At 65.9% G+C, this 461,373-nt stretch carries 409 protein-coding genes, 5 tRNA genes, 3 rRNA genes and 18 pseudogenes (2 of these 435 running past the window's edge); 251 read left to right on the forward strand and 184 right to left on the reverse strand.

The annotated features are described in order from the left end of the window. Positions 1–3,057, reverse strand: the 5' portion of a protein-coding gene (locus tag BVC93_RS18300) for a hypothetical protein (RefSeq protein ID WP_157516981.1). The gene continues 87 nt to the left of window position 1, outside the view; the window shows 3,057 of its 3,144 coding nt (coding positions 1–3,057); its start codon is at positions 3,055–3,057; its stop codon lies off the left edge, out of view. A gap of 1,007 nt (positions 3,058–4,064) precedes the next feature. Further along, entirely contained in the window at positions 4,065–5,294 is a 1,230-nt protein-coding gene (locus tag BVC93_RS18305) for a chloride channel protein (RefSeq protein ID WP_083738718.1), read from the reverse strand. Positions 5,295–5,317: 23 nt separating this feature from the next. Between BVC93_RS18305 and mshB the strand changes: the two genes are divergently transcribed. Together mshB and BVC93_RS18315 are read left to right on the forward strand one after the other, a co-directional pair. Then, a complete protein-coding gene (gene mshB / locus BVC93_RS18310; protein ID WP_083738719.1) occupies positions 5,318–6,220 on the forward strand; it encodes an N-acetyl-1-D-myo-inositol-2-amino-2-deoxy-alpha-D-glucopyranoside deacetylase in 903 nt (300 codons plus the stop codon). 255 nt (positions 6,221–6,475) lie between these two features. Beyond that, positions 6,476–6,943 (forward strand): hypothetical protein, encoded by a 468-nt coding sequence (locus tag BVC93_RS18315; RefSeq protein ID WP_083738720.1) that lies wholly within the window; start codon positions 6,476–6,478, stop codon positions 6,941–6,943. On the opposite strand, the gene BVC93_RS18320 is transcribed toward BVC93_RS18315, so the two are convergent. Next, positions 6,929–8,038, reverse strand: coding sequence for a hypothetical protein (locus tag BVC93_RS18320; protein WP_083738721.1), 1,110 nt, complete (start codon positions 8,036–8,038; stop codon positions 6,929–6,931). The two genes, BVC93_RS18315 and BVC93_RS18320, sit on opposite strands and share 15 nt — an antisense overlap. A gap of 214 nt (positions 8,039–8,252) precedes the next feature. Here BVC93_RS18320 and BVC93_RS18325 point away from each other — a divergent pair, with 214 nt between their 5' ends. The 3 genes from BVC93_RS18325 to BVC93_RS18335 all read left to right on the forward strand — a co-directional run bounded on the left by BVC93_RS18325 (position 8,253) and on the right by BVC93_RS18335 (position 11,895). Further along, the gene (locus tag BVC93_RS18325; RefSeq protein WP_083738722.1) at positions 8,253–10,841 is read left to right on the forward strand and encodes a bifunctional FO biosynthesis protein CofGH; all 2,589 of its coding nucleotides are present in this window, start codon (positions 8,253–8,255) and stop codon (positions 10,839–10,841) included. 60 nt (positions 10,842–10,901) lie between these two features. Further along, complete coding sequence (locus BVC93_RS18330; protein WP_083738723.1) at positions 10,902–11,234, forward strand: hypothetical protein; 333 nt, start codon at positions 10,902–10,904, stop codon at positions 11,232–11,234. Positions 11,235–11,346: 112 nt separating this feature from the next. After that, complete coding sequence (locus BVC93_RS18335; RefSeq protein WP_083738724.1) at positions 11,347–11,895, forward strand: YceI family protein; 549 nt, start codon at positions 11,347–11,349, stop codon at positions 11,893–11,895. Positions 11,896–11,910: 15 nt separating this feature from the next. Here BVC93_RS18335 and BVC93_RS18340 read toward each other — a convergent pair whose 3' ends face one another. Both BVC93_RS18340 and BVC93_RS18345 read right to left on the reverse strand, forming a co-directional pair. Beyond that, positions 11,911–13,968: an NADPH-dependent 2,4-dienoyl-CoA reductase gene (locus BVC93_RS18340; protein WP_083738725.1), complete on the reverse strand. Its 2,058-nt coding sequence runs from the start codon at positions 13,966–13,968 to the stop codon at positions 11,911–11,913. Beyond that, positions 13,932–14,483: a PadR family transcriptional regulator gene (locus BVC93_RS18345; RefSeq protein WP_083738726.1), complete on the reverse strand. Its 552-nt coding sequence runs from the start codon at positions 14,481–14,483 to the stop codon at positions 13,932–13,934. Before BVC93_RS18345 ends, BVC93_RS18340 begins: the two co-directional genes overlap by 37 nt. Positions 14,484–14,757: 274 nt before the next feature. Between BVC93_RS18345 and fdxA the strand changes: the two genes are divergently transcribed. Together fdxA and dapC are read left to right on the forward strand one after the other, a co-directional pair. Next, the gene (fdxA, locus tag BVC93_RS18350; protein ID WP_083738727.1) at positions 14,758–15,081 is read left to right on the forward strand and encodes a ferredoxin; all 324 of its coding nucleotides are present in this window, start codon (positions 14,758–14,760) and stop codon (positions 15,079–15,081) included. Positions 15,082–15,084: 3 nt separating this feature from the next. Further along, positions 15,085–16,182: a succinyldiaminopimelate transaminase gene (gene dapC / locus BVC93_RS18355; protein WP_083738728.1), complete on the forward strand. Its 1,098-nt coding sequence runs from the start codon at positions 15,085–15,087 to the stop codon at positions 16,180–16,182. A 32-nt stretch (positions 16,183–16,214) separates the two neighbouring features. Here dapC and BVC93_RS18360 read toward each other — a convergent pair whose 3' ends face one another. Next, on the reverse strand, positions 16,215–17,381 hold the full coding sequence (locus BVC93_RS18360; RefSeq protein ID WP_083738729.1) for a sulfotransferase family protein: 1,167 nt from the start codon (positions 17,379–17,381) through the stop codon (positions 16,215–16,217). Next, a complete protein-coding gene (locus BVC93_RS18365; protein ID WP_236950018.1) occupies positions 17,378–18,457 on the reverse strand; it encodes a DUF1214 domain-containing protein in 1,080 nt (359 codons plus the stop codon). The genes BVC93_RS18360 and BVC93_RS18365 overlap by 4 nt, the downstream gene beginning before the upstream one ends. 74 nt (positions 18,458–18,531) lie before the next feature. Here BVC93_RS18365 and BVC93_RS18370 point away from each other — a divergent pair, with 74 nt between their 5' ends. After that, positions 18,532–19,116, forward strand: coding sequence for an acyl-CoA-like ligand-binding transcription factor (locus BVC93_RS18370; RefSeq protein WP_083738731.1), 585 nt, complete (start codon positions 18,532–18,534; stop codon positions 19,114–19,116). A gap of 30 nt (positions 19,117–19,146) precedes the next feature. On the opposite strand, the gene BVC93_RS18375 is transcribed toward BVC93_RS18370, so the two are convergent. Further along, a complete protein-coding gene (locus BVC93_RS18375) occupies positions 19,147–20,721 on the reverse strand; it encodes a PucR family transcriptional regulator (RefSeq protein WP_083738732.1) in 1,575 nt (524 codons plus the stop codon). 81 nt (positions 20,722–20,802) lie between these two features. Here BVC93_RS18375 and pruA point away from each other — a divergent pair. From pruA to BVC93_RS18390, 3 genes and pseudogenes are all read left to right on the forward strand, one after another. Further along, a pseudogene (pruA, locus tag BVC93_RS18380) lies at positions 20,803–22,430 on the forward strand (L-glutamate gamma-semialdehyde dehydrogenase). Further along, the gene (locus tag BVC93_RS18385) at positions 22,430–23,392 is read left to right on the forward strand and encodes a proline dehydrogenase family protein (RefSeq protein WP_083741141.1); all 963 of its coding nucleotides are present in this window, start codon (positions 22,430–22,432) and stop codon (positions 23,390–23,392) included. Before pruA ends, BVC93_RS18385 begins: the two are co-directional and overlap by 1 nt. Before the next feature lie 14 nt (positions 23,393–23,406). After that, positions 23,407–24,267, forward strand: a complete 861-nt coding sequence (locus BVC93_RS18390) for an alpha/beta fold hydrolase (protein ID WP_197687503.1) — start codon at positions 23,407–23,409, stop codon at positions 24,265–24,267. Here the strand turns inward: BVC93_RS18390 and BVC93_RS18395 are convergent. Then, positions 24,255–24,764, reverse strand: a complete 510-nt coding sequence (locus BVC93_RS18395) for a hypothetical protein (protein ID WP_083738733.1) — start codon at positions 24,762–24,764, stop codon at positions 24,255–24,257. The two genes, BVC93_RS18390 and BVC93_RS18395, sit on opposite strands and share 13 nt — an antisense overlap. A 573-nt stretch (positions 24,765–25,337) precedes the next feature. Here BVC93_RS18395 and BVC93_RS18400 point away from each other — a divergent pair. Genes BVC93_RS18400 through BVC93_RS18410 form a run of 3 tightly spaced genes read left to right on the forward strand, consistent with a single transcriptional unit; the run spans position 25,338 to position 28,905 of the window. Beyond that, positions 25,338–26,717, forward strand: a complete 1,380-nt coding sequence (locus BVC93_RS18400) for a GntP family permease (protein ID WP_083738734.1) — start codon at positions 25,338–25,340, stop codon at positions 26,715–26,717. A gap of 26 nt (positions 26,718–26,743) precedes the next feature. Then, positions 26,744–27,967 carry a CaiB/BaiF CoA transferase family protein gene (locus BVC93_RS18405; RefSeq protein ID WP_083738735.1) on the forward strand — a complete coding sequence of 408 codons (1,224 nt, stop codon included), beginning with the start codon at positions 26,744–26,746 and terminating at the stop codon, positions 27,965–27,967. Continuing rightward, positions 27,964–28,905 (forward strand): hydroxymethylglutaryl-CoA lyase, encoded by a 942-nt coding sequence (locus BVC93_RS18410; RefSeq protein ID WP_083738736.1) that lies wholly within the window; start codon positions 27,964–27,966, stop codon positions 28,903–28,905. Before BVC93_RS18405 ends, BVC93_RS18410 begins: the two co-directional genes overlap by 4 nt. A gap of 54 nt (positions 28,906–28,959) precedes the next feature. Here BVC93_RS18410 and BVC93_RS18415 read toward each other — a convergent pair whose 3' ends face one another. From BVC93_RS18415 to BVC93_RS18425, 3 genes are all read right to left on the reverse strand, one after another. Continuing rightward, positions 28,960–29,745 (reverse strand): IclR family transcriptional regulator, encoded by a 786-nt coding sequence (locus BVC93_RS18415; RefSeq protein ID WP_083738737.1) that lies wholly within the window; start codon positions 29,743–29,745, stop codon positions 28,960–28,962. Between the two features lie 25 nt (positions 29,746–29,770). Beyond that, positions 29,771–31,426 (reverse strand): nucleobase:cation symporter-2 family protein, encoded by a 1,656-nt coding sequence (locus tag BVC93_RS18420; RefSeq protein ID WP_083738738.1) that lies wholly within the window; start codon positions 31,424–31,426, stop codon positions 29,771–29,773. 64 nt (positions 31,427–31,490) lie between these two features. After that, a complete protein-coding gene (locus tag BVC93_RS18425) occupies positions 31,491–32,030 on the reverse strand; it encodes an NUDIX domain-containing protein (RefSeq protein WP_083738739.1) in 540 nt (179 codons plus the stop codon). Positions 32,031–32,061: 31 nt separating this feature from the next. Between BVC93_RS18425 and BVC93_RS18430 the strand changes: the two genes are divergently transcribed. Next, positions 32,062–33,462 carry an acyl-CoA synthetase gene (locus BVC93_RS18430; protein ID WP_083738740.1) on the forward strand — a complete coding sequence of 467 codons (1,401 nt, stop codon included), beginning with the start codon at positions 32,062–32,064 and terminating at the stop codon, positions 33,460–33,462. After that, positions 33,459–33,806, forward strand: coding sequence for a VOC family protein (locus tag BVC93_RS18435; protein WP_083738741.1), 348 nt, complete (start codon positions 33,459–33,461; stop codon positions 33,804–33,806). Before BVC93_RS18430 ends, BVC93_RS18435 begins: the two co-directional genes overlap by 4 nt. A gap of 15 nt (positions 33,807–33,821) precedes the next feature. Here the strand turns inward: BVC93_RS18435 and dapD are convergent. After that, a pseudogene (gene dapD / locus BVC93_RS18440) lies at positions 33,822–34,765 on the reverse strand (2,3,4,5-tetrahydropyridine-2,6-dicarboxylate N-succinyltransferase). 47 nt (positions 34,766–34,812) lie between these two features. Between dapD and dapE the strand changes: the two are divergent. After that, positions 34,813–35,889, forward strand: coding sequence for a succinyl-diaminopimelate desuccinylase (dapE, locus tag BVC93_RS18445; protein ID WP_083738742.1), 1,077 nt, complete (start codon positions 34,813–34,815; stop codon positions 35,887–35,889). 9 nt (positions 35,890–35,898) lie between these two features. Here dapE and BVC93_RS18450 read toward each other — a convergent pair whose 3' ends face one another. Further along, positions 35,899–36,906: a hypothetical protein gene (locus tag BVC93_RS18450; RefSeq protein ID WP_083738743.1), complete on the reverse strand. Its 1,008-nt coding sequence runs from the start codon at positions 36,904–36,906 to the stop codon at positions 35,899–35,901. A 23-nt stretch (positions 36,907–36,929) separates the two neighbouring features. Between BVC93_RS18450 and BVC93_RS18455 the strand changes: the two genes are divergently transcribed. The 7 genes from BVC93_RS18455 (at position 36,930) to BVC93_RS18485 (ending at position 42,719) form a co-directional block, all read left to right on the forward strand. After that, positions 36,930–37,493, forward strand: a complete 564-nt coding sequence (locus tag BVC93_RS18455; RefSeq protein ID WP_083738744.1) for a TIGR00730 family Rossman fold protein — start codon at positions 36,930–36,932, stop codon at positions 37,491–37,493. A gap of 67 nt (positions 37,494–37,560) precedes the next feature. Then, positions 37,561–39,348 (forward strand): long-chain-acyl-CoA synthetase FadD6, encoded by a 1,788-nt coding sequence (fadD6, locus tag BVC93_RS18460; RefSeq protein ID WP_083738745.1) that lies wholly within the window; start codon positions 37,561–37,563, stop codon positions 39,346–39,348. Positions 39,349–39,740: 392 nt separating this feature from the next. Then, positions 39,741–40,565, forward strand: coding sequence for a dihydropteroate synthase (gene folP / locus BVC93_RS18465; protein WP_192860399.1), 825 nt, complete (start codon positions 39,741–39,743; stop codon positions 40,563–40,565). Beyond that, positions 40,562–41,515, forward strand: coding sequence for a glucosyl-3-phosphoglycerate synthase (locus BVC93_RS18470; RefSeq protein ID WP_083738747.1), 954 nt, complete (start codon positions 40,562–40,564; stop codon positions 41,513–41,515). Before folP ends, BVC93_RS18470 begins: the two co-directional genes overlap by 4 nt. Positions 41,516–41,530: 15 nt before the next feature. Continuing rightward, positions 41,531–41,842: a DivIVA domain-containing protein gene (locus BVC93_RS18475; RefSeq protein ID WP_083738748.1), complete on the forward strand. Its 312-nt coding sequence runs from the start codon at positions 41,531–41,533 to the stop codon at positions 41,840–41,842. Then, complete coding sequence (locus tag BVC93_RS18480; RefSeq protein WP_083738749.1) at positions 41,835–42,401, forward strand: DNA-3-methyladenine glycosylase I; 567 nt, start codon at positions 41,835–41,837, stop codon at positions 42,399–42,401. Before BVC93_RS18475 ends, BVC93_RS18480 begins: the two co-directional genes overlap by 8 nt. Before the next feature lie 150 nt (positions 42,402–42,551). Next, positions 42,552–42,719, forward strand: coding sequence for a DUF3117 domain-containing protein (locus tag BVC93_RS18485; protein WP_005059648.1), 168 nt, complete (start codon positions 42,552–42,554; stop codon positions 42,717–42,719). A gap of 58 nt (positions 42,720–42,777) precedes the next feature. Here BVC93_RS18485 and glgA read toward each other — a convergent pair whose 3' ends face one another. Next, positions 42,778–43,932 carry a glycogen synthase gene (glgA, locus tag BVC93_RS18490; RefSeq protein ID WP_083738751.1) on the reverse strand — a complete coding sequence of 385 codons (1,155 nt, stop codon included), beginning with the start codon at positions 43,930–43,932 and terminating at the stop codon, positions 42,778–42,780. 164 nt (positions 43,933–44,096) lie between these two features. Between glgA and glgC the strand changes: the two genes are divergently transcribed. After that, positions 44,097–45,311, forward strand: a complete 1,215-nt coding sequence (gene glgC / locus BVC93_RS18495) for a glucose-1-phosphate adenylyltransferase (RefSeq protein WP_083738752.1) — start codon at positions 44,097–44,099, stop codon at positions 45,309–45,311. Positions 45,312–45,363: 52 nt separating this feature from the next. Beyond that, positions 45,364–45,702 (forward strand): diguanylate cyclase domain-containing protein, encoded by a 339-nt coding sequence (locus BVC93_RS18500; RefSeq protein ID WP_192860030.1) that lies wholly within the window; start codon positions 45,364–45,366, stop codon positions 45,700–45,702. On the opposite strand, the gene BVC93_RS18505 is transcribed toward BVC93_RS18500, so the two are convergent. From BVC93_RS18505 to BVC93_RS18520, 4 genes and pseudogenes are all read right to left on the reverse strand, one after another. Continuing rightward, complete coding sequence (locus BVC93_RS18505; RefSeq protein ID WP_083738754.1) at positions 45,675–46,271, reverse strand: DUF4126 domain-containing protein; 597 nt, start codon at positions 46,269–46,271, stop codon at positions 45,675–45,677. The genes BVC93_RS18500 and BVC93_RS18505 overlap by 28 nt on opposite strands. Before the next feature lie 18 nt (positions 46,272–46,289). Further along, positions 46,290–47,923: pseudogene (locus BVC93_RS18510) on the reverse strand (ABC transporter permease). Continuing rightward, positions 47,920–48,804, reverse strand: coding sequence for an ABC transporter ATP-binding protein (locus BVC93_RS18515; protein ID WP_083738755.1), 885 nt, complete (start codon positions 48,802–48,804; stop codon positions 47,920–47,922). The pseudogene BVC93_RS18510 and the gene BVC93_RS18515 overlap by 4 nt, the downstream one beginning before the upstream one ends. Beyond that, on the reverse strand, positions 48,794–49,429 hold the full coding sequence (locus BVC93_RS18520; RefSeq protein ID WP_083738756.1) for a TetR/AcrR family transcriptional regulator: 636 nt from the start codon (positions 49,427–49,429) through the stop codon (positions 48,794–48,796). Before BVC93_RS18520 ends, BVC93_RS18515 begins: the two co-directional genes overlap by 11 nt. Positions 49,430–49,890: 461 nt before the next feature. Here BVC93_RS18520 and BVC93_RS18525 point away from each other — a divergent pair, with 461 nt between their 5' ends. Continuing rightward, entirely contained in the window at positions 49,891–51,420 is a 1,530-nt protein-coding gene (locus BVC93_RS18525) for a PGRS repeat-containing protein (RefSeq protein ID WP_083738757.1), read from the forward strand. A gap of 66 nt (positions 51,421–51,486) precedes the next feature. Here BVC93_RS18525 and BVC93_RS18530 read toward each other — a convergent pair whose 3' ends face one another. After that, positions 51,487–52,533, reverse strand: a complete 1,047-nt coding sequence (locus BVC93_RS18530; RefSeq protein WP_083741143.1) for a class I SAM-dependent methyltransferase — start codon at positions 52,531–52,533, stop codon at positions 51,487–51,489. Positions 52,534–52,661: 128 nt separating this feature from the next. Between BVC93_RS18530 and BVC93_RS18535 the strand changes: the two genes are divergently transcribed. After that, complete coding sequence (locus BVC93_RS18535) at positions 52,662–53,216, forward strand: hypothetical protein (RefSeq protein ID WP_083738758.1); 555 nt, start codon at positions 52,662–52,664, stop codon at positions 53,214–53,216. Between the two features lie 63 nt (positions 53,217–53,279). On the opposite strand, the gene BVC93_RS18540 is transcribed toward BVC93_RS18535, so the two are convergent. After that, positions 53,280–53,942, reverse strand: a complete 663-nt coding sequence (locus BVC93_RS18540; RefSeq protein ID WP_083741144.1) for an O-methyltransferase — start codon at positions 53,940–53,942, stop codon at positions 53,280–53,282. Between the two features lie 286 nt (positions 53,943–54,228). On the opposite strand from BVC93_RS18540, the gene sigE reads away from it, so the two are divergent. The 4 genes from sigE to tatB all read left to right on the forward strand — a co-directional run bounded on the left by sigE (position 54,229) and on the right by tatB (position 57,438). Beyond that, on the forward strand, positions 54,229–54,909 hold the full coding sequence (gene sigE, locus BVC93_RS18545; protein WP_442928963.1) for an RNA polymerase sigma factor SigE: 681 nt from the start codon (positions 54,229–54,231) through the stop codon (positions 54,907–54,909). 96 nt (positions 54,910–55,005) lie between these two features. Then, on the forward strand, positions 55,006–55,428 hold the full coding sequence (rseA, locus tag BVC93_RS18550) for an anti-sigma E factor RseA (RefSeq protein ID WP_083738760.1): 423 nt from the start codon (positions 55,006–55,008) through the stop codon (positions 55,426–55,428). Between the two features lie 88 nt (positions 55,429–55,516). Then, a complete protein-coding gene (gene htrA / locus BVC93_RS18555) occupies positions 55,517–57,040 on the forward strand; it encodes a serine protease HtrA (RefSeq protein WP_083738761.1) in 1,524 nt (507 codons plus the stop codon). Beyond that, positions 57,040–57,438 carry a Sec-independent protein translocase protein TatB gene (tatB, locus tag BVC93_RS18560; RefSeq protein ID WP_083738762.1) on the forward strand — a complete coding sequence of 133 codons (399 nt, stop codon included), beginning with the start codon at positions 57,040–57,042 and terminating at the stop codon, positions 57,436–57,438. Before htrA ends, tatB begins: the two co-directional genes overlap by 1 nt. A 4-nt stretch (positions 57,439–57,442) precedes the next feature. On the opposite strand, the pseudogene BVC93_RS18565 reads toward tatB, so the two are convergent. The 4 genes and pseudogenes from BVC93_RS18565 to BVC93_RS18580 all read right to left on the reverse strand — a co-directional run bounded on the left by BVC93_RS18565 (position 57,443) and on the right by BVC93_RS18580 (position 61,874). Further along, positions 57,443–58,587, reverse strand: a pseudogene (locus BVC93_RS18565) (Mrp/NBP35 family ATP-binding protein). A 126-nt stretch (positions 58,588–58,713) separates the two neighbouring features. Further along, positions 58,714–59,952 carry a lytic transglycosylase domain-containing protein gene (locus BVC93_RS18570; protein WP_083738764.1) on the reverse strand — a complete coding sequence of 413 codons (1,239 nt, stop codon included), beginning with the start codon at positions 59,950–59,952 and terminating at the stop codon, positions 58,714–58,716. Positions 59,953–60,024: 72 nt separating this feature from the next. After that, a complete protein-coding gene (locus tag BVC93_RS18575) occupies positions 60,025–60,591 on the reverse strand; it encodes a DUF1003 domain-containing protein (RefSeq protein ID WP_083738765.1) in 567 nt (188 codons plus the stop codon). Further along, the gene (locus BVC93_RS18580; RefSeq protein WP_083738766.1) at positions 60,588–61,874 is read right to left on the reverse strand and encodes a magnesium transporter MgtE N-terminal domain-containing protein; all 1,287 of its coding nucleotides are present in this window, start codon (positions 61,872–61,874) and stop codon (positions 60,588–60,590) included. Before BVC93_RS18580 ends, BVC93_RS18575 begins: the two co-directional genes overlap by 4 nt. Positions 61,875–61,899: 25 nt before the next feature. Here BVC93_RS18580 and BVC93_RS18585 point away from each other — a divergent pair, with 25 nt between their 5' ends. Continuing rightward, the gene (locus tag BVC93_RS18585) at positions 61,900–62,856 is read left to right on the forward strand and encodes an HpcH/HpaI aldolase/citrate lyase family protein (protein WP_083738767.1); all 957 of its coding nucleotides are present in this window, start codon (positions 61,900–61,902) and stop codon (positions 62,854–62,856) included. Here BVC93_RS18585 and BVC93_RS18590 read toward each other — a convergent pair. Both BVC93_RS18590 and BVC93_RS18595 read right to left on the reverse strand, forming a co-directional pair. Continuing rightward, complete coding sequence (locus BVC93_RS18590) at positions 62,853–63,455, reverse strand: DUF4190 domain-containing protein (RefSeq protein WP_083738768.1); 603 nt, start codon at positions 63,453–63,455, stop codon at positions 62,853–62,855. The genes BVC93_RS18585 and BVC93_RS18590 overlap by 4 nt on opposite strands. A 19-nt stretch (positions 63,456–63,474) precedes the next feature. Further along, positions 63,475–63,918, reverse strand: coding sequence for a DUF4190 domain-containing protein (locus tag BVC93_RS18595; RefSeq protein ID WP_083738769.1), 444 nt, complete (start codon positions 63,916–63,918; stop codon positions 63,475–63,477). A gap of 150 nt (positions 63,919–64,068) precedes the next feature. Here BVC93_RS18595 and BVC93_RS18600 point away from each other — a divergent pair, with 150 nt between their 5' ends. The 6 genes from BVC93_RS18600 (at position 64,069) to BVC93_RS18625 (ending at position 69,636) form a co-directional block, all read left to right on the forward strand. Then, positions 64,069–64,593 carry a general stress protein gene (locus tag BVC93_RS18600; protein ID WP_083738770.1) on the forward strand — a complete coding sequence of 175 codons (525 nt, stop codon included), beginning with the start codon at positions 64,069–64,071 and terminating at the stop codon, positions 64,591–64,593. A 180-nt stretch (positions 64,594–64,773) separates the two neighbouring features. Beyond that, the gene (locus BVC93_RS18605) at positions 64,774–66,162 is read left to right on the forward strand and encodes an ABC transporter substrate-binding protein (protein ID WP_083738771.1); all 1,389 of its coding nucleotides are present in this window, start codon (positions 64,774–64,776) and stop codon (positions 66,160–66,162) included. After that, complete coding sequence (locus BVC93_RS18610) at positions 66,159–67,064, forward strand: carbohydrate ABC transporter permease (protein ID WP_083738772.1); 906 nt, start codon at positions 66,159–66,161, stop codon at positions 67,062–67,064. The genes BVC93_RS18605 and BVC93_RS18610 overlap by 4 nt, the downstream gene beginning before the upstream one ends. A gap of 4 nt (positions 67,065–67,068) precedes the next feature. Next, positions 67,069–67,893, forward strand: a complete 825-nt coding sequence (locus BVC93_RS18615) for a carbohydrate ABC transporter permease (RefSeq protein WP_192860400.1) — start codon at positions 67,069–67,071, stop codon at positions 67,891–67,893. Between the two features lie 4 nt (positions 67,894–67,897). Next, positions 67,898–69,070, forward strand: coding sequence for an ABC transporter ATP-binding protein (locus tag BVC93_RS18620; RefSeq protein ID WP_083738774.1), 1,173 nt, complete (start codon positions 67,898–67,900; stop codon positions 69,068–69,070). Beyond that, positions 69,067–69,636, forward strand: a complete 570-nt coding sequence (locus tag BVC93_RS18625; protein ID WP_083738775.1) for a suppressor of fused domain protein — start codon at positions 69,067–69,069, stop codon at positions 69,634–69,636. Before BVC93_RS18620 ends, BVC93_RS18625 begins: the two co-directional genes overlap by 4 nt. 31 nt (positions 69,637–69,667) lie before the next feature. Here BVC93_RS18625 and corA read toward each other — a convergent pair whose 3' ends face one another. Further along, positions 69,668–70,762, reverse strand: a complete 1,095-nt coding sequence (corA, locus tag BVC93_RS18630) for a magnesium/cobalt transporter CorA (RefSeq protein WP_083738776.1) — start codon at positions 70,760–70,762, stop codon at positions 69,668–69,670. Between the two features lie 123 nt (positions 70,763–70,885). Between corA and BVC93_RS18635 the strand changes: the two are divergent. Beyond that, positions 70,886–71,979, forward strand: a pseudogene (locus BVC93_RS18635) (NAD(P)-dependent malic enzyme). Then, a complete protein-coding gene (locus tag BVC93_RS18640; protein ID WP_083738777.1) occupies positions 71,963–72,817 on the forward strand; it encodes a glycine betaine ABC transporter substrate-binding protein in 855 nt (284 codons plus the stop codon). The pseudogene BVC93_RS18635 and the gene BVC93_RS18640 overlap by 17 nt, the downstream one beginning before the upstream one ends. A gap of 5 nt (positions 72,818–72,822) precedes the next feature. Here the strand turns inward: BVC93_RS18640 and BVC93_RS18645 are convergent, their stop codons facing one another. The 5 genes from BVC93_RS18645 to BVC93_RS18665 all read right to left on the reverse strand — a co-directional run bounded on the left by BVC93_RS18645 (position 72,823) and on the right by BVC93_RS18665 (position 77,120). Next, entirely contained in the window at positions 72,823–73,653 is an 831-nt protein-coding gene (locus tag BVC93_RS18645) for an SDR family NAD(P)-dependent oxidoreductase (protein WP_083738778.1), read from the reverse strand. 63 nt (positions 73,654–73,716) lie between these two features. Next, positions 73,717–74,715 (reverse strand): amidohydrolase family protein, encoded by a 999-nt coding sequence (locus BVC93_RS18650; RefSeq protein ID WP_192860031.1) that lies wholly within the window; start codon positions 74,713–74,715, stop codon positions 73,717–73,719. Between the two features lie 33 nt (positions 74,716–74,748). Then, positions 74,749–75,654, reverse strand: coding sequence for an MBL fold metallo-hydrolase (locus BVC93_RS18655; protein ID WP_236950019.1), 906 nt, complete (start codon positions 75,652–75,654; stop codon positions 74,749–74,751). A 16-nt stretch (positions 75,655–75,670) separates the two neighbouring features. Further along, a complete protein-coding gene (locus BVC93_RS18660; protein ID WP_083738780.1) occupies positions 75,671–76,426 on the reverse strand; it encodes an SDR family oxidoreductase in 756 nt (251 codons plus the stop codon). 64 nt (positions 76,427–76,490) lie between these two features. Further along, a complete protein-coding gene (locus tag BVC93_RS18665) occupies positions 76,491–77,120 on the reverse strand; it encodes a TetR/AcrR family transcriptional regulator (protein ID WP_083738781.1) in 630 nt (209 codons plus the stop codon). Positions 77,121–77,227: 107 nt separating this feature from the next. On the opposite strand from BVC93_RS18665, the gene BVC93_RS18670 reads away from it, so the two are divergent. Beyond that, positions 77,228–78,478 carry an oxygenase MpaB family protein gene (locus BVC93_RS18670; RefSeq protein ID WP_083738782.1) on the forward strand — a complete coding sequence of 417 codons (1,251 nt, stop codon included), beginning with the start codon at positions 77,228–77,230 and terminating at the stop codon, positions 78,476–78,478. Here the strand turns inward: BVC93_RS18670 and BVC93_RS18675 are convergent. After that, positions 78,475–79,638, reverse strand: a complete 1,164-nt coding sequence (locus BVC93_RS18675; RefSeq protein ID WP_192860032.1) for an oxygenase MpaB family protein — start codon at positions 79,636–79,638, stop codon at positions 78,475–78,477. The genes BVC93_RS18670 and BVC93_RS18675 overlap by 4 nt on opposite strands. Positions 79,639–79,761: 123 nt before the next feature. On the opposite strand from BVC93_RS18675, the gene BVC93_RS18680 reads away from it, so the two are divergent. Next, on the forward strand, positions 79,762–80,124 hold the full coding sequence (locus BVC93_RS18680) for a DUF732 domain-containing protein (protein WP_083738784.1): 363 nt from the start codon (positions 79,762–79,764) through the stop codon (positions 80,122–80,124). A 142-nt stretch (positions 80,125–80,266) separates the two neighbouring features. Here the strand turns inward: BVC93_RS18680 and BVC93_RS18685 are convergent, their stop codons facing one another. Next, entirely contained in the window at positions 80,267–84,028 is a 3,762-nt protein-coding gene (locus BVC93_RS18685; RefSeq protein ID WP_083738785.1) for a multifunctional oxoglutarate decarboxylase/oxoglutarate dehydrogenase thiamine pyrophosphate-binding subunit/dihydrolipoyllysine-residue succinyltransferase subunit, read from the reverse strand. Between the two features lie 192 nt (positions 84,029–84,220). Beyond that, positions 84,221–84,967, reverse strand: coding sequence for a hypothetical protein (locus BVC93_RS18690; RefSeq protein ID WP_442929093.1), 747 nt, complete (start codon positions 84,965–84,967; stop codon positions 84,221–84,223). Positions 84,968–85,152: 185 nt separating this feature from the next. Here BVC93_RS18690 and BVC93_RS18695 point away from each other — a divergent pair, with 185 nt between their 5' ends. After that, positions 85,153–86,352, forward strand: a complete 1,200-nt coding sequence (locus tag BVC93_RS18695) for a multidrug effflux MFS transporter (RefSeq protein ID WP_083741146.1) — start codon at positions 85,153–85,155, stop codon at positions 86,350–86,352. 79 nt (positions 86,353–86,431) lie between these two features. After that, complete coding sequence (locus BVC93_RS18700; protein ID WP_192860033.1) at positions 86,432–88,309, forward strand: MFS transporter; 1,878 nt, start codon at positions 86,432–86,434, stop codon at positions 88,307–88,309. On the opposite strand, the pseudogene BVC93_RS18705 reads toward BVC93_RS18700, so the two are convergent. After that, positions 88,306–91,700 (reverse strand): annotated as a pseudogene (locus BVC93_RS18705) (TM0106 family RecB-like putative nuclease). The gene BVC93_RS18700 and the pseudogene BVC93_RS18705 overlap by 4 nt on opposite strands. Before the next feature lie 32 nt (positions 91,701–91,732). Continuing rightward, on the reverse strand, positions 91,733–92,287 hold the full coding sequence (locus tag BVC93_RS18710; protein WP_442929094.1) for an LppP/LprE family lipoprotein: 555 nt from the start codon (positions 92,285–92,287) through the stop codon (positions 91,733–91,735). Positions 92,288–92,401: 114 nt separating this feature from the next. On the opposite strand from BVC93_RS18710, the gene BVC93_RS18715 reads away from it, so the two are divergent. Genes BVC93_RS18715 through BVC93_RS18730 form a run of 4 tightly spaced genes read left to right on the forward strand, consistent with a single transcriptional unit; the run spans position 92,402 to position 96,467 of the window. Beyond that, positions 92,402–94,141, forward strand: coding sequence for a DEAD/DEAH box helicase (locus tag BVC93_RS18715; RefSeq protein ID WP_083738787.1), 1,740 nt, complete (start codon positions 92,402–92,404; stop codon positions 94,139–94,141). Next, a complete protein-coding gene (locus BVC93_RS18720; protein ID WP_083738788.1) occupies positions 94,138–95,277 on the forward strand; it encodes an acyltransferase family protein in 1,140 nt (379 codons plus the stop codon). Before BVC93_RS18715 ends, BVC93_RS18720 begins: the two co-directional genes overlap by 4 nt. Positions 95,278–95,307: 30 nt before the next feature. Further along, positions 95,308–96,024 (forward strand): siderophore-interacting protein, encoded by a 717-nt coding sequence (locus BVC93_RS18725; RefSeq protein WP_083738789.1) that lies wholly within the window; start codon positions 95,308–95,310, stop codon positions 96,022–96,024. 35 nt (positions 96,025–96,059) lie between these two features. Continuing rightward, on the forward strand, positions 96,060–96,467 hold the full coding sequence (locus BVC93_RS18730) for a hypothetical protein (RefSeq protein ID WP_083738790.1): 408 nt from the start codon (positions 96,060–96,062) through the stop codon (positions 96,465–96,467). On the opposite strand, the gene BVC93_RS18735 is transcribed toward BVC93_RS18730, so the two are convergent. Further along, the gene (locus BVC93_RS18735; protein WP_083738791.1) at positions 96,434–97,033 is read right to left on the reverse strand and encodes a TetR/AcrR family transcriptional regulator; all 600 of its coding nucleotides are present in this window, start codon (positions 97,031–97,033) and stop codon (positions 96,434–96,436) included. The genes BVC93_RS18730 and BVC93_RS18735 overlap by 34 nt on opposite strands. Then, entirely contained in the window at positions 97,033–98,238 is a 1,206-nt protein-coding gene (locus BVC93_RS18740; RefSeq protein ID WP_083738792.1) for a cytochrome P450, read from the reverse strand. The genes BVC93_RS18735 and BVC93_RS18740 overlap by 1 nt, the downstream gene beginning before the upstream one ends. Before the next feature lie 362 nt (positions 98,239–98,600). On the opposite strand from BVC93_RS18740, the gene BVC93_RS18745 reads away from it, so the two are divergent. Both BVC93_RS18745 and BVC93_RS18750 read left to right on the forward strand, forming a co-directional pair. Further along, a complete protein-coding gene (locus tag BVC93_RS18745; RefSeq protein ID WP_083738793.1) occupies positions 98,601–98,858 on the forward strand; it encodes a hypothetical protein in 258 nt (85 codons plus the stop codon). Continuing rightward, positions 98,791–99,171 (forward strand): annotated as a pseudogene (locus BVC93_RS18750) (DDE-type integrase/transposase/recombinase); the annotation flags it as partial. The gene BVC93_RS18745 and the pseudogene BVC93_RS18750, both read left to right, overlap by 68 nt. Positions 99,172–99,284: 113 nt before the next feature. On the opposite strand, the gene BVC93_RS18755 reads toward BVC93_RS18750, so the two are convergent. From BVC93_RS18755 to BVC93_RS18775, 5 genes are all read right to left on the reverse strand, one after another. Beyond that, positions 99,285–100,967: a CocE/NonD family hydrolase gene (locus BVC93_RS18755; protein WP_197687504.1), complete on the reverse strand. Its 1,683-nt coding sequence runs from the start codon at positions 100,965–100,967 to the stop codon at positions 99,285–99,287. A gap of 182 nt (positions 100,968–101,149) precedes the next feature. Further along, a complete protein-coding gene (locus tag BVC93_RS18760; RefSeq protein ID WP_197687505.1) occupies positions 101,150–101,644 on the reverse strand; it encodes a nuclear transport factor 2 family protein in 495 nt (164 codons plus the stop codon). A gap of 56 nt (positions 101,645–101,700) precedes the next feature. Further along, positions 101,701–102,411, reverse strand: a complete 711-nt coding sequence (locus BVC93_RS18765; RefSeq protein WP_083738795.1) for a hypothetical protein — start codon at positions 102,409–102,411, stop codon at positions 101,701–101,703. Positions 102,412–102,515: 104 nt separating this feature from the next. Further along, positions 102,516–103,001 (reverse strand): VOC family protein, encoded by a 486-nt coding sequence (locus BVC93_RS18770; protein WP_083738796.1) that lies wholly within the window; start codon positions 102,999–103,001, stop codon positions 102,516–102,518. Positions 103,002–103,023: 22 nt separating this feature from the next. Continuing rightward, the gene (locus BVC93_RS18775; RefSeq protein ID WP_192860034.1) at positions 103,024–103,470 is read right to left on the reverse strand and encodes a VOC family protein; all 447 of its coding nucleotides are present in this window, start codon (positions 103,468–103,470) and stop codon (positions 103,024–103,026) included. A 282-nt stretch (positions 103,471–103,752) separates the two neighbouring features. On the opposite strand from BVC93_RS18775, the gene BVC93_RS18780 reads away from it, so the two are divergent. Next, positions 103,753–104,307, forward strand: a complete 555-nt coding sequence (locus tag BVC93_RS18780) for a TetR/AcrR family transcriptional regulator (RefSeq protein WP_236950020.1) — start codon at positions 103,753–103,755, stop codon at positions 104,305–104,307. 405 nt (positions 104,308–104,712) lie between these two features. Further along, positions 104,713–104,865, forward strand: a pseudogene (locus BVC93_RS33195) (integrase core domain-containing protein); the annotation flags it as partial. Here BVC93_RS33195 and BVC93_RS34765 read toward each other — a convergent pair. From BVC93_RS34765 to BVC93_RS18800, 3 genes are all read right to left on the reverse strand, one after another. Continuing rightward, positions 104,855–105,304, reverse strand: a complete 450-nt coding sequence (locus BVC93_RS34765) for a hypothetical protein (protein WP_083738799.1) — start codon at positions 105,302–105,304, stop codon at positions 104,855–104,857. The pseudogene BVC93_RS33195 and the gene BVC93_RS34765 overlap by 11 nt on opposite strands. A 105-nt stretch (positions 105,305–105,409) precedes the next feature. Next, positions 105,410–107,035: a fatty acid--CoA ligase gene (locus tag BVC93_RS18795; protein WP_197687570.1), complete on the reverse strand. Its 1,626-nt coding sequence runs from the start codon at positions 107,033–107,035 to the stop codon at positions 105,410–105,412. Between the two features lie 17 nt (positions 107,036–107,052). Further along, positions 107,053–108,855, reverse strand: a complete 1,803-nt coding sequence (locus BVC93_RS18800; RefSeq protein ID WP_083738801.1) for an acyl-CoA dehydrogenase — start codon at positions 108,853–108,855, stop codon at positions 107,053–107,055. Positions 108,856–109,027: 172 nt separating this feature from the next. Here BVC93_RS18800 and BVC93_RS18805 point away from each other — a divergent pair, with 172 nt between their 5' ends. Next, positions 109,028–111,346: an ATP-binding protein gene (locus BVC93_RS18805; RefSeq protein ID WP_236950021.1), complete on the forward strand. Its 2,319-nt coding sequence runs from the start codon at positions 109,028–109,030 to the stop codon at positions 111,344–111,346. On the opposite strand, the gene BVC93_RS18810 is transcribed toward BVC93_RS18805, so the two are convergent. From BVC93_RS18810 to BVC93_RS18840, 7 genes are all read right to left on the reverse strand, one after another. Beyond that, on the reverse strand, positions 111,343–112,098 hold the full coding sequence (locus BVC93_RS18810; RefSeq protein ID WP_083738803.1) for an SDR family NAD(P)-dependent oxidoreductase: 756 nt from the start codon (positions 112,096–112,098) through the stop codon (positions 111,343–111,345). The genes BVC93_RS18805 and BVC93_RS18810 overlap by 4 nt on opposite strands. Before the next feature lie 101 nt (positions 112,099–112,199). Next, complete coding sequence (locus tag BVC93_RS18815) at positions 112,200–114,782, reverse strand: flavin-containing monooxygenase (RefSeq protein WP_083738804.1); 2,583 nt, start codon at positions 114,780–114,782, stop codon at positions 112,200–112,202. A 472-nt stretch (positions 114,783–115,254) separates the two neighbouring features. Then, positions 115,255–116,283, reverse strand: a complete 1,029-nt coding sequence (dmpG, locus tag BVC93_RS18820; RefSeq protein ID WP_083738805.1) for a 4-hydroxy-2-oxovalerate aldolase — start codon at positions 116,281–116,283, stop codon at positions 115,255–115,257. Beyond that, complete coding sequence (locus BVC93_RS18825; RefSeq protein ID WP_083738806.1) at positions 116,280–117,245, reverse strand: acetaldehyde dehydrogenase (acetylating); 966 nt, start codon at positions 117,243–117,245, stop codon at positions 116,280–116,282. Before BVC93_RS18825 ends, dmpG begins: the two co-directional genes overlap by 4 nt. Then, complete coding sequence (locus tag BVC93_RS18830; protein WP_083738807.1) at positions 117,242–118,051, reverse strand: 2-keto-4-pentenoate hydratase; 810 nt, start codon at positions 118,049–118,051, stop codon at positions 117,242–117,244. The genes BVC93_RS18825 and BVC93_RS18830 overlap by 4 nt, the downstream gene beginning before the upstream one ends. Further along, positions 118,048–118,998, reverse strand: coding sequence for a 3-carboxyethylcatechol 2,3-dioxygenase (locus BVC93_RS18835; RefSeq protein ID WP_083738808.1), 951 nt, complete (start codon positions 118,996–118,998; stop codon positions 118,048–118,050). Before BVC93_RS18835 ends, BVC93_RS18830 begins: the two co-directional genes overlap by 4 nt. Positions 118,999–119,007: 9 nt before the next feature. Next, positions 119,008–119,988 carry a zinc-binding dehydrogenase gene (locus BVC93_RS18840; RefSeq protein ID WP_083738809.1) on the reverse strand — a complete coding sequence of 327 codons (981 nt, stop codon included), beginning with the start codon at positions 119,986–119,988 and terminating at the stop codon, positions 119,008–119,010. A 287-nt stretch (positions 119,989–120,275) separates the two neighbouring features. Between BVC93_RS18840 and BVC93_RS18845 the strand changes: the two genes are divergently transcribed. From BVC93_RS18845 to BVC93_RS18875, 7 genes are all read left to right on the forward strand, one after another. Further along, positions 120,276–121,454, forward strand: a complete 1,179-nt coding sequence (locus tag BVC93_RS18845) for an aromatic ring-hydroxylating dioxygenase subunit alpha (protein WP_197687571.1) — start codon at positions 120,276–120,278, stop codon at positions 121,452–121,454. Then, a complete protein-coding gene (locus BVC93_RS18850) occupies positions 121,447–121,782 on the forward strand; it encodes a non-heme iron oxygenase ferredoxin subunit (protein ID WP_083738811.1) in 336 nt (111 codons plus the stop codon). The genes BVC93_RS18845 and BVC93_RS18850 overlap by 8 nt, the downstream gene beginning before the upstream one ends. Beyond that, complete coding sequence (locus BVC93_RS18855; RefSeq protein ID WP_083738812.1) at positions 121,782–122,999, forward strand: NAD(P)/FAD-dependent oxidoreductase; 1,218 nt, start codon at positions 121,782–121,784, stop codon at positions 122,997–122,999. The genes BVC93_RS18850 and BVC93_RS18855 overlap by 1 nt, the downstream gene beginning before the upstream one ends. A gap of 23 nt (positions 123,000–123,022) precedes the next feature. Next, positions 123,023–123,592: a 3-phenylpropionate/cinnamic acid dioxygenase subunit beta gene (locus BVC93_RS18860; protein WP_083738813.1), complete on the forward strand. Its 570-nt coding sequence runs from the start codon at positions 123,023–123,025 to the stop codon at positions 123,590–123,592. 81 nt (positions 123,593–123,673) lie between these two features. Then, positions 123,674–124,525, forward strand: a complete 852-nt coding sequence (locus BVC93_RS18865) for an alpha/beta fold hydrolase (RefSeq protein ID WP_083741150.1) — start codon at positions 123,674–123,676, stop codon at positions 124,523–124,525. Continuing rightward, positions 124,522–125,355: a 3-(cis-5,6-dihydroxycyclohexa-1,3-dien-1-yl)propanoate dehydrogenase gene (gene hcaB / locus BVC93_RS18870; RefSeq protein WP_083738814.1), complete on the forward strand. Its 834-nt coding sequence runs from the start codon at positions 124,522–124,524 to the stop codon at positions 125,353–125,355. The genes BVC93_RS18865 and hcaB overlap by 4 nt, the downstream gene beginning before the upstream one ends. Beyond that, complete coding sequence (locus BVC93_RS18875) at positions 125,352–125,798, forward strand: hypothetical protein (RefSeq protein ID WP_083738815.1); 447 nt, start codon at positions 125,352–125,354, stop codon at positions 125,796–125,798. Before hcaB ends, BVC93_RS18875 begins: the two co-directional genes overlap by 4 nt. Here BVC93_RS18875 and BVC93_RS18880 read toward each other — a convergent pair whose 3' ends face one another. Next, a complete protein-coding gene (locus BVC93_RS18880; protein ID WP_083738816.1) occupies positions 125,799–126,575 on the reverse strand; it encodes an IclR family transcriptional regulator in 777 nt (258 codons plus the stop codon). Between the two features lie 68 nt (positions 126,576–126,643). Between BVC93_RS18880 and BVC93_RS18885 the strand changes: the two genes are divergently transcribed. Next, entirely contained in the window at positions 126,644–127,306 is a 663-nt protein-coding gene (locus tag BVC93_RS18885) for a helix-turn-helix domain-containing protein (protein WP_442929095.1), read from the forward strand. A gap of 209 nt (positions 127,307–127,515) precedes the next feature. On the opposite strand, the gene BVC93_RS18890 is transcribed toward BVC93_RS18885, so the two are convergent. From BVC93_RS18890 to BVC93_RS18900, 3 genes are all read right to left on the reverse strand, one after another. Next, positions 127,516–127,719, reverse strand: a complete 204-nt coding sequence (locus BVC93_RS18890) for a hypothetical protein (protein ID WP_157516982.1) — start codon at positions 127,717–127,719, stop codon at positions 127,516–127,518. A 179-nt stretch (positions 127,720–127,898) separates the two neighbouring features. After that, positions 127,899–129,260 (reverse strand): FAD-binding oxidoreductase, encoded by a 1,362-nt coding sequence (locus BVC93_RS18895; RefSeq protein ID WP_083738818.1) that lies wholly within the window; start codon positions 129,258–129,260, stop codon positions 127,899–127,901. Positions 129,261–129,270: 10 nt separating this feature from the next. Further along, the gene (locus BVC93_RS18900; protein WP_083738819.1) at positions 129,271–130,494 is read right to left on the reverse strand and encodes an MFS transporter; all 1,224 of its coding nucleotides are present in this window, start codon (positions 130,492–130,494) and stop codon (positions 129,271–129,273) included. Here BVC93_RS18900 and BVC93_RS18905 point away from each other — a divergent pair. Next, a complete protein-coding gene (locus tag BVC93_RS18905; RefSeq protein ID WP_083738820.1) occupies positions 130,493–131,374 on the forward strand; it encodes a uracil-DNA glycosylase in 882 nt (293 codons plus the stop codon). The two genes, BVC93_RS18900 and BVC93_RS18905, sit on opposite strands and share 2 nt — an antisense overlap. Positions 131,375–131,388: 14 nt before the next feature. After that, complete coding sequence (locus BVC93_RS18910; protein ID WP_083738821.1) at positions 131,389–132,438, forward strand: LLM class flavin-dependent oxidoreductase; 1,050 nt, start codon at positions 131,389–131,391, stop codon at positions 132,436–132,438. Here the strand turns inward: BVC93_RS18910 and BVC93_RS18915 are convergent. Next, positions 132,422–132,871 carry a nitroreductase family deazaflavin-dependent oxidoreductase gene (locus BVC93_RS18915; protein WP_083738822.1) on the reverse strand — a complete coding sequence of 150 codons (450 nt, stop codon included), beginning with the start codon at positions 132,869–132,871 and terminating at the stop codon, positions 132,422–132,424. The two genes, BVC93_RS18910 and BVC93_RS18915, sit on opposite strands and share 17 nt — an antisense overlap. A 12-nt stretch (positions 132,872–132,883) precedes the next feature. Next, on the reverse strand, positions 132,884–134,521 hold the full coding sequence (locus BVC93_RS18920; RefSeq protein WP_192860035.1) for a helix-turn-helix domain-containing protein: 1,638 nt from the start codon (positions 134,519–134,521) through the stop codon (positions 132,884–132,886). A gap of 140 nt (positions 134,522–134,661) precedes the next feature. Here BVC93_RS18920 and BVC93_RS18925 point away from each other — a divergent pair, with 140 nt between their 5' ends. From BVC93_RS18925 to BVC93_RS18960, 8 genes are all read left to right on the forward strand, one after another. Then, the gene (locus tag BVC93_RS18925) at positions 134,662–135,693 is read left to right on the forward strand and encodes an ABC transporter substrate-binding protein (protein ID WP_236950024.1); all 1,032 of its coding nucleotides are present in this window, start codon (positions 134,662–134,664) and stop codon (positions 135,691–135,693) included. After that, positions 135,690–136,493, forward strand: a complete 804-nt coding sequence (locus BVC93_RS18930) for an ABC transporter permease (protein WP_083738824.1) — start codon at positions 135,690–135,692, stop codon at positions 136,491–136,493. The genes BVC93_RS18925 and BVC93_RS18930 overlap by 4 nt, the downstream gene beginning before the upstream one ends. Beyond that, positions 136,490–137,254: an ABC transporter permease gene (locus tag BVC93_RS18935; RefSeq protein ID WP_083738825.1), complete on the forward strand. Its 765-nt coding sequence runs from the start codon at positions 136,490–136,492 to the stop codon at positions 137,252–137,254. The genes BVC93_RS18930 and BVC93_RS18935 overlap by 4 nt, the downstream gene beginning before the upstream one ends. A 14-nt stretch (positions 137,255–137,268) precedes the next feature. Continuing rightward, positions 137,269–138,030: an ABC transporter ATP-binding protein gene (locus BVC93_RS18940; protein ID WP_083738826.1), complete on the forward strand. Its 762-nt coding sequence runs from the start codon at positions 137,269–137,271 to the stop codon at positions 138,028–138,030. Further along, on the forward strand, positions 138,027–139,001 hold the full coding sequence (locus tag BVC93_RS18945) for an amidohydrolase family protein (RefSeq protein WP_083738827.1): 975 nt from the start codon (positions 138,027–138,029) through the stop codon (positions 138,999–139,001). The genes BVC93_RS18940 and BVC93_RS18945 overlap by 4 nt, the downstream gene beginning before the upstream one ends. Further along, positions 138,994–140,202, forward strand: coding sequence for an FAD binding domain-containing protein (locus BVC93_RS18950; RefSeq protein WP_083738828.1), 1,209 nt, complete (start codon positions 138,994–138,996; stop codon positions 140,200–140,202). Before BVC93_RS18945 ends, BVC93_RS18950 begins: the two co-directional genes overlap by 8 nt. Positions 140,203–140,269: 67 nt before the next feature. Continuing rightward, positions 140,270–140,701: a hypothetical protein gene (locus BVC93_RS18955; RefSeq protein WP_083738829.1), complete on the forward strand. Its 432-nt coding sequence runs from the start codon at positions 140,270–140,272 to the stop codon at positions 140,699–140,701. A 73-nt stretch (positions 140,702–140,774) separates the two neighbouring features. After that, a complete protein-coding gene (locus tag BVC93_RS18960) occupies positions 140,775–141,446 on the forward strand; it encodes a maleylpyruvate isomerase family mycothiol-dependent enzyme (protein ID WP_083738830.1) in 672 nt (223 codons plus the stop codon). Position 141,447: 1 nt separating this feature from the next. Here the strand turns inward: BVC93_RS18960 and BVC93_RS18965 are convergent, their stop codons facing one another. Continuing rightward, on the reverse strand, positions 141,448–141,867 hold the full coding sequence (locus BVC93_RS18965; RefSeq protein WP_083741153.1) for an HIT family protein: 420 nt from the start codon (positions 141,865–141,867) through the stop codon (positions 141,448–141,450). Between the two features lie 61 nt (positions 141,868–141,928). Continuing rightward, positions 141,929–142,396: a VOC family protein gene (locus tag BVC93_RS18970; protein WP_083738831.1), complete on the reverse strand. Its 468-nt coding sequence runs from the start codon at positions 142,394–142,396 to the stop codon at positions 141,929–141,931. Between the two features lie 27 nt (positions 142,397–142,423). On the opposite strand from BVC93_RS18970, the gene BVC93_RS18975 reads away from it, so the two are divergent. After that, the gene (locus BVC93_RS18975; protein ID WP_083738832.1) at positions 142,424–143,242 is read left to right on the forward strand and encodes an AraC family transcriptional regulator; all 819 of its coding nucleotides are present in this window, start codon (positions 142,424–142,426) and stop codon (positions 143,240–143,242) included. A 14-nt stretch (positions 143,243–143,256) separates the two neighbouring features. Further along, the gene (locus BVC93_RS18980; protein WP_083738833.1) at positions 143,257–144,654 is read left to right on the forward strand and encodes an amidase; all 1,398 of its coding nucleotides are present in this window, start codon (positions 143,257–143,259) and stop codon (positions 144,652–144,654) included. Positions 144,655–144,968: 314 nt separating this feature from the next. On the opposite strand, the gene BVC93_RS18985 is transcribed toward BVC93_RS18980, so the two are convergent. The 3 genes from BVC93_RS18985 to BVC93_RS18995 form a co-directional block, all read right to left on the reverse strand. Further along, positions 144,969–145,481: a DNA-deoxyinosine glycosylase gene (locus BVC93_RS18985; protein ID WP_083738834.1), complete on the reverse strand. Its 513-nt coding sequence runs from the start codon at positions 145,479–145,481 to the stop codon at positions 144,969–144,971. Beyond that, positions 145,478–146,107 (reverse strand): polysaccharide deacetylase family protein, encoded by a 630-nt coding sequence (locus BVC93_RS18990; protein WP_083741154.1) that lies wholly within the window; start codon positions 146,105–146,107, stop codon positions 145,478–145,480. Before BVC93_RS18990 ends, BVC93_RS18985 begins: the two co-directional genes overlap by 4 nt. A gap of 81 nt (positions 146,108–146,188) precedes the next feature. After that, positions 146,189–147,997, reverse strand: coding sequence for an NAD(P)/FAD-dependent oxidoreductase (locus tag BVC93_RS18995; RefSeq protein ID WP_083738835.1), 1,809 nt, complete (start codon positions 147,995–147,997; stop codon positions 146,189–146,191). A 121-nt stretch (positions 147,998–148,118) separates the two neighbouring features. Between BVC93_RS18995 and BVC93_RS19000 the strand changes: the two genes are divergently transcribed. The 14 genes from BVC93_RS19000 to BVC93_RS19060 all read left to right on the forward strand — a co-directional run bounded on the left by BVC93_RS19000 (position 148,119) and on the right by BVC93_RS19060 (position 161,741). Continuing rightward, positions 148,119–149,171 (forward strand): 2,3-butanediol dehydrogenase, encoded by a 1,053-nt coding sequence (locus BVC93_RS19000; RefSeq protein ID WP_083738836.1) that lies wholly within the window; start codon positions 148,119–148,121, stop codon positions 149,169–149,171. Beyond that, positions 149,168–149,947 carry an acetoin reductase gene (locus tag BVC93_RS19005; RefSeq protein WP_083738837.1) on the forward strand — a complete coding sequence of 260 codons (780 nt, stop codon included), beginning with the start codon at positions 149,168–149,170 and terminating at the stop codon, positions 149,945–149,947. The genes BVC93_RS19000 and BVC93_RS19005 overlap by 4 nt, the downstream gene beginning before the upstream one ends. A 53-nt stretch (positions 149,948–150,000) precedes the next feature. Continuing rightward, the gene (locus tag BVC93_RS19010; protein ID WP_236950025.1) at positions 150,001–151,269 is read left to right on the forward strand and encodes a GAF domain-containing protein; all 1,269 of its coding nucleotides are present in this window, start codon (positions 150,001–150,003) and stop codon (positions 151,267–151,269) included. Between the two features lie 3 nt (positions 151,270–151,272). Beyond that, positions 151,273–152,340: an adenylate/guanylate cyclase domain-containing protein gene (locus BVC93_RS19015; RefSeq protein ID WP_236950026.1), complete on the forward strand. Its 1,068-nt coding sequence runs from the start codon at positions 151,273–151,275 to the stop codon at positions 152,338–152,340. A gap of 32 nt (positions 152,341–152,372) precedes the next feature. After that, positions 152,373–153,164, forward strand: a complete 792-nt coding sequence (locus BVC93_RS19020) for a MerR family transcriptional regulator (protein ID WP_083738838.1) — start codon at positions 152,373–152,375, stop codon at positions 153,162–153,164. Positions 153,165–153,590: 426 nt separating this feature from the next. Then, positions 153,591–155,027, forward strand: a complete 1,437-nt coding sequence (locus BVC93_RS19025; RefSeq protein ID WP_083738839.1) for a purine-cytosine permease family protein — start codon at positions 153,591–153,593, stop codon at positions 155,025–155,027. A 35-nt stretch (positions 155,028–155,062) separates the two neighbouring features. Next, complete coding sequence (locus tag BVC93_RS19030) at positions 155,063–155,536, forward strand: RidA family protein (RefSeq protein ID WP_083738840.1); 474 nt, start codon at positions 155,063–155,065, stop codon at positions 155,534–155,536. Then, positions 155,529–157,019, forward strand: coding sequence for a 4-hydroxyphenylacetate 3-hydroxylase N-terminal domain-containing protein (locus BVC93_RS19035; protein WP_192860036.1), 1,491 nt, complete (start codon positions 155,529–155,531; stop codon positions 157,017–157,019). Before BVC93_RS19030 ends, BVC93_RS19035 begins: the two co-directional genes overlap by 8 nt. A gap of 9 nt (positions 157,020–157,028) precedes the next feature. Continuing rightward, positions 157,029–157,604 (forward strand): flavin reductase family protein, encoded by a 576-nt coding sequence (locus BVC93_RS19040; protein ID WP_083738842.1) that lies wholly within the window; start codon positions 157,029–157,031, stop codon positions 157,602–157,604. A gap of 178 nt (positions 157,605–157,782) precedes the next feature. Continuing rightward, on the forward strand, positions 157,783–158,238 hold the full coding sequence (locus BVC93_RS34770) for a cyclase family protein (RefSeq protein ID WP_442929096.1): 456 nt from the start codon (positions 157,783–157,785) through the stop codon (positions 158,236–158,238). After that, complete coding sequence (locus BVC93_RS34425) at positions 158,127–158,447, forward strand: cyclase family protein (protein ID WP_197687507.1); 321 nt, start codon at positions 158,127–158,129, stop codon at positions 158,445–158,447. The genes BVC93_RS34770 and BVC93_RS34425 overlap by 112 nt, the downstream gene beginning before the upstream one ends. A 74-nt stretch (positions 158,448–158,521) precedes the next feature. After that, positions 158,522–159,178 (forward strand): VOC family protein, encoded by a 657-nt coding sequence (locus BVC93_RS19050; RefSeq protein WP_083738843.1) that lies wholly within the window; start codon positions 158,522–158,524, stop codon positions 159,176–159,178. After that, positions 159,175–160,350, forward strand: coding sequence for a M20 metallopeptidase family protein (locus tag BVC93_RS19055; protein ID WP_083738844.1), 1,176 nt, complete (start codon positions 159,175–159,177; stop codon positions 160,348–160,350). Before BVC93_RS19050 ends, BVC93_RS19055 begins: the two co-directional genes overlap by 4 nt. After that, complete coding sequence (locus BVC93_RS19060) at positions 160,347–161,741, forward strand: L-serine ammonia-lyase (RefSeq protein ID WP_083741156.1); 1,395 nt, start codon at positions 160,347–160,349, stop codon at positions 161,739–161,741. The genes BVC93_RS19055 and BVC93_RS19060 overlap by 4 nt, the downstream gene beginning before the upstream one ends. 10 nt (positions 161,742–161,751) lie before the next feature. Here the strand turns inward: BVC93_RS19060 and BVC93_RS19065 are convergent, their stop codons facing one another. Then, positions 161,752–162,612: an AIM24 family protein gene (locus BVC93_RS19065; protein WP_083741157.1), complete on the reverse strand. Its 861-nt coding sequence runs from the start codon at positions 162,610–162,612 to the stop codon at positions 161,752–161,754. A 119-nt stretch (positions 162,613–162,731) separates the two neighbouring features. Here BVC93_RS19065 and BVC93_RS19070 point away from each other — a divergent pair, with 119 nt between their 5' ends. Both BVC93_RS19070 and BVC93_RS19075 read left to right on the forward strand, forming a co-directional pair. Next, positions 162,732–162,932, forward strand: a complete 201-nt coding sequence (locus BVC93_RS19070) for a hypothetical protein (protein ID WP_083738845.1) — start codon at positions 162,732–162,734, stop codon at positions 162,930–162,932. 58 nt (positions 162,933–162,990) lie between these two features. Beyond that, positions 162,991–163,515 carry a hypothetical protein gene (locus BVC93_RS19075; protein ID WP_083738846.1) on the forward strand — a complete coding sequence of 175 codons (525 nt, stop codon included), beginning with the start codon at positions 162,991–162,993 and terminating at the stop codon, positions 163,513–163,515. On the opposite strand, the gene BVC93_RS19080 is transcribed toward BVC93_RS19075, so the two are convergent. Together BVC93_RS19080 and BVC93_RS19085 are read right to left on the reverse strand one after the other, a co-directional pair. Continuing rightward, positions 163,506–165,389 (reverse strand): ABC transporter ATP-binding protein, encoded by a 1,884-nt coding sequence (locus tag BVC93_RS19080; RefSeq protein WP_192860401.1) that lies wholly within the window; start codon positions 165,387–165,389, stop codon positions 163,506–163,508. The two genes, BVC93_RS19075 and BVC93_RS19080, sit on opposite strands and share 10 nt — an antisense overlap. Before the next feature lie 8 nt (positions 165,390–165,397). Beyond that, positions 165,398–167,131: an ABC transporter ATP-binding protein gene (locus tag BVC93_RS19085; protein ID WP_083741158.1), complete on the reverse strand. Its 1,734-nt coding sequence runs from the start codon at positions 167,129–167,131 to the stop codon at positions 165,398–165,400. A 128-nt stretch (positions 167,132–167,259) separates the two neighbouring features. Between BVC93_RS19085 and BVC93_RS19090 the strand changes: the two genes are divergently transcribed. Further along, complete coding sequence (locus tag BVC93_RS19090) at positions 167,260–167,811, forward strand: DUF3558 domain-containing protein (RefSeq protein ID WP_192860402.1); 552 nt, start codon at positions 167,260–167,262, stop codon at positions 167,809–167,811. Next, positions 167,808–168,356 carry a DUF3558 domain-containing protein gene (locus BVC93_RS19095; protein ID WP_083738848.1) on the forward strand — a complete coding sequence of 183 codons (549 nt, stop codon included), beginning with the start codon at positions 167,808–167,810 and terminating at the stop codon, positions 168,354–168,356. Before BVC93_RS19090 ends, BVC93_RS19095 begins: the two co-directional genes overlap by 4 nt. Before the next feature lie 12 nt (positions 168,357–168,368). Here the strand turns inward: BVC93_RS19095 and BVC93_RS19100 are convergent, their stop codons facing one another. Continuing rightward, positions 168,369–169,106, reverse strand: coding sequence for an IclR family transcriptional regulator (locus BVC93_RS19100; RefSeq protein ID WP_083741160.1), 738 nt, complete (start codon positions 169,104–169,106; stop codon positions 168,369–168,371). A 165-nt stretch (positions 169,107–169,271) separates the two neighbouring features. On the opposite strand from BVC93_RS19100, the gene BVC93_RS19105 reads away from it, so the two are divergent. From BVC93_RS19105 to BVC93_RS19135, 6 genes are all read left to right on the forward strand, one after another. Beyond that, the gene (locus tag BVC93_RS19105; RefSeq protein WP_192860037.1) at positions 169,272–170,033 is read left to right on the forward strand and encodes a CoA transferase subunit A; all 762 of its coding nucleotides are present in this window, start codon (positions 169,272–169,274) and stop codon (positions 170,031–170,033) included. Further along, positions 170,030–170,686, forward strand: a complete 657-nt coding sequence (locus BVC93_RS19110; protein ID WP_083738849.1) for a 3-oxoacid CoA-transferase subunit B — start codon at positions 170,030–170,032, stop codon at positions 170,684–170,686. Before BVC93_RS19105 ends, BVC93_RS19110 begins: the two co-directional genes overlap by 4 nt. Further along, entirely contained in the window at positions 170,683–171,852 is a 1,170-nt protein-coding gene (locus BVC93_RS19115) for an acetyl-CoA C-acetyltransferase (protein ID WP_083738850.1), read from the forward strand. The genes BVC93_RS19110 and BVC93_RS19115 overlap by 4 nt, the downstream gene beginning before the upstream one ends. A 391-nt stretch (positions 171,853–172,243) precedes the next feature. Beyond that, positions 172,244–174,496, forward strand: a complete 2,253-nt coding sequence (locus BVC93_RS19125; RefSeq protein WP_083738852.1) for a SpoIIE family protein phosphatase — start codon at positions 172,244–172,246, stop codon at positions 174,494–174,496. Between the two features lie 40 nt (positions 174,497–174,536). Then, complete coding sequence (locus BVC93_RS19130) at positions 174,537–175,211, forward strand: response regulator transcription factor (RefSeq protein ID WP_083738853.1); 675 nt, start codon at positions 174,537–174,539, stop codon at positions 175,209–175,211. Further along, positions 175,204–176,541 carry a sensor histidine kinase gene (locus BVC93_RS19135; RefSeq protein ID WP_083738854.1) on the forward strand — a complete coding sequence of 446 codons (1,338 nt, stop codon included), beginning with the start codon at positions 175,204–175,206 and terminating at the stop codon, positions 176,539–176,541. Before BVC93_RS19130 ends, BVC93_RS19135 begins: the two co-directional genes overlap by 8 nt. A gap of 11 nt (positions 176,542–176,552) precedes the next feature. Here BVC93_RS19135 and BVC93_RS19140 read toward each other — a convergent pair whose 3' ends face one another. From BVC93_RS19140 to BVC93_RS19190, 11 genes are all read right to left on the reverse strand, one after another. Further along, positions 176,553–177,212: an MspA family porin gene (locus tag BVC93_RS19140; RefSeq protein WP_083741162.1), complete on the reverse strand. Its 660-nt coding sequence runs from the start codon at positions 177,210–177,212 to the stop codon at positions 176,553–176,555. Positions 177,213–177,430: 218 nt separating this feature from the next. Next, positions 177,431–178,780: an MFS transporter gene (locus BVC93_RS19145; protein WP_083738855.1), complete on the reverse strand. Its 1,350-nt coding sequence runs from the start codon at positions 178,778–178,780 to the stop codon at positions 177,431–177,433. A 63-nt stretch (positions 178,781–178,843) separates the two neighbouring features. Beyond that, positions 178,844–179,773 carry an SMP-30/gluconolactonase/LRE family protein gene (locus tag BVC93_RS19150; protein WP_083738856.1) on the reverse strand — a complete coding sequence of 310 codons (930 nt, stop codon included), beginning with the start codon at positions 179,771–179,773 and terminating at the stop codon, positions 178,844–178,846. A 230-nt stretch (positions 179,774–180,003) separates the two neighbouring features. After that, a complete protein-coding gene (locus BVC93_RS19155; protein ID WP_083738857.1) occupies positions 180,004–181,071 on the reverse strand; it encodes an enoyl-CoA hydratase/isomerase family protein in 1,068 nt (355 codons plus the stop codon). Between the two features lie 3 nt (positions 181,072–181,074). After that, the gene (locus BVC93_RS19160) at positions 181,075–182,007 is read right to left on the reverse strand and encodes a 3-keto-5-aminohexanoate cleavage protein (protein ID WP_083738858.1); all 933 of its coding nucleotides are present in this window, start codon (positions 182,005–182,007) and stop codon (positions 181,075–181,077) included. A gap of 20 nt (positions 182,008–182,027) precedes the next feature. Further along, the gene (locus BVC93_RS19165) at positions 182,028–182,816 is read right to left on the reverse strand and encodes an SDR family oxidoreductase (RefSeq protein WP_083738859.1); all 789 of its coding nucleotides are present in this window, start codon (positions 182,814–182,816) and stop codon (positions 182,028–182,030) included. Between the two features lie 106 nt (positions 182,817–182,922). Further along, positions 182,923–184,002, reverse strand: a complete 1,080-nt coding sequence (locus BVC93_RS19170; protein WP_083738860.1) for a LacI family DNA-binding transcriptional regulator — start codon at positions 184,000–184,002, stop codon at positions 182,923–182,925. 114 nt (positions 184,003–184,116) lie between these two features. After that, positions 184,117–185,532, reverse strand: a complete 1,416-nt coding sequence (locus BVC93_RS19175) for an Ldh family oxidoreductase (protein WP_083738861.1) — start codon at positions 185,530–185,532, stop codon at positions 184,117–184,119. Continuing rightward, complete coding sequence (locus BVC93_RS19180; RefSeq protein ID WP_192860038.1) at positions 185,529–185,948, reverse strand: amidohydrolase family protein; 420 nt, start codon at positions 185,946–185,948, stop codon at positions 185,529–185,531. The genes BVC93_RS19175 and BVC93_RS19180 overlap by 4 nt, the downstream gene beginning before the upstream one ends. 321 nt (positions 185,949–186,269) lie before the next feature. Further along, on the reverse strand, positions 186,270–186,845 hold the full coding sequence (locus BVC93_RS19185; protein ID WP_083738863.1) for a class I SAM-dependent methyltransferase: 576 nt from the start codon (positions 186,843–186,845) through the stop codon (positions 186,270–186,272). A 124-nt stretch (positions 186,846–186,969) separates the two neighbouring features. Further along, a complete protein-coding gene (locus tag BVC93_RS19190; protein WP_083738864.1) occupies positions 186,970–187,482 on the reverse strand; it encodes a SixA phosphatase family protein in 513 nt (170 codons plus the stop codon). Between the two features lie 70 nt (positions 187,483–187,552). On the opposite strand from BVC93_RS19190, the gene BVC93_RS19195 reads away from it, so the two are divergent. The 4 genes from BVC93_RS19195 to BVC93_RS19210 all read left to right on the forward strand — a co-directional run bounded on the left by BVC93_RS19195 (position 187,553) and on the right by BVC93_RS19210 (position 193,297). Further along, complete coding sequence (locus BVC93_RS19195) at positions 187,553–188,077, forward strand: hypothetical protein (protein WP_157516984.1); 525 nt, start codon at positions 187,553–187,555, stop codon at positions 188,075–188,077. 62 nt (positions 188,078–188,139) lie between these two features. Further along, positions 188,140–189,471: a PepSY-associated TM helix domain-containing protein gene (locus tag BVC93_RS19200; protein ID WP_083738866.1), complete on the forward strand. Its 1,332-nt coding sequence runs from the start codon at positions 188,140–188,142 to the stop codon at positions 189,469–189,471. Positions 189,472–189,536: 65 nt separating this feature from the next. Beyond that, positions 189,537–190,676 carry a metallophosphoesterase family protein gene (locus BVC93_RS19205; protein ID WP_083738867.1) on the forward strand — a complete coding sequence of 380 codons (1,140 nt, stop codon included), beginning with the start codon at positions 189,537–189,539 and terminating at the stop codon, positions 190,674–190,676. Next, positions 190,673–193,297, forward strand: a complete 2,625-nt coding sequence (locus tag BVC93_RS19210; protein ID WP_083738868.1) for an AAA family ATPase — start codon at positions 190,673–190,675, stop codon at positions 193,295–193,297. The genes BVC93_RS19205 and BVC93_RS19210 overlap by 4 nt, the downstream gene beginning before the upstream one ends. A gap of 47 nt (positions 193,298–193,344) precedes the next feature. On the opposite strand, the gene BVC93_RS19215 is transcribed toward BVC93_RS19210, so the two are convergent. Together BVC93_RS19215 and BVC93_RS19220 are read right to left on the reverse strand one after the other, a co-directional pair. After that, positions 193,345–194,706, reverse strand: a complete 1,362-nt coding sequence (locus BVC93_RS19215; protein WP_083738869.1) for an LLM class flavin-dependent oxidoreductase — start codon at positions 194,704–194,706, stop codon at positions 193,345–193,347. A gap of 65 nt (positions 194,707–194,771) precedes the next feature. Beyond that, a complete protein-coding gene (locus BVC93_RS19220; RefSeq protein WP_083738870.1) occupies positions 194,772–195,998 on the reverse strand; it encodes an acyl-CoA dehydrogenase family protein in 1,227 nt (408 codons plus the stop codon). Positions 195,999–196,200: 202 nt separating this feature from the next. Here BVC93_RS19220 and BVC93_RS19225 point away from each other — a divergent pair, with 202 nt between their 5' ends. Then, on the forward strand, positions 196,201–197,280 hold the full coding sequence (locus BVC93_RS19225) for an alpha/beta hydrolase (RefSeq protein ID WP_083738871.1): 1,080 nt from the start codon (positions 196,201–196,203) through the stop codon (positions 197,278–197,280). 31 nt (positions 197,281–197,311) lie between these two features. Then, positions 197,312–198,565 (forward strand): alpha/beta fold hydrolase, encoded by a 1,254-nt coding sequence (locus tag BVC93_RS19230; RefSeq protein ID WP_083741163.1) that lies wholly within the window; start codon positions 197,312–197,314, stop codon positions 198,563–198,565. Here BVC93_RS19230 and BVC93_RS19235 read toward each other — a convergent pair. The 4 genes from BVC93_RS19235 to BVC93_RS19250 are packed head-to-tail and all read right to left on the reverse strand — an operon-like array spanning position 198,555 to position 203,945. Further along, the gene (locus BVC93_RS19235; RefSeq protein ID WP_083738872.1) at positions 198,555–200,219 is read right to left on the reverse strand and encodes an ABC transporter family substrate-binding protein; all 1,665 of its coding nucleotides are present in this window, start codon (positions 200,217–200,219) and stop codon (positions 198,555–198,557) included. The two genes, BVC93_RS19230 and BVC93_RS19235, sit on opposite strands and share 11 nt — an antisense overlap. Before the next feature lie 11 nt (positions 200,220–200,230). Then, positions 200,231–202,057: an ABC transporter ATP-binding protein gene (locus BVC93_RS19240; RefSeq protein ID WP_083738873.1), complete on the reverse strand. Its 1,827-nt coding sequence runs from the start codon at positions 202,055–202,057 to the stop codon at positions 200,231–200,233. Further along, positions 202,054–202,971 carry an ABC transporter permease gene (locus BVC93_RS19245; RefSeq protein WP_083738874.1) on the reverse strand — a complete coding sequence of 306 codons (918 nt, stop codon included), beginning with the start codon at positions 202,969–202,971 and terminating at the stop codon, positions 202,054–202,056. Before BVC93_RS19245 ends, BVC93_RS19240 begins: the two co-directional genes overlap by 4 nt. Continuing rightward, positions 202,968–203,945: an ABC transporter permease gene (locus tag BVC93_RS19250; RefSeq protein WP_083738875.1), complete on the reverse strand. Its 978-nt coding sequence runs from the start codon at positions 203,943–203,945 to the stop codon at positions 202,968–202,970. The genes BVC93_RS19245 and BVC93_RS19250 overlap by 4 nt, the downstream gene beginning before the upstream one ends. 140 nt (positions 203,946–204,085) lie before the next feature. Between BVC93_RS19250 and BVC93_RS19255 the strand changes: the two genes are divergently transcribed. After that, a complete protein-coding gene (locus BVC93_RS19255) occupies positions 204,086–204,577 on the forward strand; it encodes a beta-class carbonic anhydrase (RefSeq protein WP_083738876.1) in 492 nt (163 codons plus the stop codon). Here the strand turns inward: BVC93_RS19255 and BVC93_RS19260 are convergent. Then, positions 204,574–205,194 carry a GIY-YIG nuclease family protein gene (locus BVC93_RS19260; protein ID WP_083738877.1) on the reverse strand — a complete coding sequence of 207 codons (621 nt, stop codon included), beginning with the start codon at positions 205,192–205,194 and terminating at the stop codon, positions 204,574–204,576. The two genes, BVC93_RS19255 and BVC93_RS19260, sit on opposite strands and share 4 nt — an antisense overlap. A gap of 657 nt (positions 205,195–205,851) precedes the next feature. On the opposite strand from BVC93_RS19260, the gene cysD reads away from it, so the two are divergent. From cysD to BVC93_RS19275, 3 genes are read left to right on the forward strand one after another with little or no spacing between them, the layout of a single operon-like run. Next, the gene (gene cysD / locus BVC93_RS19265; RefSeq protein WP_083738878.1) at positions 205,852–206,784 is read left to right on the forward strand and encodes a sulfate adenylyltransferase subunit CysD; all 933 of its coding nucleotides are present in this window, start codon (positions 205,852–205,854) and stop codon (positions 206,782–206,784) included. Beyond that, the gene (gene cysN / locus BVC93_RS19270; RefSeq protein ID WP_083738879.1) at positions 206,784–208,634 is read left to right on the forward strand and encodes a sulfate adenylyltransferase subunit CysN; all 1,851 of its coding nucleotides are present in this window, start codon (positions 206,784–206,786) and stop codon (positions 208,632–208,634) included. Before cysD ends, cysN begins: the two co-directional genes overlap by 1 nt. Further along, positions 208,631–209,362: a 3'(2'),5'-bisphosphate nucleotidase CysQ gene (locus tag BVC93_RS19275; protein ID WP_083738880.1), complete on the forward strand. Its 732-nt coding sequence runs from the start codon at positions 208,631–208,633 to the stop codon at positions 209,360–209,362. The genes cysN and BVC93_RS19275 overlap by 4 nt, the downstream gene beginning before the upstream one ends. On the opposite strand, the gene BVC93_RS19280 is transcribed toward BVC93_RS19275, so the two are convergent. Beyond that, complete coding sequence (locus tag BVC93_RS19280) at positions 209,349–210,434, reverse strand: saccharopine dehydrogenase family protein (RefSeq protein WP_083738881.1); 1,086 nt, start codon at positions 210,432–210,434, stop codon at positions 209,349–209,351. The two genes, BVC93_RS19275 and BVC93_RS19280, sit on opposite strands and share 14 nt — an antisense overlap. Further along, the gene (locus tag BVC93_RS19285; protein ID WP_083738882.1) at positions 210,431–210,982 is read right to left on the reverse strand and encodes a TetR/AcrR family transcriptional regulator; all 552 of its coding nucleotides are present in this window, start codon (positions 210,980–210,982) and stop codon (positions 210,431–210,433) included. Before BVC93_RS19285 ends, BVC93_RS19280 begins: the two co-directional genes overlap by 4 nt. Positions 210,983–211,029: 47 nt before the next feature. On the opposite strand from BVC93_RS19285, the gene BVC93_RS19290 reads away from it, so the two are divergent. Further along, positions 211,030–211,677 carry a GNAT family N-acetyltransferase gene (locus BVC93_RS19290; RefSeq protein WP_083738883.1) on the forward strand — a complete coding sequence of 216 codons (648 nt, stop codon included), beginning with the start codon at positions 211,030–211,032 and terminating at the stop codon, positions 211,675–211,677. A gap of 43 nt (positions 211,678–211,720) precedes the next feature. After that, positions 211,721–212,203 (forward strand): Rrf2 family transcriptional regulator, encoded by a 483-nt coding sequence (locus tag BVC93_RS19295; protein ID WP_083738884.1) that lies wholly within the window; start codon positions 211,721–211,723, stop codon positions 212,201–212,203. Positions 212,204–212,254: 51 nt separating this feature from the next. On the opposite strand, the gene BVC93_RS19300 is transcribed toward BVC93_RS19295, so the two are convergent. From BVC93_RS19300 to BVC93_RS19315, 4 genes are all read right to left on the reverse strand, one after another. Continuing rightward, positions 212,255–212,458 (reverse strand): hypothetical protein, encoded by a 204-nt coding sequence (locus tag BVC93_RS19300; protein WP_157516985.1) that lies wholly within the window; start codon positions 212,456–212,458, stop codon positions 212,255–212,257. Between the two features lie 97 nt (positions 212,459–212,555). Beyond that, a complete protein-coding gene (locus tag BVC93_RS19305; RefSeq protein ID WP_157516986.1) occupies positions 212,556–213,434 on the reverse strand; it encodes a hypothetical protein in 879 nt (292 codons plus the stop codon). Positions 213,435–213,448: 14 nt separating this feature from the next. Next, positions 213,449–214,093, reverse strand: a complete 645-nt coding sequence (locus BVC93_RS19310) for a response regulator transcription factor (protein ID WP_083738887.1) — start codon at positions 214,091–214,093, stop codon at positions 213,449–213,451. Then, positions 214,081–215,403, reverse strand: a complete 1,323-nt coding sequence (locus BVC93_RS19315) for a sensor histidine kinase (RefSeq protein ID WP_083738888.1) — start codon at positions 215,401–215,403, stop codon at positions 214,081–214,083. Before BVC93_RS19315 ends, BVC93_RS19310 begins: the two co-directional genes overlap by 13 nt. A 91-nt stretch (positions 215,404–215,494) precedes the next feature. Here BVC93_RS19315 and BVC93_RS19320 point away from each other — a divergent pair, with 91 nt between their 5' ends. The 6 genes from BVC93_RS19320 (at position 215,495) to BVC93_RS19345 (ending at position 222,755) form a co-directional block, all read left to right on the forward strand. Next, entirely contained in the window at positions 215,495–217,408 is a 1,914-nt protein-coding gene (locus BVC93_RS19320; RefSeq protein WP_157516987.1) for a helix-turn-helix domain-containing protein, read from the forward strand. A gap of 108 nt (positions 217,409–217,516) precedes the next feature. Then, a complete protein-coding gene (locus BVC93_RS19325) occupies positions 217,517–218,791 on the forward strand; it encodes a hydroxymethylglutaryl-CoA reductase, degradative (protein WP_157516988.1) in 1,275 nt (424 codons plus the stop codon). Further along, a complete protein-coding gene (locus BVC93_RS19330; RefSeq protein ID WP_083738889.1) occupies positions 218,788–219,768 on the forward strand; it encodes a hydroxymethylglutaryl-CoA lyase in 981 nt (326 codons plus the stop codon). Before BVC93_RS19325 ends, BVC93_RS19330 begins: the two co-directional genes overlap by 4 nt. 39 nt (positions 219,769–219,807) lie before the next feature. Then, on the forward strand, positions 219,808–220,203 hold the full coding sequence (locus tag BVC93_RS19335; protein ID WP_083738890.1) for a hypothetical protein: 396 nt from the start codon (positions 219,808–219,810) through the stop codon (positions 220,201–220,203). Then, on the forward strand, positions 220,200–221,579 hold the full coding sequence (locus BVC93_RS19340) for a tripartite tricarboxylate transporter permease (RefSeq protein ID WP_083738891.1): 1,380 nt from the start codon (positions 220,200–220,202) through the stop codon (positions 221,577–221,579). The genes BVC93_RS19335 and BVC93_RS19340 overlap by 4 nt, the downstream gene beginning before the upstream one ends. Before the next feature lie 30 nt (positions 221,580–221,609). Then, positions 221,610–222,755: a TDT family transporter gene (locus tag BVC93_RS19345; RefSeq protein ID WP_083738892.1), complete on the forward strand. Its 1,146-nt coding sequence runs from the start codon at positions 221,610–221,612 to the stop codon at positions 222,753–222,755. Here the strand turns inward: BVC93_RS19345 and BVC93_RS19350 are convergent, their stop codons facing one another. Then, positions 222,756–223,169: a VOC family protein gene (locus BVC93_RS19350; RefSeq protein WP_083738893.1), complete on the reverse strand. Its 414-nt coding sequence runs from the start codon at positions 223,167–223,169 to the stop codon at positions 222,756–222,758. It lies immediately after the preceding gene. A 35-nt stretch (positions 223,170–223,204) separates the two neighbouring features. Here BVC93_RS19350 and BVC93_RS19355 point away from each other — a divergent pair, with 35 nt between their 5' ends. Genes BVC93_RS19355 through BVC93_RS19365 form a run of 3 tightly spaced genes read left to right on the forward strand, consistent with a single transcriptional unit; the run spans position 223,205 to position 226,417 of the window. Next, positions 223,205–224,341, forward strand: coding sequence for a serine hydrolase domain-containing protein (locus BVC93_RS19355; protein WP_335583097.1), 1,137 nt, complete (start codon positions 223,205–223,207; stop codon positions 224,339–224,341). A gap of 22 nt (positions 224,342–224,363) precedes the next feature. Continuing rightward, positions 224,364–225,242: an LLM class flavin-dependent oxidoreductase gene (locus tag BVC93_RS19360; RefSeq protein WP_083738895.1), complete on the forward strand. Its 879-nt coding sequence runs from the start codon at positions 224,364–224,366 to the stop codon at positions 225,240–225,242. Then, positions 225,239–226,417: an alpha-hydroxy-acid oxidizing protein gene (locus BVC93_RS19365; RefSeq protein WP_236950027.1), complete on the forward strand. Its 1,179-nt coding sequence runs from the start codon at positions 225,239–225,241 to the stop codon at positions 226,415–226,417. The genes BVC93_RS19360 and BVC93_RS19365 overlap by 4 nt, the downstream gene beginning before the upstream one ends. 48 nt (positions 226,418–226,465) lie before the next feature. On the opposite strand, the gene BVC93_RS19370 is transcribed toward BVC93_RS19365, so the two are convergent. Genes BVC93_RS19370 through BVC93_RS19390 form a run of 5 tightly spaced genes read right to left on the reverse strand, consistent with a single transcriptional unit; the run spans position 226,466 to position 232,001 of the window. Continuing rightward, positions 226,466–227,740, reverse strand: coding sequence for a DUF4032 domain-containing protein (locus BVC93_RS19370; RefSeq protein WP_083738896.1), 1,275 nt, complete (start codon positions 227,738–227,740; stop codon positions 226,466–226,468). 4 nt (positions 227,741–227,744) lie between these two features. Continuing rightward, complete coding sequence (locus BVC93_RS19375) at positions 227,745–228,944, reverse strand: ABC transporter ATP-binding protein (protein ID WP_083738897.1); 1,200 nt, start codon at positions 228,942–228,944, stop codon at positions 227,745–227,747. Between the two features lie 2 nt (positions 228,945–228,946). Beyond that, positions 228,947–229,780: a carbohydrate ABC transporter permease gene (locus BVC93_RS19380; RefSeq protein ID WP_083738898.1), complete on the reverse strand. Its 834-nt coding sequence runs from the start codon at positions 229,778–229,780 to the stop codon at positions 228,947–228,949. After that, entirely contained in the window at positions 229,777–230,715 is a 939-nt protein-coding gene (locus BVC93_RS19385; RefSeq protein ID WP_236950028.1) for a carbohydrate ABC transporter permease, read from the reverse strand. The genes BVC93_RS19380 and BVC93_RS19385 overlap by 4 nt, the downstream gene beginning before the upstream one ends. After that, on the reverse strand, positions 230,712–232,001 hold the full coding sequence (locus tag BVC93_RS19390; protein ID WP_083738899.1) for an extracellular solute-binding protein: 1,290 nt from the start codon (positions 231,999–232,001) through the stop codon (positions 230,712–230,714). Before BVC93_RS19390 ends, BVC93_RS19385 begins: the two co-directional genes overlap by 4 nt. A gap of 244 nt (positions 232,002–232,245) precedes the next feature. On the opposite strand from BVC93_RS19390, the gene BVC93_RS19395 reads away from it, so the two are divergent. Then, positions 232,246–233,868 (forward strand): glycoside hydrolase family 13 protein, encoded by a 1,623-nt coding sequence (locus BVC93_RS19395; RefSeq protein ID WP_236950029.1) that lies wholly within the window; start codon positions 232,246–232,248, stop codon positions 233,866–233,868. Between the two features lie 38 nt (positions 233,869–233,906). Next, positions 233,907–234,575 carry a pyridoxamine 5'-phosphate oxidase family protein gene (locus BVC93_RS19400; RefSeq protein WP_083738901.1) on the forward strand — a complete coding sequence of 223 codons (669 nt, stop codon included), beginning with the start codon at positions 233,907–233,909 and terminating at the stop codon, positions 234,573–234,575. Positions 234,576–234,739: 164 nt separating this feature from the next. On the opposite strand, the gene BVC93_RS19405 is transcribed toward BVC93_RS19400, so the two are convergent. Then, a complete protein-coding gene (locus BVC93_RS19405) occupies positions 234,740–236,317 on the reverse strand; it encodes a CoA transferase (protein ID WP_192860039.1) in 1,578 nt (525 codons plus the stop codon). 262 nt (positions 236,318–236,579) lie between these two features. On the opposite strand from BVC93_RS19405, the gene BVC93_RS19410 reads away from it, so the two are divergent. The 5 genes from BVC93_RS19410 (at position 236,580) to BVC93_RS19430 (ending at position 240,427) form a co-directional block, all read left to right on the forward strand. Then, on the forward strand, positions 236,580–237,686 hold the full coding sequence (locus BVC93_RS19410) for a PucR family transcriptional regulator (RefSeq protein ID WP_236950030.1): 1,107 nt from the start codon (positions 236,580–236,582) through the stop codon (positions 237,684–237,686). 127 nt (positions 237,687–237,813) lie between these two features. After that, positions 237,814–238,389 (forward strand): HdeD family acid-resistance protein, encoded by a 576-nt coding sequence (locus BVC93_RS19415; protein ID WP_083741169.1) that lies wholly within the window; start codon positions 237,814–237,816, stop codon positions 238,387–238,389. Continuing rightward, positions 238,386–239,237, forward strand: coding sequence for an alpha/beta hydrolase (locus tag BVC93_RS19420; RefSeq protein ID WP_083738903.1), 852 nt, complete (start codon positions 238,386–238,388; stop codon positions 239,235–239,237). The genes BVC93_RS19415 and BVC93_RS19420 overlap by 4 nt, the downstream gene beginning before the upstream one ends. Positions 239,238–239,474: 237 nt before the next feature. Continuing rightward, complete coding sequence (locus BVC93_RS19425; protein WP_083738904.1) at positions 239,475–239,819, forward strand: ArsR/SmtB family transcription factor; 345 nt, start codon at positions 239,475–239,477, stop codon at positions 239,817–239,819. Next, the gene (locus BVC93_RS19430) at positions 239,804–240,427 is read left to right on the forward strand and encodes a cation transporter (protein ID WP_083738905.1); all 624 of its coding nucleotides are present in this window, start codon (positions 239,804–239,806) and stop codon (positions 240,425–240,427) included. Before BVC93_RS19425 ends, BVC93_RS19430 begins: the two co-directional genes overlap by 16 nt. Before the next feature lies 1 nt (position 240,428). Here BVC93_RS19430 and BVC93_RS19435 read toward each other — a convergent pair whose 3' ends face one another. Next, the gene (locus BVC93_RS19435; protein ID WP_083738906.1) at positions 240,429–243,338 is read right to left on the reverse strand and encodes a PQQ-dependent sugar dehydrogenase; all 2,910 of its coding nucleotides are present in this window, start codon (positions 243,336–243,338) and stop codon (positions 240,429–240,431) included. 112 nt (positions 243,339–243,450) lie between these two features. Further along, positions 243,451–244,286, reverse strand: a pseudogene (locus tag BVC93_RS19440) (DUF1460 domain-containing protein). On the opposite strand from BVC93_RS19440, the gene BVC93_RS19445 reads away from it, so the two are divergent. Further along, positions 244,277–245,194 carry a lytic transglycosylase domain-containing protein gene (locus BVC93_RS19445; RefSeq protein WP_083741171.1) on the forward strand — a complete coding sequence of 306 codons (918 nt, stop codon included), beginning with the start codon at positions 244,277–244,279 and terminating at the stop codon, positions 245,192–245,194. The pseudogene BVC93_RS19440 and the gene BVC93_RS19445 sit on opposite strands and share 10 nt — an antisense overlap. Before the next feature lie 4 nt (positions 245,195–245,198). Here the strand turns inward: BVC93_RS19445 and BVC93_RS19450 are convergent, their stop codons facing one another. The 6 genes from BVC93_RS19450 to BVC93_RS19475 all read right to left on the reverse strand — a co-directional run bounded on the left by BVC93_RS19450 (position 245,199) and on the right by BVC93_RS19475 (position 251,286). Further along, positions 245,199–245,501 (reverse strand): hypothetical protein, encoded by a 303-nt coding sequence (locus BVC93_RS19450; protein ID WP_157516989.1) that lies wholly within the window; start codon positions 245,499–245,501, stop codon positions 245,199–245,201. Between the two features lie 117 nt (positions 245,502–245,618). Next, positions 245,619–246,542: a TAXI family TRAP transporter solute-binding subunit gene (locus BVC93_RS19455; protein WP_083738908.1), complete on the reverse strand. Its 924-nt coding sequence runs from the start codon at positions 246,540–246,542 to the stop codon at positions 245,619–245,621. A gap of 17 nt (positions 246,543–246,559) precedes the next feature. After that, positions 246,560–247,915, reverse strand: a complete 1,356-nt coding sequence (locus BVC93_RS19460) for an MFS transporter (RefSeq protein ID WP_083738909.1) — start codon at positions 247,913–247,915, stop codon at positions 246,560–246,562. A 92-nt stretch (positions 247,916–248,007) separates the two neighbouring features. Then, positions 248,008–249,411: a sensor histidine kinase gene (locus BVC93_RS19465; protein ID WP_083738910.1), complete on the reverse strand. Its 1,404-nt coding sequence runs from the start codon at positions 249,409–249,411 to the stop codon at positions 248,008–248,010. Between the two features lies 1 nt (position 249,412). After that, complete coding sequence (locus tag BVC93_RS19470; RefSeq protein ID WP_083738911.1) at positions 249,413–250,072, reverse strand: response regulator transcription factor; 660 nt, start codon at positions 250,070–250,072, stop codon at positions 249,413–249,415. A gap of 209 nt (positions 250,073–250,281) precedes the next feature. Continuing rightward, the gene (locus BVC93_RS19475; protein ID WP_083738912.1) at positions 250,282–251,286 is read right to left on the reverse strand and encodes an NAD-dependent epimerase/dehydratase family protein; all 1,005 of its coding nucleotides are present in this window, start codon (positions 251,284–251,286) and stop codon (positions 250,282–250,284) included. Between the two features lie 66 nt (positions 251,287–251,352). On the opposite strand from BVC93_RS19475, the gene BVC93_RS19480 reads away from it, so the two are divergent. From BVC93_RS19480 to BVC93_RS19495, 4 genes are all read left to right on the forward strand, one after another. After that, positions 251,353–251,820, forward strand: coding sequence for a MarR family winged helix-turn-helix transcriptional regulator (locus BVC93_RS19480; RefSeq protein WP_083738913.1), 468 nt, complete (start codon positions 251,353–251,355; stop codon positions 251,818–251,820). A gap of 143 nt (positions 251,821–251,963) precedes the next feature. Next, positions 251,964–252,248 (forward strand): hypothetical protein, encoded by a 285-nt coding sequence (locus BVC93_RS19485; protein ID WP_083738914.1) that lies wholly within the window; start codon positions 251,964–251,966, stop codon positions 252,246–252,248. Positions 252,249–252,317: 69 nt separating this feature from the next. After that, on the forward strand, positions 252,318–253,196 hold the full coding sequence (locus tag BVC93_RS19490) for a hypothetical protein (protein ID WP_083738915.1): 879 nt from the start codon (positions 252,318–252,320) through the stop codon (positions 253,194–253,196). A gap of 354 nt (positions 253,197–253,550) precedes the next feature. Beyond that, positions 253,551–254,759 carry a hypothetical protein gene (locus BVC93_RS19495; protein WP_157516990.1) on the forward strand — a complete coding sequence of 403 codons (1,209 nt, stop codon included), beginning with the start codon at positions 253,551–253,553 and terminating at the stop codon, positions 254,757–254,759. Between the two features lie 126 nt (positions 254,760–254,885). On the opposite strand, the gene BVC93_RS19500 is transcribed toward BVC93_RS19495, so the two are convergent. After that, a tRNA-Arg gene (locus BVC93_RS19500) sits at positions 254,886–254,961 on the reverse strand. A 110-nt stretch (positions 254,962–255,071) separates the two neighbouring features. On the opposite strand from BVC93_RS19500, the gene argS reads away from it, so the two are divergent. The 6 genes from argS (at position 255,072) to rho (ending at position 263,693) form a co-directional block, all read left to right on the forward strand. Beyond that, positions 255,072–256,724: an arginine--tRNA ligase gene (gene argS / locus BVC93_RS19505; RefSeq protein WP_192860040.1), complete on the forward strand. Its 1,653-nt coding sequence runs from the start codon at positions 255,072–255,074 to the stop codon at positions 256,722–256,724. Between the two features lie 70 nt (positions 256,725–256,794). After that, positions 256,795–258,108: a diaminopimelate decarboxylase gene (lysA, locus tag BVC93_RS19510; RefSeq protein ID WP_192860041.1), complete on the forward strand. Its 1,314-nt coding sequence runs from the start codon at positions 256,795–256,797 to the stop codon at positions 258,106–258,108. Positions 258,109–258,110: 2 nt separating this feature from the next. Further along, positions 258,111–259,436, forward strand: coding sequence for a homoserine dehydrogenase (locus BVC93_RS19515; protein WP_083738918.1), 1,326 nt, complete (start codon positions 258,111–258,113; stop codon positions 259,434–259,436). Beyond that, the gene (gene thrC / locus BVC93_RS19520; RefSeq protein WP_083738919.1) at positions 259,433–260,512 is read left to right on the forward strand and encodes a threonine synthase; all 1,080 of its coding nucleotides are present in this window, start codon (positions 259,433–259,435) and stop codon (positions 260,510–260,512) included. The genes BVC93_RS19515 and thrC overlap by 4 nt, the downstream gene beginning before the upstream one ends. A gap of 3 nt (positions 260,513–260,515) precedes the next feature. Next, the gene (gene thrB / locus BVC93_RS19525; protein ID WP_083738920.1) at positions 260,516–261,463 is read left to right on the forward strand and encodes a homoserine kinase; all 948 of its coding nucleotides are present in this window, start codon (positions 260,516–260,518) and stop codon (positions 261,461–261,463) included. Positions 261,464–261,740: 277 nt separating this feature from the next. Further along, complete coding sequence (gene rho / locus BVC93_RS19530) at positions 261,741–263,693, forward strand: transcription termination factor Rho (RefSeq protein ID WP_083741172.1); 1,953 nt, start codon at positions 261,741–261,743, stop codon at positions 263,691–263,693. A 61-nt stretch (positions 263,694–263,754) separates the two neighbouring features. Here the strand turns inward: rho and BVC93_RS19535 are convergent, their stop codons facing one another. Beyond that, positions 263,755–264,729 carry a quinone oxidoreductase family protein gene (locus BVC93_RS19535; protein WP_083738921.1) on the reverse strand — a complete coding sequence of 325 codons (975 nt, stop codon included), beginning with the start codon at positions 264,727–264,729 and terminating at the stop codon, positions 263,755–263,757. Between the two features lie 83 nt (positions 264,730–264,812). Here BVC93_RS19535 and BVC93_RS19540 point away from each other — a divergent pair, with 83 nt between their 5' ends. After that, positions 264,813–265,349: a MarR family winged helix-turn-helix transcriptional regulator gene (locus BVC93_RS19540; protein WP_083741173.1), complete on the forward strand. Its 537-nt coding sequence runs from the start codon at positions 264,813–264,815 to the stop codon at positions 265,347–265,349. Between the two features lie 44 nt (positions 265,350–265,393). Continuing rightward, positions 265,394–265,999 carry a maleylpyruvate isomerase family mycothiol-dependent enzyme gene (locus BVC93_RS19545; RefSeq protein WP_083741174.1) on the forward strand — a complete coding sequence of 202 codons (606 nt, stop codon included), beginning with the start codon at positions 265,394–265,396 and terminating at the stop codon, positions 265,997–265,999. Here BVC93_RS19545 and BVC93_RS19550 read toward each other — a convergent pair. Then, positions 265,974–266,510, reverse strand: coding sequence for a TetR/AcrR family transcriptional regulator (locus tag BVC93_RS19550; protein ID WP_236950463.1), 537 nt, complete (start codon positions 266,508–266,510; stop codon positions 265,974–265,976). The two genes, BVC93_RS19545 and BVC93_RS19550, sit on opposite strands and share 26 nt — an antisense overlap. Positions 266,511–266,694: 184 nt before the next feature. On the opposite strand from BVC93_RS19550, the gene fadD1 reads away from it, so the two are divergent. From fadD1 to BVC93_RS19630, 16 genes and pseudogenes are all read left to right on the forward strand, one after another. After that, positions 266,695–268,272 carry a fatty-acid--CoA ligase FadD1 gene (gene fadD1 / locus BVC93_RS19555; RefSeq protein WP_083738922.1) on the forward strand — a complete coding sequence of 526 codons (1,578 nt, stop codon included), beginning with the start codon at positions 266,695–266,697 and terminating at the stop codon, positions 268,270–268,272. Positions 268,273–268,412: 140 nt separating this feature from the next. After that, positions 268,413–268,634: a 50S ribosomal protein L31 gene (rpmE, locus tag BVC93_RS19560; RefSeq protein ID WP_083738923.1), complete on the forward strand. Its 222-nt coding sequence runs from the start codon at positions 268,413–268,415 to the stop codon at positions 268,632–268,634. 88 nt (positions 268,635–268,722) lie between these two features. Beyond that, positions 268,723–269,792 (forward strand): annotated as a pseudogene (gene prfA, locus BVC93_RS19565) (peptide chain release factor 1). Further along, positions 269,792–270,646: a peptide chain release factor N(5)-glutamine methyltransferase gene (gene prmC, locus BVC93_RS19570; protein ID WP_083738924.1), complete on the forward strand. Its 855-nt coding sequence runs from the start codon at positions 269,792–269,794 to the stop codon at positions 270,644–270,646. The pseudogene prfA and the gene prmC overlap by 1 nt, the downstream one beginning before the upstream one ends. After that, the gene (locus BVC93_RS19575) at positions 270,643–271,296 is read left to right on the forward strand and encodes an L-threonylcarbamoyladenylate synthase (RefSeq protein WP_083738925.1); all 654 of its coding nucleotides are present in this window, start codon (positions 270,643–270,645) and stop codon (positions 271,294–271,296) included. The genes prmC and BVC93_RS19575 overlap by 4 nt, the downstream gene beginning before the upstream one ends. A gap of 24 nt (positions 271,297–271,320) precedes the next feature. Next, the gene (locus BVC93_RS19580) at positions 271,321–272,493 is read left to right on the forward strand and encodes a glycosyltransferase family 4 protein (RefSeq protein WP_083738926.1); all 1,173 of its coding nucleotides are present in this window, start codon (positions 271,321–271,323) and stop codon (positions 272,491–272,493) included. Between the two features lie 258 nt (positions 272,494–272,751). Beyond that, complete coding sequence (locus tag BVC93_RS19585; protein ID WP_083738927.1) at positions 272,752–273,207, forward strand: hypothetical protein; 456 nt, start codon at positions 272,752–272,754, stop codon at positions 273,205–273,207. Between the two features lie 19 nt (positions 273,208–273,226). After that, the gene (atpB, locus tag BVC93_RS19590) at positions 273,227–273,997 is read left to right on the forward strand and encodes a F0F1 ATP synthase subunit A (RefSeq protein ID WP_192860042.1); all 771 of its coding nucleotides are present in this window, start codon (positions 273,227–273,229) and stop codon (positions 273,995–273,997) included. 86 nt (positions 273,998–274,083) lie between these two features. Beyond that, entirely contained in the window at positions 274,084–274,338 is a 255-nt protein-coding gene (locus BVC93_RS19595) for a F0F1 ATP synthase subunit C (protein ID WP_192860403.1), read from the forward strand. A gap of 9 nt (positions 274,339–274,347) precedes the next feature. Then, positions 274,348–274,842, forward strand: a complete 495-nt coding sequence (locus BVC93_RS19600; protein ID WP_083738929.1) for a F0F1 ATP synthase subunit B — start codon at positions 274,348–274,350, stop codon at positions 274,840–274,842. After that, positions 274,843–276,179: pseudogene (locus BVC93_RS19605) on the forward strand (F0F1 ATP synthase subunit B/delta). Positions 276,180–276,238: 59 nt separating this feature from the next. Beyond that, positions 276,239–277,888 carry a F0F1 ATP synthase subunit alpha gene (atpA, locus tag BVC93_RS19610; protein WP_083738930.1) on the forward strand — a complete coding sequence of 550 codons (1,650 nt, stop codon included), beginning with the start codon at positions 276,239–276,241 and terminating at the stop codon, positions 277,886–277,888. A 33-nt stretch (positions 277,889–277,921) separates the two neighbouring features. Then, positions 277,922–278,845 (forward strand): F0F1 ATP synthase subunit gamma, encoded by a 924-nt coding sequence (locus BVC93_RS19615; protein ID WP_083738931.1) that lies wholly within the window; start codon positions 277,922–277,924, stop codon positions 278,843–278,845. A 25-nt stretch (positions 278,846–278,870) separates the two neighbouring features. Beyond that, positions 278,871–280,301: a F0F1 ATP synthase subunit beta gene (gene atpD / locus BVC93_RS19620; RefSeq protein ID WP_083738932.1), complete on the forward strand. Its 1,431-nt coding sequence runs from the start codon at positions 278,871–278,873 to the stop codon at positions 280,299–280,301. A gap of 36 nt (positions 280,302–280,337) precedes the next feature. Then, positions 280,338–280,703, forward strand: coding sequence for a F0F1 ATP synthase subunit epsilon (locus tag BVC93_RS19625; protein ID WP_083738933.1), 366 nt, complete (start codon positions 280,338–280,340; stop codon positions 280,701–280,703). Positions 280,704–280,712: 9 nt separating this feature from the next. Continuing rightward, on the forward strand, positions 280,713–281,156 hold the full coding sequence (locus BVC93_RS19630) for a DUF2550 domain-containing protein (RefSeq protein ID WP_083738934.1): 444 nt from the start codon (positions 280,713–280,715) through the stop codon (positions 281,154–281,156). Positions 281,157–281,312: 156 nt separating this feature from the next. Here BVC93_RS19630 and BVC93_RS19635 read toward each other — a convergent pair whose 3' ends face one another. Then, positions 281,313–281,903 carry a cob(I)yrinic acid a,c-diamide adenosyltransferase gene (locus BVC93_RS19635; RefSeq protein ID WP_083738935.1) on the reverse strand — a complete coding sequence of 197 codons (591 nt, stop codon included), beginning with the start codon at positions 281,901–281,903 and terminating at the stop codon, positions 281,313–281,315. A 68-nt stretch (positions 281,904–281,971) separates the two neighbouring features. Here BVC93_RS19635 and murA point away from each other — a divergent pair, with 68 nt between their 5' ends. From murA to rrf, 4 genes are all read left to right on the forward strand, one after another. After that, positions 281,972–283,225 (forward strand): UDP-N-acetylglucosamine 1-carboxyvinyltransferase, encoded by a 1,254-nt coding sequence (gene murA / locus BVC93_RS19640; RefSeq protein ID WP_083738936.1) that lies wholly within the window; start codon positions 281,972–281,974, stop codon positions 283,223–283,225. 365 nt (positions 283,226–283,590) lie between these two features. Further along, a 16S ribosomal RNA gene (locus tag BVC93_RS19645) occupies positions 283,591–285,110 on the forward strand. 444 nt (positions 285,111–285,554) lie between these two features. After that, a 23S ribosomal RNA gene (locus tag BVC93_RS19650) occupies positions 285,555–288,661 on the forward strand. Positions 288,662–288,790: 129 nt separating this feature from the next. Further along, a 5S ribosomal RNA gene (gene rrf / locus BVC93_RS19655) occupies positions 288,791–288,904 on the forward strand. Together the 16S, 23S and 5S rRNA genes form the textbook arrangement of a ribosomal RNA operon. 52 nt (positions 288,905–288,956) lie before the next feature. Here rrf and BVC93_RS19660 read toward each other — a convergent pair. The 3 genes from BVC93_RS19660 to BVC93_RS19670 all read right to left on the reverse strand — a co-directional run bounded on the left by BVC93_RS19660 (position 288,957) and on the right by BVC93_RS19670 (position 291,379). Next, the gene (locus BVC93_RS19660) at positions 288,957–289,448 is read right to left on the reverse strand and encodes a methylated-DNA--[protein]-cysteine S-methyltransferase (RefSeq protein WP_083738937.1); all 492 of its coding nucleotides are present in this window, start codon (positions 289,446–289,448) and stop codon (positions 288,957–288,959) included. Next, a complete protein-coding gene (locus BVC93_RS19665) occupies positions 289,445–290,941 on the reverse strand; it encodes a DNA-3-methyladenine glycosylase 2 family protein (protein WP_083741176.1) in 1,497 nt (498 codons plus the stop codon). The genes BVC93_RS19660 and BVC93_RS19665 overlap by 4 nt, the downstream gene beginning before the upstream one ends. Before the next feature lie 120 nt (positions 290,942–291,061). Next, positions 291,062–291,379 carry a DUF732 domain-containing protein gene (locus BVC93_RS19670; RefSeq protein ID WP_192860043.1) on the reverse strand — a complete coding sequence of 106 codons (318 nt, stop codon included), beginning with the start codon at positions 291,377–291,379 and terminating at the stop codon, positions 291,062–291,064. Positions 291,380–291,458: 79 nt separating this feature from the next. Between BVC93_RS19670 and glsA the strand changes: the two genes are divergently transcribed. Continuing rightward, a complete protein-coding gene (gene glsA, locus BVC93_RS19675; RefSeq protein ID WP_083738939.1) occupies positions 291,459–292,754 on the forward strand; it encodes a glutaminase A in 1,296 nt (431 codons plus the stop codon). On the opposite strand, the gene BVC93_RS19680 is transcribed toward glsA, so the two are convergent. After that, positions 292,737–294,347, reverse strand: a complete 1,611-nt coding sequence (locus BVC93_RS19680; RefSeq protein ID WP_083738940.1) for an adenylate/guanylate cyclase domain-containing protein — start codon at positions 294,345–294,347, stop codon at positions 292,737–292,739. The two genes, glsA and BVC93_RS19680, sit on opposite strands and share 18 nt — an antisense overlap. Positions 294,348–294,394: 47 nt before the next feature. On the opposite strand from BVC93_RS19680, the gene nucS reads away from it, so the two are divergent. Both nucS and BVC93_RS19690 read left to right on the forward strand, forming a co-directional pair. Then, positions 294,395–295,066, forward strand: a complete 672-nt coding sequence (gene nucS / locus BVC93_RS19685) for an endonuclease NucS (RefSeq protein WP_083738941.1) — start codon at positions 294,395–294,397, stop codon at positions 295,064–295,066. Beyond that, positions 295,066–295,362 carry a hypothetical protein gene (locus BVC93_RS19690; protein WP_083738942.1) on the forward strand — a complete coding sequence of 99 codons (297 nt, stop codon included), beginning with the start codon at positions 295,066–295,068 and terminating at the stop codon, positions 295,360–295,362. Before nucS ends, BVC93_RS19690 begins: the two co-directional genes overlap by 1 nt. On the opposite strand, the gene mce is transcribed toward BVC93_RS19690, so the two are convergent. Then, positions 295,359–295,832, reverse strand: coding sequence for a methylmalonyl-CoA epimerase (gene mce / locus BVC93_RS19695; protein WP_083738943.1), 474 nt, complete (start codon positions 295,830–295,832; stop codon positions 295,359–295,361). The two genes, BVC93_RS19690 and mce, sit on opposite strands and share 4 nt — an antisense overlap. Before the next feature lie 82 nt (positions 295,833–295,914). Here mce and BVC93_RS19700 point away from each other — a divergent pair, with 82 nt between their 5' ends. From BVC93_RS19700 to BVC93_RS19710, 3 genes are all read left to right on the forward strand, one after another. Further along, positions 295,915–297,093, forward strand: a complete 1,179-nt coding sequence (locus BVC93_RS19700; RefSeq protein WP_083738944.1) for an acetyl-CoA C-acetyltransferase — start codon at positions 295,915–295,917, stop codon at positions 297,091–297,093. 81 nt (positions 297,094–297,174) lie between these two features. Next, the gene (locus BVC93_RS19705; protein WP_083738945.1) at positions 297,175–297,549 is read left to right on the forward strand and encodes a DUF3817 domain-containing protein; all 375 of its coding nucleotides are present in this window, start codon (positions 297,175–297,177) and stop codon (positions 297,547–297,549) included. 13 nt (positions 297,550–297,562) lie between these two features. After that, entirely contained in the window at positions 297,563–298,492 is a 930-nt protein-coding gene (locus tag BVC93_RS19710) for a tetratricopeptide repeat protein (protein WP_083738946.1), read from the forward strand. On the opposite strand, the gene glgB is transcribed toward BVC93_RS19710, so the two are convergent. Both glgB and BVC93_RS19720 read right to left on the reverse strand, forming a co-directional pair. Next, positions 298,493–300,685, reverse strand: coding sequence for a 1,4-alpha-glucan branching protein GlgB (gene glgB / locus BVC93_RS19715; RefSeq protein WP_083738947.1), 2,193 nt, complete (start codon positions 300,683–300,685; stop codon positions 298,493–298,495). It lies immediately after the preceding gene. A 13-nt stretch (positions 300,686–300,698) separates the two neighbouring features. Then, positions 300,699–302,799, reverse strand: a pseudogene (locus BVC93_RS19720) (alpha-1,4-glucan--maltose-1-phosphate maltosyltransferase). A gap of 185 nt (positions 302,800–302,984) precedes the next feature. On the opposite strand from BVC93_RS19720, the gene BVC93_RS19725 reads away from it, so the two are divergent. Further along, positions 302,985–303,836, forward strand: a complete 852-nt coding sequence (locus BVC93_RS19725) for a Vgb family protein (RefSeq protein WP_083741177.1) — start codon at positions 302,985–302,987, stop codon at positions 303,834–303,836. Positions 303,837–303,880: 44 nt separating this feature from the next. Here the strand turns inward: BVC93_RS19725 and BVC93_RS19730 are convergent. The 3 genes and pseudogenes from BVC93_RS19730 to BVC93_RS19740 form a co-directional block, all read right to left on the reverse strand. Next, positions 303,881–305,319, reverse strand: a pseudogene (locus tag BVC93_RS19730) (neutral zinc metallopeptidase). 38 nt (positions 305,320–305,357) lie between these two features. Beyond that, positions 305,358–307,262, reverse strand: coding sequence for an ATP-dependent DNA helicase (locus tag BVC93_RS19735; protein WP_157516994.1), 1,905 nt, complete (start codon positions 307,260–307,262; stop codon positions 305,358–305,360). A 71-nt stretch (positions 307,263–307,333) separates the two neighbouring features. Next, a complete protein-coding gene (locus BVC93_RS19740) occupies positions 307,334–308,581 on the reverse strand; it encodes a nicotinate phosphoribosyltransferase (protein ID WP_236950464.1) in 1,248 nt (415 codons plus the stop codon). 100 nt (positions 308,582–308,681) lie between these two features. Between BVC93_RS19740 and clpS the strand changes: the two genes are divergently transcribed. The 11 genes and pseudogenes from clpS to rdgB all read left to right on the forward strand — a co-directional run bounded on the left by clpS (position 308,682) and on the right by rdgB (position 316,019). Further along, positions 308,682–309,005 (forward strand): ATP-dependent Clp protease adapter ClpS, encoded by a 324-nt coding sequence (clpS, locus tag BVC93_RS19745; RefSeq protein WP_192860404.1) that lies wholly within the window; start codon positions 308,682–308,684, stop codon positions 309,003–309,005. A 6-nt stretch (positions 309,006–309,011) separates the two neighbouring features. Next, entirely contained in the window at positions 309,012–309,590 is a 579-nt protein-coding gene (aosR, locus tag BVC93_RS19750; RefSeq protein WP_083738951.1) for an oxidative stress transcriptional regulator AosR, read from the forward strand. Then, complete coding sequence (locus BVC93_RS19755; RefSeq protein WP_083738952.1) at positions 309,590–310,627, forward strand: P1 family peptidase; 1,038 nt, start codon at positions 309,590–309,592, stop codon at positions 310,625–310,627. Before aosR ends, BVC93_RS19755 begins: the two co-directional genes overlap by 1 nt. A 34-nt stretch (positions 310,628–310,661) precedes the next feature. After that, positions 310,662–311,042, forward strand: a complete 381-nt coding sequence (locus BVC93_RS19760) for a Mov34/MPN/PAD-1 family protein (RefSeq protein WP_442929097.1) — start codon at positions 310,662–310,664, stop codon at positions 311,040–311,042. A 14-nt stretch (positions 311,043–311,056) separates the two neighbouring features. Then, a complete protein-coding gene (locus BVC93_RS19765) occupies positions 311,057–311,341 on the forward strand; it encodes a MoaD/ThiS family protein (protein WP_083738954.1) in 285 nt (94 codons plus the stop codon). Beyond that, positions 311,338–312,306 carry a cysteine synthase gene (locus tag BVC93_RS19770; protein ID WP_083738955.1) on the forward strand — a complete coding sequence of 323 codons (969 nt, stop codon included), beginning with the start codon at positions 311,338–311,340 and terminating at the stop codon, positions 312,304–312,306. The genes BVC93_RS19765 and BVC93_RS19770 overlap by 4 nt, the downstream gene beginning before the upstream one ends. A gap of 7 nt (positions 312,307–312,313) precedes the next feature. Next, a complete protein-coding gene (locus tag BVC93_RS19775; protein ID WP_083738956.1) occupies positions 312,314–312,955 on the forward strand; it encodes a rhomboid family intramembrane serine protease in 642 nt (213 codons plus the stop codon). After that, on the forward strand, positions 312,952–313,764 hold the full coding sequence (gene murI / locus BVC93_RS19780) for a glutamate racemase (protein ID WP_083738957.1): 813 nt from the start codon (positions 312,952–312,954) through the stop codon (positions 313,762–313,764). Before BVC93_RS19775 ends, murI begins: the two co-directional genes overlap by 4 nt. Positions 313,765–313,824: 60 nt before the next feature. Further along, complete coding sequence (locus tag BVC93_RS19785) at positions 313,825–314,598, forward strand: cyclic nucleotide-degrading phosphodiesterase (RefSeq protein WP_083738958.1); 774 nt, start codon at positions 313,825–313,827, stop codon at positions 314,596–314,598. Positions 314,599–314,632: 34 nt separating this feature from the next. Next, on the forward strand, positions 314,633–315,412 hold the full coding sequence (gene rph, locus BVC93_RS19790; RefSeq protein WP_083738959.1) for a ribonuclease PH: 780 nt from the start codon (positions 314,633–314,635) through the stop codon (positions 315,410–315,412). Beyond that, positions 315,409–316,019, forward strand: a pseudogene (gene rdgB, locus BVC93_RS19795) (RdgB/HAM1 family non-canonical purine NTP pyrophosphatase). The gene rph and the pseudogene rdgB overlap by 4 nt, the downstream one beginning before the upstream one ends. 46 nt (positions 316,020–316,065) lie before the next feature. Here rdgB and BVC93_RS19800 read toward each other — a convergent pair. The 3 genes from BVC93_RS19800 to BVC93_RS34095 are packed head-to-tail and all read right to left on the reverse strand — an operon-like array spanning position 316,066 to position 317,163. After that, the gene (locus BVC93_RS19800) at positions 316,066–316,413 is read right to left on the reverse strand and encodes a DUF3817 domain-containing protein (RefSeq protein ID WP_083738960.1); all 348 of its coding nucleotides are present in this window, start codon (positions 316,411–316,413) and stop codon (positions 316,066–316,068) included. Further along, positions 316,410–316,787 (reverse strand): hypothetical protein, encoded by a 378-nt coding sequence (locus tag BVC93_RS19805; protein ID WP_083738961.1) that lies wholly within the window; start codon positions 316,785–316,787, stop codon positions 316,410–316,412. The genes BVC93_RS19800 and BVC93_RS19805 overlap by 4 nt, the downstream gene beginning before the upstream one ends. Positions 316,788–316,824: 37 nt before the next feature. After that, positions 316,825–317,163, reverse strand: a complete 339-nt coding sequence (locus BVC93_RS34095) for an LAGLIDADG family homing endonuclease (RefSeq protein WP_236950032.1) — start codon at positions 317,161–317,163, stop codon at positions 316,825–316,827. 459 nt (positions 317,164–317,622) lie between these two features. Here BVC93_RS34095 and BVC93_RS19815 point away from each other — a divergent pair. Both BVC93_RS19815 and BVC93_RS34635 read left to right on the forward strand, forming a co-directional pair. Then, positions 317,623–317,708 (forward strand) — tRNA-Leu (locus BVC93_RS19815). 53 nt (positions 317,709–317,761) lie between these two features. Next, positions 317,762–317,926: an L-serine ammonia-lyase, iron-sulfur-dependent, subunit alpha gene (locus tag BVC93_RS34635; RefSeq protein WP_335583144.1), complete on the forward strand. Its 165-nt coding sequence runs from the start codon at positions 317,762–317,764 to the stop codon at positions 317,924–317,926. A gap of 86 nt (positions 317,927–318,012) precedes the next feature. Here BVC93_RS34635 and BVC93_RS19825 read toward each other — a convergent pair whose 3' ends face one another. From BVC93_RS19825 to BVC93_RS19845, 5 genes are all read right to left on the reverse strand, one after another. Beyond that, positions 318,013–319,014 (reverse strand): GGDEF domain-containing protein, encoded by a 1,002-nt coding sequence (locus BVC93_RS19825; protein WP_236950465.1) that lies wholly within the window; start codon positions 319,012–319,014, stop codon positions 318,013–318,015. Between the two features lie 230 nt (positions 319,015–319,244). Continuing rightward, positions 319,245–320,711, reverse strand: a complete 1,467-nt coding sequence (locus BVC93_RS19830; RefSeq protein ID WP_083738963.1) for a sodium:solute symporter — start codon at positions 320,709–320,711, stop codon at positions 319,245–319,247. 12 nt (positions 320,712–320,723) lie between these two features. After that, positions 320,724–322,319 (reverse strand): thiamine pyrophosphate-binding protein, encoded by a 1,596-nt coding sequence (locus BVC93_RS19835; RefSeq protein WP_083738964.1) that lies wholly within the window; start codon positions 322,317–322,319, stop codon positions 320,724–320,726. Next, complete coding sequence (gene speB / locus BVC93_RS19840) at positions 322,312–323,268, reverse strand: agmatinase (RefSeq protein WP_083738965.1); 957 nt, start codon at positions 323,266–323,268, stop codon at positions 322,312–322,314. Before speB ends, BVC93_RS19835 begins: the two co-directional genes overlap by 8 nt. A 12-nt stretch (positions 323,269–323,280) precedes the next feature. After that, a complete protein-coding gene (locus tag BVC93_RS19845) occupies positions 323,281–324,813 on the reverse strand; it encodes a purine-cytosine permease family protein (RefSeq protein WP_083738966.1) in 1,533 nt (510 codons plus the stop codon). Positions 324,814–325,031: 218 nt separating this feature from the next. Between BVC93_RS19845 and BVC93_RS19850 the strand changes: the two genes are divergently transcribed. Further along, the gene (locus BVC93_RS19850; protein WP_192860045.1) at positions 325,032–325,994 is read left to right on the forward strand and encodes an Lrp/AsnC family transcriptional regulator; all 963 of its coding nucleotides are present in this window, start codon (positions 325,032–325,034) and stop codon (positions 325,992–325,994) included. A gap of 90 nt (positions 325,995–326,084) precedes the next feature. On the opposite strand, the gene BVC93_RS19855 is transcribed toward BVC93_RS19850, so the two are convergent. The 5 genes from BVC93_RS19855 to BVC93_RS19875 all read right to left on the reverse strand — a co-directional run bounded on the left by BVC93_RS19855 (position 326,085) and on the right by BVC93_RS19875 (position 333,130). Next, entirely contained in the window at positions 326,085–327,890 is a 1,806-nt protein-coding gene (locus BVC93_RS19855; RefSeq protein WP_083738967.1) for a sulfatase-like hydrolase/transferase, read from the reverse strand. Then, positions 327,880–328,329 (reverse strand): SRPBCC family protein, encoded by a 450-nt coding sequence (locus tag BVC93_RS19860; protein ID WP_157516996.1) that lies wholly within the window; start codon positions 328,327–328,329, stop codon positions 327,880–327,882. The genes BVC93_RS19855 and BVC93_RS19860 overlap by 11 nt, the downstream gene beginning before the upstream one ends. 44 nt (positions 328,330–328,373) lie before the next feature. Further along, positions 328,374–330,743, reverse strand: coding sequence for a lysylphosphatidylglycerol synthase transmembrane domain-containing protein (locus tag BVC93_RS19865; RefSeq protein WP_083738969.1), 2,370 nt, complete (start codon positions 330,741–330,743; stop codon positions 328,374–328,376). A gap of 288 nt (positions 330,744–331,031) precedes the next feature. Next, a complete protein-coding gene (locus tag BVC93_RS19870) occupies positions 331,032–332,660 on the reverse strand; it encodes a fatty acyl-AMP ligase (protein ID WP_083738970.1) in 1,629 nt (542 codons plus the stop codon). A gap of 11 nt (positions 332,661–332,671) precedes the next feature. Beyond that, a complete protein-coding gene (locus tag BVC93_RS19875; protein ID WP_157516997.1) occupies positions 332,672–333,130 on the reverse strand; it encodes a DUF5994 family protein in 459 nt (152 codons plus the stop codon). A gap of 142 nt (positions 333,131–333,272) precedes the next feature. Here BVC93_RS19875 and BVC93_RS19880 point away from each other — a divergent pair, with 142 nt between their 5' ends. From BVC93_RS19880 to BVC93_RS19910, 7 genes are all read left to right on the forward strand, one after another. Then, entirely contained in the window at positions 333,273–334,163 is an 891-nt protein-coding gene (locus tag BVC93_RS19880; RefSeq protein ID WP_083738972.1) for an SDR family NAD(P)-dependent oxidoreductase, read from the forward strand. 166 nt (positions 334,164–334,329) lie between these two features. After that, positions 334,330–334,668, forward strand: coding sequence for an L-rhamnose mutarotase (locus BVC93_RS19885; RefSeq protein ID WP_083741180.1), 339 nt, complete (start codon positions 334,330–334,332; stop codon positions 334,666–334,668). Between the two features lie 32 nt (positions 334,669–334,700). Beyond that, positions 334,701–336,041: an MFS transporter gene (locus BVC93_RS19890; protein ID WP_083738973.1), complete on the forward strand. Its 1,341-nt coding sequence runs from the start codon at positions 334,701–334,703 to the stop codon at positions 336,039–336,041. Next, positions 336,042–337,199, forward strand: a complete 1,158-nt coding sequence (rhaI, locus tag BVC93_RS19895; protein ID WP_083738974.1) for an L-rhamnose isomerase — start codon at positions 336,042–336,044, stop codon at positions 337,197–337,199. 6 nt (positions 337,200–337,205) lie between these two features. After that, positions 337,206–339,248 carry a bifunctional rhamnulose-1-phosphate aldolase/short-chain dehydrogenase gene (locus BVC93_RS19900; RefSeq protein ID WP_083738975.1) on the forward strand — a complete coding sequence of 681 codons (2,043 nt, stop codon included), beginning with the start codon at positions 337,206–337,208 and terminating at the stop codon, positions 339,246–339,248. Next, complete coding sequence (locus BVC93_RS19905) at positions 339,245–340,684, forward strand: rhamnulokinase (protein ID WP_083738976.1); 1,440 nt, start codon at positions 339,245–339,247, stop codon at positions 340,682–340,684. The genes BVC93_RS19900 and BVC93_RS19905 overlap by 4 nt, the downstream gene beginning before the upstream one ends. Before the next feature lie 29 nt (positions 340,685–340,713). Beyond that, complete coding sequence (locus tag BVC93_RS19910; RefSeq protein WP_083738977.1) at positions 340,714–341,709, forward strand: LacI family DNA-binding transcriptional regulator; 996 nt, start codon at positions 340,714–340,716, stop codon at positions 341,707–341,709. 11 nt (positions 341,710–341,720) lie between these two features. On the opposite strand, the gene BVC93_RS19915 is transcribed toward BVC93_RS19910, so the two are convergent. The 7 genes from BVC93_RS19915 to BVC93_RS19945 all read right to left on the reverse strand — a co-directional run bounded on the left by BVC93_RS19915 (position 341,721) and on the right by BVC93_RS19945 (position 346,547). Beyond that, positions 341,721–341,993: a DUF4235 domain-containing protein gene (locus BVC93_RS19915; protein ID WP_083738978.1), complete on the reverse strand. Its 273-nt coding sequence runs from the start codon at positions 341,991–341,993 to the stop codon at positions 341,721–341,723. A gap of 23 nt (positions 341,994–342,016) precedes the next feature. Continuing rightward, on the reverse strand, positions 342,017–342,682 hold the full coding sequence (phoU, locus tag BVC93_RS19920; RefSeq protein WP_083738979.1) for a phosphate signaling complex protein PhoU: 666 nt from the start codon (positions 342,680–342,682) through the stop codon (positions 342,017–342,019). 78 nt (positions 342,683–342,760) lie between these two features. Next, positions 342,761–343,195, reverse strand: a complete 435-nt coding sequence (locus BVC93_RS19925; RefSeq protein WP_083738980.1) for a type II toxin-antitoxin system Rv0910 family toxin — start codon at positions 343,193–343,195, stop codon at positions 342,761–342,763. 226 nt (positions 343,196–343,421) lie between these two features. After that, complete coding sequence (locus BVC93_RS19930; protein WP_083738981.1) at positions 343,422–343,745, reverse strand: putative quinol monooxygenase; 324 nt, start codon at positions 343,743–343,745, stop codon at positions 343,422–343,424. A gap of 8 nt (positions 343,746–343,753) precedes the next feature. Beyond that, positions 343,754–344,779: an NAD(P)-dependent alcohol dehydrogenase gene (locus BVC93_RS19935; RefSeq protein WP_157517259.1), complete on the reverse strand. Its 1,026-nt coding sequence runs from the start codon at positions 344,777–344,779 to the stop codon at positions 343,754–343,756. A gap of 5 nt (positions 344,780–344,784) precedes the next feature. Then, a complete protein-coding gene (locus BVC93_RS19940; RefSeq protein ID WP_083738983.1) occupies positions 344,785–345,513 on the reverse strand; it encodes a metal-sulfur cluster assembly factor in 729 nt (242 codons plus the stop codon). Continuing rightward, positions 345,510–346,547: an amidohydrolase family protein gene (locus BVC93_RS19945; RefSeq protein WP_083738984.1), complete on the reverse strand. Its 1,038-nt coding sequence runs from the start codon at positions 346,545–346,547 to the stop codon at positions 345,510–345,512. The genes BVC93_RS19940 and BVC93_RS19945 overlap by 4 nt, the downstream gene beginning before the upstream one ends. A gap of 158 nt (positions 346,548–346,705) precedes the next feature. On the opposite strand from BVC93_RS19945, the gene BVC93_RS19950 reads away from it, so the two are divergent. After that, positions 346,706–348,172, forward strand: a complete 1,467-nt coding sequence (locus BVC93_RS19950; protein WP_236950033.1) for a GAF domain-containing protein — start codon at positions 346,706–346,708, stop codon at positions 348,170–348,172. A gap of 125 nt (positions 348,173–348,297) precedes the next feature. Here the strand turns inward: BVC93_RS19950 and BVC93_RS19955 are convergent, their stop codons facing one another. Then, complete coding sequence (locus BVC93_RS19955; RefSeq protein ID WP_083738986.1) at positions 348,298–348,951, reverse strand: TetR/AcrR family transcriptional regulator; 654 nt, start codon at positions 348,949–348,951, stop codon at positions 348,298–348,300. A gap of 357 nt (positions 348,952–349,308) precedes the next feature. On the opposite strand from BVC93_RS19955, the gene BVC93_RS19960 reads away from it, so the two are divergent. Then, positions 349,309–349,935: a TetR/AcrR family transcriptional regulator gene (locus BVC93_RS19960; RefSeq protein WP_083738987.1), complete on the forward strand. Its 627-nt coding sequence runs from the start codon at positions 349,309–349,311 to the stop codon at positions 349,933–349,935. A gap of 112 nt (positions 349,936–350,047) precedes the next feature. After that, positions 350,048–350,680, forward strand: coding sequence for a fatty-acid--CoA ligase (locus BVC93_RS19965; protein ID WP_083738988.1), 633 nt, complete (start codon positions 350,048–350,050; stop codon positions 350,678–350,680). 86 nt (positions 350,681–350,766) lie between these two features. Here the strand turns inward: BVC93_RS19965 and BVC93_RS19970 are convergent, their stop codons facing one another. Both BVC93_RS19970 and BVC93_RS19975 read right to left on the reverse strand, forming a co-directional pair. Further along, entirely contained in the window at positions 350,767–352,149 is a 1,383-nt protein-coding gene (locus BVC93_RS19970) for an aspartate aminotransferase family protein (RefSeq protein ID WP_083738989.1), read from the reverse strand. Positions 352,150–352,167: 18 nt separating this feature from the next. Continuing rightward, positions 352,168–353,679 carry a CoA-acylating methylmalonate-semialdehyde dehydrogenase gene (locus BVC93_RS19975; RefSeq protein ID WP_083738990.1) on the reverse strand — a complete coding sequence of 504 codons (1,512 nt, stop codon included), beginning with the start codon at positions 353,677–353,679 and terminating at the stop codon, positions 352,168–352,170. Between the two features lie 109 nt (positions 353,680–353,788). On the opposite strand from BVC93_RS19975, the gene BVC93_RS19980 reads away from it, so the two are divergent. From BVC93_RS19980 to BVC93_RS19990, 3 genes are all read left to right on the forward strand, one after another. Next, entirely contained in the window at positions 353,789–355,378 is a 1,590-nt protein-coding gene (locus BVC93_RS19980; RefSeq protein ID WP_083741181.1) for a PucR family transcriptional regulator, read from the forward strand. Between the two features lie 72 nt (positions 355,379–355,450). After that, complete coding sequence (locus BVC93_RS19985; RefSeq protein WP_157516999.1) at positions 355,451–356,101, forward strand: hypothetical protein; 651 nt, start codon at positions 355,451–355,453, stop codon at positions 356,099–356,101. Positions 356,102–356,115: 14 nt separating this feature from the next. Beyond that, positions 356,116–358,110: a YhgE/Pip domain-containing protein gene (locus tag BVC93_RS19990; protein WP_192860405.1), complete on the forward strand. Its 1,995-nt coding sequence runs from the start codon at positions 356,116–356,118 to the stop codon at positions 358,108–358,110. Positions 358,111–358,131: 21 nt separating this feature from the next. Here the strand turns inward: BVC93_RS19990 and BVC93_RS19995 are convergent, their stop codons facing one another. Continuing rightward, on the reverse strand, positions 358,132–359,304 hold the full coding sequence (locus tag BVC93_RS19995; RefSeq protein ID WP_083738993.1) for an acyl-CoA dehydrogenase family protein: 1,173 nt from the start codon (positions 359,302–359,304) through the stop codon (positions 358,132–358,134). A gap of 54 nt (positions 359,305–359,358) precedes the next feature. Here BVC93_RS19995 and BVC93_RS20000 point away from each other — a divergent pair, with 54 nt between their 5' ends. Next, on the forward strand, positions 359,359–360,567 hold the full coding sequence (locus BVC93_RS20000) for an NAD(P)/FAD-dependent oxidoreductase (RefSeq protein ID WP_157517001.1): 1,209 nt from the start codon (positions 359,359–359,361) through the stop codon (positions 360,565–360,567). Beyond that, positions 360,564–360,911 (forward strand): cupin domain-containing protein, encoded by a 348-nt coding sequence (locus tag BVC93_RS20005; protein WP_083738995.1) that lies wholly within the window; start codon positions 360,564–360,566, stop codon positions 360,909–360,911. The genes BVC93_RS20000 and BVC93_RS20005 overlap by 4 nt, the downstream gene beginning before the upstream one ends. A gap of 119 nt (positions 360,912–361,030) precedes the next feature. On the opposite strand, the gene BVC93_RS20010 is transcribed toward BVC93_RS20005, so the two are convergent. The 4 genes from BVC93_RS20010 to xylA all read right to left on the reverse strand — a co-directional run bounded on the left by BVC93_RS20010 (position 361,031) and on the right by xylA (position 365,555). After that, positions 361,031–362,302 carry a sugar ABC transporter permease gene (locus tag BVC93_RS20010; protein ID WP_083741182.1) on the reverse strand — a complete coding sequence of 424 codons (1,272 nt, stop codon included), beginning with the start codon at positions 362,300–362,302 and terminating at the stop codon, positions 361,031–361,033. Positions 362,303–362,313: 11 nt separating this feature from the next. After that, the gene (locus BVC93_RS20015; protein WP_083738996.1) at positions 362,314–363,099 is read right to left on the reverse strand and encodes an ATP-binding cassette domain-containing protein; all 786 of its coding nucleotides are present in this window, start codon (positions 363,097–363,099) and stop codon (positions 362,314–362,316) included. 6 nt (positions 363,100–363,105) lie between these two features. Next, positions 363,106–364,197 (reverse strand): sugar ABC transporter substrate-binding protein, encoded by a 1,092-nt coding sequence (locus tag BVC93_RS20020; RefSeq protein WP_083741183.1) that lies wholly within the window; start codon positions 364,195–364,197, stop codon positions 363,106–363,108. Positions 364,198–364,331: 134 nt separating this feature from the next. After that, positions 364,332–365,555, reverse strand: a complete 1,224-nt coding sequence (gene xylA / locus BVC93_RS20025; RefSeq protein ID WP_083738997.1) for a xylose isomerase — start codon at positions 365,553–365,555, stop codon at positions 364,332–364,334. A gap of 127 nt (positions 365,556–365,682) precedes the next feature. On the opposite strand from xylA, the gene BVC93_RS20030 reads away from it, so the two are divergent. Together BVC93_RS20030 and BVC93_RS20035 are read left to right on the forward strand one after the other, a co-directional pair. After that, positions 365,683–366,852 (forward strand): ROK family transcriptional regulator, encoded by a 1,170-nt coding sequence (locus tag BVC93_RS20030; RefSeq protein WP_083738998.1) that lies wholly within the window; start codon positions 365,683–365,685, stop codon positions 366,850–366,852. Positions 366,853–366,900: 48 nt separating this feature from the next. After that, positions 366,901–367,137, forward strand: a pseudogene (locus tag BVC93_RS20035) (helix-turn-helix domain-containing protein); the annotation flags it as partial. Between the two features lie 5 nt (positions 367,138–367,142). Here BVC93_RS20035 and BVC93_RS20040 read toward each other — a convergent pair. Next, entirely contained in the window at positions 367,143–369,215 is a 2,073-nt protein-coding gene (locus tag BVC93_RS20040) for an acetate--CoA ligase family protein (RefSeq protein ID WP_083739000.1), read from the reverse strand. A gap of 23 nt (positions 369,216–369,238) precedes the next feature. Continuing rightward, on the reverse strand, positions 369,239–370,885 hold the full coding sequence (locus BVC93_RS20045) for a phytoene desaturase family protein (protein WP_083739001.1): 1,647 nt from the start codon (positions 370,883–370,885) through the stop codon (positions 369,239–369,241). Positions 370,886–370,999: 114 nt separating this feature from the next. Between BVC93_RS20045 and BVC93_RS20050 the strand changes: the two genes are divergently transcribed. Next, on the forward strand, positions 371,000–371,674 hold the full coding sequence (locus BVC93_RS20050; protein WP_083739002.1) for a TetR/AcrR family transcriptional regulator: 675 nt from the start codon (positions 371,000–371,002) through the stop codon (positions 371,672–371,674). On the opposite strand, the gene BVC93_RS20055 is transcribed toward BVC93_RS20050, so the two are convergent. Then, positions 371,671–372,816, reverse strand: a complete 1,146-nt coding sequence (locus tag BVC93_RS20055) for an ABC transporter ATP-binding protein (protein ID WP_083739003.1) — start codon at positions 372,814–372,816, stop codon at positions 371,671–371,673. The genes BVC93_RS20050 and BVC93_RS20055 overlap by 4 nt on opposite strands. A gap of 10 nt (positions 372,817–372,826) precedes the next feature. Next, positions 372,827–374,191, reverse strand: coding sequence for an aspartate aminotransferase family protein (locus BVC93_RS20060; RefSeq protein ID WP_236950034.1), 1,365 nt, complete (start codon positions 374,189–374,191; stop codon positions 372,827–372,829). 90 nt (positions 374,192–374,281) lie between these two features. Here BVC93_RS20060 and BVC93_RS20065 point away from each other — a divergent pair, with 90 nt between their 5' ends. From BVC93_RS20065 to BVC93_RS20080, 4 genes are all read left to right on the forward strand, one after another. Further along, positions 374,282–375,529, forward strand: a complete 1,248-nt coding sequence (locus BVC93_RS20065; protein ID WP_083739005.1) for a polyamine ABC transporter substrate-binding protein — start codon at positions 374,282–374,284, stop codon at positions 375,527–375,529. Between the two features lie 5 nt (positions 375,530–375,534). After that, on the forward strand, positions 375,535–376,461 hold the full coding sequence (locus BVC93_RS20070) for an ABC transporter permease (protein ID WP_236950035.1): 927 nt from the start codon (positions 375,535–375,537) through the stop codon (positions 376,459–376,461). Beyond that, positions 376,458–377,333, forward strand: coding sequence for an ABC transporter permease (locus BVC93_RS20075; protein WP_083739006.1), 876 nt, complete (start codon positions 376,458–376,460; stop codon positions 377,331–377,333). Before BVC93_RS20070 ends, BVC93_RS20075 begins: the two co-directional genes overlap by 4 nt. Before the next feature lie 95 nt (positions 377,334–377,428). Further along, entirely contained in the window at positions 377,429–378,577 is a 1,149-nt protein-coding gene (locus tag BVC93_RS20080; RefSeq protein WP_083739007.1) for an aromatic ring-hydroxylating oxygenase subunit alpha, read from the forward strand. Between the two features lie 432 nt (positions 378,578–379,009). Here BVC93_RS20080 and BVC93_RS20090 read toward each other — a convergent pair whose 3' ends face one another. Next, the gene (locus tag BVC93_RS20090) at positions 379,010–379,522 is read right to left on the reverse strand and encodes a MarR family winged helix-turn-helix transcriptional regulator (RefSeq protein ID WP_083739009.1); all 513 of its coding nucleotides are present in this window, start codon (positions 379,520–379,522) and stop codon (positions 379,010–379,012) included. 94 nt (positions 379,523–379,616) lie between these two features. Here BVC93_RS20090 and BVC93_RS20095 point away from each other — a divergent pair, with 94 nt between their 5' ends. From BVC93_RS20095 to BVC93_RS20110, 4 genes are all read left to right on the forward strand, one after another. Then, a complete protein-coding gene (locus BVC93_RS20095) occupies positions 379,617–380,264 on the forward strand; it encodes an FMN-dependent NADH-azoreductase (RefSeq protein ID WP_083739010.1) in 648 nt (215 codons plus the stop codon). Positions 380,265–380,273: 9 nt separating this feature from the next. Further along, positions 380,274–381,239, forward strand: coding sequence for a LysR family transcriptional regulator (locus tag BVC93_RS20100; RefSeq protein ID WP_236950036.1), 966 nt, complete (start codon positions 380,274–380,276; stop codon positions 381,237–381,239). 106 nt (positions 381,240–381,345) lie between these two features. Beyond that, entirely contained in the window at positions 381,346–382,845 is a 1,500-nt protein-coding gene (locus tag BVC93_RS20105; protein ID WP_083741185.1) for an APC family permease, read from the forward strand. Positions 382,846–382,901: 56 nt separating this feature from the next. Beyond that, complete coding sequence (locus tag BVC93_RS20110) at positions 382,902–383,909, forward strand: aminotransferase class IV (RefSeq protein WP_083739011.1); 1,008 nt, start codon at positions 382,902–382,904, stop codon at positions 383,907–383,909. 6 nt (positions 383,910–383,915) lie between these two features. On the opposite strand, the gene BVC93_RS20115 is transcribed toward BVC93_RS20110, so the two are convergent. Then, the gene (locus BVC93_RS20115) at positions 383,916–385,298 is read right to left on the reverse strand and encodes an acyl-CoA dehydrogenase family protein (RefSeq protein WP_083739012.1); all 1,383 of its coding nucleotides are present in this window, start codon (positions 385,296–385,298) and stop codon (positions 383,916–383,918) included. 48 nt (positions 385,299–385,346) lie between these two features. Here BVC93_RS20115 and BVC93_RS20120 point away from each other — a divergent pair, with 48 nt between their 5' ends. After that, positions 385,347–385,769 (forward strand): ChaB family protein, encoded by a 423-nt coding sequence (locus BVC93_RS20120; RefSeq protein ID WP_083739013.1) that lies wholly within the window; start codon positions 385,347–385,349, stop codon positions 385,767–385,769. Between the two features lie 6 nt (positions 385,770–385,775). On the opposite strand, the gene BVC93_RS20125 is transcribed toward BVC93_RS20120, so the two are convergent. Continuing rightward, positions 385,776–387,062, reverse strand: coding sequence for an MFS transporter (locus tag BVC93_RS20125; protein ID WP_083739014.1), 1,287 nt, complete (start codon positions 387,060–387,062; stop codon positions 385,776–385,778). 309 nt (positions 387,063–387,371) lie between these two features. Here BVC93_RS20125 and BVC93_RS20130 point away from each other — a divergent pair, with 309 nt between their 5' ends. The 4 genes from BVC93_RS20130 (at position 387,372) to BVC93_RS20145 (ending at position 399,860) form a co-directional block, all read left to right on the forward strand. After that, positions 387,372–388,043: a MerR family transcriptional regulator gene (locus tag BVC93_RS20130; protein ID WP_192860046.1), complete on the forward strand. Its 672-nt coding sequence runs from the start codon at positions 387,372–387,374 to the stop codon at positions 388,041–388,043. A gap of 622 nt (positions 388,044–388,665) precedes the next feature. Beyond that, on the forward strand, positions 388,666–397,908 hold the full coding sequence (locus tag BVC93_RS20135; protein WP_083741186.1) for a type I polyketide synthase: 9,243 nt from the start codon (positions 388,666–388,668) through the stop codon (positions 397,906–397,908). A gap of 27 nt (positions 397,909–397,935) precedes the next feature. Further along, positions 397,936–398,328, forward strand: a complete 393-nt coding sequence (gene acpS, locus BVC93_RS20140) for a holo-ACP synthase AcpS (RefSeq protein WP_068918065.1) — start codon at positions 397,936–397,938, stop codon at positions 398,326–398,328. A gap of 203 nt (positions 398,329–398,531) precedes the next feature. Continuing rightward, entirely contained in the window at positions 398,532–399,860 is a 1,329-nt protein-coding gene (locus BVC93_RS20145) for a dipeptidase (RefSeq protein WP_083739016.1), read from the forward strand. A 24-nt stretch (positions 399,861–399,884) separates the two neighbouring features. Here BVC93_RS20145 and bcp read toward each other — a convergent pair whose 3' ends face one another. Then, positions 399,885–400,358, reverse strand: a complete 474-nt coding sequence (gene bcp, locus BVC93_RS20150; protein ID WP_083739017.1) for a thioredoxin-dependent thiol peroxidase — start codon at positions 400,356–400,358, stop codon at positions 399,885–399,887. A gap of 141 nt (positions 400,359–400,499) precedes the next feature. Between bcp and BVC93_RS20155 the strand changes: the two genes are divergently transcribed. After that, positions 400,500–400,724 (forward strand): DUF3618 domain-containing protein, encoded by a 225-nt coding sequence (locus tag BVC93_RS20155; protein WP_083739018.1) that lies wholly within the window; start codon positions 400,500–400,502, stop codon positions 400,722–400,724. Here BVC93_RS20155 and BVC93_RS33200 read toward each other — a convergent pair. Both BVC93_RS33200 and BVC93_RS20160 read right to left on the reverse strand, forming a co-directional pair. Beyond that, the gene (locus tag BVC93_RS33200; RefSeq protein WP_157517002.1) at positions 400,721–400,897 is read right to left on the reverse strand and encodes a hypothetical protein; all 177 of its coding nucleotides are present in this window, start codon (positions 400,895–400,897) and stop codon (positions 400,721–400,723) included. The two genes, BVC93_RS20155 and BVC93_RS33200, sit on opposite strands and share 4 nt — an antisense overlap. A 571-nt stretch (positions 400,898–401,468) precedes the next feature. Continuing rightward, a tRNA-Lys gene (locus tag BVC93_RS20160) sits at positions 401,469–401,541 on the reverse strand. Positions 401,542–401,712: 171 nt separating this feature from the next. On the opposite strand from BVC93_RS20160, the gene BVC93_RS20165 reads away from it, so the two are divergent. Continuing rightward, a complete protein-coding gene (locus BVC93_RS20165; protein WP_083739019.1) occupies positions 401,713–402,936 on the forward strand; it encodes a L,D-transpeptidase in 1,224 nt (407 codons plus the stop codon). A 3-nt stretch (positions 402,937–402,939) separates the two neighbouring features. Here the strand turns inward: BVC93_RS20165 and BVC93_RS20170 are convergent, their stop codons facing one another. Continuing rightward, positions 402,940–403,476 carry a hypothetical protein gene (locus BVC93_RS20170; RefSeq protein WP_157517003.1) on the reverse strand — a complete coding sequence of 179 codons (537 nt, stop codon included), beginning with the start codon at positions 403,474–403,476 and terminating at the stop codon, positions 402,940–402,942. Between the two features lie 399 nt (positions 403,477–403,875). Between BVC93_RS20170 and BVC93_RS20175 the strand changes: the two genes are divergently transcribed. The 11 genes from BVC93_RS20175 to BVC93_RS20225 all read left to right on the forward strand — a co-directional run bounded on the left by BVC93_RS20175 (position 403,876) and on the right by BVC93_RS20225 (position 412,919). Continuing rightward, complete coding sequence (locus BVC93_RS20175; RefSeq protein ID WP_083739021.1) at positions 403,876–405,039, forward strand: iron-containing alcohol dehydrogenase; 1,164 nt, start codon at positions 403,876–403,878, stop codon at positions 405,037–405,039. Then, positions 405,008–406,381 carry a sensor histidine kinase gene (locus BVC93_RS20180; protein WP_083739022.1) on the forward strand — a complete coding sequence of 458 codons (1,374 nt, stop codon included), beginning with the start codon at positions 405,008–405,010 and terminating at the stop codon, positions 406,379–406,381. The genes BVC93_RS20175 and BVC93_RS20180 overlap by 32 nt, the downstream gene beginning before the upstream one ends. After that, positions 406,374–407,036 carry a response regulator gene (locus tag BVC93_RS20185; protein ID WP_083739023.1) on the forward strand — a complete coding sequence of 221 codons (663 nt, stop codon included), beginning with the start codon at positions 406,374–406,376 and terminating at the stop codon, positions 407,034–407,036. Before BVC93_RS20180 ends, BVC93_RS20185 begins: the two co-directional genes overlap by 8 nt. A gap of 142 nt (positions 407,037–407,178) precedes the next feature. Then, the gene (locus BVC93_RS20190; protein WP_083739024.1) at positions 407,179–407,916 is read left to right on the forward strand and encodes an MIP/aquaporin family protein; all 738 of its coding nucleotides are present in this window, start codon (positions 407,179–407,181) and stop codon (positions 407,914–407,916) included. Between the two features lie 39 nt (positions 407,917–407,955). After that, positions 407,956–409,170, forward strand: a complete 1,215-nt coding sequence (gene fdhA, locus BVC93_RS20195; protein ID WP_083739025.1) for a formaldehyde dehydrogenase, glutathione-independent — start codon at positions 407,956–407,958, stop codon at positions 409,168–409,170. 358 nt (positions 409,171–409,528) lie between these two features. Beyond that, positions 409,529–410,575, forward strand: a complete 1,047-nt coding sequence (locus BVC93_RS20200) for a site-specific integrase (protein WP_236950038.1) — start codon at positions 409,529–409,531, stop codon at positions 410,573–410,575. An 87-nt stretch (positions 410,576–410,662) separates the two neighbouring features. Beyond that, positions 410,663–410,893, forward strand: a complete 231-nt coding sequence (locus BVC93_RS34775; protein WP_442929098.1) for a helix-turn-helix domain-containing protein — start codon at positions 410,663–410,665, stop codon at positions 410,891–410,893. After that, positions 410,890–411,141 (forward strand): hypothetical protein, encoded by a 252-nt coding sequence (locus BVC93_RS20210; protein ID WP_083739028.1) that lies wholly within the window; start codon positions 410,890–410,892, stop codon positions 411,139–411,141. Before BVC93_RS34775 ends, BVC93_RS20210 begins: the two co-directional genes overlap by 4 nt. Beyond that, entirely contained in the window at positions 411,138–411,566 is a 429-nt protein-coding gene (locus tag BVC93_RS20215; protein WP_083739029.1) for a hypothetical protein, read from the forward strand. Before BVC93_RS20210 ends, BVC93_RS20215 begins: the two co-directional genes overlap by 4 nt. Before the next feature lie 742 nt (positions 411,567–412,308). Further along, a complete protein-coding gene (locus BVC93_RS20220; protein WP_083739030.1) occupies positions 412,309–412,530 on the forward strand; it encodes a hypothetical protein in 222 nt (73 codons plus the stop codon). After that, positions 412,527–412,919 (forward strand): HK97 gp10 family phage protein, encoded by a 393-nt coding sequence (locus BVC93_RS20225; protein WP_083739031.1) that lies wholly within the window; start codon positions 412,527–412,529, stop codon positions 412,917–412,919. Before BVC93_RS20220 ends, BVC93_RS20225 begins: the two co-directional genes overlap by 4 nt. Positions 412,920–413,035: 116 nt before the next feature. On the opposite strand, the gene BVC93_RS20230 is transcribed toward BVC93_RS20225, so the two are convergent. The 5 genes from BVC93_RS20230 to orn form a co-directional block, all read right to left on the reverse strand. Beyond that, positions 413,036–413,869 (reverse strand): hypothetical protein, encoded by an 834-nt coding sequence (locus BVC93_RS20230; RefSeq protein ID WP_083739032.1) that lies wholly within the window; start codon positions 413,867–413,869, stop codon positions 413,036–413,038. Between the two features lie 77 nt (positions 413,870–413,946). Then, positions 413,947–414,297, reverse strand: a complete 351-nt coding sequence (locus BVC93_RS20235; protein WP_083739033.1) for a hypothetical protein — start codon at positions 414,295–414,297, stop codon at positions 413,947–413,949. 90 nt (positions 414,298–414,387) lie between these two features. Beyond that, positions 414,388–414,681: a hypothetical protein gene (locus BVC93_RS20240; protein ID WP_083739034.1), complete on the reverse strand. Its 294-nt coding sequence runs from the start codon at positions 414,679–414,681 to the stop codon at positions 414,388–414,390. A 287-nt stretch (positions 414,682–414,968) separates the two neighbouring features. After that, positions 414,969–415,041: transfer RNA gene (locus BVC93_RS20245), tRNA-His, on the reverse strand. Between the two features lie 43 nt (positions 415,042–415,084). After that, on the reverse strand, positions 415,085–415,720 hold the full coding sequence (orn, locus tag BVC93_RS20250; protein WP_083739035.1) for an oligoribonuclease: 636 nt from the start codon (positions 415,718–415,720) through the stop codon (positions 415,085–415,087). A gap of 83 nt (positions 415,721–415,803) precedes the next feature. Here orn and BVC93_RS20255 point away from each other — a divergent pair. The 3 genes and pseudogenes from BVC93_RS20255 to BVC93_RS20265 all read left to right on the forward strand — a co-directional run bounded on the left by BVC93_RS20255 (position 415,804) and on the right by BVC93_RS20265 (position 419,854). Beyond that, positions 415,804–417,344, forward strand: a pseudogene (locus BVC93_RS20255) (helicase HerA-like domain-containing protein). A 2-nt stretch (positions 417,345–417,346) separates the two neighbouring features. Further along, positions 417,347–418,836: pseudogene (locus tag BVC93_RS20260) on the forward strand (DUF7782 domain-containing protein). A 139-nt stretch (positions 418,837–418,975) separates the two neighbouring features. Continuing rightward, on the forward strand, positions 418,976–419,854 hold the full coding sequence (locus tag BVC93_RS20265; RefSeq protein WP_083739036.1) for a hypothetical protein: 879 nt from the start codon (positions 418,976–418,978) through the stop codon (positions 419,852–419,854). A gap of 219 nt (positions 419,855–420,073) precedes the next feature. Here the strand turns inward: BVC93_RS20265 and cmrA are convergent, their stop codons facing one another. Continuing rightward, positions 420,074–420,880 (reverse strand): mycolate reductase, encoded by an 807-nt coding sequence (gene cmrA / locus BVC93_RS20270; protein ID WP_083741187.1) that lies wholly within the window; start codon positions 420,878–420,880, stop codon positions 420,074–420,076. 59 nt (positions 420,881–420,939) lie between these two features. On the opposite strand from cmrA, the gene BVC93_RS20275 reads away from it, so the two are divergent. Further along, entirely contained in the window at positions 420,940–422,268 is a 1,329-nt protein-coding gene (locus BVC93_RS20275; RefSeq protein ID WP_083739037.1) for an MFS transporter, read from the forward strand. A gap of 8 nt (positions 422,269–422,276) precedes the next feature. On the opposite strand, the gene BVC93_RS20280 is transcribed toward BVC93_RS20275, so the two are convergent. Next, positions 422,277–423,017, reverse strand: a complete 741-nt coding sequence (locus tag BVC93_RS20280) for an MmpS family transport accessory protein (protein WP_083741188.1) — start codon at positions 423,015–423,017, stop codon at positions 422,277–422,279. Positions 423,018–423,137: 120 nt separating this feature from the next. Between BVC93_RS20280 and BVC93_RS20285 the strand changes: the two genes are divergently transcribed. The 3 genes from BVC93_RS20285 (at position 423,138) to BVC93_RS33620 (ending at position 425,511) form a co-directional block, all read left to right on the forward strand. Continuing rightward, on the forward strand, positions 423,138–424,997 hold the full coding sequence (locus BVC93_RS20285) for an alpha/beta hydrolase family protein (protein WP_442928964.1): 1,860 nt from the start codon (positions 423,138–423,140) through the stop codon (positions 424,995–424,997). A gap of 108 nt (positions 424,998–425,105) precedes the next feature. Beyond that, a complete protein-coding gene (locus BVC93_RS34100; RefSeq protein ID WP_083739038.1) occupies positions 425,106–425,315 on the forward strand; it encodes a hypothetical protein in 210 nt (69 codons plus the stop codon). A gap of 40 nt (positions 425,316–425,355) precedes the next feature. After that, positions 425,356–425,511 (forward strand): hypothetical protein, encoded by a 156-nt coding sequence (locus BVC93_RS33620; RefSeq protein WP_192860047.1) that lies wholly within the window; start codon positions 425,356–425,358, stop codon positions 425,509–425,511. Positions 425,512–425,516: 5 nt separating this feature from the next. Here BVC93_RS33620 and BVC93_RS20295 read toward each other — a convergent pair whose 3' ends face one another. After that, positions 425,517–426,137 carry an SACE_7040 family transcriptional regulator gene (locus BVC93_RS20295; RefSeq protein ID WP_083739039.1) on the reverse strand — a complete coding sequence of 207 codons (621 nt, stop codon included), beginning with the start codon at positions 426,135–426,137 and terminating at the stop codon, positions 425,517–425,519. 102 nt (positions 426,138–426,239) lie between these two features. Between BVC93_RS20295 and BVC93_RS20300 the strand changes: the two genes are divergently transcribed. The 8 genes from BVC93_RS20300 (at position 426,240) to BVC93_RS20335 (ending at position 435,561) form a co-directional block, all read left to right on the forward strand. Beyond that, positions 426,240–427,808, forward strand: coding sequence for a carboxyl transferase domain-containing protein (locus tag BVC93_RS20300; protein ID WP_083739040.1), 1,569 nt, complete (start codon positions 426,240–426,242; stop codon positions 427,806–427,808). 5 nt (positions 427,809–427,813) lie between these two features. Then, a complete protein-coding gene (locus BVC93_RS20305; RefSeq protein ID WP_083739041.1) occupies positions 427,814–429,802 on the forward strand; it encodes an acetyl-CoA carboxylase biotin carboxylase subunit in 1,989 nt (662 codons plus the stop codon). Then, positions 429,795–430,943: an acyl-CoA dehydrogenase family protein gene (locus BVC93_RS20310; RefSeq protein ID WP_083739042.1), complete on the forward strand. Its 1,149-nt coding sequence runs from the start codon at positions 429,795–429,797 to the stop codon at positions 430,941–430,943. Before BVC93_RS20305 ends, BVC93_RS20310 begins: the two co-directional genes overlap by 8 nt. 3 nt (positions 430,944–430,946) lie before the next feature. Beyond that, a complete protein-coding gene (locus BVC93_RS20315; RefSeq protein WP_083739043.1) occupies positions 430,947–431,444 on the forward strand; it encodes a MaoC family dehydratase in 498 nt (165 codons plus the stop codon). Then, positions 431,431–432,252, forward strand: a complete 822-nt coding sequence (locus tag BVC93_RS20320; RefSeq protein WP_083739044.1) for an HpcH/HpaI aldolase/citrate lyase family protein — start codon at positions 431,431–431,433, stop codon at positions 432,250–432,252. Before BVC93_RS20315 ends, BVC93_RS20320 begins: the two co-directional genes overlap by 14 nt. A gap of 98 nt (positions 432,253–432,350) precedes the next feature. Then, positions 432,351–433,418, forward strand: coding sequence for a pyruvate dehydrogenase (acetyl-transferring) E1 component subunit alpha (gene pdhA, locus BVC93_RS20325; protein ID WP_083741190.1), 1,068 nt, complete (start codon positions 432,351–432,353; stop codon positions 433,416–433,418). Between the two features lie 2 nt (positions 433,419–433,420). Then, positions 433,421–434,437, forward strand: coding sequence for an alpha-ketoacid dehydrogenase subunit beta (locus tag BVC93_RS20330; protein ID WP_083739045.1), 1,017 nt, complete (start codon positions 433,421–433,423; stop codon positions 434,435–434,437). After that, on the forward strand, positions 434,434–435,561 hold the full coding sequence (locus tag BVC93_RS20335) for a dihydrolipoamide acetyltransferase family protein (RefSeq protein WP_083739046.1): 1,128 nt from the start codon (positions 434,434–434,436) through the stop codon (positions 435,559–435,561). Before BVC93_RS20330 ends, BVC93_RS20335 begins: the two co-directional genes overlap by 4 nt. A gap of 1 nt (position 435,562) precedes the next feature. On the opposite strand, the gene BVC93_RS20340 is transcribed toward BVC93_RS20335, so the two are convergent. Together BVC93_RS20340 and BVC93_RS20345 are read right to left on the reverse strand one after the other, a co-directional pair. Then, positions 435,563–436,846, reverse strand: coding sequence for a sensor domain-containing phosphodiesterase (locus tag BVC93_RS20340; protein WP_083739047.1), 1,284 nt, complete (start codon positions 436,844–436,846; stop codon positions 435,563–435,565). A 140-nt stretch (positions 436,847–436,986) separates the two neighbouring features. Then, positions 436,987–437,745 carry an enoyl-CoA hydratase gene (locus BVC93_RS20345; protein ID WP_083739048.1) on the reverse strand — a complete coding sequence of 253 codons (759 nt, stop codon included), beginning with the start codon at positions 437,743–437,745 and terminating at the stop codon, positions 436,987–436,989. A gap of 197 nt (positions 437,746–437,942) precedes the next feature. Here BVC93_RS20345 and BVC93_RS20350 point away from each other — a divergent pair, with 197 nt between their 5' ends. The 4 genes from BVC93_RS20350 (at position 437,943) to BVC93_RS20365 (ending at position 439,729) form a co-directional block, all read left to right on the forward strand. Continuing rightward, positions 437,943–438,263, forward strand: a complete 321-nt coding sequence (locus BVC93_RS20350; protein WP_083739049.1) for a hypothetical protein — start codon at positions 437,943–437,945, stop codon at positions 438,261–438,263. 71 nt (positions 438,264–438,334) lie between these two features. Next, positions 438,335–438,844 (forward strand): YkgB family protein, encoded by a 510-nt coding sequence (locus BVC93_RS20355; protein ID WP_083741191.1) that lies wholly within the window; start codon positions 438,335–438,337, stop codon positions 438,842–438,844. Between the two features lie 13 nt (positions 438,845–438,857). Beyond that, positions 438,858–439,493, forward strand: a complete 636-nt coding sequence (locus BVC93_RS20360) for an RNA polymerase sigma factor (protein WP_083739050.1) — start codon at positions 438,858–438,860, stop codon at positions 439,491–439,493. Continuing rightward, positions 439,490–439,729: an anti-sigma factor family protein gene (locus tag BVC93_RS20365; protein ID WP_192860048.1), complete on the forward strand. Its 240-nt coding sequence runs from the start codon at positions 439,490–439,492 to the stop codon at positions 439,727–439,729. The genes BVC93_RS20360 and BVC93_RS20365 overlap by 4 nt, the downstream gene beginning before the upstream one ends. Before the next feature lies 1 nt (position 439,730). Here the strand turns inward: BVC93_RS20365 and BVC93_RS20370 are convergent, their stop codons facing one another. The 3 genes from BVC93_RS20370 to BVC93_RS20380 all read right to left on the reverse strand — a co-directional run bounded on the left by BVC93_RS20370 (position 439,731) and on the right by BVC93_RS20380 (position 441,391). Beyond that, a complete protein-coding gene (locus BVC93_RS20370; RefSeq protein ID WP_083739051.1) occupies positions 439,731–439,991 on the reverse strand; it encodes a hypothetical protein in 261 nt (86 codons plus the stop codon). A 58-nt stretch (positions 439,992–440,049) separates the two neighbouring features. Continuing rightward, positions 440,050–440,406, reverse strand: coding sequence for a hypothetical protein (locus tag BVC93_RS20375; RefSeq protein WP_157517006.1), 357 nt, complete (start codon positions 440,404–440,406; stop codon positions 440,050–440,052). Positions 440,407–440,491: 85 nt separating this feature from the next. Next, positions 440,492–441,391: an aldo/keto reductase gene (locus BVC93_RS20380; RefSeq protein ID WP_236950040.1), complete on the reverse strand. Its 900-nt coding sequence runs from the start codon at positions 441,389–441,391 to the stop codon at positions 440,492–440,494. An 80-nt stretch (positions 441,392–441,471) separates the two neighbouring features. Here BVC93_RS20380 and BVC93_RS20385 point away from each other — a divergent pair, with 80 nt between their 5' ends. Continuing rightward, positions 441,472–442,017: a TetR/AcrR family transcriptional regulator gene (locus tag BVC93_RS20385; RefSeq protein ID WP_083739054.1), complete on the forward strand. Its 546-nt coding sequence runs from the start codon at positions 441,472–441,474 to the stop codon at positions 442,015–442,017. A 50-nt stretch (positions 442,018–442,067) separates the two neighbouring features. Here BVC93_RS20385 and BVC93_RS20390 read toward each other — a convergent pair whose 3' ends face one another. Next, complete coding sequence (locus tag BVC93_RS20390) at positions 442,068–442,697, reverse strand: C39 family peptidase (RefSeq protein WP_083739055.1); 630 nt, start codon at positions 442,695–442,697, stop codon at positions 442,068–442,070. Positions 442,698–442,778: 81 nt separating this feature from the next. After that, positions 442,779–443,054 (reverse strand): hypothetical protein, encoded by a 276-nt coding sequence (locus tag BVC93_RS20395; protein WP_083739056.1) that lies wholly within the window; start codon positions 443,052–443,054, stop codon positions 442,779–442,781. Between the two features lie 720 nt (positions 443,055–443,774). Between BVC93_RS20395 and BVC93_RS33205 the strand changes: the two genes are divergently transcribed. Continuing rightward, positions 443,775–444,083, forward strand: coding sequence for a hypothetical protein (locus tag BVC93_RS33205; RefSeq protein ID WP_157517007.1), 309 nt, complete (start codon positions 443,775–443,777; stop codon positions 444,081–444,083). Positions 444,084–444,286: 203 nt separating this feature from the next. Here the strand turns inward: BVC93_RS33205 and BVC93_RS20405 are convergent, their stop codons facing one another. Then, positions 444,287–445,435, reverse strand: coding sequence for a helix-turn-helix domain-containing protein (locus BVC93_RS20405; RefSeq protein ID WP_083739058.1), 1,149 nt, complete (start codon positions 445,433–445,435; stop codon positions 444,287–444,289). A 573-nt stretch (positions 445,436–446,008) separates the two neighbouring features. Between BVC93_RS20405 and BVC93_RS34780 the strand changes: the two genes are divergently transcribed. Both BVC93_RS34780 and mobF read left to right on the forward strand, forming a co-directional pair. Beyond that, entirely contained in the window at positions 446,009–447,709 is a 1,701-nt protein-coding gene (locus BVC93_RS34780) for a zinc-ribbon domain-containing protein (RefSeq protein ID WP_442929099.1), read from the forward strand. Positions 447,710–448,278: 569 nt separating this feature from the next. Further along, a pseudogene (gene mobF / locus BVC93_RS20420) lies at positions 448,279–451,076 on the forward strand (MobF family relaxase). A gap of 136 nt (positions 451,077–451,212) precedes the next feature. On the opposite strand, the gene BVC93_RS20425 reads toward mobF, so the two are convergent. The 3 genes from BVC93_RS20425 to BVC93_RS20435 all read right to left on the reverse strand — a co-directional run bounded on the left by BVC93_RS20425 (position 451,213) and on the right by BVC93_RS20435 (position 454,881). Further along, complete coding sequence (locus tag BVC93_RS20425) at positions 451,213–452,688, reverse strand: hypothetical protein (RefSeq protein WP_083739060.1); 1,476 nt, start codon at positions 452,686–452,688, stop codon at positions 451,213–451,215. A 359-nt stretch (positions 452,689–453,047) separates the two neighbouring features. Beyond that, entirely contained in the window at positions 453,048–453,797 is a 750-nt protein-coding gene (locus BVC93_RS20430) for a HEPN domain-containing protein (RefSeq protein ID WP_157517008.1), read from the reverse strand. 259 nt (positions 453,798–454,056) lie between these two features. Next, entirely contained in the window at positions 454,057–454,881 is an 825-nt protein-coding gene (locus BVC93_RS20435) for a hypothetical protein (RefSeq protein ID WP_157517009.1), read from the reverse strand. A 480-nt stretch (positions 454,882–455,361) separates the two neighbouring features. Between BVC93_RS20435 and BVC93_RS20445 the strand changes: the two genes are divergently transcribed. After that, positions 455,362–455,568: a helix-turn-helix transcriptional regulator gene (locus tag BVC93_RS20445; protein ID WP_083741193.1), complete on the forward strand. Its 207-nt coding sequence runs from the start codon at positions 455,362–455,364 to the stop codon at positions 455,566–455,568. A 73-nt stretch (positions 455,569–455,641) separates the two neighbouring features. After that, the gene (locus BVC93_RS20450; protein WP_083739064.1) at positions 455,642–456,877 is read left to right on the forward strand and encodes a site-specific integrase; all 1,236 of its coding nucleotides are present in this window, start codon (positions 455,642–455,644) and stop codon (positions 456,875–456,877) included. A gap of 4 nt (positions 456,878–456,881) precedes the next feature. Here the strand turns inward: BVC93_RS20450 and BVC93_RS20455 are convergent. The 3 genes from BVC93_RS20455 to BVC93_RS20465 all read right to left on the reverse strand — a co-directional run bounded on the left by BVC93_RS20455 (position 456,882) and on the right by BVC93_RS20465 (position 458,812). Beyond that, positions 456,882–456,954, reverse strand: a tRNA-Arg gene (locus tag BVC93_RS20455). 50 nt (positions 456,955–457,004) lie between these two features. Beyond that, on the reverse strand, positions 457,005–458,546 hold the full coding sequence (gene mbtM / locus BVC93_RS20460; protein ID WP_083739065.1) for a long-chain-fatty acid--ACP ligase MbtM: 1,542 nt from the start codon (positions 458,544–458,546) through the stop codon (positions 457,005–457,007). Further along, complete coding sequence (locus BVC93_RS20465) at positions 458,543–458,812, reverse strand: acyl carrier protein (RefSeq protein WP_083739066.1); 270 nt, start codon at positions 458,810–458,812, stop codon at positions 458,543–458,545. The genes mbtM and BVC93_RS20465 overlap by 4 nt, the downstream gene beginning before the upstream one ends. A 617-nt stretch (positions 458,813–459,429) precedes the next feature. Here BVC93_RS20465 and BVC93_RS20470 point away from each other — a divergent pair. Beyond that, positions 459,430–460,662 (forward strand): alpha/beta hydrolase, encoded by a 1,233-nt coding sequence (locus tag BVC93_RS20470; RefSeq protein ID WP_083739067.1) that lies wholly within the window; start codon positions 459,430–459,432, stop codon positions 460,660–460,662. 139 nt (positions 460,663–460,801) lie between these two features. Continuing rightward, positions 460,802–461,373, forward strand: partial view of a wax ester/triacylglycerol synthase family O-acyltransferase gene (locus BVC93_RS20475; protein ID WP_083739068.1) — the beginning only. Its footprint extends 862 nt past the window's final position; the window shows 572 of its 1,434 coding nt (coding positions 1–572); the start codon lies at positions 460,802–460,804; its stop codon lies beyond the right edge, outside the window.

Genomic DNA, 461,373 nt, shown 5'->3' on the forward strand with positions numbered 1-461,373 from the left:
CTTGCTGTCGGACTTCGACTCAGACTTGGCGGAATCAGCCTTGGTGTCGTCCTTCTTGGAGTCGGACTTGGCCGGCTTCTTCACTCCGAGGGCCTTCTCCACGTTGTTGCGGAGATCGTTGAGGCCGCCCTCGACCTGCTTACGGGTCTGGTCCAGCCCTGCGCTGATCTGCTTGCCGGCGTTGTTCAGCGTGTGCTGGGTGTCCTCGGCAACCTTGTTCAGCGTGTACTGGGTGTCCCGGGCAGCGGTGGCGAACGGGTTGGCCGGAGCTGTGGGCTCCTTCTCCTCGTCCGCGCCCGCGACGGCCTCTTCCGGGGTGACCGGCGCTGCGACGGCCGTCTCCTCGGTGACTGTCTTGGCGGGCGCTTCCGGTGTGCTGAGCGTGAACAGCTGACCGGAGCCCAGGCCCGAGCTGTTCGCGACATCCGCCGAGGAAGCACCGGCGCCTGCGCCCGCACCGGCCTCGACGTCCACGTCCACATCGACACTGCCACTGAAGTTGAACCCGGCAGCCAGCTTCGCCGCGGCGGCGGTGATGCCGGCAACCAGAGCCTCGAGCGAGTTCTGGCCATTGGCGATTGCCGTGGCGGTGGAATCGCGGAACGCGACGACCACCGCGGTGGCGACCGAGCTGAAGTTGTCGATGGCGGTCCGGATGGTGTCACCGGTGTACGCGGCGGCGTCGACGATGGCCTCGCCCACGGCACCGACGGCGCCCGCAACGTCGGGCAGACCGTCGAGCGCCAACGACAGCGACGCGCTGATCGAGGCACTGATGTCAGCCGAGATGTCACCCAGGGCCGCGAAGGCCTCGGCCCCCAGGTCGATACCTGCCTCGATGCCGGCCACCAGGTTGGCGCCCAAATCGGCGAGGAACGGACCGATCTGGCCGAAGGCGTTGGTCAGCGCCTGGACGAACAGCTCCGGCGAGGGGAACAGCTCGAGCACGGCCTGGAACGACGCGGCCAGGTCACCGCTGATGCCCTCGATGCCGTTGATCAGCGACTCGAAAGCCTGTGCGCCGAAGCCGATGCCGGCTTCGATGACACCGGCCAGGTCGGCCGACAGGTTGGCGATCGCTTCGGCGGCAGCCGCGGCGATGAACTCCACACCCGGGACGAAGCTGGTGAATGCGTCCGCGAACGCGGCTACCAGTTCAGCCGGGGTCGGGAAACCATCCAGCACCAGACCGAAGGTGGCAGCCAACTCGGCGCCCGCGTTGATCAGGGCCTCGGCCACCGCCACCGGGTTGAGGATCTCGGCGCCGTTGATGAAGGCCTCGAGCGCCACTTCCAGTGCGGCGCCCAGCGAAACGTCGATGGCCGCGAAGGCATCGATGAAGGCGTCGATGAACAGTTCCGGGGTGGGGAACGCGGCGATAGCGGCGGCGAACGCGGCGTACAGCGCGCTGTTGGTGTCCAGCAGCCCGTCGATGAGCGCCTGGAATCCGGTGCCGCCCAGCTCGATTCCCGCCTCGATGGCTGCGGTCAGGGCTGCCGACAGGTCGCCCAGTGCGGCCACACCGGCGGCTGCCAGTGCTTCGAAGCCGGGGATGACGGCGGCGAAGGCGGAGCTGAATGCGGCGAACACATCAGCGGGGGTCGGGAAGCCCTCCAACACCGACTGGAAGAACCCGGCCAGATCTGCGCCGGCGTTGAGGAACGCCTCTGCGATGGTGACGGGGTTGAGGATCTCCACGCCGTCGATGAAGGCCTGGAACGCAACCTCGAGAGCGGCGCCGAACGGAGCGCTGATCGTGGCGAACGCATTGACGAACGCATCGATGAACAGCTGCGGGGTGGGGAAGGCGGCGATGGCTGCGGCGAATGCGGCGTACAGCTGGCTGCCGGCGTCCTGCAGGCCGGCGATGATCTCGCCGAAGACGTCGGCACCGAAGGCCAGGCCGTCCCCGAAGATGTCAGCCAGAGCGGCGGACAGGTTGGCGATCGCCGTGGCGGCGAAGCTGGTCAGGTTCTGCAGTCCGGGCAGGAAGCCGGCGAGGGCGTTGCCGAACGCGGCGACCAGTTCACCGGGGGTCGGGAAGCTGGCGACAACGGCCTGCAGGAGTGCCGAGAAGTCACTTCCGGCGGTCAGCAGAGCTTCGACGATGGCGGAGACGTCCAGGTCGATGCCGAGACTCACCGCGATGTCGAGTGCCACATTGAATGCCGCGGCCAGCGGTGCGTTGACGGCGGCGAGGATGTCGATGAACGCATCGACGAAGGCCTCGGGATTGGCGAACGACGCGATGGCGTCCGCGAAAGCCTCGGCCAGCGCGCTGCCGCCGTTCTGCAGGGCGGCAACCAGGATGTCGAAAGCCGAACCGCTCAGGTCGATTCCCGACGCCAGGGTGGCGGCCAGTGTGGTGATGAGGTTGGCCAGGGCCACGCCGCCATCGGTCACCAGGTCGCTGAGACCCGGGAAGACGCCGGACAGCGCGGCGGCGACGGCGGAGGCGAAGGCCGCAGGCGTCGGGAAGTTCTCGACCGCGGCGTTGAAGGCGGCCACCAGGTCGGCGCCGGCAGCCAGGAGTGCTTCGGCGATGGCCTCGGCGTTGACGACGGCGCCGAAGTCGAGAGCGGCCTCGAAGGCAAGCTGCAGGGCCAGCGACAGGTCGAGGTCCACGGAGGCGAACGCCGAGACCAGAGCGTCGATGAAGGCTTCGGCGCTGGGGAATGCAGCAATGGCTGCGTCGACGGCCACTGCCAGGCTGCTGCCCTGGGCCAGGAGGGCATCGAGGACGGCGCGGAAGGCGGTGCCGCCTCCGGCTACGCCGGCGGCCACGGTCTCGCTGATGGCCACGCCCACATCGCGGATGGCAGCGCCGGCGGCGATGGAGCCGGCCTCGACGCCCACACCCACAGGGGCGATGGCCTGCTGCGCGGCAGCGATCAGGTCGGCGAGCGAGGACAGTGACACGTCCTGGAGGAGCGAGGCCATGTTCTCGCCGCGGATCTCGAGGTCCGCGGGCAGAACTTTGACCGGTGCAAGTGTGATGGCGGTGGCACCGACCACCGCGACTCCGGCGGTCAGATAAGACCGAACTGAAATATCCATGACATCCCCTGGCTGATAAAAGCGGACCCGACGCAGCAAAAAGCTACCTGAGAACTGGCTAAGTAACAAACCCGTCTCAGTGAGTTTTTTCAGCAGCGTCGATTGGTGCCCTCGATGTTTGCTCAGTGGGGTGGTGACGCAGAGGTAGCTCTGGTGGCGCGGGTGGGGACTCATGGGACATGCTGGCAAACTGCTGTCCGCAAAGTGACGTTTCCTGTCACGAAACTCTTGCTTACTTTATGTAAGTAGCTGTCACGCGTGGCGGACACAGAAGTGCCAGTGGAGGCGTGATCGACGTAGGCGATAATATTCGCCTGCTCCCAGTGGCACGGAGACGTGAATGGCCCGAGTCGCTGCTGCGTGGCCGGTGTGGTTGGACCAAGGGTTGTTTGTGGCAACCATCGTCGCGCAGCTGGGCATCTAGCTGTGTCTTCGCTGGAATTTATGTTTCCGGGGTGAACTTTCGTCTTTGTGACGTGATCGGCGCCGCCAAGATTTCTGGTCATGTGTCGCGCGGTTTGGGCGGGTCGCGGGCCGGCTGGGCCTACCGGGGGCGGCTCATCCGGTCTTTCAGAGTCGAAAAATTCGCAGGTTTGAAATTTTTAGTACGGGGTAGAGGTCTTTCGCCGAAACGGCCGTTGCCAGGGATTGCTCCAGCACAGTTGCGACGCCGCTCCAGCGGATTGGTAGATGCCGCGGAACGAACCTTGTAACGCCGGGCCAGCGGGTGGCGATGTAGTAGCTAGATAACAAGTCTGTGACAACGGGTTTGACGAACGCGTAAATCGGTTATCCACCGAAACTTAGTTAATCCTGAGTGTCCAGCAAACTTTTGCGCCTCGTATCTGTTGTTCTTGGCGCGTGTTTGGCGCGCCCGCAGACCCTTCTTCGCGGCGTGGTCGACGCTGCAAATCCCCAAGTGGGGCGGTTGTTTTGTCCGCGGAGCGCAGCTGAGCTGTCAGTTGTCCACCGGTTGGTGCTTCGTCCGACGCTCTTGCAAGGGCTCGCTACTGCGCGGACTGCTTCGGATTCCTGAGCTTGTGAAATCCGTACGCGGACCAGGCCGCCGCCAGAAAGACCGCAAGCAGCCACCACGGGGGTCGGGCCAACTCCCACACGAACAGGCCGGCCCACAGCGGGGCACGTTGGGTGATGGCCAAGACGCCTGCCGCGCACGTCAACGACACCGCAGGCACGCTCAGTGACCACGGCGTCCACGTGTTCACGCCGATTGCCACCAGTGAGCCCAGTGCCGCTCCGGTGGCCAGCGACGGCGTGAGAAGTCCGCCGACGGCACCTGCGCGCAGATAGGCGGCGGTCAGCAGCGGTTTGAGCAGCAGTATCGCTGCGGCGCCGGCCAAGGTCAGATCGCTGCTCAGGGTTACCGTCAGGATGCTCTTGCCGTTGCCTGGCAGCTCGGGCCAGAAGTGTGAACAGATCCCGATCAACAATCCGGCGCCGGCGATCGCCGGGATCAACAGCCACGAGTCGGCCAGCTGTGCGGGCCTTGCCCGCTGCATCAGTCCGGTGAAGACCGAGCCCGTCGCCATGGCCAGGGGTGCCAGCACCACGGCGACGGCCACCAACAGAAGTGACAGGCTGGGGTCCGGCCACGCGAGGGGAGTGGCGTCATGGGTGACCGGCGACGCGACGGCCACCGCCAGGCTGGACGTGATCAGCGCGGTCCCCAACACGCGAGGATGCCACGACCCCAACAGAATCCGTGACGCGAACAGCGCCCCACCCAGTGGCACGCTGTAGACCGCGCCCAGGCCGGCCCCGGCTGCACACGCCAGCAGAATCTGACGGTCGCGGGCGGTCAGGGTCCAGCGTGAAGTGCCCGCGTCTCCCATCGCCGCCGACAGCTGCCTTGGCGCGCCTTCACGGCCCAGCGAGGCACCCGAACCGACCACCAGGACCTGCAGGCCGGCGTCGAGTGCCAATGTGGTGCGCGGAATCGGCCGGCAGCCATTGATGAGGTCGTTGAGTTCCGGAACCGCGGTACGCCTGCGCAACAGCCACCATCCCAGCCCGGCGAGGGCGCCGCCGATGGTCGGTCCCAATGCGCGTCGCAGGGGGCTGCTGTCGCCGACACCCTCGAGCAGAGATCCGAACGAGTAGTGGAAAGTCAGGTGCTCGACCCAGTGCAACAACAAGGTTGTCGACATCCCGGCGATTCCGGCCAGGACACCGATCACGATGACGGCGCAGCCGTACTCGAGGTGACGTCGACTCACCGGCGCAACGTTAAGGTGGGTCGATGCAGTCCGCCGCGCTGTCCGCGGAATCTCCGCGGATGCTGTTTGTGCACGCCCACCCCGATGACGAGAGCCTCAACAACGGCGCCACCATCGCCCACTACACCGCCAAGGGTGCCCAGGTCACCGTTGTCACCTGCACGCTCGGTGAAGAGGGGGAGGTGATCGGGGATCAGTGGGCGCAGTTGGCCGCCACTCACGCCGACCAGTTGGGCGGTTACCGCATTGGCGAATTGACCGAGGCGCTCAACCATCTCGGGGTCGAGGCGCCGGTCTTCCTCGGTGGGGCGGGCCGGTGGCGGGACTCGGGGATGGCGGGCACCGACACCGATGTGACGCGGCATCGCTTTGTTGATGCCGACGAGCACGAAGCAGTCGGCGCGCTGGTGGCGATACTGCGGACCCTGCGCCCCCACGTTGTGGTCACGTACGACCCCAACGGCGGCTACGGCCATCCGGACCACATTCGTGCACACGAGGTGACGACGGCAGCGGTGGCGGCCTCGGGAGGCGACGAGTACCCGGGGGAGCCCTGGGTGGTTCCCAAGTTCTACTGGACGGTGATGGCGCGCAGTGCTTTCACCGCCGCGGCCAGCGCCCTGGAGCCGGCCGACCTGTTACCGCACTGGACGCTGGACACCGACGAGGTCGAGTTCGGATTCACCGACGACAAGATCACCGCCGTGGTGGCTGCGAGCGATTCGCAGCCGGCCAAGGCCGCTGCGCTGGCCGCACACGCCACCCAGGTGGTGGTGGGACCGACCGGCCGTGTCTGCGCCCTGTCCAACGACTTGGCTTTGCCCATTCTGGGTGACGAGCACTACGTGCTGGTGGCGGGCACTCCCGGCGAGCTCGACGACCGCGGGTGGGAGCGCGACCTGTTGGCGGGGCTGCTGCTGAGCTGAGCGGCTGGCCGTCGGGGCCGCCCCCTCCACGGTCCCGCCGGTGTCACCCGAACCTACGGCGCCGCCACATGCCGAACCACTGCCGCCGTGACATTCGGGTACCGGTTCGTCACGAATCGGGTAACCGCTACTCGGCCCCTGCCGGCGCACCCAGCAGGTAAGCTCCACGGATCCGGCACCTACGGAAGGGACGACAGTGGACCCAGATCTGGACCCCAATCTGCAGCACTGGCAGGACCGTTTCGACAACCTGCAGTGGGTCATCGGTTCACTGTCCGGTCTGCTGGACAGCATCCCGACCTGAGCATCGCCACGCCTGCCGACCGCGAAGATCCCGCGGCGGCTGATGAATCTGTGCGGGTGGTGATCCTGCTACTGCTCGCGGTGGACGGCGTGTTGTGTGCTGTCGCGGCGGCTCTTCTTCTTCCCTATCGGCTCGGTGGTGTGCCGATGCCGCTGAGCGCGGTGATCGCCGGTCTGCTCAACCTCGCCCTGGTCTGGGCCGCCTCGTACTGGACGACCTCCAACGGTCTTGCCGCGCTGCCGCTTTGGACATGGTTGGCAACGGTGGCCCTGATGACCTTCGGAGGCCCCGGTGGGGACGTCGTGTTCGGCGGCACCGGTGTGCTGGCCTACTCGGCGGTGCTGCTGATCCTCTTCGGCGCCAGCCCGGCCGCTTTCTGGCTGTGGGTGCGCAGCCAGAAGCGCTCAGTCGTCCCCTGACGAATCCGCCGACGGGCTGTCATCGGAGCCGGAGGCCGCGGCAGTGTCCTTTGACGTCTCGGTCTTGTCGGTCGTGGCTTCTGTATCTGTATCTGTATCTGAAACGGCTTCGTCTTTGACGTCCGACTCGGCATCGGCATCGGTGTCGTCGGTCGGCTGATCGGCACCGGTCTCGTCCTCGGCGTCAACCTCGTCTTCGGCAGCCGTTTCGTCCTGGACAGTTTCCTGGTCCTGCTCGGACTCGTCGCCCGGGGCGACGTCGGTCTCGGCAGTGTCGGTTTCGACAGTGTCGGTTTCGACAGTGTCGGTTTCGACGACAGTCTCGCTTTCGGTGTCGACGTCCGTTTCGGTCCCCTCGGACACCGGGACTGCCGGTACGTCCACGGGCTCGGTGGCGATGGTGTCGACCACCGGGGTGGCCTTCGAGGCGTCGGCATCGGTTGCCGGTGCTTGGGACTCCGCGGCGTCGGACGGCTCCGGCGTGGCGAGGGTGGCCGCGGCCAGGGCTACGGAGCCGGGGAAGGGCGGGAACGGCGGAAGCGGCGGGAAGTAGCCCAGCAGCCAGTTGATCTCGCTCTGGATGAAGGCGTTGAAGCCGTCGACAACTCCGTTGACCAGTGTCGACGGGATGGCAGTGAGGTTGCCGTCCAACAGGTAGGCCACGCTCTGGAACCAGCTCTGCACCACGGGTTCGCCGGTGTAGTAGGCCACCATGACCTGGCCGGAGAAGTAGCCGACCACCGGAACCCAACCCACCGCCCAGGTCGCGGTCTCGAAACCCCACTGCACCCACGGCAGGGCAGCAAAGTAGAGGTCCATCAAGTTGGTCCCTGCGGACATCACTCCCGCCGCGGCGCCCACCGAGGGACTCTGCGGCTCGGACCGATCCGTCGGCGCGGGCAGTGCTGCGAGTGCATCGACCAACCCGGTCAGCATCACCGGGGTGGAAACGATCTGTCGATGTGCCGAGGTGGACTCCACGGTGGCGGTGCGGACAGATGGGATTGACGCTGCATTGACCGGTGCCGCAGCCACCGCGCCCACGGTGAAAATCGATACACCGGCCATCAACACCGAACGCGGGGAAATGCCCATTCCAACTCCTCGAAGACCCGTCCCGACCCGCAGTGGACCCGCGTTGTCGCAAACTCTCGAGGAGAATATCTGACGAGTTGCTCATTGCGCGGCGGTCAGCCGGAGGTCGACCCCCGGTGAGTCGCGAGCGCTATTGTGGCGGGCGTGGTGCGTGCCGTCGTTCCAGATAGTGAGACGCGAGGATGAACTGCCAACACCGCGTAGTTACACAGGAGTGGCTCTGAACCAGCAACACGGCACCCAGCTGCCCAGTCCGGTTGTCCCGCCCCGAGCCGGTGTTCCGGCCCAGCCCAGCCCTGCGGCTCTCCGTCGGGTGTTGAGGCGTGCGCGTGATGGGGTGGCGCTCAATGTTGATGAGGCTGCGTTGGCGTTGACGGCGCGTGGCGATGATCTGGCGGATTTGTGCGCTTCGGCGTCGCGGGTGCGGGATGCGGGGTTGGAGTCCGAGGGTCGTCGTGGGCCGAATGGACGGCTGCCGGTGTCGTATTCGCGCAAGGTGTTCATCCCGATTACCCATTTGTGCCGCGACACGTGTCATTACTGCACGTTCGTGACGGTGCCGGGGCGGTTGCGGGCTGCGGGCAAGGGCATGTTCATGGAGCCCGACGAGATCCTCGACGTCGCTCGCCGGGGCGCGGAGATGGGTTGTCAGGAGGCGTTGTTCACGCTGGGGGATCGCCCGGAGGCTCGGTGGCCTGAAGCTCAGCAGTGGCTCGATGAACGTGGGTATGACTCGACGTTGGATTATGTGCGGGCGATGGCGATCCGGGTGCTCGAGGAGACCGGGTTGTTGCCGCATCTGAATCCCGGGGTGATGTCGTGGAGTGAGCTCTCGCGGCTCAAGCCGGTGGCTCCGTCGATGGGGATGATGCTCGAGACCACCTCGCGACGGTTGTTCGAGGTCAAGGGGCAGGCGCATTACGGGTCTCCGGACAAGGACCCGCAGGTGCGGTTGCGGACGTTGACTGATGCGGGCCGGTTGTCGATTCCGTTCACCACGGGGTTGTTGGTGGGGATCGGGGAGACGCTGGCCGAGCGGGCTGAGACCATCCATGCGATCCGCCGGTTGCACAAGGAGTTCGGGCACGTTCAGGAAGTGATCGTGCAGAATTTCCGGGCCAAGGATCACACCGCGATGGCCGCGACCCCGGATGCTGGGATCGAGGACTTCCTGGCCACTATTGCTGTCACCCGGTTGGTGCTGGGCCCGAAGATGCGGGTTCAGGCGCCACCGAACCTGGTCTCTCGCTCGGAGTGCTTGGCGTTGATCGGCGCTGGTGTTGATGACTGGGGTGGGGTGTCGCCGCTGACCCCGGATCATGTGAACCCGGAGCGGCCGTGGCCGGCGCTGGAGGATCTCGCGTCGGTCACCGCGGAGGCCGGCTATGACCTGGTGGCGCGGTTGACCGCGCAACCACGGTATGTCCAGGCCGGTGCGGCCTGGATCGACCCGCGTGTGCGTGCGCATGTTGATGCCTTGGCTGATCCGGACACCGGGTGGGCCCGGCCGGTCACTCCGGTGGGGTTGCCGTGGCAGGAACCCGATGAGGCCGACGAATCGTTGGGGCGGGTCGATCTGCACAGTGCTATCGATGTGCAGGGCCGGCTCACCGAGACCCGCTCGGATCTCGACAGTGCGTTCGGGGACTGGGAATCGATCCGCGACAAGGTCTCGGAGCTGGCCGCCCGCGCCCCCGAGCGCATCGACACCGATGTCTTGGCCGCGTTGCGTTCGGCGGAGAAGGATCCCGCCGGCTTGTCCGAGGACGCCTATCTGGCGTTGGCGACCGCCGACGGCCCGGCCCTGGACGCCGTCACCGCGTTGGCCGACGCGCTGCGCCGTGACGTCGTGGGCGACGACGTGACCTACGTGGTCAACCGCAATATCAACTTCACCAACATCTGCTACACCGGCTGTCGGTTCTGCGCCTTCGCGCAACGCAAAGGTGACGCCGATGCGTTTTCCCTGTCGACTGCCGAGGTCGCCGACCGGGCCTGGGAAGCGCACGTCGCCGGGGCCACCGAAGTGTGCATGCAGGGCGGCATCGATCCCGAACTGCCGGTCACCGGGTATGCCGACCTGGTGCGCGCGGTCAAAGCCCGCGTCCCGGGCATGCACGTGCACGCGTTCTCCCCGATGGAGATCGCCAACGGTGTCACCCGCGCAGGCACCAGCACCCGGGAGTGGCTCACCGCGCTGCGCGAGGCCGGGCTGGACTCCATTCCCGGCACCGCCGCAGAAATTCTCGACGACGAGGTGCGCTGGGTGCTGACGAAGGGCAAACTGCCCACCTCGGAATGGATCGAGGTCATTACCACCGCCCACCAAGTCGGGCTGCGCTCCAGTTCGACCATGATGTACGGCCACGTCGACACCCCCAAACACTGGGTCGGACACCTCAACATCCTGCGACGCATCCAAGATCAGACCGGCGGTTTCACCGAGTTCGTGCCGCTACCGTTTGTGCACCAATCCTCACCGCTGTATCTGGCCGGCGCCGCCCGCCCCGGACCCACGCACCGCGACAACCGCGCCGTGCACGCCCTGGCCCGGATCATGCTGCACGGCCGCATCCCCTCCATCCAGACCAGCTGGGTCAAACTCGGCACCGAACGCACCCAGATCATGCTGCAAGGCGGCGCCAACGACCTCGGCGGCACCCTCATGGAAGAAACCATCTCCCGCATGGCCGGCTCCGAAAACGGCTCTGCCAAAACCGTCGCCGAACTCCACGCCATCGCCGCCGGCATCAACCGCCCCGCCCGCCAACGCACCACCACCTACACCGAGCACGCCGCCTGACCCACGGTCGAGTAGTCCTACGCATGTGGGCGGGCCTGGCCTACGGCGAAGATCGATGGCATGGTCATCGACTCCGAGGCACCCCCGAGCAGCGCATCCTGGGGGTGGTGCGCCGCGGCGGCGCTGTGTCAGTTCTGGGCTGCGGTACTCGCTGTATCGGTATGGGCGACACCGGACTTCGCCACTGATTTCGAGAACGGCACCCGCATCGCCAATGCCGGTTCGTCGGCCACTCTGTCCGCGGTGCTCTCGATCGTCGGGATCTTCTGCGCGTTGGCGGCCATCTTCCGTCCGCGGGCCAGTGCGCTTGCTGCTGGTGCGGGTGCAGTCCTCCTTCTCACGGGCTGTGCCACGGGTTTGTCGGCGCTGCCGCTCATCGGGCACTACGGGTAAGACTTCGGCACTTGCCAGCGGACCGTGGTCCGGAATAGATTCGGACCGGGGTCCGTTTTGATATCCGAGGGTGCCGGGCCCGCCGAGTACCCAACCTGTTCAAGGAGAACCAATGACCACTGCAGCAGCCACCGGCCTCACCGCCGGCACCTGGGCCATCGACCCGGTGCACTCGTCGATCAGCTTTTCCGTGCGCCACCTCGTGGTCAGCAAGGTGCGCGGTACTTTCGGCGCCTTCAGCGGTGCCATCACCGTGGCCGAGGACGGCACTCCGTCGGTAGCCGCCGAGATCGACGTCACCTCGATCAACACCGGCAACGAGCAGCGTGAAGAACACCTCAAGTCCGCTGATTTCTTCGACGTCGAGAAGTATCCCTCGGCGAGCTTCCGTTCCACCGGCGTGCAGTCCAAGGGCGACAGCTACGTGCTCGACGGCGAGTTCACCCTCAAAGGCGTCACCAAGCCCATCAGCTTGGCGCTGGAGTTCAATGGCGTCAACCCCGGTATGGGCCACGGCGAGGTTGCCGGTTTCGAAGCCTCGGTGGTGTTGAATCGCAAGGACTTCGGCATCGACATCGACATGCCGCTGGAGACCGGCGGATCCGTTGTCGGAGAAAAGGTGACCATCACTCTGGAGATCGAGGCGGTCAAGCAGGCCTGATCTCGGCCCGATTCGTCAGAGGCGGGCGGCGAGTTCGGTGCCCTGCTGGATGGCCCGCTTGGCATCCAGCTCGGCAGCCACCGCCGCCCCGCCGATGATGTGCGGTTGGATCCCCAACGCGTGCAGTCCTTTTTCCAGATCACGCACCGACTCCTGGCCGGCGCACACCACAACGTTGTCCACGGCCAGGAGCCGAGACCGCGAGTCGATACTGATGTGCAGGCCGTCGTCGTCGATGCGCTCATAGGTCACTCCGGAAAGCTGCACCACCCCTTTGGCTTTCAGCGACGCACGGTGCACCCACCCGGTTGTCTTACCGAGCTTTCTGCCCTGTGCGCCCGTGGAACGCTGCAGCAGATAGACCTGCCGTAGCGCGGGAGCGGGCAGCGGCGGCACCAGCGCACCGCGGCCGTCCTGCGGGTCGCCGGCGCCCCATTCGGCCTTCCACTCTTTGAGGTTCAGCGTCGGCGACTGGTCGGTGGTCAACAGTTCACTGACGTCGAAGCCGATGCCGCCCGCGCCTATCACCGCCACCCGCTTGCCGACGGGGTGCACGCCGGAGATGGCCTGGGGATAGGTGAGCACCATCGGGTGATCGATGCCGGGAATGTCCGGAAGCCGGGGCGCGACGCCGGTGGCCAGTACCACCTCGTCGAAGCCGGCCAGATCAGCTGCAGCCACGCGAGTGCCGAGGCAGATGGTGACAGCGTGCTTTTTCAGCATCGTCCGGTAGTAGCGGAGGGTGTGGTCGAACTCCTCCTTGCCGGGGATGCGGCGCGCCAGGTCGAACTGGCCCCCGATCGCCTCTGCCGCGTCGAACACCGTGACCTTGTGCCCGCGCTGCGCCAAACCCACCGCCGCCGCAAGGCCGGCAGGTCCAGCGCCCACCACCGCCACCGACTTGACCCGCCGGGTGGGCCCCAACACCAGGGTGGTTTCGTGCCCCGCGCGCGGATTCAACAGACACGACACCGTCTTGTGCACAAACGCGTGGTCCAGGCAGGCCTGGTTACAGGCGATGCAGGTGTTGATCTCGTCGGGCACACCAGCGGCCGCTTTGTTGACCCAATCCGGATCCGACAGCAGCGGTCGCGCCATCGAGATCAGCGCCACTCCGGTGTCGGCCAGGATCTGCTCGGCGGCCTCGGGCATGTTGATCCGGTTGGAGGCCATCACCGGGATGTCGACGTGTTGTGACACTGCGTTGCTGATGTCGACGAAGGCGCCTGCGGGAACCGAGGTGACGATGGTGGGTACCCGCGCCTCGTGCCACCCGATGCCGGTGTTGATGATCGTTGCACCCGCTGCTTCGACTTCCGTTGCCAGCGCCACGATCTCGTCCCAGCTCTGGCCGTCGGGCACATAGTCGGCCATCGACATGCGGTAGCTCAGGATGAAATCCGGGCCGACGGCAACGCGGGTGCGCCGCACGATCTCCACCGGGAACCGGCGCCGGTTGGTCGCGGTACCGCCCCAGCCGTCACGGCGTTTGTTGGTGCGCGGCGCCAGGAACTGGTTCAGCAGATACCCTTCGCTGCCCATGATCTCGACGCCGTCGTACCCCGCTTCGCGCGCCAGCAGGGCGCACCGCACAAAATCGTCGATGGTTCCTTCGACGTCACGCAGGGCCCGCGGCCGGAACGGATTGATGGGGGCCTTGATCGAGGACGCGCTGACCGATAGCGGGTGGTAGGCGTAGCGACCGGCGTGCAGTACCTGCAGCAGTATCTTGGCGCCGCCATCGTGGACGGCCGCGGTGATTCGGCGGTGCCTTCGTGCTTGTGACGACGACACCAGCTCCGCGGCGAAGGGGAGCAGCCAACCGGTCCGGTTGGGGGCGTATCCGCCGGTGATGATGAGGCCTACGCCGCCGCGGGCCCGTTCGGCGAAGTAGGCGGCGAGCCTGTCGGTGTCGCGTCCTCGGTCCTCCAACCCGGTGTGCATGGATCCCATCACCACGCGGTTGCGCAGGGTGGTGAAGCCGAGATCCAACGGCGACAACAACTTCGGAAATGCAACAGCTTCTGGTAACACCTTCAGCCTCCCAGCCCGGTCAGCACCTCGTCGAGCCATTCGATCGAGTTCGTCTCGGCTCGGATGCCGCCCCGCAGCACCAGGTACTGGTGCAGTTCGCCACCGGCGAGGGTCGACGGCTCGGGAAACTGCTGTTTTTCGAAGCTGCGGTAGGTGTGCAGCAGCGCGGCATGTTCGGCCCTCAGGCCGATCACCTGCTGGCGCACCGCGGACACATCGCCGAACTCGGCTCCACGCAGCTTGACAGCCAGGTCGCGGGTTCGGGTGTCGGTGACTGCACTGCCCCGGCCGGTCAACGGTTCGGCGATCCAGCGGCGCAGTTCGGCGCGGCCCGCGGCGGTGACGGCGTACTCCTTCTTGTCCGGGCGCCCCTGCTGCTGCACCGGCGTCACCCGGACCCAACCGTGCTCCTCCATGACCCGCAGAGTCCGATAGATCTGCTGGTGGGTGGCACTGAAGAAGTAGCCGATGGAGCGGTCGAAGCGGCGGGTCAGTTCGTATCCCGAACCGGCCTGCTCACGCAGCGACACCAGGATCGCGTGGGGGAGAGCCACTGTCGCAGAGTATGCGGTACCAGCGGTCCTATGCAACAGGGTGCAGTGCACTCGCGTGCATAGCCGCGGCAGGTTGCGCAACTTGTATATGCGACGTCTAGTATCAGTAAAAGCGTGTCCTGGCAATCAAGGTGCGCAAGTTAGGGCACACTGGCACAGTTGTCCGGTTTCAGCCCCCGGATACTTGTCACACCCACCGAGAACGAGATCCACCAGAAACTGAGTACGAACGCCCATCCCGCCAGATAACACTGACAGGAGCCGAGGAGACCCCGTGACATACGTGATCGCTCAACCCTGCGTCGACGTCAAAGACAAGGCATGCATCGAGGAATGCCCCGTCGACTGCATCTACGAGGGCGCACGCATGCTGTACATCCACCCCGACGAATGCGTGGACTGCGGCGCCTGCGAACCCGTCTGCCCGGTCGAGGCCATCTTCTACGAAGATGACGTTCCCGATGACTGGAGCAGCTACGCGCAGTCCAACGCCGACTTCTTCTCCGAACTCGGCTCACCCGGTGGCGCGTCCAAGGTCGGCCAGACCGATCACGATCCCGCCGCCATCAAGGAACTGCCGCCGCAGGGCGAGGACTGAACCCTGACCCGGGTCTCAGCGCTCCTGCCGGTCTTCCCGTGGGACACCCTCGCGGATGTCACGGCCACGGCGCGTGCGCATGCAGGCGGCATCGTCGACCTGTCGGTAGGCACCCCGGTGGATCCGGTGGCGCCGGTCATCCGCGAGGCACTGGCTGAGGCCAGTTCCGCCCCGGGCTACCCCACCACGGCAGGTACCCCCGCCCTGCGCGCATCGGCCGTGGCGGCGCTGCGGCGCCGGTACGGCATCACCGCGCTTGCCGAGAGCGCGGTGCTGCCGGTGATCGGCACCAAAGAGCTGATCGCGTGGTTGCCGACGCTGCTGGGGCTCGGAGCCGACGACCTGGTGGTGGTGCCGGAGCTGGCCTACCCCACCTATGACGTGGGAGCGCGACTCACCCGGTCGTCCGTGCTGGCCGCCGACTCGCTGACCCAGATCGGTCCGCAGACACCAGCGCTGGTCTTCCTCAACTCACCGAGCAATCCGAGTGGCCGGGTGCTCGGCGTCGAGCACCTGCGCAAGGTGGTCGGCTGGGCCAGGGAGCGGGGCGTCGTGATCGCCTCCGACGAGTGTTATCTGGGGCTGGCATGGGACGTCGAGCCGCTGTCGGTGCTGCATCCCGACGTGTGCGACGGCGATCACACCGGTCTACTGGCCATTCACTCGCTGTCGAAGACATCGTCGCTGGCCGGCTACCGCGCCGGTTTTGTCGCCGGCGATCCGGCGCTGGTCAGTGAGCTGCTGGCGGTGCGCAAGCACGCCGGGATGATGATGCCGGGGCCGATCCAGGCCGCGATGGTGGCCGCCCTCGACGACGACGGGCACGAAAAAGAGCAGCGCGAGCGGTATGCGCGCCGCCGCGACGTGTTGTTGCCCGCGGTGCGAGCCGCCGGCTTCACCGTGGATCATTCCGAGGCCGGGCTGTACCTCTGGGCCACCCGCGACGAACCCTGCCGCGACACCCTGGCCTGGTTCGCCGATCGCGGCATCCTGGTGGCGCCGGGAGAGTTCTATGGCGCCAGTGGATCTCGCCATGTCAGGATCGCGCTGACCGCCACCGACGAACGTATCGAGGCGGCAGCACAGCGGCTCGCTGGTTAGCCGAACGGCGAGCCGGGAGGGCCGGCGCTACTTCACCGCAGTCGCTCGTCCGGCACGCCGTAGCGGTCCTGGTAGCCGCGGACGCGTTCCCGGACCTCGCCGGCGTCGAGTCCGGTGTCGGCCCAGGTGTAGCGGCCCACCCCACCGTCGCCCGGATGGGCGGCCAGGTGCTCGCGCATCGCCAGTTCGACGTCGGGCCGCAGCTCCCGGCCGAGTTGCTGGTAGACGGACTTGACCGTGGTCCAGGGGTCGCGGATGAAGTCGTTGAACAGCACGTCGATGACCTGTAAGCCAGTAGTCTCACGCACCCGCATCTCCCGCTCGAGACCCACGATGATCTCTTCGTAGGACTGTGCCGCACATTCGGCGATGGTGCTCTCGTCGGTGGCCATGCGGCGCAGGTGATGGGTCAGCGCGCTGATCGAGGAGATGACGTTGAGCGGGTCGCGGTGGGTCTGCACCACCACGGCGTCGGGGTACTCGTCCAGCAGCGTGTCCAGCTGCCACAGATGCGCCGGTGATTTCAGCAGCCATTGCCCGGGGACGCCGGATTGCAAGTGCTGCAAGAACATCCGGTGAAACCGGTAAGCGCCGGAATGGTCGGCGTCGTACAGCAGCCACTTGTAGTACGTGGGCAGCCGGTATTGCACCGAGAAGATCATGCTGGCGAACTGGCTGCCGAAGATGCGCACACACTCCTGTCCCATGCGGGCGCCCATCGGGTGCAACGCCAGCAGCCCGGGTGCGATCTGTTCGGAGAGATCGATACCGGCCTGCGTCGTTGCGATCCGCGGATCGTCGCGATAGGTCTGCGGCTGGGGCGGCGGCACCGGGTTGTCCACCTCCCAGGTCAGGGGAGCGCGGAATTCGGGATCCAGGGACAGCAGGTCGTAGAGGATGGTGGTACCGGTGCGCGGTTGCCCGACGATCACCACCGGCTGCTCGATGCGCTGTTCGGCTACCTCGGGATGGGCCTTGCGCCAGGCGAACATCTGCAGTCGGTTGACCAGTGCGCGCACCACGTCGGCATGGGCAATCTCGACGCCCAGCGGAGACAGTTTGGCCTCGTTGACCAGTCCGTCGCACAGCAGCTCCAGGCCGTCACTCCAGCCATAGGCGTCGCCGAAGTTGCGGCCGCCCGCGGCGTCGCACGCAACATCGATCAGCTCGTCGGGATCAAAGCGGTCGTGCAGTGTCATGCGTTGTCTCCCTTGTGAAGTGTGACCTCTACAGTGGGTGCGGCCGGGTTGTCGAGCCAGCGCACCACCACGAATCCGCGGTGTCGTCCGCCGGTGTCGAGCCAGTGCCCGTACCCGAAATCTCCTGCGGAGATGGCGATCCGCACCACGCCGTCGGCGTCCGGGGTGACGCCCTTGTTGGTGACGGAGCTGTGTCGGCGGCGGGGCTCGATGCATTCGTGCCAGATGTTCTCCAGCGCCACGTTCCAGTACCGGGTCTGAGGAGCTTCGAACTTCAGCAGCAGCGTCTGGTCGGGCTCGAGGCGGAACATGCCGAGCATGTAGAGGTTGTCGGGGGTGGTCTCGGCGGTGCCGAGTGCGGCGGCTTCGGCGGTGATCAGCGTGTTGGGCGCGCTGAGCAGCTCCGGGGCGATGGTGCGGTGCAGTGTGGTGAGCTTGAGGATGGTCCAGGCCATGGCGGTGAACTGGTCAGCTACCGCCGCATCGGTCACCGGAGTGGGGGGCGGCAGCTCGACGGCGGAGATGTCAAGGGTTGCCGGGACCTCCGTGGTGGGGTCGGCGATGTACTCGCGGACGACGATCGAGGACGCGTCCTCGGGGATCTCGATCCACAGGGAGTCGCCGATATCCGCGGGCTTGTGGTGGGAGAACACGAGTGTGAAGGCGCCGGCGGGCAACTCGGTGTCACTGACATAGGCCGCCATCCGGCGGGGGGTGAGGCCGGTGCCGGCGAGGACCTGCAGGCCCAGGTAGGCAGTCGTGCCCCTGGTCCCGGTCACGCGGTAGGCCCGGGTGCCGTCGATCATGGCCAGGTGGTAGCTGCCGTCGGGATTGGGACCGCCGACCATCCGAGTGGGTGTGCACATGTCGAAGAAGTGGGGGTGGTCGGGATCGGCCTCGACCGACAGTTGGGCGCACAGTGCCGACACCTTGGCGACCACGCGCAGGCCCTCCGCGAGCTCGGCTTCGGACTCCGCATCCCGCATCACGATTTCGGTGACGTCGGACAGCATCTTCTGCACCAGATTCCACGAGTGTCGCGTCAGCGGCGCCGAATTGTCGCTATCGTCAGCCATGCGAGACAGCATCTCTCACGAGACTCCGTCTCATATGCGTTTTTGGTGGATTTGCTGGCACGTATAGTTGTCCGATGCCCCAGAGTCTGACTCTGTCTGAACGCAAACGCGTGGCGAACCGAGAGCGCATCGCGTTTGCCGCCGCCTCGCTGGTCCTTGCCAACGGGCTGTCGGGAACCACCGTCGAGCAGATCTCCGACAGCGCGGAGGTGGGACGAGCGACGTTCTTCCGCTACTTCAACTCCAAAGAAGCCGCCGTCGCGGAGGGCATCTCGCGACAGTGGATGGACCTGATCACCGCCGCGGTGGCCGCGGCCCCCGCCGAGTTGTCCGCCAGCGAGACGGTGCTGGCTGCTTTTGTCCAGTTGGCAGAGGGCTTCGAGGCCATCGACGCCCAGGTGCGTGACCTTGCTCAGTTGACCCGCACCTCGCCGGCGCTGAGCGCGTGGACCCTGCAGGTGTACGTGGGATACGAGACGGTGATCGCCGACCTGGTGGCGCCGCGGTTCGCCGATCTCCGCGCCGACGATCCGCGGCCTCGACTGCTGGGAGCCCTGGCCATGGCGTCAGTGCGCATCGCACTCGACGACTGGCTGGATCACGGCGGGTCGCTGCCCGAACGGGTGCAGTCGGCGCTGGGCGCGCTGACGGTCAGCTGATTGCCCGCTCGCCGATGCGGCGGGGCCTGGCTAAGCGGGAACGGCGCGCAGACTCAGCGAAAGCACCAGGCGCACATCGGGATCCGCCAGTGACGTGGTGAGTATCTCCTCGATGCGGCGGACCCGGTACCGCACGGTATTGGGATGCACGTGCAGTTCGCGCGCAGCCGCGGCCACATCGCCGAAACTGTCCAGGTAGCAGCGCAACGTCTCGGCCAGTGCGGCATCCGTCTCGCGCAGCAGTCGCACCCGCGGATCGATCAGGTGCTCGTTGGCACTGAGGAACGTCACCATCTCGTCGAGCAGTACCGTGGTTCTGGCCTCGGCCAACGACGTCACCGAGCTGCGCATCCCCGGGTGGCGTGCCGCGCTGTCGAGCACGCGGTCCACCTCGGTACGTGCGCTGCCCACTGCGGTCAGACCCGCCACCGGCGCCGCGATCACCGCCCACAGCTGCAGCCCCAGTTCGGTACGCAGCGCGGTGATGGTGCCGCGAATCCAGGACATCACCGCTGCCACCCGCGAGGTCCGGGGGAACAGCACATACACCCGTGACCCGTGTGGAGCCACCTGGGCGTCCGCGCGAAACGCACTGGCGCTCAGCGCCAGCACCTCGGCCAGCCGTGGCGTGGCTGTCGAGGTGTCGAAACCGATCAAAGCCGCCCGGCCGTCGTCGGCTATCCCCAGTTCGCGGGCCACCGCCGCCACATCGACGTCGTCGTCTCGCAGACCCAGCAATTCGTGCAACCGCACGGTGTGGGTGGACGGGGTGGTGGTCAGCCGCGACATGATGCGTCCGGCCAGCACCGCGGCACCGCGCAGCACGTCCTCGGCGTCGTCGGCCAGTGGTCGTGAGCCCTGTTGCACCCAGATGGTGCCGGCGAACTGTGGGGCACGCCTGCTGTCGGGATTCGGTGGGCGGACGCCGACCGCCAGCCGGGGTCGCAGCCCCAACTCGGGGCGCTCGGCCACCCGCACCACCTCGTCGCTGGAGCGCAGCGCGTCGAAGATGCCCCATTTTCCGATCCAGGCCAGGTGTTCGGCGGGTCCGGCCCGGCCGAGGATCGACAACCTGCGCAGCTCGTCGGCCTCGTCGTTGGATGCCGAGTAGGCCAGCACGTGGGATTCGGAGTCCTCGATGCTCACCATGCCGTGAGTGCGGTCCGCGATGGACTGAGCCAGCCCGAACAGATCGGTGCCCGACTCGCCCAGCGAATCACCGTGGTGGTCGAACACGTGGATGATCAAGCGGTACAACCGTTCCCACCGGGCGCGGGGGTCGACAGCCACCACTGCGGTCCCGGCCGCTGTGGCGGCAGCCACCAGTTGCTTCGACGGTTGCTTGATGAACACCGCGATGGGTGCGCGGTCGCGGGTCTGCTTGCGCAGCCAGTCCACCGCGTCGTCGTCGCCGAGTCCCAGCAACAGGAACACGTCTGCGGACCTGGCGGCCTTCGCCAGGCCCAGCCGGACATCGTCGGTGTCGATCAGCGCCGCCGATCCCACCGCGGCATCGAGGCCGCGGGGTGCCTGCACCAGGCTGACCATTGTGGCGTCGAGCGCCAGGAGCAGCTGGCCCAAGCCGAGGCCGGCCGCGGAACCCATTGGCCGATTCTACTATCTGAGGCAAGGATGTTTGGCTGATCGGCTAAGCGTGCAGCGTGGCGGCTGCGGGAACCTAGTGACATGGACGCCATCACCGCAGTTCCGCCGGCCACCAACGAACCGGTCCATGAGTACGCCCCCGGCTCTGCTGAACGCGGCCGGCTCACCGCCGCCCTGCGCGACCTGGCCGTCGAACCCCGCGACCTGCCTCACGTGATCGGCGGTGCCCACCGCATGGGGGACGGTGCCCGCATCGACGTGGTGCAGCCCCACAACCACCACGCCGTGCTGGGCACCCTGACCAATGCCGGGACGACGGAGGCCGCCGCCGCCGTCGACGCCGCACTGGCTGCCAAGGCCGCCTGGGCGGACACGTCCTTCGACGAGCGGGCCGCGGTTTTCCTGCGCGCCGCCGACCTGCTGGCCGGACCGTGGCGAGAAACCATCGCCGCCGCCACCATGTTGGGCCAGTCCAAGACCGCCTATCAGGCCGAGATCGACGCCCCATGTGAACTCGTGGACTTCTGGCGCTTCAACGTCGCCTTCGCCCGTCAGATCATGCAGCAGCAACCGGCCAGCGGCCCCGGGGTGTGGAACCGCACCGACTACCGGCCGTTGGAGGGATTCGTCTACGCCGTCACTCCGTTCAACTTCACCGCCATCGCGGGCAACCTGCCCACCGCCCCGGCACTGATGGGGAACACAGTGGTGTGGAAACCGTCTGTCACCCAGAGCTTTTCGGCCTATCTGACCATGCAGGTGCTCGAGGCCGCGGGCTTGCCGCCCGGTGTCATCAACCTCGTCACCGGTGACGGCTACGCCGTCTCCGACGTGGCGCTGTCCGACCCCCGGCTGGCCGGCATACACTTCACCGGTTCCACCGCCACTTTCCAGCACCTGTGGAAGGAGGTCGGTACGAACATCAACCGGTACCACACCTACCCCGACTGGTCGGTGAGACCGGCGGCAAGGACTTTGTGGTGGCGCACAGCAGCGCCCGCCCGGAGGTGTTGCAGACTGCCCTGATTCGCGGAGCCTTCGACTACCAGGGGCAGAAATGCTCGGCCGCTTCGCGGGCGTTCATCCCGCGGTCGGTGTGGGCCCGGATTGGTGATGACTTCCTCAGCGCCACCGAGGCGCTGAGCTACGGCGACGTCACCGATCTGTCCCACTACGGAGGCGCGCTCATCGATGAGCGGGCGTTCGCCAAAAACGTCGCCGCCATCGAACGGGCCAAGGGCGCGGCCGGAGTGACGGTGGCCGCGGGCGGTGAATACGACGACAGCGAAGGCTATTTCGTCCGCCCCACGGTGCTGTTGTCCGACGATCCCCGCGACGAGGCCTTCTCGACGGAGTACTTCGGGCCCATCCTCGCGGTGCACGTGTACCCCGACGACCAGTACCGCGACATCCTCGGCGTCATCGACACCGGCTCGAAATACGGTCTCACCGGCGCGGTGATCGCCGATGACAGGGCAGCGATTGTCGAAGCCGAGAACCGGTTGCGTTACGCCGCTGGCAACTTCTACGTCAATGACAAGCCCACCGGCGCGGTGGTGGGGCAGCAGCCCTTCGGCGGATCGCGGGCCTCGGGCACCAACGACAAGGCCGGTTCGTCGCTGAACCTGCTGCGCTGGACGTCGGCGCGCTCCATCAAGGAGACCTTCGTGGCACCGACCCGGCACACCTACCCGCACATGGAGCCATGATGTCCCTCTTCGCGAAAGTCGCCCGCCCCACGATCCTGGCGGCCGGCCGGTCCTCTCGCCTGCGCCGCACCGCCGAACGGGTACAACTCACCCGCACCGTGGTCAACCGCTTCGTCCCCGGTGAGTCGATTGGCGACGTGATGGATTCCGTTGCTGTGCTGCGGGACTCGAAACGGTTCGTCACCATCGACTACTTGGGTGAGGACGTCGCCGACACTGACGCAGCAGACGCCACGGTGGCCGCCTACCTGCAACTACTCGATGCGCTGGGCGAACGTGCCGAGACGGCAGTCGGACCGCAACCACTCGAGGTGTCGCTGAAGCTGTCCGCACTGGGGCAGGCGCTCCCGCGCGACGGCGCCAAGATCGCGCTGGAGAATGCCCACACCATCTGCGCCAAGGCGCGCGACGTCGGCGCCTGGGTGACGGTGGACGCCGAAGACCACACCACCACCGACTCGACGCTGTCCATCGTGCGAGACCTGCGCGTCGAGTTCGACTGGCTGGGCACGGTTCTGCAGTCCTACCTGCGGCGCACCAGGGCCGACTGTGCCGAGTTCGCCGCCTCCGGCGCCCGGATCCGGTTGTGCAAGGGCGCATATGACGAACCGGCGTCGGTGGCGTTCCGCGACGCCGACGACGTCACCGACTCGTATGTGACGTGCCTGCGAATCCTGATGGAGGGCCGGGGTTATCCGATGGTGGCCTCGCACGATCCCGAGATCCTCGACCTGGTGCCCGGCCTGGCCCGTGAATACGGACGTGGTACCGATGAATTCGAATACCAGATGCTGTACGGCATCCGGGATGCCGAGCAGCGTCGCCTGACCATGCGCGGTGACCACCTGCGAGTGTATGTGCCCTTCGGCACCGAGTGGTACGGCTACTTCGTCCGCCGCCTCGCAGAGCGTCCGGCCAACCTGACGTTCTTCCTGCGGGCACTGGGGGAGCGCCGACGGTAGGTAGGCTCATCGGCGTGACCTCGCTTCCGGGTGCCGGCCTGCTGGGCGACGACGTGATGGTGACGACGCCCGGCGGCCGGCGACTGCGCACCATGGTCGACGGTGACGGCGACACGTTGGTGGTACTGGAAGCGGGGCTGGGAGCCAGCGCGTTGTATTGGCACGCCGTTGTCCAGTTGCTGCGCAATGATTTCCGCGTGGTGGCCTACGACCGGGCGGGCATGGGTGGCAGTGATCCGTTCGACGGGCGCCGCACGCTGGATGTCCTGGCAGCAGATCTCCGCTCCGTCATCGACGCCTTCCCGCACCGGAGGGCGATCCTGGTGGGGCACAGTTGGGGCGGTCCGATCGTGCGGGTGGCCGCGGTCGGGCGTGACGATGTGGCCGGGCTGGTGCTGGTGGATCAAAGTGATGAGAACGACCCGATGTTCTTCGAGCCAGCCGTGCGGTGGCAGTTCGCAGTGCAGTCCCGGGTCGTTGTTCCGTTGGCGCGGTTGGGACTGCTGGCGCGCATGGCCCGTTCGAGCCTCGAGCGGCTGCCGCAGCGGCTGCGTCAGGCGGTGGTCGAGTCGTCCTACAGCCCACGCGCCGCCGCGGCGGTGGCCGCCGAGGAACGCGAGGTGGTCTCCGAGTTGTCGGGACTACTGCAGCGCCCCTTGGCTTTCGGCGATCTCCCGATCCGGGTGATCTCCGGTCAACGGGCCGGTCGGTTCGAACGGCGCATGCGCGCGGAACTGGTGCGCGCGCATCTGGCGACCGCGCAGGCACATGCGGGCGCCGAATACGTTCCCGCCCGCACTGCCGGGCACATGGTCCCCATCAGTGAACCGGAGCTCATTGCGGCCCAAGTGATCGAGGTGGCTCAGGCGGGGTAGGCCGCCACCGGCATGATGACGTTGCCGCGGCAGGCGCCGGCGAGGATGTCGGTGTGCCAAGTGCCCTGCAACGAGCCATCGGGCTGCGGTGTGTAGAACACCCACGACTGCGCGGGACTGAACAGTCGCGGGGCGCCCTCGCCGTGGTAGCACTCCCACTGCCAGTCGTAGGCGAACATCCACTGCGTTCCGTCCCACACGTACCGCTGCGGTTGTGGAATGGTCGGGTTGCTCGGGGCGGGGCCGTCGACGACGGTGGCCACGCAGCGAGACGAGCACTGCGTGACGAAGGTGTACTGGGCGCTGAAATTCGGCTCGGGCTGCTGTGCCGCCGCGCTGGTACCCGCCTTCTGCGCGGCGTATGTCACCACGGTGAACCGTCCCGACCAGTTTTGACCCGCCGCGTGCGCGGTGACCACCGACGTGCCCATACCCGCGGTGATCGCCAGCACGGCGATCACCGCGCGCCACTGGGTGCGCAGACGACGGACGGCCATGTTGTTCCCTATGCTCGGTGCTCGAAACACCACCGTAATAGCCGCATCTGACCGAATTCCGCCTGGAATCGACGCCGTCGTCAGTCGTTATGGAGTCGATGCACGACGGTGTCGGTGGCGTTGCCGGAGCGGAGAACCGGGGCAGGTTGCGCCGCCGCGGCGGCCTGCAGCCGTCGGGAATGCCCATCCGTAGGGGGCAGTACATGCTCCACCGCGGTGTGCGCGGCTTGTTCTTCTGGTCGGGTGGCCGGTGTTCAACCCTCTCGACGACCGCGCGGTGCCGCGGCTGGAGTATCGGCACTGTCAGACCTGCAGTGCAGCAGAGCTTTTGGAGCGCGCACTGCGTACTGCGCGCTGCTGCAGGCCACACCGCTGGTGCCCGCACTGCCGCCGGCCGGGGCGTGGACCAGCGTCAAAACAAGGGGTGGGATGCCGCCCCACCTGGCGTATTGCTTATATGGTGAGTATATGTTCATATTGTAAGCGTGACGTGGTTCGCGTCACACCCCGCGTAACGTGAGCCGGGGGTCATGCATCCGCACCACCGTTGGTGCGAATTGATGGAGAAAGCGCATGTCAGACATCGCGATCATGATCAACACGGCTGTCGCCATCCTGGCCGTCGTCGTGCTGATCGTTCGGTTCAAGTTCAACCCGGTGGTGGCTCTGGTACTCGGGTCGCTCTACCTGGGCCTGTCCACCAAGCTCGGCATCGAGCAGACCATCGATGCCGTCACCGGGGGCTTCGGTGAGATCATGGCCGAGGTCGGTTTGCTGATCGCCTTCGGCGTCCTGATGGGCGCCATGCTGCAGGAGATGGGTGCCATCCAGCGCCTGGTCGCGACGCTGCTGAAAGTGTTCGGCCCCAAACGGATGCCGTATGCGATGTCCTTGACCATCGCCACCTTCCTGCAGTCGATCTTCCTCGACGTGCTGCTGGTGATGTCTGCTCCACTGGCCCGCGACCTGTCCAAGAAGATCGGCAAGAACGGCACCGCCCGGATGGCCACCGCGATGGCGATCGGGCTGGAGTGCGGCATCGTCTTGACCGTCCCCGGCGTCGCCGCGCTGGCACTCGCCGGTGTGCTCGGCGTGCCGCTGGGCAAGATGCTGCTCTTCGGTGTCGCGCTGGTGATCCCGACAGTCGCGATCTCGGTGGCCATCATGTCGTTCCTGTTCAACCATGGCTGGTGGGACCCCGAGAAGGACGAGCAGGAGTTCCTGGGCGGCGAACCCGAGCCAGACGGCTCGGAGACCTCGCCGGCAGGCGGTGTCGCCGTGGCCACCAAACCCACCCGCGTGCGTGCCCACACCCCGTTGATCGTCATCTTCGGGCCACTGCTGATGTCGCTTCTGCTGATCGCGACCGGCGCCATTCTCGACGTCGCCGGCATCCACACCCCGGTGGTGACTTTCCTGTCACAGCCCGTTGTGGCCTTGCTGCTCGGTCTCATCGGCACCAGCCTGATCGGACGGTATGCCTTCGGCGCCCAGCACATCGAGCGCGCCATCGCCACCGGCTTCAAAGAGAGCGGTCAGATCCTCATCCTCACCGGTGTCGGTGGATCGTTGGCCGCGACCATCAAGGCCACCGGACTCGGTGACATCCTGGGGCAGTACTTCACCGCCAGTCACGCTGCGCCGCTGCTGATGGTGTGGGCGGTGGCCGCAGTGCTGCACATTGCCGTCGGCTCGGTCACCATCTCGGCGATCACGGCAGCGGGCATCCTGGCGCCGGTGGTCCCGATCCTCGGCATCGACCCGGTGATGCTGGCACTTGCGGCCGGCGCGGGCTCGCTGTTCGCCGTCCACGTCACCAGCAACACCTTCTGGCTGCTGCAGTCGCTGCTGGGGCAGAGTTCCCGCGGCACGCTCAAAACCTGCACCGTCGGCGTCTCGGTGGCGTCCGTGGTGGCCATCCTGTTGATCCTGCCGATGAGCGCGCTGGTCTGACCAGCTGCAGAAGAGGAGGAAAGTTGATGTCCGACAGCACTATTCGACCGCTCGACGGTGTTCGTGTCCTCGAACTCGGCAACTACATCGCCGCCCCCACCGCGGGGCGAATGCTGGCCGACTTCGGTGCCGAGGTCATCAAGGTGGAACGGCCCGAGACCGGCGACGAACTGAGGAACTGGCGCCTCTACGCCGGCACCACGTCGATGCTCTTTCGCACCATCAACCGGAACAAGAAGTCCATCGTGCTCGACCTCAAGACCGACCGAGGTCGCCAACTGGTGCTGGACCTGGTGCGGCACTGCGACGTGCTGCTGGAGAACTTCCGGCCCGGCACCCTGGAAAAATGGGGCCTGGGACCGGAGGTGCTCAACGAGGCCAACCCCGATCTGGTGATCACCAGGATCTCGGCGTTCGGCCAGACCGGACCGCTGTCGAAGCGTCCCGGATTCGCCGCCGTCGCCGAAGCCGTCGGCGGCCTGCGCGAACTCGTCGGCGACCCCGACCGCCCCCCGGTGCGTGTCGGGGTGTCGATCGGCGACTCGATCGCCGGGATCTATGCGGCCTTCGGCACCGTCATGTCGCTGTTCCAGCGCGAGGCCAACCGGAACTCCGGTGGTGCGCCAATCGAGTTGCAGCAGCGCATCATCGACGTCGCACTCAACGAGTCCATCCTGTCGGTGATGGAGTCCCTGGTGCCGGACTATCTCGCCTACGGGGTGAAGCGGGAACGTGTCGGCGGGCGGATGGAAGGTATCGCCCCCACCAACGCCTACCCCTGCAGCGACGGGGCCAGCATCATCATCGCGGGCAACGGTGACGGGATCTACGGCCGGTACATGCAGCTCATCGGCAGGCCGGATCTGGCCGGCGACCCTGACCTGCAGACCAACGCCGGACGGTGGTTACGGCGTGACGAACTGGACGCCGCGATCGGCGAGTGGACCCGTCGGCACACTCGCGACGAGGCACTGGCGCTGCTCGACGAGGCCGGGGTGCCGTCCGGCCCCATCTACACCGCGGCCGATATCTGCACCGACCAGCAGTACGCCGCACGAAACATGATCCAGGACTTCGCCGTCGACGCCGGCGGGGATCATCTGTCCACCGTGGGATTTCCCGGCATCGTTCCGGTGATCGGCCAAGCCTCACTTCCCATCCGCAACGTAGGACCGGATCTGGGTGAGCACACCGAGGACGTGCTCACCGAACTGCTCGGCAGCGACGCGACCACAGGAGCGCACGAATGACGCATCCCTACTCACCCCGCGCCGGACTTCGTGACGTCACCTTGCGTGACGGCCTGCAGTTGACCGGCAAACTGCTGTCCACCGAGCGCAAGGTCGAGATCGCCAGGCAGTTACTGGCATTCGGGGTTCCGGAGCTGGAGATCGGCTCGATGGCCCGCGGGGACCTGGTGCCGCCGATGGCCAACACCCTCGACGTCATCGGCGAGCTCACCTCCGAGGAACTGGAACGCTGCTGGGTCTGGGTCGCCACACCGCGTCACATCGAGAAGGCCGCCGCTGCCGGAGCCCGCCGGTTCCAGTACTGCCTGTCGGCCTCGAATGCGCACAACCAGGCCAACATCGGGCGTCCCACCGAGACCAGCATCGCGGCCTTCCCCGACGCGGCACGCATCGCCCACGATGTCGGGGGTTCCATCGAACTGTGCATCGCCACCGCGTTCACCTGCCCCTTCGAGGGTGAGGTTGCGCTGGAATCGGTGATCGCCATCGCCGATGACCCCCGCACGGAAGGAGCCGCCGACCTGGTGCTGTGCGACACCCTGGGTCAGGCGGTGCCGGCCCAGGTGACCGCACTGTTCGACGCGGCACGGACGCGGACACCCCAGCGACGCTTGGTGTTCCACGGACACGACACCTGGGGCCTCGGTGTGGCGAACACGCTGGCCGCCATCAACGCCGGGGCAGAACTGGTGGACGGCTCCCTGGGCGGTCTCGGAGGTTGCCCCTTCGCGCCCGGCGCCAGCGGCAACACCTCGAGCGAGGACCTGCTGTTCGCCACCCAGCCGCACTGGTTCACCCCGGACACCTTGGCGGCCATGGTGGGACTCACCGACACGATGCTGGCCGAGCTCGGCGAACCCAACCGCTCCAAGACCGCCCAGGGCGCCCGCTCGGAGGCACTTGCCTTCCCGTGGGTGATGGCCGCCGAAACCGCCTGATGTCGAACGATTCGCCGGACACCGCCACCCGCCGTCACCGGCAGGCGTTGACGCTCACGCGACGATTCGTCCGCCGAGGGTTCGGGTGACCTGCTCGGCATACCCGACCAGCAGGTCCACCCATTCCTCGCATTTCGCCAGCGGCAGCCGCAGGGTGGGGCCGCTGATCATCAGGGCACCGACCACGTCTCCGGCCGAGTCGAACACCGGAGCCGACAGGCCCGACGCGGAATCCTCGCGCTCACCCGCACTGATGGCATAACCGTCGGCCCGCGCCTTCGCGATCAGGGTGCGCAGTTCGTCGGCACTGGTGACCGTCGTGTCCGTCATCGACTCCAGCGGCCCGGCCAGGATCTGTTCGGCCAGATGGGGATTCCACGCCAGCAGCACACGCCCGGCAGACCCGACGTGCAGCGGGATGATCTTGCCGACGTGCATCTCCCGCCGCAGTGCATGGCGCGTCTCGGCAATGGCCACGCACACCCGGTACCTGTCCTCGACCCGGAAGAAGCACGCGGTTTCGCCTGTGGTGTCGCGTATTTCGGCGAGCACCGGCTTGAGGATGGTCAGGATGTCGAGATCCTTCATCGCGGATGCGGCCCAGTACGCCATCCGGGTCCCGATTCGTACCTGATCGCCCACCCGGTCCAGGAAACCCTGGGCGGCCATGTTGGTCACCAGCCGCTGCACCGTGGACGTCGGCAGTCCTGTGGCCTGCTGGAGCTCACCCAATGTCATCGACGGTTTCGACAGCGAGAACGCGTCCAGGATCTCGGTGATCTTGCCGAGCACCAGCAGTGGTTTGTGCTTGCTGGCGGAGTCATCGGCATCGATTGACATCCAGCTATTTTACGCAGCCGCTTCCTCAGTCCCGGCTGCGCTTGGAGAACCGGCCTTCGGTCACGTCGTCCCACTTCTCGTAGACGGTGGCCACCTGCGGGTTGCCCTGCTCCCGGATCCAGTCGCAGGTGGCCCGGTCCGTCGAGGGGTTGGTGACGATGATGGTGTGCAGCTCGGGGCGTTCCTCGGCCAGCGCGCGCAGCCGCTCCGGTGGTGTCGAGGGATCGGCTGCCCGCAGCGCATCCAGCGGGTCGGGCAGCGCACCGCGGGGTGCGTCATAGGCCGCCAACTGCGAATCCTCTTCGGGTACATCTCGTTTGGTGTTCAACAGCAGATTGAGCACGATCGCGGTGATGGCACCGGCGGAGATGCCGGAGTGGAAGACGGTCTGGAACCAGTCCGGGAACTGGTAGTACAGGTCGAGTGCGACGTTGACGGGCGTGTCGGCGATCTCGCGGTTGGTGTAGTACAGCTTGGCCTCGGTCAGCATCGCGACACCCACCGAGATGGCCACCACCAGGATGTTGGTGTTGTCGAATTTCACCTTGGTCAGCGTGCGCACGCCACTGGCGGCCACCATGCCGAACAGAGCGACACCCGCACCCCCGAGTACGGGCAGCGGGATGCCTTCGACCACCGCCGCCATCTTCGGCAGCAAGCCCAGCAGCACCAGGATGACACCGGCGACGGTCGCCACGTGGCGGGTCTTGACACCGGTGATGGCCACCAGACCGACGTTCTGCGCGAACGCCGTGTAGGGGAAGGTGTTGAAGACGCCGCCGATGACGGTGCCCAGCCCGTCGGCCCGCAGTCCGTCGGCCAGCCGCTGCGGGGTGATCTTCTCGTCGACGATCTCGCCGACGGCCACGATGTCACCCGTGGTCTCCGTCATGATCACGATCGCCACGATCAGCAGGGCGATGATGGAGCTGACCTGGAAGGACGGCAGCCCGAACTGGAACGGCGCGACGAATCCCACCCAGTCGTAGTCACCCATGTGGCTCCAGTCGGTCATCCCCAGCGGGATCGCCACGACGGTGCCGATCATCAGACCCAGCAGGATCGACACCCGGCGCATGCCCTCAGGGGCGAACCGCTCGATAGCGATGATCACCACGAGGGTGAAGAACCCCATCCCGATGGCCTTGGGGTCACCGAAGCTGGGCCCGGTGCCGCCGCCGAACCAGCCGGCCGCCACCCGCATCAGCGACACCCCGATGATCAGGATGATGGTGCCCGTGACCAGCGGCGGGAAGAACCGGATGAGCCTGCCGAACACCGGCGCCAGCAGCATCATGAACAGACCGCACGCGATCACCGAGCCGTAGATGGCCGTCACACCGTGGGTGGTGCCGATGGTGATCATCGGACCCACGGCGGCGAACGTCACCCCTTGCATCAGCGGCAGGCGCACCCCGAACCGCCAGAAACCGACCGCCTGGATGATGGTCGCGATACCGGCGACGAACAGGTCGGCCATGATCAGGTGCACGATGTCGGACTGCTGCAGCTGACCGGCGCCCACCATGGCGCCGCCCACGATCAGCGGCACCGCCACCGCGCCGGCGTACATGGCCAGCACGTGCTGGATGCCCAGCGGGAGCAGCCGCTTCAGCGGGGGGATGTCGTCGACGGGGCGCTGCGCCGGCCGCCCTTCGGTGACAATTTTCGCCAGGGTCATTGCGTCATCTTTGGTGCCCCGCGTTTCGTGAACTTTCCGCAGCGATGACCGCTGTATTACATGGTTACCGGCGTTCGTGCAGTTGTAGCAGCGTCCACGCCGCGATCGACTGGGCGTCGGTGATCTCTCCGGAGCGGATCATCGCCTCGACCGCGGCGCGCTCGAACCAGGCGCTGCGCAGATCCTGCTCCTCGAGCTCCAGTTCGGGCTCGCCCTCGGTGAGGCCCGTGGCCAAGAACACCCGCCCGCGCTGGCTGCTCATTCCCGGTGCGACGTCCAACATCCCCAGCGGTGTCATGGTGGTCGCCCGCAGCCCGGTCTCCTCGCGCAGCTCGCGCTCGGCCAGTTCAGCGGGCTCCAGTTCCGCACGGTCGGGTGCGGTGCCCTGGGGAAACTCCCACCGCCGCAACCCGAGGGGGTAGCGGAACTGCTCCACCAGCCGGAAGGAATCCTCGTGGCGGGCGATGATCAGCGCATACGTGGGCTTGTCCACCACACCGTAGATTCCGGTGGACCCGTCGGGCCGGTGAATCGTGTCTTCGCGCAACGTCATCCAGGCGTTGCGGTAGGCCTCGCGAGTACCGGTGCACCGGATGTGATTCATGCGGCCATTATCGCCGGGTAGCGTCTTGTGCGTGCTGTTGGCATCTCTGAACCCGTCTGCGGTCGCCGGTGGCGCCGACATCCCGAACGCCGTGACCGTCGGCGACACCACGCTGAGTCGCAGCGACCTGCTCGGTGCGGCGACGTCGGTCGCCGAACGGGTGGGCGGGGCGTCGCGCGTCGCCATCCTGGCCACGCCCTCGGTGACGACGGTGCTGGCGGTGACCGGGTGCCTGATTGCCGGCGTCCCGTTCGTCCCGGTGCCGCCGGACGTGGGCGTCGCCGAGCGAGCCCACATCCTGTCCGACTCGAAGGCGCAGGGCTGGCTGGGCGAGGTGCCCGACGATGCAGGCGGGCTGGGGCACATCCCGGTGCGGGTGCACGCCCGCTCCTGGCATCGTTACGCCGAGCCGCACCCCGACCGCGCCGCGTACATCATGTACACCTCCGGGACCACCGGTGCGCCCAAGGGTGTGCAGACCTCTCGACGGGCCGTGGCTGCCGATATCGACGGCCTCGCCGCGGCCTGGCAGTGGAGCCCCGACGACGTGCTGGTGCACGGGCTGCCGCTGTTCCACGTCCACGGCCTGGTGCTGGGCCTGCTGGGGTCCCTGCGAATCGGAAACCCCTTCGTGCACACCGGAAAACCCAAGCCGGAGCTGTATGCGGCCGCTGGCGGCACCATGTACTTCGGAGTGCCGACGGTGTGGTCACGGGTGGTTGCCGACCCGTCCGCGGCGCGGGCACTCTCAGCAGCGCGATTGCTCGTCTCCGGTAGTGCCGCGCTGCCGGTGCCGGTGTTCTCCCGCCTGGTTGAACTGACCGGACACACCCCCATCGAGCGGTACGGCAGCACCGAGTCGCTGATCACGCTGAGCACGCGCGTCGACGGTGAACGTCGCCCCGGCTGGGTCGGTCTCCCGGTGGCGGGAGTGCAGACCCGGCTGGTGGACGAGGCCGGAGCTGATGTTCGGCACGACGGAGAAACTCTGGGGCAGTTGGTGGTTCGCGGACCGATGCTGTTCGACAAGTACCTGAACCGCCCCGAGGCCACCGCTGAGGTGCTCGACGACGACGGCTGGTACCGCACCGGTGACATCGCCGTCATCGATGACACCGGCATGCACCGCATTGTCGGTCGTGAGTCCGTGGACCTGATCAAGTCGGGCGGCTACCGCATCGGAGCCGGTGAGATCGAGACGGCTCTGCTGGGGCATCCCGGAGTGTCCGAGGCCGCGGTGGTGGGTGTGCCCGATGACGACCTGGGGCAACGGATTGTCGCCTACGTGGTGGGAACCGCCACGCCGGAGGAGTTGATAACCCATGTCGGCGAACAGCTTTCGGCGCACAAGCGCCCACGTGAGGTGCGTCTGGTCGACGAGTTGCCGCGCAACGCGATGGGCAAGGTGCTCAAGAAGGAGCTGATGCGATGAGCCTTCGTTTGACCGAGGTGTGCATCGACGCGGTCGACGTCCACAGCCTCGGCCACTGGTGGTCGGAGGTTCTGGGCTGGCCGTCCGAGGTCACCGAGGACGGCGACGTGCAGTTGAGCCCGCCCGACGGAGGACCGGTCTGGCTGTTCCTGCCGGTGCCGGAGGGCAAGAGTGTCAAGAACCGCCTGCACTTCGACTTCACCCCTGACGATCAGCAGGCCGAGGTGACCCGACTGGTCGATCTCGGAGCGCGGCACGTCGACATCGGGCAGGGCGAGCAGTCCTGGGTGGTGCTCGCCGATCCCGAGGGCAACGAGTTCTGCGTGCTGTCAGCCCGCAGCTGACTCATGCTCGCCGCCCTAGTTGGCGTGCAGTGCCTCGTTGAGGGTGATGCCCTTGCCCTCGCGGGTGACGACCTCGACCGCGCCAGTCAGCGAATTGCGGCGGAACAGCAGGTTGTTGGCGCCGGAGAGCTCGCGCGCCTTGACCGTCTTGCCGTCACTCAGGGTCACTTTGGTGCCCGCGGTGACGTACAGCCCGGCCTCGATCACGCAGTCGTCGCCCAGCGAGATGCCCAGCCCGGCGTTGGCGCCCAGTAGGCACCGCTTGCCCACGGAGATGACCTCGCTGCCACCACCGGACAGGGTGCCCATGATGGATGCGCCGCCGCCGATGTCGGAGCCGTCGTCCACCACCACGCCCGCCGAGATGCGGCCTTCGACCATCGACGAGCCCAGCGTGCCGGCGTTGAAGTTCACAAAGCCCTCGTGCATCACCGTGGTCCCCGACGCGAGGTGTGCGCCGAGGCGGACGCGGTCGGCGTCGGCGATCCGCACCCCGGCGGGAACCACGTAGTCGACCATGCGGGGGAACTTGTCGACGCCGTACACCGTCACCGGTCCACGCTTGCGCAGCTTCGCCCGGACGAACTCGAAGCCCTCGACCGCGCAGGGGCCGTAGTTGGTCCACACCACATTGGCCAGCAGCCCGAAGAAGCCGGCGGCGTTGAGCCCGTGCGGCGGGACCAGGCGGTGCGAAAGCAGATGCAGCCGCAGATAGACGTCGTAGGCGTCCGCGGGGCGTCGTCGAGGGAGCCGATCGAGGTGCGTACCAATACCGTCTGCACGTCGCGGTCGTCGTCGCGACCGGTGAGTTCGGCCAGCTCCGCGGTGGCCTCGGCCACCGAGAGCTGCACGGTGCCAGGCACATCGACATCACCGAGTTCCGGCGCGGGGAACCAGGCGTCGAGCACAGTTCCGTCGGCCGCCAGCGTTGCCACACCAATACCCGAAGCTCCAGTCACGATGCACCAGGCTACTGGATGCGCCCGGGCCGTTACGCTGGCACATTGTGCTGGACTTACGCGGTGACCCCATCGCCCTGACCGCAGCGTTGGTGGACATCCCGAGCGAATCGCGCCACGAGAGTCGCATCGCCGACGAGGTGGAGAACGCGCTGCGCGGGCAGGCCTCGGGCTTCGAGATCATCCGCAACGGCAACGCCGTGCTGGCCCGCACCCAGTACGGACTGCCCACCAGGGTGATGCTGGCCGGGCATCTGGACACCGTGCCCGCCGCCGACAATGTGCCGTCGCGCCGCGAGGGCGAGATCCTGCACGGCTGCGGCACCGTCGACATGAAGGCCGGGGACGCGGTGTTCCTACACCTGGCCGCCACCATCGACAAGCCGGCCCACGACCTGACCCTGGTGTTCTACGACTGCGAGGAGATCGAGGCCTCGGCCAACGGGCTGGGTCGCATCGAACGGGAGCTGCCGGACTGGTTGCATGCCGACGTCGCGGTACTCGGTGAGCCTTCCGACGGCTTCATCGAGGCCGGCTGCCAGGGCACCCTGCGGGTGGTCGTCAGCGCCACCGGCACCCGGGCGCACTCGGCACGATCCTGGTTGGGCGACAACGCCATTCACAAGTTGTCCGGTGTGCTGGCCCGGTTGTCGCAGTACCGTGCCCGCGACGTGGACATCGACGGCTGCGTCTACCGGGAAGGCATGTCTGCGGTGCGGGTGGACGGGGGAGTGGCGGGCAACGTGATCCCCGACGCCGCCTCGGTGACGGTGAACTTCCGGTTTGCGCCCGACCGCACCCCGGCGCAGGCGCTCGACCACGTGCGCGAGGTGTTCGACGGCCTGGACGTGACCATCGAACAGACCGACGCCGCCGCCGGCGCCCTGCCCGGCCTGCAGATGCCGGCCGCGGCTGCGCTGGTCAAAGCGGCGGGCGGGCAGGCCCGCGCCAAGTACGGCTGGACCGACGTCGCCCGGTTCGCCGCCCTGGGCATTCCTGCGGTGAACTATGGCCCGGGAGATCCGAACCTGGCCCACCGCCGCGACGAGCGGGTGCACGTCGGGCAGATCACCGCCGCCGTCGACATGCTGCGCGGCTACCTCACCGCAGCCGCTTCGGACTGACACTGCCGATCACCTCAACGTCGTCGCGGTTTCGGTGACCAACCGGTGCAGTGCGGCGTCGGCGCGGGAGTCGCCCAACTCGGACGCATCACGCCAGGCCAGGATCGCCACGCAGTGCTGCCCGGACCGTTCGGCGGTCTGAGCGGCTTGCCTGGCCGCGGCGATCGCGCCGTGCTGGTCATGGGCCGCCGCCAACCGCCACGCCCGTGCCAATCCGAGTTCGGGGGCGAACAACGCCGACTTGGTGCCGTGCCGGGACTCTGCCCGCGACAACGCTTTTGCCGCTTCCGCCAGCTCGCCGGACCGGGCCAGCGCGGTCGCGAGCAACATCAGTGCCAGTGGGCCCCACGAATAGCCGGTGCGATCAAGAATCGGTGCGGCCGCACTCAGCAGCTTCGCGGCCGCCGCGTCGTCACCGCGGCGCATCAGCACCGACGCCAGCAGGACGTCGGCGATCGAGGTCGCGGGTTGCCCGCCGGACGTCAGGGCCCGCGCGGTGGTGTCGGCGTCCTCGAGCGCGCCTGCCATGGTCGACGTGGTGATCCGTGCCAGCCCGATGGTGTAGCGCAGCAGCCCCGGATGCCCGGCGGCCTCGGCACGCTCGGCGAAACCCTGCACCTCGGCGACGCGGCCGACCCGCGCCGCGCACAGCGACGACGTGCTGGCCGCCCACGCCACGGCCATGTCGGAGGCCGCGGGCGCGGCGAGTACCTGTCCCGCCAGCTCCAACGCCCGCACCGGGTTGCCGGCATTCATCGCGAAGGTGGCAAGCAGCGCGTCGACCGTCAGGCCGGCCGACCCGGCAACACGGTTGCGCACGGCACGCAGATACGCCGTCGCCCGCTCGGGTTCACTGAGCATCCAGAACTGGTTGGCCGCTCTGGGCAGCGCCACCGCCAACAGCTGCGCCTCGGACAGGACATCGGTGTCGAGAGCCGACAGCACCTCCTCGGCCTCGCGACCACGGCCCTGCCAGGCCAACGCCTGCGCCGCCTCGGCGGCTGCGGTGATCGACACCGCCGGAGTCTAAGGTTTTTCCAGTGCGCTCCGACCAAGAATCCGACCGGCAGTGGGCCGTCTGCGTCTACTGTGCCTCCGGCCCCCGCGACCCTGAACTCCTGGCGTTGGCCACAGCTCTCGGGGCGGCAATCGCCGACCGGGGATGGACCCTGGTATCGGGCGGCGGCAACGTCTCGGCCATGGGGGCCATCGCGACGGGAGCCAGAGCGCACGGCGGCAGCACCGTCGGCGTCATCCCCAAGGCACTGGTGCATCGCGAACTCGCCGACGTCGACGCCGAAGAGCTGATCGTCACCGACACCATGCGGCAGCGCAAACAGATCATGGAGGACCGTGCCGACGCGTTCATCACGTTGCCCGGCGGCATCGGCACCCTCGAGGAACTGTTCGAGACGTGGACAGCCGGCTACCTCGGAATGCACGACAAGCCCGTCGTGATGCTGGACCCCGGCGGCCACTACGACGGCCTGCGGGACTGGCTCTCCGGGCTGGTGGCGACCGGCTATGTCGGTGCGACAGCGCTGGATCGACTGCTGGTGGTGCGTGACGTCGAAGCAGCTCTGGACCTCTGCGCGCCCCGCTGACAACGGCAGTTGTACCGATCCGGTTACGCTAGCCTCCGAATCCGCTGAAGACGAGGGGCGCACGCGCATGTCCGAGCAGAACGGTTCCCGATCCTCTGTCGGCCTGGCTGACATCGTTACGCAGGTGCCGGCGGTTCTCGCCGATGCCCCGCAGATCCTGCGAGGAGTGACGACGGGGTTTTTGGCTCGGCCCACATCGAAGACCTCGATCGGCAAGGTGTTCCAGGACCGTGCCGAGAAGTACGCCAACCGGCCGTTCCTGAGGTTCGAAGACCAGACCCTGACCTACGCCGAAGCCAATGCCACCGCCAACCGGTATGCCGCGGTACTGGCCGCGCGCGGGGTCGGGCACGGCGACGTCGTCGGCATCATGCTGCGCAACTCACCCGACGCGGTGCTCACCATGCTGGCGGCGGTCAAGTGTGGCGCCGTCGCGGGGATGCTGAACTATCACCAACGCGGTGACGTGCTGGCACACAGCATCGGGCTGTTGAAGGCCACGGTCATCATCGCCGAGACGGAATTCATCGAACCGATCGTCGAATGCGGCGCGGTGGCCGACGGCGCCCCCGAACCCACCACCGTCGACGAGCTGCACCGGCTGGCCGAGACGGCACCCACCGGCAATCCGGCGTCTGCCTCCGCGGTGCTGGCCAAGGACACCGCGTTCTACATCTTCACCTCCGGGACCACCGGGCACCCGAAAGCCAGTGTGATGACCCACTTTCGGTGGCTGCGTGCGCTGGCCGGGTTCGGCGGTCTGACGCTGCGACTCAAGAGCGACGACGTGCTGTACTGCTGTCTGCCGCTCTATCACAACAACGCGTTGACGGTGGCCTTGTCCTCGGCACTGACCTCGGGGGCGACGCTGGCGCTGGGCAAGTCGTTCTCGGCGTCGCGGTTCTGGGACGAGGTCATCGGCTACGACGCGACGGCATTCGTCTACATCGGCGAGCTGTGCCGGTATCTGCTGAACCAGCCGGAGAAGCCGACCGACCGCGCCCACAGAGTGCGGGTGATCGCCGGAAACGGTCTGCGTCCGGAGATCTGGGACGAGTTCACCACCCGGTTCGGCATCAAACGGGTGGCCGAGTTCTATGCCGCCAGCGAGGGCAACACCGCCTTCCTCAATGTCTTCAACGTCGCGAAGAGCACCGGCATCAGCCCGATGCCGCTGGCCTATGTCGAGTACGACGCCGACACCGGCGAGCCCACGCGCGACTCTTCCGGCCGCGTGCGAAAGGTGCCTGCCGGTGAGCCTGGGCTGCTGATCAGCCCGGTGAACAAGCTGTCGCCCTTCGACGGCTACACCGACAAAGCGGCCACCGAGAAGAAGCTGGTGCGCAATGCCTTCAAAGACGGCGACGTCTGGTTCAACACCGGTGACGTGATGAACCCGCAGGGCATGGGGCACGCGGCCTTCGCTGACCGGCTCGGGGACACCTTCCGCTGGAAAGGGGAGAACGTCGCCACCACCCAGGTCGAGGGTGCGTTGGTCGATCTGCACGACATCGAGGAATGCACCGTCTACGGCGTCGAGGTGCCCGACACCGGCGGGCGCGCCGGCATGGCCGCGGTGAAGCTGCGCGACGGCTCGTCCTTCGACGGCAAGGCCCTGGCCGCCGCGGTGTACGGCAAGCTGCCCGCCTACGCCGTGCCGCTGTTCGTCCGGTTGGTGGAGTCGTTGGAGCACACGTCGACGTTCAAGAGTCGCAAGGTGGATCTGCGCAAGGAGGGTTACGGCTCCGACGTGCAGGACCCGCTGTACGTGCTCGCCGGCCGGGACGAGGGTTATGTCGAGTTCTATGAGGAGTACGTGACCGAGGTGGCGGACGGGAAGCGTCCGAAGGGCTGAGGAACGAAGCCCTGAAGGAGCGCTGACCCGGAGACACGGGAAGCGTCCGAAGGGCTGAGGAACGAAGCCCTGAAGGAGCGCTGACCCGGAGACACGGGAAGCGTCCGAAGGGCTGAGGAACGAAGCCCTGAAGGAGCGCTGACCCGGAGACACGGGAAGCGTCCGAAGGGCTGAGGAACGAAGCCCTGAAGGAGCGCTGACCCAGAGACACGGGAAGCGTCCGAAGGGCGGCGCCTGACGACGAGGCGGTTCTACTTTTCTGCGCCAGGGCTGCTCTGAGCGCTGAGTCACAACCCTGCTGCAGAAACTGAGCGCCGTTCTCGCGCGGTTAGCCTGGGTATGTGCAGGCGACGTTTCTGGGCCGGCCGGTCGCCGGCGACCGGGCTCTCATCATGGCGATCGTCAACCGCACACCGGACTCGTTCTACGACCGCGGTGCCACCTTCACCGACGAGGCGGCCAAGGCTGCGGCGTACACGGTTGTGGAGGACGGTGCTGACGTCATCGACATCGGCGGGGTGAAGGCCGGACCCGGCCAGTTCGTCGACGCCGATGAAGAGGTGGCCCGGGTGGTGCCTTTCATCGAGTGGCTGCGCGCCACCTTCCCGGACCAGTTGATCAGCGTCGACACTTGGCGGGCGTCGGTGGCGAAGCTGGCCTGTGCGGCGGGGGCGGATCTGATCAACGACACCTGGGCGGGCGCTGATCCGGGCCTGCCGGAGGTGGCGGCAGAGTTCGGAGCGGGGTTGGTGTGCTCGCACACCGGCGGCGCGACCCCACGCACGCGTCCGTTCCGGGTCAACTACGGGACCAGTACCCGCGCAGTGGTGGACGACGTGATCGCCGACGTCACCGCCGCGGCAGAAAACGCCGTGAGCAAAGGTGTTCAGCGCGAGCGGATTCTCATAGACCCCACTCATGATTTCGGGAAGAACACTTACCACAGTCTTAGTTTGTTGCGGCATGTAAAAGACCTTGTTAAGACTGGATGGCCGGTCCTGATGGCCCTGAGCAACAAGGATTTTGTCGGGGAGACTTTGGGTGTGGGTCTGACCGAGCGCCTGGACGGCACCCTGGCGGCCACCGCACTGGCAGCGGCCGACGGAGCGCGGATGTTCCGGGTACACGAGGTCGGACCCACTCGGCGCGTACTGGAAATGGTCGCGTCGATCCAAGGAGTGCGTCCACCGACGCGCACGGTGAGGGGACTGGCATGACGACAACACCTGACCTGGCCATCGAGAGCAAATTGCGCACCGACACCTGGCTCGCAGAGAACAGCTGGAACCGCCCCACCTGGACGGTCGCCGAACTGGAGGCGGCCAAGAAGGGCCGCACCATCTCCGTGGTGCTGCCCGCACTCAACGAAGAAGAAACCGTCGCCTCTGTCATCGACACCATCTCACCCATGCTCGGTGGCCTGGTCGACGAGCTGATCGTGCTGGACTCCGGCTCCACCGACGACACCGAGATCCGCGCCATCGCCGCAGGCGCCAAGGTCGTCAGCCGTGAGCAGGCGCTACCCGAGCTTCCCCCCAACCCCGGCAAAGGCGAAGTGCTGTGGCGGTCGCTGGCGGCCACCACCGGCGACATCGTGGTCTTCGTCGACTCCGACCTGATCGATCCGTCGCCGATGTTCGTCCCCAACCTGGTGGGCCCGCTGCTCACCCGCGAGGGCATCCATCTGGTCAAGGGCTTCTACCGCAGGCCGTTGAAGGTCAGTGGCAGCGAGGATGCCAACGGTGGCGGCCGGGTGACCCAGCTGGTGGCCCGTCCCATGCTGGCCTCGCTGCGCCCCGAGCTCAGCGGCGTCTTCCAGCCGCTCGGCGGCGAGTACGCAGGAACCCGTGAACTGCTGATGTCGGTGCCGTTCGCCCCGGCCTACGGCGTGGAGATCGGCCTGCTGGTCGACACCTACGACAAGCTGGGCATCGACGCCATCGCCCAGGTCAACCTCGGTGTGCGGGTGCACCGCAATCAGCCGCTGACCGCGCTCGGCGACATGAGCCGTCAGGTGATCGCGACCCTGCTCTCGCGCTGCGGCATCACCGACTCCGAGGTCGGGTTGACGCAGTTCTTCGCCGACGGCGACGACTTCACGCCGCGGGTGTCCAAGGTGTCGCTGGACGACCGCCCGCCCATGAACACGCTGCGCCCCATGAGGTAAGGCAATATCGATGGCGTGACGATGGTTCTGCTGTACCTGGTTGTGCTCATCCTCATCGCCATTGTGCTGTTCGGCGTGGCAAGTGTGGTGTTCGGTCGCGGCGAGCAGCTGCCTCCGCTACCCCGCGCCACCACAGCGACGGTTTTACCGGCCTCCGGCGTCACGGGCGCCGACGTCGAGGCGGTGAAGTTCAGTCAGGCCGTGCGCGGCTACAAGACCAGCGAGGTGGACTGGGTGCTCGAGCGGCTCGGTCAGGAGCTCGACGCACTGCGTGCCGAGGTGGCGACGCTGCGCGCGGAGACGGTTGACGCCGACGCCCGTGAGTGACGACGGCAAAGTGCGCTGCGGCTGGGCCGACAGCGGTTCCGAGCTCTATCGCGACTATCACGACACCGAGTGGGGCCGGCCGCTGCGCGGCACCGTCGCGCTGTTCGAGCGGGTGAGCCTGGAAGCCTTTCAAAGTGGGTTGTCGTGGCTGGTCATCCTGCGTAAGCGGGAGGGTTTCCGAGCTGCGTTCGACGGCTTCGACATCGATTCCGTTGCTGCCTTCGGCGACGACGACGTCCAGCGCCTGATGGCTGATGCCGCGATCGTGCGCAATCGGGCCAAGATCGAGGCCACCATCAACAACGCCCGGGTAGTGGCGGAGTTGGACACCGACCTGTCGGACCTGTTGTGGTCCTATGCGCCCGCTCCGCGGCCCCGTCCCGCCACCATGGCCGACGTCCCCGCTGTCACGCCAGAGTCCACTGCGATGGCCCGCGACCTCAAGCGTCGGGGGTTCAAATTCGTCGGCCCCACCACGGCCTACGCCTTGATGCAGGCCACCGGGATGGTCGACGACCATGTCGCAACGTGTTGGGTTCCGGCGGTTGCCGACCGTTAACGGCCGGGTCTTACACACGTTGCGGGCCCGATAAGGAACAATGGATTCGTGAACTGGCCTTTCGGCGCTGCTGGTTGGAACGGGTGGACAACCAACGCGCCGGTCTGGTCCATGACGGGGACGAGTAGTCCAACTTGGAGGGAGCACTCGATGGCGGCCATGAAGCCCCGGACCGGCGACGGTCCATTGGAAGCAACCAAAGAGGGGCGTGGCATCGTGATGCGGGTACCGCTCGAAGGCGGTGGCCGACTGGTTGTGGAACTGACACCCGACGAAGCCGCCGCGCTCGGTGACGAACTCAAGAACGTGACCAGCTGAGGCCACCCGCTGTTGGTGATCGAACCCCGCGCTTTGCGCGGGGTTCGGCATGCCGGGCCTACCCCGACACCGCGCGATAGATCTCCAGCGTCTGCTCGGCGATGTGCGCCCACGAGAATTCATCGATGCAGCGCTGACGTCCCGCAGCGCCATATTGTGCTGCGCGAGCGGGGTCTGCCACCAACGCATTGACCGCCGCAGCGATGCCGGCCTCGAAGCTGCGGGTGTCAGCCGCGTCGTAGTGCACCAGGGTGCCGGTGGTGCCGTCTGCCACCACTTCTGGGATGCCGCCGACGTCGGAGGCCACCACGGCCGTGGAACAGGCCATGGCTTCGAGATTGACGATGCCGAGCGGTTCGTACACCGACGGGCATACGAAAACTGCTGCAGCTGAAAGTATTTCGCGAATCTTGTCGACGGGCAGCATGTCACGCACCCAGAACACGCCCGTCCGTGTCTCCGACAGCCGCTCCACCGCGCCGGAGACCTCGGCGGCAATCTCGGGGGTGTCCGGTGCGCCCGCACACAGCACCAGCTGGATCTCGGGGTCGAACTGGTGGGCGGCGGCCACGAGGTGTGGCACCCCCTTTTGGCGCGTGATCCGGCCGACGAACGCGACCACGGGCCGCGACGGGTCCACTCCGAGTTCGGCGAGCACCGATCCCGCCTCGACCGGATACCAGACATCGGTGTCGATGCCGTTTTTCACGACGTGCACCTTGGTGGGATCCAGTGCCGGGTATACCTCGAGCACGTCTTTGCGCATTCCGGAACTGACGGCGATCACCGCGTCAGCGCCCTCCATGGCCGTCTTCTCCACCCAGGACGACACGCGATAGCCGCCACCGAGCTGCTCGGCCTTCCATGGCCGCAGGGGTTCGAGAGAATGCGCGGTCACCACGTGCGGGATGCCGTGCAGTAGTTTCGCGAGGTGACCGGCCATCCCGGTGTACCAGGTGTGGGAGTGCGCGATGTCGGCACCGGCGGCCGCGTTGGTCATCACCAGGTCGGTGGACAGCATCGACAACGCGGCGTTGGCGCCTGCGAGCTGCGGATCGGGCTGGTGGACGAACGCGCCCGGTCGCGGGGCGCCCATGCAATGGACGTCGACATCACACAGTTTGCGCAGTTGTGCGACCAGTTCGGTGACGTGGACGCCGGCGCCCCCGTACACCTCAGGTGGATATTCCCGTGTCATCATCGCCACCCGCATACGCACGACCGTAGTAGTCGGGACGCGCCGGCGCAGGTATTGGGTCAACCTGACGCCCGTCACGTGCCAAATACCTTGAACAGCAATCCGACTTCGGGACAAGAAGGGCACATTCTCGGCGATTGCCCTAGCCGCAGTTCGCCGCTGCAAGCTAGGTTTGTCTCATGAGGGAAGCGCCACATGTGCTGGGGATTGTCCTGGCGGGCGGGGAGGGCAAGCGGCTTTACCCGCTGACAGCGGATCGGGCGAAGCCCGCGGTTCCCTTTGGTGGTGGATACCGGTTGATCGACTTCGTGCTGTCGAATCTGGTGAACGCGCGGTTTCTGCGGATCTGCGTTCTCACGCAATACAAGTCGCACTCCCTGGATCGGCACATCTCGCAGAATTGGCGGCTGTCCGGTCTGGCGGGCGAATACATCACGCCGGTTCCGGCACAGCAACGCCTTGGTCCGCGCTGGTACACCGGTTCGGCCGACGCGATCTATCAGTCGTTGAACCTGATCTACGACGAAGACCCCGACTACATCGTGATCTTCGGCGCTGACCACGTGTATCGGATGGACCCTGAGCAGATGCTGCAGGCGCACATCGAGAGCGGCGCGGGTGCCACCGTCGCCGGCATCCGGGTGCCGCGGGCGGAGGCATCGGCGTTCGGATGCATCGACGCCGACGACTCCGGCCGGATCCGTGGTTGGGTGGAAAAACCCACCGACCCGCCCGGCACTCCCGACGATCCGGAGATGACGTTCGCCTCCATGGGCAACTACATCTTCACCACCAAGGTGTTGATCGACGCCATCCGCGCCGATGCCGACGAGGACCACTCCGACCACGACATGGGCGGCGACATCATCCCGCGGCTGGTGGCAGACGGCATGGCGGCGGTCTACGACTTCAACAACAACGAGGTTCCCGGCGCCACCGAACGTGACCACGGCTACTGGCGTGACGTCGGAACCCTCGACGCGTTCTACGACGCGCACATGGATCTGGTGTCCGTGCACCCGATCTTCAACCTGTACAACAAGCGCTGGCCCATCCGCGGTGGCTCGGAGAACCTGGCTCCGGCCAAGTTCGTCAACGGTGGGTCCGCGCAGGAGTCCGTCGTCGGTGCCGGAAGCATCATCTCGGCGGCGTCGGTGCGCAACTCGGTGTTGTCCTCCAACGTCGTCATCGACGACGGTGCCATCGTCGAGGGCAGCGTTTTGCACCCGGGTGTCCGGGTGGGTCGCGGCGCCGTGGTGCGACGGGCGATCCTCGACAAGAACGTGGTCGTCGGGCCTGGGGAGATGGTTGGCGTCGACCTCGAGAAGGACCGGGAGCGGTTCGCCGTCAGCTCCGGTGGCATCGTCGCCGTCGGTAAGGGTGTCTGGATCTGACGCGGCGTCACCTCGTCGATGCACCTGTTCCTTGATGCGGAGGCCCTCGCCCATGGACCGCATCAACGCACCGAATTCCGGGATGTCGTCCGGATGCACGATCTCGACGGCGCGTTTTCCCACCAGCTCGTGGGCCTCCGTGATCGTCCACGTCACCGATGCGGTGCTGCCGGAATCGGCGGTGGCGCTGGCCGACCGCCTGCTCGATGCGCTGGCGGCGCCGCTGCCGCTGGGGTCGACGACGGTGGCCATCGGACTGAGCATCGGGATTGCGGTGGCGCCGGGATCCGGTGTCGAGGCCGAGGCGCTGTTGCGGGCGGCGGACGATGCCATGTACGGCGCCAAGATGGCGGGCCGCAACTGCTACCGGGTGGGCGACGAACCGCGTTGACGTCTGCGTCGGCGCCACAGTGCCAGCGCGCCCCAGATCAGCAACGCCACGACCACCAACACCAGGACCGGAATCACCAGCGCCACCAGTACCAGTGACACGCTGATGCCGTCTTCGACCGTGCTCAGCACCGGCGCCGCTACCCCTGCGGTCGCCACGTTGGCGGCGGGGCGTACCGCGGACTTCGCCAGATGCACCGCCAGTGCCACCACGACGCCGATGACCACCGGTATCCACTGGCCCGAGCGGGCGAACTCGGCGGGGTCGGTGACGGCCGTGGTCTCGGCGGCGGTGCCGGAACCGAACACGATGCCACCGGCGGTCGGCCGGACAATGGTCTGCACGACGTCGTTCACCGAATCCAGTGCCGGGACCTTGTCGGCGACGAACTCGACCACCAACAACAGGGTGACGATCGTCAGCACCCAGCCGTTCTCCATCCACGACCAGGTGCCAGGCAGGGTGACGATGTCGGTGAACCGGGCCAGCAGTCCCAGCATGAGCATGGGGATGTAGGCGTTGAGCCCGGCGGCCGTCGCCAACCCCAAACCCGTGAGCAACTGCTCCATGTGCTCAGTATGGGACGGTCAGCGTAGGTCGCGTCGCCGGAAAGCCACGATGCCCACCGTCATCAGCGCGGCGTCGAGCGTCAACAACCACAGCAGGGGAGTCGCGCTGAACGTTCCCGTACCGACGTGGGGGATGTGGGTGTAGGGCTGAAGATCCAGCAGCCATTGCGGTGCGCCGGACAAGGACCCCAGCAGGTACACCGCGATCAGCCCTGCCAGCACACCCCACGCGACTGCGTTGAACCGCGGCAGCACCCCCAACAGCGCCAGCGTGACCGCGGCAGGCAGCCACACCGCGGGCACCTGTACCAGCGCGGTGCCGACCACGGCAGGCAGTTCGGTGCCGACATCTCCGGCCGCAGCGCCGTAGGTCAGTCCCGCCACCACTGCGGCGAGTGTCAGCGCTGCAGCTGACCCGAGCAATGCCACCACCAGATGGCTTGCCAGCCAACGTGTTCTGCTGACGGCGCCGGCCAGCAGGACTTCGGCACGCTGGCCGCTTTCTTCCTGGTGCAGACGCAACACCAGCGACACCACGAACGCCGATGCCACCATCGCCAGCATCGTGAACGCCACGGCCAGGAAAGCCTGTTCCATAGCAGCCGTTCCGCCGAGTCTGGTCACCACGTCGCGGGCGAGATCGGAGTTGCCGATCTCGTCCCCGATGCCGTGCGCCACGCTGCCGATGAGCAGCCCGTAGAGCGTCAGCCCGACCGTCCACAACATCACCGCTCCGCGGTCGAGGCGCCACGCCAGACCGAGTGGCCCCGCCAGACCTGCTGCCGCCGTTGCAGGTCCGGGGCGCTCGGCCAGCAGACCAGAGCCGATGTCACGGCGCCCCAGAAGTGCGAAGGCGACTGCTGTCACGGCTGCAGTGGTGCCGAGGTGCAGCACCAGCACCCACCAGTGATCACCCGCGAATGGCCGCACCTGCAGTGACCAGCCCAGCGGCGAGAGCCAGGCCATCCAGCCGGCACCGGCGTCGCCGACTGCGCGCAACGTGAAGGCCGCTGCGAGAACGGAAAACGCGATGCCCCGCGCGGACCGTGCACTCGGACAGAGTTGAGCGGCGACGGCGGCCACGGCGGTGAACACCAGTCCGGAACCGATGAGCGCCAGGCAGAACGCCAGCGAGCCCGCCGCCGGATGTCGGCGGTGAGCAACCCGGCGAAGCCGATGAGCCCGGTCAGCGTTGATGCCCCGAACGACAGCATCAGCGCCGCGGTGAGCCCCGCTCGTCGTCCCACCACCGTCGAGTCGAGGAGTTCGGTGCGCCCGCTTTCCTCGTCGGCTCTGGTATGGCGGATCATCGTCATGATCACCGCGACAGCGATCAGCAGATGAAAAACCCCGGCCTTCCAGATGCCGACGGCGCCGACACTGTCGTTGTAGACGTTGCCGTAGAGGGCCCGCTGGGCCGGGCTGGCCATGATCGACGCGGCGAACGCGGCCCGGTCGGCGGCTGTCGGGTAGACGGCTTCGACGCTGCCGATGTACACCGTGGCCAGTGGCACCGACAGCATCAGAATCCACAGTGGTGCGACCAGTCGGTCCCGGCGCAGGTACAGCCGGAGCAACTGCGTGGTGCCGGTGAACTCCGACGGTGTTGATGCGGCCCGGTGCGCGGGATGGTCCAGCAGTGCGGTACTCATGCCGCGCCGACGTCGTAGTGCCGAAGAAAGAGGTCTTCGAGCGTGGGTGGTTGGCTGACGAGGCTCCGGACTCCGGCTTGTCCGAGCACCCGGATCAGTTCACCGAGGCTGTCGCTGTCGACCTGAGCGTGCAGTGTGCGTCCCTGGACAGAGACGTCTTCGACCCCCGGTATGTGACTGATGTCGCCCGGGTCGCCCAGCAATTCAGCGGTGATGGCGGTGCGACTGAGGTGGCGCAGTTCTTTCAGGGTGCCGCTCTCGACGGTCTTGCCGGCCCGGATGATCGTCACCCGTTCACACAGTGCCTCGGTCTCGGCCAGGATGTGGCTGGACAACAGGACGGTGACGCCGCGGCTGTGGGCTTCGGTCACGCATTGCTGAAAGATGTTCTCCATCAGGGGATCCAGGCCCGAGCTGGGTTCGTCCAGCAGAAGCAACCGGGCGTGTGAGGAGAAAGCCGACACCAGGGAGACCTTCTGCCGGTTACCTTTCGAATACGTGCGCGCCTTCTTGGTGGGATCGAGAGCAAAGCGTTCGATGAGTTCGGCGCGCCGCCGGTCATCCAGGCCGCCGCGCATGCGACCCAGCAGATCGATGGTCTCGCCGCCGGTCAGGGTGGGCCACAGTGTGACGTCACCGGGAACGTAGGCCATGTGACGGTGCAGTCGCACGGCATCGGTCCAGGGATCGCCACCCAGCAATCGGACTCTGCCGCCATCGGGTTTCACGAGTCCGAGAAGGATCCGGATGGTGGTGGATTTCCCCGCCCCGTTGGGCCCGAGGAATCCGTGGACCTCACCTTCACGCACACTCAGATGCAGCCCGTCCAGCGCGGTGGCTGTTCCGAATCTCTTTGTCAATCCTTCGATTTCAATCGTCATGTCGATCTCCAACTTCTCGGGCCAGGAACGCGTCGTACATCGACGAATCCGTCATCAATCCGTGGGAGTAGACCTCGAGTGCGGGTAGCACCATGTCCTGGGCGTAGTCGTGCAGCACTGTGCGCATGTCCTCGGGATGCTCGTGCAACTGCAGATACAGCAGGAACCCGCCGCCGCCGATGATTCCCAGGAACTTGGCCCGTGCCTTGGGGTCTCGCGACTCTTTGATGGTTCCTGCTTTCACGCCCTCTTCGAGGTAGGCCTCGGCGTTGGTGATCATGGTGCGCCACAAGCTCTTTGCGAGTTCACTGCCTTCCTGCATGTTGCGTACCAGGTAGGACATCGCCGGTGCGAATTCTTCGATCTCAGCGAGTTTGGCAAACCACGCCGCCGGGTCGTGTGTCCGCAGTGACTCCGACTTCGAGCTGCGAATCAACTCCGTGATGTAGTCGTCGCATGCCGCTCGCAGGCCGGCTTTGGAACCGAAGTGATGGATCACCAGGCCGGGGCTTACGCCCGCGGCCTCGGCGATGGCCCGGACGCCGACGCCGAAGCCCTTCTCGCCGAACTGCGCGATGGCGGCATCACGGATTCGGGCGGTTGCCGTCAGATCCATTGAACGCATGTTCAGAATGCTAAACGCATGTTCAGTTTGCGTCAATCAACAGGTGTTGGACGTCATCTCATGTGTTTGCCTAGGGCGGGTGGATCTTTTGCGTGTGGGCTCCTCGAGTGGGGCTCTATCCACTGTTGAGCAAACCATGAATTCAAATTCAGAGAATGATGATCAGTCCTGTTCGTTCAATGTACTTACTTTCGTATTCAGGCCCTTGGTTGTGATGAGATTCGGGCGCTACCCGATAAGAGTCCAGCTAAACCCTGATCTTGATATGTTCCGACCTCATCGAGTCCGGTGTGGTTCGGAAATCCGCGAGTCGGCCGACCGTGTGACCTCAGCTATTTTCGAGTGCAAGATTCGCAAAGAAATGGTCTCAGATTTCACCTCTTGTCCACAGTGGGGGTGCTACGTTGCTGCGACGTGCGTCAGCGCGTGATGTACGTCACTTTTGTGGAGGGGATTCCTACATGGCAAAGCACTCAACACAGCGCAACAGACCCGCAGCCAGGCTCGGTGTGGCGGTCGCGGGCGCAGGCCTGATCCTCGGTGCTCCGGCGGTCGCGATGTTGGCGACGGCCGGCACAGCCCAGGCGGCGCCTGTCGACGAAGTATGCGTGCCCTTGGTCAGTTGTGAGCTCAACGACACCAGTTCGTTCTTCGGCGCGGGCTTCAACGGCCTGTCGTCGGTGCCCACGCCCAACTCTTTGGTTGGCCCCATGCTCGCGCCATCCCCCTTCACCGATCCCATCGAGGGCTTCCTCGACATGGCTGGCGCCATCCCCGGGCTGAACTTCTTCATCGGCAACGGTGCTGACGGCACAGCTCTGAATCCCAACGGCCGCAACGGCGGCATCTTCATGGGAAGCGGTGGCGATGGTTGGACCGATCCGCTGGGCCTCGCGGCCGCAGGAAACGGCGGCCGGGGCGGTCTGTTCTACGGCGACGGCGGTGACGGGGGCGACGGCGGCCTGGGCAAGGCCGGCGGAAACGGCGGCAACGCCGGTGAATTCGCCTTCTTCGGCAACGGCGGAAACGGCGGCAACGGCGGCGCCGGGTACAACCCGCCGGGCTCGCTCGGGCCGGCCGTCAACGGCGGCAATGGCGGACGAGGCGGCAGCGCAGGCGTGCTGGGGCTCTTCGGACAGGGCGGTAACGGCGGGAACGGCGGCGCAGGCGTCGACGGAGACGACGTGTTCCTCAATCCGCTGTTGGGCGGGAAGGCGGGAACCCCCGGCACGCCCAATTTGACCCCGGGCGGTGACGGCGGTGATGGCGGGAACGGAACTGGTGAAGGCATTCTCGGCGTCGGCGGAGCCGGAGGTGCGGGCGGATCCTTCGTCGGCCTGACTCCGGGAACAGGCGGTGACGGCGGCGATGGTGGTGACGGATCCGCTGGCGGTGCGGCCGGCGGTCTCGGCGGTCTCGGCGGGTCGTCGGTGTCGCTGGTCGGCGGATCCACCGGTGGTGCCGGCGGAAACGGTGGAAACGGTGGCAACGGCGCTCCCGGTGAGAACGGTTCCGCTGGTGGTAACGGTGGAGCCGGTGGTAACGGCGGTCTGTTCGGAAATGGCGGCAAGGGTGGCAATGGCGCTGCCGGCGGTAACGGCGGCAACAGTTCCACCACCGGCGGCACCGGCGGCGCCGGGGGCGCCGGGGGCAGTGCTACCGGCGTGACCCCCTCCACGGGCGGCGCGGGTGGTGACGGTGGTGACGGTGGTGACGGTGGCGACGGTGGCGACGGCGGCAACGGCGGCAAGGCCGGAGCGGGCGGCGGATCCAGCTTCCTGGGCTCCGGAGGAGCTTCCGGCACGGGAGGCAAGGGTGGCAAGGGTGGCACCAGTACCGGAACCGGCGGTCTGGGCGGTCTGGGCGGTCCCGGTGGTCTCGGTTTGTCCCCGGGTGGCGTCTCGGGGGCCGGCGGCAACCCGGGCTCCGTGGGCGGTGCCGGTCAGTCCGGTTCGGACGGCGCCGACAACGCCGGGGCGGACGACGACTGACAGCTGAACACAACAGTGGGGGTGCCGGCGGCGCCGGCACCCCCACTGTTGTTGCTCTGCAATCGGTTACGAGCCCGGCGTGCCGATCTTGCCGTAGACGTGCCAGCGCATCTCCACCGGAGTCTCCTCCCGCGGCATGTCGAACACGTCCTGACCGCTGACCCACTCGGCGTACCAACTGGTGGGTGGCCACTTGTCCGGGGGCAGGTTTTTCTTCTCGTAGTCGTACACCGACTCATCGCTCAGCAGAATCAGCCGCAAACCGGCTGCAGCCGCGGCAATCTCGTCAGGGGAGAAGATGGCGGCATAACACTGTTGGCCGAGTTCGCGTGTGGCGTCGTCCAACTCGTAGCCGGGTTTGGTGACGAACACGTTGAACACCAGCTGCCCGCCGGGAGCCAGATGCGCCGACGCCAATTCGAACAGGGCGCGTAGCTGGTCGGTGGTGCGGAAGTCGGAGACCACCTCCGACAGCAGAATCATCATGTAGTCGTCGCGAAGCCCTTGGGACGACGCGAAGATGTCACCGATGACCACCCGCACGGGCAGCGACTCCCGCTCGGCGTCGTCGGCGATCTGTTCGGCGAACTTGCCGGTGAGTTCCACCGCGTCCACGGGGTGTCCGCGGCGCGCCAAAGCCATGGTGTTACGGCCGGTTCCGGCGCCGACGTCGAGAACAGGAAAAGCAGCCGGGTCGGGTGCCGCGGCGGCCAGAGTCCACACCCGGGCATCGGGTTCGGTGCCGAAAAGCGGTGGCTTACGCGTGGCGATCCAGTTCTCGTAGGTCTTCTCCAGTGACCACCATTCGATGTTGATCTCATAGTTCAGCAGCGCCGCTACGCCTGCGCTGTAGGAGATGGTGATCGAGGATCGCGGTGACTGCTTGAACGCCTCATCGAGCTGGCGCTGCAGCAGCTGTCGCAGGTTGTCCAGCTCGACCTCGTTGAATGCCCGCCCCACGTCGGAGAAGACGTTGCCGCACAGTGCGACGTAGTCGTCGACCATGCTGGGCACGGCGGGCAGCTGGATCTGGCCGGAGACCGCTGAGCGACGCATCAAACGTCGCGACATCGCCTCGCGTTGCGGGCTCGAACTCTGGTGTTGGTTAGCCATCAGCACCTTTGCTACACCACGGGGTCTGTATTTGACCAGTCCGACGACGAAAGTGAGATGCACTGCGCTCTCGACGGATTCAGGACGTACCGGCCAAACTCGGCGACCAGTGCCGTTACTATCGCCGCATGCCTGACGACGCGGACGACGAAGTTCTCACCAGCGCAACCCCCGCCGGCCATCGCCAGCAGCCGGCCTCGGGGTGGATCGCGCCTCTGGCACTGGTGGTCGCGCTCGTCGCGGTCGCGGTATCGGTGTGGGCTCTGACATCCAAGTCCGCCGAACCGGCAACGGTGTCCGAATCCGAACCCGAAACCACCACCGCTGAGGCCGCTCCCGCCGATCCCGCTGCGGCAAAGGCCCGGGTGTGTGCCGCCGTCGACACCGTGAGTCGGGCAGTGCAACTGCAGACCAACGGCAACCTCGGCCCCGATCCGGTGGCGCAGACAGCTGTCGCGGGCAATGCCCGCCTCGCGCTGCTGGGTGGTGGGCTCTACCTCGAACAACAGCTGGGCGACGACGCCGCACCCGAACTCGCCGGTCCTGTTCGACAGTTCGCCGTAACCCTTCAGGACATCGGTGCCAACGCGCTCACCGGCGTCACCAACCAGGATCCGGTGCAGCAGGGTCGACTCGCCGAGGGAGACCGGCTGCGGCAGGAGATCATCGGGCTCTGTGCCTGACCGCTTCGTAGCCCGACGCTGAAGGCCCCCAGCTCGGCTGGGGGTCTTCCCGTCGCGGCCTGGTCAGCCGGTCTGGATCACCTCGCGGGCGGCAGCCAGGATGCCGTCGCCCAGCGGGATGAGGACAGGTGTCAGTCGCTCGTCCTCGGCGATCAATCGCGCAGCCTCGCGCACCGCGGACACCTCGGCGTCATTGGCGGCGGGATCACCCGCGCGTCCGCCCAGTGCGGCCCGGTGGACGACGATCACCCCTCCGGGACGCAGCAGCCGGATCCCTTGGACCACGAAGTCGGGCTGGTCGACTGGTTCTGCGTCGATGAACACCAGGTCATAGGACTCGTCGGCCAGCCTTGTCAGCACTTCCTGGGCGCGGCCGCTGATCAGCCGGGTCCGCGACGGGCCGATACCGCCTTCGTTGAAGGCCTGCTTGGCGGTCCGTTGGTGCTCTGGCTCGATGTCGATGGTGGTCAGGACGCCGTCGTCGCGCATGCCGGACATCAACCAGAGCCCGCTGACACCGGCGCCGGTGCCCACTTCCACCACTGCTTTGCCGCCGCTGACCCGGGCCAGCAGGCTCAACAATGCGCCGACTGCGGGTGTCACCGCGCCGGCGCCGATGTCGGTGGCCCGTTCGCGCGCCGCCGCCAGCACTGCGTCCTCGGTGATGGCGCTCTCGGCATGCGACACGATGGCTTCGGCCGGGGACGGCTGGTCTTCGGGGGCCATGCCCGCAGCGTAGATGGCTGCGCCCGCGGGGGTGTGCAGGCGCGCCATCCGGGAGCTGTGACACGACGGCACCCTGTGGCGACACGCACGTTTGAAGATCACGATTTGGGGCATGAGCTGGGGCAACCAATCATTCTTAGGAAAAGATCAGATTGCTCACATGGCCAACACACGCCGATGCAGCACGGTATGGGGCATGGAACTCGGTGGTCGCTGGTCAGGGAATAGCGTTCACCCCTCGCGCGTTCCCACCACTATCGAACTGCCGGTTCCATCTGGCACTAGAATGCAGCAACACGTTGATCAGGAGGATCCGACGACCACGATGACGGCGCCGCAAAACATGTCGCACGTCGCCAGCACTGTAGACACCGAATGGGCTCAGCCCCCGTCGGAGGAGTTGCAGGGCACGGCTGTCTTCGACGCCACCGGCGACATCGCAACCATGCCGTCGTGGGACGACCTCGTACGCCAGCACGCAGACCGCGTGTATCGCCTGGCCTATCGTCTGTCCGGTAATCAGCACGACGCCGAGGACCTCACCCAGGAGACGTTCATCCGGGTGTTCCGATCCGTGCAGAACTACCAGCCCGGCACCTTCGAAGGCTGGTTGCACCGCATCACCACCAACCTGTTCCTCGACATGGTCCGCAGGCGTGGTCGCATCCGCATGGAGGCGCTGCCCGAGGACTACGACCGGGTGCCCGCGGATGAACCCAACCCCGAGCAGATCTATCACGACTCGCGTCTGGGGCCTGACCTGCAGGCTGCGCTGGATTCACTGCCGCCGGAGTTCCGTGCCGCGGTCGTCCTGTGCGACATCGAAGGTCTGTCCTACGAGGAGATCGGCGCCACCCTGGGCGTCAAGCTCGGTACCGTGCGGAGCCGCATTCATCGGGGTCGGCAGGCACTGCGGGAGTTCCTTGCCGCTCAGCAGCGCGTTGACGCTGCGGCAAATTCTGACTGAAAAGATGCCGAGTCGGGGTGTCCGACGGCCGATTGCGCGCTACATTTGATAAGGAATCGCTAAGACTGCAGCGCGTGATCGGAAGGAGCGGGGTGAATGAGCGACCGGGGACACGTATTTCGACGGGCGTTCTCCTGGCTCCCCGCCCACTTCGCCTCTCAGAGTGATGCACCGGTAGGTGCTCCTCGTCAATTCGGCTCCACCGAACACCTCTCCATCGAGGCAGTTGCCGCGTTCGTCGACGGCGAACTCCGGATGAATGCGCACCTGCGCGCTGCCCACCACCTGTCGATGTGTGCCGACTGTGCGGCAGAAGTGGATGCGCAGCGGCAGGCCCGGGAGGCGCTTCGCGACTCATGCCCCATTCACATCCCCAGCGGTCTGCTCGGCATGCTGTCGCAGATACCCCACGCCCCGCTCACGCCGCCCGATGATGCGCCTGAGCACATTGCCGAGCGTTTGGTCGACGACACCCGGTTGACAGACGACTCCGAGCGACCTCGCCGCCGCCGCCGGTAGGGTGGATGGGGCCGAGTCCGCTGCGATGCGGGCTCGATAGGTCAGTATCGGGCGGCTGGCATGCCGACGCCCCCAGAATGAGGATGACGTGAGTTCGGACCAGGACAACTCAGGCCAGGGGCCCGGTGGGCCCCGTTTGGCGCCGCGTCCCGTCTCGAGGCCGCCGGTAGACGACGCACAGCGACGCACGTTCGGGCGACCCGACGGGGTGGACGGATCATTCGTCGCCGACAACCTGCGGCCCCAGAAGTTCCGCGAAGGTTCGGAGTACGAGCCGCGCGATCAGCCGCCGGACCCCGTGCTCGCCGAGGCCTTCGGACGCCCCTATGCCGAGGGTGATTCCCTGCAGCGTCACCCGGTGGACTCCGGCGCCCTGGAGGCCGAGGAAGCCGCCAGGAAGAACGGTTCCTCGCCCGACGCCGCAGAAGACCCCTGGCGTGACCCTGCTGCGGCTGCGGCGCTGGGAACGCCTGCCGTTTCTGCGCCCGCTCCGCAACAGGTGATCGTCCAGCCCGGGAAGCTCGGCGTTCGTGACGTGCTGTTCGGCGGCCGGGTGTCCTACGCCGCGCTGGCGGTTTTGGCCGTCATCGCTCTGGTGATCGGGCTCGCCGGTGGATGGGTCGGCCGCAAGACCGCCGAAGTGGTGCAGGCCTTCACCACGTCCAAAGTGACGTTGGAGACTTCCGACAGCGGCGACCTCCCGGCCGGCCAGATCGCCTCGGTGGCGGCGTCGGTGGCCGACTCCGTGGTCACCATCGAAGCCAAGAGCGACAACTCGGGCTCGCAGGGCTCCGGCGTCGTCATCGACGGCCGGGGCTACGTGGTGACCAACAACCACGTCATCTCCGAGGCGGCCACCAACCCGAGCCAGTGGAAGATGTCCGTGGTCTTCAACGACGGCAAGTCGGTACCTGCCAACCTGGTGGGCCGCGATCCCAAGACCGACCTCGCCGTGCTGAAGGTCGACAACGTCGACAACCTCACCGTCGCCCGCCTCGGCAATTCCGATGACGTCGTCGTCGGTGAAGAGGTGATTGCCGCCGGCGCGCCGTTGGGGCTGCGTTCGACGGTCACCTCCGGCATCGTCAGCGCGTTGCACCGTCCGGTTCCGCTCTCCGGCGAAGGCTCGGACACCGACACCGTGATCGACGCCATCCAGACCGACGCCTCGATCAACCACGGCAACTCCGGTGGGCCCCTGATCAACATGGAGTCCGAGGTAATCGGTATCAACACCGCTGGAAAATCGCTGTCCGACAGTGCCAGTGGGCTGGGCTTCGCCATTCCGGTCAACGAGGTGAAGCAGGTCGCCGAGGCGCTGATCCGCGACGGCAAGATCGCCCATCCCACCCTGGGCCTCTCGGCACGGTCGGTGAGCAATGACCTGGCCTCCGGTGCCCAGGTGGCCAATGTGCGTGCCGGCAGTCCCGCCGAGCGCGCAGGCATCCTGGAGAACGACGTGGTGGTCAAGGTCGGCGATCGTAATGTGGCCGACGCCAACGAGTTCACCGTTGCCGTCCGTCAGTTGCCGATCGGTCAGGATTCGCCCATCGAGGTCATGCGCGACGGTCGCCGCGTGACACTGACCGTCAATCCCACCCCGGACAGCTAGTGTTCGCCAATCTCGGCTGGGGCGAGATGCTGCTCCTGGTCATCATCGGTCTGGTGGTGTTGGGCCCGGAGCGGCTGCCCGGCGCCATCCGGTGGACGGCCGGGGCCGTGCGCCAGGCCCGCGAATACGTCTCCGGTGCCACATCGCAGTTGCGTGACGACTTCGGTGCCGATTTTGACGATCTTCGCGAACCGCTGTCCGAGTTGCAGAAGCTGCGCGGCATGACTCCGCGTGCTGCACTGACGAAACACCTTCTGGACGGCGATGATTCGCTGTTCACCGGCAAGTTCGACAACAAGCCCGATCAGAGCCCTCCCGCCCCGCCGGCTGACACTGCGGCCAAGCCGGCTGTGCCCCCAGCTCCGACGGCGACGCCGTTCGACACTGACGCCACCTGAGCGCTCAGCGCCGGGTGGTGTCCAGGCCCAGCGACATTCCGGCGAGACCGCGCTTGCGTGCGGTGAGTGCGTCGGCGATGCCCCGAAGCTCTTTCCCCGCAGCCGAATCCGGTGCGCTGAGCACCAGCGGCACGCCGGAGTCGCCCGCGTTCACCAGCGCTGGGTCCAGCGGGACCTGACCGAGCAGCGGGACATCGCCGCCCACGGAGCGTGACAGGCTCTCGGCGACCTGCTTGCCGCCGCCTTCCCCGAACACCTGCATGGTGGTGCCGTCGGGCAGCACCAACCCCGACATGTTTTCCACTACGCCAACCACGCGTTGGCGCGTCTGCAAAGCGATGGCGCCTGCACGTTCGGCCACCTCGGCGGCGGCCAGCTGGGGAGTGGTGACCACCAAGATCTCGGCGCCGGGGATCAGCTGCGCCACCGAGATGGCCACGTCGCCGGTGCCTGGTGGCAGGTCGAGCAGCAGCACGTCCAAGTCGCCCCAGTACACGTCGGCGAGGAACTGCTGCAGCGCGCGGTGCAGCATCGGGCCGCGCCACACCACCGGAGTATTGCCTTGGGTGAACTGGGCGATCGAGATGACCTTCACGTCGTGGGCGACGGGCGGGACGATCATCGACTCGACCTGTGTGGGCCGGTCGTTGGTGCCCATCATCCGCGGGACGGAATGGCCGTAGATGTCGGCGTCGAGTAGGCCCACCGACAGGCCGCGTGCGGCCATGGCCGCCGCCAGGTTGACCGTGACGCTGGACTTGCCGACGCCGCCCTTGCCGGAGGCCACCGCGTACACCCGCGTCAAAGAGCCCGGTAGAGCGAATGGGATCACTGGCTCCGGAGAGTCTCCGCGCAGCTGTTTGCGCAGTTCGGTGCGCTGCTCGTCGTTCATCACGTCGAGGGCGACCTTGACAGCCCCGGTGCCGGGTACATCGGCGACGGCCTTGGTTACCGTCTCGGTGATCTCGGACTTCTTGGGACAGCTGGCAGTGGTCAGGTAGATCTCGACGTGCACGGCGGAGTCGGCGCCGACGTCGATGCTCTTGACCATGTTGAGCTCGGTGATCGGTCGGCGTAGTTCCGGATCGATCACCTTGGCCAGGGCCGCACGGATGGCGGGGATGAGGTCGCTGCTTTGAGACATATCACCGCTGAGTGTAGGCGGGTCGACGAGCCGGGCGAGGGACGAGTCCGGGGAGGGAGGGCCCGGCTGGTGTGTGGGGCGGGTCGACGAGCCGGGCGAGGGACGAGTCCGGGGAGGGCGAAGCGGAAGCGTCAGGCGCCGGGTGCGGGCCCTGGCAGTGGCCCCAGCGGTGCCGGTGCCGGCGGCGGAGGAGGCGGTGGAGGCGGGGCGAACAGATTGGCCCACGGCGGCGGAGGCGGCGGAGGCGCCAGGGGAGCAGGCGGCAGCCCCGGCACTTCCAATGCCGGCGCTGCGGGAGTGTCGACGATGCAGAAGATCGCGCACGGCGCGGCAGCCGGTGGCCCGCCGGTGTCAGCCGGACCGGGCGGCACCGGCAAGCGGTTGGCGACATCGGTCTGCGACAGGCTCAGCGGCGTCAACGCCAGCGGATCGCCTGCGGGCAAACCGGCCGCGTTCATGGGGAAGTCGGGGCCGATGCCGCTGCCGCCGTCGAGGTGGGCGTTGGTGATGAGCTCGGGCACCGACCCGGTGATCGCCGGCAGGTCCACCGGTTCCACGCCGGTGGCGTAGGAGGCCGCCCAGCCCAGCACGTTGCGGGCGTAGGCCACCGAATTGTTGTACCGCAGAACCGAGGTCATCACCTGACCGGGATCGCGCAGATTCAACCCGCCGCTGCACAGGTAGCGGGCGGCGGCCAGGGTGGAGTCGTAGAGATTCTGCGGATCGGACTTGCCGTCTCCGTCTCCGTCGGAGGCGTACCGCGACCACGTGCCGGGCAGGAACTGCATGGGGCCCATGGCGCGGGCGTAGACGGTGCGACCGGCCTGGGTGCTGTGCACGATCACCTCGTTGCCCGGCAGTGTCCCGTCCAGGGCTGGGCCGTAGATGGGCCGCGTCGCCGTGCCCCGGGCGTCGGTCGCCCCGCCATTGGCGTGCATGGACTCGATGCGTCCGATACCCGCCAGCAGATTCCAGCTGACGCCACAGTTCGGCTGGGCTCGAGCCATCATCACTTCGGCATTGCGATACGCCGACAGCGCCATCGTCGGGATCCGCAGCGTCCCGGGTGCGGAAACCACCATGGGCGGAGGTGGCGCGGAATTGGTGGTGGCGGCGAAGCGGAAGTGGGTCGGCGGTCGTTTCACCGAGATGACCAAGGGCCCGGACATGTCCACGGGTGCGACGGCGGCCAGGGGAGTGATGGCCTCCTCACGCACCGGGTGCATAGCGGGGGCGGAGGCGCCGACGGCCGCTGCCAGGACCAGGGGTGTGAGTGCCGCGGCACTCAGTACGGAGGCCTTGGGCCCTTGGGAAACCTTGCGGCGGGCAGACTTCAGCGCGTCAGGGAGACCGTGTCCCGGTATGCGCACTGGACCGTCCTGGGTGAGACCGTGTGAACTCAGTCACCATACATAGTCCTGTGACACCTGTGGCCACATTTGTCAGGGTTGACTGGAGGGGCTACCGGGCGGGTTCTGCCTGATCTGTTTTTTCGTCTTGCGCACCTGGCGTTCGGTCCTGGCGAGCGCGGGTTCGATCCCCTCGATCATCTCGCGGATCTCGTCGAGTTCACGGCGCAGATAGTCGCGGGTGGCCACCTCACCGACGGCCAGTCGCAGTGCCGCCAGTTCCCGCGCCAGGAACTCGGTGTCGGCCTTGGTCTGCTGGGCCCGTCGCCGGTCTTCCTCGAGTGCCACCCGGTCGCGGTTCTCCTGCCGGTTCTGGGCCAGCAGGATCAGCGGAGCAGCGTAGGCGGCCTGCGTGGAGAAGGCCAGGTTCAGCAGGATGAACGGGTAGGGGTCCCACTGCCAGGCGAAGGCACCCATGTTCAGCAGAATCCAGACGATCACCACGATTGTCTGGATGGCCAGATAGCGGCCGGTCCCCAGGAAGCGGGCGATGGACTCGCTGACTCGCGCGGCCGCCTCGACGTCGATCCTCGGGGTGAACCGCCGACGGTAGACACGCGGAGTAGCCAGCCGGTCCCGGCTGCTGCTGGATTCGCTCACGGCGCGGGGTCCAATTCGGGTTCGTCGGTGCGCTCGCGCCAGTCATGGGGCAGCAGGTGGTCCAGCACGTCGTCGACGGTGACGGCGCCCAGCAGGTGGTTCTCGTCGTCGACCACCGGCCCGCACACCAGGTTGTAGGCGGCGAAGTATCGGGTCACGCCGGCCAGCGAGGTGTCCGGTGTCAGGCTGGGCAGGTCCTTGTCGATCATGCCGCTGACCAGCGAGGCCGGCGGCTCCCGCAGCAGCCGCTGCAGGTGGACGCAGCCCAGGTAGCGGCCGGTCGGCGTGGACGTCGGCGGCCGCACCACGAACACCAACGACGACAGCGCCGGGGTCAGGTCCGGATCACGGACGCGGGCCAGGGCTTCGGCCACGGTGGTGTCGGGGGCGAGCACCACCGGTTCCGGCGTCATCAAACCGCCCGCTGTGTCGGGGGAGTGCTGCAGCAGCCGTCGCACCGGGTCGGAGTCCTCGGGATCCATCCGGGCCAGCAGTACCTCGGCCTCGCCGGGGTTCATCACCCCCAACAGGTCGGCGGCATCGTCGGGATCCATGGCTTCCAGCACGTCGGCGGCGCGTTCGGTGCCCAGCTGCATCAGCAGTTCGGTCTGGTCGTCCTCGGGGAGCTCCTGCAGCACGTCGGCCAACCGTTCGTCGTCGAGAGCGTTGACCACCTCGTTGCGCCGTTTGGAAGGCAACTCGCGGATGGCGTCGGCGACCTCGATGGGACGCTGCCCCTCGAACTGGTGCAGCAGTTGCGCGACGTCCTGGCCCGGCATGGCCAGTGCCGACGGGGTGAGGCCGTGCACGTTCTGCCAGTCCACGACGTGCACCGTGGTGCGACGGCCGAGCCGCCGATGGCTGCGCACGGCCACCCGAGTCACCATCCAGTCCCGGGAGCGCACCGGTTCGATGGCCAGGTCGACCACCACCACGTCCACGGCCTGCAGCTGTGGCAGTTCGGGGTCGTTGACGCGGACCCGCGTGTCGAGCACCTGGCCGAGCACCAGCACCTCGCCGGGCCGCTGCGCGAAACGACGGAGCGACAGGCTGGCGGTGTTGAGGGTGATCGCCTGCGGTTCGATGGCGGTGACGCGCAGAATCGGCACGAAAATTCTTCGGCGCGAGAGCAATTCGACCACCAGACCCAGTACTCGTGGTTGCTGGCGCACGATACTGATGCTGATCACGACGTCGCGCACCCGGCCCAGCGATTCGCCGTCGGGGCCGAGAACCCCCAAGCCCGCTAGGCGGGCTGCATAGACCCTGTTGACCGACGCCATAACTACAAAGGGTAGGAGTGAATGGGTGAACACCGCCTATCGACCCCGTAGAACGTGTCTGTCAGTTCCCGGCAGCAGCCGCAAATTCATCGACAAGGCCAAGGGCCTGCCCGCAGACGAGGTGTTCCTGGACCTCGAAGACGCGGTGGCGCCGGAGGCCAAGGCCGCTGCCCGACCCGTCGTTGCGGCCGCGCTGGCCGAACCGGGTTGGGGGCACCAGCTGCGCGGCGTGCGGGTCAACGACTGGACCACACCGTGGACCCACGCCGACGTCATCGAGGTGGTGGCCGGAGCCGGGGACGCCCTCGACGTCATCGTGTTGCCCAAGGTCACCGACGTCGCGCACGTCACCGCGCTGGACCTGCTGCTCACCCAGCTGGAACACACCCACGGACTGGAAGTCGGCGGCATCGGCATCGACGCCCAGATCGAAGACGCCCGAGGGTTGACCCAGATCAACGCGATCGCCGCCCACCCGCGGGTTCACGCGCTGGTCCTGGGGCCTGCGGACATGATGGCGAGCCTGAACATGCGCACCCTGGTGGTCGGTGAGCAGCCGGAGGGCTACGACGTCGGCGACGCCCATCACCACGTGCTGATGACGATCCTGGTGGCGGCCCGAGCCCACGGGAAGGCCGCGATCGACGGGCCGTATCTGAAGGTGCGTGACACCGACGCGTTCCGGAAGGTGGCCGGCCGCGCGGCGGCGCTCGGGTACGACGGCAAGTGGGTGCTGCATCCCGACCAGATCGCGGCGGGCAACGAACTCTTCAGCCCGCGCCAGGCCGACTACGACCATGCCGAGTTGATCCTGGAAGCGTACGAGTGGCACACCTCGACCGCCGGCGGTGCACGCGGTGCGGTGATGCTCGGCGACGAGATGATCGACGAGGCCAGCCGCAAGATGGCGTTGGTGATCGCCGGGAAAGGCCGCGCCGCCGGCATGCAGCGCCAGTCGCCGCCGTTCACCCCGGACAGCTAATAGGGGTAACTGGAGGTGTCGGCGGCGATGACCACGAGGAACACGATGTACAGGATCCCCAACACCACGACCAGGCTGCCGATGATCAGGCCCGCCAGTGCCAGACCGTAGCCGTCCTGGCCGGTCTGTTTGGTCTCACGCATGGCGATGATGCCCAAGATGATGCCGGCGATGGACGGCAGCCCGCACAGCAGCAGACCGCCGACGGCGGTGACGAGTGCGGCGATCGCCTTGCCGTTGGTGCCCGGCGGCTTGCCCTGGCCGTAGGGGTCGTACGGGTTGTAGACCGGGTAACCCGGATACGCACCGGGGTGCGGTGGATACGGCGGGTAGGGCGGGGGATAGGCACCCGCGTTGGGTGGGTAGCCGGCCGCGCTCGGCGGCGGGAACGCACCGCCCGCCGGCGGGGGATACCCACCGCCGGCCGGAGGCGGATATCCACTGTCGGTCGGTGGCGGATAGCCCGGCGACGGCGGGGAGTATCCGGGATCCGGGTAGTGCGCCGGATAGTCGACCGGCGCGTACGGATCGGCCTGCGGGGGCGAGTTCTCCAGCGACGGGTACTCGTTTCCGCCCGACTGTGGTTCCGGGTTGGTCATGAGGTGCCTGCTCCCAGCATCAACGAAGCGCGAAGATGGTCCAGATTAGTCCGACGATGAGCATCGCCACACCGACGACGATTCCGGCGACGGCGATTCCGTAACCCTCTTGCCGTGTCTCCTTGATCTGACTCAGTGCCACGGCACCGAGCACGATGCCGACGATCGAGAGGATGCCGCCGCAGAAAGGCACGATACCCAGCCCTGAGGTCACCAGCGAGGCGATGGCCATCGTGTTGGTGGTGGTCCGCTGCGGTGGGGCGTACCCGTAGTCGTACTGGTCATTGCCGGGGAAGCCGGGCTGGTACTGCGGGCCGTACTGGTGATAACCGGGCGGCGGCGGATAGTTGCCCGGCGGCGGGTACTGCGGCGGGGGCGGTTCGAGGCCAGACTGCTCGGGTGACGGGTCCGTGCCTGACTGCTCATCCGGCTTGTCGCCGGAGTCTCCGCCGGGCATGGTCATGCTCCTCAACCTATCGTATGCGCTGGTGAAGCGGCAGGATCGAAGGTCAGGGCACCAAAGCCCCGGTTGTCTCGTTGACCAAGGAGAAGCAGGCGCACGGACACCGGAAACACTGGCCGAAATCGTGTGTCTAGAGGAGGATGACGAGCTATGACCAGTCCGTTCCAGTCGGGGCAGACGCCGGGCGGCGCCGCCGGCGGTGCGCGAGGCCGGCGTGCTCCTGTGGGGTTGCCGACGCCTCCGAAGGGGTGGCCTATCGGGTCCTACCCCACCTACGCCGAGGCGCAGAAAGCCGTCGACTACCTGTCCGACAACGCCTTCCCCGTCGAACAGGTGACCATCGTCGGCGTGGACCTGATGCAGGTCGAGCGCGTCACCGGTCGCTTGAGCTGGGCCAAGGTACTCGGCGGCGGTGTGTTGACCGGCGCGTGGCTCGGTATCTTCATCGGCCTGGTCCTCGGTTTCTTCAGCCCCAATCCGTGGTCGTCGCTGCTGACAGGCCTGATCGCCGGTATCTTCTTCGGCTTGATCACCTCGGCGATCCCGTACGCGATGGCCAAGGGCACAAGGGATTTCAGCTCCACCATGCAGCTCGTGGCCGGCCGGTACGACGTGTTGTGCGACCCGCAGAACGCTGAACGTGCCCGCGACATGCTGGCGCGCCTGACGCTGTAACGGGCTGGTTTGAAGATCTGCTGAGCTCTTTGGCCTGCCGTCGATTCAGGCGCTCACAGCGCGGGGAGTGTTGCATCTCACCGTCCTGTCGCTTTACGGTTCACGCGCGGGACCAGCCCGCGCCCGTGAGCCGGAAGGCGGTGTGCAACCGTGGTCGCATCCAGACGTGCCGCGGTTGTCATGCGATTCGGCGCAGCCGCGCTGACCGCTCTCACGTCGGCTTCGTTGGTCTCGGCGTGTAGCTCGGGCCCTGGCGGTCTGGTGGTCAGCTTCTATACCCCGGCCAGCGAGATGGCGACGTTCACTGCGGTTTCCGAGCGCTGTAACCAGCAACTCGGCGGCACGTTCACCATCAAACAGATCAGTCTTCCCAAGGGCGCCGACGATCAGAGGCTGCAGCTGGCACGCCGGCTGACCGGCAACGACCGCACCCTGGATGTGATGGCCCTCGACGTGGTGTGGACCGCGGAGTTCGCCGAAGCCGGCTGGGCCGTGCCGCTTTCGGAAGACCCGGCAGGCAAGGCGGTGGCCGATGTGACGGGCACCACACTTCCCGGTCCGCAGGAGACTGCAACCTGGAACGACGAGCTGTATGCCGCGCCGGTGACCACCAACACTCAGTTGCTCTGGTATCGCGCCGATTTGATGGCCGAGCCGCCCGCCACTTGGGATGAGATGGTGGCCGAGGCCACCCGCCTGCACGACGCGGGTGAGCCCAGTTGGATTGCCTTGCAGGCCAAGCAGTACGAAGGCCTGGTGGTGTGGTTCAACACGTTGCTGGAAAGCGCCGGGGGGCGGGTGCTCTCCGACGACGGCAAGCGTGTGACTCTCACCGACACCCCTGAACACCGTGAGGCCACGGTCAAGGCCCTGTCGGTCATGAAGGCAGTGGCCACCGCGCCGGGGGCGGATCCGTCGATCACCCAGACCGACGAGGGCACCGCACGATTGGCACTCGAGCAGGGCAACGCGGCTCTGGAGGTCAACTGGCCGTTCGTGCTTCCCTCGATGCTGGAGAACGCGATCAAGGGCGGGGTGTCCTTCCTGCCGCTGGACGAGCGTCCCGATCTGCAGGCGGCGATCAACGAGGCGGGGTCCTTCTCGCCGGACGACGCACAGTTCGCGGCAGCCTACGAGGCCAGCCAGGAAGTGTTCGGCTTCGCGAACTACCCAGGCGTGCGCGAGGGGCAACCGGCCAGGGTGACGCTGGGTGGGCTCAACCTCGCGGTGGCCAGTACCAGCCAGCACAAGGCAGAGGCGTTCGAGGCCATCCGCTGCATCCGCAACGAGGAAAACCAGAAGCTCACCTCCATCGAAGGCGGTCTGCCCGCGGTGCGCACCTCGCTCTACGACGATCCTCAGTTCCAGGCGAAGTACCCGCAGTACGCGATCATTCGCGAACAGCTCACCAACGCTGCGGTCCGGCCGGCGACTCCGGTGTACCAGTCGGTGTCCACCATGATGTCGGCGACGCTGGCACCGATCACCGACATCGATCCCGAGAGCATGGCTGACGAACTGACCGAGCAGGTTCAGAAGGCGATCGACGGCAAGGGGCTCATTCCATGACGTCCTCGACCAAGGCCGCGCTCACCGATGACAAGAAATCCGAACGGCGCCTGGCGTACTGGCTGATCGCACCCGCCGTCATCCTGATGGTCGCGGTCACCGGGTATCCCATCGGGTATGCCGTGTGGCTCAGCTTGCAGCGCTACAACCTGGCCACCCCCGACGACGTGGAATTCGTCGGCCTGTCCAACTACGTCACGGTGCTGACCGACGGGTACTGGTGGACGGCCTTCGGGGTGACGCTGTCGATCACCGTGATCTCGGTGGCCATCGAGTTCGTTCTCGGTATGGCGCTCGCGCTCGTGATGCATCGCACCATTTTCGGAAAAGGCTTGGTGCGCACCGCGATCCTGATTCCCTACGGCATCGTCACCGTCGCCGCGTCCTACAGCTGGTACTACGCCTGGACCCCGGGCACGGGGTACCTGGCGAATCTGCTGCCCGACGGATCGGCTCCGCTGACCGAGCAGATCCCGTCGCTGGCCATCGTGGTGCTCGCCGAGGTGTGGAAGACCACGCCGTTCATGGCGCTGTTGCTGCTGGCCGGATTGGCGCTGGTGCCCGACGATCTGCTGAAGGCCGCGCAGATGGACGGTGCCGGTGCCTGGCAACGTTTGACGAGGATCATCCTGCCGATGATCAAGCCGGCGATTCTGGTGGCGCTGCTGTTCCGCACCTTGGACGCGTTCCGGATCTTCGACAACATCTATGTGCTCACCGCGGGCTCGAACGACACCGCATCGGTGTCGATCCTGGGGTACAACAACCTGTTCAAGGGTTTCAGCCTCGGATTGGGTTCGGCGATCAGCGTGCTGGTGTTCCTCTGTGTGGCCATCATCGCGTTCATCTTCATCAAACTCTTCGGGGCCGCAGCACCGGGATCGGATGCTGACCGTGGCTGAGCAAGTGACCGGCCGCCGCGCCGCCGGGTGGATCATCATCGACGTCCTGGTGGTCACCTACGCGCTGTTCCCCGTGCTGTGGATCTTGTCGCTGTCGTTGAAGCCGACGTCGAGTGTCAAGGACGGCAAGCTGATTCCGTCGGAGATCACCTTCGAGAACTACCGGGCGATCTTCGCCGGAGACGCGTTCAATTCCGCGCTGGTCAACTCCATCGGTATCGGGCTCATCACCACCGTGATCGCCGTGGTGATCGGCGCCATGGCCGCCTATGCCATCGCCCGGTTGTCCTTTCCGGGCAAGAAGGTATTGGTAGGGGTGGCACTGCTGATCGCCATGTTCCCCCAGATCTCGCTGGTGACACCGTTGTTCAACATCGAGCGGCAACTGGGGCTGTTCGACACCTGGCCGGGCCTGATCATCCCGTACATCACGTTTGCGCTGCCGCTGGCCATCTACACCCTCTCGGCGTTCTTCAGGGAGATCCCGTGGGATCTGGAGAAGGCTGCCAAGATGGACGGCGCCACACCGGGTCAGGCGTTCCGCAAGGTCATCGCGCCGTTGGCTGCGCCTGGCATCGTCACCGCCGCCATCCTGGTGTTCATCTTCGCGTGGAACGATCTGCTGCTGGCGCTGTCGCTGACTGCCACCACGTCCGCGATCACCGCTCCGGTGGCCATCGCGAACTTCACGGGCAGTTCACAATTCGAGGAACCCACCGGCTCCATCGCGGCGGGAGCCATTGTGATCACCATTCCGATCATCATCTTTGTCCTGATTTTCCAGCGACGCATCGTCGCGGGACTGACCTCCGGTGCCGTGAAGGGATAGCGCGATGGCAGAAATCGTGTTGCAGAACGTCAACAAGACCTACGCCGACGGAGCCATCGCCGTAAAGGACTTCTCCATCTCCATCGCAGACGGCGAGTTCATCATCCTGGTGGGACCGTCAGGGTGTGGAAAATCCACCACCCTCAACATGATCGCCGGGCTCGAGGACATCACCTCCGGTGACCTGCTGATCGACGGGTCCCGCGTCAACGACAAGGCGCCCAAGGACCGCGACATCGCCATGGTGTTCCAGTCCTACGCGCTGTACCCGCACATGACCGTGCGTGAGAACATCGCATTCCCACTCACCCTCGCCGGCAGCGCCAAAGCGGACGTCGCCAGAAAGGTGGACGACACCGCGAAGATCCTGGACTTGACTGCGCTGCTGGACCGCAAGCCGTCGCAGCTCTCGGGTGGACAGCGCCAGCGAGTTGCCATGGGCCGCGCCATCGTTCGCAATCCCAAGGCGTTCCTGATGGACGAGCCACTGTCCAATCTGGATGCCAAGCTGCGGGTACAGATGCGCGGTGAGATCGCGCGGCTACAGCAGCGTCTGAAAACCACCACCGTCTACGTCACACACGACCAGACCGAGGCGATGACGCTGGGGGACCGGGTGGTGGTGATGCGCGGTGGTGTGGCTCAGCAGATCGGCACGCCGACTGAGCTTTACGAACGTCCTGCCAATCTCTTCGTGGCCGGTTTCATCGGGTCTCCCGCCATGAACTTCTTCCCTGCCACCCGCACCGACATCGGGGTGATGCTGCCGTTTGGCGAAGTGACGTTGACGCAGGAGGCTGATGACCTGCTGGCCCAGCATCCCTCGTCGAAGAACCTGATTGCCGGCATCCGCCCCGAACACTTCGAGGATGCGGCGGTGCTGGACGGTTACGCCCGGATTCGTGCGCTGACCTTCACCGTCACGGTGGATCTGGTGGAATCGCTGGGCGCCGACAAGTACCTGTACTTCACGACATCAGGCAGCGGTGCCAGGGCCGAGCAGTTGACCGAGTTGGCCGCGGAATCCGGCGCGGACGAAAACGAGTTCGTCGCGCGGGTGTCCACCGAGTCCAGGGCCACCAAGGACCAGGATGTCGAGTTGGCATTCGACACCTCCAAACTGGTGCTCTTCGATGCTGATTCGGGCGCGAACCTCAGCGTCCCGCCGTCACGATGACGCAGGTACTCGACATCGTCCGCGCCCATCTGCGCGGGCATTTCGCCGGCGCCGAGCCCGACTCGGCCAGCGTCACCTTCCTGGGCGTCGAGCGGATCGAGATACTGAGGTTCGGTCCGGGTCCCGACGGGCTGGTGCACTATGTGTCGCTGGGCTGTTCCCGTCACCCGATGGGGGACCCGACGCAGCTCGCCGCCGACCCGCTCCATGGGCCACGCGCCGAACTGGTTGTCAGCCTTCGTGATTCCGTTCCCACTCCCGGTATCGCCAGGGCCATCGCCCTGCTGGCTGCCACCCCGGCCGTCGACGGTGTGGTCCTGCAGCAAGACGCCCTGATCGATCTGGGCGCCACGTTGTGGGAGGGTGCCAGGGTCAGCGCGGTGGTGCTCGGCCGTAGCGAGATCCCCGATGCCACACTGGATCCTCCGCGGGAGCCGGTGGTCTTCCTGTCGGCCACCCCCATCTCGGCCAACGAGGCAGCCTGGGTTCGGCTCAAGGGAATCGACGAACTGCGTCGCACCTGGGAGCAGGACGGCGTGGACGTGCGGGACCCCGCTCGCCTCTAGCCAGGTCCGATCGCGCCGGCTCGCCTTGCCACTAGAGCCAGTGGTTCTTGCGGAACGTCCGGTACAGCGACGTGCAGATGGTGAACATGACCAGCAGTACCGTGGGATACCCCCAGGTCCACTGCAATTCCGGCATGTGCTCGAAGTTCATCCCGTAGATGCCGGCGATCATCGTTGGCACGGCGGCGATGGCCACCCACGCCGAGATCTTGCGCATGTCGGTGTTCTGCTGCATTCCGACCTTCGCGAGTTCGGCCTGCACCAGTGAGCTCAACATCTCGTCGTAGCTGTTGATCTGATCGGCGGCCTGATTCTGGTGGTCCACCACGTCGCGGAAGTAGCGCAGGATCTCCTTGGAGATCAGGTCCTTGTGCTCGGTGAGCCGCTGCAGTGCGATCGACAGCGGCGCGATGGCGCGCCGCATCTCGACCACCTCGCGTTTGAGCATGTAGATCTGCGCGATGTCGGTGTTGCGGGTGGAGAACGCGTCCTCCTCGATGGCGTCGATGTCGCACTCCATCAGCGCGGTGACGCTGCGGTAGCTGTCCACCACGTGGTCGGCGATGGCGTGCATCACCGAGTACGGCCCCAGCGCCAGGTGCTTCTGCTCGGATTCCATCGCATGGCGTACTCCGGCCAGCCCGGTGTGCTCACCGTGGCGCACCGTCACCACAAAATCCGGCCCGACGAACACCATGATCTCGCCGGTCTCGACGATCTCGCGGGCGGCGGCCACCGATTCGTGCGCCACATAGTTCACCGTCTTGAGCACCAGGAAGAGCGTATCGTCGTAACGCTCGAGTTTGGGACGCTGATGGGCGTGCACGGCGTCCTCGACGGCCAACGGATGCAGATCGAAAACCTTTGCCACTGCTTGCATCTGGTGTTCGTCGGGCTCGTGCAGGCCAATCCAGACGAACGTCTTGTGGTCGGTGCACTCGATGTCACGCACTTTCTCCAGTGCGGCCAGGTGGGTGTATTTGCCGGGCAGGCGTTCACCGTCGACGTAGATGCCGCAGTCCACCATGGCCCTGGCAACCGGGACATGGATGCGTTTGGCGTCGACCTCGGGTTTGGCCCCGTTCTTGTTGAGCAGCGACTGCGGACGGGCACGAAACGTGGGCATCGTCAGGCCTTTCCTCAATCGGTGATCTCGGGCAGATGGTACGCGCGGCAGGTGTACGGAGTTGTTCGTCATGGTGGCGCAACCCCCTTCGGTTGGGTAGTTAGGTGAAGTAACGTGACGTTCGTGGCTGAATCTGCAAACCGTCACCTCGTCATCGACGACGAGGAGATCTTCACAGCGCACGAGGGCGGAAAGCTCTCGGTGGAGCTCAAGTCACCACTGGACACCCGGCGCGCCCTGTCCATCGCCTATACCCCTGGTGTCGCCCAGGTCAGCCGGGCGATTGCCGCCGACGCGACTCTGGCCAAGCGCTACACCTGGGCAACCGACTGGTGGCGGTGGTCAGCGACGGCAGTGCGGTCCTCGGTCTCGGCAACATCGGCGCCGCCGCGTCGCTGCCGGTGATGGAGGCGTCGAAACCCTGGTGCGGTTGCGACCCACCTTCGGTGCGGTGAACCTCGAGGACATCTCCGCTCCCCGGTGCTTCGAGATCGAACGCCGTGTCATCGAGGCGTTGGACTGCCCGGTGATGCACGACGATCAGCACGGCACGGCCATCGTGGTGCTCGCCGCGTTGCAGGGCGTGGCCACGGTGCTGGGCCGGGACATGCGCACCCTACGGGTGGTGATCTCCGGCGCCGGAGCCGCAGGCGTGGCATGCGCCGACATCCTGCTGGCCAAGGGCATCACCGACATCACGGTGCTGGATTCCAAGGGCATCGTGCACACCGGCCGTGACGATCTCAACACGTCCAAGGCCGAACTGGCCGCACGCACCAATCCGGCCGGGCGCACCGGTGGCATTGCTGAGGCACTCGACGGCGCCGACATGTTCCTGGGCCTGTCGGCGGGAGTGGTGCCCGGAGATCATCGCGACCATGGTCCCGGGCGGCATCGTGTTCGCGTTGTCCAACCCGGACCCGGAGATCCATCCCGACGCGGCCAAGAAGTACGCCGCCGTGGTGGCCACGGGCCGCAGTGATTTCGCCAATCAGATCAACAATGTGCTGGCGTTTCCCGGTGTGTTCCGCGGTGCGCTGGACGCCGGCGCCAGGCGTATCACCGAACGGATGAAAGTGGCTGCGGCAGAAGCAATTTTCTCGGTCGTTGGCGACGATCTGCGTGCTGACCACATCGTGCCCAGTCCATTGGATCCGCGGGTGGGACCCGCAGTGGCGGCCGCTGTAGCATCGGCTGTCGATGAGGCCGACAACTGATCTGCGCCGTTTCGCGCTCGCCGCACTGGTGGTGACGCTCACCGCCTGCGGCGCCCCGCAGTCCGATGGTGTGTCCCTGGCGGTCGGTGCGGGCCCCAGCCCGGAGTCCGAGCTGTTGGCCAACCTGTACGCAGCGGCGTTGCGGTCCTACGGCACGGCGGCCCATGTCGAGGTGACGCCGGACCCGATGGCCGGACTCGATTCCGGCACGCTGACCGTGGTGCCCGGTTTCACCGGCACCCTGCTGGAGACGTTCGCGCCGGGCGCCTCGGTGCGCGCCGACGACGAGGTGTACGACGAGATGGTGGGAACGCTGCCCGAAGGGCTGGCGGCGGGGGACTACACCACCGCGGCCGAGGACAAGCCCGCTGCCACCGTCACCGAAGCCACCGCGGCGGCCTGGGGCGATAGTGATCTCGAAGCTTTGGTGTCGTCGTGCGACGAGGTGTCCGCAGGTACCGTCCGCGGGGTCACTCCGCCTCTGAAGGTGGGCCGCTGCGCGCTACCGCCGCCACGCGAATTTCCCACGGACGCCGCGCTTTTTGACGCGTTGAAGGCCGGCGAGATCAATGTGGCATGGACCACCACGGCTGATCCGGGAGTGCCGGGCGATGTGGTGATGCTGGCCGACGGCAAACCGGTGCTGATCCGGGCCGAGAACGCCGTACCGCTCTACCGCCGCAATGAGTTGACAGCCAGACAGGTGCTGGCGGTCAACGAGGTGGCCGGTGTGCTGGATACCGCCTCACTCAAGCGGATGCGTGCCGACGTGGCCGACGGTGCCGATCCCCGTCAAGTGGCCGATGCCTGGCTGGCCGACAACCCGATCGGCCGCTGACCAGCTCAGTGCGTGCCGGGAAGCGCCTTGGCCATCGCCGAGGAGAACAGTTTCTGGTAACCCGAGCCGGTGATGCGGACGATGACGTCGAGCACCTTGGCATCGGGACCGACGAGCACCCTGGCCTTCTTCTTGCGTACGGCATCGAGGATGATCTTGGCCGCGCGCTCGGGGGTGGTGTTGGCCAGCTTCTTGTCGAAGACCTGCGCCAGTTCCTTCGGGTCGAGCCCCTCGGCGGCGGTGGCGTTGCGGGCGATCGCGGTCTTGATGCCGCCGGGATGCACACAGGTCACCGCGACGGGCCGCTTCTTGGCGAGCATCTCCTGGCGCAGTGACTCGGTGAACCCGCGAACCGCGAATTTGGCTGCGTTGTAGGCGGATTGGCCTGGAACCGAGAAAATGCCGAACAGGCTGGAGACGTTGACCACGTGGCCGTCGCCGGATTCGACGAGGTGCGGAAGGAAGGCTTTGGTGCCGTTGACCACGCCCCAGAAGTCCACGTCCATGACCCGTTCGATGTCCTTGAACTGGCTGATCTCGACGTCTCCGGTGAACGCGATGCCGGCGTTGTTGTAGATCTGGTTGACCTTCCCGAAGTGTGCTTTCACCGCGTCGGCGTAGAGCAGGAAGGCCTCGCGCTCGGTCACGTTGAGCCGGTCGGCTTTGACCGGGGCCCCGATGGCTTTGAGCTTTTCCTCGGTGACGGCCAGTCCTTCGGTGTCGACATCGCTGATGGCCAGCTTGGCTCCGCGTCGGCCCAGTTCGATGGCCAGTGCCTGACCGATACCCGATCCGGCGCCCGTGACGACGGCGACTTTCCCGGCGAAGCCCTCCATACCCAACACTCCTTCGGATCGCTATTCGACTTGTGTTGAGTTTAGTCGGTACCGCCGGTATCGCTACCGGCGGGTAATGGCGGATCCTGACGGCGTCGACGCCAGCCGGGGGAACAGGGTGGCCGCGGTGCTGGCCATGGCGGCGAGCTGGCCGTCGTCGAGCACCGTCGTGTCGCGCAGGAGCTGCATGTTCGCCTCGATCACGGTATCGCCGGCCGGTGGGTAGTCCGACCCGAAGAGCACGTGGGATGCGGAGGTGGTCTCCAGCAGCGGCAACAACGAGTTGGGGTGCGCGGACAAGGCGGTGTCGTAATAGAGCCCGGCCAGTTGGCTGCGGACCTCCTCGGCGCTCAGGTTCCGGGGGTTGGGCACCCAGGGCAGCATGCCGGTGGTCGCCACCCGGGTCGCCAGTGTCGGCAGAACCCCACCGGCGTGGGCGATGATGAACCTGATGCGCGGATAGCGCCGGAACACCCCTGCGTAGAGCGCATCGATGACGGTGCGCGCAGTGTCCATGGGGAACTCGATCACCGGCCCCGGCCGTCCACACGCCAACTGGTCGAAGCCCGCGGGGTCCACCGGGTGCACGAACACCGTTGCAGCGCCGTCGTCGAGCGCGGCGAAGACCTCGTCGAAGCTGGGGTGGCCCAGGTACCGCCCGTCGTAGTTGGTGATGAGCGCGAAGCCGTCGGCGCCGAGTTCGTCTCGGGCGCGGGCGATCTCGGTCAGTGCGGCGGCAGGATCGAGCAGTGGCACGTTGGCCAGCAGTCCGAATCGGTCTGGATGCCGGGCGACCACGTCGGCGCCGAAGTCGTTGTACCGGCGGGCGGAACCGGCCGACAGCTGGTTCGGATTGGACAGCATCTGCACTCCGATCGCGTAGCTGTCCATGAACGCGATGGCCTGCTCCGGTGACCACGAGCTGGCCGGAGGCGCCAGGAAGTTGGCCCGTCGGTAGGCGGCCTCGATGTCCGGGAGCGCAGCTTCCGGTATGGGCGGCCCGTAGTGGGCATGGACGTCGACGAGGGTGCCGCCGGTGCGTCGTCGCAGGTTCGTGGGCAACCCCTGCTCCTTTCCGAACAGTCGGGCGTGGTGTCAGCGGGGCGGGCCGGACACGACATCGGTGGGCACAGGGTGCCAGCGCGCCGTGTCCGCGTCGCACACCACCTGCCCGAACGGCTGGTCGCCGAAGTGGATCGCGAACGCGAAGGTGTCGGGCCGGCAGAGTTCGTCGAGAAGTCGAGCCCGCGCCGCCGGCACCAGCGCCGGCATGACGTCCGGCGCGGAGCCCCATTCGGGATGGCCGAGCTGTGCCGGAACGTGGAAGGCGTCGCCGAAGGCGATCAGTCTGTTCCCGGCAGCGGACGTGATGACATAGGACGTGTGGCCGGCGCTGTGCCCCGGAGTCACGAGCGCCCGCACGCCGGGCGCGACCTCGTCCCCATCGGAGATCAGGGTGAGATTCGGGTGCTCGCGCAGCGGGTCCAGCACCGCCTCCCGGTCGCTCGTGCCGAGCGGATGTTCCCCGCGCAGCAGCGGTACCCACTCCGCCTCGGCCATCGCGTATTTCGCGCGGGGAAAGCTGGGTTGTCGAGACCCGCCCTCGTCGTGGGTGAACGTCCATCCCGCGTGGTCGACGTGCAGGTGGGTCAGGGCGCACACGTCGATGGCGTCGCGCTCGACGCCCAGCCCGGCCAAGATGTTGAGGAACTCTCCGCAGTCGTTGCGGCCCAGCAAACTCTCGGCGACCACCTGACCCATTCCGGCGTCGATGAGCATTGTCACGTCGGGAGATTCGACCAGCAGGCCACCGGTCGACATCGCCACGTAGCCGTCCGGCCCCAGTTCGTCGGGATGAGCGTCCCAGTATGCCTGGGGGATCGCCCGCAGGAAGGCGCGCGCGGCCAGCCACATCGCCCCGTCCACCACGTAGGTGAACGTCAGGTCGTCCAGTTGCCAACGGCGGACCGAAGCCTGAGCCGCAATGCTGCCCGGTGTCACGACATACCTCCCAGTGCTACATCTGTGCGCCGCCGCTGACCAGCAGGTGCTGGCCGCTGATCCACCCGGCCAGGTCGCCGGCGAGATACTCGGCGGCGTCCGCGACGTCCTCTGGTCGGCCCATGCGTCCTCCAATGGGGCGAAAACCCGCGTTCATCGTCCGGTAGCGATCGTCGTCGCCGATGTCGGTGAACACCCCGGCGCCTTCGATGACGGTGGGCAGGATGGTGTTGACGGTAACGCCCCGGGTGCCCAGCTCGAGAGCGAGCACGCCGACCAGGTATCGCGGCGCGGTCTTGCTGGAACCGTAAAGGCCGACCCCGGCAAACGGACTGCAGGTGGTGCTGGACCCGATGTAGATGATCCGCCCGTTGTCGGCCACGTGTTTGCCGGCCTTCTGCAGCGTGAAGAACGCCCCCTTGGTGTTGATCGCGAACAGTCGATCGAATTGTTCTTCGGTGACCTCGAGGGCGGGTTGATCGATGATCTCGACGCCGGCATTCGCGACGACGATGTGCACGGCATCGAAGTGCGACAGCGTGGTCTCGAAGAGCCGGTCCAGATCAGCGGTGCTGGCGACATCGGCTTCGACGGCGATCGCGGCGCTGCCCAGTCGCTCGATCTCGGCCACCGTGGCGACGGCATTGGGCTGGTCGTCAACGTGGTTGACCACGATGCTGGCTCCGAGCGACGCGTAACGCAGTGCGATGGCGCGACCGATGCCCCGCGTCGAACCGGTGACCAGGGCCACCTTGCCGGTCAGATCGGTCATGGGGCTCCTTGGTGGGTGGTCTCACCCGACCGTACCGAGCTCCTTGCTTGCGCGCAAGTACAGACTATCCGGTGGTGTTGCGCAGGCCTGAAATGGCAATGCGCGCAGTCTGTTCCGCCAGTTCCTCGATGGAGTCACCGCCCCGATCGGGGTCGTACCACTCGGTGGTGCTGTTGCACATCCCGACGATCAGCAGGGCGTGTGTGACGGGGCGGGCGGCGAAGAAGAGTCCGTCGTGCTGGCCGGCTTCGATCACCCCGGCGACGCGCTGCACGTAGCCGAACATCCCCTTCTGCAGGGTCTCGGCGCGGTCGCCGCTCAGTTTGTCCAATTCGCGGAACTGGACGCGGAAGGTGTCTGGTTGGGTCAGTACGACGGTGACGTGGTTGCGCACGATCTCGGTGAGTGCCCGGTCGGCGGGCAGGTCGGCGTCGAAGATCGGTTGCGACGACGAGATCATGGCCTCGCCTGCCTGTGCGATCAACTCGTAAAGGATCTCGTCCTTGGCGGGGAAGTAGTGATACACCGCCTGGCGGCGGAAGCCGAGCTCGACAGCGATCTGGTTCAGGTTGGTCTCGCGGTATCCCTGCTCGGCGAACAGCTTGGTGGCTGCCCGCAGGATGTCCCGGCGTCGCGCCACATCCTTGTGCTCCACGGGCCGCGCTTCGTGCTCCGGCCGGACGCGATCCACCATCGCCGTGCCCTCTCTTCTCTATCGGCTCATCAGGCTACTTCGGTAGTGGCGCATCGCCGACCGCGACCGATCATTGACTTTTGCTTGCGCGCAAGTAAGCTGACGGCATGGAGCTGGTGGATACCGACGAAGCGCTTCCGGGCGCGTTCGTCTACTTCGAAGACGAGAAGCGACCCGGGGCGGTCAGGCTCACCGAGCATTTACAGAAGATCGCCGGAACCGATCTTGATCTGCCGCCGAGCGTGGTCACGGCCATGGGGCATTCGCTGGACCAGGGTGACCGGCTCGGTGATGCCTGGTACGCCGACGCCAGGAGCCGGGGCACGGTGCGCCAGGCTCGCGACGAGTTCAACACCGCGGTCGCGCGGGGCATCGACAGCATCGACGATCCATCGCCGGCGCTGGTCGCGCTCTTCGCCCGGATACACCTGGAGCCGGAATGGCTGGACTGGGATCTCTTCGACCGCGGAGCCGCCGTGTTCCGGCGCTACGGCAAAGAGCTCTACCCCTACTTCGGGATGGCGACCTTCGCCGGCTATCGCACCCCGTCGGTCACCAAACCCCTGATCCTCACCGGTGCCTACACGGGGAACTCGGCGCTCAATCGGTTCTGGGAGACCTGCAAACACTGGACCGACGTCAGTGAACCCGGGGGGATGCGGCCGGGGCGGGCGGGGTTCGTCACCTCACTGCATGTGCGGCTGCTGCACTGCATGATCCGGGCCCGCATCATCAATCACCGGGAATGGGATCGAGCTCACCTCGGCGTCCCGATCAGTCAGTTCAACATGTTCAACACATTGATGGCCGGATCGGTCATCTCCGGCCAACAGCTTCGTTCCCTGGGATACCGCACCAGTGACGACGACATCGTGGCGATGCTGCACATGTGGCGCTACATCGGCTTCGTCATGGGTGTCGAGACTCCGTGGTATCCGGAGACCATCGAGGACGGCTACCGGGCCATGCGGTTGATCGCCTTGGCGCAGCGTACGGAGGACAACGAGGACAGCCGAAAGCTGTGTCACTCGTTCATGGATGCCTACAAGCCGGACCCAACGGCGCGCGGCTGGTCCCGGGCGAAGGCCGAGCTGAACTACCGCTTCCAGCTGGGGCACGCGTACTTCTACACCCCGGGGTCCTACGTGAAGTCCGGATTCCCCGATGTCGGACTGTGGCGCTTCGCTCCGCTGGTGCGGTTTGCGCCGAATTACCTTCGCGACACGGCATGTCAGCGCAGCCCCTGGGTTGCGCGGCAGGTGGACCGTCGGCACCGCGACTGGCGGCAGCGGGAACTGGAGCGGACGTTGGGGGCCGGCAAGGGTAGTTACAGTCCGGTGGAAACGTTGTCCCGTTAGGACCCGGAAGTCTCGTAGAGCGCAGAACCTCGCTCCTGCAACGACATCCGAGCGGTAGCGAGGTTCTTCTGCAGTGCAGACTCCCACTGCGCCGGCTCTGCGCGCAGCGTGCGTCTGGCCGACCGCACCCGCTCGGTCGCGGTCGCGATCACGGTGTCCGCAGCTCGGGATCGGGGAATCTGGAGCTCGTCTGCCACGACGTCGCCGTGGAACATGCGCGCCAGCGACGCCAAGCCCCGGGAGCCCAGCCGCTCGGGAATGTGCAGCGCCGCGCCCAGCAGGTCGGTGATCGAGTTCAAGGTTGCGGCCGCGAGCGTGACGGACTCGTCGATCAGGGCGCCGGTGGCGTACTGCAGCAGCGCATCCACCCGAGCCGCCTGTTCGTTGTTCGAAATGCCCTGCACCAGGCGGGGATCGACGCCGAGTAGATGTGCGAGCAGCCACCAGTAGGAGTAGATGGACCGCGTCTCGCGTGAGGTCAGGGAGAATCCCATGATCTCCTCTGCGCGCAGCGAGGTGTAGGTGAAGTCCAACCAGGTCCGCGCCAGGTCAACTTGGTTGATGGCCACGCCGTGGCGGGCCTCGTCGAATCCACGGCTGCGGGCCAGTCTCCGCATGTTGGCGTGCAGTATCCGAACCTGCAGTGTCGCAATGTAACCCGGCTGTCCCGGGCGTAGGCCTCCTGGAATCATGGCGGTGGAGACCCACTTGCCGGTTTCGCGGATGCGACGGTCTGCCCCTTCGATCAGTCGCCCCGTCGTAGCGAGAACCTCCGAGATGGAGGGGGATTCGTAGACGCGGATCAGTGCGCCGGCGCTCAGCGAGATGATGTGTACGGGTGGGGGTGCGGAGTAGAACGGGAGGGACCCGGTGTCGAGCAGCTGGTCGTCGGCGAAGTCCGGCAGTGTCTCGGTGTGTCTGAGAAACTCCGCGATGGCGGCAGGTGGGTCGGCAACGGTGGCCAGGCCCGATCTGATGCCGGCATCCAGGCAGGCGCGCGCCGGACGACCGCGCACGTGAATCTCCTCGGCCACGGCATCGGCCAGGGGATCGCCGGTCTGCAGCGCCCACTGCAGCAGGTCTGCGCGGCTGTCCCCGAATTGCAGCGCGGCCCCCGCGTGGGTCCCTCTGCCGGTGGGGAAGGGCGGTCGGCCTTCCATGCTGGCACTCCTGTTCGCCGTTGTTCCGAGCGGTTCCCTCACCACCATGCCAGATGTTTGCTTTCGCGCAAGTAATGGCGCGGGGGACGTAACGTAGGCCCGTCTCGCGGCGATGCTCATGGCATGAAGTTCACCCCGATCGCTGTGGCCGCGATGGCCGCCGGTGTCATGCTGGCCTCGGCCACTCCCGCGCAGGCCGACCCCGGTGCCGACGCCTTCCTGGCCGCCATCTCACAAGCCGGAATCACCGGTATCGACCCCGGTACCGCGGTGTCCGTCGGCCAGCAGGTGTGCCCCATGCTCGCCGAGCCCGGCCAGCGGATGGCCGACGTCGCCGCCGATGTGTCCAGTGCCATCGGTCGCCCACTCGGCCCGGCCACCATGTTCACCGGCGTGGCCATCTCGCTGTTCTGCCCGGGAGCCGTCGCCGCCCTCGGTGACCGCATCAACAACCCGGTGATCCTGCCGGCCCTGCTCGGCATCTAGACGGTAAAACCTTCGATTTCTACGGCAGGGCTGTGCGGCCGCGGGCTTCGACAACCCTGCTGCAGAAAACAAGAACCCTGCTGCAGAAAACAAGCGCGGCCGCCCCGAACGGGACGGCCGCGCTTGTTTCAGCCTTCGCGCCTCAGTTGAACGCTTCGTCGAGAATTTCCTGGTGCTCGACCGCGTGCACCTTCGACGAGCCCGACGACGGCGCACTCATGGCCCGTCGCGACACCCGCTTGATCCCGCTCAGCTTCTCCGGCAGCAGCTCCGGCAGCGCCAGGCCGAAGGTCGGCCATGCACCCTGGTTGGCCGGCTCCTCCTGCACCCAATAGAACTGCTCGGCATTCGGGTAGGAGTCCAGCGTACGACCCAGCCGGCGCGGCGGCAGCGGGTACAGCTGCTCGACGCGGACGATGGCGATGTCGTCGCGCTTGTCCTTGGCCTTGCGGGCGGCCAGGTCGTAGTACAGCTTGCCGCTGCACAACAGGATCCGCTTCGCCTTCGACCGATCGCCTTCGCCGTCGGTATAGGCCGGCTCCTCCATGATCGACTGGAACTTGGCCTCGGTGAACTCCTTGATGTCGCTGACCGCGGCCTTGTTGCGCAGCATCGACTTCGGGGTGAACACGATCAGCGGGCGGTGGATCCCGTCGAGGGAGTGCCGCCGCAGCAGGTGGAAGTAGTTGGCCGGTGTCGACGGCTGAGCCACCGTCATCGACCCTTCCGCGCACAGCTGCAGGAACCGCTCGATGCGACCCGAGGTGTGGTCGGGGCCCTGCCCTTCGTGACCGTGCGGCAGCAGCAGCACCACGTCGGACAGCTGACCCCACTTGGCCTCACCGGAGCTGATGAACTCGTCGATGATCGACTGGGCACCGTTGACGAAATCGCCGAACTGCGCCTCCCACAGCACCAGCGCCTCGGGGTTGCCCACGGAATAGCCGTACTCGAAGCCCACCGCGGCGAACTCCGACAGCGCCGAGTCGTACACCAGGAACTTGCCGCCGGTGGGGGTGCCGTCCTCGTTGAGCGCCAGCAGCTGCAGCGGGGTGAACTCTTCGCCGGTCTTGCGGTCGATGATCACCGAGTGCCGCTGGGTGAAGGTGCCACGGCGGGTGTCCTGACCGGAGAACCGGATCAGCTTGCCCTCGTTGATCAGTGACCCCAGGGCCAGCAGCTCGCCGAACGCCCAGTCCACCTTGCCTTCGTAGGCCATCTCGCGCCGCTTCTCCAGCACCGGCTTGACGCGCGGGTGCACGGTGAAACCTTCGGGGATCGCCAGGTGCGCGTCACCGATCTTGGCCAGCAGCGACTTGTCCACCGCGGTGGTCAGGCCCTTGGAGGGAACCTGCTCGGATTCCACCGACTCGCTGGGTTCGACGTCGTGCTTCTCCAGCTCGCGTACCTCGTTGAAGACGCGCTCCAGCTGGCCCTGGTAGTCACGCAGGGCGTCTTCGGCTTCCTTCATCGAGATGTCGCCGCGGCCGATCAGCGCTTCGGTGTAGGTCTTGCGGACACCGCGCTTGTGGTCGATCACGTCGTACATCGCCGGCTGCGTCATCGACGGGTCGTCGCCCTCGTTGTGCCCGCGGCGGCGGTAGCACAGCATGTCGATCACGACGTCCTTCTTGAACTTCTGCCGGAAGTCGACCGCCAGCCGGGCCACCCAGACGCAGGCCTCGGGATCGTCGCCGTTGACGTGGAAGATCGGCGCGCCGATCATCTTCGCGACGTCGGTGCAGTACTCCGAGGAGCGGGAGTTCTCCGGCGAGGTGGTGAAGCCGACCTGGTTGTTGACAATCATGTGGATGGTGCCGCCGGTGCGGTACCCGCGCAGCAGCGCCAGGTTCAGCGTCTCGGCCACCACACCCTGGCCCGCAAACGCCGCGTCGCCGTGCAGCATCAGCGGCACAACGCTGAAACCATCGTCGCCGTCGCCCTTGTCCAGCAGATCCTGCTTGGCCCGCACCAGGCCTTCGAGCACCGGGTCCACGGCTTCCAGGTGCGACGGGTTGGCGGTCAGCGACACCTCGATGTCGTTGTCGCCGAACATCTGGATGTAAGTGCCGGAGGCGCCCAAGTGGTACTTCACGTCACCGGAGCCGTGCGCCTGCGACGGGTTCAGGTTGCCCTCGAACTCGCTGAAGATCTGCGCGTACGGCTTGCCGACGATGTTGGCCAGCACATTGAGGCGGCCGCGGTGCGGCATGCCGATGACCACTTCGTCGAGGCCGTGCTCGGCGCACTGGTCGATGGCGGCGTCCATCATCGGAATGATGGTTTCGGCGCCTTCGAGTGAAAAGCGCTTCTGGCCAACGTATTTGGTCTGCAGGAAGGTCTCGAAAGCCTCGGCTGCATTGAGCCGGCTCAGGATGTACTTCTGCTGCGCAACCGTGGGCTTGTCGTGCTTGACCTCGATGCGGTCCTGCAGCCACTTCTGCTGCTCGGGCTCGAGGATGTGGGTGTATTCCACGCCGACGTGGCGGCAGTACGCGTCGCGTAGTACCGACAGCACGTCACGCAGCTTCTTGTACTCGGCGCCGGCGAATCCGTCGACCTTGAACTCACGGTCCAGGTCCCACAGGGTCAAGCCGTGTGAGAGCACGTCGAGGTCGGGGTGGCTGCGGAAACGGGTCTTGTCCAGGCGCAGCGGATCGGTGTCCGACATCAGGTGACCGCGGTTGCGGTAGGCCGCGATCAGCTCGATGATGCGGGCGTTCTTGTCCGCGATCGAGTCCGGGTTGTCGGTGCGCCACCGGACCGGCTCGTAGGGGATGCCGAGTTCGAAGAAGATCTCGTCCCAGAACTCGTCGGCCAGCAGCAGCTGGTGGACGGTGCGCAGGAAGTCGCCGGACTCCGCGCCCTGGATGATGCGGTGGTCGTAGGTAGAGGTCAGCGTGATCAGCTTGCCCATGCCCAGTTCGGCGATGCGCTCCTCGGAGGCGCCCTGGAACTCGGCCGGGTACTCCATGGCCCCGGCACCGATGATCGCGCCCTGGCCCGACATCAGACGCGGCACCGAGTGCACGGTGCCCAGCGTGCCGGGGTTGGTCAGCGAGATCGTCACACCGGCGAAGTCCTCGGCGGTGAGCTTGCCGTCGCGGGCGCGTCGCACGATGTCCTCGTAGGCAGCGATGAACTGCCCGAACTTCATGGCCTCGCAGCCCTTGATGGCGGCAACCACCAGTGAGCGGCTGCCGTTCTTACCCTGCAGATCGATGGCCAGACCGAGATTGGTGTGGGCCGGGGTGACGGCGTTGGGCTTGCCGTCGATCTCGGCGAAGTGCCGATTCATGTTGGGGAACTTCTTGACGCCCTGGACGATCGCGTAGCCCAGCAGGTGGGTGAAGCTGATCTTGCCGCCGCGGGTGCGCTTGAGGTGGTTGTTGATGACGACGCGGTTGTCGATCATCGCCTTGGCCGGGATGGCCCGGACGCTGGTGGCGGTGGGCACCTCCAGCGAGACGTTCATGTTCTTGACCACGGCTGCGGCGGCCCCACGCAGCACCTGCGTCTCGTCGCCGGCGGGTGCGGCACCCTTCTCGGAGGCGGCAGCGGGCTTCTCAGCGGGCTTGGCCGGAGTGGGCTGCTTGGTGGGTGCGGACGCGCCGTTGCTGGTGGGCGGAGTCTTGGCGGGTGGCGCCTGCTTGGCCGGCGGGGGAGCGGGCTTGGGCTCCGCAGGGGCGACGGGCGCTTGCGCGCGGACGTTGGCCGGGGCGGCCTTGGTGGCGGTGCTGGTGCCGCTCGACGGGGCCGGGGTGTCAATCACCTGGTCGGGGTTGTAGTCGACCAGGAACTCGTGCCAACTCGGATCGACCGAGGAAGGATCTTCACGAAACTTCCGGTACATCTCCTCGACCAACCATTCGTTCTGCCCGAATGGTGAACTTGTACTGCTCACAGCAGCTGCTCGCCTCGATTCAGTGCTCTTTAGTTCTGTGTTCTGTGTTTGTTCCAAGGCAAGCGGTCTGCGGTGGCTGCTTGCCACATGAGGCGTGTTGCGCCGCACTAAAGGCTATCGCGTGTGTCGCACGCCAGACCATGCCCGCAGCAGAGACGTTATGCACAGTTTTGCTGCGGGCGCCCGTCGCGGTCAGTGCAGCACGTGCAGGGTGCCCGGCCAGCGCCCCGGCGCAGGTCCGAACGCCGCGTGTGCGTTCTTCACGATCCGCTTGCCCATCAGTCGGTTGCCGCCGCCGCCGATCACGGCGCCAATGCCCACCGGCAACATCTTGCCGAACGCCAGGGCGCCGCGTTTCAGCGCGTACTTCTTCACGAAGAATTTCAGCAGCCGCGAGTTCAGCTGCGACACCGCGGGTAGCGGCAGCGACGCGGCGCCCTCGGTGAGCCAGGCACCGCTGGTGCGGCCCGGCCCGATCAGGTCCGCGATGGCGCCCTTGCTGTCCTCGCCCACCAGGACCGCCAGCACCAGTGCCCGCCTACGCTCGCGATGCTCGGCCGGAATGCCGTGCACCTCGGCCACCGCCAGCACGAACACCGCCGTGGCCTCCAGGAACACCACCGTTTCGCCGGCCACCGCGGACATCGCCACGAGTGTGCCAACGCCGGGGAAGGCTGCCGCTGACCCGACGGCGGCACCGCTGGCCATCACCGCGGCCAGGTAGTGCTTCTCGAGTTTGGTGACGATCTCGGCCGGGGTGGCGTCGGGGTTGGCGGCCCGCAGCCGCCCGACGTAGGCCCGGATGGCCGGTGCCTGTACACGCGACCCCGTCTCGATCAGGTTCGAGAGAACCTTGGCCGCCATGCCCGGATCCTCGTCCGCCTTCGCAGGCAGATTGGAGGTGGAGCGGGCCATGAGTTTCTCGCGGGACCGTTCCATGTTCATCGAGCCTCCCTGGACGTCCTTCTGTTCAAGGCTAGCGAAAAGGCAACGAACCGCGGGCCGAGACGGTGCCCGGCAGTGAACCCGGTCACTGTTTGTTCGCTTGGGAAGAAATTCATTGGCTGTCGATGCTGTTGTGGAGCGTGGTTTATTCCGAGCAGGCGGCACCGAACCGCATCCGCATGATCCTGGTCCTCGGCGCTCTCGTCGCCCTCGGGCCGCTGACCATCGACATGTACCTTCCGGCGTTGCCCACCATTGGCGAGGACCTCGCGGTGACGTCCTCGGTGGTGCAGTTGACGCTCACGGGCACCTTGGCCGGGTTGGCGCTGGGGCAGCTGATCATCGGGCCGCTGTCGGATTCGCTGGGCCGTCGTCGCCCGCTCATCGGGGGCATCGTCTTGCACATCGTGGCCTCGGTGATCTGCCTGCTGGCGCCGAACGTCGCTGTTCTGGGTGTCGGGCGCGTCCTGCAGGGCATGGGCGCCGCGGCCGGCATGGTCGTGGCCCTGGCGGTGGTCGGCGATCTGTATCGCGACCGGGCCGCAGCCACCATGATGTCGAGGCTGATGCTGGTGCTGGGGGTGGCGCCGGTGCTGGCTCCGTCCCTGGGTGCGGCCGTTCTGCTGCACGGCTCGTGGCGCTGGGTCTTCGCGGCTCTGGTGGTGCTGGCCGGCCTGCTGCTGCTCATGGGCGCGCTTTCGCTGCCGGAGACGCTGCCACCGTCCCACCGCCCTCCGCTGCGGATCCGCGGTGTCGCGGGTACCTACGTCCGGCTGCTCAAGGACGTGCGGTTCGTGGTTCTCATTTTTGTCGCCGCCCTCGCGATGGCCGGATTGTTCGCCTACATCGCCGGCGCGTCATTCGTGCTGCAGGACCGCTATGGCATCGATCAGCAGCAGTTCGCGTTGCTGTTCGGAGCCGGTGCGGTGGCCCTGATCGCGTCGACCCAGACCAACCCGGTGCTGCTGAAGTGGTTCTCGCCACTACGGATCGTGATCACGGCACTGAGCGTGGCCGCCGTGGCCAGCGCCGTCTTCCTTGGCCTGGCAGCGACGCACACCGGCGGGGTGTACGGCTTCCTGGTGCCGGTCTGGACCATCCTGGCCGCGATGGGCCTCGTCATGCCCAATGCGCCGGCCCTCGCGTTGTCACGACACCCGGAGTCGGCCGGAACGGCGGCGGCTCTGATGGGCGCGGGACAGTTCGGCCTGGGGGCCGTGGTCGCACCGTTGGTGGGCGTTCTGGGCAACGACCAATTGGCCATGGCGGTGGTGATGGCCGTCAGCGTCGTCATTGCTCTGGTGGCGCTGCTGACCGTGCGTCCGCCCGCACACAGCCCCGCTCTTGCCGACGCTGCGCTGTCCACAGAAGTCGCCTGACATCGCTGCCCTCCGCGCGACCGGGACAGGTTGAGATGGCACCATGCCCGGAGGCATTGATCGATAGTTAGGCGGCGTGATGACGGAAACCGGCGGGCCGAACGCCCGGAGGTTGACCACCGCTGCCGAGGCCCAGACCAACCCGTGGAACGCCCTGTGGGCCATGCTCATCGGGTTCTTCATGATCCTGGTCGACTCGACCATCGTCGCGGTCGCCAACCCCAGCATCATGGAGAACCTGTCCGCGAGCTATGACGCGGTGATCTGGGTGACCAGCGCGTATCTGCTGGCATACGCCGTCCCGCTGCTGGTTGCCGGTCGCCTCGGAGATCGGTTCGGCCCGAAGAACCTCTACATCGTCGGGTTGGCCGTCTTCACCGTCGCCTCCCTGTGGTGCGGGCTGTCCGGTTCCATCGGCATGTTGATCGCCGCCCGGGTGCTGCAGGGCATCGGTGCGGCGCTCCTGACGCCGCAGACGCTGTCCACCATCACCAGGATCTTCCCGCCGCAACGCCGTGGCGTGGCGATGAGCGTGTGGGGCGCCACTGCCGGTGTGGCCACGCTGGTGGGTCCGCTGGCCGGCGGTGTGCTGGTGGACCACCTCGGCTGGCAGTGGATCTTCATCGTCAACGTGCCGATCGGCGTGCTCGGTATCGCGCTGGCGGTGTGGCTGATTCCGGTGCTGCCCACCACCAACCGTGGCTTCGACCTGCTCGGGGTCGCGTTGTCGGGCCTCGGCATGTTCCTGATCGTGTTCGGTCTGCAGGAGGGGCAGGCCAACAGCTGGGCGTGGTGGATCTGGCTGATGCTCATCGCGGGGCTGGCGGCCATGGGTGGGTTCGTCTACTGGCAGGCGGTCAACACCAACGAGCCACTGATCCCGCTGCGCATCTTTGCTGACCGCAACTTCAGCCTGGCCAATGCCGGCGGCGCCGTCATCGGCTTCGTCATCACCGCGTTCATCGTGCCGCTGATGTTCTACGCGCAGGCGGTGTGCGGGCTCACCCCCACCCAGTCGGCATTGCTGACCGCGCCCATGGCGGTCACCACCGGTGTGCTGGCGCCGTTTGTCGGTCGCATCGTGGACCGGGCCCACCCGAGTCCGATCGTCGGTTTCGGATTTTCTGTGTTGGCGATCGCCCTGACCTGGCTGTCCATCGAGATGACGCCGACGACGCCGATCTGGCGGCTGGTGGTGCCGCTGATGGCGCTCGGGGTGGCGACGGCGTTCATCTTCGCGCCGCTGGCAGCCACGGCGACGCGCAACCTGCCGCCGGATCTTGCCGGTGCCGCTTCGGGTGTGTACAACGCCACCCGGCAGGTGGGGTCGGTGATCGGCAGTGCGGCCATCGCCGCGTTCATGACGGCCCGGATCAGCGCCGAGATGCCCGGCACCGGCACCGGACCGCCGCCGGGGGAGGGTGCCGTGACGGAGCTGCCCGCGGTCCTGCGGGAACCGTTTGCCGCGGCGTTGTCCCAGTCGCTGCTGTTGCCCGCGTTCATCGGTCTGTTCGGGGTGGTCGCCGCGATCTTCCTGCTCGGATCGGTGCGGCGAGCTCCGGTGTCGACGACCGCCCGCACCGAGGTGATTCCCGCGGTGGTCGACAAACCCGATGACGAGCCCGAATACGACGGCTACGCCGACGATTACGACGACGACTTCGCCGACGACGCCTATATCCCGGTCGAGTTCGTCCGCGCTCCCGCGGTCGAGAAGTTCGAGCGAGTCTCCGACGTCGAGCCGGCCACGGACCCGCTGCCGGTACGGGCGACCCCCAGTGACCCGGTGCAGTACTGGAGCTCGTTGATCGATGAGGACGTCGTCGTGGCGGGGTACGGGCGCGACGCCGACTATCTCGACGATCTCGAGCCGTATGACGGGGTTCGGCCGGTGTCGGAGATCGAACCGATCGACGCGCCACGCTACGGGCGGCACTCCAGCTCGCGCGGGGACTAAGCGGTCAGCGTCAGGAACGCGCCCAGGTCGATCAGGCCCGCCGGCGTGGCGGGCAGGTACTCGGTGAGCAACACCGAGCGCACGATCACAGCGGTGTACTGGGCGCGGCTCACGGCGACGTTGAGTCGGTTCCGGTTGAGCAGGAACGAGATTCCGCGCGGTACGTCGTCGATCGAGGACACCACCATCGACACGAAGACAACGGGTGCCTGCTGGCCCTGGAACTTGTCGACGGTGCCGGCGCGCACCTCCTGCAGACCCGCCGCATCGAGATGGTCGCGCAGTGTCGCCACTTGGGCGTTGTACGGAGTGACGACCAGGACGTCGGCCGGCCTCAGGGGCCGCGAGCCGTCCTCGTCGCTCCAGGTGTTACCGATCATCGTGGTGATCTCGGTGACGATCGCGTCGGCTTCCTCGCGGCTCTCGGTGGCGTTGCCGTCGTGTGCCACGGCCAGTACCCGCACTCCTGGTGCCACCCCGTCGAGGTGGCGCCGCCCACTCACCTCGTCCACCGCGGTCAATCGATTGTCGTAGGACAGGCGAGACACCGCAGAACAGACCAGTGGATGCATCCGCCATGAGCGGTCCAGGAAGTATCCGAGGTCGTCGGCCAGAGTGTGCTGGCCGTCGACGAGCCAGCCGAGAGCCGATTCGTCCACCGGCTCAGGATGGGTGCCCTGACTGACCTGGGGGAGCTGCTGGGGGTCACCGAGCAGCAGCAGGTTCTGCGCAGCCGGTGCCACTGCGATGGTGTTGGCCAGGCTGAACTGTCCGGCTTCCTCGACCACCAGCAGATCCAGACAGCCAGGCGGAATGCGGGCTGTGTTGGCGAAGTCCCAACTGGTGCCACCGATCACGCACCCCGGGTGGTCGGCGATGAAGCCGGCATGCGCATTGGCGTCGAGTTCCTGCCATGGGGCGTTCTCGGTGCGGGTGTCACGTTTGGCGATCACGTCGGGATCCACCCCGGCCTTGAGCAACCCGCAGAACAGGTTCTCCACCACGGCATGCGACTGTGCCACCACCCCCACCCGCCAGTGCTGTCGGGCGACCAGGTTCGCGATCACCGCGGCGGCGGTGTGGGTCTTGCCGGTGCCGGGCGGACCGTGCACCGCCAGGTACGACGAGTCCAGATCCTCCAGCGCGGCGGTGATGTCGTCGACAGGTGCCCCGTCATGGGGCAGCGGGGCACCGGTGCGGGTTCGCGGCGGGCGGCGCAACAACAGGTCCATGATGGCGTTGTCGGGCAGCTTCGGCAGTCCATCGGCAATGAATTGTGCTGTGGTGTTGATGGATTCGCGCATCGCCTTGGTGGCGATCGGCGGGCCGGGGGTCAATGCGAACGGCACCTGGTCGAAGGTGGTGCCGTCCTTGGGGGCTCTTTCGATCACCGTCACCGAGTTCGGGGTGTCGGGGTTGTCGCACTCGGCGACGGTGACGGGGCCGGCCGCGCGGCGCTCTACGTCGTCGGTGAGCCCGGCCGGCGACGGCGGCGCGTAGAGGGCGAACATGTCGCGGGCCAGTTCACCCGCGGCCAGGGTGCCGGAGACGAGAACTCGTCGTTGTGGTTTGCGGGCCCGTGGCGGGGTGTGCCAGTCGGTGATGATCTCCGCGTTCTCGATCAGGAAAACGTCTGTCTCATCACCCCATTCGTCCACGGGATTGTTCAGCCGGTCGAAATGCGCCCACCAGAAGGGCTTGTCCTCGCGGCGGTGGTATCCACGCGCTGCGGCCAGCAATGCCACCGCGGTCTGCTGTGGGGTTCGCGCGCCGGGATCCTCGCCGACGAACTTGGCCAGCTTGCGGCCAGCTGATCGTCCTCGTCGGGTTCCGCGCCGTCGCGCACCGGCTGGGCGCCCAGCGGCGGCACTCCGGCTTCGAAGGCGATGCCCACCAGCCAGTCCCGCAGCCGTCGGGTCGATCGGCAGTCGTATCGGTTGTACTCGGCGATCTCGTGCAGCAACGCCGCCGCGTCCTCCTCACGGCCGTCGTCGCGCAGCTCGCAGTAGTGCGCGTACTCGGTGATGGACGCGGTGGCCGTGGTGACCTCGCCGGTGCGAAGTTCAGCGCCCATGTAGAGCGGCTCGAGCGATTTGATGCTGTAGTTCTCGGTGCCCACCCGAATGCTCTTGCGTACCAAGGGGAAAAGGTCAACCAGAATGCCGTTGCGCAGCAGGTCGTCCACCTCGTCCTCGCCGACACCGTGACGTCCGGCCAGTCGCAGCAGCGCCGTCTTCTCGTAGGCGGCGTAATGGTAGATGTGCATGTTCGGGTAGCGTTTACGCCTCTTGGCCACCAGCTTGAGGAAGTCCTGCAAGGCTTTTCGCTCCGAAGCCCGGTCATGTGCCCACAGCGGCCTGAACTCGTCGGCGCAGTCCAGCACGCCGAAGAGGTACTCCAGGCCCCACTGGCTGCCGTCGGCGGTCCACAGTGGGTCGCCCTCGAAGTCGAAGAACAGGTCGCCTTTGTCCGGATTCGGCAGCACCATCAGCGGCTGCGGATCCGCCACCTCGTAGGGCGGTTTGCCCTCGACCCGAGGTCGCCGTTGCAAACGGGCCTGGGCGCTCAGGGCGGTGATGGTGCGCGCAGGCAGGTCGGGAACCGGTTCGGTTCGCTCGGCCAGCTCGGCGACGGTGTTGACACCGGCCTCGATCAGGCGGGCTCGTTGGCTCACCCGCATCCCGGCGACCAGCAACAGGTCGTCGTGCTCGCGGACCTTCACGTCGCATTCGGGACAGCGGAAGCACGCTCGCACCCCGTCGTCCTCCCAGCGCACCGGTTGCCCGCCGGCGAAATGGGCGTCCAGCAGCCGTTGCAGGTCGGCGCGACGCGGCCGGTACACCGGGATGATCTCGTCGAGCCGGTACCGCACGGCGGTCCCGTTGCCCAGGACCAGCTCCGCCTCGTCGTGCACCGGAACTCCGGCGCGGGACAGCGTGTCGGCGTAGGCCGCCAGCTGCAGCAGCGCCTCGACCTTCGCCGAGAGAGCCAACTTGGTGTCGGCGACGCGATACCGGTCGCCATCGAGGACCAGGAAGTCGGCGAATCCCAGGAAACGGCCGTCGAACATGGCGGCCTGGTACACCACCGGTGCCCGATCGGTGATGGCGCGCATGGTCTGTGTCGCGGCGGCGGTCAGGCCGCCTGCGGTGTAGGTGGGTCTGCCGATCGTGGTGACGTCATCACCGAACCGACCGCGCAGCTCGTCGAGGCGGCGATGCTCATGTTCGTCACCGAGAGCCGATGTGCGTGCCAGCAGTTGATCCTCGGTGCTGATCTGCGGACCCCAGCCCAGCTTCGCGTCGAAGGCCCGTAACAGGGCGTACTCGCAGCGCGCGGCAGCCGCCAGATCCGACGCGCTGTACAGCACGCTGCCCCCGTCGACGAACACGCCAGCCACTGTAGGTGGGGGCGGGGACAGCCCTACCCGGTGTTGCCGATGAGCTCCACCCCGTTGCCGTTCCAGCGGAACTTCACGATGCTGTCCAGACCCAATCCGTCGGTGTACTTCAATGCCACGGTGTCGCCGGTGCTCTGCGTGGGCTCGATGCCGTTGAAGCCGAAGGTGTCGGGAACGCCGGTGGGGATGAACTTGCCGAGGTGGAACAGCACGGCCCGGGTATTGGGGTTGTCGGCGTTGGTGTTGGCCCTGATGATCACCGCCGACAACGGTGCGCACTCGTTGTAGTTGCCCGCCACCGGTTCGGGGTTCCAGCCCTGCCCGCTGCGCGGGTCTTTGGGCAGCTCCGAGACCGCTGCGACAATCGCGGGCGCGGCCAGGTTCACCGCACACGGATCGGCGGGCTCGCTGGTGGGCGGCGGCGCCACGGTGCTGACCGGCGGTGGCGCGGGAGGAGGCGCGGAGCTGGTGGCGCTGGCCTCTGGCGTCTGCGACGCAGTGGAGTCACCGGAGCCACAGGCCGGCACAAACACCACAGCCAATGCCGCCGCGACGCACCCGATGAAACGGCCGGTCAGCGCTGTCCTCTCGCTTGTGCCACACACATCGCGCCACGCTACCGGCTCGACGTGACGACCCCGAACCACCGATGGTCAGGCGTTACCCGCTGCGGGCTCTAGACTGATACCCCGATGACCACTCCGGAACCCGATCAGACAACCACGTCCAGCGACGCTGCACCGACGCCGGCGACGTTCGCTGATCTGCAGATACACCCAGCGGTCCTGGAGGCAGTCTCCGAGGTCGGCTACGAAACCCCGTCCGCCATCCAGGCAGCCACCATCCCGGCCCTGCTGGCGGGCTCTGATGTCGTTGGCCTGGCGCAGACCGGCACAGGCAAGACCGCGGCCTTCGCGATCCCGATCCTGTCCAAGATCGACACCAGCAGCAGGACCACACAAGCGCTGGTGCTGGCGCCTACCCGCGAGCTGGCACTGCAGGTGGCCGAGGCATTCAGCCGTTACGGCGCCAAGCTCAAGGTCAACGTGCTGCCGATCTACGGCGGCTCGTCCTACGTGCCGCAGATCGCCGGTCTCAAACGCGGCGCTCAGGTGGTGGTCGGTACCCCCGGCCGCGTGATCGACCACCTCGAGAAGGGCAACCTGGACCTGTCGCACCTGGACTACATGGTGCTCGACGAGGCCGACGAGATGCTGCAGATGGGCTTCGCCGAGGACGTCGAGCGCATTCTGTCCGAGACACCGGAGTACAAACAGGTTGCCCTGTTCTCGGCGACCATGCCGCCGGCCATCAAGAAGATCACCGCCAAGTACCTGCATGACCCGGTCGAGGTCACGGTCAAGGCCAAGACGCAGACGGCCGAGAACATCACGCAGCGCTACCTGCAGGTGTCCTACCCGCGCAAGATGGACGCGCTGACCCGGTTGCTCGAGGTCGAACAAGGCGACGCCATGATCGTCTTCGTCCGCACCAAGCAGGCCACCGAAGAGGTGGCCGAGAAGCTGCGGGCACGGGGCTTCGCCGCGGCCGCCATCAACGGCGACATCCCCCAGGCGGTGCGTGAGCGCACCATCTCGGCGCTCAAAGACGGTTCCATCGACATCCTCGTCGCCACTGACGTCGCCGCCCGCGGGCTCGACGTCGAGCGCATCTCGCACGTGGTGAACTTCGACATTCCGCATGATCCGGAGTCCTACGTGCACCGAATCGGGCGCACCGGTCGAGCTGGACGCTCGGGTACCGCGTTCCTGTTCGTGACGCCGCGAGAACGCCATCTGTTGGGGGCGATCGAGCGGGTGACCAGGCAGAAGCTGGTCGAGATCGATCTGCCGTCGGTGGAGGACGTCAACGAGAAGCGGGTGCAGAAGTTCCGCGACTCGATTTCCGATGCGCTGGCCAAGCCGGGAATCGACTTGTTCCGCCAGCTCATCGAAGGCTACGAGCGCGATCACGACGTGCCGCTGGCCGACATTGCCGCCGCGCTGGCGCTGCAGAGCCGCGACGGTGAAGAGTTCCTGCTGACCGAGCCGCCGCCGGAGAAGCGCAAGGAACGCCCCGATCGTCCGCCGCGGCCCGACAAGCCGATGCGCCGCGACGGTGGTTTCGCGACTTACCGGATCGAGGTTGGCAAGCGGCACAAGGTGATGCCGGGTGCCATCGTCGGCGCCATTGCCAACGAGGGCGGACTGCATCGCAGCGATTTCGGGCACATCACCATCAAGCCGGAGTACTCACTGGTGGAGCTGCCGCCGAATCTGCCTGCCGAGACATGGGCGAAGTTAGCCAAGACGCGTATCCAGGGCAACCTGATCAACCTGCAACTCGACGACGGTCCCGGCGGCGCGGCGCCCCACCGGTCAGGTCCTCCCAAGCGCGACACGAAGCCCAAGAAGTACCGCAAGTCGCAATGACCGCGTCCGGGGGGCTGGACGCAGTAGGCGGGCTCGAACAGGTTTCCACCGCGGACCGGGTGGCGTCGCTGACCGGAATCCGGGCTGTGGCAGCCATTTTGGTGGTCGCCACCCATGCCGCGTACACCACGGGTCGTTATCCGCAGGGCTATCTCGGGTTGGTGTACTCGCGCATGGAGATCGGCGTGCCGATCTTCTTCGCCCTGTCGGGGTTCCTGTTGTTCCGTCCGTGGGTGCAAGCCTCCGCGGCTGGTCGCGAAGCCCCTTCGGTGAAACGGTATGCCTGGCACCGGGTGCGACGCATCATGCCTGCGTACGTGGTGACCGTGCTGTTGGCCTATCTGCTGTATCACTTCCGGACAGCGGGCCCCAATCCCGGGCACACCTGGGAAGGTCTGTTCCGTAACCTGACGCTGACCCAGATCTACACCGACGGTTATCTGTATTCCTATCTGCACCAAGGGCTTACGCAGATGTGGAGCCTGGCCGTGGAGGCCGCGTTCTATGTGGTGCTTCCGGGTCTGGCCTATCTGTTGCTCGTGGTGTTGTGCCGGCGGGCGTGGAAGCCCGGTGTGCTGCTGGCCGGATTGGCGGGGCTGGCGCTGATCTCGCCGGGCTGGCTGACGCTGGTGCACCACACGACATTCCTGCCCGACGGCGCCCGGCTCTGGTTGCCCACGTATCTGGTCTGGTTCCTGGCGGGGATGTTGTTGGCGGTTCTGCAGGCCATGCGCGTCACCTGTTATGCGTTCCTGGCGCTGCCGATTGCGCTGATCTGTTTCCTCATCGTGTCCACCCCGATCGGCGGTGAGCCCACCACGTCGCCGACGCAGTTGTACGAAGCGTTGTTCAAGACGGGCTTCTACGCGGTGATCTCCGCACTGGTGATCGCTCCGTTGGCATTGGGCAACCGGGGTTGGTACTCGCGCTTCCTCGCGAGCAGGCCGATGGTGTGGCTTGGGGAGATCTCCTACGAGATCTTCCTGGTGCACCTGGTGTTGATGGAGCTCGTGATGGTCGAGGTGCTGCGCGATCCGGTGTACACCGGATCCATGTGGCAGTTGTTCACGGTGACGATGTTGGTGTCGGTCCCCGCCGCTTGGCTGCTGCACCGGTTCACCCGCGTACGCTCCTGACGCCAGCCTAGTTAGGCTACCCTTAGTTGCATGGCTGACCAGAAACCGTCCCGCGGATTGACCGGAGCCCTCGTCAAACTCTGGCGTGGCGGCGACTATGAGCTGACCGTCACCGGACGCACCGAAATCGGTCCGCATTACCTGCGGCTGCACTTCACCTCCGGGCAGCTGCTGGACGAGCGTCCCATCCATCCGACCATGTGGGTCCGAGGCTGGTTTCCCGACGGCGACAAGTCCCACCAGCGCGGCTACACCCTGGTCAACCCGGACCCGGTAGCGGGCACCGTCGACATCGATTTCGCCCTGCACGACGGCCTGGCCACCCGCTGGGCGCAGGAGGCGCAGCCGGGTGACGTGCTCGAGGTGACGGTTCTGGGCAGCAACTTCCAGCTGCCCACCCCGACCCCGGCCGGCTACATCCTCGTCGGCGACACCGCTTCTCTGCCTGCCATCAACTCCCTGCTCGAGGCCATCGGCGACACGCCAGCCTGGGTGTTCCTGGAAGCCGGCCACGACGACGATCGTGATCTGCCCGTGGTCGGCGCGCATGACGTGACATGGGTGGCCCGCGAGAATGCCGGTGCGGCACTGGTCGAGACGGTAGCCAAGTGGGCCTTCGACGCCTCCGACCATTTCGGCTGGGTGGCCTGCGACAACCGCACTACCCGCAACGTCGCCAAGGTGCTGCGGGAGAACTACGCGATCCCAAGGAAGTCGGTCAAGGCACAGGGTTACTGGGTCGCCTGACTAACAACCCGCCGCTGCCCGTCGATAGACACACTGTGAAGCGGCTTCTCGGGCTCGGTGTGTTGGCGCTGCTGCTGGCGCCGCCGGCGGTGGCCGAGCCGTACGCGCAGCTCGATGCCGTTGCCGTAGCTGCCTCGCCTACGTGTGGCGGCACTGTCAGCGCCGAAGCGCAGCTGACGCCCGTGGGCACCGGGGACGGTGTGCGGGTCGCGATCCACTACGACGCAGGCATCTACGACGGGTCCTGCGCGCTGACGGTGACCGCGCACTGGGTCAACGAGACCACGGGGGCCGAAGGCAGCGGCGACATCACTGCGGTGTCGGTGATCGACGCGCACTACGGGTTCATCGGGTATGCCAACACGGTGTTCGCCACCGGACCCGGCTCGGTGATCGTCACGTTGAGCACTCACCCGGGAGGTGAGCTGCGGGTGACGGTTTGAGCCGGAGTCATGATCGGCACCAGGAACTCCTCGACCATCGCCCGTTCGTCGTCGGCATCGCGACCCGGCAGTAGCAGTAGCGAGGTCAGTACCCGCACCAGCCAGCGCGCTTTGCGTTGCACCGCGGCCGGGTCGTCGGCGCCGAGCGAGACGATGAAGGCTGACCCCATTGCCTGAATCACGTCGGAGGTCTCGGCGATCTCCACGCCGATGGGGGAGCCGCTGGTGGCGAACCACGAGTTGAGCGCCGGACTTTGGCGAACCAGCTCCAGGGAAGTCAGGAAGCCGGCGATCAGGCGTTCACGGGGGTCGGCGATACCGGCGATGCGTTCGGTCATCCGCGCGTGCAGATGGTAGGCCTCCCGGTGCACATACGCGGTGTGCAGCGCTTCCCGGTTCTCGAAGTACCGGTACAGAGTGGCCCTGGAACACCCTGCCGCCACTGCGATCTCGTGCATTCCGACGGCTCCTGGATCGCGTTTGGCGAACAGTTCACCTGCTGCGTCGAGGATGCGGTCGGCCGCGACCTCGCTGCGTCGTGAGCCAAGCCAGTCGCTGCCGGCCATCAGATGGTCACCGGCACCGACAGTGGACGTCGCACGTAGCTTCCCCCGGCCCAGATGATTCCGGACTCGTCGACGTCGAAGTCCGGGCATCGCGTCAACAGTTCGGTGAGCGCCACTCGCGACTGCATGCGCGCGGCGGCCGCGCCCAGGCAGTGGTGGGCGCCATGGCCGAAGGTGAGGATGTTGCGGGGGTTGCGCCTGATGTCCAGTTCGCCTGCATCGGAGCCAAATTGGCGTTCGTCTCGATTGGCGGACCCGTAGAGCAGAAGCACCCGACGACCGGCGGGTATGGTGGTGTCGCCGATCGTGACGTCGCGGGTGACGGTGCGTGCCAGTCCCTGCACTGGTGAAGTGAGCCGCAGGAATTCGTCCACGGCGTCTGCGATCAGCTCCGGGCTGTCGATGAGCAGCTGGCGCTGATCGGGCCGCTGGTGTAACAATTGCACTGAGCCGCCCAACATTCCGGTGGTGGTGTCATTGCCGCCCGTCACCATGGTGAAGGTGAAGGCCAGCACGGCAAACGCATCGACATCGCCTGCCACCAGATGTGAGACGGTGTCGTCGGCCGGCTCGAGGCGGCGGCGTTCGATCAATGCGGCGAAGTAGGCCGTCATCTCTGCCAGTGCCTCGCCCAATGTCTCGAGCGCACCGCCGATGCCGCCGTCAGTGGTGTTGGCAGCAACAATGGCCTCGGTCCAGGTGTCGAACTGTCCCTGGTCTTCGGAGGGCACGCCCAGGTAGTGGGCCACCACCATCGACGGCAGCGGCTTGAAGAGTTCGGCGACGATATCTCCGCCGCCTTCGGCGCGCAGTGCCTCGATCCGCTCGACCACGAACTCACGGACTTTCGGTTCCACGGCCTCGACTTGGCGGGGGGTGAAGCCCCGGGAGACGAGCTTGCGGAACGCGGTGTGTATCGGTGGATCCTGCATCACCATCGGCGGATTATCCTGCAGGCCCAGCATTTCCAGCTCGCCGTAGTTGACGGTCAACCCCTGTGCGGAAGAGAACGTCTCGTGATCGCGCGCAGCCGTGAAGACGTCGGCATGGCGAGACAGTACGTAGTAATCGTGGCCAGGTTTGCCGGTGAGCACGTGATGCACGGGGTCGTGGTCACGCAGATCCCGGTACATGGGCCAGGGGTCTGCCCAGGTGTCGGCACATGCCAACTCGAATCTCGGCGAATGAGACAGAGCTGCTGTCATGTCTTATGGATACGACGCGTGGCTCGATATGTCAATATGCGTGAACGATCCCAATAGATTTCTCGTGATCGCCGGGCGGGGTGCCAGGTGGTCCGCGACCGCACAACTTGCGCCGTTGTGACGGCGCTCGTGCCGGCGTACGACCCGACGGCCCGCTCACCCGGGTGACTTCTGCTGCCGCTGCGGGCGTTTCGGTAGGTGCCACCTGAGCGACACCGGCGTAACACGTCAGCCGTCGGATTCATTACTCGCAGTGCCCATGTAGCGGCCAATGTAGCTGGTGATGACTTGTATTATGCGGCTTGGCTTTTCGGCAGGCGCGAGGTGGTCCTCACCGTAACCAGGACGACCTGATTCGGCTGATGAGCCTCGATCATCCCAGTTACGTGGCCGCCCTGCATTGGAGCGCTGCGACTCCATCGGAAGAACAGTCCGCGCTCGAACTGCTGGGGCGGCTGCGCTATCACTGGTTGTCCAACGGTCGTCAGGTAGAAGGCAGGATGCGCATCGAAGCCATGCTGGAGGCCGTATCGTCGCCATCAGCCGCGCGGGGAACGGATCTGGTCGATCTTCGCCAAGAAGCGTGGACTCAACCGCCGATCCGGACCTCCCGTCCATGACGACCTCGTGCAGCGTCAGTTCAGCGCCCACGCTCCCAACCAGGTCTGGCTGGCCGACATCACCGAGCGTCGCACCGACGAAGGCAAGCTCTACCTCTGCGCCCTCAAAGACGTCTACTCCAACCGGTTTGTCGGCTACTCGATCGACTCCCGAATGAAGTCTTCGTTGGCCGTGGCGGCCCTGGATCACGCTGTGGCGCTGCCCTCACCGGTCGCGACCATGGAGTCGTTCTTCGCCCTTTTGCAACGCAACGTCCTGGACCGGCGACGCTGGACAACCCGAGCCGAACTCCGTCACGGAACGACGACCTACCCGCGGCTTGACAACTGTTCCCATTGCTGAAGAAAACGGGACAGCCGCTGGCGGATTACGCGGGTATAGCTGCCAGATCGTGGAGGTCTCTGCACCACCGTCCTACCGGTCGATCATCGCGAAGTGCGGAGAACTGGCAGCTGCAGATAGGACGCATGTGATCCGCCGGTGTGGATCACATGTTGTCCGGTGTTGTTCGCTATGTACTCCGGCGTGCCGGGCATCCACGGACCGAACAGGTTTCGGGAGCTGACGATTAGTCGGAGTTGTTCACCGGCCAGGAAGTGCAGTCCTATCGGGGCGAGTTCTAGCTCGATCTCTGCGATTTCACCGGGCGTCAGGTTCTCGGTCCGATCGAAGGTGTGGACCGGGATGTCCTCGGTGGTCGAGTCCGGGTCGAGATGGCGCATGGAGACCCGCAGCCGGCCGTCGCTTCCCTTATAACGCAGGATCGAGCCGCCGCGCTCAGTGACATCGTGAACTCGTGCCCCGCGGTTGGGAACGGTGAAGGCCTGCAACGGAGTTCCATGTTCGTCGAGCTTCTGCACGAAGACGAACAGATCCATGTCGTCGGCGCCATCGGCCTGAACCCAGAGCCGCGCTTTAGGGTATCCGACGAGCTGCGTTTCCTGCCTGAATGGAAGGAGGAACGAGGCCCATGCGGTGAGGGCGCTGGTGTCATAGGTCACCGGAACCTCGGTCGTCGGCACGTTCTCGACCAGTCCACGTCCGGCGCCGTCGAGGTAGTACTTCACCGAGGTCGCCGAGACCGGCGGGAAGCGGTCTGAGGCGATGTTCACCTGGTCTCCGCCAGCGAGGTTGAGAATGGAGTAGCGCACCCGCGGCGTTTGATCCCATCCGTTGTCCTCGCCTCTGAGGAAGTGGTCGAAGAACCGTCGCAGGTCGTCTCGGTTTGCCTCGTCGTAGTAGTCGGGCCATTCCTGGCTGTTGTGGATGCGCAACCACTTCTGTTCGGAGGCGATTTCCCGCCATGCTCGGAACGTGCCGAGTGTGTGCAGCGAATTGGAGTAGCTGGCCACGATGTAGGCCGGGACGGTGATGTCTTCGAGGCGGGCCCGCTTGTTCTCCCACAGCTCGTTCATCAGCGGGTAACGTGCGACTTCGGCCATGATGTCCTCTTGGCGGCCTTTTCCCCAGAAGGAACCCTCCTGCAGCATTTGCGCGAAACCGGCGTCGGGCATGCCTCCACGGAAGCAGAGGTCGCGGTAGGTGTCACTGACGCCTTCCCAGGGGTTGATCGCCGCCAGGTGCGGTGGCCGCTCGGCTGCGGTGAACCACTGCGAGGCGGCGAGGTAGGAGGTGCCGCTCATCGCCACTTTGCCGTTGCACCAGTCCTGGACCCCCAACCACTCGATCAGGTCGTAGCCGTCGCGACCCTCTTGGCGGTCCCACAGCACGCTGTCGCCCTCGGAATCGCAGACCCCGCGCATGTCCGGGTTGCAGATCGCGTAGCCCTGTGCGCACCAGAACGCCGGGTCGGGGCCCTCGAACTTGTGCAGGCCGGAGACGATGGCGTCGTCGAGTCCCACGAGACCGAAGACCCCCGTCGCCGCCGGCGCACTGCCCTCGCCTTTGCCGTACGGACTCCACGCCACGATGACCGGCACCTTCTCCGCGCCCACCGGGCGATACACGTCGACGAAGATCGTCACACCGTCTCGTAGCGTGACGGCGACGTCCTTGTCCAGCTGGATGTCCACGGGCAGCGCCATGAACTGCGGAGCCACGCGGTGGCCAGCGGGCAAGATCTGCGTGCCGGGGCAGAACCCGCTCATCACCCCCAGCGCGGGCCCGGCTGTAGCGGACGCGACGGGATGAACAACATTTCCGAATCGGTCATGGGATCCTCCTACTGGTATCCAGTTGCGGGTGCTTTGGCTGACCGTGGTGTGCGCGAGCCTGCATGTGTACGCGCTCTGAAGGCAGGCCACTTATCACCCCGCGGTGAGGCGGTGGTTCAGGAACTGTGCGCACGAAGCACGAGGTCCGTTCCGTCGCGTTTGCCCATCTGGGCTTCCGGGATTTTGTACCAGCCAGAAGGGTCGTCGTCCTTGCGCATCCAGTCGATGAGCAGGGTGCGGTGGGCAATTTTCCAGACACCGTTTCGCTTCTCGAAGCGGTCGGTGTAGCGGGCCCACAGCGTGACGAACGCACCGTTCCACTTGTGATACGACGTCGCCTCATGATCGGCGTTCAGGTAGGTCTCCACGAAGGCGACGTCGCCCTCAAATTCGATCAGGATGTTGCCCAAATGGTGCCGGGTTCGAACGAAGAGCGTCATTTCTTTGGCGAGGAAGTTGCAGAACCCGGTTGCGGGGCCGCGGTACACGTCCTCGGGGAATTCGACCCAGGCGTCGTCGTGAAAAGCTGAACGCACCAAATCCATCTCCACCCGATCCAGCCCGCGTGTGTACCGGGTGAGCACGTCGAGGATCTCTGCGCGGTCGACCAATTCTTCCAGTGTCATCGTCTAGCTCCTTAAGTTCCGTGAACGTGGTGTCAACTGTTCTAAGTGGCGCGGCCTTTGGACACCGCAGGCTTGTGTGCCGCGGCGGCGGCTGTGATCCAGTTGGTAAATTCGACGGCCAGGTGCCGGCGGTGATGCTCGACGAGTTCCTCGGGGCTTGCCGCGGGGAAGTAGATAGACAGGCTGGCGCTGAAGCCGTCTTCGGTGTCGCCGAACTGGGACAGCACCCGACCGATCGGCGTTCCGTCCTCGAGTTCGATGGACGCGATCTTCTTGATCGGATATCGGTCTTCGGGAAGATACTCCGGTGAAGTTGCGGCCCACTTGGTGCCGCGGCCGAAAGCCACCACACATGAACAGAGGTGCGAGCCGAAGTTCTCCACGAGAAGCAGGGTTTGGTCCGGTCGTGCGGCCGTCGCGTAATGCTCGGGGTGGGCCGCCAGCATGATGGCTTCGTCGTCGGTGTTCTCGTCCAACCATCCCATGAATTCCCCTGCGGTGAAACCGGTCACCGCCAGAACGGTGGTCGCTGCCCGTATCTCGCCGTTCGATTTCGTGGCGTACTCCCGAAGGGCGGCGTTGCCTTCTGCGATGTCGTCGGCGAGCAGATCCAGCAGGCCCTGATGACCGATCAGATTCTTGAGTCGATGCAAAGCTCTTCGCGCGTAGAAGATCTCGTAGTCCTCGGCGGTTCCGCCGGCGGTGGGTCCCGCTACGATGCTGATGACAGGGGATTCGATCGTGTTGTCCACAGGTTCTCCTGATTTCGTTTAATCTGTTTCGGCGCCAACGTTGGCGAGGGTGCTTGCTTGCCAGCTGGCATGCCGGGGCGCGAAAACATCGCGGCCGTTACGGATTAGCCCTGCTTATCTGGCCGGTGTTCGATGAGCTCCAGGACAATCCCTAGTGGATCTTTGAAGGTGAGGATCCGGAAGGAACCTTCCGTTGGCGCCTGCACGGTGGCGGGTTCGCAGAGGATTTCGACATCGCCGCGCAGACGGAGCTTCTCGTAGATGGCGTCGGCATCGTCCACGTCGAACGCCATCCGGGTGATGCCGACATGGTTCATCCGCCTGTAGGGCCCGTCGCCGACATCGGTTGCTGGATTGACGAATTCGATGAGGTCGATGACTGTAGCCTGGTCTGTTCGCTTGCCGCGAAGATGGTTGGCGTGGATGACGATCTCCTGGTCCGGGAATCCGAGCACCGCTCCGTCAGACCGTTCGTTTCTCAGCTGGCCGATCGATTCCAGTCCGAGTACGCCCTGATAGAACCCCAGCGCCTCCTCGATATCGGGCACCGTAATGCACACATGAAAGAGTCTGTTGATGTACCGCTCCATGCCAATCCTTCGTTTAGTCGGTTCAGGGAGATTCGGTCACGGTGATGAACACGCCGAAGGGGTCTAGGAAGCTGAACCACCTCGACGAATGGACCGCATCGGCATCGCGGATGACAATCTCTCGCGGTGCGCAGACCATTTCGACACCATCATGGGATGAGATCCGCCCGCAGGCCTCGTCGAGGTCCTCCACGAGGAGCGCCAAGCGTGTCAAACCCTGAACGTTCTGCGCCGCGGCAGGGCCGGAAGTCGTTGCAGGCGCGACGAACTCCACAAGATTGATCTCCGTGGTGTGCTCATGTTGCACGCCGATGGACAGGTGATGCGCTCTGAGATTCACGACGTCGGTGTCGAAACCCAGCAGGTTGCCGTCAGCGTTTGCGTTTTCGGTTTGGAACACCGATGTAAACCCTAAAACATCCTGGTAGAAGCCGAGTGCAGTCTCCAGATTAGGCACCGCGATGCACACGTGCATCAACTTGGTTATCAACGAGGGCAACGGATTTCCTTTCTCACGCCCACTGCGTCGGTCATGACGGGGGAATTGATGGCGAGGGCGTTGCGGTCGAACATCTGTCCTGCCGGCACGCTGAACCGAGTTATCGGCGGGCATCGTCAGCTGGATGTACAACTAAGATACGCGCCGTATCTTATAAACTGTAAGATACACCGGCGCGCTAAGATACGCAACGTGTCTACTTCGCCGGCAGCAGCTTCTCGACCTAAGACTCGTCGCCGCGACGAGGCCCTGATGTCCGCTATCCGAGATGCGACGCGAGCCGAACTCACCGATGTCGGCTACTTAGGTGTCACCTACGAAGGAGTCGCGCGTCGTGCGCAGACCAGCAAGCCCGTGCTCTACCGGCGTTACTCATCGCGGGCGCATATGGTTGTCGACGCCCTGCCGAGTCTGCACTGGCAGCCCGACGACGATTTCGTGTGGACACAATCGCTGCGAGAGGACCTGCTGCTCCTGTTCGGGACCGTCAGCACGGTGTTCCGCGATGTCGGCGCCGATAACTACCGCAGCCTTCTCGCCGAGGCAGATGACGAGCTGTTCAGCACACTCGAAACACAGGTGACCATTCTCGCCGAAAGGACGATCTACCCGGCGCTCGAACGTGCACGCCGACGCGGAGAGCTGGGCCCGCGCGAAATACCAGACCGGGCGGCCGTCAGCATCGGTGTGCTCGTGCGCAACGAAATGATCCTCACCCGCGGCACCGTCGAAACCGACACCATCGCCGAGATCATCGACACGGTCTACCTGCCTCTGGTGAAGGCGCTTTCAACGAGGCGTGACTGAACGAACCCCGGTCACGTAGGTCTCCCCGGCATCATGGGTCACCCTGCCAAGACCAAACTCCGAGTCGGCCGCAAACGCCGCGACGCCATCGGCAAAGACAAACACGCCAGATGCCCGCTGCGAAGCCCTCAATCTGGCCACGTGGCCACCGCGCGAACCTACCCGGTTAGTACCCCAACACACCTACTCGTCGAAACAATGCTGCAGGTCAAACGACTATGAGCTTCGAAACCCCGCCAAGGTGTCCAAACTCAGGGCAGCTGGTAGGACCCGAGCTCGTAGTGGGCGGAAATGATGTCCATTCGGTCCTTCGCAGAATTCAATGGAACTCCCCGATGGTGATGGCGATTGGTTGGCGCCTTCACCGTCACCATCGGGGCCCGCAGTTCCACATCGACACGACGAACACGGGGTGGATACTTTTACCTGGCCAAAACGGATACCCCGACTTGCGATCCCTGGCACAACGGCTACGTCGAATCGTTCAACTCCCGCATCCGAAACGAATGCATCAACAGCTTCTGGTCGCTGGCCCAAGCCTGCGTGGTCATCGGCGACTAGAAGCACTGTTACAACTACCACCGTCGAGCCGTTGAGGCAGCAGGTACAGAGCCTCGGCGCAAAACCCGAAAGAATCACCGACCCCCCCTGCTGTATCGGCGAGGTGCGTCGCCGCGCTTTGTCTGAAGCAGTATTCGATGTCTGGACAGGCTGCGATTACCAGGTCCATCAGACGTGTAGGGTCTGCGAGGCGGTACGCGACGGCGAAACGGCTGATATGGGTGAAGCCCCACTGCACAGCCGCACCTTGTCCGGGTGGCTGACCGATGACCGACTTCAGGTAACCGGACACCGGGATGTTGACGGCATAGGCACCGGGGTGGGTGGTGACTACTGAGAGGGATGCGCCCCAGCTGATGTGGGCCATCCTGATCGGCCCCAAGTCGACGCCTTCGGCGCGTGCGTGTCCTGCCCTGGCGTGCCCGAGCGGGTGCAGATCGTGTGGGAAGTGCGCGTTGCCACGGCATGTGACACTTCATCCCAGTCCGTGCTCCCGGGGTCAACAGGAGCGGCCACGACGGCTCCTTCCGCAGAATCGTGTTCAGCGACCGGCGAGATCGACTGGAGTCAACTGCCCTTGCCGATGCCACTCGCGGAGACACTTCTTGTCGTACTTGCCCGTGGATGTACGAGGAAGCTGATCGACGAACGCCCACCGCTCCGGGATCCACCAGCGCGCGACCTTGTCGCGCAAGAAATCTTGCAGCTCAACGATAGTCACGTCTGCGTTGTGGCCGAGCACCACCGCTGCAAGGGGGCGTTCTTGCCACCTGTCGTCGGGCACCGCGATGACCGCCGCCTCGAACACACCTGGGTGCGAAGCGATAGCCAGCTCGAGCTGTACCGAGGAGATCCATTCGCCGCCGGACTTGATGACATCCTTGGCCCGGTCGGTGAGAGTGACGTACCCATCGGCATCGATGGAGCCGACATCTCCGGTGCTGAGCCAGCCGCCGTCGAAGGAGCCGCCAGCCTCCAAGTTGTAGTAACTGCCCGTGATCCACGGGCCCCGTACCTGCAACTCCCCGACGCCTTCTCCGTCATGAGCGATGACCGTCCCTTCTGAGTCGACGATCCGCAACTCCACGCCGCACGCCGGGCGGCCTTGAGATGCGCGGCGCTGCCAGTATTCACCCTCTGCCAGGAGCGACGATGGCTTGGATATCGTTGCCAATGGCGATGTTTCGGTCATTCCCCACGCTTGGACAAGGTTGATCCCGTACTTGTCGTGCAGCGTGCGCATGAGATGCACAGGAATCGCCGATCCGCCGCATCCGACCAGACGCAACGACGAGAGGTCGGTGTCGGGTCGCTCCTTGAGGTGCTCCACGATGTCGTTCCAGACTGTCGGTACGGCGCCGGCGATTGTCGGGCGTTCGCGTTCGATGAGTTCGACGAGTGGTTCGGCTTGCAGGAAGCGGTCGGGCAGGACGAGGTCGGCACCGGCCATCAAGGCGGCGTAGATGAGGCCCCACGCGTTGGCGTGAAACATCGGCACGATGGGCAACACCGCGTCTTCGGGCCCTACTTCGAGTGCACCCTTGGCGCAGATCGCCATGGTATGCAAGTAGCTGGACCGATGGCTGTAGACAACGCCTTTGGGGTTGCCGGTGGTCCCAGAGGTGTAACACATGGATGCGGCGTTGTGTTCGTCGATATCAGGCCAGTCGTACGTCTCGGGCTGTCCGTCGAGAATGCCGTCGTAGCGCACGACGCGTTTTCCAGTCCGCATCAGGCTGCTGAGGTCGGCATCGCCGGTCACGATGATGGTGTGCAAGGTGGCCACGTGCGGCGCGATCTCAGCAAACTGTTCGGCGAGGCTGGCATCAACAATGGCGATCTCGTCACCGGCGTGGTTGGCGATGTAGACGAGCTGGTCGGTTGCGAGCCGGATGTTGAGCGTGTGCAGCACCGCACCCATCGCGGGCACAGCGCAGTAGGCCTCGACGTGCTCCTGGTTGTTCCACATGAAGGTGGCCACCACGGTGTCGGCGCCGGCCCCCACCGTTCGCAGTGCGTTGGCCAGTTGTGCTGTGCGCCGGCCGAGTTGGGCGAACGTCACGACACGCATGGTCCCGTCAGGCCGACGGGTTCTCACTTGGCGCCGGGTGTGAACGGTGGTTCCGTGCCGGGCGATGGCCCCGATGGTCAGGCAGTAGTCCTGCATCGTGCTTTTCACGAGTTCTAGGCCTCCCAGCCGTCGAAGGTCGCTTCCACGGTCGTCTGATCCAGTGTGCCCAACAAGTCCAGTTGTACCTTGGTCTTTGGCACTTCGTAGCGGTAGAAGTAGCGGGCCGCATACCGTTTGCCTGTATAGAAGCCGTCCTCCCGGCCGTGGGCGGCAAGCACCTGGTCAAGCCACAGCCATGCCACCACGATGTGGCCGAACGCCTCGAGATAGTGCGCGCTGTTGGCCAACGCCACGGTCGGGTCACCGCACCTGAGCAGCACTGTGGTGACATCGCGCAACGTCTGCCACGACTCCTGCAGTTGCTCGGCCAGGTGCGCCGGCTCACCACCGATCGCGGTGGCCCGAGTGATTGTCGTGGTGACTTCTTGTTCCAGCAGTCCTAAACCCGCACCACCGTGTTGGCGCACTTTGCGGCCGAGCAGATCCAGGCTCTGGATGCCGTGAGTGCCCTCGTGGATCGGGTTGAGCCTGTTGTCGCGGTAGAGCTGCTCGAGGTCGTACTCGCGCGTGTAACCGTAGCCGCCGTGGATCTGGATGGCCAGGTCGTTGGCCTGAACACACCACTGCGCCGGCCAACTCTTGGCGATCGGAGTCAACAGATCGAGAAGCTCGGTGGCGGCCTGGCCCTCCTCGGGCGTCTCGGCCGCAGCGGCGAGGTCGGTCAGCCGCGCGCAATACAACACCAGTGCGAGCGCGCCCTCGACGTAAGATTTCTGGGCCAGCAGCATCCGTTTGACGTCGGGATGCTCGATGATCGCCACCGGTGCCGCATCGGGATCTTTTGCCGAGAGCGGACGCCCCTGCGGCCGCGTCCGGGCATAGTCGAGCGACTTGAGGTGCGCGGTGTAACCCAGGGCGGTGGCGGCGGCGCCGGTGATCAGCCGGGCTTCGTTCATCATGTGGAACATGTAGGCCAACCCGTGGTGCGGCTGTCCGACGAGATAGCCGACAGCTCCCGCGGCGCCGCCGGGCTCGAAGGCGCCTTCGCCGAAGTTCAACGCCGCGTTGGCCAATCCGCGTTGCCCCATTTTGTGGTTGAGGCCCGCCGCCACCACATCATTGCGCTCACCGAGCGCTCCGTCCTCGGCGAGCAGGAACTTCGGCACGATGAACAGCGAGATGCCCTTGGTGCCACGTGGGGACCCAGGCAGCCGGGCCAGCACGAGGTGCACGATGTTCTCGCTCGCGTCGTGGTCGCCGCCCGAGATCCACATCTTGGATCCGAAGAGTCGGTACGTTCCGTCGTCCTGCGGTATGGCTCGGGTGGTGATGTCGCTCAGCGACGATCCCGCCTGCGGTTCGGACAGGCACATGGTGCCGGTGAATCGCCCAGCAAGCATGGGTGGCACGAAAGTCGTGATCTGGTCTTCGGTTCCGAATTCGACGATCAGGTTGGAATTGGCCAATGTCAGCAGGGGGTAGCCGATCGTACTGACGTTGGCCGCCTGCAACCAGGTGAACGCGGCCGTGGACACGACCGCCGGCACCTGGGCTCCGCCGTGTCGTTCGTCCAAGCTCATGGCGAGCAGTTCAGTCTCGGCGAAGGCACGCAACGCGTCCTTGATCTCGGGCAGAACGCTGACGGTGCCGTCGTGCAGGGTGGGTTCCACGGTGTCGCTGCGCTTGTAGTGTGGCGCGAGATGGCGCTCGGCCAGGTCCTCGCACAGGGTCAGAACGTCGGCGAACGTGTCACTGGTGTGGTGAGCGAACCGCGCTCGCTTCAGCAACTCATCGACACGCAGCCACTCGAACAGCAGAAAGTCAAGGTCACGGCGAGACATCAGCGTCGACTTCATGGGTTCATTGCAACGATCGAAGACGACCCGGTCGAGCCCTCGTGCCGTGCAATGGAACGGTTTCGGTAGCCGCACCTGTGTCGAGCCAGCGACCGTGCCGGTGTGCCGCCCTTATTCCCTTGCGCAGCGCGGATTTCGCGGCGCCACGCGAGAAGCGACCTAGGATCTTGGTATGAGCTCATCGCGGAGCCAGCGACGAGGAGGCGAGCGGGTAGGCCCGCCGTTGAATCGACTTGTGGCTCGCCGTCACGATCTGGAAGCAGCCCAAAAGGTGCTGACCCAGTCGCGTTTGATCACCTTCACCGGATCCGGCGGCGTGGGTAAGACCCGGCTTGCTCTGGAAGTGGCGCATCGCGAATGTGGGAGGTTCCCCGATGGCGCCTGGCTGGTCCGGCTGACCGATCTCAGCGTCGGAGCCGGCGCCAACGACGTCGAGGCCGCGATCGTCAGTGCCCTCGGGATCAGCGATCAGTCCGCGACACCGCCGCTTGACAAGCTGCTGTCCTTCCTTCCCGAACGCCGAGTGTTGTTGGTCCTCGACAACTGTGAGCACGTCATCGACGCAGTGCGCCTCACCGTGCCCGTGCTGCTGCGTGCAGCGCCGCACCTACGCGTCATCACCACCAGCCGCGAGCACCTGGGTGTGGTGGGTGAGGTACTGCGCCCGGTTCTTCCGTTGAGCGTGCCCGAACTCGGCACGCCCGCCGAGCAACTGGTCGCCGACGGATCGGTCAGCTTGCTCATCGAACGCACCGCCGCCGTCGATCCGGACTTCGACGTGACCGCCGTCAACGCCGATGCGGTGATCGAGCTATGCCGGTTGCTGGAGGGATCGCCACTGGCGATCGAACTGGCGGCGGCCAAACTGAGGTCCCTCACGGTGGCGCAGGTTGTGGAGCGGTTCCGGAAGCGGTTGACGTCCCTGACCGCCTCCGACGTCAACTCGATGTCACGCCACCGGTCCCTGCGGGCGATGGTGGACTGGAGCTACGACCTGTGTCACGGCACCGCGCAAGTGCTGTGGCGCCGCCTCGCGGTGTTTCCAGCGAGCTTCGACCTTGAACTCACCGAACAGATCTGTGCTTTCGGCGAGCTGCGCGCCGATGACGTGTTCGACGCGGTCGACCGACTCGTCGCCCAGTCGATCGTGCTCACGGATCGTGGCGCGGGGACCATGCGGTACTACCTTCCGGCCGCCGTGCGAGAGGTCGCTGCCGAGTTGGCGGACCAGGCCGGCGAGACGGAGCAGTTACACCGCCGCCACCGCGACGTGATGCTGCGTCGGGCTGCCGGAATGTTGACGCAGTGGTGTGGACCTGACCAGGACGACCTGATTCGGCAGATGAGCCTCGATCATCCCAGTTACGTGGCCGCCCTGCATTGGAGCGCTGCGACTCCATCGGAAGAACAGTCCGCGCTCGAACTGCTGGGGCGGCTGCGCTATCACTGGTTGTCCAACGGTCGCCTGGCAGAAGGCAGGATGCGCATCGAAGCCATGCTGGAGGCCGTAACGTCGCCATCAGCCGCGCGGGCGGACTGTTTGTGGGTTGTCACCTGGATAGCCTTGCTGCAGGGCGACCACGAATCTCCGGTTCGGTGGTTGAACGAGTTGAAGCTGTACGCCGCGGAGTCCGATGACGAAGTGTTCGGCGCGCACGTGCGCCAATGGACGGCGCTGCGGGATTTGTTCACCGGTGACACCTCCGCTGCGGTGCGCGGCTTTGGCCAAGTGGTGCAGGACCACGCTGCCCGTGGCGATCGTGAAATGGAACTGACGGCTCGATACATGCTGGCCAGCGCTCTGTCAGCGGACGGCGCGGCCGACCGAGCCCTCGCCGAAGCCCGTGACGCCGCCACGTTGTGCGAGCAGCATGGTGAACGCTCGGCTCGCGGATATGCCGAATGGGCTGCTGCGCTGGCACATTGGTCATTGGGCCAGCACGATGACGCGGAGCGCTCTGCGCGCCGAGTGTTGACGCTGCGACGTACTTTCGGCGATGGCATCGCGGTCGCGCTGGCTACCGATCTGCTCGGGTGGATCGCCAACGACCGCCGTCAATCGAGTCGTGCCCGGGTGCTCTCGCGCACGGCCAGTGGGTTGTGGCAGGCAATGGGAACCTCCCTCGATGCCTTTGGACCCCAGTTGTCCGGTTTCGCTGCCGCCCACACCACCGCGCCGACTGAGCCTGCACCGGTGGACATCTCACGTCCAGCCAGACCGCTGGCCGTCGACGAGGCGATCGATTTCGTGCTTGGTGTCCTCGATGGCGTCCACAGGTCAGCGCGCCTGCCCAGCGAACCGCTGAGTAAACGGGAACTCGAAGTCGCGGCGCTGGTCGAGATGGGTCTGTCCAACCGTGAGATCGCTGAGCGACTCGTCATCTCCAAGCGCACAGCCGACGGGCACGTTGAGCGCATTCTCTCAAAGCTGGGCTTCGCCTCCCGCGCTCAAGTCGCGGCATGGATGGCCCGGCACCCTTCGCCGCGCTAGACACGGCGCAGATTCATGCCCCCATCGACCACGATGGCCGTGCCATTGACGAAGGATGCGCTGTCTGAGGCCAGATAGGTCGCCAGGCCCGCCACGTCGCCCGGTGCGGCCATACCGCCCTGACCCTGGGTCACCATCTGCTCGAACGGCATACCAGTGATGTTCGCGAAGACGTCACTGGTTCGTGTCACCATCTCGGTGTTCACGAAGCCTGGACAGATGGCATTGGCACGCACGCGGTGGTCACGCAGCTCCAGTGCCATGGACTCAGTCAGCCTGATCAACGCCGCCTTGGTCGCCGAGTAGACACCTAGGAGCGGGAATGCCACCACACCGCTGATGGAGGCGATGTTGACGATGGCACCGCCACCATCGATGAGCGCCGGAACGGCATGCTTGTACACGAGCCACGGTCCCCGCACGTTGATCGACATCAACCTGTCGAAGTCAGCCTCGCTGGCCTCGTGCAGCGGGGCGAGCACCTCCACGCCGGCGTTGTTGACCAGCACGTCGAGCCCGCCGAGGGAGGCCGTCGCCGTCTGTACTGCCGCGGCGACACTGTCGGCCGAACTCACGTCGCACGCGACACCGATTGCGCCACGCCCGATTTCGCTCGCCGCAGCCTCGGCGCCCTCGATATCGGCGATTGCGACGACCGCACCAGCCTCGGCGAAGGCGTCGGAGATCGCGCGACCGATCCCACGGTGTCCGCCGGTTATCAAAGCCCGCTTGCCCTGGAGGGAACCGCTCATGTCAGCGTACCTTCTTTCATTTCGTGTCGAGTATGGGATGAACCGAATCAGGCTGTTTCAAAGACCACTTCCGCATCCGGTGGCCCGACCGCCATCACGCCTCAGCCGACGATGCTCGCCTCGGTTCGCCGGGCCAGCAGTGGCCCAAGGAATTCCGCCATCGCGTCATGGATCTCCGCAGCTCGCGGCACCGCCCCTGACACCGACAGCGTCGTGTGGAACAGGCGGGCGAGGCGTCGGCATTGAGTCGGTACCCCGGCGGCCTGCAACGCGGCCGCGTAGTCCTCGGCCTCGTCCCGAGTCGGGTCGATCTCCATGGTCACGATCAGCGTGGGCGGCAACCCGGACAGGTCGTCGGCCCGGATAGGCGCGGCCCACGGTGACATGGCGTTCGCGGGATCACCCAGATACATGGTCCACATGCGTTCTCCGACCTCGGCGGAGATCATCGGTCCGTTGGCGAACTGCTTGCGAGAGTTGTTGTCGGCCAATGGATCGATGGGTGGGGTCACCAGAATCTGGGCTCGCAGCGCGGGCCCGCCCTCGTCTCTGGCACGCAGTGCGGTCACCGCTGCAAGGTTCGCTCCCGCGCTCTCGCCGCCGATTGCCATCCGGTCGGGGTCTCCGCCGAACTCGCTGGCATGCTCTCCGGCCCACCGAAGTGCAGCGAGGACGTCGTGTGGAGCTGCGGGAAAAGGATGTTCGGGTGCCAGCCGATAGTCCGGCGACACCACGATCGCGCCGACCCGTTGAGCCAGGACCGCGCACGGCTCGTCGAATGCGTCGAGGCTTCCGCCGATCCAACCGCCACCGTGAACGAACACGATGATGGGGAGCGGGCCGTCGCCTTCGGGCCGATACAGCCGCACCGGGCGGTGTCCCTCCTCCGTGGGATAGGAAGCCTCGGTAATGGAGATGCCGCAAGGCAGCGGCAGCTGCATGGCCTTGAAGGCTTCCAGGCTGAACCGGGCTTCCTCCAGAGAGCACTGCTCGAGGGGTTTCATGCCCATGTTCATCAGTCCCGCCAACAGGAAGACTTCGCTCCCATCGAGACTCACCAGGGTCGAACACGGCCTTTCGTGTCCGTCGAAGGCGAATCCGCTGTAGTCGCGGGCCGCGACCTCGTCGACGATCGCGCAGTACATGGGTGCGCCGGTGAACAGTGACACCGGCGTCCGCGGTTTGCCTGCGATGTTGTCACCCATGAGCCACGTCGTTCCGGTGGGAAACAGCGTCGCATCGGCGACTTCACAGACCAGCTCGTTGTAGCGGGTCTCGGCGTCGTCGGTCACCTCTACCGTCCGGTACCCGCGATCCACCATGGTCTGGATCACCCCCGCGATGAAGTCGACGCTGACTTCGATTGCGATCGGATTGTTGAACAAGGCTGCGGCACTTTGCGGTCCGTTGACATGGAAGAGGTTCAGAAACCCATGGGTGGCCGCGCCGAGATAGGCGCGTTGGCCGTGCGCCCAGTGATCGGTCAGCTGCTTGCCTCCGCGGCCGAGCACGCCCATCCGCTTCAGCGCTCCCGCGCCCACGTCGAATCCAGTGGCCAAGATGATGACGTCGAATTCGTATTCCTGGTCCGTGGTGGCGATGCCTTTCTCCGTGATGCGCACGATCGGTGTCGCGCGCGCATCGACCAGGGTCACGTGGGGCTCGTTGAACGCCTCGTAGTACTTGGTTTCGAACGTCGCCCGCTTGACTCCGTAGTGGTGGTCGGTCGGGCACAGCAGTTCGGCGACCTTGGGGTCGGTGACACGCTCACGGATGCGGCTTCGGATGTATTCGGCCGCAGTCCGGTTCGCTTCGGGATTGGTGATCAGGTCGTAGTAGGTAGAGGCCAGCATTCGGAATCCGCCGCCGTTGTAGAACTCGTCGTAGACCGCGCGTTGCTGTTCTGGAGTGTGGGCCGCGGCTGGAAGCGCCGCGCGCGGGTATGCCGCGCCCGTGATGCTGTTGCGTGCCTCCTGACGAATCCGTGGGTAGTCGGCCACCGTGGCGTTGAATTCGTCATCGGACAATGGCCTGTTGCCCAGGGGACAGGCGAAGTTGGGGGTCCGCTGGAAGACCGTCAGTTCGCCGACCTCCTTGGCGATGGTCTGGATGACCTGGATGCCCGTAGACCCCGTGCCGATCACGGCGACACGTTTGCCGGCCAATTCGACACCCTCTTCGGGCCAACTGCTGGTGTGCACCACCGTGCCTCCGAAGTCGCCTTGGCCGGGGAAGTCGTTGGGCTTCGTCACCCCGAATGCACCCGCTGCGTTGATGAAGAACCGTGCGGTCGTGGTGGCGCCGTCGTCGGTGCCGACACGCCACAGCTCGGCGTCGTCGTCCCACACCACCGACGTCACCCGCGTGTTGAAGCGGTAGCTGCGTCGAAGGTCGAATCGGTCGGCGACGTGTTCGAGGTATCGCTTGATTTCGGGCTGAGAGGCGAAGCGCTCCGTCCAGCGGAATTCGCGCTGCAGATCCTCGTCGAACGAATACGAATAGAAGATGCTCTCGAAATCGCAACGCGCCCCGGGGTAGGTGTTCCAATGCCACACCCCGCCGGCGCTGGGCGCGGCCTCGAAGGCCTGCACCGAGAGCTGCAACCCGTTTCGCACTCGGTGTGTCGCATACAGACCTGAGAATCCGGCCCCGACGATCACGACATCAACATCAGTGTTGTTCATGCCTCCATGGTGGTGAACAGTGATCCGAGGCACATCCGGCGGACTACCCGTACCCATACCTGTGCGCATACCTGAACTTCTCGCGCGACGGGTCAGATCAGAGTGCGGGTGCTCAGCCGGTTGTTTGCTGTCGCGCGCAGGTCGTCGTCGAGCACGACACCCGTCGTCGACGACGATGAACAGGATGAGTCGCCCCATTCCGGCGTCGGGGTCTTCGAGGTGACCCATGACTTCCGCCGCGTCTGGCGAGGCTGTGCCCGTCGCGGCAAACGCTCGGTCACTGCCACCCGAGGACTGGCCCGCGCAACCGGCCGTGGAACTCTTTCGGAGGCTTGCCACCGAACTGGCTGTTACCTGCAGCCACGACGGTGCTTGCGTCGACATCATCGACTTGGTGTGAGGGCCGGAGGCACTTCGGCTTCGACGAGTCCGACGATGATCGAGGTTCAGTCGTGCGGTGCTGTTCGTCGGATCAGGAAGCGGTGGCGGCAGCGTGTTGTCCGATGAGGTCCAACGCGATGTCGACGATCATGTCCTCCTGCCCGCCGACGAGTCCGCGCCGTCCGACTTCGAGCAGCAGTGTGCGGGCATCGATGCCGTAGGTGCGCGAGGCGTTCTCGGCGTGGCGCAGAAACGACGAATAGACCCCGGCGTATCCGAGGGTGAGGGTTTCGCGGTCGACTTGGACCGGCCGGTCTCGTAGCGGACGGACCAGATCGTCGGCGGCGTCCTCGAGCGCCATGAGATCGCAGCCATGCGTCCACTGCAGGAGGTTGGCGACCGCGATGAAGGCTTCGATCGGGGTGTTTCCTGCGCCGGCCCCTTGGCCGGCCAGCGATGCGTCGACGCGGGTGACGCCCTCTTCGACGGCGGTGACACTGTTGGCCACCGACAGTGAGAGGTTCTCGTGGGCGTGCACACCGATCTGGGTGTCGGCGTCGAGGATGTCGCGGTAGGCGCGGATACGCTCGCGGACGCCGTTCATCGTCAATCGTCCTCCGGAGTCGGTGACGTAAACGCATTGCGCGCCATAGCTTTCCATGAGTTTTGCCTGGGTGGCGAGCTGCGCGGGCTCGGCCATGTGGCTCATCATCAAGAAGCCCGAGACGTCCATTCCGAGCTCGCGCGCCGTCTGGATGTGTTGGGCGGAGATGTCGGCCTCGGTGCAGTGGGTGGCGATCCGCACCGAGCGAACCCCCAGGGTGTAGGCGTGCCGCAACTCGGCGATGGTGCCGATGCCGGGCAACAGCAGGGTGGTCAACACCGCAGTGCTGATGCTGTCGGCGGCGGCTTCGATCCACTCCCAGTCGGTGTGGCTGCCCGGGCCGTAGTTGACCGATCCGCCGGCCAGCCCGTCGCCGTGGGCGACTTCGATGGCATCGACGCCGGCGGCGTCGAGCGCGCCGGAGATCCGTGCGACGTCGGCGGTGCTGATGCGGTGTCGGATGGCGTGCATGCCATCGCGCAGCGTGACGTCCTGGATGTAGAGCGTGGGGGTCATGGGCGTGCCTCCGACATGAGGGGATCGGTACTGGTGCGGCGGGCGATGGCCTCGGCGACCTGGATGGCGGCCGAGGTCATGATGTCGAGGTTGCCCGCATAGGCGGGCAGGTAGTGGGCGGCTCCTTCGACCTCGAGGAACACCGATACCCGGGTGCGCACCGGCGCGGAGCCGGGGCGCAGCAGGGTGTGCACGGGTTCGTCGGGTTCGATGGGGGTGAATTGGATGTCCTGTTTGAGTCGGTACCCCGGCACGTAGTGGGCGACTTGTTCGGCCATCTCGTGGATCGACTGGCGGATCGCGGCGTGGTCTGCGTCTCCGATCAGGCAGAACACGGTGTCGCGCATCATCAACGGCGGTTCGGCGGGGTTGAGGACGATGATGGCCTTTCCCTTGGCGGCGCCACCCACCGATTCGATTGCCTGGGAGGTGGTTTCGGTGAATTCGTCGATGTTGGCACGGGTCCCGGGTCCGGCTGACCTCGACGCGATGGAGGCGACGATCTCGGCGTAGGGCACCGGCGTCACCGCCGACACCGCGGCGACGATTGGCACGGTGGCCTGGCCGCCGCAGGTGACCATGTTGAGGTTGCGTGCGCCCTCTTCGAGGCATGTGTCCAGGTTGACCGTGGGGACCACGTAGGGACCGAGGGCTGCCGGTGTCAGGTCGATGAGCGTCTTGCCGTGTGGCGTAAGGGCGGCGGCGTTCGCGATATGCGCGCGGGCCGATGTGGCATCCAGGACGATGTCGATGTCGCCGAAGTGCGGCATCGATATCAACCCGTCGACGCCGTCGTGGGTGGCCGGGATGTTCAGGCGGCGGGCGCGTGCCAGTCCGTCGGAGTCGGCGTCGATGCCGACCATCGCCGCCACTTCCAGGTGTTCGGAGGTGCGCAGAATCTTGAACATCAGGTCGGTGCCGATGTTGCCGGAGCCGATGATGGCCACCTTGGTCTTGGTCATGGGGTGTCCTTGGATGAGAAGGTTGCCGACACCCCGCCCAGGGCGGTGATTGCGGCGCGGATACGGGTTCCCGGTGGTGCCGGGGCCATCGGACCCAGTGCGCCGGAGAGGATGACCTGCCCGGCCCGCAATGGCTCCCCGTACTGTTCGGCGGTTCGGGCCAGCCAGGCCAGGGCAATGAGGGGATCGCCGAGGCAGGCGCTGCCGGTGCCCTCGGAGACCAGGTGATCGTCGGCGTACATCTGCATGGTGACCTCCCGTGGCTCGAAGTCGCACAGTCGAACCCGCGTGTCACCGAGCACGAACAGTCCGCTGGAGGCGTTGTCGGCGACGGTGTCGGCAATCGTCAGGTCCCAGTTCGCGATGCGGCTGTCGACGATCTCCAGCGCGGCAACGGCGTAGTCGACGGCGCTGCGGACGCTGCCGGCGGTGAAGCCGCCGCCGACGAGGTCCTGGCCCAGGACGAAGGCGATCTCTGCCTCCACCTTCGGCTGTAGTAGCCGCGCCGAGGGCACCGCATCGACATCGGTGACGTTCATGTCGGCGAAGAGCACGCCGAAGTCCGGTTGGTCGACCCCGAGTTGCTGTTGCACCGCCGGAGAGGTCAGTCCGATCTTGCGCCCCACCACTTCGGCGCCCCCGGCGCGTCGTCGCCGCACCAGCTCCTGCTGCACGGCGTAGGCCAGGCCGATGTCGGCGCCGCCGATCAGATGTCGCACGGGGGAGATGGGGCTACCGGTGTCGGTGGCGATGGTCAGGAGATCGGCCACCTCGGTGACGACGGCCGCACTGCTCTCCAGGCTCATCGGGGTGTGTCCGTCAGTCGTGCGGTCGCCACCGCGAATCCGGCGATCCAGGCCGGAATCGGTTCGTAGAAACGTAGATCCATCGTGTAGCTGCCGACGGCGGCCAGCGATGCGAAGGCGGCGATCCAGGTGCGGACCTCATGCGCCGAGCCGCCGCCCTCGGCGGCCATCGCCTCGGTGGTCCAGGTGTCGAACTCGCCGAGGGGACCGTGCTCGAGCAGGTCGAGGAACCTGTTGTCCCAGCCCGGGTTGATGGGGATCATCGTCGTGCCGCCGGCCGCGTACTGCCGGCCGGCCTCGATCACCCGCCCCTCGCCGCGGGTGCGCTGCTCGGGTGTCGGTGGATGCCCTTCGATCAGGGCATCGGCAACCTTTGGCGGGGCGCCGTCGAGCACCGGAACCGGCGGGTCGTGGGAAAGGCCTCCGGAGGCGAGAAAGAGCACGCGTCGGTCGAGATCGGTTGCGGCTTCACCGACGGCGGTGCCGAGGGCGCGAATTCGTGCGACGGGGCACAGCGGTGTGGCGACGCCGTTGACGAAGATCGGCACCACCGGGACCCGGTCGATGCCGCCGAAGAGCGTCTCCAGCGGTTGGGCGAAGCCATGGTCGACGGTCATCCGCGCCGAAATGGTCAGATCGACACCGCGTTGGAGCACACCCTCGGCGATGCGGCGGGCGGCGTCGGTGTCGACGGACAACGGTCCTGCCGACGAATCGAAATCGCCGACCGCGTGCGCCTCGGTGCCCAGACAGAAGGGCGGTATCTCCTTGTAGAAGAAGCCGTTGTAATGATCGGGCGCGTACAGCACCACCAGGTCGGGGGAGAAGTCAGCGATGAAAGCCCTCGCGGCGTCGATTGCTGTGTCGACCCTGCCAAGGGTGTCGGGGTCGGGGTCGTTCTTGCCGATGAGCGGCGAGTGGGACAGGCCAACGACGGCGGCGGTCATGTGGATACCTCAGTTCTCGGACGGCGGATGGATGACAACCTTGCCCATGACGTCGCCGTCGAGCATCAGCTGAAACCCCTTGTGGATATCGGCAAGTGGCAAGGTCCGGTCGATGACCGGACGGGTTCCGGTGGCGTCGAGCAACCGCAGCAGCGCCTCGAGTTCGGTACGCGTGGCTCCCGTGGACCCCAGGATTCTCAGCTGCAGGTAGAAGATGCGTCCCAGGTCTGCGGGTGGGTTCATCCCGGTGGTCGCTCCGGCGACCACGACGGTGCCGCCCGGCCGTACCGATTTCAGCGAGTGCGACCAGGTGGCTTCACCGACTGTCTCGATGACGATGTCGACTCGCTCAGGCAGTCGCTCCCCACTGGGCACTGCCGCCCGCGCACCCCACCCGAGCGCTTCGGTGCGTTTGGCCTCGCTTCGACTGGTGGTGTAGACGACAGCGCCCGCGGCCACCGCAAGTTTGATGGCGGCCGAGGCCACGCCACCGCCGACACCCTGCACCAGGACACGATCGCCGGCCTTGATGTTGGCCTGGGTGAACAACATTCGGTAAGCCGTCGTCCATGCCACCGGCAGACACGCCGCCTCGTCGAAGGTCAGCCAGGGTGGCATCGCGACGAGGTTGCGCCGCGGTACCGAGATGTACTCGGCGAATCCGCCATGGTGGCGCTCGGTCAACAGCGCACGATGGGGGTCCAGTGTCTCGTCTCCGCGGCCGGCGTCCGGGTCGGCGATGACCGGGTGAACGATCACCGGGTTGCCGTCCTCGTCGTATCCCGACACGTCACAGCCCAGCGTCATCGGCAGGTGTTCTGCGGGATGCCCGACACCGCGCAGGGTCCACAGGTCGTGCATGTTCAGCGCGGAGGCCGCCACCCGCACCACGGCCCACCCCGGCCTGGGTTGCGGTGTCGGCACATCGCGGAGCTCGAGGCCCTCCAGGGGGTCATGTGGATTCTGTGAGACAGCTACTGCGGCAAGCACATTGCCAACGTTGGCGGTGTTGTGCAGCGATGCACAGTCGGTGTGCCGTTGTGCGAAACGATCGCTGGAATTGCTTGGGCGACCGGAGTTGTGTGGTCGGCATGACTTCCACCATGCAACCGGGTGCTGAGGCTCAGGCGCTCACGTCGCCGCCGAGCACCACGCTGCGACGTCCCGCGCAACTCGAGCGCACTGTCGACGTGTCGGGTCTGGTCGACGCCGACGGTGGGTTGCTGGACCGCGCGGTGTGGACCGATGAACTGATCTACCGGCAGGAGCAGCGGCGCATCTTCGCCACCAGCTGGCTGTTCCTGGCCCATAGCGACCAGTTCCACAAGCCCGGCGACTTCTTCACCACCTATATGGGTGAGGACCCGGTGATCGTCACGATGGACAAGAACCGCACGGTCCGGGTCTTTCTGAACTCGTGCCGGCATCGGGGGGCGCGGGTGTGCCGTGCGGATCTGGGTGCGACCCGCAGTTTCACCTGCACCTATCACGGGTGGGCGTACGACCTCGAGGGCAAGTTGATCAGCATCCCGAACAAAGAGGGCTACCCGGACAGCTTCCAGTCCGGTCAGTGGGGTCTGGTCGAGGTGCCGAACGTGGATTCCTACCGGGGGCTGATCTTCGGGAACTGGGATCCCGGCGCGAACAGCCTGCGTGAGGCACTGGGCGGGATGACCTGGTACATGGACGCGATGCTCGACCACGATCCAGAAGGCACCGTCGTCGTCGGCGGTGTGAACAAATGGGTGTTGGAGGGCAACTGGAAGCTCGCCGCCGAGCAGTTCGCCAGCGACTGGTACCACGTCAACATGAGTCACGGCTCGGCGCTGACGGTGCTGTCGCCGGGGGGAAAGCCCAAAGACGAAGTGGTGCAGCGCACCGGACGGCAGTACGTCGACCCCATGGGGCACGGGCACGGCTTTCCGGTGCACCCGCGCAACCGGTTCGACGCCCAGACCGTGCATGAATGGATGGACTACGCCGCTCTGCGGCTGCGGTTGGGCGACGCACGCGTCGAGGGCCCATTGACGACCGGACATGCCACCGTGTTCCCGAACTTCTCCTATCTTCCGGTCAACGGGTCGATTCGGGTGTGGCATCCGAAAGGACCTGACCGGATGGAGGTCTGGGCGTGGACGATCGTGGACAAGTCGATGCCCGAGGAGGTGCGAGAAGCTCAGCGCCTGTACAACCTGCGCACCTTCGGCCCCAGCGGAATCTTCGAACAGGACGACGGTGAGAACTGGAGTGAGGTGCAGGCCATCTCGCACGGATTCATCACCAACACCGTCCCGCTGAACTATCAGATGGGGCTGGGATCCGAACGCGAAGACGGTCGCCACCCCGGGATGACCAGTGAACTCTACAGCGATGCCGCGGCGCGCTCGTTCTACGCGCGCTGGCGTGACGTGATGAGCACCCCGGCGTGGCATGAAAGCAAGGCCGCTGATGAGTGAGGGCATCCGGGTCGCCGCCGTCGACGACATCCCCGAAGGCGAGGGCATCGTCATCGAACGGTCGGTCACCGGCACCGACGATGACGTGGCTGTGCTGCGCGATGACGACGGCAGCGTGTGGGCGCTGGACAACACCTGCACCCACGCCGACGCCTCGCTGGCCGACGGGTGGGTCGAGGGCGGTCAGGTGGAGTGCCCGCTGCACTCCAGTAAGTTCTGTCTCAAGACCGGTGCCGTCGATGGCCTGCCGGCCACCAAGGACGCCCGCCCACACCGGGTCGAGGTGCGCGACGGCCAGGTGTTCCTCTATCCGGGGGAGAAGCCCTGATGACCGGCCTCGGCCGAGTCGCGGTTGTCGGTGGCGGTGTCGGCGGAGTGAGTGTCATCGCGGCGCTGCGGGCCGGCGGCTTCGACGGGGACATTGTCCTGATCGACGAAGGGGAGTTCCCCTATGACCGGCCCCCGCTGTCGAAGGCCTACCTGGCCGGTGACGTCGAACTGAAAAGCATTGCCCTGCAGCCTCCGGAATGGTTCGACGACCACCACGTGCAGTTGATGGCACACAGTTCGGTGGGGGCGCTGCGGCCCGGTCTGGGTGTGGTCGAGCTGACCGACGGCAGCGCGGTTCGGGCGGACAAGGTCGTGCTAGCAACCGGCGGTCACGCGCTGCGGCCACCGATCCCCGGGGCTGACAGCGCCCGGGTGCATACGCTGCGCGGCGCGCAGGATGCCGACCGACTGCGCACCGCGCTGCTGCCCGGGGCGCGGCTGCTGATCGTCGGTGCGGGCTTGATCGGCGCCGAAGTGGCCTCCACGGCACTGCATCTGGGCTGCGAGGTCACGATCGTCGACCCGCTCGCGGCGCCGTTGGCCGCCGTTATCGGTGACGAGATCGCTTCGTGGTTGCACGGCATGCACACTGCCCACGGTGCCACTGTGCTGGGCGGTGTCGTCGAGTCGTTCCAGGACTCGCCAGGCGGAATCGCCGCGGTACTGGCCGGGGCCGAGCCGCGGGTGTTCGACGCGGTCGTGCTGGCCGTGGGGATGGCCCCGGCGACCGCGGTGGCTCGCGGCGCCGGTCTGACGGTAGACGGCGGCATCGTCGTCGACCCGATGCAGGTGACATCGAATCCGGCGGTCCTCGCGGTCGGCGATGTCGCGCGAACCCGTGCCGCCGGTGTCCTGCTGCACCGCAGCGAGCACTGGGAGGCAGCCCAGCGCGACGGACAGCGCTCGGCCGCAACGATACTCGGCGTGTCGCCACCAGCTGACGGCGCGTCCTGGTTCTGGACCGATCGGTACGGGACACACGTCGAGATCGTCGGAAACCTCGCTGGTGCGGACGAGTTCGCGTCTCGGGGTCGCCTTGGTGAGCAGCCGTACGCGTGCTTTGGATTGCGTGGCGGGCGGGTTGTCGGAGCCGTTGCGGTCGACGACGCCGCGTCTGTTCGGGCCGCGCGCCGGATGATCGACCGTGGCATCGCCGTATCCGCCACCGAACTGGGCGATCGATCGGTGGATCTACGCAGGCTGATCAAACGATGACGACGACAACAGAGAGCACGCACATGACCAGCGCGGCAACGATCTTGGCCAGCACCGACGGTGCGAGGCGGGCCGGCCACGACATTCACTTCGAGGTCGAGCAGTTCTACTACATCGAGGCTGAGTTGCTCGACGACGGACGCTTCACCGACTGGCTTGATCTGCTGGCCGAGGACCTCGACTACTGGATGCCCACCAGAACCAACCGGTTGCGTCGCCAACAGGCGCTGTCGATCTCGGCACGGGGCGAGGGTGCGTTCTACGACGAGACCAAGGCAAGTCTGGCCTGGCGGATCCGGCGGTTCGATTCGGGCATGGCCTGGGCCGAGGACCCGCCCTCGCGGACTCGGCACCTGGTCACCAATGTCGTTGTGCACCATGTCGAGTCGGATCATGGAGCCGGCCAGGAGCTCGCCGCCCGCTCGGCATTCCTGGTGTACCGCAACCGCCTCGAACGTGAGGAGAACGTGTTCGCGGGGTGCCGCACCGACATCCTGCGTCGCATCCCCGACGGCGGATTGACGGTCGCCCGCAGGGTCATCCTGCTCGACCAAAACGTCCTGCAGGCCAAGAACATCTCCACCTTCTTCTGAATCGACGAGCTTGTTTTCCGAACCGACAAGTGAAAGGACGTGCCGGTGACCAGCACGGAAATCGATACCGAGATCGACGAAATGCCCATGCTACGTAAGCAGACGGTGAAAACCTCCTACGGGGACATCGCCGTCGCGGAAACCGGTGAAGGGCCGGTCCTGGTCATGTTGCACGGCGGCGGGCCGGGCGCGTCTGGAGTCAGCAACTACCATCAGAACCTGCCTGCGCTGGCCAAGCGATTCCGGGTGCTGCTACCTGATCAGCCCGGGTTCGGCGGCAGTTACCGCCCCACCGAGGCCGACCTCGACGCGCAGTCGATCACCCAGATCTCGGTCGGCGCGCTCTTCGAGGCGCTCGACGCCCTCGGCGTCGAGCGGTTTCACCTGCTGGGCAACAGCCTCGGCGGCGCGGCTGCCATCGCGATGGCACAGGCGCAGCCGGAGCGGATCACCGGATTGGTGCTGATGGCCCCCGGGGGTGGTTGGCTGCCGTTCGGCCCCACTCCGACCGAGGGGCAAAAGGAGATGTTCCGGTATTACAACGGTGACGGCCCCAGCGAGAGGAAGATGTCGAACTTCATCCGCAGCATGGTCTTCGACCACAAGCAGTTCGGTGCCGACGTCGTCAAGGCACGGTACGAGGCATCGTTGGACCCCAGCCACATCGAGTTCTATCACCGGTACAACGCCGCCTTCGGTAAGCGACACGGTATGGATCCGCTGTGGCGTGATCTGCATAAGATCACCGCCCCCACGCTGCTGTTGTGGGGCCGTGATGACCGCACCATCACCCTCGACGGATCTCAGATCATGCTCAAACAGATCCGCGACGTGCAGCTACACGTGTTCGGCAACTGCGGGCATTGGGTGCAGTTGGAGCGCCGGCGCGATTTCGAACTGCTGGTGGAGCAGTTCCTGACGGAGTTGCGGTGACCGGCTGGCTGCAGGGATACGTCGCGCTGATCACCGGTGGGAGCACCGGGATCGGACGGGCGGTCGCCGAACGATTCATCGCCGAGGGCGCCTCGGTCGCCATTCTCGGTCGCGATCCCGACGCGCTGCACGCCGCCATCGAGGCCAGCGCCGACCCGGCCAAGCTGCACGCGATCAGCGGGGACGTGCGCGATTCGGCGGACCTGCACCGCGCGGTCGCCGAGACCGTGGACCGGTTCGGCAAGCTCGACACGCTGGTGGCCAACGCCGGGATCTGGGATTACCACCGGCAGCTGACCCGGATGACCGGCGAGCAACTCAGTACGACCTTCGACGAGCTGTTCGCCATCAATGTCAAGGGTTATCTGCTGGCCGCTGAGGCAGCGTGGCGGGAGCTGGTCAAGACCCGCGGCAGCATCGTGATGACATTGTCCAACGCCTCGTTCTACGTCAACGGCGGCGGGCCGATCTACACGGCGAGCAAGCACGCGTGCCTCGGGCTGATGCGTGAGCTCGCCTACGAATTGGCGCCCAAAGTCCGTGTCAACGGCGTGGCCTGTGGGGCGATGAACACGGCGCTGCGTGGACCAGCGGCCCTGGACATGCAGGATCGCACACTGGCGACGTCCTTTGCGAAGAAGAACCCCGACGATCCACCGCCGCCGATCCCGCTACACGACTCGAGCACCGATCCACGAGAGTTCACCGGGTCCTATGTTCTGCTGGCCAGCCGCGAGCAGAGTGGACCCATTACCGGACAGGCGATTTCGGTCGACGGCGGTATCGGCGTGCGCGGGTTCGCTTCCGCGGCTGGAGGTGACCATCTGTGAAGCTGACGTCGCTGAACCCTGGGCCGGGGTGGACCGTCACACCCGGACACGAAGGCGGGATCGACATCGTCCGTGGTGACGACGACGGCGAGTACGTCGAGGCAGTGGCCCGCTATGCCAGTGGCGGTCCGCTGCGCGACGCCTACCCGGTCGCCGCTCACGACGTCGAGATTCGTATCCCGCGTCGACCTCGGACTTTGGCTCGACTGGCGGCCTTCCTCGACGAGCTTGGCATTGCGGTCCTGGCCGCGGACCGCGCCTGCCGGCGTGTCGTCGTTGCCGTCGCACCCGACGACCTGGCCGCGATCACGGCGGCAGAGTCGGTGGGCTTTCGCCACGTCGTCGACGTCGACGTTCCGGGTGATGAATTGAGTCTGCTTGTCCGAGAACCGGAATGGGTTACTCAAAGGGATGCCGACCTGGACCGAGTGCCCGGCACCTGATCACATAGTGCGGTAAGAGTGGCCCATTGACCGGGAGGCGGAAGCGCAGACACGCCGCAAACTCTGCGCAAGCGGACGAAGGTCGGCGGCCACGGGGACCGACACCGACAACGCGGCGATCGGTAACCCGTTGCGGCCGAAAACTGGTGCCGCAACGCAGCCCAACCCAGGGCGGCTCTCCTCGCGCTCGGTCGCCACGCCCTCGCGCCGTACCCGATCAAGCGCACGCGCCAACTCGGTGCCATCAGTGATCGAGCGAGCGGTGAGCGCAGTGAGCCGGCCGCTGGTGACCTTTTCGACCTCGGCGGGGTCATAGGCCAACAAGACCTTGCCGACGGCGGTGCAATGCGCGGGTAAGCGGCCGCCGATGCGTGACGGCGTAACCGCGTTGCGGTGTCCGTACAGTTTGGCCAGGTAGACGACATCGGTACCGTGCAGCATCGCAAGGTGCACCGTTTGGTGCGTCGCTTCGAACAGTTCGGTGAGGAAGGGCATGAGCTGGTCGCGCAGCCGCTCATGGCCCGGCGGGTACACCGCGAGCCCCAGTTCGAGCAGCCGGGAGCCCAGCCGGTAGCTGGTGCCGATGCGTTCCACCATGGCGTTGCGCTCCAGCATCCCCAACACGCGGTGCGCGGTTGACTTGCTCAGGCTCGCGCGCCGGGCGAGTTCGCTGACACCGACACCGGTGCTGGCCTCGTCTCCGAAGGCGACCAGCAGGCTGAACGCCTTGTCGACGGCGGCTCTGTCGTCGCGCGCGGAATCGACTACGGCTGTCATGGCTTCCTCCAAAGGGGGCTGCGAGAGGGTCGCTTCAAGTTCCCTGTTCGTCACTCTTGGTGACCATGATGCAAAACCGGGTGCCGTTCGTCAATAATGACGGAGTGACTATTAAAAGTGACAGTACGACGGGAGAGAACCTGCTGGTCGCCCGAAACGTACGCCGGTTTCGCCGCGAGCGTGCCATGTCGCTGGGTGAGTTGGCCCGCCGCTCTGGTCTGGCAAAGCAGACCTTGTCCAAGATCGAGCAGGGCACGGGCAACCCGACGGTGGAAACACTGGCGCTGCTGGGCGCTGCGCTGGATCTTCCCGCTCGGCGGCTGCTGACCGAGTGGGGCACTCCGGTGTACATCCAACGCCGCGATGATGGGGTGTGGAGCGGGGGACCCGAGCTCTCGGAGCGACTACTCGACGAGATCTACGGCTCCGGTTACGTACGCACACTTGTGCTGCAACTGGAGCGCGGCAGCGCCGAGCCCACGCCGGTTGACCCGTACCCACCCGGCACCCTTCATCACCTGTTCCTCGTCACCGGGAGACTGCGTGCCGGTCCGCTCAGTGAACCGGTCGACCTGGCGGCGGGGGACTTCGTCCGATTTCCAGGTGACGTGGCACACCGCTTTGTGTGTCTCAGTGATCGAGCGACTGCGCACCTGGTGACCACGTTGCCTCAGATCCGCCAGCTCGGCCCCGTCGTACCGCCTGGCCCCAGCCGCAGTGACGACCGATGATTCTGCACCGGGTGCGGATCACGGTCTGAATCGCCTCGATCGCCTCAGGCGACCACCGCGAGTCAGGTGATCCGCCGGTGTCGGCCCTGGCACGAAATTGCGCGAGACGGCCCGTCAACGGCTAGGGCGGCTCCCGGAATCGGCGTTGGCGGACAAAGTGATTCCGGAGAATCGCCGGCAGTCAGGGCGCCCGCTTCCGCAAGCCCTCATTACGGTGTGGTCGGTAACAGATCAGGCGCCGGTACGCCGAGTTCGGTCAGTGCGTCGATGTAGCGTTCGACGCCGGCGAGCTTGACCTCTTTGTGGCCGCGCACGCTGTCCGGCGTACTGGCTGCTTCAACGGTGCTCTGGTAGACATCTACCCTGTTTGACACCGAATTGTGGAAGGCCGGATCGGTGAGCTGACGGGCCACTTCATGTTCGTACTTGTATGCCGGCAATCTGAAAGAAGTACGCCCGGCAGTGCGGGCTCAACCGCCCCTGGGGGTGTGGAAACCTCCGGTCGGCTGGGTCTGACCAGTCGGCACCCCGTCTGTGGTCGAGATCCTGGTGTGGGACGCGATGACGTGGCCGTCGGAGCGGGCGGCGCGGCTCAGACCACCGCGCCGGGGTTGAGAATGCCGTCCGGATCCAGCGCCGTCTTGATCCGCCGATTCAGCTCCATGGCCTCAGGGCCCAGATAATCGGCCAGCCACGGCTTCTTGAGCCGGCCCACGCCGTGCTCGCCGGTGATGGTGCCGCCCAGGCTGATGGCCAGGTCCATGATGTCGCCGAAGGCCTTGTTGGCGCGCTCCGTTTCGGCCACGTCGTCGGGGTTGTACACGATCAAGGGATGGGTGTTGCCGTCGCCGGCATGCGCGATCACCGAGATCAGCAACCCGGTGTCGGCGGCCATCTTCTCGATGCCGGCCACCAGATCGGCCAGCGCCGACAGCGGCACCCCGACGTCCTCGAGCAACAGCGAACCTTTGAGCTCCACCGCCGGAATGCAGAAACGGCGGGCTGCCACAAACGCTTCGCCCTCGTCGGGGTCGGAGGTCGAAAACACCTCGGTGGCGCCATGTTCGGAGAACACCGCCGCCATGAACTCGGCGTCCTCGGCGCCGGTGGGGCCCCGTTCGTCCGAGGCGGCCACCAGCATCGCGGCCGCCGTACGATCCAGCCCCATCTTCAGTTTGTCCTCGACGGCATTGATGGACACCGCATCCATGAACTCCAGCATCGCCGGGCGGATCTTGGCGCTCACCGCGCCCACTGCGTCGCACGCCGCGCGCACCGAGGCGAAGCTCGCCACCACGGTGCACGCGTGTGGCTGCGGAGGCAGCAGCCGCAGCGTCACCTCGGTGATCACCCCCAGGGTTCCTTCGCTTCCCACGAACAACTTCGTCAAGCTCAGTCCCGCAACATCTTTGAGTCGCGGACCACCCAGGCGCACCGCGGTGCCGTCGGCCAGCACCACCTGCAGGCCCAGCACGTAGTCGGTGGTCACCCCGTACTTGACGCAGCACAGGCCGCCCGCGTTGGTGGCGATGTTGCCGCCGATGCTGCAGATCTCGAATGACGACGGGTCCGGCGGATACCACAGGCCGTACTCCGCAACGGCTTTCTTGACCTCGGCGTTGAGCAGCCCCGGCTGCACCACGGCGGTGCGGGTCACCGGGTCGACGGTGATATCGCGCATCTTCTCCGTCGAGAGCACGATGCCGCCGGTGACGGCGGTGGACCCGCCGGACAGCCCGGTACCCGCGCCCCGGGGAACCACGCCCACTCGGTGGCGCGTGGCCCAGCGCAGCACCGTCTGCACCTCCTCGGTGGTGCGCGGCCGGACCACGGCCGTCGCCGTCCCGGCGTCCGGATCAGCGGCGCGGTCCTGCCGGTAGGCAGCCACGATGTCCGGGTCGGTGACAACGGTGCCGTCGGGGAGTTCGTCGACCAGTTCCGTGATGGGGCTCACAATGACAATCCTAGAGGGCCGGGGTGCGGTCCAGTTCACGCAGCGACGGCATGACGAAGGCGACGGCGGCCACCAGCAGCATCGGTATCGACAGCGCGAAGAATGTGGCCTGCAGCCCGGCGGTGTCGGCCAGCGGACCCGCGATGATCAGGCCCAGTGGCCCCGCGGCGTAGGCCAGCGAGCCCATCACCCCGACCACGCGGCCGCGCAGATGCGCCGGTGCCCTGGTCTGCATCACGTAGTTGTAGATCGGCGCCATCGGCCCGTAGACCAGGCCCACCACCGTGCACAACGCCAGGATCATCGGCAGCGGCGGCAGGAACGCGATCACCGTCATCGCCACCCCCAGCGTCGACACCGCGGTGAGCATGGTGGCGCGCTTGCTCATCACCTTCGACAGCACGGCGTACCCGAGGGCGCCGATCAGCCCGCCGATGGACAGCGCCATCAAGACCCAGCCCAGGTGGGCGGGTTCGTTGCGGTCGGTGAAGTACTTGGGGAACAGCACGCTCTCCATCGGCATGTAGAGCCCAGTCACAGTCAGATCCACGAACGCCAGCCCGCGCAGCACCTTGTTGTGCCAGACAAACCGCAGTCCTTCGACGATGCCAGCCCATACGTTCTCGGGCAGGTGATCGAGGTCAGGCTTGCCTGCACCCTCGAGTCGCAACGTCAGGATGGCGGCGATGGACAGCACGAACGCAGCTGCTGTCACCCACATGGTGTTGACGCCGCCAATCGTGGCGATCAGCAGGCCGCCGATGCCGGGGCCCACGATGTAGGCCAGGTTGAACACGGCCTCGTAGACGCTGTTCGCGTGGTCCAGCGTCCACCCCGCCCGTGTCGCCGCCTCGGGCAGCATGGTCTCGCGGGCCGTCATTCCGGCGGGGTCGAAGAAGGCGCCGAGGGCGGCCAGCACCGCCAGCACGGCGACATTGACGGTGTCCACGCCGAAGCTCAAGGCCAGTACCGGCACGGCCGCCACCGACAGCGCAGACAGGGCGTCGGAAATCATCGACACCCGCCGCCGACCCAGGTAGTCCACCGCGGCGCCGGCGATCAGCGTGGCGATCAACAGCGGCAGCGTGCCCGCCATCGCGACAATGGACGCATCGAGGGCCGAGCCGTTGCGCTGCAAGACCAGCCATGGGAACGCGACCATCGAGATGCCGTTTCCGGTGCCCGCCATCAACGCGGCGAACAGAATGGTGAAGACCGGACCGCGCTTGTTCATGGCGGGTCAGAATCTAGCAGCGCGCCCGCCGCCCCAGCCACGGATTTTCAGCGACGATGGACCCGTGCTCCCTCATCCACGTACCGGCGCGCTCTTCGATTCACCGGTGCCGCCCGGCCGCGGCTGGCCCGGTGATCCCGCCCGACGGTCCACTCCGGTCGCCGCCGACGTACAGGCGGTCGGCGAAAGTGCCGGGGATGCACGCACCCTGCGGCAGCTCGATGCCCGGATCTCGGTGTGCCGGGCCTGTCCACGTCTGGTGCAGTGGCGTGAGGATGTCGCCGTCGTCAAGCGGCGGGCGTTCGCCGACCAGCCGTACTGGGGTCGACCCGTGACGGGATGGGGGTCACCTCGACCGAAGGTGTTCATCGTCGGTTTGGCACCTGCCGCGCACGGCGCCAACCGTACCGGCAGGGTGTTCACCGGGGACCGTTCCGGCGACCAGCTGTTCGCCGCGTTGTACCGGGCCGGTCTGGTCAACCAGCCGACCAGCATCGATGCCGCAGATGGCTTGGAGTCCAACGGAATTCGGGTCAGTGCACCGGTGCGCTGCGCCCCGCCGGGCAATGCGCCCACACCGGAGGAGCGGACGACGTGCGCGCCGTGGCTGGCTGCCGAGTGGAGCCTGGTCTGCAAGCACGTGAAAGTGGTCGTCGCGTTGGGTGGCTTCGCTTGGCAGGTGGCGCTGGCGATGGTGGGGGAGACGGCCAGACCCAAGTTCGGGCACGGCGTCCTGTTCGAGGTGAAGCCTGGTCTGCAACTGCTCGGCTGCTACCACCCCAGTCAGCAGAACATGTTCACCGGCAGGCTGACCCCGGCAATGCTCGATGACATGTTCGCCAAGGCGGCCGCGGTGTCGGAATGTGAGGACCCGCCGTGACGTTGGCAAGAGTTATGCGGCTTTCTGTGCTCGATCTCGTCCCCGTTCGCTCCGACCAGACCTCCGCGGACGCCTTGTCGGCCACGGTTGCGTTGGCGCAGGCCGCCGACCGGCTCGGTTACACGCGCTACTGGGTGGCCGAGCATCACAACATGCCCGCCGTCGCCGCCACCAGCCCACCCGTTGTCTTGGCGTACCTGGCCGGGCAGACCGAGCGGATCCGGCTGGGCTCGGGCGGAGTGATGCTGCCCAACCACGCACCGCTGGCGGTGGCCGAGCAGTTCGCGCTATTGGAAGCCGCCGCTCCGGGGCGAGTCGACCTGGGCGTGGGCCGCGCCCCCGGCTCCGATCCCGTCACTTCGGTCGCGTTGCGTGGTGCCGCGGGTCGCGACGATTCCGACATCGCGAACTTCCCCCAGTACCTCGACGAGGTGGCTGCCATGATGAGCGCGACCGGCGTCCGCGTCGAGATGCCGCGTCAGCTGATGCGCCCGGAGTACATCCTCAAGGCCACGCCGGCCGCGGCCAGTGAGCCGCGGCTGTGGCTGCTCGGTTCCTCGATGTACTCCGCACACCTGGCCGCCGCCAAGGGCCTGCCGTATGTGTTCGCGCACCACTTCGCCGGTCAGGGCACCGAGGAGGCGCTCGAGATCTACCGCGCCGAATTCCGGCCCAGCGATCTGGCAGCCGAGCCTGTCACGTTCATGACGGTCAATGCTTCGGTGGCGCCCACCACCGAGGAGGCGCACGCGCTGCTGCTGCCGCAGCTGGTGATGATGTCGACGCTGCGCACCGGAAAGCCTTTGCGCGCCGTCGATCTGGTCGAAGAAGCCCAGCAGATGCAGTTCACCGCGCAGGAGAGCGCGATCATCGAGGACGGCCGCGCCCGAGCTGTCGTCGGGGCTCCGGCGGAGGCTGCGGAACAGGTGCGTGAGGTGGCCGAGCACTTCGGTGTGGACGAGGTGATGATCAACCCGGTGGGCTCGGCGTTCCGCGGCACTGCCGCCACCACCGCGCCGGCCCGGGTGACGACGCTGGAACTCCTGGCTAAGGAGCTTTTCTAGTCAGCACAATGATCGCGATCGGTCGGTCGGTGCGTTTCTGGTAGTTGGTGTACCGATCGGCGTTGTTGGCGTTCACCACGTGCCACAGCCGCGCATAGTCGGGCGCGTCGGGCAACAGAATCGAGGCGTGTACCGCGAAACGCTTTGGGCCGATGTTGATCTCGACGTCCGGGTGTGCCTTGAGGTTGTGGTACCAGGCTGGGTAGCGGTTGGCTCCGCCGTTGGATGCGACGATCAGGTACCGGCCGTCGTCCTCGGCGTAGGTCAGTGTGTTGACACGCGCGGCGCCGGTCTTCGCACCCACTGAATGCAACAGCAGGTTCGGCGGTACACCGGGCAGGCGGTGGCCGATCCGGCCGCCTGTCTTCTGGTAGATCAGGTCGTGGATACGCAGCAACCGTAGGCCGAACTTCTGCACTGGGGACAGGCTCATGTCACCAGTGTGTCAGCCGAGCCCGACGATGCGGGCCACGGACAGCGCGGAGGTGAGCCGCAGCAGGTCACGGGGTTTCGAGAGTTTCAATCCGGTCAGTCCTTCCAACCGGCGTACGCGTTGCGCCACGGTGTTCGGATGCAGGTGCAGTTCTGCGGCCGTGCTCTGTCGGTCCAGGTCGTGGTCCAGCAGCACCCGCGCCGTGCGCAGGAGCTCGGTGGTGTTCTCCCGGTCGTAGTCCAGCGCTGCGCCCAGCGTTGAACTCGCGAAATCCCGCAGCGCAGTGGGATCGTCGAGCTGTAGCAACAGATGGTCGATGGCCGTCTCCCGCAGGTCGATCACACCCGCGTCCTCCCCGCCGAGGTCCAGCGCGCCCCGCACCGTGCGGAACAGACCGGGCAGGCGGGACGGTGGTTCAGCCCCGGTGACCGCGGCGATCGCCCGGGACACCGCGCCTCCACCGACCAGCGCCCCCACCAACTGCGCGGCGAACACCGCCACCTCACCGGCTGCCGGTGACCACACCAGCACCAGGTCGTCGCGGTAGATCGCCGCGAGCGGCCGTGGCGACACCCGCGAGACCACCCGATCCGCGGCGGCCAGCAGCCGGTCGTGTGAACCCGTGCATCGCAACGCCAGTAGATGCTGTCGCCCCGACAGATCCCACCCGAGCCGGCGGGCGCGATCCAGCAGCGCGTCGGCGTCGGAATCGGCGCTGAGCAGGTCCGCGACCAGCGATCCCCGCAGCCGCTGCTCCACCTCTGCGGCGGTGCGGGCCCGCAGCAGCTCCAGGGCCGTCACCACCGCGGCTTGCTCGGCAGCCCGGACGTCCAGGCGTGACAGGTCCTCGGGTGGCGCGTCGATGCGTATGTGCGCCACTACTTTTCCATCCAGTACCACGCCCGTGGACGCGATGTCGTGGTCGGGTGGGGAGAACCCGCCGGCCAGCCGCTCACCGTAGACGTCTTCGATCAGCACGTCTCGGCCCAGCAGTTCGGACAGCGCGGAGGCCACCCCGCTGACTCCTTCGCCACGCAGCGCGGTGGCGGTCAGCAGCGTGTGCACCTCCTCGGAGCGGCGCAGTTCGCGGATGGTGTTCTGCTCACTGGCGCGCAGTTGCGCGGTGCCCAGTGCTATTGCCACCTGGGTGGCCATGGCGTTGACCAGGCTGATCTCGGCGTGGCCGAAGCGATGCGGTGTCGCGTGATAGCCGTTGAGTGCGCCGACGACGCGACTGCCACGACGCAACGGCACCGACACCAGTGCGCGGTAGCCCTGTTCGTGTGCGACGCCGCCCCAGGGCCCGATGCCGGGGACGGACTCGATGTCTTCCAGCGCCACCACGTCCCCGGTGCGGAACGCGATGCTGGTCGGAGCCTCTTCGCCGTCGGAGCCGGCCAGCAGGATCGGCCGCTGTGCGTTGACCTGTGCGACGTAGTCGGGGGACAGCCCGTGGGAGCCGACAATGGTCAGTGCCCGCTCGTGCTCATCGGGCAGGAACACCGCGCAGAAGTCGTACCCCAGCAGGGTGCACGCAGTGCGGGCGACTCGGTTCAGTAGGTCGGTGACGGGTTCGTCGCCGCCGACGGCCTCGCCGATGCCGGCCAGTGCGTCCAACCACAGTTCCAAGCGATGTGTCGGCACAGACATAAAGCTCAGCATAAGTGTGTGGTCATAAACATTGCCTGCAGTGGCCTGGCTCACGCATCGTGTTCAGCGACGGTGACAGCCGTCACAAGACTCACAAGGAGGTGACTGTGCGCCGAGAAAGACGCATCAGGCACACGCGGGTGACGGTCGCACTGGCCTCGATCTTGGGAATGGTCGTCACGACGGTGTTCACCGCCGGCTGCTCGGCCGGACTCGGCGGCCCTGCGTCGTCGCGGGCTGCTCGTGACGGCGAGATCCGATTCACGTTCGCCCCTGACCCGATCTGGGACTACATGCACGACACCGGACTGGTGCAGCAGTGGGAAGACCAAACCGGCTACACCATCGAGACCAGCGCGACCTGGGACGAGTTCGGGTTGTTCGCCGGCGGGCACGCCGACATCATCTCCACCGCGTCGTTCGAGGTCCCGTACCTCGAAGAGCAGACACAGCGCGAAACGGTCATCATCGGCCGATACAACGCCGAACGCAGCCGCATTCTGGTGCGCACCGACGACCCGGCTCAGTCGCTGGAAGACCTGCGCGGCAAGCGGATCGGCGTCTTCACCACAGTGTCGGGAACTCTGGTCTGGAGTGCGCTGATCAAGCAGATGCACGACATGAACCTCGTCGGTGGGGATTTCGAGGTGGTCGTCGCCGACATCCAGAACCTGTCGAACCTGTTGGCACGCGGCGAGATCGACGCCTGCATCTGCTATCCGGACCTCTCGGTACGCGAGCTGCATGATGGCACCGTCCGCCCGCTCTATGACGGAAAATCTTCGGCAGACCTCTTCGCCGAACTCAACGCACCCGGCCACGACGGCCCCATGGGCAACGTTTTCGTGGCCCGCAAGGACTGGGTGGACGAGCACCCGGCCGAGGTGTCGGCATTCTTGGACCTGTGGGAGCTGGGTCTGTCCGAATGGCAGGACCACCGCGACGAGATGATCGAGGACTACCCCCAGCACTTCGCCGTCGCCACACCTGAGGACATCGAGTTCATGAAACAGTATGTGGCCGAGCATGACTGGGTGGTCGACGACGTACGCTTCGATCAGCAGTGGGCCGATGACGAGAGTTCGATCTTCGATCTGATGCGCAGCACCGGCATCATCGGCGACGACATCCCCGATCCCCGGTTCCTGCCTACCGAAGGAGTCCAGCAGTGACGCAGATCATCGAGGCGCCGCCGTCACCGGCGGCGGCCCGCCCGGCCAGAGGCCCGCGCCGGTGGGTGGTCTCGGGTATCGCGCTGATCGGTGCAGTGGCAGCCTGGGCGGGTATCGCCGCCTGGATCAACGACCCGATCCTGCCTGCCCCGCTGGCAGTCGGAGAGCAGATCGTCGAGATCACGCTCTCTGGTGAGGCGTTCACCAACTTTGCCTCCAGCATCGCCAAGATCGCGGCGGGATTCGTGATCGCGATGGCAGCAGGGTTGGTCATCGGCTTTGCCATGGGTCGCAGTCGATTCATGACAACGTACTTCTCACTGCCGCTGTTCGTGCTCGGCAACATGCCAGGGCTGACGTACGCGGTGTTCGGCCTGCTGATCTTCGGTGTCGGCGCGGGCGGTCCCATCGTGGTGTCCGCTTTGGTGGCCACCCCGTTCATCGCGATCAACGTGGCCGAGGGTGTGCGTTCGGTGGATGGCAAGCTGCTGGCGATGTGTCAGGCCTTCGAACGCAACCGGCGCGACGTCCTGCGCCACCTCTATCTACCGGCCTTGGCCACGTTTGTCTTCGCCGGTGTGCGCTACGGCTTCGCGATGGCCTGGAAGGTGGAGGCGCTGACCGAGGTGTTCGGTGCCAGCGACGGCGTCGGCTTCATGATCCGCAAGGCCTACCAGGAGTTCCAGGTGGCCGACATGCTGGCCTGGACAGGCCTTTTCATCATCACCATGATCCTGATCGAGCGCGGCCTCGCCTACACAGAGACCCGCTTCTTCGCCTGGCGGAAGGACCTCGCATGACCACCCTGGCATTAAAAGAGCGGGGGATGTCGGCGCTGGCCTTGAGCGCGTCGCTCCTGAGCATCCTGGCGGTGTGGCAGATCGCCGTGGTGGTGGGCAACCGGGTGCCCTCGCCCGCCCAAACCGTCGAGCGATTGGCCTCCGAAGCGGCCATCGGTGAACTGTGGCACAACCTGGCGTTGTCGGCCAACCGATTCCTGCTCGGACTGGTTCTGGCGCTGGTGGTTGGCACCGCGTTGGGCGTGCTGATGGGCATGTCGAAACTGGCCGACCTGGCGTTCTCCGACCTCAACGCCGCCGGCCTGGCCATCCCGGCTGTCATCTGGGCATTGCTGACCACCATGTGGTTCGGCTTCGGGTGGCTGACCCCGGTGGTGACGGTATTCCTGTCCGGCTTGCCGTTCGTGGTGGTGAACATCGCCAAAGCCACCCGGGCCGTTCCGGCCGAATTGGTATTGATGGCACGGTCTTTCGGTGTCCCCAGCTCCTACATCCTGCGTCACATCGTGGCACCCGCGGTCGCCGGGTCCACGGTGGCAGCGGTCCGGTTCGCGATCATGAGCGCCTGGAACGGTCTGCTGCTGGCGGAGTGGTTCGGCTCCACCTCGGGTGTCGGGTGGCGCTCACGCTACTGGTACGACGCCAACCAGCTCGACGGCTTCTTTGCCTGGGTACTGGTGTTCATCCTGGTGCTCGTCATCGCCGACCTGCTGATCCTCGGTCCCATCGAAAAGTACGCCACTCGCTGGCGCACGGTCTGAAAGAGAGAAAACCCATGGCTTCCATCGAGATCCGGGATCTGGTCAAGGACTACCATGACCGCAAGGGCAACCGCACTCGCGTCATCGACAACATCGACCTGACCATCTCCGGCGAGACGTTCGTCTCCGTCGTCGGCCCTTCCGGCAGCGGCAAGACCACGCTGTTGAACATCGTCTCCGGCATCGAGACCCACACGTCCGGCACCGTCAGCCTGCGCTCCGGCGGCCACGACGCCCGCGTCGGGTACGTCTTCCAGGACCCGCGGCTGCTTCCGTGGCGGAATGTGATGGCCAATCTCGGCTTCGTGCAACACGAACGGCCCGGGTGGGAGGAACGCGCCAAGCACTACCTGGACCTGGTGGGCCTGGCACACTGCGCCGACCGCTATCCCTCGCAGCTTTCCGGAGGCCAGCAGCAGCGCATCGGCATCGCCCGTGCGTTCGCGGTCGAACCGGACGTCCTGCTGATGGACGAGCCGTTCTCCCATCTGGACGCCATGACCTCGCGCACCTTGCGCGAACACCTGGAGCGCATCTGGCTGGAGTCGCGGCGCACCGTCATGTTCGTCACCCACGACGTCACCGAGGCGGTTCAGCTGTCCGACCGCATCGTGGTTCTCGAACCGGGCGGACGGGTCCACGAGATCATCGACGTCGACCTGCCGAGGCCCCGCAAAGCCTCCGATCCCGCGGTGGCGATGCTGCAGGCCGAGGTGCTGGCCCGGTTCGAGAAACTCGAAGCCGCTGGTGCCGAGAAAGCAGGCGCGGCAGTATGATCCGTCCCGGAGTCATCGACGTCCACGCACACTGGCTGCCGGAGGATCTGTTCAGTCTGCCCCCCGGTTCACCGCTGCCCGCGCTCAACGGCCGAGACGGGCAACTGCACCTCGGGGACCTGCCCCTGTCCATCGCCACCGACGCCATGAGCGACCCGCAACGGGTGCTCGCCGACACCGACGCCGCCGGACTCGGCTCGCGGGTGCTCTCGGCGCCGCCATTCGCCTTCCCGGTGGTCGACGATCCCGGCGTCGACGAGTACGTGGGCACCTTCAACGACGCGCTCGCCCGGGTGTGCCACGACAGTGACGGCCGTCTGCTGGGGCTGGGCCTGGTGTCCCTGCACGATCCGGATGCGGCCCGTAAGCAGATGGAGCAGTTCACCCCGGCTGTCCGCGGCATCGCGGTGCCGCCGCTGCTGGGCAGCACCTCCTTTGATACGGGAACCATGCGTGAGATCGTCGGCATCGCGGCGGCGCAGAACTTGGCGGTGCTGGTGCATCCGATGCAACTGCCGCGCCCGGAGTGGGGCTCCTACTACCTGGCCAACTTGATCGGCAATCCCACCGAGACAGCCACGGCTGCAGCATCTTTGGTCCTCGGCGGGGTGATCGAACAACTACCTGATCTGCGTATCGTCCTGCTGCACGGCGGGGGCTGCGCACCGGCCCTGCTGGGGCGTTGGCAGCACGGTTGGCAGGCCCGCGCGGATGTCCGCAGCGGGGGAACCGCCTCACCGCGGGACGGATTCGCCAGATTGTGGTTCGACACCTTGACCCACGACGGGCCGACCCTGGACTTGCTGCGGGTGCACGCCGACCCAGCACATCTGGTGTGCGGCAGCGACTATCCGTTCGACATGGGTGTCGAACGGCCACTCGACCTTCCACACAGCGTGGGCCTCGACGATGAGGTCCTGGAAACGAACGCGCGACGATTCCTCGATCTCGAAGGAGATTCCGATGTCTGACATCAACGCTCGTCACGACTGGTCCGGGAGTCGGGCCGTCGTCGTCGGCGGCTCGATCGGAGGCCTGACCGCAGCGCTGCTGCTGCGCCGCCTCGGATTCGACGTCGACGTCTTCGAGCGCACCCCTACCAGCCTCGACGGCCGAGGCGGCGGGATCGTGCTGCAGCCCGACACCATCCGCTGGTTCGCCGAGTGCAGCACCCAGCACCCCGAAGAGGTCAGCACCTCGACGCATTACGTGCAGTACCTGGGCGCTGACAACACCGTCATCCACCGGGACAACGCACCGTGGAGTTACACCTCGTGGGGGACGTTCTACCGGGCGCTGCTCGCTGACTTCGGTTCCGAGCACTACCACCTGGGCGAGTATGCCGCCGGGTTCGAGGAGGACGACAACGGTGTGGAGGTCCGTTTCGCCTCCGGCCTGCGTGAGCGCGCCGATCTGGTGGTCTTCGCCGACGGCATCACCTCACCGAGCCGCCGCCGCATCTCCCCGGAGTCGGAACTGGAGTACTCCGGCTACGTCGGATGGCGTGGCACCGTCCTCGAGAAGGACGTCTCGCCGGAGACGTTCGAGATCCTGCACGACGCGATCTCCTACAGCGTGGCACCGCACACCCACATCAACGTCTACCCCATTCCGTCCAACGAGGGTGGTCTGGCGGTGGGGGAGCGGCTGCTGAACTACGTCTGGTACCGCAATGTCGCCGAAGGGCATGAGCTTGATGAGCTGATGACCGACAAGCGGGGCTTCGCGGCCAAGGTTTCCCTGCACCCGGGCGCGGTCCAGGACCGTTTTGTCGCCGAAATGCGCTCGGCAGCAATCGAACTGCTTGCTCCCGCCGCCGCCGAGGTGGTGGTGCGCACCGAGCAACCGTACCTGCAGGCGGTATACGACGCAGGCACCAGCCGCATGGCGATGGGTCGGGTGGCCCTCATCGGCGACGCCGCCAGCGCCGCGCGCCCACACGCCGCGGCTGGAACCGCCAAGGCCGCGGCCAACGCATGGGCGCTGTTCGATGCGCTGGCCGAGGCCTCCGATATCGCCGACGCACTGGCGAAATGGGAGCCCGGACAGCTGGAACTCGGACAGCGGCTGCTGCACCGGGTGAAGGCAATGGGCACCCGCTCACAGTTCGACTGCACCTGGACCCCCGGCGACCCGGACCTCCGCTTCGGCCTCTACGCCCCCGGCAAGTAGCGATTTCGGCGTGATTTCGGTCGCTGAGCGGTCGGATTCACGCCCAAATCCCAGAGAAAGGCACACTATGACCACCGAATTCCTCACCGACGCCCCGCTGGCCGGTGTCCTGGTCGCCGAGAACTTCGACGGCTGGAGCGACGAACTGAAGGCCGAGTTCGAGACCTACGCCTATGACGGGCATGTCGGCTCGCGGCTGCTGTCGCAGAACGACCGAGTACGGGTCTGGGAGATCAGGCTGGCGCCGGGTGAACGCTTCCACACCCACCGCCACGTGCTGGACTACTTCTGGACCGCGGTGAACGCAGGCCGCAGTCGCCAGCACACCTCCGACGGCACCACCCGCGACGTGTCCTACAACGCCGGTGAAACCCGCCACTTCTCCTTCGCCGCAGGTGAATTCCTGCTACACGACATCGAGAACATCGGCTCCGAGGATCTGGTGTTCACCACCGTCGAACACCTGGACTCGGCCAACGCCCCACTGCCGCTGGACTGAGATGGCGCGGATTGGACCATAGTTGGCAGAGATTGAATGGCGTTGATGCCCGGCGCAGGTCGATCATGTCCGCATGATTTCCGTCGACGCCCTGCGTTCTGCCACACGACGATTCGCCGACGTCCTCGAGACGGCGGACATCACCCTCGCGGTGCCGTCCTGCCCGCAGTGGACGGTCGAGGACCTGGTGCGCCACCTCGGTGGTATCCACGAGTGGGCGGCCGCCCAGGTTGGGGCAGAGGCGGGGACGAACATCCCGACGGGGCAGGACGTACCGCGTGAAGCCCTGACGACGTGGTACTCCGATCGTGCGGATCAATTGGTGACGACGTTGGCGACGGCCGGTCCGGACGCCCCTGCGTGGGTGTTCGGGCCGGCATCGGGGGCCGGCTTCGCCTCGTTCTGGATCAGACGACAGATTCACGAAACTGTGGTGCACACTTGGGATCTGCTTGCAGCACAAGGGATTCACCAGACGATGGACCCGGAGCTCGCGTGGGACGGTGTGCAGGAGGTCAAAGACGTCTTCTACCCGCGTCAGGTGGCACTCGGTCGCATCGAGCCGCTCGATGCCGCGCTACACCTGCACCCGACGGACCTCGACAGACCTGCGGTGACCATCGGGCAGGGCGAACCTGTCACTGTGCGGCTTCCCGCATCCGAGATGCTGCTTGCGTTGTGGCATCGCCGAACGCTTCCCGACGGTCGGGCTGCCACGCTCATGGCCACCGCGCTGACGCCGTGAGCTACAACCGCGCCAGCGCCTCCCGCAGGATGCGGCCGGTGCCCTCGCGGTCCGGGTCCTTGCGCACCACCAGGCCTTTTGCAAAGGAGAGCTTGTCACCGTCCTGACGGGGCGCAACGTGCAGGTGGAGGTGGAACACCGTCTGGAATGCGGCCTTGCCGTCGTTGATGACGATGTTGTTGCCGTCGGCCGCCAGCTCGGAGTTGCGCGCCGCCTGCCCGATCCGTTGCCCGATACGTACCAGGCCGGCCACGGTGTCGGACGGCGTGTCGGTCAGATCCACCGAGTGCTGTTTGGGAACCACCAGCGTGTGGCCGCGGACGATGGGTCGGATATCGAGGAACGCCAGGTAGTCGTCGTCCTCGTACACGCGGATGGCGTCGGCGTCGCCCGCGACGATGGAACAGAACACACAGGACATCCAGCCACGGTAACGAACCGGCTCGGGTTCACCGCGGCAGCCCATGCCCCGGCGCCGTGGCCTACAGATTCTGGACTGACCACTGCGCCAACCGCCGGTCCCGCTCCTGCGGGCTGACGTCCTCGACGCGGGTCATCACCGCCCACCGCTGGCCGAACGGATCCAGGATCGAGGCGAACCGGTCACCGGTGACGAATGTCGACAGCGGCTCGCGGATGATGGCACCGGCCGCCTCGGCGCGGGCCACCACGTCATCGGCGTCGGCGCAGTACAGCACCGTTGAATGGGTGACGTCGGTGCCGGACGGGGGAGCCGCCAGGCCGAATTGCGGGTTGGGGTCCGAGAGCTGCAGCCGGCCATGACCGAAGTCCAGTTCGGCGTGTGCGATCGAACCGTCGGGTGAGTCCAACTTCTCGATCACCGTCGCCCCGAACACCGACACATAGAAGTCGATGGCCGCGGCTGCGCCGTCGATCACGAGGAAGGGCGTCAGGCTGGTGTAACCGGCAGGGATCGGTGAAACGCTCATGTCGGCCAGTGTTCCTAGGATCGGTGCGTGGACGCTTGGAAAAAGACGCCGCAACTCGGAGTTGTCGGCAGAGCCAACTCCGCGGACGCCTTCGCGCTCAGCCGGTGGGCGCCGTCACCGGAAGCGGCCGAGTACGTCGAGCATTTCTGGTCGGTGCACTGGGACCTGCCCGAAGGGCAGAACCACCACAGCACCGTCATCACCTTCCCTGTCATGCACCTCACCCATGAGTGGGGCACCGACGGTCCGCGGCACGGGTACCCCCTGCCGAGCACCCTGATCCAGGGGGTGGTCACCACCGTGTTCGAGACCACGCTGCACCGATCGGGGACGGTGGTCGGTGCGCGATTCCACCCCGGCGGGTTCGCGGCGCGCTTCGGTCACGATGCCTCCGAATACACCGGGAAGACGCTGCCCGTGGCGAACCTGTTCGGTCGCCCGCTGGCCGTTGACGACGACCGGTTCATGGCGGCGACCCAACTCGACGCCGCGATCGCCGCGCATCAACCGGATCCGGATCCCACCTACCGTGCACTGCGCATCCTGCTCGACGGTATCCGCGACGACGCCGACGTACGCCGGGTCGAACACGTGACCGACCGGGCGCCGTGGAGCGCCCGTACCACCCAAAAGGTGTTCAAGCGGTATGTCGGGGTGCCGATGAAATGGGTGCTGTGCCGCTACCGGCTGCAGCGGGCCGCTTTCGACATCGAAACGCAGCCGGGCGTGGACCTGGCCGAGCTCGCGGTGCGCCACGGCTGGTATGACCAGGCACATTTCACCAACGACTTCCGCTGCATGCTGGGTTGCGCCCCAGGCGAATACGCGGGGCGCCACGGCACCTGAGTTACGCTGCGCCGATGGACAACATCGAGTTGGCCTTCGCCGGCGCCGCCGAGCAGGCACGCATGCTGGCCGCCGGTGCCATTACCGCGCCGAAGCTGACGGAGCTGTACCTGGATCGGATCAACCGGCTGGACCCCGAGCTGCGGGCCTACCGCGTGGTGTTTGCCGAGTCCGCCCGCGCCGACTCCGCGGCCGCCCAGGAACGCCTGGACGCGGGGGAACGGTTACCGCTGCTGGGCGTGCCGATCGCCATCAAGGACGACGTCGACATCGCCGGTGCCACCACCACCTACGGCAGCAACGCCCACGGCCCGGCCCCCACGAAGGATTCCGAGGTGGTGCGGCTGCTGCGCGACGCCGGTGCGGTGATCCTGGGCAAGACCGCTGTGCCGGAGATGATGATCTGGCCGTTCACCGAGACGGTCGCCTTCGGCGCCACCCACAATCCGTGGGATCTGGCCCGCACCCCGGGTGGCAGCAGCGGCGGCAGTGGCGCGGCGGTGGCCGCGGGGCTGGCGTCGATGGCGCTGGGGTCTGACGGCGCCGGATCCATCCGGATCCCGTCGACCTGGTGCGGTCTGTACGGCATCAAACCGCAACGCGATCGGGTGCCGTTGGCGCCGCATGACGACGCCTGGTGCGGCATGTCGGTGTACGGGCCCATGGCCCACACCGTCGAGGACGCCGCGCTGTTCCTGGACGTGACGTGTGACAAGGCGATGCCGGGACCGCAGGGCGGGTTTGTGCGGGCGGCGTCACGGCCGCCCAATCGGCTGCGAATTGCGTTGAGCGTCAACGTCCCACCGATGGTGACCGCATACCGCGATGCCGAGCACCGGGCTGCGGTGCACCAGGCCGGCGCGGTCCTCAAAGAACTCGGCCACGACGTGGTGTTGCGCGAGATCGACTATCCGCGCACCGCCGTCTACGGCCACGTCCTGCCGCGCTACTTCCGCGGAATCTACGACGACGTGCGCACCCTGCCGCACGCCGAGCGACTCGACTCGCGCACCCGCGGGATGGCGCGCATCGGGCGGATGTTCTCCGACGCCCGCATGGCCAAGATCCGTGCCGCTGAGGCGGAGTTCGCCTCGCGCGTGATGGCGATCTTCGACGACGTCGACGTGGTGATCACGCCGGGGACAGCAACCGGACCGTCCCGGGTGGGCGCCTACCGCAGGCTGGGGGCGGTGTCGACGCTGACGCTGGTGGCGGCGCGCACGCCGTTTCAAGCGGCGTTCAACGCGACGGGTCAGCCGGCCGCGGTGGTGCCGTGGGGGCTGGACCGAAGTGGGTTACCGCTGTCGATCCAGTTGGTCGGGCGCCCCTACGACGAGGCGACGCTGTTGTCGCTGAGCGCCGAGATCGAGGCCGACCATCCCTGGGCGCACCGCCGCCCGCCCGTCAGCTGAGGTTCCTGCCCGCCCAAACGTCGGTTTGGATCCGTTTGTGCGAGTGAAATCCGGCCTTACGGCGGTCCGTGCCCGGCTGCACCGCCAGCGCTTAGCGCTGCCAGGTGCACCATGCCAACCGAGACCGGAAGAACGGCGGAAGAACCGACATCGACGATCTGACCCTGGCGTGCGGTCCGGACAACCGCATGGTCGAGACCACCGGCTGGACCACCCGCAACCGACCCGACGGTGGTGTCACCGGATGGACCCCGCCCGCCAGACCTCGACTGCGGACAATCCCGCACCAACAACATCCACCACCGGTGAGCGGATCATCGACCCCGGCGACGACCCGTAGCCGGCGCAGCCAACGCCTCCCGCCACGCCCCCAGCTTCTGTGCGACGGGCATGGTGTGCGCCGGGCTGGTTGACGGCAACCGGATGAATGCGCGCAGGTCGTCCACGCCCACCAGCCTGCGGTAGTTCGTCTCCGCCGCGCCTCCGGTGAAGAACACCCGGGTGATGGTGGGATGCTCACGGTAGAACGCGGCAAAGTCGTTGGCCACCATGCTGTCCGGCTCCACGGCCGAATCCAGGCTGCCGGCCCGGCGACAGAACTTCAGCACATCCCAGACGGCCACCCCGTGAGAGACCAGCGCGGCGGCCCGCTCCGGATACGGCGCCGATGCCGAGAAACCGTACAGCTCACCGGTTATGGTCCAGAACGCGTTGCGTGGATTGCCGTAGTACTGCTGATGGGCCAGCGACAGCACACTGGGTGCATTGCCCAGCAACAACACAGTGGGACCGTCGCCGACAATGGGCGGCAGCCCGTCGACATTCATCGTTGCGCCAGCAGATCGGTGACCGTGACAAACCGATAGCCGTCGGCGCGCAGTCGGTCGATGATCAACGGCACTGCCGCTCGCGACGGTGCCCGGGAGTCCGCCATGACATGCAGCAGGATGATCGAGCCGGGACGGACGTCACGCACCGTCTCCTCGACTATCTCAGCGGTAGAGGGATTCCCGGCGGAGTCAGGTTCCACGTCCCATGTCACCGTCACACGATGGTGCGCGGCGAGATACCGCGGCAGGCTCCAGAGCTTCTTGCAGTACGGAGGGCGGAAGGTGACGGTGCCTCGATACCCCGTGCGAGCGATCGCGGCGTCGGTGCGCTGCACCTCGTCGGCAACTGTCGACGGTGACACGAACACCATTCGCCGGTGGGTGTAGGTATGGTTGCCGATCTGGTGACCGGCCTGCGCGATGGCCGCGCCGTGCGCGGGGAATTGGTCCAGGTCAGCGCCATTGAGGTAGAACGTCGCGGGCACGTCGGCCTCGGCGAGCATGCCCAGCACCTCAGGGGTGTGGTCGCTGGGGCCGTCATCGAACGTCAGCGCCACCACTTTGTCGGCCGTGTCGACCCGAGACACCAGCTCGCCGGCCAGCTGGAAGGTTCGCGCGTTCATGACGGTGTAGCCGGCCAGCAGGGTGACGACCACCAACGTCGCCACCCCGATGACCCACCGCCACACGGATACCTGTTTACCTCACGACAGGTGGTGCACCTCCTGCAGCCCGTACACCGGCGTCGGGATGCCCTCATAGCGGGCCTTGAGCTGCAGTGCCAGATACAGCGAGTAGTGCCGGGATTGGTGCAGGTTGCCGCCGTGGAACCACAGGTTCTCCTGCTGAGTGGGTTTCCACATGTTGCGCTGCTCGCCCTCCCACGGTCCGGGATCCTTGGTGGTGCCGCTGCCCAGGCCCCAGACCTTGCCCACCTTGTCGGCAACGTCCTGGCCTATCAGGTCGGCGGCCCAGCCGTTCATCGAGCCGTAGCCCGTCGCGTACACCACCACATCCGCGGGCAGAACCGTCCCGTCGGCGAGCACCACCGAATCCTCGGTGAGACGATCAACCTGCCCGTGCGCCAGCTTGATGGTGCCGTCGGCCACCAGATCGCAAGCGCCGACGTCGATGTAGTAGCCCGAGCCGCGACGCAGATATTTCATGAACAGACCGGAACCGTCGTCGCCCCAGTCCAATTCGAAACCGGCCGCGGTCAGACGGTCGTAGAAGTCCTTGTCGCGTTCGCGGATCTTGTCATACAGCGGGATCTGGAACTCGTGCATGATCCGGTAGGGCAGCGACGCGAACGTCAGGTCCGCTTTCTCCGTGGTCATACCGGCGGCCAGTGCCCGCTCGGAGTACAGGTCCCCGAGGCCGATGTCCATCAGCGAGTCCGAGCGCACGATGTGCGTCGAGCTGCGCTGCACCATCGTGGTGTCGACACCGTTCTCCACCAACGCTTTACAGATGTCGTGAGCGGAGTTGTTGGATCCGATCACCACCACCTTCTTGCCGACATAACGGTCCGGTCCGGGGTGCGCCGACGAATGGTGTTGCTCACCAGCGAACACGTCCTGACCGGCCAACGTCGGGATGGACGGCTTGCCTGACATCCCGGTGGCCAGGACCAGGTGGGTGGGGTTCAGGGTCAACTTCTCACCGTCGCGGTCCACCTCGACGGTCCAACGTCCGCCGTCGTACCGGGCCGAGGTGCACGACGTCTTCGACCAGTACGGCACCTCCATGACGCGGGTGTAGAACTCCAGCCAGTCGCCGATCTTGTCCTTCGGTGCGAACACCGGCCAGTTCTGCGGGAACGGCAGATAGGGCAGGTGGTCGTACCAGACCGGGTCGTGCAGGCACAGCGATTTGTACCGCTTGCGCCACTGATCACCGGGCCGGTCATGCTTGTCGACCACCAGGGCGGGCACTCCGAGCTGACGCAGCCGGGCGCCGAGTGCGATACCGCCCTGCCCGCCGCCCACCACCAGGATGTAGGGCTGCTTGCTACGCCCCAGCGACGCATCCTCGGCGGCCTTCTTCTCCGCCCAGGAGCGTGGATCGGGATCACTGCCGTGCACGGCGCCCATCACCCGCGACGGACCCTTGCGCTCCTCGTGGCCCTTGAGCTCCTGCAGTGCGGTCAGGAAAGTCCAGGCCTGATCACCCTTGAGGCGCAGGTGGCCGATGCCACGGCCGGCACCGGTCTCGAATTCGATGAAAGCCGAGGTCACACCATCGGCCTCGGTCGGCGTCTCGCGGGTGCGAAAGTGCGAGGGATCAGTGCCGGCCAGCCGTTCGGTCAGCATGTCGGCAACACCGTCACGGCCCTCGACGGTCTTGATGTTCCAGGTGAAGGACACCAGGTCACGCCAGTAGCTGTCAGTGGCGAACATGCTCGCGGCCCGTTCCACGTCACGGACGGCGAGTGCGGTCTCGAAATCGGCGAGCCAAGCGTCAACCCGCTGCTGCGGGCTCACATCAACAGAAGGTTCAAGAGTGGAAGTCATGTGATCCAGGGCACACGTCGCGGGTGGATGCTCACAAGAGTTGCGCTACGTTGCACCGCGGGCCCGCGCAACCCTGTGCAACTCTTTCGCGCTGTGTCTGCGGTCACATAGACATGGCCGCATGAGAGCAGCTGTGTACTACGGTCCGAACAAAGTCGAGGTCGCCGACGTTCGGGAGCCCAGCCCCTCGCCCGGCACCGTCAAGCTCAAAGTCGGCTTCAACGGCATCTGCGGTACCGACCTGCACGAGTACTACGCCGGCCCCATCTTCGTGCCCACCTCGCCGCACCCCCTCACCCACCAGCAACTGCCCTTGACCCTGGGGCACGAGTTCTCCGGCGTCATCACCGACATCGGCGACGGTGTCACCGGTTGGTCGGAAGGCGACCGGGTGGCGGTCGAGCCGCTGTACACCTGCCACCAGTGCGCCGCCTGCGGCCAGGGCAACTACAACATCTGTGCGCAGATCGGTTTCCACGGATTGATGTCCGACGGCGGCATGGCCGAATACTCGGTCGTTCCGGTCCACATGCTGCACCGGCTGCCCGACACCGTGTCCCTCGAGTTGGGCGCGCTCGTCGAGCCGATGTCGGTGGCATACCACGCCGCCACCCTCGGTGAGGTGCAGCCTGGTGACACGGCCATGGTGTTCGGGGCCGGACCCATCGGAATCGGTCTGTGGTTCGCCCTGCGCGGCAAGGGAATCGAGGATGTGCTGGTTGTCGAACCCGCTGCCACCCGCCGCGCGGCGATCGAGAAGCTCGGTGCGCGGACACTCGATCCCACCCAGGTCGACGTACCGGAGTTCATCGCCGACCACACGGCCGGACGCTTGGCCGACGCGGTGTTCGACGCGGCTGGTGTGCAGCCGGCCGTGGAGACCGCACTGGCCTGTGTCGGTGCCAGAAAGCCGATGGTCAGCGTAGCGATCTACGAAAAGCCGCTGAACACACCGCTTCTCAAGCTCGTCATGAACGAGTCCCGGATCCAGGGTTCGCTGTGTTACACCGGCGCCGACTTCGAAGCGGTGATCGCATTGATGGCCCAAGGCGCCTATGACACCACCGGCTGGGTCACCCCGATCGCCCTGGACGACGTGATCGACGAGGGCTTCGAAGCATTGCACGCCGGAACCAAGATGAAAGTTCTCGTCGACCCGAACGGAGCATCATGACCCTGCAAGGAAAAGTAGCCCTGGTCACCGGCGGCGGCCGGGGGATCGGCCGCGGTATCGCCCTGCGACTGGCCCGCGACGGCGCCGATATCGCTGTGGTGGACGTACATCCGGACGGAATCAACGCCGTTGCCGAAGAGATCGCCGAGATCGGGCAGAAGTCCACCGCCTTCGTCGCCGACGTCAGTGACCGCGAGCAGGTGTTCGCCGCGGTCGATCACGCCGCGCAGGCACTCGGCGGGTTCGACATCATGGTCAACAACGCCGGCGTGGCGCTTGTCGGCCCCATCGCCGATGTCACACCACAAGAGCTGCAACGGATCTGGTCCATCAACGTCGACGGTGTGCTGTGGGGCATCCAGGCCGCCAGCGCCATGTTCAAGAAGAACGGCACCGCGGGCAAGATCATCAATGCCTCGTCCATCGCAGGCCATGACGGCTTCGCGATGCTCGGTGTCTACAGTGCCACCAAGTTCGCTGTCCGCGCCCTCACCCAGGCCGCCGCCAAGGAGTACGCCGCGGACGGCATCACGGTCAACGCCTACTGCCCCGGGGTGGTGGGAACCGACATGTGGGTGGAGATCGACCAACGATTCGCCGAACTCACCGGGGCCGCGGTCGGGGAGACCTACGACAAGTTCGTGGGCGGGATCGCATTGGGCCGCGCGGAGACCCCGGACGACGTGGCCGGCTTCGTCTCATACCTCGCCGGCCCCGATGCCGACTACATGACGGGGCAGTCCGGCCTGATCGACGGTGGGCTGGTCTACCGGTGATGCTGACCTGCGGCGCTGGCGCTTCAATGTGACCGGTAGCACAATCATGGGCGATGCACGTGCCTGAACCCGCCGTCGCGGTCGGCGAAGATCCGCGCAGTTACGCGCGCCTGATGTCGGCCGTCTACGACGCCACCATGGCGGGCGCGCGGGCCCCGGCCCGTCCGCGCTCGGTCATCGGCGACTCCTGGCAGCGGATGAAAGCCAAGGGCATCAACCCCGACAGGCACACCCCGCCGGTGGTCGAGGCCGGCTCGGTGGATGTGTTGCGACGCGAGTCCGGACTGATGGCGGTGCTCGACGAAGTATCACGCGGTCTGGAATCGCTGGTTGCCGACGGGGACAACATCCTGGTTGTGGCGGATGCGCAGGGCCGGGTGCTGTGGCGGTCGGGCTCGCCGCAGGTGCTGTCCAACGCCGACAGGTTGGGCTTCGTCGAGGGTGCGAACTGGGGCGAGTCGGCGGTGGGAACCAACGCCATCGGAACCGCCCTCGCGTCGCACCGGGCTGTCCAGGTGTTCTGTGCCGAGCACTACCTGCGCAGCCACCATCCCTGGACCTGCGCCGGAGCCCCGATCCGCGACCCGCGCACCGGGCAGGTGCTGGGCGTTGTCGACGTCTCCGGTCCGGCTGCCACCGTGCATCCCACCACCGTCGCCCTGGTCGACGTTGTGGCCCGGCTGGCCGAGTCACATCTTCGTGAGCAACATGACCGCACCCTCAACCGGCTTCGTACCGTCGCTGCCCCGATCCTGGCCCGTATCGCGGCGCCGGCGTTGGCCGTTGATACCGAAGGCTGGGTCGCGGCCGTCGATTCGCTGCCCCTGCACAACCGCATCCTGCTGCCGGAGGAGCTGGCACCCGGCCGGGCATGGGTGCCGCCGCTGGGCATGTGTGACATCGAGTTGCTGCCGGGTGGGTGGCTGGTTCGGGTGACCAGTGGTGAAGAAGCCGGGGTGTCCGATCTGCGAGTGACGCTGGATCTGACGGGCACACCGGTGCTGGAGATGGTGGGGCAGTTCGGCAGCTGGCGCCACGACATCTCGCTGCGGCACGCCGAGATCCTGCTGATCCTGGCACGCCATCCCGACGGCCGGACCGCACCCGAGTTGGCTGCCGACCTCTACGGCGATCCCACCAGGGTGGTGACGGTGCGCGCCGAGATGTCGCGGCTGCGAAAACAGTTCACCGGCATCGTGTCTGGGCGACCGTACCGGTTCGCCGACGGCGCCACCGTCGTGGTCCGCTATCCCGACGATCTGGCCGATCTGCTGGCGCCGTCGACAGCACCGGCGGTGCGTGACGCCCGCGTTGTACCTTGAGGCGTGGCCGACGAACGCGAAGAGCTGATCGACTGGCTGCTGGACCGCGGCATCACCGCCGAACAGATCCGTAACTCCTTTTCACCCATGCTGTTGGCGCCGCGCCGCGTCATCGGTGACGACGGCACCTACGTCTCGACCCGGCAGGTCAGCCACGACACCGGAATGGACGTCGAACTGGTGCAGCGTGTGCTGCGGGCGGCGGGGCTGCCGCGGGTGGACAACGTCGATGCCAAGGTGTTCCTGAAAGCCGACGCCAATATCGCCGCAGTGCTGCAGAAGTGCGTCGAACTCGGGATCGACCCGGAGAACCTGGTGCAGGTGTCCCGCACCCTGGCTGACGGGCTGGCCACCGCCGCCGAGGTCATGCGGTTCACCGGACTGGCGACGGTGCTGCAACCCGGCGCCACCGAACTGCAGATCGCGCAACGGCTCGAGGACCTCGTGGTCCAGGTCGAGCCGCTGCTCGGGGAACTGGTGTGGGAGATGCTGCTGTTGCAACTGCGGCACTCGATGGAGACCGAAGCCGTCAGCGCCAGCGAACGTGCGGCCGGCGCACCGCTTCCCGGCGCGCGTGAGATCGCGGTTGCCTTCGCCGATCTCGTCGGATTCACCCGTCTGGGCGAGGCCGTCGAACCCGAGCAGCTGGAGCGGCTGGCCAACCACCTGGCCGATATGGCGCGCGAGGTCGCCGTGCCCCCGGTGCGGCTGGTGAAGACCATCGGCGACGCGGTGATGCTGGTCTGCCCCGACCCGGCGTTACTGCTGGACGCGATGCTTCAGCTCTGCGGTGCGGCGCAGGCGGACAACAACTTCCCTCGGCTGCGGGTCGGTCTGGCCTTCGGCGAGGCCGTCAGCCGTGCCGGCGACTGGTTCGGCGCACCGGTGAACCTGGCCAGCCGAGTCACCGGCGCTGCCCGACCCGGAGCGGTACTTGTGGCCGAGGCGGCCCGCGACGCGATCGGCGATGCCGGCGGCTACCAGTGGTCGTTCGCCGGAGCCAAGAAGCTCAAAGGTGTCAAGGGTGAAGTCAAACTGTTCCGGGCCCGCCGCTGCGACGACATCGCGTAGCGGGCCAGAGATTCTGACTGAAGAGACACACGATGGCGATTGATCGGTCACGGTCGGTGGGTGAGGTGGCCAAGCTGGTTGGCACGTCACCGAGCCGGATCCGGATGTGGGAGAACGAGGGGTTGCTCAGCGTTCGCCGCACCGCCTCTGGCCATCGGGTTTACTCTGCTGCCGATGTCGAGCGGTTGCGGGAGCTCAAGCGCCTCGTCGACGAAGAGGGCTGGTCGGCGGCCGCCATCCGGGCCAACCTCAACGCGCATTTTCCCGATCACGTCTCACCCGCGAACGCCATCGGCCAGCGGATTCGGCAGCTGCGCAGCGGAATGGGTTGGTCGCTGCGGGAACTGGCCGAGAAGTCGGGGGTCGCAGCGTCCACGGTCAGCAGTCTGGAGCGTGGTCAGTCGATGCCATCGGTGGGGTCTTTGCACAAGCTCGGCCGCGCGTTCGGGATGACACTGGGCAACTTGCTCGAGGTCGACGATCCGGACAGGTCGCCGGTGGTCCGCAGACACGAACGTGTGTTGCTGCCCATGCGGACGCCCGGGTTGGCATGGGAGAAGCTGTACACCGGCGAGTCCACCCTGGAGTCCCTGATGGTGACGGTTCAGCCGGGCGCCGGCACCGAAGGCGGTTTGCAGCACTTCGGTGAAGAGTTTCTCTATGTCATCAAGGGCTCGATCGAGTTGGTTCTGGATGGCCATCAACGCTTCGAACTCCACGCTGGTGACTCCATGACGTTCGACAGCATGCGGGAGCACTCGTACACCAATCACGGGGTCACGGTGGCACAGATCGTGTGGGTCAACACTCCGCCCACCTTGTAACTCATTCGACGTAACGGGCTCGCGGTCAAGGACCGCGCTCTGATTCCGGCAGCCGGTGGTCGCCGCATTTTTGCTGGTCAAGAGCCGAAGCGGAGCCGCGCGGATAAAACGGTGATGTAACTCTCGGTTACTTTTACATTACCGGACTTACACGAGCGCCTTAGAGGCTTTACCGATTCGCCGCACAAAAAATAGTGTGGCCGCACAAGCAACGACGACCTCACGACTGACCGATCTCCGGCGGCGCCCCTGAGGAAGACGCTCACAAGGCTCCTCAGGAAGCAACGTGTATTTCCTTGGTGCACAAGGCGTTCGGCGGAAATCTGAACCGGTGCGCAGCCCGTGGCTCACGGGCGCGCCAATGGCTGCGCCGATGGTTTGCCTTCAACAATCCGACTCCGATCCGCAAAGGACACAACCCGACCTATGCAATCGAAAGACCACACTGCTCACGTCGAGCAGGTCACCATTTCCCCCGTCCCCGAATCGGCCCGGCATGGCCGGGCTCGCGGACTGTTCCCCATCTGGTTCGGAGTCCAGATCATGCCGTTGACGCTGGTCACCGGTGTGCTGGGAACCACCGTCTATCAACTCCCACCGGCGTGGGCCATCGTCGCTATCACCGTGGGCAATCTGATCGGTGCCATCTTTGTCGCCCTGCACTCGGTGCAGGGGCCACGGTTGGGAGTCCCGCAGATGGTGCAGAGTCGTGGCCAGTTCGGCCTTCGTGGATCGCTGTTGGTGCTGGCAGTCGTGGTTCTCATGTACATCGGGTTCCTGGCGTCGATCCTGATCCTGGCCGCGTCGTCGCTTCAGGTGATATTCCCGGAATTGGATGCCACGGTAGCGCTCATCATCAGTGGCGCCGTCACGTTGGTATTGGTCATCTTCGGCTACGAGATGATCCACAAGGTCAACAAGCTGCTGATGCCGCTGTTCGCGCTGGCCGCGGTACTGACACTGTTCTACGTCATCACCGGGGAGGGCCCTGGCACCGAAACCGCCGCCGAGTTCAACATGCAGGGCTTCGTTGGAATGCTCTCGATCGCGGCAATCTGGCAACTCGCCTATGCCCCTTATGTATCCGACTACTCACGTTATCTACCGGTCCGGGTGTCCTCCTCCGGAACATTCTGGGCGACCTACCTGGGTTCTGCGGGCGGAGCCATCCCGATGATGGCGATCGGAGCACTGCTGGGCCGTATCTCCGATGGCAGCCTGGTCGGCCTGAACGCGCTGCTGCCGGCCGGCGTCGGGATTTTCGTGATGGCGATCTTCTTTCTCGGCTCCATCGACGCGTGCACCATCAATCTCTACGGCCCCGCGCTTTGTGTGGCGACCACCATCCAGACTTTCAAGAACTCCTGGCTGCCGGGGGCCGGCGCCAGGGCGACGATCGCCACCCTGGTCAGCGTCGTCGCGGTGTACATCGCCATGGTGTTCGCGGACAACTTCCTGGTGGCCTACGGGAACTTCATCCACATCCTGCTCTATTTCCTGATCCCCTGGAGCATCATCAATCTCGTCGACTACTACCTGATCCGCAAGGGTGAGTACCACGTCGAATCCTTCTTCCTGCCCTCGGGTGGCATCTACGGGCACTACAACATCGCAGCAGTAACCGCCTACGTCATCGGCTTCGTCGTGCAGTTGCCCTTCATGTCCGGTGAGTGGTTCAACGGATTCGTCACCAATCTCATTGGTGGGATCGACCTTTCCTGGATCGTCGGATCTGTGGTGACCTTCTTCGTCTATATCCGACTGGTCCGTCGCCAGCCTCCCCTGCCGGATCCGGCCAGGGCTGCCGAAGAGTCAGCCAGCATTCCGCGGCAGTACCGCGACGTCGCCGAACCTCGTTCCTGAGCAACTCGAACAACGCAGAACACAAAGGAGATCTGATGATCGAAGCCATTGCGGGACTGGACATCCCCGCCAACGCCACCCGGCAGCGACTGATGCCGTCGGACACCTGGGACTGGCATATGCCTACGCCGTTCTCCCAGGGCTGGCGCGTCGGCAACGTGGTGTTCGTCGGCGGTCAGTTGTCGGCCGATGCTCACGGCAACGTCGTGGGACACGGTGACATCGAGGTGCAGACCCGCAACGTGTTCGAGAACATCACCAAGACCCTGGCCGTGGCAGGCGCGGATTGGAGCCATGTCGTCAAACTCAACACCTATTACTGCTTCGACGGTGACGGCGATGAGGTCCAACGCAACTGGGCCAAGATGACAGCCGTCCGCATGCAATACCTACCCGACCCGGGGCCGTGCGGCACTGCGGTTCGGGTGTCCGGCCTGATGTACGACGGCTTTCTCATTGAAGCCGAAGCAATCGCAGTGATAACCGATGGGAGCACCACCAATGCCTGAAATCATCGACGCCGAGCGACTCCGCATCGACAAGGTGGTCGCCGCGCTGAAGGACAGTCCGGAACCGCATCTGCTCACCGGTGACCTGTACAAGCAAACCCTGCGTGATGGCCGCCGGATCGTGGACTCTCGTGGACAGGAGATCGAGGACGTCACAACACATCCGGACCTTCGTGCCGTGGAGACCACCGCCGCGGTGCTCGATGCGCAGTTCGACCCTCAATCGCGAAACATCCTCACCTACACCGGAGACGACGGCGCACGTCGCGGCATCGGCTGGCAGGTCCCGACGACGCGGGAGCATCTGCTGGCCAAGAAGAACAGCACGGAGTTCATCACCAAGCGAACCATGGGCGTCTACGGTCGACCGGTCGACTACGGCGCCATGATGGCGCTGGGGTTCCTGTCCACCATCGACCGAATCGAAGCGGAGAACCCGGAGTTTGCGCAGAACATCCGCGACTTCGTTTCGCTGTCGGCCGATCACAACCTGCTGAGCACCGATCTGATTGCAGATCCCCAGTCGGACAAGAGTATTCCTCGCAACGAACGCCCTTCGCAGCTGCGGATCGTCAAGGAGACTGCTGACGGTATCGTGCTCAACGGAGCGAAAGTGGCCGGCAGTATGGGCGCCCTCGGCCATTTCTTCACCTTGTCCACCACCTTGGGGCCGGGTCTGGGGCCGGACGCGGCCATCTGGGCGGCCATTCCGATCAACACCCCGGGTTTGACCCTGTTGCTCCGTGAGGCCACCGCGAAGATGGACTCGCCGCGTGCTGATCACCCTCTCGACCACGCGGGCGAGGAGATGGACCAGATCATCATGTTCGACAACGTGTTCATCCCACGGGAGTACGTCTTCAGTGCGCACAACTTGAATCTGCTCACCCTCTACTACGAGAGCTGCGCCTTCTCGTTGTGGTCGGTGATGACCAGATTGGCTTTCCGTGCGGAGATCTTTGCCGGTGTGGCGCAGGTGATCACCGAGATCCTGGGCACCGACAAGATTCCCGGCGTGCAGACCGCGGTCGCCGATGTGACGCTGTACGCGCAAACCCTCAAGGCCTATGCGTTGGCCACCATCCACGAGTCGGTGGAGTGGAACGGCGTGCAGGTACCGAACCCGGAGCTGGTGACCGCCGGACGCCTGTACTCCATCGAGAACTACCCCAGGATCACCTATCAGATCCAAGACCTCAGCGGTCAGGCCCTCATCGCGCGGTGGCCCGAGAAGGTCTGGGACCATCCTGAGTTCGGCCCCAAGATGGATGCCTACTTCCCGGGGACCGGGGTCACGGCGCGGGAGAAGAACACGTTCTTCAACTTTGTCTTCGACCTGCTCTCGGGTGCTCACGCGGGCCGGGTCGCGTTGTTCGAGAACGTCAATGCCACCCCGCCGGCCTTCGTGAAGGGCCTGGTTTACAGCAAGACCGACCGCAGTGTCGCTGCGCGCCTGGTGCGTGATTATGTAGGTATCTCCTAGGGAGCCATCATGAACTCGACCCAAACAGACCGAATCGTCGAACAGAGTTCGATCGCCCCGTCTGCCGAATTGCCGGTGAATGTGGCCGCACCAACCGAGCAGACCCCGAACTTCGTCGAGGCGATGCGGGTACTGGCCACCGGAGTGGTGATCCTGACCGTCGACGTCGACGGTCAACCGTGGGGGGTGACCATCAGTTCGTGTTCTTCGCTGTCGGCGGCACCCCCGCGACTGGTGTGCTCGCTGAAATCGAATTCGGCTGCGGCCGCGGCGATAGCTTCCGGGGACCGGTTCGGTATCAACATCCTCTCGGCTGCTCAGGTCGACCTGGCGGCGAGCTCAGCCCAGCCGGGTACGCCAAAGTTCCTGCATCCCGACGTGTTGATCCATCGCGACAACCCCGAGGTCGCAACGCCACAGATCGCCGGCGCTCTGTACAACCTGGACTGCGAGGTGGTCTCCCGGGTGCAGATCATCGAGCACGATCTTGTTGTCGGTCAGGTGCGCTGGTCGAACTGCGGGCCTGAGCATGACCCGCTGCTGTACTTCAACAAATCATTCCGAGCACTGGCTCGGCAGACCTGAGGGAATGAGAATGACTGTCGTCACACGCAGCGAGTTGATCGCAGAGGGTCAGCGCAAAGCTGTGGAAGAGTTCGCAGTTCGCAGCGCTCCGGCCAGCACCCCGCTTTTGGGCAGTGGGCTGTTGGATCGATCGCAGAAAGTGGTCGATCTGACTCGTCCGCTGTACGAAGGCATGCCCATGTGGTTCGGTCATCAGAAGACGTTCACTCCGACAAATCAGGATCACGAAGGGTTCAAACGTCAGCACCACACCGAGATCGGTTTCTATGCACGAAATCTGATCATCAGTGAGCACGCCGGAACGCATACTGATGCCACCATCGAGTATGACCCGGCAGGTCTTCCCATCGACCAGTTGGCGCTCGAGATGTATTACGGTTCCGCGGTTTGCCTGGACCTGTCGGAAGCCCAGTTCGTCGACCCCGATCCGGATTATCGGGGGTGGGCCACCGAAGACGTGGTGCGGCGGGCGGAGGCCAAACTGGAAGCCGCGGGGAGGAGATTCGCCGCGGGGACATCGTTTTGGCCTGGTTCGACTACGGTGACCGGCACTTTCCGACGCCGCAGTACATCAACCACAACCCGGGTTTCTCCTGGGACGGGCTGGAGTATCTGGCCAAGAAGGGTGTGGTGAACATCGGCACCGATTGCAGTGCGATCGACCACAGCGACGATGGCAAGTTCAGCGGGCACATGGTGTGCAAGAAATACGGACTGGTGAACACCGAACACTTGGCCAACCTCGGCCAGTTGGTCAACACCCGATTCCAATTCTTCGGATTGCCGTTGAACATCACCGGCGGGACCGGTTCGCCGATCCGCGCCATTGCCGTGGTGTCCTGAATCGACTTGGCCGGGACGGTCGCGCTGCAGCGCCGCGTGACCGTCCCGATCTCTTCCTGTGAGGTTGTTCATTCGTGCTCTTCGATCACATCATCATCGCGACAACGGATCTGGATCGGTCCGCACACACTCTCGCCGCACAGACCGGTCTCACCGCGGTCGAGGGCGGCCTACACGACGGCTTGGGAACCCACAACCGGATTGTTCCGCTGGGCCGGGGTTACCTCGAGCTGGTGGCTGTGCACGATCCGGAGATGGCTGCCAGCAACGTGTTCGGGCAGCTGGTGGTCAATGCGCTCGGCCGCCGGGACGAGGCACTGGCAGGATGGGCGGTGGAGGTCTCCGCCGCCGAACTCGCGCGGCGGGCACGTGCTGGGACGTTGGAGATCGGGCGACTCACCCGGGCCGGGGTGGGAATCGATCATGCCGGGATGTCGCACGCCATCACTTCACCCGGGTTGCCGTTCTTCCTGGCCCGCGATGAGCAACGGGCGCATCCGCAACATTTGGCTGCCGAGCACAGGAGTTCGCCGCGCGGCAGGATCGCGGTGGCGGTCGGGGAGAGCGCCGCCGAGATGGACCGCTGGTTGGGCTCGACGACGCCGCTTGCCGGGCAGTGCGCTCTGACCTGTACGGGTAGCGGTCGTGGCGTGATGTCGGTCGCGGTCGAAACCTCGTCCGGAACGGCCGTACTCACCGACGCGCTGCCGACCGGGAACGGGGCGCAGTGATCACCGCCCTACAGCGGTTGCGGCGTGAGCTGCACGCCGTACCCGAAGTGGGCCTGGAACTTCCTGAGACACAGTCGATCGTGTTGCGGGAGCTCCAGGAGCTGGGAATGACGATCAAGACCGGTGCGGCGCTGAGTTCCGTCACCGCTGTGCTGTCGGGTACCGGCAGGTGCGCGGACGGACACCGGCCAACGGTGCTGATGCGGTCGGACATGGATGCGTTGCCGGTCAAAGAGGTGACCCGTCTGCCCTATGCCGCCACCGGTGACTCGATGCATGCCTGCGGACACGACCTGCACATGGCGGCGTTGTTGGGAGCGGCCAGAGCGCTCTCGGCGCGACGCGATGAAGTGCGCGGCGACGTGGTGTTCATGTTCCAACCCGGCGAAGAGGCCTGGGGTGGTGCGCAGTTGATGCTGTCGGAGGGGGTGCTCACGGCCAGCGGTCGCCGGGTGGATGCGGCGTTGGGTGTCCATGTTCTGTCCTATGGGCTGCCGGCGGGCACCTTCGGGTTCTTGCCGGGTGCGGTGCTGTCGGGATCGAACATTCTCACCATTGGCTTTCACGGTCGAGGCGGGCACGGTTCGGCGCCTCATCTGGCAGCCGACCCGGTGCCGGCGGCTGCGGAGTTCATTTCGGCGGTCCAAGTGGCACTCAGCCGGGGGATTTCGATGTTCGAGCCGGTGACGTTGACCTTCGGTCTACTCCGCGCCGGTACCCAGCACAATGTGATCGCCGATAGCGCCGAGGTCGGAGGCACCCTGCGCAGCTACTCCAAACCGGTCACGGCTCGCGCTTTGGCGTTGGTGCACAAGGCGGCCCATGGGGTGGCGGCGGCGCACGGTCTGCGCGCCGAGATCGAGGTGCGGCAGGACACCATTCCCACGGTGTGTGATGGGCGGGAGAGCGGTATCGCCGAGGCGGTGGCAACGGCGGTGCTGGGCGACGAACAGGTGCGACGGCTGGACCGGCCGTACAGTATCTCCGAGGACTTCAGTTGGGTGCTCGATGAGGTACCCGGAGTTTTTGTCATGGTCGGAGCCGGCGCATCCACGGACCCCGATCCTCCGGCAAACCATTCGCCGCGTGCGCTTTTCGACGATTCGGTCGTCGACCGGATCGCGCAGTTCGAGACCGAGTGGGCGATCACCCGGCTGGCGGAGCCGGTATGAAGAGGCAACCTCGCGCACAGGCCACCGACACCTCGCTGTTCGACCTGTTCTCCATTGGCATCGGGCCGTCGTCGTCGCACACGGTGGGACCCATGCGCGCGGCCGCCCAGGCGGTGGACGGGCTGGTGTCCGCCGGTTGTCTGGAAGCGGTGTCAGCGGTAACCGTCGTGCTCTACGGATCGCTGGCCGCCACAGGCTTGGGACACGGCACCCCGGATGCAGTGATCGCCGGGCTGGAGGGTGCCGATCCCCAGACCTGCGACCCGGCTGGGGTGCGGGGCCGGTGGGACCGGCTGGGGGATACCGGGGTGGTGTGGCTGGGTGGGATCCATCGGGTGTCGATGGTGAAGGAAGACATCGAGTTTCGACCGCACGTGCGACACCCGCGGCATACCAATGCCGTCGAGTTCGTCTTCCGCGACCGCACCGCACAAGTGGTGTTCCGTGATCTGGCCTATTCGGTCGGCGGGGGTTTTGTCGTCCGCGCAGACGAGCGGTGCGAGAGTTCGCACCGTACGGTGTGGCGCAGCTACGGTTCGGCCGCCGAGCTGCTGGCCACCTGCGACGAATGGGGCGTCGACATGGCCGAGGTCATGCTCCGCAACGAGATTGTCTGCAGCGGTGGTGATTACCAGGCCGCGGCCCGGCAGTGCAACCAGCGCCTCGACGACATCGCCACAGCGATGAGGGCCTGTGTCGCAGCAGGACTACGCGGCTCCGGCGCGCTGCCCGGGCCACTGCGGGTGCCGCGCCGCGCGGCCGGTATCGCGCAGCGACTCGCTGCGGACCGGTCGGGCCGCGATCTCGCGGTGGAGTGGCTGCATGCCTATGCCATCGCCGTCAACGAAGAAAATGCTGCGGGCAACCGAATCGTCACCGCCCCGACCAACGGGGCGGCCGGGATTGTCCCCGCGGTCTTGTCCTACTGCGAACAGTTTCTGGACGCGACCCCGGAGATGGTGCGCACCTATCTCCTCACCGCCGGCGCGATCGGCATCCTCATCAAGAGCAACGCGTCGATCTCCGGTGCCGAACTCGGCTGCCAGGGCGAGGTGGGTTCGGCGTGTGCCATGGCCGCCGCAGGACTGTGTGCACTGCTGGGCGGAACGCCGGCGCAGATCGAAAACGCTGCTGAGATCGCGATCGAACACCATCTCGGGCTCACGTGCGACCCGGTCGGAGGCTTGGTTCAGATTCCGTGCATCGAACGTAATGCGGTGGCGTCGGGTACCGCGCTGTCGGCGGCGCGATTGGCGATGCACGGGACCGGTCGCCACCACGTGTCCCTGGACGTCGTGATCGAGACCATGCGCCAGACCGGAAATGACATGTCCGATCGTTACAAGGAAACCTCGACCGGCGGCTTGGCCGTCAACGTGGTGGAGTGCTGAGCCCGACTGGTCACGATATCGGGATCTGGACGCCCTCGGACGGCTGCACGATCACAAATCCGTTGCCGTGGAACGAGACCTGTACTGCTTCGCCGGAGCCGCGGCCGATCAGGGCCCCTGCCTTGAAACTGGTCCTCAGCTGCGTCTGCAGGTTCGCCGACCATGCCACGATCGCGTTGGTGTCGGCGAAGGTGGGCGCTTCGGCGGCGTTGAGCACCACCGGCGGCCCGTCGGTGGTCAAGGCGACCCAGCCCGACCCCCGGAAAGTGGTGTTGAACAGCCCACCGGCGGCGATGCTGGCGCCCTTCACGCGTTCGATGTTCCAGTCCAGGCTCTGTGAGAAGGCCAGCACGTTCTTGCCGCTGATCGACAGCCCCGAGTTGGTGATCTGCAGCAGGTGGACGTCGTAGGCGCGGTCGGCGAGGAACACGTCACCTTGGCCCTGGCAGCGCATCAGCGGCAGACCCTCGCCCGTCAGCGCCTTCTTGAGGAACTTGGACGCACCACTGCCTTCGTAACCGAAGTCGACGTTGCCCTGGTAGGCGACCATCGATCCCTGCCGGGCCATGAACGGCTCACCCAGGCGAACCCGGAGCATCTTGATGTTCTGGTTGGCGATCGGGCGGGATTCCTTCTCGCTGAATCTGCCGTCCACCAGATCGCCGCTGATCCCGGCGAAGCCGTCACCCTGAGGTGCCGGCTGAGACACGGGTTGGGCCTGGGGCTCAGGCGGTGGTGGCGCACCTATGGGCGCGCTGAACTGTTGCCCCTGGTGGTGCACTTGGTCGGTCCACTGGAACCCGTCCCACCAACGGACTTCGTATCGGCCCTCGGGGTCGGGTTGCCAGCTGCCCTGATTCGGTCCGGTCACGTTCACAGCGTATGCCAAGCAAGCGCCGGGTTCGGCGAGCGGAGTTTGTCCGCGAGCGGGAGGCCGGCCGCCGGCGTAACCGCCCGATTGGAGAGCGCTGAACTGGCATTCTGGAGAACATGGCCAAAGAAATCGACCGGGCGCGGGCGCAGAGTGCACTCGCCGTCGTCAAACAGCATCCGGGGATGGCGTTGTTCCTGGCATCCCCGGCGATCGTCGCACTGGGCGTGATGTGGTGGGTGTTCGGCACGGGGTGGGCGGCCGTGCTGCTCATCGCGCTGCTGCTCGGCGGGGGAGTGGCGCTGCTGCTCAAGCGTTGACGTTTCACCGGCGGCGAACGCCGCCCCGCACCGTTTGTAACGGTGTAATCATGTAATCATGAAACGCCATCATTCCCGTCCGCAGCCTGATGCTGCCGACGCTGCCGACTGGTTCGCCGGCCGGCTGCCCACCGATTGGTTCGACGGCGACGCGCAGGTGGCCGTCGACAAGGAAGAAATCACGGTCATCGGCAAGCTGCCCGCCGAGGACGAGAGCAAGGCCCGCGCTTCCGGCCGGGTGGCCCGCTTCCGCGAGGAAACCCGCTCTGAGCGCATGCGGATCGCCGATGAGGCCGAGGACCGTTACCGCCGCAAGGTGTCTTGGGGTGTAGAGATCGCTGCCGGCGACAGCACTGAGCGAATCCTGTTCACCCACATCGCCGTTCCGGTGATGACCCGGCTCAAGCAGCCCGAGCGCCAGGTGCTCGACACCTTGGTCGACGCGGGCGTGGCCCGCTCACGTTCGGAGGCACTGTCCTGGTCGGTGAAGCTGGTGGGTGAGCACGCCGAGGACTGGCTGGCCAAGCTGCGCAACGCCATGACCGAAGTCGACGAGCTACGAAACCAGGGCCCTCAGCTCTGAACCATCACGAAATATGCGCCCTGGGCTGCGATCAACTCGTCGTGGGTACCCTGCTCGACAATCGCGCCGCCGTCCATCACCACGATCAGGTCGGCGTCGCGAATTGTCGAGAGGCGATGGGCGATCAGGAAACTCGTTCGTTGTTTGCGTAACTCACCCATGGCGTGCTGCACCAGGAGCTCGGTGCGGGTGTCCACGGAACTGGTGGCCTCGTCGAGCACCAGAATCCGCGGCTGGGCCAGAAACGCCCGCGCGATGGTGATCAACTGCTTCTCCCCGGCGCTGATCTTGCCGCCGTCATCGTTGACCCGGGTGTGGTACCCGTCGGGGAGCATGTGCACGAACCGGTCCACGTACGCCGCTCGTGCCGCCGCCATCACCTCGTCGTCGGACGCCTCAGGCCTGCCGTAGGCGATGTTGTCGTAGATGGTGCCGCCGAACAGCCAGGTGTCCTGCAGCACCATGCCGATCTGGCTTCGTAGCGACTGTCTGCTCACCGTCGCGGTATCCACGCCGTCGATCAGTATCCGGCCGGAATCGACGTCGTAGAACCGCATCAGCAGGTTCACCAGCGTGGTCTTGCCCGCGCCGGTGCGACCGACGATCGCCACCGTCGATCCCGGCTCGGCCACCAGCGACAGGTTCTCGATGACGGGCGTGTCGTCGCGGTAGCTGAAGGACACGTGGTCGAACTCGACCCGGGGCGCAGAACCCGAGGGCAGCGCCGCCATTCCGTCCGGAGCTTCCTCGGGTTCATCCAGGAAGTCGAAAACCCTTTCCGCACTGGCGATCCCGGACTGGAAAGTGTTGAACATCGACGCCAGCTGGCTCAAAGGCTGGTTGAACTGTCGAACATACTGGATGAACGCCTGCATGCTGCCGAGGGTGATCTGCCCGCCCGCCACCTGCAGGCCCCCGATCACGGCGACGGCCACATAGCTGAGGTTGCCGATGAACATCGTCGCCGGGCCCACCAGGCCCGAGAAGAACTGCGCACCGAAACTGGCGTGGAACACGTCGTCGTTGTACTCACGGAATCGTTCCTGTGCGCCGGCCCGATGGCCGTAGGTCTTGACCACAGTGAAGCCGCTGTAGGTTTCCTCGACGTGAGCGTTGAGGCGACCGGTGTTGCGCCACTGCGCAATGAACAATTTTTGCGACCGTCGGGTGATCGACCGGATGGCCCACAGCGTCAGTGGCACCGTCACCACGGTCAGCAGGGTCAGCAGCGGGGAGATGGTCAACATCATCACCAGCACCGCCACCACCGTCAGGGCAGAGGACAGCAGTTGATTGATGGTCATCGACACCGAGGTGGCGATGTTGTCCACATCGTTGGTGACCCGGCTGAGCAACTCGCCGCGCTGCCGGGTGTCGAAATGCGACAACGGCAGTCGGTGCACCTTGTCCTCGACATCGGCCCGCAGCGCCACCATCGTCCGCTGCACCGCGACGTTCAGCAGTCGGGCCTGAATCCAGATGAACAGCGCGGCAACCAGATACAGCCCCAGTGCCAGCAGCAGGGTACGGCCCACCGCGGCAAAGTCCACCCCCTGACCGGGAATCACGTCCATCCCCGACAGCAGATCGGCGAAGGTGGTGTCACCACGCGCGCGGGCTGCTTCGATGGCCTGTTCCTTGGTCAAGCCCGCGGGCAACTGCTTGCCGATCACGCCGTTGAACAGCAGATCGGTGGCGTGGCCGAGGATGCGGGGGCCGATGACGCCGATACCGATTCCGGCGATCGACAGCAGGATCACCACGGCAGCCAGCCACCGGTGCGGCGCCAGGCGCTTGAGCAGCCGCAGCGCGGTGCCGGTGAAGTCGCGGGAGCGTTCGGTGGGCGCCTGCTGCATCCGCATCGCGCCGCGCATGGGTCCGCTCACCGGTGATCCCCCACTCGCAGAGCCTGCGATTCGGCGAATTCCTGGTAGGTCGGGCAGTCCGCCAGCAAGGTGTCGTGGGTGCCGGTTCCCACTACCCGGCCGTCCTCGAGGACGACGATCTGATCCGCCGTGGCGATCGAGGAAAGGCGTTGGGCCACAATGATCACGGTCGCGCCGGCGGAGACTTCCGCGAGCCGGGACCGGACGGTGGCGTCAGTGGCGACGTCGAGGGCGGACAGTGCGTCGTCGAACAGATAGATCGCCGGCTTGCGGATCACTGCCCGCGCGATCGCCAGCCGCTGCCGTTGCCCGCCGGAGAAGTTGATACCGCCTTGGGCCACCTTCATACCCAGCCCGTCAGGGTGGCGGGCCACGAACTCGTCGGCGCATGCCACCCGCAGCGCCTCCCACATCTGTTCCTCGGTGGGATCGGCACGGCCATAGGCGAGGTTCTCTGCGACGGTGCCGGAGAACAGATATCCCCGCTGGGGCACCACACCGATACCCGCCCACAGCGTTTCGGTGCGCTGGGACCGGACGTCGGTGCCGTCCACCAGGACCGCGCCACTGGTGACGTCGTACATGCGAGAGATCAGCGCCAGCAACGTGGACTTGCCCGAGCCGGTTCCCCCGACCACCGCGGTGGTGGTGCCGGGGGAGGCGGTGAGGGAAACATGGTGCAATACCGGCCGCTCGGCACCGGGGTATCGGAAGGTCACGTCCTGCAACTGCACCTGCCCGCTGCGCTCCGGGACGACGGGGTCGGCCGGGTCGACGATGGCCGGTGTCGTGGACAACACCTCTGTGATGCGTTCGGCGCAGGCCGACGCCCGCGGCAGGATGGCCAGGAAGATGGTGGCCATCATGACCGCCATGAGGATCTGCATGAAGTAGCTCAGGAACGCGATCAGCGAGCCCACCTGCATCTGGCCGTCGTCGATGCGCATGCCGCCGAACCAGATCAACGCGACGCTGGACAGGTTGATGGTCAAGGTGGTCACCGGCAGCATCAACGCCTGCCAGCGGCCGGCGTCCAGCGCAGCATCCGACAGCGACTGGTTGGCCACCGCGAAGCGGTCCCGCTCGAATGGCTCTCGGGCGAACGCCCGGATCACCCTGATCCCCGCAAGCTGATCGCGCATCACGCGGTTGATGCCGTCGACCAGCTGCTGCATCCGGCGAAAGATCGGCAGCAGGTGCCGCACGATCCAGTAGTTCGTCACCCCGAGCACGGGCACGCTGATCAGCAGCAGCCAGGACAGCCCGGCGTCCTGGTGGATGGCCATGCCGATGCCGCCGATGCACATGATGGGCGCGGTCACCAGCACCGTGAACGTCATCTGCACCAGCACCTGGATCTGCTGGACGTCGTTGGTGGTGCGAGTCAGCAGCGACGGTGCCCCGAACCGGGCCGTCTCGTGTTCGGAGAAAGTGGTGACGTGGTGGAACATCGCCGAACGGAGGTCGCGGCCGAATCCCATTCCGGCGCGGGATCCGAAGTACACCGCGCCCACCGCGCACACCACCTGCAGCGCGGTCACCGCCAGCATCACCAGGCCAAGCCGGATGATCGTGGCGGTGTCACCCGTGGCGATGCCGTCGTCGATGATCGCGGCGTTGACACCCGGCAGATACAGCGATGCCAATGTGCTGATCACCTGCAGCACCATCACAGCGCCCACCAGCCACCGGTACGGCCGAACGTACTGCCGCAACAGCGCTGCAAGCATCTCGTAACTGTGGCACTGCACAGGGGTTGCAGCAAAGCACCAGGTCAACTGGCGTGTCGGTGGTTCCGCCAAGGTGTGGCCGCTACAGTGCATGGCGAGGACGGCCAGAGGTGGCAGAAGGGAAAGCTGTGAAGCGCAACATGACCAAGCTGGCGATTGCGGCTGTGGCTGTGCTGCCGTTGCTGGCGGGTTGTTCCGAGGATTCGACCCCCAGCGAACCCAGTCCCGGGCCCTCGGCACCCCAGGAGCAGGGCACCGTGTCCCACGGCCCCATCTTCCCGCAATGCGGGGGCATCACCGACGAGACCATGCAGCAGCTCACCAAGGTCACCGGTCTGAAGAACACCGCCACCAATTCGGTGGGCTGCCAATGGCTCCAGAACGGCGGCATCGTGGGCCCGCACTTCTCGTTCACCTGGTTCCGCGGCAGCCCCATCGGCCGCGAGCGCAAGACCCAGGAACTCTCCCGCACCAGCGTCGAGGACATCTCCATCGAGGGACATGACGGTTTTGTGGCCATCGGGACCGACCCGATCCTGGGCGACAACCTCTGCGAGATCGGCATCCAGTTCGACAATGACTTCATCGAATGGTCGGTCAGCTTCGCCGAACAGAACTATCCGCCACCCTGTCAGGTGGCACAGGAACTGACCCGGCAATCGATCGTGAATGCGAAATGACCGCCCGACGTGTCCTGGCCGCAAGCGCGGCCATCGCCGCCAGTCTGACCTTGATCACCGGCTGCAGCCGTACCGTCGACGGTGTCGCGCTGCGTTCCGGCGCCGGGGACACCCCGCGCAACAACGACTCCCAGGAGCAGTACCCCAACCTGCTCAAGGAATGTGACGTGTTGACCGAGGACCTGCTGGCCGAGACTGTCGGTGCCGACCCGCGGGACATCCAGAGCACGTTCATCGGCGCGGTGTGCCGCTGGCAGGCCGCCAACCCGGCCGGACTGATCGACATCACCCGCTTCTGGTTCGAGCAGGGCAGCCTCGACAACGAGCGGCAGGTGGCCCAGGCGCTGAACTACCAGATCGAGGACCGTCGTATCGCCGGCATCCAGTCCATCGTCATGCGCACCGGTGATGCCACCGGATCCTGTGGTGTGGCCAGTGACGCCGCCGGCGTGGTGGGCTGGTGGATCAACCCGCAGGCCCCCGGTATCGACGCCTGCGCCCAGGCCATCAAACTGGCCGAACTGACGTTGGCCACCAACTCTTAGCCGGGCCGGTGGTCAACGAAGCCGGAGCGACAGCTGGTGCGCCTGCTCGAGAAGCAGCGCGCCCAACTCGCGCCGGCGGGCCGGTTTGAACCTGGTCTCCACGCCGGTGAGGCTCAACGCCCAGGCGGGTTGGGAGTTGCGGTCGAACACCGCCGCACCCACTCCCCAGCTGCCCTCGACCAGCAGTGCGGGGTTGACGGCGTAGCCGGTCCGACGGGTGGCCGTGATCCGGTCCCGGATCGACGTCTCGGAATGCGACGGGCCCCAGGTCTCTTCGGTGTCGACGCGCGCGAAGTAGGCGTCGATGTCGCGGTCGGGCAGATGACTCAGGATGGCCAGGCCGGCGGACGCGACACCGAGCGGGAACCGGATCCCGACGTGCAGCACATGTGAGCGCAGCGGAAAGCTGCCCTCCTGCGCAAACACACAGACCGTCTCGTCGCCGCGGCGCGCGGACAGAAACGCGCTCTCGCCGGATTCGCGGGCCAGTGTCGAGACGATGTCGCGGGCCTGGTCGACGATGTCATAACGGTTGGCGGCGCTGGATCCCAGCAGGTAGAGCTCGGGGCCCAGTGACCAGCGACCAGTCTTGAGCTCACGGTCCACCAGTCCCTCGTCGGCCATGGCCACCAGCAGGCGGTGTGCTGTGGGGCGGGCCAGCCCTGCGGTGCGGGCGATGTCGCTGGTCGACGCGCCGGCAGGTTGATGTGCGCCCACGGCGCGCAGCAGGGCGCCCACCCGGGCGATCACTCCATCCACGTCGCCAGCATAGGCGTTCACTCAGTGAACGCATTGGTGTTCAGCGATCACCACGCGAGCAGCTTCCCGTCAATCTGCGAAGGTGGGTTCTGTTATGGCGCAGCACCATCAACAATCGAGGGCAGCGTTTGATCAATGGACGAAAGGGCAGGAGCCATGTCTTCCAAGGTGTTCACCTCGGCGGCCGAGGCCGTCGCCGACATCGGCGACGGTGCAAAGGTCGCCGTCGGCGGGTTCGGTCTGTGCGGTATCCCCGATGCACTGATCCAGGCGGTCGCCGAATCCGGTGCCTCCGGGCTGGAAGTGTTCTCCAACAACTGCGGGGTCGACGACCATGGTCTCGGTATCCTGTTGGGACTGGGACGGATTCGACGCGTCACCGCCTCCTATGTAGGGGAGAACAAGGAATTCGCCCGGCAGTATCTGGCCGGTGAACTCGAGGTGGAGCTCACCCCGCAGGGCACCCTGGCCGAACGGCTGCGCGCCGGTGGCGCCGGCATCCCGGCGTTCTTCACCCCCGCCGGTGTGTCCACCCCGGTGGCCGAGGGGGGAATCCCCTGGCGCTACGCCCCGGACGGTTCGGTGGCCGTGGCCTCCCCGCCCAAGGAGACCCGCGTGTTCGGTGACCGCAGCTACGTGCTGGAGGAGGCCATCAACGCCGACTTCGCCCTGGTGCACGCCCGGCTCGGGGACACCGCGGGAAACCTGGTGTTCGAGAAGTCGGCGATGAACTTCAACCCGCTGGCCGCCATGGCGGGCAAGATCACCGTCGCCCAGGTGGAGGAACTCGTCGAGCCCGGCGAGATCGCCCCTGGCGCAGTACATCTGCCCGGCGTCTTCGTACAGCGCGTGGTGCACACCGGACCGCAGGACAAACGCATCGAAAAGCGCACCGTTCGCGAAGGAGCACAGTCATGACAAGCACGCTGACCGGGTGGTCGCGCAACCAGATGGCCGCGCGCGCCGCCGCCGAGATGGTGGACGGCGAGTACGTCAATCTCGGCATCGGCCTGCCCACCCTGATCCCGGACCACCTCAGCCCCGACGTCCGTGTCACGCTGCACTCGGAGAACGGCATCCTGGGCACTGGCGCGTATCCCACCGACGACGCGGTGGACGCCGACCTGATCAACGCGGGGAAAGAAACCGTTACCGTGAATCCCGGTGCGGCGTTCTTCGATTCGGCCACCTCGTTCGGCATGATCCGCGGCGGCCACATCAACACCGCGGTACTCGGCGCCATGCAGGTGTCGCGCCACGGCGACCTGGCCAACTGGATGATCCCCGGCAAGATGGTCAAGGGCATGGGCGGGGCCATGGACCTGGTGCACGGCGCCGACCGGGTGATCGTGCTGATGGAGCACACCGACCGTTCGGGTGCCCCCAAGATCGTCGACACCTGCTCGCTGCCGCTGACCGGCGCCAAGGTCGTCGACCGCATCATCACTAACCTGGCGGTCATCGACGTCGTGGGAGACGGCTCGCTGACGCTGGTGGAACTGGCGCCGGGGGTGTCCTACGCCGACGTCGTGGCCGCCACCGAGCCGCCGCTGACGTGGGTGCTGTCATGACCTCGGTGATCGTGGCCGGGGCCCGGACCCCAGTCGGCAAGCTGATGGGCTCGCTGTCGGGATTCTCCGGCGCCCAGCTCGGCGGGATCGCCATCGCCGCGGCACTGGACAAGGCCGGCATCACCGGTGATCAGGTGCAGTACGTCATCATGGGCCAGGTGCTCACAGCCGGCGCCGGTCAGCTGCCCGCCCGCCAGGCCGCCGTGGCCGCGGGCATCCCCATGTCGGTCTCGGCGCTGACGGTCAACAAGGTCTGCCTGTCTGGGCTGGACTCGATTGCCTTGGCGGATCAGCTGATTCGTGCAGGTGTGGTGGATGTGGTGGTTGCCGGGGGACAGGAGTCCATGACCCAGGCTCCGCACCTGCTGCCGAAATCCCGCGGCGGTTTCAAGTACGGCGATGTCACCCTCACCGACCACCTGGCCTACGACGGCCTGCGTGACGTGTTCACCGATGAGGCGATGGGCGCGCTCACCGAAGACGCCAATGACCTGGCCCGTCACGAGCAGGACGAGTTCGCCGCCCGCTCACATCAACGCGCCGCAACCGCGTGGAAGGACGGCCTGTTCGACGACGAGGTGATACCCGTGTCGATTCCGCAGCGCAAGGGCGAGCCGTTGCAGTTCAGCCAAGACGAAGGCGTCCGCGGCGACACCACGGTCGAGTCGCTGGCCAGGCTGCGGCCGGCTTTCCGCAAGGACGGCACCATCACCGCGGGCAACGCCTCGACCATCAACGACGGCGCTGCCGCCGTGGTGGTGATGAGCAAGGCCAAGGCACAGGAGCTGGGATGCGAGTGGATCGCCGAGATCGGCGCCCAGGGCATGGTGGCCGGCCCCGACTCCACGCTGCAGCTGCAACCGGCCAACGCCATCAGCGCGGCCTGCCGCACCGAAGGTATGGACCCGAAGTCGTTGGACCTCATCGAGATCAACGAGGCCTTTGCCGCGGTGGGCATCGCCTCCACCAAGGCGCTCGGCGTCGACCCAGAGAGGGTCAACGTCAACGGCGGCGCCATCTCGATCGGGCACCCGCTCGGCATGTCTGGCACGCGCATCGCGCTGCACCTGGCATTGGAGCTCAAGCGTCGTGGCGGCGGTGTGGGTGCTGCGTCCCTGTGCGGTGGCACCGGCCAGGGCTCCGCCCTGATCCTGCGCGTTCCCTAGCGATTTGGGCGTGATTCCGGTCGGTCACCGACCGGAATCACGCCCAAATCACACCTTTCCGCCGGTCAGCGAAAGCAGTTGCCGCGCCCGCAAGTGACCCCCCGTCACTCTCTGGCGAATTCTGGGTTGGGACTCCCGCCCAGGAGTGACTGCGGGTCACCGACGGTGTAGCCGAGTGACGACATCGAGCTCACGCTGCCTTTCCCACGCGATGTCGCCGATGCCGATGTCGCGGTCAAGAAGGCCGAGGTGTTCAAGACCTTCGAGGACATCGGCGCGCTGGCCGTCTCATAGCGTGCGGTCATAGTTACGCGCGGGATCCGAACAGGATCCCGCGCGTTTCTGGTTGGATGGATGTGCACCGGAAGTCGGGAGTTGGGAGGCTCACAGCTTGACCGGCAACGATGGGACGGACCAGGGTTTTGTCCCCCTCGGTACCCCCATCGACTTGGACAACTGCGCACGGGAACCGATCCACATCCCGGGCAGTATCCAGCCGCGGGGTGTGCTGGCGGTGCTCGGTGAGCCCGACCTGGTGATCCGCCAGGTCAGCGCCAACGTTGCCGATCTGTTGGGGCGCGAGGTCGAGGATGTTCTGGGGCGGCACCTGTCGGCGCTGATCGGTCCTGTGCAGGCCGCGCGGGTGCAGCAGGCCACCTCTACCTTCAGCGACCTGGCGCAGCGCAATCCGTTGGAGTGCGAACTCGATGTCGACGGGCAATCCCGCGCGTTCGACATCATCTTGCACCGGGAACCCGGTGTGTTGCTGGTCGAAGTGGAGGTCGCTCACGGCGAGCGACCGTTCTCGTTCCCCAACACCTACCAAGCCGTGCGTGGCTCGGTGGAGGAACTGAACCGGGCTTCCACTCTCACGGAGCTGTACGACACCACCGCCAAAGCGGTGCGCGAGCTCACCGGCTTCGACCGCGTCATGGTGTACCGCTACGACCCGGACTACAACGGCGAGGTGGTAGCCGAGGCCAAACGTGAGGACCTCAACCCGTTCCTCGGACTGCATTACCCTTCGACCGATATTCCTGCGCAGGCGCGGGCGCTCTATGAGAAGAACTGGATCCGGCTGATCAACGACGTCGGCTACACCCCGGCGCCGTTGGTGCCCGCCGTGGATCCCGTCAGCGGCGAGCCGCAGGACCTGACGTTCGCCACCTTGCGCAGTGTGTCACCCATCCACATCGAGTACCTGCAGAACATGGGCGTGCAGGCGTCGATGTCGATCTCCTTGCTGCGCAACGGGAAGCTGTGGGGCCTGATCGCGTGCCATCACTATGCCGGCCCGCACCTGCCGCCCTACGGAACCCGCGCCGCCGCCGAATTCCTGGGCTCCACGTTGTCGTTGCGGTTGGTCGATCAGTTCGAAGACGACCAACTGCGCAACCGACTGTCCGCACAGGCTGTGTTGACCAGGCTGATCGCCGCCATCTTCGATGACCGATTGCCGCTTACCACAGCACTTTTGGCCGCACCGAATCTGCTGGATCTGGTGCCCGCCGACGGTGCGGTCGTCAACATCCTCGGCGACCTGCGCTCCTTCGGCACGGTTCCCGATGCGGAGGGGGTCGATGCTGTCGTGGCGTGGGCGCGTGGCGGCGATGGCGTGGTGAGCACCGACTGTCTGTCCAGAGAAATGCCGGAGCTGGAGTTGGATCCGCACCTGGTTGCCGGCACGCTGGTGGTCAACCTCCCCGACGATCAGTACGTCGTCTGGTTTCGCCGCGAAGTCGTTCGCGCGGTGGACTGGGGTGGTGACCCCTACAACAAGTCGATTGCCGTGCAGGAAGGTGCCGATGTCCGGCTGAGCCCGCGCAAGTCGTTCGAGCGGTGGCAGGAGCTGGTGCACGGCTGCGGCCAACCATGGACGCCGACCGAACTCGAATCTGCCGAGGCATTGCGCAGACAGCTGGTCGAGTCTTTGTATCAGCGCACCCGGGCCGCCCTGCGGGTGGCCGAGCTGCTGCAGCGCAGCCTGATGCCCGAGTCGCTGCCCGCGGTCGAGAACTGGTCACTGTCAGCACATTACGAGCCCGCAGCCGGCGACAAAGTCGGTGGCGATTGGTATGACGCGTTCCAGTTGCGCGACGGCAGGCTGATCGTGGTGCTCGGCGACGTGGCCGGCCACGGCATGACGGTGGCCGGCATCATGGCCCAGCTTCGAAATGTTCTGCGCTCCCAGCTGTTTGCCGGTGCCACCCCGGCCGAGGCGCTGACCCAGCTCAACACATTCAGCCTGCACATGCTGCCGCGGGCCTTTGCCACCGTGGTGGTGGCGCGGGTGGATCTGGCGACCGGGCAGGTGGAGGCCGCCTCGGCCGGACACCTGATGCCGTACTTGACCAACTCGGTACCCACGGCCATTGCCGCCCCGATCCAACTGTCACCCCCGATCGGGGTGGCCAGAGGCGCGGTGTACGCGCCGAGTTTGTTCACCGTCGAGTCGGGGCACGGACTGGTGTTGTACTCCGACGGCTTGGTCGAGCGCCGTGGAACAGCCATCGACGACGGCCTGGACCGACTGGCGCGCACCCTCGGTGGTGCCGGTGATGTTCCGGCGTCGCAGATCTGGGCGATGCTGGCGCAGGGATTCGCCGACGACGATGTCACGGTCATGACGCTGCGGCGGGCCTAGCTTCAGGCAGTGTTCATCCGAGTGAGTTCACAATGGGTGGGTGCGGATTCTGGTGGTCGACGACGAGGTTAGGTTCGCTGACGGGGTGCGACGGGGGTTACAGGCTGAGGGGTTCGCGGTAGATCTCGCACACACGGCGGTGGAGGGCCTGTGGCGGGCCAGTGAGATCCGATATGACGCCATAGTTCTGGACATCATGATGCCTGAGATGAACGGCTACGTCGTGTGCCGCACACTGCGACAACAGGGCAACTGGACGCCCATCGTGATGCTCACCGCCAAGGACGGTGGCTGGGACGAAGTGGAGGGCCTCGACACCGGTGCTGACGACTACGTGGTCAAACCCGTGGAGTTCCCGGTTCTGGTTGCTCGCCTGCGTGCCCTTATCCGGCGTGGTCGGCCCCAGCGCCCCACTCTGATCGAGGTCGGGTCCCTGCACGTCAACCCGGCGACGCGCGAGGTGTGGAGGTTGGGCCAACTGGTGCAACTCACCGCCCGTGAGTTCTCGATCCTTCTCTTCCTGGCTCGTGAGGCCGCGGTGGTGAGATCGAAGCAGCAGATTTTGCAAGGGGTTTGGTCCGACGAGTTCGACGGTGACTCCAACATCGTGGAGGTCTACATCGCCCATCTGCGGGCCAAGATCGACAAGCCGTTCGGCCTCGACACGATCCAGACCGTGCGGGGTGCGGGATATCGGCTGATCCCCGATGCCTAGGCCTTCCGGTCCGTCGCTGCGGGTGCGGATCACCGCGGCGACGACGGCGGTGGTGCTGCTGGTGTTGACGGCGGGCGCAGTGGTGTTCATCTCGTTGCTGCGTCACACGCTGGTCACGGTCCAGGCTCAGGAGGCAAAAGCGCAAGCTGTGCAGATCGCCGAGCGCGCGGCCGGGATCCGGACGGAGAACGCCGCAGAGTTGCTTCCGCCGTTCGACGGCGACGAGGTGGTGATCCAGCTGCAGGAAGACGGGCGGGTGACAGCCACCGCTGACACCGATTTTGTGGGACTGGGTCCGTTGCCGTTCTCGGATTCGCAGCAACTGATCGACATCTACGGGCACCGGTATGTCGTGGAGTCCAGCCGAATTGCATCCAGCACGGGTGGGGTCAAGACCGTCGTTGTCGGTCGATCACTGGAAAGTGAGTACGGAGCAATAGAATTGGTTGCGATTCTGTTCACTGTGGCGGTGCCGGGGGTGAGCTTGTTCGTCGCCGGGCTGACGTGGATGGTGGTGGGTCGGTCCCTGCGCCCGGTGGAGCGGATCCGTGTCGACGTCGAGTCCATCGCCGAGGACTTGTCCCGCCGGGTGGATCCGCCCGGCGGGCGTGACGAGATTGCCCGACTGACCAGCACCATGAATCGGATGCTGGACCGCCTCGAGGCAGGTCAGCACAATCAACAGCGGCTGGTGTCCAATGCTTCTCACGAACTCCGTTCGCCGGTCGCGGCGATCCGTCAGCACGCGCAGGTCGCACTGCATCACCCTGAGGCCACCGACATGCACTCCCTTGCCTCGGTAGTCGACGCCGAGGCTGCCCGGTTGGACGACCTGGTCAACGACCTCCTGCTGCTCGCACGACTCGACGAGGGGCGCGTCCGCAATCGCATCGAAGTCGACCTCGACGACATCGTGCTGGCCGAAGCCGGTCGACTGCGCCGCCTGGGAGTCGTTGTCGACACCTCGGGAGTCGGACCGGCGCGCGTACTCGCGGATGAAGGACTGCTGTTCAGAGCTGTGCGCAACGCAGCAGACAATGCCAGGCGCCACACCCGCACCCGTGTCGATTTCAGCCTCAGAACGCAGGACGGTGAGGTGTTCCTCATGGTGGACGACGACGGAGAGGGAGTGCCGGAAGACGATCGAGTCCGGTTGTTCAATCGATTCGAACGACGCGACGACGACCGGAGCCGGCAGCATGGTGGTGCAGGGTTGGGCCTGGCGATGGTGGCCGAGGCCGCCCGCGACACCGGGGGGAGCGCGCGGTTGGCGAGATCCCCGCACGGTGGCGCCCGGCTGGAGATCCAGCTACCCGAACACACCGACTGAATTCCGCTGATTCAGTTCATGTTCCAGGGTTCGCCGTAGGTGGTCACGCTGTCACCGGCCGAGGAGATCAGCCGAGCGTAGGGGCGCAGCAGCACGCCACCGGCAGCACCGGTCACGGTGCCGTGAGCGTTGGAGACCGCAACTGCACCGCCTGCGCCGGCGACGTCCACGGAGAAGGTGGCGACTTCCTGGATGCCGGGGCCGTTGCCCAGGTCAGCGGAGATCGACACGCCGGGGAACAGCGGCGGGGTGACGACGGCGGGAATCAGATCCAGCGCGAAATCTCCGTTGATCGGGTCCAGGGTGCCGTAGTCCTGGCCGTCGAACGCGATGTTCGGGGTGGTGTAGCTGAAGTTGATGCCAACGCCCAGCGACCACGGGAAGCCGACCTGGTAGCCGAGCTCCAGGACGCCCTCGAAGTCGTCGGCGCCTTCGCCGGTCACGGCGTAGACAGCCTTGCCGGAGTGGAACCACTCACGGGTGAGGCGGTTGCGGTCCAGCGGGAAGACACCGTTGAGGAACGTGTCCCACTGCTGGATGGTCAGGGTGCGACCCTGGCCGTCCACAAGGCTCAGCTCATTGTCCAAGCCCGCGTGCGAAGTGCCCGTGCTCGCGAACAGCGCCGCGATGGAGGCGATCAACGCCACCAGCACCCGACTGATTACCTTCATGTTCTCCCCAGCAGTGTTGTCGTGATTCGTCAGGCCCGACAACACTGTGGAGCCAGGCTTCGCGGCCGGCTCATCGAGACAGCGGCGGGCGTAGCGGGGAGATCGTTGCACTCTCTGGCTGAACGGAACCTTAAAGAACTGAGGCGGACTCGCCCCGCATCCGTCGCGCGGGAACGTGGCGGTGGTCGGGTTGACCGCCGCCACGCTCGCCGCCGTACCTAGCGTGTGAGGGGTGCAGGATCGGTATTGGTGCTGTCGGAACCGTGTCGAACCATGTGGTCGCGTGCGAACACCTGCAGGAAAGCCCCCACCAGTGCGCATCCGGCAAGAACCAAGAAGCACACCACGTAGCCGCCGGCCTCGGTCCAGCCGCCGCTGAAGCCGATCAGCCGGCCCATCAGCAGCGGGGCGATACCGCCGCCGATGAACATCGCCGTGGTGAGTATCCCGTTGGCAGTGGACACCGCACCCACGGGCGCGGCATCGGATGCGGCGGCGTAGTAGATCGGCCAGACCGCGTTGGCGACCAGACCGAAGACCAGCTGGATGGCGACCACCAGCAGCGAGGTGGTGGCGAAGTAGAAACACGCCACGCTGATCGCCATCCAGACGCCGCAGATGATGATCGTGGTGCGGCGGCCGATCACATCGGACAGTGACGGCCACAGCACCTGGCCGATGACTCCGGTGAGGGCGAAAACCACACTGAGAGCTGCTGATTCGGCCAGCGAGAGCCCGACGATGTTGTACAGGTACGCGGGCAGGACGACGTTGATGCCCATGTAGACGATCTGGGTCAACAGCACCGTCGTCGCGGTCAGTGAGATGGTGCGGTTGCGGAAGCAGGCACCGATGGGCCCGGGGCCGCCGTCCTGGCGGACGTGTACCGGATCACGGTCCGGCGGTGTCAGCCCCTGCGCGCTGATGGATTCGTACAGGGTGTCGATTTTGTCCTTGGTGGAGTAGCGGCCCCAGAACAGCATCAGCGGCACGGCCACCAGGAAGGTCAGGAACAAGGTGTAGGACCAGTTCTCTGCACCGAACGCGGCGATCACCACCGCCGCGGCCAACCCGCTCAACAGCGATCCCACGGGGTAACCGGTGTGGTGCACGCCGAGGGCGAAGCCACGACGTTCTTTGGGCCACCATTCCGCGGTGTTGCTGATGCCGACGGGCTCTCCCCATCCGGCACCCAGGTTGACGCCGATACGCAAGGCGATGAATGCGATCAGATTGGAGCTGACAGCCTTGAAGCCGGACACCAATGACAGCGCGGTGTATCCGATCACCAGTGGAACCTGGAACCGGGCCCGTTTCCAGCCGCCGCCGTACTTGTCGCTGAGCGTCGAACCGGGGATGGCCAGGATCGCCAGCGAGACCATGATGAGCGACACGATCGCCCCCCACTGGTCGGGGCTGAGGTCGAAGGCCTCGGAAATGGTGGGTCCGAGGCGGAGGATGATCTCGCGGTCGTAGGCGTTGAGCACCCAGATGAGCCAGCAGACAAAGAGTGAAACCCAGGAGTATTTGTGCGTTTTGCGCAGCGAACCGCGACGTGAGGTGGCCATGAACGTGTTCCTCGGTGGTGGAAGGGGTAACTCGGAAGTGGTGTGGAAAGTCCGGTGTTAGCGTCAGGCGCCAAAGCGTGGTTCGGCGATGCCCTGCACACCCAGGCCGTGCACCGCGAACAGCGATCCCCGCAGTGGTCCGTCGTCGGGGAACCGCGGCAGCGGCGGCTTGGCCATCGAGGTGGCGAACAGGATGTCGAGATCTGGGCCACCGAAATTGAGACTCGTGACCTTACGAACCGGAAAGTCGATGATGCGGTCGACGCTGCCGTCAGGTGCGTATCGAATGATCTTGCCGCCGTAGACAAGTGCTTGCCAGAGGTAACCCTGCGCGTCCACCGTGGCGCCGTCGGCCGCGCCCCCGCTGCTGGTGTCGACCTGGGCGAAGGTGCGGCGATTCGATACGCCGCCGGTGCTCAGGTCGTAGTCGTAGGCCCAGATTTCGCCCGCCCACGTATCGGCGAAGTAGAGCACCGACCCGTCGGGGCTGAAACACGGACCGTTCGAACAGACGATGCCCTCGTCCAGCACGGTCAACGTGCCGTCGGGGTCGAAGCTGTACAGCTTGCCTCGGGCGGCTTCTTCCAGGGTGTCCATCGACCCGAAGACGAAACGTCCTGCCCTGTCGACCTTTCCGTCATTGAGGCGATTGTTCGGCAGGTCGGCTTCGACCGCGGCCAGTTGCCTCAGATCGCCGGTCTCGAAGGTGAGCCGGTACAGCCCGTCCTGAAGCGCCAGGATGGCGCCGTCACCGTCGCGGGTGAGCGCCATCGACCCGATTTTTTGTCCGACTTCCCAGGCGCGAACGTTCGAACCCGCAGCCGTGGACCGAAACACCCGTCCGTCCATGCTGTCGACCCAGTAGAGCAGTTGCTGCCCCTGGTCCCACACCGGGCTCTCACCCAGGGTGGTCTTGACGTCGATGACCACCTCGATGCGGACGTCCCGGGCTGTGAGCGGGGAGGTGACAGTGGGGGCGCTGCCTTGAGGCACGAGGACTCTCCTTCTCGGGGCGGATCCAGGTCAGAGCCGGTGACGGCCCTGCAGAATCTCGATGGTCGAACGGTAGAAGCGACGGGATATGTTAAGCAACGTTAAGTTGTGATCTGGGACATCATGTGGCTCCGATGTGGGATCAGCCACGATTGCGGCCACTGTGGCACTGAGGTGTTGAGCTGGCCGCACCCCTCATCTGACGAAAAAGCGCAGGGCGACATCGATTTTCACCGAGACATCGCCGATGTGTGTTCGCCGACTTGCGCCGCGTCGGCGAAGTAGGCGTGCACGCTGGCCGCGGACACGGCTGAGACCTCTGCCGGTGCCCACCGCGGAGCGCGGTCCTTGTCGATGACCTGCGCCCGGATACCTTCCCGCAGGTCATGAGACCGTAGGGCGGCGGTGGAGGTGCAGTACTCCATGGCCAGAGCGTCCTCGCGGTTGTCGAGTCGTTCCGCGCGCCGGAGTGCCTCCAGCGTCACCGCCACGGCGGTGGGGGAATGACCGGCTATCAAGCGGGCAGCGGCGTGGGCTGCTGCGTTGTCGTGTGCCTCGAGCGCGGAGATGATCTGCACGATCGTCTCACCCGCGTAACACTCATCGATCCAGGGGTGTAGCGCCAGCTCACTGCCGGGTGGTTCCTCGGTGTACGCCGCCAGTGCCGCGTCCACTCCGTCGGAGACGATCGCCGCGGTGAAGTCGGCCAGGGCGTCGTGGGGCACGTAATGGTCGGCGAATCCGAGTGTGATGGCGTCCGCGCCGGTGAACGACGCTCCGGTCAGGCCGACATGGAGCCCGGTGCGCCCAGGCGCCCGCGACAGCAGATAGGTGCCGCCCACATCCGGTATCAACCCGATGCGGACCTCCGGCATCGCCACCCGGGTGCGGTCGGTGACCACCCTGGTGTTCGCGTGGGCGGAGAGCCCGACGCCGCCACCCATCACAATGCCGTCCATGAGAGCCACGTACGGCTTGGGATACCGGCTGATGTAGGCATTGAGCTGGTACTCGTCGTGCCAGAACCGGCGGGCGGCGCAGCCGTCACCGAGGGCGCTGTGATAGATCGCGACCACATCGCCCCCGGCGCACAATCCGCGATCGCCGGCACCCGAGAGCACCACGGCGGTGATCGCCGGATCGTGCGCCCAGGCGGTGAGTGTCCGGTGAAGAACGGACACCATGGCGTGGTTCAGGGCGTTGATGACCGTCGGCCGGTTCAGCGTCAGCAGCCCGACGGTGCCGTCCACCCGGGTCTGCACCTGGCCAGTCGGATCGACCGGCGGTGGATTGGCCATGCGCTAGAAGCCCACCTTGTCCGGGCCTTTGAGATCGAGCATCTCGCGGGCCTCGTCCGGTGTCGCAACCTGGAGGTTGAGTGCTTCCAGGATGGTCCGGATGCGGGTGACCTGTTCAGCGTTGGACGCGGCCAACTGACCGGGCCCGATCCAGAGTGAGTCCTCCAGGCCCACCCGGACATGGGAGCCCATCGCCGCACCGATGGTGGCCAAGGGCATCTGGTTGCGCCCGGCGCCCAGGATCGACCACTGGTAGTGCTCGCCGAAGAGTCGGTCTGCTGTGCGACGCATGTGCATCAGATCCTCGGGGTGCGCGCCGATACCACCGAGCAGACCGAACACCGATTGGACGAACAGCGGGCCGCGCGCCAGCCCCCGTTCGTGGAAATGCGCGAGGTTGTTCAGGTGCGAGATGTCGTAGCACTCGAACTCGAAGCGGGTCCCGTTGCCGTTGCCGATCTCCAGGATGCGCTGGATGTCGGCAAAGGTGTTCTTGAACACCAGGTCTCGTGACTTTTCCAGGCCTTCGCGTTCCCAGTCGTGGCCGAAGGTGGAGAACCGGTCCAGCATGGGGTACAGGCCGAAGTTCATCGAGCCCATGTTCAGCGATGCCAGCTCGGGGGAGAACGTCGCCACCGGCTGCATCCGCTCCTCGACCGTCATGTGCGGAGATCCGCCGGTGGTGATGTTGACGATCGCGTTGGTGTTGGCTTTCAGCTTGGCCAGGATCGGTTCGAAATCCTTCGGATCTTGAGAAGGCCGCCCGTCGATCGGGCTGCGAGCGTGCATGTGCACGATGGCAGCCCCCGCCTGCGCTGCTCCGATCGCGGCGTCGGCGATCTCGGCTGCGGTGACCGGCAAATGCGGCGACATACTCGGGGTGTGGATCGCACCGGTGACGGCGCTGGTGATGATGACTTTCCGCTGTGCGGCCATGATGTGTCTCCTCGGATGGATCAGAACAGTTTGTTGGTGTCACCGTCGACGGCCATTGCCTGGCCGTGGACATTGCGGGCCAACGGGCCGGCGAGGAACACCGCCATGTTGGCGATGTCGCGGGGGTCGATCAGACGTCCTAGTGATGATTGGTTGCGATACAGGGCCGCCACCTCGTCGACCGGCTGGCCCAACATGTCGGCCTTGGCCTGGATCACGGCCTCGATGCGTGGCCCGTCGACAGCACCAGGACAGATGGCATTGACGCGGATGCCTTCGGCGCCGAGTTCGATGGCCAGCGACTTGGTGAATCCGATGACGGCCCACTTCGATGCCGAATAGGGTGTGCGGCCGGACATCCCGAGGCGGCCGGCCGCAGACGACATGTTGATCACGCAAGCCTCGGACGACTCCCGCAGCAGTGGCAGAGCGTGTTTGACACAGTAGAACTGGCCGTGGATGTTGACGTCGAAGGTGGCCTTCCATGCCTGGCTGTCCAGAGACTCCACCGGCCCTGTGGGTCCCGCGATGCCGGCGTTGTTCACCAAAATGTCAAGACCACCCAGGGTTTCGCGCACCGACTGCATCAGTGCCTTCGCCTCGTCTTCCCGGGAGGCGTCGCTGACGGCCGCGGTGAAACCGGCGGCTTTGGCGGCGTCCACCGAATCAGGATTGACATCGGTCACGAACACATCGGCACCTACCGCCTTCATGGCGGTGGCGATGGCCAGACCGATACCGGCAGCACCGGCGGTGACCAGGACGCGCCGCCCGGTCAGACCGACGGTCGGGACTTCAGTGGTGGTCATGCGGCGGCTCCTGGGTGTAGTTGGGTTGTTGTGCCGAGCGTTTTGTCGCATGCCTCATAAGCGCACCGCCGAGCCGTGCGCTGATGACGTGCGACGCGAGTTGGTGCTAGTCGGGCGGTGTCACCGTCTGCGGGTCGGGGGTGCAGCCACAGGTGCGGCCGATGTGGAGACGGTGTTCGCAGATCACGTGGTGGTAGGTGGAGCGGGGGTGGGTGATCTGGTCCAGAAGTAGCTCCCAGGAACGTTCCGCCATGGCGTTGATCGGCTGGATGGCGGTGGTCAACGAAACCATCGCCGATCGCGAATGCGGTAGGCCGTCGCCTCCGGCCACCGCCAGGTCTTCGGGAATGCGCAAGCCCTTGGACAACGCGTATTCCATGACACCGATGGCGATCTCGTCTGATCCGCACATCACCACATCAGGCGGATTCGGTGACTCGAGCAGTGCCTTGGCCGCGGCACGGCCGCCGGCGTTGTCGAGCCGAGTACTGATCTTGCGGTTGCCGTCGATGACGACGCCGGCCTCGGCCGCCGTCCGCACGAATGCGATTTCGCGTTGCAGCGACGCCGTGGAGAAGCGCGGACCGATCACCGTTGCCACTTCGCGGTATCCATGCGAGAGAACATGATTCATGAGCAGGCTGGCAGAGGCGTCGAAGTCGATGCCGACAAAATCACCGTGCAGCTGGTCGGCGCTGCGGGACAGGCAGACGAAGGGGATTCGTTTCTGTCGCAGCAGTCGTAACGCGCGCAGGTCCTCGCGCATCAGCGCCGCGATGATGACTCCGTCGACATTACGGGCGGCCAAAGTGGCGGTCACCTGGGCCAAGGTGTCCGGGTCGTCGTCGGTGGTCGCGACGAAGACGTCGAACCCCTCGTCACGGGTGATCGAAATGATGCGCTGTGCCCATCCGGTGTACATCGAGTTGACGATGTTGGGCAGGATGAGCCCGATGACGCGGGTGAGAAGCGGATCGCGGCGGGTACCCAGCGGCGGGCGGTAGCCGAGTTCGGAAGCCGCATTGATGATGCGTTTGCGGGTCTCGTCGGAGACCCCGGCCCGCCCGTTCATCACGTAACTGACGGTGGCCTTGGAGACGCCGCAGGCGCGGGCGACGGCGGCCGCCGAGACCTTGGCTCCCACCGTCGCAGGGGCGGACGTGCCGGTATCGGAGGTGGTGCGCATCGGCCCTCCTTCCGTGCTCTGCGACGATCTCTTCGCGTACGGCGCGATGTGAGCCCTATTACAGCCGCCTATCAACCGTTAAGCAACGTTAAGTCAGGCCCGTGGTCAGCGTCGTCAGACCACCGGGTTCGTCAACGTCCCCAGCCCGTCGATGCTGACCTCCATGACATCGCCGGGTACCAGGAACTTCGGGGGAGTGAAGCCCAGACCCACACCCACGGGGGTGCCGGTGGCGATCACGTCGCCGGGTTCGAGCAGCACGGCAGTGGAGATCGCGGAGATCAGCCGGGGGATGTCGAAGATCAGTTCCTTGAGCGTGGTGTCCTGGCGCAGCTCACCGTTGATGCGGGTCTGCAGGCGCAGGGCCGTCACGTCCGCGATCTCGTCGGCCGTCACGAGTGCCGGCCCCATCGGAGCGTAGGTGTGGGCGCTCTTGCCGATGAAGAACTGCACATGCTTGCGCTGCAGATCACGGACCGTGACATCGTTGAGGATCGTGTAGCCGTACACGTGGTCCCAGGCGTCGGCCGCATTGATCTGGAACCCACCGGGACCGATCACCACGGCGAGTTCGCCCTCGTAGTCGCTGGTGTTGGTGCTGTCGGCACTCACGTTCACCGGCGCGCCCGGATCCGTCAGTGACGACAACGCTTTGGTGAAGATCACCGGCTCGTCGGGCACTATCTGCTTCTGCGAGGCGTCGAAACCGCTGCCGGCGAACTCTTTTGCATGCTCGTAGTAGTTCTTGCCGACGCACATGATGTTGTTGCGTGGGCGGATGGGAGCCAGCAGCGTCACCTCGGCCAGGGCGATGCGCGGACCATCGAGGGTGGCGGCCGCGGAGTCGCCGGGCAACCGCACCGGACCGCCGTTTCTGGTAGCGGAATGCCGCAGCGCATCGAGGTGGCCGGTGAGTGCGGCCAGCACGTCGTCCTGGTCGCGGAACAGGTCGGCCCGCAACACCAGGATCGACTGCCCGGTGTTGGTAGGCGTCTTCAGGTCATTCAGGTGGTCGACGACGTCGGCGCCGAATGCCGCGCCGTTGAGCACGCCGGCCAGCAGCCCGAACGCGATGGTGAGCCCGGCACCCTTGTAGCCGCCCATGGGTTGCAGGAAACCTTCGTGAGCTCGAGCCGGGTCGGTGATGGGGTTGGTGCCCAGAATGGGATTGGCACCGCCCCACGGTGGCATGCCGTTGGCGTTGGCCACCGCCATGTACACCCCGATCAGACCCGCGTCGGCCGCCATCTCCGCGTACAGACCCACCTGGCGCAGGCCGTTGTCTCCGTCGATCGGTGCGGACACCGGTGTCTCGTGTCGAGTGGTGATCACGGGGGTGATGTTGACGCCGCCGGCCTCGATGCGTGCCACGTACGGTGCCAGCCGGATCAGGCCGTGACCGGTGCGGCCCCGCAGATCGGCCTCCACCAGGCGACGGGCTGTGATGTCTGCGTGCTCGGCTGATACTCCGCAAGCTTGGAGGACGCTGATCGCGAACGAGGTCAACGTCTCACTGCTGCGGCGGATCATCCTCGGCCCGTGTCGATTCCGAAGAGCTGGGCTGCGTTGCCGCCGAGGACGCGGTCCCGGTCAGCGCGGTCGAGATCGACTCCGGCCAGGAACCCCACCGGATCGACGGGACCCATGTCGAAGGGATAGTCGGTGCCCATCAGCACGTGGTCGGCTCCCAGCGTCGACACCAGGTGCGCGACCATGTGTGGGTCAAAGACGTTGGTGTCGACATAGATCCGCTTGAGTACCTGGCTCGGCGGCACGTCGAGCTGGTGTCTCAGCTCGGGGCGCACCTTCCAGGCGTGGTCGGTGCGCGCAACGTAAAACGGCAGATAGCCTCCGCCGTGCACCACCAGGAGTCGCAAATCCGGATGCCGGTTCCACACCCCGCCGAGGATCATCCGCGTCACCGCCAGCGTGGAGGCCAGCGGCATGCACATCACGTTCACCAGGTAGTAGTCACTGAAGCGCTGGCCGTGGGTGAATCACTGCGGGTGGAGGATCACCGTCATCCCCAGTTCCACCACCGTCTCCCACACCGGGTCGAAGCGGGGGTCGTCGAGGTCTTTGCCCAGCACGTCGGCACTGATTTCCACGCCCCGTGGGCGGCACCGAGAGGATCTGTATGTCGACGCCCTGGGCATCCAGGTCCGCCAATCGCTGTTCGGGATCCTCGAACTGGGCGGTGTTGCGCGCACTGGCTCCGTTAATGTCTCGGGCTCAGGCTCCCGTAGGACGACATGGGCGCACCGTGGTCAGGTGGTCGATCTGCTGATCCGGTAGACCGAGGCCGGGGGGAGGTTGCGCAGGGTCCGGCCGACGAAGCTGGCCTGCAGGCCGGCCTGGGTGAGCACCGACTGCGAGACGGGGCAGCGCGGGGCGTAGGTGAACTGGTACATCGCGGCCTCGGGCGTGCTGTGCCGGAAGGCGGCTTCCAGGATCGTGTGCACGCGATCGGCCCGCATCGAGAGCAGCGGGAGCCCACTGATGATCGCGCCGAACGGAGCGGCGACGTCGAGAGCGAGGTCGGTGGCATCCGCGCACACCACGCGGGCGCCGGGGAAGCGGGTCTGCAGGGCGCGGGCGAAGTCGGGTCCGGACTCGACGAGCGTCAGATCGGACTCCAGGACCCCACGTGCCAGGAGCGCACTGGTGAACGCCCCCGTGCCCGGCCCCAGTTCGAGTATCGGACCGTCACCTGCCTGCACATCTCTGGTGATCAGATCGGACAGCGCCGTACCGGACGGCGCGACGGCGGCGACTCGGAGCGGGTCACGAAGCCACGACCGAAAGAAATAGAAGCCGCTCAGCCGTTGGGCGTCGGTGGTCACAGAGGATCCCCTTGATGTTTGGTGTGTCGGCGTCGCTCCACATTGACTTATCGGACTGCAGCGGCGCTGAGGACATACTCATAGCGATTGCATATGTTCGCGACTTAGAATGGCGGCCGGGCGGTTATCGCGGTATGTGAAAAACCTCCAACGCCGCGCTGCCCAACTCGACCCGGCTCCATGGGCGCTCTGTTCGCAGCACCGCCATGGCCGATGTGGGGTACTTGTCGGAGATCTGCTGGGCGGCGGTTCGGTCGGTGCCGGGCGCGCCTGCCAGTCCGAGTGCCACCGACGACATCGCCGGTTCGTGTCCGATGACCAGCAGCGTGCGGACGTCGTCGGAGACGGTGTTGATCTCGGCGATCACCTCGCCCGGCATGGCTCCGTAGAGCCGGTCGATGAACTGCGCCGGCGCGTCGACCCCGGCCAGCGCCAGCGTCTGCCGGGTCCGGGTGGCCGTCGAGCACAACACGGCCTGCACCGGTGGGTCGGCGACCTCCTTGCGCAACCACGCGCCGGCCAGGGCGGCTTCCCGCTCACCTCGCGGCGCAAGAGGCCGGTCATGGTCGCCCACGCCGTCCGGGTAGGCCGACTTGGCGTGGCGGAGCAGGATCAGCGTGCGGCGCTCGGCGCTCATGGCAGCCCAGCGTAATCAGCCCGGGGAAGGCGGGCCGGCCTGAGGTGATCAGGCGAGTTACGATCCGGCGGTGGCATGCCAGGCTGATCGCGGCGCCGCGCGTTGGCGTGGCGGGCTGGTGGGCGCATGCTCGGCGGCACTGGCCGTCGGCGCCCACGGCGCAGGCGGAGGGGACCTGCCCGGTGGCGCGGCGGTGGCGATGCTGATCCTGGGGTGCGCCGTGGTGGGTGTCGGCGCGGGCAGTGGCCTCGGCCGGGGCATCGGTGCTCTGGTGGGCTTCTTGATCGCGGGCCAGACCGTCGGCCACGTGACCCTGGCCCTGGCCGCAGGTCACCTGCACGGACTCGGCGTCACAGCGGAGATGTTGTCCGCCCACCTCATCGCCGCGGCGGCCTGTGCTGCGTTGATCAGCGTCGCTGAACGGCTCTTCTCCGCTCTGGCCGGCTTCGTCTGGCAGCTGGTGCGGGCCCTCACTGGCGCGGCACCGGCGGATCTGACCCGCCGGCTGTTCACTCTCGGAGCCTTACCTGTCACCGCCGGCGTTCAGCTGGGGTGTTCTGCCGGCACCCGCGGCCCGCCGCGTCTCTTCGTGTAGCTGCTTCATCTCTCCACCCGGCTCGGTGTCGGGTGGCCCTTGCCTACTCGAAGGACCTTGTCATGGCCATACCTGAAAAAACCCTGCCGCCTCCAGCGCGCACCGCACATCCACTCGTCATGCGGCTGCATTTCTACGCCGGTGTCCTGGTGGCACCGTTCATCCTGATCGCCGCACTCACCGGCGCGCTCTACGCGTTGGCACCCACCATCGAGAGCGTCGTCTATCGCGACCTCCTCACCGTCGACCCGGGCGGCAGTCCCATCCCGCTGGCCGAACAGGCCGACGCAGCCCGCACCGCGTTCCCCGAGCTCACCATGACGGGTCTGCGGCCCGCGCCGACATCTACCGACTCCACCCGCGTCTACTTCTCCGACCCCGCGTTGGGCGAGGACATGTTGCGTGCGGTGTTCGTCGACCCTTACACCGGACGTGTGCTGGGCGACGAGGCCACCTGGTTCGGCTATCTGCCGCTGAGCACCTGGCTCGACGGCATGCATCGGCACCTCAATCTCGGCGAGCCAGGCCGGGTCTACAGCGAACTGGCGGCGTCCTGGCTCGGTGTGGTGGCTCTGGGCGGGCTCTATCTGTGGCTGGTCCGGCGCCGCAGGGACAAGCCCACCGGACGGGCCAGGACCGTCAGCCGGCACGCAGGTGTCGGAGTGTGGGCGTTGGTATTCATGGTGTTTCTGTCGGCCACGGGCATCACCTGGTCGACATACGCCGGCGCCCACGTCAGTGACATCCGCACCGCGTTGAACTGGCAGCGCCCCCAACTGGACACCTCGGCCGGCGAGCACGCCGGACATCAGGGCCATGCTTCGGCTGCCGCGACGCCAGCCGACCTGGATGCGGTGGTGGCCGCGGCTGCCGAAGCCGGAGTGGCAGCGCCGGTGGAGGTCACCCTGCCGTCGGAGCCGGGGGCGGCATTCTCGGTCACCGAGATCGACGAGCCCTGGAGACTGACCACCAATGTCGCGGCCGTCGACCCGGTCACCTCGGAGGTGACCGCGCAGATCGACTACTGGCGGGACTACACCGTGGTCGCCATGCTGGCCGACTGGGGCATCCGCATGCACATGGGCTTTCTGTTCGGGGTGCTCAACCAGGTGGTGCTGTTGGGTGTCGCGATCGCGATCGTGACGGTGATCGTGCTCGGCTACCGGATGTGGTGGCAGCGGCGTCCCACGCGCGGAAGCGGTTGGGCTGTCGGTCGCCCGCCGCCGCGCGGCGGACTACGGCGCATCCACCCGGCGGCCGCGGTGGCGCTGTGCCTCGGTGCCGTCCTGGTGGGCTGGTTCCTGCCTCTGCTGGGCATCTCATTGGTGGCGTTTCTGCTGGTGGATCTGGTTCTGGCGGCAGTGAAGCGAAGACGCGCGTCTCGGTTGAGCTGATCTGTCGGAGGGCAGCCCTAGACTCGCGATGCCCGATAAAAACCGACACGGGAAGGACAGCCGGGATGCGTTTCATCCACACCGCCGATTGGCAGCTCGGCATGACCCGTCACTTCCTCGAAGGCGAGGCCCAGCCCCGCTACTCCGCCGCAAGGCGTGATGCCGTGGCGGGGCTGGGTGCTCTGGTGCAGAACACCGGTGCCGAGTTTGTGGTGGTCGCCGGAGATGTGTTCGAGCACAACCACCTTGACCCCAGGGTCATCAGCCAGTCGCTGGAGGCCATGCGCGCCATCGGTGTGCCGGTGTATCTGCTCCCGGGCAACCATGATCCGCTGGACGCATCGTCGGTGTACACCAGCGCACTGTTCGGTCAGGAGTGCCCGGCCAATGTCACGGTGCTCGACCGTGCAGGTGTGTTCCCGGTCGCGCCGGGCGTCGAGATCGTCGCCGCCCCTTGGCGTTCCAAGAAGCCCACCCATGATCTGGTGGCCGAGGCGCTCGAGGGTGTCGTTGCTGACGGCACCCGGCGCGTGCTGGTTGCCCACGGCGGGGTGGATATCCTCGACCCGGATCCCACCCGGCCCGGCGCCATCACGCTGTCCGCCCTGGAGATCGCCCTGCGCGACGGTGTGGTCCATTATGTGGCGTTGGGGGACAAGCACTCCCGGATGCAGGTCGGGTCCAGCGGGAAGATCTGGTATTCCGGTTCGCCCGAGGTCACCAACTACGACGACATCGAACCCGACCCGGGCCAGGTACTGGTGGTGGACCTCGAATCCGAGATCGCGGTGACGCCGCACCGCGTGGGCACGTGGCGGTTCCTGAGTCTGCGTCGCCCGGTGGACGACAGCCGCGATATCGCCGATCTCGATGTCAACCTGGATATGTTGCCGGACAAAGACCGTAGCGTGGTGCGCCTGGCGTTGACAGGCACATTGACGGTCACCGAGCGCGCTGCACTCGATGCCTGCCTGGACAAATACTCGCGGCTGTTCGCGTGGGTGGGGCTGTGGGACAAACAATCCGACATCGCCGTGGTTCCCGCCGATGGTGAGTTCAACGATCTCGGCATCGGTGGTTTCGCCGCCTCCGCAGTCGAGGAACTGGTCGCCACAGCGCGCCAGGACACCGAGGTGGCCGGCGATGCCCAGGCCGCGTTGGCACTGTTGCTGCGGCTGGCGGCGCCGCTGGGAGGTGCCGCATGAGGCTGCACCGGTTGGTGCTCACCAACTACCGCGGTATCTCGCACCGTGAGATCGACTTTCCCGACCACGGAGTCACCGTCGTGTACGGGGTCAACGAGGCGGGCAAGTCCTCCATGATCGAGGCTCTGGACCTGCTGCTGGAATCGAAGGACCGCTCCACCAAGAAGGACGTCAAGCAGGTCAAGCCCACCCACGCCGACGTCGGATCCGAGGTCACCGCCGAGATCAGTTCCGGTGCCTACCGATTCGTCTACCGCAAGCGTTTCCACAAGAAGTGCGAGACCGAGCTGACGGTGCTGTCGCCGCGCCGTGAGCAGCTCACCGGTGATGAGGCACATGAGCGGGTGCTCGCCATCCTCGACCAGACAGTCGACAACGGTCTGTGGCAGGCGCAGCGGGTGCTGCAGTCGACATCCACCGCGGCCGTCGATGTCGGGGGCAGCGATGCCCTGTCCCGGGCGCTCGATATCGCCGCCGGTGAGGCAGGCGGTGGGCTCTCCGGTGCGGAACCGTTGTTGATCGAGAAGATCGACGCGGAGTACGCGCGTTACTTCACCGCCACCGGACGACCCACGGGGGAGTGGTCGGCCGCGCTCAAGACGCTGCAGGCCGCCGAGGACTCCGTGGCCCAGTGTGCGCAGGCCCTCGCCGAGGTCGACGAGAAGACACGCCAGCACGCGCAGCTCACGGCGGACGTCGCGGCAGTGGCAGCTGAACTGGAACCCGCGATGGCGCGTCACACCGCCGCACAGCAGGCGCAGGCGGACATCGATGTGCTCCGCGATCAATTACGCACTGCCCAAGCAGAACTCGATGCCGCCCGCGTGGCGGAGTCCGCTGCTGTTGCCGCGCATAGGGACCGTCTGCGCCTGCGCGCCGACATCGACGCCCGCGCCACCGCGCTTGCCGCTGCCGTCGCCGCCGCCGCCGACGCCGTGGAGGCTGAGGCTGTCGGCCGGGACATGGTGGCTGCGGCCGAGGAGGTGGTGGTTGCCGCGGCAGAACAGCTGGCCGCCGCGCAGGAGCGTGCCGATGCGGCCCGGGCCACCGTCACTGCGCTCACCGAGCGTGACGAAGCCGACCGCTTGGCCACGCGCTTGGCCAAGGTCGACACACTTGCCCGCGAGCTTGCTGAGGTCAGCACGCAGCTTGCGCCCCTCTCGTTGTCCGACAGCCTCTTCCGCAGCATCGAGAAGGCCGCCGCTGCCGTCGACATCGCCCGAGGCCGGGTGGACATGATCGCTCCACGGGTTCAGGTCACCGCGGAGGCGGACCTGGAGTTGACCGTCGGTGAGCAGACGGTGACCCTGCGGGCGGGGCAAACTCATGAACTCGGCGCGTCGCAAGCCGTCACGGTTCGGGCTCCGGGAATCCTGTCCACGCACATCGATCCTGGCGCCACTGCAGCCGAGGTGCACACCAAACTGGTTGCCGCCCAAGAACAGCTACGCGCACAGCTGTCTCAGGGAGGGGTCACCGACCTGGATCACGCGCGCGCGGTCCATCAGACCCGTCGTGAGCTGTTGGCCCGCCGCGATCAGCTGTCGGCGCGGCTGGCCGACCTGCGCGGTGACGACGACGAGGCCGCGCTGCGGCAGCGGCTTGACGGGCTGCGGGCCGCCGAACCGACCCCCGTTGGGCTCTTCGATCTGGACCTCCCGCAGGCGCGTGCCGAGCAGGCATCCGCGGACGCCGCTCTGACGCTGGCCCGCTCGCACCATGCCACCCAGCAGAAGGTGGTTGCCGCCGCCGTGGCGCAACTCAACCAGCGCACGGTGGCTGCGCAGGTCTGCCAGGCCAACTCGGCCACTGCGCAGTCGGAGCTCACCACGGCTCAGGAACGGCTCGCCGCCGCGCGGGCCACGGTCGTCGACGACGAGCTGATGGTGCGGGCCGGATCTGCGGCCGATGCAGTCGCGGGCGCGGCGCAGCAGGTGCAGACTCTCACCACCCGGCTCGCCGAGGCCGGGCCGGAGGCCGTCGCCGTCGAGCTCACCGCGGCGCGGCAGTCCGTGACGATGCTGGGCCACAAGCATGATCAGCTCACCGCCGCGCTCCGTGATGTCACCGTCGAGCTGTCGGTCTTCGGCAAAGAAGGCCGCAGCGGCAAGCTCGACGCCGCGCAGATCCAACGCGAACACGCGCTGTCGGCGCACGCCCGGGTATCCGGCCGGGCCCGCGCCGCAAGCCTGCTGCGTACGGTGATGGCGCGCCACCGCGACGACACCCGGCAGCGCTACGTCCACCCGTTCCGTACCGAGATCGAGCGGCTGGGTCGGGTGGTGTTCGGGCCCAGCTTCGAGGTGGACGTCGACAGTGACCTGAAGATCGTCAGCCGTACCCTTGACGGGCGCACCGTGCCGTATGACTCGCTGTCCGGCGGTGCCAAGGAACAGCTGGGCATCGTGGCCCGGCTGGCCGTGGCAGCCCTGGTGGACAAACAGGATTCGGTGCCGGTGCTCATCGACGACGCGTTGGGGTTCACCGACCCGCAGCGCCTGGCCAAGATGTGCGAGGTGCTGGATGTGGCGGGCACCCATGGCCAGGTGATCGTGCTGACTTGTGTGCCGCAGCGCTACGAAGGTGTCGAAGGTGCCCACCACATCGAGGTCACGCCGTAGCCAGGTCGTCGAGACGGCGGCTGAGCAGTCGGGTAGTCCGGGGCCGACTACGGACGAACAGCCGACGCCAGCGTCGCCGGGGTGGTGAACGTGGCCGGCGACAGGCCGAGGTGATCGCGCAGCGTGGTCCCGGTGTATTCGGTGCGGAACAGTCCGCGCCGCTGGAGTTCTGGCACCACGGCGTCCACGAAGTCGTTGAACGTGCCGGGTGTCGACGCCGCTGACACCATGAAGCCGTCGGCCTCACCGCCGGTGAACGACTCCTCGATCTGGTCGGCCACCTGGCGGGCGGTTCCGACGAACTGCGGCAGCAGCACGCCTTGGGCGTACCACTTGCCGATGTCGCGCAGGGTGAGGTTGTCACGGTTGGCCACCCGGCGGGCGGTGTCGAACAGCCCCTGCGTGCCGCTGACCTGGATGTCCTCGACGGGCGCGTCCAGGTCGTAGCCGGAGAAGTCATGGTCGGTGTGCACACTCAAGGTGATCAGCCCGGAGATCGGATCGGCCAATTCGTTGTGGAAGGCCTGCTTCTCGCGGGCGATCGCCTCGGTCTCGCCGATGAAGGGTATGAACGCCGGGAAGATCAGCACCTGATCGGGATTGCGGCCGAAGTTCGACGCGCGCGACTTGATGTCGTCGTAGTAGGCGCGACGGCCCTCGGGCGTGGGGTCGATCTCGAAGATCGCCTCGGCCCAGCGAGCTGCGAAATCTCTTCCGGTGTTGGAGGATCCGGCCTGGATCAGCACTGGTCGGCCTTGCGGTGAATGCGGCACGTTCAGCGGACCGCGGGAACGGAAGTACGGTCCGGCGTGGTCGATGTGCCGGATGCGGGTGGGGTCGGCGAACACCCCGGAGTCCTTGTCCAGCACCAGTGCGTCTGGTTCCCAGCTGGACCAGAGTTCCAGTGTGGTGCGCACGAACTCGTCGGCCCGCTCGTAACGGAACTCGTGGCCGAGATGGTCGTCGTATCCGAAGTTCTGCGCCTCCCCCTGGGTCAGTGAGGTGACGATGTTCCAGGCTACCCGTCCGCGGGTGATGTGGTCCAAGCTGGAGAAGATCCTGGCCAGCTCGTAGGGGTGAAAGTAGGTGGCAGACTTGGTGATCGCCACACCCAGGCGAGTGGTGACCGCGGCGATGCTGGCGGCCACGATCGACGGGTCCAGGGTTGCGGTGGCCTGGGTGCCGCGGCGCAGCGGCTCGGCGATGCCGTCGCCGTAGCGCACGGGTGCGGCCAGCAGGTCGGCGAAGAACACGAAGTCGAATTTGCCGCGCTCCAAGATGCGGCCGAGGCGGTGGTAATACTCCGGTGTGAGGAAGCCGGTGTCGCTGGCGGGGTGACGCCATGCGGCATGCGAGTGGGTGACCTGCGAGGCGATTTGGAAGCCGCCGAGATGCAACTGCTTGGACATGTTTCCTTTCCTGCGATTTCGGCGTGATTCCAGTCGCTCACCGACCGGAATCACGCCGAAATCCCTCAGAAGTAGGCGTTGGCGGGGACGGGAGTGTTGTGCAGCAGGTTGGCGCCGATGGCGATGGCCTTGAGTGCGACGGGATTGTGCAGCGTGATGGTGCGGATGTTGCGCCAGTGCCGGTCCAGGTTGCGGGCACGGCTGGCGGCACTGGCACCGCCGAGTTCCAGCAGGCGGGTGGCGGCTTCGGGGGCGACAGCATCGAGGTGCACCTTGACCTGGGCGGCGCGCAGCTGGGCCTCCTGGGCCAGATCGGCGTCGGGTATGCCCCCGGCGCCTTCGCGGGCGGCCGAAGCAGTGGCAGCAGCAATGGCATCGGCGGCATCGAGTACCGCGGCACGGGCCACGTAGGCGGTCGACGCCAGTTCGCCGAGTAGCTTCTGGTGCAGCGGATCGTCCACCGGGGCCTCGGCCAGCGCATGGCTGAAGCTGCGAGTCCGTGAGCGCAACAGGGCAGCACCGTCGTCGACCACCGAGGCCAGCACGCCAGCGACGATGGCGTGGATGTAGAGCTGCAGTGACGCGTATTGGACCGTGGGTGTGGGTTCGGCGTCGTAAGGGGTGTCGACCAGAATCTCGTCCGGATGCACCACCACATCGGTGAAAACGGTGGTACCCGTGCCGGTTCGGCGTTGGCCGAAGCCGTCCCAGTCGTCGATCACCTGTACGCCGGTGCGGTCGGTGGGCACCAGCACCGAGGCCACCGAATCGTGGTCGGTGGTGGTTGCGACGGTCAAGTAGTCGGAGAACAGGGTGCCGGTGCTGTAGTACTTCTGGCCGGTCAGCCGGAATGTGCCGTCCTGTTTGGGCAGCAGGCGAGTGTTGAAGACCAGGCTGCCGACGGCCAGTGAGCCCTTCTCGCTGAACGCATTGCCGAAGATCTTGCCTGCTGCCGCCTCGCGCAGCCAGCGCTGCGAGCCGGGGTCGCCAGCCGTTCGCAACCGCTCCTCGACGAACCAGAAGTGTGTCCGGAAGATGTGCGCCACAATGGGATCCGCGCGGGCGACGTCGATGACGGTCGAAAACAGCTCGCGCACAGAAAATCCCGCCCCACCGAGCTCAGGTGGCAGGCGCAACACCCCGAAGCCGGCACGTTTGAGTGCGGACACCTGGTCGAACGGGTTCTCGTCGTTGCGATCTCGGTCCTTGGCGCCTGCGCTGATGTCGGCGAGCAGGGCAGAGAACTCTTCGGTGCCGGGTAGTCGCAGATCCACGGCTGTTGCTTGTGTCATGCCTCGGTTCTACCGAGGCATGCACGCCGGGACACGGCTTCTGCTCACCCCGAACCTAAAGTACTCCCGCAATGCCCACTGAGAATGGCATTCGCCAACTCTGCGAGTCGGGTATTCGTCAGCGTGCGCTACCTGAAGCACAGAAGCACAACTGATACTCAAACCGCCGAGAATCGACGCCACCGAGCGTTACGATTTGCCGATGTTTCGTATCCCGCCGCTCGACGTTGCGCTGGCGATCAGTGATACCGCGGTACGGCTGCCCGTCGTGGGCAGGCATTTTGTACCGTTGGGCCAGCTGACAGCTGCAGGCGCCTTCGGAGCTCGTGTTCTTGCCGGTATGGGTCGCCCCGCTGCCAAGCCGGAGCCCCCGCGGGTCGAGGACACCATGGAGTTCTCCGACGACACGGTTCCCCCGGTGTTGCGGGCGTGGGCACATCGGCGTGAGTTCCTCTTCCGCGGCAACGTCCCCTACGGCCCGGCTCGCGGTCAGTTGCTCGACGTGTGGCGGCGCAAGGATCTGACGGGGCCCGCCCCGGTGATGGTGTTCCTGCCCGGCGGCGGCTGGGTGCACGGCAGTCGGATCCTGCAGGGCTACGCGCTGATGTCGCACCTGGCCCGGCTGGGGTGGGTGTGCCTGTCTGTCGACTACCGGGTGGCACCCCAGCACCGCTGGCCGCGCCACGTGCAGGACGTCAAGGCCGCCATCGCATGGGCGCGGGCTCATGCCGGCGAGTTCGGCGGCGACCCCGGCTTCGTCACCGTCGCGGGGTGCTCCGCGGGTGGACATCTCGCGGCGCTGGCCGGCCTGACCCCGGGCGCACCCGAATTCAACAGCGAGCTCGCGGTTGACGCCGACACCTCCGTCGACGCCGTCGTGGGCATCTACGGCCGTTACGACTGGACGGACCGCTCCACCCGGGAACGTGAGGATTTCGTCCAGTTCCTGGAACAGATCGTCGTGCGGGGTCGCCTCGATGAGCGGCCCGAGGTGTTCACGCAGGCCTCGCCGATCGAGCGGGTGCATCCCGACGCGCCGCCGTTCTACGTGGTGCACGGCAGCAACGACGGCGTCATCCCCGTCGGGCAGGCGCGTGACTTCGTGGACCGACTCAGCGCAGTGTCCCGCAATCACGTCGCCTACCTGGAACTTCCCGGAGCGGGGCACGGTTTCGACCTGCTCGACGGCCGCCGCACGGGCACTGCTGTCGACGCCATCGCGGCCTTCCTGGCCCAGGCGCACACCGAACACCTCACGGGTGCGCCGCGCCGCGCCAGCTGACGCCCAGACACCCGAGGCACAATTGGCGTCGATGACGCTGAATGCCAAACGCCTGCGCGCGCACACCAAGCTCGCGGCCTTGCCGGGAGTGCGGTCGATCCGTCGACCCGTCACCCCGGGTTCCGGTGCGGAGTTCGACCTCTATTACGTGCGCTCGGGTGAGCCCTCGGCACACCCGCTGGTCATCATCCCCGGCGGACCCGGGATGGCGTCAGTGCAGCTCTATAAGGGTCTGCGCCGCCGCGCCGCCGACAAGGGACTGGACGTCATCATGGTCGAGCACCGCGGTATCGGGCTGTCGCGCCACGACGACGACGGTGCCGACCTGCCACCTGAGGCCATCACCGTGCATCAGGTGGTCGAGGACATCGCCGCCGTGCTCGACGACGCCGGGGTGGACAAAGCCGTGGTGTACGGCACGTCCTACGGCAGTTACCTGGCTGCCGGTGTGGGCATCTCTCACCCCCACCGGATCGAGGCGATGGTGCTGGATTCGCCCGTGCTGTCGGCACGCGATATCGAGGCCATCCGCCGCGCCATCCGGGAACTGCTGCTCGACGGCAGCGAACCGGACACCGCCGAGCTGGCGCCGAAGGTGCGGCGCCTGGTCGACGAGGGCACCCTGACCTCCGATGCCAGCGAGATCATCGGGATGATCTACGGCTACGGTGGCGCGCCACTGCTCAACCGTCAGCTGGATCTGCTGCTGCAGGGTCGCACCTGGGCGTGGCGGGTACTCGACGAGGCCAGCCGGTTCATGCTGCGGAAGGTGCCCTACCGCAACGAGGTGGACCTGGTGGGACGTATCGCTTTCCGGGAACTGGACTTCGTGGGCGAGCCTGACGGTCTGCCACTGGACCCGTCGCCCGCCCTGGCGCAGATGGCCGATGAGATGCCCGGCCCCGCGCCGTCCTTCGAAGCCGAACCCTACGATCTGGAAGCCAGCATGCCGGGCTTCACCTGGCCCACCGCAGTGATCTCGGGCAGCCGTGACCTGACCACTCCGCCCGCACTGGCCGAGAAGATCGCCACGCTGATCCCGGATGCGGCGATGGTGCGACTGCCCACCACGGCGCACAGCGTACTCGACACCCGTGAGCGAGCGGCTCTGGAGATCGCGAAAGCCGCTGTGGACGGCGAGATTCCGGCCTTACCCGCGCGTGCCGACGAACTGGACGCGCTACCGGCCAACCTGGAGCTGCGAGTGCTGGTGGGTGCCATCGCCGCCGCCACCGCGGTGGAGAGTGTCATTCCGAAAGGTCGTCGCGGAGAAGCTACTTCATGAAGCCGATCTTGGTGTAGTCCAGATCGCCGAGGCCGGCCGGGCCGTAGTTGGCCAGGTTGGCCCGTACTGCGACGTTGCCGGCGGACTGGAACAGCGGCAGGCTGAACCCCTCGGCCCACACCAGCTGGTCGAATTCGTTGGCCAGCTCGTTGGCGCGTGCCGGGTCCAACTCATCGAGCACCTCGTTCGCCTTCGCATCGATTTCGGGGGCGCTGATCTTGCCGAAGTTGCTGTCGGCGCCGGTGGTGTAGATCTGGGTCAGGCAGCACAGATTGGAAGCGTCGGCCAACCAGGAGAACTGGGTCACGTCGAAGTTGCCGACGGTCACGTAGTCGGTGAACAGGGTGCCGCCGGGCGCGCCCACCAGGTCCATCTTGACCCCGATCTGGGCCAGGCTGTTCTGTGCCACCTGGGCGATCTGACGGGTGGACAACGCGTCGTAGAACACGTTGCGGATCACCAGCTGTTTGCCGTCCTTCTCCCGGAACTGGCCGTTCATGGTCCAGCCCAAAGCGTCGAGCTCCTGCTTGGCCTTTTCCGGATCGAAGGCGACCACCGCGCTGTTGTCCTGGTAGCCCTGCTGGCCCGCCACGAACAGGTGGTTGTTCAGCGGCACCGGATTGTCCACCAGCCCGCGCTGGCTCACGTTCGCGATAGCTTGGCGGTCAACCCCTTTCATGATGGCCAGCCGAAGATCCTTGTCTTCCAGAATGGATCCCGGCGCGCCGTTGAAGGTCAGGTGGTACCACTGCAGCGCGGGCGTGCGCCGGATGGCAATGCCCGGGGTGTTGCGCGCGGTGGTCAGCTCGTCGAGGCTGGCCACCGCGGTGGCGTCGATGGTGTTGTTCTGCAGTGCCGGGATGCGGGCGGCGTCGTCGAGCACCAGGTAGGTGACGCGGTCCAGCAGCGGAGCCTCGCCCCACCAGTTGGGGTTGCGCACCAACGTGATCCGCTGCGCGGTGCGGTCCACCGACTCCACCATGAACGGACCCGCCGACGGCCCCGGCCGGTCGATCTGGCCGCGGTTGAAGACCTCGGGAGTCTCGGTCATCGACTTCGGCAGCAGCATGTCGTTGCCGGAGAAGAAGCCCTGCCACTCGGTGTAGTGCGACGCGAAGGTCACCACCGCCTGGCGGTCGTCGACGCCGCGGGTCACCGAACCCACCCGCTCGCTGCCGGCGGCGCTGGCGATGGCGAACTCCGGGTTCTTGCCGTTGGTGGCATTGATCTGGGAAGCGATGTCCTCCCACGTGATGGGGGTGCCGTCGGTCCAGGTGGCCTTCGGGTTGATGGTGTAGGTCACCACCTGCGGGTCCTCGCTGGTGAGTTCGATGCTGGTGAAGTAGTCGGTGTTGACGGTGAAGGACCCGTCCGGCCCGATCCGGTGGGCCCGCGGCATGGTCCAGCGCAGCATGGCCGCACCGGTGCCCTCGCTGTCGAGGTGCGAGGGGTTGAAGTTGTTCGGCATGGCGGCCAGCGCCAGGCGCAGGTTGCCGCCCTGCTGCAGGTTCGCCACGTCCTGTGGATTGATGTCCGCGGTGGTGCCCACCTCGGCGTCGCCGCCTGCCGATGGGGGCTGCTGGGGCTCGCTGGAACATCCGGCCACCAACAGGGTGGCCGCGAACAGCGCGGCGGCGCAGCGTCGAAGCGTCATGCCGATCAATGCTATCCGGACACCTGCGGGACAGCGGCCAGTAGCTTTCGGGTGTACTCGTGTTGCGGGTTGGCGAACACCGTGTCGGCGGCACCCTGCTCGACGATGGCACCCCGGTACATCACTGCCACCTGATGGGCCAGGTGCTTGACCACCGACAGGTCGTGAGACACGAACAGGTACGACAGTCCGAACCGCTGCTGCAAGTCCAGCAGCAGATTCAAGATCCCGGCCTGGATGGACACGTCCAGCGCGGATACCGGCTCGTCGAGCGCCAGGATCCTCGGCTGCAGAGCCAGTGCCCTGGCGATCCCGATGCGCTGCTTCTGCCCGCCGGAGAACTCGCTCGGGTAGCGGGAGGCGTCGTTGCGGCGCATCCCCACGGTCTCCAGTAGCTCGGCGACCCGCGTGGTGATAGCGTCCTTGGTGAAACCGTTGGCCTGCAGCGGTTCTGACAGTACTTCGAACACCGGCAGGCGTGGATCCAGGGACGCCGTCGGGTCCTGGAACACCACCTGCAGATCGCTGCGCATGGTGCGTCGTGACGCCGCGTTCAGGGTGGAGACATCGGTTCCCAGAACGGTGATCGAACCCGACTGCGGGGCAGTCAGTTCCAGGATCTCATGCAGGGTGGTCGACTTGCCGGAGCCGGATTCGCCGACGATGCCCAGAGTCTGGCCGGCCCGCAGCCGGAAGCTGATGTCGTCGACTGCTTTCACCTCGCCGATGGTGCGACGGAACACCGTGCCCTTGGTCAGGGTGTAGGTCCGCGACAGGTTCGCCACCTCCACCACCACGTCGCCGTCGGCTTGGGGTGCGACCTGTGGTGTGGTGGCTACGTGGAAGAGGTCTGCGGCGCTGCGGTTTTCGGTGTCAGCGGTGCGGATGCAGGCGGCGTGGTGGTGTTCGCCGACCTGGATCAGCCGGGGTTCGGATGTCAAGCAGTCGTCGATCACCAGCGGGCAGCGCGGAGCGAACGGGCAGCCGGGATCCAGGTCCACCAGCGAGGGCGGGGCGCCCGGAATCGGCACCAGACGGGTCCCCTGCGGTGCGTCCAGGCGCGGCACCGAGCCCAGAAGCCCGATGGTGTACGGCATCCGGCGGTCGCGGTACAGGGCGTCCACCGGGGAGGACTCGACCGCCCGGCCCGCGTACATCACCACCGACCGGTCGGCGAACTCGGACACCACCCCCAGATCGTGGGTGATGATCAGCACCCCGGCCCCGGTGACGTCGCGGGCCGTTTTGAGCACATCGAGAATCTGGGCCTGGACGGTCACATCCAGCGCGGTGGTGGGTTCGTCGCAGATCAGCAGATCGGGGTCATTGGCGATCGCGATGGCGATCACCACTCGCTGGCGCTCGCCTCCGGACAATTCGTGCGGAAAAGCCTTGGCGCGCTGCTGCGGTTGATTGATGCCGACGAGCTCGAGCAGTTCGACGGCGCGCTTACGGGCCGCACCTTTGTCGGGCTGTTTCTGGTGCACCGTGATGGCTTCGGCGATCTGGTCACCCACGGTGTACACCGGCGTCAGCGCGGACATCGGATCTTGGAACACGGTGCCGATGGATTTGCCGCGGATGCGCGACATCGCGGTGTCGTCGAGGCCCAACAGCTCTGTGCCGTGCAGTCGCACGGATCCACTCACCTCGGCGTACTCGGGCAGCAGACCGATGACGGCCATGGCAGTGGCGGACTTGCCCGAACCTGATTCGCCGACCACCGCCACCACTTCGCCGGGATCGACCCGCAGGCCGATTCCGCGCACCGCCGTGACCGGGGCACCCTCGGTGGGGAACGTCACCGCCAGATCCGTGACCTCCAGCAGTGAGTTCACCTTTTACGCCTTCTGAGATTGCCCGAGCCGGGATCCACCGCGTCGCGCAGACCGTCACCGATCAGGTTGGCGCACATCACGATCAGCACCAGAACGCCGGCCGGGAACAGGAACACCCACGGGAAGGTGAGCACCGACTTGGTGCCGTCGGCGATCAGGGTACCCAGTGAGACGTCAGGTGGCTGGACACCGAATCCCAGGAAGCTGAGCCCGGTTTCGGCGAGGATGGCGACGCCGACGTTGAGTGCGGTGTCGATGATCAGGATGGAGGCGACATTCGGCAGGATGTGCCGCACGATGATCCGCCAGTTCGACACCCCCATGTACCGTGCGGCCCGGACGAATTCGCGGTCTCGCAGGCTCATCGTCATCCCACGTACCATCCGCGAGCTGATCATCCAGCTGAACCCGCCGAGCAACACGATCAGCAGGACGAGGCTTCCTCCTCCGTCGCGGATCCGCGGGGTCAGGATGGCGATCAGCAGGAAGCTGGGCACCACCAGCAGTAGGTCCACCAGCCACATCAGGGTGCGGTCGCGCCAGCCGCCGAAGTAGCCGGCGATGGCGCCGACGGCCGCGGCGATCACCGTCGAGATCAACGCGACGCACAGGCCGATCAGCAGCGACTTCTGCATCCCGCGCAACGTCAGCGCCAGAATGTCCTGACCCAGTGCGTTGGTGCCGAACCAGTGCTGCGGGCTGGGCGGAGCCTGCAGGGCGTAGTAGTCCAGATCCGTGTAGGACCACGGCAGCAGCGGCGGCAGCGCGTAGCAGCCGACGAAGAGCAGCACGATGAGCACCACCGACACCACCGCGGGCCGGTTGCGCAGGAAGCGTCGAGTCACGAGTTGGCGCCGAGAGGTGAAACTCTCGCTGTGCAGCCCGGAACGCGCCGAGGCGGAGTCAGTTGTCATTGCGCTCGCACCCGGGGATCGAGGACCGCGTACAGGATGTCCGACAGCAGGCCCGACAACAGCACCACCGCTCCCGAGAACAACGTCACCGCCACCACGATGTTGGTGTCCTGGGTGTTGATGCCCTGGATGGTCCACTCGCCCATGCCGTGCCAGCCGTAGATCTGCTCGACGAACACCGCTCCGGTGACCAGCCCCCCGACACCGTAGGCGAACAGTGTCGCCATCGGGATCAGTGCGGTTCGCAGTCCGTGTCTGAACAGTGCCTGCCTGCGGGTCAGGCCCTTGGCGCGGGCGGTGCGGATGAAGTCTTGCCCCAGCACGTCGAGCATGGCGTTGCGCTGGTAGCGGCTGTAGCCGGCGATCGCCCCCAGCGCCAGCGTCAGCGACGGGAGGACCAGATGCTGGATGCGGTCGACGAACTGGTTCCACCAGCCGGACACGGGATCCGGTGACGTCTCGCCGATGTAGTCGAACAGCTGGATGCCCAGCACCGAGTTGACCCGCAGGGCGGCCAGGATCAGCAGGTTGGCGACGACAAATGTCGGGGCGCTGATGATCAGCAGCGCGACCACCGTGATGACGCGATCGGAGAGCCGGTACTGGCGGATGGCGCTCCACGCGCCGATCACCACACCGAGTACGGCGCCCGCAACCGAGCCGATGATCAGCAGTCGCAGGCTGACGCCGATGCGCCGCCACAGTTCGTCGGCCACGGGCTGTCCGCCGACGGTGGTCCCGAAATCGCCCTGGATCGCGCCGGCCGCCCAGTCGAGGTAACGCAGCGGGATCGGCTTGTCCAGGCCGAGTTCGGCGGCTTTGGCGTCGATCACCGCCTGCGGTGGTCGCGGATTGCGTTCCAGCAGGCTGTCCAGCGGCTCGAACGACAGGGAGGCCAGCGTGAAGGTGAAGAACGAGGCCAGTACCAGCAACACCAGGTAGTTGAGCAGGCGGCGCGTCAGGAAACGCGTCATGCGCGGCTCGCGGGGCTGGGCGGCATTTGCACAGGGTAAGAGATGGTGGCCTGGGCCTGCAGCGGGGCGAGGTCCGGCGTGTTCGGATCAGGGTGATCCGAGCCGCTCGCCCTGCCGGTGCGCGCCGCTACCGTCAGACGATGTCCGTCACCGACGAGTACCTCGCCAACAACGCCGAATACGCCAAGACCTTCGCGGGGCCGCTGCCGTTGCCGCCGAGCAGGCACGTCGCCGTCGTCGCCTGCATGGATGCCCGGCTGGACGTCTATCGGATCCTGGGACTGAGCGACGGCGAGGCCCACGTGATCCGCAACGCCGGGGGAGTGGTGACCGATGACGAAATCCGGTCGCTGGCGATCAGTCAGCGTCTCCTGGGCACCCGCGAGATCATCTTGATCCATCACACCGACTGCGGCATGCTCACTTTCACCGACGACGAGTTCAAACGGGCCATCCAGGACGAGACCGGGCTCAAACCCGAGTGGGCAGCCGAGGCTTTCGGAGATGTCGAGGAAGACGTGCGCCAGTCGCTACGGCGTATCGAGGCCAGTCCGTTCGTCACCAAGCACGAGTCGTTACGCGGGTTCGTCTTCGACGTGGCGACGGGCGAGCTGGCGGAGGTCAGCCTCTAGCTCCACTCGGCCAGGATGCGCATCTTTCCCGCCTTGACCGCGGCTTGCCGCCGCAACCTGGCGAGTTCAGCGGCGAACGCATTGCGCTCGTTGCCCTGGAAGTTCAGTGGCAGATCCAGCGCGCCGAACAGCTTGGCTTCCAGGTACCACGGCTCGGGGTGCAACACCCAGGACACTGCGGCGTTCTCAGCCATCCACTGCGTCAAGGTGGACTCGTCGCCGGCGAAGGTCTGCTTTTTGCCCGAGCCCACCCGGCGAAGTTCGTAGCCGAGCAGCACACCGAGCGACTTGCGCAGCGGCGAACCGTCCGCGCTCGCTCCGCCCGCACCGAAGTGGTAGCGGGTGCGTTTGCGGATGTCCTGAACGGCCTGTGGTTTGCCGTCTGTGCGCGGCGGGCCGGGGCTGATCCCGACGTAGAGCAAGGTCCAGCCGTCACGTTGGCGGCAGCCGCTGACATCGATGTCCCCGGGAATCTCGCGGAACCACCAACCGCACGCTCCGGCCTGCTCGGGCATGGGGCACTTGTCGGCGAACAGCTGGTCGCGCGTGTACATCGCGGCATCGACGAACTTCGCGACGGTGTCGGCCGTCTTCTTCGCGGAGATCGAGTCGGCCATGGTGGGTCAGCCTAGCCCGGTCGCCGAGGCGGCGACGGAGGAGCCGGGGAGGGCGGGCTGGGCTGTGTGGGGGTTTGGTCCGGTCGCCGAGGCGGCGACGGAGGAGCCGGGGAGGGCGGGCTGGGCTGTGTGGGGGTTGGTCCGGTCGCCGAGGCGGCGACGGAGGAGCCGGGGAGGGCGGGCTGGGCTGTGTGGGGGTTGGTCCGGTCGCCGAGGCGGCGACGGAGGAGCCGGGGAGGGCGGGCTGGGCTGTGTGGGGGTTGGTCCGGTCGCCGAGGCGGCGACGGAGGAGCCGGGGAGGGCGGGCTGGGCTGTGTGGGGGTTGGTCCGGTCGCCGAGGCGGCGACGGAGGAGCCGGGGAGGGCGGGCTGGGCTGTGTGGGGGTTGGTCCGGTCGCCGAGGCGGCGACGGAGGAGCCGGGGAGGGCGGGCCGGGCTGTGTGGGGGGTTGGTCCGGTCGCCGAGGCGGCGACGCCGTCGTAATCGTGACAGCGGGTCACCCAGGGGCGGAATTTTGGCCGAAAACCGCCACACGGTGACTGGGTGTTGTTGAGGCGCGCGGACCGGGCGCCGACGTTGACATGAGGGCCCGACTTTGGTTGCATTCCCGGGTAAGGTTGTAATCCTGGTCAGACCTACCAACTTTACGAGGAAATGCATGAGCTCTCCCTCTGTGGTCAACGAGCCACAAGCAGGCCAGTACGAGCTGAGCCACCTGCGCTCGCTCGAGGCCGAAGCCATCCACATCATCCGCGAGGTGGCCGCCGAGTTCGAGCGGCCGGTGCTGCTGTTCTCCGGCGGCAAGGACTCGATTGTGATGCTGCACCTGGCGGTCAAGGCGTTCAAGCCGGGCCGGTTGCCGTTCCCGGTGATGCACGTCGACACCGGCCACAACTTCGACGAGGTGATCGCCACCCGCGACGCCTTGGTGGCCCAGCACGGGGTCCGCCTCGTGGTCGCCAGCGTCGAAGATGACATCGAAGCCGGTCGTGTCGTGGACAACGGCCCGTCGCGAAACCCGCTGCAGACCGTCACCCTGCTGCGCGGCATCCGGGAGAACAAGTTCGACGCAGCTTTCGGTGGCGCCCGTCGTGACGAGGAGAAGGCGCGCGCCAAGGAGCGGGTGTACAGCTTCCGCGACGAGTTCGGCCAGTGGGACCCGAAGAACCAGCGGCCCGAACTGTGGAACCTCTACAACGGCCGTCACCGCAAAGGTGAGCACATCCGGGTGTTCCCGCTGTCCAACTGGACCGAGTACGACATCTGGGCCTACATCGGGGCCGAGGAGATCACGCTGCCGTCGATCTACTACGCGCATACCCGGCCGGTGTTCCAGCGCGACGGGATGTTGCTGGCCGTACACGAATACATGCAGCCGCGCGACGACGAACCGGTGTTCGAGACCAGCGTCCGGTTCCGCACCGTCGGCGACGTCACCTGCACCGGCTGCGTGGAATCCACGGCACAGACCGTCCAGCAGGTGATCGACGAGACCGCGGTATCGCGGCTGACCGAGCGTGGCGCCACGCGCGCTGACGACCGGATTTCCGAAGCCGGCATGGAAGACCGCAAGCGGGAGGGCTACTTCTGATGCAAACGTTGTTACGCCTGGCGACAGCCGGCTCCGTCGACGACGGCAAATCCACCCTGATCGGGCGGCTGTTGTTCGACTCCAAGGCCGTGATGGAAGACCAGCTGGCCGCGGTGGAGCGCACCTCCAAGGAGCGCGGCCACGACTACACCGACCTGGCGCTGGTCACCGACGGCCTGCGCTCGGAGCGTGAACAGGGCATCACCATCGACGTGGCCTACCGCTACTTCGCCACGCCCAAGCGGAAATTCATCATCGCCGACACCCCGGGTCACATCCAGTACACGCGCAACATGGTGACCGGCACGTCCACCGCGCAATTGGCGATCGTGTTGGTCGACGCCCGACACGGATTGCTCGAACAGTCACGCCGCCACGCCTTCCTGGCGTCGCTGCTGGGCATCCGGCATATCGTGCTGGCCGTCAACAAGATGGACCTGATCGACTGGGACCGCCAGAAGTTCGAGGACATCCGCGACGAATTCCATGCTTTCGCAGCGCGTTTGGATGTTCACGACGTCACCACCATCCCGATGTCTGCCCTACAGGGCGACAACGTGGTGACCAAGAGCGCCAACACCCCCTGGTACGAGGGTCCCGCGCTGCTCAGTCACCTCGAAGAGGTCTACATCGCCGGTGACCGCAACCTGGTGGACGTCCGCTTCCCGGTGCAGTACGTGATCCGGCCGCAAACCCGCGAGCACGCCGATCACCGTAGCTATGCCGGCACCGTCGCCAGCGGCGTCATGCGCCCCGGTGACGAAGTGGTGGTGCTGCCCGCCGGAAAGTCCAGTCGTATCACCGCGATCGACGGACCCACCGGTCCCGTCGACGAGGCATTCCCACCCATGGCGGTGTCGATCAGCCTGGCCGACGACATCGACATCTCCCGCGGCGACCTGATCGCCCGCACTGCCAACCAGCCCCATGCCACCCAGGATTTCGACGCCACGGTGGCGTGGATGGCCGACAACTCCGCGTTGGAAACCGGCCGCGACTACATCATCAAGCACACCACCAGGACCACCCGAGCCAGAGTGACCGCGCTGGACTACCGCCTGGATGTCAACACCCTGCATCGCGACAAGAGCGCGACGGCGTTGAAGCTCAACGAACTGGGGCGTGTCACGCTGCGCACCCAGCAGCCGCTGTTGCTCGACGAGTACTCGCGCAACGCCGCCACCGGGTCGTTCATCCTGATCGATCCCGACACCAACAGCACTGTCGGGGCGGGCATGGTCCGAGACACCACTCCGGTGGCCAACCGGAGTGCCACACCCAACACGGTGCGACACGAGTCGCTGGTGCGTGCCAAAGACCGACTGTCCCGGGGCCGCACGGTGTGGTTCACCGGACTATCCGGCTCCGGTAAGAGCTCGGTGGCAGTGCTGGTGGAGCAGAAGATGCTCGAAAGAGGCTGCCCGGCTTACGTTCTGGACGGTGACAATCTGCGACACGGCCTCAATGCCGATCTGGGGTTCTCGATGGCCGATCGGGCTGAGAACCTCCGTAGGCTCGCCCACATCGCCACTTTGATGGCCGATTCCGGTCTGACGGTGCTGGTGCCTGCCATCAGCCCGTTGGAAGAGCACCGGGAGTTGGCCCGAAAGGTGCACGCGGATCAGGGTTACGAGTTCTTCGAGGTGTTCTGCGACACCCCGCTGGCAGACTGCGAGCGCCGCGATCCCAAGGGGCTCTACGCCAAGGCCAGGGCGGGGGAGATCACCCACTTCACCGGAATCGACAGCCCCTACCAGCGGCCCAAGCACCCCGATCTGCGGCTGACCCCGGATCACACCCCCGACGAGCTGGCGCAACAGGTGATCGACCTGTTGAGTGATCAGGCATGAGCGATCACGAGTTGGCGGCGCGGCTGGCCACCGAGGCGGGCGAACTGCTGTTGAAGGTTCGCGACGAGTTCGCTGACGCCGAGTCCAAGGAGCGAAAGGACGCGGGTGACAGCCGGTCTCATGACTTCCTGATGGCTGCACTTGCGCAGGCGCGTCCAGACGACGTGGTGTTGTCCGAGGAAGGCGCCGACAATCCGGCGCGTCTGAGCGCCGAGCGGGTATGGATTGTCGACCCGCTGGACGGCACCCGCGAGTTCTCCGAACTGGGCCGCGAGGACTGGGCGGTGCACGTCGCGCTGTGGCAGTCCGGTGAGCTGGTCGCCGGCGCGGTTGCACTGCCCGCTCAAGGGCAGACGCTGGCGACCCCCGACGTGCCCACACCCGCGGCCCAGGACGGCCCGCCCCGTGTCATCGTCTCCCGAACCCGCCCACCCGCCGTGGCACTGGCGGTGCGCGACTCCCTCGACGGCGTGCTGGTGGAGATGGGAAGCGCAGGGGCCAAGGTGTCTGCCGTGGTGCAGGGTCGCGCCGACGTTTATGTGCACGCCGGCGGCCAGTACGAATGGGACTCGGCCGCACCGGTTGCCGTGGCCCGCGCGGCCGGGCTGTTCACCTCACGCATCGACGGCTCACCGCTGGTCTACAACCAGAAGGACCTCTCGCTGCCGGATCTCATCGTGTGCCGCCCGGAACTCGCCGACGCCGTGCTGGCGGTTACCCGGTCCTAGATCCGGTGGCGCCGGATGGAGCATCGGATCTCACCGCGCTGAGAATGCCCCGCCAACCGGGCAGCTGTTCGATGTGCCGGACACCGGGCGGCTGGTCGCCGTCCAGTAGGCGGGTTGCCACCACAGCTGCCACCTCGGCGGTCATGGCCGCCTCCCCGGTGCCGGCGAACCACGCGGCGACACTCTGTGATTGCCCGTCCCGCACGCCCGAGGCCTCGGCGCACACAGCGAACCTTCCCTGTTGATGCGGCACTGCGCCCATCGCCGTGACGGCCGGTGAGCGCACCTTCGCCGATCCGAACACTCGCGCTGTGCCGCTGCGGGCGGCGACGACCGCGGCAAGATGAACGGCCCTGGGCTCGAGTGTCAGCCAGGAGCGCACCGTCGGGATATCGAGAGTGCGTGCCAGGCTGCGTTGTTCGGGGAAGTTGAACGCCGCCGCGACGCTGCGGTGCCCGTCGCCGAAGTCGAGATGACGTCGCGCGACGAAGGGGCGTTGCGGGCGGACCTTGCCGTTGTGCACCACCGAGAAGGGCACAGCGAGGTTCTCCAGTGTCCAGTCCAAGGCCGCGGCGCCGTGTTCGTCGGCGATGCCGAGCCGGACCCCGAGGTCCAGGCGCTCGACCTCGTCGAAGGAAGAACACACCTGGGCGGCAAGCAGGTTGGTGACTCCGGGAGCGATGCCGACACTGAGTACGACGGTGGCGCCGGTGTGTGCCGCGAGAGGATCGAGCTTCTCGACCGCCTCGATTCCGGCGCCGTCGGCCGAAACGTCCGCGTAGTGCACACCGGCGTCCACACAGCCCCCGACAAGCGCTTTCTCGGTCTTCGGCGCGCAGGCCAGGACCAGTTCAGGTCGTTCGGTGGTCACCAGGTGGCGCACCGACTCCGGGTCGGCGGCATCAAGGCGGACGGCGCGGGCACCGTGGCCGAGGGTGGCCGCTGTCTTCGCCGCACGGGTGCTGTCGCGGCCGGCGATGACCACTCGACCCGGGTGCTGAGGTGCCAGCCGCTCGGCGAGCAGCCTGCCGACCAGGCCGTAGCCGCCGACGATGACGATCGGTGCGGTCATGCGGCGGCCTGCGCGAGCTTGGTCAGGGCATTGACCAGTTCGGCGGCCGACGGGACCCCGTCGGGATCGAACAGCGACTGGACTGCCAGTCCGTCGAACAGTGCGATCAGAACCGTTGCCGCGGCGCGGGATTCGGGACCGTCGCCGACGCTGCGGCCGACCTCCACCCGCAGATCCTCGTAGATGGTGCGCATCTCCGCACGCAGTGCGTCACTGCGTTCGGCTTGGGCGAACACCTCGACGGCGGCCACCGTGTCACTTTTGTCCTCTTGCAGTGAGTCCAGGAAGCGGCCCAGGACGTCGGTCAGGCGGGTGCGGGCGTCGGCGTCGGTGGGTTCGCTTGCGTGTCGCAGCGGGCCCTGCGCCCAGCGACGGGTGACGCGGACCGCGGCTTCGTGCATGAGGCCTTCTTTGGACCCGAAGTAGTAGTTGACATCGGGTGCGTGGGCGCCGGCGACGGCCAGGATGCGCCGAGTGGTGGTGCGGGCCCAGCCGTCATCTGCCATGCATCGGATGGCGGCATCGAGGAGCCTGTCTCGAGTGGTCATGAAGAGGGATCCTAGCAATCGCTACTAGCGATCGCTAGGATCTTGGCATGACGACGCCGACAATCCGTACCGCCCGCCCCGACGACCGCCCATTCCTGGCCTGGGTTATGCGCACTGCCGCCACATCGCACCTGCCCACCTGCGTGTGGGATGTGCTGTTCGGGCTGCCCGCCGAGCACGTCGATGAGCTGCTGCTGTCGCTTCTCGGCTCAGCGCGGACCCACTGGTGTCACCTCGATCGGTTCTGGGTCGCCGAGGTAAACGGTGAACCGGCCGGCGCAATGACGGGGTTCGACACCGGTGAAGAAGGCAACCCGGCGCTGGAGGCCGAGATCTTCGCCCTGCTGGCCGGGCTGGACCTGCCCGACGGTGCACTCGAGGCGTTGGTCACCAGGGCGACGGCGCTGGCGCGTGCCACGCCGCCGAACCTGGACGCGAGTTGGGGTGTCGAAAATGTCGCGGTGGCAGCAGGTTTCCGAGGCGCCGGTGTGGTCGACGCGCTGCTGCAACACGTGCTGGCCGTCGGGCGCGACCGCGGCTACCAGCAGGCGCAGGTGTTGTGCCTCAACGGCAACGAGCGTGCCGAGCGGACCTGGAAACGCAACGGGTTCGGCCTGGTCACCGACTACCGCGACGTGTCCTTCGAACAGACCTACGGCACACCGGGTTTACGCCTGCATGCGCAAGCCCTGTGATCCGTGACCGTCGCAGTTCTGTGACAATGGCACAATTGCCACGATGCGAATGTCGGCCAAGGCGGAGTACGCCGTGCGGGCCATGGTCCAGTTGGCCACGGTCGACGACGGTGTGCTCGTCAAGACCGACGAGTTGGCGGCCGCCCAGGGCATTCCCGCACAATTCCTGGTCGACATCCTGTCCGACCTGCGGACCGACCGGCTGGTACGCAGCCACCGTGGCCGTGACGGCGGTTATGAACTGGCCCGCGCGGCCCATCTGATCAGCATCGCCGATGTCCTGCGCTGTATCGACGGGCCATTGGCCAGTGTTCGGGACATCGGGCTGGGGGACCTGCCGTATTCGGGCCCGACGGCCGCGCTGACCGACGTCTGGCGGGCACTGCGCGCCAGCATGCGGTCGGTGCTCGAAGAGACCACTTTGGCCGACGTCGCCCATGGTGAGCTGCCGGAGCATGTCAGCGGTCTTGCTCGCGACTACAACACCCAGGAGACCGAGCGCGGGCACCGACGGCCCACGGCGTGACGGGACCACAGCGGCCCGCCCGCGCGTGTTGTCCGTCAACCGCTTTGGTGTCTACTCCGAATCGGACTTCCCAAACTTCGGGTTGCCGTCGTCATCCAGCCAGTCGTTGACCGCAGTCCCGGTGACGGTGTTGTGCGAGCCGGGCAGCACCGCCGTGGGCCGGTCCTCGTAGGCCGTCACCATCTCCGCGGCCGCCGCCTTGGCCGACTCGCTGACCTCCACCTTGGCACCCGACGGAGTTTTGTCGTCACTCACCTTCGACACCTTCCGTATGCGGCGCCGGGTGTCGACGCCTGTCTACGGCTGCCCGGAAATGTGACCCACGAAACAGATTGCAGGTCTGCGCCGGATCTCAGCGTGACTGTTCGACGAGGATGCTGCCGCGTGCCGTGCGTGCCACCACCACGGACTCGGCCTCGGTGGCATCGCTGGTCTGCGGCACGCGCACATCGGTGTCGTGGTACGCGGAGTCAGAGATGGCCGTCACCAGGAACGGGCCGTTGCCGGGCAGATCCAGAGTCACGTCACCGTTGGAGGTGGTGGCCTCGATGCTGCGTGGCGCCTCGTCGCGGAAGGTGACGTCGATGTCACCTTCGATCACGTTGGCCGAGAACGACTCCCGCACCGAAACCGGTTCATCGGAGACCACCGCGCCCTGACGGACCTCGGCTTCGATCACCCGTGCCGACCCCTCCAGGATCACCGCGCCGCCGGTGCTGCGGGCCACCAGCCGGTCCAGATCGGCTTTTACATCGAGCACCCCGAGCTGCTGTTCGGTGGTCACGGTGAGCCGCTGCCCCAGCTGCGGCGGAACCGTCACGATCAGCTGCCCGGCCTGGGCCCACTCCAGCCAGTCCGGCGAGCTGCCGCGCACCGAGATGCGGGTATCGGGCCCGGCGCTGATGTCCAGCGACTGGTCACCTCGGTCGCTGGTGCTGACGAACCGCAGTTCGGCACGCGGTTCACGTGCCTCGGGGTCACTGTTGATCTCCACGGACATCGGGACGGTGCCGGTGTCCACCGTGAGTGAACGCATGGTGGTGGGCAAGGGTTGGCTGTCGGCGATCACCCGGGTGTTGCCGACACCGACCGCCACGGCGGTCAGCGCGCCGAGGCCGGTGAGCAGGATCAGCGCCGCGGCGATCACCAACAGAGCACGCACCCCGGTTCGCCCGGCCGGGGACAGTGACGGCGGCGGGGTAGGGGTGGGAAGCGGAGCGAGACTGGTCATCGCAGAGCACCTTTCTAGGATTCGAGATACCGCAGCACCGCCAGCACCCGGCGGTTCTCGGTCTCGTCGGGGGCCAGGTCGAATTTGGCGAAGATCGAGGCGATGTGCTTCTCGGCCGAGCCGGTCGAGATGTACAGGGCCCCTGCGATCGCCGAGTTCGTCTTGCCCTCGGCCATCAACTGCAGGACGTCACGTTCGCGTGGGGTCAACTGCTCCAAGGCGTTTCGCTTGTGTGACCGCACCAGGATCTGCGCGACAACCTCGGGGTCGAGCACCGTCCCTCCGGTGCCCACGGTGTCGACAGCGGCCAGGAACGCGGGCACGTCGGCCACCCGGTCCTTGAGCAGATAGCCGAATCCGCGGGTGTCGGAGGCGATCAGATCGGCCGCGTAACGTTCCTCCACGTAGTGCGAGAGCACCAGTACCGCCGACTCCGGGTTCTGCTTGCGCAGCAGTGCGGCTGCCCGGATGCCCTCGTCGGTGAACGTCGGCGGCATCCGGACATCGACGATCGCCAGATCCGGTTTGGTGCCGTTGACCAGGGCCAGCAGGTTGGTGGCATCGGCCACCCCGGCGACCACCTCGTGTCCCGATTCGTTGAGGATGCGTTCGATACCGCCGCGCAGGAGTGCGGAATCTTCGGCGATCACGATGCGCATGGCACCACCGCGGTGACAATCGTCGGCCCGGTCACCGGGCTGGACACCGAGAACGTGCCACCGGCGGCACGCACCCGTTCGGCGAGTCCACGCAGGCCCGTCGCATCGGGATTCGCCTCGGCGTCGCTGAGGGCGCCGCCGTGGCCGTCGTCGAACACCGAGACGTACAGCTGGCCGCCGGAGGGGCCGGTCTCGTCGAACCGTACGGTGACCACCGCCTGGTTGGCGGAGGCGTGCTTGGCCACGTTGGTCAGCGCCTCGGCCACCACGAAGTATGCGACGGCTTCCACCTCATCGGGCAGCCGGTGGGGCAGATGAACGGTCAATGTGGTTGGCACTCCTGAGGTTTCGGAACGGTGCACTACTGAGGACAGGGCAGCGTCGAGGCCGCGGTCGCTGAGGATGGTGGGCGCGATGCCGCGCACCACGTTGCGCAGCTCCGACAGAGCCTGCTTGGCCTCGGTGTGGGCCTCGTTGATCAGCGTCTTGGCGGCGGGCAGGTCGGTGTCCAGTTTGGTTTGTGCCAGTCCGATCGTCATGGCCAGCGACACCAGACGCGGCTGCACACTGTCATGCAGGTCTCGTTCGATGCGGTGGCGTTCGGTCTGGGCCGAGGACACCGCGCCCTGGCGGGCATCGGCGAGCGCATGCACCCGGTGTTGCAGCTCGGCCGTCGACGACGGCGGCAGCAGCCAACGGTCGATCCGCGCGTCGAGGCTGGGTGCCAGTGCCAGCACCGCGATGGCTGCCAGCAGTGCGATCACCGCGAGGATCCAGGCCAGCACCGGCGGGATGAACCTCAATCCGGCTTCGGCGTCGCTGCCGTCGATCGCGATGGCCGCCGCGGGACCGAGGAACGCGAACGCCACCAGGACGAACGCCAACCCGGTGGCGGCGATGTCGTAGATCATCCGCAGGTAGTGGTGTGCGCAGCTCTTCCAGAAGCGGGTGTTGCTGACGTCGAGCCACAACTGATGCAGCCACCGCTGGATGCCGGTGTAGGGCGACAGCCGTCGCGCGGGAACGGGGATGTCCAGACCGAACACCGCCTCGCTGCGCACTCGTTCCACCCAGTCGACGCCACGCATCAGATAGATGAACACCACCGCTGCCAGCGCGAATCCGATTCCGGACGGAATCGAGGTGACACCGAGGACAAAAACGGTCAGTGGAACCCAGAACCAGAACGTGGCCAGCACGGCTCCGGTGACCATTGATGCCGTCGGCACCACACCGAGGTGCGGTCTGCGCCGCCGGATCTTCTGTGCCGCCGGCGGCTCGGCCAGCACAACACTGTCTGCAACAACCATGCGTCCAACCTATGGACTCCCAAGCGCGCAGGACACGGCGATTTCCCGACGGTCTCGTGGGGGTTAACCCCCGGGGAGTAGCCTCACCGGCGTGGTGCAGGCCGGAGTCGACGTCGCCGCACTGACCCGGATGCTCGCCGGTGTCGCCGGCGGCGACCCGGACGGCGATGTCGCCGCGGCCATCACCCAGCTGCGGGCCGACGGCCTCGCGGACCTGGCCGACGTGCTCGCCCGTGTGCACAGCGAAATGCTGCGCCTGCGTCGCCGTGAACACGAGTTGACCGTCCTGTTCTCCAGCGCCCGGGATTTGGCCGAGACCCGCGACCTCGACGTCCTGCTGAGCCGACTGGTGGTGCGGGCCCACGAGCTGGTGGGCACCGACATCACCTATCTGTCCGCGTTCGACACCGCGACCCGTGAACTGCGCGTGCGCAAATCGGTCGGGGCGGTAACCCGGCAGTTCCAGAATCTGCGGGTACCACCGGACAAGGGGCTGGCGTCGCGGGTGGCAGCGTCGCGCACCGCGCAATGGACCTCGCGCTACAGCGACTATTCCGGCGGCCCCCACGACGCCGAGATCGACGAGGCCGTGGGTGCCGAGGGCATCGTCTCGATCCTCGGGGTGCCCATGCTCGCCGAAGGCACTGTGCTGGGGGTGCTGTTCGCGGCGACCCGCCATGAGCGGGTGTTCAGCGCCGAGGAGATCGCGTTGCTGTCCGCACTGGCCGACCACGCGTCGGTGGTGATGCAGACAGCCGGAATCCTCAAGCAGCTCAAGGACTCCGAGGAAGATACCCAACGCGCACTGGCCCGCCTGCAGGAGCATGTCGCCGCGCGCGACAGATCCAATGTGGTGCACCAGAGCCTGGTCCAGGCCGTGCTGAACGCCGAAGGGTTCGGTTCGGTGGCCGCCACCGTGGCCGAGGCGCTGGGGCGGGAGGTGGCCATCATCGGGGCCGACGCCGGCATGCTCGCCACCGCCGGCGCCGCCGCATTCGACCCGCAGCTCGACAGCACTCCCGCGGTGCGCATGGCGATCGACACCAGTTGCGAGACCGGGCTGTGCTGCGTGGTCGACGACAGCCGGTCACCGGTCGAGATCGTCGCGGCGATCACCGTGGGCACCCAGTACTACGGTGCGCTGCTGCTGGGTCACGGCGAGCTGACCCTGGGGCCGGTGGACCAGCGCACGGTGGAGCGCGCGGCCCAGGTCTGCTCACTGATGACGTTGCAGCAGAACGCCGCTGACGACGCCGACCGCAGGACTCGCGCCGAGCTGGTCGCCGACCTGGTGGACCCCTCACCGCAGCGCCGGGGCGACCTGGCGCGCCGCCTGCGCCACCACGGCATGACCCCGGCGGACCTGACTGCGGTGGTCACCCTGGTGGTCGATCACGAGCGCCGCGCCGCGGCGACCCGCCTTGTGGCGTCGCTGGTTCCCGCCCCGGCGCTGGTGGCCGAGGTCGCCGGCCTGCTGGTCGTGGTGAGCGGCGCAGCGGACCCCCGGGCATCGGCGTTCATGCTGCGCCAGCGGCTCGCCGAACACCTGGACGCACCCGTGCTGGCGATCTGCCCACCGGTGTTCCGGGGTGCTGAGGACCTGCCCCAGGCGTTCGGCGCCGCCGCGCGTACCGCGCGTCTGCTGGATGCCCTGGGTGTCACCGACACCGTGGTGGACACCGCGGAGTACGAACTCTTCGGGGTGATGTTCGGGCACGATCCCGACAGCGTGCACCGCTTCGTCACCGCCACGTTGGGCCCGGTGTTGGACTACGACGCCGCCAACGGCACCGACCTGACCGCCACCCTGGCCGCCTTCGTGCGCAACGGCGCCAGCCCCACCCGCACCGCACGGGCCATGAACTACCACTCCAACACCATCCTGGCGCGTCTCGACCGGATCACCGCGCTGCTCGGCGACCGGTGGCGCGGTGACGAGCAGCTCTACCGCATCTCGACCGCGGTGCGACTCGACGAGCTGCGCCGTTCCCGTTCTGGTGGGTGATCACCACAGCGCAATGCCCCTCTGATGGGTGAATCGCACATGGCGGGTGTGTGGTGGCGCACTTTACCGTCGGTCAGTGACGTGTGGACAACTCAGCGGAGGCGGTACGTGAGCATCATCAGCAGGATCCCCGGTTTCAAGGACGCGACCGTCGCGCAGCGGCGCGGGATCGTCGCCGAACGCACCGGCGTGCCCGATGACGTGCTCGCGGCGTTCGACCCGGCCGCCGGGCTGTCCGCCGAGTCCGCCGCCCACATGGTGGAAAACGTCATCGGCGTGCTGGCGGTGCCGGTCGGCATCGCGACCAACTTCACCGTCAACGGGGTGGACCGCCTGGTTCCGATGGCCACCGAGGAGCCGTCGGTGGTGGCCGCCGCCAGCAATGCCGCGCGAATGGCGCGTGAGCACGGCGGCTTTCACACCTCGAACTCCGGCCCGGTGATGGCCGCCCAGATCCAGTTGATCGAGGTGCCGGACCCGGAAGCGGCCCGGCTGCGCATCCTCGAGTCCGCCGCCGAGATCATCGCCACCGCCAACGCGCTGGACCCGCTGCTGGTCGAATTCGGCGGCGGGGTTCGCGATCTGCAGGTCCGCAATTTGGTGACCCGCACCGGCGTGCACGTGATCGTGCACCTGATCGTCGACGTGCGCGACGCCATGGGCGCCAACGCGGTGAACACCATGGCCGAAGCGGTGGCACCTCGGCTTGCCGAGATCGCCGGCGGCCGCTCTCTGCTGCGCATCCTCACCAACAAGGCCGACCGACGGGTGGTGCGGGCCCGCGCGGTGTTCGACCGCGACCTGCTCGGGGGTGCCGAGGTGGTCGACAACATCGTGCACGCCTCGGCGTTCGCCGAAGCAGACCCCTACCGCGCCGCCACCCACAACAAGGGCATCATGAACGGCATCACCGCCGTGGTGCTGGCCACCGGCAACGACACCAGGGCCGTGGAGGCCGGAGCCCATTCGCATGCGGTGGGGCCGGACGGTCGCTACACCGCGCTGTCACACTTCGAGCGCACCCCGCAGGGGCACCTGTCCGGAACGTTGGAACTGCCGATGCCGGTCGGCCTGGTCGGCGGTGCCACCAAGGTCCACCCCGTGGCCAAGGCCGCGGTGAAGATCCTGAACGTCACCAGCGCAATCGAACTGGCGGAGGTCATCGTCGCCGTCGGGCTGGCGCAGAACCTCGGTGCCTGCCGGGCACTGGCCGCCGAAGGCATCCAGCGCGGCCACATGAGCTTGCACGCTCGGACTGTCGCGGCCACCGCCGGTGCCGACGCCGCCGAACTGGATGCGGTGGTGGCTCGGCTGATCGGCGACCGCAACATCCGCGTCGAGCACGCCGAGCGGGTGCTCGCCGAGTTGCGGAAAAGCCGGTGAGCTCGCGGTTCCCGGATCCGCACCGCAGCGCCGGGCTGCCGGACCGGGTGCGCGTGTACGAAGTGGGGCCGCGCGACGGTCTGCAGGCCGAGTCGGACATCATTCCCGTCGCGGTGAAGGCGCAGTTCTGCCGCCGCCTGGTCGCCGCGGGGGTCACAAACCTGGAGGTCACCAGTTTCGTTTCCCCACAGTGGGTTCCGCAACTGGCCGACGCCGCGCAGCTGATGGAGGACCTGCGATCCGACGGAACGCTGGCCGCGCCCGGCCTGCGCACCGTGGTGCTCACCCCGAACCGTCGCGGATTTGACCGCGCCCTGGCCGCCGGTGCACGTGAGATCGCCGTGTTCGTCTCGGCAACAGAGACGTTTGCACGGCGCAACCTCAACAGCAGCGTCGACGGCGCTCTGGCCGCGGCGGCACCCGTGGTGGCCGAAGCGCGGGCGGCCGGCATGCCGGTGCGGGGTTACATCTCCATGTGCTTCGGCGACCCCTGGGAGGGACCGGTCGCGGTGGCCGACGTCGCGCGGGTGGCCGGGCAGCTTGTCGAGATGGGCGCCACCACACTGTCTCTGGGGGACACCATCGGTGTGGCCACCCCCGGTCACGTGGCGCGGGTGCTCGATGCCGTGCTCGCTGCCGGCGCCCGCGCGGAGCAGATCGCTGTGCACTTTCACGACACCTACGGCCAGGCGCTGGCCAACGTGCTCACCGCCCTGCAGCACGGGATCACCGAGATCGACAGCTCCGCAGGCGGATTGGGTAGATGCCCGTATGCGCGCGGGGCCACCGGCAACCTGGCCACCGAAGACCTGGTGTGGATGCTGCACGGGCTCGGCATCAACACCGGAATCGACCTGGACGCCATGGTGGACACCTCCTTGTGGATGGCCGGGCACCTGGGCCACCCGCCGGCCTCGGCCACCGCGTCGGCGATCGCCGCGCGACGATCACAACGAGGAGACGACACTGATGTCTGAACACAGCACCAAGCCCCGGGCGCACCGCGTTACCTCGAAGTGTGGGGTGACACCGTCACCGCCCGCCATCTGGGTCTGTCGGTGGTCATCGGCGTCGTCGTCAGCTTGGGTTCTTACCTGGCCGCGCACGCCTACCTGACCCGAGTGGTGGCGGAAAGCTCACTCGCCGAGGCATATTCGTTGCTGGTGGGAATCGGGGCCTGCGTGGTGGCCGGGGTGATCAGCGGCAAGCTGTTCCCGCCCAAGCGCCGCATCGTGGTGCAGGCCGCCGAAGGTGACTCGGTGGGCGAGGTGATCGCCACGCTGAGCGCCGAGCGCGGCGGTCTGGGCTCCGTCGACGATCTGCCCGAGGCGACGGTCCGGGAATTGAAGGACCTCGATCTCTACGACCGCTTCCGCGAGGCGGAGAGCACATCGCAGGAGCAGCCGAAATGAGTGCCGTCCTCACCAATGACGTCCTGGTCGCGATCCTGCTCGGTCTGATCGGCGCCGTCGTCTTCTCCCTCATCGGGCTGGTGTCGGGAACCGACGAGACCGCCACGCTGGCCCCGCTGACCCTGCTGGTCATCCTGCTCGGCACACCCCCGGCGGGGGTGTTCACGTTCTTCCTGGCCGGTGCGGTCGCCAAACACATGACCCATGCCGTGCCCACCACCCTGCTGGGGATACCGGGCGACACCATGGCCGTGCCCCTGCTGCGTGAGGCGCGGTTGTTGCGGGGTCTGGGCGTACCGCACATCGCGCTGCGCAAGGCGATCTCGGGCGGCGTCATCGCGGCGTTCATCGCCGTCCCCGCCGCAGTGCTGTTCGCAGCGCTACTGGCGCCGTTCTCCGACACCGTGCAGGCCGTCGCGCCATGGCTGTTCCTGATCGCCGCCATCGGCATCGCCTACACCACGCCGGGCAAATGGGCCGGCGTCGCGGCGCTGGTGCCGTTTGTGCTGCTGATCCTCGGATTGCGGGCGCTGACCGCCACTTTCGACGTGGCGCTGAACATCAGCTACTTCCTGGGTATCGCGGTGGGCCCGTTGATCGCGGCGCTGTTCCTGGTGCTCGGGCCCGCCGGGCGCCGCGAGATGGGCCGCGACGAACCGGCCACGGTGTGGCTGGCCCCCGAGATCAAAGGCTGGTCTGGCTACTTCCCCAACCCGTTCAAGATCCTGGATCGTCGCCAGACCGCGCAGGTGGCCGCAACGGCCACGGTGTCCAGCGCCACCTTCGTCTTCAGCCCGGTGGCGATGACGGTGTTGATGGGTGAGCTGGTCGCGGCCCGGGTCAAGCAGGGCTACCACCGCCTGACGTCGGTGATCGCCGCCCGCAACGGCACCACGGAATCGACCTACATCGCCGAGGCGCTGATCCCGCTGATCGCGTTCGGGCTGCCGCTGAGCCCGGTCGCGGCCGGACCGGCGGCCCCGCTGTTCAACGCACCCCCGGTGTTCACCACCGACAGCGAAACCGGCCAGATCGACAACCTGTCTACCGCATTGTCCACCACCGAGTTCCTGTTGTACGGGCTTCTCGCAGTGGCGATGGCCGCGGTGATCGCCTACCCGTTCGCCATGAACTTCGCCCACCGGGCCGCCACGCTGGTGGTGCGTCATGTCAGCCACGAGGCCATCATCGCGGCGTTCGCCGGGCTGGTGGTAGTGGTCAGCGTCTGGGAGGGCGGGTTGCTCGGCCTGCTGGTGACGTTGACCGTCGGCGTGGTGGGCGGCCTGCTGGTGCGGTTCTTCGCAATCCATGCCGGGGTGCTGTTCATGGGGTACTACGTCGCACTGCTGAGCGTGCCGGCGCTGTTGGCACTGTGAGAGCGGCGGGCGCGGTAGCGTCCTGAACCGATGACCGCACCGAGCTCTGACCGTCCGGCCCGGCCCCGTCGGCGCCGGGAGGTGATGGGCAACCTCGGACCCAACTGGTTCGCCTCGGTGATGGGTACCGGCATCGTCGCCAATGCGGGTGCGATGCTGCCGTGGCAGGTGACGGGGCTGCGGGCGTTTTCGGAGTTCGTCTGGGTGACCGCGGCACTGCTGCTGGTGGTGCTCGCCGTGCTGGTGGGCGGGCACTGGCTGCGGCATCCGACGGTGGCCCGCACCCACGGCCGGAACCCGCAGATGGCGCACTTCTACGGTGCGGCGCCGATGGCGCTGATGACGGTGGGCTCCGGGGCGATCCTGGTGGGATCTGACCTCATCGGGGTGCGCGCCGCTGTGGACCTGCACTGGGTGTTGTGGAGTCTGGGTACCGTCGGCGGGCTGTTCACCGCGCTCACCATTCCGTACCTGATGTTCACCCAGCACACCGTGGAACCCGACGCGGCATTCGGCGGCTGGCTCATGCCGGTGGTGCCGCCCATGGTGTCGGCGGCCACCGGGGCCCTGCTGATTCCGCACATCGCCTCGGGGACCGGCCGGGCGACCATGCTCTACGGCTGCTACGCGATGTTCGGGCTGTCCCTGGTGGCGTCGCTGATCGTCATCACGCTGATCTGGAGTCGGTTGGCCTACTACGGCACCTCGGGCACCGCGCGGGTGCCGACACTGTGGATCGTGCTGGGCCCGCTGGGCCAGTCCATCACCGCGGCCGGGTTGCTCGGGACGCAGGCCGCCCTGGCAGTGCCTGCGGACGTGGCGGCCGGGATGCACGTGTTCGGCATACTGTTCGGTGTTCCGGTATGGGGTTTCGCGGTGCTGTGGATCGGGTTGGCGGCGGCGTTGACCGTCCGCACTCTGCGCCGCGGCATGCCGTTCGCGCTGACGTGGTGGAGCCTGACCTTCCCGGTCGGCACGTTCGTCACCGGAACCACACAACTGGCTGCGCACACCGGATTGCCCCTGTTCCGGGTGGCCGCCGTGGTGGCGTTCACCGGACTGCTGTTGACATGGCTGCTGGTGGCGGCGCGCACCGCGCGGGGCAGCCTGCGCGGCAACCTGTTCCAGCCGCCGGCGTCGGGTCCCGTCAAGGCGGGCAAAGACCCCGTTCGGTAGCTACTTGGGCGCCGAGAGTTCCAGCGCGATGTGGTCCGGGTCTCGGAACTCCAGGATGTAGGCCGGGCCGATGTCCTTGATGGGCTCTCGGGCGATGCCGAGGCCGTCCAGATGTGCTGCCGCGGCGTCGATATCGGCCTTGCCATCGAGCTTGAACGCCAGATGGTCCAGCCCGGTGCGGTTCTCGTCGAACGCGTCACGGCCCACGGGCCGCAACCCGATCAGTCCGTGTCCCATGTCATAGATGACGCCGCCGAACAAGAAGTCGTACTTCGCCCTGGTGGCCTCGTCGGCGCCCGCGGGGACTTCGAGCAGAACCGGCCAGTCGAACACCGATTCGTAGAACTGCCGGGACCGCTCGATGTCGGTGACAGTCAGCCGGAGGTGCGCGATCGAGTTCGGTCTGATGGCCATAGCAGTCCATGCTGCCAGTCGATAGGCTCCTCAGGGTGAGTGTCACGCGATGCTGCCGGGCGTATGCAGCTGTGATGTCGTTGTTGGTACTCACGGCACTGTCAGTGCCCGCCGCCGTGGCGCAGCCGCCGGATCTGCGGGCACAGCTGGACGAGGCCATTGCCGCCACGGTCACGGAGATGGGGATTCCCGGCGCCATCGTGGGGTTGTCGATCCCCGGCCGGATCGACTACACCACCGCGGTGGGTGTTGGTGACACCGCGACCGGGGTGCCTCTGTCGGTAACCGACCACAGCCGCATCGGCAGCGTCACCAAGACCTTCACCGGCACGGCGGTACTACAGCTGGTGGACCAGGGCCGCATCCGGCTGACCGATCCCATCGCCATGTACGTCGAGGGCGTGCCGAACGGCGACCGAATCACCCTGGACATGCTCGGGCGGATGCGCAGTGGCCTGTTCAACTACTCCGACGACAAGGCCTTCCAGGACCGGTTCTTCGCGCAGGCGCCCACCGGTCCGGACGCTTTTGCGACCACCCCGCGCGAACTCGTCGACATCGCCTTCCGGCATCCGCCGAACTTCGCACCGAACGAGAAGTTCGAGTACTCCAACACCAACACCGTGCTACTGGGCATGGTGGTGGCCCGGGTGACCGGGCAGTCGCTGCCGGATTATCTGCGCCAGCACGTTTTTGCGCCGCTGGGGCTGGGCCAGACCACCTGGCCTACCAACGGGGCCATGCCCGAGCCGTTCACGCACGGTTACGTCGACGTGCCGGATTCCGGCGTCGTCGACTCGACGTTCTGGAACCCGTCCTGGGGTGACGCGGCCGGTGCCATCATCTCGGATCTGGCCGATATGAAGGCGTGGGCGGCCGCGGTGGGCCGGGGGTGGTCGCTGCGGCCGGAGACCCACGCGCAGCGGCTGTCGGGGGACTCCGCGTACCCCGGTGTCACCTATGCCTTCGCCATCTTCGACACCCACGGCTGGATCGGCCACAACGGAGACATTCCCGGTTACACCACAGTCTCGGTGTATCTGCCCGAGCAGGACGCCACGCTGGTGGTGTTCGCCAATTCCGATGTGCCGACGGACCACTCCGCCGGACAGATCGCGACGGCGGTGACGTCGATCGTCACTCCCGATCATGTCTACAACCTGACGGGATAACATCGCGAGCGTGCAGGTTGGCATGACGATGCCGGTAATGGAGCCGGATCTGGACGCAACAGTTCTTCGCGCTTGGGCCACCGCCGTGGACAACGGCCCGTTCTCGTCGCTGTGCTGGGGTGAGCGCATCGCCTTCGACAACCCCGACAGTCTCACCTTGCTGGGTGCTCTGGCGGCGTGGACCGATCGGGTGCAGTTGGTGACGACGGTGATCGTCCCGCAACTGCACGACCCGGTGATGTTGGCCAAGGCGCTGGCCACCGGAGACATGCTCAGCGGCGGACGGTTGACGGTCGGCCTCGGGGTGGGCGGACGGCACGAGGACTATGAAGCCGTGGGTGCCGATGTCAGCACCCAGACCATGCGGGGCATGGCCGAGCGGGTGTCCTTGATGCGCCGGGTGTGGGCGGGGGAGAAGCTCACCGAATCGGTGCTGCCAGTGGGACCCGCGGCACGCGACGGGGGCCCGTCGCTGTTGGTCGGAACCATCGGCCCCAAGACGGTGCGCAGCGCCGCGGACTGGGCCGACGGGCTGGCGGGCACCACCTTGGATCTCGACGCCGCCGCGCAAAACGTGTTGTTCGACGTGGCGCGCGACGCCTGGGCCGCCGCGGGCAAGTCGAAACCCCATCTGGCGACGTCGTTCTGGTTCGCTCTGGGAGACCAGGACGCTGCCCGCGCCCAAGTGCACGCCCACCTGCGCCGCTACATGAACTGGATTCCCGCCGAGTTCGTCGACGCCATCGCCCCCACCACGGGATGGGCGGGCACCCAGAACCAGCTGGCTGCTGTGCTGCGTCAGTTCGAAGCCATTGGTACCGACGAAATACATTTGATTCCAACAAGTTCCGACCTGGATCAGCTCCAGGCGGTTGCCGATGTGGTGAAGGATTTCAGGTGACACAACCGAACTACGGTGCCTACCAGTACGAGATCTACTTCGGCGGTCTCACCGGGGTGCAACCGTCGTTTCCGATGTCGTTTTCCGAACTGGAGGCGCGCGCGGCGCAGGCGATGCCGCCGTCGGTGTGGTCCTACGTGGTGGGCGGCGCCGGCGACGAACGCACCCAGAACGTCAACGTCTCGGCCTTCGAGCACTGGGGGCTGATACCGCGAATGCTGGTGGGCGCCAAGGAGCGTGACCTCACCGTCGAACTGTTCGGCAAGACCTGGCCGGTGCCGCTGTTCATGGCGCCCATCGGCGTCATCGGCATCTGCACCCAGGACAACCACGGCGACATCGCCACCGCCAAGGCTGCCGCCCGCACCGGCATCCCGATGTTCGCCTCGACATTGATGGCCGATCCGCTGGAGGCCGCCGCGGCCGAATTCGGCGATACCCCTGGATTTTTCCAGTTGTACTGTCCCACCGACCGTGAACTGGCGGCCAGCCTGGTCAGCCGGGCCGAGGCCGCCGGATACGCCGGCATCGTCGTCACGCTCGACACCTGGGTGCCGGGCTGGCGCCCGCGTGACCTGAGCACCGCGAACTTCCCGCAGCTGCGTGGCAAGTGCCTGGCCAACTACACCAGCGACCCGGTGTTCCGCAGCAAGTGCGGCGTGGACGGCGCCACCGTCGACGCCGACCCGCGGTCCATCGTGGCGTACTGGGCCGGGGTGTTCGGCAATCCGCTGACATGGGACGATCTGCCGTGGTTGCGCTCGCTGACATCGTTGCCGTTGATCCTCAAGGGCATCTGCCATCCCGATGACGCGCGTCGGGCCATCGACGGTGGGGTGGACGGTATCTACTGCTCCACCCACGGCGGCCGCCAGGCCAACGGCGGACTGCCTGCCATCGATCTGCTGCCCGGTGTGGTGGAGGCCGCAGGAGATGTGCCGGTGCTGTTCGACTCCGGGGTTCGCTCGGGCGCCGAAGTGGTCAAAGCGCTTGCGTTGGGGGCCAAGGCTGTCGGGATCGGCAGGCCGTATGCCTACGGTGCGGCCCTCGGCGGTGCGGACGGTATCGCCCACGTGGTGCGGTCCATCCTGGCCGAGGCCGACCTGATCATGGCCGTCGACGGGTACACCTCACTGGCCGACCTCACCCCCGAGGCCTTACGCCGCGTTCTCTAGGGATTTCGGCGTGAATACAGTCGCTCAGCGACCGGAATCACGCCGAAATCACTCGTCGTCGTAGTCGTAGGAGAGCACTTCGAACGGCTCGGTGGGCACTTCGACCACCGCCATCTCGGCAGCGGACTCGGAAGGCACCCGCTTACGCGCGAGGGCCACAAGGGCCTGCTCGGTGCCCACGTCGTGACCAGCCTGCTCCGACAACAGCCAGCGCACCTCCAGCAGATCGCAGAAGGCCTGAATGGCGGTGCCCGCGTTACCCACCGCCGCATGGGCGCGGTGCATGGTGGGGGTGGCGACCTCCATGAGCCACAGCCGCGCGGCCGTCGACTCGTCGACGTCCTCACCGGCCTCCCGGCACAGCTGTGCCTGGTAGGCGTGCAGATCGCCGAGCAGGATGCGGGCTTGCCCTTCGCCGACGTCCAGGCCGGTCAGCGCCCTCAGATGGAGCGCGTGGTAGCGGCGATCGCCGACGGCGACCTTGAGCCGCAGCTGGCTCGGGTCTGCCGAAACCGGTTGCAGCGACACCTCGTCGACAGCGAAGCCCAGATCGTTGAGCTTGCGGATGGTGCTTTCCACCTCGTAGCGATCGGCGAACCCGAAAACCGGTTCGGTGTGCAGGGTTTCCCACAGCCGGTCGTAGGTCTCGCGGACGCCGAACGCCTCGGCGATCAGCGTGTTGTGCAGCTCTTCGGGCCGATTCAGCCGGGCGGCCAGATCCACCATGCCCGCCGCCACGTTTTCCACCAGGATCTCCATGTCCAACTGGCGTTGCCCGTCGGACAGTTTGGGGTGCACGGCGCTGGTCTCGGCATCCACCAGCGCTGCCTGCAGCACCTGGCCGTCACGGGAGAACAGCGTGTTGGCCAGCGAGCAGTCGCCCCAGAACACGCCGTGGCGGTGCAACTCCACCATCAGCGACGCCATCGCGTCGAGCAATCGGGCGCGGTGGCGGGTCTGGTCGGGCGGTAGTCGCATGAACAGCCGGCGGTACTGCCAGGAGCCCTCGAGATACCGGGTCACCAGGATGGCGGTTTCGTGTTCGGGTTGCAGCACCACACCGGCCGGGCGGACGGCGTTGAGCTCCATCTCTTCGAGCTGGCGCAGCACGTCGTACTCTTTGACGGCGACCCGCGGCGGCAGGTCTTTCAGCGCCCACAGATGCCCGTCGCATTCGACGAACTTCACCAGGTGCCGGCTGGGTCCCACGGCGATATCACGCAGCGGTACCTCGGGCACCATCCACTCCGACAGTGGGCGGTCCCACGGCAACGCCATGAGATCGGGGGTCGGCGCCCGCAGCCGAAGCTCAGGGGCACGCACGGGATCAGCCGGTGGTGACGGGCTTGCGCTGCTCTGAACCCGCCGTCCGGGTGAGGTTTCCACCGGTCTGCGGGTCGAAGAGGTGCAACCGGGAGGTGTCGAGCCAGAGTGTGGCCTTGTCGCCGGAGCGCACCCGGCTCAGCGGATCGAGTTCCACGCACAACTGGGTGCGCAGCTGTTCGCTGTCCAGCTCGGAGGCGAGCTGCGCCAGGTGGCTGGTGATCTCGTCGGGAGCCTCGAACGGCACGAAGGCGTACTGCTCGTTGCCCAGCCATTCGGTCATCTCTATGTCCACGTCGAAGGACACTCCGCGGTTGGCCTTGTCGGCATCGACCAGGGAGGCGTCCTCGAAGCTGCCCGGCCGGATCCCGGCGATGTACACCTTGCCCTCTTCGGTGACCGACTTCCACTCCGGGCGCATCGGGATGGTGACGAACGGCAGCTCGAGCTGGTCGCCGCGCACCGAGGCGGGCACGAAGTTCATCGGCGGTGATCCGATGAAGCCGGCGACGAACAGGTTGACCGGCTGATCGTAGAGCTCGCGGGGGCTGGCAACCTGTTGCAGCACACCCTTTTTGAGCACCGCCACCCGGTCGCCCAGGGTCATGGCCTCGGTCTGGTCGTGGGTCACGTACACGGTGGTGACCCCCAGCTTGCGCTGCAGACGCAGGATCTCCATCCGCATCTGACCGCGCAGCTTGGCGTCGAGGTTGGACAGCGGTTCATCGAACAGGAAGGCGTCGGCCTGACGCACGATGGCCCGGCCCATGGCCACGCGCTGGCGCTGACCGCCGGACAGGTTGGCCGGTTTGCGGTCCAGATGGTCCTGCAGTTCCAGCGTTTTCGCTGCCTCGGTGACCGTCTTGCGGACCTCGTCGTCGGACATCTTGCCGGCCAGCCGCAACGGGAAGGCGATGTTCTCGAACACCGTCAGGTGCGGATACAGCGCGTAGTTCTGGAACACCATCGCCAGGTTGCGGTCACGGGGCGCCTTGTCGTTGACCCGTTTTCCTCCGATCACCATGTCGCCGGAGGTGATGTCCTCCAGGCCCACGATCATCCGCAGCAGGGTGGATTTGCCGCAGCCCGAAGGGCCTACGAGGATCATGAACTCGCCGTCGGCGATGTCCAGGCTGACGTCGTTGACGGCAGGGAACCCGTCGCCGTACTTCTTCACGATGTGATTCATGGTGATCTCGGCCATGGTTATCCCTTCACTGCTCCTGAGGTCAGGCCCGCGACGATCCGGCGTTGGAAGATGAGCACCAGGATCACCACGGGGATAGTGACGATCACTGAGGCGGCCATGATGTAGGGCACGGCCGATTCGAAGTACGACGCGCCCTGGAAGAACGCCAGGGCCGCGGGGACGGTGCGGGCGCTGTTGGTGGACGTCAGCGATATCGAGAACAGAAAGTCGTTCCAGCAGAAGAAGAACGTCAGGATCGCGGTGGTGAACACACCGGGCGCGGCCAGCGGCACGATCACCTTGCGGAACGCCTGCCATTGGCTGGCCCCGTCCACCTGGGCAGCGTGCTCCATCTCCCAGGGGATCTGCCGGAAGAACGCAGACATGGTCCAGATGGACAGCGGCAGTGCGAAGGTCATGTACGGGATGATCAGGCCCAGCCAGGTGTCGTAGATGCCCAACCCGCGCCACATGTTGAACAGCGGGCCCACCAGTGCGGCTTGGGGGAACATCGCGATACCCAAGGCCAGCGACAGCAGGACCTTCTTGCCGCGGAACTCCAGTCGGGCGATCGCGTAGGCGGCGAACATCGCGATGACCACGGAGATGACGGTGGCCACCAGTGCGATGCCGATCGAGTTGATCAGAGCGCGGGTGAACAGTGAATCACTGAAGATGGTGGCGAAGTTGTCGAATGTCCATGTGGTGGGCAGGAACTGGGGACTGCCGGACACGATGTCCGACGGCGGCTTGAACGCCAGGCTGATCATCCATGCCAGGGGAAAGAAGCTGTAGATGACGATGCCGATGCCGGCGATGGTCCACCACCGGTTGGCTTTGGCGGAGTTCACTGATCACCCCTCACCTGAGACAGGTCGGTCTTGAAGCCCTTGACGAACACGAAGGCAATGGCCACCACCGAGAGGAACAGCAACACCGAGACCGCCGATCCCATACCGAGATTCACCAGGGTGACGTTCTGCCGGTAGGCCAAGAACGAGATGGTCTCGGTGTTGTTGGCGCCATTGGTCATCACGAACGGGTTGTCGAAGATCCGCCAGGCGTCCAGTGTGCGGAACAGCAGCGCCACCATGATGGCCGCCTTCATGTTGGGCAGTGTCACCTTGTAGAGCCGCTGCCACGCGGTGGCACCGTCCACCTTGGCCGCCTCCTGCATGTCCTCGGGCACCTGCACCAGACCCGCCAACAGCAGCAGCGAGATGAACGGCGTTGTCTTCCAGATCTCGGACAGGCAGATCACGAAGATCGCCGACCACCGGTCACCGAACCAGTCGAACGCGCCCAGGTTGAGCCACTGGTTGATGAAGCCGGAATCGATGGCGAAGGCGTAGCGCCAGATGAATGCCGAAACCACGGTGACGATGCCGTAGGGGATCAGGATCGCCGTCCGCAGCGGCCCGCGGCCGCGGATGATGCGCAGCATCACGAACGCGAACCAGAACCCGAGCACCAGTTCCACCGCAACGGTGACGACGGTGATCAGTGCGGTGGTCATGAAGTCGTTCCACCACACCGGGTCGGTCAGGATCACCAGGTAGTTCTGCAGACCGACGAATGTCCGGCCGGCGGGGTCGGTGAGCCGGTAGTTGTACAGCGAGAGCACCAGCGCGTACCCCAGCGGGTAGGCCGTCACCAGGATCATCACGATGTACGACGGCAGGGTGAGGTAGAAGCCGAGCCTGCGCTCGCCCTTCACCCGGTCACTGGTGGTGGCCGGAGCCTCGTGTTTGTTTGCCGGCTTGCGCTCGTTTTCCAAGGTGGTCACAGAAGCCGCCTTCCACTGAGCACATCGGCCATGAATTCGTCTGTCCGCGCCGGTGTTTCGGCGGTCACCGATGCCGGCGGATGCCAGGTCTGGAAGATCGACCCCGCGACGTCGACGTAGAAGGGGGTCAGCGGCCGGGGGCCGCCGTCCCCGATCGACTCACGGATCAGGTCGGCGTTGGGGTAGTTCTCCCGGACTTCCGGGTCGTCGTACGATGCCGCGTACGGCGACGGTTCGCCCTCGTCGAGCATGTACTGGGTGGCCTTGTCGAGGGCGTTGACACATTCCACCAGTGCGACGGCTTCGGCGGGATGTTTGGAGTAGGCACCTATTCCGAGGTTGGCGCCACCCAGCGGCGGTGCGCTGGGTCGGTCGGGGAACACCCGGGGATAGCGGGCCCAGCCGATGTCGTCGACGACGGCCTGGTCCAGGCTGCCCTCCTCTGCGGCGCCCCGCGCGGCGGCCAGAACGTAGGGCCAGTTGAGCATGAAACCGCCACGCTGACCCTGGAATGTGGCGCGGGCCTGCTCCTCCTGCGCATTGGACAGATCAGGCGGAGCGGCGGGGGAGCGGCCGAGGTTGCCGATGATCTCGGCGGCCTTCTCACCAGCCGGACTGGCCAGCGCGGGTTTGGCGTTGCGACCGGCCTCGGCGTCTTCGAGAATCTGCCCGCCGCCCGAGAGCACCAGCGCATTGACCCACACCATGTAGCCCTCGTAGCGGGCGCCCTGACTGGCGATTGTCTTGTCTTGTGCCACTGCAGCTTTGATCATCTCGTCCCAGGTGAAGGACTCGCTGGTGGGGTCGACGCCCGCCGCTTGGGCCAAAGACTTGCGGTACCAGAGCAACTGGGCGTTGGTCTTGAAGGGGGCGGCGAACAGTTGATCCTTCCACATCCCCGTCTCCACCGGCGCGGGCAGCATGCCGTTGGTCAACCGCGCGGTTTCGTCGGCCGTGAACGGCCGCAGGAAACCCGCATTCGCGAATTCGGCGGTGTACACCACGTCGACGCTGATGACGTCGATGGAGGTGTCACCCGCGGCGAGCCGGCGAACCAGCTGCTCACGCTGACCGGTGGCATTGGCGGGCAGCACCTCGAGGCTCACTTGGTAGGCGCCACCGGATGAATCGGCGCATTGCTGGGCGCGGCTGGCTGCTCCACCGTTGTCCGGCATGGCGTACCACGTCAGAACCGGGGGCCCTGACGCACCTCCGCAGCCGGAGAGCAGCCCCATCGCCAGGACAGTCGCCGAGGCGGTCGCCACCGCACGACTCATACGTTTCATCAGCCCTCCACCGCCACAGTGCGGACACAGGTCATGTGATCTGCGACTTTCATCTTGGGTTAGTGTGGCATACATCATAAAAGCGTGGAAAGGCCCCCTGGTCTCGAAAACGTTGCGACCGTGCCGACGGATGCCGAGGTCAGGGTGAAAGTCACGGCGTCGCATTTGGTTTCGCTTGACACGCCACCGAGCACATCTCAGGCTGTGACGGTAACTATCTGGGCGAACGGTGAGGGAGACCCGAGTGGCGGACGCGGCATGGTGGAAAACGGCGGTCGTCTACCAGGTCTACATCCGCAGTTTTGCCGACGGTAACGGCGACGGAATAGGTGACATCTCCGGTCTGACGTCACGGCTGCCGTACCTCGCCGCACTCGGTGTCGACGCGGTGTGGATCAATCCGTGGTATCCGTCGCCGATGGCAGACGCCGGCTACGACGTGGCCGACTTCCGCGACATCGAACCGTCCTACGGCACCCTGGAGCAGGCCGACACCTTCATCGCCGCAGCGCATGACGTGGGCATCCGGGTGATCCTGGACATCGTCCCCAACCACACCTCCGATCAACATCCGTGGTTCCTGGCTGCCCTGCGCGACGAACCCGGAGCCCGGCAGCGTTATCTGTTCCGCCCGGGACGGGGAACCAGCGGCGAACTACCGCCCAATGACTGGCAGTCGATCTTCGGCGGGCCGGCGTGGACACGAGTGGACGACGGCACCTGGTACTTGCATCTGTTCGCACCCGCGCAGCCCGATCTGAATTGGGAGCATCCGCAGGTGCGTTCGGAGTTCGAGAGTGTGCTTGCCTTCTGGTTCGACAAGGGCGTCGACGGTTTCCGTATCGACGTGGCTCACGGCCTGGTCAAAGAGGACGGCCTGCCCGACCGGGGCGCGCCCACCGTCGGAGCCCAGCACAACGCGTCGCACCCGGCGTGGGACCAAGACGGTGTGCACGAGATCTACCGTGGCTGGCGGTCGGTCGCCAATCGTTATGCGCCGGAACGGGTTTTCATCGCCGAGGCCTGGGTGCCCAGTAACGAGCGGCTGGCGCGGTATCTGCGCCCCGACGAGCTGCACACGGCATTCCAGTTCGACTTCCTGCGTGCCCCGTGGCAGGCGAGCAGCCTGCGGACGGTGATCGACGACGCCATGGCGGGCGCGGCATCGGTGGGAGCACCGCCCACCTGGGTGCTGTCCAACCACGACGTGCCGCGCACGGTGACGCGGTACTCCCGGTCACAGCCCGAGGCCCTGGTCGAGAGCGAATGGGAGCGCTCGCGATGGGCGGAGGAGGAAGCAGACCACGACCTGGGACGACGCCGCGCCAGGGCCTGCGCGCTGCTGCAGTTCGCACTGCCCGGCACGGCGTACGTGTACCAGGGTGAGGAACTGGGTCTCGAAGAGGTCGAGGACCTGCCCTCCGATGTCCGTCAGGATCCCACCTGGGTGCAATCCGATTTCACCGATGTCGGGCGCGACGGTTGTCGGGTTCCGCTTCCGTGGACCGACGGCACTGCGCCGTATGGATTTTCACCCCCGGGGTCCACCTCGACTCCCTGGCTGCCGCAGCCGCCGCACTGGGGTGAACTCTCGGTGCAGGCCCAAGAAGGTGATGCTGGGTCTGTCCTGCACCTGTACCGCGCCGCACTCGCGGCGCGAGACGAGTTGTGGGGTTCCGACGCCGAGCTGCACTGGCTGGACACCGCCGACGATGTGCTGGCTTTTGGCAGGGGGGCATCGCAGTGCTGGGTCAACACCGGGCCGGTGGAGGTGCCGCTGCCCGCGGGGGCGTCGGTGGTGGTGGCATCGGTGCCGGGCGTGGCCGACATGCTGCCGTCCGATGCCGCGGTGTGGCTGCGGGCCTGAGCGCGCGCTTCGACCGTGGAGGTGGGACGCTTGCTGGTGTGTCGCAGCCCTCGACCCGGATCTCGCGTCTCAGCGAGAAGCAGAGCGCCTCGCGCGCTGATCTCCACGCACTCCTCGATGCCACGCCGCTGGCCACCATCGCCTTGGTGCGTGATGGCCATCCGGTCGTGTTTCCCACCGGATTCGCCCGCATCGACAGCTACTTCGTCATCCACGGCTCCACCGGATCACCCTGGATGCGTGCGGTGGCCGGCGGAGCCGCCGTCGCGGTGTCGGTGACCACACTCGATGGAGTGGTGGTGGCGCGCAGCGGTTTCGAATCGTCGTTCCACTACCGCAGCGCGGTGCTGTACGGAGTCTTCGAACTCGTCGGGCCGGAGGACAAAGAGGCGTATCTGGAGGCACTGACCGACACCTTCATCCCGGGTCGGGTGGCGGAGCTGCGATCCAGCAACCGCAGGGAACTGGCCGCCACCCTGACGCTGCGGATGCCCATCGGTGAGGACAACTGGTCGTTGAAGATCAGCGACGGCTGGCCCGAGGACCCTGAATCCGATGTCGCCATCGGGGCGTGGGCCGGGGTGGTGCCGTTGACCACCGTGTACGGCACACCGCAACGTGCACCCGATTGCCCCGAGGGCACCCCGGTACCAGATTCGGTACTGCGCATGACGGGGGAACTGGCGAACCGGCGCCATGTCGAATGAACCCGCGCTGCCGCCGATCGTCACTCGTGAGCAGTGGCGCTGGGCGAACTGCGCGACGGCGATCGGGTATGCCATACCTGGCAGACACTCACCCTCCGGATTGTCGCAGCATCCGCCGCACGAGTGGGTCCGTCGGCAGAACCGATACTGAGCTGCGGCTACGGTCAGAATTGCCGCGACTCCTGCACGAGCTTCATCAGCAGGGGAGAGGCAAGGCTCAGACCGCCACCGCCGTCGCCGCGGTCCTCAATGCCGTAGCACGGCACCAGATTGCGGATGGCGCCGTTGCGCGCAAGCACCGAGGGGACATGAGGAACGTCAGATTCGGCATCGTCGGCTTCCCAGTCGACCGTGTCCGGCGAGGTTCCCGGCCAGTTCGTCGCCCGCCTCACATAGGACGGCGTGTGGCTGAACGCCACCGTGGGTGCCAGCCTGGTGAAGACGCCGGAAGGCGAGGCCTGATCGATCGCGAAGTCAATGAGGTCCTGTGTGCTCGCAGGGGCATACGGCTCGGAGTCAGCCGGCCGCAGTGTCGACAATGAAGTTGCCGCGCATTTCGTGAGCGAGGCAACTACGGTCCAGAAGCCGCCAGCTTGTTCGCGTGCCGACAGCGCTGCGATGGTTCCGATTGCGCCGAGATACCCGGTCAGGTAGTCGTTCAGCAGAACCGACACCACCGTGGGCGCAGGCAGATCTTCAGAGTGGGCGTGCATGACGCCGGTGACTGACTGGGCTATCTGTTCGAACCCGCGTCGGGCTGCCCATGGTGAATCTGGGATGTAGCAAGACACCTGCGTGAAGATCAGGTCCGGGTTGACGCGACTCAAGCCGTCCAAGTCGAGGCCGAGTCGGGCCAATGCCTCGGGCCGCTGGCTCGACACCAGCACGTCGGCGTCGGCGAGCAGGGCGGCCAGGCGCGCCATCCCAGACTTGCTCTTGATGTCGAGTGCGATGTTGCGCTTGCCCCAGCTGACGTCGAGCCACAGCGGAAGAACCCAATCACCCATGGGTGGTTGTACTTTGATTACGTCGGCGCCCTGTTCGGACAGTAGCTTGCCTATCGTCGGGCCCGCAATTAGATGGGTCAGCTCCACCACCCGCACTCCGTCGAGGGGGCGGCGGAAAGCTTCGCGGAGCCGGCGTGTGCCGCCCGATCCCCGGGACCTCAGCTCGACCATGGGACGCTGGGCAGTTGCGGCGCCCTGGGGGTGGTCCAGCCACTCGTCGGGAGACCGCACGATCCCCAATGCCAGACCGGCAGCTGCGGCGCCCTCCTCGAGCTCCGACGATGACCGCTTCTGGACAGACCGGCCGATGGCCGCGGCGGAGTTGGCGCAGTCCAGGAATCCGAGCAGCTTGTCGCGCAAATGTGGGTGCAGGCCGATCATGGTGGCGTATCTGTCGTCGGCAGTGCGGTAGGTGCCGTTGTCCGGGCCGATGGGCCACGTGTCCATCAGCGTGCCGTAGCCGTTGAGGAAGTGCATCTGCCCGGAGTTCAAGGCCAGCCCGCAGTGCCGCCGGTTCAGGGACATCGTTTGGTCGGGTAGGCCGCGCTGGGTACCGAGATGCTCGACGACGCCGCCGTAGGCGGCCATGATCCCCACGGCGTAGTCGTGGATCGCTATCGGGCTCGGCGAATAGGCGGTGGCTTCGACGACGTCGACCTTGGACTTGTCGAGCCCGAACGGCAGGGCATCGGCGACAGCGTTGAAGATCGACACCTGTATCGGATTGGTGATCATCGTCCTGCTCTCGGCTCGGAGACTTACAGTTACACAGCGTCTTTGGTCGTCTGATCTGTCGTGACTCGATGGTTGTCGATCCAGGTTCGCCTGGTCCATGGAGCCTGTGACAACGTGAGCTCGGTCTGGTTGTGCCTGATCACAGTGCCTTAAGCTGTCGCAGGTTCTAGTCTGAAACATCGTGGCGGCCGGCGATATAGAGGCTCAGATTGCGGCAATCGGCGCCTCTTTGGGCGGTCGGTTAGATGAACTCGCCCAACGTGTGGTCACTGCCATTCGCGCGCAGGTCGAGTTCTACCGCGTCACCTCTGTGATAACTGACGAGAGGTTGCTTGCGGATACCACTACGAACCTGCGGTTCGTCTTTGCCGCATTGGAACAGGCGCAGGTTTTCGACACGACGCCAGCGGTCACCACGGGTAACGCCCGTGCTTCTGCGGGAGTACCACTGCCGTCGGTCATGCATGCCTTCCGGGTGGCTTCGCACGAGATGTGGAATGTGTTGATCGAACTGTCGCAGAACTCCCCGGAGATCAGCGCGGAGACGTTGTTGCGCGCCACGGAACTGTTCTGGCAAGCCCAGGATCGCTACACCGACACGATGGTCGGTGCGTACCGGAATCAGTCGATGCAGCAGGTGCTCGACGACGAAGCAGAGCGTGCCGCGTTAGCCGAAGCGCTGCTGGAAGGCCGGCTGTCCAGAGACCACTCTCTGTGGGAGGTGGCGCAGCTGCTGCGTATCCCCGCTGACGGCCCCTATATCGTGGTGGCCGCGTCAGTGCCGATGATCGGCAGACAGGCACTCCCGGGCGTGGCGTCGATGCTGCGAAGCATCGACGTGTTCTCCGCGTGGCGCCTGCTGCCCGATGTCCAGATCGGCATCGCCAGAGTGCCCACCGACGACATCCATGACGCGACGATCGGTCTCCTGGAACGTATCTCGACGTCGCGAGTAGGTGTGAGTCCCCGATTTGACGATCTCGCTGATACCGCTCAGGCGCTGAGGTTTGCGCACTCGGCACGTGCTGCCCGACGGCGTGGCGAGAATAAGGTGGCGCTCTTCGAGAACAGCGTGCTCGGTGTGGCGGCCATCAGCGCGCCCGAGGTTGCGACAAAACTGGCCACAGTGGTGCTCGGCGGATTCGATGATCTTCCGCCGATGGAACGCGAGGTGTTGTTCGATACTTTCCGGGTCTGGGCCGAGGTTGGTGGCTCGGTGCAGGAAGCCGCCGCGCGACTGGTGTGCCACCCCAACACCGTGCGATATCGGCTCAAGCGCATCGAAGAGCGTGCGGCGCGCTCGCTCTCGGTACCGAGGGATCTTGCCGAACTGTGTTTGGCTTTCGAGATCGTCGACCGCGGTCACTGAATCAGATTGTGCTTCATCACACCGGCGCGCCTCCTTGATTGGCACTGCGTACATCGACTCCGGCGCCGGGGCAAACGAAGATTCAATCAGTGTCGCGGACGGCGGCGGAAGTACGAGGGGAGACGGTGTGGAGACGAAATCAGATGGCTCGCAGCAATTGTGGAAGATCCTGCTGCTTTACGGCCTCTGCGCCGCTGTTCTTGGCACGTTGATTCTCGTGTGGCCTGATGCCAGTGTGTTTGCGGCGGCCATCTTGTTCGGAGCCTACCTCGCAGTCGGTGGAGTGGCGCAGATTGTTCTTGCGTTCGCGTTACCGCTCGCCTCGACAACGGGTCGAGTACTGATGTTCGTCAGTGGTGTTTGCTCAGTCGTGCTGGCAGTTCTGTGCTTCCGCAGTATCGCGGATTCGGTTCTTCTGCTGGCGATTTGGATCGGTGTCGGGATGATCTTTCGAGGCGTGGCGCAGGCAGTGTCCGGAGTAACGGATCCGGAACTTCCTGGTCGCGGGTGGATCATCGTCAGTGGTGTACTGAGTTTGGCGGCTGGGTTCGTTCTACTGGCCTATCCGTTTTCGTCACTGGACGTGCTTACGCTGGTGTCAGGCTGGTGGCTGCTCATCCTCGGGATGGCTGAAATCGTGTCCGCGGTTCGAAGCCGGCGCGCCGTCGGTCCCCTGCCCACTGCCGCCGGATTGATGTCATGACCACGATCGACTTGACGCAAATGGAGCTCCGCGAGGTTGCCGATGCCAACGCGTCGGGCCGCACGCCGGTGGTGTTCGTTCACGGCCTGTGGCTGTTGGACTCGAGTTGGGACCGATGGGCGACCTACTTTCACACTGCGGGTTACGCACCCGTCACGCCGGGCTGGCCCGACGACCCGGAAACCATCGAGGCAGCCCGACAGGACCCATCGGTGTTCGCAGGAAAGGGTATCGGCGATGTCGCCGCCTACCAGGCAGCTGTGATCGACCGCCTTGACCGCAAACCCGCGGTGGTCGGTCATTCCTTCGGGGGGCTGTTGGCGCAGATCCTGGCGGGTCGCGGACTCAGTTCTGCGACCGTCGCCATCGATCCCGCGCCCACCCGCGGTGTGCTGCCACTGCCTGCAACGGCCTTGAAAGCGGCGGCGCCAGTGTTGCTCAATCCGGCCAACCGGCATCGCGCGGTGGCACTGACCTTCGAACAGTTCCGTTTCGGCTTCGCCAATGCCGTGTCCGAGGAAGAGGCCCACCAGCTTTACCAGCAGTACCACGTACCAGGTTCCGGTATCCCGGTCTTTGAGGCCGCCTTGGCCAACCTTGATCCGCGCAGTGAGGCCAAGGCCGATGCGACCAACCCCGATCGTGGGCCCATGCTCATCGTTTCCGGTGAGCAGGATCATCAAGTGCCCTGGGCGATCGCCAAGGCCACCTACAAGCGGCAGGCGAAGAATCCCGGCGTCACCGAGATCGTCGAAATCCCTGGCAGAGGCCACTCGCTGACTATCGACCACGGGTGGGAATCGGTTGCCGAGGTGGCCGTCGAGTTCATCTCCCGGTTCGTTGGTTGAGTACGAGTGCGCTCAGGGCGCCTTGCGGCCGGCTGGTGCGGGTGAATCATCTGTATAGCCGAAAAGGCTTTCGGCTTGTCGGATTCCGCTGAGGTACGCGCCGTGGACGATGCAGAAGAACTGCGGAAACTCACGCCGCCCGACCCCGGCCATGTGATGACGGTAGCTGCCGAGGTGAACCGATGGGTCCAGAGTTCAGCATTTTCTGAATAAAGAAAATGGTGTACTGTCGGCCGCATGCAAACCGTGGCCCACACCGAGGCGCTCGCCCGCTTCGGGCACGCGCTGTCGGATTCCACCAGAGCACGGATCCTGCTGAGCCTCAATCGTGAACCCGGCTATCCCGCCGAGTTGGCCGAACAGCTCGGCGTCTCGCGGCAGATCCTGTCGAACCACCTGGCATGCCTGCGTGGTTGTGGCCTGGTGGTGTCGGTGCCCGAAGGTCGGCGGGCCCGATACGAACTGGCCGACTCGCGCATCGGACATGCCCTCGAGGATCTGATGGGACTGGTTCTCGCCGTGGATCCCCACTGCGAGTGCCCAGGTAGCGGCGGGGCCCCCTGCGGATGTGGCTGCGCGTGACTCTCACCGACGACCGGCGGCAACTGCTTTCCCGCCGGATCCGGTGGTTCGTGGCGGCCACCATCACCTACAACGTCGTCGAAGCCGCCGTGGCTCTTGCCGAGGGTGCGCGCGTGTCCTCCACCGCCCTGATCGGCTTCGGTCTGGATTCCGTGATCGAGGTGGCCTCGGCGGCGGCGGTGGCCTGGCAGTTCGCCGGAGGTGACCCACAGGCGCGGGAACGCACCGCCTTGCGCGTCATTGCCCTGTCGTTCTTCGGGCTGGCGGCATTCGTCACCGTCGACGCCGTACGAGCGCTGGCGGGAGTGGGGGAGGCGCAGCATTCCACCATCGGAATCGTCCTGACCGCAGTCAGTCTCGCCATCATGCCGGTGCTGTCGTACGCGCAACGGCGGGCGGGCCGAGAACTCGGGTCGGTCTCCGCGGTGGCCGATTCCAAACAGACGTTGCTGTGCACCTATCTCTCGGCGGTGGTGCTCGCAGGCTTGGTGCTCAACGGCGCCCTCGGCTGGTTCTGGGCCGACCCGGTGGCGGGCCTGGTGATCGCCGCAGTGGCCGTTCGCGAAGGCCGAGAAGCGTGGCGGGGCAGGGCCTGCGGTTGCTGCTGAGTCACAACGCCGAGGACACGTAGTTGACCGTGTAGCTGGTGTCGGAACCCGGAACCACCACCGTGTGGGTGGCTGCTCCGCCGTCGGACCAGGAACCGAACACCATCTGCTGACCTCCGATGGTTTGCGGTGAGATGGCCCCGAGCGTCCTGGTGACTCCCACCACTGACTGCTCCGAATACGTTCCGGTATGCGGAATTCCGTCAATCGTGTACCGCGCCTCGGGATCATTGGCGCCGAAGGTGAGCGTGACGAGATTGGGGCGGACGTCCTTGACGGTGGTGGTGGTCAGACCACTGCTGTCGGTCACCGTCAAGATCACCTTGTAGTAGGTGTTGGCCAGCTGGTCGTAATCCGTGGGCACCCGGAAGCTCAGATCCGGCCCGGTGATGTCGGCCAGGAACGGGTGCTTGTGGTCGGCATGGTGGAACTCGACCGTCCACGTGTACGCGCTGGCGGGCAGCGTGCCGTCCTGAACGTCGTCGGCCTCGGCCCTGAAGGTCACCGTGTCGCCGGCGTTGTAGTTGTAGCCACCGGGACTGGTGACCTCGAAATCAGCTGCCGGAGGGGTACTTCCGACGACGATGCGCTGCGTCGTGACATTCTGCTTCTCACCGTCGCTGACGGTGAGGGTGACGGTGTACGCGGTGTAGGTACCGGAGTTGGTGAACACGACCGTGGGATCGGCAACCGTCGAGGTCTGGCCGTTGCCGAAATCCCAGCGGTACGTCAGCGGATCACCGTCCGGATCGCTTGACTGTCCTGCCGAGAAGTCGACCTGGAGCTGGTTTCCGGCTCCGGATGTGGTTGAGGCCTCGATGACTGCGACCGGTGACCGGTTACCACCCGACGGGGCGATCACCGACAACACACCGGGGTAGATGTTCAGCTGGTAGATGTCGCCGTTCGGTGCCTGGGTGAGCTTGACGGCAGCGCCGGCCGCGCTGTCGAAGGTGCGCTCGCTGATCAGGCTCGAGTACTCGTCGTCGAAGGTCAGTTCGCGGATCCAGCCCAGCGAGTAGTCGGCGATCAGAACTTTGCGTTGCCCCGCCGGTGTCGAATCGTCGTCGAGAACCAGCACGGACGTGATGGAACCGCTGTTGGTGGGCTGGGCGTGCGGATAAGCGTAAAGAGGGTTGACGTAACCGCAGTTGTCGCACGGCCCCTCCGCCGCCGGCCAACCGTAATTCGCGCCTGCCACAATGAGATTGAGCTCTTCCCACGAGCCCTCGCCAACGTCTCCGGCCAGCAGGGCCCCGGTATCGGGATCAAAGCCGAACCGGAACGGGTTGCGCAGGCCGTAGGCGTAGATCCGCTGGGTGATCTCGTTGGAATCGGTGATGAACGGGTTGCCCGCGGCGGCCGAGCCATCGCGGTTCAGCCGCAGGATCTTGCCGTGGATGTTGGTCAGGTCCTGGGAGTTCTCCGAAGGTCTGGTGTTGTTGCCCACGGCCCAGTAGAGGTACTGGCCGGTGGGGTCGAACTCGAGCTCACCGCCATGGTGGAAGTCGTTGGCCTGCTCGGTCGATTTCACCAGCAGGGTTTCGGAGCCGAGTTCGGTGAGCGACGGCGACATCACGAAGCTCGAGAGGCGATCGTAGTTGTCCGCCCCGGTGTAGGCGGCGTACACGGTGCGGTAGCCCGCCTCACCCTCGGCCCAGAAGTTCGGATCCACCTCGATGCCGATCAGTCCGCGTTCGCCGCCCGCGGTGACCACGTTGAGCTTGAGCACAGTGGTGACCACGCCGGTGTGCATGTCGTAAACCTTGATGGCTCCGGACTTTTCGGCGATCACGACGGCGTGGATGTGGTCCGGGTCGTCGGGATCCATGATGAAGTCGAAATCCGTCGGCTCGTTCAAGCCGGACACCACCACGGTCCGGTCGAATTCCTCCGGGAGCGCGGTGGAATCGGCGCAGGACTGCAGGAACGCGCCGACGGTCGCCGAGATCTCGCGGCCCCACGGCGAGTTGTACACCTCGGTGTCGAGCCAGTCGTTCACCCGGTTGTTGATCATGGTGATCGTCTGACCGATGGGGGAGCGGTTGAACGCAGCGACCGCGAAGTCGATCTGGCGCCGGGCCCACGCCAAGGCCGTCCACAGCACGGTGTTCTGCAGGGGATTGGCCGGCGAATCTGTTGTACCGGAAGACATCTGGTTGCTGAAGAACTGCTGGATGCCCGTGATGGCGCTGCACAGGCACTGCACCACCGCGGCATTGATCCGCTCCTGCACTTGTGCAGGGGTGGGCAGACCGAGCGCGGTGCCGATCTGCTTGCCCCAATCCTCAAGCAGGTTGGTCGTGGCCCGCTGCGCTGTGGTGGCGTGGAATGGGGTGATCTCGGCGACGGGTGCGTCCTGCTGTGCCTCGACGTCCTCGCTGACCGGCTCCGCCTCCGTGGCAGCCTGCTCCTCGACGGGCTCCTCGGTGGGATCCGACGCTGACTCCTCGACGGGCTCGGTGGACTCCGCGGGCTCTTGGCCGACTTCGGCGTCGTCTTCGGCTACCTCGTCGCTGTCGTCTTCGGAGGCTTCATCGTCCGGGCCGTCTTCTTCAGCGGGTTCTTCCTCAACGGATTCCTCTTCAGTGGCTCCCTCGTCGAGGGTGTCGTCGTCTTCGGCTTCGTCCTTGCCGGCGTCGTCGCTGTCGGTGGTGTCGGTGTCGGCAGCATCGTCGGAGGTGGTGTCCGAGGAGGCGCCGGAGTCGGGTGACCCGGTATCCGACGACGATGTGCTGGACGCATCCGCGGTGGAGGTTTCTGCTTCGGCCCACCCCGCGCCCGGTGAGGCCACCGCCCCGAACACGCCCAACGCGACGGCGAGGATACCGACCCGGCCGACGTACCTGGCGTACCGGCCCGGAGCGGGTGCACCAGGATCGGCATGCCCGCCGAGAGCTGAGATGGTCATGGCAGCTAATCCCCCATGGTTGCGAGTTCTCCGCGATGTTTACGCTGGCGTCAACTATCCCATGGAACCTCTCGCCGGGTTGGATTTCGAGTGCACCATCGTCTTAGCAAACTCAGCGGGTAGGGCGCAGCACCACGAGGCCGGGCACGGTCGCCACGTAGTCGTAGAACGCGCTGTCCACCACCTGGTTGTCGGAGCGCTTCGACGAGGCATTGCGAAGCGCCGGGCCATCGGGCGTCTGGACGAAGATCCCGACATGGGTGACGTCCAGGCCGCCGTCTCGCGCATAGGCGCCTATGTAATCCCCGGTGCGCAGCCTGCTTACGACGGAGTCGTCGACGGCGCCGCTGGGCACGTAGGTCACGGTGCGCGGCACGACGGGCAGGCCCGGTAGATACACCCCGCCGGCATCCTTCTGGTTCAGGTTCTTCTCGACATCGAGAGCCGCGTCGCTCAGGCTTGCCGTGACGTCGGTGGCCAACCGGGGTGTGGTGGCCGACCAGTCGGTGAAGAAGTGCTTACGAGTCGCGAAGCTGACAACGCCGTCCCGATAGCGCACGTCGACCAGACTGTCGGTGAACTCGTCAGGCGTATCGGCCCGTTTGAGAGCCTCGACGTAGTCGGCGTAGGTGAAACAGTCCACCCGCTCGAGCTCGATCACCAGCTCTTCGGGAACATCGGCAGAACCCACCAGAGTGTTTGCACCGTACGGAGTTCCCAGGAATTGCCGCGAGACGGTGTCCGCATCGGAGGACGCCGCGGTGGCTGCCAGCATCGCCTGCAGGATCTGCGCGCTGCCCTCGGAGATCACAGCCGATGGCGTTGCCGACGCCGGGGGAGTGCCGACCACGGCGATCAGTACGACGCAGACCGGCCACCACCAGCGGGGCCGGCGGCGGCGGTTGACGTGGGTGGATTTGACGATTTGGCTACTGTACGTGGTTGCACTCGGAGCCCGAGTTCGTGTGGCGACCGTCGTCCTGGCAGCGACGGTCGTCGTGGGTTGCTCGAATCCGCCGGCGCCGGCGATCAGTTCGGCGCCGTCGACTCCGATGCAGGTCAGTGCACCGACGCCGCCGGACACGGCGCAGCCACGCTTGGCAGCAGACCCGACTGAGCTGGCCAGAGGTCTGACCGCCGATGAGCAGACACTGCGGGACCCCGCCTCATCCGAATCGGATCAGGTAGCGGCGGCGCGCCGCCAGCAGCTGGCCTACCGCGTGCTGGCGCGTCACCCGGAATGGGACGGCACTACCCGCACGCAGGTTCCGGCGGCGCTGCTGGAGGTATATGACCGCAACATCGATTCGCGACGAGAACTCTCGGCGATGGGCCGTGGTAAACCGACGCTGCCGGCATGGCGGATCACCGCGCCCCCGGCGGCTGGGCAATTGCTCAGCTACTACCACGAGGCGGCGTCCGTCACCGGGGTGGGCTGGAACTACCTGGCCGCCATCAATTTCGTCGAAACCGCGTTCGGCCGCATCGACGGAGTCAGCACCGCGGGAGCGCAGGGGCCCATGCAATTTCTGCCCTCGACCTTCGCCATGTACGGCCGCGGCGGTGACATCCATGCGCCGCGTGACGCGATCATGGCCGCGGGACGTTTCCTGGCCGCACAGGGCTTTTCGGCCAACCCTGACGCCGCCCTGTACCAGTACAACAATTCGAACCGCTACGTCCGTGCGATCGGCGACTACGCCGCCGTCATCGCCGCGGACCCGTCAGCGTTTCGGGCCTACCACCGCTGGGACGTGTACTACAACAGCACCGCAGGTGACGTGCTGCTCCCGGTCGGCTACCTGGCCAACGCACCGATCCCGGTGCAGGACTACCTGTTGGACAACCCGCAGTGATTGCTCAGTCGTCGCAGGTGTATTCGTACTCCGGATCGCAGGAGTTGGGTGTCGGCATCGCGTGCGCTTTCACACCCGGCACGGCTTTGATGCCGCCGCGGATATCGCCCTGAGTTCCAGAGTTGCGGACGTCGCCCTGAACCGCCGCAGTCCGTACCTGGCTGCCTGCTCCGGAGCTGGTGGAAACCTGGGAAGGGTTCGCGGAGATCTTGGTGGCGCCGGCCACGGCAGCACTGCCACCCAACAGAGCTGCGCTCACGGAAATCACCGCCAGCCCAGAGCAGAGCAGATTCTTGTAGTCGGGCATCAGCATCCTTCGTCGCCGTTGCGATCACGGTATCGAGGGATCGGCACTCCAACTGTGGTCCACAGCGGTCTGTGCGGCTACTCCCGGCAAGGACACAGCGGCTTCACAGTTTGGCGGTCACCCGTGCCTGCGGCGGTACTCCTGCACCGCACCGGGGTGCAGGGGGATGTCTCCGGTGAGGATCAACGACTGCACGTCGAGGAACTGACTTCCCACCGCCTGAGCCGGGACCAGCTGCGTCGAATCGTCGATCAGCAGGTCCACGACACCTGCGACGGCCTTGTCGGCTACATCGCGGTGTGCCAGCAACACATTGGCCACACCCACGGTGGTGACGGCGCCGTGGTCGCCGTAGACGCCCGCCGGCACGGGCACCGCCTCGTAGGCCGTCCCGAACCGCTTCCGGAGCTCACCCACCACGCTCGTCAGATCCACCAACCGGATGGCGTCTTCGTCGGCCCCGAACGCGGGAGTGGGCAAGCCGCCCGCCCACATCGCGGCGTCGACGGTGCCGTCGGCCAGACCGGCGGCCGCGTCCCGCATGGACAGCGCGACCGCCCGCACGGCACCGGGCACCTCGAGCCCGCCCGCGGCCAGGACCCGCTGCGACAACGTCTCGGCACCCGATCCCGGCGCACCGATGCTGACGGTGCGGCCCCGCAGGTCTCCCAACGAGACGACGGGCGAGTCGCTGCGTACCGCCACCTGGAAGTAGTTCTCGTAGACACAACCGATGGCTGTCACCTGCGACCGGTAGCGGCTCTCGTAGACGGTGTCGATGAGGCTCAGCGCCAGCTCGGCCCGGCCGGAGTGCAATGCCTCGAGGTTGTCGGCCGACCCGCCGGACTGCGCCGGGACGATGCGGTCCGTCCCGGCCCGCTGCGCGGCGGCGGCGAGCAGACCGGAGAACTCCCAGAAGAACCCCCCTGATTCGCCCGCCGCCAGGCGCAGTTCGACGTCGGGACGGCCCTGGCATGCCGGGCACACCAACGCCGCAGCCAGGAGTGCTGCGCCGCGCAGGGCCGTCCGTCGGTCGAACACGCTCTCAATCTAGGCCGTCAGACGAAGGCCCGGCCCTGCTCGCGGTCCAGCGCCGTCTCCGACTTGTTGCGCAGCACGAAGATGTAGACCAACAGCGAGATGGCGATCACCACGGTCACGTACGCGATGAACCACGGGACGTGGCCACCGCCCTTGGCGGCCTGGTAGATCAGCGGAGCGGTGCCGCCGAAGGCCGAGTTGGCCAGTGCGTAGCCCAGCCCGACGCCGAGTGCGCGCACCCGGGCCGGGAACAGCTCGGCCTTCACGATCGCGTTGATGGACGTGTAGCCGGTCAAGATGATGTAGCCGACGCAGACCAACGTCAACGACGCGGCCACCGAGGTGGTCTGCGGCAGGAAGGTGATCAGAACGTAGGTGTAGAGCACCGCGCCGACACCGAAGAAGATCAGCACCGGTTTGCGGCCCACCTTGTCGCTGATCAACCCGCCGATCGGCTGGATCACCATCAGGAACGTCAGGCCGATCAGGTTGATCCAGGTGGCGGTCATGCCATGGTCTTCGTAGGTGCTCTTGACGATGGCGGGTGCGTTGACGCTGTAGGTGTAGAAGGCGATGGTGCCGCCGATGGTCACCGTGAAGCAGGTCAGCAGTGCCCGCCAATGGTCGACGAGCAGGGTGCGCAGCGACCCCGATGCCTGGTCCTCACCGCGGCGCACCGCCTCCAGCTGTTCCTCGGTCAGCGACTCGTCCATGGCCCGGCGCAGCCAGAACACCACCACCGCGGCCACGCCGCCGATGAGGAACGCGATACGCCAACCGAATTCCTCGATCTGCTCGCGGTCCAGGAAGGTCTGCATCACCAGCAGGGTCAGCTGAGCCAGGACGTGGCCACCGACGAGGGTGACGTACTGGAACGAGGAGAAGAAGCCGCGTCGCTCCCGGGTCGCAGCCTCGGACATATAGGTGGCCGAAGCGCCGTACTCACCGCCGGTGGCGAAACCCTGCACCAACCGGCACAGCACCAGGATCACTGCCGCCCAGACACCGATGCTCTCCCGGCCCGGCGTAAGGGCGATCACCAGCGAGCACGCGGCCATCAGCGACACACTGAAGGTCAGTGCCGCCCGCCTGCCGCGGCGGTCGGCGAACCGGCCGAAGAACCACGACCCCACCGGGCGCATGACAAACGTGACGGCGAAGATCGCGTACACGTAGATCGTCGAGTTCTTGTCCGCGGAGTCGAAGAACTGATTCTCGAAATACGTTGCAAACACCGTGTAGACGTAGACGTCGTACCACTCGACGAGGTTGCCCGACGATCCACGCAACGTGTTGAGAATGGCGCGGCGGGTGGCCGCTGGGGACGATCTCGGTGTGTCTGGCCCTACCGCTGTGGTGGCCGGGTTGCTCATAACAGCTCCTCTGCTGGTTACGACTGCTGTCGTCCACTGTGAACGCAGTCACAGCTCGGCCGGAAGCTGTTGCGGGTGTTCCTTACAGTCCCTTAGGACTCTTGGGGTGAACTGGGCAGCACGACCTCGACCCGCAGGCCGGCCGGCCGGCCCGCGCTGATGCCGAATCTGCCGCCGGCCCGCTCGGTGAGTGCGCGGGCGATGGCGAGTCCGAGTCCGGTGCCCTGTCCACGTGTGCTGGAAGCCCGGAAGAAGCGGTCCGAGAGTCGTTCGAGTTCGGCTGCGGGCACGCCGGCTCCGGTATCGCTGACCCATACTTGCGTGCTGGAGCCGTCAGTGGCGCAGCCGATCTCGATCTCAGCGCCGGCCCCGGCATAGGCGGTGGCATTGCTCAGCAGGATATCGACGATCTTGCCCAGGTCGTCGCCGTCGATGGCGGCTGTCGCCGGTTGCTGTGCGCGCACCACGATCGTCATCTGGGCTTGCGTCGCGGCATCCATCCAGGAGTCGCACCGCTCGGCCAGCACCGCGGTCACCTCGCAGCGGGGGGCCACGCGGTCGGCGGGGGTGGATTCCGCGGTGGCCAACGTCAGCAGGTCTGCGACGACACCGCTGAGGCGGTCGACTTCGCGGATGGCCTTGTGGTGTGTCTCGGCCGACTTGCCCGACAATCCCAGGCCAAGAGTGTCCAGTCGGAACCGTAACGCCGCCAACGGGTTGCGCAGTGCGTGGGCGGAGTCGGCGACAAGCCGCCGTTGGGCGGCCGCCGCGGCCTCCACATCGGCGGCCATGGTGTCGAAGACGCGCGCGAGTTCGCGCACCTCCGGTGGACCCGCGTACGCGGCGGCCGCCGGTGCGGCAGCGGTGATCGGGCCCGGGGGTGGGTCCACAACCTGGTCTCCGAGTGCGTGCACCCGCTCGGACAGCGCGGTCACCGGACGCACCGTCCAGCGTGAGAGCACCACGGCGATCAGTGACGCCAGCAGCAGCAACCCGCCCGCGCCTGTGGCGATCACCGCCCAGGCCCGGCCGACGTCGGCCGCCGCGGCAACGGTGGAAGCTCGCAGCACCACCGCGCCATCCACCTGGGTGCCGGTTCCCACCGGGACCGCGATCAACGCTTCGGGGTGCGACCAGGGACTCAGGGAGGAGGGCAAGGCGCTGCGCTGGTTGCGTAGCGCCTGCGCGACGGCGCGGTCGACGTCTGCGGTGCCGGGCGTCATGCCGGCAGACGCCCTCGGTCGCCCGTTGCGATCCACGACGAGGACGGCCTCGCCGTAAAGCCAGTAGTAGCGGTCGAGCGCCTGCTGCAGGTCGGAGCCACCCGGATCGGTATCGCGCGCCGCCAGACCAGCGAAATACGATGCCGCCGCGAAGCGGCTCTCACCGAAGCGCTGCAGCCGCTCCCGGCCGACCGTCAGCGCCAGCGGGACCGCCAGTCCCACCACCACGACGGTGGAGTACGCCAGCAGGACCAGCAGAACGCGTCGCCACACGTCATGCGCCCCAGCGGTACCCGTAGCCGCGGATGGTGGTGATCACGCCCTCCCGGCCGAGCTTGGCGCGCAGCGCGGTCATGTGGACGTCGAGACTGCGTGAGATCGCCACGTAGGCGTCACCCCAGATGGCGTCCATGAGCTGCTGTCGGCTGACCGCCTCACCGCGGCGGTTCACCAGGTAGGCGAGCAGCTCGAACTCCTTCGGAGTCAGGGTCACCTCCCGACCGGCTACCTCGAGCCGGCGCGCGCCGAGATCGACTGCGATGTCGCCGGTGACAACGGTGTCCGCCGGTGGTTCGGCGCCGGCCGCGCGCCGACGCCCGGCGACCTCCAGCCGCGCCCGCAGTTCGTTGAGCCGAGCCGGTTTCACCACATAGTCGTCGGCGCCGCCCCGCAGCGCCCGCACCACCGAACGCTCGTCGTCGCGTGCGGTCAGGACCACGACCGGTATCTGGCTCACTGCGCGCAGCTGGCGCAACACGGTCAGGCCGTCGGCATCGGGCAGGCCCAGATCCAGCAGCGCGAGGTCGACGTCGCGGTGGCCAAGCAGGAGGTCGACACCTCGGCGCATGCGCACCGGCGCATGACCTACCTCGGCGAGCGCGTCGACCAGGGCGTCGCCCACGCCGTCGTCGTCTTCCACCACTGCGATGCGCATCGACCTCAAGGTACGACACGGGTGTACCGCCATGTCCGAATGGCTGCGTATCGGTGGGCGCTCGCAGGCCGGGCCGGCCGTCGTTCGCGCGTGTGCTGTCGGGCCGCATCGCACCAGCTCGGCCGAATCCGCTTGTACACCAATCGCATTGCAACCTCTTCCGTGCTGCCGCCCGCGATGCAGGCGTGAGTGCGCGCCAGCTCAGCAGGTCATCGGTGTCCTTGCCCCGCTTCGTGCAGGGCGCTCATCTCGGCGAGTCCCTCCGCGTGGGAGGTCACGGGTGCGTAGCCCAACTCGCGGCGAGCCGCGGTGATGTCGTAGGACCGGTCGCGGCCCATGAAGGACGTCATCCAGTTGGTCAGCGCCGGGGGTTGCCGGCGCCGCAGAAGGCGGGCACCCGCGTCCATCACCGCGCCGATCGGATATGCCAGGGCGCGCGGGAAACTGCGGGCGCCGCTCACGTCGACACCCTCAGTGGCGAGGAGGGGCACGAAGAAGTCGCGGACTGCCAGCGGCGCGCCGTCGGTGACGTAGTAGCTGGCGCCTGCTCGGCCCTGCTTGAGTGCGCACGAGATGGCCTCGACCAGATTGTCGACGTGAACGGTGTCCATGATGTGGCGACCCTGGTCGATCCAGGCGAACCGGCCGGTGCTCACGGCGTCGGCGAACTGAGAGATCGTCGGCATTCCCGCACCCCAGACGAATGGTGGGCGCAGCGCGATCGTGCTCATGCCCGGTGTCGCGGTGTGCAGCAAGGCCCGTTCGGTAGCCAGCTTCACCCGGCTGTAGGCGATGTTGGGTCGACCTTCATCGGTCGCTTCGCTGACCGTGCTCGCGCGCTGGCTGCCTGTCGCGACACTCGCCGCGCTGATGAGAACGAACTTCCGAACCCCGGCCCGCGCGGCGGCGGCGTGCAGAGCAACGCTCGGTTCGTGGTTGCGCTGCCGAAACAGCTCATCGGGACCCCAGAACTCCATGAACGCAGCGCTATGAACCACGGCGTCGACAGCACGAAGCGCACGCAGCCACGACGGCTCTGCGTGGCCGCCCAGATCGACAAGATCGCCTGGTACGGGTGTTGCGCCTGCGCTGGCCACGAGTCGTTCCGCCCGAGGGCTGCGAGCCAGTGCGCTCACGTCATGCCCCTCGTCGACAAGACGCCTGATGGCCCGCAATCCGACAAAGCCGCTACCGCCAGTAATGAATACTTTCATCTCAAACTCTCCTCATTCAAATAGTTCGATGTCAAACTATATGAGGATTGATAATCTGGCGTCAACATGGATGACGCGAAGACTGACCTTGGGGCGGCGCAGAATCGGGCCGGCGCTCTCGCCGATGCCTTCGGCCGCGCGGGCAAGTCGGTGGTACGAGCCTTCGACGACCGGCTGGGCGAACACGGAGTGTCCACGCCCAGGTCGAAGTTGCTCGCCGAGGTGAACCGGCTGCAGCCTGTCCGGCTGGCCGATGTGGCCAAGGCGGTCGGTATCAGCCAGGGCACGGCCTCGACACTGGTCGAAACCCTGGTCCGAGACGGGCTGGTGCGCCGCGAGGCCGACCAGTCTGACCGGCGGGCAGTGAGACTGACAACCACCGCCGCAGGCGCCGCGCAAGCACAGGCCTGGCTCAGCGATTACCTGCGCATCGCCGAGGATCTCTTCGGCATCCTCGAACCCGCAGAACAACTCGCGCTCACCGAGTTGCTGAACCGGATCGCCGCGTCCATGGACGAGCCACCATCACGCTGACGGACTCGTTCGGCATCACAGCGCGCGGCTTACTCTCGGCCCGCGCCCAGGGCAGAAATGTCAGCGGCACGGGGATCGGCGCTACAGAGGATGAGGCCCTTCTGTTTGCGCCTGCTCGCGGTGGCTGCCATCTCAACGATCGAGTGTTCAACAAAGACGTGCGCCAGAAGGCTGCAAAGTCCATAGGCAGAGACGATCTCTCAGCACGGGACCTGCGCCGGTTCGCAGGCGCCAAAAACGCAGCAGTGTCGTCTCTTGCCGAGAACATGGCCCCACTGGGACACAAGACCGTCGACACGGCTCTGCGTTACCAACAGAGCCAAGATGGACGTGACGCGATTGTGGCAGGGAACCTGAGCGCCAATGCCCTCGCCGAGCTGGCGGCTCAAGCCGAGAAGGAGACTGCGAAAGTTAAGTCGTCCGCTTGAGGCCAACGTGTCGGTACGAGGTGCGAGGATCGGGGCCGAGATTTCCGCCACCAACAAATTTGGAGAGACATGGCAGAAAGCACCGACACGGCGAGCTCCCCGTCCATAGATGACGGTATCGGGTGGTTAGAGGATCAAACCATTGCAGCGCTGAAGCGCCTGCAGTCGATCAAGGCCACCGATACAGCACCGGTACGCGGTGACGATGCCTTCTTTCACCCGATCAAGCGGAACTTTCAACAGGATGTCGTTCAGTGTCTGTACAGCGCTATCGACAGTCTCAGGTTTTTGGCGTGGAGCATGAAAACCCATGACGCGCCGTTTCCCTACGCGCAGGCCTCATTGATTCGAACCGCGATCAACGGCGGCTCCACGGCGCTTTGGATGGTGAGTGGATCAACAGAGGAAAGGCGTGCTCGCGCACTTGAATTCAAGTACAACGATCTGAGGTCACACCGCAAGTGGCTCAATCTTCTTGCGGCTGAGCCAGTTAATCAGGCGCGACCCTCTGACGAGATGGCGAAGGTTGCTGGGATGCAGGCGACTTTCGATCAACGCATTGATTGGATCCTGCAGGAAGCTACGACGCTCCTCGCCCCACCCGCCCCTTTCTCCAATAAGAAGTACACGGAGCAACTTGCAACTGAATCGTCCATTGTCCAATTCGCAGGATCACTGGTGACGGGGCTTGATGCTGGTGAAGGTTGGAATACGGGACAACTCTTGCTGCAGACGTGGCAGTTGCTCAGTGGCTACTCCCACGCCAGGCCGTGGGCGTCAGCCTACGGAAGCAAGCACGTCATTGTGGATGATGTTCCAGACAGCAAGACAGGAACAATTCAAGTGACAGTCGAAGGCAATCCAGATAGATTGCTGGACTATGCATTTCGTGCCCTACGGGTTGTCGAAGCCGCCATCGGTGGGTTCGAGCAGGTATGCAACACGTAGGTTCAAAACTCGTCCTTTTCCGGACTGATTTCGATCCATAGCGCTGCCTACGCTGCCAGATCCAGGCTTGCCCGCGGCACTCTGTGGCGGGCGACTGGCATCGACGTCAGCAGACTTGGCGAGGCTTGTCATGATGGGCCCTCTGTGCAACCTCCTCCATCGCGCGGTTTGCAGCAAGTCTGCAGCCGCTATAGGCACGGCCGAGGTCGGAGCGTTGGGGAGCTGGCAAGTGGCCGCTTCGACGGAATACGGAACCAATGGGCTGCGTCGTGGAAGCGACTGGGACCTAGACCGGCGGTCTGCATGCAGCCTTTCGGTTGGGCCACACGAGTGGCGGTCGTCTGCCATGTCGGGGTGAGCGCTTACGATGCGGCTGTGCGACGAGATGAGCTCGCCATGGCAAAGCGCGGGGCCAATTTGCTGCTGGGCCACCTGAAGGGGTCTGCTGACAGCATTGATACGGCGATGGTCAATCAAGATACGGATGCGCTGATCATTGCATCGGGTCCGCTCGTCACAGTTGCGGCAATTTTGGTTCGCATGTTCCGCGACGCGGCAGATAAGACGCTCGAAGATACGCTATTGGCATTGCACGCGTACTTGAATCTAGAAATTGTGCCCGTTGATCAGCTTGAGCAGGTGGAAAGACTTGTCACCACGATCATTTCCCAGGGTTTTTGCGAGCCTATTTCAGTCAACGCGGCGGGGGTCGCTCTAATTGCCCACGAGTTTGCGCTAGGAGCGGCCAGCGAGATCAGCAAGCTTGACGGTCGACACCTGAACAAAGTGCTGGCTGACGTCCACGTGCAGCTGAAGAACCAGGGTGACGACGTACAGATCACTGATCGAGCTAGTGCCCGCGCGGCCTCCGATAAGTACGCAGAAGATCCGATTATGCGGAATGCGCGGCAAACAGCAGCATATGCGCTCGTCGATTATTGGCACAGAGCTGCGGTCGTCCTACACAAGGCGAGTTCGGTCAACGGTTTGCAGGCCGAGTGCAAGGATTCTCTGGACGCACTGGCACTTGTAGCGGTCACCAACAATGCGCTCACGGCCGGGGTTTATCAGCTGGCATCGTATGGAAATGTTTACCCAGCATGGACTTTGATTAGGCAACTAGTCGAGACCGAGTTCATTCTGTGGCGCTTTATGGCCGATGCATCCCAGATGGCAAAGTGGGCAAACTCAACGCCGGGGGAGCGACGCCAAAATTGGAAGCCGTCGAAGATCTACCGCGACGACGACAACGACTACCGCCAGAAGGATTATTGGCAACACTGTGAACTCGGGGGACACCCAACACCGACTGGTGGGTGGTTCATCGCTGCGCCGAATTCGTACGTTCCGATGGCGGGAACCTTCACTGAGTGCATCGCGCACTCCTGGGACGCGTGGCAACACCTGATCAAGGCTGGGCAATCAGTCGATGAACAGTTCAGCACTTGCGTGTGGGACGAACTCGATGTGATCGACACCGAGTTTCGGGCGACCATCGAGCAATGGGTCGCGACTGACTACTACCGACGAACCAGCGGGTTTTTCTCTGATCCCATCGATTGAGGAATCCTGGGGGCATCTCGCGAAACGTCAGTGATTAACAACGACGACTACCTGGGGCAACGATATTCGTGGCGGATAGGTCCAGGATTTACGTTTCGAACATTTCTGCAGGTAGAGAGGTAGAGATGGTGCCCCCGGCAGGATTCGAACCTGCGGCCTTCTGCTCCGGAGGCAGACGCTCTATCCCCTGAGCTACGGGGGCGCGATGAAACAGCGCCATTGGGCCTGCACAGCCTAGCGCATCGAGGCGAGTGGTTTGTCCACGGTAATCGATTCGGGCCGCGACCACCCCAGACCATAGGATGGACCCCCGTGACACCCGCCGACCTGGCCGAGCTGCTCAAGAGCACCGCCGCTGCGGTGTTGGCCGCCCATGACCTGGACACCAACGCCCTTCCCGACACGGTGACCGTCGAGCGTCCGCGCAACCCCGAGCACGGCGACTACGCCACCAACCTGGCGTTGCAGCTGGGCAAGAAGGTCGGCGCCAATCCGCGCGAACTGGCTGCGTGGCTGGCAGAGGCGCTGACCGCGGCCGACGGAATCGCCGCGGCTGACGTCGCTGGTCCCGGCTTCGTGAACCTGCGCATCGACGCCGCCGCGCAGGGCCGCATCGTCGACGACGTGATCGGCGCCGGCACCACCTACGGCAACTCCGGCGACCTCGACGGTCTCAACGTGAACCTCGAGTTCGTCTCGGCCAACCCCACCGGGCCCATCCACATCGGCGGCACTCGCTGGGCTGCGGTGGGTGACGCGCTGGGCCGGCTCCTGGCCACGCAGGGTGCGGCGGTCACCCGCGAGTACTACTTCAACGACCACGGCGCCCAGATCGACCGGTTCGCCCGTTCCCTGGTGGCCTCGGCCACCGGAGCGCCCACTCCCGAGGACGGTTACGCGGGCACCTATATCGCCGACATCGCGGCCAAGGTGTTGCAGCAGGCGCCCGAGGTGCTCAGCCTGCCTGCCGATCAGCAGCAGGAGACCTTCCGGTCCATCGGCGTGGATCTGATGTTCAGCCACATCAAGGAATCGCTGCACGAGTTCGGCACCGACTTCGACGTCTTCACCCATGAGGACTCGATGCACACCTCCGGTCGGGTGCAGGAGGCCATCGCCGCGCTGCGGGCCAACGGCAAAATCTACGAAAAGGACGGCGCAACGTGGTTGCGCACCACCGAGTTCGGCGACGACAAGGACCGCGTCGTCATCAAGAGCGACGGCAACCCGGCCTACGTCGCCGGCGATCTGGCCTACTACCTGGACAAGCGGCAGCGCGGGTTCGACCTCTGCATCTACATGCTGGGCGCCGACCACCACGGCTACATCGCCCGCCTCAAGGCAGCCGCAGCGGCACTGGGTGATGACCCCGACACCGTTGAGGTGCTGATCGGTCAGATGGTGAACCTGGTGCGTGACGGCCAGCCGGTGCGGATGAGCAAGCGGGCCGGCACCGTCATCACCCTCGACGATCTGGTCGACGCCCTCGGCGTCGACGCCGCCCGCTATGCGCTGACCCGGTCCTCGGTGGACACCCCCATCGACATCGACCTGGAACTGTGGTCCTCGGCGTCCAGTGAGAACCCGGTTTACTACGTGCAATACGCACACGCCCGGCTTTCGGCGCTGGCCCGCAACGCTGCCGAGCTCGGGCTGATCGCCAGCACCGAGCACCTGGAGCTGCTGTCCCATGACAAAGAGGGTGCGCTGATCCGCAACATCGGCGAGTTCCCCCGCGTGCTCAAGACGGCGGCGAATCTGCGTGAGCCGCATCGGGTCTGCCGCTACCTGGAGGACCTGGCCGGTGACTACCACCGGTTCTACGACTCCTGCCGGGTGCTGCCTCAAGGTGACGAGGAGCCCAACGATCTGCACGCGGCTCGTCTGGCGCTGTGCCAGGCCACCCGCCAGGTGATCGCCAACGGGCTGACGATCCTGGGCGTCACCGCACCGGAGCGCATGTGAGCGCTCAGCCTGCCACCGGTGTGCCGCCCAAGCCGGCCTCACCCGACGAGGTGATGCTGCTGGCCCGAATGTGTGGCCGCAGAACCTGGTTCGCGGAGCGGACGATGTTGTGTCGGTGGCAGGCGTCAGCGTCACCGAGCTGGCTGCCGAGTACGGCACCCCGTTGTTCGTCATCGACGAGGACGACTTCCGCGGACGTTGCCGCGAGATCGCATCGGCTTTCGGTGGCGGCGACTACGTGCACTACGCCTCGAAGGCGTTCTTGTGCAGCGAGATCGCCCGGTGGGTGCACCAGGAAGGTCTGTCGCTGGACGTAGCGACCGGCGGTGAACTCGCGGTGGCCCTGCACGCCGAGTTCCCCGCTGAGCGAATCACCGTGCACGGCAACAACAAATCGGTCGACGAGCTCACCGCGGCGGTCAAGGCCGGTGTCGGGCACATCGTGATCGACTCCGAGATCGAGATCGAACGCCTGGAGGGCATCGCCGGTGCGGCCGGCGTCGTCCAGGACGTACTGGTGCGTGTCACCCCCGGAGTGTCGGCGCACACCCACGAGTTCATCTCCACCGCACACGAAGACCAGAAGTTCGGCCTGTCGCTGGTCAGTGGTGCTGCCATGGAGGCGGTGCGCCGGGTGTTCGCCACCGCGAACCTGCGGCTGGTGGGCCTGCACTGCCATGTGGGCTCCCAGATTTTCGACGTCGACGGCTTCGAGGTCGCCGCCCGCCGGGTCATCGGCTTGCTGCGTGATGTCGTCGCGGAGTTCGGAGTCCACAAGACCGCCCAGATGTCGATCATCGATCTCGGTGGTGGCCTGGGTATCTCGTATCTCCCACAAGACAATCCGCCGCCCATGCAGGACCTGGCCGACAAGCTCAAGGCCATCGTGGAGAACGAATCGGCGGCCGTCGGATTGCCGACTCCCACTCTGGTGGTCGAGCCGGGCCGGGCCATCGCCGGTCCCGGCACCATCACGCTCTACGAAGTCGGCACGGTCAAAGACGTTGCCGTCTCGTCGGAGGAGCACCGCCGCTACGTGAGCGTCGACGGCGGCATGAGCGACAACATCCGACCTGCGCTGTACGGCGCCGAGTACGACGTGCGACTGGTCTCACGCATCAGCGATGCCGAGCCGGTGCTGGCGCGTGTGGTCGGAAAGCACTGTGAGAGCGGAGACATCATCGTCCGGGACACCTGGTTGTCCGACGATGTGGTGCCCGGGGACCTGCTGGCCGTGGCGGCCACCGGGGCCTACTGCTATTCCATGTCGAGCCGGTACAACCTGCTGGGCCGCCCTGCTGTGGTGGCCGTCCGCGACGGGCGGGCACGGCTGATCCTGAGGCGGGAAACGGTCGACGATCTGTTGAGTCTGGAAGTGAGGTAACCATGAGCACAGAAGAGAAGCCGGTCGGCATAGCGGTTCTGGGGCTGGGCAACGTCGGTAGCGAGGTCGTGCGCATCATCGAGGAGAGCGCGGATGACCTGGCCGCCCGCATCGGGGCGCCGTTGGTGCTGCGCGGCATCGGTGTGCGCCGGGTCGCCGACGACCGTGGTGTGCCGGTGGACCTGCTGACCGAGGACATCGAGGGCCTGGTCGCGCGTGAGGACGTGGACATCGTCGTCGAGGTCATGGGCCCCGTCGAACCCGCGCGCAAGGCCATCCTGACCGCACTGGAGCGCGGGAAGTCGGTGATCACCGCCAACAAGGCGCTGATGGCGCAGTCCACCGGTGAGTTGGCCCAGGCCGCCGAGAAGGCGCGTGTCGACCTGTACTTCGAAGCCGCTGTGGCCGGGGCGATCCCGGTGATCCGGCCGCTCACCCAGTCGCTGGCGGGCGACACCGTGCTGCGGGTGGCCGGCATCGTCAACGGCACCACCAACTACATCCTGTCGGCGATGAACGACACCGGCGCCAGCTATGACGACGCGCTGGCCGACGCGAGTGCGCTCGGTTACGCCGAGGCGGATCCCACGGCCGACGTCGAGGGCTATGACGCCGCTGCCAAGGCGGCCATTCTCGCCTCGATCGCTTTTCACACCCGGGTCACCGCAGATGACGTGTACCGCGAGGGCATCACCAAGGTGACCGCCGAGGACTTCGAGTCCGCGAAGGCCCTGGGCTGCACCATCAAACTGCTCGCCATTTGCGAGCGGTTGACCACAGGCAAAGGCAAGCAACGGGTTTCAGCCCGCGTGTACCCGGCGTTGGTGCCGTTGGACCACCCGCTGGCCTCGGTCAGCGGGGCGTTCAACGCCGTCGTCGTCGAGGCGGAGGCGGCGGGCCGGCTGATGTTCTACGGCCAGGGCGCAGGCGGGGCCCCCACGGCGTCGGCGGTGATGGGTGATCTGGTGATGGCGGCGCGCAACCGCGTGCAGGGTGGCCGTGGACCCCGCGAGTCCAAGTACGCGAAGCTGCCGATCGCGTCCATCGGCGTGATCCCGACGCGCTACTACGTCAGCCTCTACGTCAAGGACCAGCCGGGTGTGTTGTCTTCGGTCGCAGCGGAATTCGCCAAGCGCGAGGTCTCTATTGCCGAGGTGCGCCAGGAAGGCATCGTCAACGAGGGCGGCCTGCGGGTGGGTGCCCGCATCGCCGTGCTGACCCATCAGGCCACCGATGAGGCATTGTCGGAGACCATCTCGGCGTTGAAGGAACTCGACGTGGTGTCCAGCGTGGCCAGCGTCCTGCGCATGGAAGGGGCGGGCGAATGAGCCTCACCACACCGATCCACAAGCCGTGGCCGGGCCTGATCGAGGCTTACCGGGACCGGTTGCCCATCGGCGACGACTGGACCACCATCACGCTGCTCGAAGGTGGCACCCCGCTGATCCACGCCAAGCGGCTCAGCGAACACACCGGCTGCACAGTGCATTTGAAGGTCGAAGGACTGAACCCCACCGGTTCCTTCAAAGACCGCGGGATGACCATGGCGGTCACCGACGCCGTGGCCCGCGGCCAGAAGGCGGTGTTGTGCGCATCGACGGGAAACACCTCGGCCTCGGCGGCGGCCTATGCCGCCAAGGCGGGCATCACCTGTGCCGTGCTGATTCCGCAGGGCAAGATCGCGATGGGCAAGCTGGCCCAGGCGGTGATGCACGGCGCCAAGATCATCCAGATCGACGGCAACTTCGATGACTGCCTCGAGCTGGCCCGCAAGCTGACCGCGGACTTCCCGACCATCGCGCTGGTCAACAGCGTCAACCCGGTCCGCATCGAAGGCCAGAAGACGGCTGCATTCGAGATCGTCGACGCTCTGGGCCACGCACCCGACGTGCACTCGCTGCCCGTCGGTAACGCAGGCAACATCACCGCTTATTGGCGTGGCTACCGCGAGTATCACCGCGACGGGCTGGCCGACAAGCTGCCGCGGATGCTCGGCACGCAGGCCGCCGGCGCTGCGCCGCTGGTGACGGGGGAGCCGGTCAAGAACCCCGAGACCATCGCCACTGCCATCCGAATCGGCGCACCCGCGTCGTGGGACGGCGCCGTCGCCGCCCAGCAGGAATCAGGTGGCCGCTTTCTGGCCGCCACCGACGAGGAGATCCTGGCCGCATATCACCTCGTGGCCAGCAGTGAAGGCGTCTTCGTCGAGCCGGCGTCGGCGGCCAGCATCGCCGGGTTGCTGAAGTCGGTCGAGGACGGGTGGGTGGCCCCGGGTTCCACGGTGGTGTGCACCGTCACCGGCAACGGTCTCAAGGATCCGGACACCGCCCTCAAGGGCATGCCGACCGTCACCGCGGTCCCTGTTGATCCGGCTGCCGTGGTTGCCCAGTTGGGGCTGGGTTAGCCGATGCCGCAGACCCTGCCCGCCGGGCTCACCGCTACCGCCACAGTCGCGGCGTCGAGTGCCAACCTCGGTCCCGGATTCGACAGCCTCGGACTGGCTGTCGGGTTGTACGACGAGATCATCGTCGAGACAACGGATTCCGGTCTTGTCGTCGAGGTCGAAGGCGAAGGGGCGGGGCAGGTTCCGCTGGGGCCCGAGCATCTGGTGGTACGCGCCATCCAACGCGGCCTGGCCGAGACCGGCTTGCGGGCTCAGGGTCTGATCGTGCGCTGTCGCAACGTGATTCCGCACTCCCGCGGGCTGGGCTCGTCGGCCGCCGCGGTGGTGGGTGGATTGGCTGTGGTGAATGGCCTTGCCGCGCAGGCGAATACCGTAACCATGGATACGCTGCGACTGGTCCAGCTGTCTTCGGAGTTCGAGGGGCACCCCGACAACGCTGCCGCAGCGGTGCTCGGCGGCGCAGTGGTGTCCTGGACCGAAACCGGCGCCGGCGGTTCGCCGGTCTATCAGGCCGCGCCCATCCGGGTTCATCCTGACATCCATCTGTTCTCGGCGGTGCCCCAGGTGCGCTCGTCCACCGCGGAGACCAGGGCCGTGCTGCCCGAACAGGTCAGCCACACCGATGCCCGTTTCAATCTCAGCAGGGCGGCCTTGCTGGTGGTGGCGCTGACGGAGCGGCCCGAGTTGCTGATGTCGGCCACCCAGGATGTCCTGCATCAACCGCAGCGCGCTGCAGCCATGCCGGCGTCGGCGGAATATCTGGCCGTGTTGCGCCGTTGTGGCATTGCAGCGGTGCTGTCCGGCGCCGGACCTGCGGTGATGGCCTTGAGCACCACGCAGGAATTGCCGGCCGAAGTCATCGACTACGGCACCGCACATGGATTCACCGTCAAGGAAATGAAGATCGGCGACGGAGTTCGCTGGAGTTCTGGAGTAGCGGCCCGAGTCTGACGTGTGGTCACAGCGCCACACGCCGACGTCACATTCTTGCTTCCGTCGGGGAAGCGGGTTATCCTCGGTGCCGTCCCGGCAATCGCAGCGTCTTCTGCGCCGACACTAGGACGACCACCAACTTTCTTGTGATCAACTTGTGGACTGACGGTTCGCCCTTTGCCGCGAATCCCGGCGATCACCGCCTGCGAAGCCGACGGTGAGACGTCGCGCTCAGTGTTTTGCTGAGTGCAGCTAACCCTTCACACGACTCGCTGTGGAGGAAGAAAGGAAATCCGTGACTGATACGGACCTCATCACGGCTGACAGCGCTACTCAGACCGAGCTGCCGGGCGTGACGGCATCCCGCGGCTCCGCCGCTGTTGCCTCCGACAAGTCGGGCGGTTCGCTGACCTCGATGGTGCTGCCCGAACTGCGGGCGCTGGCCGTCCGCGTCGGCGTCAAGGGCACCTCGGGGATGCGTAAAGGCGACCTGATCGCCGCCATCCGTGAACGCCAGTCGAGTGCCCCGGCCAACGGTGCCGACCGCGACGGTGGCGCCGCAGAAGATGCGCCGGCAGCCGCTCCCGCGTCGGAAGGGGCCCCTGCCGGGCCCCGGCGCCGTGAGCGCCGCAGTGCCTCCCGTCAGACCGGTGCGCCTGCCGAGACCGTCGCTGAGCAGCCCAAGCAGGTCGGCAAGGTCGAGCAGCCCGCCGAAAAGGGCGACAAGGCCGATTCCAAGGCTGTCGAAGCCAAGACCGTCGAAGCCAAGGCCGCTGAGCCTGAGGCCGACAAAGCCCCCGCTCAGGACTCTCCCCGTCAGCAGGACCGGGGCGATCAGCAGGGCGGTGAGCAGTCGAACCGGAACAACAATCGCAACAACTCGGGCCAGAACGACGGCAATCGCAACAACGATCGCAACGAGTCGAACCGCAACAACTCGAACCAGAACAACAATCAGAACAACAACGACGACGATGACGGCGAAGGCCGTGGTGGACGTCGGGGTCGCCGGTTCCGGGATCGTAAGCGTCGCGGTGAACGTGGCGGCGGTAACGAGGGCGGCAACGACACCGAGCTGCGTGAGGACGATGTCGTCCAGCCTGTCGCAGGCATCCTGGATGTGCTGGACAACTACGCTTTCGTCCGCACCTCGGGCTACCTCGCCGGGCCCAATGACGTCTACGTGTCGATGAACATGGTCCGAAAGAACGGGCTGCGCCGTGGTGACGCGGTGACCGGCGCGGTGCGCGTGCCCCGTGAAGGGGGCGATGGGGGCGGCCAGAACCCGCGGCAGAAGTTCAATCCGCTGGTCCGCCTGGACACCGTGAACGGCGGCCCGGTCGACGCGGCCAGGAATCGACCGGACTTCACCAAGCTCACCCCGCTGTACCCCAATCAGCGTCTGCGTCTGGAGACCACTCCGGACCGGCTGACCACGCGTGTGATCGACCTGATCATGCCCATCGGTAAGGGCCAGCGTGCGCTGATCGTGTCTCCGCCCAAGGCGGGTAAGACCACGATCATGCAGGACATCGCCAATGCGATCACCCGCAACAACCCCGAATGCCACCTGATGGTCGTGCTCGTCGACGAGCGCCCTGAAGAGGTCACCGACATGCAGCGTTCGGTCAAGGGTGAGGTTATTGCCTCCACCTTCGATCGGCCGCCGTCAGACCACACCCAGGCCGCGGAGTTGGCCATCGAACGGGCCAAGCGCCTGGTCGAGCAGGGTAAAGACGTGGTGGTTCTGCTGGACTCGATCACCCGTCTGGGCCGGGCGTACAACAATGCGTCGCCGGCGTCGGGTCGCATCCTGTCCGGTGGTGTGGACTCCACCGCCCTGTATCCGCCGAAGCGCTTCCTCGGTGCCGCTCGCAACATCGAGCACGGCGGTTCGCTTACCATCATCGCCACGGCCATGGTCGAGACGGGCTCCACCGGTGACACCGTGATCTTCGAGGAGTTCAAGGGCACCGGTAACGCCGAGCTCAAGCTGGACCGCAAGATCGCCGAGCGCCGGGTGTTCCCGGCTGTCGACGTCAACCCCTCGGGCACGCGCAAGGACGAGCTGCTGCTGGGCCCCGACGAGTTTGCGATTGTGCACAAATTGCGTCGGGTGCTGTCGGGGCTGGACTCTCACCAGGCTATCGACCTGCTGATGAGCCAGCTTCGCAAGACCAAGACCAATTACGAGTTCCTGGTCCAGGTCTCCAAGACCGCCCCCGGTTCGATGGAAGACCGCGACTGACCGATCACGAGCACCGGAGCCCCTGCCGATGTCGGCAGGGGCTCCGGTGTATCCGGGACCGTCACGGCACCAGCACGGTGCGGTGGCCCGCCGGCTCGGGCGCATCCCACACCTGGGTGACGTCAGCCAGCGCGCGTTCTTGTACCGCGATGTCCAGGGTGCCGTCGGACACCATGTCGAACAGGGCGGGTAACACCTGCGTCCGCGCTCTGCCCAGGGCTTCGGCGGGCACACTGCCGATGCCGAAACCGACCAGTTCGATTCCGGCGCTGCGCAGGATCCCGGCCGGCAACGTGATGTCGGGCCCCGCCATCGACCCCACCTGGACATACCGCGTCGAATGGAAACTCGTGCGCAGGCCGCGACCGCCCAGTGCGGTCAGCGTCTGCTCTGCCGGGGTTCCCCACAGATAGTCCAGCACGATGTCGAAGGGGTCGGCCGCGTGCATCTCGGTGACCGCGCTGGTGAGAGCACCGGTGCCCAGCACCAGCACATCGTCGGCACCGCGGGTACGCAACCACTGCAACCGTTCGGCGTTGCGGCCTACCGCCACCACACTTTTCGCGCCGAAAGTGCGCTTGGCCAACTGCACCGCTACGGCGCCGGTCACGCCGGTGGCTCCGAGAACCAAGATTCGGGCACCAGGCTGCACCTGAGCCGTGACCTCCAGAGACAACCACGCTGACAGCCCGGGATTGGGAATCGCGGCCGCACGCACCGGATCCAGTCCGGCGGGCACCGGGACGGCGCGGGTGGGATCCACCACGGTCTGCTCGGCCATGAAACCGGTCGAACCGTTCGCCTGCGCGTACACCAATGCGCCGTCCGACAGCCGGGCCACGCCGTCCGTGCCGGGTACGAAAGGCGGCTTCAGCGCGGAACTGCCGTAGTGCTGCCCGGACACCAACCCGCGATCGAGGTTTTTCACCGATGCCGCTGCGACATCGGCCACCACGAGTCCGTCGCGGGCCAGGGGGGTCTCGACGTCGGCGTAGCGCGGGGCGGTGCCGAATTGTTCGACGATGGCGGCTTTCATGAGTACTCCTCGAGTCAGATGGTTTCTGAAGAAACTATCGAATGAGGCTATGCGCACGGGGCCGCCGTGGCAACATGGTTTCCGTGAAAACCAAGTCGGAGACGGTGCACGAGATCGGTCGGCTCATTGATGCGGTGTCCGACAAATTCGACACCGACGTCGACGCCGAGCGTGAGTTCATGCGGCAGGGCCTGCCGGACAGGTTGCGGCCGCTGGCCGATGCCGTTCCCAGGTTGGGTGTTCATCTGCTGGATGCCATCGAGGCCGGCAGCCGCGATGGCGATCCCCTCAACGTCGTCGTGCTGGCCGCCCGGTCGGGCCAGTTGAAGGGAACGGTGTCCAAGCACGTGCAGAAGCTGATCGACCACGGCCTGGTACGACGAGATCCGGTTCCCGGTAACCGCAAGGAAATTCGGCTCAGCGCGACCTCGGACGGCCGTCGTGTCGTCGAGGTGCACCGTCAGATGCACGACGAGATCGACGCCGGCCTGCGGGACTTTCTGATGCGTTACTCAGCCGGGGAGTTGGCCACGGTGAATCGGATGCTGCGCGACCTGCTTGCGGCGCAGCGCCGTGGCGTCCGTCTGGTGCCGCCCACCGAGGCGCAGCGCACGTCCTGACTGGATATCGTCGGGACGCTGGCTATTCCGAGGGGGTGTCGGTTGTGGACGCAACCACCATCTGGTCGTGGATCGATCGGGAGCGAGCTGACCTGGCCGAGCAGCTCGATACCCTGACCGACGAACAGTGGGCGACGGGCTCGTTGTGCGACGGCTGGACCGTCCGCGCTGTCGCCGCGCACCTGACACATTCCCAGCTGAGTGCGCCGCACATGCTGACGGCGATGGTGCGGTCCGGCTTCCGGTTCAACACCATGATGCAGCAGCTGGTCACCGCCGACGGCCGCGCGCCCGACCAACTCGTCGCCGGGTTGCGAGCCGCTGTCGGATCGCGGCGCAGGCCGCCGGGTACCACGCCGACAGATCCATTGATGGATGTGCTGGTGCACGGGCAGGACATCGCGATACCCCTGGGAATCGACCGGCCGATGCCGGCTCCGGCCGCATGCGTGGTGGCGAAACACCTGTGGCGCATGCGATTTCCGATGAACCCGCGCCGCGCGTTGCGGGGTGTGCGGTTGGTGGCCGTCGACGCCGACTTCGCGGTAGGAGATGGCGAGCTGGTCACGGCGCCGATCCGGGACCTGGTGCTGGTGCTCAGCGGTCGGCGCGCCCTGAGCGCGCTCAGCCCTGGTGCAACCCCGGCATGACGTAGCGGCGCACGTACCGCCGGACGGCGGCCGGGTCGTCGGGGTCCAGCGTGTTGCCCGGCACCGTGGCGATGGTCAGCAGGCCGCGCGCCACCCATTCGGCGGCTTCGTCGAGATCCTCGACGGCGATCTCGCCGCGTTCCTGAGCGGCCTTGAGGTACGGCGCCCAGAAGGCGCCGAGATCGGGAACCAGGCCCTGCACGCCCGCACCGGCGCAGGCCGCGAACTCTTCGGGCTCGTCTCTGCGCAGCTTCATCAACAGCGCGCCGGGGGAGTCGTAGGCGCTGCGGCCCAGTTTCACGCCGGCCGCGATCTGTTCGGCCAGGCCGTCGATGTCTGCCAGCATCGCGTGCGATTCGCCCCAGAAGGCGTCGTTCAGGCGGACAATGGCCGCGCCCAGCAGTGTCGCCTTGTCCGGAAAGTGGCGGTATAGCCACCCCCGTGACACTCCGGCGGCCTCGGCGATTTCGGACACCGTGGTGGCCCGGATGCCCTTTTCGCGCAGGCACATCTCGGCGGCGTCGGTCAGCCGATCGCGAACTGTCCGGGCGCTGGTGCGCGCCTGGGTGTCTGGACTTGCGGTCACCGTGAATATCTTGGCAGAACCGTCCACCTGGCTGGGGGAGATGTGGCAGCGTGCCAGTAGACAGATTTGCCTTTCTGTTCACGCTGAAGCGTCGACACGAGGTGGTGTAGTGGCCGAAACCGTCCAGCAAGTGCTGCGTGAGCGCATTGACGACGCATCGATTGCCGTGCGCTTCGGTGACCGACAGTGGACCTGGTCCGAGCACCTGACCCAGGCCCAGGCACACGCGTCGGCGTTGATCGGCATCGCAGACCCGCACCGCCCGCTGCATGTCGGCGCTCTGCTCGACAACACTCCGGAGATGCTGACCGCCATGGCGGCGGCCGGACTGGGCGGATATGTGTTGTGCGGTATCAACACCACCCGTCGCGGCGCCGCACTGGCCGGGGACATCCTGCGCTCGGACTGCCAGATCCTGCTCACCGACGCCGATCACCGCGAGCTGCTCACCGGGCTCGACCTGCCGGGGGTACGGATCTACGACACGTCGACCTCCGAATGGGTCGCCCTGCTGGCCGCTGCGGGTCCGTTCGCCGCGCACCGCGACGTCGGCGCCACCGACACCTTCATGATGATCTTCACCTCCGGTACCAGCGGCGATCCCAAGGCCGTCCAGGTGGCACACATGACCGTGCTGTTCGCCGGGATCGCGCTGGTTCAGCGCTTCGGCATCACCGCTGATGACACGTGCTACCTGTCGATGCCGCTGTTTCATTCCAACGCCCTGCTCGCGGGATGGGCAGTGGCGCTGGGCGCGGGAGCCGCGATGGCTCCCGCCACCTTCTCGGCGTCAGGTCTACTGCACGATCTTCGCCGCTACGGCGCGACCTACATGGACTACGTCGGCAAGCCCCTGGCCTACGTCCTGGCCACCCCGGAAGGCGACGGCGACGCCGACAACCCACTGCGGGTGGCCTTCGGCAACGAGGCCAGCGACCGCGACATCGTCGAGTTCGGCCGCCGCTTCGGCTGCACGGTGTGGGACGGTTTCGGCTCCACCGAGGGTGCGGTGATCGTCACCAGGGAAGAGCACTGCCCGACGGGTTCGGTGGGCAAGGGCTTCCCCGGGGTGGCCATCTACGACCCCGACACGCTGGCCGAGTGCCCGGTGGCCGAGTTCGACGCCGCGGGGGCCCTGACCAACGGCGACAAGGCGATCGGCGAACTGGTGAACACCAGCGGCGCCGGACTTTTCCAGGGCTACTACAACGACAAAGCCGCCACCGACCACCGGCTACGACACGGGATGTACTGGTCAGGTGACCTCGCCTACCGCGACGCAGACGGGTGGATCTACCTCGCGGGCCGAACCGCCGACTGGATGCGGGTGGACGGCGAGAACATGACGTCGGCACCCATCGAACGGGTTCTGATGCGACTTCCGGCGCTGGCGCAGGCCGCCGTGTATGCCGTGCCCGACGAGCAGGTGGGTGACCAGGTGATGGCCGCGCTGGTACTACGCGACGACGCGACGTTGACACCCGAGGAGTTGGAGATGTTCCTGGCCGGGCAGGCAGATCTCTCACCGAAGGCCTGGCCGCGGTACGTGTGGCTTGCCGACGAACTGCCCGCCACCGCCACCAACAAGGTGCTCAAACGACAGTTGGTGGCTTACGGAACGACGCCGCCGGGCGGAACGCTGTGGGCGCGGGAGGCACGGTCGCGCCGATACTGCCCCGGGAATTAGTGGCGCCATTCGTGCGTTTTGGGATACCGACGGCTGACCTGGCATAATCGTCCGTCGACCACCTCAGGTTCCGGTTCACGCCCGCAAGCCAGGTTCTGAAGTACAGGGCGACCCGGCGACCACCTATCGAAGAGGACATTATGAAGAGCGGCATTCACCCTGCCTACAACGAGACCACCGTGGTCTGCGGCTGTGGCAACAGCTTCACCACACGCAGCACGAAGGACAGCGGCCACATCGTGGTCGAGGTGTGCTCGCAGTGCCACCCGTTCTACACCGGCAAGCAGAAGATCCTCGATTCCGGCGGCCGCGTGGCGCGCTTCGAGGCGCGCTACGGCAAGCGCAAGACTGCCGACAAATAGCCACCTCACCGGCGCCCGCCTGTCGTCTCGTACGCACAGGTCGGGCGTCGGTTTTGTCTTTCCGGCAGTTTCATCAAGGAGGTGAGCGATGACGCAGGCAAACGCCGTTGATGCGTTGCTGGCTGAATACGCTGATCTCGAACGTCAGCTGGCCGATCCCGAACTGCATGGTGACGCCGTGAACGCTCGCCGGGTCAGCAAGCGGTTCGCCCAGCTGGCGCCCATCGTGAGCACCCACCGCAAGCTCGATGAGGCGCGTGGTGATCTCGAGGCCGCCCGCGAACTGGCCGCCGAGGACTCTTCGTTCGCCCAGGAGGTCGCCGACCTCGAAGTGCGCGTCGCCGAACTGGACACCCAGCTCACCGACATGCTCGCCCCCGTGACCCGCATGACCCCGACGACATCGTGCTCGAGGTCAAATCCGGTGAGGGCGGCGAGGAATCCGCTCTGTTCGCCGCCGATCTGGCCCGGATGTACATCCGGTATGCCGAACGGCACGGCTGGACGGTCACCCTGCTGGGGGAGACCACCTCGGATCTGGGCGGCTACAAAGACGCCACCCTGTCGATCACTAGCAAGGGCGACTCGCTGGACGGTGTCTGGTCACGGCTGAAGTTCGAAGGTGGCGTACATCGGGTGCAGCGTGTCCCGGTCACCGAATCGCAAGGTCGGGTACACACCTCGGCCGCAGGCGTCCTGGTCTACCCCGAACCCGAAGAGGTGGAGCAGGTGCAGATCGACGAATCCGACCTGCGCATCGACGTCTATCGGTCCTCCGGCAAGGGCGGGCAGGGCGTCAACACCACGGACTCGGCGGTGCGCATCACCCACCTGCCCACCGGCATCGTCGTCACCTGCCAGAACGAGCGCTCGCAGCTGCAGAACAAGGCCCGCGCCATGCAGGTGCTCGCGGCCCGACTGCAGGCGTTGCAGGAGGAGCAGGCCCAGGCCGACGCCTCCGCCGACCGCGCCAGCCAGATCCGCACCGTGGACCGCAGTGAACGCATACGCACCTACAACTTCCCCGAGAACCGGATCGCCGATCACCGGATCAACTTCAAGGCGCACAACCTCGACCAGGTGCTCGACGGTGAGCTGGACCCGCTGTTCGACGCGTTGGCGGCCGCCGACAAACAGGCCAGGCTGCAGCAGGCGTGATGCGCGCGGCCATCGACGCAGCGGAGCAGACCTTGGCCGCGGCCGGAATCGGCTCGGCGGCAGTCGAAGCCGAGCAACTGGCCGCACACGTTCTGGGTATCGAGCGCGGCCGGCTGCGTTTCGCCGCTGAGCCCGGCCCCGACTTCTACACGCGGTACCAGGACCTGGTGGCCGCCCGCGCGCGACGCATCCCGCAGCAGCACCTGACCGGCACCGCCCCCTTCGGCCCGCTGACCCTGCAGGTCGGTCCCGGGGTTTTCATTCCCCGCCCGGAGACCGAGGCGCTCTACGAATGGGCCGCCAATACGCTTGACGCCGAACATTTCTCCGGCAGCTGCTCCATCGTCGACCTGTGTACCGGCTCGGGTGCGCTGGCGGTGGCGCTGGCCACATACCGGCCCACCGCGCAGGTGCTGGCCGTCGACGATTCCCCCGAGGCGCTGGCCTACGCGGCGCGCAACGCCGAAGGTACCGCTGTGCGACTGGTCGAAGCCGACGTCACCACACCGGATCTGCTGCACGAACTGGACGGCACCGTAGACCTGCTGGTCTCCAATCCGCCCTACATCCCTGACGGCGTGGAGCTGGAACCCGAAGTGGCCCAACATGATCCACACCACGCGCTGTTCGGTGGCGTCGACGGTATGACGGTGATCAACGCCATCGCCGGCTTGGCGGGCCGCTGGCTCCGCCCGGCAGGACGGGTGGCCATCGAACACGACGACACGACAGCGGCGGCTACCGTGGACGCACTGGCCGACACCGGGAAGTTCCGCGACATCCAACCGCATCGCGACCTGGCCGGCAGGCCACGGTTCGTCACCGCTGTTCGCTCCGACGAGAGGCACCGATGAGCTCCACCTTCGATTGCTCCGACCCGGCACAGCGGGAAACCGGGATCGCCTCCGCGGTGAGTGCCGCCAAAGGCGGGCGCCTGGTCGTCCTGCCCACCGACACCGTCTACGGCATCGGCGCCGACGCGTTCGACGCCTCGGCCGTGGCCGCGCTGCTGGCCGCCAAGGGGCGTGGCCGCGACATGCCCGTGCCCGTGCTGGTGGGCTCGTGGAACACCATCGACGGGTTGGTCTACACGGTGCCACGCACTGCTCGTGAACTCATCCGCGCGTTCTGGCCGGGCGCGCTGAGCCTGGTGGTGCGACAGGCGCCGTCACTGCACTGGGACCTCGGTGATGCCAACGGCACGGTGATGCTGCGCATGCCGCTGCATCCGGTGGCCATCGACGTGCTGCGCGAAGTCGGCCCGATGGCGGTGTCCAGCGCCAACATCTCGGGGCAGCCACCCGCGCTCACAGTCGACGACGCCCGCAATCAGTTGGCCGACCTCGTGGAGGTGTATCTCGACGGTGGACCGGCCGAACAGGGTGCGGCGTCCACCATCGTCGACCTGACCGGGGCGGCCCCCAAGATCCTGCGCCAAGGACCGGTGTCCGCCGACGCCATCGGCGAGGTGCTCAGCATCAACCCGACCATCCTGATCGACTGACATGCGTCCAGTACGGTTGATCCGGTGTTGAGCGCCGCCCCCGAACTGCTCGCACTGTCCGACCGTGGCGCAGGCGTCCCTCTGCGCGAGTTGGCCCTCGTCGGCCTGACCGCCGCCATCATCACCTACTTCGCCACCGGAGCCGTCCGCAAGTTCGCCACCAGGGTGGGCGCCGTGGCCTACCCGCGCGAACGCGACGTCCACCTGCAGCCGACCCCGCGGATGGGCGGCCTGGCGATGTATCTCGGTGTGGCAGGTGCGGTGTTCCTGGCCTCTCAGCTGCCCGCGCTCACCCGCGGCTTCATCTACTCCACGGGTATGCCCGCGGTGATCGTCGCAGGTGGGCTGATCATGGGCATCGGGCTGATCGACGACCGCTGGGGTCTGGATGCGCTGACCAAGTTCGCCGGCCAGATCACCGCTGCCAGCGTGCTGGTCACCATGGGTGTGGCATGGAGCGTGCTGTACATCCCGATCGGCGGGGTGGGCACCATCGTGCTGGACCAGACCGCGTCGATCCTGCTGACACTGGCGCTCACGGTGTCGATCGTCAACGCGATGAACTTCGTCGACGGCCTCGACGGTCTGGCCGCCGGCCTTGGCCTGATCACGGCGATGGCGATCTGCCTCTTCTCCGTCGGGCTGTTGCGTGATCACGGCGGCGATGTGCTGTTCTACCCGCCCGCGGTGATCTCCGTGGTCCTGGCCGGGGCATGCCTCGGCTTTCTGCCGCACAACTTCCACCGGGCCAAGATCTTCATGGGCGACTCCGGCTCGATGCTCATCGGGCTGATGCTCGCCGCCGCGGCGACCACCGCCGCCGGGCCGATCTCGCAGAACGCCTACGGCGCCAGGGACGTCTTTGCGCTGCTGTCACCGTTCCTACTCGTGGTCGCGGTGGTGTTCGTCCCGGCGCTGGACATGCTGCTGGCGATCGTCCGCCGCACCAGGGCGGGCCGCAGCCCCTTCAGCCCCGACAAGATGCACCTGCACCACCGGTTGCTGCAGATCGGGCACTCGCACCGGCGCGTGGTCCTGCTGATCTACCTGTGGGTGGGCATCGCGGCATTCGGCGCCGCGAGCACCATCTTCTTCGACCCGCGCGACACCGGAGCGGTGATGCTGGGCGCCATCGTCGTCGCCGGGATCATCACGCTGATTCCGTTGCTCAGACGGGGTGAAAGCCGCTCCGGCTGACCGTACGACGATTTGTAGTAGGGGGCCGTTTTCCGGGTCCTACCATGTGGTACGGTTCACGCAGAACCCGAAAAACCTCGCGGGTTGCCGGCCCGGCCCGGTGGCGAGAAAGTCGCCTGGCGCCGAAATACGACCGACAAAAGGGAGCTACCCCTTGGGTGATTCCAGCGCGCCCACCGCCCTCCGATACGCTCAGGCGGGCGAGGCACCTGACCATCGGGGAATCGCTCCCGTGACCGTGGGATTAGAGGTGACAAAGTGACGACACCAGCGCACGAAGCGCCGTTGGTGTTTCCGTCCGTGGCGTTCCGTCCCGTTCGTCTGCTCGTAGTCTGCGTGTTGCTGACCGCACTCGCGACCGCAGCGGCGGCATTCGTGGCAACTGCGTGGTTCGGCGTCTTCTTCGGCGTGGGACTGGGCCTCGGGCTGGTCAATGCGCTGATGGTGCGCCGGGCCGTCGAGGCCATCACGGCCGAGGACCATCCACTCAAGAAGAAGATGGCCGTCAACTCGGCCATGCGCCTGATGATCATCTCGGTGATCGCGTTGGCCATCGCCATCTTCTTCAAGGAACAAGGCGGCATCGCGGTGCTGTTCGGACTCGCGATCTTCCAGGCGCTGCTGGTGATGAGCACCAGCATTCCGGTGCTGAAGAAGATCCGCTCCAACGGCCTGGATGTCGAAGACGCATCCGCATCGGAATCGAAGGGTTGAGCTGACTCGCATGTCTCGAATGACTGAGACCGTCCTGGCTGCCGAAGAGGGCGGCGCAGCCATCCACGTCGGACACCACACCATGGTGTTCGAACTGTTCGGCATGACGTTCAACGGCGACACCATCATGGCCACCGCCATCACCGCCGTCATCATCATCGGACTGGCCTTCTTCCTGAAGTCCAAGGTCACCTCCACCGGTGTGCCCGGAAAGGTGCAGCTGTTCTGGGAAGCCCTGACCATCCAGATGCGCGGGCAGATCGAGAGCTCCGTCGGCATGAAGGTCGCACCCTTTGTGCTGCCGCTGGCCGTCGCGCTGTTCGCGTTCATCCTCATCTCGAACTGGCTGGCAGTCTTCCCGTGGCAGTACGGCGGATCCGACGGCGCGGCAGCCGAGCTGTACAAGCCGCCGGCCTCGGACATCAACTTCGTGCTGGCGCTCGCACTGTTCGTGTTCATCGCCTACCACGCCGCAGGTATCAAGCGGCGCGGCCTCATCGGTCACCCGATCAAGGTCGTCAAGGGCCACGTCGCCTTCCTGGCCCCGATCAACATCGTCGAAGAACTCGCCAAGCCCATCTCGCTGGCACTCCGACTTTTCGGCAACATCTTCGCCGGCGGCATCCTGGTGGCGTTGATCGCGATGTTCCCCTGGTACATCCAGTGGGCCCCCAACGCCATCTGGAAGACGTTCGACCTCTTCGTCGGCTTGATCCAGGCCTTCATCTTCTCGCTGCTGACCATCCTGTACTTCAGCCAGGCGATGGAACTCGACCACGAAGACCACTGATCACTGACCACCGCAACTAGACCGAACGACCACATGAACTCTGGCGGTACTGCCGCCAGTTACCAAGGAGGAAAATAGGAATGGAAATCGATCCCAACGCCATCATCACGGCCGGCGCTCTGATCGGCGGCGGATTGATCCTGGGTGGCGGTGCCATCGGCGCCGGCATCGGCGACGGTATCGCGGGTAACGCGCTGATCTCCGGCATCGCCCGGCAGCCCGAAGCCCAGGGCCGTCTGTTCACGCCGTTCTTCATCACCGTCGGTCTGGTCGAGGCCGCCTACTTCATCAACCTGGCCTTCATGGCGCTGTTCGTCTTCGCCACGCCGGGCCTGCAGTAAACCGACGTAATGAGTGAACTAACCATCCTCGCAGCGGAAGAGGGCGGGGGGTCCAGCAACTTCCTGCTTCCCAACGGCACCTTCTTCGTCGTGCTGCTCATCTTCCTGATCACGCTGGCCGTGATCTGGAAATGGGTGGTGCCGCCGGTCAGCAAGGTGCTCGCCGAACGCGAGGCCATGCTGGCCAAGACGGCCGCGGACAATCGCAAATCGGCTGAGCAGGTCGCAGCGGCCCAGGCCGACTACGACGAGACGATGGCCGGCGCGCGTTCGGAAGCGTCGTCGATCCGCGACGAGGCGCGCACCGCCGGAAGGCAGGTCATCGACTCCAAGCGCGCCGAGGCCAATGGCGTGGTCGCCGATACCGTGCGCCAGGCAGACGAGCAACTGTCCGCACAACGCTCGGCTACGCAGACCGAATTGCAGTCGTCGGTGGACGGGCTCTCGGCCGCGCTGGCCAGCCGCATCCTCGGCGTCGACGTGAAATCAGGTGGGAGCAGCTAGATGTCGACATTCATCGGCCAGCTGATCGGCTTCGGGGTGATTGTGTTCATCATCGTGAAGTGGGTCGTGCCGCCAGTGAAAGGCCTGATGCAAAAGCAGCAGGAGGCCATTCGCACCGCGCTGGCGGAGAGTGCGGAGGCCGCCAAGAAGCTGGCCGACGCCGACGCCATGCACGCCAAGGCCGTCGCGGACGCCAAGGCGGAATCCGCCAAGGTCACCGACGAAGCCCGCGCAGACTCCGAGCGCATCGGAGCCCAGCTGCAAGAGCAGGCCGCCACCGAAGCCGAACGCATCAAGGCACAGGGCGAGCAGCAGATTCATCTGCTGCGCCAGCAGACCATCCGTGGCCTGCGGCACGAACTCGGCGCCGAATCCGTGCAGAAGGCCGAAGACCTGGTGCGGCAGTACGTGTCGGATCCGGCGCAGCAGTCGGCGACGGTGGACCGCTTCCTCGGTGAACTCGAATCAATGGCGCCGTCCACTGCGGTCCTGGAGGCCGGCGCGTCGCTGAACCTGCGTGCGGCCAGTCGTGAAGCACTCGCCGAGGTCGTCAAGAAGTTCGACCAGACCGCGGGGGACTGGACGCCGCCGGGCTCACCACTCTGGCCGACGATCTGGCGTCGGTGGCCAAGCTGCTACTGGGACAACCGATCCTGGGCAAGCACCTGGCCGATCCCACCGACAATCCCGATCCGAAGATCCGCCTCGCCGAGCGTCTGTTCGACGGCAAGATCAGCGCCCCGGCGCTTGATCTGGTCAAGACCGCTGCCTCGCAACGCTGGTCGGCCGCAGGCAACCTGGTCGATGCGCTCGAGCACGTCGCCCGGCTGGCTCTGCTGGCCCGCGCTGACAAGAGCGGTGAAGGCGAGGCCGTCGAAGATCAGTTGTTCCGCTTCGGTCGGGTGCTGGACGCTCAGCCGCGGCTGAGCAGCCTGCTCAGCGATGTCACCACGCCGGCCGAAGGCCGAGTCAGCTTGCTGCGCAAGGTGCTCGAGAGCTCAGGTGGCGTGAACGAGACTGCCGCGGCGTTGCTGGCGCAGACCGTCGAATTGCTGCGCGGCGAGCGTGCCGACGAGGCCGTCGCCGATCTGGCCGAACTGGCTGTGGCTCGCCGCGGCGAGGTGGTTGCCCACGTGACCGCGGCCGCTGAACTCAGCGACCAGCAGCGCACGCGGTTGGCCGAGGTGCTGGGTCGCATCTACAGCCACCCGGTCTCCATCCAGTTGAACGTCGACCCGGCTGTCCTGGGTGGGCTGCTCATCACGGTCGGCGACGAAGTGATCGACGGTTCCATCTCCTCCCGGTTGGCTGCGGCGCGCAGCGGTCTGCCGGACTGACGCACGCCACGCACCCAAGAACATCTTGTTAGAACACGAAGGTAGGAAGACGAAAAGCCATGGCAGAGTTGACAATCTCAGCTGCTGATATCGAAGGCGCTATCGAGGACTACGTCTCCTCCTTCAGCGCCGAGTCCGAGCGTGAAGAAATCGGAACCGTGGTCGACGCCGGTGACGGCATCGCCCACGTCGAGGGTCTGCCCTCGGTCATGACCCAGGAGCTGCTCGAGTTCTCCGGCGGCGTTCTCGGCGTCGCGCTGAACCTCGACGAGCACAGCGTCGGCGCGGTCATCCTCGGCGAGTTCGGTCAGATCGAGGAGGGCCAGCAGGTCAAGCGCACCGGCGAGGTGCTGTCGGTACCGGTCGGTGACGCGTTCCTCGGACGCGTGGTGAACCCGCTGGGTGAGCCGATCGACGGCCAGGGTGACATCGCCACCGACACCCGTCGTGCCCTCGAGCTGCAGGCTCCCTCGGTGGTGCAGCGCCAGGGCGTCGGCGAGCCGCTGCAGACCGGCATCAAGGCCATCGACAGCCAGACCCCGATCGGCCGCGGCCAGCGCCAGCTGATCATCGGTGACCGCAAGACCGGCAAGACCGCCGTCTGCGTCGACACCATCCTGAACCAGCGTGGTGCGTGGGAGACCGGCGATCCGAAGCAGCAGGTGCGCTGCGTGTACGTCGCGATCGGCCAGAAGGGCACCACCATCGCGTCGGTGAAGCGTGCCCTCGAAGACGGTGGCGCCATGGAGTACACCACCATCGTCGCGGCCCCGGCCTCCGATCCCGCCGGCTTCAAGTGGCTGGCTCCCTACGCCGGGTCGGCCATCGGCCAGCACTGGATGTACGAGGGCAAGCACGTCCTCATCGTGTTCGATGACCTGTCGAAGCAGGCTGACGCCTACCGCGCCATCTCGCTGCTGCTGCGCCGCCCGCCGGGCCGCGAAGCCTTCCCCGGTGATGTCTTCTACCTGCACTCCCGTCTGCTGGAGCGTTGCGCGAAGCTGTCCGACGAGCTCGGTGGTGGTTCGATGACCGGGCTGCCGATCATCGAGACCAAGGCCAACGACATCTCGGCGTTCATCCCGACCAACGTCATCTCCATCACCGACGGTCAGTGCTTCCTGGAGTCCGACCTGTTCAACCAGGGTGTGCGGCCGGCCATCAACGTCGGTGTCTCGGTGTCCCGCGTCGGTGGTGCAGCGCAGATCAAGGCCATGAAAGAGGTGGCCGGCTCGCTGCGTCTGGAGCTGTCGCAGTACCGCGAGCTGGAGGCGTTCGCCGCCTTCGCCTCGGACCTGGATGCGGCGTCGAAGGCTCAGCTGGACCGTGGTGCCCGGTTGGTCGAGCTGCTCAAGCAGCCTCAGTACTCACCGCTGCCCGTCGAGGAGCAGGTGGTGTCGATCTTCCTGGGCACCAAGGGTCACCTGGACTCGGTGCCGGTGGAAGACGTCGCTCGTTTCGAGGCCGAGCTGTTGGAGCACGTCAGGGCCAGCCACGACTTCATCCTGTCGGATATTCGTGAGTCGAAGAAGCTCTCCGAGGAGAACGAGGAGAAGCTGAACGACGTCATCAACGAGTTCAAGAAGGGCTTCTCGGCGTCCGACGGCAGCTCGGTGGTGGTCAACGAGGCTGAGGCCGATGCGCTGGATGCCGAAGACCTGGGCCAGGAATCGGTGAAGGTTCGCAAGCCCGCGCCGAAGAAGAAGTAGTCGAGCGAGAAGCACTGGAGAGTCTGGAATCAGATGGCTGCAACACTGCGTGAGCTACGCGGGCGCATCCGCTCCGCCGGGTCTATCAAGAAGATCACCAAGGCCCAGGAGCTGATCGCGACCTCGCGGATCGCCAAGGCGCAGGCGCGAGTCGAGGCGGCTCGCCCCTACGCCGACGAGATCACCAATATGCTCACCAACCTCGCCGGTGCCAGCGCGCTGGATCACCCGCTGTTGGTGGAACGGGACAACCCCAAGCGTGCCGCCGTCCTGGTGGTGTCGTCGGATCGTGGACTCTGCGGTGCTTACAACGCCAACGTGCTGCGTCGGGCCGAAGAACTCTTCGCGCTGTTGCGTGACGAGGGCAAGAGCCCGGTGCTCTACGTCGTAGGCCGGAAAGCATTGGGCTACTACAGCTTCCGTGGTCGCGATGTCATCGAGTCCTGGACCGGCTTCTCGGAGCGGCCTACGTACGACAACGCCAAGGAGATCGCCGACACCCTGGTTGAGGTGTTCATGGCGGGCGCCGACGACGACGATGAGGGCGGCGGTGCCGACGGCATCCTCGGCGTCGACGAACTGCACATCGTGACAACGGAATTCCGGTCGATGCTGTCGCAGACGGCAGAGGCTCGCCGGATCGCCCCGATGGTGGTCGAGTACGTCGGCGAGGAAGAGACCGGACCGCACACGCTGTTCTCGTTCGAGCCCAACGCCGAGGAACTGTTCGGGGCGTTGCTTCCCCGTTACGTGGCCACCCGGGTCTACGCGGCGCTGCTCGAAGCCGCCGCGTCCGAGTCGGCCGCTCGTCGCCGCGCCATGAAGTCCGCGAGCGACAACGCCGACGACCTGATCAAGGCCCTGACGTTGGAAGCCAACCGCGAGCGCCAGGCCCAGATCACCCAGGAAATCAGCGAGATTGTCGGTGGCGCCAACGCGCTGGCCGACGCCAAGTAGAGCCCCGTAGGAAGCGAAGAAGGATATGACTGCTACCGCAGAAAAGACCACCACCGGTCGCGTCGTTCGCATCACCGGTCCCGTCGTTGACGTCGAGTTCCCCCGTGGCTCGGTGCCCGAACTGTTCAACGCCCTGCACGCTGAGATCACCTACGGCGAGCTGGCCAAGACGCTGACCCTCGAGGTCGCCCAGCACCTGGGTGACAACCTGGTGCGCACCATCTCCATGCAGCCCACCGACGGCCTGGTGCGTGGCGTGGAGGTCAAGGACACCGGTGCCTCCATCTCGGTGCCCGTGGGTGACGGGGTCAAGGGACACGTGTTCAACGCCCTTGGTGACTGCCTCGACGATCCCGGCTACGGCAAGGACTTCGAGCACTGGTCCATCCACCGCAAGCCGCCGGCCTTCGCCGACCTGGAGCCTCGCACCGAGATGCTCGAGACAGGTCTCAAGGTCGTCGACCTGCTGACCCCGTACGTGCGCGGTGGCAAGATCGCCCTGTTCGGCGGCGCAGGCGTGGGCAAGACGGTGCTCATCCAGGAGATGATCAACCGCATCGCCCGCAACTTCGGTGGTACCTCGGTGTTCGCCGGCGTCGGTGAGCGCACCCGTGAGGGCAACGACCTCTGGGTCGAGCTCGAGGACGCCAACGTGCTCAAGGACACCGCCTTGGTGTTCGGCCAGATGGACGAGCCGCCGGGCACGCGTATGCGCGTGGCGCTGTCCGCGCTGACCATGGCGGAGTTCTTCCGCGACGAGCAGGGCCAGGACGTGCTGCTGTTCATCGACAACATCTTCCGGTTCACCCAGGCCGGTTCCGAGGTCTCGACCCTGCTGGGTCGTATGCCGTCGGCCGTGGGTTACCAGCCGACGCTGGCCGACGAGATGGGTGAACTGCAGGAGCGCATCACCTCGACCCGTGGTCGTTCCATCACCTCGATGCAGGCTGTGTACGTGCCCGCCGACGACTACACCGATCCGGCGCCTGCCACCACGTTCGCACACCTCGACGCCACCACCGAGCTGTCTCGTACGGTGTTCTCGAAGGGCATCTTCCCGGCGGTGGACCCGCTGGCGTCGTCCTCGACCATCCTGCATCCCAGCGTCGTCGGCGACGATCACTACCGCGTGGCCCAGGAAGTCATTCGAATCCTGCAGCGCTACAAGGACCTTCAGGACATCATCGCCATCCTCGGTATCGACGAGCTGTCGGAAGAGGACAAGGTTCTGGTGTACCGCGCCCGTAAGATCGAGCGCTTCCTGAGCCAGAACATGATGGCGGCCGAGCAGTTCACCGGTCAGCCGGGCTCCACCGTGCCGCTGAAGGAGACCATCGAGGCCTTCGACAAGCTGGCCAAGGGTGAGTTCGACCACCTGCCCGAGCAGGCGTTCTTCCTCATCGGTGGTCTCGACGACCTCGCCAAGAAGGCCGAGAGCCTCGGCGCCAAGCTGTGACCTCCGAACTGACGATCGCCCGAAAGGTGGTGTGTAATGGCTGAACTGGACGTCGATATCGTTGCCGTCGAACGTAATGTCTGGTCGGGTAAGGCGACGTTCCTCTTCACTCGCACCACCGCGGGCGAGATCGGCATCTTGCCTCGGCATATCCCGCTCGTCGCGCAGTTGGTCGACGACGCGGTGGTCAGGGTGGAGCGTGAAGGCCAAGATGACCTGCGCATCGCGGTGGACGGTGGATTCCTGTCGGTCACCGAAGAAGGCGTGATCATTCTCGCCGAGTCGGCGGAGTTCGAGTCCGAGATCGATGTAGACGCCGCGAAGACGGACTCGCAGTCCGATGACCCTGAGGTAGCTGCCAAAGGACGGGCGCGCCTGCGCGCCGTCGGCCAGCTGGATTAGGGGCGGCCGGTGAGCATGTCCATGATTCTCATGGTCGTGCTCGTGGCTGTGCTCCTGCTGCTCGTCGCAGCGCTGACCTACCGGTTGTGGAAACTTCGGCAAGGCGGCACTGCGGCGATTCTGCGTGACATCCCTGCCGTCGGCGGACACGGATGGCGCCACGGCGTCATCCGGTACCGCGGCGGTGAAGCAGTTTTTTATCAGTTGTCGAGTGTGCGCTGGTGGCCGGATCGGCGGCTCAGCAGGCGGGGAGTCGAGATCGTCTCTCGGCGGACTCCCCGCGGAGACGAATTCGACATCATGACCGAGGAGATCGTCGTCCTCGAACTTCGCGACTCGTCGCCGGATCGGCGCCGCGGATATGAGCTGGCCCTCGATCGCGGCGCCTTGACCGCGTTTCTGTCCTGGTTGGAGTCCCGGCCGAATCCGCGTGCGCGTCGCCGGATCGTCTAGCTCCATCGAAAGAGTCCGGGGAGAGAGGGCCGAGCTATGAAGACTCGGCTCGGTCGACGATGCGGCGACGGAGGAGTCCGGGGAGAGGGCCGAGCTATGAAGACTCGGCTCGGTCGACGATGCGGCGACGGAGGAGTCCGGGGAGAGAGGGCCGAGCTATGAAGACTCGGCGCCCTTGCGCGTCCCGCCCGGATGCCACAACACGTCGCCGTCGGGATTGGCTACCCGCGACAGGATGAACAGCAGGTCCGAGAGACGGTTGAGGTACTTCGCCGGCAGCACGCTGATGTTGTCCGAATGCGCATCGATGGCCGTCCACGCGGAGCGTTCGGCACGGCGAGTGACCGTGCGAGCCACGTGCAGCAATGCCGACAGCGGAGTTCCGCCCGGGAGAATGAACGAATCGAGCTTGGGCAACGGCGAGTTGAACTCATCGCACCAGGTCTCCAGCCGATCGATGTATTCCTGGCTGATCCGCAACGGTGGATACTCGGGTTCAGCCACCACTGGTGTGGATAGGTCCGCGCCCGCGTCGAACAAGTCGTTCTGGATCTGGAGCAGAACCGCCGCCACCGCGGGTTCGGGCGCTCCGAGCGCCAGTGCGACACCGATCGCGGAGTTCGCTTCGTCACAGTCGGCGTAGGCGATCAGACGGGGGTCGTTCTTGGTCACTCGCGAGAAGTCGCTCAGACCAGTGGTGCCGTCGTCACCGGTGCGTGTGTAGATGCGAGTCAGGTGTACAGCCATGGAAAAACCGTACGGCAGTCTGTTGCGGGAATCGGCCAATGGGGGCGAGCCTGCTTACACTGACCGGCGTGAGTGAGCGTTTCGTTGTGACCGGTGGGAACCGGTTGGCCGGCGAAGTTGCTGTTGGGGGAGCCAAGAACAGCGTGCTCAAGCTGATGGCGGCAAGTCTGCTGGCTGAAGGCACGACCACCATCACCAACTGCCCGGACATCCTGGACGTTCCACTGATGGCCGAGGTCCTGCGGGGGCTGGGAGCCACCGTCGAACTCGAAGGCGACGTGGTGCGTATCACCTCGCCCGATGAGCCCAAGTACGACGCCGACTTCGCCGCCGTGCGGCAGTTCCGTGCGTCGGTCTGTGTGCTCGGGCCTCTAGTCGGTCGCTGCAAGAAGGCCAAGGTGGCGCTACCTGGCGGCGATGCGATCGGATCGAGGCCGCTGGACATGCACCAGGCCGGCCTGCGTCAGTTGGGTGCGACCTGCAATATCGAGCACGGCTGTGTGGTAGCGCACGCCGACACGCTGCGTGGCGCGGAGATCCAGCTGGAGTTCCCGTCGGTGGGGGCTACCGAGAACATCTTGATGGCGGCGGTGGTCGCCGAAGGTGTGACAACGATCCACAACGCTGCGCGTGAACCCGACGTAGTGGACCTCTGCGTGATGCTCAACCAGATGGGTGCCCAGATCACGGGGGCGGGATCGTCGATCATGACGATCGTCGGCGTACCGAAGCTGTACCCGACCGAACACCGGGTGATCGGCGATCGAATCGTCGCTGCGACCTGGGGGATTGCCGCAGCGATGACGAGGGGCGACATCTCGGTGACCGGCGTCGACCCATCGCATCTGCAATTGGTGCTTCACAAACTGCACGATGTCGGGGCGACCGTCACGCAGAGCGACGATGGCTTCCGCGTCGTCCAGTACGAACGGCCCAAGGCCGTGAACGTGGCGACGCTGCCGTTCCCCGGATTCCCAACCGATCTGCAGCCGATGGCGATCGGGCTTGCCGCGGTTGCCGATGGCACCTCGATGATCACCGAAAACGTCTTCGAGGCCCGATTCCGGTTTGTCGAGGAGATGATCCGGCTCGGCGCCGATGCCCGCACCGATGGACATCACGCCGTCGTGCGGGGGATACCGCAGCTGTCGAGTGCGCCTGTGTGGTCCTCGGATATCCGCGCCGGTGCCGGCTTGGTGCTCGCCGGCCTGGTCGCCGACGGTGACACCGAAGTTCACGACGTTTACCACATCGATCGTGGGTACCCGCTGTTCGTCGAGAATCTGAAAAGCCTGGGAGCAGAGATCGAGCGGGTGACCTAGCTCGAACTGCGGGTTGTAGGGGCGAAAAGCCTCTGACCAGCGGATTTGACTTCGCAACCACGCAAGTCCTAATCTTTTGACGTCGCCGCGGAGACGCGAGACAGAAAAGCTTGACTCGCTCGACCAGATAGTTTAAGCTGGCAGGGTTGCCCTGAAACGGGACAAGCGGATCGAAAATGCAGGTCTGTTGTTTGAGAACTCAATAGTGTGTTTGGTGGTTTTTGTTTGTTGACCGCATCTGTGGGGGGACTCCCCGTCTTCCTGCTTGTGGGTGTGGTTGTTTTTTTGATGCCAGTTTTTGGTGTCTTTTGTTTGTGATCGGATTTTTCTGATTCGAATTCTGCCTGGCTTTGGCTGGGGGTTTTTGTTTGGAGAGTTTGATCCTGGCTCAGGACGAACGCTGGCGGCGTGCTTAACACATGCAAGTCGAACGGAAAGGCCCTTCGGGGTGCTCGAGTGGCGAACGGGTGAGTAACACGTGGGTGATCTGCCCTGCACTTTGGGATAAGCCTGGGAAACTGGGTCTAATACCGAATATGATCATTGGCTTCATGGCTGGTGGTGGAAAGCTTTTGCGGTGTGGGATGGGCCCGCGGCCTATCAGCTTGTTGGTGGGGTAATGGCCTACCAAGGCGACGACGGGTAGCCGGCCTGAGAGGGTGACCGGCCACACTGGGACTGAGATACGGCCCAGACTCCTACGGGAGGCAGCAGTGGGGAATATTGCACAATGGGCGCAAGCCTGATGCAGCGACGCCGCGTGAGGGATGACGGCCTTCGGGTTGTAAACCTCTTTCAGCAGGGACGAAGCGCAAGTGACGGTACCTGCAGAAGAAGGACCGGCCAACTACGTGCCAGCAGCCGCGGTAATACGTAGGGTCCGAGCGTTGTCCGGAATTACTGGGCGTAAAGAGCTCGTAGGTGGTTTGTCGCGTTGTTCGTGAAAACTCACAGCTTAACTGTGGGCGTGCGGGCGATACGGGCAGACTAGAGTACTGCAGGGGAGACTGGAATTCCTGGTGTAGCGGTGGAATGCGCAGATATCAGGAGGAACACCGGTGGCGAAGGCGGGTCTCTGGGCAGTAACTGACGCTGAGGAGCGAAAGCGTGGGGAGCGAACAGGATTAGATACCCTGGTAGTCCACGCCGTAAACGGTGGGTACTAGGTGTGGGTTTCCTTCCTTGGGATCCGTGCCGTAGCTAACGCATTAAGTACCCCGCCTGGGGAGTACGGCCGCAAGGCTAAAACTCAAAGGAATTGACGGGGGCCCGCACAAGCGGCGGAGCATGTGGATTAATTCGATGCAACGCGAAGAACCTTACCTGGGTTTGACATGCACAGGACGCGTCTAGAGATAGGCGTTCCCTTGTGGCCTGTGTGCAGGTGGTGCATGGCTGTCGTCAGCTCGTGTCGTGAGATGTTGGGTTAAGTCCCGCAACGAGCGCAACCCTTGTCTCATGTTGCCAGCACGTTATGGTGGGGACTCGTGAGAGACTGCCGGGGTCAACTCGGAGGAAGGTGGGGATGACGTCAAGTCATCATGCCCCTTATGTCCAGGGCTTCACACATGCTACAATGGCCGGTACAAAGGGCTGCGATGCCGTGAGGTGGAGCGAATCCTTTCAAAGCCGGTCTCAGTTCGGATCGGGGTCTGCAACTCGACCCCGTGAAGTCGGAGTCGCTAGTAATCGCAGATCAGCAACGCTGCGGTGAATACGTTCCCGGGCCTTGTACACACCGCCCGTCACGTCATGAAAGTCGGTAACACCCGAAGCCGGTGGCCTAACCCCTTGTGGGAGGGAGCCGTCGAAGGTGGGATCGGCGATTGGGACGAAGTCGTAACAAGGTAGCCGTACCGGAAGGTGCGGCTGGATCACCTCCTTTCTAAGGAGCACCACGTAGTTTCGGGTCGGCCCGCATCGTGCGGATCACCGATGTCCCGGACGGAAACGTTGGTTGGCCGGTGCCTGTAGTGGGTGTCGGTCTGGTGCATAAAGTTGTAGAGCAAACTCAAAAACCTTGTCCTGGTTGGTCTTTCGAGGCTGGTTGGGGTTGCAGGGGGTCATCGAACACACTGTTGGGCTTTGAGGCAGCAGCCTTGCGGCGCCGTTCCCGGTGGGGGATGTGCGCCGGCCCGTATCGCCGGATCGTTGGATGTGGTGGTGGTGGGTGTTGTTGTCGCTCCATCTTGGTGGTGGGGTGTGGTGTTTGATTTGTGGATAGTGGTTGCGAGCATCTAGCGCGCAAGAGTCTGCTCGGGTTCCTTTGGGGGTTCGGGTGGTTGTTGTGTGCACTTAATGATGTGCAATTTTTGCTCATTTTTGGTTTTTGTAAGTGTTTAAGGGCGCATGGTGGATGCCTTGGCACTGGGAGCCGATGAAGGACGTAGGAGGCTGCGATAAGCCTCGGGGAGGTGTCAACCGACCGGTGATCCGAGGATGTCCGAATGGGGAAACCCGGCACGAGTGATGTCGTGTCACCCAACGCTGAATGTATAGGCGTTGGGGGGAACGCGGGGAAGTGAAACATCTCAGTACCCGTAGGAAGAGAAAACAATTGTGATTCCGTGAGTAGTGGCGAGCGAAAGCGGAGGATGGCTAAACCGTGCGCATGTGATACCCGGCGGGGGTTGTGTGTGCGGTGTTGTGGGGTCAACGTTCTTCAGTCCGCCGACTGGGGCAGCAGTGAGAAAATGATGTGTTAGGCGAAGTGGCTTGGGATGGCCTGCCGTAGACGGTGAGAGCCCGGTAGTCGAAAACATGTTGTCTGTTGTCGTTGTGTCCCCGAGTAGCAGCGGGCCCGTGGAATCTGCTGTGAATCTGCCGGGACCACCCGGTAAGCCTGAATACTTCTCAGTGACCGATAGCGGATTAGTACCGTGAGGGAATGGTGAAAAGTACCCCGGGAGGGGAGTGAAATAGTACCTGAAACCGTGCGCTTACAATCCGTCAGAGCCCTCCTTTGTGGTGGGGTGATGGCGTGCCTTTTGAAGAATGAGCCTGCGAGTCAGGGGCATGTCGCGAGGTTAACCCGGGTGGGGTAGCCGTAGCGAAAGCGAGTCTGAATAGGGCGTATCCCCGTATGGGGTGTAGTGGCGTGTTCTGGACCCGAAGCGGAGTGATCTACCCATGGCCAGGGTGAAGCGCGGGTAAGACCGTGTGGAGGCCCGAACCCACTTAGGTTGAAGACTGAGGGGATGAGTTGTGGGTAGGGGTGAAAGGCCAATCAAACTCCGTGATAGCTGGTTCTCCCCGAAATGCATTTAGGTGCAGCGTTGCGTGTTTCTTGCCGGAGGTAGAGCTACTGGATGGCCGATGGGCCTCACAAGGTTACTGACGTCAGCCAAACTCCGAATGCCGGTAAGTGTAAGCGTGGCAGTGAGACGGCGGGGGATAAGCTCCGTGCGTCGAGAGGGAAACAGCCCAGATCGCCGGCTAAGGCCCCTAAGCGTGTGCTAAGTGGAAAAGGATGTGCAGTCGCGAAGACAACCAGGAGGTTGGCTTAGAAGCAGCCACCCTTGAAAGAGTGCGTAATAGCTCACTGGTCAAGTGATTGTGCGCCGATAATGTAGCGGGGCTCAAGCACACCGCCGAAGCCGCGGCAATACGTAAGTATTGGGTAGGGGAGCGTCCTGCATCCGGTGAAGCAGCCGAGTGATCGAGTTGTGGAGGGTGTGGGAGTGAGAATGCAGGCATGAGTAGCGATAAGGCAAGTGAGAACCTTGCCCGCCGAAAGACCAAGGGTTCCTGGGCCAGGCCAGTCCGCCCAGGGTGAGTCGGGACCTAAGGCGAGGCCGACAGGCGTAGTCGATGGACAACGGGTTGATATTCCCGTACCCGTGTGAGCGCGTCCCTGATGAATCAGCGGTACTAACCGCCCAAATCCAGATCCACGGATCCCTTCGGGGTGATGGTTTCTGGGGCTGCGCGGGACCTTCGCTGGTAGTAGTCAAGCGATGGGGTGACGCAGGAAGGTAGCCGTACCAGTCAGTGGTAATACTGGGGCAAGCCTGTAGGGAGTTGGATAGGTAAATCCGTCCAGCACATATCCTGAGAGGTGATGCATAACCGTATGAGGTGAATTCGGTGATCCTATGCTGCCGAGAAAAGCCTCTAGCGAGCTCTCACACGGCCCGTACCCCAAACCAACACAGGTGGTCAGGTAGAGAATACCAAGGCGTACGAGTGAACTATGGTTAAGGAACTCGGCAAAATACCCCCGTAACTTCGGGAGAAGGGGGACCTACATACCGTCAACACCTTTGCGGTGGGCAGCGGGAGTGGGTCGCAGAAACCAGTGAGAAGCGACTGTTTACTAAAAACACAGGTCCGTGCGAAGTCGCAAGACGATGTATACGGACTGACGCCTGCCCGGTGCTGGAAGGTTAAGAGGACCCGTTAATCGTAAGGTGAAGCGGAGAATTTAAGCCCCAGTAAACGGCGGTGGTAACTATAACCATCCTAAGGTAGCGAAATTCCTTGTCGGGTAAGTTCCGACCTGCACGAATGGCGTAACGACTTCTCAACTGTCTCAACCATAGACTCGGCGAAATTGCACTACGAGTAAAGATGCTCGTTACGCGCGGCAGGACGAAAAGACCCCGGGACCTTCACTACAACTTGGTATTGGCGTTCGATACGGTTTGTGTAGGATAGGTGGGAGACTGTGAAGCTCACACGCCAGTGTGGGTGGAGTCGTTGTTGAAATACCACTCTGATCGTATTGGACTTCTAACTTCGAACCGTATATCCGGTTCAGGGACAGTGCCTGGTGGGTAGTTTAACTGGGGCGGTTGCCTCCTAAAATGTAACGGAGGCGCCCAAAGGTTCCCTCAACCTGGACGGCAATCAGGTGTTGAGTGCAAGTGCACAAGGGAGCTTGACTGTGAGACGTACATGTCGAGCAGGGACGAAAGTCGGGACTAGTGATCCGGCACCCCCGAGTGGAAGGGGTGTCGCTCAACGGATAAAAGGTACCCCGGGGATAACAGGCTGATCTTCCCCAAGAGTCCATATCGACGGGATGGTTTGGCACCTCGATGTCGGCTCGTCGCATCCTGGGGCTGGAGCAGGTCCCAAGGGTTGGGCTGTTCGCCCATTAAAGCGGCACGCGAGCTGGGTTTAGAACGTCGTGAGACAGTTCGGTCTCTATCCGCCGCGCGCGTCAGAAACTTGAGGAAATCTGTCCCTAGTACGAGAGGACCGGGACGGACGAACCTCTGGTATACCAGTTGTTCCGCCAGGAGCACGGCTGGATAGCCACGTTCGGACAGGATAACCGCTGAAAGCATCTAAGCGGGAAACCCCTTCCAAGACCAGGTTTCTCACCCTCTAGGAGGGATAAGGCCCCCCGCAGACCACGGGATCGATAGGCCAGACCTGTACACACAGCAATGTGTTAGGGAACTGGCACTAACCGGCCGAAAACTTACAACAACCTCCATTATTGCTGCTCGCAACCACGCAACCACATCTCACAACGCACTCCACCACCAAAAACACTTGTTCTTGGACACGGACCGAAACCCCCACACCCGGGGTGTTACGCCGACAAGAAAATAGAGTTACGGCGGTCATAGCGACAGGGAAACGCCCGGTCCCATCCCGAACCCGGAAGCTAAGCCTGTCAGCGCCGATGATACTGCCCTGCACGGGCGGAAAAGTAGGACACCGCCGAACACACATTGAGCCAATGGCCCCCAATTCGTTGGGGGCCATTGGTGTTTTTTCTTCAGCTGAACAGCGTCAGATTCGAGGCGTTTCTCTCCAGGTCGAGAAGGGCCCTTTTGCGGGGTAGTCCGCCACCAAATCCGGTCAGACTCCCATTTGCGCCGATAACGCGATGGCAGGGCACTATCACGGCAATCGGATTGTGCCCGTTGGCCAAGCCAACTGCTCGAAAAGCGGTCGGACTACCGATCTGCTGTGCAATTTCTCCGTATGTTCGTGTTTCACCGTACGGAATGGTGCGCAATGCCTCCCAGACTCGGCATTGAAAAGGTGTTCCGTGGAATTCCATGTGCACATCAAAACTGCTCAGCTCACCGGCAAAATATGCGTCGAGCTGCTCCACTGCATCGGGGAAAGCCCGGTCATCAAGTGTCCAATCGGCGCGATCCGGTTCGTACGTTTGGTCAACCATCCGGAGATTGGTGAGTACCGGGCCCCGGCCGGCCAGAGTCAGCAGACCGATGGGACTGTCGATCGTGCGATAGCGAATCATGCTGCTTCCTCGGGTTGGGTCTGGCCTTTCGGCGGCCACTGGTTCACATCATGGTCAAGTGCGGTCCACAGGTACTGCGTGGCATAGGACCGCCACGGTCGCCAGGCTGCGCTGCGCTCGGTGAGCTCTCGCACACCGTCCGGCACACCCAGGTGTGCGGCCGCGGCGCGTACCCCGAGGTCTGTGGCGGGAAATGCATCCGGATCGCCGAACGCGCGCATCGCGATGACTTCGGTGGTCCACGGGCCAATTCCCGGAAGGTCGATCAATTGGGCGCGGGCGCGTGCCCAATCGCAGCCTGCATGCAGGGCGATGTGTCCACCGGCCAGCGCATCGATCAGTGTCGTCAGTGTGCGCCGACGGGATTGGGGCACGGCGAGGTGCGCCGGGTCGATGTCGGTGAGCTCAGCCGGCGTGGGGAAACCGTGGGTGAGGCCACCGGATGGGTCTGCGACGGGCTGACCGTAGTGGGCCACGAGCCTGGCGGTATGTGTCCTTGCGGCCTTGGTCGATACCTGTTGTCCCAACACGACACGCAGTGCCAGCTCGGCCTCGTCGACCGAGCGTGGGATGCGTTGGCCCGGTGCCTTGACGATCAGCGGGCCCAGGGCTGGATCCTCGCCGAGGGCGTTGTCGATTGCCTCGGGATCGGCGTCGAGGTCCAGCACGCGACGGCACCGGGCGATCGCGGCGGACAGATCGCGGAAGTCGTCGAGAGTCAGAGTGCAGCGCACATGGTCGGCTGCGGGTCTCAGCTCCGCAATGCCGTTGCCCCGCGGGAGACGCAGAACCCGACGATAGGAGCCGTCACGCACCTCCTCGCAGCCCGGTACGGCCGTGGCCCCCAGATGCCCGAAAACTCCGGCGTAGCTGAAAGGTTGGCGGACGGCGAATCGCAGTGAAATGCTGCCGGCGGCAACCGCAGCAGGGGAGCAGGCCCGGCGGCGAAGCTCTGTCGGCGTGGTGCCGAACACTGCTCGCACAGTGTCGTTGAACTGTCGGATGCTGGCGAAACCAGCGGCGAACCCGATATCGGAAAATGCCATCGAAGTGGTCTCGATGAGGAGTCTGGCGGTCTGCGCGCGTTGAGCCCGGGCGATTGCCAGCGGACCGGCACCGGCGTCGGCGTTGAGCAGTCGCTCCAGCTGACGAGGCGTGTAGCCGACTCTGCGTGCCAGGCCTGTGACCCCTTCCCGGTCAACGGTTCCGTCTGCGATGAGTCGCATTGCACGGGCAACGACATCACTGCGGACGTTCCATTCGGGGGATCCGGGGGAGGCGTCGGGACGGCAGCGCTTGCATGCGCGGAAGCCGGCGTGCTGCGCCGCGGCGGCGGTGGGATAGAACTGCACGTTGCGCGCAAACGGGGGCCGTACAGGGCAACTGGGCCTGCAGTAGATCTTGGTGGTGCGCACTGCAGTGACGAACCAGCCGTCGAAGCGGGCATCCTTGGATTGCACGGCGCGGTAGCAGCGATCAAAATCCTGATGGATGGCCGCGTCGAGTCCTGACTGCATGGTTCCCACGATTACACCCGGACACCGACAACGCTGGCGGGAATCCGACATCGACGTGTTCTACGGGCGAAGCGCCAGCGAGTGGCTTCGACCTGATCAGCCCGGTTTGAGCGCGCCTTCGTGGTGATCGCAGTACTCAGCGACGGAGAACCCGGCGACCATGCTGGCATCCTCGACGGTGATGCCGTGTGTGGCCGACAGCTGCTCGACCACAGCGGGAAGTTGCTGCCCCGAGTCCAAGCTTGCGCATACGCCCCGCCCCACGGCCACGGCTGTTGCGGAGTCGCCCACCGAGATGCCGACCATGTCGAGCATGTCGACAAACAGCGCGTCGTCGGCAGCGGCAGGTGCGGACAGTGCGCCTGCGGCGGTGGTCAGGGCAGCGCAAACGGTGAGAGTCTTCAGCAAGGCCACGTAGACGATCCTGCCAGTTACGATTCAGCTCGCCCCGTTCTACCCGGGCATCGGCGACCGAACTGGTTAGGATCGCGGCGTGGCTGAGCTGGTACAGCAGTACCTCGACCGGATCTGCGTCGGGCACGCGGACTGCACCGACGGCGAACTGGCCTCGTACATTCCCGAACTTGCGAGTGTGGACCCTGACGGTTTCGGCATGTCGCTGTCGTCGGCGGATGGATATGTCTACGAATCCGGCGATGCCGCAATCGAATTCACCATTCAGTCGATCTCGAAGCCACTGACGTACGCGCTGGCCCTCGACAAGCTGGGCGAAGCGGCTGTCGATGAGAAGATCGGCGTCGAACCCACCGGTGAGGCCTTCAACGAGATCAGCGTGGACCGCACCACCAAGACGCCGAAGAACCCGATGATCAACGCCGGCGCCATCGCGTCGGTGTCGCTGATACCCGGCGCGGACGCCGACGAACGCTTCGCCTGCATCCAGGAGTTCTATTCGGCCTGTGCCGGCCGCTCGTTGGAACTCGACGAACAGATCTACGCCTCGGAGAAGGCGACGGGCAGCCGCAACCGTGCCATCGCCTACATGTTGGAGAGTTTCGGTGTGCTCGACGGCGACCCCGACGAGGTGCTGGACGTCTACTTCCGGCAGTGCTCGCTGAAGGTCACCAGTACCGATCTGGCACGGATCGCGGCCACCTTGGCGCGTGGCGGCGTGAATCCGTTGACGGGTCGGCGTGTGACCAATCATCTGGTGGTGCAACGCACGCTGAGTGTCATGGTGACCTGCGGGATGTATGACGCGGCCGGCGACTGGGTGACCGGCGTCGGCCTACCCGCCAAGAGCGGGGTGGGTGGCGGCATCCTGGCGGTGCTGCCCGGACAGCTGGGTATCGGCGTGTACTCACCGCGCCTGGACGCCAAGGGCAACAGTGTGCGCGGAGTCCGGGTGTGCCGCAGCCTGTCTCGTGAGTTGGGGCTGCACTTCCTGACCGTCAGCCGGGAATCGCGGTCCACCATCCGCGCGGTGTACGAACCCGTCGAGAACGTCCGCGTCTACGAGGTACATGGCGACCTGCTGTTCGCCGGTGCGGAGCAGGTGATCCGGACGGTCAGCCGCGAGTGCGGGCGCCTCGACGTGGCCGTTCTCGACGTCTCCCGCCTGGACACCATCAACGATCCGGCCCGCGAACTGCTGGCGAGCATGAGTTCGGCGTTGAAGGATCAGGGCAAGACGGGGCTGCTGGTCGATCCCGACGGCGCGGTGATCCGTCCCCAACACCGCTTTGACACGATGGCGTTCAGCAACCTCGACGAGGCGGTTGAGGAAGCGCAGCGGTGGGTGCAGGAACGCTCAAGCCCCGATCGGTAGCGCCAGCCGGGTCGGCTCATCGAGGCCGCGCAGGGTCACGGTGTCCCCGAAAGTCCAGTTCTTGCTTTCGTTCTCGGAGGCGCCGCGGACGGCGTCCGAGGAGGCCAGCAGCAGGCCGGGCACGGACTTGGCCAGCTCGCACAGCCGCGCGGCCTCGTTGACGGGCTCGCCGATCACCGTGTACTCGAATCGTTCGCGGGCACCGACATTGCCTGCCACCACCTGCCCGGCGGCGACCCCGATGCCGGCCCGGCATTCGGGGATCTCGTTGTTCAGTCGTCGGGCGATGGCGCGGGCGGCCGCCAGCGCGGCGTCCTCGGGACACTCGAGGCGGTTGGGGGCGCCGAACACCGCCAGGCAGGCGTCGCCCACGAATTTGTTGAGCAGCCCGTGTTGGCGATCCACCTCGTCGACGACGACGGCGAAGAAGCGGTTGAGCAGCTGGACGACTTCGGCGGCGGGTCTGCCGGTCACCAGCTGGGTGGAACCGATGATGTCGACGAAGATGACCGCGGCATGGCGCTCTTCACCGCCCAGCTTCGGCCGTTCCCGCTCGGCGGCGGCGGCCACCTCCCGACCTACGTGGCGGCCGAACAGATCGCGAACCCGCTCGCGCTCACGCAGCCCGGCGACCATGGTGTTGAAGCCGCGTTGTAGCTGACCCAGCTCGGTACCGTCGAACACCACCAGATTGGTGTCGAGGTTGCCGTGTTCGACGCGGTTGAGTGCTGCCCGCACCACCCGCACCGGCGTGGCCGTGAGCCAGGACAGGATCCACATCAGGATGAAGCCGAAGATCAGGGCGAACGCCGCCAGGATGATGACCGCGACGGTGAATTGAGTCGGCGTCACGTCCCGCAGGGTCAGGGTGATCACGGCGGCCAGCAGGATGCCCAGCACCGGAACCCCGGAACCGAGGATCCACACCAGCATGGTGCGGCCCATGATGCCGGCGGCGAACCGTTTCGGCGGGGGACCGGCCTCGAGCGCCTGGGCGGCAACCGGTCGTAATGCGAACTCGGTGAACAGATAGCAACTGGCCGACACGACGATGCCGCTGAAGCTGATACCCAACAGAAGTTTCGGGATGAACCGGACGTTCTCCAGACCGAACAGTGTGGTGAGCAGGATGGTGCCGCCACCCCACAGCACCAGCAGCACCCGGGTGAGCCGCCAGGGGGCGAAGAACGTATTGAGCTGGTCCTCGCGGGTGGGTGTGCGCTCTTCGATGGCCCAGCGCACGTTGCGGATCACCCGCCGGGTGGCCCAGAAGATCCCGATCACCAGCGCGGCGGCGATGTAGGCCGGCGCGACGATGAAGGTGATCCAGCGGACGCGCGGGTCGAACACGTCCGGTGCCGGGAAGGCCACCAGGACCACCAGGCTGGCGACACCGATGCCGATCACATTCGCCACGATGACGAACAGCGTGAGAATCACCTGGATGCGCACCCGGCGGCGGGCCTGAGTCTCGGCGACGCGGCCCAGCAGCCACGAACCGTACTCCGGCACCTCGGGCAACCGCCCGCTCTGGCGGGTGAGCTTCTCCAGAAGCAGGCCCAGCCGCTGCGCCAGCGTCGGAGTGGATTTCATGGTGGCGCCAGCCTAGTGAACGAGCGGCGACCCTTAAGGTGGTTCGGGTGCGTCTCGTCATCGCCCAGTGCACCGTCAACTACGTCGGCCGTCTGACCGCGCATCTGCCCTCCGCGCGGCGGCTGCTGCTGGTGAAGGCCGACGGGTCGGTCAGCGTGCATGCCGACGACCGTGCCTACAAACCGCTGAACTGGATGAGCCCGCCGTGCTGGCTCACCGAGGACAGCAGCGGCGAACGGCTGGTGTGGGTGGTGGAGAACAAGGCCGGAGAACAGCTACGGATCACCCTCGAGGAGATCGAGCACGACTCGAGTCATGAACTGGGCGTCGACCCCGGACTGGTCAAAGACGGTGTGGAAGCGCACCTACAGGAACTGCTGGCCGAACATGTCGAGCTGCTGGGTGCGGGGTACACGCTGGTGCGGCGCGAATACATGACGGCGATCGGCCCCGTGGACCTGCTGTGCCGCGACGAGCAGGGGCGTTCGGTGGCGGTGGAGATCAAGCGGCGCGGCGAGATCGACGGAGTGGAGCAGCTCACCCGCTATCTGGAGCTGCTCAACCGGGACTCATTGATCGCGCCGGTGGCGGGGGTGTTCGCTGCCCAACAGATCAAGCCACAGGCCCGGACACTGGCAAACGACCGCGGAATCCGTTGTCTGACACTGGACTACGATCAGATGCGCGGTATGGACAGCGACGAGTTCCGGTTGTTCTGATGGGCCGCAAAGCGCGTTCGGGACGACGGCAGTCGCCGGCCCGGCCGCTGCCGGAATCGCGCCGGATCGAAGTCGGGCCGGACGGCTACGACTACCAGGTGATCGCCCTGCCGGGTGCGCGAGCGCTCAAGACCTATCGATGCCCGGGTTGTGATCACGAAATCCGTTCAGGCACAGCGCATGTGGTGGTGTGGCCGGCGGATCTGGGGGAGAGCGCCGTGGATGACCGCAGGCATTGGCACACGCCATGCTGGGCCAACCGGGCCAACCGCAGCCCGACCCGGCGGTGGAGCTAGTGCCCCTCCGACGCCGGTTCGACGAGCTCGATCAGCACGCCGCCCCCGTCCTTCGGGTGGATGAAGTTGATGCGCGAGTTCGACGTGCCGCGCCGCGGGGCGTCGTAGATCAGCCGCAGGCCCTGCTCACGCAGGCGATCGGAGAGGGCGTCGATGTCACTGGTGCGGTAGGCCAGCTGCTGCAGGCCCGGGCCCTTCTTGTCCAGGAACTTCGCGATGGTCGACGAATCGTCGATGGGTGCCATCAGCTGCAACTGGGGGCTGCCTTTGGGGGCGCCGCGCACGGCGAGCATGGCTTCGACGATGCCCTGCTCCTCGTTCACTTCTTCATGCAGCACGATCATGCCGAGGTGGTCGTGGTACCACTTCTTGGCCTCGGCCAGATCCGGGACGGCGATGCCCACATGATCGATCGCGGTGACCAGCGAGGTCGACAGGGCGGGACGGGTATCTACCTGCTCAGTGGTCATAACGTAAAGGTAACCTTTGGCTCGGGATCCCACACCTGCCTGTGGCCCGATCGGCCGTTCACATCCACTCGAGAGGACCTCAATGACGACGTCGGTGATAGTTGCTGGAGCCCGCACTCCGATCGGCAAACTGTCGGGTTCGCTGAAGGATTTCTCGGGTTCGGATCTGGGTGCCGTCGCGATCAAGGGCGCGTTGGACAAGGCCGGCGTGGATGCCTCGATCGTGGACTACGTGATCATGGGTCAGGTGCTCACCGCGGGCGCGGGCCAGATGCCCGCCCGCCAGGCCGCCGTGGCCGCCGGTATCGGCTGGGACGTCCCGGCGCTGACGATCAACAAGATGTGTTTGTCGGGAATCGATGCAATCGCCTTGGCTGACCAGCTGATTCGAGCCGGTGAGTTCGAGGTTGTGGTGGCCGGTGGGCAGGAGTCGATGACCAAGGCACCGCATCTGCTGATGGACAGCCGCGCCGGGTACAAGTACGGCGACGTCACGGTGCTCGACCACTTGGCCTACGACGGTCTGCACGACGTGTTCACCGACCAGCCGATGGGTGCGCTGACCGAGCAGCGCAATGACGTTGATCGATTCACCCGCGCTGAGCAGGACGAATTTGCTGCCCTGTCGCACCAGCGGGCGGCGGCGGCCTGGAAGGACGGGGTGTTCGCCGACGAGGTGGTGCCGGTGTCCATCCCGCAGCGCAAGGGCGACCCCATCGAGTTCACGCAGGACGAGGGCGTGCGTGCCAACACCACGGCCGAATCACTGTCGGGCCTGCGTCCGGCCTTCCGCAAAGACGGCACCATCACCGCCGGCTCGGCGTCGCAGATCTCCGACGGCGCCTGCGCCGTGGTGGTGATGAGCAAGGCCAAAGCCGAAGAGCTGGGGCTGGAGTGGCTGTGCGAGATCGGGGCACACGGGGTGGTGGCCGGCCCCGACTCGACGTTGCAGAGCCAGCCGGCCAATGCCATCAAGAAGGCGGTGGCCCGCGAAGGTATCTCGGTGGACCAGCTGGACGTCATCGAGATCAACGAGGCCTTCGCCGCGGTGTCGCTGGCCTCGGCCAAGGAACTCGGCGTGGATCTGGACAAGGTGAACACCAACGGTGGCGCCATCGCCGTCGGGCATCCGATCGGCATGTCCGGAGCCAGGATCACCCTGCATGCGGCGCTGGAGCTCAAGCGCAACGGAGGCCGGTACGCGGTCGCCGCGTTGTGTGGTGCGGGCGGCCAGGGTGACGCACTGATCCTGCGGGCCTGAGTGCTGCTGCCCGCGTTCGCACTTCACCACTTCTACGACGCTCAGTAGTAGCTGTGTCGGGGCTCAGGCACAATAGGGGCCATGGCGAGCGCATATGACCTTCGGACCACCGCGGGACGCTTCCGGCTGGTCGCACTTCTGGAAGCGGCCAGCTGGATCGGACTGCTGGTGGGGATGTTCTTCAAGTACGTCGGAACCCCGCAGACCGAGATCGGCGTGAAGATCTTCGGACCCGTGCACGGGGGCATCTTCATTGCCTTCCTGGTGGCTGCGCTGTTCGCCGGAATCGCCTACAAGTGGAGCGTCGTCACATGGTTGCTGGCGTTGCTGGGTAGCATCGTGCCACTGGGCAGTGTGATCTTCCTCATATGGGCGGACAGGACCGGTCGTCTCGGCGCTGTCGAAGGGCAGTCGTCGGGCATCGGACCAGCGCGGCCCGCACCCGAAGCGACGTGACAGACTTGAGGGCGTGACCAGACCTGGATCTTCAGGGCGGCCCCCGGCCGGGGCCGCATTCGCCGCATCCATGGCGGGAGCGGTAGACCTCTCGGGGCTCAAGCAGCGAGCTCAACAACCCGCACCCGGTTCGCCGGACGGGGCGCCCGAGCCCGCGTCGGGAGTCGAGGTGACCGAGGCGAACTTCGAATCGGCTGTCCTGGCGCGCTCCAACGAGATCCCGGTTGTCGTCGTCCTCTGGACCCCGCGCAGTGATTCCTCGGCCCAGCTGGTCGAGATCTTCGCCGCTCTGGAGGCGCAGGACGGCGGCAAGTGGGCGTTGGCCACGGTGAACGTCGACACCACGCCGCGGGTGGCGCAGGCATTCGGCGTACAGGCCGTGCCCACTGTGGTGGCGTTGGCCGCCGGGCAGCCATTGGCCAGCTTCCAGGGCATGCAGGCGCCCGAGCAGCTGCGCAGCTGGATCGACCAATTGCTCAGTGCCACGGCGGGCAAGCTCAGCGGCGGCACCGCCGACGGCGAACCGGAGCAGGTGGACCCTGCCCTTGCCGCGGCCCGCGAACACCTCGACGCCGGCGACTTCGCGGCCGCCAAGGCTGCGTACCAGGCGATCCTCGACAGCGACCCCGCTCACGTCGAAGCCAAGGGCGCAGTTCGGCAGATCGACTTCCTGACCCGTGCCACCGCACACCCGCAGAACGCCGTCGCGCTGGCCGACGCGTCGCCGAAAGACATCGACCTCGCGTTCGCCGCGGCCGACGTCCTGGTGCTGTCTCAGGAGGTCGCCGCCGCATTCGCCCGCCTGACCGCGCTGGTGCGCAGCACCGCGGGCGATGACCGCACCCGGGTGCGGACCCGGCTGATCGAACTGTTCGATCTGTTCGACCCCGCCGATCCGGATGTCATCGCCGGGCGCCGCAACCTCGCGAACGCTTTGTACTGACTAGCTTTCGGGCTCCAGCCACAGCGCGGAGTTCGGGGGCAGCACCAGCACCGCCGAGGCCGGCCGACCGTGCCACGGATCTTCGGTGGCGTCGACGCCGCCCATGTTGCCCGCGCCGGCACCGTTGTAGATGGTGGCGTCGGTGTTGAGCACCTCGCGCCACCTACCTGCGTGCGGCAGACCTACCTGGTAGCGACTGTGCTCGGAACCGGAGAAGTTGAAGATGCACGCCATGACGGAGCCGTCGTTGCCGAACCGCAGGAAGCTCAACACATTGTTGCCCGAGTCGTTGGCGTCGATCCAGGAGTAGCCCTCTGGTTTGGTGTCCTGGGTCCACAGCGCGGGCCTGCTGGTGTAGATGCTGTTGAGGTCGCGGGTCAGGGTCTGGATACCGGTCGAGAAGCTCTGTTCGCCCAACTGGAACCAGTCGACCCCGCGCTCCTCGGACCACTCGGCACGCTGGCCGAATTCCTGGCCCATGAACAGCAATTGCTTGCCCGGGTGTGACCACTGGTAGGCCAGCAGGCTGCGTAGCCCGGCGGCCTTCACGTGATCATTGCCGGGCATCCGGCCCCACAACGTGCCCTTTCCGTGCACCACCTCGTCATGGCTGATGGGCAGTACGAAGTTCTCGCTGAAGGCGTACAGCAGCGAGAAGGTCATCTCGTGGTGGTGAAAACTGCGGTAGATCGGGTCGCGCGCGATGAACGCCAAGGTGTCGTTCATCCAGCCCATGTTCCACTTCATCGAGAAACCGAGGCCACCCAGGTTGGTCGGACGGGTGACACCCGGCCACGACGTCGACTCCTCGGCCACCGTGACGATGCCCGGGGTGAGTTTGTGCACCGTGGCGTTCATCTCCTGGAGGAACTGCACGGCTTCGAGGTTCTCGCGGCCGCCGTACTTGTTGGGCGACCAACCGCCTTCGGGGCGTGAGTAATCCAGGTACAGCATGGAGGCAACCGCGTCCACACGCAGACCGTCGATGTGATATTCCTGCAGCCAGTACAGCGCGTTGGCCACCAGGAAGTTGCGCACCTCGGAGCGGCCGAAGTCGAAAACGTATGTGCCCCAGTCAAGTTGCTCGCCGCGGCGGGGGTCGCCGTGTTCGTAGAGTGGCGTGCCGTCGAACCGGCCCAGTGCCCACGAATCCTTGGGGAAGTGAGCGGGCACCCAGTCGACGATGACGCCGATGCCGGCTTGGTGCAGTCTGTCCACCAGATACCGGAAGTCATCGGGTGCGCCGAAACGTGACGACGGCGCATAGTAGGACGTCACCTGGTAACCCCAGGAACCACCGAACGGATGCTCGGCGACCGGCAGCATCTCGACGTGCGTGAAGCCCTGCTCGACGACATAGGCGGTGAGTTCGTCGGCCAGTTGCCGATAGCTCAGGCCGGGTCGCCACGAACCCAGATGCACCTCGTAGGTGCTCATCGGCTCGAACACCGGATTGACGTTGGCGCGCTTGGTCATCCAGTCGGCATCGGACCACACGTACTGGCTGGTGTACACCTTCGAAGCGGTCTGCGGCGGCACCTCGGTGGCGAAGGCCATCGGGTCGGCATGGTCGACCACGCTGCCGTCGGCGCCGTGGATGCGAAACTTGTACAGGCCTTCGTCGGGGAACCCGGGCCAGAACAGCTCCCAGACACCGGTGGAACCCAGCACCCGCATAGGCGACTGCTGGCCGTCCCAGTGGTTGAAGTCGCCCACGACGCTCACGCCTTTGGCGTTGGGCGCCCACACCGCGAAGGACACGCCGTCCACGGCGCCGTCGGCTGTGGTGAAGGAGCGGCGGTGTGCGCCGAGCACGGTCCACAACTGCTCGTGCCGACCCTCGGAGAACAGATGCAGATCCATCTCGCCGAGCGTCGGCAGGAAGCGGTAGGCGTCGGCGACGGTGAAGGTGTCGCTGCCGTAGGTCAGTTCCAGCCGGTAGTCGATCAGGTTGGTGAACGGCAGGGCCACCGCGAACAGGCCGGAGTCGATGTGCTGCAACGGGTATCGCACCGTGCCGACAACCGCCACCACTTCTCCGGCATGCGGGCGGAAAGCACGGATGACGGTGTGGTCGTCATATTCATGAGCACCCAGGATGGAATGCGGGTCGTGATGGGTGCCTGACACCAAGCGTTGCAGGTCGGATGGATCCGGTGCCAGGTGCTTACTGGCAATCTCCGTGCGAGTCATTCTGGTGTTCCTTTCACTCGCGGCGTAGCAGGGCGGCGCGCTTGTCGGGCGGAATGATGGGCATGTTCACCACGTGCGCCACTGCTCGGGCCGGGTCGATGCGGACATAGTTGCCCTGACCCCATTGGTATTCCTCACCGGTGATCTCGTCACGAACCCAGAACCTGTCGTAGTTCTCCATACCCAGCGCACTCATGTCCAACCACAGGGTGCCTTCCTCGGGACCGAAGGTGTTCAGGGTGAGAACCACCAGCACACAGTCGCCGGACACCGGATCGAACTTGCTGTAGGCCAGCAATGCGTCGTTTTCGATGTGGTGGAACGTGATGGTGCGCATCTGCCGCAGAGCCGGATGGACACGACGAATCTCGTTGAGGCGGGCCAGGAACGGCTCCAGCGACCGGCCCTCGGCCAGTGCGGTGTCGAAGTCGCGCGGACGCAGCTCGTACTTCTCCGAATTCAGGTACTCCTCGCTGCCCTCACGCACCGGAACATGCTCGAACAGTTCGTATCCCGAGTACACGCCCCACACCGGGCTCAGGGTGGACGCCAGCACCGCGCGCACGGCGAACATGCCGGGCCCGCCCCTCTGCAGGCTCTCGTGCAGGATGTCGGGCGTGTTGACGAACAGGTTCAGGCGCGCCTCGTCGGCCCGTTCGGCAATCTGCTCGCCGAACTCGGTGATCTCCCACTTGGCGGTGCGCCAGGTGAAGTAGCTGTAGGACTGGGTGAAACCGAGGCGTGCCAGGCCGTACAGCCGAGCGGGTCTGGTGAATGCCTCGGCCAGGAACAGCACGTCGGGATCGACGTTCTTGACCCGGCCGATCAACCAGGCCCAGAAGTCCGGCGGCTTGGTGTGTGGGTTGTCCACCCGGAATGTCTTGACCCCGTGGCTGACCCAGTGCAGCACCACCCGGAGCACCTCGTTGTAGATGCCCGCCGGATCGTTGTCGAAGTTGATGGGGTAGATGTCCTGGTACTTCTTCGGGGATTCTCCGCGTACGCGATGGTGCCGTCGGGTAGTTCGGTGAACCACTGCCGGTGATCCTTGGCCCACGGGTGATCCGGTGCGCACTGCAGCGCCAGATCCAGGGCCACCTCCATGCCGAGGTCGTTCGTGGCGGAGACGAACTCGTCGAAGTCCTCCAGCGTGCCCAGCTCGGGGTGGATGGCGTCGTGCCCGCCTTCGTCGCTGCCGATGGCCCACGGCGAACCGACATCGCCGGGAGCGGCGGTGACGGTGTTGTTGCGGCCCTTGCGGTGCACCTTGCCGATCGGGTGGATAGGTGGCAGGTACACCACGTCGTAGCCCATCTTCGCGATCCTGGGCAACGCCTTGATGGCCGTGGTGAAGGTGCCGTGCACGGGGTTTCCGTCGGAGTCCCAGCCGCCGGTGGAGCGGGGAAGAACTCATACCACGAGGCGAAGCGTGCTTCGGTGCGGTCCACCCAGACGCCGTACTGGTCACCGCGCGTCACCAGTTCGCGGAGCGGATAGGTGTCCACCAGTGCTGCCACCTCGGGCGACAGGGCCGGTGCGGCGCGCTCCAGCGGATCACCCGGCTCGCGGAGCTTGGCGGCGGCCTGGATCAACGGATAGCGGTCCTGGCGGGGCACACCGGCGGCGGCGCGTTCCAGGAGTTTCGCGCCGACCAGCATCTCGTTGGACAGCTCGGCCTCGGTCTGGCCGGCTTCGAGCTTGGCGGTGATGGCCTTGCGCCAGGTCGCGATGGGATCACCCCAGCCATCCACCCGGAACGTCCACAGGCCCACCGCGTCGGGCACGAACTGGCCGTGGAAGACATCGGGGGTGCGTCCCATCGACATGGGCAACCGCTGGGGCTTCACCCGCGGCGACGGGGAGACGATCTGGTCGATGGGAACCGGCTCGGCCGGCTGGGCGCTGAGCGCCGGGCCTGCGACCAGCTGTGGGTACGAGGTGCCGTGGTAACGCACCACCAGGGTTGCGGCCACTGCGTCGTGGCCTTCGCGCCACACCGTGGCGCACACGGGAACTACCTCTCCCACCACGGCTTTTGCCGGGAACTTCCCGCCGGAAATGACAGGCTGGACGTCGTCGATCTCGATGCGACCTGGCACCCGAGCTCTCCTCATGGCGTCTAAGGCGCGGTGCGAGTCCGCGCGGGAATTGCCGTCTTGATGGTCCTGACTGGTTCTTCGGTTAACCACTTCGCGTCCTCCTCAACCGTAGTGTCCGAAGGCCGTCCAAGGGAATGGAGGGTTCTCGCCGGTGTCGGGCACCGCCAGTAGGGTGTCGACGTGTGGAGGCGCGGGGCGGTGTGAGCAGAGCATTGACCGTGGCTGTGGACGGCGGGCCGTACGCGTTGGCAGCGGCACCCGACGGTGCGATGTGGGTGACCCTGGTGCACAGCGGGGATGTCGCGCGCATCGACAGGGCAGGCACCGTGACGCGTTTCACGGTGGCGCCGGAAAGCAAGCCGTCGATCATCACCGCGGGCCCGGACGGTGCCATGTGGTTCACCTGCGCGGGCACCGACCGCATCGGACGCGTCCGCGCCGCGGGCGACATGCGCTTCGTCGACCTGACTGCCGGCAGCGCCCCGTTCGGTCTGACGCTCGGACCGGACGATGCACTGTGGTTCACCACCACCGAACTGGGCACCGTCGGCCGCCTCACCGCTGAGGGCACGGTCACCGACGAATACCGGGTGGGCGGGATGCCGTCGATGATCATCACCGGTCCGGACCATGCCCTGTGGTGCACCCTGAACCAACGTGGTGCCATCGCCCGGTTGGATCCGCGTACGGGGAAATCGACGGTCAGAGAGTTGCCGACCCCGAACGCCGGCCCGGTGGGCATCGCCGCCACCCACGACGACGCCGTGTGGTTCACCGAGATCCGCGCCGGCAAGCTGGGGCGGATCCCGCTGCGCGAGGCCATCCAGGAGATCGACCTGCCCGGCAAGCCCCACGCCGTCGTCGCCGACATGGCCGACGGTGTCTGGGTCAGCTTGTGGGAGGCCGACCAGTTGGCCCGGGTCAGCGCGGACGGCGAGATCGTCACCTTCGACCTGCCGTCCGGCAGCGAGCCGCACGGCCTGGCAGTCGACGCCGACGGTGCCCCGTGGGTGGCGCTGGAGTCCGGATACGTGGTGCGGCTACCTGTCTGATCTCTTTGTGACCGGCCGGTTCTGCCCGGCACGTCGACGGCCGGCTAGGGAAAGCGTTTCAGGCACCGATCCTGGTCGCCGAGCACTCCCACCCGGAATGCGTCGATCCTGGAGAAGCCCGCGGGCACCGGCTCGCCGTTGACATCACCGGCGGCCAGCCCGTTGGTGAGCAGCCCGGCCACCGCCTCGTCCAGATCGCCCGCTGTCAGCGCCACGGTGTTGCCGTCGGGTGTCTCCACTTCTTCGGTCAGCTTGGTGGTGGCCACCCCGGTCAGGCACGCGGTGCGCAACCCGGCGGTGGCGTTGTCGAGCACCAGGCCGCCGTGCGCGTGCTGGACGGCCATCATGTACCGCGACATGAGCACCGAATAGGCCGTGTTGTCGCCGGAGAGGGCGGAGAACTCCTCCTCGCTGCTGGCGGCGCCCAGCTCCTCCAGCGCAGGCAGGTCCACCGTGACGGTGTTGGTGGCCGGGCAGTAGGACGCTGGCGGGCTGGGCCGGGCATTTGCACAGTCCGCGGCACCGAAGCTCAGCTCGGGCGGATCATCGAGAGGGAAGAGGATCTTCATCGCTTCGTGGAAGGCGCGCACCGACTCCTCCGACACCGGCCATTCACCGGTTTGCCCACTCTGCAGCGCCACCGGCAGATCGCCGCGCCGCTGCGCCACCTCCTTGGCGTCGATGGCCGCACATGCTGCAGGGCCGTCGGTGAAGCCGAACTGGAACGCCGAGATCCGCTCGAACGCGGACCCGTGCTCGTCACCGGCCCCGGAGCTGTACAGGTCGTCCTCCGACGGCAGCGGGTCGCGGAACAGGATCACGCTGGCCAACACGGCATTCAGACCGTCGCCGGTGCTCAGGGTGAACCGGGGAGAGTTGCCCTCGGCGACCCAGCGCAGATAGGACCCGGCGAAGCAGTCGGCCTGCTGTTCGCCCACCAGCACCGGGGTGCCGCGCTTGTTGAGTTTGGCCTGGCGTTGGATCGAGTGCCCGTATTCGTGGGCCAGCACCATCGTGATGGCGGCGTCGCCGCCGGCATCACGCAGGGCGGGCAGCATCAGTGTGCGGTCCCAACCGATGCTGCGGTCTCGGGAGCAGAATCCGGCATTGGCGAATCCGTAGGTCTCCATCCCGCAGAAAACGCCGTCGTAGTCGTCGGGATCCCAGGAGATCAACGCTGACACCGGGGTGAACTCGCCGGCGAAGGTCTCGCCGAAGGCACCCTGCCAGAACTGCTCGATGTCGCTGATGGACTGGGCGGCGATCTCGTCGATCCGGCTGCCGTCGGTGCCCTCGACCTCGCGGGTGGGGGCTCGGCGTCGGGTCGCAACCCGGTGGGGCCGTCCACGGCCTGCATGCCTGCGACCTTGAACGGATCGGCGAACACCGAGACCGGAGTGCCTGCCAGCATCGTGGAGCAGGCGCTCAGCACCGCGACACCCGTGACCAGAACGGTGCTCGACAGGACACATCGCAGACCCATGGGCCACCTCTCGCTGGGTGACAGCCAGGATAGCGATGTCAGCGCTTGTCGAGACTTGCGCGCAACCGGCCCAGCGCCAGCCTGGCCTTTGCCGGGTCGGTGGTGGTCCAGTACGGCGGCAGCGACGAGCGCAGATAGCCGCCATAGCGGGCGGTCGCCATCCTGGAATCGAGGACGGCCACCACGCCTCGGTCATCGGTACTGCGTAACAATCGGCCCGCGCCCTGGGCCAGTAGCAGCGCGGCGTGGTTGGCGGCCACGGCCATGAAACCATTGCCGCCGCGCGCACCGATGGACCGCTGCCGCGCGGTCAGCAGCGGGTCGTCGGGACGTGGGAACGGGATGCGGTCGATCAGCACCAGCGACAGCGACGGTCCGGGCACGTCGACGCCCTGCCACAGCGACAGTGTGCCGAACAGCGACGTCGCCGGGTCCTTAGCGAACTTCTCCACCAACGCCGCCGTCCCGTCCTCACCCTGGCACAGCACCGGGGTGTCGAGACGCTCGCGCATGGCTTCTGCGGTGGCGCGGGCCGCCCGCATCGACGAGAACAGTCCCAGCGTCCGGCCGCCGACCGCGGTGATCAACCCCTCGATCTCGTCGAGCTGCTCGGTAGAGCTCACCCCGTCGCGCCCCGGCGGCGGCAGGTGCTTGGCGATGTAGAGGATGCCGGATTTGGCGTGCTCGAACGGTGAACCCACGTCCAGGCCACGCCATTTCGGGGCATCCTCGCCGGCCAGCCCCCAGGCCCCCGCCATGGCGGTGAAGTTGCCGCCCAAGGTCAAGGTGGCCGACGTCAGCACCGCCGTCGCCCTGGCGAACAGCCGGGTGCGCAGCAGGCCGGCCACCGACAGCGGACCCACCCGCAGGATCGAGCGCACCGATCCACGGCTCTCCTCGCGGTCCAGCCACACGATGTCGTGTCGTTCGGTCAGCGGCAGCTGATAGGACACCAGCACGCGGGTGGCGGTGTCGGCGACCTCGCTGAGCGCCGCGATCGCCTCGGTGCGGGCGGCGGCCGCCTGCGGGTCACGTGGGGCGGGATCGATCGACTCGCGGGCAGCTGAGGCAGCGTCGCGCAGCGAGGTCAGATACGTGCCGAGTTCGTCGTCGAGGTGGTCCATGCGGCCGGGTTCGGCGTCGTGGATGGCCGAGGTGAACACCGCGACGGCGGCGTCGAGCCGTGACGTCAGCTCCGGGCCCACCAGGCGCGCCGCGCGCCGGGTGGCAACACCGAGTGCGGTGGCGGTCAGCTCGCCGGTGGCCACTGCGGTCACCCGGTCAACGAGTTCGTGCGCCTCGTCGACCACCAGCAGTTCGTGTTCGGGTAGCACGTTGGCGTCGGCGATGGCGTCGATGGCCAGCAGTGCGTGGTTGGTGACCACGACATCGGACAGGGCCGCCTTGCCGCGGGCCTTCTCCGAGAAGCATTCGGTGCCGAACGGACAGCGCGCCATGCCGATGCACTCGCGGGCGGACACACTGACCTGCGACCAGGCCCGGTCCGGGACTCCTGGCTTCACCTCGTCGCGGTCGCCGGTACGGGTCTGCGACGCCCACTCGGTCAGGCGGGCGACGTCACGGCCCAGCGCCGAGGCCGCCATGGGCTCGAACAAGAGTTCCTGTGGGGGAGTGTCGGTCTCGTCGGCCGCTCCGTTGTGGATCTTGTTCAGGCACACATAGTTCGACCGCCCCTTGAGCAGGGCGAAGGTGGGCTCGCGTGGCAACACCTCGGCCAGCGCCGCCGACAGTCGGGGCAGGTCCCGGTCGACGAGCTGGCGCTGCAGCGCGATGGTGGCGGTGGACACCACCACCGGACCTCGCTCGTCCGCGGCCATGGCCAGCGCGGGAACCAGGTAGGCCAGCGATTTGCCGGTACCGGTCCCGGCCTGCACCGCCAGGTGCTCGCCGGTGTCGAACGCGCGAAAGACAGCTTCGGCCATCTCGATCTGACCGCTGCGTTCGGTGCCTCCGAGTGCGGCGACGGCCTGGGTCAGCAGTTCGGTGACGTTTTTCAGGGCGCGATCACCCGGGTCGGGATGGCGGGTTCACCGGCCGAGAGCTTCAGCCCTTCCCACGGGATGCTGGTCAGCCCCTCGGCCACCAGAGCGCGGGCCTTGGCCAGATCATCGCCGGCCACCAGGTCTCCGCCGCGAACCAGCGGAACCGTCAGCAGCCGCGCCGGCCTGCTGTCGGTCTGCGGGGCATCGGCCGGGTAGATCACCTCTTCGAGGATGGTGCCGGACGCCTTGGAGTAGCGCACCGCCTTCTTGCGGCCGCCGTGGGATTCCTTGTGACTACTGCGCTTCTGCACCGGGATGCCGTCCACCTCGACGAGCTTGTAGACCATTCCCGCGGTGGGTGCACCCGACCCGGTGGCCACCGATGTCCCGACGCCGTAGCTGTCCACCGGTTCGGCGCGCAGTGCGGCGATGGAGTACTCGTCGAGATCACCGGACAGCACGATCTTGGTGCCCGTGGCGCCCAGTTCGTCGAGTTGGACCCTGGCCTGGCGAGCCAGCACCCCCAGGTCGCCGGAGTCGATACGCACCGCCCCCAGTTCAGGGCCCGCCGCGGCGACGGCGTTGGCGATCCCGCTGGTGACGTCGTAGGTGTCGACCAGCAGTGTGGTGCCGACGCCGAGTGCGTCCACCTGGGCGCGGAACGCGGCCAGCTCATCGGGGCCGTCCTCGGTGGTGTGCAACATCGTGAACGCGTGGGCGCTGGTGCCCAGCGCGGGCACCCCGTGCAGCCGCTGTGCCTCCAGATTCGACGAGCCGTGGAAACCCGCGATGTAGGCGGCCCTGGCAGCGGCCACCGCGGCACGTTCGTGAGTGCGGCGTGAGCCCATCTCGATGAGCGTGCGGCCCTGCGCGGCGGTGACCATCCTGGCCGCCGCCGACGCGATGGCGGCGTCGTGGTTGAAGATCGACAGCGCCAGCGTTTCCAGCATCACGCACTCGGCGAAGGTGCCGGTCACCGTCAGCACCGGCGACCCCGGGAAGTACAGCTCGCCTTCGGCGTAGCCGTCCACGTCGCCGGCGAAGCGGAAGTCCCGCAGGAACAGCAGGGTGTCGGGATCGAGGAATTCCGACACCATGTCCAGGGCTCCGGTGTCAAAGGTGAACTGGCCCAGTGCTTCCAGAAAGCGGCCGGTGCCCGCCACCACGCCGTAGCGACGGCCGGGCGGAAGGCGGCGGGCGAACAGCTCGAAAGTGGTCTGGCGCCCGGCAGTGCCGTCACGCAAGGCCGCCGACAGCATCGTCAGCTCGTACTTGTCGGTCAGCAGCGCCACCGTCACGGTCAATACGCTAACGCCTCGGGTGGGCAGCCGGTGACCGGCGCGTGCAGGGCTCGCTATTCTGATACCCATGGCTGCGCCAGCATCGACCAAACCGGGGTCTGCCGGGCAACAACAGGTCGAGACCGTGGACGCGACACTCGACGCCAATCAGCGGCCGTGGGTCACCATCGTCTGGGACGACCCGGTGAATCTGATGAACTACGTGACCTACATACTGCAGAAGCTGTTCGGCTACTCCGAACCGAAGGCGACGGAACTGATGCTGCAGGTGCACAACGAGGGCAAGGCAGTGGTGTCGTCGGGCTCGCGGGAATCGATGGAAGTCGACGTCTCCAAGCTCCACGCAGCCGGGCTGTGGGCCACCATGCAGCAGGACCGCTGACGCACGGTGCGTAAATGGAAGCGGGTGGCTACCGCCGACGGTCCTCGGTTTCGGTCCGCCCTCGAACCGCACGAAGCTGCGTTGTTGCAGAACATGGTGACGTCTTTGGTGGGCATGCTCGACGACCGGGAATCGTCAGCGCCCAGAGACGAACTCGCTGATATCACCGGGATGCGCACAGGGCACACCGCCGCCCCGGAAGACGCCACACTCGGCCGGTTACTGCCCGACTTCTTCCGCCCGCAGAACGACCATCCTGCCGGTTCGGCGGCCGCTGAGAGCCTGAACAGCGCGCTGCGCAGTCTGCATGAACCGGAGATCATCGACACCAAACGCCAAGCAGCACAACGGGTTCTGGACACATGCCCGCAGAGTGGGGGGCGTTTTGAGCTCTCCGAGGACGACGCGCAAGCCTGGGTGGCATCCGTCAACGATGTGCGCTTGGCCCTGGGCACCATGCTCGACATCGGCCCGGGTGGTCCGGACGCGCTATCTCCCAACCATCCGATGGCCGGGCACCTGGACGTCTATCAATGGTTGACCGTGCTGCAGGAGTACCTGGTGCTGAGCCTGATGGGGAAGTGATGACGGGCTCGATCACCGATGTCGCCGGAATCCTGGTGGGCAATTACCAGCGCCTCGACCACGACGCCGAGCTCGGCTCGGGCTGGGCCGTGGGCACCACGGTGATCGTGGCGCCCCCGGGCACCGTCGGTGCGGTCGACGTCCGCGGTGGCGCGCCGGGCAGTCGGGAGACTGATCTGCTGGACCCGGCCAACAGTGTGCGCTATGTCGATGCAGTGGTCCTCACCGGCGGCAGCGCCTACGGCCTCGCGGCCGCCGACGGTGTGATGACCTGGCTCGAGGAGCAGGGCCGCGGTGTCGCCATGGACGGTGGGGTAGTGCCCATCGTGCCTGCCGCGGTGATCTTCGACCTGCCGGTCGGTGGTTGGCAGTGCCGCCCCGGTGCTGAATTCGGTTATGCCGCGGCATCATCGGCGGGTACGGCTTTCGATCTCGGCACGGCAGGGGCGGGCACCGGTGCGCGTGCCGGAGTGCTCAAGGGCGGCTTGGGAACTGCTTCGCTGACCCTGCCGGAACTCGGGGTGACGGTCGGTGCCGTCGTCGCCGTCAACGCGGCAGGCAACGTCGTGGACCCCGACACGGGCCTGCCCTGGATGGCGCACCTGATCAAGGAGTTCGGCCTGGTGCCGCCACCGGCCGACCAGATCGCCGCGCTCGCCGAACGCGACCGGGAACTCGGACCGCTCAACACCACCATCGCGGTGGTGGCCACCGATGCGGCGCTGAGCCCCGCCGCGTGCCAGCGGATGGCGGTCGCCGCCCACGACGGGCTGGCCCACAGCATCCGCCCGGCACACACCCCGATCGACGGAGACACCGTGTTCGGGCTGGCCACCGGTGCTGTCGAGGTGCCACCCGACGTCTCCGCCATCCCGGCTCACATGTCGCCGGAGACCAAGTTGGTGGCTGCCCTGGGAGCCGCCGCGGCGGACTGTCTGGCGGTGGCCGTGCTGACCGGAGTGCTGGCCGCTTCCTCGGTCGCCGGAATACCGACCTACCGTGGCATGTTGCCTGGTGCATTCGCCGGAAGGAACTGAAGTGTTGACGATTCGTGCCGACCTGGTCGACGCGATGGTGGCCCATGCCCGCGCGGACCATCCCGACGAGGCGTGCGGCGTGATCGCCGGCCCGGAAGGATCGGACCGTCCCGAGCGGTTTATCGCCATGGTCAACGCCGAGCGTTCGCCCACGTTCTACCGGTTCGACTCCGGCGAGCAGCTCAAGGTCTGGCGCGGTATGGACGACAACGACGAGGTTCCCGTCGTGATCTACCACTCGCATACCGCCACCGAGGCGTACCCCAGCCGCACCGACATCTCCTTCGCCTCCGAACCGGAGGCGCACTACGTGCTGGTGTCCACCCGCGATCCGGAGCAGCACGAGCTGCGCAGCTACCGGATCCTCGACGGGGTGGTCACCGAGGAACCCGTCACCGTCGTCGAGCAGTACTAGAAAGGTCCAGCCACATGTCAGTAACCGTGTCGATCCCGACCATCCTGCGCACCCACACCGGTGGCGAGAAGCGTGTCAGCGCCGACGGCGCCACGCTGCAGGCCGTGATCAGCGACCTGGAAGCCAACTACTCGGGTATTTCCGAGCGTCTTGTCGATCCCAACAACGCAGGCAAGCTGCACCGGTTCGTCAACATCTACGTCAACGACGAGGACGTGCGTTTCTCCGGCGGCCTGGACACCGCGATCTCCGACGGCGACTCGGTGACCATCCTGCCGGCTGTCGCCGGTGGGGCATGAGATACAACTCGCTGCTCGAGGCGCTGGGCAACACCCCGATCGTGGGGCTGCAGCGGCTCTCGCCGCGCTGGGCGGCGACCGAGGACGGACCGCATGTCCGGCTCTGGGCCAAGCTCGAAGACCGCAACCCCACCGGATCCATCAAGGACCGGCCCGCGCTGCGGATGATCGAACAGGCCGAACGCGACGGCCTGGTGAAACCCGGTGACACCATCCTGGAACCCACCAGCGGCAACACCGGCATCTCGCTGGCGATGGCCGCGCAGCTCAAGGGTTACCAGCTGATCTGCGTGATGCCGGAGAACACCTCCATCGAACGCAGACAGTTGCTGGAGCTCTACGGCGCGCAGATCATCTTCAGCCCGGCCGAGGGTGGTTCCAACACCGCGGTGGCCACGGCCAAGAAGCTGGCCGCCGAGCACCCCGAGTGGGTGATGCTCTACCAGTACGGCAACCCCGCCAACGCCGACGCGCACTACTACGGAACCGGTCCGGAGATCCTGGCCGACCTGCCGGAGATCACCCACTTCGTGGCGGGCCTGGGGACCACGGGCACCCTCATGGGCACCGGCCGGTTCCTGCGGGAGCACGTACCCGGCGTGCAGATCGTCGCCGCTGAACCTCGCTACGGCGAGGGGGTGTACGCGCTGCGCAACATCGACGAGGGCTTCGTCCCGGAGCTGTATGACCCCGAGGTGTTGACCACCCGCTACTCGGTGGGCGCGTTCGAGGCTGTCAAGCGCACCCGCGAACTGGTCCAGGTGGAAGGCATCTTCGCCGGCATCTCCACCGGGGCCATCCTGCACGCCGCGCTCGGCATGGGCGCCAAGGCGCTCAAGGCCGGTGAGCAGGCCGACATCGTGTTCACGGTGTGTGACGCCGGGTGGAAGTATCTGTCGACCGGCGCCTACGCCGGTAGCCTGGACGAAGCGGAAGACGCTTTGGAAGGGCAGCTATGGGCGTGATCATCAGGTGAACCAGCCACTGGGATACACACAGCAACCTCAGCCGAAGAAACGGCCCGGCTGGGTGGTCGGTGGGGCCACTGTGGTGTCCTTCGTGGTGCTGCTGTACGTCATCGAGATCTTCGATCAGCTCTCCGGGCACTCCCTGGACCGCAACGGGATTCGCCCGCTGGAAAGCGACGGCCTCAAGGGCATCATCTTCGCGCCGCTGTTGCACGCCGACTGGGCGCATCTGGTGGCCAACACCGTGCCCGCCCTGGTGCTCGGGTTCCTGGTCTCGCTGGCCGGCATGTCGCGCTTCATCTGGGCCACGGCCATCATCTGGATCCTGGGCGGCATCGGCACCTGGCTCATCGGCGACCTCGGTTCGCAGTACGAGACCAACCACATCGGCGCGTCAGGGCTGATCTTCGGTTGGCTGACCTTCCTGCTGGTGTTCGGATTCTTCGTCCGCAGCGCCGTGCAGATCACCATCGGCATCGTCGTGCTGTTCGTCTACGGCGGCATCCTGTGGGGCGTGCTGCCCGGCACGTTCGGGGTGTCCTGGCAGGGCCACCTGTGCGGCGCGGTCGCCGGCGTGGTGGCGGCCTACCTGCTGTCCAAGCCGGAGCGCAAGACGCGTCAACTTCGGCGCCCGGTCACGCCGTGACCGATGCACCCGTCGGAGTGTTCGATTCCGGCGTCGGGGGACTGACCGTGGCGCGGTCGATCATCGACCAGTTGCCGCACGAGAACATGATCTACGTGGGTGACACCGGCAACGGACCATACGGCCCACTGACCATCGCCGAGATCCGCGCGCACGCGCTGGCCATCATGGACGACCTGGTGGCCCGAGGGGTCAAGGCATTGGTGATCGCCTGCAACACCGCGTCGTCAGCTTGCCTGCGCGACGCCCGCGAACGCTACGACGTGCCGGTGATCGAGGTGATCCTGCCCGCCGTGCGCAGGGCGGTCGCCACCACCCGCACCGGCCGCATCGGCGTCATCGGAACGCAGGCCACCATCACCTCGCACGCCTACCAGGACGCTTTCGCCGCGGCCCGCGACACCCGGATCACCGCGGTGGCGTGCCCACGGTTCGTCGACTTCGTCGAACGTGGCGTCACCAGTGGACGGCAGGTGCTCGGACTCGCCGAGGGCTATCTGGAACCGCTGCAGCGCGCCGATGTCGACACCCTGGTGCTGGGCTGCACCCACTATCCGCTGCTGTCTGGCCTCATCCAGCTGGCTATGGGCGATCAGGTGACGCTGGTGTCCAGCGCGGAGGAGACGGCCAAGGACCTGTTGCGGGTGTTGACCGAGGCAGACCTGCTGCGGCCGCCGAGTGACGCTGTGGACCGGCGGTTCGAGGCGACGGGTGATCCGGACGCGTTCCTGGCGCTCGCGGCGCGTTTCCTGGGGCCGACGGTGACCGGCGTTGTCCCGGTACAGCGGCACGTCGCCGCATCCGGCTGATTTTCTCTCGCAGCGATGCGGCGATGTTTTCTCCGCGGTGTTATTGGGCATGGCAAGCTGATGACCGTGCGAATCACTGTCCTCGGCTGCTCTGGCAGTGTGGTGGGTCCTGATTCGCCCGCCTCCGGATATCTGTTGAATGCGCCGGGCACCCCTCCTGCGGTGATCGACTTCGGCGGCGGAGTGCTGGGTGCGCTGCAGCGGTATGCCGATCCCGGCGAGGTGAGTGTGCTGCTGTCACACCTGCACGCCGACCACTGCCTGGATCTGCCCGGCCTCTTCGTGTGGCGGCGCTACCATCCGAACCCGCCCGTCGGCCGCGCCCTGATGTACGGGCCGTCGGACACCTGGTTCCGGCTCGGTGCGGCATCGTCGCCCGAAGGTACCGAGATCGACGACTTCAGCGACATCTTCGACGTGCATCAGTGGGTCGACGGACAGACGGTGGAGTACGGCGAGCTGACCGTGCAGCCGCGACTGGTCTCCCACCCCACCGAGTCCTACGGCATGCGCTTCACCGACCCGTCGGGGGCGACGCTGGTGTACAGCGGTGACACCGGGATCTGTGACGCCGTGGTGGACCTGGCCCGCGACGCCGACGTGTTCCTCTGCGAAGCGTCATGGACGCACGCACCCGATCGGCCCCATGCAGTGCACCTGTCCGGGACCGAAGCAGGCCAGATCGCGGCCAAGGCCAACGTCGCCGAACTCCTCCTGACCCACATTCCGCCGTGGACGTCACGCGAGGACGTCATCAGCGAGGCCAAGGCAGAGTTCGACGGACCGGTCCGCGCCGTGGTGTGCGGCGAGACGTTCGACGTGCGAGCCGCCTGAGTTTTGCGTCCGGGCCCCCCGATAGGGTGGCCTGATGTCCAGTCGCGAAGACGGCCGCCGTGACGACGAGTTGCGGCCCGTGGTCCTCACCCGTGGATTCACCTCTCACCCCGCAGGCTCGGTCCTGGTCGAGTTCGGCCAGACCCGGGTCATGTGTACAGCCAGCGTCACCGAAGGGGTGCCCCGTTGGCGCAAGGGTTCCGGCCTCGGCTGGCTCACCGCCGAGTACGCCATGCTGCCTGCCGCCACTCACACTCGCTCCGATCGTGAGTCGGTCAAGGGCCGCGTGGGCGGGCGCACCCAGGAGATCAGCCGCCTGGTCGGCCGGTCGTTGCGAGCGTGTATCGACCTGCGTTCCCTCGGTGAGAACACCATCGCCATCGACTGCGACGTCCTGCAGGCCGACGGTGGTACCCGTACCGCCGCCATCACCGGTGCGTACGTGGCGTTGGCCGACGCGGTCACCTATCTGGGTGCGGCGGGCAAGCTCTCGGATCCGCGGCCGCTGTCGTGCGCCATCGCCGCGGTCAGCGTCGGTGTGGTGGACGGACGGGTGCGCGTCGACCTGCCCTACACCGAGGACTCCCGTGCCGAAGTGGACATGAACGTCGTCGCCACCGACACCGGCACGCTGGTCGAGGTCCAGGGCACCGGCGAAGGGGCGACGTTCCCGCGGTCCACGTTGGACAAGCTGCTCGACGCGGCCCTGGGCGCGTGCGAGGAACTGTTCGCCATCCAGTCGAAGGCCCTCGAGCTGCCCTACCCGGGCGAGCTGCCGGAGGGCCCGGCGCAGAAGAAGGCGTTCGGAAGCTGACGCGCGTACTGGTCGCCAGCCGCAACACCAAGAAGCTGGCTGAGCTGCAGCGGATCCTGGACGGCGCCGGCATCACCGGTGTCGAGCTGGTCTCGCTGGCCGACGTGCCCGCCTACGACGAGGCGCCCGAAACGGGCGCCACGTTCGAAGAGAACGCGTTGGCCAAAGCTCGCGACGGATTTGTGGCCACTGGATTGCCCTGCGTTGCAGACGATTCCGGAATCGCCGTCGATGCCTTGAATGGCATGCCGGGCGTGCTTTCGGCGCGCTGGTCCGGCAGGCACGGTGACGACCCCGCCAACACCGCGTTGCTGCTGGGGCAGCTGGCCGATGTGCCCGACGACCGGCGCGGCGCGGCGTTCGTGTCAGCGTGCGCGCTGGTGTGGTCCGAGGGTGAAACCGTGGTGCGGGGGAGTGGCCGGGTGTGGTGGCCCGCGCTCCTCGCGGAGACGGCGGATTCGGTTATGACCCGGTGTTCATCCCGGCCGGATCGCAGCGCTCGGCTGCCGAGCTGACGCCGGCGGAGAAGGACGCGGCCTCGCACCGCGGGCGCGCGCTGGTCCAGTTGCTGCCGGCGCTGAGCCGCGTTGCCGAATCGGCACGATAGCCCGTCCAAGGCGGGAATCCGGCAGTCGCCGCGCTGCTAACGCACCTCACAGATCGAAGCGCGCTCTCAGTTCCTTCGTCTGTTTCTGCTCGGCAATGATGCCCAGGAACGGGATGGTGCCGGCCAACAGGATGCCGACGGTCTTGCCGAGCGGCCACCGCACCTTGACTGCCAGGTTGGCCGCGAAGATCAGGTAGATGAAATAGGCCCAACCGTGCACGATCGCGATCCAGTTCCACCGCTCATCGCCGAAGCCGTACTTCATCACCATCTCGAAGCACAGGGCGATCAGCCACAGGCCGGTCACCCACGCCATCACCCGATAACCCTTGAGTGCCTTGCGGATCTGCTCGACGGGAGCGGTCACTATCGGCGGGTTGTCGGGCGCGGTCATGCGGTGGTCCTGTCCTGTTTCTCGGTGTCACTCTTGGCCAACTCGGCCAGGTAGGTGTTGTATTCGCGCAGAGCAGGGTCGGTGATGTCCTGCGCAACCTGGGGGCGCTCCGGGAGCAGGCCCTCCGGGATCTCGGTCAATTCGGTGCTGGACCGGGCCTCCGGAGGAGCCTCCTCCAGGAGGACGAATTTGCGGTAGGCGTACACGCAGAATCCCGCGAAGAAAGGCCACTGCAGTGCGTAGCCCAGGTTCTGGAAGGTGCCCGAGGCCGACTCGTAGCGGGTCCACTGCCACCAGCCCAGCGCAAGACAACCGCCGGCAGCCACGATAACGAGCGCGATCAGCGCCCATCTCCGACGGCCTGTAGTGGACATGCCTAGACGGTACCGCGAACGCCATTGGCACAGGTAATCAGCGTTTCGGCCCGATGAAACCGTCGAGGCGGGCGGTGTCGGCTTTGCGGTAGACGGCGATCATGTAGCGGCTGTTCTGGGTCCAGTGGATGCCGAGCAGGTCCAGCGCCCAGCAGAACAGTCCGCGGATGTCTGCCGAGTGATTGGTGAAGTGATACCTGACGCTGGCCACGCCCCGATCGTTGGCCACGACGCGACACCCGTCGCTCTCGATCAGACCGCGGACGAACTGCTCGGGTTCGTGTTCGACGATGGCGACCTGCCAGGGTGCGAGTGTGATCGGGCGAAGGTGTTTGCGACCTGGACCGTGCTGGGGGAAGAGGCAGGGCCAATGCATCGAGCAGAGATTGACTTCTACACACCGTCCCGGGCGTTTCTGGACTGACGCATGCTGACCCGGCATTACAGAATCGATTGCGTGCCGGCACCGCTGGACGATTTCTACATACTTTGCATCAAGAAAGATGCGCAGACGCCATACGTTGCGGAGTCGTGAGATGCAGCCGTCGCCGAGGTACATGCCGAGAAGGTAGGCGTATGGAGCCGCGGGGATAACGGCCACATCGTGATCGCAGATCCCTGAGTCGGGCCATCTCGTGCGCGCTGGCGGCTTCCGCCGCCAGTCGCGAACAGTGGGGCGTGGAATGCCTGTGGTTCGCGAGATCGCACAGTCATTCATCCCAACGGCGATGAGCTTGCGCACCTTTTCGTACTCGTCGTGAGATCGCACGCCTCACTGTATGAGCGAGCACTGACAGGATCTTTGGCGTCGCGAGGCGTTATAGTGACAGAGTTTGCGGGCGTGGCGGAACGGCAGACGCGCGGTCTTTAGGTGTCCGTGTCCGAAAGGGCGTGGGGGTTCGAATCCCCCCGCCCGCACCATAGATTGCTTACTGCAATCATCACGACCTTGTACAGCCGTGATGAGGTCGTACATGAGCGAAAGAGCCGCCGGACGATTGTCCGGCGGCTCTCTCGGTTCTTGGCCCTATCTCTACATCCCTGCAAGGCGGTTGGGTGCCTACGCGATGGCGGTCAAAGAAGAGAACGCCGCAGGCGCACGGGCGGTGACAGCGCCCACGAACGGAGCGGCGGGCTAGCCGTCAACGTCGCCGAGTGCTGATGTGCTCTGCAGCTCGGCTCGTTCTCCCGGGCTCCTTCGTCGCCGCATCGACGGCCGGGTTGATCAACTCACCGGATCCTGGGCGTGGTGGTGAACCTGGTTGCCGCCGTTGCGTTTCGCGACGTACATCGCGGCATCGGCATCGGCGGTGAGCCGCGCGATCAACATCTGCAGGCCGGCGTCGTCGTTGTTGTCCAACGGTTTACAGGCGGTGCCCACGCTGGCCGTCACCTTGCTGGGCAGCGCGGCGATGCCGTCGCACATCCTCTGGGCATGCAAGCTGGGTTCGCCGTCACCTGACACATACGCGATCAGGAACTCTTCGCCGCCGCTGCGCGCGACCACCGCGTTGTTGGGAGACAAGGCCCGGATGGCCTGTGCCACCCGCACCAGCGCCCGGTCGCCCGCGAGATGGCCGTGGGTGTCGTTGAGCACCTTGAACCTGTCCAGGTCGATGAGCATGACGGTCAGATAGGCGTCGGCCACGTCGCGTGCCACCAGCAGTCCGAGCGTCTTGTGCTCGAACGACCGGCGGTTGAACAGGCCGGTGAGAGGATCGCGGTCCGAGTGCAGCAGGTCGACGCTGAGCGCATTGACCAGCGCGCGGATGGCCACCGGCAGCGCGATGTTCACCTGGACCACCAGCCACAGGTCCACCGCCGCGAGCGCAACGTGGTCGTCCATGGCCAACTCGACCGCCATGATGAAACCCACCGCAGCGGCCACCACGAAGTTGTAGAGCACCAGGCGGGTGGAGTGGAAGAACGCGAAGTACGCACCGCTGGTGGCGAACGCGATGCACCCGATCAGCGATGCGAGCGGGTTCGGGTGGGCCAGGCAAGCCAGGGCAATCGAGGTGTTGGTGACAACGCCGAACAGCAGTGACTGGGCGTGGGTGGGCCAGCGCCACGCCCACAGCAATGTGCCCAGCACCCCTCCGCAGGCGGCTACCCACGTCATCGCGACAGGTATGCCACCCTGGGGACCGTCGGTACTGAGCAGCAGCGCCAACAGACTCAGCGTGAAGGATCCCGAGATGGTGGACATCATGATGCGAGCGGGCATGCTCAAGCCGCGAGCATGGAGGTACCCGCTGAGCCAGTCGTAGTGGTCGGACTGGCGCCACCGCCGTGGCCACCACATGATGCCCCCTGAAAACCTGCCCCGGACCCCGCTCCGGCGAAGATCCTGCAGCAAAGGATTCGAGGGTACCAAGTCAGGAGGAGTTGCCGGTCCGAACCAGCGAGGCGCCCGGTAATCGCAAACAAGATTCGGGCTACATGTGTGACCAGGCGCTAGTGGGCCGGTTGTTGCTCGGTGTCCCGTCCCGCGAGTCGGTCTGTCCATGTACTGAGGACGGCAGCATCGGTGGGCTTGCTGGCGAGGCTGCCGACAACGTAGGTGATGACGCTGGCGGCAAGTCCGTAGTAGATCGGTTCGTTGGCAAGCACGTCACCGACCACCACCATGGTGGTCAGCGTGGTGACGGTACCCGCAGCCATCGACCACAGGGCGCCGGTGCCGGTGGCCCGTTTCCACACGAAGCCACCCAGGATGGCGACCAGCAATCCGCCGACCAGGATGTCGTAGGCGATGGTCAGCGCTGCCACCACGTCGTTGAGCAGTGCGGCGATGATGATGACGAGGACGCCCAGGACGACGACATACATGCGGTCCGAGTGCACGTCGCGTTCGGCGTCGGGAACCTCTTGCCCTGGGCGGCCGATCAGGCGCAGCAGCAGCGGCTTGACGTCGGTGCGGGCGACGGTGGCGGTGGCGATCAGTGCGCCGGAGGCGGTGGACATCATGGCGGCGACGGCTGCGGCCAGCACCAGACCGCTGATTCCGACCGGCAGGATGGTCTCGGCGATCTGCGCGTAGACGTCGTCGCTGACCTCGATGTCGGTGAGGAACGTCGAGGCGGCAGCGCCGATCAGCGCCCCGGCCACGCCGTAGAGCAGGCAGTAGACGGCCGCGGCGGTGCCGCCCCATTTCGCGACTGTGGGGGTGCGGGCGGTGAACACCCGCTGCCAGATGTCCTGGCCGATCAACATGCCGAAGCTGTAGACCACGAAGAACGTGATGATGGTCTGGGTGCCGATGGCGCCGAAGTCGAAGATCGAGTCACCGGCCCGCTCCCGGATGCCGTCGAGGCCGCCGGCCTCGTTCCAGGTGAACGGCAGCAACAGGCAGAAAATGCCAATGGTCTTGAGGATGAACTGCACCATGTCGGTCAGGGTGATCGACCACATGCCGCCGATAGCGGAGTACAGCATCACCACGGCGCCACCGATGATCACCGACACCGTCCGGGTGGTGCCGAACAGCACGTTGAAGACGGTGGCGTAGGCGATGGTCGAGGTGACCGAGAGCATCAGGGTGTACGCCACCATCACCAGACCCGAGGCCGCCGTCGCGTCCACCCCGTAACGCAGCTGGAGCATCTGGGCCACGGTGTAGACCTTGAGGCGCTGGATGGGACCGGCGAAGAACAGGCTCAGCAGCAGCAGTCCCACTGCGATGGCGACCACCAGCCACATTCCGGAGATGCCGTACTCGTAACCCAGCCCCACGCCGCCGACGGTGGACGCCCCGCCCAGGACGACGGCAGCCATGGTGCCGGTGTACAGCGCGGGCCCGAGCCGGCGACCGGCGACCAGGAAGTCCGCGGAATCCTTGGTCCGCGTCTTACCCCAGAAGCCGAACGCCAGCATGGCGATCAGGTAGACGACGATGATGGCGATGTCGATGGGCTTTCCCATGGTGTCCTCGAATCAGGTGGTGGCGAACATTCGCAGCAGCGCAGGCAGCACCACCACGGCGGGTCCGGGTCGGGTGAAGGTGTCGGCCACCACCTGGCCCACGGTCTCCGGGGTGGCGTGCACGGCCGGCACCCCGAAACTCTCTGCGAGAGCGACAAAATCGGGCCGCGCCAGCTCGGTGGCGGTGGCCTGTCCGAAGGCGTCGGTCATGTACTCGCGCAGGATGCCGTACCCGCCGTCATCGACGATCAGCCAGGTGACGTCAGCGTCGTGCTGGCGGGCGGTGGCCAGCTCGGCGATGGAGTACATCGCGCCGCCGTCACCGGACACTGCGAGAGTTCTTGTACCGGAACCGATTGCGGCTCCCAATGCAGCGGGATAAGCGAAGCCGAGTCCACCGGCGCCCTGCGCGGAGTGGAAACCGCCGTCGCGTGGATCCCAGGCCGACCAGGCCCAGTACCCGGCGATGGTCATGTCCCAGAAGGTGTGGGTCGTCGACGGAACTGCGGCGCGGAGGTCGCGCATGAGTTGCAGCTCCAGGTCGAGCGACTGCTCGGACAACCTCTGCTGCACAGCCTTTCGTAGACCGGCGGCAATGGTGGCACCATCGCGGGTACCCGGCGACACGGCCTTGGCCAGTGCCTGGAGCGCGGCGGCGGCATCGGCGTGGATGCCCAGCCCTTCATGGTTGGATTCCAGAACACGGGCCTGCGCGTCGATCTGGATGATCGCGCCCCGCGGGGTGAAGGTGAAGTAGTTACTGGTGACCTCACCGAAGGAGGTGCCCACGGCCAGCAGCACGTCGGCGGCCTCCAGCAGGTCGGTGGTGTGGCGGTCCTCGATCCAGGACGCCGCCGACAGCGGGTGGTCGAACGCGATGGCACCCTTGCCGCCGACTGTCGACACCACTGGGGCATCGAGGGTTTCGGCGAGCGCGACAAGTGCCTCCGCAGCTCCGGGAGAACGCCGCACACCGCCACCGGCCAGGATGACCGGGCGCTCTGCGGCGCTGAGCATTCCGGCGGCCTCGTCGATCAGCTCGGCGCGGGGACGGCGTTGTGTCATCTGGGTCACCACCGAAGTCACCGGTGGCACGTGGGTGGCCTCCAAGAGCACGTCCTGTGGGATCTCCACCCAGGTTGGCCCGGCCGGTGCAGCCTGGGCCAACGACCAGGCGTCGGCCAGCAGACTGGGGATCTCCGCTGCCTGCCGGGCGACGGCGGTGCTCTTGGTGACGTTGACGGCGCTGCGCTGCTGGTCGTCGAGCTGGTGCAGCATTCCCTTGCGCAGACCCAGCCCCGAGCGGGGCACCTGGCTGGTGATCACCAGCAGGGGCACACCCGTGGCGTATGCCTCCTGTAGTGCGCCCAACGCGGTCAATGCACCGGGGCCGGTGGACAAGAAGAGCACGCCCACCTCGCCGGTGACGCGGGTGTAGCCGTCGGCCTCGAATGCCGAGTTGTTCTCCACCCGTGAGCTGACGAACCGCAGGTCGCTGCGCCGGATCGCGTCGAACAATCCCAGCGCGTGCTGGCCGGGAATGCCGAACACATGCGAAACGCCCAGTGCCGCCAGCGTTTCGACCACGACATCGCCGCCGTTACGCACCGGAGTCGGCCTCGTGTCGCAGCGCCAACAGTGACACCAGGTCGTAGGCCACGTGGGCGGCAGCGATGCCGGTGAGCTGCGCGTGGTCGTAGGCCGGTGCCACCTCGACGACGTCGGCGCCGATGACGTTGAGTCCGGCGAATCCGCGCAGGATCTCCAGCAGTTCACGACTGGTGACGCCACCGGCCTCCGGGGTGCCGGTGCCGGGAGCGTGGGCCGGGTCGAGGACGTCGATGTCGATGGACACGTACACCGGCCGGTTGCCCAACCGCTGGCGCAGTTTGTCGACGACCTCGCGAACCCCTTGGTAGTAGACGTCGGAGGACGTGACGATGCCGAAGCCGAACCGGCGGTCGTCTTCGAGATCCTTCTTGCCGTACAGCGGTCCGCGGATGCCGACGTGGCTCAGTGCTTCGGTGTCGACGATGCCCTCCTCGACCGCGCGTCGGAACGGGGTGCCGTGGGTGTACTCGGCGCCGAAGTAGGTGTCCCAGGTGTCCAGGTGCGCGTCGAAGTGCACCAGGGCGACGGGTCCGTGCCGGTGCGCTGCGGCGCGCAGCAGGGGCAGCGCGATGGTGTGGTCGCCGCCGATGGTCACCAGGCGGGCACCGTCGGCGGTGAGGTCCAGGGCAGCGGCTTCGATGGTCTCGATGGCCTCGTTGATGTTGAACGGGTTGGCGGCGATGTCGCCGGCGTCGGCCACCTGGGCGATGTCGAACGGGGAGACGTCCAGGGCCGGGTTGTAGGGCCGCAGCAGTCGCGAGGATTCGCGGACGTGGCTGGGGCCGAAGCGGGCGCCCGGCCGGTAGGAGACGCCCGAGTCGAAGGGGACGCCGGCGATCACCACGTCCGCCGACGGGACCTGGTCCAGGCGGGGCAGTCGTGCGAACGACGCGATGCCCGCGAAGCGGGGGTTCTTCGAGGCGTCGACGGGGCCGATGGTGCTCATGGATGAAACTCCCTACGCAGGAACGTGTTCGGTGGATGGGGTGTTGTCGACGGTCACGATGGGGGTGTTGGCGGCAGGGCCGGCGGGCACCACGCGCGGGCCGTCGGGGCCGAAGGCGTCGCGGGGTTCCGGGAAGGTGAACAGCAGCACGGGGTACAGGACGGCGGCAAGGCCGAGGCCGACGGGGATGCTGAGATCGACGCCGCCGGCGAGGTCTCCGAGCGGGCCGACGAACTGCCCGGGCAGATTCACGAAACAGATGCTCAAGGCGGCCGAGGTCAGCCAGGCGCCCAGGCCGCGCCAGTTCCAACCGTGGCTGAACCAGTACCGTCCGCCGCGCTGACGCCGGTTGAACACCTGCAGCGCGTCCGTGTCGTACCAGCCTCGTCGGGTGAACCAGCCGATCATCATCACCACCATCCATGGTGCGGTGCAGGTGACGATCAGGACGGCGAATGTCGAAATACTCTGCACCACATTAAAAGCGAACCGGCCTACGAAGATGAACGTGATGGCGATGAAGCCGATGAAGACCGTTGCCTGGACGCGGCTGAATCGGGGAAACACGCTGGAGAAGTCCAGTCCGGTGCCATACAGGGCGGTGGTGCCGGTGGACATGCCTCCGATCAGCGCGATCAGGCACACCGGCAGGAAGTACCAGCCGGGCGAGATCTCCAGCAGTCCACCGACGTAGTTGCCCTCGGCCAGGAAGTCCGGGGCGTTGACCGCCACCACGGTGGCGGTGACGAGGCCGAACAGGAACGGCACCAGGGTGGCTATCTGGGCGCCGAACGCAGCTGCCATCGGCTTCCAGGTGGGGGTGTCGCGGGGGATGTATCGGGCCCAGTCGCCCAGGAACGCACCGAAACTCACCGGGTTGGACATCACGATCAGCGCGGCGCCCACGAAGGAAGGCCAGAACAGCGGATCGCCGAAGGCCACGGTGCCCGCGTACCCGGCGTCGAAGGTCCCCGCGAAGGCGATGATGCCGAGCAGGAACAGCACCGTCGCGGCGATCACCGCAATTTTGTTGACCAGCAACATGAATCGGAATCCGTAGATACAGACCACCAGTACCAGCAGGGCGAAGATCCCGTACGCGACGGCCACGCTGACGTCGCTGTCGGGCAGGCCGATGGCGCGGGCGGCGCCACCCACCAGGACGTCGCCGGAGGTCCACACCGAGATCGAGAAGAAGGCCACAGCGGTCAGCAGCGACAGGAACGAGCCGACGACGCGGCCGTGCACACCCAGATGGGCTGAGGACGACACTGCGTTGTTGGTGCCGTTGCGCGGGCCGAAGAGGGCCATGGGAGCCAGGATGGTCGCGCCCAGCAGTAGTCCCAGCAAGGTCGCGAGCACGGCGTCGCGGAACGACAGGCCGAAGATGATCGGGAAGCTGCCGAGAACCACCGTGGCGATGGTGTTGGCCCCGCCGAACACAAGACGGAACAGATCGAGCGGTCCGGCGCTGCGTTCGTCGTCGGGAATCGGTTCGACGCCGTGTGTTTCGACTTCGGTGACCCTGGGGGTGTTGGTGCCCATGGCGTTCCTCACGGGATGGCTGATGTGGTGTGCGTCACCGTAAGGCCAGGTCAGCGATGCTGCAAGCAGTTCGTTCGTTACATGGGTGTTTCTGATCAGGATATGCCGGACTTCGACGGAGAATCTGCTTCTTTTGAGACCAATAGCGTCGATCTATGCTCGAAATGACGAGCGTTGACGGTCGAAAATTTTCTGAGTTTTTTGGGCGGAGGAGGGTTGTGGACGAGGTTGACGAAGCGATTGTCGCGCTGCTCGAGGTTGATGGGCGGCTCACCCATCGCGAGATCGCCCGCGCTGTGGGGCTGTCCCGATCGGCCGCCGCGGCCCGGGTGCAGCGGCTGATCGCCAGTGGACAGGTGATCATCCGGGGTGCCGTACACCCCGCGGTTCTGGGCCGCGGAGCACTTGCCCACGTCGGGCTGACGCTCAGCGGTCCGGCGATTCCCGTCGCGCACCTCATCGGGCAGCGCGCGGATGTGCCGTTCCTGTCGCTGACCAGCGGCACCCACGGGATCGTCGCCGAGATCCGCGCACCCACGGTCCGCGACATCGACCGCAGCGTCACCGAATTGCGCGCACTGGATGCCGTGACCGGCGTCGACACCCTCACCTATGTCGAGGTCATCCGCGATGTCGTCGGGCCGGTGGGTGACGTGCGGACCGAGATCGACGATATGGACCGGGCGCTGCTGCGTGCTCTGCAGGACGACGGTCGCGCTTCGTTTGTCGATCTGGCGGCGGTGGTCGGCCTGTCGGCGGCCGGAGCGCGGCGCCGGGTACTGCGGCTGGTCGAGGCACAGGTGGTGCGCATCGGTGCGGTGGTGCGGCATTCAGGGCGGGACCGCCAGAGCGCGATGGGTCTGGGGATCCGGTTGGCCGGTGGGCAGAACACGGCGGTGATGCAGTTGGCCGCCATGCCGTCAGCGATCTTCGTGGCCAGAACCCTCGGCCGGTACGACGTCCTGGCCACCATCCGCGCTTTCTCCAACGGGCAACTGGTCGACGCTCTCGACGCGGTTCGGGCGCTGTCCGGCGTTGCCGCCGTGGACAGTTGGGCGCACCTGGAGGTGGTCAAGGAGAGCTACGCAGGCGGATTCGATGCACCAGAGCCGGGGAATCGGCGACGCGGGGGTGGCAGGAGGCTGACCGTCTCGAGTGATGCAGGGCCTGGCTTCGACTGAGTCGGGCAATGCCGCCCCGACTCGACCCGGCGTCGCGGAGACCCGTGCGCGAACTGCGCGATGCCGACAGGTCGGTCGTCCACGACTGTTTTAACTGAATCGCTCCCACAGTTGCCGGACCACACTCTTGGGCTCGGGAGGCGTGCGGGTGGCATAGGGCCACGGCACATTACGTTCGGGAACGGCGGCGGCCCGGCTCTGCTTGAGCTGCGAGCGCAGATGGGATCGCAGCTCGAACAGCGCCGGGTCGCTCCAGCGGTTCACGCTTTCGCATCCGTCGGCAGTCAGGTCGTAGAGTTCCCACTGGTCGTCCAGAGGATCGGTGCGGTAGGCAGGCCCGCCCACACCGTTGGCGGCCAGGTGGCGGACGCCCGGCTCGGTCCAGGTCGCTGGGTCGTCGAAGCAGCGGACCAGCTTCCACAGGTGTCCGGCCCCGCCGGGTGCGTCGGCTTCGGTGACGCGGACCACCAGACCCTCGAAGTTCGAGGCGACATGTGCCGGGAGTGTGATCCGCAGTGGCGCAGGTGGATTGGAGTTGATGCCGAGCCCGCGTGCACCCGCCGAGGCGCCGGTGTCGCCCTCGAGCACATTGTCGCGGGTCATCAGGTAAACCGGGCGGCTCTCGTCGGCCGCCGCACCGTCGACCACCGGCATCAGGTCATGGCCGGGCAGGGTGTGCACCTCGGAGAACGTCGCCGACAACTGCTTGGCCGCCGCCTCGACGTCCACACCGGCGGCCGCCAACAGAGTGGGCACCAGGTCGACGTGCGAGGTGGGCGCCGACACCGTGCGCGCCACCGTCGCGTCGGTGCCGATACGGGCGATCACAAACGGCACACGGGTGGCCTCGTCATAGAGGTTGAACCACTTCTGGTGCAACCCGCCATGAGCGCCGAGCAGCTCACCGTGATCGGATGTGCGTACCAGCACGGCGTTTTCGGATCCGCCGTCGGTGACAGCGCGACGGACCCGATCCAGCGGGGCGTCCACCTCGGCGTGCAACCGGTAGTAGAGATCGCGGTACTGTTGCGCATTCTTCTTGTAGGTACGCCCGATGGCAGGTGCGGGGCCGTAGCCGGAGTAGTACGCCTCGCGGAAGGCGATCTGCGCGGCGGGTTTTGTCGACAGGTCCTCGTCGGCGGTGGGCGGTGCGGGTACCGGCGGCGGATCCAGCGGCGACGGCCTCAGTGGGTTACTTCTTACCCACGCCGGAAACAGCACGATGTCATGGGGATTGACGAAGCTGGCCACCAGCAGGAACGGCCGCAGTGCCGCCCCGTCACCGGCTCGGCGGCGTTCGTAGCGATCGGCCAGCCATGCCACAATCCGGTCGGCGAACAGGGTGTCACGGCGAAACCCGCTGTTGGCCATGGCCGCACCGTGCGGCTCCGGGCCCACCCACCCGGAGAATCCGTATGGCGTCAGCGGGTCGGCCTCGAGGTAGCGGTCCACGGCGTCAGGGTCCACCACGCCATCGTCGTCATTGGTCGCCAGCGGTGCGCCGGTGGACGGGTCTTCCAGATCGGCATGCGAGATGTGCCACTTGCCGTCGTAGTGGGTGTCGTAGCCGGCGGCACGAAACCAGTTACCGAGGGTCGGCACTTCGCCCGCACGCAGCCACCGCAGGCGCGAGTCGTCGTAGCGCTTTCCTATCCCGTCCGTCTGCGTCACCCCGTGCAAATCGGGGTACTGGCCGGTGAAGATCGTTGGTCGGCTCGGTACGCAGGCCAACGATCCCGTGTAGTGCCGGGTGAAGGAAACGCCGTAGTCGTCGAACCACTTTCGCCCGGGGAGCGTGCGCTCCCGCCATGACCGGACGTCATCGGGCTCATACGGAGGAATGGCACGTTCCTCGTCGGTCATGATGATGACGATGTCGGGCCGGTCAGGCGACATGGTTGTCCTCCCACTGCGTTGCGAGCCCGGCGAGGAGCCCGTCTGACTGTCTGGCGGCGACCCTGCAGAAGATCTGTTCGACGAGACGCTGGGGTGCAGACGAGCCGACGTCGACGGTGGTTGTCAGCGTGACGACGGTGAATCCCGTTGGCAGGGTAGCTAATTCCCAGCGGTTGCGCATCGAGCACACAAATCCCGGCAGCCCCTCGATGGTGTAGGCCAACGCAGTGGGTGGGTCGAATACCACGATGCGTTCGATGACGGTGTTGCGGCCCATCTGGACGCGACGCGCCAGGCCGATGGTCTGTTCGCGGGCCCGCAGGATGCTCGAATGGTCGACAGGTTGGGCCCACTGGCTGATTGCGCCGAAGTCGGCGAGCACGTCCCAGATCGCCTGTTGGCCCGCCGCGATGATGCGGCTGCGGCTGATGTTTGCCACCTGCGTATTCAACACCGCCGTGTGACAACCCACCACAGAAAGAGTCAGATCATGTCGTCCTTGGTCAGCCGCCGCATGACGAACCATCCGATGAACACCGGCAGCCAGCACGTCAGCACCCGGTACAACAGCACCGAGGGCACCGCCACCGCCGCGGGCACGCCGAAGGCGGCCAGGCCACCGATCAACGCGGCCTCCACTGCGCCGACACCACCGGGAGTGGGAGCGGCCGACGCCAGCGTCCCACCCACCATCGTCACGACCGTGACCGTCACGAAGGTGGCGTCGCCGCTGAACGCGGCAACGCTGGCCCACAGCGCCAGTGCCTGGCCCAGGGTGGTGGTGGCACAACCGAGCACGATGACGGCGAGCCGTTTGGGTTCTCGGGCCAGCTCTTTGAGGTCGCCGAGGACCTCTGCCAATCGCGGTCGTACGTCGTGCTTGAGCCAGCGCCGCAACTTCGGTACGAACATGAAGACCCCGACCAGGCCCAGCAGCACACCGGCGATCAGGTACAGCACGGTCGCGTCGGGCACGAACTTCGCGAGGTCGGCAGGCACCGCCGCTGCGAGGCTGAAGAAGATCAGCAGCGTGATGTGGGTCATCACCTGGACCGATTGCTGCAGTGCCACCGCCGTCGTCGCCCGCAGGGCGCCCAGGCCGCCCTTCTGCAGGAACCGCGTCGACAACGCCAGCCCACCCACGCCCGCCGGGGTGGTGGTGGCGGCGAAGGTGTTGGCCACCTGCATCAGCGTCAGCTTCCAGAAGCCCACCAACCCCGCCGCGCAGGCCCACAACGCCGCGGCCGCACCGATGTAGCGCAGCGACGAGATCAGCAGACCCGCCAGTGCCCACCACCAGTTGGCGTTGCTCAGTTCGTCGAAGAACGCGGGCACGGTGCTGATGAACGGGTAGGCCACGTAGACCAGCGCCACCAGCAGGACCAACTGGATCAGTTGGTTGCGGCTGAACCGGGTGATGGTCTCTTTCTGGATCTGGTCGGCCCCGGTGCGGCGCATCACCTCTTCGCGGGCCGTCGCCAGTACGGCCTTGGCGTCGGGAATCTCCTTGACCAACTGCGTGGGCATCGCCGCCTTGGTGAGTCGCCCGGACGCGGCCAGCACAGCGTCGGCGCCGAAGGCCTCGATGGCGGCCGCCACGGCGGGCTCGGCGCCGTGCAGGTGAACGGTGGTCGCCAGGAGCTGGGCGATGTCGGCCTGCAGATGGACATCGGAGGCGCCGAACTCGGAGCCGTCGAACCCGCCGAACAACGTGATGCCGTCGTCGACGGTCAATTCCGCGGCCCGCAGGTCGCCGTGGGCGATCTGACGCTGGTGCAGTCGCTTCAGTGAGCGCCACGCACTGGCCACCGTCTCGGCGCTGGTGCACTCGGCGATCGGGGTCCCGCGGGCGGGGGTGTGGGCGTAGAGCGTCCAGCCGCGGTCCAGGTCCGCGACCACCACCGTGGTGGTGTTGGCGACGCCGACGTCGCCGATCGCGATACCCATCAACGCCCGGTGTTCCACCGCGCGGCGTTGTGACGCGTGCAGTGGTGCTGTTTCCCGCTTGCGCAGCCGCACCCACCGCCAGAACTGGCGAAGTGCACCGCCGCTGCGCTGGTTCGGTCCGTACAGTTCGACGACGGACGGCTCCTCGGGGCCGACGGCCGACATCACCAGTGGGCCCGTGCCTGCCGGCCGCAGCACCGTGAGTCCGGTGACCGCGATGCCGCGCCGGGACAGCGCCCGCACGGCGCCGTCGAGCGGAACCTCCAGCGCGGGCGTGCCCACCACGAGGATGGTCAGTGCGCCGACGAACCACCCCACCGACAGCCCCAGCAGTGAGCGCGCCGGGACGACGGCGCTGACCACCAGGTGGATCGGGACGAACGCCAGCAGCAGGATCCACCACCAGCGCCGCCAACGTGCCGGCAGCCAGGGACCGGATACGGTCAGCACGGCGGCCAGCATCGCGATCCAGCGGGGGTCGTCGAGGAACTGCGACAGCAGGGTGTCCAGCCGGTCTGACAGGTCAAAATGCCAGCGCGGCGCTGCGATGCCGTTGCCGGTGATGGACAGTGACAGCAGTGCCACCACGCCGGCGGCCGCATACGCACCCAGCAGCTTCCACTGCTGCCGCAGGATCAGCCCGATCAGGATGGCGAACGGCAGCGCGAGGATGGCGACGCCGTAGGCCAGGTAGACCAGGTTGGACTGGGTGGGCGTCAGCACTCCGATGATCTCGGAGATGGACCGCTCGAGGGTTTCCCACTCATTGCGGGTGATCAGCGAACTGGTGATGACGAAGATCAGGAACGCGGTGGCGAAGCCGAATCGGATGATGTCGTTGGTACGACGGGTGAGCGGTAGCAGCAAGCTGCCCGAAACGGCGATCTCCCGCCCGTCCACCCGCATAGTGCCCGGATTCTTTCAGATGAGCGGAAGCTGGCCTCGGGCCGGTCGACGAGCCCGAGGTACGAGGGGGAGGGAGGGCCGGCCTGGAATTGGCTCGGGCCGGTCGACGAGCCCGAGGTACGAGGGGGAGGGAGGGCCGGCCTGGAATTGGCTCGGGCCGGTCGACGAGCCCGAGGTACGAGGGGGAGGGAGGGCCGGCCTGGAATTGGCTCGGGCCGGTCGACGAGCCCGAGGTACGAGGGGGAGGGAGGGCCGGCCCGGACTAACTGAGACCCACCCTGGGCGGGGTCAGGCGATCAGCGATCGTGCAGCAGCGCGGCGCAGCTTCCCGGATGGTGTTTTGGGGATGGTGCCGGGACCGAGCACCACGACGTTTCGTGGTCTGACATTGGTCTCGACGAAGACTTCGTGGGCCACCTGGAGTTGGATGTCACGTACCAGGGCCGCGTCGTCGTGACCGTTGGACTCGACCACCACGGCGAACGTCTCCCGGTGTTCCAGCTCCAGGCGGACGGCCACAGCACAGCCCGCCCGCACTCCGGAAACCCGGCCCGCTGCGCGTTCGATGTCTGACGGGAAGATGTTGCGTCCGCCCATGATGATGATGTCCTTGACGCGCCCGCACACCACGAGGTGGTCGTGCTCGGTGAGGTAGCCCAGGTCGCCGGTGTCGAACCAACCCAGCGAATCCTGGGTGGGGACGAAACCCGCCACGGTTCGATAGCCGCGGCTGACCGAGGCACCTCGGACCTGGATCACGCCGACTCCGCGGCGCGGCAGCAGGTTGGCGTCCTCGTCCACGATCCGCGCTTCGAGACCTGGCAGTGTCGGCCCCAGGCACGCCAGCCGACGGCCGCGGCCATGCCGGTTGGGGACAGCCCGGCGCAGTGCGGCCAGGATGTCGGCGTCCACCTCGTCGACCTCGATGCCGCCTCCACATGCGGAGAATGAGACGGCGACGGTGGTCTCGGCCATGCCGTAGGCGGGCAGGATCGCCTGGGGCCGTAAGCCGAAGCGCGCACTGGCCTCGCAGAAGTCCTCGACGTCGGTGGGATCGACTTGCTCAGCGCCCGACAACGCCCAGCGCAGCGACGTCAGATCGAATGTCGCGGAGTCAGGCTGATGGCGTAACCGCTTGGCCAGCAAGGCATATGCGAAGTTGGGCGCGGCCGTCATGGTGCCGCGGTACTTGTCGATCAATCTGGCCCACAACAAGATGTCGCCCAGGAAGTCCATCGGTGTCACTTTGACCAGCTCGGCGCCGAAGTACATCGGCACCACCAGGAATCCCGTCATGCCCATGTCGTGGAACAGCGGTAGCCAGCTCACGATCACATCGGTGTCGAGGTTGTACTCGGCGCCGACAAACATTGCCTCGGCGTTGGATTCGAGATTGCGGTGGGTGATCGTGACGGCTTTGGGCGGGCCGGTGGAGCCCGACGTGAGTTGCATCATGGCGACGTCGTCGTCTTCGGTGACAACACCGACGTCGGGAGTGGCCTCGAGCAGTTCGGCCACGGTGACCACCGTGAGGCCGAGGGCACAGAGCACGGGCGCGGCGGCCATGAACGGGTCGGACACCACAACCACCTGCGCTCCGAGCAGACTGATCACCGCTGCGGTCTCCTGCGTCCAGCGTTCGAGATCGGTCCTCGGAGTGGGCTGGTGCAACATCGTCAGGCTCGCCCCGCGCATCCAGATTGCTTGTGCGGTTGGCGCGATCTCAGCGGGCGCGCCGGCCAACACCGCCACGGCATCGTGGTGACCCACGCCTGCGGCGGCCAGGCCACCGGCAATGTGGCGGGCGCGTTCGTGGACCTCGCCCCATGTCCTTCTCACCGCAGCCGCGGGCTCGCCGGTCACCATGCCCCGGGATTCGTTGGCATTGCTGAACATCTTGTCGGTGAACCGGCTCATGGGAGTGTCCCTCACTGACCTTCGCGGAGCAGACTGCGGATCAGGGTTGCTGTCATCGGATGGGCCGCGGCGGTCACCCGGTCGAGAACTCGTTGTGCCGTGGCCGCTGCAGCGCCGGAGGGCAGCACGAAAAGCACCGCATCGCGGGTGTGGGTGCCCTTGAGATAGATGGTGTCGCGGGCAACCAGTCGGTAGGGATCCATGGCTATCGAAGTGGCGCCGCGGACGATGCGTGCCGGTGCGGGCGACCAGACCCTGCGGTCGTAGATGACGCGACTGACCGGCCCGATCCACGACCCCATCACCGCGATCAGGTCCGGCAACTCATGGGGGAGATCGGGCGTCGACGGCCACCACGCACCGTCGACGCCGCCGACACCGGTGGCCCGGTCACACACCGCCAACCGCGCAGTTTCCGAGTCGTTTGTCAGCGTGATGCACGCTCCCGCCGGGTCTGTGCCCAATCGCAAACGGCGCCAGAGTGCTGGCGCGCGATGAGTCTGCGACGGTTCACTTTAACAGCCGCAGGCCCGCTCGCCGTGGACCAACGTGGCGCGGAAATGGGTTGTATTCAGCCGCAATCGTTTTAGTGCGGCCGCTAGGGTGGGCTGCGTGAGCGCACAGTGGTCGCCGAGCCGTCTCGGCAATCTGACAGGGCAACGCATCATCGTCACCGGCGCCACCAACGGCGTGGGCCTTGCGACGGCTCGGACGCTGGTGGGCGCCGGTGCGCACGTCATCTTGGCGGTGCGAAACACCGAACTGGGCGCTGCGCGGGCAACGGAGATGGGTGGCTCCACCGAGGTGTTGCGGTTGGACCTCGCGGATCTGGCGTCGGTGCGGGCATTCCCGGATCTGCTCGACGGCGACGTCGACGTGTTGATCAACAATGCCGGTGGTCTGACGCAGCACCGCAGCGAGACCGCCGAGGGTTTCGAGACCACCCTGGCGACCAATCTGCTGGGTCCCTTCGCGTTGACGAATCTGTTGTTGCCGCGGATCCGCGGGCAGATCGTCACGGTGGCCTCGGAGGCGCACAAGCGTGCGACGCTGCGCCTCGATGACATGCATCTGCGGACCACGAAGTGGTCGGTGATGGGCGCGTATGCACGGTCGAAGCTCGCGACCATGCTGTGGGGCCTTGAACTGGACCGGCGACTACGGGTGGCGGGCGCGACGGTCACGAGTCAGCTGACCGACCCGGGCTGGGTGTCGTCGAACATCTCCAATGTCTCCGACACGAGGGTGATGGCGGTGGTGCACCGCGGCATCAAGGCGGTGGGGGACCGGTTGGCCAACGACATCGACCAGGGTGCGGCGCCCACGCTGTACTGCCTCAGTGAGCCGATTCCGCCTGGCAGTTATGTGGGCGTGGACGGCGTGATGGGGCTGCGCGGCGGCCCGGTGCTGATCGGCCGCTCGGCTGCGGCGTGCGATTACGACACCGCGGCGAAAGTGGTGGCATTTGCCGAAAGAGAAACGGGCACAAGCAATCCGGTGTAGTCAGCCCGTGAGCAGACGCCAACTCGAGTTGGCGGGCCCCGAGTCACTCGAGTTTGCGTCTGCTCGCCGAGTCTGGGGCGCCTTGACGAACCACACCTCGCGATCTACTGTGACCGTACTCACCGATTGAAACGTTTCAATCACCGGTATGGGCGAAGGGGCTCAAATGGCTGAGGTGTCCAGCGGGACCCAGCGGGTGTGTTTTCTCCTCCACCTGAAACCGGACCGTGTCGAGGACTATCTGAAAGCTCACGAGCACGTCTGGCCTGAGATGCTCGACGCCCTGAGCAAGGCGGGTTGGCACAACTACTCGCTGTTCGTCCGGGCCGACGACGGCCTGGTGGTCGGCTATCTCGAGACCCCGGATTTCGACGCCGCCCAGCGGGCCATGGCCGCCACCGACATCAACGCCAAGTGGCAGGCCGGCATGGCCCAGTACTTCGTCGGGGGCGAGAACCCCGGCGAAACGATGCGCCCCCTTCAGCTGTATTTCCACCTCGCATAACCGACACCCGCGCCTAACCTGAAAGAAGTCCCATGAAAATCGGAGCGCGATCCACCACCGGCTGGCGGGCGACCATTGCGGTCGCCATGTCGAACTACATCGAGGCCGGCTCCATCATCGCCATCGCCACCAGCCTGGCCTTCTGGCAGGCCGAGTTCGGCATCAGCAACTTCGCGGTCGGTCTGCTGGCGGCGTTGAGCGCCAACGCCTTCGGTGCAGCCATCGGCGCCATCCTCGGTGGTCCGCTGTGCGACCGGTACGGCCGAAAGGCGATCTACACCTACGACCTGCTGGTCTACATGGCCGGTGTGCTGCTGGCCGCGTTCGCCATGAACTTCACCATGCTGCTGGTGGCGTTTGTCGTCACCGGTATCGCCGTCGGCGCGGGGGTACCCGCCTCCTGGACCTACATCGCCGAGCAAGCGCCGTCGACTGCGCGGGCCAAGCACGTCGGCACCGCGCAGCTGGCGTGGTCGGTGGGCCCGCTGATCGGATTCGCCCTGGCTGCCGCCCTGGCGCCGATGGGTCTGCTGGGCTCGCGGTTGATCTTCCTGCACCTGTTCGTGGTCGCCGCCGTCGTGTGGTGGGTGCGCCAGGGTCTGGAGGAATCCAAGATCTGGAGCGAGGAAGGGGGAAGCGCCACGCACGGGACGAGCGCGGCGGCTGGGCAGGTCAGCGTGTCCGCCACCCTCGGCGCCCGTGGACTCAAGGGCCTGTTCTCCCGCAAGGTCAACATCACGGCGTTGCTGTTCCTCGGCGGCATCTACCTGTTCTGGAACACCGTCGCGGGTCAGGCCGGCATCTTCATGCCACGGGTGTACGACACCGCAGGCGTGCACAGCCCCGTCGCGCAGAACCTGCTGCAGGTCCTGGTGTGGGGCTGCACGGTGCTTGCCACCTACTTCGGCTTCATGCGCTACGGCGACACGATGTCGCAGAAGAAGCTGTACGTCATCGGCGCGGTACTGGGCATTGTCGGCTGGATCGTCCTGGTGGCCTTCACCGACGGCGGGGTGCCCACCATGCTGATCTTCGCCGTGCTGTGGGGCGTCTCGGCCGGTATCGGATGCCAGGCCTTCTACAGCCTGTGGACCAGCGAACTGTTCGCCACCCCGTACCGCGCCAGCGCGCAGGGTGTCATGTTCTTCGCCGTTCGCACTGCCACCGGCCTGCTGAGCTACTTCTTCCCGACGCTGCTGGCTGCCACCGGCCTCACCGTCGTCGGCGCCCTGCTGGTCGGTCTGCTCACGGTAGCCTTGATCATCGGTGCGGTATGGGCGCCCAACACGCAGGGAAAGACGTTGCAGGAGATCGAGATCGAGCGCTACGGCGAACCGGTCAAGGATGCAACCCAGGGAAAGGCGGTGGTCTGAATGGGCTTCCAATCAGCAGAATTCGACAACCTGGCGATCGAACTGCCCTCGTGGGCGTTCGGGAACTCAGGCACCCGGTTCAAGGTGTTCGGCACGCCCGGCACCCCGCGCACTGTCGAGGAGAAGATCGCCGACGCCGCCACCGTGCACCGCTTCACCGGGCTGGCACCGATTGTGGCGCTTCACATTCCGTGGGACAAGGTGGACGACTTCGCCAAACTGGGTGCGTATGCGAAGGACCAGGGTGTGGAGTTGGGCACCATCAACTCCAACACCTTCCAGGATGACGTCTACAAGTTCGGCAGCCTGACCCACACCGACAAGACCGTGCGACAGAAGGCCATCGACCACCACCTGGCCTGCATCGAGATCATGGACCAGACCGGTTCACGGGACCTCAAGATCTGGCTGGCCGACGGCACCAACTATCCCGGTCAGGGCGACATTCGTGGCCGCCAGGACCGGCTGGCCGAGTCACTGGCCGCCATCTACCAGCACATCGGCGAACACCAACGAATGGTGTTGGAGTACAAGTTCTTCGAGCCGGCCATGTACATGACCGACGTCCCGGATTGGGGCACCTCCTACGCGCAGGTCAGCGCACTCGGGGAGCGCGCGAAAGTGTGTCTGGACACCGGGCATCACGCCCCTGGCACCAACATCGAGTTCATCGTCGCGCAATTACTGCGCCTGGGGAAGCTCGGTTCGTTCGACTTCAACTCCCGTTTCTACGCCGACGACGACCTGATCGTCGGCGCGGCCGATCCGTTCCAGCTGTTCCGCATCATGTTCGAGGTGATCCGCGGCGGTGGCCTGCAACCCGGCTCCGATCTGGCGCTGATGCTCGACCAGTGCCACAACGTCGAAGCCAAGATCCCCGGTCAGATCCGTTCGGTGCTCAACGTCCAGGAGATGACGGCCCGCGCCCTGTTGGTCGACACCGAGGCATTGACTGCCGCGCAGGAAGCCGGTGACGTCCTGGGTGCCAACGGTGTCTTCATGGACGCCTTCTACACCGACGTCCGTCCAGCTCTGGCGCAGTGGCGTAGTGAGCGTGGCCTGCCGGAAGACCCCATGCGCGCCTTCGCTGAGTCCGGATATCAGAAAACCATCGACGCGCAGCGTGTCGGTGGCACTCAATCCTCCTGGGGAGCATAGAGATACATGACTACCGACATCACCGCCGTGCAAGCCCTCATCGCTCGCTCCAACCGGCTGGGCTCTGATCCGAAGAACACCAACTACGCCGGCGGTAACACCTCGGCCAAGGGCACCGAGACCGACCCGGTCACCGGAGAACCCGTCGAATTGTTGTGGGTCAAGGGATCCGGGGGAGACCTGGGCACCCTCACCGAAAAGGGGCTGGCTGTCCTGCGACTGGACCGGATGCGCGCGCTGGTCAACGTCTACCCTGGCGTAGAGCGTGAGGACGAGATGGTCGCAGCGTTCGACTACTGCCTGCACGGCAAGGGCGGCGCGGCCCCGTCCATCGACACCGCGATGCACGGGCTGGTGGACGCCGCGCACGTCGACCACCTGCACCCGGACTCGGGAATTGCCCTGGCCACGGCCGCCGACGGCGAGGCGCTGACCAAGCAGATCTTCGGCGATCGGGTGGTCTGGGTACCGTGGCGGCGACCCGGTTTCCAGCTGGGACTGGACATCTCCGACATCAAGGCGCGAAATCCGCAGGCCATCGGCACCATCCTGGGTGGGCACGGCATCACCGCGTGGGGCGACACCTCCGCCGAGGCCGAGGCGCATTCGCTGGAGATCATCGAGACCGCGCAGCGCTACATCGACGCCAACGGCCGCCCACAACCGTTCGGCGCACCGCTGGACGGCTACGCAGCCCTGCCCGACGAACAGCGTCGCACCAAGGCAGCCGAGCTCGCCCCGTTCATCCGCGGGCTGGCGTCCACCGACAAGGCGCAGGTCGGCCATTTCAACGACGACCCGCGGGTGCTGGAATTCCTCGCCAGCAGTGAACACCCGCGCTTGGGTGCCCTGGGCACCAGCTGCCCGGACCACTTCCTACGCACCAAGGTCAAGCCGCTGGTGCTCGATCTGCCCGCCGACGCCCCCGTCGAGAAGTGCCGCGAGCGGCTCACCGAACTGCACCAGGCCTACCGCGCCGACTACCAGGCGTACTACGACCGGCACGCCACCGCCGACAGCCCCGCCATCCGTGGTGCCGACCCCGCCATCGTGCTGATCCCCGGCGTCGGCATGTTCAGCTACGGCAAGGACAAGCAGACCGCCCGGGTGGCCGGCGAGTTCTATCTCAACGCCATCAACGTGATGCGCGGTGCCGAGGCCATCTCCACCTACGCACCCATCGACGAGTCGGAGAAGTTCCGCATCGAGTACTGGGCGCTGGAAGAGGCCAAGCTGCAACGCATGCCGAAGCCCAAGCCGCTGGCCACCCGCATCGCGCTGGTCACCGGAGCCGCCTCGGGCATCGGCAAGGCCATCGCCACACGCTTGGCCGCCGAGGGCGCGTGCGTCGTGATCGCCGACCTGGACGCCGCGAAGGCGGTTGCGGCGGCCGAAGAGATCGGCTCCGCAGATGTCGCCATCGGGATTGCTGCCGACGTCACCGACGAGGACGCCGTGCAGGCAGCAGTCGACGCCACTGTGCTGGCCTTCGGCGGTATCGACATCGTGGTGAACAACGCCGGACTGTCGCTGTCGAAGTCACTGCTGGAGACCACTGCCGCCGACTGGGACCTGCAGCACAACGTGATGGCCCGCGGCTCGTTCCTGGTGTCCAAGGCGGCCGCCAAGGCGTTGATCGAGCAGAAGCTCGGCGGAGACATCATCTACATCTCCAGCAAGAACTCGGTGTTCGCCGGACCCAACAACATCGCGTACTCGGCCACGAAAGCCGATCAGGCCCATCAGGTTCGGTTGCTCGCAGCGGAGCTGGGCGAACACGGCGTCAAGGTCAACGGCATCAATCCCGACGGTGTGGTGCGCGGGTCGGGCATCTTCGCCGGCGGCTGGGGCGCCAAACGCGCCGCCGTCTACGGCGTACCGGAGGAGGAGTTGGGCAAGTACTACGCGCAGCGCACCCTGCTGAAACGCGAAGTGCTGCCGGAGAACATCGCAAACGCGGCGTTCGCCCTGTGCACCTCGGACTTCTCCCACACCACCGGGCTGCACGTGCCGGTTGACGCAGGTGTGGCGGCGGCGTTCCTCCGATGACGGGTTCGGTCGCGGCGGTCGACCTGGGTGCCACCAGCGGCCGGGTGATGCTCGCCGAGGTGGGCCCCGACCATCTCGAGATGCGGGCGGTGGCGCGCTTCGCCAACGACCCGGTGTCGATGTGGAACGGCCACCGCGAGGCGCTGCACTGGGACATCGCCGGGCTGTACCGCAATGTGTGTGATGGGCTGGCCGCCGCGGCTCACGAGGCGCCGGACCTGGCTGCGGTGGGCGTCTGCTCGTGGGCGGTGGACTACGGGATGCTGCGTGACGGTCGGCTGCTGGCGAACCCGCACCACTACCGCGATGAGCGCACTTCGCGCGGTGTGGGCCTGGTGCACGCGCAGCTGGGTCCCGATGAGTTGTACCGCCGCAACGGTATTCAGTTCCTCCCGTTCAACACCGTCTATCAGCTGGCCGCCGAGAAGGCCGATGGTCTGCTGGACTTGGCGGACTCCGTGCTGCTGGTCCCGGATCTGGTCAACTATTGGCTCACCGGCGTCAGGGCGGCCGAACGCACCAATGTCTCGACCACGGCGCTGCTGGGGCGCGACGGTGCATGGGACACCGAACTGATGAGACAGCTGGGACTGCCCACGTCGCTGTTCCCGGATCTGGTGGAGGCGGGCAGTGTCCGCGGTCCGGTGCTGCCTGCGGTGCGGACCCGGCTCGGGCTGCCCGACGGGATGGACGTGGTGTCGGTGGGTTCCCATGACACCGCCTCCGCAGTGGCGGCCATCCCGATGCGCTCCGACCGCGCCGCTTACATCTCCTGCGGAACCTGGGCTCTGGTAGGTGTCGAGTTGCCGTCGCCGGTGGTCACCGACGATGCGCGGCGTGCGAACTTCACCAATGAGGTGGGGGTCGACGGGCGCATCCGGTTCTTGCACAACGTGATGGGGATGTGGCTGCTCAGCGAGACGGTCCGCCAGTTCGAGCGGGACGGGATCACCGTCGAACTCGCCGACCTGCTGGCTCAGGCCGCTGAGATGCCCGCGCCGGCAGAGGTTTTCGACACCGACGACCCGCGGTTCCTGCCGCCCGGCGACATGCCTGCCCGTATCGAGCAGTGGTACACCGAGCGTGGGCTGGCTTCACCTGCCACTGCCGCAGCGCTGGTGCGTGCCATCGTGGAGAGCCTGGCTGCGGCGTTTGCCGCGGCCGTGCGCACCGCCGTCGATCTCACCGGAGTCAATGTCACCGAGGTGCACATCGTCGGCGGAGGTTCGCAGAACGAGTTGCTGTGCCAGCTCACCGCCGACCGGCTCGGGATGCCGCTGCTGGCCGGCCCGGTCGAGGCGACCGCGTTGGGCAACGTTCTGCTCAGTGCCAGAGCCCGGGGACTGGTCTCCGGTGACCTGGAAACGCTGCGGGCGCTGGTCGGCGCGCGGTTCCCGGTGCGCCGCTTCGAGCCACAGGCTGCCACCGTGGGCTGAGCATCTGGTGTGATGGATGCGTGGTGAGCATGCGCGAAGTGGCGGCGGCGGCCTCGGTGTCCATCGGGACGGTCTCCAATGTCCTCAACGCACCCGACAAGGTCGCGCCCGCCACGGTGGCCCGGGTGCAGGCGGCCATCGACGAATTGGGTTTCGTTCGCAATGACGTGGCACGCCAGCTGCGTGCGGGGCGCTCCCGCAGCGTCGGGCTGGTGGTGCTCGATGTCGGCAACCCGTTCTTCACCGACATCGCCCGCGCCGCGGAGAACCGCGCGGGCGAGCTGGACCTCACCATCCTGCTCGGCACGTCGGACGACGATCCCCGCCGCGAGCGCGCCTATATCGACACCTTCGACGAGCAGCGCGTGTTCGGGTTGCTGGTCTCGCCCATCGGCGACGATCTGACCCGACTGACCGCCCTGCAACGCCGCGGCACCCCGGTGGTGCTGGTGGATCGTGACGGCAGCGGCACCACGTTCGACTCGGTGGCCGTCGACGACATCGCAGGTGCCCGTATGGCGGTCGCTCACCTGGGTGAGATCGGCCGTCGGCGGATCACCTTCGTGGGAGGGCCCGCCGAGCTGCGGCAGGTTCGAGACCGGCGGTCCGGAGCGCAGCAGGCGGTTGACGCCATCCCCGGTGCTCGCCTCGAGGTGATCGACACTCCGGCCCTGACGGTGCTGGCAGGACGTGCGGTCGGCGAGCTGCTGAGGGACCGACCTGCCGGGCAACGCCCGGATGCGGTGTTCTGTGCCAACGATCTGCTGGCGATCGGTGTGCTGCAGGCGCTCACGTTATCCGGGGGCGTCCGCGTCCCGGAAGACATCGCCCTGATCGGTTACGACGACATCGATTTCGCGAGTTCGGCGGTGGTGCCGTTGAGTTCGATCCGTCAGCCCACCGCCCGCATCGGTGCCACCGCTGTGGACCTGATGATCAACGCCGCCGAGAACTCCACGACTCATCGTCCCGAGCATGTGGTGTTTCAGCCCCAACTCGTGATCCGGGGCTCGACCGCGGGCTGAAGCGCTATGCGCTACTGGGGTGATTGGTGCGTGACGGCCTTGAAGCCGCGTGCGCTGGCCCGGTCCACCGCAGCGCGCACCACGGCGAACACCAAGCCCTGCAACGCCGCCGCAGCCAACACCGACGTCGTGGACTTCTCGAGATCCTTCGGGTCGGGCGGCGGTTCTTGGCTGTTGTCGACGCGCTTCCAGATCTGGCTGAAGACCGCGCTGGCCAGCAGACCTCCGCCCACACTGGCGGCAAGCGCCAGCGGTTTGTAGAGCATCTTCGACGAGCTGGGCATCGCTGGTCTCCTCGGTCTGTCGGTCAGTCGGCGGGGGCGTCGTTGTCGGTGAGCTTGGAGCCGGTGGTCTGGAAGATGATGCGGCGGGCGATTTCGACGGCGTGGTCGGCGAACCGTTCGTAGAACCGACCCAGCAGCACCAGATCCACCGCCGCGGCGACACCGTGACGCCACTCGCCGCCCATGACGACGGTGAACAGGTGACGGTGCAAACCGTCCATGGTCTTGTCGTCCTCGAGGATCTGCTTGGCTTCGTCCACGTCGCCGGACAGCACCACTTGTTGCGCGCCGCGGGCCATCGCCGCGGCGACCTCTCCCATCTCGGCGAAGTAGCCGCCGACCTCTTCGGGAAGTACCCGGGCGGGATGTCGACGACGCACGATTCTGGCGACGTGGGCCGACAGCCCACCCATGCGGTCGGAGTCGGCTGCGGTCTGCAGGGCTCCGACGACGGCCCTGAGGTCGGAGGCGACGGGTGCCTGCAACGCAAGCAGTTGAAAGGCGTCGTGTTCCACCTGGTTCTTGAGGGTGTTGAGCTGGTCGAGGTTGCCGATGACCACCTCGGCCGCCTCCAGATCTGCCTGCAGCAGCGAATGGGTGGCACGTTCGATCTCGTCGGCCGCCTGGCCACACATCCGTGCCAGGGTGGCGGCGAGGTCGTCAAGCCGCTGGTGAAATTCGGTCCGCATGCTCTCTCACGTTCAAGATCAGCTGTTGGCCCGCTAACTTACTCTTCGTCGACACAGACAAACAGCGCACCTGATCGGTCACACCGGCCGCAGCGAAGCCAGATTCTGCACCGAGCGACGTACGTCGGATTCGAGGACCTTGGCCACCAGCGAACCCACCGGCCCGTTCAGCAGACCACCGCTGAGGCGGGCAACCAGATGAAAGGTGGAGCCTGGGGAATTGTCCGTGATCGCCATGTCCAGTGCGATGCGAACCCCACCCCGGCCGGTGCCGCGCATCTCGAGACGCTTGAACAGCTCGAAGCTGGTCACCTCCCAGTGGATGACATTGCGGAAGCCCTTCACCTTGATCAGGGAAGACACCTTCGTGCCCAACTGGACCTCGGAGGGAACATCGCTCTTCCAACCGCCGAAGATCGTCATCCACTCGCCGAAGCGCTCCAGGTCGGAGGCAAGCGCCCATGCCTCCCGTGGGGACTGCTCGGAGGAGACTGAGACATCAACTGAGGCCATGGTGTCCTTCTACCCGCTGACCCGGCGGGTTAACCGTTAGTGCGAATGCTTGACCTGCACCCACCACTCTCGACCTGCGCAGTCGGGGCTTGCGCACCGGCGCAGGTCTCGCCTGATCCTGGCGTCGGCGGGTGCGGCCTCGGTGCCGCCGCCGCACACCGGGCAGGGACTCCTGGTGCCGCTTCTGGCGATCAGGACGGTTATCCATCGTGGGCGCAGACTGCGGTCAGTCAACCTTGATCTCGCCCATCTCCGACCAGCCGTCGGTGTCGATCGAGTGGCTGATGATCAGCGGTGTGGAGTTCAGCAGCGCGGGCGCCTCGGACACGAACTTCGTGAAGTGCGCGCTGGTGACGTGTTCCTTGCCTGCATCGCCGTCGCGAAACCCTTCCACCAGAACGTATTCCGACGGGTCGTCCAGGCTGCGTGACCACTCGAAGAACAGGTTTCCCGGCTCGTTGCGGGTGGCTTCGGTGAACTCGGCCACCATGTCGGGGAACGAGTCGAGGTACTGGGCCTTCGGTTTCCACTTCACCACGATGAATATCACTGTGTCTCCTAAGGGGTGAGGATGGCTCGGCCGCGGACGTTGCCCGCGTCGAGATCGTCGATGGCGGACTGGAAGTCGTCCAGCGCATACTTCTGGGTGTGTAGGTGGACGGCGCCCCGTGCGGCCAAAGCCATCAGATCTTGCAGGTCGTTGTAGGAGCCGACGAGATTGCCGATGAAGTTGATCTCGGTAGAGATGATATCGATGGTGGGAACGTTGATGTTCTCGCCGTAGCCCACCACGTGGTAGTCGCCGGCGCGGCGCAACATCGCCACTCCCTCTGCGGTGGCGCCGCCTTCGCCGACAAAATCGACCACCGTCTCGGCGCCGTGGCCGTCGGTCAGGTCGAGCACCTGCTGCACCTGGGTGCCGTCGGCAACCACACCGTGGTCCGCACCGATGGCCTCGGCCAACTTGAGAGCATCCGGATTACGGTCCACCACAATAATTTCGGCGGGTGACAGCGCTTTGAGCACCTGAATGCCGATATGGCCGAGGCCGCCGGCGCCGATCACCACGCAGCGGTCCCGCGGTGTCAGCCGTTTCGCCGCCTTGGCGGCCGCATGGTAGGCCGTCAGGCCGGCATCGGCCAACGCGGCGACGTCCGAGGGCTCCAGGGCGTCGTCGATCTTGACCACACTGCGGGCCGATGTCAACAGGTACTCGGCGTAGCCGCCGTTGGTGTCGATGCCGGGAAAGGCGTTGGCTTCACAGTGCACGTCGGCACCGGAGCGGCAGGCTCGGCAGAACCCGCAGGTGATCAGGGGATGCACGATCACCTTGTCGCCCTCGGCCACGTTGGTGACTGCCGAGCCGGCGGCGTGCACCCAGCCTGCGTTCTCGTGACCGATCGTGTACGGCAACTGCACCTGCGACTTTTCGGCCCACTGGCCTTCCAGGATGTGCAGGTCGGTCCGGCACACCCCGGCGCCGCCGATCTTGACGACGACGTCGAACGGGCCGGTGGGGGTGGGAATTGGGACTTCGGTCATCTCCAGATTCTGGTGGTAGCCGACCACCTGTACAGCGCGCATGCCGGTCATGAGGATGCTCCTTGCAGGGAAACCAGGGGGATGAGGGTGTGTTCGGGTGCCGGGCCGACGGGGCTGTCGTAGCGGGTCTTGAGCAGCCCGCGGCAGAAGTGCGCATTGCCGTCGATGGAGATCCGGGTGGAGCGGGCCTTGCGCAGTGCAAGCACCACGTCGTCGGGTTGGTGACCGGTGTGATCCACCAGGACCAGATCTGTTGGTGCCGTTGAGAGTCCGATCTTCTCACGCCGTTTGAGCAACGATTCGTGTGCGCTGTTTGCCGGCAGGTCGGCCAGTGTCACCTCGCCCAGGCTGGCCTCGGGCCGCCCGTCACGCACCAGCGCCGTCAAGCAGCGTTCCATCGCCGCGGTGTGCGCCTTGCGGTGAAATGTCTGCCGCAGTTCGTCGAGACTGTCCAGTGCCTCGTGGCCGAATGTGCCGCGGTAGCCGGCGTCGGAGGCCAGGCCGGCGTTGATGATGGGGGAGTCGTGATGGTCGTCGAGTTCCACGACCACATCGTTGGTCCAATCCAGGGCAGTCAAAGCGTCTTTGGCGTCGGCGGCCATCAGGTAGGCGAAGTTCGGCGAGCAGAACGATGTCGGTAGCCGTAGGTGCACCTTGACGTTGCGGGCCGGGCTGACCACCAGTGAATGCACGAACCCCAGGTCGGTGATGGGTTCGTCGAGCTCGGGGTCGACGACGCCCGAAAGTGCCTGCAGGGCCTGGTCATAACGGGTCATGCGGGTGCCATCTCGTCGGCGCCGCGGGGACCCACCGCCGGCTCATCCGCGCTCGGAAGCTGCAATTCGGCCGGCACCGGGATGTCGTACATCTTCGCGGCGTTGAGCCCCAGGACCTTCTTCTTCTGGGCGGTGGTGATCTTCGGGTATTCGCCGAGTTCGTCGGGAATCTGGAAGTCTACGAACGCCTCGACCAGCCAGCGCGGTGTCCACAGGGCGTAGTCGGAGGAGAACTGGATGCGGTCCTCGCCCACCCAGTACAGCAGCTCACCCATGATCTGTGCGAAGTACTTGGGGCGGGTGTGGATGAACGGCATGGCGACGGCCAGGCCCGCGTGCACATTGGGTTCCTGGGTGGCGATCCAGCAGAAGTCCTCCAGTCGCGGCAGGCCGCAGTGCTCGACGATGAAGTTCAGGTCGGTGAAGTCGGAGGCCACGTGATCGATGTCGGCGACGTCGAAGGCGTCGCGGTCCAGCGGCCGGATGGTGGGCCCCTTGTGCACGTGGATGTTGCGGATGCCGACCTCGCGACAGGCCTCGAAATAGCGGTAGGCCCACGGGTCGTCCAGGCGCCAGCCGCGGGATTCGCCGTGCCACTCCGCGGTATACAGCTTGACGCCCTTGAGGCCGTACTTGGCTGCGTCCTCGCGTAGCTGGTAGAGGCCGGCTTCGCCGTTGCGGGGGTCGAAGTTGTGGTTGTAGGTCAGCTTGTCGGGGTGTTTGGAGGCCAGCTCGAACGCCTCGTCGGTCTGGCCGAAACCCTTGTAGTAGAACTCGCCCAGGGCGGCCGGCTGGAAGATCGCGTGGTCGACGTAGCCCTCGGTGAAGAGGTCTTTCATCAGCCGCTCGCCGCCCTGGTACAGGTAGTCCTCGTAGCTCCAGACTTCGGATTCCGGTGACAGATTGCGGTGATAGTCGTAGAAGCAGTCGATGAACTGCTTGCCGTGGATGTTGCGCTGATTCTCGGGGCGGGCATCCCAGAGCGCGATGTGGGCGTCCACGACGAAGTAGCTGGTGTCGTCCTTGCGGTACATGGTTGGCCTTTCTCTCCTGTGAGGGCTGTCACAGCGTTGGCCCGACACTAGGTTCGCCGATCCGTTCTGCAGAGGGGCTTTGCGTCTCAATCTGAGACGCCCGACCCGAGGGCTTCCGCGGCGCTGGATGTAACGTGGATCACACGCAAAGGAGCGCAGTGGCAGACGGATTACCGGACCGCATGCAGCGGCATCACGAGGTCGACCGCGCGGTGCCTGGACGCGTGCTGGCGTCATGGCAGCGCAGCCAGGAGTACGGCGTGCCGCTGGAATCGGTGGAACCGGTGTTCGCCGGTACCGAGGACCTCGGCTCGTTGTTCGTCGAGTGCGGCAACGAGGTACTGGCGGATCTGCACCGAACCCTGGCGTGCGAACCCGTCAGCCTGATGCTCACCGACGCCGACGGGGTGGTGCTCAGCAGACTTTCCGGTGATCACAGTCTGTTGCAGGCACTCGACGACGTCCACCTGGCACCCGGCTTCGCCTATTCGGAGCGTGAGGTGGGCACCAACGGTCTGGGATTGGCCCTGGCGGACCGGGTGCCGACTCTCGTGCGGGCCGAAGAGCACTATGCACTGAGCCTGTGCACGTTCACCTGCGCCGCGGTGCCCGTGTTGGACCCGCTGAGCGGACGGTTGGAAGGCAGCGTCAACTTCACCACGTGGTCGCGATCTTCCAGCGAGCTGTTGCTGGCGCTGGCCCGATCGGCGGCCAGCAACACCGCCGCGCTGATGCTCGCCCGATCCAGCGGCCGTCGTCCTCGCCCGACCGCACGCGGTCAGGTGTTCCGGGTGGAGATGCCCCAGCTGGAACCCGGAGCGGGCACCCTGCACCGACTGTCGGACGGATGGAACCAGCTGGTCACCCGGGCCGAGCACGCGATGGCCGACGGGCACGTGGTCGCCGCCATCGGAGAATCCGGCGCAGGCCGGGCGACTCTGTTGGCCCAGGCGGCGCGACACGCGTACCCGCGCGACCGGATCCTGTCGGCGGGCACGCCCGCACCCTCGGACACGTCGACGTGGTTGGAACTGTGGGGGCCGGAGCTGGGCAAGGCGCACACCGCGGTGGTGGTGCGTGACGTCGACACCCTGCCCACCTGGGCGGCGCAGCGGCTGCGGGATCTGGTGGCGCAGACGTCGGGGGTGCCGTTCGCGATGACGGCCGAGCGTTTCGAGGACATTCCCGCCGCCCTCTCGGGGCTGGTCGATACGGTGCTCGTGGTGCCGCCGCTGCGTGAGAGATCTGCCGACGTGGTGCCGCTGGCGGCCCACGTCGCCCGCCGTACCCGCGGCCGTGACGTTCAGATCACCCCGGCCGCCGCCCGAGCGTTGGAGAACTACAGCTGGCCGGGCAACGTCGACCAGCTGTCCAAGGTGGTGGCACGCGCTGCGGGGCGCTCCGACGTCGTGGACGTGGCGATGCTGCCGACCGAGGTCCTGGCCGGCGACACCAGGCACCTGTCCCGTATCGAGGCGTTCGAACGCGGGGAGATCGTGCGGGTGCTGGGGACGGGCACGCCCACCATGGCGGAGGCGGCACACGAGCTGGGGATGAGCCGCGCGACGCTGTACCGCAAGGTGGCGCAGTACGGTATCGACGTCAATGGCCGCGCGGGTCGGTGAACTCGGTCGGGCCACCCGGCCCGGCAGCTGCTCCGGACCCGCTGTCCGCCACCGCCTCTGCCCGGGCCCGAGGTTGGCGACGAGGCCCGGGGAGGCTGGTTACTTGGCTGCCGGGAGCCTAATTCTCACTCCGCGGTAAAGCCCTTCGCGCAGAAGTTCCACACTTCGTCGGCAGTGATGGCGTGGGCGAGGTGGTCCTCGGCGGGCGCGCTGGATTGTGCGGTGAACATCACTGTCTGCATCGTCATGGCGGCCAGGTGTCTCGGGTTCAACCCGGTGCGCAGGCAGCCGGCCTCCGCCGCGGCGTCCATCAGTTCGGTGAACAGCCGGATGATCGGAGCGTGTGCCTCTCGAACCTCGGCGGGGTGAGAAACGATCAACTGCGGAGCAAAGTCGGTGAACATCGGTCGCGTGGTGGTGGGGTCGGGGCGAGAGAGCTCGAACAGCAACTCAATCGCCACTTTCAGGCGCTCGAGCGGGTCGGCTGTACCGGTGGTCGCGGTGCGGATCTGGTCCGCGGCGCGGCCCAGGGCGTCCTCGAAGAGGGCCAGCAGCAACTCGTGCTTACCGTCGAACTGGAGGTAGAAGCTGCGCAGCGACTGGCGTGAGCGATCGACGACCTCCTGCACCGTGAAGTCGGTGCTGCCCTTCTCGGCGATGATGGCCTGCGCGGCGTCGAGGAACCGTTGCACCCGCTGGGCGGCGCGCAACTTGGCGGACTTGACGGACCGTTCGACGGCCCGCTGCTTCCATGCGGGTTCTTCGCTGGGGCTGGTCACGGGTACGACGTTCCACGGCCGTTCGGAAACCCCGCGGGAGGAAGAGGCATGGGTCAACGGTACCCGAGAACAGAGTGCCGTTGGGTCTCCTTCACCGACTGTGCTTGCATTTTCAGCGAATAGCTATTGCGTAGATAGAGAATAGCGTTCTCACTTCGGAACTAAGGGGCGGTTGATGTGGTCGCCCCGGAGTGAACGGCAGCGTCGCGAAGGGAGAGCCGACGCGGGGTCGGCAGGCGCTGTGCAGCCGCTCAGCATGTGGTCCGGCGCACTGCCGGCGATGGGTGCTGTGGCGATACGATGGCTCCTCAGGAAAAGGCAGGTAGGCAGTGCGGGGTACGACACAGGGGGCGCGCGATGTCCTCGCCGCGTAGGTTGGGCGCGCCCGACGCCAAGAACCGGATCGTCCTTCTCGATGCGGCTGAACAGTTGATGCGCGACAAGGGCTACGCCGCGGTGACGTCGCGCCGGATCGCGGACAAGGCCGGCCTGAAGCCCCAGCTGGTGCACTATTACTTCCGCACCATGGACGAGCTGTTTCTGGAGATGTTGCGTCGCCGCGCCGAGCAGATGTTGCGCTACCAGCAACTCGCCCTCGAGTCGCCGCAGCCGCTGTGGGCGTTGTGGGAGTTGAACACCGATCCCGCCGGCACAGCGTTGACCATGGAGTTCGTGGCGCTGGCCAATCATCGCAAGGCCTTGCGCAGCGAGATCGCCCGTTATGCGCAGATGTTCCGCAACGAGCGGATCGCGGCGCTGACCAGCACGATGCAGCGTTACGACATCCCGTTCGAGGAGTTCAGCCCAACGGTGCTGATGGTGCTCATGACCGGTGCCGCGCAGGCGCTGGTACAGGAGAAGATACTGGGCATGAGCGTCGGTCACGACGAGACGTTGCGCTTCGCCGAAAGGTGGCTGACGACCCTCGAGGGCGAACGCAATCCCGAATACAGCGTGCGTGCGTTCGCGAAGGCCGGGACGTAGCGGCCATGGTGGGCGCGGCGTGCGACGGTATCGCGGTGCGAGTTGCTCACGCCGCAAGAGTGCTAATAGCTGGTTACCGCTCAACGCCCGCCGGAGGGAGGGGCCAACTCCGGTGAACCTCGCTGATGTCTACGAACATCATTCGCTGGTGATCGCGTCGGACTATCGGATACCCGACCCGTCGAAAGTCGGCCCGCTGCTGCAGCGACGCCGGGATGCACTGGCTGAACTCGGCGCACACCACGTCCTGGTCTATCGCTCCACCCAGCAGGACGGCCGGGTGCTGGTGATGATCGGCGTACACAGCCGGGAACCCGTCGTCGACCTCGTGCGCTCGCACGTCTTCATGGACTGGTTCGATGAGGTGGGTGTGCGGGACATCCCCGCCGTGTTCGCCGGTGAGATCGTCGCGCGCTTCGACATGACCGACACGTCGACTGTGCCGTTGCCGCCGGGCGTGGTGGTGTCGGCCATCGTCACGGTCGGCGACATCGAGGTGCTGATCGGTGAATTGCAGCGTGCCCAAGCACGATTCAAATCCGCCGGGATCAGGAAGGTGTGGGTGTTCCACGCCTTCGACGAAGACCAGGAAGTCCTCATCCTGCAGGAGATCGACGACGAGGACAGCGCCCGCCGCTGGATCGAGCATCCGGATGCGGCGGCAGAGTGGATGAACCACGCCGGCGTCGGCGTGTATCCGCCGCTGTTCGTCGGTGAGTTCGACTCCATGGTGCGTGTCGGTTAGGCGCGTTGTAACGGCTGCGCAATGTCCAGCTGAGAGCGTCGCTATGCAGATATCTGCATAGCGACGCTCTCAGGCTGACGTTGTGATCAGACGGCGTGCTCGTCGGCCACCGTCAACGCCGCGTCCAGTGCCCGTAGACCCTCGGCCACCTCGGCATCGGTGATGTTGCATGCCGGCACCGCGTGGATGCGGTTGAAGTTGGCGAACGGAAGCAGGCCGCCCGCCTTGCACGCTGCGATGGTCGCGTTCATGGCGGGGCTGGCGCCACCGTAGGGGGCCAGCGGTTCGCGGGTGGCCTGGTCGGACACCAGCTCGATGGCCCAGAACACGCCCAGACCGCGCACCTCGCCGACTGAGCGGTGCTTGGCGGCCAGCTCACGCAGACCGGGGCCGAGTACGTCGGCGCCGATGCGCTTGGCGTTGGCCACCATGCCCTCGTCCTCCATCGCGTTGATGGTGGCGACGGCGGCGGCACACGCCAACGGGTGCCCCGAGTAGGTGAGCCCGCCGGGGTAGGCACGGTTGGCGAAGGTGTTGTAGATCTTGTCGTTGATCGCCACGCCACCCAACGGCACGTACCCCGACGTCACACCTTTGGCGAACGTGATCAGATCGGGTGTCACGTCGAAGTTCTGAATGGCGAACCACTCACCGGTGCGACCGAATCCGGCCATCACCTCGTCGGCGATCATGACCATGCCGTACTTGTCGCACAGCTCGCGGACACCGGCCATGTATCCGGGAGGGGGCACCATGATGCCCGCGGTGCCGGGCACCGATTCGAGGATGATCGCCGCGAACGACGACGCACCCTCGTGCTGGATCAGCCGCTCCAAGTACTCCAGGGCGCGCTGCGATTCCTGCTCGTCGGTCTCGGCGTAGAACGACGAGCGATACAGGAACGGCCCGTTGAAGTGCACCACACCGGCGCTGGCGTAGTCATTGGGATAACGCCGCGGGTCACCGGTCAGGTTGATCGCGGTGTCGGTGCCGCCGTGGTACGAGCGGTAGCGCGACAGCACCTTGTAACGACCGGTGTGCAGACGGGCCATGCGGATCGCGTGCTCCACGGCGTCGGCGCCGCCGTTGGTGAAGAACACCCGGTTCAGATCACCCGGGGTGCGCTCCGCGATCAGCCGGGCCGCTTCCGAGCGCGCCGCGTTGACGTGCTGCGGTGCGATGGTGCACAGCTTGGCGGCCTGCTCGGCGATGGCCGCGACCACCTTGGGGTGCTGATGGCCGATGTTGGTGAACACCAGCTGCCCGGAGAAGTCGAGCAGCTTGGTGCCGTCGCCGTCCCAGACGTACTGGCCATCGGCGGCCACGATGGTCATCGGCTTGATCTGCGCCTGCGCCGACCACGAGTGGAACACATGCTTGCGGTCCAGCTCGTAGGCGTGGGCACCTTCGGCGATCGCGGTGTCGAGATCCTGCCCGGAGGGCAGAACGTGTGAGCTCACAGATGTCATAAGTGGATTGTCCCTGCCCTAGGCGTTCTGGGGGAACCCGAGGTTGATGCCACCGTGGCTGGGGTCGAGCCAGCGGGTGGTGACGACCTTGCCGCGGGTGAAGAAGTGCACGCCCTCGGTGCCGTGGGCGTGGGTGTCGCCGAACAGCGAGGCCTTCCAGCCGCCGAAGCTGTAGTACGCGGTGGGCACCGGGATCGGCACGTTGATGCCGATCATGCCGACCTCGACCTCGTTCTGGAAGCGCCGGGCCGCACCACCGTCATTGGTGAAGATGGCGGTGCCGTTGCCGTAGGGGTTGTTGTTGATCAGCTCGAGAGCATCGTCGTAGGTCTCGACGCGGACCACCGAGAGCACGGGGCCGAAGATCTCGTCGGTGTAGACGCTCATCTCGGGGGTGACGTTGTCCAGCAGGGTGGGGCCCAGCCAGAAGCCGTCGGCCTCGCCGTCGACCTGGGGGTTGCGTCCGTCGACCACCACGGTGGCGCCGTCGGCCTCGCCGGCGTCGATGTAGGAGGCCACCTTGTCGCGGTGGGCCTTGGTCACCAGCGGGCCCATGTCGGAGTTGCGGGTGCCGTCACCGGTCTTGAGGGTGGCGGCGCGCTCCTTGATCTTGGCGACCAGCTCGTCGGCCACGGGGCCGACGGCCACCGCCGCGGAGATGGCCATGCACCGCTCGCCGGCAGAACCGAAGCCCGCGTTGATCATGGCGTCAGCGGCCAGGTCCAGGTCGGCGTCGGGCAGGATCACGGCGTGGTTCTTGGCGCCGCCGAGGGCCTGGACGCGCTTGCCGTGGGCGGTGCCGGTGGCGTAGACGTACTCGGCAATCGGGGTGGAACCGACGAAGCTGATCGACTTGACCTTCTTGTTGGTCAGCAGCTCGTCGACGGCCACCTTGTCACCCTGCAGGACGTTGAACACGCCGTCGGGCAGACCGGCTTCCTTCCACAGTGCGGCGATCCAGAGCGCGGCGCTGGGGTCCTTCTCCGACGGCTTGAGCACGACGGTGTTGCCCGCGGCGATGGCGATGGGGAAGAACCACATGGGCACCATGGCCGGGAAGTTGAACGGGGAGATGATGCCCACGACGCCCAGCGGCTGGCGAATGGAGGCCACGTCGACGTTGGTGGAGGCGTTCTCGGTCATGCCGCCCTTGAGCAGATGCGGGATGCCACAGGCGAACTCGACGACTTCCTGGCCGCGGCTGACTTCGCCGGCGGCGTCGGAGAGCACCTTGCCGTGCTCGCTGGTGATGATGGCGGCGATCTCGTCCTTGCGGGCGTTGAGCAGCTCACGGAAGGCGAAGAGGACCTGGCTGCGCTTGGCCAGCGAGGTATCGCGCCAGGCCGGGAACGCGGCGGCGGCGATGTCGATGACCGCGCGGGCGTCGTCGACGTCGGCCAGGGCCACCTCACCGGTGACGACACCGGTGGCCGGGTTGGTCACCGGAGCGGTGCGCTGGCTGCTTCCGGGGAAGCTCTTGCCGCCGGCCCAGTGACCGATGGTGGTCACCTTGCTGATCGTCGCAGTCATAGCGGGTCCTGTTCTGTCGTCGGAGTCCTGGCTCCAGTGTGGGGTGCCGTCGAGTCATCCGGTGCCGACACTCTGTAATTTTCAAGCGCGGACAACTTACGATGTGTCGATGACGTTGACCATCGCCGAGATCCTCGACCTGCCGGTACTGCAGGCCGGTCGTCCCGAGGTCATCGGCGGGGGCGCTTTGGATCGCCCGGTGCGATGGGTGCACGTCAGCGACCTCGCGGACCTGTCCAATCTGTTGGAGGGCGGGGAACTGGTGCTGACCACCGGCGCGGCACTGGCCGACCCGGGCTATCTGACCCGGCTGGCCAATGCTGGGGCGGTAGGTGTGGTGGTGGAACTGGGTCTGCACATCAGCCAGATCCCGGCCGCCGTGCTGGCCCAGGAGTTGCCGCTGCCGTTGGTGGCGCTGCACCGCGAGGTGCGGTTCGTGGAGGTCACCGAAGAGGTGCACCGGCGCATCGTCGCCGAGCAGTACGCCGAGGTCGACTACGCCCGTCGTGTCCACGAGGCGTTCACGGCGCTGAGTATGCGCCGTGCCTCCGTCGACGACATCTTGGCCGAGTGCGCCCACATGCTCGAGACACCGGTGGTTCTCGAGGACCTCAACCGGCAGGTGCTCGCCTTCGCTGCCAGGGGGGTGCGCACTGCCGAGCTGCTCGACGACTGGGACCGCCGCTCCCGGTTGGCGGGCGCCGAGTGGCTCAGCCGCGGCGTCGGACCGTACCGGCAGGAGTGGGGGAGGCTGATCGCGCCCCGCAGCGAGATCACCTCCCGCGCCGCCATGACCGTCGAACGTGCCGCGCAGGCACTGGCCCTGCACCACATGGCCGAGCAGGGCCGCACGTCACTGGAACTGCGGGCGCAGAGTGGCCTGGTCGAGGACCTGCGTGCGCACCGGGTGGTCGACGAAGCCGAGGCCACCTCGCGCGCGTATGCGCTCGGCCTTCGACCCGCCTTGACGTATGTGCCGATGACCGTACGGCCCTTGGAGATTCGCAACAACGATCAAGTGCTGACACAGCGGCGCCGGGCGGGCACTCTGGATGCGCTGGTGCAGGCCGTCCGTGCCGACGGGCACACGGTCCTGACGTCCAGCCGCGAAGACGGGCAGATCGAGTTGCTGCTGGCGCCCCGGCGTGCAGCCGCGCCCGATGCCCAGCTGGCCCGCATCTGCGGGCACATCCACCGCGCTGTCACGCGCGTCGACGGCGTCCGGGAATGCTTCATCGGTGTCGGCCCGGAATCGAGTCGGCTGGTCGACGCCGCGGACGGTTTGGCCGAGTCGGTCTACGTCGCCGAGGTCGCCGCCGGCATGCCCGCAACCGACCAGCGGTTTTTCTACCGTGCTGCCGACGTCCGGCTGCGGGGCCTGGTCGCGTTGATCCGCAGCGACCCCCGGGTGCAGGCTTTCGCCGAGACCGAACTGCGCGGCGTCCTGGAACACCGCGCCAAACACGACTCGGCCGCATTCGAGTTGTTGCGGGTGTTCCTGGATTGCGGCGGCAACAAGACCGAGGTCGCCGGAAGGCTGCGGCTGTCGCGCCCCACGCTGTACGCCCGCCTTGCCGCCCTACAGCGGTTACTGGGCGTCGACCTCGACGATGCGGAATCACGCACCTCGCTGCACGTCGCGCTGCTGATACTGGACCGACACGATGTGAGGCCCGACGGATCGGCGGTGATTGGCTGACGGGTGTGCTGGGATTGGAGCGTGCCTGAGGAACCGTTAGCTGAGCCGGCCGCTGTCGCCCGCGGGATTCGGATGACCGGACCCTGGGGACCGGTGTACGGCCCCGTCGATGTGGAGATCGGATCCGGCGGCGTCACCATCCTGGTGTGCCCGGCGGGGGAGGGTCGCACCGCGTTGATGATGACCCTGGCCGGACGGATGCGGCCGGTGGCCGGGGAGCTGACGGTGCTCGGTCAGACCAAGGCGACGGACATCTTCGACCTCGCCGCGCTGGCGGGGATCGACGAAATCGACACGGTCGCCGAATCGGTGACGGTGCGTGATCTGATCACCGAACAACTGCGCTGGGACGCACCCTGGTACCGGCTGGTGCGCCGCGCCGACGCCGACGACCTCGCGCGCGTGTGCGCACCGGTGTTCGGTGAGCTGCCGCTGCCGCCGCTGGGGGAGTACGTCGAGGAGCTCACCGAACTGGACGGGCTGCTGCTGCGGATCGCACTGGCCAACACCCGCCGCCCACCCCTGCTGGTGGTCGGTCAGCTGGATCAGGTGACCGGCGAGCACAACCGGGATCTGCTGCTGCAGCGGTTGATCGCGCTCGGTGCTGAGCAGACGGTCGTCACCGCGAGCGTCGACCCGGTGACCGATGCGGGTGTGCGGGCACAGCTCGAGGTCGCGAATGTGACCAGGGCCGAACTGGTTTCCCATGAGGAGGGCGAATAATCGTGTTGGCCGGGATGTCGCTGGGAACCGACCTCAAGCGGTACTCACGCGGAGCGCTGCCGCGGATCGCGCTGATCACCATCATCTTGATGCCGTTGCTGTACGGCGCGATGTACCTGTGGGCGTTCTGGAATCCGTTCGCCGAAGTCAACAAGGTGCCGGTGGCACTGGTCAATTCCGACCGCGGTGCCTCCGCCCAGGGACAGCAGCTCAAGGCGGGCGACCAGGTGGCGGCCGCGCTGAAGGCGTCGGGGCAGCTGGACCTGCACGAGATGTCCGCCCAGGAGGCCGCCGATGGCCTGGCCGCCGGTGACTACTACTTCGTGATCACGTTGCCCGAGAACTTCTCCGAGAACATCGCCTCGCCGTCCGGGGGTGACCCGCAGCAGGCGAAGATGCAGTTCACCTTCAACGACGCCAACAACTACCTGGGCTCGATCATCGGGCAGAACGCGTCTCGGGAAGTGCTCAATCAGGTCAATGCCTCGATCGGTGAACGCACCGTCGGTACCGTGCTGACCGGGCTGACCGACGCCGGTGCGGGGCTGGTACAGGCGGCCGACGGGGCGGGGCAACTGGCCGCGGGCCTGAACGCCGCGAACGACGGTGCACACCAGCTGTCCACCGGCGCGCACGCCCTGTCGGCGGGGCTGGATACCGCACGTAGCGGTTCGGCGCAGCTGGCCGCCGGAACTCAGCAGCTGGCCACGTCGGTGGACAAGACTGTCGACCCGCTGCTGGACGTGCTCGACCGGGTGGGGGACCTGCAGCTCGATCCCGAGGCGGTCAGCCGGGCCGCCCAGCACCTCAGCGGCGCGGTGCGTTCCACCACCGACCGGATCGCGGCGTTGAACGTCGACCAGGCGCAGGCGGCGGCCATCGTCAACCAGGCCGTCGCGCTGTTGCGCAACAACCCCGACCCGACAGTGCGTGATCTGGGCAATTTCCTTGCCGGAGCGCAGCATCTGCTGGATGCCCAGGGAATCGATCCCACCACCGATGCCGGGCTGATCCGCCTGCGTGACAGCGCCACATCGCTGGAGAACGAACTGGGCGACCCCAACAGTCAGCTGCGCACCTTCTTGGCCTCGGCGTTGAACGGCGGCCTGCGTGACGATGTGGCCAAGCTGCGCGACGGTGTCGACCAGCTCAACACCGGTGCCCATCAGCTGTCCGACGGGTTGGTCAAACTCAGCACCGGCAGCAACCAACTGGCCGACGGCGCCGACGAACTGGCGTCCGGCACCGAGAAATTGCAGGCCGGCGGGCAGGAGTTGGCCACCAAGCTCAAGGAAGGGTCCACCCAGGTCCCGTCCTGGACCCCGCAACAGCGCACCGATGTCGCCAAGACGCTGGCCGCGCCCGTCGCACTGGACCTGGTGACCGAGAATCCCGCGCCCACGTTCGGCACCGGTTTTGCGCCGTTCTTCCTGCCGCTGGCGCTGTTCATCGGCGCACTCATCATCTGGATGTTGTTGACACCGTTGCAGTCCCGGCCCATTGTCAACGGTCTGGGCGCGCTGCGGGTGGTGCTGGCGTCGTACTGGCCCGCGTTGCTGATCGCCGCGTGCCAGGTGGTGGTGATGTACGCCGTGGTGCACTTCGCGGTCGGGCTGCATGCCAAGTACCCACTGGCGACCGTGGCGTTCCTGCTGTTGATCGCGGCGACGTTCCTGGCCATCATCCAGGCGTTCAACTCGGTGTTCGGAGTGGCGGTGGGACGGGTCATCACGTTGGCGTTCCTGATGCTGCAGCTGGTGTCCGCAGGTGGCATCTATCCCGTGGAGACCACGGCCACACCGTTCCAATGGATCCACCCGTTCGATCCGATGACGTACGCCGTCAACGGTTTACGGCAGCTGACGGTCGGCGGTATCGACTCCCGGCTGTGGGTGGCCGTCGCGGTGCTCAGTGGTTTGCTTGCGGCCGCGTTGGCAGCCAGTTCGTGGGCGGCACGGCGCAACCGGCAGTACACCATGGAGCGGCTGCACCCGCCGATCGAGGTGTGATCTGAGGAGTCTTGGCGGTGCTCACCGCCGCTGAGACTCCACAAACCGGCCGTTGAGCAGCTGGCGGGCCACGATCAGCCGCTGGATCTCACTGGCACCCTCCCAGATGCGCTCGACGCGAAGCTCGCGGAACATCCGCTCGGCCACGTTTTCGCGCATGTAGCCGCGGCCGCCGAACACCTGCACTGCGCGATCGGCCACCCGGCCGGCCATCTCCGAGCAGTACAGCTTGGCCATGGACGCGAGACCGTGCAGCGCTTTGCGATCCATGCCCGCGTCGATGGAGCGGGCCACCTCGTAGAGCATGCTGCGTGCGGCGAACAGTTCGGTGGCGCTGTCGGCGAGCATGCCCGCCACCAGCTGGTGCTCACCCAGCGGCTTACCGCCCACCACGCGATCTTTCGCGAACGCCGTCATCTCGTCGACCAGGCGTTGCCCGGCACCGACACAACGAGCAGCCACCATCAGGCGTTCGAAGCGGAACCAGTCCTGGGTGAAGGTCATGCCCTCGCCCTCGGCTCCGACCAGGTGCGACGCCGGCACCCGGACCTCGGTGAACGACACGATGGGGTGCTCATCGGCGATGTGGTGGCTGTAGTGCGGAGTGCGGACCACCTCGACACCCGGCCAGGGCAAATCCACCACCAACAGCACATGCTCGCCGGCGAAGTCGCCGTTCTCCAACACCCCTTGGACAAACAGGTATTCGGCCAGATTGAACGACGTGACATGCCACTTGACGCCGTTGACCACGTACTCGTCGCCCTCCTTGCGGACCGAGGTGCGCAACTCGGAGACATCGGAACCGGCGAACTCCTCGGTGATGGCATAGGCCTCGTGCTTCTCGCCGCGCACCGCGGGGGCCAACCACTTCTCGCGCTGGAAGTCGGTGGCCACGTCCACCCACCACTGTGGCGGAGTGTGCATCACCCAGGCCAGTCCGTTGGTCACCCTGCCCACCTGCTCTTGAATCAGAACTTGTTGCAGCGCAGTGCATCCGGGTCCGCCAGCAGCGGCGGGAATGTTGGTGGCGTAGAGCCCGAGTTCGAGTGCTCTGTGGTGATGGGCCGCCGCGATCTCCTTGGGTAGTTGGCCACCCGCGAGCTCGGCCTCCACCTCATAGGGCATCAGCGACTCGGCGAACTCTGCGGCGGTGTCCCGGATGCGCAGATCCTCGGCGTTCAGTCCGTACATGCACGTACCCCTCGCTCTTGACTGAGCGTTCAGTCTATGCGACGGTCTCGTACTATGACCAGTGCTGACGTAGTGGTGGTCGGCGGTGGCACCGTCGGTTCGTGGACGGCGGTGCTACTGGCCGACAGTGGCGTGAAAAACGTGACCCTGCTGGAATCGTCGACGCTGGGAGACGGTGCCAGCAGCCGAGCCGCGGGCATGGTGCGGGCCCAGGGCGGCACCGAGACCGCCATCAGGCTCGGCATGCGATCCCAGGATTTCTACCGGGCCAGCGGTGACCGCTTCCCGGTGGACTGCGGCTTCGTCGCCCAGGGCTATCTGATGCCGTGCTTCAGCGATGCCGAGGTGGCGCAGGCGCAGGCGCGCATCGACTTACAGCACCGGCTGGGCCTGGATGTGCAGTGGTTGGACTCCGATGATCTCGACGCTCGGGACACCGGGTTGGCCCCTGGTGTGACGATGGGCGCCTCCTACGCACCGGGCGACGGCTACATCGATGCACCGCGCAATGTCCTGGCCTATACCGCCGCGCTCACGGCGCACCGTGTTGATGTGCGCGAGCGGTGCGCGTTCACCGGGCTGCGCACCAGCGGGGGACAGGTGGTGGGGGTGGACACCTCCGAGGGCCCCATCGATACCGAACGCGTGGTGCTCACCGGTGGTCCGCAGCTGGCCGACGTCGGTGCGGCTGCCGGCGGGCGCGTGCATGCAGGCGGCACCCGTCACCAGGTGGTGGTCACCGCACCGCTGCCCGCGGGCAACGTCCATCAGCTGCCTATGGTCTTCGATGTGGTGTCCGGAATCTATTGGCGACCAGGTGAATTCGGTGGTCTGCTGTGGGGGATGAGCAATCCCGATGAGGCGCCTGGCCTGGCAACGGAGTTCGACTGGACGTACTACGCGAAGGCGTACAGTCGCATGGAGGAGCTGTATCCGGCGGTGCGGGGCCTCGGTCTGCGTCGCACGTGGGCGGCCACCATCGACTACACGCCCGATCATCTGCCGATCCTCGGCCCGCTGCTCACCGAGGACGGGCCTGTCGAGGGCACCGTGGTGGCAAGCGCGGCCGGGCACGGCATGATGTGGGGTCCGGCCGTCGCCGAAGCGGCCGCCGACCTCACCACCACCGGCGGATGCACCTGGTTGGACCTGACCGACCTGGGACTCGACCGCTTCGATGCCGACGGACGCAGCCGGGTCGAGCCTGAGCCGATCTCTCTTCCGTTCCCGGAAACTGTTACCCAAGAAAGGGTCTCGTCGTGACACAAGCAGATCTGACGCCCATCCTGGCCGGTGCTGCCGGCGCCGATCTCGAGGACTGGGGACCGTTGGCCGAGGCCACCGGAGACCCGATGGCCACCTATGGAGTCGAGGTGTGGGTCGACGGTGATCTGTCTGCCGGTATCTGGGAATGCGAACCGGGACCGTCACATTGGACGCTGGAGACCAACGAGGTCATCTATCTGGTGGCCGGTTCCATGACCGTCACACCGGACGGTGGGTCGCCGAAGACGGTGCGCACCGGCGATGTCGCGGTGTTTCCCAAGGGGTGGACGGGCACCTGGGAGATCCACGACACCGTCCGCAAGGTCTACTCGATCTTCTGACCGACGCGCGCCGTACGTCGGTCGCGACGACCCCTGGTGACAGCGCGTCACTCCGAGGCGGGTTTTGACGCGGCATTCCGCCCGGTGGTGACTGCGTGTCACGGATGTGGTCTCGGGCGTCAGCTCAGGCCTGTCGCGGAGCGGCGGCGCCGGGAGATGGCGTCGACGCTGGCGGCCAGCAGCAGCACACCACCGGTGACCAGGAAGTTGATGTACGAGGACTGGTTCAGCAGTCCGAGCCCGTTGGCGATGGTGGCCACCACCACGCCGCCGATCACCGCGTCCAGCGCCCGACCCCTGCCGCCGAAGAGGCTGGTACCGCCGATCACTGCCGCACCCACGGCATACAGCAGGGTGTTGCCCGCGCCGGAGGACGCCGACACCTTGCCCGCATAGGACGCCGCGATGATGCCGGAGAGCGCTGCCAGCGACGAGCACACCACGAACACCGACACCCGGATCCGGGCCACCGAGATGCCCGCGCGCCGCGCCGCCTCCGCGTTACCGCCGACGGCGTAGATGTGCCGGCCGTAGGCGGTGCGGTTGAGCACCAGCGTCAACACGATGAGCAGCACCAGGATCAACGGCAGAACGTAAGGGATACCGCTGATCTGGACATTGGCGTTCACGGCGCGGTTGACGCTGAGGATGTAGGTGACCCCGAGAACCACCAGTGCGACGGCCGCGATGCGCACACCCACCACCCCGATCGGCGGGTGCGCCAGCCGCAGCGCGCTCTTGCGGCGGTACTGGAACAGCTCCAGCGCCGCGAAGCCGAGCACCACTACCAGCGCCAGTGCCCATCCGGCGGTCACCGGCAGGTTGGTGATGGTCATTCCGCGAATCACCGGGTCGTCCACCCGCGCCGAGCCGCCCTCACCGATCATCTTGAGGGTCACGCCCTGCAGGCCGAGGAAGAACGCCAGCGTCACGACGAACGACGGGATGCCGAGCCGGGCGCGCAGCAGGCCGATCGCCAGCCCGATCACCGCGCCGCAGGCGATGGCCAGCACGACGGCCAGCCACCAGGGCCAGTTCAGGTTGACGATGGTCAACGCCATGGCGCAGGCCGATACGCCGCCGGCCACGCCTGCCGACAGGTCGATGTCTCCGAGCAGCAGCACGAACACCAAACCCATTGCCAGCACACAGATCGAGCCGGCCTGGGTGATCAGGTTGGCCAGATTGAGTGCCGACAGGAACCGGTCGTTGGCCAGTCCGAAGATCACGAACAGGACCACCAGACCGAGGACAGCGGGCAGTGAGCCCATGTCGCCGCCGCGGACGCGCTGAAGGTAGCTGCGCGCCGCGGCGCCCAGGGTCTGGTCGTTACGGGTGTCGCCGGCGAAGTCGGCGTCTGCCAACGTGACGTCCGGACGCACACTGGTCATGTTGTGCTCCTTCACAGAGATTCTGCGGCTGTCGCAGGTGTCAGACCCAAACTGCCGGACCGTCCCGCGGTGATGAGTTCGACGATCTGGCTGTGGCTGACCTCGGAGGCCTTGACGTCGGCGGCCACCCGGCCGAGGTACAGGGCACAGATGCGGTCGGCCACCTCGAAGACGTCAACCATGTTGTGCGAGATCAGCACCACGCCGAGGCCCTGATCGGCCAGACGGCGTACCAGGTCGATCACCTGCCGGGTCTGGGCGACACCCAGGGCGGCCGTCGGTTCGTCGAGCAGCACCACTTTGGAGTTCCACAGCACCGACTTGGCGATGGCCACCGTCTGCCGTTGGCCGCCGGACAGGCTGGAGACGGTCTGGCGCACGGATTTTACCGTCCGCACCGACAGCGACGCCAAGGCCTTGCGGGCCATGGTCTCCATCCGCGCTTCGTCCAGGAGGCCCCGCCGTTTGATCTCCCGGCCCAGGAACATGTTCTCGACGATGTCGAGGTTGTCGCACAGCGCCAGATCCTGGTACACGACCTCGACGCCAAGTGCGGCAACGTCGTTGGGGCCGTGCACCGTCACCGGAGTTCCTTCGAAGAGGTACTGACCGCTGTCGATGGGGTGGATGCCCGCGATGGCCTTGACCAACGTCGACTTGCCCGCGCCGTTGTCACCGACCAGCGCGGTGACCTCCCCGGGGTACACCTGGAAGTCGACATCGTGCAGCACGTGCACCACACCGAAACTCTTGTTGACGCTGCGCAATTCGAGTATCGGCTCGACCGCCTCACTCATGGGGTGTCAGACTCCCGCCTCGGTGCACATGGCCGCGAACTGCCCGGCGCACACTTCTTCCTTGGACTGGCCGCCGTCGTCGAACACCACGTTCATGTTCTCTTTGGTGATGGACTTCGGCGTCAGGAGCACCGACGGCACGTCGCGGCCGCCCTGGTCGTCACGCGAGGTGTTGTTGGTCTCGGGCTCTTGGCCGTTGGCCAGCGCGATGGCGGCCTCGGCCAGCGCACCGGCTTCCTCGGTGGCCGACTTGTACACCGACATGCACTGGGTCCCGGCCAGGATGTTCTGCAGGCCTTCGACGGTGGCGTCCTGTCCCGTGACGGGCACCTGCCCGGCGCGCTGATTCTTCTCCAGGATCGAGATGACCGAGCCGGCTAGGCCGTCGTTGGCGGCGTACACGCCGTCGATGCGCCCGTCTGCGGCGGTGTACATCTGCTCGAAGATGGTGACGGCTTCGTCGTTGTCCCAATCGGGTACGGCCTGTTCGCCGACGATGGTGATTCCGGGGGTGCCGTCGATGACGGAATGTGCCCCGCTGGAGAACAGGGTGGCGTTGTTGTCGGTGGGAGATCCGTTGAGGAACACCACGTTAGCGGTGGGTCGCCCGCCCAGGCAGTCCACCAGCCCCTGGCCCTGCAGCTCACCGACGACGGTGTTGTCGAACGAGATGTACACATCCGCCGATCCGCCGAGCGTCAGGCGGTCGTAGTCGATGGTCTTGACGCCTTGGGAGGCTGCCTTCTGCTGGATGGCCGCGCCGCTGTCGGAGTCCAGGTTCACGATCGCGAGCACGGTCACCCCGTCGGCGATCATGCCGTCGGCGATGGTGGTCATGGTGTCCGCGGAACCCTCGGCGTTCTGGATGGTGTACTCGACACCGGCCTCCTTGAACGCGGCCTCCAGCGCCGGGCGGTCCTTGGTCTCCCACCGCACCGAGGACTTGGTGTCGGGCAGGATGACACCGATCTTGCCGGCGCCGGTGGCGTCGGGGCTGCTGGAGCCTCCGCCGGACCCCGAGTCGCTGCTGCTGCACGCGCTGAGCGTCAGGCCGGTTCCGAGAACAGTCGCGACGAGCAAGGCACTGGTTCGATTCACGAAAATCGCCTCCGAATAGGTGGTTGCGGGCACGGAGGCACAGAACCCCCGACGTTTGTTCTTTCAGGCAACATATAACGTGACGTGCATCACGTCCAGGATTCAGTTGTGCGGATGTTCGGACAAGCCTCGAATCACCGGGCGCCCATCAAGTGCTCGATCGCCAACTGGTTGAGTGCCACGAAGTTGCCGCCGCGGCCGCCGAAATACGGTTCCGGGTCGAACTGCTCGTAGGCCGTCGGATCGGCCAGCAGGTCGGTGTACGTCTCGCCGGAGTTCAGCGTGGGTTCGCGCAGCTCGGGCACCCGTGCTGCGGCCAGTGCCTCGATCACTGCGGGGTCGGACCGGAAGGCCCGGGCCCGTTGCCGCAGCAGCAGATACATCCGCATGTTCGCCGCCGCCGAGGCCCACACCCCGTCGATGTCCTCGGTGCGGCTGGGCTTGTAGTCGAAGTGGCGTGGGCCGTCGTAGGCCTGCCCACCGTCGGGGCCGCCATGCTCCAACAGGTCCACCAGGGCGAAGGCGTTGCCCAGGTCGCCGTGGCCGAAGACCAGGTCCTGGTCGAACTTGATGCCGCGTTGGCCGTTGAGATCGATGTGGAACAGCTTGCCGCTGTAGAGGGTCTGGGCGATGCCGTGCATGAAGTTCAGCCCGGACATTTGCTCGTGGCCGGTTTCGGGGTTGACGCCCACCAGCTCCGGATGGGCGAGGGTCTCGATGAAGGCCAGTGCATGCCCGACCGTGGGCAGCAGGATGTCGCCGCGTGGCTCGTTGGGCTTGGGTTCGATGGCGAAGCGCAGGCCGATGCTCTGGTCGGTCACGTACTCACACAGCAGGTCCATGGCTTCGCGATAGCGTGCCAGCGCGGCTTGGACGTCTTTGGCGGAGTCGTACTCGCTGCCTTCGCGACCGCCCCACAACACGAAGGTCTGCGCTCCCAGTTCGGCGGCCAGGTCGATGTTGCGCAGGACCTTGCGCAGTGCGTAGCGGCGCACCGCCCGGTCATTGCTGGTGAAACCGCCGTCCTTGAACACCGGTTGGGTGAACAGGTTGGTGGTCACCATCGGCACCACGAGTCCGTTGGCCGCCAGCGCTGAGGTGAGTCGTGCCAGCAGCCTGCTGCGTTCGGACTCGGAGCTGCCGAACGGGATCACGTCGTCGTCGTGGAAGGTCAGGCCGTAGGCGCCGAGTTCGGCGAGCCGCTCGATGGCTTCGACCACATCGAGTGCGGGTCGGGTGGCGACGCCGAACGGGTCGGCGCCCGGCCAGCCGACCGTCCACAGTCCGAACGAGAATTTGTCTTTCGCCTCGGGTGTCAGCTGGTGGGCGCGCGCGACGCCGGACTCCAGAACCGTCATGATGGTGCTCCTCGGGCCTTCCGCGTTGTTTCGGCGGGCTTGGATGAAACGACTTATATGTTCTGCGAGCGAACATAAGATGTGGGCTGCGCCACTGTCAAGGGTGGTGTGCGAGAGAAAGAGGGCAATGGACCGGACCGGAGAACGCCGCGCCACGCGGGTGGGGACCAGCACCGATGACGTCCGTCGGCGCAACCTGTCCAGTGTTCTCACGCTTGTCCACCATCACCGGGCACTCAGTCGCGCCGAACTCACCAGGCGCACCGGACTGTCCCGGTCCACGGTCAAAGACCTGGTGGAGGAGTTGGTGACCCGCGGCTTGGTCGAGGAGTCACCCGCGCCCGCAATCGCCCAGGTGGGCAGGCCCAGCCCGATCGTCAGTCCGGGAAACCAGGTGCTGGCGGTGGCGGTCACCCCTGAGGTCGACGCGATCACAGTCGGCGTCGTAGGACTGGGCGGGCTGGTGCTGGAGGTGATCCGCCGCCCCACCAATGGGGTGCCCACCGGTGAGGAGGCGGTGAAGATCGCCGTCGAGCTGATCGAGCAGATCCGGGCAGGACTCGCGCCGGACCAGACGCTGACCGCCGTCGGCGTCGCCGTACCGGGGCTGGTGCACGGCCCGGGCTCCGCCGTGCAGCTGGCACCCAATCTCGACTGGCACAACATAGAAATCGGCCAGATGCTCAGCGCAGCAACAGGATTGCCGTGCTGTGCAGCCAACGACGCCAACGTCGGTGCCATCGCCGAGCATCTGTTCGGCAGGCACGGTAATGCCGATCACCTGATCTACGTCAACGGCGGGCCCAGCGGTATCGGGGCGGGGTTCGTGGTGGCCGGTGGCCTCCTGGAAGGGGTCGCCGGGTACGCGGGCGAATTGGGACACACGTACGTCGGTGGTGGCCAAGCCTGCCACTGCGGCAGCGTCGGGTGCTTGGAGACCGAGGTGGCGCAGGCGCCACTGGCCCGACTGCTGGAGGAATTGGACGGCGCGGCCGAGCCCACCGAGCACAGCGGCGCGGAACTGGACGTGATCAACCGGCAGGCTCGGTCGCTGGCCATTGCGCTGGGTAACGCGGTGAACATGCTGAACCCGAGATTGATCGTGCTGGGCGGGTTCCTGCGGGTGTTCCCGGCGTACGCATCCGGGGAATTGCGCGACGAACTGGCCCGCCGCAGTATGCGGGCGCCCCGCGAGCTGGTGCGGGTGGTGCCGGCGACGCTGGGCGCCGATACGTTGATGATCGGCGCGGCCGAATTGGCGTTCGCACCGCTTCTGGCCGACCCGGGCAGTGTCTGAGCTTCACGAACGCTCCCAGGCGTGGTTGGTGATGACGTCATCGCCCGCCACCCCAAGACTCTGCAAAGGCGCCTTGCCGCCGAAGGTGAGACATTCGCCGACATCGTCGACCGGATCCGCCGCGACACCGCGCGACGGCTCCTGCTCAGTACAACACTCGATCTGAGCCAGCTCCGCCGCCAACTCGGGTACGCCGAACAAAGCGTGCTCACCCGCTCCTGCAAGCGCTGGTTCGGGACGACTCCCAGTGCCTACCGCAACTCCGGTACTGGGCACCGTGTTTGACCGTCTCAGGTCATCCGCTTGTGACCTGCACCGGTACCTCCGCCGTCCGGTCCAGCAACACCTCGATCCGCTGCGCGGGTGATCAGCAGGACGTCGACGGCCACGGCGCCGGAGCTGGTGGCAATCACCGGATTGGCCTCGACGGCATCGATGACATCGCCCAGTTCAACTGCCAGACAACCGAACCCGACGATGACGTCGACAACCGCGTCGATGTCCACCGGCGCCGCGCCCCGCCACCCGTCGAGCTGTGGCCGGATCCGCAGGCCGTCGAGCATGCCACGGGCTCGGACACGCGACAGGGGAGGGCACCCGACCACCCGGTCGGCGACCAGTTCGATCAGAACTCCGCCTGCGGCCACCACCACCAGCGGCCCGAAGCCCGGATCGCGAACCACGCCGACCGAGATCTCCACGCCCGCGGCAACCATGGCATCCACCGTCACCTTCGGGCCGAGGGCCGCCGCCATCGTGGTGTAGGCCGTGGTCAGGGCGTCTGCGTCGCAGAGATGGAGAACAACCCCACCGACGTCGCTCTTGTGCGCACTGCCAACGGTTTTCAGAGCCACCGGATACCCGAGGCACTCGGCGGCGTGCAGAACCTCCGGCACCGAGGCGGCCGGCCTGGAGTTCACCACCGGGATGCCGTAGTCGGCCAGCAGTGCCAAGGGGTCGGCGTGCCCATCGGCGATACGCTGTCGCCAGCGCCGCTGCCGTTCCACGTCGACAGCAGTGCCCGCCTCGGGCAGTGGCAGCGGCCAGCGCGCCAGATGCCGCAGGGCAAGCAGTCCGCTGCGGTAGCCCTCCAGCACCGGCACGCCTGCCTGCCGCAGCCTCGTGGACATCACCGAATCCACTGCCGAGGGCAGCGAAGTCAGGACCGCGAGAGGTGCACGGGTCTGCTGCGCGGTGTCCAGCACGGCGTCGGTGTAGGCGGTGTCGCCGTCGTATTCCGTCACGAGGTCGACGGCCAGCGCGGTGACGGCCACCGCGGGGTCGGCGCTCATCAACTGCAGACACCGGCCGAACAGTGCGCGGGTGTCGGCGCCGGTGCCCCAGACGTCGAGCGGGTTGGTGGCCGTCAGACCCTCGTCCAGGCAGGCGGAGATTTCGGCCGTTGTGGTGTCGGAGATGTCCGCGAACGGGGCACCCACGCTGTGTGCGACGTCGGTGCACAGGGCGCGCTCGGCACCGGAATCGTGCACGGTGGCGATTCCGGTGCCTGACGACACCCGCCTGCCGGCGGCGAAAAGTTCGATGGTGTCGGTGAATTCGGCCATATCGCTGACGTGGACTGCGCCGGTGGCGGCGCAGAAGGCCGCCCACCCCTCGGTGTCGCCTGCCAGTGCTCCGGAGTGTGCGGCCACCATGGCGCGCCCCCGCGGCGACCCGCCGACGGAGAGGATCACCACCGGGATGTTGTTGGCGGCGGCGCGGCGCAGCGCCGCCGCCAGTCGTGGCACCGACCTCGGGGTCTCGAGCAGCAGTGCTATCAGAGTGGTCTGCGGGTCCTCGAGCGCGTATTCGACGTAGTCCGCGGTGTCGGTGACCAGCTCTTGTCCGGAGGAGACCGCGAGACGGAAGCCGAAGCCGCGGCGGGCGCGCAACACTGTCGAGAACGCCGAGCCGGAGTGGGTGACCAGCGTGACACCACCGATGGGCAGGGGATGGGGTTCCAGATAGCCCAGTGCGCGAACGCCGAGTGCATTGTTGATGAATCCCATGCATCCGGCGCCGCACACGGCCATCCCCGCGTTGGTGGCCAGGCCGGCGATCCGACTGCGCAGCCCGTCGGCATGTGCAGAGCCGAACAGCACTGCCGACGGCGTCCCCACGGCCGCTGCGGATTCCAGCGCCGCGATCACTGCGGCATCGGGCACTCCGACCATCACCAGATCGGGCACCTCGTCGAGAGCCTCCAAGGCCGGCGAACACGGCAGGTCACCGATGGTGGTGTACCGGGGATTGACGAGATGGACCCGTGCCGAGCCGCGGGTCGCCTCGGTGACCATTCTGGCGCCGAAGCTGTCCGGTCTGGGGCTGGCACCGACGACGGCGATGGATCGGGCGCCCAGCATCGCCGCGACGGCGTCGCGCCTGGTCAGGATCGGCGCCCCAGTGCGGCGATCCGGGCACGTCGGCTGGCTCGCTTCTGATCGGCCAGAGCGGCTTTGGCGGCCTGCCAGCCGGGGATGCCGCAGACCCCGCCGCCGGCGTGGGTGGCCGAACTGCCGTTGTACAGCCCGGCGATGGGGGTGCGGTAGTCGGCGAAACCGGGCGCCGGGCGCATGTGGAACAGCTGCTCGAGTGACAGTTCGCCGTGAAAGATGTTGCCGCCGATCAACCCGTACTCCTGTTCCATCTCGTGGGGGCCCACGATGTCGCGGTGCAGGATCGACGATTTGAAACCGGGGGCCACCGTGTCGTACAGGTCGATCAGGCGATCGGCGTAGGCGTCGAGCTCCTCGGTGTGGGGTTCGTCCGCCCAGGCTGCCGGCACCCACTGGGTGAACAGCGACATGATGTGAGTGCCATCGGGATTGAGTGTCTTGTCCAAGGTGGTGGGAATGACGCCGTCGCTGAACGGCAGCGCGGCGGGCCTGCCCAGCCGCGCGTCCTGGAAGGCAGCCTCGATGTACTCCATGGTGGGTGCCATCTCGACAGAGCCCGTGTGGTGTTCGGCCAGACCGGAACTGGGGTTCGCGGTGAAATTGGGGAGCTCACCCAACGCCAAGTTGATCTTCACCACGCCGCTGCGGGTCTTCCAGTGCTCGATGTCGGTGACAAACTCGTCGGGCAGTTCGTGGCGGGGGATCTGGTCCAGGAAGGCGGTCCGCGGATGCAGCGTGGTGACCACGAGGGGAGCGCGGATCTCGTCGCCGTTGTCGAGTACCGCACCCTGGACCCGACCGTTCTGCACGAGCAATCGGGAAACTCGTGTGTTGGTTCGTATTTCAGCGCCGAAGCTGCGAGCTGCGCGGGCGATGGCCTCCGACACCGCACCCATGCCGCCCTCGGGGTAACCCCAGCTGCCGAGTTGGCCGTCACCGACGTCGCCGATGGAGTGATGCGCCATCACGTACGCGGTACCGGGTTCGTACGGCCCCGCCCAGGTACCGATGACGCCGTTGACCGCCAGCGCGCCTTTGATCTGCGGGGATTCGAACCAGTCGTCGAGCAGGTCGGCGATACTCATGGTCAGCAGTCGGGTGACGTCGCCCATCATGCGGGTGGTCATACCGCGCTGGCTCCAGCCCAGCTTGGCCAGGTCCAGCAGATCAGTGGGCTTGTGCGAGCCGATGTTCGGCGGCACCTGTGTCAGCAGCGGGCCCATGACGTCCGCGATGCCCTCGAGCCACTCGTTCCATCTGGGCCAGGCGTCGGCGTCTTTCTTGGAGAACTTGGCCAGCTGCTCATGGGTGCGGCCGGGGTCGTCCTCGTAGATGATCAGCGACCCGCCCTCGGGGAAGGCCTGGTAGTAGGGGCCCATGGGATGCACCTTGTAGCCGTGGCGTTCCAGGCTGAGGTCAGCCACGATGGTGGGCGGCATGAGACTCATCACGTAGGACAGGCGTGTCACCCGCAGATGCGGGGCGTCGGGCCAAGGGGCTTCGGTGGTCGCGGCGCCTCCCAGTGAGCCACGGGATTCCAAAACCAGGGTTCGGGCGCCGGAGCGCGCCAGGTAGGCCGCAGACACCAGGCCGTTGTGGCCGCCGCCGATCACCAGGGCGTCGTAGGTGTTGGACATTTCGGGATCCTCTTTCAGGGGAGATCGCACATCCTGACTGACTGTTCAATCTAACGAAGTGTTAAGCTTCCGACAAGAGGCAGCGAGGCCACAGCGGAGGGAAGACGTCGGAGCATGGCAGAACCAGCACCCGCCACCGAGAACAATGAGGGCAGGCGCATCCAGATGTTGCGCGCGGCAGCAGAGTTGATCTGTGAGCGCGGTTTCTCCGAGACCCGCATCGCCGATGTGGCCAAGCGCGCCGGGGTGTCCTCGGCGCTGGTCATCTATTACTTCGGCACCAGGGATCGATTGCTGGTCGATGCGCTACGGCATTCCGAGGAATCGTTCTACGAGGCCGCCGAGGCCATGCTCGCCGAGGTCAGTTCCCTGCGTGAGCGGCTGTCTCTGCTGATCCGCTGGACCTGCGTGCCCGAAGGCGACGGTGCCGACGAGATCCCCGGCGCGTGGGGTCTGTGGTTCGACCTGTGGGCGCAGGCCTTCCGCCACGATGAGGTCAAGGCCGGCCGTATCGAACTCGACGCCCGGTGGCGCCGGATGATCATCGATGCACTGGAATCTGCCGAGTCCGGTGAGCGCGATCCTCAGGTGGACCCGCGCATGTTCGCCCTGGAGTTCGCCGCACTGCTCGACGGGCTTTCCATCCAGGTGGCGCTGGAGGATCCCGACGTGGATTCCGAGGTGGCCTACCAGATCGCGATGCGCTTCGCCGAGCGTGAGCTGGACTTGGCGGCCGAGTCCAAGCGGGTCAAGAAGGGCGCGGCGAAAACGGCGGCTCGCCGGCGCTAGGACAGGCTGAGTTCGGCCACCGGATCGGACACCACCGGGGCGGGACTGCGCGTCAGCACCCGGACCGCGTCATGGCTGCACTCGCACAGTACCGCCGCGCCGGGCGCGAACGTGACCGACTGTGGTCCAGCATGATTGGGCACCTCGACCACCAGGTCGGTGGTCTCGCCGACGTCGACCAGCACCTGGGTGGACGAGCCGAGGTAGACCACCTCGCGGACCACGCCGGGGATCACGTTCTGATCGGAGGCGGGGCTGCGGTCCACACCGTGCAGCGTGATGCGTTCGGGCCGGATCACGACGGCGGCCGGGCCGGTGGGGCACCGCACGTCCGTCTCGGTGGACGCGCACCGCACCGTCGTCGACATCGTCGAGCACACCGCGGAGCCACCTGTTGATTCCAGGACCTCGGCGTCGAAGATGTTGGCAGCACCCAGGAATCCGGCCACATAGGTGGTGGCGGGACGGGAGTAGATATCCTGCGGTGCCCCCACCTGTTCGACGCGGCCCTGGGCCATCACGGCGATCTGGTCGCTCATTGTCAACGCTTCTTCCTGATCGTGTGTCACGTAGACGAACGTGATACCGACCTCGCGCTGCACCGATCGCAATTCCAGCTGAAGCTGTTTACGCAGTTTGGCGTCCAGGGCGCCCAGCGGCTCGTCGAGCAGCAGCACGCTGGGGCGCAACACCAGTGCCCGGGCCAGTGCCACCCGCTGCTGTTGTCCGCCGGAGAGCTGCGCAGGGCGCCGTTTGGCGAACTCCGCCATCCTGACCAACTCGAGAGCCTCACCCACTCGGTGCCTGGTCTCGTCTTTCGAGGTCTTCAGATACCGCAGCCCGAACGCCACGTTGTCCCAGACACTCATGAACGGAAACAGGGCGTACGTCTGGAACACGGTGTTGACGGGTCGCTTGTGCGGAGGGTCGCCCGCGACGTCGCGGCCGTCGAGTTCGATGCGACCGGAATCGGGTTTCTCGAAGCCGGCGATCATCCGCAGCGTGGTGGTCTTGCCGCATCCCGATGCGCCCAGCAGCGAATAGAACTGGCCCGCCGGTATCTCCAGGTCGATCCCGGTGACCGCCGGTACGCCGTTGAACGCCTTGGCCAACTGGTGCAACCGGATGGCGCCGCCGGTCACCGGTTACCCGTCAGTTGCGCACCGCCGCTGCGAACCGGGCGAAGTTGGCCGCAAAGCGATCGACATCGTCGGTGTCGTGCTGAACGGATAACAGCCATTGCTCCACCTTCCCCCATGGGGGCAGAAAAACTCCGCCATTGTGCTGGATCAGCCAGTGCAGATGACCCAACCTTGCGTCGATCTGCAGGAAATCACGGAATTCGCGGACGCGCTCGTCGCGGAATGTCACGCAGCCCTTCGCGCCCACCGCCACGACGTGCCACGGCGCGTCATACCGGGCGATGGTGGACTCCAGCGCACCCTGTAGTCGGCGCGCCAACCCGTCGAGGTGGCGATAGCCGTCGTCGGTCAGCACGTCGGTGAGGGTGGCCCTGGTGGCGGCCATGGCCAGTGGATTGCCGTTGAAGGTGCCCACCTGCTCGTAGCGGCCGTCGGCGATGGCCGACATCACGTCGGTGGTACCGCCGATGGCCGCCACCGAGATGCCCCCGCCCAGTGCCTTGGCCAGGCACACCATGTCGGGGGTCACCCCGGACAACGCGGTGACGCCGCCGGGGCCGGTGGTGAAGCCCGTCTTCACCTCGTCGAAGATCAACAGTGCGCCGGCGGCGTGCACCAGCCGGCGGATCTCTGCGAGGTAACCCTCGTCGGGAGGAATGATGCCGGCGTTCATCATCACCGGTTCGACGATCATCGCGGCCACCTGGCCGTCGTTCTCGGTGAGTGCGCGGGCCACGGCACCAGGGTCATTGAAGGGCACCACGATCACCAGATCGCGGACAGCAGCCGGGATTCCGCTGTTTCCGGGCACCCGGGTCGGCCGCTCCCGCGGACCCACCTCGTCGGCTTCGGGGAGCACCGACACCTGCACCGAATCGTGATGGCCGTGATAGCAGCCCTCGACCTTGATGATGAGATCCCGTTCGGTGAGCGCCCTGGCGAGGTGGACGGCATCCATGGTGGCTTCGGTGCCCGAGTTGGCGAATCGCCACAGCGGCAGGCCGAACCGACGGGCGAGTTCGTCCGCGATCCAGATGGCATCCTCAGTGGGTTGGGCGAAATGTGTTCCGCGCCTTACCTGTCGGCTGACTGCCTCGACGATGGCCGGGTGAGCGTGGCCGGCGATGGAGGCGCCGTAACCGCCGTGCATATCGACGTACTCGGTGCCGTCGACATCGAAGACCCGAGACGCCGCCCCGTGGCTCATCCAGACAGCTTGCGGCTGCGCGATCTGCCAGTTGGACGTGGCGCCACCCGCCAGGTGCGCACGAGCCTGCGCGATCAACTCGGTGCTGCGCGGTTGGCGACGCAGAAAGACCTGCTCTTCGGCCGCGATCAACTGGTCCACCGAGCTCTCGACCATCGATGACGCCACAGTGCAACCTCCGCTCTCTATCGGTTGACTGAGCATTCAGTCTATGCGAGAGTCCTATCAGCGACAAGACGCAACAGCGGGGAGGCTCCGATGCCACTGCCCAGGCCCTCCGGCCCCACGCGGCGCCAATTCCTGATGCGCGCCGGACTTCTCGCGCTCACCGCCCCCACTCTCGGCAGCGCTCTGGCGGCCTGCGGATCAGGTCCGGGCGGCCCGGGGAGCGCAACTGCGACTTTGACACTGGCCAAGCCGGACAGTCCTGTCACATGGGACATCGCCGACGACAACAAACCGATCGGCGACGGCCTGGCCCCGGAGCAGGGGGCGACGCTCAAGATTTACAACTACGCCGACTATCTCAGCCCCGAGGCCATCAAGTCGTTCGAGCAGCAGTACGGCTGCACCGTCGAGGTGTCGACGTTCAACGACGGCGACGAGGCGTTGACCAAACTGCGCAGCGGTGTCGACTTCGACATCTACAACGCCAACTACACCGAGATCAGCCGGCTGGTGACAGGCGGGCTGTTGCGGCCGCTGAACCACAGCTACCTCACCAACATCTCCAATGTGTGGCCCAGCTTCACCAACCCGTGGTACGACCAGGAATGGCGTTACACGGTGCCTTACACCATCTACACCACCGGCATCGGTTGGCGCAGTGACCAGGTGCCCGCCGATATCGGTGCACTGTCGAATCCCTATGCCTCCCTCTGGGATCCGACCTACAAAGGCAAGACCGCCATTCTCGACGACTGGCACAGCGCCATGGCGCTGGTGCTGCTCAAAGAGGGCATCACCGACGTCAACACCAGCTCGGAAGCCGATTTGAAGATGGTGGGCGAGCAGCTCACCGCTCTGGTGGAGGCCACCTCGCCCAAGGTCACCATCACGATGTACAGCGACCTGCCCGCCGGTCAGATCGGGCTGGCGCAGATGTGGTCCGGCGACATCATCAACGCGCAGTACTACCTGCCCGAGGGCGTCGGTACCGACATCCTGCAGTACTGGTTCCCCAGCGACGGCAAGGGGTTGGTCGACAACGACATGCTGGTGACGCTACGCGGCGGCAAGAATCCGGTGTTGGCGCATCTGTTCCTCAACCACATGCTCGACACCGAAGTGGCCAAGGAGAACTTCTCGGCCATCGGCTACCAGCCCCCGCAGAACTCGATCACCCCGGAATCGCTGGTGGCCGAGGAGTTCATCCCTGCCAACCTGCAGTCGGCGATTGTGCGACCCGAGTACTTCGACAGCGGCTATCGGCTGTTGGAACTCGATCCCGCCAACGACACCGCCTGGCGCAACGTCTGGAACGCGTTCAACGCCGGCGGATCCTGAGCACTGTGGCGCTCACCGCCGTGAGTTCGCGGCCTGCAAAGGATCGCTCGGCCCGGCTGTGGCCGGCGCTGGCGACGCCGGGGCTGCTGTGGCTGGTGTTCTGTTTCATCGTGCCGCTGTACGTGGTGCTGTGCGTGGTGTTCGGCTACGTCGATCCGATCTTCCGTACCGCGGTTCCGGTGTGGAATCCGTTGCACTGGAATCCGCAACAGTTCACCTATGTGCTGAGCCGCATCGTCGGACCGGACGGCATCTACGGCCCGGCACTGGTGCGCACCGCCGCCTACGTGTTGATCGCCAGCACGCTGTGCCTGCTGATCGCGTTTCCCGTCGCCTACTATGTGGCACGGCTGGCGGGGAAGTGGAAGGGCGTGCTGCTGGCCGCTCTGATAGCGCCGTTCTGGATCAGCTACATGATGCGAATGTTGGCCTGGGTCAACCTTTTGCAGGACGACGGCCTGGTGAACAGGGTGCTGAGCTTCGGTGGGCTGGTGCATGTCGACGTGCACTGGCTGACCGGGCAACCGGTGGTGGTGATCCTCGGTCTGGTCTACGGCTATGTGCCGTACATGATCTTGCCGCTGTATGCCGGGCTGGACCGGCTGCCCCAACACACACTGGAGGCGGCGCGCGATCTGGGCGCTGACCGGCTGTCGTCGTTCTGGCGGGTGACTCTGCCGTTGTGCAGACCGACGATGGTGGCCGCGGTGCTGCTGACCTGCCTGCCGATGCTGGGGGACTACTTCACCAATGATCTGTTGTCGGCGTCGCCCAAGACGGCCATGGTGGGCAACTTGATCAACGACAGCGTGCAGGCCCCCGGGCAGACCGGGCAGGCGGGTGCTTTCGTGATGATCGTCTTGGTGGTGGCGCTGCTGCCGATGCTGTACTACGTGCGGGTGATGGGACGCCGGGACGAGGTGGCCTCATGAGAGGGCCGGTCACCTGGTGGAACGACCCGTGGCGTCCACCCAGGATCCTGGTGGGCGTGACGGCGGTGTACCTGTTGTGGTCGCTGCTGCCGGTGTTGATCGCTGTCATGTTCTCGTTCAACGACGGCCGGTCCCGCACCCACTGGCAGGGCTTCTCGTTCCGCTGGTACTGGGGTGACGAGACCCGCTCGGTGTGGCACGACGCGGCCCTGCACACCGCGCTGTTCCAGACGCTGAAGCTGGGGTTGATCGCCACGCTGATCACCGTGCCACTCGGCGTGCTGTTCGCCATCGGCATCGATCGCTGGCGCGGCCGGGTGCCCGACGGCGCCAACGTGCTGATGCTGTTCTCGTTCGTCATCCCCGAGGTGCTTCTGGCGGTGGCGTTGCTGTTCATGATCACCTCGGTGGCGTTGCCGATCAGTTTGGGTACCTCCGCTCAGGTGGTGGGGTTGGTGACGTTCCAGGTGTCCTATCCGGCGGTGCTGGTGCGAGCCAGACTGGCCACCATCGGGCGACAATACGAAGAAGCCGCAATGGATTTGGGTGCCACGCAGTTGGGTGCGCTGCGCCGGATCATCTTGCCGATGCTCACCCCGGCGATCTTCGCCAGCACGGTGCTGGTGTTCGCCGACGTCATCGACGACTTCGTGCTGGTGCGCTATCTCTCCGGTGACGCCTCGACCGAACCGGTGTCGGTGAAGATCTACAACACCGCCCGCGCCGCCCCCACGCCGGCCCTCAACGCCTTGGCCACCCTGCTGTTGCTCGCCGCGCTGGCGGCGGTGGTGATCGGTTACCTGATCTACCGGCGAATGGCGAAGGGGCAGGGCGCCGATCGCGGCATCGGCGCCTTCACCGGCGAAGCCTGATTGCGATTTGGGCGTGATTCCAACCGCTCAGCGGTTGGAATCACGCCCAAATCCCCGTCTGGACCGGGAGAGCGTCAGCCCTTATTCTTGACTGTATGTTCAAACAGCTTGGTCCGGCTCCCGTCCCTGCCGACGCGCTGGCGGCGGCGCTGGCCCCCTTCGGTCAGTCCCGCATGCTGCCCCGGGAGGCCTACGTCGACCCAGCGGTGTTCGCCTGGGAGCAACAGGCCATCTTCTCGGGATGGACGTGTGTGGGACACGCCTCGGACCTGCCGTCGGTGGGCAGTCAGAAAGCGGTGGGATCCGGCGCCAATGGCGCACTGCTGGTGCGCGGTGAGGACAACGCCGTGCGTGCGTTCGCCAACACCTGCCGGCACCGTGGCCACGAACTGCTGACCTGCGGCGCGCAGACCAAACGCCGTGGCATCGTGTGCCCGTACCACTCGTGGTCGTTCAAACTCGACGGAAGTCTGCGCAAAGCACCGGGTTTCAGTGATGTCGACGGCTTCGATCCCGCGCAGTTCGGACTGTTCGAGTTGCGGTTGGTCAACTGGCACGGCTGGCTGTTCGTGGATCCCAGCGGCCAGGACAGCGACTTCAGCGACCATGTGGCCGGCCTCGAAGAGGTGGTGGCGCCGTATCGGCCCGAGGAATTGACCGTGGTGGCGCGGCACTCCTACGAACTGGCCACCAACTGGAAGGTGATCGCGGAGAACTACCAGGAGTGCTACCACTGCTCGTCAATTCACCCCGAGCTCAGCCGTATCAGCCCACCCACCAGTGGCGAGAATCTCGAACTCGAAGGTTCGTGGATGGGCGGCTGGATGTCGATCATCGATGGCGCAGAGACGATGTCGCTGAGCGGCAAGAGCGACGGAGTGGCGATCAAGGGTCTGTCCGAGCATGAACTGCGTTCGGTGATGTACCTCGTCGGCTACCCGAACCTGCTGGTCAGTCTGCACCCCGATTACGTGATGACCCACCTCATGACGCCGTTGGCCGTCGACCGCACCCACGTCGAGTGCGCATGGGCGTTCCCCAGAGAGGTCGCTGAGCAGCCCGGTTTCGATCCGTCCTACGCGGTGGACTTCTGGGACCTCACGAACCGGCAGGACTGGACTGCCTGCGAATCGGTGCAACGCGGCCTGAGCTCACCGCATGCTCGTCCCGGCCCGCTGGCTCCCGACGAGGACGGCGTGTACCAGTTCGTCACGCGGGTGGCGCGGGCGTACGCGGGCCGGTAGTGATCCGGCCCGCGTAGCTTACGGCCATCACAGCCGCCACATCTCCCGCGCCATCAATGCATCCGAGTACCAGCTCGGCGTCCGCCGGGCGTGGGCCTGATGTCGGTCATGGTCGGAGCATGGCCGGTCCGGCGACCAGGTGGCCACTCGTACCAGCGCACCTATGATGCGCTGCAACCGATTTGGTGATGGTGACGCCACGGCTGGCGAGATCGCGATGGCGGAGGCCAGCATGACCTGCTGCTCGGTCACCAGTACCGCAGGAGCGGCGCGAGGCGGCGGTGTGAGCGTTCCCCCGCTGCCGTCTTCTCTCAATTCTTCTGGAACAACCCTCATTTCATCCCCCCGGATGAATCACACGCCGAGACGTCCGGCGATGGCTTCACACTAGACGCGGTGGCACCGGGCGACGCGAGTAGCGCGCTACCTGGATCAGCATTCGGGGGTGTGAAGTCCCTCGGGTAGTTCGTCGACCACACACGCACCCGCCGTCGACTCGGTACACGCCACACCCTCGCCGGCGGCGCGCAGCAGCAGGTTGTACAGCGTCGTGTGTTCGTCGTCGTCCAGCACGCCGAGGACCTGGCGCTCGACGTCGCGCAGGACACCCTCGATTGCCGTGAGACGCTGGGTGCCCGCCTGAGTGAGCACCACCGTGTGTCTACGTCGGTCCTGCGTGGAGCGTCTGCGTTCGATGAGGCCGTCGGCCTCGAGCTCATTGAGCAGTCCCACGACGTTGGTGGGATCGATTCGCAACAGGGTGGCCAACTCCGACTGCGGGCGTTCGCCGAAGTCGCGTAACAGCGTCAGAGTCAGGACATGCCGGGGACGCAGCCCGAAGCGTTCGACTTCGGATTCGGACACCGCTCGCATGCGGCGGACCAGGTGTTCCATCAATGGGCCGACGAGTTGCCAGTTGGGCGACAGGATCGGCAGTTCGGACACCTGGCCCAGCCTAATGGCCGGGCACGCGAATACCTCGCCGTTTAACCTGGTATATATAGTTGGCACTACATAAACTATCTATAGGGAGTCATCCATGTCGAAGATGCTGCACATCGACACCTCCATCCAGGGTGCGCACTCCGTCAGTCGCCGCTTGACCGCCCGCGCGGCCGACCGCTGGCGTCAACTCAATCCGGACGGTCAGGTGACCTACCGCGACTTCGCAGCCGATCCCGTACCGCACCTCGACGCGGCGGGCGGACTGGCCGCAATGGTGCCGCCCGAGCAGCACACGCCCGCGCAGGCCCAGACCTATGCCCGCAGCATCGCGCTGATCGACGAGATCAAGCGGGCCGACACGGTGCTCCTCGGTCTTCCGCTGTACAACTTCGGCCCGCCCAGCACGGTCAAGGCCTGGGTCGACCATCTGATCGTGCCCGGGCTGGCGTTCGACCCCGCCACCCAGCAGGGTCTGCTGGGTGACACCGAGTTGGTGGTGCTCGCCGCCCGTGGCGGTGGCTACGGCACCGGCACCCCGCGGGAGGGCTGGGATCACGCCGAAGCGTGGCTGCCACACGGGCTGGACATGACCGGGCTGAAGCCGACGTTCATCACCGCGGAGTTGACCATGGCCAACGTCAATCCGGCGATGGCCGACCTGCGTCCGCTGGCAGCCAAGAGCTTGGCCGCCGCCGAGGCTGCGATCGACGAACTGTGGGAGACGGCGCGCGTGGTGGCATGACACTCTTGAGTGCGTCCACCGAGAGGGGCCGATCACGAGCGCCAAGATCCACGACGTCACTCTGCGTCAGTTGCGGTACTTCGCCGTGCTCGGGCCGAACTCAACTATCGGCGGGCCGCCGAGAAGCTGTACATCACCCAGCCGGCGCTCTCGACGGCCATCAAACAGCTCGAGCACCAGTTCGGGGTGCAGCTGTTCACCCGCAACACCCGTGAGGTGGCGCTGACCGATCTCGGTGCGGCGTGGCTGCCACAGGTCCAGCAGGCACTCGGCGGGGTGGACGCCGTGATGGAGAACCTGGTGACCCTCTCGGGCACCCGCCAAGGTCGGTTGCGGTTCGGCTACCTGATCGGCACCGGCGCAGACCTGTTGTTCCGGATCGTGCGGCATTTCGAATCGGCCTACCCGGATGTGGCTGTCGAGCCCATCGAGTTCGACTTCTCCGACCCCACCGCGGGACTGGCCGACGGCTCGGCGGATGTCGCACTGATCCGTCCACCGGTGGACCTTCCCGAGCACCGGATGCTCATCCTGGATTCCGAATCGTGGGTGGCGTGTCTGCCCCGCGATCACCGGCTGGCGGACAGGGACGAACTGGTGATCGCCGAGCTGCTCGACGACCCGATCGTGTGCGCGCCACTGACTGCGGGTAGCTGGCGCGACTACTGGATGGCGATGGACGCGCGGGGCAACCGGCCACCCACCATTGCCGCCGTCGCCGCCACCTACGAGGCGGAGACGACATCGATTGCCCGGGGGTTGGGAATCAGCTTCACCACGTCGTCGGTGGCGCGTTTCTATGACCGCCCCGGCATCGTTTACGTGCCGATAACCGACCGGCCGCCGTGCCACACCGCGCTGGCGTGGCACCCGGCGCAGCTGTCACCGCAGTCGGACGCCCTGATCAGATACGTCCAGGACCAGTGGAATTTCGGCGACGGCGAAGATGTCCCGGTGCCGGCCACACTCCAGTGATAAACGCGGGTTATCAGTAGATCAAAAGATGGAACTTCCGGTTACGAAGAGGTGGCGCTTTTCTAGTCATCAGTCGTTTTCTGACATCACCTGACCTGGAGTGATCATGACCGATGCCATAGCGTCACCAACTCATTCGCGCGACAGCCTCGGCGCCGAGGATGCCAAGCTCGCCGAACTGGGCTACACCCAAAAGCTCGACCGCTCGGTCGGCACCCTAGCGTCGTTCGCCATCGGTTTCGCGACCATCAGCGCCACGACGGCCGTTTTCACCGGATTCGGCGCGGGCTACTTCACCGCAGGCGCACCGTTCGTGTGGACGCTGCTGCTGGCCGGGGCGGTGTTCGCGCTGTGGACGTTCATCGCCGCCGACCTGACCGCCAAGCTGCCGCTGGCCGGCTACTCCTACCAGTGGATCAGCCGGATCAACGGGCCCAACCTGGCCTGGTTCACCGGCTTCATCGCCCTGATGGGCTGGGTCTGCGGTATGACCGGGGTCGGGTTCATCCTGTCCGGCTACCTCGGTGGACTCATGGGCTGGACCATGACGCAGACCACCCAGATCCTGCTGGCCATCGCCGTGGTGTTCGTCTGCGTGCTGATCAACATCTACGGCGTCCGCTTTGCGACCATGGTCAACAACATCGGCGTCAGCCTGGAGCTGGTGATCACCGTCGGCGCCACCGCCCTGATCGCCGTCATCGCGTTCTCCGCGCCCGAGAACCACCAGCCGATCTCGACGTTGTTCACCGGCGGGGAGTCCGGCGACAAGGACTCCTACATGCTGGCCTGGTTGGCCGCCGCCCTGGGCCCGTTCTTCGGCCTGATCGGCGTCGAGTCCGGTGCCGACGTCGCCGAGGAGACCAAGAACGCTCGCCGCGTGGTCCCCAAGACGATGTTCTACGCGCTGATCACCTCGATCGTCATCGAGTTCCTGATGTATGTCGTGTATGTGCTGGCCATCAAGGATCCCGTTGCGGTGGAGGCCAATTCGGCCGCTCCCATCGAGGAGATCATCACCCAGCAGGCCGGTCCCGTCGTCACCAAGATCGTCGTGGCCATCGCGCTGACCAACATCTTGGCCTGCCTGCTGGCCAACATCCTGGTGGCCACGCGGCTGACCTACTCCATGGCCCGCGACAACATGCTGCCGTTCTCCCACGTGTGGCGCCACGTCTCGTCGAAGAGCAAGGCGCCGACATACGCCGTCCTCGGATTGGGCTGCCTGTCAACACTTCTGCTGCTCTCGGCGCTGGTCAACGAGAAGGCGTTCAACTACATCATCGGCATCGCGTCGCTGCTGTTCTTCTTCGTCTACATCCTGCAGACCATCGGCCTTCTGGTCGGCTACCGCAGGGGCACCATCCCCGCACCCGAACCCGGCACCTTCGACCTCGGCAGGTTCAGGCTGCCGCTGTACGTCACCGCCCTGGTGGTGTTCCTCGGTGTGGCCGTTGCGCTGCTGTTCCTGCCGCAGTTCACCACCAACAAGTGGGTCTTCCTCGGCATCGTCGTTCTCGCCGCCATCTGGTGGGCCACCGGTCTCAAGGCGCGTCTGAGCAAGGGCGACGCCGGCGCCGATTACGCCAAGTCCCACGGTCTGTAATCCCGGGTCCTTTCGCTCCTATCCTCCGAATATCTGAAACCGTAAGGAATCTCAACATGAGTGCAGGCACTTCCAACCTCGTCGCCGTCGAACCCGGAGCCATCCGCGAGGACACTCCTGCAGGCTCGGTGATCCAGTACAGCGACTACGAACTCGATTACTCCAGCCCGTTCGCCGGTGGTGTCGCCTGGATCGAAGGGGAGTTCCTCCCGGCCGAGGATGCCAAGATCTCCATCTTCGACACCGGGTTCGGCCACTCCGATCTGACCTACACGGTGGCACATGTCTGGCACGGCAACATCTTCCGGCTGGGTGACCATCTCGACCGGCTGCTCGACGGGGCCCGCAAATTGCGCCTGGATGCCGGCTACACCAAGGACGAGCTGGCCGACATCACCAAGCAGTGTGTCAGCATGTCGCAGCTTCGCGAGTCCTTCGTGAACCTGACCGTCACCCGCGGCTACGGAAAGAAGAAGGGCGAGAAGGACCTCACGAAACTCACCCACCAGGTCTACATCTACGCCATCCCGTACCTGTGGGCCTTCCCGCCGGCCGAACAGATCTTCGGCACCACCGCCGTGGTCCCACGTCACGTTCGCCGCGCCGGGCGCAACACCGTCGACCCCACCATCAAGAACTACCAGTGGGGGGACCTCACCGCCGCCAGCTTCGAGGCCAAGGACCGGGGCGCGCGCACCGCGATCCTGATGGACTCCGACAACTGCGTCGCCGAGGGACCCGGCTTCAACGTCTGCATCGTCAAGGACGGCAAGCTGGCATCGCCGTCACGAAATGCGTTGCCGGGCATCACCCGTAAGACGGTGTTCGAGCTTGCCGATCAGATGGGCATCGAGGCGACACTGCGTGACGTCACCAGCTACGAGCTCTACGACGCCGACGAGATCATGGCCGTCACCACTGCCGGCGGCGTCACCCCGATCAATACCCTCGACGGTGAGAAGATCGGCACCGGTGAACCGGGACCGGTGACGGTTGCGATCCGGGACCGCTTCTGGGCGTTGATGGATGAACCGTCGGACCTGATCGAAGCCATCCAGTACTGACCAGGGCTACCGCCCCGGTGGTTTGAGCACGGTCATTGCCGCGCGCATCACCGGGGCGGGCAGCTTGTCCTTCGCGGCCAGTGCCGCGTTGGCCACGCGGGTGCGCGCCGGTGTGCCGCGGCCGAACCAGCGGTTCAGCGGGCCACCTGTGGGCTCGAGGTCGACGTGCAGCGGCGGGGCGCCGTCGCCGGCGCCCAGAGCGTGGGAGATGACGATCCGCTGGATTTCGCTGGTGCCCTCGAAGATGGTGTACAGCTTGGCATCTCGATACCACTTTGCCACGGGGTGATCGGTGATGTACCCCCAGCCGCCCATGGTCTGGATGGCTTGCTCGGTGGTGGCCACCGCCACCTCGCTGGCGGCCAGCTTCGACATCGAGCCCTCGCCCCGTTCGAACGGGACTCCGGTGGCGGCCATCCAGGATGCCCGCCAGGTCAGCAGCCGGGCGGCGTCAATCCGGGTGGCCAGGTCGGCGAGCGGGAACGCGATGCCCTGGTTGTTGATGATGGGCGCGCCGAACGCGACCCGGCGGTTGGCATACTCGGTGACGTATTCCAGTGCGGCCCTGGCGATTCCGAGCGCCTGGGCGGCGACCATGGGCCTGGTCTGCTCGAACGTGCCCAGCGTGGCCGACCCCGAATGCCTGCCGCCCTCGACCACCTCGCGGGCTTTCGCCAGCTTGTGCTCCAGCTTGTCGGCGCCACCGAGCAGGTTCTCGGCGGGCACCCGGACGCCCTCGAACGTCAGCTCCGCGGTGTGTGAGGCCCGGCAGCCCAGTTTGTCCAGCTTGCGCACCATGGTCAGACCCGGTGTGCCGCCGGGGACGATGAACAGCGCCTGGCCGCGGTGGCCGAGTTCCTGGTCGACGACGGCATTGACCACGTGCACATCGGCGATCCCGCCATTGCCGATCCACATCTTGTGGCCGTCGATCACCCAGTCGGTACCGTCGCGCCGGGCGGTGGTACGCAGATTGCGGACATCGCTGCCACCCTCGGGTTCGGAGATGGCAAGCGCGGCCAGCTTCAGATCGCCCGGACTGCCGAAGCATTCCGGTGCCCAGTGCAGCATCTGCTCGGGTGTGGCGGCCTGACCGATGGCTGACAGGGCCAGCGCGGGCATCACGATCGCCAGGCCGATGCCGGCGCACCCCCAGAAGATCTCCTCCATGAACATCGGCAGCGAGAGACCGGTCGGGTCGCCGATCAGGTCCCGGTAGAACAGCGGACTGTAGAAGCCCTGCGCTGCGGCCTCCTCGAGGACCGGCCAGGGGAATTCCTGGCGTTGGTCGTACTCGGCAGCCACCGGGCGGATGACCGTCTCGGCGAACAGGTGCGCCCGGCGCGCCAGATCGTGCTGGGCCGCCGTCGGTGTCAGGTTGAAACCCACGTTGGCGGTTACCCGTTTTTGGGCAGCCGCCGCGGGTATTTGCGCTGTATGCCGAAAACCACCAGAGACGGCAGCGCGAAAAACAGCGAACTACCCAGCACGCTGCAGAAGTCCGACGCCAAAGCGCAACGCACCTTCGCCAAGGCCTACGACTCCGCCGCCGAGCAGTACGACGGTGACCAGGAGCGGGCTCACCGCGTCGCGTATGACGCGCTGAAGCACTCCTACGAGAAGGTGGGTGATCACTGGGAGGCCAAAGAGGAGAAGGGGCCGTCCGATGAGCTGGCCGAAAGCGGTGGCCCCAACGCCTCGGGGGAGAGCGCCGAGGGCGTCGACGCCAACGCCTCGAAGAAGCACTTGGCCGAGGTGGCGCGCAGGCTGGATATCAGCGGACGGTCGACGATGACCAAGGACGAGTTGGTGGCTGCCATTCAGAAGGCCAATCGCCGCATCTCGGCGCGCAGCCGCTAGCCCCTCTCAGGGCGCCGGCTGCCGACCCTCGCGTGGGTCGTCGAAGAACTCGAGCAGGTATCTGCTTTCGTCGATGTCGCCGATGGTCCGGCGGGCCTTGCGACGGGTGATGAGGATGGCGGTGCCCGCGACGATCCAGATGACGTACTGCACCGTCCACGCCATCCGGAACGACTCGAACGAGTAGCCGCCGGCGGCGTCCATGATCATCCCCATCGACTGCATCACCAGCAGCGACGCCAGGAACCCGCCCATGTTGACGATGCCCTGCGCGGTCCCGAGCGTCGTTGCGGGATTGAAGGTGCGGGCGAAGTCGAAGCCGACCATCGAGCCGGGACCGCCGACGGAGATGACGACGACCAGGACCACCAGCAGCCACAGCGGCGCCGCCGACGGTAACGCCAGGACGATGGTCCACATCAGCGCGTTGCTGACGATGATGCCGAGCACCACGTTGGAGCGCCGGTGCGGGTTGCGTCCGGAGAAGATTCCGATCAGCACACCGGCGGCGACGGAGGCCATGACGGAAACGGTCAGCAACATCCCGGCGGTGCCGCGGGACACTCCCTGGGCGGTGGTCAGATAGGGCACCCCCCACATCAACGCGAAGACGGTCACCGAGAACTGGGTGCCCATGTGGGTGAAGAACCCGAGTCGGGTACCGGGCCGCAGCCACGTGACCTTGAGCCGCCCCAACGTCTCGCGCGCGCCGGCCGACTTGACCGGCACCGCGGAGCCGGTGGGAGTGTTCTTCACCAGTGCGAGAACCAGCACGATGCCCAACACCCCGAACGCCGATGCGGACAGATACGCGATCTGCCAACCCGCCCCGGCCAGCAGCGCCAGGAAGGGCAGGGCGGAAAGCACTTGGCCGAACTGGCCGCAGAAGCCCGTGAGCTGCGTGACGAGTGGAATCCGGCGTTCCGTGAACCAGAACGGCACCAGTCGCAGCACCGAGATGAAGGTGAATGCGTCGCCGAGTCCGACGATCGCTCGGGCTGCCACCGCCAACGGCAGTGACTCGGTGAAGGCGAGCGTCAACTGTCCTGCCGCCATCAAGGATCCGCCGGCAACGATCATCGCGCGGGAGCCGAACCGGTCGAGCAGCAGGCCCGCAGGAACCTGCGCCAGGGCGTAAACGATCACCTGTAGGACGACGAAGGTCGACAACACCGCCGGGGGAGCGTGGAACCGGTCAGCCGCCTCGAGGCCGGAGACGCCGAGAGTGGTGCGGTCGAGGACGGCGACGATGTATGCCAAAAGCCCGGTTGACCACACGACCCAGGCACGCAATGTCGCTCCCTCCTCAGGCGTTGATGGTCCCTCAACCAGGGAGTCATCTCGAAATCGGCTACGTGTGAGTTCACTCGCACCGGGAGTGTGCGAAGTCCGCTGCGCTATTTGACGCCTTGGCTGAATTTGAACGTCGGCGCGGAAGAGGATCAGCTGAAACGAGGGAATCGGCTGATCACTGACGCTGGCGGCAGTTAAATTGAATTCCGACGAGATTGCCGCGAATGTTTGCTCATGGGCTGTGCTCGGGTACCATTTCGCCATGGAGCGTGTGACGGACCCTTCGTCCATCTTGCAGGACTGACCCCGGTGACCCAGTACCGCATTTCAGAGCTGGCCCGGGTTTCCGGCGTCAATGAGCGCAATATCCGCGCCTACCGTGAGCGCGGACTTCTGGATCCGCCCGCTCGGGTCGGGCGGATGGCCATCTACAACGACGTGCATCTGGCCCAGTTACGGGTGATCGATCAGCTCCTGAGCAGGGGCTTCACCTCGTCGCACATCTGCGACTTCTTCGCTGCCGTGCGATCGGGTCACGACCTGGCTGACGTCCTCGGCCTCCATGACGCCCTGGCGGTCGACGACGGTGTGGCGCACGTGCAGATGGTGCCTTTCGACGTCGACGTCACCGGTGCGGAAGCACGCCGCATGGTTGCCACCGGACTGGCCTGCACCATCGGCGGAAAGCTCATGCTCAGCGACCCCGAGCTGGTGCGGATCGTCTTGCGGGCGCGGGATCGGTCGCAGTACCTGGCCGTCCTGGTCGAGGTGTTCGCGTCCTCGCAGCCGGGGGTGGCCGCGGCGGCCGAGGATGTCGACTCGTTGTTGGATGCGCTGGGAGAGCTCAAGGCGGGAATCTCGGCGCAGGAACCCCTCGATTCGGGTCGGGTGTTGCAGGACTACCGAGAGTTGGCGGCCATCGTGATGGCCCGCCAGGTGGACGAAGCCGTGCGTCGACCGCTGATGCGCTCGACGGCCTGAGTTTTCGGCCCCGCGGGCAACAGGTAAGTTACGCAGCGCCGCGGGCCCGTCCGCGAGGTTCGCTGGGGCGTCCGGCCAGCAAACTTTTCTGCGGACAGCGAAATTGCGTTTCCTTGACAGCTGTCATTTCGTCTGCTGTGCGGTCAAGCCTGTCATCGCGCGCGCCTCGGAAGAACCTTTGATAACGATTCGGTAACAAAACTGCTGTGAACAGCGCAGTTATGGCTACTCGACCGTAACCACCTGCATGCAGGACGTTTGTCCTCCAACGTCAGCGCGGTCGTTCAGCGCCGTGTTACCGACGGAATGGTTACCAGCGCGTAGAACTCGCCAGTAACCATATTGCGCACAAAAATGGCCCTAGCTCTTATGACACTCTTAGTGCAGTCGGTGCCGTCGTCCGCCACCCGTCACGAGGAGTTGAGTGCGCGTTTGCAGTGCCCGCAGAAGCCGGGCCCGAGCCGCAGCGATTCGACTGGGTTCGACAAACGACGGGCAGGTCGACGGAGACCACCGAACTGACACCTTCGCAGGGCAGCGCAGGTCTGGGACGTAACCACGAGTGGCGTTCGGTCTCGAGGACCGAATCTCGCTCAGCAGAAGTTATCTAGGAGACAAACAGGTGACGATCTTCGAGCACGACAGAATTGCCAACAGCTCCACCGCGTCCAATGGAAACACCGCGTCCCATGGCAACGCTGCCGCGCACTCGTCGTCACACGCTCTGGTGGACCGGCTCACCGACGGTGAGCCCTATGCGGTCGCTTTCGGCGGTCAGGGCAGTGCCTGGTTGGACACCCTGGAGGAGCTGGTCTCGTCCGCCGGCATCGAATCCGAGCTCGCGACGCTGGCCGGGGAAGCCGACCTGCTGCTCGAGCCCGTCGCGCGCGAGCTCGTCGTGGTCCGCCCGATCGGCTTCGAGCCCCTGCGCTGGGTACGTGCGCTGGCCGCCGAGGAACCGGTGCCCACCGCCAAGCAACTGACCTCCGCCGCCGTCTCGGTGCCCGGCGTCCTGCTGACCCAGATCGCCGCTGTGCGCGCGCTGGCGCGCCAGGGCATGGATGTGGCCGCCAACCCGCCCGTCGCCGTCGCAGGGCACTCGCAGGGCGTTCTCGCCGTCGAGGCGCTCAAGGCCGGCGGCAGCCAGGATGTCCAGCTGCTGGCCCTGGCCCAGCTGATCGGCGCCGCAGGCACCCTCGTCGCCCGTCGTCGTGGCATCTCGATCCTGGGCGACCGCCCGCCGATGGTCTCGGTCACCAACGCCGACCCCGAGCGCATCTACGAACTGCTCGAGGAGTTCGCTCAGGACGTCCGCACGGTGCTGCCGCCGGTGCTGTCCATCCGCAACGGCCGCCGCTCGGTGGTCATCACCGGCACCCCCGAACAGCTGTCCCGCTTCGAGCTGTACTGCGAGCAGATCGCCGAGAAGGAAGAAGCCGAGCGCAAGAACAAGCTGCGTGGCGGTGCGGTGTTCAAGCCCGTCTTCGAACCCGTCCAGGTCGAGGTCGGCTTCCACTCGCCGCGACTGTCCGACGGCGTCGAACTCGTCGCCGAATGGGCCGAGAAGGTGGGCCTGGACGTCGCGCAGGCCCGCGCCATGACCGAGGCCATCCTGGTCAGCCAGGTGGACTGGGTCGAGGAGATCTCTGCACTCAACGACGCGGGTGCCAAGTGGATCCTGGACCTCGGTCCGGGCGACATCCTGACCCGCCTGACCGCCCCGGTGATCCGCGGCCTCGGTATCGGTATCGTCCCCGCCGCCACCCGTGGCGGCCAGCGCAACCTGTTCACCATCGGTGCCGTGCCCGAGGTGGCCCGCCCGTGGACCAGCTACGCCCCGCAGGTCGTCACCCTGCCCGACGGCTCGGTGAAGCTGTCCACCAAGTTCACCCGCCTGACCGGACGCTCGCCCATCCTGCTTGCCGGCATGACGCCGACCACTGTCGACGCCAAGATCGTCGCCGCGGCGGCCAACGCCGGGCACTGGGCGGAGCTTGCCGGTGGCGGCCAGGTCACCGAGCAGATCTTCAGCGACCGTGTCGACGAGCTGACCACCCTGCTCGAGCCGGGCCGCGCCATCCAGTTCAACTCGCTGTTCCTCGACCCCTACCTGTGGAAGCTCCAGGTGGGCGCCAAGCGCCTGGTGCAGCGCGCCCGCCAGTCCGGTGCCCCGATCGACGGCCTGGTGGTCACCGCCGGCATCCCGGATCTGGAAGAGGCCGTCGAGCTCATCGAGGAACTCAACGGCGTCGGCATCAGCCACGTCGTCTTCAAGCCCGGCACCGTCGAGCAGATCCGTTCGGTCATCCGGATTGCCGCCGAGGTGCCCACCCGGCCCGTCATCGTCCACATCGAAGGCGGCCGCGCCGGCGGTCACCACTCGTGGGAAGACCTCGACGACCTGCTGCTGGCCACCTACTCCGAGGTGCGCAGCCGCTCCAACATCACCGTCTGCGTGGGCGGCGGCATCGGCACTCCCGAGCGGGCTGCCGAGTACCTCTCCGGCCGGTGGTCGCGTGCCTACGGCTTCCCGCTGATGCCGGTCGACGGCATCCTGGTCGGCACCGCCGCGATGGCCACCCTCGAGGCCACCACCAGCCCCCAGGTCAAGCAGCTGCTGGTCGACACCACCGGTACCGATCACTGGGTCGGTGCCGGAAAAGCTCAGGGCGGCATGGCATCCGGGCGCAGCCAGCTGGGCGCCGACATCCACGAGATCGACAACGCCGCTTCGCGCTGCGGCCGCCTGCTCGACGAGGTTGCCGGGGACGCCGACGCCGTGGCCGAGCGTCGTGACGAGATCATCGCCGCGATGGCCAACACCGCCAAGCCCTACTTCGGTGACGTCGCCTCCATGACCTACGAGCAGTGGCTGCGCCGCTACGTCGAGCTGGCCATCGGTGACGGCGATTCCACCGCCGACACCAAGAAGGACGGCTCGCCGTGGCTGGACGTCAGCTGGCGTGACCGGTTCACCGAGATGCTGCAGCGCGCCGAGGCCCGCCTCGATGTCGCCGACTTCGGACCGATCGAAACCCTCTACGGCGCAACCGAATCCGGCGAGGCTCTGCTGGAGAGCCCGGACCAGGCCATCGCCGCACTGCTCGAGCGTCATCCCGATGCCGCCACGGTCAAGTTGCATCCGGCCGACGTGCCGTTCTTCACCAGCCTGTGCAAGACGCTGGGCAAGCCGGTCAACTTCGTGCCGGTGATCGACAAGGACGTGCGCCGGTGGTGGCGCAGCGACTCACTGTGGCAGGCCCACGACGCGCGTTACTCGGCCGACCAGGTGTGCATCATTCCGGGCACTCAGGCCGTCGCCGGCATCACCCGTGTCGACGAGCCGGTGGGTGAGCTGCTCGACCGCTTCGAGCAGGCCGCCATCGACGAGACCCTGGCTTCCGGCGCTCAGCCCACGCCGGTGTTGTCCCGGCTGCACAACGTTTCCAGCGCACTGGCTTTGGTGCTGGATGCCCCCGACGTACTGTGGGCGGGCCGCACCGCGACCAACCCCGTGCACCGCATCGCCGACCCCGCCGAGTGGCAGGTGCACGACGGCTCGGCCATTCACCATGCCACCGGAGCCCGCCTCGAATCGACCGGTGAGAAGGTCAACCTGAGCGTGCCGTTGTCGGGCACCTGGATCGAGATCGCCTTCACCCTGCCGTCGTCCACCGTGGACGGGGGCGCCCCCGTGGTGTCCACCGACGACGCTGCCACCGCCATGCGCGCGGTGCTGGCCATCGCCGCCGGCGTGGACGGCCCGGACGCCCTGCCGGTTCCGGTGGACGGCACCACCACCGTCACCGTCGAATGGGATCCCGAGCGCGTCGCCGACCACACCGGTGTCACCGCCACCTTCGGTTCACCGCTGGCGCCGACGCTGACAGTGGTGCCCGACGCGCTCGTGGGTCGCTGCTGGCCTGCGGTGTTCGCCGCCATCGGTACCGCCGTCACCGATAGCGGGTTCCCGGTGATCGAGGGTCTGCTGAGCCTGGTACACCTGGACCACGCCGCGCAACTGGTTGCGCCGTTGCCCACTGACAAGGCTGAATTGACCGTCGCCGCAACAGCTTCGGCGGCATACGACACCGAGGTCGGCCGAGTGGTCCCGGTGTCGGTTGCCGTGACCTCTGCCGACGGCACCGTGCTCGCCACCCTGGAGGAGCGCTTTGCCATCCGTGGCCGCACCGGCCCGGCCGAGCTCAGCGACCCGCTGCGCGCCGGTGGTGCGGTGTCGGACAACGAGACCGACACCCCCCGTCGTCGCCGTCGTGACATCACCTTGACCGCGCCGGTGGACATGCGTCCGTTCGCGGTGGTCTCCGGTGACCACAACCCCATCCACACCGACCAGGCAGCCGCACTGCTGGCCGGCCTGGAATCGCCCATCGTGCACGGCATGTGGCTCTCGGCCGCTGCCCAGCACGTCGTCACCGCCACCGACGGCAAGCCCGTTCCGCCGGCCAAGCTGCTCGGCTGGACCGCCCGCTTCCTCGGCATGGTCAAACCCGGCGACGAGGTGGACTTCCGTGTCGACCGCGTGGGTGTCGATCTCGGTGGCGAGGTGCTCGAGATCGCCGCCCGCATCGGCTCCGATCTGGTGATGTCGGCGACGGCGCGGCTGGCCGCGCCCAAGACCGTCTACGCCTTCCCCGGACAGGGCATCCAGTCCAAGGGCATGGGCATGGACGTGCGCGCCCGCTCCAAGGCAGCCCGCAAGATCTGGGACAAGGCAGACAAGTTCACCCGCGAAACCCTCGGTTTCTCTGTGCTGCACGTGGTTCGGGACAACCCGACCAGCCTGATCGCCTCGGGTGTGCACTACCAGCATCCCGAAGGTGTGCTGTACCTGACGCAGTTCACCCAGGTGGCCATGGCCACCGTGGCTGCGGCGCAGGTCGCCGAGATGCGCGAGCAGGGCGCCTTTGTCGAGGGAGCCATCGCGTGCGGGCACTCCGTCGGCGAGTACACCGCGCTGGCCTGTGTGTCCGGTGTCTACGAACTCGAAGCGCTGCTCGAGGTCGTGTTCCACCGCGGCTCCAAGATGCACGACATCGTGCCGCGTGACGCCCAGGGCCGGTCCAACTACCGCCTGGCCGCCATCCGCCCGTCGCAGATCGACCTCGACGACGCCGACGTCACGGCCTTCGTCGACGGAATCGCCGCGCAGACAGGCGAATTCCTGCAGATCGTGAACTACAACCTGCGTGGCTCGCAGTACGCCATCGCGGGCACGGTGCGCGGGCTGGAGGCCCTGGAGGAAGAGATCGAGCGTCGCCGCGAGATCTCCGGCGGTAAGCGGTCCTTCATCCTGGTTCCCGGTATCGACGTGCCGTTCCACAGCTCCGTGCTGCGGGTCGGCGTCGACGACTTCCGCCGGGCCCTGGAGCGCGTGATGCCAGGGGACAAGGACCCGGCGCTGATCGTCGGGCGCTACATCCCGAACCTGGTGCCACGGCCGTTCACCCTGGACCGCGACTTCATCCAGGAGATCCGTGACCTGGTGCCCGCCGAGCCGCTCGACGAGATCCTGGCCGACTACGACACCTGGCGTAACGAGCGCCCGGCGGAGCTGTGCCGCAAGATCGTCATCGAGCTGCTGGCCTGGCAGTTCGCCAGCCCGGTGCGCTGGATCGAGACCCAGGATCTGCTGTTCATCGAAGAGGCCGCGGGTGGTCTCGGGGTCGAGCGTTTCGTGGAGATCGGTGTGAAGAACGCGCCGACCGTCGCAGGCCTGGCCACCAACACCCTGAAGCTGCCCGAATACGCCCACAGCACAGTGGAAGTGCTCAACGCCGAGCGCGATGCCGCGGTGCTGTTCGCCAACGACACCGATCCCGAACCGGAGCCCGAGGTCGACGAGGCTCCTGCCGCGCCTTCCGCCGAAGCGGCCCCCGCGGCTGCTGCTGCCCCGGTTGCTGCGCCGGCAGCGCCGTCGGGCGGACCGCGCCCCGACGACATCACCTTCGATGCGGCGGATGCCACCGTCGCCCTCATCGGCCTGTCGGCCAAGATGCGGCTGGACCAGATCGAGGCGCTGGACTCCATCGAGTCCATCACCGACGGTGCGTCCTCGCGACGCAACCAGTTGCTGGTGGACCTGGGTTCCGAGCTGAACCTCGGTGCCATCGACGGTGCGGCCGAAGCGGATCTGGCCGCGCTCAAGGGCCAGGTGTCCAAGCTGGCCCGTACCTACAAGCCGTTCGGCCCGGTGCTCTCCGACGCCATCAACGACCAGCTGCGTACGGTCCTCGGCCCCTCGGGTAAGCGACCTGCCTACATCACCGAACGGGTCACCAAGACCTGGGAACTCGGCCCCGGCTGGGCCAAGCACGTCACCGTCGAGGTGGCGCTGGGCACCCGCGAGGGTTCCAGCGTCCGCGGTGGTTCGCTCGGAGGTCTGCACGACGGCGCACTGGCCGATGCCGCAGCCGTGGACAAGGCCATCGATGCCGCGGTCACCGCGGTCGGTGCCCGCAAGGGCATCCCGGTGTCCCTGCCGTCGGCGGGCGGTGCCGGTGGTGGCGGAGTCGTCGACTCGGCGGCCCTCGGTGAATTCGCCGAGAAGGTCACCGGTCCCGACGGCGTGCTGGCTTCGGCTGCCCGCCTGGTGCTCGGCCAGCTGGGACTCGACGTCCCGGTGACCGCACCGGCCGGCGCCTCCGATGCCGAGCTGATCGACCTGGTGACAACCGAACTCGGCTCGGATTGGCCGCGTCTGGTGGCACCGTCGTTCGACTCCAAGAAGGCCGTGCTGCTCGACGACCGGTGGGCCAGTGCCCGCGAGGATCTGGTGAAGCTGTGGCTGACCGACGAGAACGAGATCGACGCCGAGTGGGCGCGCCTCTCGGAGCGCTTCGAAGGGGCCGGACATGTGGTCGCCACTCAGGCCACCTGGTGGCAGGGCAAGGCGCTGGCGTCCGGCAAGCAGATTCACGCCACGCTGTTCGGGCGCATCGCCGCGGGTGCTGAAAACCCAGGAAACGGACGATATTCCGACGAGATCGCCGTGGTGACGGGTGCCTCGAAGGGCTCGATCGCCGCTGGAGTGGTGGCGCAGCTGCTCGACGGTGGTGCCACCGTCATCGCCACCACCTCCAAGCTCGATGACAGCCGGCTGGCGTTCTACAAGGACCTCTACCGCGACAACGCCCGCTGGGGCGCCAAGCTGTGGGTGCTGCCCGCCAACATGGCCAGCTACTCCGATATCGACGCCCTGGTGTCATGGGTCGGTAGCGAGCAGACCGAAAGCCTTGGGCCGCAGTCGATCCACCTCAAGGACGCCCAGACCCCGACGCTGCTGTTCCCCTTCGCAGCGCCGCGGGTGGCCGGTGACCTCTCGGAGGCCGGCTCGCGCTCGGAGATGGAGATGAAGGTGCTGCTGTGGGCCGTGCAACGGCTCATCGGCGGGCTGTCGGCCATCGGCGCCGAGCGGGACATCGCCTCCCGCCTGCACGTCGTGCTCCCGGGCTCGCCCAACCGCGGCATGTTCGGTGGCGACGGAGCCTACGGCGAGTCCAAGGCCGCCATGGACGCGCTGGTGAACCGGTGGAGCGCCGAAACGTCCTGGGCGCAGCGGGTCAGCCTCGCACACGCCCTGATCGGCTGGACCAAGGGCACCGGCCTGATGGGTCACAACGACGCCATTGTCGGTGCGGTCGAGGAAGCGGGCGTCACCACCTACACCAACCGGGAAATGGCAGCGATGCTGCTGGATCTGTGCACCCCGGACGCCAAGGTGTCGGCGGCGTCGGCGCCCATCAAGGTGGACCTGACCGGTGGTCTCGGCGACATCAAGCTGGACATGGCCGAGCTGGCCGCCAAGGCGCGGGAAGAGATGACCGCCGACAGTGCTGCTGCCGAGGAGGATTCGCTCGACGGCACCATCTCGGCGCTGCCGTCTCCGCCGCGGCCGCACGTCCCGGCGCCCCCGCCGGAGTGGGCACCGCTGGACGTCGACCCCGCCGACCTGGTGGTCATCGTCAGCGGTGCAGAACTCGGCCCGTACGGCTCGTCGCGCACCCGCTTCGAGATGGAGGTCGACGGCGAGCTGTCGGCGGCCGGCGTGCTCGAACTGGCCTGGACCACCGGTCTGATCAAGTGGGAGGACGACCCGAAGCCGGGTTGGTACGACACCGCCAGCGGTGACCTGGTGCCCGAGACCGAACTGGTCGAGCGCTACCACGATGCCGTCGTCGAGCGTTGCGGCATCCGCGAATTCGTGGACGACGGAGCCATCGATCCCGATCACGCCTCACCGCTGCTGGTGTCGGTGTTCCTGGACAAGGACTTCAGCTTCGTGGTCTCCAGCGAAGCTGACGCCCGCGCGTTCGTGGACTTCGATCCCGAGCACACGGTGGTGCGCCCGGTCCCGGACTCCAGCGACTGGCAGGTGATCCGCAAGGCGGGCACCGAGATCCGCGTTCCGCGCAAGACCAAGCTGTCGCGGACCGTCGGCGCGCAGATCCCCACTGGTTGGGATCCCACGGTGTGGGGCATCACGCCCGACATGGCCAACTCGATCGACCGGGTGGCACTGTGGAACATCGTCGCGACCGTCGATGCGTTCCTGTCCGCCGGCTTCAGCCCGGCCGAGCTGATGCGCTGGGTGCACCCCAGCCTGGTGGCCAGCACGCAGGGCACCGGCATGGGTGGCATGACCTCGATGCAGACCATGTACCACGGCAACCTGCTGGGCCGGAACAAGCCGAACGACATCCTGCAGGAAGTGCTGCCGAACGTCGTTGCCGCGCACGTCATCCAGTCGTACGTGGGTAGCTACGGCGCGATGATCCACCCGGTGGGCGCCTGTGCCACCGCGGCGGTGTCGGTGGAAGAGGGCGTCGACAAGATCAAGCTCGGCAAGGCCGAACTGGTGGTCGCCGGCGGCTTCGACGACCTGACCCTGGAAGCCATCATCGGCTTCGGTGACATGGCGGCCACCGCCGACACCGAGATGATGCGCGCCAAGGGCATCAGCGACTCGAAGTTCTCCCGCGCCAACGACCGTCGTCGTCTGGGCTTCCTGGAGGCCCAGGGCGGCGGCACCATCCTGCTGGCGCGCGGTTCGCTGGCGCTGAAGATGGGTCTGCCGGTGCTGGCGGTGGTCGGGTACGCGCAGAGCTTCGCCGACGGCGTGCACACCTCGATCCCGGCTCCGGGTCTGGGTGCCCTGGGCGCGGGCCGGGGTGGCAAGGACTCGCTGCTGTCGCGGTCGCTGGCCAAGCTGGGGGTGGGTGCCGACGACATCTCGGTGATCTACAAGCACGACACCTCGACGCTGGCCAACGATCCCAACGAGACCGAGCTGCATGAGCGTCTCGCCGACGCGATGGGCCGTTCCGACGGCGCCCCGCTGTTCATCGTCAGCCAGAAGACGCTGACCGGCCACGCCAAGGGCGGTGCCGCGGTGTTCCAGATGATGGGCCTGTGCCAGGTGCTGCGCGACGGCGTGATCCCGCCGAACCGCAGCCTGGATTGTGTCGACGACGAGCTGGCCACCTCCGGGCACTTCGTGTGGCCGCGGGAGGCCCTGCACCTGGGGGAGAAGTTCCCGCTCAAGGCCGGTCTGGTGACCAGCCTCGGGTTCGGACACGTGTCGGGTCTGATCGCGCTGGTGCATCCGGCGGCGTTCCTGGCGACGCTCTCGGACGAGGAGCGGGAGACCTACCTCGCCCAAGCACAGGAGCGCACCCTGGCCGGCAAGCGCCGGTTGGCCTCGGCCATCGCCGGTGGCCGCCCGATGTACGAGCGTCCTGCTGACCGTCGCTTCGATCACGACGTGGCCGAGAAGCCTCAGGAAGCTGCGATGCTGCTGAATCCGGCCTCGCGACTGGGCGATGACGACATCTACATCAGGTGATGTGGAGCATCGGATAGGGTTGCGCGCGTGGCGATAGTCGGAGTCGGTATCGATGTGGTGTCCATTCCGGAGTTCGCCGAGCAGGTAGATCAGCCCGGCACGATGTTCGCCGAGACGTTCACGCCGGGGGAGCGCCGCGACGCCGCCGACAAGAGTTCGGTGGCGGCGCGGCACCTGGCGGCCCGGTGGGCGGCGAAAGAAGCCGTGATCAAGGCGTGGTCCGGATCGCGGTTCTCCCAGCGGCCGGTGCTCCCGGAGGCCATCCACCGCGACATCGAGGTGGTGACCGACATGTGGGGCCGACCCAAGGTGCGGCTCACCGGTTCCATCGCCGAGCACCTGGCCGATGTCACCATTCACGTGTCGCTGACGCACGAGGGTGACACCGCGGCGGCCGTCGCCATCCTCGAAACTCCCTAGTTTCGGCTCGCACGGTCCAGTTCCGACTCGCACGGTGACGAGTGCGGTCCGTCCCGGCTCGTTGGCACGCTGTGCGAGCGCGGTCCGTCCCGGCTCGTTGGCACAGCCAGTCACTCCGTGGCGAGAACTCGCCCGGAATGCCGCCCAGGAGTGACTCCCTGTGCAATGGGAGGGCTGTGGAGGCGGGGGCTAACCTCGTGGGCATGACTGATCTCGTCACCCGTGTCGCCGAAGTCCTGCCGTCGGTCCGCAAGGATCTCGAGGATCTCGTGCGCATCCAGTCGGTGTGGGCCGACCCCGGCCGTCGTGATGAGGTGCACCGCAGCGCGCAGATGGTCGCCGACCTCTTCACCGGCGTCGGCTTCGACGACGTCCGCATCGTCAGTGAAGGCGGTGCTCCGGCCGTCATCGCTCGCCATCCCGCACCCGAGGGAGCGCCCACCGTCCTGCTGTACGCCCATCACGATGTGCAGCCCGAAGGTGACCCCGCGCAGTGGCATTCGGCGCCATTCGAACCGGAGGAGCGCGACGGCCGCCTCTACGGCCGTGGCACTGCCGACGACAAGGCCGGTATCGCAACACATCTGGCGGCCATGCGGGCTTTTGGCGGCAAGCCGCCGGTGGGCGTCACCGTGTTCGTCGAAGGTGAAGAAGAATCCGGCTCACCCTCGCTGAGCGCCTTGCTGGCCAAGCACAAGGACCTGCTGGCCGCTGACGTCATCATCATCGCCGACTCCGACAACTGGAGCACCGAGATCCCGTCGCTCACGGTGTCGCTGCGTGGTCTGGCCGACTGCGTGGTGGAGGTCGAAACCCTGGACCACGGACTGCATTCCGGCATGTGGGGTGGTGTTGTCCCGGACGCGATCTCGGCATTGGTGCGACTGCTCGCCAGCCTGCACGACGACGAGGGCAACGTCGCGGTCAAGGGTCTGCACGAGGGTAGCGCGAGCGATGTGGACTACACACCGGAACGGGTACGTGAGGACACCGGTGTGCTGGACGGTGTCACCGAGATCGGCTCGGGCTCGGTGCCACAGCGGCTGTGGGCCAAGCCGGCGATCACCGTGATCGGCATCGACACCACATCCATCGCGGCGTCGTCGAACACGCTGATCCCGAAGGCCCGCGCCAAGGTGAGCATGCGGGTGGCCCCCGGTGCGGATGCCGCCGCGCAGTTCGAGTTGCTGCGCACACACCTCGAGGAGAACGCCCCGTGGGGCGCCAAGGTCACCGTCACCCCCGGCGACATCGGGCAGCCGTACGCCATCGACGCCAGCGGCCCGGTGTACGACGCCGCCCGCGCGGCGTTCAAGCAGGCGTGGGGCGTCGACGCCGTGGACACCGGGGTAGGCGGATCCATCCCGTTCATCGCCGAGTTCGCCGCCGCGTTCCCGGCCGCCACCATTCTGGTGACCGGCGTCGAGGACCCGAACACCCAGGCGCACAGCATCAACGAGAGCCTGCACCTCGGTGTGCTGGAGCGGGCGGCGACGTCCGAGGCGCTGCTGCTCGAGGCGCTACGGCCCTAGACAGGCCGACGGGGCGCTCAGGGACTAGACCGACAGGTCCCGACGCAGCTTGGCGACATGTCCGGTGGCCTTGACGTTGTACTGGGCCACTTCGATGTTGCCCTTCTCATCCACCACGAACGTGGAGCGGATGACGCCCTGGACGGTCTTGCCGTACATCTTCTTCTCGCCGAACGCTCCCCAGGCCGTCAACACCTTCTTGTCGGGGTCCGACAGCAGGGGGAACGTCAGCTCTTCGTTGTCCCGGAACTTGGCGAGCTTCTCCGGCTTGTCCGGTGAGATACCGATGACGTCAAGGCCGGCGCCGTTGAGCTCGCCGAGGCTGTCGCGGAAGTCGCAGGCCTGCTTGGTGCATCCCGGGGTGGACGCGGCGGGGTAGAAGTACACGATGACCTTGCGACCCTTGAAGTCCGCCAGCTTGACGGTGTTGCCGTCGGCGTCGGGCAGGCTGAAGGCGGGGGCTTTGTCGCCCACCTGGAGGCGAGGGGTTTCGGACACGTGGAGCTCCTCACGGCGGTGTCAGTAGAACGTGCGGGATCCGGCTGAACTAGGGTAGTGCGGCAGGGTGGTGTGCCCAGCCACGAGACCCCCCGATAACGGGTGCCGAGCTGCTCAGCCGGCCGGAGGAAGTGAGGAAGCGTGCCGGACCGAGATCCAGAAGAAATCCGCAAGGATATCGACGCGGCACGCGACCGTCTGGCCAATACCGTCGACGCACTGGCTGTGCGGGCGAATCCGACCAGGATCGCCGAGGACGTGAAGGCGCGGGTGCTGACGTTCGTGACCAAGCCTGCGGTGGCGGCATCACTGGCCGGGATCGGGTTGGTGACGGTGGTGCTGGTGATTCGCCGGGCGCGACGCTAGCGCCTGCGCAGCCATCCGAAACCCAGCCGGAACGACGGCGGGTTGGCCTGCAGTCCGATCCGGCTGCAGTTGTAGACAAACTGCGGTTCTGCTCCCGTTGATAGCGGAGTTACACCCATGTCAGACTTTTCGGCGATGGCTGCTGCGCCGCCGGGATATCGCAATACAGACATTGGCTAACACCCTCTCCGCTTCCAGATGGCTCTGCGCCCGCGATTGGTGGGTGCTTCAGCTAACTGGATGGTAACAGTCGAGCTCGAGTTTTGGCAGGTTGTGTCCATTATTTTGCCGAGAATCGCGTCTGAGCGCGCCTCCTGCTAACTCAACCGTGAATCGAACGGACTAGTTCCAAGATTTTTGTAGCTCATATTGACCTGAGTGACTATTTGGTCGAGGGGTTCGTGGCTGCCGTCCGGGCCTGGCAAAGGTTCAACTGTTGCTTGACCTTGGAAGATGCACGCGGTGTGGATTCGACCGGACAGCTGCATCTCCACGCCATCCGGGCAGCACTGTTGCACTGGTCAGGATGGCGACGATTCGCGCAGAGGCTGTTGGCATGACTAGTAGATTCCGGATCGGTACCGGCTCCCGAAAGGGCTTGATGAATGTTCTGTCGAACATTTCAGCGAAAGGTCAGTTTTAGGAGCGGATTCGAAGGCTGCACACAGTCAGCAGGTTCAGGGACACCGTGGCTTCCGATCGCAAACGAAGAAGACCCCGCCGAGGCGGGGTCTTCTTGTGCTGTGCGCCGTCAGGGTTTCGAACCCCGGACCCGCTGATTAAGAGTCAGCTGCTCTACCAACTGAGCTAACGGCGCGTGAACTGCGCCTGAGACAATAACAGGCCGATGCGCGCAGACGGAAATCCGTTCCGGACCTGGGGCTCACGTGCGAGGTCGCACAGTGTCTGTAGCTGCCCTTAGACTTGCTGGCAACAGTGCACGCGCGTCGTGCCCGTATGCAGGTCTCACGTGTGAGGTGGAACGTTTATGTGGCAGGTCCGTTCGGTGACCCGGCCGCGAGGCTATCGATCCTGGCTGGCGGCTTTGCTGCTGGTGCCAGCAGTGGTGTTGGCGCTGGGTGCATGCTCTACCACTACCGCGGCCCCGCCCGTGCCACAGACCATCGCCGACAAGGGCACCCCGTTCGGTGACCTGTTGGTGCCGAGGCTCACCGCGTCGGTGGTCGACGGCTCGGTAGGGGTTGCCTTGGACGCGCCCATCACGGTGACCGCCGAGAACGGCGTGCTGGGACCGGTGACGCTGACGACCGCCGACGGCACCCCGGTGGCAGGCGAGCTGAGCAAGGACGGGCTCACCTGGTCGTCCACCGAGCAGCTCGACTACAACGAAAGCTACGTCCTGGAGGCCAGCTCGCTGGGGCTTGGTGGCCAGGCCCGCCAGCGGATGGCGTTTGAGACACATTCGCCGGAGAACCTCACCATGCCGTACCTGATGCCGGGTAACGGTGAGACGGTGGGCATCGGGCAGCCGGTGGCCATCCGCTTCGACGAGAACATCCCCAACCGGGCCGCGGCCGAGCGGGCCATCAAGATCACCACCAACCCGCCCGTCGAAGGCGCGTTCTACTGGCTGAACAACCGCGAAGTGCGTTGGCGCCCAGAGCATTACTGGAAGCCTGGCACCACCGTCGAGGTCAAGGTCAACACCTACGGCGTGGACATGGGTGACGGGCTGTTCGGCCAGGACAACGCCAGTACCAACTTCACCATCGGTGACGCGGTGATCGCCACGGCCGACGACACCACCAAAACCATCACCGTGCGAGTGAACGGCGAAGTCGTCAAGACCATGCCCACTTCGATGGGCAAGAACAGCAGCCCCACCAACAACGGCGTCTACATCATCGGTGACCGTTATGCCGATCTGGTGATGGACTCGTCGACCTACGGTGTGCCGGTCAACTCACCCAACGGGTACCGCACCGACGTGGAGTACGCCACGCAGATGTCCTACAGCGGCATCTATGTGCACGCCGCGCCGTGGTCGGTTGGCAGCCAAGGCTATTCGAACGTCAGCCACGGCTGCCTCAACGTCAGCACCAGCAATGCCCAGTGGTTCTACAACAACACCAAACGCGGTGACATCGTGGAGGTCATGAACACCGTCGGCTCGCTGCTGCCGGGCACCGACGGCCTCGGTGACTGGAACGTGCCGTGGGATCAATGGCAAGCGGGTAACGCCAACATCTAGCGGTCACCGCAGCACTTCGATGATCGCCGGATCGTCCGGCAGATATCGAAGCCGAACACGAGTGCCCTGTTCCAGCACCCCGGCGGCGCTGGTACGTGCCTGCCACTGACGGCCGTCGTCGTCGACGAACTGCACTGCCACCCGGGTCACCGGGTTCCCGCCGACGTAGAAGCGCCAGGCCCAGCTCACGGTGCCGGTGGCCGACACGCCGTGGGCAAGCAGCAGTTGCCGCCGCGCGGCGTCCTCACGCCAGCGGCGGCGCACCAGCTCCAGCACCACCACTGCGAGCACCGCGGCAGCCGTCGCCACCAGGGCGGGGTACCCGCCCAGCCCAACTCCGATCACCGCCATGAGCGCCAGGAACGGCAGCAGGGCAACGCGAAGTGAGAGCACCGGATGCAGGAACACCCCGGCCAACACCAGCACCGAGGCGAGCGCCAAGAGCCAGGCGGCCGCGTGGTCGTGCGGCAGCAGGCGACCCGCGAGAAACCCGCACACCATTCCCGACAGCCAACAACACCAGCAGGCGACCAGTCTCACCGCCCCATTGTGCCCAGGCCTGCTCGTGGACTCGGGCACATCGCCGGGTGCCTAAGGGTTTTCGTCGCCGCCATCGGCGACACCGACCACCCCAGGAGGCGCCGACTCCGATCTCCACCGGCTGTCGACCGAGTTGAAGGCTCTGAGTGTCAACGACATTCGGCTCGCGGTCCCGTCCATCTGCATCCCGCCGGTCAGTGGTGGTCGACCACGACTGGACCACGATGTTCGTCGTGGCCGTTGCCGACCGCTATTGAGGACGACAACTGTCGGCGAGATCGCCCACATCGACTAGGAGCGAGACAACACATGAACCTGTGACGCTCGCGTAGCATGTGCGTAACGGTGACGTACGCCACTCGAGCCGGTGGTGAGTCCGCCCGGCTGCTCCGGAGGTGAATGGCAAGAGTGCGAGCCACGCTCGAAAAGTTCTTCATCCCGGAGACCATCTTCGGCGTGGGAAGCCTGTCGGAGGTCGGTGACGCCGTCCGTCGAGTTGGCGGTACGCGTGTGTTGGTCGTCAGTGATGCGGGAGTGATGAACGCAGGCTGGGTGGAGCGGGCGCTACCGTCCCTGGCTGCTGCCGGACTCGAGCACGTCCTCTGGTCGGAGCTCACGCCGAATCCCAAGGACCACGAGATCATCTCGGGCTTTCGCACCTATGTGGACGCCGGCTGTGATGCGCTCCTGGCGATCGGCGGCGGTAGCTGTATCGATGCCACCAAGGCCATTGCCGTCCTCAGCGGCAACGGGGGAGCCATCCTGGACTACGCGGGCATCGACGCGGTCACCAGGCCGATCCCCCCGATGGTGATGGTGCCCACCACCGGGGGTTCGGGTGCCGACGTATCGCAGTTCTGCGTCATCACCGACACCGTCGAACGGCTCAAACGAACCATTGCCGGTCGCGCTCTGGTCCCCGACATCTCGCTGACCGACCCGGCGCTGCTCACCACCATGCCCGCCGATCTGGCGGTGCATTCGGCCCTCGATGCTCTCAGCCACGGTGTGGAGGCCTACCTGTCCAAGGCCGCCAACTCGCTCAGCGACGTCCACGCGCTGGCCGCCATCCGCGGAGTGGCCGAGAACGTACTGGTGACACTCGACGATCCGAAGGATCAGCACGCCTGGACCGAAATCGCCCGGAGCAGCCTGCACGCAGGAGTGGCGTTCAGCAATGCCTTGCTGGGTGCCACACATGCCATCTCGCATCAGATCGGTGGTTATCTCGACCTGCCTCATGGTTTGCTGAACGCCATCCTGCTTCCGCATGTGATGCGGTTCAACGCCGAAACCCGGCCCGAGCGGTTGACGGCCATTGCCGGGGCCATGGGTGTGGAGACCAGCAGGCTGTCGCCACGTGAGGCGGCGGATGCCGCCATCGAAGAGGTGATCACCCTGCAAGACAAGCTGGGTATCCCGGCCGGCTTGAGCGATGTGGGCGTGGACCGGTTGGACTTCGGCCGCTTTGCGAAGAACGCCATGGACGACGTCTACATCACGACAAATCCCAGGGCGGTGAGCAAAGAGGATGTCGAGAGCATTTGTTTCGCTGCCTACTGACCGGGCGGTCGGCGACGACAATTCCGACCAGTGGCTCGAGCGGCTCACCGGAGCTCGATCCTCGAAGCCCACCTTCTATGCCGAATGGCGGCGCAAGAGCCATGGCCTCGACCGGGCCATCGAGGCCATCAAGGCCATCTCGGCGGCGCTGTGCACCACGACCCACGGCCCGCTGGCGCTCTGCGAAGCTGTGGTGGATGCGCTGGGGCGGCACTTCGATGCCACCTCGGTGCGGCTGTCCTTGACCCAGGCGGTTTCATCGGTTGCGCAACCGCCTTTGGTCGCCGTCTGGCCCGAATCCGGCGCCGATCCGCGCGAGGGGCACCTCGAGCTGGAGCAACAGGTGCGCGCAACGCGGGCCCCCGTCGTCTCACCGATCGGAGGCGGGACAGGTGTTGGCGCTCCGATCGTCTTCGGCTCGGATCTGGTGGGGACGGTGCTGATCGAACTGGGCCACAGCGCCGCGGTGGACGACAGTGACATCTCGATCCTGGAGACGGTGGCCAACCAGATGGCCGTGGCCCTGGCCAACGCGTACACGTTCGACGAGAGTGAGAGGCTGCGGGCGGAGGCGCTGGCGGGGTGGTCCGAAGCGGATCGGCAGGCCACCGAACTGGAATCCCGCAACCGGCAGCTGGAATCAGCGCACCGCCGGCTGGCTGCGGCAGGGCAGCGACAGCTGATCAATCAGGAGCGGCAGCGCATCGCCCGAGAACTGCACGACAGTGTCGCCCAGCACCTGATCAGTATCGGGATGAACCTCGAATGGTGTCGTCAGCAGGGGCCGCATTCCACCGCGTTGCAGCGGCGGGTGATGGTTTCCCAGGACCTCACCCGCGCTGCACTGACCCGGATGCGGGCGGCGATCTTCGAACTGTCGGCTCTCGACGACACCCGCAACGGTCTTCGGCAGGCGCTCGTGGACCTTGCCGAGCAGTTCCGGGCGGCAACACGGCTACAGGTCTCGGCGCGGTCGCGAGGGACATCGCGGATGTTGTCCACGGCCGTGAGCTACGCGCTGTTCACCATCGCTCAGGAGGCAATGTTCAATGTCGTTCGGCACGCTGAGGCGACCCGCGCCTGGATCGAGCTCGTTCACCATGACGAGTTCGTACAGGTGTCAGTGGCAGACGATGGCACCGGCGACGCCTCCGCCATTCGCCGCACCTTGACCGGAAGTGCGCCGTCCGGTCATGACCACCGCGGCCTGATCAACATTCGACAGCGGGTAGCCGAGGTGGGTGGAAGTGTGACGGCATGTCCCCGCCGTGGTGGCGGAACTCGGGTGGTGGTGCGGGTGCCGTTGACAGACTCCACGACGGTGCGCGGTCACAATGGCTGAAGAGACGCCTGCGGACCGGGCGATCCGGGTGGTCATCATCGATGACCACACCATCGTCAGGGAGGGTCTGGTGTCCATCCTCGATCTGGAAGCGGGCATCGAGGTTGTCGGGCAGGCGGCGGGAATCAATGACGCGGTGCCGACGGTGGCCCGCTGCAACCCAGACCTCGTGTTGTTGGATCTCAACCTGGGAGAGGGGTCGCCGGCCGCGGGTTTGGGGGTCTGTGACGACATCGTGCGGCTCTTCCCGTCGGTGGGAGTCATCGTGTTGACCACGTTCCACGAGCAGGCTCTCGTTCTTGATGCCATCAGGCGGGGCGCAAAAGCCTATGTGCTCAAAGACATCGACGCCATCGAGCTGGCAAAGATCATCCGCGCGGTACGCCGGGGGGAGTCGGCGTTCGACACCCGAAGCGCGGCTCAGGTTGTCAGGTCTTTGGCGGGTCGCGACGACGACGATCCGCCGTTGACCGGGCGTGAAATTGAGATCATCACGCTGTTGGCCAGCGGACTGACGAATCGCGAGATCGGCAAAGCTGCACTGATCAGCGAGAGCACCGTGAAGTTCCACCTGCGCAGCATCATGAAAAAGCTCAGCGTCAAGCACCGCGCCGAGGTGGTCTACGTCGCCGGCAAGCTCGGCGTCCTGCAGTAGCGCCCCTGACCGGTCGACCACCACCACCTGACCGGTCGGACAGGTACGGAGATCCGAGCGGTCAGGTTTCATCTGTGACCTGGATCGCTACTGTTGCTCTTGGATTTGAGATCTGTTCAGCCACAAGAGCATAGGGGCTCTGATGGAATTCGACCTCCGGCGACGGGTAGCTGCGGAATTCATCGGTACGGCGTTGCTGGTGATTTTCGGTCCAGGTTCGGTTGTGGCAGCGCTGGTCGCCCAAGAAGGTGAAATCGATTATCCTTCAGTCGGTTTCATTTCTCTGTCGTTCGGCATCGTGGTGGCTGCCGTGATCTACGGATTCGGCACCGTGTCCGGGGCGCACATCAATCCCGCCGTGACTTTCGCGCTGGCGGTGATCAAGCGCTTCTCGTGGGCGGAAGTAGCGCCATATGTGTTGGCGCAGTTGGCCGGTGCGGTGGGCGGCGCCCTGCTGGTGGTCGCGATGTTCGGCTCCCGCGCCGCTGAACTGGGCCTCATCGGGGCGACCACTCTGGGCGATGGGGTGAGCATCTCGGCGGGAATTCTCGCCGAAGTGGTGGGCACCTTCCTGCTCATGTTCACCATCATGGCCGTGGCCGTGAATCCACGCGCTCCAGCGGGTTGGGCCGGACTGATGATCGGTCTGTCAGTGGTGGGCGCCATCTTGGTGATGGCTCCGCTGACTGGCGCGTCCTTCAACCCGGCCAGGACGTTCGGGCCTTACCTGGTCAGCGGTTTTGTGGGTGCGGCGCCGCCATGGTCGGAGCTCGTCGTGTACATCATCGGGCCGCTGGTGGGTGCCACCGTTGCCGCGGTTGTCTACACACTGGTCGCCCTTCCGCGTGCACCCGCACCGAATGCTGCATCTGTCGATTGAAGCACTACTCCTGCAAGGTAATTCACGAAAGGAACACCGATGTCCGGAAATCGCGTAGTTGTCTACAAGGGGCCAGGTCAGGTCGCCGTCGAAGCCATCGACTATCCGAAGCTGGAGCTTCCCGAGGACGTGGTGAACGGGCTCGGTATCAAGAAGAAGGCGCCGCACGCCGCGATCCTGAAGGTGGTGTCCACCAACATCTGCGGAAGCGACCAGCACATGGTTCGCGGCCGCACCACCGCACCCGTCGGGCAGACGTTGGGCCATGAGATCACCGGCGAGGTGATCGAGACCGGCGACGACGTGTTGTTCCTAAAGCAAGGAGATATCGTCTCGGTTCCGTTCAACATCGCCTGCGGGCGCTGCCGGGCGTGCAACGAGGGTAAGACCGGAATCTGCTTCAACGTGAACCCGGCCCGCCCCGGCGCTGCATATGGCTACGTAGACATGGGCGGGTGGATCGGCGGCCAGGCCGAATACGTGATGGTGCCGTTCGCCGACTTCAACCTGCTGAAGTTCCCGGATCGCGACGCCGCCTTGGAGAAGATCCTGGACCTGACGATGCTCTCGGACATTTTCCCCACCGGGTACCACGGCGCCTACACCGCCGGCGTCACCACGGGGTCCACGGTGTACGTGGCGGGTGCGGGTCCGGTCGGTCTGGCCGCGGCCTACTCTGCGCAGCTGCTCGGAGCCTCCGTGGTGATCGTGGGCGACATGATTCCCGAGCGGCTGGCGCAGGCTCGCAGCTTCGGCTGCGAAACGGTGGACCTGCGAGAGTCGGGGGAGCTGGACGAGAAAATCGAGCAGATCGTCGGCGAGCCCGTGGTGGATGCGGCGGTGGACGCGGTGGGCTTCGAGGCACGCGGGCACGGCGAAGGGGCGGCCGAGCAGCCTGCCACCGTGCTCAACGACATCATGACCATCGCGAGAGCGGGGGCGTCTTTGGGTATCCCAGGCCTGTACGTCACCGGCGATCCTGGTGGAGTCGACAAGAATGCGCAGATAGGCCAGTTGGGTGTGCGCATCGGGCTCGGCTGGGCGAAATCCCACTCGTTCGCCACCGGTCAATGCCCAGTCAAGAAGTACAACCGGCAGCTGGCGAACCTCATCCTCAGCGGCAAGGCGCACATCGCCAAGGCGGTCAATGCCACGCCGATTCCGCTCGATGAGGCGCCCCAGGGTTATGCGCAGTTCGACAAGGGCGCGGCCACCAAGTACGTGCTGAATCCGAACGGCTTCATCGCCGCCTGAGCTCCCCGCAGACCCCGGAAACGCGTGAACGGCTCTGGAGAAATCCAGAGCCGTTCACGTTCGGGGTGGCTGACGGGACTCGAACCCGCGACAGCCAGGATCACAACCTGGTTGTAAAAAACCCCGTATTACCAGTTCAGAGGCTATTTCTGTAAAATGCTCTGCAACCTTAAGGCGAACCGGAGCGGACACAAAGAGCCAGTTCAGGAACGTATGGCGTTGCATAGGAGTTGCGGGCTAAGGTTGCAACATGTCTCCAAAACCTGCTACTCGCAAGGCCGCCAGACGCCGCGGATGGGGCACTTTACGCACCATGCGGAGCGGCAGAATTCAGGCTTCTTATGTCCACGATGACGGCATGCGCTACTACGCCGTGCATACCTTCAGTGACGACTTGTCGGCCGAGGCGTGGCTGGCCACCGAGCGCAGACTGATCGAACTCGATACGTGGACGCCGCCTGCCGTGCGTGCCGCCCGTGAGGTGGTTGCCGGCCTCACGGTGCGGGAGTACGCCGCCCAGTGGATGGAGCACCGCGACCTCGCCCCCAAGACGCGCTCGCTGTACACCGCGCTCCTAGATAGCCGGATCCTGCCGCCCCTCGGTGACTCGATTGTCAAGGCCGTGACGCCCGCGGACATCCGGGCGTGGTGGGTGGGGCTGGGGAAGGACACCCCGACCCGGAACATCCACAGCTACCAACTCTTGAAGTCGATCTTCAATACTGCGATTGCTGACCAGATGATCACGGTCAACCCGTGCCAGATCGCCTCCGCGGGGAAGCCACCCAAACCGCGTGACGTGAAGCCATTGACGCCTGCCGAGTTGGTCAAGGTCGCGGAGGAGGTGCCGGCCAACTACCGGGTGGCGGTGCCCGTCGCGGCATGGTGCGGGCTGCGCTTCGGTGAGCTCATCGAACTGCGTCGCAAAGACGTGCACGACGACGGCGAGCTAATGACGCTCAAGATCCGCCGCGCTGCCACCCGTGTAGACAACACGCTGGTGGTCGGCAAGACAAAGACGGATGCTGGACTGCGGGACGTCACAGTGCCGCCGCATGTGGCGAGCCAGTTGCGCGACCACATGAAGGTGCTCACCAAGCCGGGTGCGGATGCGTTCGTGTTCACCACAACTCGTGGTCAGCGGCTCTCTACGACTGCCTTCACCAAGCAGCTTAAGAAAGGCTTCGCCGTAGTGGGCAAGCCCGACATGAGGATTCACGATCTACGTCACGTCGGGGCTACCTTCGCCGCGCAGGCTGGCGCGACCACCAAAGAATTGATGAGCCGATTGGGACATGCGACGCCGGGAATGGCGATGCGTTACCAGATCGCGGCCCAGGAACGGGATGTGAAGATCGCTGAGGCGATGTCGGCACTCGCCAAAGTTTCCCACATGTGGCACTAGTTCACACTTGGCATATGCGGTAGGGCAGGGGTATAAGCTAGTCCCACATCAGGCACTACCAGAGTGATTGGCAAACAACACTTTTCGGTGCAATCTCGGTGTAGAGGCCCCACGAAGGGCCAGACGCACACAGGAGGACCATTGCCGGAAACCTTGCCGCCATGGCTGACCAGTCGGCAGACCGCGGACTACTTGCAGTGCAGCACGAAACACGTCCGCCGGCTACTAGCCGCTGGCCAGCTGCGTGGCCGTCGGATCGGCCGGCGCGCCATCCGCATTGATCGAGGCTCACTACTGACCCTGGTGGGTGCCAAGTGAGCGACTACCACCGACTGCCCGTCGCAGATCTCGACGCCGAGAAGCCCGACCAGATCCGAATCGATAGCGGAGTGCACGCGGCGCAGCACGCGGCGATGGTGGCGATGAACGAGGATCGGCACTCCAAGAGCGAACGGCTCATCGCGGCGATGATGCAAGAAGCGAACGCTGCCATCGATGCGAAGAAGAATGCCGCCGAGGCTGCGCGCCGCAAGGCCATTGACGACTTCATGCGGCGTGTCCAGTGAGCGATGCAGACGCCGTGTATCAACTCCTCAAAGAGAACGTTCACGAGTGCTCCTATCCCGATTGCGACCAGCACCCAACCAACCGAATGTTGGTGCAGGAGAACGGCAAGCACATGGGCGTCGGGGCATGTGACGAACATTGGGAGGCGGTCGAACGCGAGGTTGTACAACGCGATTGGAGCGACCGCGCTAACACGCTTGTCGCCCAGGAGATCGAGGATGTGCTGACCACGACCGTCGCAGATGCCCCGCGTTCTGACGCCTACAACGCGGCCTTCCTCCGGGCCGTCGAACATCCGGGGCAAGTCGTCATCGAGGTGGCAGCGCTTGCCGGTGAGGCGATCATCCGGCTCGCCAAGGAACGCGACGAAGACCCGCGGGCCACACTGGCGTGGATCCGCTCGACTGACTGGACGAAGGCCTGAACGTCTGCCTCGGCTGCGGCGGGTATCCACCAACCTGTAAGTGCCCCTACTTCGTTCATCAACCCCAATACGGCGAGTGGCTCGGCGATTTCGCCGAGCTGTCGCTGGAACTCGAAATGGCTTGGCTCACGCGGCCGGTGCTGCCGGAGATCACCGAGTCCGACGAACAGCACTCCTATGTAGATCGCGTACCAGGGTGGCTACCCAAGGTGAAGCGGTTACGCCGCAACAACATTCCGCCTAGCGTATTGATGCAACGGCCCAGCCACAAGGCAAGGCCCGCGGGCAGTCGCAGGCGAGGATTGCGGCCGGAGGACCGGCAGCGACTCACCCATGTGGACGAGGAGGAGAATTGGGGCCCCTCGCACGAGTGCATCCCGCTCCTTGGCCAGAATGACAGTGATGTAGCCCACAAGCCCCTTGACGCCATATGGGCACGGCATCGGGCATTAGTGCAGGCCAAACAGGTAATTCTAGCAAACGATACTTAGAATACTTAATGATATAATTGAAGTGGAGGGTTTCCCCTCACGATTCTTTTACCTACCCACCGTTAGGAGTGGCCAACAATGCTGTGCAAAAACGGTGCCCACCAGTTGCGTGGCCCGAATGACTATACCCGCGATGGTGAATGCATCCGATGTGCGCACATCCGCCAGGCGAAGTTCCGGGATAAACAACGCGCTGCAAACGCGCTGGTACGCGAACTTCGCCGCCGCGCCGACCTTATTGGAGTATCGACATGAAACTGCCTGGGGCAAACTTCGACCTTGCCATTTGGCGCAAGGAAAAGGCCATCACCTTGACCATCACCGGACTCGACGGTGAGAGCGTCCTGGTGCCGATCACCGTGGATGTAGCCGAGGAGCTCGGTCTGGAGCTGCTGGCTGCGAAGCTGGCGCTGACGGGCAGCCTAAACGCACTCGACGTAGACGAGATGTTCAACCGAGCGAAGGTGTCTTGAGCAAGAAGAACGATCTGGGTGCGGCGATCGTCCGTGCCGCCGAAGTGCAGTCCGAGAAGCAGCTCACCAACGATCTTGCTCGCGAGTTGCGCAAGGCCATCGAAGTCCAGGGCGAGCGTGAGCTGAAGCGCAAGGGCCGCACGGAGGCCAAGGGTATCTGCGACGAGATCAAGCAGGACGCCACCGTGAGCCTCGATAAGGGCTACGCCACTGGGCAATTCGTGGAGAGCAACAAGGTCAAGAACCGCTACGGCAGAGGAAAACTTCCGTCGTGGCGGATCGAAACCAAGTCCAGCATTGCCCACTTCCTCGAGTACGGCACCGACGACACCGAGGAACACGCCTTCTACGCCAAAGCGGCACTACGCCATGGCGGCACCCCGGACTAAGGACTTTGGAGCTGGCCGATTCGGTCGGCTCACCGTGACGTGAGGAGGCAGAGGCCGATCAGACGGAACGGCCGCTGCCTCCTCCGCTGCTGTGCCCACTTCCTCGATGCAATGCGTTACCAGTACTTCGGTGGGTTGGCTAGATGCGTTGCGATCTCAGGCAGACCAACAGCCTCCTCGCACAGAGCGACCAAATGCATTGCCACCCCATGACAATAACTGAGTGCGTCGACTCCGTTGCCGTGGATGTTGTCAAAGGCCGAACGGCTCTTGGTTGCCGGATTGGACGGGAGTGGGACAGTTACGCCCCACCTGCCGTCAAACTTGTTGTAATAGAGAATTCCAGCACCGTCGGTGAGTGGAGCGTTGTGCATGATGCAATCGCGATAGTCCTTGAGTTTGATGCCACAATCGCTCCAACTCTGCCGAAGTGATTCGGAGAAGTCCGCGGGAATTACGTTGGCGTTCATCGCATTTGTGATTGATCGCCAACGTCCAGTCATCTTCCGGGGAAGGGCGTAGTGCTTCCACAGCAGCTTCGATATCGCTTCGTAGATGGCCCGAGCCGCACCAAGGAATGCGTCAACCTCAAAGTACATTCGCGGGTCACCGGAGTTTCCGCGCAGGGCGTCTGGTCTGGCGCGATCTTCAAAGCGCCGTCGCTTATCAACGTAGAGCTCGATTAATCGGTTGAGGTGGTACAACGTGCTCCGAACGCAGTACTTAATGTCGCGCTCTTCGTAGAAGTCGGACATTCGGTGCGATGCGCCAACCATGTCGAGCTTTACAGCGCGATAGTTCGGAAACGTGCCGTCATAGTCGATTGCCTCAAAGGCAAAGCCGGTGTGAACCTGGCGGCGATCCGTCGCCAGGCGGCGGAGCCCACCGGGTGCCTCATCCACTCCCGCGCGGACCTCGATTCCGTGCTCATACACGTCGGAGTATCGCATGGCCCGATTGTCGCCCGCGATATTTTGGACGGCGGTTGGGGGGGTGTGTTTGGCGGGGCGTCCCTGCAGAAGGACATTTAGCCGGTTTGAATGATCTTCCGTAGCTTCGGCGCTTTCCCTTCGGTGTCGCGGGGTTCGTTGCACTTCGGGTACCAACACGAGTAGTCGGTGATGAACTCGGCAAGGTGATCACCGAAGACGGCCGTCAGGTACTCGCGTGGTGTCAACGAGTGACCCACCGGAAACCCACGCCCATCCTCGGCGAAGACCTTCGGCGGTTCGTCTTCCTGCGTTGGGTCGGCGGGACGCCGCCACGTGTAGTGGCCGTGCGGAGCGCCGTCCTGATCGCTGATCGCGAAGACGAGTCCCGCCTCAGCGGACGACCCCCACACGGTGAACTCGACCAAGGTTGTGTTTACGTATGTCATTTGGTAGCGCTCCCTGCTTTCTTGTTTTCGCTTGTTTCTTCATGCAGAACGCCAGCCGCTGCTGAGCGTCGAACAGCAATTCGTCCTCGGTCATCCGCGCACCGCTTCCAGTGCGTCTGCCAACCGCGCCAGCAGAGGAATGCTGGTGTGCGCGAGTGTGACGCTATCGGCCGCCTCCTCGATCCGCCGCAACAGATCATCACGCAACGGAGCCAGGTCGCACACCAACGCGTGGCGAGTCTTGGCCCCGCACTGCCGACACCTGAGCGTGGCGATCCGTTGCGCGTCGTCCCGGTTGGCGTCGCGGGGCGGATGCCACGACGCGGACACGGTGCGAGGGGTGGCGCAGTCGCAGCACAGCGCGTTGGTCAAGTAGGTCTTCACTGGTGCCTCCTGTCGGCTGGTGGCGCAACAATACGACGGCTCAGCAACCGAAGAACAGCTCTATCTTTCCGAGGCGTGAACGCGTATAATCGCAGTTCAGAGGCTATAGCGCGCTATACTCAAATTAACCGAAACGGTGACTATAGCGAACTACAGTCATAATATTATTGGGTAACCCACCGGCACCGGGAAAGTATCGGAATTAGGTGAGCCAGCGTTGCAATAAGGGTGCAGGCCCCCTGGGAATGCAAAAGGTGGGAGAGTCGAAAACCCTCTCCCACCTGCGGGGTGGCTGACGGGACTCGAACCCGCGACAGCCAGGATCACAACCTGGTGCTCTACCAACTGAACTACAGCCACCATCACTGCTCGCCGGTCGCCCGGTTGCGCAGCGTGGTCGATCTTAACCTCTCGACCCGTCGGAAGCCGAATCGGTTTGCCCCGGCGGGCCCAGTGTCACCGCGACGGCCGCGATCTCGCTGGTAGAAGGCCCAGGCGGCGCCACGAACGCGGTCTGGCGGTAGTACTTGAGCTCACGGATCGACTCGTGGATGTCGGCGAGTGCGCGGTGGGCGAGCCCCTTCTCGGGCTGGCCGAAATAGATCCTCGGGTACCAGCGGCGGCACAGCTCCTTGATGGAGCTGACGTCGATCATCCGGTAGTGCAGGTAGTTGTCCAGCGCAGGCATGTCGCGAGCCAGGAAGCCACGGTCGGTGGCGATCGAATTGCCGCACAGGGGCGCGGTGTTGGCGGCCTTGACGTGGCTGCGGATGTAGTCGAGGACGATCTCCTCGGCGGTTGCCAGATCGACGGTCGAGCGCCTGACCTCTTCGGTGAGTCCGGAGCGGGCGTGCATCTGCTTGACCACGTCGACCATTCCGGTCAGCGCGGCCTCCTCGGCGTGGATCACCACGTCCACGCCGTCACCCAGGACATTGAGGTCGGCGTCGGTCACCAGCGCAGCGATCTCGATCAGCTTGTCCGAGCCCAGATCCAGGCCGGTCATCTCACAGTCGATCCACACCAATTCTTCCCGCACAGGCCTCACATTAAGCCCACGCGCTGACGGCGGCGCGTCCACACCCCGTTCGTTGGTGCCGTGGCGCAGTAGGCTACGGGGTCGTGAACACCGACGCCGCTGCTGACATCGCGTCCGGTTACGTAGTCGACAGCGCCGCATTGACGCTCGGTTGCGTGGTGGTGGACGGGGCCGCCCACGCCGAAGCGCAGGTTCGGATTCCGCTGGCGACCATGAATCGGCACGGGCTGGTGGCGGGCGCCACCGGCACCGGCAAGACAAAATCCCTGCAGGTGATCGCCGAGCAGCTCAGTGCCGCCGGTGTGCCGGTGCTGATGGCCGACGTCAAAGGCGACCTGTCCGGGCTGTCGAGGCCGGGGGAGAGCACCGATGTGGTGGGCCAGCGCGTCGCCGACACCGGCAATGACTGGGTGCCGACTGGCTTCCCGGTCGAGTTCCTCTCCCTGGGCACCACCGGAATCGGTGTCCCGGTGCGCGCCACCATCAGCAGCTTCGGGCCTGTTCTGCTGTCAAAAGTTCTGGGCCTCAACCAGACCCAGGAGTCGACGCTGGGGCTGATCTTCCACTGGGCAGACCAGAAGGGGCTGCCGCTGCTTGACCTCAAGGATCTGCGCTCGGTCATCACGTTCCTCACCGGCGACGGCGGCAAAGACGAACTGAAAGCCCATGGCGCGGTGTCGAAGGCGACGGCCGGGGTGATCCTGCGGGCGCTGGTCAATCTGGAAGCCGAAGGCGGGGACACCTTCTTCGGGGAACCCGAACTGCAGCCGGCGGACCTCATGCGTACCGATCCGCAGGGTCGCGGGGTGATCACGCTGATGGAACTCGGCAGTCAAGCTGCCCGCCCGGTGCTGTTCTCGACCTTCCTGATGTGGGTGCTGGCCGACCTCTTCACTGATCTGCCCGAGGTCGGCGACGTCGAAAAGCCGAAACTCGTGTTCGTGTTCGACGAAGCACACCTGCTGTTCGAGGACGCGTCCAAGGCGTTCCTCGCGCAGGTCGAGCAGACGGTGAAACTGATCCGCTCCAAGGGCGTCGGCGTGTTCTTCTGCACCCAACTGCCGACCGACATCCCCAACGATGTGCTGTCCCAACTCGGAGCGCGCATCCAGCACGCGCTGCGGGCGTTCACCCCCGACGACGAGAAGGCGCTCAAGAAGACGGTGCGCACCTTTCCGAAATCGACGGTCTACGACCTGGAATCGGTGCTGACCTCGCTCGGCACCGGTGAGGCGGTCGTCACCGTCCTCTCCGAGCGCGGCGCACCCACGCCGGTGGCCTGGACCCGGATGCGCGCACCCCGGTCGTTGATGGACACCATCGGTCCCGACGCCATCACCGCCGCGGCGAAAGCCAGTTCGCTGCAACAGGAATACGGCCAGACCATCGACCGGGACTCGGCCTATGAACGTCTGGCCGCCAAGCTGGCCCCGCCGGCACCGGATTTTCCCCCGGTTCCGACGGACGTCGGCATCCCGCCCATGCCTGCCCCGCCGAACCGGGGCTGCTCGAGCAGGTGATGGACAGCCCGGCATTCAAGAGCGCCATGCGCTCGGCGGGGACGGTGATCGGTCGTGAGATCACCCGCAGCATCTTCGGCACAGGCCGGCGCAGGAGGCGTTGATCATGGAACCGGATGTCGTCGACGCCATAGGCGCCGACCTGCGCTCGGCCGGCTACACCACCGACGGAGTTGCCGAACTGTTGGGCGCCGACGCCGGCGCCGCATTCAGTCGTGGTCTGTGGTGGTCGGCGTTGCGCGCCACCGACCGCGCCGACGCCGAGCGGCAGCGCCTTGCGGTGCTGGTGCGGCTGTTTCTCCTGGGGACGGACGAAACCCCGGACCTAGTGCAGCAAGCGATGCCGACCGCGAGTCTGGATGCTCTGGTGGCCAACGGCGTCGTCGACACCGTCGGGGGAAACATCAGGGCGGCGTTGGACATCCGGCCCCACGGCGACGGGATTCGTGACTTTTTCGTGGTGTCCGATCAGGACGCCGCGCTGCGGCCCGGCCCGGTACGCCACGACCACGTGCTCGGCATCGGTGGCGCGTCGATCTCGCTGGCGCACGCCGTGGTCCGTAACCCGGTGCGCCGCGCGCTGGATCTCGGAACAGGTTGCGGCATCCAGGCACTGCACCTTGACGCGCATTGCGAACAGATCGTCGCCACCGACACCAATGAGCGCGCGTTGACACTGGCCGCGGCCACCGCCCGACTCAACGGCATGGCTTGGGATCTGCGGCGCGGCAGCCTGTTCGAACCGGTGGCCGGGGAACGCTTTGACCTGATCGTGTCCAACCCGCCGTTCGTGGTAGGCACCGGGGCGCTGGACTTCCAGTACCGCGACTCGGGCATGGCCGGAGATGCGTTGTGCTCCAGCCTGATCGAACAACTGGGTGACTTCCTGGAACCGGGCGGCACCGCGCAGATCATGGCGAACTGGATTGTGCGCGACGGGCATGACTGGCGTGACCGCGTGTCGAGTTGGTTGGCGGACACGGGTTTACATGCTTGGGTGGTGCAACGCGAGTTTGCCGACCCGGTGAGCTACGTGTCGCTGTGGACCTCGGATGCGGGGAGTTGCCCGAAGAGGCGGCCCGTCGCGGAGGTCTGTGGCTGGATTGGTTCGATGCCGAGGGTATCGCCGGCGTGGGCATGGGGATGATCACCGTGCAGGCCCCACGCATCGGTGAGAAGCGGCCGCCGGACTGGGTTCTCGAAGAGATCACCGGCGCCGACGAGCAGTTGACGGGTCCGGAGGTGGCGGCCTTCTTCGCCCGCCGCGAGTACCTGTACGACACCACCGATGATCAGCTGCTGTCGGCCAGGTTGTCTACGGCGCCGGTGTTCCTGGAGGAGCAGTCACTGCCGGGTCCGGATGGCTGGCAGACGGTGGGTGCGGCAGTGCGCCGACCGGGCGGGCCCGGCGCGGTGCTCGGCGTCGACGAGGTGTCCCGCGCGCTGCTGGCCGGCTGCCGGGGCGAGGTGCCGCTGGGCATGCTGGTCGATCTGCTGGCCGCCCATCACGGCGTGGACGGTGACGCTTTGGCCAAGGCCGCGCTGCCGGTGGTACGTGAGGCGATCGGGCGAGGCATCCTCTACGCCGCGGAATGACGCTCTGCCGCACCCCGGCCGTTGGCACCGCGAGTCACTTTGTGGCGCACGAGCGCCCGAAGTTCCGCCCGCAGGTGACTGACGTTCACCCTGTGGACGGACGAATTCGGCGCTGACGTGAACGTGCCAGCGTTGGTCCATGATTGTCGGTCCCTTTCTTGCTTCTGAGGCGCTGGCCGCCGGACTGCTGAACCGGCATGCGTTGCGCACCCGGTGCCGCCCTCTGCTGCCCGGGGTGTACATCGATCGGTCCATGGTGGCGACGCTGTATGACCGCACCGAGGCCGCGTGGTTGTGGAGCAGACGGCAGGGTGTCATTGCCGGTGCCGCCGCTGCTGCTCTGTACGGCGCCCGGTGGGTTGACAACTCCTGCGACGTCGACCTGTTCCACTCCAGTACCAAGCCGCCGAGCGGAGTTCGTGTGCACCGAGGCCGGCTGTTTCCGGAGGAGAAGCGAACGGTCAGCGGCATGCTCGTCACCTCGCCGGCCAGAACGGGCTTCGATCTTGCTCGCCTCGGCCTGGTCGCCGACGTCGACGCCCTCCTGAAGGCGACGGGCGTCACTGTTGCCGACATCGACGCGGTGGCCGGAAGTCATCGGGGCTCGCCGCGTCTTCGGCTCCTGGAACAAGTGCTTGCACACGTCGACGCTGGTGCAGAATCGCCGAGAGAATCGTGGTTGCGACTATTGCTGCAGCGCAATGGTTTTCCACCGGTCGAGACACAGATCGAGGTACGCGACGAGTTCGGTCACTTCGTGGCCCGCTTGGACATGGGCTGGAAGGAGCTGAAGGTCGCGGTCGAGTATGACGGCGACCAGCACCGCACTGATCGTAAGCAGTATGTCCGCGACATCCGTCGCATCGAAGAGGTGCAGCTGCTCGGCTGGGCGGTGGTCAGAGTCTTCAAGGAGGACTCGGAGGCTCAGATCGTTCGAGCGGTCAGAGCGGCTCGCGACCGACAGGGAACGCGTGTCACTCAGCGGCGGAAACGCAACTCAGATCTCGCCCGTGGGTGACTGGCGTTCACCGGGGGAAGCTCAATGCCCGCCGAAACGTGAATGCCCACTCGAGTGACCGGCAGTCACCTGCTGGCGCGAAAGTGGGCCGAAGTTCGCCACACGGTGACACGCGTTCACTTTCGAGCGTTCGGCTTCCTTGAACACGCGTTCACTTTCGAGCGCTCGGCTTCCTTGGACACGCGTACGCTCTCGGGCGCTCGGCTTGCCTCGACCGGGCTACCCGCCGCCGAGCTTCTTGTAGACCGCGCCGACGATCGGCGTGACGATTGCTCTCGGGGTGTAGCCGCTGGCCACAGACATGGCCTTGGACGTCACACCGGGCACCACTCGCATCTTGTTGTGCTCCAAGCCATCCAGTGACAGCTTGGCGGTGTAGTCGGTGGAGATCCACAGAAAGTCCGGGATCAGCTTCTCCACCAGCGACTGTTCGGTCTCGGCGGGCAGGGTCTCGCGCACCGGCCCCGGCGCCAGCAGCGTCACGTGCACGCCGGCGCTCTTGAGCTCACCGCGTAATGACTCGCTGAACGTATTGGCAAACGCCTTGCTGGCCGCATAGGTGGCGTTGTTGGGAATCGGCGAATTACCCGCAGCCGAACCGGAGATCAGGATGCCGCCGGCGCCGCGGGCCACCATCCCTGGCACCACTGCCAGGGCCAGGTCGTGAACACCGAGCACGTTGAGCTGAACCTGCTGTTTCTCGCCGGCCGGGTCCAGGTCGGCGATCGCTCCGAACGTCGCGGTGCCGGCGTTGGCGCACAGGATCGAGATGTCGCGCTGTGCGAGCTCGTCGCACAGCACGCCACGCGCGGCGGGATCGGCGAGGTCGACGGCACGCACCTCGACGGTGACGCCGTACTGCGCGGTGATCCGCTCGGCTAGCGCGGTCAGCACCTCCGCGCGACGGGCGGTGATGATCAGGTGATGTCCGCGGGCGGCGAGTTCGAGGGCCAGGGCTTCGCCGATGTTCTGGGAGGCGCCGGTGACAACGGCGCGCGCATCGGGATGTGGCTTGGGTACTGGCACGATGGTCATCCTAAACAGCGTGGCCTGCGGCGCAGTGGCGGGTCGCTAGGGTGACCGGCATGAGCTCCGTGGACGGTCCACCCAAAGCGGCCCGTTCCAGGATCGCCACCTGGGCCATGTGGGATACCGGCTCGACCGGTCTCGGCGCCATCGTCGTCACATTCGTGTTCTCGGTGTACTTGACCGGCGCTGTCGGCGAAGGCACACCGGGCGGGGCGTCACCGGTGAGCTGGCTGGGCCGAGCCGAGGCCATCGCGGGCCTGTCTGTCGCGCTACTGGCACCCGTCACCGGAGTGTGGGTGCAGGCCTCTCAGTTGAGGCGCGAGGTGCTGGCGATACTGACCGGTCTTGCCGTTGCCGCCGCAGCGTCGATGAGCCTGATCCGCGACGAGCCCGGCTATCTGTTCGCGGGGTTGGCGTTGCTGGCGGTCGCGGCGGCGTGCGGCGACCTGGCCAGCGTGCCGTACAACGCGCTGCTGCGGCAGCTCTCCACGCCGGAGAACTCGGGTCGGATCTCGGGGTTGGGTTGGGCGGCAGGCTATTTCGGCAGTGTTCTGCTGTTGGTGCTGGTGTACTTCGGTTTCATCGCCGGTGACGGACCCACCCGCGGGTTTTTGGGCCTGTCCACCGAGGGCGGTGAGAACATCCGGATGGCGATGCTGCTGGCGGCGGCCTGGTTCGCGATCTTCGCACTGCCGCTGCTGCTGACCATGCACCGCTGGCCGAAGCCGGTGGAGCCGCCGCGTGAGCGCATCGGCCTGATCGGTGCGTACCGCAAGGTGTGGACCGACATCTCCGCCGAGTGGCACCGGGACCGCAACCTGGTGTTCTACCTGGCGGCCAGCGCGGTCTTCCGCGACGGCTTGGCCGGGGTGTTCGCCTTCGGTGCGGTGCTCGGTGTCTCGGTGTACGGACTCACCGAAGCCGATGTGCTGATCTTCGGTATCGCGGCGTGCATCGTTGCGGCGGTAGGTGCGGTGGTCGGCGGCATGGTCGACGACCGGGTGGGATCCAAGCCCGTCATCGTCACCTCGCTGACGGCCATGATCATCACCGGGCTGACCTTGCTCACCCTGTCGGGTTCCGTGGCGTTCTGGGTGTGCGGGCTGCTGCTGTGTCTGTTCGTCGGGCCCACCCAATCCTCGGCACGCACCCAATTGCTGCGGATGACCGTCGACGGCCGCGAGGGTGTGGCGTTCGGGCTCTACACGATGACGGGCCGGGCGGTGTCGTTCCTGGCGCCGTGGATGTTCTTCATGTTCATCGACGCGTTCGGCACCGATCGCGCGGGCACCGCCGGACTGTGTGTGGTGCTGGGCGCCGGGCTGCTGGCCATGCTGTTCGTGAAGGTGCCACGCCACACTGCGCACTCAGCCCACTCTGTCTGATTGCGCAGTCACCCCGCTGACGCGCAGATGGTCAGGCCTGTGCCCGTCCGCTTGCGCACCTGCTCACCGTCCACCGATACCGTGCACGTCACCTCGCGGCCCACGTTGAGCACCGTCACACTGGCGGCGTTCAGCGCCGGCGACGACAGGCTCACCTCTTTGGTCCACGGCAGTACCACGTTGAATTCCATCTGCAGCACCCCGCCGGCATCGACGTAGGTGATGCTGATCGCCCGTCCTACCCCGTCGACGGTGTACACCACCGGCTCGCTGACACCGGGCACTGTCGTGGTGGGTGGCAGCAACGGTATCGATGTCGTCGGGGTGGGCGTCGCAGTCGTGGTCCGGGGGATCGGCGGCGGTGCCCGCGTCGGGGTGGGTGTCGTCGGTTCCTGAGCCACCGGCGGCAGCGGCGCCACGAAGGTGCTTTCCTTCGAATTGGTTTCGTTGATCACCAGCGCGATCACCAGGCCGACCACGATCAGGACAGCAGTGCCTGCAGCCAGCCAGAGCCACCGCGGTGAGCGGGGTTCCGGCGGCTCCGGCGGCTGCTGCATCGGCTGCTGGGTCTGCGTCCAGTAGGGCGGCAGCTGCTGGGTGGGGTTGTTGGGCGCATAGCTGGGATAGCTGTACGGCCCGGCGTACGCCGGGTCCGGGTAGGGGGCGTTTTGGTCGCCCATCGGCTGCGTCGGCTGGGACCAGCCGCCGCGATATGGATCAGACCCGTCGGGTCGGCGCGGATCGCTCATGCCCACCTCATGTTCGCCCACGCTACCCGCGTGGGCCCGGATCCCGGACAACATGGCCGGGTACAAACCGATACGGTGTCGGCGGACTAGGAACACGGGAGGCGTTCGGTGGGACCGCGAGTGCGCGCGATCTACGGCGCATCGCTGTCGCCCGATGCGACGGCGTTCGCGCACATCGTCGACGACGGCGGCTACCCCCGCGCTGTGCAGCGCTTCCTGCGCGGCTGGCGCGCCAGCTCCTCGCGCGACGTGGAACTTCCCGTTGACGGTCCCGTCACCCGGGTCATCCATTCCGCCGACGGCCACTGGCTGGCGTGCGAGGTGGCTCCCGACGGTGCCTCCCGCACCCAGATCTGGGTGGTCACCACCGACCCTGACGACCGTGATGCGCGCCGGATCGACGGCCTGGGCTCGGACACCGATGACGCCACCGCCGAGCTGATCGGTTGGGACGGTACCCAGGTGGCCGCGATCCTGACCGGCCAAGACGGTGTCGGCGAGTCCTGTCTGATCGACCCGGCGACCGGCAACCGGATCGTGCTGGACCGACGTTCGGCAGGCCGGCTGGTCGATTCGTGGGCGGGCGCCTCGCTGGTGCGGGTCGGGCCGCGAGGGTACCGCGAGTTGCTGATGTTGCGCGGACTCACCGAGATCTCGCTTCTGCCATACGATCCCGGCTCCGTGACCGACATGGGTGTGATACTCGACGACCACGGTCCCCGTCGGCTGCGTTCGGGTGCTGAGGGCGACAACATGGAGCTCTACCAGCCGGCTTCCACGTATGGCCCCAACAGCACCGAGGGTTTTGTGCGTGCGCTGATTCGCTCGGACAACGGCGCCGACCACGCCCGGCTGCTGGAGGTCACGGTCACCGAGGACGGCGTGACGTATCACGTGGTGGCCGAGAAACCGGGCTACGAGCTCGACGAGTTCGTGGTCAGCGACGACATGTCCACGGTCGCGATCCTGTGGAACATCAACGGCTGCAGCGAGTTACAGATACTTCAGTACGCGGATTACACACTGTCGCCGCCCATCCCGCTGCCCGGCCTGGTGGCAAGTGAGTTGTCGATCAGCGCGGGTGGCTCCATGGTGGCCATGACCGTCGAGAGCCCGTGGCAGCCAAGGACGGTCGAACTGGTGGACACCAGGACGCTGGAGTGGGAAGCGGTGGACCGTGTGCCCATGTCGGGTCCGCTGGCGTCGGCGCCCACCCTGGACACCATCGTCGCGCGCGACGGAATGAAGATCACCGCGTGGCGGTACGCACCCCCGCCGGGGGTGGACAGCATCGGAGCGCTGATCTATCTGCACGGCGGACCCGAAGGCCAGTCGCGTCCCGGGTACAGCGAGGTGTTCCCGCAGTTGCTCAACGAAGGCATCACGGTGCTGACGCCCAATGTCCGTGGTTCCGGTGGTTTCGGGCGCTCGTTCATGCACGCCGACGACCGGGAGCGCCGCTTCGCGGCCATCGACGACGTCGCTGACTGCGTTCACCATCTGGTGGACAACGGCTTCGCCGAGCGGGACTGTGTCGCGGTGGGCGGGTGGTCCTACGGCGGCTATCTGACCCTGGCGTCGTTGACCTTCCATCCGGAGTTGTTTGCCGCGGGCGTCAGCATCTGCGGGATGAGCGACCTCAGCACCTTCTACCGGAACACCGAGGCGTGGATTGCCGCGGCGGCCTACCCCAAGTACGGGCACCCGATCAGTGACCGGGACCTGTTGGATCAGTTGTCGCCGTTGCTGAGAGTGGATGCGTTGACGGCCCCGCTGCTGCTGGTACACGGTGGCAACGACACCAATGTGCCGGTGGGGGAGTCTGATCAGATGGCGCAGGCGCTGCGCGAGCGGGGGCGCACCGTGCGCTACCTGGTGTTCGACGACGACGGGCATGAGATCGCCAAGCGGGAGAACCGCGCCGCCCTGGCCAATGCGGTGTGTGAATGGCTGCACAGCGCCTTCACAGCCGCTCGCTAGACACGTCACGCGGTGCGGCCAAAACGCCACCAAATCGTCATGTTTGGAGATTTTGCGCACGGGTAAACCTTGCTTCGCCAGGTAGTGAGATGTCGAACGGAGGCTCTGATGCGACGCGGTGGTCTACTCGGCGTGATTGTCCTGATCTGGCTTTTGATCGGAGTGTTTGCCGCGTTTCAGCGGGGGTACTTCGAGAGCGCTGAAACCAACTGCGCGACAGCGGGTTCCATTGCACTGACCGTAGTGGTGGGGCCGTTGAATTACGCGGGTGTCAATCCGACGGTGGAGAGCTGCAACTTGCCGCAGCCCAGCGCCTAGGGCCCGTACAGAGAATTCAGTTCACTGAAAGGTAGGAACCATGATCGTCCTCGGAGCTATCCTGCTCATTCTGGGCTTCGTGTTGAACATCAACATTCTGTGGACCATCGGCATCATCTTGCTGGTGATCGGCGCCGTCTTCTGGATTCTGGGAGCGGTTGGCCGTCCGGTGGCTGGGCGCAAAGCCTGGTATTAGAGCCGTCACGACCCGTCGATCGCGCAACGAAGCGCGGCCAGGGTCATAGCACGCAGTACCGCACGTGACTGCGGTGCGGAGCCGGTCGGGTTTGCCCCGACCGGCTTCGTGCTGTACGGGGTCGAGTTGATCAACCCGAATGCTGCGTGCGCCATCAACCGTGCGTCTGCCTCGGCCAGACCCGGGTGAACCTGCTGGAGTACGTGCACCCACACCTCCACATACTGTCGCTGGCTGCGACGCACCTGACGCAGGGCGGCGGCCGGCAATTGGCTCAGGTCGCGGTCCTGGATGCGGATCAGGTCCGGTTCGCCGAGTGCGAAGTCCAGATGGAAGTCGATGAGCCCCGTCAATGCGGCTTCAGGGGTTTCGACCTGGTTCACCACAGCGCGCCCGCCGTTGTGCAGGCGGGTGCTGATCCCCACCAGCAGTTCCACCAGCATGGCCTCCTTGTTGGGGAAGTGCCGGTAGATCGCCGGTCCGCTGACGTTCGCGGCGGCGCCGATGTCCTCGAGTCGCACGCTCAAAAATCCCCGCTCGGCGAACTGCCGTTCAGCGGCTTTCAACAGTAGCGAGCGTCGGTCGGACTTGGCCTGGCTGCGCCTGGTCGCGTTCGGGGTGGACATCTCGGCGCCTCCGCCTGGAATTCCGTGCTGGACAACTTCAGTTAATCATGACTAACATACCATCAGTTATTCGTCATTAACCGAAATAGCGATGGAGTGGGCATGACCTCCGTGTTGTCCAACCACAGACAGCTGGCCAACCGCGAGCAGCACCTCGAACTGGCGGCCCAGTTGCGCGACAAGTTGTCGATCGCCGCGCTGGGTGGTCCGGAAAAATCCCGCGAGCGCCACGTAGCCCGCGGCAAGTTGCTGCCCCGCGACCGCGTGGACGGGCTGCTGGATCCGGGCAGTCCGCTGCTGGAGGTGGCTCCGCTGGCGGCGGACGGCATGTACGACGACGAATGCCCCGGTGCGGGAATGATTGTCGGTATCGGTCGGGTGTCGGGGCGCGAATGCATGATCGTCGCGAACGACGCCACCGTCAAAGGTGGTACCTACTACCCGATCACAGTGAAAAAGCATCTGCGGGCCCAGGAGATCGCCGCCCAGAATCGGCTGCCGTGCCTGTATCTGGTGGACTCCGGCGGGGCGTTCCTGCCGCGTCAAGATGAGGTGTTTCCCGACCGGGACCACTTCGGCCGGATCTTCTACAACCAGGCGACGATGAGCGCCAAGGGAATTCCACAGATCGCCGCAGTGCTCGGGTCCTGCACCGCGGGAGGGGCATACGTGCCCGCGATGAGCGACGAGGCCGTCATCGTGCGCAACCAGGGCACCATCTTCCTCGGTGGACCGCCTCTGGTGAAAGCCGCCACCGGTGAAGTGGTAACCGCGGAGGAACTCGGTGGAGGCGAACTACATTCGCGGACCTCCGGCGTCACCGACCATCTGGCTCACGACGACCGCGACGCGTTGCGCATCGTGCGCGACATCATCGCAAGCCTTGGGCCGCGGGAACCGTCACCGTGGGAAGTGCGCCCGACGGTGGACGCCATCGCCGATCAACGTGAGCTCTACGACGTGGTGCCCACCGATCCTCGGGTGCCCTACGACGTGCGTGAGGTCATCACCCGTGTTGTCGACGGCGGTGTGTTCAGTGAGTTCAAGGCCGAGTACGGACAGACGTTGGTCACCGCCTTCGCCCACATCCACGGACACCCGGTGGGCATCGTCGCCAACAACGGCGTACTGTTCGGCGAATCCGCCCTCAAGGGAGCACATTTCATAGAACTGTGCGACAAGCGCACAATCCCGCTGGTGTTCCTGCAGAACATCTCCGGGTTCATGGTCGGCCGCGATTACGAGGCTGGCGGCATCGCCAAGCACGGCGCCAAGATGGTGACCGCGGTGGCCTGTGCACGGGTGCCCAAGTTGACAGTGGTGATCGGCGGCTCCTATGGCGCCGGCAACTATTCGATGTGCGGACGCGCGTACTCGCCGCGGTTCCTGTGGATGTGGCCGAATGCTCGCATCTCGGTGATGGGCGGTGAACAGGCCGCATCGGTACTGGCGACGGTCAGAGGTGACATGACCGCGGAGCAGGAAGAGGAGTTCAAAGCGCCTATTCGTGCCCAGTACGAGTCGCAGGGCAATCCGTACTACTCGACGGCCCGGCTCTGGGATGACGGGGTGATCGACCCGGCTGACACCCGAACTGTTCTGGGACTGGCTCTTTCAGTGACCGCTAACGCACCGGTGGAACCGGTGTCCTACGGCGTCTTCCGGATGTGAGTGGCATGACTTTCGAAACCGTCCTGGTGGCCAACCGCGGTGAGATCGCGGTTCGGGTGATCCGCACCCTGCGGCAACTGGGTATCCGATCTGTCGCGGTGTACAGCGAGGCCGATGCCGGCGCCCGCCACGTCGCCGAGGCCGATACCGCGGTGCTGATCGGGCCGGCGCCGGCGCGGCAGAGCTACCTGAACATCCCCGCGGTGGTCGATGCGGCCCGGCGCACCGGCGCGCAGGCGGTGCACCCGGGGTACGGATTCCTCTCCGAGAACGCCGACTTCGCCTCAGCGCTGCAGAAGGCCGGCATCGTGTTCATCGGCCCGCCGGCCTCGGTCATCGCGACCATGGGTGACAAGATCACCGCCAAACAGACCGTGTCGGCTTTCAACGTCCCTGTGGTACCGGGCATTGCGGAGCCCGGGCTGACCGACGCGCAGCTGATCGCCGCTGCCGACGAGATCGGCTACCCGGTACTGGTGAAGCCCTCTGCCGGCGGTGGCGGCAAGGGCATGCGGATGGTCGAGCGAACGGCGGATCTTGCCGCGGCACTGGCAGGGGCCCGGCGCGAATCGGCGTCGGCGTTCGGCGACGATACGTTGTTCCTCGAGCGATTCGTACTGCGGCCGCGACACATCGAAGTCCAGGTGCTCGCTGACAACCATGGCAACGTCATCCATCTCGGCGAGCGGGAATGCAGCCTGCAGCGCCGTCACCAGAAGGTGATCGAGGAAGCGCCGTCACCGCTGCTGGACCCGCAGACCCGGGACCGCATCGGACAAGCGGCCTGCGACACCGCCCGCAGCGTCGCCTACAGCGGTGCGGGCACCGTCGAGTTCATCGTCTCGGCCGACCGGCCCGACGAGTTCTTCTTCATGGAGATGAACACCCGTCTGCAGGTAGAGCATCCGGTCACCGAGATGGTCACCGGTTGGGATCTGGTGGAGTGGCAGATCCGGATCGCCGCGGGGGAGAAGCTGGCTGTAGCGCAGTCCGAGATCAGCTTCGACGGCCATGCCGTCGAAGCACGCGTGTACGCCGAAGACCCGGGTAACGGATTCCTGCCGACCGGTGGGCGGGTGCTGCTCGCACGGGAACCAGAAGGTGTTGGGGTGCGGGTGGATTCAGGCATGTCCGCGGGAACCTCGGTGGGCAGCGATTACGACCCGATGCTGGCCAAGGTCATCGCACACGGGCCGGACCGCGACACGGCATTGCGTGGGCTGGACCGGGCGTTGGCGGACACCTCGCTGCTGGGTGTCGTGACGAACATCGACTTCCTGCGCTTCCTGCTCGCCGACGAGGACGTGGTGGCCGGCAGGTTGGACACCGGGCTGCTGGACCGTCGGGTCGGCGACTACGTCCCCACCGGTGCCGGTGACGCAGAACTGGTGGCGGCTGCCGCTTACCGCTGGCTGCTGCGCTGGCAGGACGCCGGAGCCGACCTGTGGTCGCAGCCCTGCGGATGGCGCCTCGGCGAACCTGCCGCAATCGTGACCCGGCTGCAGTCCGGGCGCCGCACCGATCATGTCCGGATCAGCGGAGTGCCGCAGGCTGCCACCGCCGCAGTCGGAAGTGGCGAAACCCACAGTCTGACAGCCGCTCTCGATGATGGAAAGCTGACAGTGACCCTCGATGGAATCCGGCAGAGCTACCGGGTGGCCGCCGAAGAACACCGCATCTGGCTGGCGGGTGACCGGGGTGTCACCTTCGTCGACGAGGTGCGGGAAGCGCCGGTGCGACCCGACGATGAACACGCCGGTGACGCCGAACTCGTCAGCCCCATGCCCGGTGCGGTGGTTGCCGTCAACGTCGAGCACGGTGCCACCGTCGCCGCCGGCGACGTCGTGGTTGCCGTCGAGGCCATGAAGATGGAGCACTCCCTGTCCGCACCCGTCGACGGCACCGTCGAAGTGCTGGTCGCGGTGGGGGATCAGGTCAAGGTCGGCCAACCGCTGGCCAGAATCATCGCTACAGAAAGTGACGCGAATGACTGACTACCTGTCGACCGGCAACCTGCCCGACGACTACGCCCAACTCGCCAAGACGGTCCGTGACTTCGCGCGCAGCGTCGTGGCACCGGTGGCCGCCAAACACGATGAGGAGCACTCGTTCCCGTACGAGGTGGTGGCGGGAATGGCCGACATGGGACTGTTCGGACTGCCGTTCCCCGAAGAGTACGGCGGCATGGGTGGCGACTACTTCGCGTTGTGTCTGGCGCTCGAGGAGCTCGGAAAGGTCGACCAGAGTGTTGCCATCACCCTCGAGGCCGGGGTGTCGCTGGGCGCCATGCCGGTGTACCGGTTTGGCAACGAGGAGCAGAAGCAGCAGTGGTTACCACTGCTGGCCAGCGGAAAGGCCTTGGGTGCGTTTGGGCTCACCGAAGCCGGGGGTGGCAGCGACGCCGGCGCCACCAAGACCACCGCTCGGGCGGATGGATCAACGTGGGTCATCAATGGCAACAAGCAGTTCATCACCAACTCGGGCACCGACATCACCCGCCTGGTGACGGTCACGGCGCTCACGGGTGACAACGAGATCAGCTCCATCCTGGTGCCGGTGCCCACTGAGGGGTTCACTGCCGAGCCCGCCTACAACAAAGTCGGCTGGAACGCGTCGGACACCCATCCGTTGACCTTCCAGGATGTCCGGGTACCGCAAGAAAACCTGCTCGGTACCCGCGGGCGCGGCTACGCGAACTTCCTGCGGATCCTCGACGAGGGACGCATCGCCATCGCGGCGCTGTCGGTCGGCGCCGCGCAGGGCTGCGTGGACGAAAGTGTGAAGTACGCCAAAGAGCGCTCCGCCTTCGGCAATCCGATCGCCAGCTACCAGGCCATCGAGTTCAAGATCGCCCGTATGGAGGCCCGAGCCCAGGCCGCCCGCGCCGCCTACTACGACGCAGCGGCCCTGATGCTGGCAGGCAAACCGTTCAAGAAGGAGGCCGCGATAGCCAAGCTGGTCTCCAGCGAGGCGGCGATGGACAACGCCCGCGACGCCACTCAAATCCACGGCGGCTACGGCTTCATGAACGAGTACCCGGTGGCTCGGCACTACCGTGACTCCAAGATCCTGGAGATAGGGGAAGGCACCACCGAGGTGCAGTACATGGTGATCGCCCGGACCATGGGGTTGTAACCCATGGCGGAAACGAAAGTTGTTGTGCAGCGTGGTCTCTGGTTCGAGGAGTTGGAACTCGGCGTCAAGTATCTGCACCGCCCGGGGCGCACCCTCACCGAAGCGGACAACGTGCTGTTCACCACGCTGACCATGAACACCCAGGCGCTGCACTTGGATGCGGCGTTCTCCGACGCGCAGCCGCCGTTCCATCAGCGGCTGGTGAATTCGATGCTGACGCTGTCCACTCTGGTGGGCCTCTCGGTGGCGCAGCTGACACAGGGCACCATCGTCGGCAACCTCGGCTTCTCTGACATCGCCTTTCCCAAGCCGCTTTTCCACGGTGACACGCTCTACGCGGAGACGGTGATCGCCGACAAGCGTGAATCCAAGAGCCGTCCCGGTGAGGGCATCGTGACCTTCGCCCACACCGGGCGCAACCAGCACGGCGACATCGTGGCCACGGCGTCCCGCAAGACCATGGTCCGAAAGATTCCGGAGGACGTAGATGGCGTTGGATAGTCCCGGCCCGGCCTGGCTGTTCTGCCCGGCCGATCGCCCGGAGCGCTTCGACAAGGCCGCCAACGCGGCCGACGTGGTGATCCTGGACCTCGAAGACGGCGTCGCCGCCAAGGACCGGGAACTAGCCCGTCGGGCCCTGATCGACACCCCGCTGCAGCCGGGCCGCACCGTGGTCCGGGTGAACCCCAGTGGAACCGCTGATCACCACCTCGACCTGCAGGCCCTGGCCCAGACGCCGTACACCACCGTCATGCTTGCCAAAACCGAGTCGGCGCAACAGGTCAGCGCACTGGCGCCGCTGGATGTCATCGTGCTCGTCGAAACTCCGCTCGGGGCACTCAACGTCGTCGAATCCACCCGATCCGATAACGCCTACGCGGTGATGTGGGGAGCTGAGGACCTCTTCGCCCTCACCGGCGGCACCGCCAACCGGCGCGCAGACGGCAGCTACCGCGACGTCGCCCAGCACGTGCGCTCGCAGTCATTGCTGGCGGCGAAGGCCTACGGGCGACTGGCTCTGGACGCGGTGTACATCGACATCAAGGATCTCGACGGGCTGGCAGCTGAAGCCGACGACGCTGTGGCCGTGGGATTCGACGCCAAGGTGGCCATCCACCCCAGCCAGGTGGCGGTGATCCGCGCTGCGTACACCCCCACCGACGAGCAGGTGCGCTGGGCCCGACACGTCCTGGCCGAAGTGGCAAACCAGCGGGGCGTCTTCCAGTTCGAGGGCATAATGGTGGATGCCCCAGTATTGCGGCGAGCAGAGCGCATCGTCGGCCTGGCGCCCCACCCCGGCGCCCGCTGACAGGCCCCACACCAGGGGTTTTGCTCTGACCGCAGCCGTGCTGAGCACCTCAGTCGTCTGACGGCGCCACATGCCGTCGCATGGCCCAAGGAGGCGGTATGGCAGTAGTGGTCGAGCCTGTCCAGTTCGTGGCGCCCGACGGGAGCGCGACTCCCGAGGCGCGTGCCCGAAGCCAGTTACCGCCGGAAACCCTGTCCTGGCTCTATGAACTGATGGTCGTCACCCGCGGCCTGGACACCGAGTTCGTGAACCTGCAGCGCCAAGGTGAGCTGGCACTGTTCGCGTCGTGTCGAGGCCAGGAAGCCGCGCAGATCGGCGCCGCCGCCGCTCTTCGCAAGACGGACTGGTTGTTCCCGCAGTACCGCGAACTGGGTGCCTTCCTGGCCCGTGGAATTCACCCGTCCAAGGTGGGTGCGGTGTGGCGGGGTCGCTGGCACGGCGGCCTGGACTTCACCGAAAAGTGCTGCGCCCCGCTGGCCATTCCCATCGGCACGCACGGCCTGCACGCCGTCGGTGCTGCCATGGCGGCCCAGCGCCTTGGCGAGGACTCTGTGACGGTTGCGTTCATGGGGGACGGCGCCACCTCCGAGGGTGACGCCCACGAGGCCTTCAACCTGGCAGCGGTGTACCGGGTGCCGTGCGTGTTCTTCATCCAGAACAACCAGTGGGCGATCTCGGTGCCGCTGCACCGGCAGACGGCGGCGCCGTCGTTGGCGGACAAAGCGGTCGGGTACGGAATGCCCGGGGTGCGGGTGGACGGCAACGATGTGCTGGCGTGCTTCGCGGTGATGGCAGAGGCGGCCGAACGGGCCCGCGCGGGAGGCGGGCCCACCCTCATCGAGGCGTTGACCTACCGGATGGGGCCGCACACCACCTCCGACGACCCGACCCGGTACCGCGATCCTGAGGTGGTGCGGCTCTGGGAGACCCGTGATCCGATCGCGCGGTACCGCACGTATCTCGAATCCGAGGGTGTTTGGACCGAACGTCTCGAGGAGCGGACGGTGGCCCGGTCTCAGCGGCTGCGGGAAGAGTTGCGCGCCAACATCATCGACGAGCCGGACTTCGACGTCGCCGATGTGTTCAACACCGTCTATCACGACATCACCGCCGAGCTGGCCGACCAACGGGACCGGTTGCTGGCCGAACTGGCCAGGGAGGCCTGAGCATGACACAGATCATCGAGCGTCCACCACTGTCCGCCGACCTTCCCGGCATACCCGATCTGAGTATGGGCAAGGCGATCAATGCCGCACTGCACGACGCCATGGCCGCCAACGACAGGGTGCTGGTGTTCGGGGAGGACGTGGCCAACTTGGGTGGGGTCTTCCGGGTCACCGAGGGCCTGGCCGAGACCTTCGGTGAGCAACGGTGTTTCGACACACCGCTGGCCGAATCGGCCATCATCGGCATTGCCATCGGTATGGCGATTCGCGGATTCGTCCCGGTGCCGGAGATCCAGTTCGACGGCTTCTCGTACCCGGCGTTCGATCAGATCGTCAGCCATCTGGCCAAATACCGGATGCGCACACACGGCGATGTCGACATGCCCGTGACGGTGCGCATCCCGTCATTCGGCGGAATCGGTGCGGTGGAACATCATTCGGAGTCCACCGAGAGCTACTGGCTGCACACCGCGGGATTGAAGGTGGTGGTGCCGTCCACACCGACGGATGCGTACTGGCTGTTGCGCTACTCGATCGACGCCCGCGACCCGGTGATCTTCCTGGAACCGAAACGTCGATACTGGGGCCGCGAGCCCGTCGACACCAGCACACCGGCGCCGCCCCTCGGGCAGGCTGTCGTGCGTCGCCCCGGCCGCGATGTCACCGTACTGACCTACGGATCGCTGGTCGGTACGGCGCTGGCCGCGGCGCAGCAGAGTCCCGTCGATCTGGAAGTGGTGGATCTGCGGTCGCTGAACCCGCTGGATTTCGACACCGTGACCCACTCGGTCCGGCGCACCGGCCGCGCCGTCGTGCTGCACGAGGGGCCGCGCACGCTGGGCTTCGGGGCAGAGTTGGCCGCCCGCATCCAGGAGGACCTCTTCTACGACTTGGAGGCCCCGGTGCTGCGTGCGTGCGGATTCGACACCCCGTATCCACCGGCCCGGCTCGAGAAGGTCTGGCTGCCAGGGCCTGACCGGCTGCTGGACTGTGTAGACCGCGCGATGGGCATGCCATGAGCGAGTTCCTGGTCCCCGATCTCGGAGAAGGTCGCACCGAGGCCACCCTGGTGGAGTGGAACGTCGCCGTGGGCGACGAGGTCACCTTGAACCAGACACTGTGCACATTGGAGACGGCCAAGGCCGCAGTCGAGATCCCCAGTCCGTTCGCAGGCCGAATTATGTCGCTGGGCGGCCAACCCGGAGACGTGCTGGCGGTCGGAGCTCCGCTGGTGTGCGTCGACTCCGCTCCGGGAACGCGCACGCCGGTCCTCGTGGGCTACGGAGCCGACGCCGACCTTGACGTCAGCCGGCGGGCGCGCCCCAGGGCCAAGCCTGCGGTCCGCAAACTGGCCGCTGATCTGTTGGTCGATCTCGGTGACCTCGAACCAGGGGTCGACGGGGTGATCTCCCGGGATTCGGTGCTGGCGGCCGCCGGTGTCACGGCGGCCTCACGCGCCGGCATCGCACACGACGTGCTGCCGGTTCGTGGTGTGCATGCGGAGATGGCCAAGCGAATGGTCCTGTCACGCAGTCAGATTCCGGATGCTCACGCGGGTGTCGACGTCGACGGCACCCGGGTGCTGGACGTGCGGAGCAACCTGCAGGTGACGACGTTCGTGCTGACGTTGCGGCTGCTGGTACTGGCCTTGAGTCGGCATCGCCTGGTCAACTCCACCTGGGTAGACGGCCCCGATGGCCCGCAGGTGCACACCCACCACGCGGTGCACCTCGGGTTCGGTGTGGCCACCCCCCGCGGGTTACTGGTGCCGGTGGTGGTCGATGCACATCTCAAGACCACCCGCGAACTGTCCGACGAGGTCAGCAGACTGATCGACGCGGCGCGTGCGGGCACGGTGAAACCGGCTGAGCTGCAGGGCTCGACGTTCACTGTCTCGAACTTCGGTGCGCTGGGTCTGGATGACGGGGTGCCGGTGATCAACCCGCCCGAGGCGGCGATCCTCGGCATGGGGTCGCTGAGGCCACGGCCGGTGGTGGTCGACGGCCAGGTGTGTGCACGGCCCACCATGCGACTGACATGCGCGTTCGATCACCGTGTTGTCGACGGTGCGCAGGTGGCGGCGTTCCTCAACGATCTGCGCGAGCTTGTCGAGTCGCCGGAACGGGCACTGCTCGATCTGTGATTCAGGAAGTCAGGTCGGCGAGCTGGGGCAGGATCTGCTGTGCCGGCGCCGGGCGGCCGAGGTGATACCCCTGGCCGTAGTGGACGCCCAGTCGTCGCAGTACGAGTTGCTGTGCATCGCACTCTATTGCCTCGGCAACGATGCGCGCATCCAGTTCTTTCGCCAACTGCACGATGGACGAGGCCAGTGCGCGCCGGACCGGGTCGCGGTCGATGGCGGTGGTGAGCTCGCCGTCGATCTTGACGATGTCGGGCTGAATCCGCAGGATCTGGTTGAGGTTGGCATAGCCGGCGCCGGCGTCGTCCACCGCAATTTGTATAGCTTTGCGGCGCAACGGTTCCAAGCCCTGTCCCAGATCGTCCGGGAACGGCTCGTGTTCGGTGATCTCGACCACCAGTTTGCGATCGCTTTTCAACAGGTACTTTTGGACGTCGTCATCCAGCGCAGCCGCCTCGAGAATGGTTCGCAGGGCCCGGCGTTCCAGATCGATACCGCGACCCAGCCTTCTTGCCCGCGAAAACCACTGCCCGGCATCGAGTTCCCCAGCGCCTGGGAAACGGCAGAGCCCTTCGACGGCGACCACAGTGCGAGTGCACAGGTCCCTGATCGGTTGAAACACCGGACGCAGCGGACCAGCCGCCAGCATGGAGTCGAGCCCGTCGTGCAGATCATCTTGATCGGCCCGTTCGGGGATGAGAAGTGCCGCGAGAAACCGCGCGGTCGACTGCGTGCGCGAGGTATGGCCGGTGTCATCGAAGAGGTCGTTGAGGAGGCACGACAGTTCAGAATGCGAGCCGATCAACGCTGAAACCAGCCGACTCAGTGACGCGATGGCCGCGATGTCCAACTCGTCGAACGCGGAGGGCTCGGCCGCCACCACCGACAGCACGCCGAGTCCCACATTGTTGTGGAACAGTGGAATAGCCACCCCGGAGCGGATACCCATGTCGATGGCGAGTTGTCGGGTGGGCGGCGGGAGCCGGGGATCGTCCCATGTGTCATAAACGACTTCCGGTCTCCTCGACTGGAGGGCCCGAGCTTGGAAGGTCCCTTCCATCGGCGACACCAAACCGAGTTGCGACGAGGTGGCACCGTGGGCAGAGACGATCACCAAGTGGTCCTCGGGGGTACAGATGCTGACGACGGCGCCGCTGGCCTTGGGAGTGAACAGGCAGGCTTGCTCGGCAATCCGGCGCGTCAACAACACTGGATCTACCGACGCGGTGAGCGCTTCGACAAGTCGCTGCATGTGCACTTCCTTGCTGGCGAGCGCGAACAGCGACACACGTGCATGGCACAAGCGCAGGCTAGAACCGACTCTAGCGTACTCTTTGTCCTGTGAATTGATTTGCCGGAAACGTTGTTGCAGAGATTCTCGTACCCGGACGCAGCGGCGCTCGGCTCTGAGCTCCGAATGTGAAACCTCTATCGGCGTTGCGCGGCGGCCAATCGCGCTGTGAACTCCGGTGATTGGATGGAACTCGCCTGCGGTCCGAGTTCGGTGCGCATGGCACTGTGGTGCGAGTCGGTGTCCACGGCCCCCGGCGAGGCAGTGGCGCGCATGGTTGCCTTGGTAGCGAGCACCACTTCCCGCGGCGCCGACGCCGGGCCGCGTGCCAGATCCAGCGCCGCGGCCACCGGATCGTCGGCGACATGCAGTGCCAACCCGTGCGTCACCGCCGTCTCGGCATCGAACCGCATCCCGAACAACAGGGCGGCCCGCGCCACCTGCGGGCCGACCGCGCGCTGCAGCATCCAGGTGGCACCGCCACCGGGATGGATGCCCAGCTTCTGGAAGCGGGGATCGAAGACAGCCTTCGGCCCCGCAATCCGCACATCGGCAGCCAGCGCCAGGTTCAACCCGGCCCCGACGGCCGGGCCGTTCACCGCGGCGACGGTGGGCAGCGTGCAACTCCCCAGGGCCATGAAGCCGTCATAGATCCGCAGCAACCCCTCCTCGGCGGCGGCCCCCAGCGCGCTGAGGTCAGCCCCAGCGCAGAATGCCTTGCCGGCCCCGGTGATGACCACCGCGTGCACGCCGGTGTCGGCTTCCGCGGTCTCGATGGCCTGCCGCAACTGCGCCGACATCGCGTCGGTGACGGCATTGCGCCGGTCCGGGTCGTTGACGGTGATCAGGGCGACGCGATCGTCTACCTGGTAGAGCACGGGGTCTGCGCTGGCCATGGTCGCACGCTACCGGGTTCACGAATAGGGCTGAACGCCGGCTGCGTCACGTTGCTGGTGAGATGGTTGCCTGCTGTTCGCGGGTTCGGATGGTTGGCGCCATGAGGCGGACGCGGACCTGCCTGCGGTGTAACGGATCACCCGGAGCTCAGCACTATCAAGCACCGGTTCGCAACACGAAAGAGCAGGAACCCGAAATGAAGAAGCACACCATCGCCGTCACCGTTGCCGGCGCCCTGTCAGTCGCCGTCCTCGGCATGGCCGCTCCGGCTGCCGCCGCGCCCACCGCAGCGAGCAATGCGGTCCAGGCCATCGACGACCTCGAGGCGCAGGGGTATCAAGTGATCGTCAACCGGCTCAGTGACAGGCCTCTCGACCAGGCCACCGTGGTGTCCGTCGGCAAGGGCGCGACGTTCACCCACACCGATGCCAACGCCGCCAATCACGACAGCTACACCGACTACGACCGCCAGTTCGCGCCGGACATCGTGATGACGGTGTACGTCACCGTCCGTTGAGGTGGCACTGTCTGGTGTAACGCCCACCGCTTCGGTGAGCACTCATGGTCATATCCGCAGATCTGGAAGGAATGACAATGACAACATCGAGTACCGAAGTCAGTCAACACAACTCGGTTCGACTTGCCAACCTGGCCGGCGCGCTCACCCGTTACGGCCTGGTGCTGGTACTCGGGTGGATCGGGCTGTTGAAGTTCACCGCATTCGAGGCGCAGGGTATCCAGCCGCTGGTGGCCAACAGTCCTTTCATGAGTTGGGTGTACGACGTCCTCTCGGTGACGGCGTTCTCCGCCGTCCTGGGGGTCGTGGAGGTCGCCGCGGCAATCCTGATCGCGGTGAAACCTTGGTGGCCAAGACTTTCTGCTACCGGCAGTGTCGTGGCCATCTGCCTGTTCCTGGCTACGCTGAGCTTCCTGTTCACCACCCCGGGAGTGTTCGAATCCAGCGCGGGCGGGTTTCCCGTGCTGTCGAGCACCGGTCAGTTCCTGATCAAAGACGTGGTACTCCTGGGTGTGGCGACATGGACCCTGACCGATGCCGTGCGAGCCGACTTCGCCTCGCGGGACGACGCTCGGGTTTAGCATCTTGATCACCATGACCAGGACAGATGGTAACGAGGTGGGGCTCGTCGCCGCGCTGAGGGCCGGTGACGAATCGGCCTTCTGCGAACTCGTGGACCGGCACACCGCCGCGATGCTGCGAATAGCGCGTGGTTACGTGTCCAGCCGTGAGATGGCCGAAGAAGTGGTGCAGGAGACTTGGATCGCGCTGCTCAAGGGAATCGGTTCGTTCGAAGGCCGATCCTCGCTGCGCACATGGCTTTTCACGATTCTGATCAATATCGCCAAGAACAGGGGAGTGCGAGAACGCCGTCACAGCGACCTCGAGGTGTTGGCCTTCACCGACGGCACCGTCGACCCCGCCCGCTTCCGCGGTGCCGACGATCCCTATCCGGGGCATTGGTTGCCCACTGAAGTGCCCGCGCCGTTTCCGGACACCCCGGAAGGGACAGTGCTCGGCGATGAGTTGATCGCGATGGCCCGCCGCGAGTTGGACAGGCTGCCTGAACGGCAGCGGGTGGTGGTGACACTGCGTGACATGCTGGGAATGGATTCGGCGGAAGTGTGCGAGCTGCTCGACATCAGCATCGCCAACCAACGTGTCCTGTTGCACCGGGGCCGGGCTGCGGTGCGGCAAGCGCTCGAGAACTACCTGAGGGAATCGTTATGACGGGAAAGTCCTTGGACTGCAACGAGCTTGTCGAGTTGGTGACGGCGTATCTCGACGACTCGCTCGGGTTGGATGAGCGGGCCCGCTTCGATGCCCACCTGCTCGAGTGTGACGGTTGCGAGAATTATCTGCAGCAGTTCCGGTCCACCGTGTCTACGGTGGGACGCATCCCTGCCGACGAACTCGACCCGGCGTTCCGTTCCCGCTTGATGAGCGCCTTTCGGGATTGGCGCTGAGTCACTCCTCGTCGTCCCGCTTCGGTGCTGCCACCAAGAACACCATCACCGATGCAGCGCCCAGTGCACCGCATGAGGCGACGGTGACCGCCAGCGGGTCGACTGTGGGAGTCCGAGACCGGGGTAGACATTCGGTGACAGGCGGGTCGGCATCGCTGTCGAGGACGTGGGCGGCGGCGGTCGGCGCGCCCGCCTGGGCGACGCCGAGGATGAGCGCCATGGCGACCAAGTGGCGGGCGCCGAAACGGCGGGCGAGGTTCATGGGTGAAGCCTCCGACACCGACCTTGTCGGATTCTTGTCGGATTCTGCGCGCTACCGATCAGCCGGGGTTGTAGCTGGTGAGGGCTCGCGACACCTGCGGTAGAAACTGTCCACACCCACGGTCCACCGACTGCATGAGGATGTCGGCGGTGGACTCGGTATCCCAGCCTTCGCCGAGGTAGCTGTCGATGACCAGGCTGACGTCCTCGGGAGTCAACGAGGCCGTGGCAGCGGAGCGGGCCAGTGTGGCGCACGTGCTGGCGCCGCTGGCGGCGATCTCCCTGGCCTCGTCGGGCGTGATGACGCCCGGGATGTTGGGCTGCTCGGCCACCGCCCCCGGGGCGGCGGCCAGGCCGATGCCCACGGCTGTCAGGCCGGTCAGTGCTGCCGCTGTCAGTGAATTCCAACTCCCCATGGCAGGGAATCGTAGGGCACGTACTGCATGTGTGTGGGAGGTGGTGAAAACCGCAGCGGTGCTTGACGTTTGCGTCAATACGTAGTCAGCTCTCGATGAACTGGTCCATGCCATGGTGCTGGGGTTCAGTGCTTCCCACGGCGTCGAGCCACGCTGTGGCATCGGCGGGCAGCGCCAGGGTGGCTGCGGCGATGTTCTGTTCCAGATGGTGCAGCGACCGGGTGCCGGGGATGAGCAGCGTGTTCGGCGCGTGCATCAGCAGCCAGGCCAGCCCTACCTGGGCCGCCGTGGCATCCAGATCAGCGGCCACGGCTTGGACCACGGGGTTGTCGGCCACATTGGGAAACCCGGGAAAGGCCGAACCCAGCGGGAAGAACGGCACCCAGGCGATGCCTTCGGCCCGGCACAGCTCGAGGGTGGCCTCCTGCGCCCGGTCCAGCAGGCTGTACGCGTTCTGCACACAGACGATTCCCGCGGGCAGCGCGGCACGCACACCGTCGACATCCACGGCACTGAGCCCGATGGCGCCGATCTTTCCCTCGTCGCGCAACGCGATCATCTCCGCGAGCTGGTCGTCCATGCTGACAATCTGGTCGCCCTCGGCCTGCACGCCAGGGCCCAGGTCGAGGCGTCTGAGATTGACCACCGGAATGCACTCGAGCCCGAGTTCGGTGAGGTTGGCTTCGACCTCGGCGCGCAATTCGGCCGGCTTCTGCGCCGGTTTGAGCGGGATAGGTCCGTCGGCGGGGGTCGCGCCGACCTTGCTGACGATCACCAGATCATCCCGGTAGGGCGCCAATGTGCGCCTGATGCGGCGATTCACCTCGCCGGCGCCGTAGAACGAGGCGGTGTCGATGTGGTTGACGCCCAGTTCGACGGCTCGCCGAAGGATCGCGCCGGCGTCCTCTTCGGCGACGTTCTGGTCGAGTTGCATGGCTCCGTATCCGACGCGGTTGACGGGGTGGGAGCCGATACGTGCGGTCATGTGCACTCCTGCTGGCATACTCGTGACAAATTCGGAGGAGCCTCCGTTTTCACCGTAACAGAAACGGAGGGGCCTCCGATATGGCCGAGCGTGCCGACGCACGACGTAACCGCGAGCGTCTACTGGCGGTGGCGGCTGCCGCGTTCGCCGCGCAGGACGGATCGGTGTCCCTGGAGGGCATCGCGCGCGAGGCCGGCGTCGGAATCGGCACGCTGTATCGCCACTTCCCGACACGTGATGCACTCATCGAAGCGGTGTACCGCGCTGAACTGGCCGAGGTGTCGGCATGCGCGCCCGCGTTGGTGGCAGCACACCCACCTGTCGAGGCATTGCGGTTGTGGATGCGCCGTTACGCCGAGTTCGTCGCCGCCAAACGCGGTATGGCCGAGTCTCTGGTGGCCATCTTCGAGTCCGGGGTGGTGGAGCGCACTGACACCAGAGCGGCCATCGTCGGCGCCGTCACCACCCTGCTACAGGCCGGCGTGGCGGACGGTAGCCTGCGGGCCGATGTCTGCGCCGACGACGTGGTGTCCAGTCTGTTGGGCATCTTCCTGGTCAGCAGTTCCCCCGAGCAGTCCACCCGCATGGTCGATCTGCTTCTCGACGGACTGGTGACCTCGCGTTAGCCGGCAGAGATCTTGTCGAGTATCCGGTGTTCCGCATCATCGACAGCGGATCAGCGGGTCACCACCATCTCGTAGCCACTGGTGCCCCAGGCGGCGTCGAAGAGTTCGATGCTGACCTGCTCGTCGGCGCCGTCGGCGGTGCCACTGTCGTTGAGGTGCACGATCCCCGCGTCGGTGTCGACGCCGGTCACCACCACCGCATGGTCGGACACGGTGCGGTCACCGTCGACGTCCCAGATGCTCTCGGAGTTCAGGCTGACGATCACCGCTGCGCCGCGATCCAGTGCGTGCTCGATGGAATGGAGATTGGCGCCGTCGACATAGTGGGCCGCAACGCCGTAGTGCGCCAGCACAATCGGCAGGTCACCGAAGATGGTGCCGCCGTTGGGGTCGTCCTCGTCATCGGTCTGGTCGTAGATCATGTCGTCGGAGACGGTCACGCTGGGGGTGTGCTTGGCGAACTCGATGATCTCTTCTTCGTCGGGCGCGGTTCCGGTGATCTGTCCTATTACGTCGGCGGCGGCCATCAGCGCGCAGTCGTTGTAGGCCTGCTCGACGGTCCAGCCGGCCATGCCGGCGGGATCGCCGAACATCTCCGCATGCGCCACCCCTGAGGAGCCCAGCGCGGCAAGGCCGATCAGGCCGGTGGTGACGATGGTGCGGATGAGGGTGGTGGTCATGTTCTTTCCTCTCGTCGGGCGATGAGGAAAGAGTCGACGCCAGCCCTTGATGGATCCTTGTCGGATTCTTGTGGCGACGGGTCAGACGGCCGTCGGGCGCCCGACGGTGAGCGTGTCAGAGTGGTCGGCTGCTGACTGCACCGACCACAGCGCGGCCGGCTGCGTGTCGGGTTGGGCGGGCAGGCTCTTTGCTGGGTCATTGCGCAGCGCATAGATGACGGCAGCCACCGTGACGAGCATCAACAGTGCAACCAATACCACCTTGACCGCAGGTGAGGTGAAGGTTCGGAAGTCGTGAACGGCCAGTTTCAGCCTGCGTCTGGCCTGCTTGTAGCGGCGAGTCAGCAAACTGGACATGAGAAACCTTTCGCAGATATGACGAGCTAGACGAGTTCGAGAGCATGTTCTCAGCGACTTTGAATGGTTCCGAGGTTAGTCAATGCTGGGTAAATGTCACGACAATGTCATAGTGGCTTGGATCACAATATTGACGCCTGCGTCCAAATATCCCGGCAGGCAGGGTTTCATAAAGCGTCGATTGGTTTGCACGGTCGCCATCGTGGTTTGCCGCGTCTTTGTGCCTATAGCGGTCAGCTGCGTGGTCGCAGCTCATCACAGTCGCCGTCGGAACGAATGGGGGACTGTTCGGGGTGATTCGTCAGGGTGCGAGCCGGCTTACCTGAACCTCGTCGCCGGCGGCTAAACACCACCTCTGACCAGCGCCCCCGGCAGGAATCGAACCTGCGACCTAGGGATTTGGAATCGGGGAGTCCGAGTTGTTCCGGAAATGCGCTTGTTTGTGCTGCTAGAGCATGGGTTTTTCTTCTGGCTGGTGCGGCTCGGACTAGCTGATTCCGGTTGATTCTTGGTCATATACGCCGAATAAGCGGCAACGCCGTCGGAGCAGCTCGGGGCAAGAATCACCGACTTGATTGGTCGAGGAGAGCCGCCGTGGCGGGTACCTATCGGCTGGTCTCCCGGCCGCCGCCAAGGACCGGATGAGTCCCTACCTCACAGGCCGGCGAACTGATCCGCCTATAAAGTGTCTTCGTAGTCAAGAAGTCCATTTTCCAGTACATGCTGTCGGAACCCGCCTGGGCCAAACGGCAGATAGTACTTTCCGCCGAGGAGATCGTCTGCCAAGTGTTCGACCATCACCAATGTAAGCTGTTTTTCCCGCACTGCCTGGCAGAGGAGGGGAACGGTGGCGGTGACGTGGATTTCTTTCTCCTCGGCAATGGTACGGGGCGTGGCATCATCGATTACAACCTCACAGTTGTAGAACTCACCCATTGCGAGAACTCCACATTCCCCCAGATTCGTTGGGCCTACAGCGAGCCGATCGGAATAGTGGGCGAATATTTTCGCAAATACGAGGTCGGTTGAATGATGGACAGTTATCCAATCCGCATCAAGTACGGATTGAATCGCGGGCTCATACGAGACAGAATTGTGAAGTTCACGATGAACAGTGTCGGGAATGTAAACTGTTCGATCTCTAGTTATAAAACGTAAGACTCCTAGCCACTGCTGAATGGCGAAATGGCGCAACGGTCCAGTGTCAAATACAAGGACGTTGTCCGGCAATGTCACGAAACAAACTTCCACATTTCATCGGGGCGTCGTTCGCGCACTTCTGGCAGGTCAACATCATCGACCGTCCCTTGTAAAAGTTGCAAAGCTCGCTCGCGGCTGATTCGTTCGTCGCGCACTAAACGAAGTACCGCTCGTGCAAATGGTCGCGGAACCGTCGTCGCTGCTAGTTCTTCTACCGGGACATACAAATTCATCTCAATAATGTCCGTCTGAGTGGTCCGGTACTTATAAACCTCGGCGCGTGTCTCGGCATCAATAAGTTCAAGCTCCCTGAGCCGCGTTGCTAGAGTGGCCATATCCACCCTAAATTTGCTGGCTAGGCAAATGGCGGCGCTGCGGGCGCTTTGAAACTGATCTAGCCGCTCGCCCCATTGCTTCACGACCGCAGACTCGGGCAAAAGAACTGCCCGTGCGAAACGATCAATTCGAGACTCTAGCGGAACATCGTCACACGATTGATGATCCACTCGCCAGTCAATCGTGTAGTTGTCGCCGATAAGGTAATGGCCGAGTTCATGAGCTAGAGCAAGTCGGCGGCGTCCGATTTTCATATAGCTGTTGATAAAGGCTACACCTCCGCGGCGCAACATGATTGTTCCCGCGTCCGCAGTATCCTTACCTATATCGCGCGAAAAAGTTAGGAGTCCCAATTTTTCTACGCTCGCGGACAGGGTTGGGATAGCTTCATCCGCCGTAAGGCCCATTAATTCCCGCGCTAACGTGGCGAGCGTTTCTGCTTCGGAATGGGTCGCCGGCGCAATAACTCCTGCTTGCGAGACAACGTCCGCGCCACTAAGCCCCAGCTCTTTGTCAACCCCCATCGCGGCCACAAATTCGACCTCGCTAGCTAGGTTCGCAAGGAGCGCATCAATCTTGGAGTCGGCTGTGTCTAACCCTTGACTCGAACGGTGAGCGACGAGCGCGGGAACAGGGTCATCGAAGAAGGTTGACATGTTTGTGTTGATCGCGGCCGCGATATCCGCAAGCTCAAGCGCCGTAACCTTGCGAATACCGGCCTCGATCTTGTTGACGACTGTACGTTCCAAGCTGATGATGCGTCCCAGATCCTCTTGACTCATGTCAGCGCGCTTGCGCGCCTCTCGGATCCGTCCCCCAAGCACCTTCGAGTCGATGCCACTCATGTGTGCGATTCTCGCACACTAAGCACGCGCAGCGCCAGGAATGTGGCCGTGCTCGTTGTATGTGGCCCCAGGTGAGCTGCTGTGACCTTGCCATTAGAAACGTGATGCCCTCGTAACTCAACCCTCGCGCTCGATGGAGCGACTGCGCTCTTCGTGCTGAATGACTCAGTACGAAGACGCATCAGGGCTTCGATTGGGGGAACGTCGCGGCGTCACTGGACTAGCGAGGTGGAGATGGAACTCCGGTCGATGTGACCGAGAGTTTCCACAAACTAAGCCTGACGAGCCCTGCCCTGACCACCCCGCCACAACATGTAGATCAGTTCTATACCCGCCACGGTTGAGTCGATCTAACTCAACTTAACAACACCTAGGATCTAGCGCCAACGTGTGGTTTGTGCTCATCATGACTATCCAGCACGGCTCACAAACGCCAATCTGTCAGTAGGCACTACTAACCTCGATTTCATGGTCGCCAGTCCTGCTCCAGGACGATCTGTGGCTGACCTCTACCCGCAGCTAGTTGCTGAGTGGCACCCCACGCTGAATCCAGATCTCACTCCTGCTGATGTGATGCCGGGCAGCAATGCCAAGGTTTGGTGGGTATGCCGAGCCTGCGGCCATGAGTGGTCAACTCAAGTCAATTCGCGAGCTCGCCGGGGCAGTAGCTGCCAGAAGTGCTGGCATGTTCGACGGGGGATCCTTCGGGCCACACCCAAACCTGGCCGAAGCTTGGGTGACTTGTTCCCGGATGTCGCCGCCGAGTGGAGTCCGACCCGCAACGGTGATCTGAAGCCGATTGACGTCAAGCCTGCGAGCAATAAGAGAGTTTGGTGGTTGTGTAAACAGGGGCACGAGTGGGAGGTGCCACCGTGCGACCGACTAAGGGGAGAGCAGTGCCCCGTATGCGCTGAAGCTCAAAGGCATTTGACAAAATCGACGCCTAAGCCCGGTAGGTCGCTGGCGGACCTCTTCCCGGATGTCGCTGTTGAGTGGCACCCGACTAGGAATGGGCCCTTGACGGCCGGCGACGTAAACCCTGGCAGCCGCCCGAATCGATGGTGGAAGTGCAAAACTTGCGCCCACGAGTGGAGCACCAGCGCCGCCAAGCGCACGACGCGCAGCCAGGGGTGTCCTATGTGTAGCTACGCGCGCATCAGCCGGACTAAGTCGAAGCCGAAACCAGGCGAATCGCTGGCCGAGAGGATGCCTGAACTGGCCAGCGAGTGGCACCCAACGCTCAACCTGCCATTGACACCTTTCGACATTCGGCCGCGAGGGAATGCGTCGGTGTGGTGGCAGTGCCAATTTGGCCATCAGTGGAAGGCCAAGGTCGCGCCGCGGGCGGTTGGGGTCGGCTGCCCGCATTGCTCGATCGTTGGAGTTTCGGAACGGGAAATCCGGCTCAAGTTTGAGCTGGCCGCTGCAGGCTTGTCCGTCCAGCATGACTATCCGCCGATAGCAGTCCCGACCCGCCGCAGACCAGTCAAGGCCGACATCGTGCTGCCTGACATCCGTCTCGTCATCGAATATGACGGCTCCTATTACCACGCGAACAAGCTCCTCGACGACCAGAAGCAGACCGCCGCGCTCGAATCCGCGGGGTGGACTGTTCTGCGCGTGAGGGAACGACCGCTCGGATCCCTCGGTGGACACGAGGTCTTCGTGTCTCCGACCGAGCCGGTGAAATCGCTGGCGATTTCGATCCTTCGGGCCCTGACAGATCTCGGAGTAGTCGCCCCGAAAGGTGCTGAGTACCAGAAAGACCCCGAGCTATGGGGACAGGCTGCGGCCAACACCGCACTCAATCGCCACCGCTCGCGGAGCCTCGCAAGCGAGCTACCTGATCTGGCAAAGCAGTTCCATCCTAGAAGGAACGGCGCGCTCACTCCTGGGAGTGTCCATCCCGGGAATAACGAGAAGTTCTGGTGGCTTTGCCCCGACTGCGGCCACGAGTGGGAGGCTGTGCTTGCATCCCGTGCGGCTGGCCGCGGTTGTCCTCCCTGCGGAGTTCAACGGCGAGCTGAAAGGCGCGCTGTGCCCAGGCCGGGAAACTCTTTCCAAGATCTATTCCCTGAGGTGGCGAAAGAATGGCACCCCACACGGAACCATCCTTTGACGCCCATGCAGGTGAGCGCAGCGAGCAACAGGCTCGTCTGGTGGCAGTGCCACCGCGGACACGAGTGGGAAGCCCGAGTGGCTTTCCGACGAGAGTTTGGACGCTGCAAAAAGTGCCCCACCTCGGAGAGCGGAAGGAAGCGCACGCGTCGTTGATTTATCCCCGCGGTCTGACTCCACGGTGTGGAAGGTCGCCGACTTGTTAACCCGCCGCCCGGTCGTCAACCCCGTACTGCTAGCGCACGACCTGGGCATCGAGTCGACCAATGCACACCGGTATCTCAACCCGCTCACGAAAACGGGAATCGTCATTGAGACAACCAACGGACCCCGCAACAGAGTGTGGCGTTCTCCTGAAGTACTCGCCGTGCTCGATGCTTTCGCCGAACGCGCCGGCCGGCGTGGGTAACTGAGTAGGTAACCGGCTCCTCGGACCCGGGAATGGCGGCCGGCGCCCGAAGGGAAAATGTTGCGGCTTACCGAAATGCTGGCGGCACCAGCGCGCTCAAACCTCTCCTTCCAGGCTTCAGCTCCATCATTTCTCAACGGCCATCCGCCCATTCCCAACAGGCTCTCCTTCGCTCTCAATCAATATGAATCAGACTGTCTTCGTTCATATCTCACAAACTCCATAGTCGGAAACCCTTGGCACATTTGCACAAGGAGTGCGAGACTGGTTGTGGCGCAGTAAGTGTCAATACCTCCGGTTTTGAGCGGGTCTGCAGATGCTGACAATTTCGAAGCTGAGACGGTCTTCGGTGAGCTACTACATCGACACCGCTAAGGCCGCTGGGCGGGCCAGTTCTGACCTCCAAAAGGCCAACGGTGGCTTGGGGGAGTACTACTCCGAACATGAGACGCGCACCCCAGTGTGGTTGTGCGCGGGCGACACGCATACCGCAGCGCTGTTGGTGGGTTTAACGGATCTGCAGCGCGCGGGTGGGGAAGCCGATTCGGCGGTCGTGGCGCGGTGGCTTGACGACGGTGTCGCGCCCAACAGCGCCTGCGGGCGCGCCTTCGGAACCCGCGGTGTGCACGGCTTCGATTTGACCTTCGCCTCGCCAAAAAGCGTGTCGTTGCTGCGCGCTTTGCGCGCCGACGATGTGGTCCAAAAGGCCATCGCTGCCGCGCATTCGACGGCGCTTGCAGAGGCGATGGAGTACTTGGCCGCGCATGCCGGCTACACCCGCGTACACAACAGCGTGACGGGGGAGAAGGACCTGGTGAAGTTGCCGGGATTGGTGGCGGTGGCTTATCAGCATGAGACGTCGCGGTGCGGAGATCCGCATCTGCATACCCACGTAATCCTGCCGAATCGGCAAGCCCGGAACGATGGGGTGCTGGTGTCGCTGGACGGCACGTCGCTGTATCACGAAGCCCGCGCGGCGGGGGTCATCTATCAAGCCACGTTGCGACGCGAACTACACCAATCGCTAGGGATCGAGTGGGCGCCGGTGGATCCGGGAACGGGGATGGCCGAGACCGCCGGAGTCGATCGCTACACCATCACTGCATGGTCGCGGCGTTCGTCGCAGCTACGGGAGTGGGCGGCCCACAATCTCGTTTCGGTGGACGGCCCGTTGAGCGCGGCGCAGCTTGCGGCAGCACAGAAGGCCGCCCGTCCCGCCAAACCGGAAGAGCTTGCGTGGAGTGAATTGCAGCGGCAGTGGCGCGAGGATGCGCGGGGTCTCGTTCTGGACCGCGCCGCGTTTCTGAAGGCGCGTGCGGCGCGCCGCGCCGCGGCGCGGACTGCGTTTGACGGCGCGAGTTTGGCTGCGGCCGCGGAGAAAATCGATAGGACGGTGTTCACTCGCGCGGACCTCGTTGAGATCGTTAGCGCGCAACTTCCCGTCGATGGGGACCTGTCGCCGCGCGTTGCGGTTGAAACCGCCGTCGATGAGGTTGGGATGCGGTTGACCGCGCCGCGCGCCGCCCACGAGCGCGAGGGCCATGAGCGCTTCACGCTGACGCGGATCTTGGCCGAAGAAGGCGCGTTACTCCGCCTGGTCGACGCGACGAATGATCGAGCGAGGCTCTGGGTGCGCGACGACGACACCGCTGGCCTGTATCCAGCTCAGGCGGCTGCAGTGCGGAACATCGGCGACTCGCCCTGGCTTGTGCAACCGCTCTCTGCGCCGGCGGGGGCGGGCAAGACCACCTTTCTACGTGCGCTCGCCAGCGCGGCACACCACCGGTTCGGCGCGACCGTTCTTGTCCTGGCACCGACCGGTCAGGCTGTCGACGTCGCGATGCGCGAAGGCACCGGCGATGACGGCATGACAGTCGTCAAGGCGGTGCAGTCGCTGCGCGACAAAACGTTGACGCTCGACCCCTCGACCCTCGTCGTCATCGACGAATCCGGCATGGTCGGCACCGACGATTTACGCCAGCTCCTGACTGCCTCCACGCAGGCGGGTGCGAAAACGGTGCTTGTCGGTGACGCCAGCCAATTGGCGCCAGTCAAGGCCCGCGGCGGCATGTTGCCCAACTCTGCGCGGATCTGCCTTGGACGCAACATCTCTCCGAGGTGTGGCGAATGACCGACCCAGAAGAACGCACCGCGTCCCTCGCGTTGCGTGACGGCGAACCAGCTGAGCGTCGTCACGCCGTGGACTGGTATCGCAGCCACGATCGGTTGCATTGCGGCGACGCAATCACCATGGCCGCGGACGCGCTCGCTGCCTATAAGGCCGACACCGAACTCGGCCGTGACGCCTTGCTCGTCTGCGACACCACCGAAATGGCCGATGCGCTCAACCTCCGCATTCACAAAGATCGAATCGACCAAAACGCCCCGTCCGCTCTCGGCGCCCGCGGCCAGCAAGTTAGCGTCGGAGACCTGATCATCAGCCGTCGCAACGACCCCACCATCGCCTTTCACCATTCGACGCCCGGGGCTGAGTCGCTGCCGCCCGTGCGCAACGGGAACCGTTGGCGGGTCACTGCGGTCGACTCAAATGCGAATCGTGTTGCGGCCGAACGCCTCGACGACAAAGCTCGAGCTTTCCTCGAAATTGACTACGTCCGAGAACACGTCAGCCTTGGGTATGCCGTCACCGTGCACTCCGCCCAGGGCGTCACCGCCGACGCGTGCCATGCCGTGCTCAGCGACGGCACCAGCCGCAATTTGTTCTATGTGGCGATGACTAGGGGACGCCAAGCCAACTACGCGCATATCTACGAACGAAGCACCGAGGCAAGCGAATTCCGTCACGGAGCACCTGCCGGAACTCACGTCGCGCAGAGGGGTGACAGCGCTGAAGCTGCCACCCTCATTTTCGGCGTTCTTGCAAACGACGCGCCGGCCGTCACCGCGCATGCCTACGCCGCGCAAACCGTCAACGAGGCACTGCCGGAGCGCGTCCGCGACCTCGTCAGCATGCGCACCGCCGCCACGGAGCGCCGACAAGAGAGCTGTGACGCCTGGAAAATCCAGCGGCAAGAACACGAGCGCAGCAGGAAAGAAGCTCAACAGCGGCACCTCGACAGAAGCCGACACTCAGACTACGGACTCGAAATCTGACGACAATCCGCCCCCGTCGACCTCACGGCCACTAGACCGTGCATCGGTGGACGCGCAGAGTTTCTATGCTGGAATTAGGGGCATAGCGCTCTGCGGCTGGTTGTAATTGCTCGGCGTACGCCCGCGGACTGCTGTCTCATTCTCTATGGCTCGCAATCCAGAGTTTCAGCGCTTCGTTTCCTATGTCCCGGCTCTGCTTTCGCGTCATAGCGCGAGAGCTGGCGATCTGGCGGACCTCGTCTACGAGTTCTGGAGCGACAGACCATGGCAGATTTTGCAGGTTCCCTGGCTGGGCCCGCACAGGCGTGGAAACCAACTCCGGGCGAGGGAACAAGCTGATCAGCGACATCATCTGCTCGACTGTTATCTCGATTCTTTCCCCATCTGAAAACCGGGTAAGTAGGCGGTTACCGGCACTAGCGTCGACGACGCCATGCTTGTGGACCACATCATTTCGGATGTTCCGTATGTCTCCGAACAGAGGACTTCGTATATCGAAGCGAGTCCAAGGCATGCCATCACTGTCTGATCCGTGCGCAGTTGCGAGTCGGCGACGGTACGACTCCTCCCAAAGTGCGTATATGTATGTGAACCACTGGCTGTAAAGCATGTATTGGACGTCAGGATATTTGTCATGGGAGCGGAGTCCTTGGCCGATGAGGTACGTCGTGATGCCGGCATCCGTGGCTTCGTGTACGTCCCGCATGTGCAGCCGGCCGGGACCGCCCTCGCCGACGAGGCGAAACGAGGCGATGTCGAGGTAGTCACCCTTCTTACCCTGTTCCCACTCCGCCAGAGTCTTCGCGAGTGTGCCTTGTCCGGTTAGCGTCACGGCGAGCGATAAAAGGAAGTCGCGCTCGAGGTCGTCCACGACTTCCGACACCGTTTCCAAATCTGGTTCCATGAGTCTCAACCGTCCGATCGCGGCATCGATTGCGGGAATGATGAGGCTGAGGTCTGCCGCGACTTGACTTGTGTTCCACGGTGGGGGTTGATCGAGAAATTCCCGTACGTCCTCGACGACATCACCGAGTGCGCGCTCCAACTGACATCCGGCGGGGAGATTCATTGCCTCGTACTTGTGCACCAGGCGGCCCGGCTGGATTTTCCATAGACTTGGGCCCATTCCACGAGTGAACTCATTTGGGCGAGGTGCATGGGTGGTTTGGTGACGCAACGTGTCCAAAACGAACCGTGCATCTTGCAGTATGTCGATCCAGCGTGCCCTGATTGCGTGGCTGACTCGCGGTCGCGGTCCAGAATCGGCGCCGGGCGAGCGTTGCCTGCGGCGATTCCGCCTGCTCTCTTCGACACGATCCGGCTTTAATTCCGGGACTGTTAGGGCTGACCGGCGTATTGCCTCGATCGAGCTACGGCGGACTCGGTAAACCAACGTGCCCAGCGGGGCTCTAATGGCCGCTACGGCGCGCTGATCCGTGCCCGCTGCTGGTCTTAACTCCACGGTCTGACCCTCGTGCTGGTTGAACGCATGCTTCTTGGCGTGCACTTGCCAGACGCTCGGCTGGCCATCTGCACCCTCGGAGACGATGAGCTCGCCGATGTCGATCAGTTCAACTGCAACAAGTTCGAGATCGTCTTCCGTGAGAGCCACGTTCCTGAACCTAACTCGCGGTCCCGACGATTCTGGCGATGGCTTCTGAATCGTGTCCCATGTCGCCGATACGTGTGCGCTCGCGCTGGCGACCAGCCAGCCTGTGACTACGCCAGTCAAACCGGCCCCTCGAGCGTAGAGGCGACACGACCGAATCGGCTCGGCTGCGTCGCCTGTGCCGAACGGCCGTCGTGGCATGGCTGCGGCGGGCGTGGGTGCGCTGCAGGTTTCGCAGGGGTTAGGACCGCGCACTCACGGGGACGATGAACGTCTCTGGTAACTGGAGGCGCGATGGGGCAAGCAATGTTGTCCCGAGCCGAGGCGCGTCACGAATGTGGTGGTGCTGCGGTACCGGCCGGCTAGCGCTCTATCTGGGGAGCGGGCGTGCTGTGTTCCGGCGTCCACGCCGCCAAAATATCTAAGACGAATCGGTTCAGTTCACGTATTTGGTCATTAAGGGCGTCTGGGCTCAGTCGCCAGATATTGCGCAACTCGCCATGCGCGAGTTCGCTACGAATCTTATATATGTGGTCAAAATACGCGCGCGGCGGGAGGCCGTCGTATGTGTCCGAAAGTCGGTCCGCCAAACGGAGGCCTATAGAGCGGATAGACTTGGATTTATCGCTGTGCAGCAGCTGCTTTACCGAGTTTGCGGTCTCACGGCCATATTCGTCTCGGCGCCGATTTACAACGTCTATCAGACTATTTAGCACTGTCACGATTTCGGGAATTCGTTCCTGTCGAGGTATCAACGCTTCGATCGATGTGACCGCGAGGATGAATTTTGTTTCAGGATTCGCGTCTGCCAATGAGGCATGGAATAATTCGTATGCAAGCTTGAGTTCATCGCTCCACAGATTCTGGTTGTGGCGTGCGATTGCCTGCAAGGGCCGTTTTGCTTGTCCCGTCATTATCCACTTCTGGCCGTAAGCCTGTCCGTAGTAGAAGATCGCAGACGGGTCTATGGGAAGCACGTATAGGCCAATTCTGTCCCAATATATGATAGTTTCGTCTGTGAAACCGGGTTGAGTACGGGAGTCAATTCTATCCACTTCACGCGGAGTGCATAATTCTTCGCGGTCATCCCCGAGGTCAACCGAAAATCCCACGCGCGCGAAGTATACTGCCATAATCTGGCGCCACCGCCGGCCAGCTAAGATGGCAGATTCGAAGCTGGAATACTCGCGACCCCCAATAATCAGGGTGTCGGCCTCAGATATCGATTCACCTTCTGAGCCAGCTGAAAGTGAGACTTTATTTGGCGGCTCGTCAAATAGCACCCACTCCGAGTGGTCTAAGCTAAGTTTCCTGCCAGTCCTTCGAACCGTCATACGGTTGCGAAACCTATACGTTGCCGTCACCATTTATCTAGTTCTGAGATTCGATGTCGCTGATACGCTTCGGTCCAGTCGTGTCGGTTCGCTCCCACGCGTAGTGATTGGAATCTTCGTACCGGATATATAGATGCGGTATGTAGTCAGGGCGAGTAGTTTCGATCGCCATTGCCAGGAACCGATTCGGATAAAGGAATTTGTCCCATTCGTCCGTCAGTTGGGCTTGAATTCTGAAGTTAAGGTCGGCTTGCAGCTTCGCGCCGAGCTCAGGTGTGAAAGCAAACTCCGGAATCCCGGAGTTGAATTGTGCGTTTAGTTCAGCCATCTGCTCCGGATTTTCGGCCAAAGTCATTGCGTTGAGTCGTATGTAGTCAACGAATTGAGAGTATCTCGCCTGCATCTGCTCAAACACGCTTGCGATTTCGGGTATCAAAATTTCGCCCATTTGCTTACCCATGGCGACCTTGTCTGCTAACCGATATCCGTGAGGGACTTCCTTGCCCTCGGAGTCCTCGATTATAATTTCTACGTGCAGATTAGATATTGCACCCTGACTCCAGTTATCAATACGGAGGCTCCATAAAGTCTGGCTAACTACGCTGGAGCGGAATGCGGTAGGCACAATCCAGCGCGCTTGAGCGGCCAGTCGATCGTCCTCAGCTTGGCGCAGAGCTGCGATCTGTGCCTCGTGGCGCTTTGCGTCCTCAACTACTTGAGCTTCACCCGCCTCCCGATCTCGGCGATCTTTCCGGAGCTGCCACCAGAGAGCCGCGAGGGCGATAAGTACTGCGAAGGTTCCGACGGCCTGACCGACAGCCTCGGCAATCTGTAGCCAATCAGGCACCGCGCCTGGATTCACTTCGACACCTTTCCCCTCAGCTGGCCCACATGCTGTACATCGCCGAAAACGCTACGGGCACTGTCCGACAATCCGACTGATTTGCCTTGCGAAACGCAGATCTAACCTTTTTCATGGCGTTCGCAGTGCCCTCAGCGTTGGGCGCTTTCGTTAACTGGGCCGGTGAATGATGCTTGCCATGGGCATTAGATCACGACGTGGCTTCAGCGAATCGCGGGTGACCCCGCAGCCTGAGAGGTGGGAGCGTCCTACACGAAAGCGAAGGACTAAATCGAAACTTAGAACGGATGAGTTGGTTTAGGAATGGACACGACTCCTTCGGCTCGGATGGGTTCGGAGTCCTGGCGATGACGGTGGCCGAGGTGCAAATGTGCGAGTTCAGCGACAGCGAGATCCGCCAAAATCACCGCAGCTAGTGCCTTCGCGCCGACTTACAGTTGAGTTACCCGACTTGGGGCGGACCAGAAGGAAGTGACCGCCATGGATGAGAACCGCGACGACAAGTGGCTGACCCGCCAAGATCTCGCCGACCGGTATGGGTTACCGGTGAAGACCCCGGCCGAATGGGCCTCCAAAGGAACTGGCCCGCGGTACGCGAAGTTCGGGCGGCACGTCCGGTACCTGCTCAGCGACGTAATCGACTGGGAAAGAAAGCAATTCGCCGAAGGTAAGCGCGACACGGCCTGAGTATGATGGGTCGATGATCGCTGTTTCAAAGTTCAAGCGGGCATGGCCACGCCCGCGAGGACTGGAGTAGGCCGTGGCAGGCCGGCCGTCGTTGCGCATCGGCCAACACGGCAAGATCACCCGCAAGTACCTTGGCGGTGGCATCTGGTTGGCGCAGTGCCGATTCCGTGACACCGATGGTGTCACACGCAAGGTTCAACGGCTTGGACTACCCGATGAATATGACAAGTACGGCAAGCTCGCCGCGGACGCGCTGATCGAGGCTCTCGCTGACCGTCGACCGCCATCCGGAGCGGACTCGATCGGCCTCGAAACTTTGGTCATGACTTTGGTGGACCAACACATCGAACGGTTTGCCGAAGACGGTCGCTCAGCCCGCACACTCGACACCTACCGCTACACCGCCACCAAGCTGATCAAGTTCATGGCCGGCGTGAAAGTGGGGGAGGCGTCGGCCGCCAGACTGGATGCGGCGCTGCGGTCGATGCGCACCGCTCACGGGGCCGTCATGGCTCGCCAATCCAGGACCCTGCTCCGCGGAGCACTCCAGCTCGCCGTCCTCAACAACGTCCTCGGCGCCAACCCCGTGCGCGACGTTCAGGCGATCAAGTCCAAGGAACAGCCCAAGGGTGCCCAGGCGCTCACCGCGAACCAACTGCGCGACCTGTTGGCCAAGCTGAGAACCTCGGACTCGTGCCGACAGCGCGATTTAACTGACCCGATCACGCTGCTGATCGCGACCGGTCTCCGCCGCTCCGAACTGCTGGCGCTTCAGTGGACCGACTTCGACGAGGACGCCGGCACCATCTCCGTTTCCGGCAAACTCATCCGCGAGAAGGTCAACGGCCTTGTCCGGGTCGACGAAACCAAGACGGCCGCTGGTCGACGGGTCATCCCGCTGCCCACGTTCGCGATTTCGATGCTCATCGAGCGCCGGAAGCTGCCGTACCTCGGGCAGCAATCGGTCATCTTCCCGTCCACCAGCGGCACACTGCGCGACCCCGACAACTTCGCCAGGCAGTGGCGCAGAATGCGCGACGAGTTAGGCGTCCCGGACGTAAGCTCGCACAGCTTCCGCAAGACCGTCGCCACGCTCATCGACGACGCCGGACTATCGGCCCGCATCGGCGCCGACCACCTCGGCCACGCCAAAGTCTCGATGACGCAGGACCGCTATATGAGCCGCGGCCGGGTCCACAACGAGGTGGCGAATCTGCTGGACAAGGCCATAACCGACAACTCAGGTCCGCTACAAACGCCGAATAAACGCCGACCGACGTTATTCAGTAGGGCTAAATACCACCTCTGACCAGCGCCCCGGCAGGAATCGAACCTGCGACCTAGGGATTAGAAGGCCCTTGCTCTATCCAACTGAGCTACGGAGGCAGCGCGCAGGACAGTGTAACTGCAGGCGGCGGAATTCTTGTTGGGTGGCCTCACGGTATCGCACCCGCATCGAGGGAGCGTTTGACCTCGAGTCGCCGAAGCTTGCCCGATGAGGTGCGCGGCAGTGAGCCAGGCGTCAGAAACAGCACCTGAGCAGGCATGACACCGCACTCGGCGGCCACTTTGCGGATCACCTGGATGCGGGTCTCGTCCTCGCGGTCGCCGCGGAACTCGGCGGCGATCACCAAGCCGGGGCGAGTCGCATGACCGCCGGCCTCGACGGCCACGACACAGCCCTCACGAACACCCGGAATCTGGCCGGCCACCCGTTCGACCTCACTGGGGAACACGTTGCGTCCCGCGACTGTGATCAACTCCTTGGCCCGTCCGCAGATCACCAGGCCGTCGTCGGTCAGGTAGCCGAGATCACCGGTGGGAAACCACTCGGCTGGATCGCGGCGGGCATCGCCGAGGTAGCCGTCCATCATCGAGGTGCCACGGACCTCGATTTCACCGACATCGCGACCGGTTGCCTCCGACACCGGGGCATCGACGGCGCTGAGTCGGACCTCCATGCCGGCAACGGGCTGTCCCAGTATCGCGAAATCGCGGACCTCACCATCGACGCGCAGGCCTAGTCCAGGCTCGGGAATGGTCACGGCACAGCAGGATTCGGCCATGCCATACGACGGTGACACGGCGCCGGCATCGAACCCGAAGCGTGCCATCTCCGCTGTGAAGCGTGACAGACCCGCACAATCGACGGGCTCACCGCCGTTGAGCGCGAAACGAATTCGGCTCAGGTCGAGGTTGGGTAGGCGGTGGGCGTACTTGCCGATGACGTTGTAGGCGAAGTTCGGTGCGGCGGTGACGGTGGCGCCGCTGTGCTGTAGCCATTGCAGCCAGCGGAAGGGCATCGCCGAAAACGCCGACGTGGGTGCCTGCCACAGAGGGATCCCCGACAGCGCAGCGGCCAGCAGCACCGTCAACCCCATGTCGTGGTAGAGCGGCAACCACGAGCACGCCACGTCCACCTCGGCGTCCACGACAACCCGCGCGGTGATGGCCGATACGTTGGCCAGCACGGCGTCGTGTGACAGTTGCGCGGTCTTGGGCGACCCGGTGGAACCGGCGGTGCCTTGCAGTATCGCCGGTGGCGCCGATGAAGCGGGTTGAAGCGTGGTCGAACGTCGAGCCGAGGCGACCGTAGACAGATCGTGCGCTGCGGTAAACGGCTGCAGCTCAGCCAATCTCGCGCCGTGGCTGAACACCTTCGTGGCGCCGATGTTCCGACACCGCTGCGCGGTGGTATGCGCCCACTCGGTGGTGTCGGCGCCTCGGACCGGTCCCGGTAACACCGCGACACTGGCCCCGGCGAGCCAACTGCCGAAGATCCCTGCCACCAGTTCCGCTGTGGGTTCGCCGATCAACGCGACGGCTGCCGCACCTGCGGCCGTGTCTGCGAAGTTCTCGGCGCGCGCGTACATCTCACCCCATGGATATGCCGTCCACGCATCGCCGGCCTCGAGGATGTGCAGGCTGTGACGCGACGACGTCATCGCCAAGCGCACCTGTTCGATCAGAGCGCTCACGCCGACAGTGATTCGATCAGGTGCTGCACATGCAGGATGTCGTCGAGATCGCCGATGGTGTTGATACTCAAAAGATCCTGTTCGCTCAGGTGAATCCGCAGCTTGTCCTCGATGGCCACCACGGCGATGGCGAAGCCGATCCAATCCAGGCAGACGTCACTGATCAGCCGAGACTCCCGGCGGATCCGGGAAACGTCGATACGCAGGTCCTCGCAGAGAATTTCGGTGAGCTCTGCGCTGATGGTTGGTCGTGATGACGGCTCCATGAGGCGGGACGGTACTCCCGCCGCACTGCCGTCGTCAGGCCTACGTCCGGCAGATCCCTTGTCGGGAACACTCTTTCGGTGACTCTGACATCCGCCGATGTCTCACGGGAAAGCAATCACCGCAACTAGAACGTGTTGTGGCACCACCGCGTGGGGCGGCGCAGAGTGGGCCCAGCGGGCGCAGGCCGCAAATCTCACCGCATGATCTGGCGCATGGTGAGCCCAGGTGCGGTCGACACTGGGGTAGCAAACCTTGCTTCGGTCGATGTGGGGCTGATGGCGGTGTGCCGAGAACGGGTGAGAGGTGCGGCGGGACCGCCCGTCGGCGTGTCCTTCGAGATGGCCAAACGCGGCGTGTCGCCCTCTGGCGTGTCGGATGTGACCTGCGGAGTTCAGCCGCAACTGATGAATTCACAGGAAGTCGTTTCGGGCGCCCGGCACATAACGATTTGGCAACGGACCTGGGGATATGCAGGTCGCCTAAAGACTCGCCCAGGAAACACCTGTCGGCGGAGTCAAAATGACCTACCGTTGTGACCCGCGGCACAGTCGGAGCTCGCAGGCTCCAGGTCGCGGCGGGTGAAGGCGCCCGAATGCGACTGCGAAGGTGCACGTGGATGAGCATCACGATGGACATGGCCCGCGCCTCGGCGGCGGGAGCTCAGGCATTGCGACTGGCCGCCGACCCCCGGGCCTACCGGGCCGGAGCGCTGTTCGCTCGTAGCTGCCCATCGTTGGCCGCCTGGCTGGCCGGCTGGGTCAGCGCGGAGTTCGCTGCCGGAGCCGTCGCAGGCCACGCCCTGTCCGCCGTCCGGGGAACTCCGTTGGACAGAATCAGCTGCACCCTGGCCTCGCAGCGCGCGGACTCCGTGCTCGACGGTGCGTTGACCGAGACGTTCGGGGAGCGCGACGACCAGGTGGTGCATCCCCTGGAATTCCAGGCCCATCGGCCCGGCCTGTCCGGCTTCTGGCAGGCCACCCAGCACCGCCGCCGCTACGCCAAGGACACCACCAACATCTCCTACGGCGACGCCGGCCGCGACCACCTGCTCGACATCTGGCGACTGCCCGAACTGCCCACCGACCGTCCGGCGCCGGTGCTGGTGCAGATCCCCGGCGGGGCATGGGCACTCAGCGAGAAACGCGGCCAGGCGTACCCGCTGATGAGTCGGCTGGTGTCGCTGGGCTGGATCTGTGTCTCCATCAACTACAGCCGCAGTCCGGGCCGGGCGTTCCCGTCGCACATCATCGACGTCAAGCGGGCCATTGCCTGGGTGCGGGACCACATCGCCGACTACGGCGGCGACCCCGACTACATCGCCGTCACGGGGGGTTCGGCCGGTGGGCACCTGGCCGCTCTGGCGGCACTGACCGCGGGAGATCCCACGCTGCAACCCGGCTTCGAGAAGGCCGACACCAGCGTCCAGGCCGCGGTGCCGTACTACGGGGCCTACGACCTGACCAACACCGCCACCATGACGCCGCTCATGGTGCCCTACCTCGAGCAGTTCGTCATGCGGGCCAGCCTCGCCGAGGACCGGGCGCGCTACGAAGCCGCGTCACCGATCTATCACGTCCGGCCCGACGCGCCGCCGTTCTTCGTCGTACACGGTCGCAACGACGCGGTGATCCCACACGCCCAGGCCCGTGATTTCGTGGCGGCCCTGCGTGGAGCCGGTGCCGACGTGGTGGGGTTCGCCGAACTGCCCAACGCCCATCACGCCTTCGACCACCTGGCCACCGTTCGCTCGCAGCTGACGGCTGATGCCGTGGCGCAGTTCCTCGGCATCACCTACGGCAAGCATCTGCAACTGGCCGGCGGTGACGTCCGGATGCGCGCTACCAGCTGACCTGGGTCAGGCCACGAATTCATGGCCCTGACACGCGGTTTCAGCGCCCACCTCGTGATCCACACAATCGGCTCCCGCCGGTGGTGCGGGCCGACTAGCGTGGTGCTGGCAATACAGGCGGGTGTGACGGGAGAACTGTGTGACGAGCGGATTGTCCGATGAACTCGGTGCGGTGGATCAGTTGCTGCATCGCGGCGAGGCCAACCCCCGAACCCGCTCGGGAATCATGGCCCTGGAGCTGTTGGACACCACGCCGGACTGGGAGCGGTATCGCACGAACTTCGAATACGCGTCGCGCACCATCCTGCGGCTGCGTCAGAAGGTAGTGATGCCGACACTGCCCACGGCGGCGCCGCGCTGGGTGGTGGACCCGGACTTCAATCTCGACTTCCACGTGCGACGGGTGCGCATCCCCGAACCGGGGACGCTGCGCCAGGTCTTCGACCTGGCCGAGATCATCCAGCAGTCGCCACTGGACATCTCCCGCCCGCTGTGGAGCGCGACGCTCATCGAGGGGTTGCCCGACGGCCGCGCTGCCCAACTGCTGCACCTGAGTCACGCGGTCACCGACGGTGTGGGCGGGGTCGAGATGTTCGCCCAGATCTACGACCTGGAACGTGAACCCGAGGCGCAGCCGGCGCCACCGCTGCCCATCCCGCAGGACCTGTCGTCCAATGACCTCATGCGACAGGGCCTCAACGCGCTGCCGTT

Origin of the sequence: Mycobacterium sp. MS1601 (genome assembly GCF_001984215.1) — a bacterium.
GTDB lineage: Bacteria > Actinomycetota > Actinomycetes > Mycobacteriales > Mycobacteriaceae > Mycobacterium.

Bases quoted from the DNA above. Each gene is read 5' to 3' on its own strand.
- mshB (WP_083738719.1), top strand. From the start codon at position 5,318: ATGCAGTCCGCCGCGCTGTCCGCGGAATCTCCGCGGATGCTGTTTGTG.
- BVC93_RS18320 (WP_083738721.1), bottom strand. From the start codon at position 8,038: ATGGGCATTTCCCCGCGTTCGGTGTTGATGGCCGGTGTATCGATTTTC.
- BVC93_RS18330 (WP_083738723.1), top strand. From the start codon at position 10,902: ATGGTCATCGACTCCGAGGCACCCCCGAGCAGCGCATCCTGGGGGTGG.
- BVC93_RS18335 (WP_083738724.1), top strand. From the start codon at position 11,347: ATGACCACTGCAGCAGCCACCGGCCTCACCGCCGGCACCTGGGCCATC.
- BVC93_RS18340 (WP_083738725.1), bottom strand. From the start codon at position 13,968: ATGGCTCGACGAGGTGCTGACCGGGCTGGGAGGCTGAAGGTGTTACCA.
- BVC93_RS18360 (WP_083738729.1), bottom strand. From the start codon at position 17,381: ATGACACTGCACGACCGCTTTGATCCCGACGAGCTGATCGATGTTGCG.
- BVC93_RS18365 (WP_236950018.1), bottom strand. From the start codon at position 18,457: ATGGCTGACGATAGCGACAATTCGGCGCCGCTGACGCGACACTCGTGG.
- BVC93_RS18370 (WP_083738731.1), top strand. From the start codon at position 18,532: ATGCCCCAGAGTCTGACTCTGTCTGAACGCAAACGCGTGGCGAACCGA.
- BVC93_RS18375 (WP_083738732.1), bottom strand. From the start codon at position 20,721: ATGGGTTCCGCGGCCGGCCTCGGCTTGGGCCAGCTGCTCCTGGCGCTC.
- BVC93_RS18385 (WP_083741141.1), top strand. From the start codon at position 22,430: ATGTCCCTCTTCGCGAAAGTCGCCCGCCCCACGATCCTGGCGGCCGGC.
- BVC93_RS18395 (WP_083738733.1), bottom strand. From the start codon at position 24,764: ATGGCCGTCCGTCGTCTGCGCACCCAGTGGCGCGCGGTGATCGCCGTG.
- BVC93_RS18400 (WP_083738734.1), top strand. From the start codon at position 25,338: ATGTCAGACATCGCGATCATGATCAACACGGCTGTCGCCATCCTGGCC.
- BVC93_RS18405 (WP_083738735.1), top strand. From the start codon at position 26,744: ATGTCCGACAGCACTATTCGACCGCTCGACGGTGTTCGTGTCCTCGAA.
- BVC93_RS18410 (WP_083738736.1), top strand. From the start codon at position 27,964: ATGACGCATCCCTACTCACCCCGCGCCGGACTTCGTGACGTCACCTTG.
- BVC93_RS18415 (WP_083738737.1), bottom strand. From the start codon at position 29,745: ATGTCAATCGATGCCGATGACTCCGCCAGCAAGCACAAACCACTGCTG.
- BVC93_RS18420 (WP_083738738.1), bottom strand. From the start codon at position 31,426: ATGACCCTGGCGAAAATTGTCACCGAAGGGCGGCCGGCGCAGCGCCCC.
- BVC93_RS18425 (WP_083738739.1), bottom strand. From the start codon at position 32,030: ATGAATCACATCCGGTGCACCGGTACTCGCGAGGCCTACCGCAACGCC.
- BVC93_RS18435 (WP_083738741.1), top strand. From the start codon at position 33,459: ATGAGCCTTCGTTTGACCGAGGTGTGCATCGACGCGGTCGACGTCCAC.
- fadD6 (WP_083738745.1), top strand. From the start codon at position 37,561: ATGTCCGAGCAGAACGGTTCCCGATCCTCTGTCGGCCTGGCTGACATC.
- folP (WP_192860399.1), top strand. From the start codon at position 39,741: ATGGCGATCGTCAACCGCACACCGGACTCGTTCTACGACCGCGGTGCC.
- BVC93_RS18470 (WP_083738747.1), top strand. From the start codon at position 40,562: ATGACGACAACACCTGACCTGGCCATCGAGAGCAAATTGCGCACCGAC.
- BVC93_RS18485 (WP_005059648.1), top strand. From the start codon at position 42,552: ATGGCGGCCATGAAGCCCCGGACCGGCGACGGTCCATTGGAAGCAACC.
- glgA (WP_083738751.1), bottom strand. From the start codon at position 43,932: ATGCGGGTGGCGATGATGACACGGGAATATCCACCTGAGGTGTACGGG.
- glgC (WP_083738752.1), top strand. From the start codon at position 44,097: ATGAGGGAAGCGCCACATGTGCTGGGGATTGTCCTGGCGGGCGGGGAG.
- BVC93_RS18500 (WP_192860030.1), top strand. From the start codon at position 45,364: ATGGACCGCATCAACGCACCGAATTCCGGGATGTCGTCCGGATGCACG.
- BVC93_RS18505 (WP_083738754.1), bottom strand. From the start codon at position 46,271: ATGGAGCAGTTGCTCACGGGTTTGGGGTTGGCGACGGCCGCCGGGCTC.
- BVC93_RS18515 (WP_083738755.1), bottom strand. From the start codon at position 48,804: ATGACGATTGAAATCGAAGGATTGACAAAGAGATTCGGAACAGCCACC.
- BVC93_RS18520 (WP_083738756.1), bottom strand. From the start codon at position 49,429: ATGCGTTCAATGGATCTGACGGCAACCGCCCGAATCCGTGATGCCGCC.
- BVC93_RS18525 (WP_083738757.1), top strand. From the start codon at position 49,891: ATGGCAAAGCACTCAACACAGCGCAACAGACCCGCAGCCAGGCTCGGT.
- BVC93_RS18530 (WP_083741143.1), bottom strand. From the start codon at position 52,533: ATGGCTAACCAACACCAGAGTTCGAGCCCGCAACGCGAGGCGATGTCG.
- BVC93_RS18535 (WP_083738758.1), top strand. From the start codon at position 52,662: ATGCCTGACGACGCGGACGACGAAGTTCTCACCAGCGCAACCCCCGCC.
- BVC93_RS18540 (WP_083741144.1), bottom strand. From the start codon at position 53,942: ATGGCCCCCGAAGACCAGCCGTCCCCGGCCGAAGCCATCGTGTCGCAT.
- sigE (WP_442928963.1), top strand. From the start codon at position 54,229: ATGCAGCAACACGTTGATCAGGAGGATCCGACGACCACGATGACGGCG.
- rseA (WP_083738760.1), top strand. From the start codon at position 55,006: ATGAGCGACCGGGGACACGTATTTCGACGGGCGTTCTCCTGGCTCCCC.
- BVC93_RS18580 (WP_083738766.1), bottom strand. From the start codon at position 61,874: ATGGCGTCGGTCAACAGGGTCTATGCAGCCCGCCTAGCGGGCTTGGGG.
- BVC93_RS18590 (WP_083738768.1), bottom strand. From the start codon at position 63,455: ATGACCAACCCGGAACCACAGTCGGGCGGAAACGAGTACCCGTCGCTG.
- BVC93_RS18595 (WP_083738769.1), bottom strand. From the start codon at position 63,918: ATGACCATGCCCGGCGGAGACTCCGGCGACAAGCCGGATGAGCAGTCA.
- BVC93_RS18600 (WP_083738770.1), top strand. From the start codon at position 64,069: ATGACCAGTCCGTTCCAGTCGGGGCAGACGCCGGGCGGCGCCGCCGGC.
- BVC93_RS18605 (WP_083738771.1), top strand. From the start codon at position 64,774: ATGCGATTCGGCGCAGCCGCGCTGACCGCTCTCACGTCGGCTTCGTTG.
- BVC93_RS18610 (WP_083738772.1), top strand. From the start codon at position 66,159: ATGACGTCCTCGACCAAGGCCGCGCTCACCGATGACAAGAAATCCGAA.
- BVC93_RS18620 (WP_083738774.1), top strand. From the start codon at position 67,898: ATGGCAGAAATCGTGTTGCAGAACGTCAACAAGACCTACGCCGACGGA.
- BVC93_RS18625 (WP_083738775.1), top strand. From the start codon at position 69,067: ATGACGCAGGTACTCGACATCGTCCGCGCCCATCTGCGCGGGCATTTC.
- corA (WP_083738776.1), bottom strand. From the start codon at position 70,762: ATGCCCACGTTTCGTGCCCGTCCGCAGTCGCTGCTCAACAAGAACGGG.
- BVC93_RS18640 (WP_083738777.1), top strand. From the start codon at position 71,963: ATGAGGCCGACAACTGATCTGCGCCGTTTCGCGCTCGCCGCACTGGTG.
- BVC93_RS18645 (WP_083738778.1), bottom strand. From the start codon at position 73,653: ATGGAGGGCTTCGCCGGGAAAGTCGCCGTCGTCACGGGCGCCGGATCG.
- BVC93_RS18660 (WP_083738780.1), bottom strand. From the start codon at position 76,426: ATGACCGATCTGACCGGCAAGGTGGCCCTGGTCACCGGTTCGACGCGG.
- BVC93_RS18665 (WP_083738781.1), bottom strand. From the start codon at position 77,120: ATGGTGGATCGCGTCCGGCCGGAGCACGAAGCGCGGCCCGTGGAGCAC.
- BVC93_RS18670 (WP_083738782.1), top strand. From the start codon at position 77,228: ATGGAGCTGGTGGATACCGACGAAGCGCTTCCGGGCGCGTTCGTCTAC.
- BVC93_RS18675 (WP_192860032.1), bottom strand. From the start codon at position 79,638: ATGGAAGGCCGACCGCCCTTCCCCACCGGCAGAGGGACCCACGCGGGG.
- BVC93_RS18680 (WP_083738784.1), top strand. From the start codon at position 79,762: ATGAAGTTCACCCCGATCGCTGTGGCCGCGATGGCCGCCGGTGTCATG.
- BVC93_RS18690 (WP_442929093.1), bottom strand. From the start codon at position 84,967: ATGGAACGGTCCCGCGAGAAACTCATGGCCCGCTCCACCTCCAATCTG.
- BVC93_RS18695 (WP_083741146.1), top strand. From the start codon at position 85,153: ATGATCCTGGTCCTCGGCGCTCTCGTCGCCCTCGGGCCGCTGACCATC.
- BVC93_RS18700 (WP_192860033.1), top strand. From the start codon at position 86,432: ATGACGGAAACCGGCGGGCCGAACGCCCGGAGGTTGACCACCGCTGCC.
- BVC93_RS18715 (WP_083738787.1), top strand. From the start codon at position 92,402: ATGACCACTCCGGAACCCGATCAGACAACCACGTCCAGCGACGCTGCA.
- BVC93_RS18720 (WP_083738788.1), top strand. From the start codon at position 94,138: ATGACCGCGTCCGGGGGGCTGGACGCAGTAGGCGGGCTCGAACAGGTT.
- BVC93_RS18725 (WP_083738789.1), top strand. From the start codon at position 95,308: ATGGCTGACCAGAAACCGTCCCGCGGATTGACCGGAGCCCTCGTCAAA.
- BVC93_RS18735 (WP_083738791.1), bottom strand. From the start codon at position 97,033: ATGGCCGGCAGCGACTGGCTTGGCTCACGACGCAGCGAGGTCGCGGCC.
- BVC93_RS18740 (WP_083738792.1), bottom strand. From the start codon at position 98,238: ATGACAGCAGCTCTGTCTCATTCGCCGAGATTCGAGTTGGCATGTGCC.
- BVC93_RS18745 (WP_083738793.1), top strand. From the start codon at position 98,601: ATGAGCCTCGATCATCCCAGTTACGTGGCCGCCCTGCATTGGAGCGCT.
- BVC93_RS18755 (WP_197687504.1), bottom strand. From the start codon at position 100,967: ATGAGCGGGTTCTGCCCCGGCACGCAGATCTTGCCCGCTGGCCACCGC.
- BVC93_RS18770 (WP_083738796.1), bottom strand. From the start codon at position 103,001: ATGGAGCGGTACATCAACAGACTCTTTCATGTGTGCATTACGGTGCCC.
- BVC93_RS18780 (WP_236950020.1), top strand. From the start codon at position 103,753: ATGTCCGCTATCCGAGATGCGACGCGAGCCGAACTCACCGATGTCGGC.
- BVC93_RS18795 (WP_197687570.1), bottom strand. From the start codon at position 107,035: ATGCAGGACTACTGCCTGACCATCGGGGCCATCGCCCGGCACGGAACC.
- BVC93_RS18800 (WP_083738801.1), bottom strand. From the start codon at position 108,855: ATGAAGTCGACGCTGATGTCTCGCCGTGACCTTGACTTTCTGCTGTTC.
- BVC93_RS18805 (WP_236950021.1), top strand. From the start codon at position 109,028: ATGAGCTCATCGCGGAGCCAGCGACGAGGAGGCGAGCGGGTAGGCCCG.
- BVC93_RS18810 (WP_083738803.1), bottom strand. From the start codon at position 112,098: ATGAGCGGTTCCCTCCAGGGCAAGCGGGCTTTGATAACCGGCGGACAC.
- BVC93_RS18815 (WP_083738804.1), bottom strand. From the start codon at position 114,782: ATGAACAACACTGATGTTGATGTCGTGATCGTCGGGGCCGGATTCTCA.
- dmpG (WP_083738805.1), bottom strand. From the start codon at position 116,283: ATGACCCCCACGCTCTACATCCAGGACGTCACGCTGCGCGATGGCATG.
- BVC93_RS18825 (WP_083738806.1), bottom strand. From the start codon at position 117,245: ATGACCAAGACCAAGGTGGCCATCATCGGCTCCGGCAACATCGGCACC.
- BVC93_RS18830 (WP_083738807.1), bottom strand. From the start codon at position 118,051: ATGAGCCTGGAGAGCAGTGCGGCCGTCGTCACCGAGGTGGCCGATCTC.
- BVC93_RS18835 (WP_083738808.1), bottom strand. From the start codon at position 118,998: ATGACCGCCGCCGTCGTTGGCCTGTCCCACTCGCCGCTCATCGGCAAG.
- BVC93_RS18850 (WP_083738811.1), top strand. From the start codon at position 121,447: ATGAGTGAGGGCATCCGGGTCGCCGCCGTCGACGACATCCCCGAAGGC.
- BVC93_RS18855 (WP_083738812.1), top strand. From the start codon at position 121,782: ATGACCGGCCTCGGCCGAGTCGCGGTTGTCGGTGGCGGTGTCGGCGGA.
- BVC93_RS18860 (WP_083738813.1), top strand. From the start codon at position 123,023: ATGACCAGCGCGGCAACGATCTTGGCCAGCACCGACGGTGCGAGGCGG.
- BVC93_RS18865 (WP_083741150.1), top strand. From the start codon at position 123,674: ATGCCCATGCTACGTAAGCAGACGGTGAAAACCTCCTACGGGGACATC.
- BVC93_RS18880 (WP_083738816.1), bottom strand. From the start codon at position 126,575: ATGACAGCCGTAGTCGATTCCGCGCGCGACGACAGAGCCGCCGTCGAC.
- BVC93_RS18885 (WP_442929095.1), top strand. From the start codon at position 126,644: ATGCAAAACCGGGTGCCGTTCGTCAATAATGACGGAGTGACTATTAAA.
- BVC93_RS18905 (WP_083738820.1), top strand. From the start codon at position 130,493: ATGGCGGGTCAGAATCTAGCAGCGCGCCCGCCGCCCCAGCCACGGATT.
- BVC93_RS18900 (WP_083738819.1), bottom strand. From the start codon at position 130,494: ATGAACAAGCGCGGTCCGGTCTTCACCATTCTGTTCGCCGCGTTGATG.
- BVC93_RS18910 (WP_083738821.1), top strand. From the start codon at position 131,389: ATGCGGCTTTCTGTGCTCGATCTCGTCCCCGTTCGCTCCGACCAGACC.
- BVC93_RS18915 (WP_083738822.1), bottom strand. From the start codon at position 132,871: ATGAGCCTGTCCCCAGTGCAGAAGTTCGGCCTACGGTTGCTGCGTATC.
- BVC93_RS18920 (WP_192860035.1), bottom strand. From the start codon at position 134,521: ATGTCTGTGCCGACACATCGCTTGGAACTGTGGTTGGACGCACTGGCC.
- BVC93_RS18935 (WP_083738825.1), top strand. From the start codon at position 136,490: ATGACCACCCTGGCATTAAAAGAGCGGGGGATGTCGGCGCTGGCCTTG.
- BVC93_RS18940 (WP_083738826.1), top strand. From the start codon at position 137,269: ATGGCTTCCATCGAGATCCGGGATCTGGTCAAGGACTACCATGACCGC.
- BVC93_RS18945 (WP_083738827.1), top strand. From the start codon at position 138,027: ATGATCCGTCCCGGAGTCATCGACGTCCACGCACACTGGCTGCCGGAG.
- BVC93_RS18950 (WP_083738828.1), top strand. From the start codon at position 138,994: ATGTCTGACATCAACGCTCGTCACGACTGGTCCGGGAGTCGGGCCGTC.
- BVC93_RS18955 (WP_083738829.1), top strand. From the start codon at position 140,270: ATGACCACCGAATTCCTCACCGACGCCCCGCTGGCCGGTGTCCTGGTC.
- BVC93_RS18960 (WP_083738830.1), top strand. From the start codon at position 140,775: ATGATTTCCGTCGACGCCCTGCGTTCTGCCACACGACGATTCGCCGAC.
- BVC93_RS18965 (WP_083741153.1), bottom strand. From the start codon at position 141,867: ATGTCCTGTGTGTTCTGTTCCATCGTCGCGGGCGACGCCGACGCCATC.
- BVC93_RS18970 (WP_083738831.1), bottom strand. From the start codon at position 142,396: ATGAGCGTTTCACCGATCCCTGCCGGTTACACCAGCCTGACGCCCTTC.
- BVC93_RS18980 (WP_083738833.1), top strand. From the start codon at position 143,257: ATGGACAACATCGAGTTGGCCTTCGCCGGCGCCGCCGAGCAGGCACGC.
- BVC93_RS18985 (WP_083738834.1), bottom strand. From the start codon at position 145,481: ATGAATGTCGACGGGCTGCCGCCCATTGTCGGCGACGGTCCCACTGTG.
- BVC93_RS18990 (WP_083741154.1), bottom strand. From the start codon at position 146,107: ATGAACGCGCGAACCTTCCAGCTGGCCGGCGAGCTGGTGTCTCGGGTC.
- BVC93_RS18995 (WP_083738835.1), bottom strand. From the start codon at position 147,997: ATGACTTCCACTCTTGAACCTTCTGTTGATGTGAGCCCGCAGCAGCGG.
- BVC93_RS19000 (WP_083738836.1), top strand. From the start codon at position 148,119: ATGAGAGCAGCTGTGTACTACGGTCCGAACAAAGTCGAGGTCGCCGAC.
- BVC93_RS19005 (WP_083738837.1), top strand. From the start codon at position 149,168: ATGACCCTGCAAGGAAAAGTAGCCCTGGTCACCGGCGGCGGCCGGGGG.
- BVC93_RS19010 (WP_236950025.1), top strand. From the start codon at position 150,001: ATGCACGTGCCTGAACCCGCCGTCGCGGTCGGCGAAGATCCGCGCAGT.
- BVC93_RS19020 (WP_083738838.1), top strand. From the start codon at position 152,373: ATGGCGATTGATCGGTCACGGTCGGTGGGTGAGGTGGCCAAGCTGGTT.
- BVC93_RS19025 (WP_083738839.1), top strand. From the start codon at position 153,591: ATGCAATCGAAAGACCACACTGCTCACGTCGAGCAGGTCACCATTTCC.
- BVC93_RS19030 (WP_083738840.1), top strand. From the start codon at position 155,063: ATGATCGAAGCCATTGCGGGACTGGACATCCCCGCCAACGCCACCCGG.
- BVC93_RS19035 (WP_192860036.1), top strand. From the start codon at position 155,529: ATGCCTGAAATCATCGACGCCGAGCGACTCCGCATCGACAAGGTGGTC.
- BVC93_RS19040 (WP_083738842.1), top strand. From the start codon at position 157,029: ATGAACTCGACCCAAACAGACCGAATCGTCGAACAGAGTTCGATCGCC.
- BVC93_RS34770 (WP_442929096.1), top strand. From the start codon at position 157,783: ATGTGGTTCGGTCATCAGAAGACGTTCACTCCGACAAATCAGGATCAC.
- BVC93_RS19060 (WP_083741156.1), top strand. From the start codon at position 160,347: ATGAAGAGGCAACCTCGCGCACAGGCCACCGACACCTCGCTGTTCGAC.
- BVC93_RS19070 (WP_083738845.1), top strand. From the start codon at position 162,732: ATGGCCAAAGAAATCGACCGGGCGCGGGCGCAGAGTGCACTCGCCGTC.
- BVC93_RS19075 (WP_083738846.1), top strand. From the start codon at position 162,991: ATGAAACGCCATCATTCCCGTCCGCAGCCTGATGCTGCCGACGCTGCC.
- BVC93_RS19080 (WP_192860401.1), bottom strand. From the start codon at position 165,389: ATGCGCGGCGCGATGCGGATGCAGCAGGCGCCCACCGAACGCTCCCGC.
- BVC93_RS19085 (WP_083741158.1), bottom strand. From the start codon at position 167,131: ATGCTTGCAGCGCTGTTGCGGCAGTACGTTCGGCCGTACCGGTGGCTG.
- BVC93_RS19095 (WP_083738848.1), top strand. From the start codon at position 167,808: ATGACCGCCCGACGTGTCCTGGCCGCAAGCGCGGCCATCGCCGCCAGT.
- BVC93_RS19105 (WP_192860037.1), top strand. From the start codon at position 169,272: ATGTCTTCCAAGGTGTTCACCTCGGCGGCCGAGGCCGTCGCCGACATC.
- BVC93_RS19110 (WP_083738849.1), top strand. From the start codon at position 170,030: ATGACAAGCACGCTGACCGGGTGGTCGCGCAACCAGATGGCCGCGCGC.
- BVC93_RS19115 (WP_083738850.1), top strand. From the start codon at position 170,683: ATGACCTCGGTGATCGTGGCCGGGGCCCGGACCCCAGTCGGCAAGCTG.
- BVC93_RS19135 (WP_083738854.1), top strand. From the start codon at position 175,204: ATGCCTAGGCCTTCCGGTCCGTCGCTGCGGGTGCGGATCACCGCGGCG.
- BVC93_RS19140 (WP_083741162.1), bottom strand. From the start codon at position 177,212: ATGAAGGTAATCAGTCGGGTGCTGGTGGCGTTGATCGCCTCCATCGCG.
- BVC93_RS19145 (WP_083738855.1), bottom strand. From the start codon at position 178,780: ATGGCCACCTCACGTCGCGGTTCGCTGCGCAAAACGCACAAATACTCC.
- BVC93_RS19155 (WP_083738857.1), bottom strand. From the start codon at position 181,071: ATGGCCAATCCACCGCCGGTCGATCCGACTGGCCAGGTGCAGACCCGG.
- BVC93_RS19160 (WP_083738858.1), bottom strand. From the start codon at position 182,007: ATGGCCGCACAGCGGAAAGTCATCATCACCAGCGCCGTCACCGGTGCG.
- BVC93_RS19165 (WP_083738859.1), bottom strand. From the start codon at position 182,816: ATGACCACCACTGAAGTCCCGACCGTCGGTCTGACCGGGCGGCGCGTC.
- BVC93_RS19170 (WP_083738860.1), bottom strand. From the start codon at position 184,002: ATGCGCACCACCTCCGATACCGGCACGTCCGCCCCTGCGACGGTGGGA.
- BVC93_RS19175 (WP_083738861.1), bottom strand. From the start codon at position 185,532: ATGATCCGCCGCAGCAGTGAGACGTTGACCTCGTTCGCGATCAGCGTC.
- BVC93_RS19180 (WP_192860038.1), bottom strand. From the start codon at position 185,948: ATGCCGCTGGCCTCCACGCTGGCGGTGACGCGGATGATCCTCGGCGGG.
- BVC93_RS19190 (WP_083738864.1), bottom strand. From the start codon at position 187,482: ATGAGCGCCGAGCGCCGCACGCTGATCCTGCTCCGCCACGCCAAGTCG.
- BVC93_RS19200 (WP_083738866.1), top strand. From the start codon at position 188,140: ATGGCCATACCTGAAAAAACCCTGCCGCCTCCAGCGCGCACCGCACAT.
- BVC93_RS19205 (WP_083738867.1), top strand. From the start codon at position 189,537: ATGCGTTTCATCCACACCGCCGATTGGCAGCTCGGCATGACCCGTCAC.
- BVC93_RS19210 (WP_083738868.1), top strand. From the start codon at position 190,673: ATGAGGCTGCACCGGTTGGTGCTCACCAACTACCGCGGTATCTCGCAC.
- BVC93_RS19215 (WP_083738869.1), bottom strand. From the start codon at position 194,706: ATGTCCAAGCAGTTGCATCTCGGCGGCTTCCAAATCGCCTCGCAGGTC.
- BVC93_RS19220 (WP_083738870.1), bottom strand. From the start codon at position 195,998: ATGACACAAGCAACAGCCGTGGATCTGCGACTACCCGGCACCGAAGAG.
- BVC93_RS19225 (WP_083738871.1), top strand. From the start codon at position 196,201: ATGTTTCGTATCCCGCCGCTCGACGTTGCGCTGGCGATCAGTGATACC.
- BVC93_RS19230 (WP_083741163.1), top strand. From the start codon at position 197,312: ATGACGCTGAATGCCAAACGCCTGCGCGCGCACACCAAGCTCGCGGCC.
- BVC93_RS19235 (WP_083738872.1), bottom strand. From the start codon at position 200,219: ATGACGCTTCGACGCTGCGCCGCCGCGCTGTTCGCGGCCACCCTGTTG.
- BVC93_RS19245 (WP_083738874.1), bottom strand. From the start codon at position 202,971: ATGACAACTGACTCCGCCTCGGCGCGTTCCGGGCTGCACAGCGAGAGT.
- BVC93_RS19250 (WP_083738875.1), bottom strand. From the start codon at position 203,945: ATGACGCGTTTCCTGACGCGCCGCCTGCTCAACTACCTGGTGTTGCTG.
- BVC93_RS19255 (WP_083738876.1), top strand. From the start codon at position 204,086: ATGTCCGTCACCGACGAGTACCTCGCCAACAACGCCGAATACGCCAAG.
- BVC93_RS19260 (WP_083738877.1), bottom strand. From the start codon at position 205,194: ATGGCCGACTCGATCTCCGCGAAGAAGACGGCCGACACCGTCGCGAAG.
- cysD (WP_083738878.1), top strand. From the start codon at position 205,852: ATGAGCTCTCCCTCTGTGGTCAACGAGCCACAAGCAGGCCAGTACGAG.
- cysN (WP_083738879.1), top strand. From the start codon at position 206,784: ATGCAAACGTTGTTACGCCTGGCGACAGCCGGCTCCGTCGACGACGGC.
- BVC93_RS19275 (WP_083738880.1), top strand. From the start codon at position 208,631: ATGAGCGATCACGAGTTGGCGGCGCGGCTGGCCACCGAGGCGGGCGAA.
- BVC93_RS19280 (WP_083738881.1), bottom strand. From the start codon at position 210,434: ATGACCGCACCGATCGTCATCGTCGGCGGCTACGGCCTGGTCGGCAGG.
- BVC93_RS19285 (WP_083738882.1), bottom strand. From the start codon at position 210,982: ATGACCACTCGAGACAGGCTCCTCGATGCCGCCATCCGATGCATGGCA.
- BVC93_RS19290 (WP_083738883.1), top strand. From the start codon at position 211,030: ATGACGACGCCGACAATCCGTACCGCCCGCCCCGACGACCGCCCATTC.
- BVC93_RS19295 (WP_083738884.1), top strand. From the start codon at position 211,721: ATGCGAATGTCGGCCAAGGCGGAGTACGCCGTGCGGGCCATGGTCCAG.
- BVC93_RS19305 (WP_157516986.1), bottom strand. From the start codon at position 213,434: ATGACCAGTCTCGCTCCGCTTCCCACCCCTACCCCGCCGCCGTCACTG.
- BVC93_RS19310 (WP_083738887.1), bottom strand. From the start codon at position 214,093: ATGCGCATCGTGATCGCCGAAGATTCCGCACTCCTGCGCGGCGGTATC.
- BVC93_RS19315 (WP_083738888.1), bottom strand. From the start codon at position 215,403: ATGGTTGTTGCAGACAGTGTTGTGCTGGCCGAGCCGCCGGCGGCACAG.
- BVC93_RS19340 (WP_083738891.1), top strand. From the start codon at position 220,200: ATGAGTGCCGTCCTCACCAATGACGTCCTGGTCGCGATCCTGCTCGGT.
- BVC93_RS19345 (WP_083738892.1), top strand. From the start codon at position 221,610: ATGACCGCACCGAGCTCTGACCGTCCGGCCCGGCCCCGTCGGCGCCGG.
- BVC93_RS19350 (WP_083738893.1), bottom strand. From the start codon at position 223,169: ATGGCCATCAGACCGAACTCGATCGCGCACCTCCGGCTGACTGTCACC.
- BVC93_RS19360 (WP_083738895.1), top strand. From the start codon at position 224,364: ATGACGATGCCGGTAATGGAGCCGGATCTGGACGCAACAGTTCTTCGC.
- BVC93_RS19375 (WP_083738897.1), bottom strand. From the start codon at position 228,944: ATGGCCGAGATCACCATGAATCACATCGTGAAGAAGTACGGCGACGGG.
- BVC93_RS19390 (WP_083738899.1), bottom strand. From the start codon at position 232,001: ATGAAACGTATGAGTCGTGCGGTGGCGACCGCCTCGGCGACTGTCCTG.
- BVC93_RS19405 (WP_192860039.1), bottom strand. From the start codon at position 236,317: ATGATCACCAATCCGATACAGGTGTCGATCTTCAACGCTGTCGCCGAT.
- BVC93_RS19420 (WP_083738903.1), top strand. From the start codon at position 238,386: ATGACCACGATCGACTTGACGCAAATGGAGCTCCGCGAGGTTGCCGAT.
- BVC93_RS19425 (WP_083738904.1), top strand. From the start codon at position 239,475: ATGCAAACCGTGGCCCACACCGAGGCGCTCGCCCGCTTCGGGCACGCG.
- BVC93_RS19430 (WP_083738905.1), top strand. From the start codon at position 239,804: ATGTGGCTGCGCGTGACTCTCACCGACGACCGGCGGCAACTGCTTTCC.
- BVC93_RS19435 (WP_083738906.1), bottom strand. From the start codon at position 243,338: ATGACCATCTCAGCTCTCGGCGGGCATGCCGATCCTGGTGCACCCGCT.
- BVC93_RS19450 (WP_157516989.1), bottom strand. From the start codon at position 245,501: ATGCCCGACTACAAGAATCTGCTCTGCTCTGGGCTGGCGGTGATTTCC.
- BVC93_RS19460 (WP_083738909.1), bottom strand. From the start codon at position 247,915: ATGAGCAACCCGGCCACCACAGCGGTAGGGCCAGACACACCGAGATCG.
- BVC93_RS19470 (WP_083738911.1), bottom strand. From the start codon at position 250,072: ATGCGCATCGCAGTGGTGGAAGACGACGACGGCGTGGGCGACGCCCTG.
- BVC93_RS19475 (WP_083738912.1), bottom strand. From the start codon at position 251,286: ATGAAAGTATTCATTACTGGCGGTAGCGGCTTTGTCGGATTGCGGGCC.
- BVC93_RS19480 (WP_083738913.1), top strand. From the start codon at position 251,353: ATGGATGACGCGAAGACTGACCTTGGGGCGGCGCAGAATCGGGCCGGC.
- BVC93_RS19490 (WP_083738915.1), top strand. From the start codon at position 252,318: ATGGCAGAAAGCACCGACACGGCGAGCTCCCCGTCCATAGATGACGGT.
- BVC93_RS19515 (WP_083738918.1), top strand. From the start codon at position 258,111: ATGAGCACAGAAGAGAAGCCGGTCGGCATAGCGGTTCTGGGGCTGGGC.
- thrC (WP_083738919.1), top strand. From the start codon at position 259,433: ATGAGCCTCACCACACCGATCCACAAGCCGTGGCCGGGCCTGATCGAG.
- thrB (WP_083738920.1), top strand. From the start codon at position 260,516: ATGCCGCAGACCCTGCCCGCCGGGCTCACCGCTACCGCCACAGTCGCG.
- BVC93_RS19535 (WP_083738921.1), bottom strand. From the start codon at position 264,729: ATGAAAGCCGCCATCGTCGAACAATTCGGCACCGCCCCGCGCTACGCC.
- BVC93_RS19550 (WP_236950463.1), bottom strand. From the start codon at position 266,510: ATGTGCCTGCGCGAAAAGGGCATCCGGGCCACCACGGTGTCCGAAATC.
- rpmE (WP_083738923.1), top strand. From the start codon at position 268,413: ATGAAGAGCGGCATTCACCCTGCCTACAACGAGACCACCGTGGTCTGC.
- prmC (WP_083738924.1), top strand. From the start codon at position 269,792: ATGCGCGCGGCCATCGACGCAGCGGAGCAGACCTTGGCCGCGGCCGGA.
- BVC93_RS19575 (WP_083738925.1), top strand. From the start codon at position 270,643: ATGAGCTCCACCTTCGATTGCTCCGACCCGGCACAGCGGGAAACCGGG.
- atpB (WP_192860042.1), top strand. From the start codon at position 273,227: ATGACTGAGACCGTCCTGGCTGCCGAAGAGGGCGGCGCAGCCATCCAC.
- BVC93_RS19600 (WP_083738929.1), top strand. From the start codon at position 274,348: ATGAGTGAACTAACCATCCTCGCAGCGGAAGAGGGCGGGGGGTCCAGC.
- atpA (WP_083738930.1), top strand. From the start codon at position 276,239: ATGGCAGAGTTGACAATCTCAGCTGCTGATATCGAAGGCGCTATCGAG.
- BVC93_RS19615 (WP_083738931.1), top strand. From the start codon at position 277,922: ATGGCTGCAACACTGCGTGAGCTACGCGGGCGCATCCGCTCCGCCGGG.
- atpD (WP_083738932.1), top strand. From the start codon at position 278,871: ATGACTGCTACCGCAGAAAAGACCACCACCGGTCGCGTCGTTCGCATC.
- BVC93_RS19625 (WP_083738933.1), top strand. From the start codon at position 280,338: ATGGCTGAACTGGACGTCGATATCGTTGCCGTCGAACGTAATGTCTGG.
- BVC93_RS19635 (WP_083738935.1), bottom strand. From the start codon at position 281,903: ATGGCTGTACACCTGACTCGCATCTACACACGCACCGGTGACGACGGC.
- BVC93_RS19660 (WP_083738937.1), bottom strand. From the start codon at position 289,448: ATGATTCGCTATCGCACGATCGACAGTCCCATCGGTCTGCTGACTCTG.
- BVC93_RS19680 (WP_083738940.1), bottom strand. From the start codon at position 294,347: ATGAAATCCACTCCGACGCTGGCGCAGCGGCTGGGCCTGCTTCTGGAG.
- BVC93_RS19690 (WP_083738942.1), top strand. From the start codon at position 295,066: ATGGGCCGCAAAGCGCGTTCGGGACGACGGCAGTCGCCGGCCCGGCCG.
- mce (WP_083738943.1), bottom strand. From the start codon at position 295,832: ATGACCACTGAGCAGGTAGATACCCGTCCCGCCCTGTCGACCTCGCTG.
- BVC93_RS19700 (WP_083738944.1), top strand. From the start codon at position 295,915: ATGACGACGTCGGTGATAGTTGCTGGAGCCCGCACTCCGATCGGCAAA.
- BVC93_RS19705 (WP_083738945.1), top strand. From the start codon at position 297,175: ATGGCGAGCGCATATGACCTTCGGACCACCGCGGGACGCTTCCGGCTG.
- glgB (WP_083738947.1), bottom strand. From the start codon at position 300,685: ATGACTCGCACGGAGATTGCCAGTAAGCACCTGGCACCGGATCCATCC.
- BVC93_RS19735 (WP_157516994.1), bottom strand. From the start codon at position 307,262: ATGGCCGAAGCTGTCTTTCGCGCGTTCGACACCGGCGAGCACCTGGCG.
- BVC93_RS19740 (WP_236950464.1), bottom strand. From the start codon at position 308,581: ATGCTGTCGGCGGCCTTGCGTGACGGCACTGCCGGGCGCCAGACCACT.
- BVC93_RS19755 (WP_083738952.1), top strand. From the start codon at position 309,590: ATGACGGGCTCGATCACCGATGTCGCCGGAATCCTGGTGGGCAATTAC.
- BVC93_RS19760 (WP_442929097.1), top strand. From the start codon at position 310,662: ATGGTGGCCCATGCCCGCGCGGACCATCCCGACGAGGCGTGCGGCGTG.
- BVC93_RS19765 (WP_083738954.1), top strand. From the start codon at position 311,057: ATGTCAGTAACCGTGTCGATCCCGACCATCCTGCGCACCCACACCGGT.
- BVC93_RS19770 (WP_083738955.1), top strand. From the start codon at position 311,338: ATGAGATACAACTCGCTGCTCGAGGCGCTGGGCAACACCCCGATCGTG.
- BVC93_RS19785 (WP_083738958.1), top strand. From the start codon at position 313,825: ATGACCGTGCGAATCACTGTCCTCGGCTGCTCTGGCAGTGTGGTGGGT.
- rph (WP_083738959.1), top strand. From the start codon at position 314,633: ATGTCCAGTCGCGAAGACGGCCGCCGTGACGACGAGTTGCGGCCCGTG.
- BVC93_RS19800 (WP_083738960.1), bottom strand. From the start codon at position 316,413: ATGACCGCGCCCGACAACCCGCCGATAGTGACCGCTCCCGTCGAGCAG.
- BVC93_RS19805 (WP_083738961.1), bottom strand. From the start codon at position 316,787: ATGTCCACTACAGGCCGTCGGAGATGGGCGCTGATCGCGCTCGTTATC.
- BVC93_RS34095 (WP_236950032.1), bottom strand. From the start codon at position 317,163: ATGCATTGGCCCTGCCTCTTCCCCCAGCACGGTCCAGGTCGCAAACAC.
- BVC93_RS34635 (WP_335583144.1), top strand. From the start codon at position 317,762: ATGAGCGAAAGAGCCGCCGGACGATTGTCCGGCGGCTCTCTCGGTTCT.
- BVC93_RS19825 (WP_236950465.1), bottom strand. From the start codon at position 319,014: ATGCCCGCTCGCATCATGATGTCCACCATCTCGGGATCCTTCACGCTG.
- BVC93_RS19830 (WP_083738963.1), bottom strand. From the start codon at position 320,711: ATGGGAAAGCCCATCGACATCGCCATCATCGTCGTCTACCTGATCGCC.
- speB (WP_083738965.1), bottom strand. From the start codon at position 323,268: ATGAGCACCATCGGCCCCGTCGACGCCTCGAAGAACCCCCGCTTCGCG.
- BVC93_RS19845 (WP_083738966.1), bottom strand. From the start codon at position 324,813: ATGGGCACCAACACCCCCAGGGTCACCGAAGTCGAAACACACGGCGTC.
- BVC93_RS19855 (WP_083738967.1), bottom strand. From the start codon at position 327,890: ATGTCGCCTGACCGGCCCGACATCGTCATCATCATGACCGACGAGGAA.
- BVC93_RS19865 (WP_083738969.1), bottom strand. From the start codon at position 330,743: ATGCGGGTGGACGGGCGGGAGATCGCCGTTTCGGGCAGCTTGCTGCTA.
- BVC93_RS19870 (WP_083738970.1), bottom strand. From the start codon at position 332,660: ATGAGCCGGTTCACCGACAAGATGTTCAGCAATGCCAACGAATCCCGG.
- BVC93_RS19885 (WP_083741180.1), top strand. From the start codon at position 334,330: ATGGCTGAGGTGTCCAGCGGGACCCAGCGGGTGTGTTTTCTCCTCCAC.
- BVC93_RS19890 (WP_083738973.1), top strand. From the start codon at position 334,701: ATGAAAATCGGAGCGCGATCCACCACCGGCTGGCGGGCGACCATTGCG.
- rhaI (WP_083738974.1), top strand. From the start codon at position 336,042: ATGGGCTTCCAATCAGCAGAATTCGACAACCTGGCGATCGAACTGCCC.
- BVC93_RS19900 (WP_083738975.1), top strand. From the start codon at position 337,206: ATGACTACCGACATCACCGCCGTGCAAGCCCTCATCGCTCGCTCCAAC.
- BVC93_RS19905 (WP_083738976.1), top strand. From the start codon at position 339,245: ATGACGGGTTCGGTCGCGGCGGTCGACCTGGGTGCCACCAGCGGCCGG.
- BVC93_RS19910 (WP_083738977.1), top strand. From the start codon at position 340,714: ATGCGCGAAGTGGCGGCGGCGGCCTCGGTGTCCATCGGGACGGTCTCC.
- BVC93_RS19915 (WP_083738978.1), bottom strand. From the start codon at position 341,993: ATGCCCAGCTCGTCGAAGATGCTCTACAAACCGCTGGCGCTTGCCGCC.
- phoU (WP_083738979.1), bottom strand. From the start codon at position 342,682: ATGCGGACCGAATTTCACCAGCGGCTTGACGACCTCGCCGCCACCCTG.
- BVC93_RS19925 (WP_083738980.1), bottom strand. From the start codon at position 343,195: ATGGCCTCAGTTGATGTCTCAGTCTCCTCCGAGCAGTCCCCACGGGAG.
- BVC93_RS19935 (WP_157517259.1), bottom strand. From the start codon at position 344,779: ATGCGCGCTGTACAGGTGGTCGGCTACCACCAGAATCTGGAGATGACC.
- BVC93_RS19940 (WP_083738983.1), bottom strand. From the start codon at position 345,513: ATGACCCGTTATGACCAGGCCCTGCAGGCACTTTCGGGCGTCGTCGAC.
- BVC93_RS19945 (WP_083738984.1), bottom strand. From the start codon at position 346,547: ATGTACCGCAAGGACGACACCAGCTACTTCGTCGTGGACGCCCACATC.
- BVC93_RS19960 (WP_083738987.1), top strand. From the start codon at position 349,309: ATGTCCTCGCCGCGTAGGTTGGGCGCGCCCGACGCCAAGAACCGGATC.
- BVC93_RS19970 (WP_083738989.1), bottom strand. From the start codon at position 352,149: ATGACATCTGTGAGCTCACACGTTCTGCCCTCCGGGCAGGATCTCGAC.
- BVC93_RS19975 (WP_083738990.1), bottom strand. From the start codon at position 353,679: ATGACTGCGACGATCAGCAAGGTGACCACCATCGGTCACTGGGCCGGC.
- BVC93_RS19980 (WP_083741181.1), top strand. From the start codon at position 353,789: ATGACGTTGACCATCGCCGAGATCCTCGACCTGCCGGTACTGCAGGCC.
- BVC93_RS19985 (WP_157516999.1), top strand. From the start codon at position 355,451: ATGACCGGACCCTGGGGACCGGTGTACGGCCCCGTCGATGTGGAGATC.
- BVC93_RS19990 (WP_192860405.1), top strand. From the start codon at position 356,116: ATGTCGCTGGGAACCGACCTCAAGCGGTACTCACGCGGAGCGCTGCCG.
- BVC93_RS19995 (WP_083738993.1), bottom strand. From the start codon at position 359,304: ATGTACGGACTGAACGCCGAGGATCTGCGCATCCGGGACACCGCCGCA.
- BVC93_RS20000 (WP_157517001.1), top strand. From the start codon at position 359,359: ATGACCAGTGCTGACGTAGTGGTGGTCGGCGGTGGCACCGTCGGTTCG.
- BVC93_RS20010 (WP_083741182.1), bottom strand. From the start codon at position 362,302: ATGACCAGTGTGCGTCCGGACGTCACGTTGGCAGACGCCGACTTCGCC.
- BVC93_RS20015 (WP_083738996.1), bottom strand. From the start codon at position 363,099: ATGAGTGAGGCGGTCGAGCCGATACTCGAATTGCGCAGCGTCAACAAG.
- xylA (WP_083738997.1), bottom strand. From the start codon at position 365,555: ATGACGGTTCTGGAGTCCGGCGTCGCGCGCGCCCACCAGCTGACACCC.
- BVC93_RS20030 (WP_083738998.1), top strand. From the start codon at position 365,683: ATGGACCGGACCGGAGAACGCCGCGCCACGCGGGTGGGGACCAGCACC.
- BVC93_RS20040 (WP_083739000.1), bottom strand. From the start codon at position 369,215: ATGCTGGGCGCCCGATCCATCGCCGTCGTCGGTGCCAGCCCCAGACCG.
- BVC93_RS20045 (WP_083739001.1), bottom strand. From the start codon at position 370,885: ATGTCCAACACCTACGACGCCCTGGTGATCGGCGGCGGCCACAACGGC.
- BVC93_RS20050 (WP_083739002.1), top strand. From the start codon at position 371,000: ATGGCAGAACCAGCACCCGCCACCGAGAACAATGAGGGCAGGCGCATC.
- BVC93_RS20065 (WP_083739005.1), top strand. From the start codon at position 374,282: ATGCCACTGCCCAGGCCCTCCGGCCCCACGCGGCGCCAATTCCTGATG.
- BVC93_RS20075 (WP_083739006.1), top strand. From the start codon at position 376,458: ATGAGAGGGCCGGTCACCTGGTGGAACGACCCGTGGCGTCCACCCAGG.
- BVC93_RS20080 (WP_083739007.1), top strand. From the start codon at position 377,429: ATGTTCAAACAGCTTGGTCCGGCTCCCGTCCCTGCCGACGCGCTGGCG.
- BVC93_RS20095 (WP_083739010.1), top strand. From the start codon at position 379,617: ATGTCGAAGATGCTGCACATCGACACCTCCATCCAGGGTGCGCACTCC.
- BVC93_RS20105 (WP_083741185.1), top strand. From the start codon at position 381,346: ATGACCGATGCCATAGCGTCACCAACTCATTCGCGCGACAGCCTCGGC.
- BVC93_RS20110 (WP_083739011.1), top strand. From the start codon at position 382,902: ATGAGTGCAGGCACTTCCAACCTCGTCGCCGTCGAACCCGGAGCCATC.
- BVC93_RS20120 (WP_083739013.1), top strand. From the start codon at position 385,347: ATGCCGAAAACCACCAGAGACGGCAGCGCGAAAAACAGCGAACTACCC.
- BVC93_RS20145 (WP_083739016.1), top strand. From the start codon at position 398,532: ATGACTGATCTCGTCACCCGTGTCGCCGAAGTCCTGCCGTCGGTCCGC.
- BVC93_RS33200 (WP_157517002.1), bottom strand. From the start codon at position 400,897: ATGTCTGTATTGCGATATCCCGGCGGCGCAGCAGCCATCGCCGAAAAG.
- BVC93_RS20165 (WP_083739019.1), top strand. From the start codon at position 401,713: ATGTGGCAGGTCCGTTCGGTGACCCGGCCGCGAGGCTATCGATCCTGG.
- BVC93_RS20175 (WP_083739021.1), top strand. From the start codon at position 403,876: ATGGCAAGAGTGCGAGCCACGCTCGAAAAGTTCTTCATCCCGGAGACC.
- BVC93_RS20180 (WP_083739022.1), top strand. From the start codon at position 405,008: ATGTCGAGAGCATTTGTTTCGCTGCCTACTGACCGGGCGGTCGGCGAC.
- BVC93_RS20185 (WP_083739023.1), top strand. From the start codon at position 406,374: ATGGCTGAAGAGACGCCTGCGGACCGGGCGATCCGGGTGGTCATCATC.
- BVC93_RS20190 (WP_083739024.1), top strand. From the start codon at position 407,179: ATGGAATTCGACCTCCGGCGACGGGTAGCTGCGGAATTCATCGGTACG.
- fdhA (WP_083739025.1), top strand. From the start codon at position 407,956: ATGTCCGGAAATCGCGTAGTTGTCTACAAGGGGCCAGGTCAGGTCGCC.
- BVC93_RS20200 (WP_236950038.1), top strand. From the start codon at position 409,529: ATGCGCTACTACGCCGTGCATACCTTCAGTGACGACTTGTCGGCCGAG.
- BVC93_RS20220 (WP_083739030.1), top strand. From the start codon at position 412,309: ATGAAACTGCCTGGGGCAAACTTCGACCTTGCCATTTGGCGCAAGGAA.
- BVC93_RS20230 (WP_083739032.1), bottom strand. From the start codon at position 413,869: ATGCGATACTCCGACGTGTATGAGCACGGAATCGAGGTCCGCGCGGGA.
- BVC93_RS20235 (WP_083739033.1), bottom strand. From the start codon at position 414,297: ATGACATACGTAAACACAACCTTGGTCGAGTTCACCGTGTGGGGGTCG.
- BVC93_RS20265 (WP_083739036.1), top strand. From the start codon at position 418,976: ATGATTGTCGGTCCCTTTCTTGCTTCTGAGGCGCTGGCCGCCGGACTG.
- BVC93_RS20275 (WP_083739037.1), top strand. From the start codon at position 420,940: ATGAGCTCCGTGGACGGTCCACCCAAAGCGGCCCGTTCCAGGATCGCC.
- BVC93_RS20280 (WP_083741188.1), bottom strand. From the start codon at position 423,017: ATGAGCGATCCGCGCCGACCCGACGGGTCTGATCCATATCGCGGCGGC.
- BVC93_RS34100 (WP_083739038.1), top strand. From the start codon at position 425,106: ATGCGACGCGGTGGTCTACTCGGCGTGATTGTCCTGATCTGGCTTTTG.
- BVC93_RS33620 (WP_192860047.1), top strand. From the start codon at position 425,356: ATGATCGTCCTCGGAGCTATCCTGCTCATTCTGGGCTTCGTGTTGAAC.
- BVC93_RS20295 (WP_083739039.1), bottom strand. From the start codon at position 426,137: ATGTCCACCCCGAACGCGACCAGGCGCAGCCAGGCCAAGTCCGACCGA.
- BVC93_RS20300 (WP_083739040.1), top strand. From the start codon at position 426,240: ATGACCTCCGTGTTGTCCAACCACAGACAGCTGGCCAACCGCGAGCAG.
- BVC93_RS20305 (WP_083739041.1), top strand. From the start codon at position 427,814: ATGACTTTCGAAACCGTCCTGGTGGCCAACCGCGGTGAGATCGCGGTT.
- BVC93_RS20310 (WP_083739042.1), top strand. From the start codon at position 429,795: ATGACTGACTACCTGTCGACCGGCAACCTGCCCGACGACTACGCCCAA.
- BVC93_RS20315 (WP_083739043.1), top strand. From the start codon at position 430,947: ATGGCGGAAACGAAAGTTGTTGTGCAGCGTGGTCTCTGGTTCGAGGAG.
- BVC93_RS20320 (WP_083739044.1), top strand. From the start codon at position 431,431: ATGGCGTTGGATAGTCCCGGCCCGGCCTGGCTGTTCTGCCCGGCCGAT.
- pdhA (WP_083741190.1), top strand. From the start codon at position 432,351: ATGGCAGTAGTGGTCGAGCCTGTCCAGTTCGTGGCGCCCGACGGGAGC.
- BVC93_RS20330 (WP_083739045.1), top strand. From the start codon at position 433,421: ATGACACAGATCATCGAGCGTCCACCACTGTCCGCCGACCTTCCCGGC.
- BVC93_RS20335 (WP_083739046.1), top strand. From the start codon at position 434,434: ATGAGCGAGTTCCTGGTCCCCGATCTCGGAGAAGGTCGCACCGAGGCC.
- BVC93_RS20345 (WP_083739048.1), bottom strand. From the start codon at position 437,745: ATGGCCAGCGCAGACCCCGTGCTCTACCAGGTAGACGATCGCGTCGCC.
- BVC93_RS20350 (WP_083739049.1), top strand. From the start codon at position 437,943: ATGAAGAAGCACACCATCGCCGTCACCGTTGCCGGCGCCCTGTCAGTC.
- BVC93_RS20355 (WP_083741191.1), top strand. From the start codon at position 438,335: ATGACAATGACAACATCGAGTACCGAAGTCAGTCAACACAACTCGGTT.
- BVC93_RS20360 (WP_083739050.1), top strand. From the start codon at position 438,858: ATGACCAGGACAGATGGTAACGAGGTGGGGCTCGTCGCCGCGCTGAGG.
- BVC93_RS20365 (WP_192860048.1), top strand. From the start codon at position 439,490: ATGACGGGAAAGTCCTTGGACTGCAACGAGCTTGTCGAGTTGGTGACG.
- BVC93_RS20370 (WP_083739051.1), bottom strand. From the start codon at position 439,991: ATGAACCTCGCCCGCCGTTTCGGCGCCCGCCACTTGGTCGCCATGGCG.
- BVC93_RS20375 (WP_157517006.1), bottom strand. From the start codon at position 440,406: ATGGGGAGTTGGAATTCACTGACAGCGGCAGCACTGACCGGCCTGACA.
- BVC93_RS20380 (WP_236950040.1), bottom strand. From the start codon at position 441,391: ATGACCGCACGTATCGGCTCCCACCCCGTCAACCGCGTCGGATACGGA.
- BVC93_RS20385 (WP_083739054.1), top strand. From the start codon at position 441,472: ATGGCCGAGCGTGCCGACGCACGACGTAACCGCGAGCGTCTACTGGCG.
- BVC93_RS20390 (WP_083739055.1), bottom strand. From the start codon at position 442,697: ATGACCACCACCCTCATCCGCACCATCGTCACCACCGGCCTGATCGGC.
- BVC93_RS20395 (WP_083739056.1), bottom strand. From the start codon at position 443,054: ATGTCCAGTTTGCTGACTCGCCGCTACAAGCAGGCCAGACGCAGGCTG.
- BVC93_RS33205 (WP_157517007.1), top strand. From the start codon at position 443,775: ATGCTGTCGGAACCCGCCTGGGCCAAACGGCAGATAGTACTTTCCGCC.
- BVC93_RS20405 (WP_083739058.1), bottom strand. From the start codon at position 445,435: ATGAGTGGCATCGACTCGAAGGTGCTTGGGGGACGGATCCGAGAGGCG.
- BVC93_RS34780 (WP_442929099.1), top strand. From the start codon at position 446,009: ATGCCGGGCAGCAATGCCAAGGTTTGGTGGGTATGCCGAGCCTGCGGC.
- BVC93_RS20445 (WP_083741193.1), top strand. From the start codon at position 455,362: ATGGATGAGAACCGCGACGACAAGTGGCTGACCCGCCAAGATCTCGCC.
- BVC93_RS20465 (WP_083739066.1), bottom strand. From the start codon at position 458,812: ATGGAGCCGTCATCACGACCAACCATCAGCGCAGAGCTCACCGAAATT.
- BVC93_RS20470 (WP_083739067.1), top strand. From the start codon at position 459,430: ATGAGCATCACGATGGACATGGCCCGCGCCTCGGCGGCGGGAGCTCAG.